The sequence below is a fragment of the Spiribacter halobius genome (genome assembly GCF_020883455.1).
GTDB lineage: Bacteria > Pseudomonadota > Gammaproteobacteria > Nitrococcales > Nitrococcaceae > Sediminicurvatus > Sediminicurvatus halobius.
Genome location: NZ_CP086615.1, coordinates 2,317,499 through 2,765,620 on the forward strand (window position 1 = coordinate 2,317,499; position 448,122 = coordinate 2,765,620).

Consider the following 448,122-nt stretch of genomic DNA (forward strand, 5'->3'; position numbering starts at 1 on the left):
CGAGATATCATAGAAACAATCAGTTGGGATGAGAGTAGTCTGCTCGCATTGGTTGCTAAGAGAATTAAATACAGCTTGCCGGAGCTGGGTGACGCGGATGACGAAGAAGCGTGGAACGAAATATTCTTAGAAACAATACAGTACCGGAAGTCGAAGAGCTTTAATTATATTGTGGATAGAACTCTATACCGTCCGCGCGAGGTTATCCAGTTTTGCACTGATTGTGTGGAAGCCGCGAAGGCGGCGGACAATTTTCCTGTAGATTACCCCGTGATAAGTTCAGCGGAGCTTGGGTACTCGGAGAATCGCACGCGCGACATCGCGGCAGAGTATCGGTTTCAATATCCTGGGTTAATGAGTGTTTTTGAAGCATTTCGTGGGCGCTCATACAGCATGGATCGTGTAGACCTAGAATTGGTTTGTTTGTCGATTGCAACTGGAGAGATAACGGTTGACGAAGTAGCCGGAAGTTGGACGGATGGGATAGACCCGGACTCGCTAATTGAAATTCTTTGGCGGATTGGGTTTCTCCGTGCGTACGCCGTTGGCGGGGTGAAAGCAGTTCGGCGCAGTGGAAGTTCGTATGTGGGGCCGCACCAAGTATCGCACTTGAATGTTCATGATGTGCAGAGATTTCATGTCCATCCAATGTTTAGAGCCTTTTTGGGACTGAAGGAAGCGAAGAGTGGTGATTAGCGAGTACTGATTTAGAGGGCGGGAGCTGGGCGGGGGTGGGAAGAGAGGGGCGAGGGGTCAAGTCATTGACATGACACTTCCCAAATCGGCGGACGGTTGGGGATGTTTCGGGTTGAGATTGGGGGCTCCGGAGACCACGAACCTTGAGCGCGAGCGAGTTCCGGCGCTGACCCTGAGTGTTTCGGTATAATTAGGGGTGAACACGGTCCGGTCTGTCGATGGTCACGCCAATGGCGGAGCAACAGGAATTGACCCGCTCAGGCAGGCGAACGCAGAAAGCCCTGCTGTGCCTTATCGGCGGATTCGGTGCCGGCATCGCTGTCGGGGTCGCAATCGGATTCACGGTCTCGACGCCCGCGGTGGGCGTGGCGCTGGGCATCAGCCTCGGCGCTGGCATGGGGGGTGTTCCGGCGTCGCTCTACTATTTCGGTGACCTCGAGTGAGTCCGATGAACATCCACCTCGGGCCTAACGAGCGCGCGAAGGGCAACGCTGCTCACTAGGGTGCGTCCGCCAGCTCTCGACGACATGCGAATGGTGCTGTAGGCGCCGTTGCCTTGCTGAACGGCGCGAGACGGCACGACGCATCCGACCTGCACTACACTCCCCGCTGTCCCTGCACCACCCGGGACGACCGTTGCCCGTGTAGACAATGGAAGATCGCCTCGCCGAGCTCTACCGCACGGACGGCCAGCGGGTGCGCGCGACGCTCATCCGGCTGCTGGGTGATTTCGACCTGGCCGAGGAGGCGTTGCAGGAGGCATTCGCGGCGGCGCTGGTGCAGTGGCCCCGGGAAGGCATGCCGGAGAATCCCCGGGCCTGGCTGGTTTCCACGGGGCGGTTCCGGGCCATCGACGAGCTGCGCCGGCGCGCGCGGTTCGACGCATCCGTGCGCGCACTGGCGGCGGATCTGGAGGGCGCGGTGCAGGAGCCGTTGCCCCTGGAAGACTCGGCCATCCCGGACGACCGCCTCCGGCTGATCTTCACCTGCTGCCATCCCATCCTTTCCACCGAGGCGCAGCTCGCCCTCACGCTCCGGGAGATGTGCGGGCTCACCACCGAGGAGGTGGCGCGCGCGTTCCTCGTACGGCCGGCGACGGTGGCGCAGCGCATCGTGCGCGCGAAGGCCCGGCTCCGGGACGGACACGTGCCCTACGAAGTGCCGGAACCGGCGCAGCTCCCGGAACGGCTGTCCGCCGTGCTGCACGTCATCTACCTGCTGTTCAATGAAGGCTATGCGGCCACCGCCGGCGAGGCGATGGTGCGGGCCGACCTGGCGGGCGAGGCCATCCGCCTCGGGCGCGTGCTGGTGGAGCTGCTGCCCGAGCCGGAGGCATTGGGCCTGCTGGCGCTGATGCTGCTGCACCACTCGCGGCGGCATGCCCGCACCGATGATGCCGGAGACCTGGTGCTTCTGGAGGACCAGGACCGCGCCCTCTGGGACCGGGAGGCCATTGCCGAGGGCCTGGACCTGGTGGAACGCGCTCTCGACAGCGGTCGCGTCGGCCCGATGACCGTGCAGGCCGCCATCGCGGCGGCGCACGCCCGGGCGCCCACGGCGGAGCACACTGACTGGCGCGGGATCGTCGCGCTCTATTCCGCGCTCCACGCCATGTCGCCGTCACCGGTGGTGGCGCTGAACCGGGCCGTCGCGGTGGCCATGCGGGACGGCCCCGAGGCCGGCCTCGAAGCGGTGGACGCCGTCCTCGGGGGCGGGGGGCTCGATGGCTATCCCCTGGCCCATGCGGCGCGGGCCGATCTGTGCCGGCGGCTGGGGCGCGTCGACGAGGCACGCGCGGCCTACCGGCGGGCCCTGGAGCTGACCCGTCAGGAACCCGAGCGGCGCTTCCTGGAACGCCGGCTGACGGAGCTGGAAGCGTGACCCACGGATTTTTTCACCGGGCCTGTCGATTTCGCCCACCTTCCTTCGACTACTCAGTGCAAGCCGATAGGAAGGAGACCCCTCATGAGTACCCCAGCCCGCAACGATAACGCCGAGTCCGGCATCCGCACCCTGATGGACGGCTGGCTCACCGCGTTCCTGGCCCGCGACGTACCCGGCATCATGCGCTACTACACGCCGGACGTGCGCGCCTTCGACGCCGTCGCCAGGCTGCAGTTCGAGGGCCGCGACGACTACGCCCGCCACTGGGTGGAGAGCATGGAGAGCTGCCAGGGCCAGCTGATCGTCTCGATCGAAGACATGCGCGTGGAGAGCAGCGGCGACCTGGGCCTGTGCCACTACCTCGTCCGCTGCGGCATGGTGGATGCCGACGGCAACGAGAGGGCCTCCTGGATGCGCGGAACCCTGGGTCTGCGCCGGGTGGACGGCCACTGGCGGGTCGCCCACGAGCACGTGTCCGTGCCCTTCGACATGAACACGGGCGCCGCTCTGTTCGATCTCCAGCCCTGATCCGCACCGGGAGGTACCGCACCCATGCAATTCATCATCCAGCGAATGGCGGACCCGGCCACCGAGGCGGGCGAGCTGCCGACGGACGAGCTGCTGACGGCCATGGCGGAGTACAACCGGGCCCTGGCGGATGCCGGCGTGTTCGTGGACGGCATGGGGCTCAAGCCCAGCTCCGCGGGCGCCCGCGTGCACTTTGCGGACGGTGTGCCCGTGGTCACCGACGGTCCCTTCGCCGAGACCCGGGAACTGGTCGCCGGCTTCACCGTTATCGAGACGGACTCCCGCGAGGAAGCGCTCGCGTGGGCGAGGCGCTGGCCCGCCCTGGACGGCGACGGCCAGGTGAAGCTGGAGCTGCGCCAGGTCTTCGAGCTGGAAGACTTCCAGTCCGGCCCGGGCGTCGACGCCCATGCTGCTCTGGGCGAACGCCTCCGGCGCCAGCCGACGGAGATCTCCCCCCGCCTTGCATTCAGCGGCGACTGCCGCGAGGCGTTCGAATACTACGCCGATGCCCTGGGCGGGCACATCGAGGCCATGGTCACCCACGGTGAGACCCCGGCCGCGGACAACGTCCCCCGCGACTGGCAGGACCGGATCATCCACGCGAGGCTGCGTGTGGGGCGCTGGATCCTTCAGGGCGGGGACATGACCGCCGAGTGCTACCAGCGTCCCCGGGGCTTTTCGGTGCAGATCGACATGGACGATCCGGCCCGGGCGGAGGACGCGTTCGGGCGCCTTGCCGACGGCGGCGAGATCACCATGCCCATCGCGGAGACCTTCTGGGCCCGTCGCTTCGGCATGCTGGTGGACCGCTTCGGCATCCCCTGGATCATCAACTGCAACAAGCCGGAGACGGAGGGCGGCGACCCGGCCTGATGGGCCGCTGCCCCCGGGAGGAAGGTGAACGCCATGAAGTACGTGGCGCTGGTCTACTACGACGAGCGGATCATGAAGGCCATGAGCCAGCAGCAGTGGGACGCGCTCAACCGGGAGTGCCTGGGGTGCGTGGAGTCGCTGAGCCAGAGCGGCAGCTTCCTCGCCGGGCAGGCCCTGGAGAACGTGGACCACGCCGCCACCGTGCGGGTCCGGGAGGGCGAGGTCACGGTCACCGACGGCCCGTTCGCGGAGACCCGGGAGCAGCTCGCCGGCTTCTACCTGCTGGAGGCCCGGGACCTCAACGACGCCATCCGTATCGCGGGCCGTATACCCCCGGCCCGCCACGGCAGCGTGGAGGTGCGCCCGGTACGCGAGGTGCGCCCCGAGGGAAACTCCGCCGGCGGGCAGGCCTCCGAGACGGACGCGGATCCCGGGACCACGGCCCCCTGACCCGGATTTCGTTGGCACCGGAGCCCGGGTGCTCAGTCCCTTCGGCGGCTGACCCTGTGCTCATCCGCTCGTCGGGGGCTGTTCAAGCGCGAGGCGATTGAATTTCATATTGAGGGGCGGAGCGAACAGAGACAGGCGATCCCGAAATCGCGCCCGCAGAGCCACGTCGCCGGGATCGCTGCCACGTGGAGGCACTGAGGGGTGAACTGTGCGGTGAGGACGCTATCCTCCTGTCACGTCAAGATTCGACCCCAGCACTCTCGCGTTCCGCCGCTCCCCCGGGGCTAGCGCTGAAAGAGCGCGCTATCCGGCCCCATTACCCCGCAAGGCGATCGCCGGAATGACAGGCCGGCCCGCCGCCAGCGCCGCTCATTGACGTACGCCACTCGGTAGGCGCCATACCGGTGCCGCGTTTGAAGGCGCGGCCGAAGGACGCCTCCGACTCATAGCCAACGCCTTCGGCGACCTGAGCGATCGTCAGCGCGCTCGACGTCAGCAAGCCCGCCGCGATCTGCATCCTCCAGGCGGCGAGATAGGCCATCGGTGGCATGCCGAGGTGCTCGGCGAAGCGCTGGGCAAGGGTGCTGCGCGAGGCACAGGCTTCGCGGGCGAGGTCTCCCAGCGTCCAGGCGCGTCGCGGATCGGCGTGAAGTGCGCGCAGCGCACGGCCCACGATCGGCTCGCGCAGGCCGACCAGCCAGCTGCGCGCCTCGCCGGGCTGGGTTTCCGTATACCGGCGGATTGCCTCGATGAATATCAGCTCGGCGAGCTTCGATAGCACGCCGCCGCCGCCGATCCTCTTCGTCTCGCTCTCACGCACCGTCGCCTCGATCAGCGTGCCAAGAAGCCCGCCCTCGGCGTTGACACCATCGGCGACGTGCAGCAACCGCGGCAGTGCCTGCAGCAGCGGGTTGAACGGCCCGGCATCGCAGCCGAGGAAGCCGCAGATGATCCGCGCGCTCTTCGGCCCGTCGCCACCGGGGTTGAGGTAGAACGGCCGCGGGTTCTCCGGCGTGCCAGGGGCGAAGTTCGAGAGATCCGGGATGGCGCGCGAGTTGGGTTGGCTCGACATCGCGTGGGCATCGCCGCGCGGGAAGATCAGGATGCTGCCGGGGAGGAGTTGGAGCGGAGGCTGGCTGCCGTCGGTAAGCGTGGCCCAGCAGGAGCCGCTGACCATCACGTGGTACTCGATCAGGTGTTGGGCCTCGGGCATGACCAGCGCGCGGATCTCGCGGCTGTGCGGCGCCGCAGAGGCCCAGGGACTCGCGGCATGGACATCGAAGAAGACCGCCCCCGAAATGTGCACTGCGCGCAGGACGTCAGTGAGGATGTCGCCTTGCATCGTCCTGCGGGCCCTCGCTCGAGCTGTCCCGGAAGAACAGCAGCCTGTTCTGGACGCCTGGCAATTCCGCGAACCCGCGAACGCTCGTAGGCTTCATCCGGGCCTGCAGCAATGAACGCGGCAGGTGACGACAGCGATGGCGCGCATCAGTCCTTCGGGATCCGCCTTCTGAGAATAGCATCAACGCCTAAGCGGAATATGCGACGCCCGGTCCCGATCGGACCTCGCGCCCCAGCCGGCGACGCGCGGCTCTGCTGATCGCGCCGCCTCGACCACCGAAACAGTGAGACCCGACCATGCACAGCTACGTACGCAACATTTTGGCGACCAGCGCCCTTGCCCTCGCCACCGGGGCCGCCGCGGCGGGACAGACCGCGCTGGTACTCTACGAGACGAAAGGTGCCGACCAGACCCGACGGCAGGACGGTATCGCATTCATCGAACTCGATCCGGCTGCGCCTGACTACGGACAGATCCTCGCGCAGATCCCTCTGCCCCCGGCGTTCCACTCGCACCACATCTTCTACAACCCGGCGCGGGACAGGGCATACGTCACCTCCCTCGCCACCCCGGAGTTGCGCGTCTTCGATGTCAGCACCTTCCCCTACCGCTACCACTCCGTCGAGGTGACGGGCTGCGAGGTCGGCGAGGATGTGTCGTTCTCGCAGGCGCAGGGCAAGTGGTATCTCACCTGCATGGGCTCTTCCGTCGTCATCGTCGGCGATGCCGACACCGACGAGGTGCTGGAAACCCTGGTGATGCCGGCACCCTGGCCACACGGGATTGCCACCCACGACGGCATCGACCGCCAGCTCGTGACCAGCACCGTCAACCCCTCGGACCCGAGCGAGTGGGGCGAGGAGATCATCGTGCTGCAGCCCAGCACCGGCGCCGTCCTGTCCACGCACAAGGTCTCGAAAAAGCCGTCACCCTCCGGAGCGGGGCCGGTCGAGGCGTTCTTCGTGCCCGGTGTCGAGCCGCCGCTGGTCTACATCACCAACATGGAGGGCAGCCTCTGGCTCGCTGAGTGGCAGTCGGCTACCACAAGTTTCGCCTTCCGGGAGGCGTTCCGATTCGACGAGCTGGGCCAGGGCATGACCCTCGAGGTCTACTTCAGTGCCGACGGCGACAGGGCTTACATTACCTCGGCCAACCCGGGGCATCTTAACGCTTTCGACATCACTGAGCCGCGGGCGCCGAAGCATCTCTGGGCCGTCGAAACGGCCGGTGGGGCACACCACCTGGTGTTCTCCGAAGACGGCAGCCGAGCCTACGTGCAGAACAGCCTTCTGAACATCGACGGGATGAACGACGGCTCCATTTCGGTGGTGGATCTGCAGACTGGCAAAAAAATCGACAGCATCGACACGTTCAAGAATGCCGGGCTCACGATCAATACGATCGTGCTCACCCCCGAGGCCGAGGACTTTCACAGCCACTGACGCCAACGAAGGCGAGTGGAGGCTGATCCAGGTGGTGGCCGGATCGATCCCGTCTAAGTCGACGATGCGTAAGCGCGCCAGGTCCCCCAAAGCGCCCCGAAATTCCAGGAGCGCTATCTCCGGACGGCCCTGGATCCTGGCACGATCACCCCCGCACGCTGGCGCGAATGCTATCTGTTGCGCTGCCTCGCCTCGCGGCAATCTCTGGTTTCCCCAATCAACATGAGGAAACCGATATGAAGCGCTACATCATCGAACGCAACATTCCCGAGGTCGAGAAGCTCGAGGGTGAGGCGCTGCGGAACGCAGCCGCCACGTCCAACGAGGCGCTGGCGAGGCTGGGCGGAAAGGTGCAGTGGGTTGAAAGCTTCGTGGCCGACGACAAGACCTTCTGCGTCTATCTGGCGGAAGACGAGGATGCGGTGCTCGAGCACGCCCGCATCAGCGGTTTTCCCGCCAACCGCATCACCCAGGTGCACCGCACCATCGATCCGATGACGGCGGTTGCGTGATCGGATGGCACCGGCCGGCGCGGGCCGGCCGGTGCCCTGAAGAGGGGGATGACGGCGATGGCACATCCTGAACCCGGGGGGTGCTGCTGGATCGATCTGGCCGCCGCTGATGCCGGATCAGCGGCGGCCTTCTACTCCGGACTGTTTGGCTGGGAAGTGTCGGCGGGGCGCCTGGCAGGCGGTGATCTCCTGCGGCTCGAACATCGCGGGCGGCCGTTGGGATCGATCTATCAGTTGGATCGCCGGCAGCTCGAGGCCGGCGCCCCTTCGCACTGGACGCCATACATTGCCGTGGATTGTCTGGAGCAGGCCATACTCCAGGCTGAGGAGCTGGGTGGGCGCGTGCTTGTTCGATGCTTTGAAGCACCCGGACAGGTCCGCGTCGGCCTGGTGATGGACCCCGTCGGTGCCCTGATCGGTCTCTGGGAACCCGCGGCCCGCGCCAGGCAGGAGGACCACGTCCCATGATGGACGTAACCGTCGTGCTGCTGGGCGGCAACTATGCCTCCACGGCCCTGGCGCCGGTGGAGGTGTTTCATTCGGCGGGGCAGCTGTGGCCCGCGCTGACGGGCGGCGCCGGCGAGCCGGCTTTTCGCGTCACCATGGCCTCCATCGATGGCGGGCCGGTGACCACCGCCTACGGTCTGGAGCTCACGCCCCGGGCAGCGCTGGCCGACGTCGCGCATTCCGACATCGTCATGGTCCCGGCTTCGGGACTGGAGCTGGATGCCCAGATCGCGCGCTACCGCGAGCTCTTTCCGTGGCTGCGCGAATGCCAGGCACGCGGCAGCTTCATTGCCGGCGTGTGCACAGGCACGGCCTATCTGGCCGAGGCCGGTTTGCTCGACGGCCGTCAGGCCACCACGCACTGGGCGCTGGGCGATGCCTATCGGGCCCGCTACCCGCAGGTGGACTGGCGGCCGGAGCTGTTCATTACCGAGGACCGGCATGTGCTCTGCGCGGGCGGGGTATTCGCCGCGGTCGATCTCAGCCTGTACCTGGTCGAGAAGTTCTGCGGGCGGGAGTTGGCACGCCAGTGCGCGCGCTCGCTGCTGGTCGACATGCCGCGTACCAGTCAGTCCGGCTATGCCGTGCTGCCGCTGTCGCGGCCGCATGGTGACGAGCGCATCCGCGAGGTCGAGCGCTACCTGGCGGAGAACTGCGCACGGGATCTGCCGGTCAAGCATCTGGCCGAGCGCGCGTGCATGAGTCCGCGCACCTTCGTCCGCCGCTTCAAGGCGGCGACGGGACGCATGCCCGGGCAGTACCTGCAGCTGCAGCGCATCGGCCTCGCGCGCGAGATGCTGGAAGCCTCAACGCTGACCGTCCAGCAGGTCAGCGAACGCGTCGGCTACGAGGACGTTGCCTTCTTCCGGCGGCTGTTCCGTCGCGTGACCGGCATGAGCCCGGCCGAATACCGAATGCGCTTTGCCGGGCGTCCGGCCGTGAGCAATCCGCCGGCAGTGGCGTCCTGATGCAGGGTGTCTCCATGAACAAGGGGGGTGGCCCTGGATTCTTCTGGGTAAGATTTCTCGGGGTCAGAGTAAGAGCGCCGGAGACGCCCGACCTCGAGTGTCAGGGAGTGCCTGCTCTAGACACCGAGTATTGCTGAAGCCGTGGCAAGGGCCGCTCAGCCAAAGCGGGGGATTTGCTCGCGGCGTGATCGCAAAAAGGGCATTGGGGGGGGGGTACAGCGCAGCATCCTGGCGACGGTCGGCTTCGCCGTCTAGCCTGCGGAGCCTGTAGCGGATCGCGCGGCGCACGACCGCGCGCTCGGGGAGGCCGGGGAGGCGTCCGTCATCAACTGCGAGCGGGCGCGCCTGATCCGGGTGGGCGGGGAGCGCCCCGCCGCACGCATCGAGCACAATGTCTTGGCGCGCGCCGGATCAGTTACGGCCCAACTACGAGCTCTGGACCGTCCGGCGGGAGTCCTGGCTGCCGCCTTTTCCAGTTGCGACGCGTTATGACCGGGATCGCGAAGGCACGGATCGGTCGGAACCGTAGCTATGCCGGTGTCCTGGCTGGGATGTTGGTGCCCCGGGGTGCTATTGAATACCGATGCCGGGGGTGCGCGCAGGTGGAAGAGGGCGGGTTTTGCCGAAGCCGTTAACGGCACCCGGCCTGCTGTGCGGCATCAGGTGAAAGGCTGACCATGGAACCGGAATTCTGGCAGCAGCGCTGGAGAGACAACCGAATCGCTTTCCATGAGGGTCGGGTCAATCGCCACCTCGAGGCGTTCTGGCCGGGCCTGGGTGGCACGGAAGGCGAGTTGGTCTTCGTCCCGCTTTGCGGCAAGGCCTTCGACCTTGCCTGGCTGGGCAGCCGTGGCCACCGCGTGATCGGCGTCGAGCTGAGTGAGCGGGCGTGCCGGGCATTCTTCGCCGAGCGCGGGATCGAGCCGACCGTGACGGAACAAGGCCAATTCGTCCGCTTCTCGCATGACCGTATCGAGCTGCTGTGTGGCGATTTCTTCGATCTCGGGCCGGAGTATGTGCAGGGCGCCAGGCTGCTCTATGACCGCGCGGCGCTGATCGCCCTGCCGGCGGAGCTTCGCCCGCGTTACTGTGAACACCTGACCCGGCTGATGGGGGCAGGCACGAGGGGCCTGCTGATCACGCTGAACTACCCGCCCCAGGACTTCCATGGCCCACCCTTCGCGGTCGACGAGTCCGAGGTGCGTGGGCACCTGCACCGGCATTTCGACCTGCAGCGCCTCTACATGGGCCCACTGGGCCCCGATGACCCCTTGCTGGCTCGTGGGCTGGTGGGCGGTAGCGAGTCCGTGTACCGGCTCGACGCACTGGAACGCTGATGCGATAGCACATGCAATCGAGACTGCAGGCGCATGTTCAGCAAGGTCACCCCGATCACGGGCCGCCACGCCGGCGCCGACCTGATCGTTGCGACGGAACCCGGTGATTGCGTCTACAACAATTCACGTCACGGCCAATGTCCCGGGAAAGCGGGCTGCTGGGTTGGCGCCTATCCCGCAGGCATCATGACCCACCCGCCCGCGGCGACCAGCGCGCTGCCGGTGAACCGGGTCAGCCAGGCGCAGTGCCTCGCCGGAAGCGTCTTCTCGGCGACGATCACCGCCGTCAGCACGGCCATCCAGGCCACGCTCATCACCCCGAAGACGAACATCAGCAGCATCAGCGCCCAGCAGCAGCCGATGCAGTAGAGCCCCTGGCGCAGCCCGAGCCCCAGGGCGGCAACGGAGCCGTTGGGGCCGCCGCCGATGATCAGGCCCATGGGGCTGCGGCAGCGGCGCAGGCACTGGGTCTTGTAGGGCGTCCACTGGAATAGCCCCGCGGCGACAAGCAAGCCGCCCGCCACCATGGGGGCCTCCAGGCGCATCATGGGCGAGAGCAGGGCAATGTCGTGGAGCGCGCGCTGCCCCAGGGTGGCAACGGCGGAGAAGCCGATCCACGCCAGCAGGTACCCGCCGGCGTAGTGGTACGGGATCGCGCCGGCGGTGCCGCGCCGGCGGCGTTCCAGCGCGAGCAGCGCCGCCATCCCCGGGACCAGGCCGGGCAGCATCATGGCGGCCATCATCACCGACCACATCAGGAAGGTGGGGCCCAGCGGCACGCCGCCCCCGGCCATGGCGGACGGCATCGCGGCCATGCGGATCAGGTACAGCCAGGCGAGCGCCGTCACCAGCAGGACGGCGCCGAAGAGCAGGGCGGGCTCGCGCCGCGAGCCGCCCGGGGATGTTGCTGCCAGCATGGTGATTGCCTCCCGGCTCGCGGGTTAGGCGGCTGCGTACTGGAACCGCGCGTAGTAGGCCACCCGGTGGCTCACGTCCAGCTCGATGCCGTGGCCATGGTAGGAGACGCGCTGCGAGCTGGCGACCACCAGGTCGTTGCCCGGGGAGACCGCCACCGGGTGGCCGGAGATCCGGGCCTCGCCGCCGCCCTGGCCCTCGATGGCCTCGATCCGGGCATCGCCGCGGTCGCCGATGCGCACGCCCAGCCGGCGTCCCTCCTCCGTGAAGGCCAGCGGCACGGACTCCACCGCCATCACCTCGCCGACGAAGGCCGCAAGGGCCGCGGGATGGCCGCCGGCCTGTCCGCCGAAGATCTGCACCAGCGCGTCCTTCTGCCGGGCGTCGGCGGTGTCGTCGACATAGACCACCACCTTCCAGTCGCCCGCGGTCATGTTGCCGGGGGCATGCAGCGCCATGGCGAGGCTCAGCCCGTCGAGTCGCACGTCCTGGTAGTGGCCGTGGTCAATGTGCCAGGCGACCAGTGCGTCGCAGGTCTTCTCCGTCGGGTCGCCCCCGAAGAGGCAGGGGCAGGCGCCGGTGCAGGTGCAGGCCTCGAAATAGGTGCCGTCGAGTTGCCAGCCAGTCGTCATGATGTCGTCCTCCCGGTCTTGCGGTACGGAACCGCGTGGCTCATCGTCCCTGGGTATAGCCCGCGCCGTTGCCGCCGGCATGAGCGGGGGATGAGGAAATCATGAGAACGGTCGCTAGCCCGCATGTCTCACCGATCCGCGCCCGCAGCCGTGAATCGGTGAGCTATGCGGGCTAACAGGTCCGCAGCGGGCGGTGGACGCCCTGCGGTGAGCAGTCGCGAGGTGCGCACCATGGAGGTCAACGCTCCGGCGCCCACCTCCCGGGCGGCCGTCGTGGGCGGGCGGGACGACGAGCTGGCAGCGCTGGCACGCCTGCTGGAGGAAGACGGTCCGCGCATCGCCCACGTTTACGGCATCGCGGGCATCGGCAAGTCCACCCTGCTGCGCCTGTTCCGGGACGGCCCGGGCGCGAACGCCGCGCTGGTCGTGCTGATGGACTGCCGGGGCGTGGAGCCCACGCCGTCGGGGTTCCTCGCCGCGCTGGCCCGGACCGCCGGGGCGGAGGCGGATTCCCGGGACGCCCTGCTGCGCCGGCTGGGGGCGGCTCCGGGGCCGGTGATCGTGGCGCTGGATACCTTCGAGGTCTTCCGGCTCATGGACACCTGGCTGCGGACCTCCCTGGTGCCCTGTCTGCCCGGCAACCTGCGGCTCATCATTGCCGGGCGCCATGCGCCCGCACCGGCCTGGTTTGCCGGCGGGCTGGCGGAGCAGACCGTCACGCTGCCGCTGGCCGGCCTCGCGGCCGACGCGGCTGCGGCGCTGCTGCGCCGGTCGGGCCTCGCGCCGCGGCGCTGCGCGGCGATGGCGGCGAGGCTGCATGGCCATCCGCTGGCGCTGCAGCTGGCGGCGTCGGCGCTCGGCGCGCACCGTGACTTCGAGCTCGCCGAGGCACCGCTGCACCGGGTCATGGACAGCCTCACGGGCATCCACCTCGCGGAGGTCGACGACCCGGCCCTGCGCCGGGTGATCGACGCGACCGCGGTGGTCCGGCGGGTGTCGGTGCCGCTGCTAGCGAGCATGTTCCCCGACATGGATGCCGACGCCGCCTACGACGCCCTCAAGAACCTGCCGTTTGCCGAGGTCGCGGGCGACGGCCTGCGCCTGCATGAGGCCGTCCGCGATGCGGTGGCGCAGACCCTGCGGGTGCGGGACCCGGCCCGCCATCTGGACTACCGCCGCCGGGCCTGGCGGGCCCTGGCGCGGGAGGCGAGGGCGGCGCCGGGAACGGATCTCTGGCGCTATACCGCGGACATGCTCTATCTGGTGGAGAACCCGGTGTGCCGGGAGGCGTTCTTCCCCTCCGGCGCCAGCGGGCTCAACGTGGAGCACCTGGGGGCCGAGGATGTCGGCGCGGTGGCCCGGATCGCCCGTGCCCACGAGGGGCCGGAGGCGACGGCCTGCCTGGAGCGGTGGCTCGCCACCCAGCCGGGGGCCTTCATGCTGGCCCGGGACGCGCGGCAGACGTGCGTGGGTTTCTGCTGCCGCTTCGACCCCGACACCGTGCCCGCAGAGCACCTCGCGGCGGACCCGGTCACGGCGGCCTGGCAGGCGGATCTCCGGGCGAGACCCCTGCCGGCGGGCCAGCGCGCCCTGTTCATACGGCGCTGGCTCGGCCTGGATGACGGCGAGGGCCCCGGGGCGGTGCAGGCGGCCACCTGGCTCGACCTCAAGCGCACCTACATGGAGATGCGGCCCTGCCTCGGCCGCGTCTATCTCACGGTGACGGATCTGGCGCCCTACGCCGCGGTCGCCGAGGAGCTCGGGTTTCGGGTCCTCCCCGACAGTGCCGTGACGCTTGACGGCCGCACCTACCACAGCGCCGCCCTGGACTTCGGGCCGAAGTCCGTGGACGGCTGGCTGGCGCATCTGGCCGCCACGGAGCTCGGCCTGACCGCGGCCGACGACCTCCTCGACCGGGAGGCCCGAGAGCTGCGGGTGGACGGCCGCCGCGTGTCCCTGACGCCTCTCGAGTTCGCCCTGCTGGCCTACCTCCAGGCCAATCCGGGCCGGGCCGTCTCCCGCGAGGAGCTGCTGCGGGAGGTCTGGGGCAGCGGGTACACGGGCTGGAGCAACAAGGTCGATGCGGTGGTCGCCGCCCTGCGCCGCAAGCTTGGCGGCCACGCCGGGTGTCTGCAGACGGTGACCGGCGTCGGCTACCGCTATCGCGCGGAGTGATCGGTCCCCCTCGGCGTCTCCCAGCCCGCATATCTCATCGATACGCGGCTGCGGGCGCGGCACCGGTGGCCCTGGCCCTGAGCAGCCCGTGGGCCGCGCCATGCTCGGTGAGGGCCCGGCACTGCCCGTCCGTGAGCGCCGTGTTGCCGGGCGCCGTCTCGGGGCGCATCAGGTTGCCGGGCATGTCGGTGTGCGCACCACTGTCCATGAGGATGTGGGCGAGCTCGTGGGCGAGGGCGATACCGGGGTCGCGGGTGGCGCGGGTGAACCAGACCGTGTCCCGCAGAGCCGGCTGGCTGCGGGTGTTGCTGCGGCCGTAGGCGACGGCGTCCCAGCCGTCCACCTGGAGGGTGTCGGTGACGAAGTGGACCGTGGGCCTTGGCAGCGTCACCTGGCCGATGAGCTCCCGGGCGATGGCTTCGTGGAAGTAGCGATAGACCGGCGGGCCGGTGAGCTCGTGCACCCGGATGCGCGGCATGTGCACGCCGCACTGGGCGAGGATCGCGGCCAGCTGCCGGGCAGGCGCGACGAGATCCTCGCGCTGCCAGCCGCTGCCGCGGAAGTAGGCGAACGACGGCTCGAAGGTGTAGCGGGCGTCGCCTGCATCGTCGGCCGCCGGGTAGAGCACCCCTTCGCCCAGCGTGTGGCGGGTGGCGATAGCGGGTGGCCCGCTGTCCGGGTCGGCGAGCGGCGGCAGGGTTTCGGCGATTTCGGGGCGGGGCATGAACCCGGCGCGCACCCGGCCCGCGTCGCCGGCGAAGGGTGGCAGAACGCGTTCGAGGATGGCGCTGCGCAGTGCCGCGGTCGTGCGCTCCGGCCCCGCGGCGAGCAGCCGGGCGGCGAGGGCGGCGACCCGCGGCGCGGCGTAGCTCGAGCCCGAGACCGGCACCTCGCGGCCGTCGAAATCCAGCGCCCGCAGCTGCTCGGCAGGAACCAGCAGGTCCACCGCCTCCGGCCCCCAGTTGGATCCCCGCGCGAGGGCGCCATCCGGCAGTGACGAGGTCACCACGATGGTGTTGTCCAGCGGCAGAGCGGCCGGGTAGACGGGCGCCTGGTCTATGTTGCGGCCGTCGTTGCCGGCGGAGATGACGAACAGCATTTCGGGATGCGCGCGGGCCGCCGCCGCGAAGGCCTGCCAGTCGGCCCGGTCGCCGCTGCCCATGGCGATACTGACGATGCGGATACCGTGCCCGGCGGCGTCGGCGACGAGCTCCGCCATGCGGCTCATGTCGGGGCGTGGGTAGCGGTAGGGCACGAGCCGCGCTTCGGGCGCTTCCCGCAGCAGTATCGAGGCGGTGCGGGTGCCGTGGCGCTGGGGGAAAAACGGCGAGCGGGCCGGGTTGGCGTCGAAGGGACGGGCGTCGCGATCCCAGTAGTCGTAGCCGATGATGTTGCCGTCGCCGTCGCCGTCGCCGTCGCCGTCGCCGTCGCGCGCGAGGCGCTCGCGAATCTCCGGCAGCAGATAGTTGACCCCGGAGTCGACCATCGCGACGGCGACGCCGCCGGGGTCGACACCGGGCGGTACCGGCGGATTCAGCGGCTCGCGGATGCCGCTGGGATCGAGCGCGGCGTCGAGGTGACGGATAGCGAGAGGGCCTTTGCCATCGCTCCCGTAAACCATCTGCCGCGCGGCGGCGATGTTGCAGTCCGGGCCGGCGATCGCCGCCGTGTCCGGGCGCAGGCGGCCGTCATCGCCAGGGGACCAGAACTCGACGCTGAGCCGGCGCAGGCGGTTACCGGGCGCGAGCACACGAGCCTGAATTCGGGAACCGCCGGCGAGCGCGAAGTGCCGCTCCCGGCCGATCTCGATACCCCGCGAGACAATCGGCTCGTCACGAAGGCCGCGTGCGTCGGGGATGCCTTGCGCCATGGCGTCGAGACTCGCCGCCGGCGCCTCGCAGAGGGCTTGAACCGCCTGCCGTACGCGCTCGGCTGGCTCCACCGCGCCTGCCGCGATCGGCAACAGGATGGCGACGGCGAGGAATGCGGCTGCCCGCAGCCCCGCCCCCGGAACCGGCCCGCGGAGGATGTGTCTGCGCATGGCGGGTGTCATCCCCGGAGTATTCGGTGCCCGGCAGGGGCGGTCAAACCCCTGGCCGAGCGCCAGGACCTGGCCCTGACCGAGCGGGATTCGCCTTCAAGTGCGATGGGTAAAGATCGGCAGCGAGAGGTTCCAGCGCATGGCGGCGAGGCGCAGCGACAGGGCTACCAGGAGACCACACCAGACCGCCAGCGGCGCCCCGGCATCGATGGCCAGTAGGGTCACGGTCGTCGCCGCGCCGGCCAGCGCGGCTGTGGCGTAGAGCTCGCGGCGCAGCACCCGGGGCACCTCGCCGGTGAGGACGTCGCGGATCATGCCGCCGGCGACGCCGGTCATCACCCCCATCAGCACGGCGATATCCGGGGCCGCACCGGCCGCCGCCGCACGCTCGGCGCCGATGACGCAGAAGGTCGCGAGCCCCAGCGCGTCCGCCAGCGGCAGCAGCCGCCCGGGCAGGATTCCTGCCCGGGTCAGGAGCACCGTCACGATCCCGGCCGCGGCGGCGACCCACAGATAGACCGGTTGTGAGATCCAGAATACGGGTGTCAGCCCCAGGGTGAGATCACGCAGGGTGCCGCCGCCGATGGCGGTGACCATGCCGAGAACCAGCACACCGAACAGATCGAGATCCTTGCGCCCGGCGGCCAGCGCCCCGGTGGCGGCGAACACGGCGGTGCCGAAGAGGTCGAGCAGGAAGATTACTGACATTGCCGGTGCCGCCGAGGGGGCTTGGGGGTAGTCCGCATCCTGCCACTGTGGCCTGGGCCCTGCGAGGCGGCTGGCCACGGGGGCCGTTGTCAGGCAACACGCCCGCCCGGCTTCTCAGGACCCGGGCGGCGGGCCGACGTCCGTTCGGGCCAGCGTCTCGCGCAGGAACTGCCGGAACGCCCGCACCCGTGCCGGCGCCTCGCGTCCTGCGAGGCTGATGGCGTGGAGCTTGCCGGTGGCGAGCTGCCAGTCCGGGAGGACGGGTCGCAGATCGCCCGCTGCCACCGAAGCGTCCGCCGCCAGCGTCGGCAGGGGGGCAATGCCGCCGCCGGCGAGGGCGATGCGATGGGCACTGGCGTAGTCACCGGTGCGGATCGTCGGCCGCGTCAGCACGCGCTCGCGGCGCCGTCCCTGGTGCAGGACGAGCTCGGTGGCGCCCACCTCCTGCCGTGCGATCACCAGGTCGTGGACGGTGAGCTCCGCGGGGGCGGCAGGCGCCCCATGCGCGTCGAGATAGTCAGGCGCGGCGTAGAGGCGGATAGCAAAGGTCAGCACCGTGGCAGCCCGGTAGCCCATATCCGGGAGGTCGGCGACGCCGGCCCGCAGGGCCAGGTCGACGCGCATGGCGGCGAGATCCAGCGGTGCGTCGGTGACCAGCAGCTCCACGGTGATCTGCGGGTACAGCGCCCGGAAGCGCACCAGCAGCGCCGGCAGAACGTCGACCCCAAGATCCGTCGGTGCCGTGAGCCGCAGCTGTCCGCGGGGAACCGATCGTGCCGCCTGGGCGCTGGCGGTGGCATCGTCGAGCAGGGTCAGCGCCTCGCGCGCCTTGTGGTAGAACGTCGTGCCCTCCTCCGTAGGCGAGACCGCGCGCGGATGGCGGGCCAGCAGCGTCACGCCGAGCCGCTGCTCGAGGCGGGAGATGCGCCGGCTGACACTGCCTTTCGTTTCGCCGAGCTGGCGCGCGGCCGCGGCCAGCGTGCCGAGCTCCACCACCGTGCAGAACGCCCGCACGTCCTCCACCGCTCCCGTTATCGTTTCCGATTCGGCAACCATAAGTTCGGATTCTGCCATCTTCCAAGCAAAAGGAAACGATCGCATGCTCTGTTCCGTAGACGGCGCGATGGTCGCGCCGCCCCGGAAGAGAGGACCGAAGCCATGACCGATACCACCACCGCCAGTGTCACCCCGACCACCGACCGCGCCGCCGCTGTCGAGCGACTGCAGACCCTGAGCTACCCCTTGGTGCGCATCACCGCCGGCCTGCTGCTGGTGCCCCACGGGGCGCAGAAGCTCTTCGGCTGGTTCGGCGGCTACGGCCTCGCCGGCACGGGCCAGTTCTTCGGCGAGACGCTGGGCATGGAGCCGGGCATTCTGTTTGCCTTCCTCGCCGGGTTCGTGGAGTTCTTCGGCGGACTCGCCATCGCGCTGGGGCTGTTCACGCGGCCGGCCGCGCTCGCCGCCGCGGTACTGCTTGCGGTGGCCCTGACGGTGCACGTGCCGAACGGCTTGTTCTGGACCAGCGGCGGCATCGAGTATCCGCTGATGTGGGCGCTGATCGCGGTCGCCATAGTGCTCCGCGGCGGCGGCGCCTATTCGCTGGACGCCCGCCTGCGGCTCCCGTTCTAGCCAGGCCGTCGCGTAGCCTCGCGGTCGACCATGTGCCGTCGAAGACCCCACCCTGACCCGTCATCGGACAGGTGCCGTGTCGGGTCACGGTGGGGCGAACTGGTGCTGATGGTAGAGCTCGCTCGCCGGGCGCTTGATCGGTACCGATTCCTGGCCTGGATGCCGTTAGCGTTCTGGCAGCATGCCTGGCCCGCATATCTCACCGGTTCGCGAATCGAGGGCGTGGTGCCGTTTGCGCAGTGTCAGGCAGGCTGTGCCCCGTCCGAGCCGCGGTCACGCCACTGGTATCATGCCGCCCCTCCAACGCGAATCAAGCCCATACGAGGACGGCATGCGAGAGGTCGAGCAGGCGGTGTTTCCCACGCTGGAGCATCTCGAGGCGAAGAAGCCGTGGGTGCTGGACGCGCCGAAGGACGCTGCACCGATTCTCTCGCTCTGCGTGCGCCCGGCGGAGGGCGAGCGGCAGTTCGTCGGGCGTATCCGTTTCGATCCGGAGCAGGGTGTCGTCGGCGACCGCTGGCGCTGGAAGACCTGGATGCATCTGCCGGACGGCAGCCCGGACCCGCGTATCCAGGTCTGCATGCTCGGTAGCCGGGTGCTGCAGTTGGTCCGCCGGGAGGGCACGGCGATGATCCATCCCGGCGACACGATCATCGCGGACATGGACTTCTCGGAGGCGAACCTGCCCGCGGGCCAGCGGCTGCAGGTGGGCACGGCGGTGCTGGAGGTCTCGGACGTATTCAACACGGGTTGCGCCAAGTGGCAGCAGCGTTACGGCCCCGCCGCCCTGCGCTGGATCAACCGGCCGGAGAACCGGCCGCTACGGCTGCGGGGCATTCTCGCCCGGGTAGTCACGGCGGGCGAGGCCAGGCTGGGCGACGTGGTGCGGAAGCTGGGTTGAGAGGCAAGCCGGCAGCCGTGTAGCGGTCAGATATGCGGGCTAGAAATAGCCGACAAGGCGCCCGAGCAGCAGCGTGAGGAGCCAGCCGGCCAGGGAGACGGCGGCGGTGGTTCTGCCCGGCAGACGGGCCCTGGCGGTGGGCGTCGCGCGTCGTGCGCGCAGCCGCCAGGCCAGGGCATTGGCGACCCCGACCCCCACCAGGCCCATCTTGCCGAGGAACCAGGGCGAGGCGGCGTACTCCGTCGCACGGGCGCAGAAGAGCAGCAGACCCGCAATGGCGGCAAGGAGCAGTCCGCTGGCGGCGACGGGGACGAGCACCCGGGCCAGGCCTTCCGCGGGTTCGGTCGCCCACACGCCGAGCAGGCGCAGGTCGAGGGGCACGATGGCGCCCACCAGCAGGGCGAAACCGAGGATATGAGCGGCGTTCACCAGCGGATAGGCCCAGACCGACTGGCGCAGGGCGGTGGCCAGCGGCGAGCCCTCCAGGGCGGCCAGCAGCTCCATGCCGACGGCCTCAGCGGCCGGGGTAGAGCACGTAGTCCTCGCCGTCGATGACCACGCGCACGGCCTTGATGCGGGCATCCTCCGGCGCGGCCGCGCCGTGCACGGTGATCGTCCGGCCCTCGCTGAGCAGCTCGGCGGTCAGGCCCGCGCGATCGTTACGCCAGGGCTGGCCGACCTCCACGTTCCAGGCGGTGCCGTCGACGTCGAGCGTGAGCTCGCCGTGGGGGTTGCCGAGCCGCGCCTCGGTGATGCTGCCGGTGACGCTGTAGTCGTCCTCCGTGGCCCATGCCCAGCCGTGGTGGGCAACGGCTGGTGCGGTGGCGAGCGTGGCCAGAAGGAGCAGGTACTTCAGTGGGTTGCGCATGGTTTCTTCCTCACCGCGGTAGAAGCCCCTGGGGGATAGACGCCGGCGCCACCGACAACGTTTCACCCCCGCTGCCACCTGCCGACGGATGGTATCGCTTGAACTCATGGCTGCCACGCGCGATCGTTGCGGCACCCGCGAACCTGCATGATGACGCCCCCCATGCCTCTCGAAAGCTTCTGGCCGGCCCTGATCGGCAATCGCATGCTTAGCTCGCTGGCGCTGATCCTGGCGCTGATGGCCCTGCGCTACCTTGCTGCCCGAATTATCCGCCGCGACCAGGTCATTCTGACCGGTGACCGCCGCGCCTGGCTCGCCCGCATCCGGAATATCGCCGTGATTCTCGGCGTGGTGGGCCTGGTTCTCATCTGGCTGCCGTCGCTGCACACCTTCGCCCTCTCCATCACGGCCTTCGCGCTCGCGCTGGTGGTGGCCACCAAGGAGCTCATCCTCTGTCTGTCCGGCACGGTGCTCCGGGCCATCAACCGGCCCTTCGACATCGGCGACTGGATCGAGGTGGGCACCCTGCGCGGCGAGGTGGTGGACCAGACAATACTCGCCACTCGCCTGCAGGAGATCGGCGGCCCCGTCGGGCACTACGAGTATTCCGGCAAGACCATCACGCTGCCCAACAGCATCCTCCTCACCACGCCGGTGCAGAATCAGCAGTTCTTCCGGAAGTGGGTGTTTCTGGAGGTGGAGACGGTGCTGGAGCCGGACGTCGACATGACCCGGGCACTGCCCGAGATCGAGTCCCAGGTGGCCGGCCTGTATGCGCCGCATGCCGAGCTTGGGGAGCGCTATACCGCCCTCATAGAGAAGCGCAGCGGCATCGATATTGCCGAGCCGCAGCCGCGGGTGAGTCTGGCCACCAGTGACATCGGCAAGCAGCGCGTCCTGGTCACCCTGTTCTGTCCGACCCCGAAGGCCTTCGAGATGGAGCGGGCGATCAATACCCTGGTGCTCCAGCAGTACTGGCAGCGGCGGGCGGGCACGGCGGTGCCCGCGGCGGGCGGGGCCTGAGCCATGGCCGCGGGTGCCGCCAACCCTCGCCGGCGCGCCGAGCGCTTCTGCGCGGACTACGGCCTCGCCCGGCCCATTCTGCTCGCGCCGATGGCCGGAGCCTGCCCCGTGGCACTGTCCGTGGCGGTGGCCAATGCCGGAGGCATGGGTGCTCTGGGCGCGCTAATGACCCAGCCGGCGGGTATCGGTGAATGGGTGCAGGCCTTCCGCGAAGCCAGTCAGGGCCCGCTGCAGATCAACCTCTGGATCCCTGATCCGCCGCCGCCTCGGGACGCCGGTGCCGAGGCCGTGGTGCGTCGCTTCCTCGCCCGGTTCGGCCCTGAGCCGCCCCCGGACGCGGCGGACGCCTCGCTGCCGGACTTCGCCGCGCAGTGCGCTGCACTGCTGGACGCGGAGCCGACCGTAATCTCATCGATCATGGGGCTTTACCCACCGGAATTCGTGCGGCGCATGAAGGATCGCGGGATCCGCTGGTTTGCCACCGCCACCACCTTGAGCGAGGCGCTGGCGGCGGAAGCGGCGGGGGCGGACGCCGTTGTGGCCCAGGGTGCCGAGGCCGGGGGGCACCGCGGAGCCTTCGAGGCCGAGGGCGCGGAGCGTCGCGCCGTCGGGCTGTTCGCGCTGCTGCCGCGCCTCGCGGACCGGCTCACCGTGCCGGTGATCGCTGCCGGCGGCATTGCCGATGGCCGCGGCGTCGCCGCCGCGCTGACGCTCGGCGCCAGCGCCGTCAGCGTCGGTACCGGCTTCCTGCGCTGCCCCGAGGCCGGTATCCCTCACGCCTGGGCGGCGGCGCTGGGTCGCTGCGAGCCGGAGGGCACGCGGCTCACCCGCGCTTTCAGCGGCCGCCCCGGGCGTGCCCTCGCCACGGACTTCGTCGAGGCCGCGGCCGCTCCGGACGCCCCGGCACCGGCCCCTTACCCGGTGCAGCGCGCATTGACCGCCGCCATGAGGCGGGAGGCTGCCGATACCGGGGACGTGCAGCGCATGCAGGCCTGGGCCGGGCAGGCCGCGGCCCTGGCGCGGGCGGAGCCGGCGGGCGATGTCGTGCGCAGGCTCTGGGACGAGGCCGAGGCGCACCTGTAGTCCGCGCCGCCGGTCACGGCGGCAGCACCCGATCGAGGAACGCGTCGAGTGCCCTGCGGTAGGCCTGCTCGGAGGTCAGGAAGGCGTCGTCGTGGCCGCCGTCGAGCAGGATGTAGTCCACCGCGTTGGGCGCCGCTTCGAACAGGGCCTCGCCATGAGCGGGCGGAACGATGGTGTCATCGCGGCCGTGCACCACCAGCACCGGCTGCTGGACGGATTGCAGATTCGCCTGGGTGTCGTAGCGATGCCGTAGCAGTGGCCGCACCGGGAACATCGGGTACTGGCGGGCGGCGAGGTCGGTGACGGAGGTGAAGGCCGCCTCGAGGATAACGCCGGCGAGCGGGCGCTCCGTCGCAAGTCGTGCGGCGACGGCGCTGCCGAGGGAACGGCCGAGGGCCACGATGCGCTCCGCCGGAATGCCGCGCTCGTCGGTGAGATGCGCCCAGGCCGCCCGCGCGTCGGCATAGAGGCCCTCTTCACCCGGGGTGCCCGTGCTCTCGCCGTAGCCGCGGTAGTCGATGATGAGCACCTGCACGCCGAGGTCGATGAGCAGGCTCAGGCTGTCCAGGCGGTGGGAGATGTTGCCGGCATTGCCGTGCAGGAACAGCACCGTGCCCCGTGCCTTGGGGTCCGGCAGGAACCACCCGTGCAGGCGCTCGCCATCGGCGGTGTCGATGCGTACCGTCTCGTAGTCGAGCCCGCGCGCCGCTGGCGTGGCCTCGAGGCTGCGCCCCGGGACGTGGGGCAGGTGGATCAGACGCCCCTGCATGACCCACAGTGCCGCCAGCACGGCGGCGTAGAGCAGAACGGCGCTACCCAGCAGCTTGGCAAGCAGAGGCATGGGACGTGCCTCGGTGACCGCAGGCGCCTATACGGTACCGCCTCGCAGGGGATTGCGCAGTGTGCCGGCGGCTGACAGCCCGTGGGCTGCCTCCGCCGTGCCCGGGAGGAGACGCATGACGGCAGTTCCGGCCCAGCCCGTGACTCTGACGCTACCGGCGCCGCTGGACTTCGCGGCGACGCTGGCACCGCTGCGAAGCCACGGCGACGACGGCCTCGACCGCTGGGCCGACGGCCGGCTGCTGCGGGCTGCCACCGTGGCGGCGGGCGGCGTTGCCTACTGCGCGCGACCGCGGCCGGAGGAACGGCGCCCGGTGGTCGAGGTGCACGCCCAGGGTCCGGGCGCCGCGGCGGCGCCGGAGCTGGTCGCGCGGGCGTTCGCGCCGACCCCGGGAGGGTGGTCCGAGCTGCTGGCACGAGACCCGCTGCTGGCGCGGCTCGCCGGCGAGTTCCCGGGCTGGCGCCCGTTGCGCCAGCCGGACCTGTTCGCGGCGCTGGTCCGGGCGATCAGCGCGCAGCAGGTGAACCTGCGCTGGGCGGCGACCACCCGGCGGCGGCTCGCAGAGGCCTTCGGCGAGCCCTGGGTAATCGGTGGCGAGACGGTCTATCGTCTCGACCCGACGACGTTCGCCGCGCTGGATCCCGCCCGCATTCGGGCACTGCAGTTCACGACCCGGAAGGCCGAATACATCGTCGGCGTGGCGGCGGAAATCGCCCGGGGCCGGCTGAGCCTCCCGGCGCTGGAGGTGCTGGACGACACGGCGGTGATCGAGCGTCTCGCCGCTCTGCGGGGCATCGGACGCTGGACGGCGGAGTGGATTCTGGTGCGCACCCTCGGCCGCCCGCGGGTGGTGGCCGGGGATCTCGGGGTACGCAAGGCAGTGGGTCTCGCCTACGGTAGCGGCGACCCGCCCGCGGAGGCGGAGGTGCGCCGGCTGACGGCGCACTGGGGCCCCTGTGCCGAGCTCGCCCAGGGGCTGCTGCTCCAGGGCCTGGCGAGCGACCTGCTGTAGCCGCCTGGGGTGCTACCCTCGGCGCAATCGACGGAGGGCATTGGCACATGGGGGAGCTCTACGCCGTCCTGACCGGCGATCTGGTGCGCTCAGGCGGTCGCTCGGCGGCGGCGCTGGGTGCTGCTCAGGCGGCCCTGCAGGGGGCGGCCGAGCGCCTGGAGCGGGCCCCGTGGGGCGAAGGTGCCGCACCCGCCGGGCCACTCGAGATCTTCCGCGGGGACGCCTGGCAGCTCGTGCTCGGTGGGCCGCGGTGGGCGTTGCGCAGCGCGCTGTGCCTGCGGGCGTCGCTGCTTGCCAGCGGCCACGGCGATACCCGCATTGCTATCGGCATCGACCGGATCGGGCGGCTGGACTCCGAGCGGCCGTCACGCTCCACGGGGCCGGCCTTCGAGCGCTCCGGGCGGGCGCTGGACACGATGCCGCGGCGCTTCCGCATGACCCTGGACGTGGATCCGGCGCGTTTTCCGGATGCCCGGTGGCAGGCTCTTGCAGCGCATCTGTGTGATGCCGTCGTGCGCCGCTGGCGGGGGCGGCAGGCGGAGGCGATCCGCCTGGCCCTGCTGTACCCGGACGATACCCACGCTGCCCTGGCGCAGCGACTGCGGCCGGCAGTGAGCCAGCAGGCCGTCAGCAAGGCGCTGGCGGGCGCCGGCTGGGCGGCGCTGGCCGAGTTGCTGGCAATGCTGGAGGCGGGTGCGGCGGAGTAACGTACTTGAAAGGTTGTGTTCTCTTATACAATCTCTTGGAGTTGTGAATGCCGCTGGCCGCCGTGGAGACGCTGACCCTGCTGGTCGCCGCGCATTTGCTGGCGGACTTCGCCCTGCAACCCGCGGCCCTGCTGCGGCGCAAGCGCCGCCCGGGCTTCCTGCTGCTGCACGTTGCCGTCGTCACGGTGGCGGCGGCCGTGGTGGTGGGCACCCTGGCGCCGCTGCTGCTGCTCGTGCTGGCCGTCACTCATGGCGCCATGGATGCGCTCAAGGTCTATCGCCTGCCGGACGGCTTCCATGCCTTCGCCGGGGACCAGCTGGTGCACCTGCTGGTGCTGGTGGGCCTGGCGCTGGTCTGGCCCGAGGCCGCCCGGGACGGCGTCTGGCCGGGGCTGCTGGGCCCCGAGGGCTGGCGGCTCTGGCTGCAGGGCTGGACCCTCGCCGCCGGGGTGCTGCTGGCGCTGCCGGTGGCCGGGGTGGCCCTGGAGCTCGCGTTGCGCCCGCTGGCCGGCGCGCTGGCACCCGCCGAGAGCCCGGAGCACGGGCTCCCGGGCGGCGGGCGGCTTATCGGCCTCTGCGAGCGCGCGCTCGCGTTCGTGCTCTTTGTCGCCGGCGCCCAGGCGGCCATCGGCTTCGTCATCGCCGCCAAGTCCATCCTCCGTTTCGGCGAGATCAGCGACAGCAGCCACCGCCGGCTTGCCGAGTACATCCTCATCGGCAGCTTCTTCAGCTTTGCCTGGGCCCTCACCGCCGCCTGGCTGACGGCGGGCGCCCTTGCGCTTTGGGGCGCCTGGCCCGCGAGCGGATGAACCACCGCCGGCGACTGCCGGTCTGGACGGCAGGGTAGTTGTCGTCAGGGAGCGGAATCATGCGTTGGCTGCGGCGGTGGGCGTTCCTGGAGGATGGGCGTGGCGGGCGGCCCTCGTGGCGGTTCCTTGCGGCTGCCGTGCTGGTCGGTGCACTGCTTGGCCCGACGGCGACCTTCGCCGATGGGGGCGGGCTGCAGCGGGTGGCCGAGCGGGCGGAGCGCTTCCCGACCCTGCGCACGCTGCACGTCGCCGTCGGCGGCGAGGTGCGCCTGGCGCGTGCCTACAACGGAGCCCGGCTCGAGGCGCCGACCAACATCAAGTCGGCCTCCAAGACCTTGGTCGCGGCCCTGGTGGGCATGGCCATCGACCGCGGCGTGCTGGCCGGTACCGATCAGGCCATTGCGCCACTGCTCGCGGATGCCCTTCCGCCGGATCCGGATCCGCGGCTGCGCGCGATCACCATCGGCCATCTGCTGTCCATGCGGGCTGGCCTGGAGCGCACCTCCGGCGGCAACTACGGCGCCTGGGTCGCTAGCGACAACTGGGTGGAAGCGGCGCTGGCCATGCCCTTCGACGCCGAGCCGGGTGGCCGCATGCTCTATTCCACCGGCAGCAGCCATCTGCTCTCGGCCATCCTCACCCGCAAGACCGGCCGCGACACCCATGCACTGGCCAATGACTGGCTCGCGCCCGCCGGCATTCGCGTCACGAGCTGGTTGCGCGACCCGCAGGGTATCCCCCTCGGCGGCAATCAGGTCGCCATGCGGCCGCGGTCGCTGCTCGCCCTCGGCGAGCTCTACCGGCGCGGCGGCGTGACCGCTGACGGCGAGCGCCTGCTGCCGGAGCGCTGGGTGCGCGAGAGCTGGACGCCCCGGGCGCAGTCCCGCTTTACCGGGGACGGCTACGGCTACGGCTGGTTCGTGCGCGACTTCGGTGGCTACCGGGGCTATTACGGCTGGGGGTACGGCGGGCAGATGCTGTACGTGGTGCCGGCGCTGGCGCTCACCGTGGCGATCACCTCCGGCACCGACCGCCCATCCGGGCGCACCGGCTACCGCGAGGCGCTGCATCGGTTTCTCGCCGGCGAGGTCATCCCGTCGGTGCGCGCACCACGCCTCTCCCGCGGCCCCGATCAGTGAGGCGACTGGTACTGCCTTAGCGCCTCCTCGAGCCGCTTGCGCGGCAGCTGCCCCTGCTCGGCGAGCGCGTCCAGGGCGGTGACGACGATGTGCGCGCGGTCGACGCCGAAATACCGCCGCAGGTTGGCGCGGGTGTCCGAGCGGCCGAAGCCGTCGGTGCCGAGGACGTGGAACGGGGCCTCCAGGTAGGGCGCGATAAGCCCGGGCCAGGCGCGCACGTAGTCGCTCACTGCCACCACCGGATCGCAGCCGGGCAGACAGCGCGCGAGGTGACTCCCGCGGGACGTCGCACCCGGCACAAGCCGGGCCTGGCGCGCTGCGCGGGCGTCGCGCTCGAGCTCGCTGTAGCTGGTCGCGCTCCAGACCTCTGCGGCCACGCCCCAGTCCTCGCGCAGCAGCGCGGCGGCGGCCTCGGCCTCCGGGAGCAGGGCGCCGGAGCCGAGCAGCCGCACCCGCGGGCCATCGCCGGTCGCGGGCTCCGGGTCGCGACGGTAGAGCCCGGCCAGGATATCCTCCCGGCGCACGTGGGCCGGGAGGCTCGGCTGGGGGTGGCTCTCGTTCATCACCGTGATGTAGTAGAAGACGTCCTCGCCCGCCTCGAGCATGGCGTGCAGGCCGGCATCCAGGATCACCGCCACCTCGTAGGCATAGGCCGGGTCGTAGCTGCGGCAGTTGGGCAGGGTCGCCATGTAGACGTGGCTCGAGCCGTCCTGGTGCTGCAGGCCCTCGCCGGAGAGGGTGGTACGCCCGGAGGTGGCGCCGATGAGGAAGCCACGGCTGCGCTGCTCGGCGGCGGCCCACATCAGGTCGCCCACGCGCTGGAAGCCGAACATGGAGTAGTACACGTACATCGGCAGCATGGGCTCGTCGCTCACCGAGTAGGCGGTGCCGGCGGCGATCCAGGAGGCCAGCGCCCCGGCTTCGGTGATGCCTTCCTCGAGGAGCTGCCCGTCACGGCTCTCCCGGTAGGCGAGCAGCGAGCCTGCGTCCTCCGGCTCGTAGAGCTGGCCGAGGGGCGAGTAGATGCCGATCTGGCGGAACAGGTTGGCGATGCCGAAGGTGCGTGCCTCGTCGGCCACGATGGGCACGATGCGCGGGCCGAGCTCGCGCTCTCGCAGCAGCTGGCTCAGGATCCGCGCCCAGGCCATGGTGGTGGACATCTCCTTGCCGTCCGCCGCCAGCGCGAAGCGCGCATAGCGCTCCAGCGGCGGCACTGCGAGCGCGCGGGACGCGCTTCGGCGCACCGGCACATAGCCCCGCAGCACCCGCCGGCGCTCGTGCAGATAGCGCATCTCGGCGCTGTTCTCGTCCGGGCGGTGGTAGCGCAGGGCACGCACGTCGTCGTCGTCCAGCGGCACGTCGAAGCGGTCGCGGAAGGCAAGCAGGGCCTCCTCGTCCAGCTTCTTCTGCTGATGGCTGGTCATCCGCCCCTGGCCCCAGTGGCCCATGCCGAAGCCCTTCTTGGTCTTGGCGAGCACCACGGTGGGTTGGCCGCGATGGTGCAGGGCGTGGTGATAGGCGGCGTGAATCTTCACCGGATCGTGCCCGCCGCGGTGCAGGGCGTCGATCTCCTCGTCGCTCATGTGGGCGACCAGCTGATGCAGGTGCGAGTCGCGGGCGAAGAAGTGCTCGCGGTTGAAGCGACCGTCGGTGGCGGCGAGGGTCTGGAACTGGCCGTCCGTGGTCGCGTGCAGGTGCTCCAGCAGCCGGCCCTCGCGGTCCCGGGCGAACAGGGCGTCCCAGTCCGAGCCCCAGAGGACCTTGACCACGTTCCAGCCGGCGCCGCGGAACAGGGCCTCCAGCTCCTGGATGATCTGACCGTTGCCGCGCACGGGTCCGTCCAGGCGCTGCAGGTTGCAGTTGATCACGAAGGTGACGTTGTCGAGGCGCTCGCGGGCCGCGACGCCCAGCGCTGCGAGAGACTCCGGCTCGTCCATCTCGCCGTCGCCGAAGATGCCCCAGACATGACGGTCCCCCGCCGGGCGGATGCCGCGATGCTCCAGGTAGCGCAGAAAGCGCGCCTGGTAGATTGCCTGCAGCGGCCCCAGCCCCATTGAGCCGGTGGGGAACTGCCAGAAATTCGGCATGAGCCAGGGGTGCGGATAGGAGGACAGGCCGTCGCCGCCGGTCTCGCGGCGGTAGCGATCGAGGTGCGCCTCGCTCAGCCGCCCCTCGAGGAAGGCGCGGGCATAGACACCCGGCGCGGAATGGGGCTGGAGGAAGACCAGATCGCCGTTGCCGGAGCCGTCGTCGGCGCGGAAGAAGTGGTTGAAACCCACCTCGAAGAGATCCGCGGCGGAGGCGTAGCTCGCGATGTGCCCGCCGAGCTCCGGGTGCGCCCGGTTGGCGCGCACCACCATGGCCAGGGCGTTCCAGCGGATGATGGCACCGAGCCGCGCCTCAAGGCTGCGGTCGCCGGGGTAGGGCGGCTGCGCCTCGAGCGGGATGGTATTGCGATAGGGCGTGGTGAGCGCGGCCTCGGTGGTGAGCCCGAGCCGTGGCGCAAGCTCCAGCAGCCGGCCCAGCAGGAACTGGGCGCGCTCCGCCCCGCCGTGCTCGACGGCAGCCGTCAGTGCCTCCAGCCATTCCCGGGTCTCCTCCGGGTCCGCATCGGGGGTGCGTCCCTGTAGCACCGAGTGAAGTGCCGCCTTGTCCACTGCCATGACTGATCTCTCCTCCCGGGCTAGTCTTGCACAGGTTGCGACGATGGATGGCGATTGGCGGCGCGTGTATCCACCGCGCCGTTACCGGGGAGTCCGGCCTTCCCGGAGCTCGCCCGGCAAAGCCGGACGGCCGCCCGCCTCGATGAGCTCCGGCAGCTCAGGCCGTAGCCGCTTCCAGAACGCGAAGAAGCCGGCAGTCGCATGAGGCCAGGCACGCCGGTCCCATTCCCGCAGAACGCGCACGAGGGCGATACCCTCGGCGCGCAGCCGGGGTTCGAGGCGGTCCACCACCTCGCGGGCCGGGCCGACTGGCACCCAGGGCGTGACCAGCTGCCCGACGCCGGCCGTGCGGGCGGTGTCCACCAGGCGGTCCATTCCGGTCTCACTGGCGTCAACGCGCAGGCTGATGGCGGCAGGGTTACGGTCCAGCGCGTCGTCAAGCGCTCCGGCGGTGAAGTCGGTGACCCGATCCGACACCGGCAGCGGCGAGCGCCGATCGGTCGCCTGCAGAGCGACCGCCAGTGGCCAGCCGCCCGGCGTCTGCAGGAGCCCCTCCGGCAGCGCGTCGTCCTCGGTCACGAGCAGGCCGGTGCGGGCATAGGGGTCCGGAGCATCGCCGGCGGGCGGGTCGCCCAGGGGCGGGCGCACCGCCTCGGCCACTGGCTCCGCCCGCGGCGCGAGCTGGCCTTCGGGGCTGAAGCGGCCATCGGTGTACTTGGCGATGTTGCCGGCCCGTGCCAGGTAGGTCTTGCCCCGCGTCTGCAGGCCCGCCACCCAGCGCCAGGAGAGCGTGTTGGAGGCCGGGTCGCCGTCCAGCAGGTGGCGCAGGAAGAAGTCGGCGCCGAGCGCCCAGGGCAGTTTCAGGGTGAAGATCCAGATGCTCGCAAACCACATGCGGGCGTGGTTGTGCAGGTAGCCGGTGTCCACCAGCTCCCGCACCCAGTGGTCGAAGCACTCGATCCCGCTGCGCCCGTTGACCGCTGCCTCGTAGGCGGCAGCCTCGCGGCCGCCGCGGTCCACGGGTTCCAGTGCTCCCTCCACCGCCGCCCGGTAGTCCCGCCAGGCGCCGGGTCGGCGCTCGAGCCAGCCTTTCCAGTAGGTGCGCCAGCAGGTCTCCTGGATGAACTTCTCCGCCGCCGGGAGGCCGTGGTGCGCCAGCGTCGCGGCCACGACCTCGGACTCGGCGAGCAGCCGGTGCCGCAGCCAGGGCGAGAGCCGGGAGACGTTATCGTGCTGCCCGGGACCGAGGTCGTAGTTGCGGCGGCGCGCGTAATCGCGCCCGGCGTGGGGCAGAAAGCGCTCGAGCGCGGCCGCCCCGGCGGCGCGCGTCGGTATCCAGTCAGGCTCCATGACGGCTCCCGGCAGTGGTGATTCCCTGTTGGCCGACCCGCTGGCTGCCGCGGAGTTCACCGTGCCGGGTTAGGAGTCTGCGCCGTAGAAATCTTCCGGGCGAGGCGCTTCCACTGCGAGGCGATTTGGCCGCTCGTGCGAGGCGCATAGTGGTCACTATGTAACGAGCGCGAGCGGTCAAGGCGCCCGCAGTGGGGCCGCCGCAGCCGGGAGACGTTCTACGGCGCAGATTCCTATTCCGGGGCGTCGCCGGATTCCGGGCCACCACCGCTCGCGCCCGCTGGCCGTGACGGCGCGGATGTCGTCCCGGGGGGCGGGCCGTGGTCTTGCCCGCCCTGCAGGTGCACGTCCCGCTGCGGGAAGGGCATGACGATACCGGCCTCGCGGAAGGCCTGATCCACGGCGAAATGCAGGTCGCTTCGCACGTCCAGGTAGCGGTCGGTATCGCCGATGAAGCAGCGCAGCTCGAAGTTCAGGCAGGAGTCGCCGAAACCCAGAAACAGCGCCGTCGGTGCCGGGTGGCGAAGCACGTCGCGATTCTCCCGCGCGCAGCGGTGCAGCGTCTCGGCCACGGCAGCGGTGTCGCTGCCGTAGGCGACGCGCACCGGCACGATGACGCGGGCGATGCGGTTCTTGTGGGTCCAGTTGGTCACCGGCAGCGAGATCAGATCCGAGTTCGGGACGATCACCGAGGAGCGGTCGAAGGTCTCGATCTCCGTGGAGCGCACGGAGATGTGCTTCACCGTGCCCTCGTTGCCGCCGACGATGATCCAGTCCCCCACCTTGATCGGCCGCTCGATGAGCAGCAGCAGCCCGGCGGCGAAGTTCTGCACCACGTTCTGCAGGCCGAAACCGATGCCCACCGAGAGCGCACCCGCGACGATGGCGAGGTTGGAGAAGTCCACCCCGAGGGTGGCCACGGCGAGAACGAGCGCGAGGCCCACGCCGAGATAGCCTGCCCCGGCGGCGACCGAGTTGCGTGCGCCGATGTCGAGGCGGGTGTGGGGCAGGACCCGGTTGCTGAGCCAACGGCGGAAGAGGTTGGTCAGGAACAGTCCGGTGACGAGCACCGTGATGGCAGCGATGAGATCTGCCAGCGACAGCGTGAAGTTGCCGATGCTGATGCCGGTGAGCAGCTGGGTGGTCCAGAGCGTGATCGTGGTGAGCGGCACCCCGAACAGCAGCATCACCGCATAGGCGATGGGCAGCAGGAGCAGCAGATCGAGCACGAAGCCGGCCCAGAAGACGGCGATGCGGACGCCGCCCTCGGTGGTATCGCCGCTAAGCCCGAACTGGCGCCGGCGGCGCATGAAAAAGCGCTCCAGCATCTCGCGGGCCGCGAGCCGCAGCAGCACCGCCAGGGCGGCGATCAGGCCGAGACCCAGCAGCCGCGACTGCACGAAGAAGGCGAGACGGCCGAAGCCCGCGAGGGCCAGCAGCGGCGCCGCCATCACCACCAGACGCACCAGGCCACGGATCCGGTCCGGCCACGAGCGTGCCTCGCGGGCGTCCGCGGGGGGCTCGCTGGCGGCCGCGGTCGCGTCCGTCTCCGCGCCTTCCGCGCTTGCCTCCTGGGAGGCCTCGACCGACACCGTCCAGAAGCGTGGCGACAGAATCCAGCCGGCGAGGATGGCCACTGCGGTGGTGCTGGCGAGGAAGACGGTCGCCTCCAGGGCGTCGGTCATGTGGCCGGAGAAGAAAGCCGTCACGAGCACGGTCAGCGACACCGCCATGACCGCGGTAAGCAGCCGGATCGCGGTCAGCAGGGCGCCGATGTGCTCCGGGCGTACGGGCAGGATGCGCCAGGCGATCCGGTGCGGTGAGAGCGCCGCCCGGGCTACCCCGAGGACGAGCACGAAGCCCGCCACCGCGCCGCCCACCGTGTAGGCCATGAGGCCGAACAGCCCCGTCATCAGCCCCTGCCAGGCGAGGACCAGCAGCACGGCTGCGAGCACGACCACCGGCAGCACCGCATTCGCCAGCCCGTCCGCCAGCGCGGCGATCAGCCGGCGGGCGTAGCTCGGATCGGTATCCTCCGGATCGCGGCCGTAGCGGCGGAGCAGCCATAGCCGTAGCGGCCAGGCGAGAAGCAGGCCGCCGAGTGCCACGCCGCCGACCAGCGCCAGCTGCTGCCATGAGGTGCCGGCCTCGACCCGTGCCTGCCACCAGCGCAGCGGTGCCGAGATCACCTCCGCGGCGAGGGCGACGCCGTCGCGGCCCGCCGCCAGCCACACCGAGGGCCACACCGGTGCGGGCTTGCGCTCCAGGATGGCGGCGCGGAACCGGGCCCGCTCCCAGGCGGCGATTTCCTGCAGCAGCTTCTCGCCGTTCTCCTCCACGAGGCGTGCCTCGGTGGCCATGGCCTCGTGGCGGGACGCGTCGCGCTGCATCTGCGCGCGCAGCTCGGCGATGCGCGCATTCTCCGGCGGCGCATCCTCCCCCGGCGGCTCGCCCAGGCTCTCAAGCTGCTGCTCCGCGGCCGCAAGCCGCGCCTCCGCCGACCGCCGGGCGGCCGCGGCGGCAGAGATCATCTCCCGGAGGTCCCCTTTCACGCTCTCGAGATCCCGCCCCCGGAAGTCATTCGCGAGGGCGGTACTGGCCCGCTCGTTGACGGCCTCCCACTCGGCGATGCGCGTCTCGAGGTCGGGGCGTTCGGCCTCCTGGGCCGGCGCTGCCACGGTCAGCGCCAGTGCCGTCAGCAGCAGCAGGAGCCGAAGCGGAAAGAAAGGGAATTGCTGCGCTCGCATGCCGGCTCCCCAGCCAGGCGTGTAGGGTCGGGTGGCGCGCAGGCCGCCCGCGCTGGCCGGGATGATAGGCAGACCGCGGGCCGCTGGCCATGGATCGGGTGAGCGGCAGTCGCTGACGCGTCCTGGCCGTGGTGTAATCCGGCCTCGGCGCGTGCCGAGCGCGCCCTGTTGGCGGGAGGCGACATGCAGCTGGCAAACCCTGAGCTTACGGCAACGGACGGGATACGCCCATGAGCAAGGTGAATCCCACCACACCCGTGCGCCGCAACCTGGCGCTTCTCGCCCTGTGTCAGGCCGTGTTGATGACCGGCAGCTCGTTGCTGATCGCCACCTCGGCGCTGGTGGGCGGGCTGCTCGGTGGCGGCCCCGCCCTCGCGACGGTCCCGCTCGGGCTGCAGTTCCTCGCCATGACCGGCACCGCGATCCCGGCGTCGCTCTTCATGCAGCGCTTCGGGCGCCGGGCGGGATTCCTGCTCGGCATGAGCCTGGGCCTGGTCGGCGTTGCCCTTGCCGCCACCGCGATCCTGGCGGGCTCCTATGCCCTGTTCTGCGTGGCCTCGGTACTGCTCGGCGCCTTCAACGGCACGGGGCAGTTCTTCCGTTTCGCCGCCGCCGACGTGGCGCCGCCCGAGCGACGGGGGCGGGCGATCTCCCTGGTGCTCGCCGGCGGCATCGTGGCGGGTTTCCTGGGTCCCAACCTGGGCAGCTGGACCGAGGGCCTGCTGGGCGTGCCGTTCGCTGCCAGCTACCTGGTGCTTGGCGGCATCTACGTCATCGGCCTCGGCGCCATCGCAGCGCTGCGGATTCCGCCGCCGGCACCCGCGGCCCGCCACGGCGGCGGCCGCCCGCTGGGCCTGATCGCGCGCCAGCCGCGTTTTCTGGTGGCCGTGCTCAGCGCCACGATCGGCTATGGCGCCATGAACCTGATCATGGTCGCCACGCCGCTGGCGATGCAGGCGGGCCGGCTGCCGTTCAGCGATACCGCCTTCGTCATCCAGTGGCACGTGGTGGCGATGTTCCTGCCCTCGTTCTTCACCGGTGAGCTGATCCGCCGCTTCGGGGTGCTCGGCGTCATCGTCGCCGGCGTCGTGCTGATGCTCGCCTGCGTCGGCGTCAATGCCAGCGGCAGCACTGTCTGGCATTACTGGGCTGCGCTCATCGCTCTGGGCGTGGGCTGGAATTTCCTGTTCGTGGGGGGCACCACGCTGCTCACGGAGACCCATGCCGAAGCCGAAAAGGGCAAGGTCCAGGCCTGCAATGACTTCGTCGTCTTCGGCACGGTAACGGTCACGGCCCTCTCCGCCGGTGCCGTGCTCGATGCCATCGGCTGGCTGCCGCTGAATCTGCTGGTGCTGCCGTTCCTCGCAGTCGTGTTTCTGGGGGCCGTCGGCGTCGCCCTCGGGGCGCGTCGGCGCCCGGTCAGCAGCGGGATAGCCTGAAGCGGCGGCCTGGGTGGTGGGCTAGCCCGCATATCTCACCGATTCGCGAAGCGAGGGCGTGGAGATGGCGGGCAGGACAAGGCGCGGGAGAGTCCGGGCGCGCAGGCGTACTCGACAGTACGTCGAGCACCCGGACCGAGCGCAACGCAGGACTGCCCGCCAGATCCGCGCCCGCAGCCGTGAATCGGTGAGATATGCGGGCTAGTCCGCGAGCGCCAGCACCAGCAGGCGGTTGTCCGCGGGCATCGGCACCACTTCCTTCAATGCGAGGCCGGCGGCGGACGCCGCGTCGGTGACGTCGTCGAGATCGCGTACGCCCCAGCGCGGGTCGCGGGCGCGCAGGCTCGCATCGAAGGCGGCGTTGCTCTCCGTCAGATGCCTGCCGTGGATGCGCAGGCACCCGTAGATGAACAGGTGACCCTCACTGGCCAGCCGTTCGGCGGCGCCCTGCAGCAGGCCGAGGGTCGCGGCCCAGGGGCTGATGTGCAGCAGGTTGCTGGCGAGGATGGCGACGAGCCCGTCGGGCACCGCCTCCTGCCAGCCGGTGTGGGTGAGGTCCAGGTCCCTGGGCGGCAGGACGTTGGCGTGGCCGCCCGCACGGACCCAGGCCGCTATGCTGCGGCGGGCGTCGGGGGAGGGATCGCTCGGCAGCCAGGTAATGCCCGGATGGTTCGCGGCGAAGGTGACGACGTGCTGGCCGGTGCCGCTCGCGACCTCCAGCGCGGTGCCTGCGGCCGGCAGATAGCGCGCGAGCACCTGGGCGATAGGGACTACGGTGCGCTCGGCGCTCGGCGCGCGCTGGCGCTCGTCCGCCCCCATGGCGGGGTCCACGGCGGCGAAATCGGGCGAGCGCTCCGTGTGCGGCCGGCGGCGTTGCTGGTCGTCCATCGGCTGGTGGTCCCTCAGTCGTAGTTGGTCTCGACGCGGCTCGAGAAGCGGAAGTCCAGCAGCCGCATGGCCTCGTGAAAGCGCTCGGTGAGCTCGTCCCGGCTGTCGCCGCCGAGGAAGATCTCGCCGATCTCGAAGCTGTAGCTGTCCTGGTCCGGCAGCTCCGAGAGCCGCTGGCCCTCGCGCACGTGGATCGCCAGCTGCGCGTCCGGGAAGCGGCGGCGCAGCCGCGCTACGTCGTCCTCCTTGGGCACGCGGGTGACCTCCGCGTCACCGTACACCCGGGGCATGAACTTCGCGGCATAGCGGTACTCGCCTTCGCTGCGGGGGAACTCGGGCCTTCGGCCGAGGGCGACGTCAATGGCCACCTCATGATGCGAGGCCCCGTCCACCAGCTCGAACAGCGGCGAATGGGACTTGGAGATGCGCGGGTTGATCTCCAGCAGCTTGATGTCGTCGTTCGCCTCGTCCCAGAAGAACTCGATGTTGAACGGCGAATGCTCGAGCCCGATGTGACGGATGATGCGCCGCGTCGTCTCCTTCATGCGCTCGGAGACCCGCTCCGGCAGCTCCGAAGGATAGTGGTACCCGACGAAGCTGACGCCGTTGGGCCCTCGCAGCGAGTCGATCACGGCATAGATGTGGGGCTCGCCGTCCAGGACGTAGCCTTCCAGCGTGCAGCCGCGCCCGCCGATGATGCCCTCGGCGATGCAGTAGCCGCCGGCGAGGGAGGCGCGGCGGGCGCCCAGCCGTGCCCGCTGCAGCAGTGCGTCGAAGGGCTCGGCGAAGCGGCCGATGGCCGGGCGGATGCGCGCCAGCGCATGACGCAGATCGCCGCGGTCGTCGATACGGAAGCCCAGCGTGCTGGAGAAGGCCACGACGGGCTTCAGCCAGAAGGGATAGGGCAGGGGCGGGTCGTCCAGCACGGCATCGTCCTGTGGGTCCACGAGGGCGAAGGGCGGCGTCGCGTCCGGGGTCGCCTCCGCCTGCTCCGCGCGCGTCCAGTACTTGTTCTCGCAGCGCAGTACCGCCTCCAGGCTCGGGCCCGGCAGACCCGCGTGAGCCTGCAACAGGGGCAGCAGGCTGGTGGTGGGGAAGTCCCAGTGGCCGATGATCGCGTCCACGGTACCGGGAAAGCGGTCCAGCTCGCGCTGCGCGTCGTGCAGCAGATCCTCCAGTGGATAGCTTTCCGGGTTGACGATGCGGTCGTAGGGGATCAGGCCGTGGAAGCGGTAGTGCTCGGCGCCGCGGACGGTCTGCAGCAGGCGGCGGTGGAAATCGTCCAGGCCGATGACGAAAATGTTGCGTTCGTTCTCCATGGGTTTTTCTCCGTGGCCATCTGCCCGGCCGGCGCGGTTCGCGTCCTGGCCGGGGCGGAGTTCGGTTCCAGCTTTGCTGGATGAGATGGGGTCGGGAACGCTGGGCTGTAAAGGGTTGGCATTGCCCTCGGCTGTGCGATGCTGGGTGCGGTTCCAGTAAAGGGAGGCTGGGGTGGCGCGACTGCTGGAGATCCTCGCCATCGAGCTGCTGCCGGTGCTGGGTGGACTGGTCGGGCTGCTGCTGGCGCTGCTGATCTGGCGGCGGTGGCGGCGTCGGCAGCCGACCGGTGTGCGCCCGCGCCGGGCGCGTCGCAAGTCGATCCTCAACGAGCCTGGGCGGGCGTTCCTGGACGCCCTGGACCGGGCAATCGGCCGCGAGTATCGGGTATTCGTGCGGGTCCCGGCGGCCGAGGTGGTCCAGGTGCTGGGAGAGGGGAACGCCGAGCGGCGTAAAGCCGAGGAGGACAGGCTCGTGCGGCAGCGCTTCGACTTCCTGCTCTGCGACCCGGACACGCTGGCCCCGCTCTGCGCCATCCAGATGGACGCCCGCGACCGCGACGGTGGCCAGAGCGTCTTCATTGGCGAGCTCTGCCGGGAGATCGGCCTGCCGCTGCTGCGGGTGCCCGAGCGACCCGCCTATGCGGTGAGCCGCCTGCGCAATCTGATCCGCGAGCGTGTGGCGGCGGCCGAGGTGCCCGGCGTCGATGCGAGCCGCGAGCCGTGGATCGGCGAGGCCACGGAGCCGGTGGAGGACACGGAAACCGGCACCGCCGGAGCGGCCCCGGCGGACGGCCCGAGCTGCCCGCGCTGCGGCAGCGGGATGACGGCGCGGGCGGTGACCACCGGCGCCCACGCCGGGCGGCGGGTCTGGCGTTGCGCGCGCTATCCCGAGTGCCCGGCCGTGGTCACGGACGCCCGCGCCCGGGAGTGACGCTTGCCATTCAACGTGTCCATTCGTCATCTGAAGACGCTGATCGCCGTCTCCGAGCACGGTTCCTTCGCGGCGGCCGCCGATGCGGTATGCCTGACCCAGTCCGCGGTCAGCCAGCAGATGAAGGCACTGGAGGAGCAGCTCGGGGTCGAGCTCTTCGACCGGCACCGGCGACCGCCGGAGCTGAATCCGCGGGGCCGGGCGCTCATACAGCGTGCCCGCCAGCTGGTCTATCTCTACGAGCGCCTGCATGACGAGGCCGGCGGCGAGTCCGAGCTGACGGGGCTGCTGGAGATCGGCGCCGTACCGACCACCCTGACCGGCATGGTGCCTCGCGCGCTCGTCCGCCTGCGGGCCAGCCAACCCACGCTCCAGGTACGCGTCTCCAGCGGCCTTTCGGCTGAGCTGCTCGCCCGCCTCGACCGTGGCGACCTGGACGCGGCGGTGGTCAGCGAGCCCAAGCCCGTGCCCACCGGCATGCTCTGGCACCCTGTGGCCGAGGAGCCGCTGATGGTGATCGCGCCGGCGGACTGCAGTGGTGACGATTACCGGGCGCTGCTCACCGAGCTGCCTTTCATCCGTTTCAGTCGCAATGCCTGGGTCGGGCACAGTATCCAGCGCAAGCTCCTGGACCTCGGGGTTCACGTCAACGAGGCGATGGAGCTGGATTCCCTGGAGGCAATACGACAGATGGTGCGGCACGGCCTGGGGGTATCCATCGTGCCGGTGCCGGCGGTGACACCGGAGGACGCCGGTGGTCTGCGGACGCTCCCCTTTGGCGATCCGCCTCAGTCCCGGGGTGTTGGGCTGCTGGAGCGACAGGAGCACCTGAAGATGGGGCTGACGGCGGCCCTGCTAAGGGAACTTCAGGCGGTGGCCGAGCCCTGAGTGGGCGGCGCCTTCCCCGCAGCGGGGTTTGTTCAGCGGTTTCTTAAGATCCAGTTCAGTAATTGTCGACCTCCCGGGCACCCGGTTGCCGTACCTTGAGGGGCTCTGCGGCGTCCTTGCCGTGGTGCATTCGCTCGCCGGGGGAGGGTTATGGACTGGCTGCCTTTTGCACCGGAGCTCACGGCCCTGGTGGCCATCGCGCTGTTTCTGGGTGGTGCGGTCAAGGGGACGGTGGGCGTAGGGCTGCCGCTCGTGGTGGTCTCACTGCTCGGGAGCTTCCTCGACCCGAAGCTCGCCGTGGTGCTGGTGACGGTGCCGGTGGTGGTGAGCAACGTCTGGCAAAGCCTGCGCTCGGGCATCGTGCTGGGGGCCGCACGCCGGTTCTGGCCGCTGATTCTGCCGTTCGTGCTCTGCACCTGGCTGGGGGCGCAGCTGCTCGCCTCCATGCATACGGCGCTGCTCCTGGGGTTCCTCGGCGCACTGGTGATCGGCTTCTCCATGCTCAACCTGGCGCAGCCGCAGTGGCGCCTCGCCCCCCGCTACGAGCCGTTCGCCGGACCCGGCGTCGGTGCCGTGGCGGGTGTGCTCAACGGCGTCTCCACCGTGAATGGGCCGCCGCTGATCATGTATCTGGTCTCCCTGGGACTGCAGAAGAACGACTTCGTCGGCAGCTACGGGCTGATCGCGCTCGCAGGCTCGATCCCGCTGGTGCTGTCCTATATCGGCGTCGGACTGATGGGGCCGGCAGAGTTCGGTGCCTCGGCGCTGGCGCTGGTGCCGGTGCTGGCAGGGCTGCTGACCGGCGAGCGGCTGCGCCGGCGGATTGATCCGGACCTCTTCCGCAAGGTGCTGCTGGTGGTTCTGATCGTGCTCGGCCTGAACCTTATCCGGCGCGCCCTCTACTGAGCCCCGGTTTGGCCCGGCGTCAACCGGTGATCGGTTCGGACTCCAGCAGGCTTCCTCCGGGGGCGACCCGCGTGAAGCGGACCGGCTCCCGCGTGACCTCCAGGCGCTCGCCCTCGGTCAGGCGCACCAGCGTGAACTCCGAGCCCTCTAGGCTACCGGTGTCCGGGAAGTCCTCCCGATAGTGCGCGCCCCGGGAGTTTTCCCGCGCCAGCGCCGCCGTGACGATCGCGCGGCTGACCAGGATCTGGTTGCGCAGGTTCAGCCAGTCGTGCCAGGTGAGGTTGAAGGCGAGGTCTTCGCCGCCGGCGATGCCAGTGGTGGCAAGCTCAGCGTCCAGGGTGGCCAGGCTGTCCAGGGCGCGGCGCAGGCGCTCTTCCGTGCGCAGGATGCCGGCATCCTGCCACATGACGTCGCGCAGGCGCTCCTGCAGGCCGAAGAGGTCACCGGGGGGCTGCTCCAGGGGGAGCCGGCAGTCCTGCACCGCCCGAGCCAGCGCGGCTTCGTCCGGAGCGTGGTGGCCGTCGCCCTCGACCAGGGCAGCGGCCATGCTGTCGCCGGCAATGCCACCGAACACCGTCGAGTTGGCAACCCCGTTGCCGCCGAGGCGGTTCGCCCCGTGCACCCCGCCGGTATCCTCGCCAGCAGCAAACAGGCCCGGCATCTCCGTGCGGCAGTCGGGTCGGAACACCACGCCGCCCATCAGATAGTGCGCGGTGGGCACCACCTCCACGCGCCCCCCGGCGAGGTCGAAACCGCAATCGGCGCAGCGCTCGACCATGCCCTTGAACTGCCGGCGCACGTTCTCCGGGCCGAGGTGCGACATGCTGATGTACACGCCGCCGCCCGGCGTACCCCGGCCCTCGCGGATCTCGTGGAAGATGCCCCGGGAGACGATGTCCCGGGTGGCGCGCTCGCCACGCTCGTCGTGCCGGAACATGAAGCGTTCGCCCTCGCCGTTGAGGAGCTGGCCGCCGGCGCCGCGCAGCCCTTCCTCGAGGACGGTGCCGGTCATGCGGGTCTCGGGGCCGGCGAGCAGGCCGGTGGGATGGAACTGCACCATTTCCATGTCCCGCAAGGGCAGACCGGCGCGCAGCGCCATGGCGAGCCCGTCGCAGCTCTTGTCGCCGGAGGGCGTGTGGTAGCGGTACATGGTGGGTCCGCCACCGGTGGCGAGCAGCGTCGCACGGGCCTGGACGAAGACCAGCTCGCCGCTGCGCACGTCGGCCATGAGCACCCCGGCCAGGCTCTCGCCGTCCGCCGCCGGGATCAGCGCCAGCGCGCGATGCTCCTCGAGCCGCTCGATGCCGGCGGCCCAGACCTGCTCCGCGAGGCGGCCGATGATCTCGATGCCGGTGAGATCGCCCTTGTGCACCGTCCGATCGAAGGTCTGGCCGGCAAATGCCTTCTGGTGGACGCTGCCGTCCTCGTTACGGTCGAAGAAGCAGCCGATCTCGTTCTCCAGCTCGCGCACCCGCTCCCGGGCCGTGGCCACCAGAGTCCAGGCCAGATCCTGGTCCGGCAGCCACTTGCCGCCATTGATGGTGTCCATGAAGTGACGCTCCACCGAATCGCCGGGAGCCAGGGCGACGTTGTAGCCACCCTGCACCATGCGCGTGCAGCCGCATTTGCCGAGCAGCCCCTTCACCGCCACGGTGATGTGCAGGGAGGGATCGGCCTGGTGCGCGTGCAGGGCAGCGAACAGGCCGGCCCCGCCGCTGCCGAGGATGAGGACATCGGTGGAGACGCGGCGCGGGGAAGCAGGCATGGCTAGACGAGCCTCAGGGCAAAGACAAGGGTGACGGCCAGACTGGCACCGGCGCCAACAGCGGCCAGGCTCTTCTGCCATTCGCGCCAGGCCAGCAGTTCCAGCGCGAGCAGCCGCAGCCCGCCTGCAAGGTGCAGCGAGAGCATCAGCACCAGCCCGGTCTCGGCAAACTTGAGCAGGGGCCGGTCGGCCCAGGCCAGGAAACCGTCCAGGGCCTCGGCACCGTTCAGCGCCTGGGACAGGGCCCAGAAATGCAGCGGCAGGAACAGCGTCAGCGCCACGCCGGAGACACGGTGCAGCACAAAGGCGATGTACGCCGGATGGCTGCGGGCGGCGACGCGTGCGGCACGGCCAGCGCTCATGCGTAGACCCCCCACACCGCCCGGCCACCGAGCGCCAGCAGGACGCCGGCGAGGGCGAGCAGGGCGATATCCAGCGACGGGCCGCGCCAGCCGAGATGCTCTGCGAGCACGTTGCGCATCCCAATCGGGGCGTGGATCGCCGCGGACACCACGAAGGCGCCGTAGAACAGCAGCCAGAGCTCGCTGCCGCGGGTGCGCCCGAGGATTTCGGCCGCACTGAGCCCGCCCTGCACCGCATGGACGATGGTCGCCAGGTGGACCAGCACCAGCACGGCGAGCAGCGCTGCGGAGACCCGCTGGGCGAGCCAGAGCCGGGCCTCGGTGCGGGCGCTCACAGCTCCCCCTTGAGTGCAGCGCGGGCGGTAGCGCGCTTCAGCCCGGCGATGGAACGCGTGGGGCTGAGGTGTTTCGGGCAGCGCTCGGTGCAGCTCATCTGGGTGTGGCAAGCGTGGCAGCCGGCGTCGCCCGCCACGGCGGCCAGCCGCTCTGCGCCGAGCTCGTCGCGCGCGTCCTGCACCAGTGTCCAGGCGCGGTTGAGCGCAGCGGGGCCGAGATAGTCGGGATTCCATCGCACCACGTCGCAGGAGGCGTAACAGACGCCGCAGCCGATGCACTCGATGGCTTCGTCAGCCTCGATTCGTGGCGCGGAGCCGGGGGCGACGCGGGCGAAGTCGTCGTGGCGGTCGCGGTTACCGCGGAAGTAGCCACGCGCCTGCACCATCTTCTCGAAGAACACCGTCATGTCGCAGGCGAGGTCCTTGACGACGGGCAGATTCTCCAGCGGTGCCACCTCCAGGCGGTCACCGTCGATCACCTTGTCGACGTGGGTTCGACAGGTCCAGCGAGCCCGACCGTTGACCGTCATGGCACAGGAACCACACATGCCGACGCGGCAGGCATAGCGATAGGCCAGGGTCGGATCGAGCTCGCGCTGAATATGGCTGACCACGTCCAGCACCGTCTGATTGGCGCGGCGGGGCACCTGAAAGGTCTGGAAGGCGCCATCGTCGCCGCCGCGCCAGACAGCCACCTGCAATGTTCCGCTCATGGCTCCTCGCCTGCTGGCCCTGCGTTGTTCACCGCTCGAGGCTAAGCCCACCCGCAGGGTCGGGTGAAACGAATTGTTCTTGAGCTAAACACAAGCAATGCTAATGCTGCGGATGTGCTGGCGCGATGCGCTCCATATGCGGGACAGCAATATAGGTCAGCCGCTCAAACCGGGCTCGCGGCGCTTCTGCAGGAAACCTGTAGAAATCCTTGATCAGTTTTTGTTTCCCAGGCCGCGAACCCTCAGCTAGCTTTGCGGGGTGGAAGCAACCCAAGTGCCGGAGGAGGAGGAGTCGCATGGCCGACAACGACGGCAGGATCTCGCGAGAACGGCTGGAAGCGCCCCCCGGGCCGATCTACACCGAGACCATCCTGAAGCCGAGCTACGACTTCATGCTCGAGCACTACTTCGAGGGGCTGCTCGAGGCGAACAAGGCGTGGACGGTGATGCTCGCCGAGACGGGCACCATACCCGAAGCCACCGCGGGAAGCCTGCTGCGCGCGGTGGTCGCCCTCGAGCGCGAGGGCCGGGCCGGCATGGGGGAATTCAATCCCGCCTACGAGTACTTCTACTCCACCATGGAGCACTACCTCACCGAACAGGTGGGTGAGGCCGTTTCCGGGGAGATCAATATCGGTCGCACACGGCCGGAGCCGCTGGCGCGGATGGCCATCCGCGATCGCCTGGACCGACTGCTGGAGCATGTGGTCGAGCTGCAGAGCCGTCTCCTCGAGCTCGCCGAGCGCGAGCGGGATACGGTCATGCCCATGGGCACGCACATGCAGCACGGGCAGGTGGCGACGGTGGGTCACTATCTGCTCGGCGTCGTCAACCAGCTGCAGCGCGACGGCACGCGCCTGCTCGCCGCCTATCACACGGTGAACCACTGCACTCTCGGTTGCGGGGCGCTTGCCGGCTCCTCCTATCCCATCGACCGCGAACGGGTTGCGGAGCTGCTCGGCTTCGAGGGCATCGTCGAGAACACCAACGACTGCGTGGGCACCGGTGACTACGCGCTGGAGACCGCCGCCGCGGTGGCGAATCTCATGATCGGCGTCAGCCGGCTGTGCCAGGATCTCTACACTTGGCACACCCAGGAATTTGCCTATCTGGTGATCGGGGACGACTACTCCGGTTCCAGCAGCCTGATGCCGCAGAAAAAGAACCCCTATCCGTTCGAGTACATCCGCTCGCAGGCGGCCCATGCCGTCGGCCAGATGACTGGCCTGTTCACCACGCTGCATAACACCAACTTCCAGGACATCAAGGACGTGGAGGAGGGGCTGCCGCCGGTGAGCTTCCAGCAGCTGGACGAGAGCATCCAGTCCGTTCGGCTGCTGGCCGGCGTGCTCACCACCGCGGAGTTCGATGCCCAGGCCATGCGCCGCGAGGCGGCGAAGCACTTCGCCACGGCCACCGAGCTGGCCTCGGTGATCCACCGCGCCACCGAGCATTCCTACCGCACCGCCCACCGCATCGTCGGCCATCTGGTGTTGCTGGCTTTGAAACAGGGGCTGACCGCCGACCAGGTGGACCTCGAGCTGGTGCAGCAGGCGTCCCGGGACGTCACCGGCGCGCCCATCGCCATTGACGAGGCGGCGGTCCGCGGCGCGCTCGATCCGGAGGCGTTCGTGCAGGCGCACACCGTCCGCGGCGGGCCGGCGCCGGAGCCGATGCGGGAAGGGCTCTCGTCGGCGCGCGCGGCAGTCCGCGAGCTGGCGGAGCAGAAGCAGGCTCTGCGGCAGCGTCGAATCGGAGCGGCGGACCGGCTGGCAGAGCGGGTCAAGGCACTGGCGGGCTGACCCGGCGCGACCAGACACCGCCCCGCGAGGCGGCGATAAAGGGCAGAGAGGTCCGGTGACGGCACAGGCCAGCCGGGGCTCTGGCATCAGCGGCGGCACCGGCGCTTCACGCCGGCTGCGACGGCCGCTGCATCATAGAAGAAGGAGGAGAGTCATGTTCCGGAATGCATGTTCCAGCAGTGTTGCCATAGGTATCGGTGCCGCCCTTGGGCTGGCGCTGGCGAGTGGGGCGGCGACGGCCCAGTACCCCGAACGGCCGGTTACCTACGTCAATCCGTTCAGTCCGGGGGGCGAATGCGATATCGCCATGCGGATGATCCAGCCCAAGCTGGAAGAGCGCCTCGGGGTGGACGTGCCCATTGAGTACCACGAGGGCGGCGGCGGCGCCGTGGGCTGGGCCCATGTTGCGGACCAGGCGCCGGATGGCTACACGATTGCGTGCTTCAGTATCCCCCACATCATCGCCCAGCCGCTGGCACGGGACCCGGGCTACGAGACAGACGACCTCGAGCTCATCTACACCTACCAGTCCAATCCTCAGGTGCTTGTCGTCCGTGACGACAGCCCATACGAGAACCTCGAGGACTTCATCGCGGACGCCTCGGAGAATCCGGGCTCGATCACGGTGGGTGGCACGGGTACGGCCAGTGGCAATCACCTCGGGGCGGTGCGGCTGATGCAGGCGGCCGACATCGAGCTGACCTGGATCCCGTTCCCGGGCACCGGCCCGACGATTCCCGCCCTGGAGGGGGGGCATGTGGGCGCCCTCATGACGAACTCGACCGTCGCGCATCAGAACAGCGACAAGTTCCGGGCGCTCGCGGTGGCCTCCGAGGACCGCCTGCCGTTCATGCAGGATGTGCCGACCTTCCGTGAGCTCGGCTACGACATCCAGGAAGCCATCCATCGGGGCGTTCTGGCACCGGCTGGCTTCCCGGACGAGGCCAAGCAGCTGCTCGCCGAGCATCTCGACGAGATCACCGGGGAGCTCGCCCCGCGCATGGAGGAGATGGGCCATTTCGTCGAGTATCTCGGCCCGGAAGAGAGCGCGGAGCTGGTCGAGCGCCTGCAGCCGGAGTACCGGCAGCTCCTGGACGATATCGGGATGCTCGATTGACGGATCGGGACCGATAACAGTCGGAAGCGACCGGATGTTGCGGGCGGTGCCGCGGAGCGCCGCCCGCAACGGCCCGGCGAGTGACGCCGGGCACGGCCTCACCGTGCAGCACGCCAGGAGTACCGCACCGTGATTGAGGATCTCGTAGCCGGCTCTGCCGCGATCTTCCGCATCGAGGCATTGGCGCTCATCGTGGCGGGTACTGCGGTCGGCTTGTTCGTCGGCTCGGTGCCGGGGCTCACCGCAACCATGTCGCTCGCCCTTCTGGTGCCTTTTACCTTCACGATGGACCCGCTGAACGGCCTTGTCCTGCTCGGGGCGGTTTATGTGGCGTCCATGTATGGAGGCGCCTACACGGCCATTCTGATCAACACGCCGGGCACGCCCGGGGCCATCGCGACCACGCTGGACGGCTTCCCGATGGCGCAGCAGGGCCGGGCCGAGCTGGCCATTCTGGTCACCACGCTGGCGTCCGTGATCGGGGGGGTGATCAGCGTCGTGGTCGTGATCATGCTCGCGCCGCCCCTCACTGCGCTGGCCATCCGGTTCGGCCCCGCGGAGTATTTCTGGATAGCGGTCCTCGGGCTCAGTCTGATCGCGGGGCTGTCCACTGGCTCCCTGATGAAAGGGCTGCTGGGCGGGGCCATCGGGATACTGCTCGGCACCATCGGCGTCTCGCCGATCGGCGGCGAGTCGCGATTCCTGTTCGGCCTCTCGTCCCTGCAGGGTGGCGTCAATCTGCTGGTGGCGCTCATCGGACTGTTCGCCATCCCCGAGCTCATCCGGCTCACGGCGACGGCGAAGAAGTCCGTCAGCTTCGACTACACGCGGGGTCGGGAACGACTCGCCAACGTCGTGCGCGAAACCTGCGGCCGGCCGCTTAACGTCATCCGTTCCTCCCTGATCGGGGTGGTCATCGGCATCATTCCGGGGGCCGGCAACAACGTGGCTGGCCTGGTTGCCTACAGCGAGGCCAAACGGGCCGCGCGCGATCCGGACTCGTTCGGGAAGGGTAACGTCGCCGGCGTGGTGGCCTCGGAATCGAGCAACAACGCCGCGGTGGCCGGCAGCGTGGTGCCCTTGCTGACGCTGGGCGTGCCCGGCTCGCCGCCGGCGGCCGTCATGCTCGGCGCGCTGATGCTCCACGGCATTCGTCCCGGAACCGCGCTGTTCGCCGAGAGCGGTGATCTTGCCTATGGCTTCATCCTGTCCCTGGGTGTGGCCGCTCTGGCGCTGCTGCCCGTCGGTCTCATGGGCGGGCGCATCATTTTCCGCGCGGTGGCTTCCATGCCGCTGGCCTATCTGGTGCCGGTTATCGGATTCATGACCATCCTCGGGGCCTATTCGATGCGCAACAGCATCGTCGACGTGTTCATCATGCTGGGGCTGGGGATATTCGCCTATGCGGTCCGGGAGATCGGCATTCAGCCGGCGCCCATTGCGCTCGGCCTGATCCTCGGCCCGATCGCGGAGAACGGATTCAGCCAGGCCATGCTGATGGGCGGCGCGCGGTACGACTTCGCCGTGCTGGCCCTGTTCGACAGCCTACTGTCGTGGGTCCTCATCGTCCTGGTGCTGGCGACGCTGGTGTGGCCCTATCTGCAGGCGCGACGCGGGCGTCCGGTGCCAGTCGCCGGAGGGGAATGAGCCATGTCCGCGCGTACCGTCAACACCGACATTATCGCCGGGCTGCTCGGGGTGGGTGTCTGGGCGCTGTTCTGGTTCGCCCGCGGCGACTGGACAGCGCTGACCGCGACCTGGCCCAACGCGGTACTGGTGTTCATCCTGATCGCCTCGCTGGGGCTGCTCCTGAAGGCGTTACTGCGCCCGGAACGGCGGGATCTGCTCGCGGAAGGCGACAATTTCCGCAAGCTGGTCATCGTGGCGGGGCTGATCGCCTGGGCCATCGGCATCCGATTCCTGGGGTTCGTCGTCACCAGCGTCGTGGTGTTTCTCTTTCTGTGGTGGTTCATCGGCCGCGCAGTGGCCCGGTCGGAGACCGAGGCGCCCTCGGCGACGGCGCCTGGCCCGTCATGGTTGCAAGGCCTGCGCGCGCTGGCGGTGACGCTGATCATCGTGCTCGCGTTCTACTGGATCTTCCGCCAGGTGCTCTATGTCCCGCTGCCATCAGGAGTACTGATCTGACCGGTCTCGACGGCGCCCCACGCGCCCAAGCCAGCTTGAGGCGTGTGGGGCATCCCGCTGACTCACGGCCGGCAGACGAAGTAGTCGTTCTGGATGTCGTGGGGCAGCTCGTGGACCTGGACGTCGCTGAAGCCGGCCCCGCGCAGGTAGGCCAGGGCCCGCTCCCGCCCCCACATGGTGCCAAGCCCCTCGCCGCCCTGGGCCAGTGACACCGGCATGCAGTGGTGGCAGGACACGGCGTAGAGGAACGCGCCCATGGGGTTGTCGCGGTCGCGATGGGCGTGGCTCGTGCTGCGGATGTCCTGGGCGATGTACACCCCGTCCGGGGCGAGGCTGCGGCGGATGCCCGCCAGCAGGGCGGCAGGTCGCGCCTGGTCATGGATCGCGTCGAAGGTGGTGACAAGCTCGTAGCGCCCGGGCTCCGCCGTGCGGTCGAAGTCACTCAGGTCGCGCACCTCGAAGCGGATGTTCGTCAGGCCCTCCGCCTGGGCGGACTTGCGGGCATACTCGATGGCCTCCGCCGAAAGGTCGTAGCCCAGAAATTCGCTGCGGGGGAAACGCCGCGCCATCAGCTGCAGCGCCAGCCCGCGACCGCATCCGGCATCGAGCACGCGGATGCCCGCCTCGAGCCGTTCCGTCAGTCCCGGGGCCAGCGGCAGGATATGCTCGATCAGGGCCGGCAGCACCGTCTGGGCGCTGTCCTCTGCCATGACTTCGTGGAAGCGGGCGTAGCGCTCGTAGGGCACGCCCTCGCCGGTGCGGAAGGCGGCGACGATGTCGTCCTCGATGGCGCCGAGCATGGGCAGGAACTGGGCGTAGACGGCGAGGTTGGCGCCCTCGGCGTCGGTGACGCGCGCCGCGTGGGCGGTGGGCAGCCAGTAGTGCCCCGTTGCGGGGTCGGTCTCCACCACGCCGGCGGCGACGAGCCCGTTCAGGCATTCGCGGACATAGCGCTCCGCAAGACCGGCCGCCTCGGCGATGGCCTCGCTGGTTCGCGGCTCGGCGTTGGCCATTGCCCGCAGCAGCCCGGTGCGGTGCCCGAGGGAGAGCAGGCTGAGCATGCCGGCCTCGTTGAGGGCATTGACGAGCCGGGCCTCGAAGGCTTCAACGGCCGCCCGGTTCGTCGCGGGTGCGATGGCGGGCTCGGAAACGGTGGTGTCGGTCACGGTGGGTTCCTCGCGGTTGTCGGGTTGCACAGCCGTGAGCTTGCGTCGGCGGCCGCAGGCGCTATAAACCCCTTCCGGACGCAATCCGTCGGAATCGGTCATGATCGAGAGCGCTCCCCCCGAAGTCGCACTGCTGGCGGTGTCCGAGGCCACGGCGTCCACCCTCCACGGCGCCTACGACATGCTCTGCTCGCCGGGACGCGACTGGCCGCTGCTGACCACCGGCGCTCCGGGGCGCTCACTGCTGCGGCCACGCATCGTCAGCGCCGACGGTTCGCCTTTTCGGGTGAGCAATGGCGTACAGGTGGCGCCCCACGCCCGCATCGCCGACTGCCCCCGTCCCGCCGTGGTCTGCGTGCTGGAGCTGCTGGTGGCCCCGGAGCAGCCGCTGGCCGGCCGCTATGCCCGTGAGATCGACTGGCTGCGGGACTGCTACGAGGCCGGGGCGCTCATCGGTGCAGCCTGCACGGGCGGTCTCCTGCTGGCCGAGGCAGGGCTGCTGGACGGCCGCGAGGCGACCACCCACTGGGCCTACTGTGAGGCCCTGGCCCGGCGCCACCCCGGGGTGAGGGTGCGCCCCGAGTGCGCGCTGCTGAGTACCGGTGAAGGGGGTCGAATCGTGATGGCCGGTGGCGGCACCTCCTGGATCGACCTAGTGCTGCTGCTGGTGGCGCGACTGCTCGGACCGGACGAGGCCATGCGCCTGGCCCGCCTGCATCTGGTGGACTGGCACGATCGCGGCCAGCTCCACTTCGCGGCACTGGCGACGCGCCCGCAGCGCGAGGATGCCGTGATCGCCGACGCCCAGGCCTGGCTTGCCTGCCACTACGACGCGGCCAACCCGGTGCGCGCGGTGGTGGCCCGGAGCGGGCTCGCCGAGCGCTCCTTCAAGCGCCGGTTCGCGCGCGCTACGGGGATGGCGCCCATTGAGTACGTGCACAACCTGCGGGTGGAGGAGGCGAAATACCTGCTGGAGACCACGGCAGATCCGGTGGAGGCCATCGCCAACCAGGTGGGCTACGAGGAGGCATCCTTCTTCGGCCGCCTGTTCCGGCGCCGCGTCGGGCTCACCCCGGCGGCCTACCGCCGCCGCTTCGCCGGGCTGCGCACGCGACTCGCCGGCTGAGGGCCCGGCGCATCCGCTTCCGGCACGGGCGAGACCACCGTCTCCAACAATGCCTCGGCGGCCACTCGATCCTCCACGGCGGCAGCCTTGCCGCCGATCTGGCCTGCACCCGGGCGCGCACTGCCGGTGTCGGCGCCGTGCGCTTGCTCGGATGTCGCGATCCCGCCTTCATCCTCGGTTATCTGGCGCGCTGCGCCCGCCGGGGCACACATCTGCTGGCTTTCTGGTGTGAGCCCGAGGGCGGTGCGCCTGTGCAGCAGGTAGTGGCCGCGCTGGCGGGGGAGAGCCTGCCGCGGCTCTACCGCTATCGCGCCGACGGCGGCCAGACCCCTGGTTCGGAAACCGACAGCCTCACGATCCTCGCCGCGCGGGACTTCGCCCTGCTACCGGCGGCCGCGCAGGGCATGGCCCTGGAGCTGCTGGACAGCACCGGCCCCGAGGAATTGGCGGCGCGGTCGCGTCGGGCCTGGGACCAGGGTCTCGCGGTGGACGAGTCCCTCTGGCAGCAGTTGCGCTCCCTGGCGGCGCGCACCCTGGTGGCGTCAACGGAGGACTCCCGGGCCCGCGGTGCGGGCGAGGGCGCTGCGCGCTGAAGCGGCGCCGGATGGCGTCCAGCGGGCGGCCGCCACCCCCCGCTTCCGGGAGACTGTCGGCGGGGATGGCCGAGGTCTACCCACACGCGCCACTATACGGGGGAGCGTCCCGGCGCGGGCACCGCGCGTGCCGTGCCCGCGGGTGAGGACGGCCACCGTCGGCTGCGCCGTACAACGCACATCGGGAGGGGAGCCATCATGAAGTCACGTGCCGCCGTCGCCTGGGAGCCGGGACAGCCCCTGGAGATCGAGGAAGTCGAGGTGGGCGGGCCGCGGGAGGGCGAGGTTCTCGTGCGCAACGTCGCCACCGGAGTCTGCCACACGGACGCCTTCACCCTCTCCGGGGCCGATCCGGAGGGGAATTTCCCGGCCATCCTGGGGCACGAAGGCGGTGCCGTGGTCGAGGAGGTCGGCCCCGGAGTGCGCTCACTCACCGTGGGCGATCACGTCATCCCGCTGTACGTCCCGGAATGCGGCGAGTGCAAGTTCTGCCGCTCGGGCCGCACCAACCTCTGCGGGGCCATCCGCACTACCCAGGGCAAGGGCGTGATGCCGGACGGAACCAGCCGCTTCAGCGCCCGCGGCCGGACGCTGCATCACTTCATGGGCACCTCGACTTTTTCCGAGTACACCGTGCTGCCGGAGATCTCGGTGGTGAAGGTGCGCAAGGAGGCGCCCCTGGACCGCGTCTGCCTGCTCGGCTGCGGGATCACCACCGGCATCGGCGCGGTGCTCAACACCGCGAAGGTCCGGCCCGGGTCGACGGTGGCCATCTTCGGCCTCGGCGGCGTCGGGCTCTCGGCGATTCAGGGTGCGGTACTGGCCAGGGCGGAACGCATCATCGCCATCGACATCAATCCGGACAAGTTCATCTTCGCGCGCCAGCTCGGCGCCACCGACTGCGTGAACCCGAAGGAGCACTCGGCGCCGATCCAGGAGGTGATCGTCGGGATGACCGACGGCGGCGTGGACTACTCCTTCGAGGCCATCGGCAACGTCGCCACCATGCGGGCGGCGCTGGAGTGCTGTCACAAGGGCTGGGGCGAATCGACCATCATCGGCGTCGCCGGCGCCGGCGAGGAGATCAGCACCCGCCCGTTCCAGCTGGTGACCGGCCGGGTCTGGCGCGGCTCCGCCTTCGGCGGCGTCAAGGGCCGCAGTGAGCTGCCGGGCTATGTGGACGGCTACCTGGAGGGTCGTATCAACATCGACGACTTCGTCACCCACACCATGGGGCTCGAGGCCATCAACCACGCCTTCGAGCTCATGCACGAGGGGCGCAGCATTCGCAGCGTGATCCGGTTCGACGACTGATGGGAGGCACGATGACGCTGGAACCGGTGGCCGAGAGCCGTTGCTTCGAGGGCCGCGTGGCTCGCTACCGGCATCGCTCCGAGGTGCTGGACTGCGAGATGACCTCCGGCATCTATCTGCCGCCGCAGGCTGAGCGCAGGCCGGTGCCCGTGCTCTACTGGCTCTCGGGGCTGACCTGCACCGACGAGAACTTCATGCACAAGGCGGGCGCCCAGCGTGTGGCCGCCGAGCTGGGCATGGCCATCGTCTGCCCCGACACCAGCCCCCGCGGCACGGACCTGCCCGGGGAGCACGAGAGCTACGACCTCGGCTCCGGCGCGGGCTTTTACGTCAATGCGACCCAGGCCCCGTGGAGCGCCCACTACCGGATGTACGACTACGTGGTGGAGGAGCTGCCGGCAGTGGTGGAGTCGCGTCTGCCGATAGGGCCGGCGCGCGCCATCAGCGGTCACTCCATGGGCGGCCACGGTGCGCTGATCTGCGCCCTGCGCGAGCCGCGGCGGTATCTTTCGGTGTCGGCGTTCTCCCCGGTGGTCAATCCCACGGAGGTCCCCTGGGGGCAGAAGGCCTTCAGCCATTATCTCGGGGATGATCCGGCGGACTGGCGGGAGTGGGATGCCTGTGCGCTGATTCGCGAACGTGGCTCGGCGCTGCCGCTGCGGGTGGAGCAGGGGGAAGCCGACGGCTTCCTGGGCGAGCAGCTGCAGCCGGAGAGGCTTGCCGAGGCCTGCCGCGAGGCCGGTGTGACCCTGGACCTGCGGGAGCGCCCGGGCTACGACCACAGCTACTATTTCATCGCCACCTTCATCGACCACCACCTCCGCTACCACGCCCGGGCGCTGGGTATCGGCTGATCCCGGTGGTGGTGCCCTGGAGAGGGGCCCACGGCACCCGATCCTTAACTCATCGCGGGGCTCGCGGACGTAGCGAGCGGCATCCGCCGCTGGCGGATGCCGCTCTGGGGTGGGCCTCAGGCGGTCCGGAACCGCCCCATGAGGCTCTGCAGCTCGCTCGAGAGACGGGCCAGCTCCTGACTCGCCGAGGCCACCTGGCTCGCGCCGGTGGCGGTGCGCCCGGAGATGTCACCGATCTCGTTGACGTTGCGGTTGATCTCCTCGATGGCGGTGGACTGCTCCTCCGCCGCGGAGGCGATCTGGGTGCTCATGTCGTTGATGGTGTGGATGCGGGCGGTCATGGCCTCCAGGCGCTCGCTGCAGCTGCGGGCCATGCCCACGGCCTCGTCGCTCTGCTCGCGGCCGGTGGTCATGAGCCCGTCCGCCTCCCGTGCCCCGTTCTGAACCCGCTGGATGATGTCGCGGATCTCGTCCGTGGATTCCTGGGTGCGCGTCGCCAGCGTGCGTACCTCGTCCGCGACCACCGCGAAGCCGCGGCCGTGCTCGCCGGCGCGGGCAGCCTCGATGGCGGCGTTCAGCGCCAGCAGGTTGGTCTGCTCGGCGACGCTGTTGATCACGTCCAGGACGGTGCCGATCTGCTCGGCGTCACCGGTGAGCCGGCCGATGCCTTCGTTGGTGCGGGTAAGCTGCTCGGCGAGCTGCTCCACGGTGGCCACCGTGCGGCCCATGACCGCGGACATCTCCCCGGCCTCGCCGCTGGCACCCCTGGCGGCGTCCGCCGTCTCGCCGACGTTGCGCGCGACCTCCTGGATCGTGGCCGTCATCTCGTTGGTGGCGGTGCTCACCTGGTCGGTGGCGCTGTGCTGGGCCTCGACGTTGCTGCGGGCCTCGTCGCTGGTGGCGGATAGCTCCTCCGCCGCCGACGACACCTGTTCGGTGGTGCGCGTTGCCTGGCCGATGAGGTCCTGCAGCTTGGCCAGGAACTCGTCGAAGTAGTCGGCAAGCCGGCCGATCTCGTCCCGGGCCGGGTTGTCGAGTCGCAGGGTCAGGTCGCCATCGCCGCTGTTCAGATCCTTGACACGCTGGGACATGGCCTTCAGCGGGCGCAGCACGATGCCGGGCACGCGCCACATGGCGAGGCCGGAGACCAGCAGGCCGAGCACCAGCACACCGCCGAGCGCCCGCTGGTTGCCCGCCACGCGGCTCTCCATGGCGGCGTCGAGATCGGCCGACCACGCGTTGACCTGCTGGGTCATCGTGTCGATGCGGGCGCGGGCGGTATCGAAGGCCGCGATGCCCTGATCGGTGGCGAGGGCGTAAGCCAGCTCGCTGCTGCCGCTCTCAGTGAGCTCGCGCACCTCGGCACTGATCTGCTCCCACTCGGCGATTTCCGTGGCGAAGCGCTCCGCAAGCTCGTTCGTGGCGGGTCGGTCCAGGGCCTCCGCAGCCTGGGCGACGCGCTCGCGGGCCTGGCCGAGGTTCTCCTCGTAGGTGGCGTAGAAGGTTTCACGCTCCTCGTCGTTGAACGAGCGCACCGCCTGGAGCTGGGCGATCAGGGACTGGTGCAGGTCGCGGTCGGCCTCGAGCACCAGCATGCCGCCCGGCAGATGCTGATTGGCAAAGGTCTGAGCGTCGCGCGTCAGCCCGACCAGCAGGGACATCGCGAGCGCTACCACGCCGATCAGCAGAAGCGTCAGCACGGCCAGCGGCAGACCGAGCTTCCAACGAAACGAGAGATCCCGCCACCACGTCGACATAGTTCTACCCCCCGGGGAATGCATCGTGTATTGGGCGCCTTCTTGGGATGCGGCGCTCTCTGCCCTCAGGAGCGCTATCGGCGTCTGGCCGGCGCAGTTGAGTGCCGCCGGTCGCCGCCGGGTGGGAGGACGGGAGGTGGCACTGCGTACTGGACGGCGGCACGCTTTCGCGTATGATGCCGCCAGCGATGCCCACCGGTCGGTATCGCCCGTTCTCGGCCTCCGCATTCGCGGGGCGCTGCGCTCGCAGACTCCAGCCCAATCTTTCTCTGCCTGGACCGGGCCCGTTCCGGCGGCCGTTGGCCGCGTCGGGTGGCAACCCAGGAGCGCTACACTGCATGTCCTTCGATAAACTCGGCCTCTCGGCCGAACTGCTGCGCGCCGTGCGCGAGCAGGGCTACACGACGCCCACCCCGATCCAGTCCCGCGCCATTCCGGCTGTCCTCAGCGGCGGCGATGTCATGGGCGCCGCCCAGACCGGAACCGGCAAGACCGCAGGCTTTACCCTGCCGCTGCTGCAGCGGCTGACGGACAACCCGCGCGCCGGCGGCCAGCGCTCGGTGCGCGCGCTGGTGGTGACGCCCACCCGCGAGCTCTGCGCCCAGGTGCAGGAGAGCGTGCGTACCTATGGCCGGCATCTGCCGCTGCGCTCGGCGACCGTGTTCGGCGGCGTCGGCATGCAGCCGCAGGTGGACGCCCTGCGGCGCGGCGTGGATGTGCTGGTGGCGACGCCCGGGCGCCTGCTCGACCACCTCCGCCAGCGCACCGTGGACCTTTCCGCCGTCGAGATCCTGGTCCTGGACGAGGCGGATCGGATGCTCGACATGGGCTTTATCCACGACATCCGCAAGCTGCTCGCGGCACTGCCGCCACGGCGGCAGACGCTGCTGTTCTCGGCCACGTTCTCGCCGGAGATCCGGCGCCTCGCGGATGGACTGCTGCACGATCCGGTGCGGATCGAGGTGGCGGCGCGAAACACCGCCGCCGAGACGGTGGCGCAGAAGGTTCACCCGGTCAGCCGGGGCGGCAAGCGCGGCCTGCTGAGCAACCTTATCCGCGAGGGCGACTGGGAGCAGGTGCTGGTGTTCACACGCACCAAGCACGGCGCCAACCGTCTCGCAAAGCAGCTGGAGGGCGACGGTCTGGTGGCCGCGGCGATCCACGGCAACAAGAGTCAGGGAGCCCGGACGCGGGCGCTGGCGGGCTTCAAGCAGGGCGACGTGCGCGTTCTGGTGGCGACGGACATCGCCGCCCGCGGACTGGATATCGAGGAGCTGCCCCACGTGGTGAACTTCGAGCTGCCGAACGTCCCGGAGGACTATGTGCACCGGATCGGCCGCACGGGGCGTGCGGGGCGCGGTGGCCAGGCGGTGTCGCTGGTCTGCGTGGACGAGATCAGCCTGCTGCGGGGCATCGAGCGGCTGCTTGGCAACCCCATCGAGCAGGAGCTGGTGCCGGGGTTCGAGCCGGACCCGAACGAGCGTCCGGAGCCAATCGTCAAGGCGCCGCAGGGGCGTCGCGGCGGCGGGCGGCGAGCGAGGCCGCGGTAGCCTTATAGGTAACGGCGGCCGGCTGCGTCACCGGCCGTCGCATCGCAGCCCGCATATCGATTGGATATGCGGGCTACCGGGAGCCTCTCACAGCGGCGCCTCGCGCTCGACTGCGCGCTCGACTGCGTGAATCGAGGTTAGGAGCGGCTGGGCAGCCCCGGCGCGGCGTCGTCGTCGCGCCGCGCGAGTCGGCCGAGGCCCAGGGTGATCGCGGCGATGCCCCGGCAGACGACGTGAATGAAGTCGGCCAGCCCCGGATTGGTGAAGCCGATGCTGAGGCGGTCGCCGTCGGCCCGGACGTGCACGCCTTCGTGCCCGGCAACGGCCTCGATACGAGCCGCGAGCTCGCCGGCCTGCTTCGCGTTGCCGGTGCTGATGGTAATTCCGTCGTGGTGCATTGCGTGCGTCCTCCGTCTGCGTTTGTTGCAGTGCATTATACGCGAACGGAGACACACAGATATAGATGAGTGATTTAAGTGTTGTGACTGCGGGTCACAAATATTGCACGCGCTGATAGCGCGGGAGCCGGCCCCGGGCGCCTGCCCGGGGCCGATGGCTCGGGGTCAGGCGCTCTCGTAGAGGCGGGTGAGCACGAACTCGCGGTGGCCAAGCGCCTCTGCCGCGGTGTAACGGCCGTTGGCGGTACGCAGCATCATCTCGAGCAGCGAATCGCCGGCCTGGCTCATGTCCATCTCGCGGCGCAGCACGCCCGTGACGTCCACGTCGATGTGCTCACGCATGGTGCGCAGGGTGCGGGCGTTCGCCGAGAGCTTGATCACCGGCAGGATCGGGTTGCCAATGACGTTGCCCTGCCCGGTGGGGAAGAAGTGCACGACGAAGCCGGAGGCAGCACATAGAGTCACCATCTCCGCGGCGGCGGAGGATGAATCCATGAACCACAGGCCCGGACCGGTGGGGCGCTCCGCCTTGTCAAGCACGCCGTCCACCATGCACTGCTTGCCGATCTTCTGGATGTTGCCGAGGGCCTTCTCCTCGATGGTGGTCAGCCCACCCTCGATGTTGCCCTTGGTGGGCTGGGACTCGGAGAGGTCGTTGGTCTTCCAGCGGTCGATCATCGCCGAGTAGCGGTCGAACATGAACTGGAAGCGCTCGCGGATCTCCGGAGTGCGGCAGCGCTCGGCCACCAGATGCTCGCCCCCGGTGAGCTCCGAGGTCTCGCCGAAGCAGAGCGTGTTGCCGTTGGCGTAGAGCTTGTCGAAGGCATCGCCGACGGTGGGATTGGAGCCGCAGCCGGAGGTGGTGTCGGACTCGCCGCACTTGGTGGACACCCAGAGCTCCGAGAGCGGGCAGGGCTCGCGCTGCAGCTCCGTGGCCCAGTGCACGAACTCCTTCGCCTGGCGCGAGGCATTGGCGATGGTGTTGTGATCGCCGTTCTGCTCGATCCAGAAGCCCTCCACCGGCTTGCCGGTCTCGCGGATCCCCTCCACGACGCGACTGGTCCAGCCCGGCTCGATACCGATGACCACCACCGCGGCGACATTGGGATTGCTGCCGGCACCGATCAGGGTACGGAAGTGCAGGTCGAGATCGGGCCCGAACTGCAGGCGGCCGTAGGGATGCGGCAGCGCCAGCGTGCCCTTGATATTGTTGGCGACGGCCTCGGCGGCGGCGTTGGAGATGTCGTCCACCGGCAGGACGACCACGTGATTGCGCACCCCGACCCGGCCGTTCTCCCGACGGTAGCCGAGGAAGGTCTGACTGCTGAGATCCATGCTTACCACCTCTTGGTTTTCACGTTGTGGACGTGGACGTGCTCGCCGGTGCGGATGGGGGCAACCACCCGGCCGATGTCGACGCCGTACTTGATGACGGTCTCGCCCTCGGGGAGGTCGCGGATCGCCAGCTTGTGGCCGATGGGGATGTCGTCCTTGACTTCGAATTCGATGGTGCGGTCCTGATCCATGATCCAGCCGTTCAGCTTCTGGCCGGCCCGGATACCCTCCACGACGACCACGCCGACGGAGTCGCCCTCATCGTGCACAACGAAGTCCGGTGCTCGAGACATGGGATCTCTCCTCAGTGATGACAGGAATTGGCAGCTGCCGAAGTGAAGTATACTATGTCTTATACATGACTTGCCATCGAGGGCGGTGCGGCGGATGCTTCGCACTGCCATCGCTCCGACGGGCGGAAGGCGAGCAAGAAGAAGTCCGGTGGCGATTCGTCACCGGCGAGGTGGCGCCGATACGGCGTCGCCAGCCCCGATGGCTCACCGGGCGGCCGCTTGCCGCGGGTCAGTGCGCTGTCGGGCTATAGGGGCTGCCCCTGCGATCGTGGGGGTGGTTATCGAGGTAGAGGAGGAGAACCACGATGCAACGACTAATCGGTACCGCGCTGGGCACTGCCGCACTGGCCTTCGCCGTTTCCGCCGGCGCCCAGGAATTCCCGCAGAAGGGCGTTCAGTACATCATCCCGTTCGGTCCGGGCGGCGAGTCCGACATCTCCGCGCGCCTGCAGCAGGAGTACTTCTCCGGGATCACCGGCGAGGAGCTCGTGATCCAGTACAAGCCGGGCGGGGGCGGCTCGGTGGGCTGGTCGCAGCTGAACGACATGACCGCCGACGGCCACACCATCATGGGCACCAATCTGCCCCACATCATCCTGCAGCCGCTGGCGAAGGACGTCGGGTTCGAGACCGAGGACCTGAACAACTTCTACTTCTTCCACTACTCGCCGGACGCCATCGTGGTCAGCAAGGACAGCCCCTACGAGACGCTGGAGGACCTGGTCGAGGCGGCCAAGGAGACCCCCGGGGCGGTGACCTTCTCCGGCAGCGGCACCTACTCGGCCAACCACGTGGCGCAGACGCGCTTTGATCAGCTCGCCGACATCACCACCACCTACATTCCCTACAAGGGCACGGGGGCCGCGGTGACCGCGCTCAAGGGCGGCGAGGTGAGCGCCGAGTGGGGCTACACCACGGTGGGCGCCAACCACATGGACGATACCCGCATGCTGGCCGTGGCCTCGGAGGAGCGGCATCCGCTGTTCCCGGACGTGCCCACCTTCCAGGAGCTCGGCTACGACCTCGTGGGCGGCGCCTACCGCGGCATGGCCGTGCCGGAGGGCACACCGGAGGACGTGCAGCAGCGCCTCTCGGACATCTTCCATGAGATCAACAACAACGAGGAATTCCAGCAGCGCATGCAGGACCTGGGCTTCTTCATGATCGACGTGCCGGTGGACGAGGTGGACGAGTTCCTCGCCGAGCGCCGGGAAGAGTACACCGAGGTTGCCCGCGACTTCGGCCTGATCGACTGATCCGACCCCGTTCCCGCGGACCCGGGCACGCCGAACGGCGTGCCCGGGCGGCGGCTGCAGGAGCTGACCGATGTCCTGGGGATTCCTGTTCGCGGCGCTGACGCCGTTCAACTTCCTGCTGGCCTTCGTCGGGGTGACGGCCGGCATCGTCATCGGCGCGCTGCCGGGCCTCTCGGCCACCATGGCGGTGGCGGTCCTGGTGCCGGTGACCTTCGGCATGGAGCCCGCCTCGGGGCTGATCATGCTCGGCGCCATCTACACCGGCGCGATCTACGGCGGCGCCTACTCCGCCATTCTGGTCAATACGCCGGGAACGCCGTCGGCCATCGCCACGACGTTCGACGGCTTTCCCATGGCCAAGCGCGGCGACGGTGACCTCGCAGTCACGCTGGCCACCATCTCTTCGGTGGTCGGCGGCCTGGTGGGCGCGCTCGCGCTGCTCACGCTGGCGCCGACGCTGGCCACCATTGCGCTCAAGTTCGGCTCGGTGGAGTACTTCTGGCTAGCCGTGTTCGGGCTGACACTCATCTCCGCCCTGTCGGAGGGCGCCACGCTCAAGGGCTTCATCGGCGCCGCGTTCGGTCTGCTGCTCTCCACCGTGGGCGTGGCGGTGGTCGGCGGTGACGTGCGCTATACCTTCGGCTCGAGCGTGATGCTCGGCGGCGTGGAGATCATCTCGGCGCTGATCGGCCTCTACTGCATCCCGGTGCTGATCGATCTCGTGGCCACCCCGGACCCGCATCTGAACGTGGGCGAGGGCAGGCCGCGCGGCTTCCGGCTGCGCGAGGCCATGGGGCTCGCGCTGCGCAGCAAGCTCAACCTCGTGCGCAGCGCCGTGATCGGCACCATCGTCGCGATCCTGCCCGGGGCGGGCGGCTCCATCGCGAGCCTCGTGTCCTACACCGAGGCGCGCCGCGCCTCGCCGCGGCGGGAGAACTTCGGCAAGGGCGAGCCGGACGGCATCCTGGCTACCGAATCCGCCAACAACGCCACCGTGGGCGGCGGCTTCATCCCCACGCTGGTGCTCGGCATTCCCGGCACGCCGCCGGATGCCGTGATCCTCGGCGCGCTGCTGGTGCAGGGCATTCGCACCGGCCCGGAGCTGTTCAACGAGAACGCGGCGATCTCCTACACGTTCATCTTCGGCCTGCTTATCGCGACGCTGCTGCTGTTCCCCCTTGGGCTGGTGATCGGGCGCTACGCCTATCAGTCCATCATCACCATTCCGAAGGCGATCCTGGCGCCCACCATTGCCTTCATGACGGTGATCGGCACCTACGCCATCCGCAACAACACCTGGGATGTGCTGATCATGCTGGTGCTGGGCGTGATCGGCTGGTTCCTGAGCCGGGGCGGCTTCAAGCCCTCACCCATCGTGCTCGGGCTCATTCTCGGGCCGATCGCCGAGCAGGGATTCGTCCAGGGCTATCTCATCGGCAACGCGCGCGGCGCGGTGTTCGAGACCTTCTTCGGCCGCCCCATCTCCATGGTGATCATCGCGCTCATCGTGGTCGCCACCCTCTATCCTCTGATCGCCGCGCTGCGGCGCCGCGGTCGCCCGCTCCGGGAGGGCATCGCCAATGACGACTGAGACCCGCGCCGGCCGGGACTGGCACGGCATGGCCTATGCCGTCGCGTTCGTGGGCGTGGGCGTGATCGCCCTCGCCAGCTCGGGGGATTTCTCGCCTCTGGGCGCGGTGTTTCCGCGCACCATCGCCACGGCGCTGATCGTCTTCTCGCTTGGCTATATCGCCCAGAACCTGTTCCGCCCGCCCGGCAAGCTGCCGCGGGGCGACGAGGGGTCCTGGGCCCGACGGGCGCTGCTGGTGGCCGTCATGCTGGGCTGGATCGCGGCACTGCCCTGGCTGGGGTTCCTGGTGGCCGGCGGGCTGGGCTTCTTCGGCATGATCCTCGTCGGCAACTACGACGCCTGGAGCCCCCGCCGGGTGGTCATCTACGCGATCACGTCCATCGCCATCATCGGCGGCTTCTATGGACTGTTCGCCGTGGCCCTGAACGTGCCGCTGCCGGAGGCCTCGCTGTTCTAGCCCGCATGTCTCACCGATTCACGGCAATCGGTGAGACATGCGGGCTTGGGCCTAGACGAGCTCGTTGAGATAGTGATGATGTGCCGTGTCGCAGCGGCTCACCCGCATCTCCACCGGCTGGTTCTCGAGATCGATGGCGGTGCGCCGGATTTCCAGCAGCGGCGCGCCCTTCTCGATGCCGAGGTGCCGCGCGTCGTCAGCGTCCGCGGCGACGGCCCGAAGCTCTTCGCTGGCGCGCTGGACCGTGACCCGGTACTCGCGCTGGTAGAGCTCGTAGACGGCGTTGGGGAGCTGTTGACCGAAGCGCTCGAGGCCCGGAAAGCGCTCGGCCGACACGGTGATCCACTCGAGCAGGGTGGGGCGGTTGCCGAGGTAGCGCAGGCGGAAGATGCGCACCACGGGTGCACCCCGCTCCAGGTTCAGCGTCTCCGCCTCGGCGCTGCGCGCCCGCCCGCGCCGGCATTCCAGCACGCGGGAGGTGGGCAGCTGGCGGCGGCCGTCGCTGCCGTAGAGGTGCCAGAACTGGAACAGGGAGCGCTCGGTGGTGTGGCGGGCCACCTCGGTGCCTCGGCCCTGGTGCCTTACCACCAGCCGCTCCGCCGCCATGGCGTCCAGGGCCTTGCGGATCGTGCCCTGGCTGACGCCGTACTCCCGGGCCAGCGCCGTTTCGCTCGGCAGCAGCGCGCCGGGAAGCCATTCGCCCGCGGCGAGGCGCTGGGTCAGCGTCTCCTTCATCTGCAGATAGAGCGGACGGAAGGCGGGTGCGTTGGCGTTTCCGGCGCTGGTCATGGCTCATCGTTCCAAAATTGCCTGCGGCTGTGCAGGCTAGATTACCCCAGAGAGGCAAAATGGGGTGAGTTTGTCGCTAGGTTATATATAAGACATAATTTTAGACATCCTTCTGCCGGCGCTGCCGACCCACCTCATACCCCTGGAGAGCCCGATGGCCGAGATTGTCATCACCGAATTCATGGACGAGCAGGCCGTGGCGGACCTCGCCGCGGACCACGACGTCCTCTACGATCCGGAGCTGGTGAGCCGGCCCGAGGCCATCGCCACGGCGGCCGCCGAGGCCCGCGCGCTGATCGTGCGCAACCGCACCCAGGTAACCGCGGAGCTGCTGGCGGCCTGCCCGCGGCTCTGCGCCGTCGGTCGGCTGGGCGTCGGGCTGGACAACATCGCCGTGGAGGCCTGCCGGGAGCGCAACATTGCCGTACTCCCGGCGACAGGGGCCAATGACGTTGCCGTGGCCGAGTACGTCATCACCGGGGCCATGATGCTCCTGCGCGGCGCCTACCATGCCACCGATCGGGTCGCGGCCGGGGAATGGCCGCGGCAGGCACTGAGCGGCCGCGAGACCGGCGGTACCACCCTCGGGCTGATAGGGTTCGGCGGCATCGCGCGAGCGACCGCCGAGCGCGCGCGCCCGCTGGGGATGCATGTGCTCGCCCATGATCCGTTCGTCGCCGCCGATGACGCCGCCTGGGGGCAGCTCGCCGAACGTGCGGACTCCCTCGAGGCGCTGCTCGCCGCAAGCGACGTGGTGAGCCTGCACGTGCCGTATACCGCCGATACCCATCACCTCATCGATGCGACGGCGCTGACGCGGATGCCGGCCGGAGCGGTCCTGATCAATGCCGCCCGTGGCGGCGTCGTGGATGAGGCCGCCGTGGCGGAGGCACTGCACGCCGGACGGCTCGGCGGGGCGCTGCTGGATGTCTTCGAGCAGGAGCCGCTGCCGGCGGGCTCGGTGCTGGCGGATGTCCCCAATCTGGTGCTGACGCCGCACATCGCGGGCGTTACCCGGGAGTCCAACGTGCGCGTAAGCCGGGTGACCGCCGAGAATGTCCGCCGGGTACTGGAGGAGCGTCGGCCATGACCAGGCATTGCACCCCCGAGGAACTGCGCGAGCTCGTCACGGCCGCCCTGGAACGTGTCAACGTCCGGGCCGATGGCGCCGCAGCGGTGGCCCGCGCGCTGGTGGCAGCGGAGTGCGATGAGCTCGCCTCCCACGGCCTCTCCCGCGTTGCGTTCTATGCCGACCAGGCTGCGAGCGGCAAGGTTGACGGCCAGGCCGAGCCCAAGGTGGAAGCGGCCGGCGCCGTGGTCAACGTCGACGCGGCGGACGGCTTCGCCTACCTGGCCATCGAGCGCGGGCTGGAGACCGCGCTGGCGCGGGTCGGCGAGCAGGGCATCGTCGCGGTCGGAGTCGGCAATTCTCACCACTTCGGCGTCGCCGGGCATCATGTCGAGCGCATCGCCGAGGCCGGCTGCATCGGTATCGCCTTCGGCAACACGCCGGCGGCCATGGCGCCTTGGGGCGGGCGGCGGCCGCTGTTCGGCACCAATCCCATCGCGTTTGCCGCGCCGAGGGCGGGTCAGGCGCCGCTGGTGATGGATCTCTCCCTGAGCCGGGTGGCCCGCGGCAAGATCATGCTGGCGCAGCGCGAGGGGCAGGCCATCCCCGAGGGCTGGGCCCTGGATGCCGACGGCCAGCCGACCACGGACCCGGAAGCCGCGCTTGCCGGTAGTATGGTGCCACTGGGGGAGGCCAAGGGCTCCGCCCTGGCGCTGATGGTGGAGATCCTCGCCGGGGCGCTGACCGGCTCGCGCTTCGGCTTCGAGGCCGGGTCGTTCTTCACCGCCGAGGGCGATCCGCCGCGGGTGGGACAGCTCTTCCTGGTGCTGGATCCGGCGGCGTTTGGCGGAGCCGGGGACTTCGCGGAGCGCCTGGAGCATTTGCTGGGCGCGGTGGCAGCCGAGCCCGGCACGCGGCTGCCGGGGGCGCGGCGGCTGGCCGCCCGCGAGCGCATCGCTCGCGACGGCATCGCGGTGAGCGATGCTGCCTATGCCGATCTGCGCCGCCGAGCCGGCCGGCACGACTGAGCCAACATGGAGGCTGAACCCATGACCGCTAAGGTTGCACTCATCACCGGCGCCGGCACCGGCCTCGGCCGCGCGGTAACCCGGGCACTGCTGGCCGACGGTTACGCGACGGTGCTCGCGGGCCGGCGGCGGGCGCCGCTGGAAGAGACTGCGCGCGGGGTGGAGGCGGAGCGGGTGCTGGTGGCACCCACCGACGTCTCGGACCCTGACGCGGTGGACGCGCTGTTCGAGCAGATTCGCGCCCGCTTCGGACGGCTGGATGTCCTGTTCAACAACGCCGGGGCCATGGCACCGGGCTGCACGGTGGACGAGCTCGACTGGGCGCAATGGAAGACGGTGGTGGACGTCAACCTCAACGGCGCCTTCCTCTGCGCCCGTGGCGCCTTCGGTCTGATGCGCCGGCAGTCGCCCCAGGGCGGGCGCATCATCAACAACGGCTCCATCTCCGCCCACGCGCCGCGCCCGGGCTCGGCGGCCTATACCGCGACCAAGCACGCCATCACGGGGCTGACGCGCACGCTTTCCCTGGATGGGCGGCCGTTCGACATTGCCTGCGGGCAGATCGACATCGGCAACGCCGCCACCGAGATGACCGCGCGCATGCCGGAGGGCGTGCCGCAGGCGGACGGCAGCGTGCGCGCCGAGCCGGTAATGGATGTCGCGCACGTGGCCGAGGCGGTCCGCTACATGGCGGGGCTGCCGCTGGAGGCCAACGTCCAGTTCATGACCGTCATGGCCACCAAGATGCCCTTCATCGGCCGCGGCTAGCCCGCATATCTCACCGGTCCGCGCCCGCAGCCGCGAACCGGTGAGATATGCGAGCCAGGGGCGCTCAGAGGAACGGCGGCGACAGCAGCTCGGCGAGGAAGCGGGGCAGCAGCCGCGGCTCCAGCAGCAGCATTGAAGGCCACGCCCCAGGCACCGCCCCAGAGGTGGGCGCTGTGGTTGATGGCGTCCTGCCCCTGACGCTCGGCGTACACCGAGTAGGCGACATAGGCGGCAGCGAAGATGATCGCCGGCACCGGCACCACGAACACCAGCAGCGTGCTCCAGGGCGCCAGCAGGATGTAGGCAAAGAGCATCGCAGAGACTGCCCCGGAGGCGCCGAGGCTGCGGTAGCCCGGGTCGCGCCGGTGGCGGAAGTGGCTGGGCAGCATCGCGACCACGATGCCGGCGGCGTAGAAGAGCACGAACCCCTCGATGCCGATGCGCGGCGCCAGCACCCGCTCCATGGTGCTGCCAAAGAAGTACAGCGTCACCATGTTGAACACGAGGTGGGCGCCGTCGGCGTGCACCAGGCCGTGGGTCAGCAGCCGCCACCACTCGCCCCGGGCGACCGCAGGCGGCCAGTAGATCAGCCGATCGAGCCAGTCCGGCCGCTGCCAGGCATACCAGGACACGGCGGCGGTGACGGCGATCAGGAACAGAGTGGCGTTCATGCAGTCTCCTGCAGGCTAGGCGCCGTTACCATACCGGATCGCCCGGCCGCGCGCCGTTGCCATTGCAAGGAGTCTGCATGAGTCGCGTTTTCCGCCACTGGCTGCTGGATCTGGACGGGGTCGTCTATGTGGGCGATGCGCCGCTGCCGGGCGCGCCGGAGGCCGTCGAGACCCTGCGTCGCCGGGGCTGCCGCGTGCGTTTCCTCACCAACGACCCGCTGCCCACCCGCGCGGCGGCGGCGGCGCGGCTGGAGCGCTACGGCATCCCCGCCGAGGCGAAGGACATGGTGACCTCCGGCTGGGCGACGGCCCGGACGCTGCGCGGCCGGGGCCTGGAGCGGGTGGCCGTGATCGGCAGTGACGGGCTGCGCGAGGAGATCGCGGCGGCTGGCCTGGCTCTGGTGAGCGATGACTCCGCGGAGGCCCTGGTGGTGGGCTGCGACGACGGCATTGGCTACGCGGACCTGCGCCTTGGCGTGCGCCTGCTGCACCGCGGTGCGGCGTTCGTTGCCACCAATGCCGACGCGGTCTTTCCCACGCCGGAGGGCCCGGCCCCCGCCACGGGCGCCATCGTCGCCGCGCTGCGTTACGCGTCGGGCCGCGAGGCGGAAGTGATCGGCAAGCCCTCGCCGGCGATGTTCGAGGCCGCCCTCGAGGGCGCGCCCCGGGAGGCGGCGGTGATGGTCGGGGATACGCCGGCCACGGACATCGCCGGGGCCCGCCGGGCTGGCATCGCCGCGGTGCTGGTGGCGGCAGACGGCGCCAGCCCTGGGCTGCCCCCGGAGCTGCGCCCCGACCGGGTCGTCAGAGGGCTGGCGGAGCTGCTGGCCGATGGCTGAACGGTGGATCCGCCGGTGCGCCGCCGTACCGGGCGGCCTCCCAGCCCACCAGCGCGCGCTTGCGCAGGGCGCCGCCGGCGTACTCGCCGAGCACGCCGCTGGCGCGAACCACGCGATGGCACGGGATCAGCAGCGCTATGGGATTGGCGCCCACCGCCCGCCCCACGGCGCGGTTTGCCCGCGGGCGACCGATGAACCGTGCGATATCGCCGTAGCTGGCGAGCGTGCCCGGCGGCAGCGCCAGCAGCGCCCGCCAGACGCTGAGCTCGAAGTTCGTGCCGCGGGGGGCGAGAGCGCAGGGCGGCGGCGCCGAGCCGTCCAGCGCGGCGGCCACGGCACCGGTGGCCCGCGCATCCGTGTCGAGCCGCGCTGCCGGGTAGGCTCGGCGCAGATCCGCCAGGGCCGCGGCCTGGTCGTCGGCGAACTCGAGATGGCAGATGCCCTCGGGCGCCAGGGCGATCAGCACACGGCCGAACGGGCTGTCGTGGCAGCCCACGCGCAGGCTGAGCCCGCGGCCGCCAGTGCGGTAGCGCCCGGGCGTCATGCCGTCGCTGGCGAGAATCAGGTCATGCAGCCGCGAGGGTCCGGAGAGCCCGCCATCCAGTGCCGCCTCCAGCACGCTGCGCCCGGCGCGCAGGCGGGCACGGGTGTGCTCCACGGTGAGGAACTGCAGGAAGCGTTTCGGCGAGATCCCCGCCCAGCGCTGGAACAGGCGCTGGAAGTGAGCCGGACTGAGGTGCACCGCTGCCGCTACGGTCTCCAGCGCCGGCTGCTCGCGCCAGTGTTGCTCCAGATAGGCGAGGGCGGCCACCACCCGGCGGAAATCCTCCGGGCGGGCGGCGACCGCGGCGTCGTGGGGGGTCGTTGCGGTGTCCATGGCGGCAGGGTAACGCGCCCATGCGCCGGCGCCACCCGAATCCTGCGCCCGCGGACGCCAGGCGCCGCACTGCCGGGAGCCCGCGCATGAGCCGCTGGAGCGCGCTGCTGGACGTCACCCTCGGAGTGATGCTCACGCTTGCCGCCGGCCTGCTGGCGAGTCTGCTCGGCGGCTGGCTGTTCGGCACGCTCGGCCTGCCGCTGCTTACGCTTGCCCTGGTGCAGGGGGTGATCATCCTGCTGGGTCTGCGCGCGCTGCTGCACTGGCGCGGCGAGGGCTGGCGGGGGCTCGGCCTGGTGCCGCCGCGCCCGGTGGATGTCCTGCGCGGTCTCGGCGCGCTGGCGCTGGTGTTCGCGCTGAACGCGACGGTGGCGCTGGCGGCTGACTGGCTGGCCCCGGAGGTGCTCGCGGATCATCAGCAGCGCCTAGGCGGCGTTGCCCAGCTCATGGCGGGGAGCGTGCCCATGGCCGGCGTGGCCGCGGTGATGTTCTTCGTGGGCTTCTATGAGGAGGTGATGGCCCGGGGCTTCCTGCTTGCCCGCTGCCGTCGCCTGCTGCCCGGCCGCTGGCCACCGGTGCTGCTGTCCTCGCTGCTGTTCGGCCTGGGGCATGCCTACCAGGGGGCCTTCGGGGTCGCCCAGACGGCGCTGATCGGGGTCGTGCTGGCGCTGCTCTACCTGCGCTGGCAGACGCTCTGGCCGCTGATCATCGCCCACGGCCTGCTCAACACCATCGCCATCGCCGCCTTCCGAGCCATCGACGGCGGCGGCGCGTTATCCTGATGCCCGATTGACCACACTTGAACACGGGAGAAGCCACCATGGCCGAGAACGACGCCCCCTGGAACCAGCCCATGCCGGAGGGCCAGTTCCAGCTCATGCACGACATCCTGGCGGCACCGAGCCCCATTGGTATCGAAGGCGCCATGACGCTGGGCGTGCTCAAGCCCTATTTCGAGAGCTTCGCACCGTCAGGCTGGGCGGTGCAGCAGTTCAAGGGCCACGCCGGCGTGATCCTGGATACCCATCCGGGGCGCGACGACCTGTTCAAGGTCATGGTCATCGGACACGCCGACAAGATCCGCATGCAGGTGCGCAGCATCGGCGAGGACGGCAAGATCTGGATCAACAGCGACTCCTTCCTGCCCACCACGCTGATTGGGCATGAGGTGGTGCTGTTCAGCGAGGATCCGGAGCAGCCCGGCCGCTACCGCCGCATCGAGGGCGGCACGGTAGAGGCGCTCGGCGCCATCCACTTCGCCGACCAGAGCGTGCGCACCGGTGAGAAGGGCGTGAAAAAGGAGCAGCTCTACCTGGAGCTGCAGCTGACCGGCCCGAAAAAGAAGAAGCAGGTGGAGGACCTCGGTATCCGACCCGGCGACAGCATCCTCCTGAATCGGCCCATTCGCCGCGGCTTCGGGCCGGACAGCTTCTATGGCGCCTACCTGGATAACGGCCTCGGCTGCTTCGTCACCGCCGAGACCGCGCGCATGATCGCCGAATGGGGCGGGGCCGAGAACATCCGCATGCTCTTCACCGTTGCCACCTACGAGGAGATCGGCCGCTTCGGCAGCCGGGTGCTGGCCGGGGAGATGGCACCGGACGCCATCGTCGGCGTGGATGTGAACCACGACTTCAGCGCCGCGCCGGGCGTCGCCGACAAGCGATTCTGCCCGCTGGAGATGGGCAAGGGCTTCACCCTGAGTGTCGGCTCCGTCGTCAGCGAGCAGCTGAACAGCATCATCGAGGCCACCGCCAGGGAACACGGCATCCCGATGCAACGGGACGTGGTCGGGGTGGACACCGGTACCGACGGCATGGCGGGCGTGCTCGGCAACGTTGACTGCGCGGCCACCTCGGTGGGCTTCCCCATCCGCAACATGCATACCATCTCGGAAAGCGGCTGCACGCGGGACGTCATCGCAGCAATTCACGGCGTCGCCCGGGCGCTGCAGGCACTGGACCGGGCGGAGACCGAGCCGGGCACGCTGGCGCGCCGCTTTCGCGAGAACCACCCCCGCCTCGATCAGGCGGCGCCGCTGGCACACCCGGGGCTTCCGGCGGATGAGGACAAGGACGCCGACGCCTGAAGCCGATCGACGCCGCGGGCGGGGGCGCCCGCGGCGCACCCCGGATGCCGACGAACGGTGTGCGCCGGGCTCGTGCTGCAACAAAACTGACTCCATGCGGCGGTAGTTTGGAATGGCTCCATCCACAACGTTGCATCGGAGGTGCCCCGTGAGTGCTGTCGATCCCCGCGCCCCTTCCGCCTATCGCCCGGAACCCGAGTCCAACAGTGATCCCAACGAGCCCGTGGACAACCCCTCCACGAACCCGACCTTCGCGGAAGTGCTTGAGCGCCGTTGCTCACGGCGGGATGTCCTGCGCGGCAGCCTGAATGCCGTGGTGGCCGGACTGGTCGTCGGCTCGGGCCTGCCGGCACTGGCCCGCGCGGCCACGGCGCCCGGCGCTGACCATGCCGCCGCGCCGCTGCTTGGCTTCGAGGCAATCCCGGTGGACTTCGAGTATCGGGTGCAGGTGCCCCGCGGTTACCGGGCGCAGGCCTTCCTGCCCTGGGGCACGCCGATCTGCGGCCATTTCCCGGCTTATCGGGATGGCGGCGGCAACAGCGGGGCCGACCAGGAATGCCAGGTGGGTTACAACCACGACGGCATGCACTACTTCCCCCTCGATGGCGCCAGTTCCGAGAGCCATCACGGCGTGCTGTGCATCAACCATGAGTACATCCAGCCCTCGGACCTGCATCCGAACGGCCCCACCGTGGAGGACGGGGTGCGCACCGTCGCGGACGAGGTACGCAAGGAAATCGCCGCCCACGGGGTTTCCGTCGTGGAGATCCGGCGCAATCCCGGCAGCCGTTCCTGGGAGGTGGTGCGCGGCACCCTCAACCGACGGATTACCGCCAGCACGCCGATGGAGATCGCCGGGCCGGCTCGCGGCTCTGCGCTGCTGCGCACGCGCTTCAGCCCCGAGGGCACGCGCACCCGCGGCACCGTCAATAACTGCGCCAACGGGTATACGCCGTGGGGCACCTACCTCACCTGCGAGGAGAACTTCCACGGCTACTTCCTGAACACCGGCGAGCAGCCGCGTGAACATGCCCGCTATGGTGTGGCCGCGGAGAAGACCCGGTATGGCTGGGAGAGCGTGCGGGACATCGATGAGTTTGCGCGCTTTGATGCCACCCCCCGGGGTGAGGAGGCCACCGCCGACTACCGCAACGAGCCGAACACCTTCGGCTGGGTCGTGGAGATCGACCCGATGGACCCGGAGGGCATACCGGTCAAGCGCACGGCGCTCGGGCGGTTTCGCCACGAGGGGGCCTGGATGGCACCCCCGGTCACCGGCCGGCCGCTGACCGTGTATATGGGCGACGATGCCCGGTTCGAGTACATCTACAAGTTCGTGACCCGCGAGCCCTACAACCCGCGTACCGCAAGCGGTGCGCTGCTGGACGAGGGCACGCTGTACGTCGCCCGCTTCCACGACGACGGCACCGGCGAGTGGGTTGCCCTGGACTTCGAGGATCCGCGGTTTCGCGCTGCCGCCCGCGAGGCGGGCGTGACGTTCGCGGACCAGGCGGATGTGCTGGTGAATACCCGCACTGCCGCAGATGTGGTCGGCGCCACGAAGATGGACCGGCCGGAATGGGGTACGGTGAATCCCCAGACCGGCGAGGTCTACATGACGCTCACCAACAACAGCGAGCGGGAGCCGGACCAGACCAACGCCGCCAATCCGCGCGGGCCGAATGCCTACGGGCAGATCATCCGCTGGCGGGAGGCGGAGGGCGAGCACCACGCCACCCGCTTCGAGTGGGATCTGTTCGTGGTGGCAGGGCCGCCGGACAACAGCCGGATCTTCAACGGCCAGCCGCTCGATGCCAGCAACGTGTTCAACAGCCCGGACGGGCTCTGGTTCGATCCGAACGGTGTGCTCTGGATTCAGACCGACGGCGATCAGAGCGAGCCCTTCGGCAACAACCAGATGCTGGCGGCGGACCCACGCACCGGTGAGATCCGGCGGTTTTTCACCGGCGCCCGGGACTGCGAGGTGACCGGCGTGGACATGACCCCGGATGGCCGCACGATGTTCGTCAACGTGCAGCATCCCGGTGGCAGCTGGCCCGACGGCGGTGATAGCCGTCCGCGCCCGGCGACGGTGATCGTTACCCGGGACGACGGCGGGTTGATTGGCCTCTGAGTGAGGTAGTCCGCCTCTGCGCGATGAGCCGGCGCCTCAGCGCCGGCTCATCGATTCCGGCCCCTCTGCCGCGGGCCTGGTGCTCTTCAGCGCCGCCGCTCGCCGGCGTTCGTATTCCAGGGCCGCACCGGCCACGCTTCCGCCCTCGCCAGTCTCCAGCCAGCGGCGCACCCGGCCCGCATCACCAATGGGCGTACGGGAGCCGAAGCTGTTCAGAAACACCATGGCGAGGGGCCTGCCACCGGGGTTGGCGACCATCACCAGGCAGCGACCCGACTCGTTCAGATAGCCCGTCTTGCTGAGCGTGACCCGCCAGCCCGCGCGATGCACCAGCGGATTGGTGTTGCCATAGCCGAGCGTATAGCGGGGTCCGCGGAAGCGGGCGGTGCGGGCCGGCGTCGTGCTGTACTCACGGATCTCGGGGTAGGCATGCGCGGCGTTCACCAGACGCAGCAGGTCCCGGGCGCTCGCGCGGTTGTCGGGCGACAGGCCGCTCGGGTCGACGAAGCGCGACCGCGTCATGCCGAGGCGCTGGGCCGCCTCGTTCATCGCCGCGACAAAGCCCTTGCGGCCCCCGGGGTGATGCGCCGCGAGGACGTGCGCCGCGAGGTTCTCCGAGGACATGAGCGCCAGCCGGAGCAGCTCCCCGCGCTGCAGGCGGGATCCGATCCGGATGCGGGAGTAGGCGTTCTTGGCCGGTGTCTGTTCCCTCGGCACCACGGTGAGCCACTCGTCCAGGGCGGCGCCGGACTCCAGGACCACGTAGGCGGTCATGAGCTTGGTGAGCGAGGCGATGGGCACCGCCACGTCCGCACGCTTCTCGTAGAGCGGCCTGTCCTCGCCGAGGACAGCGACGGCCGCGTGCACGGAGGCGAGCTGCAGGCTGCCGGGGTCGGGGCGCTCGTGCCCGCCCGCCGGCAGCGACAGGATGAGACAAAGGATGCCGAGGCAGAACCAACGAGTAAGCATGCGGGGCATCGTGCCGGAGTTTCCGGCGCCGGCAAAGGGTAACGTGTTCACGCCTCTGACTCCGCCATATTTGCATGCCTCGCGTCGCGGAAAACGCCAGCAGCGTCTGCGATGCGGGGTGGGGTGGGAGCGCCCCGGGACTACCCCGGCTGCCCGGCCACGGCATCCAGGTGCTGGTCGATCCAGACGATGCGGTCCGCGCGGGCCTGCAGGTCCGTGGCGACGCCGGTGGAGAACACGGCGAGCTCGATGCCCTTGCCGTTTTCCGAAAGGTGCTCGACGGCGTCGATGAGATCGCCATCGCCTGAGGAGAGGACCAGGCTGTCATAGCGCTCGCGGTGGATCAGCGCCAGCGTGGCGAGGCCGACATCGACCCCCATCTGGCGCTGGTTGAGCAGGGTGTGACCGCTGCCGCCATGCGGGCAGCTCACGTCAACCTTGTTGCCACAGTCCGCGCACCAGGCGTTGCGCACCCGCTCGCTCTTCAGCCCGTAGAGCCTCACGATCAGGTTCGGGCCGCCGGGGGCTGCGCTCTGCAGCCAGTTGTGGAAGCGGTCGCGCGCCTCATGGGCCTCGTCCTGCACGGCGTTGAGGAAGTAGCCGCGCCACAGCGGCCCGAGCTCCTGCTCGAGCAGTTGTCTGAGCTTCAGGTAGTCGACCCGGCGGTTCGGGCCGAGCAGCGCCAGGTTGTTGGCGTGGATGTAGCTTGCGTCGATCAGCCAGAGGCGGCGCATCAAGGCGCTCCATGGGGGCGGCAAAGGCAACAGGGTATCTCATTCACGCGCTCGCAGCCGGGAGACGTTTTACGGCGCACACTCCCAGCTAGTCACACCACTCGCCGATGCCACGCTGGGCCCGCTCGCGCGCCGCCAGCCACTGGCGGTTGTCCGGGCGGACATCGTCCAGCGCGTCGAGCTGCTCCAGGGCGCCGCGGAAGTCCCGGCAGCGAATGCGCTGCACCCGCTCGGAAACGCCCCCCGTGTTGCGGCCCGGTAGCCGCACCTCCCGCGCCTCGGCTCCCGGGGGTGGCGGTTCCTGGCTCATGTGGGTGACGCCATAGCGGTCGGTCCAGACATAGACGCGCTCCGCCGCGGCCTCCCGGACCGGGAGCAGCAGGGCAGACACCAGGGCGATGGCGATGATCAGCTGACGCACGCCGCCAGGGTAGCCGTCATCCCTCAAGTATGGTGCGAGCGATGCCGCAAATCTCTGGCAGGGCGCCATCCGCAGCGGGCGGATGGCGCCGTTTCTTTCCCCTCAGGGCACGATCAGCCCCGGCACCGCGCCGAAAGTCCTTGCCCGCCCTCGAGAGGCCGGCATCCGCCGCCGGCGGGTGCCGGCACGCGCCGTCAGCTCGCGGACCGGTTCAATAGGTCGAACCACCGCCGCCCGGCAGGATGCGCAGGCCGAGACCCGTGCCGAGGCCCCAGGCGCCGTTGATGATCAGGGCGGTGATCCAGATCATGGGGTCGAAGCCGGCGCCCACCGGGCCACCTTTCAGCGGGACGACCACGAACAGCGCCACCAGGCTCGGCAGGATGGCGCCAAAGGCGAACGCGGTGAGCCAGTAGCGCGCCGGAGGGAACCGGCCATCCACCAGGGCAAAGACGATGCCCCAGACCCCGCCCCAGAACGCCGCCGAGACGAACCGCGGCACGCCCAGAGGCGGGACAGGGTCCAGCGAGTAGGGGGCGAAGGGCGCCACCCCGGCGGCATGGAGCACCGCCAGGGTCAGCTGATGGAAAACCAGCACCGACAGTGCCCCGGCAGCGAAGCCGGTGACCGGTCGCAGCGGATGGCTCGCCTGCATGGACCGTCCTCCCCTTTAGCCCTCGATCACGCCGCAGGCAATGCGCCCGCCGGCACCGCCGATGGGCTGGGTCATGTGGTCATCCGGGTTTTCGTGCACCACCAGCGCGGCGCCATCCGCATCCAGCAGCTCCACGCCGACGCTGCCGTCGAGGCTTGCCCGCTCGTTGAACATCTGCGCCCAGGCGGTGCCGTCCTCGTGGACGTAGAAATTCGGCAGGTCGCCGGCATCGGGTCCGTCGCTGTTGAGGAAGCCGTGCTGGTGACCGTCCGGGTTGACGTGACCGCCGGACGCCTGGAAACCCTCCTCGCCGTCGGAGCAGTCGCCGACGGCGTGGATATGGATCGCCTTCGGCCCCGGCGGCATGTTCTCCGCCTCGATGGTCAGCGCCAGTCCGGCCGGACCCTGGTGGATGCTGACGGTGCCAAGCGTTGCGCCGTCGCGGCCCATGAGCGTGGCCGTGGCGTCGGCCTCGGCTGCGCCGGCGCTGGAGGCAGCGACGAGGCCCAGCGTCACGGCCGAGACAAGCAGCAGGGAACGGGGATGCAATGCAGACATAACGGCACTCCTTTTTCGCCGTGCGAAACACCACGCCCGGGGGACGTCGTGTGATTCTTCCTGTGCCAAGGATAGCTCACCGCTTGCGCTCCGGGCGGCTTCGGCGCTGCCACCAGAGCAGGCCGGGCAGCGCCAGCGCTACCAGGGCGAGGGGAAGCTCACGGGGCATGCCGAGGATCCAGCCGCTCGCGCCGGCGATAAGCCCCCAGAGGGCAGGGAGCAGGCAGAGGTGGATCGGCGTGCGCGCTGCCAGCAGCAGGATGCCCAGGGTGGCCAGGGCGGTGGGCGTCGGCGCGGTGCCGGCCATCGGCACGGCCTGCCAGCTGGCGCCCAGCGCCGCGGCCAGCGCCGGCTGGCCCAGCAGGGCGAAAGCGGCCACCGCGAGACCGATCCAGGCGAGGGCGCCCCGAGCGCTGGTCCCGGGGCGCCCGGCGAGCGCGCCGGTGACGAGCAGCAGCGCCGCCTGGAGTCCGAACAGGCCCGCATAGGCCGGAGCGGCGAAGTTGAGGACGGCGAATCGCTCATAGTGAAAGGCGATGCCGGTCCAGAGCCAGCCCGCCGCCAGCACCGCACAGCTCCCGCGCCAGCCCGTCGGGCCTCCGCGCCAGGCGAGGGCGAGCGCGATGGCGGTCAGCAGCCAGCCGATGACCCGCAGCGGTGCGATGGCGGCGTGATAGTCCGCCAGCAGGGCATCCAGCACCTCTGCCGTGTACGGCAGCATCGCATTCACCCCCTGCGGGTCAGCGGCGGCCGACTAACTGACGTAGCGCGCCATGCGCGCGCGCAGCTCAGCGTCCGGCAGTGGGCCGTCCAGCGCACCCATGTTCTCGCGCATGTGGTCGACACGGGTGGTCGCCGGGATGGCGCAGGTGACCACCGGGTGCGAAATGATGAACTTGAGCAGAAACTGCGGCCAGTTGCTGACGCTGATCTCGCCCGCCCAGTCGGGCAGCGGCCGGCCCTCGAATCGACGGATCAGCGCCTTGCGACGAAACGGGCGGTTGGCAATCACGGCGATGCCGCGGTCGGCGGCCAGGGGCAGCAGCCGTTCCTCGGCCTCGCGGTCGAGGATGTTATAGGTGAGCTGGACGAAGTCCAGCGGCTCCCGGCGCATGATGCGCTCGAGCTCCGCATGTCGCCGACCGTGGGAGGTGGTGACCCCGATGTACCGGATGCGCCCCGCCTCGCGCTGCTCGCGCAGCATCGGCAGGTGCGACTGCCAGTCCACGAGGTTGTGCACCTGCTCCAGATCGAGCCGCGACAGGCCCCAGAGGTCGAGGGATTCGGCAATCTGCTCCTCGCCGCCACCGGTCCAGCTCCAGACCTTGGTCGCCGAGAACAGTCCGGACGGATAGCCGAGGCGCTCCAGGCCGTAACCCACCACTGCCTCCGAGGAGCCGTACATGGGCGAGGAGTCGATCATCCCGCCGCCGTGCTCGAAGAATGCCCGCAGCACTTCGGTGCGCTCGTTACGCAACGCCGTGTCGTTGCCGACATTGAAGGTGATCCAGGTGCCCATGCCGACGGCAGGCACCGTCTCGCCGCTGGCAGGAATGGTCCGGCGATGCGCTGCCGCCGCCAGCGGGCGAAGTAGCGGCGGCGCGGCCAGCCAGGCGAGGCCACCCAGCAGCTGGCGGCGGGAGAGGCGGGGCGAGCGGCGGTCCTGCATGCAAGTGCTCCCCGATGGTCACGACCGTGCGGAGTGGGAGCCCCGACCCGGGCACGGCCGGGCCGCGCCGGGCTGGAGCCACGCCGGTGCCGGTGACTGTGACAACGGGAGCGGGGGGCCGAGTTTCAGTCCCGGAAGCGCAGGGTCAGGCGGTAGCGCTGGTCCTGGTCCTCGTGGGTCACCCGTATCGGAGCCGGGTCCGGGGAGCGGCGCCAGCTGCGATTGGCGAAACGGACTTCCCGGGTGCGGGGTGCCTCGATGAAGCTCTCGCCGCTGTCGCCGATGCGCGCGCGTCGGGTGCCCTCGGCGATGCGCATGCTGACCTCGGCGTCGATGATCAGCCCCGGATCAGCGTCCTGGCTCGGGCTGGCGGTGAGGGCGATGCGCAGCTGCGAGGCCTGGCCCGCAGCCTCCGGCTCCAGCACTTCCGTGCGCCCCTCGCGCAGCAGGGCCTCGCCGGCGGCGATGGTTTCGCCGCCGTCATTACCAAGCCGCGCCAGCTCGTAGCTGACCGGGTGGGCGCGCATCACCGGCGTCGCGGCGCTCGCGGCGGCAGGGAGCAGCAGGGCGAGGGTGAGGGCGATCAGCAGTCTGGCCATGACATGCCTCCGTGCGGCGACTCCGTGCACCGAACACCCGCAGTGTAGCGTCTCCGTGGGGCGCCGTCTCACACCGGGCTCCCGAGACCGGCCGCAACTTGCCCGAGCAGGACGCGGGCGCGCAGAGTGCCGGAGAGAACGGGCGCGCGGGGGTTTCGGCGGAGTCGCATGCAGCAGGATTTTCTCCAGCTCGGTGTCGCCCTCGTGATCGGCCTGCTGGTGGGGCTCGAACGTGGCTGGCGGTTGCGCGACGCCGACGAGGGCGCGCGTGTTGCGGGCATCCGCACCTTCGCCCTGGTCGGACTCGCGGGCGGGCTGGCCGGTGTGGTTTCCGACGGTCTCGGTGACTGGCTCGTGGTAGCCGCCTTGCTTGCGCTGGTGGCGCTGCTCTGGCGCGGATTCCAGCAGGAGGCCGAGCGCAGCGGCGATGTCGGCGTCACCACCGAGGTGGCCGTGGTGGTCACCTACCTGCTCGGCGTCATCGCCGTGCGGGGTGAGCCCGCCGTGGCCGCCGCCGGAGCGGTGGTGACGGCCGGCCTGCTCGGCAGCAAGGACGTCCTGCACGGCGCACTGCGGCGGCTGGACGAGCTCGAGCTGCGCGCGGTCCTGCAGCTTGCGCTGATCAGTATCGTGGTGCTGCCGGTGCTGCCCGACCGCGGTTACGGCCCGTGGGCTGCGCTGAATCCCCGCGAGATGTGGCTGATGGTCGTGCTGATCAGCGGCATCGGTTTCTTCAGCCACTTCGCGGTGCGAATCGCCGGGCCACGGCGCGGGCTGCTCGCCACGGGGCTGTTTGCGGGCCTCGCGTCTTCCACCGCCCTGACCCTGGCGCTCGCACGTGCGGCCCGGCAGACGCCCGAGCGGCAGCGGCTTCTGGCCGCCGCGGTGGTCATCGCGAGCACGATGATGTTTCCGCGCGTGCTGCTGGAGGTGGCGGCGGTGAACCGCGCCCTGGTGCCCTCCCTGCTCGCGCCGCTGCTGACCCTCACCGCAGTCGGCACGGCGGCGGCGGTCTGGCTAGCTATGCGCGCACGTGCCGTACCCGATCGTGGCGGTGGCGGGCCGGCACGGCCCTTCGAGCTCACGACGGCCCTGCAGTTCGCGGCCCTGCTGGCGGTGGTAATGCTTGCCGCCGAGGCGGCCCGGCGCTACTTCGGGGAGTCCGGCATCTATACCCTCGCGCTGCTCTCGGGGTTGACCGACGTGGATGCCATTACCCTCTCGCTGGGGCGCCTGGCGCGGGACGAGCTGGCGGCGCCGGTGGCTGTCCGGGGTATCGTCATCGCGGCGCTGGCGAATACCGCGGTGAAGGGCGGGCTGGTGCTGGCCCTCGCTGGCGGGCTCATGGGGCTCGCCGTCGCCGCCGCCCTGGGCGCGGTGCTGATCGCCGGCCTGCTGTGGCTACCGTTCCTCTAGCCCGCCTATCTCACCGATTCGCGGCTGCGGGCGTGGATCGGTGAGATAGGCGGGCTGGAGCCTCAGCCGAGGAGCAGGGCGTCGTCGGAGACGCTCTCCCCGCGCACCCGCTCGAACAGATGCAGCAGGTCCGCCACCCCCATGCCCCGGCGCTGCTCGCCGGCCACGTCGAGCACGACGCGGCCTTCGTGCAGCATCACGGTGCGCTCGCCGTGGTCCAGCGCCTGGCGCATGGAGTGGGTCACCATGAGCGTCGTAAGACCGAGCTCGCTGACCAGCTCGTCGGTGAGCTTGAGCACGAACGCGGCGGTGCGGGGATCGAGCGCGGCGGTATGCTCGTCGAGAAGCAGGATGCGGGTCGGGTTGAGCGTCGCCATGAGCAGGCTCACCGCCTGGCGCTGGCCGCCGGAGAGCAGGCCCATCCGGTCGCCCAGCCGGTGCTCGAGGCCGAGGTTGAGCGCGGCGATCCGCTCCCGGAAGCGCCGGCGCCGCGCACTCGCCACCGCCCGGGAAAGACCCCGGCGCCGGCCACGGGCGGCGGCGATGGCGAGGTTCTCCTCGATGGTCAGGCCCTCGCAGGTGCCGGCCATCGGGTCCTGGAACACGCGCGCCACCAGGGCAGCGCGGCGGGCCGTGGGCCAGGCGGTGACGTCGCGGTCGTCGACGCGCACGCGGCCGCTGTCCACGCCTGTCTCCCCGGCCAGGACGTTGAGCAGGGTCGACTTCCCGGCGCCGTTGGAGCCGATGACGGTGACGAACTGCCCGGTGGGAATGTCGAGATCGAGCCCGCGCAGGGCGTGGGTCTCTATGGCGGAGCCGGGGTTGAAGGTCACTTGGGCCTGCTCGACGCGGATCATCGGCCACCCCCCGTGCCGCCACTGCGCTGGCGGGCGGCTCGCAGGGCGCGCCGGCCGCGCAGGCCGGGGAGGGTCATGGCGAGCACCACGAGCACGGCGGTGATGAGCTTCAGATCCTGGGCCTGAAGGCCGAGAAAGTCCGCGTTGAGCGCGGCGGCCACTGCCAGCCGGTAGACCACCGAGCCGAGCACGCAGCCGAGGGCCGCCAGCAGCACGGTCCGTGGGCTGAGCAGCGCCTCGCCGAGGATCACCGCGGCGAGCCCGACGACGATGGTGCCAATGCCCATGGTGATGTCCGCGGCACCCTGGATCTGCGCGAACAGCGCACCGGCCAGCGCCACCAGGGCGTTGGCGAGGGCGATGCCGAGCAGCGTCATGGCACCGGTGCGCACGCCGTTGGCCCGGGCCATGCGCGGGTTGGCGCCGGTGGCGCGCATGGCGAGCCCGATCTCCGAGGTGAGGAAGCGGTGCACCAGCCAGACCGAGACCAGGAGCAGCCCCAGCAGGATAAGAGGCGTGACCCAGAAGAAGGGCAGCGGCAGCAATGCCTCGAAGGGCGTGAATACGGTGCGCTCGCCGAGCAGGGCAACGTTGGGCTTGCCCATGATGCGCAGGTTGACGGTGTGCAGCGAGATCATCACGAGGATGCTCGCCAGCAGGTTGAGGATGCCGAGACGCACGTTGAGCCAGGCCGTGACCAGACCGGCGAGCCCGCCCGCGACGAAGGCCACGGCGGTGGCAAGGAACGGATCGGCACCGCTGACGATCAGCGTCGCCGCCACACCCGCGCCGAGTGGCAGGCTGCCATCCACCGTCAGGTCGGGGAAATGCAGGACGCGGAAGCTCAGGTAGACGCCGAGGGCGACGAGGCCGAACAGCAGTCCGGCCTCGAGGGCCCCCAGCAGTGCGATGACGCTCACCGGGCCGGCAGCCTACTCGATGACGCGGTCGGCGCCGTCCAGGAATGCCGCCGGCAGCTCCAGCCCCATATCGGCGGCGGCCCCGAGATTGACGTGCAGGAGGGTGCGGTCAACGAACTGCACCGGGATCTCGCCCGGCGCCTCACCCTCCAGCACCCGGGCGATGATGTCCCCGGTCTGCAGGCCGATGTCGTGATAGTCGAAGCCGGCGGCTGCGGCCGCCCCGCGCTCGACCACGGACGTATCGGCGGCGAAGACGGGGATGTCCGCGTCCATGCCCACCTGGGCCACGGACTCGAAGGCGCTCATCAGGGTATTGTCGGTGGTGACGTAGATGGCATCCACCTTGCCCACGAGGGAGCGGGCCGCCGCGAGCACGTCGGCCGACGAGGGCGCGGAGGCGGTGACCACCTCGAGCCCGTACTCCGGGGCCAGCGCCTTGATGCGCTCCACCAGCACGGCGGCGTTGGCCTCGCCGGGATTGTACGGTACGCCCAGGCGCTCCAGACCCGGCATGGCCTCGAGCATCATCTCGATGTGCCGGTCCACCGGGGTCATGTCCGACACGCCGGTGACATTGCCGCCGGGCGCCTCCAGCGAGGACACGAGGCGTGCGTCCACCGGGTCGGTCACCGCCGAGAAGATCACCGGCACCCGGCCCCGCGCCGCGGAGACGGCGGCCTGGGCAGAGGGTGTCGCGATGGCCAGTATCACATCGGGAGACTCGCCGACGAAGGTCCGGGCAATCTGCCCGGCGATGCCGACGTCGCCCTGGGCGCTCTGGAACTCCCAGTCGATGTCCTCGCCGACGTCGTAGCCGCGGGCCTCCAGGGCCTCGCGGGCGCCCGCCCTTACCGCGTCCAGGGCAGGGTGCTCGACGATGGCGGTGACCTTCACGGTGTACTGCTGGGCTACGGCCGGCACGGCCACGAGCAAGGCGGCAACCGCCGCGCAAACGGTCCTGCGGAACATGTCTGGCGTCCTCCGGCTGTGTTCTTCGGCTTCTGGGCGCCCGCACCCCTCGGCCTGCGGGCGCTTGCTGGTATACACGCTGTGCGCGTTGCGGGAAAGCCTCGCCCGCCAGCTTGGCAGGCCGCACCGACGCTGCCAATTGCCGGGTCCAGGGAACCGTGGCCCGGGGACGCGTTCGACTCGGGGTATGCCGGCAAGCAATGAGGGAGCAAGTCATGACCACGCAGTCCGATCGCCCGCCTCGGTGGCCCGGTGCCGGCGGCTGGCGGGGCAGGCTGGGCCTGCTCCGCTCCATGGCCATTTACTGGCGGCCGGGGCGTCAGCGCGGCCTGCGTCGCCTCTACCGCGGGCTGGTGCCGCCGGGGGCGCTCGTCTTCGACGTCGGCGCCCACCTGGGCGATCGCACCCTGGCCTTTGCGGGGCTGGGTGCACGGGTGGTCGCACTGGAGCCGCAGCCCTCCCTGTATGCCTGGCTCCGGCGCCGTCTGGGCAGCCATCCGGCGGTGATGCTGCGCCCGGAGGCCGTCGGCGCGGCACCAGGCACCGCCGAGCTCGCCGTAAGCCGCGCCAATCCCACCGTCTCCACGCTGGCCCACGACTGGCGCCGTGGCATCGGCGCCGCCAACCCGACCTTCCGCGGGGTGACCTGGGAGGATCGCATCCGGGTGCCGGTGACGACCCTGGACGCACTGATCGCCGAACATGGGCGCCCCGCCTTCTGCAAGGTGGACGTGGAGGGCTACGAGGCGGAGGTGCTGGCGGGGCTGAGCGAGCCGCTGCCGGCGCTGTCATTCGAGTTCGTCCAGGGCTCCGTCGACGTCGCCAGAGCCTGTGTCGAGCAGTTGGGCGCCCTTGGTGACTACCGCTACAACGTTGTCATCGGGGAAGGACGGCGTTTCCACTACGCCGACTGGCTGGACGCCGGAGCGCTGATGGAGGCACTGCACGGCGAGCTCGCCGACGCCAGCTCGGGGGACGTCTACGCCCGGCGCGCGGTGGCCCGGTAGGCAGCGTGCCGGCCGCTGCCGTGCACGGCCACCGCCGTGATAACGTCGCGGGCTGATCGTCCTGCCCCATGGCTCGGGAGTCGAGTTTGATCCGACAGCTGCTGCTCACTGCGCTGGTCATCGTGATCGTCGTGCTGATTGTGCGCTGGCGCAGGGCGCCGGCCAGGCAGGCGCCGTCCGCGCCGCGCCGGGGGCCGTCACCCCAGGCGATCGCGGGCTGGGCCCTGCTCGGGATCATGGTGATCGGTGCCACCGTCACTTTCTATCTGCAGTGGTCCGAGGCCCATGAGGTGGTCACCATCGAGGTGGTGGACGGCCGCAGCGGCGAGCGCACGACCTATCAGGTCTACCGGAAGGAGGTGGGCGACCGCAGTTTCCGCACCGTGGACGGCCGCGAGGTGTCACTCGGCCAGTCCGACCGCATGGTGCTCACTGACAGGTAGTGCGGGCTAGCGCTGGCGTTGCCGCCGCTCGAAGGCGGCCACCATGCGCTCCATGGCCTCGGCGTCATACGGCCGCAGGCCGCTCACCACCAGGTTCTTGGCCCCCTCGCCGAGGCGCCGCTCGCCCTCGTGGATGGCAAAGGTCAGCTGCGCATCGCCGCGTCGACCGGCCACGCTCAGGTGGCTGTCGGTCAGCGTCAGGCGGGCCTCCGCGGATGGCGTCTCGTCCAGCCGCAGGCGCATGCTGTCGTACACCACCAGAGGCCGCTCTGTGTTGAACATCACCCCCTCGGCGGCCAGCAGCGGATGCAGCAGTTCCGGGAAGCTGCGCCCGGAGAAGGCCACATAACCCCGGATCACCGCCGCAATGGCCGCCGGGGAGGCCGGCAGTGCCCCTTCCCGCACGACGTCCACCACCGGCCGTCCGCCCGCATCGATCACCGCAAGGCGATCCTCCGCGGCGGCCGGAAAGCGCAGCGGTGTGTCACCCCGTAGCATGCCGCGAAAGGCGAGGTTGAGCTGCCGGCAGAGCCCATAGCGCTGCAGGATCAGCCCGAACAGCAGATCCCCCGGAACACAGAAGCGCGGTGCGTCGGCGTCGTGGATCGGGTTGTGATCGCCGGCGACCTCCTTGGCGAACCGGCTGCCCTGGAGGGCGCTGATGACCACCTGACCACCCCGCTGGTCGTGGTAAGGGGCAAGCAGTTCCTCGGGGGTCGTCTCCGAACCTGCCGAGGCGGCGCCCTTGTATTGTCGATCGTTCATGCCGTCCCCCACTGACTAATCGTTTCGGACGCATTGTCAGGTCTCAGAGCCCCGGAGCCGCTGCCGCGGCCATGCCGGGCGCGACGCGGGGCAGGAGCGCCGTTGCCGGCCGGCATCATAACGCCGCTTCGCCGCTGCCGCTCATCGGGCCGCGCGCGGTCCGGGGTCAATCCTGCGCCGTCCCGGTGCTCTGGCCTCGGCTCAACGGGGGGATGCAGGCGCTCGGGATCCCGCATTACGAAATGTCAAACACATTGCGACACCAGGGTGAAGCCGGCAACATGACGGCCAGAGGGCGGCGCCACGGGGCGTGACAGTCGGTCATCGATTGTGGGGAGAGACGTAGACGCCATGACACCGTTGGACCTCAGCCCGTACGGGATCTCCGGCCCGCAGGTAGTTCGCAATGCCACCGCCGCGCGGCTCTACGAGGAGGCTCTCGAGCGTGATGCCGGCAGTGCCATCGCCACCTCCGGGGCCCTGATCGCCTCCTCTGGCGAGAAGACGGGCCGCAGTCCTGGCGACAAGCGCCTGATCAGCGACGCCGGCAGCGATGACGATGTCTGGTGGGGTTCCGTCAACATGGCCATGGACGACGCCACCTTCACCATCGCCCGCGCCGAGGCGGTCAACTACCTGAGCACGCGCGAGCGGCTGTACGTCGTCGACGGCTTCGCCGGCTGGGACCCCCGCTACCGGGTGCGCATCCGCGTGATCTGCGAGCGCCCGTACCATGCACTGTTCATGCGCAACATGCTGATCCGCCCCAATGCCGAAGAGCTCGCTGCCTTCGGCGACCCGGACCACGTGATCATCAACGCCGGCCGCCTGCCTGCCAACGACCAGCTCCCGGGCATCGATTCCGGCACCCACGTGAGCCTGAACCTGCAACGGGGCGAGCTGCTGATCCTCGGCACCGAGTACGCCGGGGAGATGAAGAAGGGCGTGTTCACGCTGATGAACTACCTGATGCCGAAACAGGGCATCCTGTCGATGCACTGCTCCGCAAACGAGGGGCCCCAGGGCGACGTCTCCGTCTTCTTCGGTCTCTCCGGCACCGGCAAGACCACACTCTCCGCGGATCCGCGGCGGCGGCTCATCGGCGACGATGAGCACTGCTGGACGGAGCAGGGCGTCTTCAACATCGAGGGCGGCTGCTACGCCAAGGTGATCGACCTCTCGCCGGAGGCCGAGCCCGATATCCACGCCGCCATCCGCTTTGGCGCCGTGCTGGAGAATGTCGCCTTCGAGCGTGCCAGCGGCGAAGTCGACTTCGGCGACGGCTCGATCACCGAAAACACCCGTTGCGCCTACCCGGTGAACCACATCGCGAACGCCAAGATCCCGGGCACCGGCGCCATCCCGCGCAACGTGATCTTCCTCACCTGTGATGCCTTCAGCGTGCTCCCGCCGGTGAGCCGACTCAGCCCGGAACAGGCGATGTACCACTTCATCAGTGGCTATACGGCCAAGGTTGCCGGCACGGAGATGGGGGTAACCGAGCCGCAGGCCACGTTCTCGGCCTGTTTCGGGGCGCCTTTTCTGGTCTGGCACCCCACCGTGTACGCCGAGCTGCTGGCAGAGAAGATCCGGGAACACGAGGTCGACGTCTGGCTGGTCAACACCGGCTGGAGCGGTGGCCCCTGCGGCGTCGGCGAGCGCATGAGCATCGCCTACACCCGCGCGATCATCGATGCCATCCACGACGGCAGCCTGGCGGAGGCCCCGGTCCGGGTGGACCCGGTTTTCGGCTTCCAGGTGCCCCGGGAATGTGCCGGCGTGCCCGATGAGATTCTGGATCCTGCCAGCACCTGGCCGGATGTGGCCGCCTACCGTGAGGCGGCCGCTGAGCTGGCGCGCCGCTTCCAGGAGAACTTCGCCGCCTATGCCGACCAGGCCAGTGCCGAGATCCGGGCGGCGGCGCCGGCGGTGCCGATGCCCGATACGGCCGAGCGGGCCGGCAGCGGCAGCGGCGCCTGAGACGGCGCTCAGGGGGCCTCCCTGGCCCCTCCGCCGGGCGGGCTCAACCGTCTCGGCGCGCCTGCGCGGTCTGAATCCACTCCTTCACCCGCGCCTCCGAAATGACGGCCTTGTCCTCCTTAAGCTGCCGGAGTAGCCGGTACGGGTCGGCGGCGGCAAGGTCGGCGAAGCTGCGGATCCCGTGGGCGTTCAGCCGCTGCTGCATGGCTGCGCCAATGCCCTTGATCTCGGTGAGATCGTCAGCCCGGCCCGGGGAGGCGGTGGTCTCTGGTGCGGGCTCCGGGCGGGGTGCGGATTCGGGTTTGGATGCCGCCTCGGGTTCGGACGCAGCGGCTGGCTTGGGGGCAGGTTCGGGCTTCGCCGCTGGCTCGGACTCGGCCGGGGCGTCCGGCGCAGAGTCGGCCTTCGGCTGCCGGGCGGCCTGGGGGCGCGTTGCCTGTGCCGGCCGCTGTTCCTCGCGCGACTCCCGGGCTGGCGTTGCCTGATCGTGCCTCGCTGGGCGCTCCTCCCGGGTGCTCTGGCCTGGGAGCCACCAGAAGGCCATATCAAGCCAGCGCCGGATCAGATCGTTCCACATGATTCCCTCCTGAATCGACGTATTTCCCCCATGGTAGCCCCCCGAGCGGCCTTTGACCCAGCGCGCGGTGTCAGCGTGGGCTCGCGAACCGGCCGCCGCGCCGCCGCCGCTCGTGTCGGCGGCGCGCCCACGTCAGCCAGGCCCAAAGGAAAAGCAGGTAGCCAAGCGCCGCGCCCAGCGCGGCTACGGGCAGGCTGCCGAGGGCGACGTAGAGCGTCTCCAGCGCGGCCTTCTCGACGAGGTCGGATCCGTCGATAAAGGTCGTGAACAGTGGCTGGAAGAGCATCTCGCCGAGCACGCCGAAGGCGAAATACATCGGCGCGATGGTGAAGGGATTGCTGATCCACGAGGCAAGGAAGGCAGCCGGAAAGTTCGCTCGCAGGAGCAGACAGGCGCCGAGCATGAGCAGCGTCTGCATGCCCACCGTCGGCGTGAGCCCGATGAAGACGCCTACCGCCACCCCTCGGGCGAGCGCATAGCGCTGCAGGCTGAGGCAACCCGTGCGCGTCATCACCCTAGCAAGGCGCGGATGGCGATCCAGCCACGCCCGCCCGTGGCGCAGCGGGTGTCGGAACAGGTCGCGGAGCGACTCTCGCATGGAGGAATCCATCACGGCTGGCGGTGCGTGCCGTCGTGCCGGCGCTATCATACGCCGGCCCGGCGCGCAGCCCCATAGCGCGCGGCGAGTCCGGACGGCGTGCCGCGGCACGATGGCCCGCAGGTACTACCGGCGCGCGACCCCGAGTGCCTGCAGTGTGCTGGGCCCCGGATGGCCGTCGGCTACCAGGCCCTCTTCCTCCTGAAAGCGGCGCAGGGCGCTCCGGGTTGCCGGGCCGAGACGCCCGTCGGGCTCGCCGCTGTCGTAGCCGCGCTCGTTGAGGCGAGCCTGCACCGTGCGCAGGGTATCGATGCGCAGCGGCGGCTCTTCGGGGGGCGGCTGGTGCAGCGACGGGGCGCCGACCAGGCGGTCCGCGAGGTGTCCCACCGCCAGCGCATAGAAGCGCGATGGGTTCCAGCCCATGATGACGTCAAAGTTCTCGTAGACCAGGAACGCGGGGCCGCGGTGCCCGGCGGGCACGATGATGCGGCCCTCCAGCGCCGCATCGGGCAGCGGGCCGCCATCAGCCCGGCGTACGCCGTCCGCGGCCCAGGCCGAGACCGGCCGGCGGCGCTCGGCGGCGGCGTAGTCGAAGTCGTCGGGCAGGCGCACCTCGCGGCCCCAGCGCTCGCCGTACTGCCAGCCCAGGGCGTTCAGGAAGCGGGCGGCCGAGGCCGCGGCGTCGGCAATGCTGTTCCACAGATCGGCGCGACCGTCACCGTCGCGATCGACGGCGTAGCGCTCGTAGACCGAAGGCATGAACTGGAAGTTGCCGAGGGCACCGGCCCAGGAGCCGCGGAGCTGATCGCTGGTCACCGCATCGCGGTCCACCAGGGTGAGCGCGGCGAGCAGCTCGTTGCCGAAGTAGCTGCCGCGCCGGCGGTCGCAGGCGAGGGTGGCGAGGGCGTCCAGCGTGGACAAGTCGCCGGTGTAGCTGCCGTAGTTGGTCTCAAGCCCCCAGATGGCGACCAGGTAGCGGGCCGGCACGGCGTACTCGCGCTCCACCGCCTGGAGCAGGTCGCGGTGCCTGTCCAGCATTTCGCGGCCCTCGCGAATTCGGGCCTCGGTCACCCGCCGGTTCAGGTAGTCGCCGAACGAGGCGGTGAATTCCGGCTGCTGCCGGTCCAGCTCGATCACGCGGTCGAGGCGCTCGACATCGCCGAGCAGCCCGGTGACGACCGGCTCGGAGAGGCCCTGCTCCCGCGCGCGCTCCTGGAGCTCGCCGATGCAGGCACGGAAGTCGGCCTGCGCGGCCGTGGCGGAGAAGCCGGGCAGCAACAGGGCGAGGGCAACGAGCGGAGCAATGCGCATCAACGGCCTTCTCTGCAGTGCCCGCTCCCTGGCGTGGATTCCAGGGCGCAGCGTAGCCTGCGTGGTGGTCCCCGCACCAGTGGTCAGTAGGCCTCGATGAAGGCGTCGATCATCGGCTGCAGGGCCTGTCGCCACCGCGGCTCGAGCTCGGGCGCGTAGCGCGGATCACACTCGGCGACCGTGGTGATGAGGCTCTCGATCCAGAACTGATAGAGCTCGGGATCGACGGGCGCGCGGCCGCGGCGGCTATGCACCTCCGCCATGGTCCGCATGGTGCCGTGAGTGAGCTCGCTGCCGCCGGCGTAGAGCATGGCGGCGGTAATGCCCCGCCGCAGGGCACGGCGCTGATGGCCCCAGTGGGTGCGCGCGAACATCGGTCGCATGGCGGGATGGCTCACCATCGGCCTGTGCGCCATGCCGCATCCGAAAGCCCGACGCCGGGAGGGTGCGGGTCCGGGTGATCCCGGCCGGGCGAGCGTCTGCCTCCCTCTGGCCAGCGAAAAGGAACTCAGGCGCGGCCGAACAGGCGGCCGAGCAGTCCGCCCTTCTGTGCCCGCAGCGCGGCGGCCCGCTCCCGGGCCGGGCCCTGGGCGCGTTCGGCGTAGTCGGCCAGGGACTCGTCCAGGTGCGCGACGCTGTCGCGCTCGTTGCGGCTGAACACCATGTTCTCGCCAACCAGGCCGAGATCCAGGAGATCGGTAGTCCAGAGCACGATGATCTCGCGCACGCTCTCCGGCACCGCCGCCAGCTCGGTGGTGGTGACGGCGAAGGTGAGTCGGGTGTCCAGCTGGGTGCGCGCCCGCAGCGCCTTCTCGCGCTCGGGGTCCGGATCCAGGCGCAGTCCGCCGGCCCGGCGGTTGCGCCGCACCTGCTGCTCCAGGGATGGCGAGGGATCGCGCAGGTCGAGGCTGTGAGCGTCGGCGGCCATCTGTTCGGAGATCGGCGCCTGCACCCAGCCGTTCGCGGGCATCCAGGCCAGGAGGGTGCCCTCGATGTTGCGCCGGTAGGCGGGTACCTCGGCCCCGTCGGCGAAGCCCTCCAGCTCCTGGCGCAGCCACGCGCCCATCTGCTTGAGCCTGAGCACCGACGCCAGAAAGATGGCGCGCTGCAGCACGTCCTCGAGCGGCTGCTCCTGATCCCGGGCCTGAGCCTGGACGGATTCGACTGCCGACGCCATAGTCTGCTCCCTCCCCCCTGGTAACGGGGCAGCCCGTCGCCCCGCATGTGTCACGTGTTCCGACTGTGCTCCCTGTATCGACGGGCGGACCAAGAACTGGATCACATCCCGCGGAGCGCGGTCACATCTCCGACCGTCGGCGTGTGGCGCGCCCGCGGCGATGCTAACGTTCGCAACGCACGATTCCGCCCCGGAGCAAGGAGACGGCCCAGTGAAACCCGGTCGCACCGGCCTTGATCGCATCGTCCACGCCGCCGGCTATTCGCTGCGCGGGTTACGTCTGGCCTGGCGGGGCGAATCCGCCTTCCGCCAGGAGGTGGCGCTGGCGCTGCTGCTGCTGCCGGCGGCCTTCTGGCTGGGGCGCGATCCCGTCGAGGTCAGCCTGCTGGTGGTGGTGGTGATGGTGGTGCTGATCACCGAGCTTCTGAACACGGGGGTAGAGGCCGTGGTGGACCGGGTTGGTCACGAGCACCATGAGCTTGCAGGCATGGCCAAGGATGTCGGCTCGGCGGCGGTGATGCTCAGCCTGTTGCTGACCGGCTTCGTCTGGGGCGCGATCCTCTGGGGCCGCTTCGTCGGCTAGCCCGCCTATCTCACCGATCTGCGCAGCGAGGGCGTGGAGATGGCGGGCAGGACAAGGCGCGGGAGAGTTCGGGCGCGCAGGCGTACTCGACAGTACGTCGAGCACCCGGACCGAGCGCAACGCCGGCCTGCCCGCCAGATCCGCGCCCGCAGCCGCAAATCGGTGAGATAGGCGGGCTAGGCTTGCCCGCACCCGGCCGGGGGCGGACACTGCGCGCCGGAGTCCATGGCGGCCGAGCCGCCGAGCCTGCAGGAGGTGTGCGTGCCGGTATTCCTGGTGCTGTTCCTGGTCGTGCCCCTGGTGGAGATCTATCTCCTGATCGAGGTGGGGCAGATCATCGGGGCCCTGCCCACAATCGGTCTCTGCGTGCTGACGGCGGCCGTCGGCGGCGCGCTGTTGCGCCAGCAGGGCCTGGATACTCTGGCCCGCGCGCGCCGCAACCTGGACGAGGGCCATGTTCCGGCGCTGGAGCTGTTCGAGGCCGTCGCCCTGGCGGTGGGCGGGGCACTGCTGCTGACGCCGGGCTTCGCGACGGACGTGATCGGCTTCGCCTGTCTGCTGCCGCCGACCCGCCGCCTGCTGGTGCAGTTCGCCCTGCGCCGGGTCAACGTGGTCTACGGGCCCGCCGGGCGTCCGGGCGGGGGGCAGGGCGATCGGGGCCGTCGTGACCCCCGTACCATAGAGGGCGAGTACCGACGCCGCGACAGCGACCGCTAGATGAGAGTTGCGCGCTGCCCCGTCCGGGCCGCTCAGCCGCCGAGCAGGCCCTCGGCCTCCAGTCGCGCGACCAGGTGGTCGATGGCCTCCGGGTTCGCCAGCGAGCCGCGGTTGCCGACATCACGCTCGCCCTGCAGCAGCCGCGCGACGGCGAGCTCCACCTTCTTGCCGCTGCGGGTGTAGGGGATGTCGTCCACCTGCAGGATGTGCTTGGGCACGTGTCGCGGACTGGCCTGGGTGCGGATGCGCCGGCGGAGGGTGGCGATCTGCTCCTCGTCCAGCGGCTTGCCCTCGGCCGGCACCACCAGCAGGACCACCTCCACGTCGCCGTCGACAGGGCGGCCGGCGACGATGCTGTCCGCGATCTCCGGCATGGTCTCGACCTGGCGGTAGATCTCGGCGGTGCCGATGCGCACCCCCCCCGGATTGAGCGTGGCGTCGGACCGCCCGTAGATGACCGCCCCACCGCTCTCGGTGAAGCGCACGAAATCGCCGTGAGCCCAGACCCCCGGGAAGCGCTCGAAGTAGGCGCCGCGGTAGCGGGCCCCGTCGGGGTCGTTCCAGAACGCCACCGGCATGCTCGGAATCGGCTGGCGGCAGACCAGCTCGCCCCGCTCGTGCCGCAGCGGGTTGCCGTCGTCGTCGTAGGCGACGACGTCGCAGCCGAGGAAGGGGCTCTGGATCTCGCCGCGGCGCACCGGCAGCAGCGGGTTGCTGCCGACGAAGCAGCCGCAGATGTCGGTGCCGCCGGCGATGGATCCGAGCAGCACCTGCTGCGACACCGCCTCGTAGAACCAGTCGTAGTCTTCGGGTAGCAGCGGGGAGCCGGTGGAGAAGACCACCCGCAACGCCCCCAGGTCCAGATCCCGTCCGGGCGTGATCGCCGCCTTGCGGCAGCCGGCGATGAAGCGGGCGCTGGTGCCGAAGTGGGTCAGGCGCTCGTCTGCCGCCAGGCGCCAGAGCATGCCGACGTCCGGGTGGCCAGGGGAGCCGTCGTAGACCACCAGCGAGGCGCCGGCGAGCAGGGCCGAGGCCTGCCAGTTCCACATCATCCAGCCGCAGGTGGTGAAGTAGAAAAACCGGTCCCCGGCCTGAACGTCGCCATGCAGCAGCAGCTCGCGCGCATGGCCGAGCAGCAGATTGCCGGCGCCGTGGACGATGCACTTGGGTCGTCCGGTGGTCCCGGAGGAGTACAGGATGTAGACCGGGTGGTCCGCCGGCAGCGGGGTGAACGAGGGCTCGCTGCCGCGATGCGCGGCCAGGGCCTCGTCCCACGGCACGTAGTGCTCGCCGTCCGGGAGAGGCGCATCGTCGAGCTGGCGAATGACCAGCACCCGCCGGACACTCGGCATGCGCTCGCGCAGGGCGGCGATCTGCTCGGCGCGCTGGAAGCGCTTGCCGCCGTAGCCGTAGCCGTTGACTGCCACCAGCACCGTGGGCTCGATCTGGCCGAAGCGGTCCTCGGTCGCCTGCACGCCGAAGTCGGGGGACGCGGAGCTCCAGATCGCGCCCAGGCTGGTGGTCGCCAGCATGGCGACCAGGGCCTCGTAGCCGTTGCTCACCAGGCCGGCCACGCGGTCGCCGACGCCGACCCCCTGGGCACGCAGCCACGCCTCGATTGCGCCGACGTCCGCCAGCAGCTCGCGGCCGGTGCGCCGCAGCGGCTCTCGCCCCTCGGCGTAGGCGGTCACCGCCGGGCGCTCGGCGAGGGCACCGCCGGCATGGCGCAGGAGGTTGGCCGCAAAATTCAGCCGCGCGCCGGGTAACCAGCGCGTGCCCGGCATGGGCGTGTCGTCGCGCATGCGCTCCGGCGGGGACTGCGCCTCGAGCCCGGCATAGCGCCAGATCGAGCGCCAGAACGCCTCGGGCTCGCTGATGGACCAGCGGTAGAGTGCGTTCCAGTCGTCGAAGCGGCCGTAGCCCTCGGCCGCGAGCCATGCCATGTAGCGCGCCATGCCGGTGTCGCGGCGCATGCGCTCGTCGGGCTGCCAGAGGATTGCCTCGCTCATCGGTCTCCTGTCCTCACTGCATGTGCCAGCCGTGACTGACCACCACCGACTGGCCGGTCAGTGCCGCGGAGGGGAACGCCGCCAGGTGCACGGCCACCTCGGCCACATCCTCAAGGGTAGTGAACTCCTGGTCCACCGTGTGCTTGAGCATGACGTCCCGGATGACCGACTCCTCGCTGATGCCGAGCTCCCGGGCCTGTTCGGGGATCTGCTTGTCCACCAGCGGCGTGCGCACGAAACCGGGGCAGATGAGGTTGGCCCGCACGCCGTGCTCCGCGCCCTCCTTGGCAATGGCGCGGCAGAGCCCGAGCAGGCCGTGCTTGGCGGCGACATAGGGGCTCTTCAGCGGTGAGGCCTCCTTCGAGTGGACCGAGCCCATGAGCAGCATGGTGCCGCCGCGGCCACCGGCGTACATGCGGCGCAGGCAGGCGCGGCTTACCAGAAAGCCCCCGTCCAGATGCACGGCGATCACCTTGCGCCAGTCGGCGAAGGCGAGGCGGTCCACCGGATCGATGTGCTGGATGCCGGCGTTGGCGACGGCGATGTCGACGCCACCCCAGGTCTCCGCGACCTGGGTGACGCCGTTCTCGACGGCGTCCTCGTCGGTAACGTCCATCGCGAGGCCCATGGCCTCGCCGCCGGCGTCGCGAATGGCCTGGGCCGCGGCCTCGGCGCCCGCGTGGTCGAGGTCGGCGATGGCGACGCGGGCGCCCTCACGGGCGAAGGCCTCGGCGATGGCCCGGCCGATGCCGCGGCCTGCTCCGGTAATCAAGGCAGTCTTGTCAGTCAGGCGCATGGTCTCTCTCTCCCGACATGGACGCCCTCGTGGGCGCCCGGACGACGAGGACGGACGCGGGCACACCGTGCCCGCGCCAGGCTCGCAGGATGTTCTCAGGATAATCCTCCAGGGGCGTTATTGTTGCAGCGGGTCGCCCCTGCGGCCTACGGGCAGGAGCCATGCCAGCCGCCCAGGGCATAGATATAGTACTAACCTAATCAGACGCTTGGCGATAGTATCTGACGTCCCCTGTCACCATCCGGACGCCGCCCACCGTGCGGCATATCGGACGGCGCGACCCCTTCGCGCGGCCCAGGCGTCCGGGGCGCCGGAGCCGCTCCGGACTTCCGGACTGCACCTGCGCCCATCCGGTATCATCCCGAGCCTTTTGGACAATCCGCCCTGATCACCTTCGGAGGGCCCTCTGCTTCAGATTCTCGGCATTCTCGCCCCGGTGCTGATGGTCATTGGGCTGGGCTGGGTCCTGTCCCGGCTCGGGTTCCTGTCCCGGCAGGCACTGTTCGACCTCAATCGACTGAGCTACTGGATCGGCCTGCCGTGTCTGCTGGTGGTTCGCATCGGCGGGGCCAGTCCGGCCCTCAGCGACGTTGCCGGACTGCTGTTCGTCGCCGCCGGAGGTACGGCACTGGGCATGGCGCTGGCCGCGGTTGTGGCCTGGCTCCTGGGCATGCCCTCACGCTCCCTCGTCACCTTCGTCCAGGGGGTGTATCGGGGCAACCTGACGTTCGTGGGTCTGCCCGTGGTGCTCTATGCCTTCGCCGGCACCGGTGCGGCCACCAGCGCCGAGGCGGCGGCACTGATCGCGTTCGCGCCGATGGTCGTCCTCTATAACGTCGCCGCCGTCGCGCTGCTGCTCGCCCCGCAGCGTGCCGGGCTTGCGGGCACGCTGCGGGCCATGGGGCACGGGCTGGTGACCAACCCGATCCTGATCGCGGCGCTCGTCGGCCTGGCCGTCTCCCTCGGCGGCTGGCCCATCCCCGTGGTGCTGGAGCGGAGTCTGTCCGCCGTGGGCCAGATGGCTCTGCCGCTGGCGCTGCTCTGCATCGGCGGCAGCCTCTACACCGCGCGCATCGAGGGGCGGGTGCTCTGGGGCGCGCTCGCCGCCGGGCTCAAGGTCGCGGCGGTGCCGCTGCTGGGGCTCGGGCTTGGGCTGGCCGTCGGGCTTTCGGCAGAACATCTGCGCATCGCGCTGATTCTGCTGGCCTGTCCCACCGCCTCGGCGTCCTACGTGCTGGTTCTGCAGCTGCGGGGCGACGCCGCGCTCGCTTCCACCACTATTGTGCTGAGCTACGTCCTGGCGCTGCCGGCCATGATGGCCGTGCTCGCGCTCACGCAGTGAGCGGACACCCGCGGCACTAACCCGATTCCCCCTTCAGCGCGGCAGCCTCCAGCTCCCGCTCCAGGCGCTCGGCCTCGCTGGCGCGGGGGCGGCTGAAGCGGGCGAGGCCCTGATAGATCACGGGGGTGAGGTAGAGGGTGAACACGGCGGCCAGGCCGAGGCCGCCGAAGACCACCCAGCCGATGGCCGAGCGGGCCTCGGCCCCCGGGCCGGAACCCAGGATGAGGGGCAGGCCACCGAGCACGGTGGCGATCATGGTCATCGCCACCGGTCGCAGGCGCACGCGGGCACTGCCGAGGGCCGCCTCGGTGACCGAGGCGCCGCGGTCCCGCAGCTGATCCGCGAACTCCACCAGCAGGATGCCATTCTTCGCCATGAGTCCGATCAGCAGGATCAGCCCGATCTGCGAGTAGATGTTTACCGAGGTCCCGGTGAGGTAGAGCGCGAATACCGCGGCGGCGACGCCGAACGGTACGGTCAGCGTGACCACCAGCGCGCTGGTGAGGCTTTCGAACTGGGCGCAGAGCACGAGCAGGACCACGAGCAGCGCCAGGCCGTAGGTGAGGGTGACGTCGCGGCTGGTCTCCTGGAGCGTCTGCGCCTCGCCCAGAGGCACCATGGTGACGCTGTCCGGCAGCACCTCGTCCGCGAGCGCCCGCAGGTCGTCCACCGCGGACTGCAGTGGGTAGTCCCCGGCCACCGCCACGTCCAGCGTGATGGCGCGGCGCTGGAACTCCCGGTCGAGCTCCGCGGCCACCCCCTCTTCGCTCAGCGTGATGACGGAGGAGAGCGGCACCAGCGCCCCGGCATCGGTGCTGACATAGAGGTTGGCAAGGTCCCCCGGGTCGTTGATCTCGCCGGTGGTGGACTCGAGAAATACCGGCACCGCCTCGTCGGCGACGTTCAGGTCCACCAGCTCCTCCCCGTCGATCATTGCCTGCAGTGTCCGCGCCAGTCCGTCGAGGCCGATGCCGAGCTCGCGGGCGCGCTGGCGGTCCACCTGCAGGCGGAGCTGTGGCTGGGTGGGCTGATAGGAGATGTCCGGCTGGGAGAGGTTCGGCAGATCGGTCTCGACGCGGCGCGCGAGCTCGCGGGCGGCGGCATAGAGGGTTTCGTAGTCGTTGCCGAGCAGCGCCACCTCGAGCCCCGAGCCGACGCCGCGCAGATTCAGGCTGTTGGGGCTGCCGACGCGTATCTGGGCTCCGGGGATGCCCTCGAGGCCGGCACGCAGGTCGGCGGCGATGGCCTGCTGGCTGCGGCTGCGCTCGTCCCAGGGGGCCAGCGGCGCCACGATGAGCGCGCGATTGGGATCGTAGCGACCGACGATGGTGAATAGGCGTGCCACCTCCCCGCTCTCCAGTAGCGGGCGCACTGCCGCCTCCATGCGGTTGGCCTGCCGCTCGGTGTAGGTCAGTCCAGCGCCGTCCGGCCCGCTGGCGCTGATGAACAGCAGCCCCCGGTCTTCCGGGGGCAGCAGCTCGCGCTCGAGCTGCGGGAAGAGCAGGGCGGCACCGCCCGCCGCGAGCAGTCCCAGGGCCAGGGTCAGGAACGGCCGGCGCAGGGCCAGGGCGAGGCTGCCTTCGTAGCCCCCGGCGATGCCGCGGCCGATACGCGCGAGTCCGCGGGCGAGTGCCGTGCGCCGGCGTGGCCGGGCCAGGACCCGCGCAGCCATGGCCGGCACCAGGGACAGCGCCACGAACGAGGACAGGGCGACGGCTACCGCAAGCACGATGCCAAACTCCCGGAACAGCCTACCGGCGGTGCTCGGCAGCAGGGAGATGGGCACGAATACCGAGATGAGCACCGCCGTGGTGGCGACTACGGCGAAGAACACCTGATGGGTGCCGAGCAGCGCCGCTGCCCGCGGCGCCAGGCCCTGGCTGCGCCGGCGCTGGATGTTCTCCAGCACGACGATGGCATCGTCCACCACCAGCCCCGTCGCCAGCACCAGCGCAAGCAGGGTAAGCAGGTTGATGGAGAAGCCGAGCATCCAGATGGCCGCCACCGTGCCAATCAGAGCCAGCGGGATGCTCACCGCCGGAATCAGTGTCGCCCGGGGTGAGCCGATGAACAGCCAGATGGCGGCGATGACGATCAGCGTGCTGAAGCCGAGCGTGATCAGCACCTCGCGAATGGCGCCGCGAATGAAGATGGCATCGTCCGAGGTCTTGATGAGCTCGACGTCGTCGAGCCGGGCATTGAGCCGTTCCAGGACCCGCTCGATGCCTGCGGAGATCTCCACGGTGTTGGAGCGTGCCTGCCGGATCACGCCGAGGCCGATGATGCTGCCCCCGTTGAGCCGCACGAAGCTGCTGGCGTCCGCCGGCGCGAAGGTGGCGTGGGCGACGTCGCCGACCCGAATCGCGTCGCGAATCTCCAGCGCCTCCACCTGGTCGGCCGTGACCGTCGAGGCATCCGCCCGGACCAGCAGCTGCAGATCGTCGGAGCGGAAGCTGCCGGCGGGGACGTCCAGGGAGGCGTCTTCCAACACCTCCGCGATGTCGTTCACGGCGAGCCCGTAACTCGCGAGGCGCAGCGGATCCACCACCACCCGCAGCTGGCGCTGGCGCTCGCCGAACAGCGAGATGTCGGCGACCCCCGGCACCGAGACCAGCTCCGGAATGACGTCCTGCTCGACCACCCGGGTCAGGGCGTCCGTGCCAAGGGTGGGGCTGCGGGCGGCGATGCGCACCACCGGCGAGGCGTTGTCGTCGGCCTTGATGACGTTCACCTGCTCCACCTGGTCGGGGAGCTCGCGCTGAACGCGGCTGACCGCCTCGCGGGCATCCGCCGCGACCTGGTCGAGGTCTTCGTCCGGGTTGAACTCGATGACGATGCGGGTGTTGTTCTCCTCGCTGGAGGCGCTGATGGAACGCACCCCCGAGACCCGCGCCACGGCACCCTCGATCAGGCGGGTCACCTCGGCATCCATGGTCTCCGGCGAGGCGCCGGGGTAGCTCGCCGTGACCGTGACCCGCGGCCGGTCCACGTCCGGCAGCTCCCGCACCTCCACCGCCAGCAGCGCGGCCACCCCGGCCAGGGCGATCAGCAGGTTGATCACGAGGACCAGGACCGGGCGGCGGATGCCCAACGCCGGCAGCCCGCCTCGGGGATCCCTCACGGGTCGCGTTCCCCGTCGCGCTGCGCCACCACCGGCTCGTCGCCGTCCAGCTGCTCGGGATCGACGATGCTGACCTGGACGTCTTCCCGCATCTGCTGCACGCCCTCGGAGACAACGGCCACGCCCCGCTCCAGATCGGCGTCTACCAGCACCGTGCCCTCGCGGCGGGCCACGACAGTGGCCGGGACCCGCACGGCCCGCCCATCACGTATGGCCCAGACGTAGGCGCCTTCGCCACCCCACTGCAGCGCAATCTCCGGCACCACCGGATACTCCTGCCCGAGCAGGTCCAGGGCGACGCGGAAGCTCGTGCCCGGCAGCAGCCGGCCCTCGGGGTTGTCCACCCGGGCGCGGACAGTGAACGTCCGGGTCTCCGGGGCGACGCGGCTGTCGATGGCATCCACCGTCGCCTCCAGGGGCCGCCGCGGCTCCGCCCATGTGGTCACCGACAGCGGCTGGCCCTCGTGCAGGCGGTCCAGGAACTGCTCCGGCACCTCGAAGCGAACCAGCAGGCGCGCGCGGTCGTCGAGGCTGGTCACCGCGGTGTCCGTGTCGATGCGGTCGCCGACATCGATATCCGTGAGGCCCACCACGCCATCAAAGGGGGCCCGCAGGGTGCGGTCCTCCAGCGCCACCTCCGCCCGGGCCAGCTCCAGGCGGGCCGTGGCGAGAGCGGTACGCGCCGAATCGATCGTGGTGGGGGACACCGCGCCGGTACCCTCGGTGCGCTGGTAGCGCGACAGCAGCAGCTCCGCGTCCTCTACCCGCACCTCGGCGAGCTGCACGGCAAGGCGCTGGTCGCGGCTGTCCAGGCGCAGCAGCACCTGCCCCTGGCTGACCCGGTCCCCCGAATCGAACCCGATTTCCGTCACCTCGCCGCTGGCCGCGGGATACAGCGTTACCGAGCGCTGCGCCCGTGACTCGCCCACGGCCCGGATCTCCACCCGCTCGTGCTCGAGGCGAACGTCGGAGACGATCACCGGGGTGCCGTCGGCCTGCGCGCCGGCGAGGGCCGCCCAGCCGCTGGCGAGGGTCAGCGCAACGGCCGCCGCGCGATGCAGCCTGCGGGTCGGGGTGCGGTGTGTCGGCATCGAGACTCCTTGCCTGCTCGTCGTTAGGAACCCACGGCACCGGGCAGGTTCCCTGGCGCCGGCGCCGCCGGTCGTCGCGCCGCGCCCGCCCCACCGGCAATTGACGCGGGGCTGACGGGGGTTGGGCGTATCTGTCAGCCTCTGCACCCGCGATGCAGGAGCAAAGGTCAGCCGATGACACGAGCGTGGCGGTCAGTGCGCCGCCGCCCGGTCCGCGGCGCCGGCTGGCGGACGCTGCGGCAGTGTCCGAGCTCGTGCGGGCATTCTACGCGCGTCTGCTGGACGATCCGCTGATGGCGCCGGTGTTCGTGGATGTGGCCGGGGTCGACCTCAGCCACCATCTGCCACGGATCGAGGCGTTCTGGCGCCGGATGCTGTTCCGGGAGCCCGGCTATCGCCGTCACATGATTGCGCACCACGAGCGGGTGCAGGACCTGCAGCCGCTGACCAGGGCGCATTTCCAGCGCTGGCAGGCGCACTTCCTGTTCACCCTCGACGAGCGCTTCCACGGGCCCGAGGCGGAACGGGCCGCGCGCCTCGCCCGGCGGATCGCCGCGCACATGGCCCACTGGCTGCTGGAGGAGCGCCCGCGGCGTCTCGCCGCCGCGGGCGCAGAGGCCGTGGGGCCTAGCCTGGACGCCGCACCTGGCCCGGACAGCTCAAGGATCCGCGCCCGCAGCCGCGAATCGGTGAGCTATCCGGGCTGGCCGGTGAGGTCCCGGTAGGCGTGCCAGCTGGCATGGGCCACCAGGGGCATGGTCACGATCAGGCCGAGGAAGGCGGTGGCGAGACCGATACCCACCAGCAGGACGATGAGCATGGCCCAGACGAGCATGGCTGCCGGGTTGGTGCGGGTAGCCGTGAAGCTGGTGATGGCGGCCGTGACCGGATCCAGTGGCCGGTCCAGCAGCATGGGCAGGGCGATCACGCTCACGGCGAAAACCCCGGCGGCGAGGACGCCACCGATCAGCACATAGGCTGCCAGGAACAGGGGATCGGCGGCGCCGAACAGGGCCTCCGTCCAGCTGGCCTGGATGTCCGGCGGCTGACGGCCATGGAAGAGGGCGAACAGGATTGCCGACACCCGCTCCCAGGAGAGCAGGACAAAGGCGAGCATCACCCCGAACATGCCGATTGACCAGGCATTCCGGCGCCAGGCGGTAAGCGAATCTAAGAACCGGGGACGCCGGCCCGCCCCGCGCTCGCGGCTGAGGTGGTAGAGGCCGATACCGAGGAACGGGCCGGCCAGGAAGAAGCCCGACAGCGCTGCCGACACGAGGTAGGGCCGACCGCTGGCCAGGGTGACGATGAGATAGCCGACGGCCGCCAGCAGCACGCCGTAGCTCAGACTTGCGAGCGGCATGGCGGCTATATCCGCCAGGCCGGCGCGCAGCCAGTGCAGCGGACGGCCCGCGGCCACATGGCGTACCGCGACGGGCGCCGGGGTGGCCTCGGTGGATTCGACGGTGGTCATGGGCGCTGTCCTCCGTTGCGCACGCAGACTTGGCAGCCCGGCTCAGGGTGCCACGGACTCGATGATGCCGGCTCGGCGCCGCGTGAATCTGACCTGGGTCAAGTCCCGGGTGCGCCGGGCCCACGGGCGGCCACGCTCACGGCGGCCGACGGCACCAGCGCAACGGTGGAGGTCGACATCGACGGGTACGTGTTCCCAGGCGGGGTGGGCTATCGCCTCTGACGCGAAGCCGTCGCACAAAAAAGGCCGCCGACCCCGGGGGGATCGGCGGCCGCGTCGCCGGTAACGCCCCGCGGGGTGTTACTTGGCCTGGGCGGCAGTAGCCGCCTCGGAGGCGCTCTTCACGTTGCTCTCGACGAGCTTGCGGGCCTCGTTGACGAACTCCTGGTTCATCGCCACGACCTTCTCGGCGTCGCCCTTGACGCGCTCGCTGAGGTCCTTGGCGACCTTCTGCTGACCTTCGGCATACGCCTGCAGGCCCTTGGTGTCCTTGATCTCGAGAGCCGCGCGGGCCTGGCCGACACCCACCTCGGTGTAGGTGCGGACCGCCTCGAGCTGCGCGTTCACCAGCTTCTCGGTGTAGTCCACCGCCAGCTTGCCATAGGCGCGGGCGGGACCGACGAAGAGCTTCTCGACCTGCTCGTTGTACTTGTTGATCATCTCGTTGTTCATGCTGGAAACCTCCTGCTGTGGTTTATGCAAGGCCACCGCTGGCCTTGTTGCGGTGCAATATAGCAATCCGTTTGCTGCAACGCAACACTCCTTGCCGCGAGCAGGCACGGCGCGCGTCCCGGCTGCCATCGTGGCAAAGTCTGCGGGTAAGTCGTGGCCGGCATTTCGGGAGACAACAACAATGGCTGCTGAGGAAGACGTGCTGGTGCTCTTCGATGACGCGATGCTCGAGCACCGGCCGGAGGCGCGGGATCCGTTCCTGCCGGGGCGGCTGGAGCGCCGCGTCCGGGAGCTGCTCGCCGGGCTCGGGGTGCAGTGGAACTATCCGGAACATCCAGGGCGGCTGACCGCCGTGCTCGAGGGGCTGGCGAAGACGCCTATCGCCGGCGTGCGGCGCGGGACCGGCCGGCGGGCGACGGTGGACGAGCTGGCGCGCGTTCACGCACGCACCCACATCGATGCCATGGCGGCGTTGCGTGGCCAGTACGCCTGGGTGGACATGGACACCACGGCGGTCTCACCGGGCAGCGTGGATGCGGCGGAATGGGCGGCGGGTACCGCGATCGCAGCGGTGGAGGCGGTCGTGCGTGGTGAGGCGGGTTCGGCCTTCGCCCTGGTGCGCCCGCCCGGGCACCATGCCGAGCCGGTGCGGGCGCGCGGCTTCTGCCTGTTCAACAACGTCGCGGTTGCCGCTGCCCATGCTCAGGCCGAGCTCGGCTGCAACCGGGTGCTGATCATCGACTGGGACGCCCACCACGGCAACGGCACCCAGGACATCTTCTGGGCCGATCCGGACGTGCTGTTCTTCGATACCCATCGTGCCGCGCCGTTTTATCCCGGAAGCGGGGCGCTGGAGGACATCGGCGCGGGCTTCGGCGAGGGCACAACGGTGAACGTGCCGCTGCCGCCCGGCTCCGGTGATGCGGCCATGATCAAGGCGTTCCGCGAGATCCTGGTGCCGGCGGCGGACTGGTTCAAGCCGGATCTGGTGCTGGTCTCCGCCGGTTTCGACGCGCACCGTCTGGATGTGGCGATGAACATGACCTACGAGGGGTTCGGCGCGCTCACCGCCATCGTGCGCGAGATCGCCCGGCGCCACTGCGACGGCCGCCTCGCATTCGTCCTGGAGGGCGGCTATCACACCGAGTCCCTGGCCGAGGGCGTGCATCGGGTGCTCTCGGTGCTCGCGGGTGCCCCGGCCGAGGAACCGCTGGAATGCGGCATCGTGGAAGTGGCGGCGGCGGCCGAGTTTCATCGCGAGGCTTTTCAGCAGCCGGACTGACCCTCCGGCGAAGACCCGCGCCGGGGTGCGGCGAGGCTCTCCAGCACCATGTGCGGTACCGTGAGCGCGGCGAGGCCGATGAATACCATCTGAAGCACGGCGGACTCGGCCGACTGCTGGAGCAGCCAGGGCAGCGCCAGACCTGCCAGTGCCCAGGTCGCCAGGGTGGCCGGAGCCGTGGCCCGCAGGCGGCTCGGCCAGTCGTGCAGGCCGAGCGCGCGCGCGGTCTCCAGCAGATGGCGCGGGCTGTGCAGGAAACAGAAGTACGCGACGAAGTAGGCGAGGGGCGCCAGCAGCCAGGCCCCGAGCAGCAGCAGTAACGGATCCCGCCAGTCGCTGGGCTGCGGCCGGTCGGCCCGGCAGAGCCCCAGCACCAGCAGCGCTGCGCCGGCGGCGCACAGCCAGCCCGCACCGTGGAACAGCGGGCCGGGGCCACCCGGGGCGAGGTACGCCAGCACCGCCGCGCTCGCCGCCGGCTGCAGCGCGAGCGGCAGGAAGACCACCAGCAGCCCGTAGCCCAGGGCGCCCGCGACGCCGAGGCGCTCCCCGGTGTCCTCGCCGAAATGCCAGGCGGAGTAGAGCAGGAAGACGCTCAGCGCCAGGGTCGGCCAATGCCACCAGGGCAGGAGCGCGGCGAGGCCAAGCGCGAGGTACCCGAGCAGGAAAATGGCCGAGCGCGCAAAGCCGCGCACACCGAGGCGCTGACGCGCCACCTCGGGGTCCAGGGCGCCATGGGGCAGCCCGAGCACCGCCACGCCGGCGGCAAGCGCCAGCAGCAGCGCGGTCTCGCCCGCCAGCCGGTCCAGCAGCAGCATGACGACAAGGCCCATGGGGAAGAGCCAGGTGCCCACGGGCGCAGTCATGCCCATCTCCGGTTGCCGGGGCGGGTGCCCAGGGCGGCCCCGAGCAGGGGCGGCGTTGGCAGTGCCGTGATCACCCGCGCCAGGTCCGTGGGTCGCGGGCGGCCCATGAGGAAACGTGCGAGGGCCTCGCTGGGCGCCGTCGCGAACAGCTGCAGGAAACGCTCGGGCGCGAGCCGCGGGTCCCGCCAGAGCGCTTCCAGGAACACCCGATCCATCCATTCCAGCAGACGGGAGCGCTCGGGCGGGCAGGGTGCGCGCCCGGCCAGCAGGCGGGACGCGCAGGCATCGGCCCAGCGCTGGATGGCGTGGAAGGCATAGCCGGTGGCCGGACGCAGGCTGCCGCCGGCGGCGCCGATGCGGATGTGGCGGCCCCCTGGCTGCGGCAGCGGCGGCGCCATGGGCAGATAGCCCCGTTCGTAGCGGAGCGGGTGGCTGCCGTCGAGACCCAGCCGCGCCCGGAGTGTCTGCAGCGACGCGTCGAGCTCGGCGGCCGCCGGCGGTTCAGGCGTGAAGTGGGTGAGCTCGAGGAGCCGCCGGTCGCCGGCGATGGGCAGCTGGTAGGTGAACGTCAGCAGGTGCGGCGCCTCGGCCGTTCGGAAGTCCATTAGCCGCGCGGTCTCCGGATCCAGCGGCGGCGTGCCCGCGAGCTCTACGCCGGCGAACGCCTGCCACAGCCAGGGCCGCCCGAGGCGGCGCCCGGGAGCCCGTGAGTCCAGCACCCAGGTGGCCTCGAAGACCTCGCCGTTGTCCAGCGCGACCTGCATGCGCCGGCCCAGCGCCTGCAGGGCCTGCACGCGGCATCCGCGTCGGGTGATCCAGTCATCACGCCGGGCCACGGCCTCCCAGCCGATGCGGCGCACCTGGCGGGCGTCGAGCATCTCGTAGGGCAGCTCGTGGCTGGCGCATCGGGTCTCGGCGGCTGGCGTCGAGACCGCCCAGCGCCACCAGCGGCGCACGCGGGCAGCGGCGAACGGGTGCTCACCGTCGCTCCAGCCGCACCAGGTGCGGTCATTGGTATCCTCGGTGCTCGGCTCCACCAGCAGGACCCGGCCGCCGTAGCCGCCCTGGGCGAGACGCAGGGCGAGACTGAGGCCGGCACAGCCGGCGCCGATCAGGGCGATGTCGACGCGTGGGGCCGCCATGTCTCAGGGCCTGGAGCCAAGGGCACCGACCGCACCGGTCCGGGGCCGCGGGCAGGGATCCGGCGGGTAATCCTGCGCGCTAGTCGGTCCCGGTGCGCGAGGCGTTGCCGAGCAGGCCTGCGTGCCTGCAGGCTCGCGAGCCAGATCCGGCCTGCCCGCTCCTGGCACCGCATTCGCGTCGCGATGGGCGCGGCGGGTGCGCTCCGGCAACGGCGCCACGAGCAGTGGCGCCGGCGCGGGACGGCGTGGACCGTGGGGCCGGGCGGGGCGGGAGCGCAGGCCGAGCAGGCTGGCGGCGGCCAGCCAGTAACGCTCGCCATCGCCAAGGCGGGTGCGCCCGGCGAGGTAGTCCCCACCCCGGGCGGCGAGGCGTGTGCCGATGGCGCGGTACAGCGTCGCCGCCACCCGGATCGCCGCCCGGTTGCGCTTCGGCAGCAGCCGCATGCCGTTCTCGGCGAGGCCATAGTAGGTGTCGGCCAGGGCGACCAGGCGCCGGACGGCGGCAGGCACCCGGGCACGGGCGGTCGCGCTGCCGTCGGCGATCTCCGTGGGCTCGAGGCCGCCCACCCAGGCACCGGGCAGGTAGCGCCGCCCGCAGCGGGCATCCTCCAGGACGTCCCGGGCGATGTTGGTCATCTGCATGGCGATGCCGAGGGCCACCGCCGGCTCGCGTGCGCGGCCGGGATCCGCCCCCAGCAGGGGGCACATCAGCTCGCCCACGGTACCGGCGACGCCATAGCAGTAGTCGGTGAGGTCGACCTGGTCGGCGATGCGGACGGGGTGGGTCGCGTCGCCGCGCACGGTTTCCACCAGCGTCAGCAGCGGCGCGAGATCGAGGCCGCGTCGCCGGGCCAGCTCGCGCACCGGGGCGAGGCTGGCCGGGTCTTCGGTGTCGCCGGAAAGCGCCGCGCGGAGCTCGTCGAGCTCGTGGTTGGGGCCCGCGGACAGATCGGCGAGATCGTCGACGTGCCGACAGAAGGCGTAGAGCGTGGCGATGTCGCGGGCGTCCCGGCGACGCAGCAGCCGGCTGGCCACGTGAAAGCTGCTGGCGTGACGGGCAAGCAGTCGAGTGGGCTCGGTCATGCCGCGCTCCTCCCGGTGGTGTCGGGGAGCAACCGCTCCACGACCTTGGCGCTGGAGAGAACGCCGGGCAGCCCGGCTCCCGGGTGGGTGCCGGCACCGACGAGATAGAGGTTGTCCAGGCCCTCGGCCCGGTTGTGAAAGCGGAACCAGGCTGACTGGCGAAACAGCGGCGACACGCTGAAGCCTGTGCCATGGACACTGTTGTAATCGCGAGCGAAGTCCGCCGGCGTCATGTGGAACGGCGCGCGCAGATGGTCGCGCAGCCCGGGCAGCAGCGTCGCCTGAAGGGCGTCGATAATGCGCGCTTCCAGGGCAGGGCCGGCCTCGGCCCAGTCGATGCCGCCCAGCAGGTTCGGCACCGGCGCGAGGACGTACCAGGCGTCATGCCCGGGCGGGGCAAAGCTCGGGTCAGTGGCCGTGGGCCGGTGCAGGTAGAGCGAGAAGTCCTCCGGCAGCACGCGCCGCTGGAATATGTCCCGCAGCAGCGCCTCGTAGCGCTCGCCGAGCCAGATGGTGTGGTGGGCGACCTCGGGATACTGCCGGTCGGTGCCGAAGTAGAGCACGAACAGCCCCATGGAGTGACTGGCGGTGCGCGCCTTGAGGCGCGCCGCAAGGGGTGCGGGCTGCAGCAGCTCGCCGTAGAGGTGCAGCGGGTCGAGGTTGGAGACGAAGGCATCGGCGGTGAGGCGGCGCCCGTCATCGAGCAGCGCCGCAGTCACCCGTCGCCCGTCCCGCTCCAGGCGCTCGACGCTGCGCCCGAGCTCGACGGTCACGCCGGTGGACTCGAGCAGGCCGGCCAGCGCATCCACCAGCGCGCCGGTGCCGCCCATGGCAAAGTGGATGCCCCAGCGGCGCTCCAGATAGTGGATGAGGCCGTAGATGCAGGTCGTCTGTAGCGGATTGCCACCGATGAGCAGTGGCTGCAGCGACAGTGCGCGCCGCAGATAGGGATGACGGATATGCCGGCAGACCATCTGCCAGACGCTGCGGTCGATGCGCCGCTGTAGCAGCCGCGGCAGCTGACGGAGCATGGTGCTGGCGCGGTCAAAGGGCTGATCCGCGAGCTCGGTGAAGGCGACGTCGAACAGCGCCCGGGATTCGGCGAGCAGACTGCGATAGCCGGCAACGTCCCGCGGCTCGAAGCGGGCGATTTCCGCCTCCAGTCGCGCCTCTCCCGGGCCGTAGTCGAACAGGGCGCCGTCCGGGAAGCGGAACCGGTACCAGGGGTCCAGCGGGCGCATCTCGATGTGGTCGGCGAGGTCCTGACCGAACAGGGTAAAGAGCTCGGCGAACAGGAACGGCGCGGTGATCACGGTGGGCCCGGCGTCGTGGTGGTAGCCGCCACGCTCGAACACCTGCGCGCGACCGCCGAGCCGTGGGCAGCGATCCACCAGATGCACGCGGTAGCCGCGGGCGCGCAGCCGCAGCGCGGCGGCAATGCCGCCGAAGCCGCCGCCGAGGACCAGCGCCCTCACGCCACCTCCGCCGACTCGGACTCCGCTGGAGCCAGCGCCCGGCAGCATGCGCGCAGCGGCGCAGCCACCGGCTCGGGCAGGCCCGCGCTGAGGAGTAGCGCCCGGCGGAAGCGCCGGTGCGCCAGCGCTCGGGCGCGCTGCCGCGCCACGGCCGGGGACTGCCCCGCGGCCGCGAGCACGCGAACGGCGTTGACGCCCTCCGGAGCGTCCGTGTCGGCGTCATCCAGGTCGTCCAGAAGCTGATAGCCGAGGGCCAGGGCGTGGGCGGCGGCTCGCGCCCGCCGGCACAAGGACTCATGGCCGGCCAGCGTCAGCGGCGCCTCCAGGGCGAATGCGAACAGGGGCCCGGACTTGGCTCGCGCCAGGCGGGCGTAGGTGGAGAGCGTGCAGCAAACCGCGGCTCCCTGTGCCTGCAGCTCGGCGATCTGGCCTTCCACGGTGTCCGCGGTGCGCCGGCTGAGCAGTCCGAGCAGGGCGGGCAGCCGCTGCGCCGGAATGACCTCGGCCAGGGCACCGAAGGCCCGACACAGGAGCCAGTCGCCGGTGCAGAGCGCGCCGCCCGTGCCGTGCATTGCCCAGACGCTCGGCGCTCCGCGCCGCTCGGTGGCCCGGTCGCAGATATCGTCGTGGACCAGCGAGGCGTTGTGGGCCAGCTCGCAGGCCACCGCCAGCTGTATCGCCTGGCGGGCCGGGATCCCGAGGCCCTTTGCGGCATCCAGGCAGAGGCGCGCCCGCAGGCGTTGCCCGCCGCTCGCAAGGTGTCCGGCTGCCGCCTGCCGGGCCTGGCCAAGCCCGTGCCCCGGGCAGCCGGTCACCATGTTTTCCAGCGCGGCCCGGATGGCTGCGAGGTCGGGGTCCTCCGCCGGCCGGGCACTGATCGACTCTCTGACCGCGACGTTCATCGCCCCTCCCTGGCGGCCGGTGGCCGCCGGCCTGCGCCGATGGGACTGCCCCCGCGGCAGGATAGGCCGCGGGGGCAGCTTCCGGCCTACGACGCCGGCTGCTGTGCTCCGCTGCGGGCGAACTCCAGCTCCGACTTGCGGGCGCAGATCACGTAGATGAACAGGCCGAAGAACGCCTTGGCGACCACATCGGCCACCGAGTAGCCGACCTGAATCGCACTGTAGGCGGTTCCGCCGGTAAGGCCAATCATCGGGAAGATGAACACGATGGGATAGAACGACCACGACACCACGGTGATCCAGCGGGCAGCGCTGACCAGACCACGCACCTCCGCCGGCTGATTGTCGATGGCCTGGCGCAGTCCCACGAAGAGCTCATAGACGATCCAGACGAACGGGATCATGGCGAGGAACCACCACAGCCAGCGGGTGCCTGCATCCTGGGAGATCTCGCCCGGATAGCCGAGGATCACCATGATGGCCGCCAGCAGGCCCAGGCGTGTCGCCTTGGCGCGGGTTTCCGCCGAGCTGAGCCCCATCACCAGAATCAGCTCGATGAGGAGCAGCGGCACGGTGAGCAGCCAGTCCACATACCGATAGGCATCGTTGAACGGCTCACCGGTGGGCAGCGCCATGCCGCCCTCGATGGTGTAAGCCGCCCCCCAGCTCTCGAAGATCCGCCAGTAGTGGTAAAGCGCGATCAGGGTTACGAGCCCGGATATCGCCAGTGCGCCCTTGTACTTCTGTGCTACCTGCCCCCTCTGCAGAAAGAGGAAGATGGTGGTCGCCCCCATCGCGGCAATGGTGAACGAGAAGGCGTTGTACACGATGTTGTACTGCGTGAAAGTCAGTTCCAGATCCATCTTTGGGCGCTCCTCCGCGTGGGTGTGAGGCAGCCTTGCTGCCAGCGCCATGTATAGCGCATGTAGAGATGCGTGTACAAGATTTGAATAATATGTGCCGGCCGGCACTCCGAAGGCGCGCAGCCGCCTCGCCACGGCCGATCGTCTGCCTCTCCCGGGTCTTGTCCTGCCCGCCCTCTCCACGCCCTCGCTTCGCGAATCGGTGAGATAGGCGGGCTAGCGGGCCGTCCGGCGATGCCGTGGACGCCGTTTACGGGGGTGGGGCTGTCTCGTCGGGCCCGGGCCCGGCCGGGCGGATGCGGGAGGTGTCCTCGGCGAGCCGACGTCGGGCGGCAAGATCGAGAAAGGGCGGGTCGTCACTCGGCTCCAGGCTGCCGATGACGCGATCCGGCTCGAAGCGCCAGCTCTGGCAGCGCAGAAAGGTCTCGTCGCAGGCGAGAAGCCGGCCCGTGGAGCGGAGGAAAAACGTGCGCCCGGCGTAGGTGTCGCCGAAAACCAGATGCCGCGGCCCACCCTCGTCCGGCGCGAGAAGGCTGCGCCCAAGCAGCGGACCCGATGCCTCGAGACCCACGAGATCGGCGATGGTGACGGGGACGTCGAGCTGGGTCACGAGGGTGTCACGCTGCGCCAGCCGCTCGCGGGTCCGGGCATCAGCCGGGCGTATCGCCAGCATGCCGAAGTTGCCGTCCAGCAGCCCGGGTTCCGCATCCTGGCGCAGCATGGCGCCGGACTCATCGGAGGCGATGATAACGCTGGTCTCGTCCAGGAGACTGTCGGCGGCGAGGGCCTCCAGCAGCTGATCCAGTGCCGTCACCATGCGCTCGAACGCCCGGTTGCGGACCTTTCGCCGCGCCTCCGGCGTGGGCAGGACGGCCTCCTCCTCGGCGTTGTCCGGCTCCCCGCCCTGGGCCGTGAACGGATGATGGGTGCCGACATTCAGCAGGGTGGCGAACCATGGCTCCGATCCACGGGCGACCTCGCGCAGCTGCTCCAGGGCCGCCGGAAAGAAGCGTTCGTCGGTGGGGCCCCAGCCCTCGGGCGCCTCGTCGGAGGCAGACGCCCCGCGCCGGTCGTCGATGCCTGCGGCTCCACTCAGCCCGGTGACGACCTCGAACCCCGCCCGGGCCATGAAGCGGTCCTTGTGCATGAACTCCAGTGGCGCCGCCTGGATGTAGACAGTCCGGTAGCCCGCGGCATCGAGCATCGACGGCAGGCAGTCCAGCGGCTGGTCCGCTTCCGCAGCCTCGGTCATCTTCGCCGGCACGGTCGTGATGCGGGGGTAGTCGCCGCAGAGCAGGGCATAGGTGCCGCGGTTCGTCTGCCGCTGCAGGCTGAGCACATTGCGATAGGTCACGAAGCCGCGCTCGTCGAGCGTGCGCTCCAGCGCCGGCAGGCGAATGGCCGGGTCCAGCCCGTGGTGGCGGGCCACCGCCGGCAGGTAGGCCGCCGACAGGCCCTCGATGAGGATCAGCAGTACGTTGTGCCGCCGCCCTTCTCCGGGAGCGACGTCGCCGCGCTCGAAGAACGCCTCCGGTTCGACCCCGTCGGCATCGAGTTGCAGCACCGGGCCCTTGCCGGGGCCCTCGAGCGCCGCGGTCTGCCTCGGCTCAGGGCTGCGCTGGGCCAGAACGGCGCCGGGTACCTGGGCAATGGACCCCAGCACCACGTTGCTGGCCGGGCGGGTATGGCTGTCCATGGCCAGGCCGTAGCCCGCAATCACCATGGCGGCCAGGCCGAGGCGGGTGCCGGCGATGCCGAGCGTCGGCCGCGGGCCGCGCAGCAGTGCCAGCAGTGGCAGTGCCGCCAGCGCGTGCAGCCCGAGCCAGGCCTTCGATTCACCCTCGACACTGGCGGCGACGAATACCGCGTCCAGGAGATGGTGCAGGTGCGCCACCCGGAACAGGGTGCCGTGGGTAGCGATGTGCTCGCCGCCGGCGTAGTAGCCAAGGGCGATCAGCGCCACCGCCGGGACGCGCAGGGCCCATGGCCGCAGGAGCGGGGCAAGGAGCAGCAGGAAGGCGGCGGTGGCGGCATCCGCGGCCAGCACCACCGGCAGCGGGGGAATCACCCCGGTCTGGGCGACCATGAGCGCGCGCAGCAACAGGAGTATCGCGAGGATTCCGAGGCCCCGACGCAGGGGCGGTGAGATCGCATCGATGCCGGGCCGCACGCTCATGCCACCATTGTCGCGCACGCCGTAAACCCGTGCACCAGCGTCGGGCTCCCAGGGATGCGGGCACTAGCCCCCGAGGGTCAGGAAGGGCATCAGGGTCAGATAGAGCACCAGCGCCACGGCGGCCAGCAGTGCCAGGCTGCGCAGCGGGTCACGACGCAGGCGCTGCAGCAGGGTCTCGGCACGCCCCGCGCGCCGGTCCGCCGCGTAGGCGGCCCGCGCCCGCTCGGCGCGCTCGGCCTGGTAGCGGGCGAGCACGGTCTGGACGGCCTCGAAGTCCTCCTCGTCGCGCAGCCAGATACCGCCGACGCTGATGCCCCAGCGATTCGGGGGCGTCTCGAAGTAGGCGAAGCCATGCCGATCGAGGAGGGCGCGAATGTCGTCGGCCTCGTCCTCGGGCACATGGCGAAGATTCAGCAGCAGGCGAGCCATGACGATAGCGTGACAAGCCGGTCGCACTTTCGCCAGCCCGCACCGACGCGGTGCACCGATGCCAGCAGTGCCCATGATCGGTGCAGCGAGGCGGCCGGCGGAGGTCAGTCCTCGATGGGTACCCCCCGGTAGTAGCGACGTGGGCGCGACGCGGCGTCAGGGTGCGCGCCCGCGTCGACGGACGGCAGCGAGTCCGGGGGCTCTTCGGCGCTGCCGGCGACGCTTGCGTCCGCGGTCGAGGGCGACGGGTCCAACAGGGCGCGCAGCCGTGCCGCGGCCTGCTGCAGACCGGTATCCCGGGTGTCGGCGGCCAGCGCCTCCAGGCGTTCCACCAGCTCGGGATCGCTCAGGGCCGGTACCTCATAACCAAGTTGACGCAGCTGCCGGCGGATGTGGCGAGCCAGTTCCACGGTTTCCCGGGTCAGGACCTGCATTGGCGCCTCCTGTGCCTCATGCCCGGTACTGGTCAAGCAATAAGCATACCCGTGGGCCGTTGCAAGCCCATGACCGGACTGCAGCGGCCCGCTCCCGAGGGCGCTACTCGCCGGCGGCGTCCGGCACCGCTCCCCGGCTCTGCGCGGTCTCGCCATGGAAACCCGGCAGCAGGAGATTCAGCAGGATCGCCGCCACAGCGCACAGGCCCACACCCTGCAGGTTGATCTCGCTGCCGCCGATGGCCATGCCGCCGATGCCGAACACCAGCGTGGTGGAGACGATCACGAGGTTGCGCTGGCGCGTGAGGTCCACGTGGCCCCGCACCAGGGTATTGAGGCCGACAGCGGCGATGGAGCCGAACAGCAGGATCAGGATGCCGCCCATCACCGGGGTCGGGATGCTCTGCAGCAGCGCGCCGAGCTTGGCGAGGAAGGCGAGGCCGATGGCGAATACCGCCGCCCAGGTCATCACCACCGGACTGAAGGCACGGGTCAGCATGACCGCGCCGGTCACCTCGGAGTAGGTGGTATTGGGCGGGCCGCCGAGTACCGCGGCAGCCGAGGTGGCGATGCCGTCGCCGAAAAGCGTCCGATGCAGGCCGGGGCGGCGGACGTAGTCGCGCCCGGTGACGTTGCTGATCGCGAGGACGTCGCCCACGTGCTCGATGGCGGGCGCAATGGCCACGGGCAGCATGAACAGGATCGCCCCGAGCTCGAAGCTCGGCAGCGTGAACGCGGGGACCCGCAGCACAGGCGCCTCTCCGACGCTGGCGAAATCCACCATGCCGAAGGGCCAGGCCACCAGAAAGCCCACGACGACGCCGGTGAGGATCGGCAGCAGACGGAAAAGGCCGCGGCCGAGGGTAGCCATCAGCAGGCAGGCCAGCAGCGCCGTCATCGACACCACGAGGGAGGGACCGTAGGGGAAGAGGCGCTCGCCGCCGTCCCCGGTCATTCCCATTGCCATGTTGACCGCCACCGGGGCGAGGCCGAGACCGATGACCATGATCACCGGCCCGGTGACCACCGGCGGCATCAGTCGGTGGATGAGTCCCGGACCGCGCCAGCGCACCAGCAGGGCAAGGGCGATGTACGCAAGGCCCGCGGTGCCAAGCGCGCCCATGGTCGCGGGTGTGCCCCAGGTCTGCACGCTGTAGGTGACCGGCGCGATGAAGGCGAACGATGAGGCGAGGAACACCGGTACCGAGCGCCGGGTAACGAGCTGGAACAGCAGCGTGCCCAGGCCGGCGGTGAACAGGGCGACGCTCGGGTCAAGCCCGGTGATGAGTGGCATCAGCACCAGCGCACCGAATGCCACCAGCAGCATCTGCGAGCCGGCGAGCACGCGCTGCCAGCCCCCCTTCGGCGTGTCTTCCGCCATGACGCGATCCCCCCAGATCTTCAGCGTGCGGCGGTCCGGCGGGCGCCGCAGCGCGCGCGGACCGAGCCGGCGGGCGCCAGCCGGGCGTGGAGTCTACCGGCTCCCGTGGGTGATGGCATCCCGGGCAGGCTTTTACCCGGTCACAGGGCTTGTCTATGATCCTGCGATCGGGTGGCGCTTCCGGCAGGGGGTTGGGTGACGGAGAATCGGGATCGGAGCCAGGACGGCGTGCTCCCCGGGCTGGCGAGGCACCCCGCATGAGTCCGGGCGGGCGCCGCTGGCTCGCCGGAGGCATGGTGACGGCCGGGGCCGCGGGGGTGGCCTCGGCATTGCTGCTGGCGCCGGTCGGCAGCTGGCTGCCGGTGGTCATCGGCGCTGCGGGGGGTGGGCTACTGCTGCTTGGCGGGCAATGGGCGCGCGCCGCGCCCCCGGGCGCAAGTGCCAGCTACCGGCACATGGTGGAGAAGGCCCGCGACGGCATCGCGGTGATCGAGAACGGCCGCGTCGTCTTCGCCAATCCCAGCCTCGCCAGCCTCATCGGCCGCCGGCCCGAGGAGTTGCAGCAGCAGCCCTTCGAGCCGCTGGTGGCGGAATCCGAGCGCGACGCCGTGCGCGAGCGCTACCGCCGCCGCCTTGCCGGCGAGCCCGTGCCCGATCGCTATGAGACCGAGCTCCTGCACGCGGACGGCCGGCGCATTCCGGTGCAGGTCAATGCCAGCCTGATCCGGGACGGCGGCAGCACCACGCATCTGGTGGTGGTGCGGGATATCCGCGCGCAGCGGGCGGCGGCAGCGGAGATCCGCGCCCTCAACACCTATATGGACGGCATCATCGACAATGCCGACATCTGGATGAGCACCCTCGACGAGGAGGGTCGGGTGGTGATCTGGAACAAGGCCGCTGAGCGCATCAGTGGTTACCGGCGCGAGGAGGTGGTGGGGCGGCGCGACGTCTGGGACTGGCTCTACCCCGACCCCGCGTACCGCGAGTGGGTGCTCGCGCGGGTGCGCGAGCTGCTGGAAACGGCCTGCGCCCGGATGGCGCTGGAGACCACCATCGTTGCCCGTGACGGCCGCCGAGTGGTGCTGAGCTGGAACTCGCGCCAGCTGCCGGGCGCAAACGGACGCGCCACGGGTGCGCTTGCCATCGGTCGTGACGTGACCGCCGAGCGGGCCGCGGCGGAGTCTCTGCGCCTGCACGCCTCCGTGTTCGAGACGGCCGAACCCATGGTGATCGCGGACCGTGCCGGCCGGCTGATTCGCGTCAACGACGCCTTCACCCGGCTGCTCGGCGAGAGCGAGGCCTCGCTGCTCGGCCGCAGCCTGGCGGAGCTCGGCGAGGGCGACAGGGTCTGGGACCGGCTAGTGACCGAGGGGCGCTGGCACGGGGAGCTGGTGGAGCGCCACCGCGACGGCCGCGAGATCCCGGTGCGCGTGGTGCTGAGCACCGTGCGCGACGCCGAGGGTGAGATCACCCACTACATCGGCCACTGGCAGGACATCTCCGAGCGCAAGGCCTTCGAGGCGCGCATCGAGCGCCAGGCGCTGCACGATCCGCTCACCCGGCTCGCCAATCGCCGGCTGCTGATCATGCGCCTGGAGCAGGAGCTGGCCCGCGCACGCCGCACGGCGGGGCACGGTGCGCTGCTGTTCCTCGACCTCGACCACTTCAAGCAGATCAACGACAGCTACGGCCATGCCCTCGGCGACGCCCTGCTCACGGGCATGGCGGAGCGGCTGCAGAGCATCCTGCGCACCGAGGACATGGCGGCCCGCCTCGGTGGCGACGAGTTCGTCGTGCTGCTGGGTCCGGAGGCCGGGTCGCTCGAGGGCGCCGGGACCCGGGCCAGGCGCGTGGGGGAAAAGCTGCTGGCGGAGCTCTACCAGCCGATGGCGCTGGGCGACTACGAGCTGCGGATCTCGGGCAGCGTCGGCATCGCCCTCTATCCGGAGGAGCGGATCGACGCCGAGCAGCTGCTGCAGCGCGCCGACCACGCCATGTACCGGGCGAAGGCCGAGGGCCGGAACCGCCTGGAGTTCTTCTCGCCGGCCCTGCAGGCCGAGAGCGAGGCGCGGCGGCTACGTTACGCCGAGCTGCGCCAGGCGCTGGACGCGGACGCCCTGCAGCTTCACTACCAGCCGCTGGTGGGGGCGAGCGGTCTTCCGGTGGGCGCGGAATGCCTCGTACGCTGGCCGCGTGGCGAGGGCCCGCCCCGGGCCGCCCGGGAATTCATGCCGCTTGCCAACGACACCGGCCTCGCCGCCGCCGTCGACACCTGGGTCCTGACCCGGGCCTGCCAGACGCTGGCCGAGCTCGCGGCGGCAGGCATGCTCCCCGCCGGCCGTCATCTTGGTGTGAACGTCTCCCTGGCGCTGCTGGCGCTGGACGACTTCCCGCGCCGGCTGCAGCGCATCCTTGATGACACCGGCGCATCGCCCGAGGGCCTGGTGATCGAGCTCGGCGAGTCCGCCCTGCTGCGCGACGGTGGCCGCCTTGCCACCACCCTGCGCCAGGTTCGCGAGTGGGGCGTGCGCTTCGCCGTGGACGACTTCGGCACCGGGCATTCATCCGTGCTCCAGCTGCGCCATCTGCCGGTGGACTGGATCAAGGTGGACCGCACCTTTGTCGGGCAGCTCCCCGACAACGACGCGGCACGGTCCGTGGTGAACGCGAGCTTGGGCGTCGCCCGCAGCCTCGGGCTCGAGGTGGTGGCCGAGGGCGTGGAGACGCAGGCCCAGTTCGAGCACCTGCGCGGCGAGGGCTGCGCCCTGTTCCAGGGCAGCCTGTTCTGGCCGCCGCTCGAGCGGGACGCCCTCGACCGCGCCCTCGACGGGGCCACCCCGGCGGCCGACACGGTGATGGACGACCGTTGCTGAAGGCGGCCGTTCCTGCCGGTACCTCAGTCTCCGGGCAGCGCCACCGTCACCTCCGCGCCGCCGTAGCCGTGCACGCTGTCGCGGGCGCGTACCTGAACCTCGTTCACGCCCGCCGGGATCTCGACGCCGCCGAGGCTGCGCGTGAACGGCTGCTCGTCGACGTGCGGGTGCAGCAGCTCGCGCACGCCCAGAACCTCACTCTCCGGGCCGCGGATCTCCCAGCGGTCCGCGTAGTGATCCCACCCCTCGTCGGCGTGGCGCACGGTGACGGTAAAGCGGTAACGGCGGTCCCCCTCGGTGCCGACCGTCACGTCCAGCACGTCGGCTTCCCCCGCGGCCGCGGCGGGCGCCAGGCAGAGCAGGGCAAGCAGCGTGCAGGCGCTGCGCATCGGGGTCATGGTCATATCGGGCACCTCCCAGGCACAGAGCTCTGAGGCCTGACGATACTGCCGAAACGGTTGCTAGCGATCCTATCGAGAGGATTGGCAATCCGGTTGGCCTTTCGGGCCGGCGAGTTAGTATGCTCGCGCGCACCACGCGCTGCCGGGGAGCCCCCCAGGGGCCTTCCCCCGGCAGCGCGTTATTCGTATGCCCTCCGGAAGCCGTATGGAATTTAGCCGTGAGAACAAAGCTCTACAAGGCATTGATCGGACTGTTTCTCGCCTTCGGCCTGCTCGCCGGGGCCGCCGCCCAGCAGGAGGGGGGCGGTGAAGGGGCCGATGGCGGTGAGGCCGCCACGCCCTATGCGGCCCTGGCCGATCTGATCGAGGATCCGGCATCGAGGGAGCGGCTGGTCAACGAATTGCGGGGGCTGGCCGCCGAGGGTGGCGAATCGGTCACCCAGGCGGAAACGGCGGCCCCGGATGCGCCGGCCTCGCTGCCGCGGCGCATCGCGGAGCTGACCCAGGGCATTGCCGAAGGCGCGGTGGGCGAGTTCCGGAACGCCGCCCAGGCCCTTGCCAGCCTCGAGGGTGACGGCCCCGCGGTGGACTGGAGCGTGGTCGGCTCCGCCGCGGTGCAGCTGGGGCTGGTCATCGTGGTCACGGTCGGGGCCTTCGTCATCCTCAGACGTCTGGCCCGGGGTCTGTTCGGCCGCGCCAACCAGTGGGTGCTTACCGGGCCGCCGACCCATGCGCTGGTGCGCCGGGTCGCAGCGGTGGTCTTCGGCGCGGTGGTGGACCTGCTGGTGATCGTGCTTGCCTGGGTGGTGGGCTACGGTCTCGCGCTGCTCGCCTTCGGCGAGCCGGGCATGATGGATACCCGGCAGACGCTGTTCCTCAACGCCTTCCTGCTCATCGAGAGCGCCAAGGCGCTGCTGCGGGTGATCTTTGCCTCGCGCGACGACGGTCTGCGGCTCCTGCCGCTGCCGGCGGAGGACGCGGCCTACTGGAATCTCTGGCTGGCGCGCCTGGTGGGATTTATCGGCTACGGCCTCATGCTCGTGGTGCCGATACTGAACGCGACGCTGTCCCCGGCGCTGGGCCGCGTGGTGGCGCTTCTGGTCATGCTGGCGGCGCTGGTCTCCGCGCTCAGCATCATCCTGCAGAACCGCCACAAGGTGCGCGACAAGCTTGCGGCCCTCGCGGAGCGCAGCCGGACCGGCGCGGCCCGGGTGGGCCTGAGCACGCTCTCCCGCACCTGGCACTGGATCGCCATGGCCTATGTCGTGGCGCTGGCCCTGGTGTCGCTGCTGCGGCCGGCGGAGGCACTGCCGTTCATGGCCCGGGCCACCGCGGTGAGCCTGCTCGCCATCGGGGCGGGGTTCTTCGTCTCCGTGCTGCTGGGGCAGGTCATCAGCCGCAAGATCCGCATACCCGAGGAGACGCGGCGCAAGTTCCCGCAGCTCGAGGGCCGGCTCAATGCCTATGTCCCGACGGTGCTGAAGGTCGTCCGCCTGGTGATCGTGGCGGTGGTGGTGGCGACGCTGCTGGATGCCTGGTCGATATTCGATGCCGCCGGCTGGGCCGTCTCCGCCGCCGGTCAGGCGTTCCTCGCCTCGATGATCTCGGTGGCGCTGATCGTGCTTGCGGCCACCGTGCTCTGGCTCGCCATCGTGAGCTGGATCGAGCACCGGCTGAACCCGGAGACCGGCGGCGGCGAGCCCGGGGCCCGGGAGCGCACGCTGCTGGCCCTGTTCCGCAACGCCGTGCTGGTGGTGCTGGTGACGATGACGGTGATGATCTCGCTCTCCGAGTTCGGCATCGATATCGGCCCGCTGATCGCCGGCGCCGGTGTGCTGGGTCTGGCCATCGGCTTCGGTGCCCAGAAGCTGGTCCAGGACATCATCACCGGCGTGTTCATCCAGCTGGAGAACGCCATCAACACCGGCGACGTGGTGACGGCGGGGGGCATCACCGGCACCGCCGAGCGGCTCAGCATCCGCTCCGTGGGTATCCGGGACCTCTCCGGGACATTCCATATCGTGCCGTTCTCCTCGGTGGACACCGTGTCCAATTTCAACCGGGAATTCGCCTACCACGTCGGCGTCTATGGGGTGGCCTACCGGGAGAACACCGACGAGGTCATCGAGCACCTGCAGGCCGCCTTCGACGAGCTGCGCCAGGATCCGGTGCAGGCCCCCAACCTGCTGGAGGACCTGGAGATCCACGGGGTCACGGAGCTCGCCGACAGCTCCGTGAACGTGCGCGTGCGGCTGAAGGTCGTGGCCGGCACCCAGTGGGCCGTGGGCCGCGCCTACAACCGGCTGGTGAAGCGCCACTTCGACGCCGCCGGCATCGAGATACCGTTCCCGCACATGACCCTGTATTTCGGCGAGGACAAGCAGGGTGGGGCGCCCCCCGCGAACATCCGGCTGCTGGGCGAGGAGCGCGGCGGCGAGCCGACGCCGCCACGGCGCCCGGCGGACCCCGACGCGCCCGATCCGGCCACGGACAGCGGCTCGCCGCCCAGCCCGGACGAGGCGGACACCGCCCCCGGGGGCACTCAGGGACAGTCCTGAGGCGGACGCCAGCCGGCGGCGAGCGCATGGCGCGGTGGCACTAGGCCGCGCACGCTGCCAGCCGTCGCGGCGGACCTTATCGGCGCCGGTGGCGCGTGGCGGGGCGGGAGCGCTCGGGACCCTAGGCGAGATGGACCTCGCCTAGGAGCCTACATGGACGTATTCACGGCGTGTCCCGAGCGCTCCCGCCCCGCCACGCGCGGTGCACGGCCCTGATCCTGGCCGGGGCATCGCGGCTGTTCACGCCCCCGCTTCGGCCGCGTCATCAGACGGTACAATCAGAGCGGGTGGGCCGTATCGGCTCGCTGGTACCAGTCACGCGGCGAGGAGTGCCCATGGCAAACGCCCTGACGGCTGCGGACGGCGTCCGCATCATCGAGCACACGCTGATCCCCATGTCGGATGGCACGCGGCTCGCCGCGCGCATCTGGCTGCCGGAGAACGCCGAGCAGGTGCCGGTGCCGGCCATCCTGGAGTACATCCCCTACCGCAAGCGGGATTTCACCCGGGCCCGGGATGAGACCCTGCACCGCTGGTTTGCCGCCCACGGCTATGCCGGCGTGCGGGTCGACCTGCGCGGCAGCGGCGACTCCGAAGGGGTGCTCACCGACGAGTACCTGCAACAGGAGCTGGACGACGGCGTCGAGGTCATCGCCTGGCTCGCCGAGCAGGCCTGGTGCGACGGCAGCGTCGGCATGATCGGAATCTCCTGGGGCGGCTTCAACGGCCTGCAGATTGCGGCCCTGCAGCCCCCGGCGCTGAAGGCGGTGGTCAGCGTCTGCTCCACGGACGACCGCTACGCCGACGACGTCCACTACATGGGTGGCTGCCTGCTCGGCGACAACCTGTCGTGGGCCTCGGTGATGTTCGCCTTCAACTCCCTGCCGCCGGATCCGAAGCTCGCCGGCGACCGCTGGCGGGAGCTCTGGTGGCAGCGTCTCGAGCGCAGCGGCCTCTGGCTCGAGCACTGGCTGGCGCACCCGCACCGGGACGAGTACTGGCGCCACGGCTCGATCTGCGAGGACTACAGCGCCGTGCGCTGTCCGGTAATGGCGGTGAGCGGCTGGGCGGACGGCTACACCGACGCGGTGTTCCGCCTGCTCGCCAACCTGGAAGTGCCGCGGCAGGGGCTGGTCGGCCCCTGGAGCCACAAGTATCCGCACCAGGGCGTGCCCGGGCCCGCCATCGGCTTCCAGCAGGAGCTGCTGCGCTGGTGGGACCAGTGGCTGAAGGGCCGGGACACGGGGATCATGGAGGAGCCCATGCTGCGCGCCTGGATGCAGGACAGCGCCGAGCCCTCCACCCAGTACCGCCATCGCCCGGGCCGCTGGGTCGCGGAGGACGCCTGGCCGTCGCCCAACGTCAGCATGCGCCGCTTCCATCCCGCCCCCGGGGGGCACCTGGCAGCCCAGGCGGTGGCGGCGGGCGGCGTCGATCTGGCCGACTTCACCATCCAGTCACCGCTGAGCGTGGGCTTCTTCGCGGGCAAGTGGTGCAGCTACAGCGCCGGACCGGACCTGCCCTATGACCAGCGCGAAGAGGACGGTGGCGCGCTGGTGTTCGATACCGAGCCGCTGGCGGAACCGCTGGAGCTGCTCGGTGCGCCGACCCTGACCCTGACGTTCTCCGCCAACCGGCCGGTGGCCCAGGCCGCCGTCCGACTGTCGGATGTCGCTCCGGATGGCAAGGCGACGCGCGCCACCTATGGCCTGCTCAACCTGACTCACCGCGATGGCCACGCGCACCCGGAGCCCATCGAGCCGGGGCAGCGCTATCAGGTGACGATCAAGCTGAACGACCTGGGCCAGGTCTTCCCCGCCGGCCACAGGCTGCGGCTTGCCCTGTCCACGTCCTACTGGCCGCTGGCCTGGCCGCCGCCGGAGCCGGTGCGGCTCACCTTGCACCCGGAGGCCACCTGGCTCGACGTACCGGAGCGCCAGCGCCGGGCCCGGGACACGGCGGTGCGGTTCGCCGCCCCGGCCTTCCCGGAGCCCACCCGCATCACCACGCTCCGCCCCGGCGAGCACCGCTGGATGGTGCATCGGGATCTCGGCACCAACGCCTCCACGCTCGAGGTGGTAAAGGACGAGGGCCGGTTCCGGATCGAGGACGTGGACCTGGAGATCACCGACGATACCCGGGAGTATTACAGCTACACGGGTGACGACTTCAGCTCCATCGGCGGCGAGGTGATCTCGATCCGTGAGCTGCGCCGCAGCGGCTGGGCGGTCCATACGCGTACCCGCACCGTGCTCACCTCGGACCCGGAGCACTTCCACATCCACGCCGAGCTGGACGCCTACGAGGACGGCCGCCGGGTGTTCTCGCGCAACTGGCTGCGCAGCATTCCCCGGCGTAGCGTTTAGCCCGGACCTAATGGGCAACGAGCTTCAGCCAGGAACCCGCGGCGCTGGAGCCGCTATAGAGGCCGTGCCGGGCGCGAGGCGGGGCAGGAGCGCCCGGGACACGCTGTGAATACGTCCCTGTAAGCTCGTAGGCGAGGTCCCTCTCGCCTACGGTCCCGGTCGCTCCTGCCCCGCCTCGCTCGGCCGCCGCGGGTACCCTCCGCCGCGCCTGTACCGGCGAGCCGTGCAGCTTGAGCTCGTTGCCGAGCTTGAACCCGGATGCCTCAGCGATGCGCAGTGCCGGTGGTGTCTTGCGCGGGCGGGACTACCATGCGAACGCGGGCGGTCCGGTGTCGGGCACGTCCATCGGATGTTCGAGGTAAATCGGTGCAGAGGAGGGTAGTGATGCGAAGCATACTGGCGGTCGGCATCCCGGCGTTCGTGCTCGGGCTCGCGGTCACGGCATGGCTGCCGCGGGACGCGGTGGCCCCGGCGCTCGCCCAGAGCGTGCTGCCGGACGTGGAGGTGGACTGGCGGGCACTCGGCCGCGTGAACGGCACGCAACTGGTCTACCTGGAATTCGCCGACGGCAGCCGCTGCCTCGCCACCGACGGCGGCGCCGGCACCGTGGACTGCGACTGGGACGACTGAGGCCCGGTCAGTAGCGCCCCAGGCGCCCGGCCACCTGCACCGCGTAGACGTCGATCTCCAGCAGATCGATGGCGCCGGCGTCGGGGTCGAGGCCTGCGGCGCGACGGGTTTCCGGTGCCGGCGTGCCGCAGTGGCCGACGGTCTCCCAGCGGCCGTCCACCGCCATCTCCAGGGCCAGGCTCTGGCGCAGGCCCGGGCGCGGGTCCGGTGCCGTGCGGCAGCGACCGGTGATCTCGAGGGTCCGGGTCACCAGGGACACCAGCCCCGCGAGCGGGGCGCCTGCTCCCGGGTGGATGTGCATCAGCGCCACGCGGCCGGCGCCGTCGTGCCCCTGGGGGCGCACCACCAGCAGGGTCTCCGGCGGCGGGTCGAGGCTGACCGTCCGCAGGGCTTCGACCAGCCGCTGGGTTTCCAGTAACAGGAGCGGCTCATTCGGCGCCGCCGGCGGCACCGTGACCAGCAGTCGCGGGCACCCGAGGCGCTCGGCGAGGCGGGCGTGCAGTCGCTCGACTGCGCTCGGCATGATCGGCGCCGGGGCAAGCTCCGGCATCGCGGTGGCATCGGCTTCCGGCATGAGTCCTCCCACAACTAAAAAACCCCCGGATCCTTGCCGGATCCGGGGGTTGTTGGCAGTGGCGGCGGTTCGTCAGCGCATGCCCTCTGGCCCCGGACCCGGTAGGCCGGCGTAGAACCAGAAATAGGCGAAGGTGCTGAGCGACATCATAAGCCGGACGCTACCACCAATGTCCGGCTATGGGAACGCCTTCGTGGGCCCGGTCATGCCGCCGTAACGGATCGGCTTGCCGTCTGGCCGGCGGCGGCCTCGCCGCAGGCCCGGTGCGCGATCCAGCGCAGTCGCGCGCCGAGCAGCCCGGCGGCGGTGCTGAGGCCTACCAGCAGGCCGATCCAGAAGCCGTGCACGCCGAGTGCCGGCAGCGGCCCGATGCCGTGGGCGAGGAGCACGCCGCTGCCGAGCCCGACGATCCAGTAAGCGGGCAGCGTAATGAGCATGATGGCGCGGGTGTCCTCATAGCCGCGCAGGGCGTTGCCGGCGTTGACCTGGAGCGTGTCCGAGAGCTGGAACACCGCCGCGAGCAGGATCAGCGAGGCCGCCAGCTCGCGGATGGCCGGGTCCGGTGTGTACAGCCGCACCACCACGCCGGCGGTCAGCAGCATCAGCAGTGCCAGCAGCAGGCCCGTGATCACGGCGAGCACCATGCCGCTGGCCGCCCAGCGCCGGGCCAGCTCGGGCGTACCCCGGCCGCGGGCATAGCCCACGCGCACCGTCAGGGCGAGGGCGAGGCCGAGGGGCAGCATGAAGGTAAGCGAGGCGTAGTTCAGCGCGATTTGGTGCGCGGCCACCACCGTCTCGCCGAAGCCCGCGACGAGCACGGCGATGGCCGCGAACAGGGTGACCTCGAAGAAGATCGCGAGCCCGATGGGCAGGCCGATGACGAGGACGTCCCGGGCGTGGGACCAGGCCGGCGCAATGCCCTGCCAGAAGCGCCCGACGGCGGCGCAGGCGGGGCTCGCGATGACGTAGGCGGCCATCGCCAGGGCCATCGCCCAGAAGGCCAGGGCGGTGGCAAGGCCGCAGCCGAATGCGCCAAGCGCCGGCACGGGTCCGGCACCGAAGATCAGCAGCGCGTTGGCGGGGATGTTCAGGGCGAGGGCAATGAGCCCGACCCACAGCACCGCCCGCGTGCGCTGCAGCCCCTCGCTCACGGCGCGAAACACGTGATAGATCGCGAGCGCCGGGAATCCGAGAGCCACCCCGGCGAGATAGCGCGTGGCGAGGCCGGCGATCTCCATGGGCACGCCGAGGGCGGGCAGCAGGGCGCCGGCGGCGAGCAGCAGGACGGCGCCGGCGACGCCGAGCAACGCCGCCAGCACCAGCGCGCTGCCGAGATATCCCCGCAGCCGCCCGGGATCACCGGCCCCGTCGGCGTGAGCCACGCGCGGGGTGATGGCGAGCAGGGTGCCGGCGATCAGCAGGTAGACGGGCAGCCACAGGGAGCTGCCCACCGACACCGCGGCGAGATCGGCGGCGTCGTAGTGCCCGGTCATCATGGTATCCACCACCGCCATGCCGGTCTGGGAGAGCTGCGCCCCCATGATCGGCAGCGCCAGGTGCAGCTGGGGACGCACATCCTCGCGCAGGCGCTGCAGCCAGGTGTTCATTCGACGTCGGGGATCAGCAGGTAGCTGCGCACTGCATTGGCGTCCGCGGCGCGCCCGTAGGCGACGATCTCGCCGTGGCCGTTGATGGCCTCGGCGCTGTAGAGGCGCAGGCCGGGCAGGGCGCTGTCGGCGGTGATCAGCGTCTCCAGGTGCCGCAGCCCCTGTGTCTCGCTCCAGGTGAAGGCCCGCGCGCCCTGCGCCGTGAGCTGGCGGCCGACCACGGTGCCGTCCGCGGCGAGGTCGCGGGGCTCGGCCCCCTCCAGGCCCGGGCGCCGGAGTTCGCCGGCCGCGTTCCACAGTGCGAGCTCGAAGCCGCCGGAAAGCTGGATGATGCCGGCGGTGAGCCCGTCGCCGGTGATGCGCATGGCGCGTCCACTGTTGGCACTGCCGAGCGGGAGGCGGCTGAGACCGGTCTCGGCAGTGCCCCGCAGCGGCCGCGGTCCGGCGTCGGTAACGGCGTAGCCGACAATCTCGCCGCGCCGGTTGAGGTCGAGGGCGCCTCCGAAGACGGGCCCGCCATCGGCCGCCGTCAGCAGCTGCAGGCCACCGGTCTCGCGCCAGAGGAAAGGTCGTTCGCCGCTTTCGTCCCGAGCGCTGCCGACGACACCCGCCGGTCCGAGGGCACGGCCGCGGGAGTAACGATCGCCGTCGCCGGGCCCGTCGAGCCCGCGGGCACGGCCGGGCTGCGGCCAGAGCACCGCCTGGTCCGGCAGGAAGCGCTCCTCCCGCGCACTGCTGCCGGTGACGCGTCCCTCGGCATCGATGGCCTGGGCGGTGGTGCGAACGGGGCCGCCATCGACGCTGCCGAGATCCCGGGCGCCCTGGTCCGGGGTCCAGCGGAAGGCCCGGTTGCCGATGCGTGTGCGGGCGTCGCCCACCACCTGCCTGGCGTCGTTGAGGTCCCGCGCGAAAACGGCACTGCTCTGCTCAGGGAGAATCTCCAGCGGCACCAGGCGATAGCGCTCGGCGGCGGATGCGGTGACCGTGGCGAGACCAAGCAGGGCAGTGAGCAGCAAGCCAAGGAGTAGGCGCCCTCGCACGGGCACGGGTGCAGCCGTGGTATGACCGGCATGGTCAGGTAGTGTCTTCATGCGCTATACCTGTCAGTTGTGGGGCGCGGGGTCCCACAAGAATAACGATCCCCAAGCGAGGAGAGAGTGCCGATGATCCGCATACAGCCCATCTGTGCGCTGTCGCTGGCGGCCGTGCTGGCCGGCGGGGCGGGCAGTGTTGCCGCCCAGACCCTCGACCCGAATATCGAGCGCCTGCAGGAATTCAAGACCACCGGTACCGACCTCGAGATCGAGACGGTGACCCAGTCCGAGGAACGGGCCGCCAACATCCGCCGCATCCTCGAGGAAATCAACCTTCCGCCCGGGTTCGAGATCGACCTCTACGCCATCGTTCCCGATGCCCGGCACATGGCCGTGGGCAACAACGTCGGCGTGGTCTATGTGGGCACCCGGAAGACCCGCGTCTACGCCGTCACCGACCGGGACAAGGACCGCGTCGCCGACGAGGTCAAGGTTTTCGCGCCCTCGGTGGAGATGCAGGTGCCGAACGGCGTGTGCTTCTCCCGGGACGGCTTCCTCTACGTGGCAGAGCACAACCGCGTGCTGGTGTTCCCTGCGGCCGAGTTCTTCTACGAGAGCCCGGATGTCGCCATCGGCGTCGTGGCCGATCAGCTCGTCCCCGAGGAGGAGGAGTCGTTCAACCACGGTGCACGCACCTGCGACATCGGGCCCGACAACAAGCTCTACATCACCCTCGGCCAGCCCTACAACGTGCCGCCGAAGGAGAAGCTGGAGCTCTACGACGAGCTCGGCATCGGCGGGATCATCCGCATGAACCGCGACGGCAGCGAGCGCGAGGTGTACGCCCGCGGCGTGCGCAACTCCGTGGGCCAGGACTTCAACCCGGCCAATGGCGAGCTCTGGTTCACCGACAACCAGGTGGACGGCATGGGCGACAACATCCCCCCAGGGGAGATCAACCGCGCCACCGGTCCCGGGCAGCACTTCGGCTTCCCGTGGTACGGGGGTGGAGATGTCCGAACCAACGAGTACAAGGATTCGGAACCGCCGGCGGATGTCGTGTTCCCCGAGGTGGAGACGGTGGCCCACGCCGCGGACCTGGGCATGACCTTCTACACCGGGCGGCAGTTTCCGGAGAAGTACCGTGGCGGCATCTTCAACGCCCAGCATGGCTCCTGGAACCGCACCGAGCCCATCGGTGCCCGGGTGATGTTCACCAGCGTCAACGAGGACGGCAGCGCCGGCGACCACGAGGTCTTCGCCGACGGCTGGCTGGACGAGGAGACGGGTGAGTATCTGGGCCGGCCGGTGGACGTGGTGCAGTTCTTGGATGGCTCCATCCTGGTCTCCGACGACCTCACCGGTGCCGTCTACCGCATCGCCTATACCGGGGTCGAGGAGTAGCCGCCCGCCCCGGCGCCGTGTTCCGCCACGCCCCGACGCCGCCGGCGTCGGGGCCCTTTCCGGAGATCGACCGATGCCTTGGATGCCCCGGGCGCTGCTCGCCTGTGCGCTGGTCCTGAGCACGCCGGCCCTCGCCGGCGACATCGCGGCCGGGCGCGAGGCGGCACGCCAGTGCATGGCCTGCCACGGCCTGGACGGCCTGGCACGGCAGCCCGACGCCGGCAATCTCGCCGGCCAGACCGAGATCTACCTGCGCGAGCAGCTCAAGGCCTACCGCAGCGGCAAACGCCGCCATCCGCAGATGAACGTCATCGCCCAGGGCCTGAGCGACGAGCAGATCGAAGACCTGGCGGCCTGGTACTCCGCCATCGAGATCGAGGTGCGCATGCCGGAGTAGCCCGGTGGGGTGGCTTCCGGCGCGCGGGCCGCGGGTCCGGAGCGGCGCTGCTCGATTGCCTCGGGGTCGCGTCCACTCCCGGGATCGCTTATCGTCGGGCTGACGGTGCCCACCCGGCGCCACCGACCATACCCGCGGTACCCGCGACAGGAGAGCGAGCGATGATTCATCGCCCCCATGCCGTGCTGCCCGAGGCCACCGACCTTCGCCGCCGCCGCCTGCTCCAGTCCCTGGGGCTTGCCGGCATTGCCGCCGGCAGCGGGGTATGGCCAGGCCTTCTGCGCGCGGGCGAGCATGGCGGGCAGGCGGCCAGGCGTGGCGGCACACTGCGCGTTGCGCTGCCCATGGCGGACAGCATCGATCCGCTGCAGATGAGCGCCGGTGGCTCCATCGCCATCGTGCAGCAGGTGGCGGAGTACCTGGTCTGGGCCGAGGACGACCTCACCCTGCGCCCCGTTCTCGCCACCGACTGGGCGCCCCGTAACGGCGGGCGCACCTGGATCTTCCGCCTGCGCCAGGGCGTGCGTTTCCACGACGGCCGCGAGATGACCAGCGCCGACGTGGTGGCGAGCTTCCGGCGCATGGTGATGCCCGACAGCCCTTCCGCGGCAAGCGCGCAGCTCGGCTTCCTGCGCCCTGACGGTGTGAGCGCGGACGATCGCTACACGGTCCGCTTCGAGCTTGACCGTCCCATCGGTGCGTTCCCTTACTACACCCATATCTATAACGCAGTGATCCTTCCGGAGGACTATGCCGGCGACTTTGCCGACAGCCCCATTGGCACCGGGCCGTTCCGTCTGGTGGACTACCGGCCCCAGGAAGGCGCGGTGGTGGAGCGCAACCCGGACTACTGGGACAGCCCGCGCCCCTACCTGGACCGCGTCGAGCTGTCGCTCTACGACGGCTCACAGCCCCAGGTACTGGCCATGCAGGGTGGGGCCGCGGACGTGATGCTCGGCGCCGGCTACATCGACGCCCGACCGCTGTTCGACGACGAGGATATCGAGATCGTCGCCGCGCCCACCGCGCGGCACCGCCAGCTGTGCATGCGTGCCGACCAGCCGCCGTTCGAAGACGTCCGCGTGCGACGCGCGGTGGCCCTGGCGGTGCAGCGCCCCGCGCTCATCGACACGCTGCTGGGGGGTTATGCCGCCCTCGGCAATGACCATCCGGTGGCGGACGTCTACCCGTTGGCGGTGGACCTGGAGCAGCGCGAGCGCGATCTGGCGGAGGCGCAGCGCCTTCTGCGCGAGGCCGGCGCGCCCAACGGCTTCCCGGTGGATCTCTACATCGGGCGGGTGGAGGAGCTCCCGCAATACGGGCAGGTGCTGCAGCAGCAGCTGGCGGAGGTGGGTATCCGCGTCAACCTGCAGATCGAGCCACTCAACGTCTACTACGATCACTGGACCGAAGTCCCCTTCGGCCTGACCGACTGGGTGAGCCGTCCCACGCCGGATCAGATCCTGTCCGTTGCCTTCCGGGGCGACGCCGAGTGGAACGCCGCGCACTGGCGCAACGACGACTTCGACCGCATCCTCGAGCGGTTCCAGGCCGAGCCGGATGCCGGCCGGCGCTCCGAGCTCGCCACACGCCTGGCCGGCATCCTCAACGAGGAGGTCCCGGCCATGATCGGGTATTTCAACGACGGGCTGCGCCCGGTGACCCGCCAGGTGCGAGACGTAACCGGCAACCTCTCCAACTATCTGGATCTGACCCGGGCCTGGCTGGCCTAGCCCGCGGCCGGGCCTGACCCCGGGGCGTCATGCTGCGCTACACCCTGCGCCGGCTGCTGCTGCTCGGCGTCACCCTGGCGGTGGCCTCGGTGCTGATCTTCCTGATGACCGCGGTGCTCCCCGGCAATGTCGGGCGCATCGTGCTGGGGCCGTTCGCCAGCGCCGAGGCGGTGGCGGCGCTGAATGCCGAGCTCGGGCTCGACCGGCCAGTGCTGGTGCGTTACTGGGAGTGGGTGGGCGGTCTGCTGCGGGGTGACTGGGGCCGCTCACTGTCGCTGGATACGGCGGTCCTGCCGCTGGCCCTGGAGCGGCTCGGGCGCTCGCTGGTGCTCGCCGGCTTCGCGCTGGTGCTGCTCATCCCGGTGGCGCTGGCCGCCGGCGTGCTGGCCGGCCTCCGCCCCGGTGGCGTGTTCGACCGCTGCGCCTCGGTGATCGGCCTGGTGCTGGGCGCCATTCCGGAGTTCGTGACCGGCGTGCTGCTGATCGTGACCTTTGCCGTGGTCCTCGGCTGGCTGCCGGTGCAGGCGCTGCCGCCGGACGACGCCGGAGTGATCGAGTGGCTGCAACATCTCCTCATGCCGGCGCTGTCGCTGGTGCTGCTGCTGTTCGCCTATCTGTTCCGCATGACCCGCGCGGGCATGATCACCGAGCTCGGCGCCGCCTACACCCGCACCGCCGTGCTCAAGGGCCTGCCCATGGCGGTGGTGATCCGCCGCCATGTGCTGCGCAACGCCCTGCTGCCGACCATCACCGTAATCGGCGCGCAGCTCGGCTGGCTGGTAGGCGGGCTGGTGGTGGTGGAGAGCCTGTTCCGCTATCCGGGGATCGGCAGCCTGCTGCAGGCCGCCGCCGCCAACAAGGATATCCCCCTGCTCGCCGGCGCGGCACTCCTGGTGACGCTGGTCTTCGCCAGTGCCAATCTGCTGGCGGATCTGGTGTATGCGGCCCTCAACCCCCGGGTGCGGCATGCGCTCGGCGATTGAGGTGCTGCGCGGGGCGCCGGGCTTCGCCGTCGGCCTTGCCATGGTGCTGATCTGGGTGCTCACCGCCGCGCTCGCCCCGTGGCTGACCCCGCATGCCCCCACGGCCATGGGCGTCGGAGAGGCGACGGCGGCGCCGTCCGCGGCCCACTGGTTCGGCACCGACGACTACGGGCGCGACGTCCTGAGCCGAGTGCTCCACGGCGGCCGCTATGTGCTCGCCATCGCCCCGGCGGCCACTCTGCTGGGGCTCGGCCTGGGGACGCTGATCGGGCTCGCGGCGGCGTTCTTCGGCCGCTGGGTGGATGAGGCCGTCATGCGGCTGCTCGACGCGGTGATGGCGTTTCCCATCGTGGTCCTGGCGCTGCTGGCCCTGACCGCCCTCGGCCCCTCCACGGTCAACGTGGTGCTGGTGATCGGCTTCGTGTTCATGCCCCTGATCGCGCGCACGGCCCGCGCGGCAGCCCTGGTCGAGGTGCGGCGGGAGTACGTCCAGGCCGCACGCCTGCGGGGCGAGCACGCCCTCTACATCATGCTCGTGGAGGTGGCGCCGAACATCCGCGGCCCGCTGCTGGTGGAGGGAACGATCCGGCTCGGCTATGCGGTGTTCACCTCGGCTACCCTCGGCTTTCTCGGCCTCGGCGTACAGCCGCCGGCCCCGGACTGGGGGCTGATGGTGGCGGCCAACCGCACGCTGCTCACCACCGCGCCGTGGACCGTGCTCTGTCCGGCGCTCGCCATCGGCTTTGTCGTGGTCGGCTTCTCGCTCATGGCGGACGGCCTGCGGGAGCTCGAGCACCGATGAGCGCACCGGTCCTGGAGCTGGCGGGGCTGTCCCTCAGCTACCGTCGGCGAGGGCGCTGGCACGCTGCCGTGCGCGGGCTTAGCCTGCAGGTGGCGCCCGGGGAGGCGGTGGGTCTGGTGGGGGAGTCGGGCTGCGGCAAGTCGACGGTGGCCATGGCGGCGCTCGGCTACCTGCCCGGCAACGCCCGCATCGATCAGGGCGCGGTGCGCGTCGCCGGCGTGGATCTGGCCGGTCTGTCGCCGGCCGCCCTGCGTCGCCTGCGGGGCGGCACGGTGGCCGCGGTGTACCAGAGCCCGGGGGCGGCCCTGAACCCGTCGCTCACCGTGGGCGAGCAGGTGGCGGAGGTGTACCGTCTGCACGGCGGTCTCGACGGCGGCGCCGCCCGCGCGGCGGCCGGCCGCATGCTGGCCCGGGTGCGCATCCCCGACCCGGAGCGTCTGCTGGCGGCCTATCCCTACCAGCTTTCCGGCGGCATGCAGCAGCGGGTGGTGATCGCCATGGCGCTGGCGGGCGACCCCCGGCTGCTCATCCTGGACGAGCCCACCACGGCGCTGGACGCCACCGTGCAGGGGGAGATCCTGGCCCTGTTCGCGACGCTGCGCGTCGAGCTCCGGGTCGCGCTGCTGTTCATCAGCCACGACCTTGGCGTCGTGCGCACCGTCTGTGACCGGGTGGGTGTCATGTACGCCGGGGAGCTGGTGGAGGTCGGCTCCGCCCAGGCGCTGTTCCAGCAGCCTGCGCACCCCTACACGGCGTCCCTCATCGACTGCATCCCCGATTTCCGCCACCGCTGGGAGGATGCGCGGCTGGCTGCGATCCCCGGGCTGCCACCGGGCCTTGGCGAGCAGCCGCGCGGGTGCGCCTTTGCGCCGCGCTGCCCCGTGGCGCGGTCGGTCTGCGAGGAACGGCCGATACCCCTGGCGGCGGTGGCGGACGGGCGGATGAGCCGCTGCCTGTTCCCGGAGCAGACCGCGCCGCCCGGTGGCAATCGCCGGCCGGCCACGATCACGCCGCGTGCCCCCGGCGCCGAGACGCTGGCGGTGGAGGGCCTCGCCGTGGACTACGGGCGCGTCCGCATCCTTGATGGCGTCTCACTGCAGGTGCGGGAGGGCGAGACCCTGGCGCTGGTAGGGGAGTCCGGCAGCGGCAAGACCACCCTGGCGCGCGCCGTGACCGGGCTGACACCGCCCAGCAACGGTGCGGTACGCCTGCACGGCCGCCGCCTTCCGGCCCGCTCGGGGCAGCGCGATCAGGCCGCACGGCAGCGCCTGCAGATGGTGTTCCAGTCGCCGGACGGCACGCTCAATCCGAGCCATCGGGTCGGGGCGACACTGCGCCGGGCCCTGCGCGTGCTCGGTGGCGTCCGCGGCGCCGAGGCCGGGCGGCGGCTGCAGGCGCTGCTGGACGCCGTGGCGCTGGAACCGGACACGCTTCGCCGACGCCCCGAGCAGCTCTCCGGCGGCCAGCGCCAGCGGGTGGCCATCGCCCGGGCATTCACCGGCACGCCGGCGCTGGTGATCCTGGACGAGCCCACCTCGGCGCTGGATGTTTCGGTGCAGGCGGCGATCCTGGATCTGCTGATCGATCTGCAGCAGCGCGATGGCACCGCCTATCTGTTCATATCCCACGACCTGGCCGTGGTGCGCTATCTCGCCGACCGGGTGGCGGTACTGTACCTCGGCCAGGTGGTGGAGGAGGGCGCGGTGGCTGAGGTGTTCCAGGGCCGCTGCCACCCCTATACCGAGGCACTGCTGGCCGCGGTGCCGGGGAGCCCCCACGGCGCCGGCGCACCGCCGGCGGGCGGGGATAATCCGGGCCCGGCCGCCCGCCCGCCGGGCTGCCCGTTCCATACCCGCTGCCCGTACGCGATGCCGGCGTGCCAGGACCAGGCGCCACCCCTCCGGGAGCCGGTGCCGGGGCACCGCATCCGCTGCCATCTGTCCGTGGATGAGCTGCCCGGCGCGAACGCCTAGCCCGTCAGCGCGCCATGGGCCGAATCTCGAGCACCTCCACGCCGCCCTCGTCCACCATCCAGCGCACCTCGTGGCCGGCCAGCTGCACGCCATGGGGCCGGCCATGCTCGCCGCGCCGGTAGGCCGGCCTCGGGTCCAGGGCCAGGGTCTCCCGCACCAGCGCCTCGAAGCCGGCAGGCGCGGCCGCGAGGGCGGGGCGCACGGCCTCGGCGAAGCGCACCGGCAGGCGCTCGGGGACCGCGGCGAAGGCCGCCGGCGCCTGGGCATCCGGCGGCGCATCGGCGTACGGCAGATAGGGCTTGATGTCGTAGACCGGCGTGCCGTCGAGCAGGTCATGGTCGGCCAGGCGCAGGCCGCAGGGTGCCGGCGGCAGCAGCAGGCCCTGCAGGCGCACAACGGAGAGCCCGAGACCGTTGGGCCGGAACGGCGAGCGCGAGGCGAATACCCCAAGCCGCCGGTTGCCGCCGAGGCGCGGTGGCCGCACGGTGGGGCGCCAGCCCCGTGCCGCCACGGCATGAAAGCCGAACAGCAGCCAGACGTGACTGCAGGCCTCGAGGCCACGCAGCGCCGCGGGCTCATCGTAGGGGGGGCGCAGCTGCAGCACGGCGGTGGCGGCAGGCACCAGGCCGGGCTGACGGGGCGTGCCGAAGCGCTGCTCGAAGCCGCTGCGGATGACCCCGATCGCTTCCAGGGTTGCGCTCATGATGCTCGACCGGCGGCCGGATCCACTGTCAGGCAATCGCGGATGGCTGCCTGCACGGCGGCGATTGCCCCCGGGATGGCCACCCGGTCCTCGGCGCGCACCGCGCGCTCGGCCCGCTCACAGGCCGCGCCGAGGGTGGCCAGGCGGCAGCTTCGGGCGGCCCCCAGCAGCCGGTGACACTCCGCGGCCAGGCGCTCGTGGTCACCGCTCCGGTAGGCTGCACGCAGCGCCTGCTGGTGGGCCGGAAGCTCCGCCTGGAGGGCCTCGCGCAGGGCATCGAGGCGGATGTCCGCGGCCTCGTCGGCACCGGACCGTCCCAGGGCGGCGGCGACCTCGGCGGTGGTGACCGGCTTGATGAGGCAGCCGTCCATGCCGGCGGCCAGCAGCCGCTCACGCTCGCCGCGCAGGGCGTTGGCGGTGAGCGCGACCAGCCGCGGGGCAGCGGTACCGTGCCGGCGGCGGATCTCGACGGCTGCGGCCTCGCCGCTCATCCCGGGCATCTGGATATCCATGAACACCACGTCAAAGCGCTCGCGGGCGCAGGCGTCGACGGCCTGCCGGCCGTCCGCGGCCTCGGCGACGCGGGCGCCAAGCTGACGCGCAATGGTCGTCACCAGCTTGCGGTTGACGGCGTGATCGTCCACCACCAGCACGTGGCTCGAGTCCGCGGCCGGGGCTTGCGGCGCCGTTGCCTTGCGCCCCGCCTCCGCCGGGCTGGACTCCAGCAGACGGCACAGCTCCCGGTAGACGGTCTGGCGGCGCACGGCGCGGGGCAGCGCGCCGGCGGCGCCCTGCTGGCGCAGCATGCGCAGCTCGCTGCGGTCCACGGTGCTGGCGAGCACGAGCACCGGGGCGCGCTGCCCGGCCAGCCGCGGAAACAGGCCGCGCGCGAGCCCTTCGCGCAGCTGCGGCCGGGAGAGCCCGATCACCAGCAGGTCCCAGCGCCGGCTCGCGGTGGCCAGAGACAGGAAGCTGCGGCGCTCCTCGGCCTCGGTGACCTCGAGGTCCCAGCCCTCCAGCAGGTGCCGGGAGGCGAGCCGCGGCATCGGCTCCTCGTCCAGCAGCAGCACCTGACGGCCGGCCAGGGGACTGATCCAGGCCTCCCCCTCGTCGCCGCCGCTGACCCGGGGCAGGGTGAGGGTGAACCAGAACGTGGTGCCCTCACCCTCACGGCTCTGCAGGCCGATCTCCCCGCCCATCTGCTCCAGCAGCTTGCGCGAGATGATCAGTCCGAGGCCGGTGCCGCCGAAACGCCGGGTGAGCGAGGTGTCCGCCTGGCTGAAGCCGCGGAACAGGCGTGCCTGGTCGCGCTCACTCAGGCCGATGCCGGTGTCGGTGACGGTGATGCGCAGGCGCACCGCCCCCTCCAGCTCCTCGTCTAGCATCACCCGCACCACGATGCGCCCCGAGGGCGTGAATTTGATGGCGTTGTGGACAAGATTGGTGAGCACCTGGCGGATGCGCAGAGGGTCGCCGTAGAGCTTGAGCGGCACGTCGGAGTAGATCAGGTGCACCAGCTCCAGGCCCTTGCCATAGGCCGCCGGTGCCAGCAGTGAGAGCACCTCCTCCACCGTGTCCCGCAGATCCAGGGCGATATGGTCGATGACGAGCTTGCCGGCCTCGATCTTGGAGAAGTCGAGGATGTCGTTAACGATGGTCAGCAGGTGCCGGCAGGACTCGCGGATGGTATCGACGTAGTCCCGCTGCTCTGCGTCCAGCGGGCTGTGCGCCAGCAGATCGGCGAAGCCGACGATGCCGTTGATCGGCGTGCGGATCTCGTGGCTGACGTTGGCAAGGAACTCGGATTTGACCTGGCTCGCTTCCAGCGCCCGCTGGCGGGCGCTCTCCAGCTCGGCGTTCTGCACCTCCACCGCCTCCAGGGTGGCGCGCAGCTCGCCTGTGGTGCTCTGGACCTGGGCCCGAAGACTGCGGCGGCTGGCCTCCAGCGCCGAGGCCATGCGGTTGAGCCGCTCCTCCAGATCACCGAACGGGCCGCGGAGGGGCTGCAGGCGGGTCTCCAGCGCGCCGGCCTCCAGCGCGGCAAGCTGCTCCGCCACCCGGGCGAGGCCGTTGTCCAGCCGGCGCTCGAGGCGGTGGGCGAGCCAGGCGGCCAGGGCCAGCAGCAGCGCCGCGATCAGCACCGGCGGCGTGGCCGCGGAGAGTACGCGCGCCAGCGCCCCGTCGGCGGCCGGCACCAGCACCAGCCGCCAGGCCGGCGCCTCGCCCCGCGGCAGCGATGCCAGCAGGGTATCCGGCACCAGACCGAGCACCCGGGCGAAGTGCGAGGCGCTGGGACGGCCGCGCCGGATCTCGCGGGCGGCGAGGTTGCCGCCGGCATCGAGTACCCGGGCCTCGGCGATCAGCGGATGCGTGGTGAGGTCGGCGACGAGCGCGCCGGCGCTGCGCTCGGCCCCGGTGTCGGCGGCGGCAAGCGCCCAGGCGCGGCTCGCCGCATCGACGCGATGCTCCAGCGTCGCGGTGACCGCAGCCCGCTCGGCCAGCACCGCAAAGACCACCAGCGCCAGCGCCAGGCCGCCCGCGGGCAGCATGACGGCCAGCCGGCAGCGCAGCCGCCAGGGCAACTCGGCGAGGGGCCGCCGGCGGGGGCGGGCGAGTGTCGTCCATGCACGCGCGCTCATCGCCGCGATCATACCGTGTCGCCGCGGCGGCAGCATGGCCAGCCGCGACGGGGGGTGGGTAGAATCCCGGCCTATGGATTACCCCACCATCGAAACCTGCGTCGGCAACACGCCCCTGGTGCGCCTGCAACGGCTGGCGGATACCGGGTCCAACACCGTGCTGCTGAAGCTGGAGGGCAACAACCCGGCGGGCTCGGTAAAGGACCGGCCCGCGCTCAGCATGATCCGCCGCGCCGAGGAGCGGGGCGAGATCCGCCCCGGCGACACCCTCATCGAGGCGACCAGCGGCAACACGGGCATCGCGCTGGCTATGGCGGCCGCCGTGCGTGGCTATCGCATGGTGCTGGTGATGCCGGCGAACATGACCATGGAGCGGCGGGCGTCCATGCGCGCCTACGGCGCCGAGCTGGTGCTGGTCAGCGAGGAGGAGGGCATGGAGGGGGCGCGGGACCTTGCCCAGCGCATGCAGGCCGAGGGCCAGGGCCGGGTGCTGGACCAGTTCGCCAATCCGGACAACTGGCGCGCCCACTACGAGGGCACCGGGCCGGAGGTCTGGCGCGACACCGGTGGCGAGGTCACGCACTTCGTCGCCTCCATGGGCACCACCGGCACCATCATGGGTGTGTCCCGCTACATGAAGGAGCACGGCACCGGCGTCGAGATTGTCGGCGTGCAGCCGGCGGAGGGCGCCAAGATCCCCGGCATCCGCAAGTGGCCCGAGGCCTACCTGCCGAAGATCTTCGAGCGTGAGCGGGTGGACCGCATCATCGAGGTGAGCCAGCCCGAGGCCGAGGAGATGACCCGCCGGCTTGCCGCGGAAGAGGGGATCTTCGCCGGCATCTCCTCCGGCGGCACCACCGCCGCGGCCCTCAAGCTCGCCCGTGAGGTGCGCGACGCCACCATCGTCACCATCATCTGCGATCGGGGCGACCGTTACCTCTCCAGCGGCGTTTTTCCGGCCGAATGAACCTCTTCGCCTTCGACATCGAGACCGTCCCGGACGTCACCGGCGGCCGGCGGCTTTACGGTCTCGAGGGCCTGGACGACGATCAGGCTGCCGAGGCGATGCTCGCCCTGCGCCGGCAGGCCAGCGGCGGCTCGGACTTCCTGCGGCTGCACCTGCACCGGGTGGCGGTGATCTCCGTCGCGGCCCGCATTGGCGAGCGCTTCACCGTGTTCTCCCTGGGCGACGACGGCGACGACGAGGGCGAGCTGCTGCAGCGATTCTTCGACGGCCTGGAGCGCTACGTCCCGCGGCTGGTCAGCTGGAACGGCAGCGGCTTCGACCTGCCGGTGCTCCACTACCGCGCCATGATCCACGGCGTCAGCGCCCCCAAATACTGGGACACTGGCGACGGCGACCGGGAATTCCGCTTCAACAACTACCTCAACCGTTTCCACGACCGGCACACCGACCTCATGGACGTGCTCGCCGGCTACCAGAGCCGCGCCAACGCGCCGCTGGACGAGATCGCTAGCCTCTGTGGGCTGCCGGGGAAGCTCGGCATGAGCGGTGATCAGGTGCGCGCGCGGATCGCCGCCGGGGACTTCGCCGCGGTGCGGGACTACTGCGAGACCGACGTGCTCAACACCTACCTGCTGTGGCTGCGCTTCGAGCAGATGCGAGGCCATCTCGACCGCGAGGGGCACGCCGCCGAGTGTGAGCGGGTACGCAACGCCCTGGCCGAGGCCGGCCGCCCCCATCTCGACGCCTTCCTCCAGGCCTGGCAGGGCTGAGGCCATGGCGCGACGCCGCCGCCGGGTGCCGAGCGAGCCGCTCGAGGTCGTGGTCGAGGGCATGAGCCATGAGGGCCGCGGGATCGCCCATGCCGACGGGCGCACCGTGTTCATCGACGGTGCCCTGCCCGGCGAGCGGGTGCAGGTGCGGGTAATGCGCCGCAAGCGCCGGCAGGACGAGGGCCGTGCCGAGGCGGTGCTGGCGCCCTCGCCGCAGCGGGTCACCCCACCGTGCGCGCACTTCGGCGTCTGCGGCGGCTGCAGCCTGCAGCACCTGGCCCCCGAGGATCAGCTCGCCCACAAGGCCGGGGTGGTGGCGGAGCTGCTCCGGCATGTGGGTGGGGTGGCCCCCGAGGAATGGCTTCCGCCCCTCACCGGCCCGAGCCAGGGCTATCGGCGGCGCGCCCGGCTCGGCGTGAAGTACGTGCCGCGCAAGGGCGACCGGGTGCTGGTGGGGTTCCGCGAGAAGTACAGTCCGTATGTTGCGGATATTGAAAGCTGTCTTGTGCTCGATCCGCGCGTAGGCGAGCGCCTGCCCGCCCTCGCGGATCTCGTCCGCGGGCTCTCCATCCCGGACCGGATCGCCCAGATCGAGGTTGCCTGCGGCGACGACGAGGTGGGCCTCGTGCTGCGCAACCTGGCGCCGCTCTCCGCCGACGACCGCCAGGCCATCGAGGCCTTCGGTGCCCGCCATGGCCTGCTCATGTTCGAGCAGCCGGGCAACGAGCGCACCGTCGCGCCGCTCGGCCACACGGCAGACCGCCTGCACTACCGGCTGCCGGAGGCGGGGGTCAGCCTGGCCTTTGCACCCACGGACTTCACCCAGGTGAATGGCGAGATCAACCGGCGCATGGTCCCGCATGCCCTTGAGCTGCTCGCTCCGACGCCGCAGAGCCGGGTACTGGATCTCTTCTGCGGGCTCGGCAATTTCAGCCTGCCGCTGGCGCGTGAGGCCCGCGAGGTCATCGGTGTGGAGGGTGCGGAGGCGCTGGTGGCCCGCGGCCGGGAGAATGCCGCGCGCAACGGCATCGACAACGTTGCCTTCCACGCCGCCGATCTCACCCGCACGGACGTACCCCGTCCCTGGCTCGAGGGCGGCGTCGACCGTGTCCTCCTGGATCCGCCTCGCTCGGGCGCCGTGGAGGTGCTGCCGGCGCTGGCGGCCCTGGGCCCGGAACGCATCGTCTACGTCTCCTGCGGCCCCGCCACCCTTGCCCGCGACGCCGGCCACCTGGTCCACGACCACGGCTACCGGCTGGCCGCGGCGGGGGTCATGGACATGTTCCCGCATACCGGACATGTGGAGGCGATCGCTCTTTTCCAGCGCTGAAGGCGCTGGAAAAGAGCGAGTTCGCCGGTCAAGTTCAAAGTCCAAGGTTCAAAGTTCAAAGTTGCGAGAGAGCACTGCCGGGTTGCATGCTCGGTGCCCGACCAGCGCACCACCGCGGTTGGACTTGGGCTCAGCGCCCGCCCGTTGAACTTTGAACCTTGAACTTTGAGCTCACCTCGCCATGCCGCACCACTACGAGATCCTCGGCACCGAAACCGCCTACGAGGGCTTCTTCAGGATCCTGCGCTATCGGCTCCGGCACGGGCTGTTTGCCGGGGGGATGAGCGGGGAGCTGACGCGGGAGCTGTTCGAGCGGGGGCACTCCGTGGGCGTGCTGCCCTACGATGCCGCGCGGGATCGGGTGCTGCTGGTGGAGCAGTTCCGGGTCGGCGCGCTGGCGGCGCCGCGCGGACCCTGGCTGATGGAGATCATTGCCGGGGTGGTTGAGCCCGGTGAGGCGCCGGATGCGGTGGCACGGCGGGAGGCGGTGGAGGAGGCGGACTGCCGGGTCGACGAGTTGATGCCCATCTGCCGGTATCTGGTCAGCCCCGGCGGCACCTCGGAGATGGTGCACCTGTTCTGCGCGCCGGTGGACAGCGAGGGCCTCGGCGGTGTTCACGGCAAGCCGGAGGAGGGTGAGGACATCCAGGTCCACGTGCTGCCCCTGGACGCCGCGCTGGCCATGATCGAGGACGGCACCATCCACGCCGCCATGCCCATCATCGCCCTGCAGTGGCTCGCCCTGAACCGCGAACGCCTTTGGGATCTTTGGGCGGAACCCTAACGAGCGCCGCTCGAGGAATAACCGCAAAGGCGCCAAGAACGCAAAGAATAAATTCTAAAACAATAAGTTGCGCAACGCTCTTAAACATTTATCTCCTTTGCGTTCTTTGCGTCTTTGCGGTTCATTCCCATAGCGGGAGCGGGATTAGGGCACCCGCTCGATCCTGATCTCCAAGCGTTCCAGGACGTCGCTGCGGCGCTGGGTGCTGCGGGTGAGGGTGCGGTCGTCGCTGTCGCGGCGGCGGTCGATGGTGGCGATGGGGAGCCATTCACCGAGGGGGCCGCTGACCGTGGTCACCACCTGGCGGCGGTCCGCGCTTTCGTCGGCGCGCCGGGCGTCCAGTCGGTCGATGGCCACCTCAACGGTGACCTGATCGCCCTGCAGGCGCGGTGTAACGAAGAGACGGTCCGGCGCATCGGTGTAGCGCAGTCGCTCGCCGTAGACCGCGCCGTCGGCGTCCACGCCAGCGATCCACTCGCGCACCGGCAGGCGCCGGCCGGTATCCAGTCGGGCCGTGCGCCCGGCAAGTGTGCGCACGGTGCGCTCGGCGCGGACATTGCGTCCGCGCTCGGTGCTTGTGATCTCCACGCCGCGTCCGCCGGCACCGAGGCCGGTCGCCGCGTCGCTGGTGCCGCTGCGCCGGCGCAGGGTCACGGCCAGGGAGGCGGCGGGCGCATCCAGGCGCTGGATGACGCCTTTCAGCTCGGCGATGGCCGGCGCCGGGCCGCGAACGATGAGCCGGCCGTCGTCGGCGGCGAGGGAGACATCGTCCCCGGCGACGCTCTGCAGAGTGGGTAGCAGAGCCTCCGCGCTGCGATGACGCAGCTCGATCACCTCGATGGCGGCGTCGGCGGCAGCCGCGCACAGGAGCAGCACAAGCGCAGTGGCCGCGCGCCTCATAGGTGCAGCCGCCGGGTTTCCGGGTCGGGGGCGGCACGGGCCCAGAGGGCGTCGAAGGTCTCCAGCAGGGTCCGCGCTCGGGCCGGGGCGTTCATCTCCACGGTGGCCTCGTGGCGGGTCCACTCAGGCCGATGCAGCAATGAGCGCCCGTCCGCGATGATCGCGGCCTGGCCGAAGCCGGCGTCCGCGGCGGCGAGCCGGCGCAGCTCGAAGAAGCTCGTCAGCTGGCGGGCGAGCTCCACCAGGCGCGGGCTCTGGGTCAGCGCCGCGTTGCCGTCGGCCACGAGGATGCGGATGCTAGCCTGACGCCCGGCGGTGGCGAGGTCGCGCAGGCTCGCCAGCACCGGCTCGCGGTCATAGAGCCGCGGTTCCAGATCGGGAGTGAGGATGTCGAGACGCTGGCGGGCGCTGCCGCAGAGCGCCTCCACATAGCTCTGGAGCTGGTCCAGGTCGGTGATCTCGATACTTCGGCTCTCGCCCATGTCTCCTCCGCCGTTTCAGCCTGCCGGGCGCCGTGCCAGCCGCCGGCGCATCATGCGGTGAGGCAGCCCCGCCTCGTCGAACGGTTCGCCGAACGCCTCGAAACCGAGATTCGCGTAGAAGGGCAGGGCGTGCAACTGAGCGGCGAGCACCAGCGCCTCATGGCCATCGCGCCGTGCGGCGTCGACGATCGCCTCGAGCAGGGCGCTGCCGACGCCACGTCCGCGCCAGGCACGGGCCACGGCCATGCGTCCGACCTTGCCGTCCGGCAGCAGCCGGCCGGTGCCGATCACGGTTTCGTCCGGAGCCAGGGCCAGAAAATGCCGGCTGATGGCGTCGTGCTCGTCCCATTCCAGCTCCGGCGGCACACCCTGCTCCTCGACGAAGACCTCAATGCGCAGCGGCCGCGCCCGGGGCGCCAGCGACGCCCAGTCGCCCTCGATGATGCGCGGCTGCATCACTCGCTCTCCTCCAGCTCGTCGGCGAACAGCAGAATCCCTCGATTGAGCCATTCCGCGGTCTGCTCCAGGGCCGCGGGCTGCGCCAGGTCCGCGGCGGCCAGCCAGCCCTGCCGGCCCAGGGTCTCCGCCAGGCCGTGCAGAGCCGGCCCGAGCCGATACTCCTCACCCTGGGCGTAGAGGAAGATCCGCTCGCTGTCGTAGCGCACCAGGCTGACGCGGGCGGCCGGGTTGCGTCGCAGGCGCCGCCCCGCCTGCACGGCGGCGGCAAGCTCGGCGGGGGCCAGCGGCGACGCGCGCTCGAGTCGCGCGAAGGCGGGCTTGGGCTCGGTGAGGAAGCGGCCGAGCCAGCGGTCCATGGCCAGGTCGTCCGCAGCCAGGTGGCGGCGGACCTGGTCCCGCAGACGTGCCAGCGCCGCCGGCGGGATCTCCGCCGGATTGGCCTGGCGCCGCAGATCCGGATCGTCGTAGCCGAGCTCGGCACTGGCCGAGCGCAGGCACTCGTCCGCCCAGCCGCGCAGCAGCTCGGCGACGCTCGGTGCGCGGAAGCCGATGGAATAGGTGATGCAGTCATCCACGGCGATGCCGTAGTGGGGCACGCCCGGCGGCAGGTAGAGGAGATCGCCGGGGCCGACGGTCCACCGCTCGGTGGCGGTGAAGTCCGTCAGCAGCCGCAGGTCGGGATGCTCGCGCAGGCGTTCGCTGGCCGGCGCCGGATACTGGATGGCCCACTCCCGCTGCCCGCTCACCTGGAGCAGAAACACATCGTAGCGATCGCGATGGGGGCCGACGGTGCCCCCCGGCGCGGCGTAGCTCACCATGAGATCGTCGATACGCCAGTCCGGGAGGAAGCGGAACGGCTCGAGCACGGCCCCGAGCGCGGGCAGGTGCTTCTCGACGTCCTGCACCAGCAGGGTCCAGTCACGCGCCGGGGTGTCGTGGAAGAACTCTGGCTCGAACGGCCCCTGCAGAAGGATCCAGTCTTCCTGTGCCGTCTCCCCCATGACCACCCGCGATTCCACGTCCGGCTCCAGGGCGAGCCCCGCCAGCTCGTCGGCGCCGAGGGCCCAGGGGAACTCCGGCCAGGCGTTGCGGACCAGCAGCGGGCGCTTCTGCCAGTGACGCTCGAGAAACGCCTCCGGTGAGAGGCCGCCGAGGAGAGCCCCGGGGCCACTCATGGCCGCGCGCCCCGACGGGCCAGGCTGGCGGCGAGGCCGGTGTAGGTGGCCGGGGTCAGCGCCTCGAGCTCGCGCCGGGCGGCCTCGGGCAGGGCCAGATCCCGCAGGAAGGCGCGCAGGGCCTGCTGGTCCACCCGCCGGCCGCGGGTGAGGGCCTTGAGCTTCTCGTAGGGCTGCTCGATGCCGTGCCGGCGCATCACGGTCTGCACCGCTTCCGCCAGCACCTCCCAGTTGTCCTCGAGCTCGGCGGCGAGGCGGGCCTCGTCCACCTCCAGCTTGTCGAGGCCGCGCAGGGTGGCGTGATACGCGATCAGCCCGTGGGCGAGGCCGACGCCGATGTTGCGCAGCACGGTGGAGTCGGTCAGATCGCGCTGCCAGCGCGAAATCGGCAGCTTGCGCGCGAGGTGCTCGAGCACGGCGTTGGCCACGCCCAGGTTGCCCTCGGCGTTCTCGAAGTCGATCGGGTTCACCTTGTGCGGCATGGTGGAGGAGCCGACCTCGCTGTCCACCGGGCGCTGGCGGAAGTAGCCGAGGGCAATGTAGCCCCAGAGATCCCGGGCCATGTCCGTGAGCACCGTGTTGAGCCGGGCGAGGGCGTCGAACAGCTCGGCGATGGTGTCGTGGGGCTCGATCTGGGTCGTGTAGGCGTTCCAGGTGAGCCCGAGGTTTTCCACGTAATGCTTCGCGAACGCGGGCCAGTCCACCTCCGGGTAGGCCGCCACGTGGGCGTTGAAGTTGCCTACGGCGCCGTTGATCTTGCCCATCACCGGCACCTGCGCCACCTGCTGGCGCTGGCGCAGCAGGCGGTGGGCGATGTTGGCGAACTCCTTGCCGAGGGTGGTGGGCGAAGCGGGCTGGCCGTGGGTGCGGGCGAGCATGGGCGTATCCGCATGGGCCTCGGCCAGGCCGCGCAGGCGGGCGAGGATTTGATCCACGGCGGGGAGCAGTACATCATCCCGGGCGCTGCGCAGCATGAGCGCATAGGCGAGGTTGTTGATGTCCTCGGAGGTACAGGCGAAGTGTACGAACTCGGCGATGGGACCGAGCTCCGGATCCTCGCTGATGCGCTCCTTGATGTAGTACTCGACCGCCTTGACGTCGTGATTGGTCGCGGCCTCGATGGCCTTGACCCGCTTCGCGGCTTCGGTGTCGAAGTCGAGCGCCAGGGCTGTCAGTGCCTTGGCGGCGCGCTCGGAGAGTGGCGGCACCTCGGGGATGGCGGGCTCGGCGGCGAGGGCCTGCAGCCATTGCACCTCCACCAGGACGCGGTGGCGGATCAGGCCGTACTCGCTGACCAGGGGCTGCAGGGCCTCGGTCTTGCCGCCGTAGCGGCCGTCGATTGGGGAAATGGCCGTCAGTCGGGTGAGCTCCATGGCGATACCGTCGATGTCGCTGAAGGGGCGGACAGGCCGCAGTGGCGGCGGGCATTCTACTAAGGTTCACGGAGCGTTTGTGAGTCGCGCCGGCAGGCGCGGGCGCCCGGGGCGGGAAACAACATAAGGCAGTGCGGAGAAGCGTGATGAGCGAGCAGCAGTATCGGGTGGAGAGGGACAGCATGGGCGAGCTCAAGGTGCCGGCCGCCGCCCTCTACGGCGCCCAGACCCAGCGCGCGGTAGAGAACTTCCCGATCAGCGGGCTCGCCATGCCGCGCACCTTCATCCGCGCCCTGGGCCTGATCAAGGCGGCCGCGGCGGAGACCAACCGTGATCTCGGCGACCTTCCGGAGGACGTCGCGGGGGCAATCGTCCGCGCCGCCGAGGCGGTGGCGGACGGCCGCCACGATGACCATTTCCCGGTGGACGTCTTCCAGACCGGCTCCGGCACCAGCAGCAACATGAACGCCAACGAGGTGATCGCGCGTCTCGCCAGCGACGACCTCGGCCGCGCGGTGCATCCCAATGATCACGTCAACATGGGGCAGAGCAGCAACGACGTGATACCCACGGCGATCCACGTCAGTGCCGCCATCGCCTGCGCGGAGCAGCTGCTACCGGGGCTCGACCACCTGGCGACGACCCTGGAGGGGCGGGCAGGGGAGCTGGCGGACGTCACCACCACCGGCCGCACTCACCTGATGGACGCCATGCCGGTGACCCTTGGGCAGGAGGTGGGCGGCTGGGCGCACCAGATCCGCCTCGGCGAGCAGCGCGTGCGCTCGGCGCTGGAACGGGTGCACGCCCTGGCCCAGGGCGGCACGGCCGTGGGTACCGGCATCAACGCCCGCCCCGAATTCGGCGCCGGGGTTGCGGCGGCGCTGGCGCGCCGCACGGGGCTGCCGCTGCGCGAGAGCGAGAACCGCTTCGAGAGCCTCAGCGCCCAGGATGCGGCGGTGGAGCTCTCGGGGCAGCTGCGGGTGGTAGCGGTGAGCCTGATGAAGATTGCCAACGACCTGCGCTGGATGAACAGCGGGCCGCTGGCAGGCCTCGGCGAGATCGCGCTGCCGGCGCTGCAGCCCGGCAGCAGCATCATGCCGGGCAAGGTCAATCCGGTGATCCCCGAGGCGGTGACGATGGTGTCGGCGCAGGTGATCGGCAACGACACGACCATCACCGTCGCCGGGCAGTCCGGCAACTTCCAGCTCAACGTCATGCTGCCGGTGATCGGCTACAACCTGCTGCAGAGCATCGGCCTGCTGGCCAACGCCTCCACGGCGCTGGCGGACCGGGCGGTGGCCGGGTTCACCGTCAACCGCGAGCGGCTGGAGGCAGCCCTCGGCCGCAACCCGATTCTCGTCACCGCGCTCAACACCGTCATCGGCTACGAGCTCGGGGCGAAGATCGCCAAGCGTGCCTATGCCGAGGGCCGGCCGCTGATGGAGCTCGCCCGGGAAATGACGGACCTGCCGGAGGGCGAGCTGCAGCGGCTACTCGACCCGAGGTCCCTGACCCGCGGCGGCATCCCCGGCAGCGACTGAGGTACGTCGGGCGCTCGCGGCTCCGATTACCCGGTCCTGCGATCGTAGCGGGCGAAGGTCTGGGTGACGCCGTCGGGCCCGGCGGCGTCGAGATACAGCCAGCGCAGCCGGAAGTCCGCCGGGGCGGCGAGCAGCTCGCCCTCACAGGGCGTGGTAAATGGCTTGCCGCCGAGCATGCGGTGCACCGTGGTGAGAAACAGGCTGTCCACGACACCGGCCGCCAGCAGCGTGTGCAGCACGTAGGGGCCGGTAACGCCGTAGATTCGCCGGTAGCCGAGGCCGGCCAGCGCCTCGTGCAGGGCGGCGCCCTGGGGACGCGGGCCCGACCCGACGCGCACGATGCACGCCCCGGCGGCCTCCAGCCGGCGCGCGCGACCGGCTTCGGGCCTGTCCCCGGTGAGCACGATCAGGCGCCGGCCCTGGTCCAGCAGTCGCTGGGGCACCGGAAAGTCCAGGCTCGCGCTGAACACGGCCACGTCCGGTTGCGGGGCGAGGCCTTCGCGTGCCCGCCACTGGCGGATGTCGGCGAAGGCGGCGCCTTCGCCGACAGGCAGGATGTCCTGGGCGCTGCCGGCGTCGAGCTCCCGCAGATAGCGCCCGGAGCTCAGCAGCAGATCGGCATGGCCGGCGAGCTCCTGGAGCAGACGCCAGTCCCGCGGGTTGGCGATGCTGTGTGGCACCGTCTGGCCGCCGTTCGGTGCGGGCACCGATATGCGCCCGTCGAGGCTCGCCACGAAGTTGGCGTAGACGAAGGGCGCACGTCGCTCCGGCGGAGCCAGTGGCGCCTCGAGATAGCAGCCCTGCAGCGGGCGAGGGCCGGCCGGTTTCGGGTACAGTGGGGTGATCGGCTCGCTCATGCGGACTCCTGCTCTGCGCGGGGCGGCCATCGCTGTGGCCGCAGAGACCGGCGGCGACGCGCTTCGGTTCCCCGCCCGGCGGCGACGCCCATGGTCCGGCCATGCGGTATAGTGTGATCGGACGCGCAATTCCAGTCGGTGTGGTGACGGAGGGCTGGCAGGCGATGATCCGGGTGGTGCTCGTGGACGACCATCAGCTGGTGCGCTGCGGTATCCGCCGTATCCTCGACGAGGCGGCGGAGATCGAGGTCGTGGCCGAGGCCGAGGACGGGGAGTCCGCCATGGCCGAGGTGCGCCGGCTGCGTCCCGACGTGGTGCTGCTGGACGTGCACATGCCCGGAGTCGGCGGGCTCGAGGCCACCACGCGCCTGCTGCGCATCGACCCGGAGCTGCGCATCATCGCGCTGACGGTGCACGTCGACGAGCCCTATCCCAGCCGCCTGCTCGGCGCCGGCGCCCTCGGCTACCTGACCAAGGGCTGCGACGAGGCCGAGATCATCCGCGCGATCCACAGCGTGATGCACGGGCGGCGCTACATCAGCGACGAGATCGCCCGGCAGATGGCCCTCTCGGGGCTGGACGGGCATGCCGCCAATCCCTTCGAGCGGCTCTCCCGGCGCGAGGTCCAGGTGATGCTCATGGTGACCGAGGGCCGTCGGCTGCAGGAGATCTCCGATCGCCTCTGCCTCAGTCCCAAGACCGTGAGCACCTACCGCTATCGTCTCTACGACAAGCTCGGCGTCAGCAACGACGTGGAGCTCACGCGGCTGGCCATCCGCCACGGCCTGCTGGATCAGGCGCCCTAGGCCCCAGACGCGATGAGCGAGGCCTCGCCCCAGCGCTTCGACCCGAAGCCGGTGCTGCGTTCCCTGCCGCAAGGTCCCGGCGTGTATCGCATGCTGGACGCGTCGGGCCAGGTGATCTACGTCGGCAAGGCGCGCAACCTCAAGCGGCGCGTGAGCAGCTACTTTCGCCGTGGCGCCCATGACGGCAAGACCCAGGCGCTGGTGGGGCAGGTGGCGGATCTCCGCATCACCGTGACCCATACCGAGGCCGAGGCGCTGATCCTCGAGAACAACCTGATCAAGGAGCACCGCCCGCGCTACAACGTGCTCCTGCGTGACGACAAGAGCTACCCTTACATCTACCTCTCCACCCAGCAGCGGTTTCCGCGGCTCACATTCCACCGCGGCAGCCGCCGGGGCGAGGGCCGCTATTTCGGGCCGTTCCCGAGCGCCGGCGCCGTGCGCGAGACGCTGAACCACCTGCAGAAGGTGTTCCCGGTGCGTCAGTGCCGGGACAGCTTCTTCGAGAACCGCTCCCGCCCCTGCCTCCAGTACCAGATCAAGCGCTGTACCGCGCCCTGTGTCGGCTTCATCGACGAGGCCGAGTACGCCCGCGACGTGCGCCATGTGCAGATGTTCCTGGAGGGGCAGAGCAACGAGGTCATCGACGAGCTGGTGGCGCGCATGGAGGCCGCTGCGGAGGCGCTTGACTACGAGGAGGCCGCCCGCCTGCGGGACCGTATCGCCAGCCTGCGCCGGATTCAGGAGCGCCAGTACGTCGCCGGCGCGCGCGGCGACGTGGACGTCATCGCCTGCCGCATGCGCGAGTCCCTGGCCTGCGTCCAGGTGTTCGTCATCCGCGACGGCCGCAACCTCGGCAATCGTACCTACTTCCCGCGGGCACCGGAGGGTACCGAGCCGGGCGAGGTGCTCTACGCCTTCATTGCACGCCACTATCTCGGCCGGGAGACGCCGGCGGAGCTGCTGACCAGCGCCGAGGTGCCGGATGCGGAGCTGCTGGAGGAGGCGCTCTCCGGTGATGCCGGCCACCGGGTGCGCATCAGCCACCGCGTGCGTGGTGACCGGCGGCGCTGGGTGGATATGGCGGCGCGCAACGCCGAGCACGCCCTGCAGGCCCAGATCAGCACCCAGGCCAGCATGGAGCGCCGGTTCGAGGACCTGCAGGACGCCCTGGGCCTGGAGGCGCTGCCGGAGCGCCTGGAGTGCTTTGACATCAGTCACACCCGAGGCGAGGCCACCGTGGCCTCCTGCGTGGTGTTCAACCGCGAGGGTCCGCTCAAGTCGGACTACCGGCGCTTCAACATCGAGGGTATCGAGCCGGGGGACGACTATGCCGCCATGCGCCAGGCGCTGGAGCGCCGCTACCGGCGGCTGAAGGAGGGCGAGGCGCCCATGCCGGATCTGCTGCTGATCGACGGCGGCCGCGGGCAGCTCGCCCAGGCCGAGAGCGTGCTCCAGGAGCTGCAGGTCACGGACGTCCACATCGCGGCCATCGCCAAGGGCGCGCGGCGGCGACCCGGCGAGGAGGCGCTGTTCCTCGCGGGGCGGCGTGGCACGCTGCATCTCGCAGCGGACTCGCCGGGCCTGCACCTGTTGCAGCAGATTCGCGACGAGGCGCATCGCTTCGCCATCACCGGCCATCGGGGCCAGCGCGCCCGCCGGCGCACCACCTCGGCCCTGGAGGAGATCCCGGGGCTCGGGCCGAAGCGCCGGCAGGCCCTGATCAAGCAGTTCGGCGGCCTGCGTGGCGTGCGCCGCGCAGGCGTCGAGGACCTGCGGCGGGTGCCCGGCATCAGCGATGCTCTCGCCCGGCGCATCCACGAGACGCTGAACGGCTGACGCCGTGTGCTAGTGTGCCGAGTCGCGCCCGCAGTCGCGGATCGGTAGGCAACGCGGGCAAGGTGTTCAGAGAGGGCGAGATGAGCTGGAACCTGCCGAACCTGCTGACCTGGCTGCGCATCGTGCTGATCCCGGTGCTCGGCCTCATGTTCCTGCTTCCTGCGCCGTGGGCCAATCCGGTGGCGGCGGCCGTGTTCGCCCTCGCCGCCATCACCGACTGGCTCGACGGCTACCTTGCCCGGCGCTGGAATCAGGCCTCGGTCTTCGGCGCCTTCCTCGACCCGGTGGCAGACAAGCTCATCGTCGCCGTGGCGCTCATCGTCGTCATCGTGGAGACGCCGCTGGCCGCCGTGGCGGTGCCCGCCGCCGTAATCATCGGCCGCGAGATCGCCGTCTCGGCGCTGCGCGAGTGGATGGCGGAGCTCGGTCAGCGGGCCAGCGTGGCCGTGGGCATGATGGGCAAGATCAAGACCACCGCGCAGATGGCGGCGATCATCTGCCTGCTCTACCGCCAGGATCTCTACGGGATGCCGATCTGGGCCATCGGCCTTGCGCTGCTTTATGTCGCCGCCGTGCTCACGATCTACTCCATGGTGCTTTACCTGCTCGCGGCCTGGCGGGTAGTGGGGGAGATGCCGGCATCCGGCGAGGGCAGGGTTGACAGGTAGGCGCGTGGCCATAGAATAGGCCTCGCCAAGCGGGAATAGCTCAGTTGGTAGAGCACAACCTTGCCAAGGTTGGGGTCGCGAGTTCGAGTCTCGTTTCCCGCTCCAACAGCCGACCCCGGCCATTGTGGCCGGGGTTTTTTGTGCCGGACGCCCGGCAGGGGTGCCTCGCCATTGCCGCCGGGCGCCTGCTATCCTTCACTCCCGAAGGCTAGGTGGCAGAGTGGTCATGCAGCGGCCTGCAAAGCCGTGTACGTCGGTTCGATTCCGGCCCTAGCCTCCACCTTCCCAGCAGGGAGCGGATTACCGCTTCCCTGGTCTTCCCGCCCGGATGGCGGAACTGGTAGACGCACGGGACTTAAAATCCCGAGGCTCAGGCCGTGTGGGTTCGAGTCCCACTCCGGGCACCATCCTATGGCCCAACGGGCGGTCCCGAGCCCCGCCCACCGTTTGCGGCTTCCGGCTGACGACATCCCCGGTCACCGCGGCGGCGGGCACTCACGGTGGCTGAGCGAGGCTTGGCAGGAGCGGCCGGGACCGTAGGCGAGAGGGACCTCGCCTACGAGCTTACAGGGACGTATTCACAGCGTGTCCCGGGCGCTCCTGCCAAGCCTCGCGCCCGGCACGGCCGGGAGATCGCCCGCCACGCCGCGGGGCAATGTATGCGCTTTGGCGTGACGTCTGAACGTCCTCCCTGAGATCAGGCACCGATCAACCCTCGAAGCGGCGGAAGACCAGCGTGGCGTTGGTGCCGCCGAAGCCGAAGCTGTTGCTCATGACGGTGTTCAGGCGCACGTCGTCGCGGCGCTCGGTGACCACGGGCAGACCCTCGGCAGCGGGGTCGAGATGCTCGACGTTGGCGGTGGCGGAGATAAAGCCGTGCTCGAGCATGAGCAGGGAGTAGATCGCCTCCTGCACGCCGGCCGCGCCCAGGGAGTGACCGCTCAGGGACTTGGTGGAGCTCACCGGCGGCATGGCCTCGCCGAACACCTCCCGAATGGCGTTGAGCTCGGTGATGTCGCCCGCCGGGGTGCTGGTGCCGTGGGCGTTGATGTAGTCGATGGGCCCGTCCGTGCCGTCCAGCGCCTGGCGCATGCAGCGCACGGCGCCCTCGCCGGAGGGGGCGACCATGTCGTGGCCATCGGAGGTGGCGCCGTAGCCCACCAGCTCCGCCAGGATGGGGGCGCCTCGGGCCTCGGCATGCTCCAGCGCCTCGATCACCAGCATGCCGCCGCCGCCGGCGATGACGAAGCCGTCCCGCTCGGCGTCGTAGGGGCGGGAGGCCCGCTCGGGGGTCTCGTTGTAGCGCGTGGACAGCGCACCCATGGCATCGAAGAGCATGGAAAGACTCCAGTGCTCCTCCTCGCCGCCGCCCGCAAAGACCACATCCTGCTTGCCGAGCTGGATCTGCTCCATGGCCGAGCCGATGCAGTGGGCGCTGGTGGCGCAGGCCGAGGAGATGCTGAAGTTGACGCCGTGGATGCCGAAGGGCGTCGCCAGACAGGCGGATGTGGTGCTGCTCATGACCTTGGGCACGGCGAAGGCGCCGATCTTGCGCACGCCGCGGCTGCGGAGGATGTCCGCGGCCTGCACCAGGTGCTCCGTGGAGGCGCCGCCAGAGCCGACGATGAGCCCGGTGCGCGGGTTGGAAATGTGCTCCGGCGTAAGCCCGGCCTGGCGGATGGCCTCGTCCATGGCGACATAGGCGTAGGCGGCGGCGTCGCCCATGAAGCGCCGCGCACGGCGGGGAATGGCCGCCTCCAGGTCGATCTCCGGGCGTCCGGCGATCTGGCTGCGCAAGCCAAGCTCTGCGTACGCGTCGCTGTGGCGGATGCCGGAGCGCCCCTCCCGGAGCGCTTTGGTCACGCTCTCCGGGTCATTGCCCAGGCAGGACACGATGCCCATTCCGGTGACTACGACTCTGCGCACGATCTGCCCCCCCTCCAAGGCGCCGTTGCAGCCGCGCCTACAGCGCGGTCTGCGGGTTGTGGAACAGCCCGACCCGTAGATCCTGCGCCCGATAGATGACGTTGCCGTCGGCGATCACCAGGCCGTCCGCGATGCCCATGGTCAGGCGCCGACGGATGACGCGCTTGACGTCGAGGCGGTACCGGACGTGCTGGTTGTCGGGCAGGATCTGGCCGGTGAACTTGACCTCGCCGCAGCCGAGGGCCCGGCCCTTGCCGGTACCCCCGAGCCAGCCGAGGTAGAAACCGAGCAGCTGCCAGAGGGCATCCAGCCCCAGGCAGCCGGGCATGACCGGATCCCCGGGAAAGTGGCACGCGAAGAACCAGAGGTCGGGACGCACGGAGAGGTCTGCCTCCACGCAGCCCTTGCCGAACTCGCCGCCGTGATCATCGATGTTCGAGATGCTGTCGAACATCAGCATGTTCGGGATGGGCAGCTGCGGATTGCCCGGGCCGAACAGTTCGCCGTGTCCGCAGGCGAGGAGCTCGTCGTAGGAATAGCTGGGTTTGCCGGTCATGACCATCCAGGTGCCGCACTAGGGAAATCCGGACCCGCGGAACCCGGCTGCGGCGAGGACTCGGGTCGGGCCGGGCAGACATGGGCGCGGACGGATTCCCGCGGCCGATCCGCGCAAACCCTACTGCCTGAGCGACGTGCTGGCAAGCGACACGCGAGCGCTCATTCCGGGGCCTCGACGTACTGCCGCCGCCACTGGCGAATACGCTGCTCGATGCCGGGGGCATCCAGCCCGACCGCGGTCAGAAGCTCGTCGCGCTCGCCGTGGCCGACGAAGCGGTCGGGCAGGCCGAGCTGCAGCACCGGACGCTGGACGCCGGCCGCGGCCAGGGTCTCCAGGATGGCACTGCCGGCGCCCCCGCCGATGACATTCTCCTCCAGGGTCACCAGGGCAGGGTGCTCCGCGGCCATGGCGAGAACCGTATCGCGATCCAGCGGCTTGACGAAGCGCATGTTGACCACGGTGGCATCGAGCGCCTCGGCCACGGCCTCCGCCGGTGCCACCATGCTGCCGAAGGCGAGCAGGGCCAGACCCGACCCGTGTCGCCTCACCTCGGCGCGGCCGATGGCCAGCGGCGTCATCGGGCCGCTGGGCGTCACTCCCGGGCCGCGGCCGCGCGGGTAGCGCACGGCGGCGGGGCCTTTGTGCAGGTGGCCGGTGTAGAGCATCTGCCGGCACTCGTTCTCGTCCGCCGGGACCATGACCGTCATGTTGGGCAGGCAGCGCAGGTAGCTCAGATCGAAGGCCCCGTGGTGGGTGGGGCCGTCGGCGCCCACCAGTCCGGCGCGGTCCAGGGCGAACAGTACCGGCAGGTTCTGCAGGGCGATGTCGTGGATGAGCTGATCGTATCCGCGCTGGAGGAAAGTCGAGTAGATGGCGAGCACGGGCCGCGCGCCCTCGCAGGCGAGCCCGCCGGCCAGCGTCACCGCGTGCTGCTCGGCGATGCCGGTGTCGAGATAGCGGCCCGGGAAGCGCCGGGCGAACTCCACCAGCCCGGAGCCCTCGCGCATTGCCGGGGTAATGCCCCAGAGCCGCGGTTCCAGCTCGGCCATGTCGCAGAGCCAGCGACCGAACACCTCGGTGTAGGTCGGCGGGCCGCTGCCGCCACCGCTGCCGAGGCCGGCGGCCGGGTCGAAGGCCTTCACGCCGTGGTAGGCGATGGGGTTGGCCTCGGCGCGCGGGTAGCCCTTGCCCTTGCGCGTCACCACATGCAGCAGCCGCGGCCCCTCCAGCGCGCGCAGCCGGCGCAGCACGCGCACCAGCTCGCCGACGTCGTGGCCGTCCACCGGGCCGAAGTACTGGAAGCCAAGCTCCTCGAAGAAGGTGCCCGGCACCAGCATGCCTTTCACGTGCTCCTCGGCCCGCTTGGCGAACTCGCGCATGGGCGCCGGCATCTGCTCGAGCACGCGCTTGCCTTCCTCGCGCAGGTTGCCGTAGAGACCACCGGAGAGCATGCGGGCGAAGGTGCGGTTGAGGGCGCCGACATTCTCCGAGATGGACATCTCGTTGTCGTTCAGCACCACCAGCAGGTCGGGGCGGACGTCCCCGGCGTGGTTCAGCGCCTCGAAGGCCTCGCCTGCGGTCAGCCCGCCATCGCCGATCACCGCGCAGGTCTTGCGGCGGCTGCCCTGGGCACGGGCCGCGAGCGCCATGCCCAGGGCGGCGCTGATGGCAGTGCTGGAGTGGCCGACGCCGAAGGTGTCGTAGTCGCTCTCCTGACGGCTCGGAAACCCCGCCGGACCGTCGGAGCGTCGGATGCGCCCGATTACCCCGCGCCGTCCGGTGAGGATCTTGTGCGGGTAGCACTGGTGACCGACGTCCCAGACCAGCCGGTCATGCGGCGTCTGGAGGATGTAGTGCAGGGCGATGGTGAGCTCCACGGCGCCCAGCCCGGCCGCCAGGTGCCCGCCTGAGCGCGCCACGCTCTCCAGCAGGAACTCCCTCAGCTGAGTGGCGAGCCGCGGCAGCTGATGCTCAGGCAGCTCGCGCAGGTGGGCAGGATCGTCGATGCCCTCGAGCAGGGGATAGGAACCGGCGTCCATGGTGTTGCTCCGGGTCAGTCTTCGTCAGTCGGGGAGAGGTCCGGCCGGATATGATCCTCCGGATCGGTATCGGCGGGCAGATCCGCCTCGGACTGCGCGCGGCCGCGTACCGAGATTCCGGCCCGATGCACCGTGTCGGGGTCACCGGAGACCAGCGGGTGCCACCAGGCCAGCCCGCGCCCCTCGTGCAGCCGGCGGTAGGCGCAGCTGCGAGGGAGCCAGCGGTACTGACGCACGCGGCGCGGGGTGAGCGTGATGCAGTCCGGTACCTGCCGATGACGGTCCGCGTAGTCGCGGCAGAGGCAGTGATCGGTGTCGAGCAGCCGGCAGGCGATACTGGTGTAGTGTACCTCGCCAGTGTCGGCGTCCTCGAGCTTGTGCAGGCAGCACTTGCCGCAGCCGTCGCAGAGCGCCTCCCACTCCGGGTGGGACATCTCGGCAAGGCGCTTGCGCTGCCAGAAGGGGCGCTGATCGACGATGGTTCCTCCCGGGAGTCGGCTCACTGCCGGCCGGTGTGGCCGACACAGTGCGTTGGACGGCGGAATACGCCCGGGGTTCGCCGCCGGGCACCACGGTGGCTTGCGACCACCCGACCACAGTATACTGCCGGGTTTTCCAACCTTCCGCACTTCCAGACGGATCCTCGATGAGCGAGCTGCAACAGGAGGTCGCGCGGCGGCGCACCTTCGCAATCATTTCCCACCCGGACGCGGGCAAGACCACGGTCACCGAGAAGCTGCTGCTCTTCGGCGGCGCCATCCAGCTGGCCGGTACGGTCAAGGGTCGCAAGTCCGCGCGCCATGCCACATCGGACTGGATGGAGCTGGAAAAGCAGCGCGGCATTTCCGTCACCTCCTCGGTGATGCAGTTCCCCTTCCAGGACCGCATCGTGAACCTCCTGGACACCCCGGGCCATGAGGACTTCTCGGAGGATACCTACCGCACCCTGACCGCGGTGGACTCGGCGCTCATGGTCATCGACGCCGCCAAGGGCGTCGAGGAGCGCACCATCAAGCTGATGGACGTCTGCCGGATGCGCGCCACGCCCATCATGACCTTCATGAACAAGCTCGACCGCGAGGGGCGGGACCCGATGGAGCTGATGGACGAGGTGGAGTCGGTGCTGCGCATCCGCTGCGCCCCGGTCACCTGGCCCATCGGCATGGGCAAGCGCTTCCGCGGCGTGTTCCATCTGCTGGACGACCGGGTCCATCTGTACAGCGCCCAGCATAGCGGCCGGGCCCAGAGCGGGGAGATCGTCGAGGGCCTGGACAATCCCCGCCTCGACGAGCTGCTCGGCGACCAGGCCAGGGAGCTGCGCCAGGAGGTGGAGCTGATCCGCGAGGCCGGCAACGAGTTCGACGAGGCGGCCTATCTGCGCGGCGAGCTCACGCCGGTGTTCTTCGGCTCGGCGATCAACAACTTCGGCCTGCGCGAGCTGCTGGAACGCTTCGTACGGCACGCCCCGCCGCCGCAGCCGCGGGAAGCGGAGCCACGCCCCGTGGCTCCTGAGGAGCCCGAGTTCAGCGGTTTCGTGTTCAAGATCCAGGCGAACATGGATCCCAACCACCGCGATCGCATCGCCTTCCTGCGGGTGTGCTCGGGTGCCTATCGCAAGGGCATGCGCATCCGCCAGGTGCGCACCGGCAAGGACATGAAGATCGCCAACGCCATCACCTTTCTCGCCTCCGACCGGGATCAGGTGGAGACGGCCTACCCCGGCGACATCATCGGCCTGCACAACCACGGCACGATCCAGATCGGGGATACCTTCAGCGAGGGCGAGGCGCTGAAGTTCACCGGCGTGCCCAATTTCGCCCCGGAGCTCTTCCGCCGCGCCGTGCTGCGCGACCCCATGCGCATGAAGGCGCTGCAGAAGGGCATCACCGAGCTCTGCGAGGAGGGCGCCTCGCAGCTGTTCCGCCCGCTCCAGGGCAACGACCTGATCGTGGGCGCCGTGGGGGCGCTGCAGTTCGACGTGGTGGCCTTCCGCCTGAAGAACGAGTACGGCGTGGACTGCGCCTTCGAGCCGGTGAACGTGGCCACCGCCCGCTGGGTCCGCTGCGAGGACCCGCGCCGCCTGGAGCAGTTCCGCGAGCGCAACGCCCAGAGCCTGGCCACCGACGTCGCGGGCGAGCTCGCCTACATTGCCCCGTCGCGGGTGAACCTGCAGCTCACCGAGGAGCGCTGGCCGGAGGTCGAGTTCCGGGCCACCCGCGAGCATTAGCGGCGCGCCAAAGCGCGCCGCTAATGCTCGCGGGTAGTTCAAAGTTCAAGGTTCGAAGTTCAAAGTCCGATACGCCGAGCTTGGTGGCAGTGGACGCCTGGGCGCCCGGATTCCGGGTCTGTCCGCTTTGAACTTTGAACCTTGAACTGCTGGATCTACTGGAGCGCCCGCTCCAGTAGATCCAGCCGATCCTGCCCCCAGAACAGCTCGTCGCCCAGGCGGTAGGTGGGGACCCCGAAGACGCCGGCGTCAATGGCCTCGCGGGTCTGGGCGTCGAGGCGCTCGCCGACGCGGCTGCCATCCGCCGTGTCGAAAAGGGCATCGACGTCGAGGCCGTGCTGGCGAACCAGTGTGGCCAGTGTCTTCTCATCGGCAAGGTTGCGGTTTTCCTGCCAGAGGGCACGCATCATCCGGTAGGCCAGGCCGGTGAAGTCCTCGCCACGGTCCTCCGCCGCCAGTACCAGCCGGGTCGCCCGCTCGTCCCGGAACGGGTGGTGGTCAGGGTGGGGGTTGACCTCGGTGCCGCGCAGGTGCGACCAGCGCCGCAGCTCCATATCCCGGTAGCGCTGCTTGGCGGCGGATTTCTTCCCGCCGGGGACGCCGCCGTTGGCCTCGAACACCTCGGGCAGGCGCACGAATACGTGCCGCAGCTCCGCGCCGTGGCGTCGCGCGATCTGCTCGAGCTCGGGCCAGCCGAGGAACACCCAGGGAGAGAGGAGGGAGCAGTAGTGATCAAGTTTCATTCGGCAATCCGGCTGTTGGTGAAAGTCGCAAGTACCAAGTTGCAAGTTGCAAGTCGAGCATCATTCGGCGGGTGAGGGAGCGTGGGTGCTCCACTCCGACTTGAAACCTGCAGCTTGGTACTTGCCACTCGAGCTCTGACGCAGGGGCCACGTTGACAGGCCCTCAGGTTAGCGCGTCAGAGCTCGTCACCGTCACCCCCGACCGCTCCAGCGCGCTGCGGACGTCATCGTCGGAGCGGCTGTCCACGGGGCGCGTGAGGTCCCATAGGACGTAGGTCCGGAATCCGGCGTCGGCGGCGTCCTCGGCGGTCCATTTGACGCAGAAGTCCCGGGCCAGGCCGCAGCAGAACACGGTGTCGATGCCGCGCTCGCGCAGGTAGCCCGCGAGCCCCGTGGGCGGGCGCTCGCCGTCGGGGTTCCAGTTGTTCAGAAAGCCGCTGTAGCTGTCCACGGCCGGATCCTCGCCCTTGCGGATCACCACCGAGGCTTGGCGCCAGGGCACCTCCGGATGCAGCTCGGCACCGGGGCTGTCCTGGATGCAGTGATCCGGCCAGAGCACCTGGTCGTGGCCGTAGAGCTCGATGACGTCGAACGGCCGGTGATCGGGATGGCTGCTGGCGAAGGAGACATGCCCCGCCGGGTGCCAGTCCTGGGTGGCGACGATCTGCCGGAACGGCCCCTCGTTCATGAGCTCGCGGATGCCGGGCACCACCTCGCTGCCCCGCTCGGCGGCGAGGGCGCCGCCTTCCATGAAGTCCGGCTGCACGTCCACGACGATGAGGGCGGCACGGCGCCGGTCGACGGTCACGGTCTGCTCGCTCATTGCTGCGCTTCCGGTTGCGGCTCTTCCGGGGGAGGTGCGGTCGCCCCGCGCCCGGGTCAAGGGTCCGGGGCCAGTTGCCGCGCGGCGAGGGCGGCGCGGATCTCGTCCAGGATCGCCGGATCATCAATGGTCGAGGGCACCGGCACGGACCCCTGTTCCGCCAGGCCGCGGATGCTCTTGCGCAGGATCTTGCCGCTGCGGGTCTTTGGCAGCCGTGGCACGGCGAGCACCTCCCGGAGGCTCGCCAGCGCGCCGATGCGCTCGCGCACGCTGGCGACCAGCTCGCGCTCGAGGGCCTCCGGCTCGATCTCGACGCCGTCCTTTAGCACCACCAGACCCAGGGGGCGCTGGCCCTTGATCTCGTCCTCGATGCCGACCACCGCACACTCGGCAACCGCTGGATGGGCGCCGATCACCTCCTCCATGGCGCCGGTGGAGAGTCGGTGGCCGGCGACGTTGATGACGTCGTCGACCCGTCCCATGACGAAAAGGTATCCCTCCTCGTCGAAAAAGCCGCCGTCACCGGAGGCGTAGTAGCCGTCGTAGGCCTCCAGGTAGCCCGCGTGGAACCGCGCGTCGTCGTTCCAGAGCGTGGGCAGGGTACCCGGCGGCAGCGGCAGGCGGATCGCGATGTTGCCGGATTCCCCGGGCCCGAGCGGAGCGCCGAGGTCGTCGAGGATGCGCACGTCGTAGCCGGGGGAGGGCACCGTGGCCGAACCCGCCTTGGTGGGAAAGCGCTCCAGGCCCAGCGGGTTGGCGGCGATGGCCCAGCCGGTCTCCGTCTGCCACCAGTGGTCCACCACCGGGCAGTGCATGTGCCGATGCAGCCAGTCGTAGGTGGGCGGGTCGAGACGCTCGCCGGCCACGAACACGGCCTCGAGGCAGGACAGGTCGTACCCGGCCATGAGGCGCGCCTCCGGATCCTCCTTCTTCACCGCCCGGAAGGCGGTGGGTGCGGTGAAGAAGGTCTTCACCCGGTGTTCGGCGATGACCCGCCAGAAGGCCCCGGCATCCGGGGTCTTTACCGGCTTGCCCTCGTAGACGATGGAGGTGCAGCCACGGATGAGAGGCCCGTAGACGATGTAGCTGTGGCCGACCACCCAGCCCACGTCCGAGGCGGCCCAGTAGACGTCTCCGGGGTGGGCGTCGTAGATCGCTCCCATGCTGTAGTTCATGGCCACGGCGTGGCCGCCGTTGTCCCGCACCACGCCCTTGGGGCGCCCGGTGGTGCCCGAGGTGTAGAGGATGTAGAGCGGATCGGTGGCCGCCACCGGAACCGGTGCGACGGGGGCCGCGGCGTCCATGAGCGCGTGCCAGTCGTGGTCGCGCCCGGGGGTGAGCTCGGCCTCCGCCTGGGGGCGGGGCACGACCACGACGCTGGCCGGTGGATGCTCCGCCTGGGCCAGGGCCCGATCCACCATCGGCTTGTAGGGAATGACCCGGGTGAACTCGATGCCGCAGCCCGCCGTGACCAGCACCTTGGGCCGGGCGTCGTCGATGCGCACGGCGAGCTCGTGCGGGGAGAAGCCGCCGAAGACCACCGAGTGCACGGCGCCGAGGCGGGCGCTGGCGAGCATCGCGACCACCGTCTCCGGGATCATCGGCATGTAGATGACCACGCGGTCGCCGCGGGCGACCCCGAGGCCGCGGAGGACACCGGCGAAACGTGCCACCTGGTCCTGCAGCTCGGCGTAGGTGATGATGCGCTGGCTGCGCGTGGCCGGGGAGTCGTGGATCAGCGCCGGCTGCTCGCCGCAGCCGCGGGCGACGTGGCGGTCCACGGCCAGGTGGCAGGTATTGAGCTCGCCGTCGGCGTACCAGCGATAGTGCCCGGCCGCGTCCCGGGACAGGATGGTCTCCGGGAAGGTGTGCCAGTCAATCTCCTCGGCACGGGCCCGCCAGAACGCTTCCGGGGACGCCAGCGACTGCCGGTAGGCCTCATGGTAACCGGTCATCGGCCTCTCCTCCTCGTGGTTGCACACCCGGTGGCCTTCGCCAGCGGGCCGCTCAGACCAGCTGGTCGATGGGCATCGGCCGGCTGATCCCGTAGCCCTGTCCGAAATCCAGGCCTATCTCGCGAACCTGCGCGAGGATGTCGTCGTTCTCCACGTACTCGGCGATGGTGCGCTTGCCGAGGAAATGGGCGAGCTCGTTGATGGAGCGCACCATGGCGTGGTCGGCGGCGTCGTTGTCGATGGTGCGGATGAACTGCCCGTCTACCTTCAGGTAGTCCACGGGCAGGTTCTTCAGATAGGAATAGGAGGACAGGCCGCTGCCGAAATCGTCCAGCGAGAACCGGCAGCCGAGGCGCTTGACCTCGTGGATGAGATCCGCGGCGCGGGACAGGTTCTGGACCGCAGCGGTCTCCGTGACTTCAAAGCACACCGCGTCGCCGGGCACGCCGGTCTGCTCCAGCTGCTCGGCGATGAAGCGGGCGAAGCTGCCGTCGTTCAGCGTCGGGCCGGAGAGATTCACCGTGAAACCGTCGATGCTGCGGAGCACGTCGGGATGGCTGGCGCACCAGCCGAGCAGCTCGCGGATCACCCAGCGGTCCACGGCGGTCATGCGGCCGAACCGCTCGGCGGCGGTGATGAACTCCTCCGGGGGCAGCGGCTCGCCGTCGCCGTCCAGCAGCACGATCAGGACCTCGTAGAAGGCGCGCAGGCCGGCGTCGTTCTGCAGCGGATCGATGCGCTGGCAGCGCAGGCGCAGGCCGCCGGACTCCAGGGCCGAGTCGAGCTTGGCCGCCCGCGCCATGCTGCCGCGCAGCTGGGCAAGCTCGCGGTCGTCGGGGGTGATCATGTGAATCTGCCGGCCGCCCGCCTGCTTGGCGGCGAGGCAGGCCTCGTCGGCGTCGCGCAGCAGATGGCCGGCCACACGCCCCTCCTGGCTGAACGGCAGCACGCCGACGCTCGCCGCCACCGACAGGCTCTCCGTCCCCTGGGTGAAACGCCGCTCCTCCAGCTGGCGACACTGGCGCTCGGCAAACACCTGGGCCTGAGCCGAGGTGGTGTCCCGCAGCAGCACCGCGAACTCATCGCCCCCGACGCGGCCGATGCGGGCCTCGTCGCCGGCGGCGTCACGCAGCTGCTCCGCCACCTCCATCAGCAGGCGATCGCCGGCCTCGTGACCGAGGGTGCTGTTGATGACCTTGAACCCGTCCAGGGAGAGGTAGATCAGCGCATGCCAGCGGCCCCTGTCGCCGGACCGGGCCGGCAGGCGCTCGAGCTCGCGCAGGAACGCCTTGCGGTTGAGCACGCCGGTCAGCGGATCGTGGGTGGCATGACGGACCATCTCATCGTGCATCTCCTGGAGCTTCTTCTGCCACTGGCGCTCGGTCAGCGGCTGGTCCAGGTCCTCGGCGAGACCGGCCGCGGCGGCCTCGAGCTGCTGCGCCAGCTCCACCAGGCTGATGTCGCGGGCCTTCAGCCCGCTGCGGTTGACGAACACGTAGCGCGACTGGTCCTCCGCTACCCACTGCAGGCGCAGCGGCTCGGGCGTGCCGTCGCGGCCGGCGAAGAAGACCCAGTCGCCCACCGCCAGCAGCTTGGCCTGGCCGAGCCAGCGCGGCGAGACCTTGCCCGCCTCGGCCTCCGGATCCCGCGAGCGGGTCTCCACCCGCACCATGGGCAGCGGTCGCGGCAACCGGCCGTCGCGGCAGACGGCGCGCACCTGCTGGCGGATCTCGCCCACCAGTTTCTGCATCTCCGGGCTGTAGCGGGCAAAGGCGGTGAGCTGGCGCTCGATGTAGGCGAGCACCTTCTCCGGCTCCGGGATCGGGCGTGCCCGGGTGCTGCCGCTGCCGAGGGCGACGAGCAGACGGTCCACCACCGCCAGGCCGCGTTTCCAGTCGTCGCTCTTGGGGCCTACCCGCAACACCACCAGCACCAGCAGGTTGCGCCAGCCGCCCTCGATGAAGTCCGCCAGCAGCTTCGCAACCTGACGCCGGGCGAGGCGCCGATCCAGCTCGCGGTCCACGAGCCGCTTGGCGCGCTCGAGCTTCTGCGAGCCCTCGCACTGCTGCAGCACCTTCTGCATGTTCACTGCGCGCGCGCCGAGCGGACGCTCGGTCATCTCGGCGATGCGCCGGGTGGCCTCGTCGATCGCCTCCGGCCGCTCGCGGGACTCGGTCAGGGCCTGCTGCAGCACCTCGTCCAGGTTCTGGCGCAGCGACTCGCGCTCCGCGGGATGCACCGCCGCCAGCGCCACGCCGGCCCGGTCGAGCTGATCCAGCAGATGGTGGATGGGCTGGCGCTCCTGCTTCAGGAAGCCGCCGGAGGCGAGCTCCACCTTCAGCGCCAGCACCGCCAGGCGACCGCTCCAGTCACGCAGAAAGTCGGTGTTGAGGGCATTGTCGGCGACGTCCCCGAACCAGCTGTCCAGGACCTCGACCTTTTCCTGCGCCTCGGGGGCGAGGGGGCGATCGCCCTCGCCCAGGCTCTCCCGCACCTGCGCCAGCAGGCCGGTGCCGCGTTCGCCGGCGGCGGGCGCGCCGCCGAGGCGCTGCTCCAGATCCTCCACGGCCCGCATGATCGCCGCCGCCGGAATCGGATCCGCAGCCTGAGCCTGGCCGCTGGCGCTGGCGGCAGCGTCGCCGGCGCCAGCGCGGGTACGGCTCGCAGCGGTCTCCTCGCGGGCCGCCTGCAGGCGCCGGTACGCGCCGAGCACGCGCTCGGCCCCGGGCATGCCGCCCGCGCTGCGCGGGTTCGCGGCCACCGTAGCGGCGGCATGGTCCGGTGCTGCCGGCGTCGCGGTGGTCGGCGGGCCGGCGCTGGCCTCCGGGGACTGCGACTCGGCGCCGGCATCACTCCGCGGCGTGGGCGCTGCCGGCTCGGGGCGGCGCTCGCGGCGCGTCGCGCCGGCGCCCAGGGAACGGATCTCCGGGCGCTCTTCCTCGAGGTTCGGCAGGATGCCACGGGCGCGCAGGGTCCGGTTGAGTGTGGCGTAGCAGTCGCCGAGCTCGCCGAGGACGGTGCGACCGAAGATCTCATACACGGCATCCGCGGCCCGCTGGTCCAGCTCGCCCAGGGGCAGGGCCTCGCCCAGGGCCTCGCACAGGGCGGTTGGCCCGAGGGGGTTGCGCTCGTCATCGATACGGCGGCCCATGATGTAGGTCAGCCGGCGGTTGAGGGTCCGCAGCTGCGCGGCGAAGCGGGACTCCGCCCGGCTGATCACCTCCGCCCGGCTCAGCCAGTCCTCGAACTCGCGCTCGTCCACCAGCGACAGCTCGTCGGCGTGGCGCGCCGTCGCCTGGCGCTCCTGCGCGGACGCAGGACGCGACGGCGGAGCCAGCCGCTCGAGCATGGCGCCACGCAAGCGCCCCGGAAGCTCGCCGCGAATCTCGCGCAGGCGCCGGAAGCCGGCGAAGTAGGCGTTCTGCTCGCCGCCGTCGCGGGCGCGCCGGGAGCGCTCGAACAGCTCGTCGATGACGTGGGCGGTGAAGTCCTCGACCGTGGCGTCGCAGACCCGGGTGAGCTCGCTGCGCGCCAGCTCGAGAAAGTCCCGGGTCAGGCGGCTGACACCCGCGGCAGGCGCCGTGCGTGCGCCGGCGTGGTCGGCATCCCGCTGGCCTTCGGCGACAGCCTGCAGCACCGTCACCACGTCCGGCCGGGGACGGCTGAAGGCGAGGCCGACGCCGGCCGGGCGCCGCCGGGCCACCTGCGCGCTCAGGCGCTGGTCGGCGCCGGAGAGCGGGTCGTGGAAGCGTACCTCGACCTGCGTCCCCTGCTCGGGCCAGTTGACGTTGCCGTCATCGGGGGCGGCGAGAAAGAAGCCGCCCGCGCAGAAGTCGCGAATCACCACTGCCTGCTCGCGGCCGCCGGGCCCGGCCAGGGCGGCTTCCCAGCGTACCGGGTGGCGTTCAAACGCGCGACGTTCTCCCTGCATGCAATTTTTCCCGTAACCCGGTTACCGCCGGGCTGGCGCGGCCCCGCTCGCGTGCATCATCCCCGCAGCCCGGCTGGCCGCGCAACCACCCTCGTGCCGGGCCCACGCATCGCTGCGCAGACTCTTAGCCCGCATATCTCACCAATTCACGGCTGCGGGCGCGAATCGGTGAGATATCCGGGCTAGGGCCCGACGCCGCGGGTGGCGCGGCGCAGGGCGGTGAGCACATCCTCCCGGGCGATCACGCCCACGAGCCGGTCCGTGTCCACCACCGGAAAGCTCTTCACCCGCTGTTCCACCAGAGCGTCCAGCACCCGAGTCAGCGGGCGGTCCGGCGGCACCGTCATCGGTTCCGTGGTCATCACGCCGGAGATGGGCTGGGCCATGATCTGGTCATAGGGCGGCACCATGGCCTCGGGCCGGAAGCGAAAGGCCTTGAGCATGTCCAGCTTGGTGGCGAAGCCGGCGAGGGTGCCGTCCTCGCGCACCACCGGCACGCCGTTGAAGTCGTGCCGGGCGAACAGCGCCTCCAGCTCGCCCAGAGTGGTATCGGGACCCACGGTCACGGGATCGCGGGTCATCGCGTCCACTACCCGATAGCGCAGGAATTCATACATGACGCGCTCCCGTTCGGATGCCTCAGCCGCGCTCGATGGGTACCAGCGTCAGCTCGACACGGCGGTTCTGCTCGCGCCCCGAGGCCGTCTCGTTGCTCGCGATCGGATAGCTCTCGCCGTATCCGCGCACGATCATGCGCTGCGCCTCGATGCCCTGGGACGAGAGGTAGCGGGAGACGGAGCTGGCACGCTGCTCGGAGAGCCGCTGATTGTACTCCGAGGGGCCGGTGCTGTCGGTGTGCCCGGCCACCTCGATCAGCGTCTGGTTATATTCCTCCAGCACCAGCGCCACCGAGTCGAGGACCTCGAAGAACTGGGCATCCAGGGCCGCGCTATCGGTGGCGAAGGTCACGTTGCCGGGCATGTTGAGGGTGATGTTGTCGCCGTGGCGCGTAACGCTGACGCCGGTGCCCTGCAGCTGGCGGCGCAGCTCGGCCTCCTGGCGGTCCATGTAGTTGCCGATGGCCGCCCCGGAGAGCCCGCCGATGCCGGCGCCGATCAGGGCCCGCTCGCGACGCTCGCGGGCATTGTCGCCGCTGGCTATGCCGATCACGGCACCGGCGACCGCGCCAATGCCGGCGCCCTTGGCCGTGTTGCTGGTCTTCTCCTCACCCGTATACGGATCGAGGGTGGTGCAGCCGACGGCCAGCAGGCTCGCGAGCAGGGCGGTGGCAAGGCGCTTTCCGGTCATGCGATGACTCCCCGGGTGGATCAGTGATATTGTGATGTTGCGCTGCAAAAAGCCGGTTTCGACTGCGCTACTGTAGCGCTCCGGCGGGGCCGAGCAAAAACCGGCCCTGGCCCGCCCCGGTCGGCGGCAGAGTCTAGCCGATATCCGGCCGCGACCGGGCCCCTCCCCAACGCCCGGAGGCCCGCTATGAATGCCGCCCCCTCCAGAAACGGCCCCGCGCCGCCTGCGATCATCCGTCGCCTGTGGTGGAGCGAGCGTGGGATGATTGCCGATCACCTGCTGCGGTTGTCCCCGCACGACCGCTACCAGCGCTTCGGCGGTCATGTCTCCGACGCCACGGTCACGGCGCATGCGCTGCGCGGCGATGCCTTCCGCCGGCACTTTCTCGGGGCTTTCGTCGACGGGGCACTGCGCGGCGTCGCCGAGTGCGCTCTGCTGGACGGCCTGCCGCCGCGGGAGGCGGAGCTCGCCTTCAGCGTGGAGCGGTCCTCGCAGGGGCGGGGCATCGGCACCGAGCTGTTCCGGCGCATGCTCGTGTTCGCGCGCAACCGTGGCGTGGCGCGGGTGTTCATCCTCACGCTTGCCGGCAACCGCCGCATGCGGCACATCGCCGCCAAGTTCCATCTCGCCATGGAGGCCCAGGAGGGTGAGCTCGAGGGCCGGTTGCAGCTGGTCGCGCCGGATTACCTCTCCGTGCTCAGCGAGGCGATGGGCGAGGGGGGCGCCTGGGTGCAGGCGAGCGTCGGCTCGGTGCGACGGGTCTGGCCGCCGTCGGCACACGGGGAACGGCGGGACTGAACGCAGCGCCCTGGAAAAGAGCGCACCCTGCCCGCATGAGATCGGTAGCCCGCATTTCTCGCCGATCCGCGACCGCAGCCGCGAATTGGTGAGAAATGCGGGCCCGCGTAGCGCTGATCGGTGGCGTCGCCGGGCCGTGACCGGCGCCGGTCGGCGGATGCCGGTAATGCGAGGGAGGGGTCGTCATGTGCGTACGTTTGTTCAGTCGTCTTGCCGTCGGGCTGCTGCTGATGGGCGGGGTGGCCACCGCCGGGATCCCGGTGGTCGGCCAGGATGGCGAAGTTCCGAGTCTGGCGCCGCTGGTGGACACTGTCTCGCCGGCCGTGGTGAACATCGCCACCCGCAGCGAGATCCCACGCTCGGGCAATCCGCTGCTGGATGATCCGTTCTTCCGCCGCTTCTTCGACCTGCCGCAGCCCCCGCGCGAGCGGCCGGCGCAATCCCTCGGCTCGGGCGTGATCGTCGATGCCGGCGCGGGCTATGTGCTCACCAACCACCATGTGGTGGCCGAGGCCGATGAGATTCGCGTGGGGCTGCAGGACGGCCGCGAGCTCGAGGCGACGCTCATCGGCTCGGATCCGGAAACCGACCTCGCGGTGCTCCAGGTGCCGGCCGAGGGGCTGACGGCACTGCCCCTGGGGGACTCGGACCGCCTGCGAGTAGGGGACTATGTCATGGCCATCGGCAACCCCTTCGGCCTCGACCACACGGTGACCACCGGCGTGGTCAGCGGCCTCGACCGGGTGCTGCCGGGCAACGGCGGCGCGCGGCTGCAGAGCTTCATCCAGACCGATGCCTCCATCAATCCGGGCAATTCCGGCGGCGCGCTGGTGAGCCTGCGCGGCGAGCTCGTGGGCATCAACACCGCCATCCTCTCCCGCGGCGGCGGCAACATCGGCATCGGCTTCGCCATCCCGAGCAACATGGCGCAGCGGGTGATGGCGCAGATCATCGAATACGGTGAGGTCCGGCGGGGCGTGCTCGGCGTGCGCGTGCAGGACCTCACCCCGGAGATTGCCCAGGCCTTCGGCCTGGAGCAGGGCGGCGGCGCGCTGGTGGCCCAGGTCGCGCCGGGCTCCGCGGCAGCCCGGGCGGGGCTCGAGAGCGGCGACGTGATCACCGCCGTCAACGGCCAGGCCATCAACAATGCCAACGACCTCGCCAATGCCATCGGTCTGCTGAGGGTCGGCACGGAAGTGGAGATCACCTTCCTGCGGGACGGCCGCGAGCGCCGCGTGACCGCCGTGGTGGAGGATCCGGCGAGCGGGAGCGTGAGCGCGGAGCGCCTGCACCCGGCTCTGGCGGGGGCGCGCTTCAGCGAGCTGGACGAGCGCTCGCCGCTGTTCGGAGAGGTGCGGGGCGTGCTGGTCACCGGCGTCGAGCCAGGCAGCCGGGCCGCCCGCTATCTACGCGAGGGTGACGTGATCCTGTCGGTCAACCGCGAGCCGGTGCCGAACCTGGCGGCCTTCCGTCGCGCCGTGCGTGGTGCCGAGCGCTTGCTGCTGAACATACGGCGAGGGGAGAGCGCCTTCTTCGTGCTGCTTCGGTAGCCGTCACCGCCGGGCCTGGCCCGGCGGTGGGCATGGTGCAGACTCCCAGGCCGCAACCCCGAGTCCGGCACGGCTGCGCGCTAGGCCGCCTCGCCCTCCATGGCCGGCTCGTAGCGGCCGTCGCGAGCGGCGGCGTTCAGCCGGGCGCGGGCGAGGAACGCCTTCTGCGCGGCCTCGACGTTCTCCGCCCGGCCGAGCCAGGCCTGCTGCACCGGCTCCTGCAGGGCGCGGCTGTAGGAGAAGCTGAGGACCCAGGGCTTCGGCCCCGCGGCGCGGTTGATGGCGTCGAGGTTGGCCGTCGCCTCCTGCGGCGTCTGGCCGCCGGAGAGAAAATTGATGCTCGGCACCGCCGCCGGCACCGTGCGCCGCAGCACGCGCAGGGTGTGATCGGCGACCACGGCCGGCTCCGGGCGCGGGAGGGACTTGCCCGGCACCACCATGTTCGGCTTCAGCACCATGCCCTCCAGCGCCACGCCGTGGCGGCGGAGCGCCGTGAACACGGCGGTCTGCACGGCCTCGGTGACCTCGGCGCAGCGCTGGATGTCGTGGTCACCGTCCATCAGCACCTCGGGCTCGACGATAGGCACCATGCCGCGGGACTGGACGATGGCGGCGTAACGGGCCAGCACCTCGGCGTTGGCGGCAATCGCCAGCTCGCCAGGCTTGTGCGCCTCGATGTTGAAGACACTGCGCCACTTGGTGAAGCGCGCGCCCTGGGCCTTGTAGCCGTCGAGGCGCTCGCCGAGGCCGTCCAGGCCCTGGGTGACCTTCTCGCCGCCGGTGTCCGGGAGCTCGGTGAGGCCCTTGTCAACCTTGATGCCGGGCACGATGCCGGCCGCCGCGCAGGCCTCGGGGATGCCCTGACCGCTGTCGGTCTTCTGGCCGAGGGTCTCCTCGAAGAAGATGATGCCGCTCACGTAGTCGCCGATGCCGGGGGTGGTCACCAGCAGCGAGCGATAGGCACGGCGGTTCTCCTCGGTGGACTCGATGCCGAAGGCCTCCAGGCGCTTCTTGATCGTGGGGTGGCTCTCATCCGCAGCCAGGATGCCGCGCCCGGCCGCGGTCAGCTGTTCGATGGTGGCTTTCATCTCGTCGGTCAAATTCATGGAATCCGATCCCTCCAGGCCCTGCTTGGTGTGTCTCGCGCGCTGCCCGTGGTTGCGGCGGGCGCCGCACGGCCGGCGCCCCTCGCGGGCGCACCTATCGTAAAGCGCCGGCGGCCCTCAGGCCAGCGCAGGGCAGGGCGCAGGGGGCGGCATCCGATGGACGTGGAGAGGGCCGGTCGGGGCGTCAGGGCAGGCCGCCGTCGGCCCGGGTGACCCGGCGGCGGACCTCGCGCACCCCGAGGGCGACCACGCCGGCCACCACCGGGATGCTGAGTGCGGTGTAGACATCGGGGCGGATGTTGAGGCCGGCGGCTGCCGCCCCTCTCAGGGCATAGCCGATGAGCGAGACCGAGTAGTAGCTCAGGATCACCACCGAGAGCCCCTCCACCGTCTCCTGCAGGCGCAGCTGCAGGCGCGCGCGGCGGTTCATGGACTCCAGCAGATCCCGGTTCTGGGCCTCGAGCGCCACGTCCACCCGCGTGCGCAGCAGGTTGGCGGCGCGGCTCACCCGCCGGGACACGCGCTCCAGGCGGTCGCTCATGTGCACGCAGGTGTCCAGCGCTGGCGCCAGGCGCCGCTCCATGAACTCGTCCAGCGTGCTCACGCCCTCGATACGTCGCTCCCGCAGCGCCGCCAGCCGCCGCCGCACCAGGGTGCCGTAGGCCGCGGTGGCGCTGAAGCGGAAGTTGGTCTGGGCCATGAGCTGTTCCACCCTCGCCGAGAGGGCGGACAGCGAGCTGAGCAGATTGCGCTCGTCGTCCAGCGCCGCCACCGAGGAGAGCCGGTCCATGAGCGTGCCGAGCTGGGTTTCCATTTCCGTGATGTCCGGCGACAGCCGGCGTGCCAGCGGGAAGCCGAGCAGGGCCATCAGCCGGTAGGTCTCGATCTCCAGCAGGCGCTGCACGAGCCGCCCCGCCTGGGGCGCGCTCAGACTCCGGTCCAGTACCAGCACGCGGATGAAGCCGTCGCGGTCGGCCAGGAAGTCGGTCCAGACGCTGGCGGCATCGCCGGCGCAGCGGCTACCCGCCATGCTGTCCTCGCGGAAGTAGCGGGCGATGATCGAGGGGGACTCGCCGATATCCTCGGCCCGCAGCAGCGAGACATGCACGGCGGCCAGCAGCTCGCCGGGAACGCCCGAGAGCCACCGCCGCGGCATCGCGCCCAGCGCCGGGCTCGCAAACGGCTCGGATTCGCCGCCGGCGACGAAGACGGTATAGGTCGAGAACTCCGTGTGTCGCTCCCAGCGCAGGCGGAAGTGCTCCGTCTCCAGCGTGAAATGGCCGGCCTCGGCGCCGGGTGCCTCCACCCGAAGCTCGCGACAGAGCTCGGCGACATGGGCGAGCTCTTCCGCCCGCCCGCTCGTCCCCGTATGCACCACGAGGTGGGAGACCCGCAGCGGCGCGCTCAGGCTCTCGAACGGCCGCGCATGCGCCTCGTGCAGCAGCGACTCGCGCAGCGGATGTTCCCGGATACCGGGCGTTGCGGCGGTGCCATCAGCAGTTGCCATCGGTGATCCCGTAGCGGTGTTGCCGGCAACGTAGCGGCCCGCCAAGGGTCCGGCAAGTCCGGAACCGATTCGGCGCACGCTGGTCCGCCGCTGAGGGCGGCCCGTATGATGGGCGCCTTTGTGTCATGGAGACCGTCATGGTCGTGACCAACAGCTCGGGAACGCCGGTCGTCACTGGCCTCCTGATCGCCAACGGGCTGGTGTTCCTGCTGCAGATGGCGCTCGGCCCCGGGCTTATCGGCAGCTTCGGCCTGTGGCCGGTCGGCACCCCGGAGGTGGTCAGCTCCATGGGGGGGCTGAGTCGCGTGCCCGAGTTCTCGCTGTGGCAGCTGGTGACCTACGGCTTCCTGCATGGCGGCATGTTCCATCTGCTGGTGAACATGTTCGCCCTGTGGATGTTCGGCAGCCAGCTCGAGCTGTTCTGGGGCTCGCGCCCCTTTCTGACCTTCTACTTCTTCTGCCTGATCGGCGCCGGGCTGATCCAGCTGATCGTCGCCTCCATGGCGGCGGCGGACGGCAGCATCTATCCCACCGTGGGGGCGTCGGGGGCGGTGTTCGGAATCCTGCTCGGCTTCGGCATGATGTTCCCGGAGCAGCCGGTGATGCTGCTGTTCCCGCCGATCCCGATGAAGGCGAAGTGGTTCGTCATCCTCTACGGCGCCTTCGAGCTCTGGGCGGGCTTCAGCGGCTCGCTCTCCGGCGTCGCCCACTTCGCCCATCTCGGCGGCATGTTCTTCGGTTTCCTGCTCATCCAGTACTGGCGCGGCCGCCTGCCGATCAAGCCCGACCGCCGGCTGATGCGCTGAGTTCGCGGGGAGGGAGAACACCGCCAAGGCGCCAAGGACGCAAAGGGCATCTGCTCTCGCCACCCTGTCGTCATGGATAGCCATTGCCGGCTTGGCGCTCCGATCTTTGCGCCCTTCGCGCCTTCGCGGTTTTCCGGTACCGGCTATCCCGCGGCGAGCTCGGCGAACTGTTCGAAGTCCATGTTGCCGCCGGTGATGATCGCAACCGTGGGGCGGTCCGGGTCGGGGCTGACGCGGCCCTCCAGCAGGGCGGCGATGCCGACGCTGCAGCCGGTCTCGACATAGAGGCGGGCGCGGCCGATGAGCTGGCGGGTGGCCTCGCGGATGGCGTCCTCGCTGACAGTGACCAGCTCGTCCACCACCGCGCGGCTCGCGGCGTAGGTATAGCGGCCCACCACAACGGGGGCGAGACTTGCCGCGATGGTCTCCACGCGCTCGAGACGTGCCGACGGGTCATTGCGGTCCCAGGCATTGCGCAGCGTTGCGGCGCCGGCGGGCTCGACGCCGATGACCCGGATGTCCGGCCGCAGTGCCCGCAGGGCGATGCCGAGGCCCGAGATCAGCCCACCACCGCCCACCGGGCAGAGGGCGCAGGCGGCATCCGGCACCGCTGCCAGCAGCTCCAGCCCCACCGTGCCCTGGCCCGCCATCACCCGCGGGTCGTCGTAGGGATGAACCAGGGTAAGGCCGCGCTCGGTGCGTAGTTCATGCGTGTAGGCCACGGCCTCGCTGATGCTGCCGCGGACAATGACCTCGGCCCCGAGGGCGCGGGCACCCCGGATCTTGAGGGAGCTCGAGCCCTCCGGCATGACCACCGTGACCGGCACGCCGCGTGCGCCGGCCGCCCAGGCCAGGGCGAGGGCATGGTTGCCCGCGGAGACGGTGATCAGTCCGCCGGCGAGCTCTGCCGGGCTGGCGGTGAGCACCCAGTTCAGCGCCCCGCGGGCCTTGAACGAGCCCGTCCGCTGAAGATTCTCGGCCTTGAGTCGCAGATCCAGGCCAAGATCGTCCGCCAAGTCAGGGGGTCGCAGGGTAGGCGTGGGGGCAAGCGTGGGCTGCAGGCGCGCCGCTGCCTGGCGGACCGTCTCCAGCGTGGGCAGTGCCTGCCGGATGGCTGTCTCGTCCTGCATGACGTGCCGTGCGGTTCGATGCCTCGTCCGCCCCCACTTTGCGCGCGTCGAAGAGCCCGCTGCAAGGCGCGCCAGGGGCGGCCGGCAGCGCACCACCTTCCAGACTGAGAACGGCACCGCAGACGTTTCGCTGCGCTGCATCGATGATGCTGAGAGAACCGCAGCGCGGCGCTTATGCGATGTCGAACCCGTTTCCGTCCACACTCCTGCAAAGCCTCGATCCGGCGGCCCTGATGGCAGGGCTCCAGGGGCTGGCGGCGGTGCGTCTGGCGGCGGAGGCCGGCCTGGTGCTGGGCGCCTCCATCCTTGCGGTGTGGCTGGTGGCGCTGGCGGTGCAGCGCCCGGAGCTTGAGCTGCGCCCGGTGCTGCTGGCGCTGGCCGGCGCCTTCCTGGCGGCGGCCGCGGCGGGGCTGGCCGACCTTGGGGTGCTGCTCGGGCTCGGCGCGCTGCGGGCGCTGGGTGTGCAGCTTGCCGCCGGCGCCGCCGTGCTGGGGCTCGCCCTCATCGCCTTGCGCGAGGCACGGCGCCTGCGCCGGCTGCCCGCGCCGGCGGAGTTCCACCAGGCCCAGGAGGCGCTGTCCCGCGCAAGCGCCGGTCAGCGGATCGCACAGCAGGCCCTGAACCTCAGCGAGGGACGCTTTCGCGCCGCCTTCGAGCACGCGGCCATCGGCATGCTCCTCACCGACATGCGCGGCCGGGTGCTGCGGCACAACGCCGCGTTCGCCGCCCTCATCGGCGGCGATGCGGCCGGCATTCAGCGCCGGGACGCCGTCGGCCTCGCCCACGACGACGATCAGCCGGCACTGCGCGAGGCCCTGGCGCGGCTCGCCGCGGACGGGCAGGGCGCCGTCACGGTGGAGTGCCGACTGCGCCACCGCGACGGCCGCGCCGTCTGGGTGACCACCAGCCTGGCCGCCCTTCCTGGGGCCGGCGCCGAGACGGTGGTCTGGCAGGTCCAGGATATCGGCGAGCGCAAGGCCTACGAGCAGACCCTGCGGGAGACCCGGGATGCCCTCGAGCAGCGCGTCGCCGAGCGCACGCGGGACCTGCAGGAGGCCAACCGCCGCCTGGAGCGGGCCAATCGGCACCTCCGTCGCATGGCGCGGGACGACGCGCTCACCGGCATCAGCAATCGCCGCCATCTCACTTCCGAGCTCCGACGCGCCCGCGCCGCGGCCGCCCGCTATGGCGATGGCCTCGCCGTGCTCATGGTCGACATCGACCACTTCAAGCGCATCAACGACAACGAGGGCCATCAGCTCGGCGATCAGGTCCTGGTGAGCGTCGCCGACACCCTGCGGCGCTGTCTGCGCGCCAGCGACACCCTCGGGCGCTATGGCGGTGACGAGCTATGCGCCGTCCTGCCCCACGCCGATGCCGAAGCCGCGCTGGCGGTGGCGGAGAAGGTGCGCCGCACCGTCCATGAGCTCGCCTTCCGTGGCCGTGGGCCGCGGCCGGTGTGCATTACCTGCAGCGTCGGTGTCGCCGTACTGGTGGGCGACGAGCGCGTGGAGGCACTGCTGGCGCGGGCGGACGACGCCCTCTACCAGGCCAAGCGCGCGGGGCGGGACCGGGTGGTGCTCGCGGCCGACCCAGCGCACGACCGCCAGCTCGCCGGCCAGTAGCCGGGGCCAGCGAGCCCGCAGCCGCGAATCGGTGAGATATGCCAGGGGCTCAGGGCCCGAGCTCGAGGAGCTCGGGCCGGGCGAGGCGGGCGTAGTCATCCCAGTCCAGGACCATCACCTCCGTGGCGCTGCCGGCGTTGAAGGCAATACGCTCCTGCTCTGCCAGCTCGTCGCTGCACAGCGTGCGCAGGCCGAACAGCCCTCCGAAGGGTGGCATGGCCCCCAGATCGCAGTCCGGGAAGCTGCCGCGGAACTCGGCCTCCGTGGCCAGACGTGGCGTAGCGTCGAGGGCCGAGGCCAGCGCCTCCAGCGGCACCTGGCGCATGACCGGCAGCACCATCAGGAGCAGCTCCCGGTCCAGGGAGAGCACGACGGTCTTGGCGAAGCAACGCCCCGGAATGCGCGTCAACTCCGCCACTTCGGCCGCCGTGGCCGCCGGGGGATGCTGGATCACCAGGTAGCCCACGCCCGCCTGGTTGAGGAACTGCCGCAGGCTCTGAGCGGGCATGCCGGGCCCCCCGGGCGATGGCAGGGACCCGTAGACTAACGCGCCGGGGGCCGGCCGGATAGGCCTTTTGGGGCTCTTCGGCTCAGCAGGCCGCCGCGGCCGTCTCCTCGAGGGCGCGGCGGGCGAGTGCGAGCTGCTCCGCGGCATCGTCCACGCGCACCAGCGCCCGGCGCCAGAGCTCACCGCCGGGGCGTCCCTGGAGATACCAGCCGATGTGCTTGCGTGCGATGCGCACGCCCTGCGTGGCGCCGTAAAACCGGTGCAGGGCCCGCAGATGCTCGAGCATCCAGTGACGGACCTCTGCCACCGTGGCCGGGGGATGTGGCGCGCCCGTGTCCAGGTAGTGCTGGATCTCCCGGAAGATCCATGGTCGGCCCTGGGCGGCCCGGCCGATCATCACCGCATCGGCACCGGTGTCGCGGAGCACCCGGGCCGCGCGCTCCGGCGAGTCGATATCGCCGTTGGCGATGAGCGGCAGCGTAATGGCCTCCCGCACCCGCGCGATCGTGTCGTACTCCGCCTCGCCGCGGTAGGCCTGGTCCCGGGTGCGGCCGTGCACGGCCAGGGCGGCGATGCCGTGATCCTCTGCAAGCCGGGCTATACGCACGGCATTGCGCCGCTCCGGAGCGGGCCCGGTGCGGATCTTCAGCGTCACCGGCACCGGTACCGCCCTCACCACCGCCTCCAGGATGCGTGCCACCAGCGGCTCGTCCGCCAGCAGCGCCGAGCCCGCCTGACGGTTGCATACCTTCTTGGCCGGGCAGCCCATGTTGATGTCGATGATCTGGGCGCCATGCGCCACGTTGAAGCATGCCGCCTCGGCCATCATTGCCGGCTCGGCGCCGGCGATCTGCACCACGCGCGGCGCCGGCTCGCCGGCATGATCGCGCTTCAGCCGCGACTTGCGGGTCTGCTGCAGGGCCGGATTGGACGCCACCATCTCCGAGGCAGCCAGCGCGGCGCCCAGATGACGGCAGAGGATGCGAAACGGCCGGTCGGTGACGCCCGCCATGGGCGCCAGCAGGACACGACCGGGCAGGCTGTAGGGTCCGATCTTCATGCAGCCAGCGAGTATAGCCCGTCCGACCTGTCGCCCGATATCGGGGGTGCGGTGGATGGCGACCGGGCCCGGGGCGTTTGTCCACAGTTCCTGTGGATAAGTATGTGGACGAAGCGGGCGCCGCGCGCCCAAGTGCCTAATGTGCGGGGCCTTCTGTTGGATCGGCGGAACTTTATCCATCTCTATAAACTGCCGTTTATACAGGTGGTTACGAGTTCTTTCTGAGACATCGCAGCGTCATTATCCGCCAACTCGTATCCCGCGGTGCGCCATACATTCCCTGTGTAAAAAGCGGGCCGCGGGCGCACTGGCGTCCCGCCGGTCCGGACGAGTAAGCTCCGCACACCGCTGCATTGCCCGCCGTCCGAAACCGTGAGGTGTGCCCATGAGCCGTGCCGTATTCCTGGATCGCGATTCCCTCGACATCGGCGATCTCGACATGCAGGCCCTGGACGAGGCCACGGGAGGGTTGCAGAGCTGGGGCGCCACCCGCCCCGAGCAGGTCCGTGAGCGGATCGGCGACGCCGAATGCGTGATCGTCAACAAAGTCGTGCTGGATGCCGAGCTGCTGGGTGACTGCCCGGCGCTGCGTCTGATCTGCGTGGTGGCCACGGGCACCAACAACATCGATCTGGAGGCCGCCCGCGCGCACGGGATAACGGTCGTGAACTGCCGCGGCTACGGCACCGCATCGCTCAGCCAGCACGTGCTGACCCTTATCCTGGCGCTGACGCGCAACCTCCTGCCCTTTGTCGAGGCGGTGCGTGATGGCCGCTGGCAGGCGGCGGAGCAGTTCTGCCTGCTGGACTATCCCATCGGTGAGCTGGAGGGGCGGACGCTGCTCATCGTCGGGCACGGGGAGCTGGGCGGCGCGGTCGCGCGTCTCGGTGAGCTCCTCGGCATGCACGTGCAGATCGCGGAGCGCCCGGGCGTGCGGCAGGCGCGCCCCGGCCGCGTTCTGCTGGCGGACGCGCTGCCCGCCGCGGACGTGATCTCGCTGCACTGCCCGCTCACCGAGGAGACGCGCAACCTCATCGACGCCGATGCTCTGGCGCGGATGAAGCCCACCGCGCTGCTGATCAACACCGCCCGCGGCGGCATCGTGGACGAGGCGGCCCTGGCCGACGCCCTGCGCCAGGGCCAGATCGCCGGCGCGGGGGTGGACGTGCTCAGCAGCGAGCCCCCGCGGGACGGCAACCCGCTGCTCGCTCCCGACATCCCCAATCTGCTGGTGACGCCGCACTGCGCCTGGGGGAGCCGCACGGCCCGCCAGCGCGTCGTGGACCAGACCGTGGAGAACATCCAGGCCTGGCGCCGGGGCGAGCCGGTGCGGGTGGTCGCAGGCGGGGCATGAACTGGCTGCGGCGCTGGCGGCGGCAGCGCCTGCTGCGCCGCCACGCCTTCGGCGACGCCGCCTGGGAGCGGGCCACCCACGATCTGCACGCGCTGCGGCACCTGACCCCGAGCCAGCATACAAGGTTGCGCGAGGCCGCCACCCTGATTGCCGCGGAGAAGGACTTCCTGCAACCGGGCGGCGCGCCGTTGCCGGAGGCGCAGATCGCCCGCGTCGCCGCACTTGCCGCGCTGCCGGTGCTGGAGCTCGGGCTGGACTGGTATCGCGGCTGGCATTCGGTGATCGTCTACCCCACGGGTTTCGTCGCCCGGCACACCGTCGAGGACGAGGCCGGCGTGGTGCACGAGGTCCGGGAGGACCTGAGCGGCGAGGCCTGGGACGCGGGTCCGGTGATCCTCGCCTGGGAGGACGTCCTCGACGCCGGTGCCGCGGACGGCTACAACGTGGTGCTGCACGAGTTCGCGCACAAGCTGGACATGGCCAATGGCGAGGCCAACGGCATGCCACCGCTGCACCGGGGCATGTCGCGGGCGGCGTGGACGGCGGCCTTCACCGCCGCCTGGGAAGACCTGCAGCGCCGCGCCGACGCCGGGCTGCCGCTGGTGGTGGACGCCTACGCCCTGGAGGCGCCGGAGGAGTGCTTCGCGGTAATGACCGAGGCCTTCTTCGAGCGACCGCAGGCACTCGCCGAGGCCTATCCGGCGGTCTACCGCCAGCTGGTCGCATTCTATCGCCAGGATCCGGGAGGGCGCACATGACGGGAAACGAGCTGCATGTGGTTACCGGCGCGGGCAGCGGCATCGGCCGTGCGCTCGCCCGGGCACTGGCCGAGGCGGGCCATGCGGTGGTCGCCGTGGGCCGGCGCGAGGCGCCGCTCCGGGAGACCGCGGCCGGGCTCGAGACCATCCGCCCATTGCCGGCGGACGTCGCCAGCGAGGCCGGGCGCGCGCGCATCGCCGAGGCCGTCGGTGGGGCACGCCTGCGCTGGCTCGTGCACAACGCCGGGGTGCTTGAGCCCGTGGGCCCGCTACTGGAGGCGGAACCGGAGGCACTGCGCTATGCCCTCGCGGTGAATGTGGAGGCACCGATCCATCTCACCCGTGCCTTGCGCCCCGCGCTCGCCGGGGGCAGTCGCGTGCTGCATGTCTCGTCGGGAGCCGCGCACCGCCCGGTACCGGGCTGGGGTGCCTACTGCCTCGGCAAGGCGGCGCTGCACATGGCCTACCAGGTGCTGCGCGAGGAGCTGCGGCCCGAGGGTATCGCCGTCGGCAGCGTGCGGCCCGGGGTGGTGGACACGCCCATGCAGACGCTGATCCGCAGCCAGCCGGAGAGCGCCTTTCCGGCGGTGGAGCGGTTCCGCGCCCTGAAGGCCCGCGGGGAGCTGGAGCCGCCGGAACGGGTTGCGCGCTTCATCCTGGCGCTGCTGGAGCTGCAGGATGTCGAGCGTTTCGGCGCCGCGGAGTGGGACATTCGCGAACACGCGGCGAGCCTCGGCATCGCGTGACCTGGCGAGCGTCCGGGCCGAGGGCAACGCCGGACTGCCCCCCAGATCCGCGCCCGCAGCCGCGTGCCGGTGAGATCCACCGGCTGCACCTGCGCGGCCTCGCGCTCAGGCTCCGGCGCTGGGGCGGGGCGGCGGGCACGCCGGTGGTCATGCTTCACGGCTGGATGGACTGCGGCGCGACGTTTGCCCCCGTCGCGGAGGCGCTCGCCCCGCGCGCCGTGATCGCCCCTGACTGGCGAGGATTCGGCGAGAGCGACCCGACGCCCGGCGATACCTACTGGATTCCCGATTACCTAGCCGATCTGGACGCGCTGCTACATCGCCTCTCGCCGGAGACCCCCGTGGATCTGGTGGGGCACAGCCTTGGCGGCAACGTCGCTGGGCTTTACGCCGGCGTGCGTCCCGAGCGGGTCCGACGGCTGGTGGTGGTGGAGGGCTTCGGCCTCCCGGAGCCCTCGCCGGAGCAGGCGCCCCTGCGCTACCGCGAATGGCTCGACAGCCTCGCCGAACCGCCGGCGCCGCGAACCTACCCGGATCTCGCCGGGCTGGCCCGGCGCATTGCCCGGACGCATCCCGGCATCAGTGAGGAGCGCGCGCGGGAGGTTGCGGAGCTCTGGAGCTATGCCGAGCAGGATGGGGCAGGGCGGCGCCTGCGCGCAGACCCGGCGCACTGGCGTCCGCTGCCGACGCTCTATCGCCTCGAGGAGACACTCGCCTGCTGGCGCCGCATCCGCGCGCCGGTGCTCTGGCTCTACGGCGGCCGCTCCGCCTACGCCCGGCGCCTGCGCGCCGCCGCGGACTGGCCCCGGCGCTGCGAGGCCATTCGGGATCTGCGCCAGGCGCAGATCCCCACCTCCGGGCATGCACCCCATCTGAGCCATCCGCTCGAGCTCGCCGCGCATCTGCGCCGGTTTCTGGATGCCTGACCTGCGCGTCTCGCCACCGGGCCATCACTGGGCGTAGTCTGACGGCACCTGCAGTGCCTGCCGATCCGCGACCGACGCCATGGATCGGCGGGCCATGCGGTCTGGTCCGGCAGGCGAGGGCGTAGCCATGGGTGAAGTCCATCCGGCGCCGATAGTCGTGCTCCTGCGCGCGCCCGCCGACGGCGAGCTCGCGGAGGTGATGGAGGCCCTGTTCGCCTACAGTCTGCAGCGGGCCTTCGAGTGCCTGGAGCGAACCGGTCAGCCCGCGGTGCGACGGGCGATTACCCATCGGGTCATCGGACCGCTGCAGGAGGGCTTCGCCGACCTGCGCGAGGCACGGGCCCGACCCGCCAGGCTGGTACTCCCGCAGACCACGGTGCACCTCGCCGAGCGGCAGCTGGCGGCACTGTGCGCCGCTGCGGAGCGGAGGGATTTCCGCGCGGATACGGTTCCGGAGTGCCTGCAGCAGCCAGCGCAGGCTGCCGCCAAGCTGGCGCGGGCGCTGGGCCGGCTGGAGCCGGCCGAGGTCGAGGCGGCCGACGGTTAGGAGTCTGCGCCCCGGCGCTGTGACGTGCATCCCGGCGGCCCGAGCGGCGGCCTGGTAGTCTTCACCACGCTTTGCAGGGCCGTGGCGCGAGGCGGCGGGCGGGCTGCCGAAATGCGCGACTCACGCCGCCACATCTTTCCCAGTCGGGTGGAGGTCTCCTTGGTCGACTCGGCGAACCAGCCGGGGCGGCTGTCGCTGCTTTCCGATGATGCGGGTACCGCGAGGTTCGCGCGGTGTTTGCGTGCGGCCGGGCACGAGGTGGTCGAGGCGGGCATGGCCGGCGAGCCGCCGTCGCCCGCTGCCGAGCTCGTGCTGCTCCTGCCGCACGATGCCGATGCGGAGTGCGTGCGGCAGCACATCCCCAGGCCCGGTCAGTCCGTGCTCTGTTTGCTGCCGGAAGGGGCCAGCGGCGAGCGCTTTGCCGATCTGCTCGACGCCGGTGCCGATGGCTGCCTGGTGCGCCCCGTGGCGGAGCGGCAGCTCGTGGCCTGGGTGAATGCGGGGCTTCGCGCGCACCGCGTCAACCGGGAGCTGCGCGACGGCGAGCACCGCTACCGCACCGCGATCAAGGCCACGTCCGCCTTTACCTGGCGCCTGGACGCGGAGGGCAGCCTGATCGAGATTGACGAGGCCTGGCTCGAACTGGCCGGGCTCAGTCGCGAGCAGGCCCTAGGCTGGGGCTGGCTTGCCGCTCTCCATCCTGCCGACCGCGAGCCCTATCGCAGGGCCTGGGAGGAGACCCAGGCCACCGGCGCGCCGTTTCGGCACGAGTATCGGCTCCTGAGCGCGGACGGCGGCGTGCGCTGGTTCGTCGACCGTCTCGCACCGATGCGAGGCGAGGGCGATACCGTGACCGAGTGGCTGGGCGTTGCCCAGGAGGTCACTGCCCGCCGGCGCGCAGAGGATGAGGCGCGGGCCCGCGTGCGCCAGCAGGCCGCCGTGGCCCGGCTCGGCCAGGTTGCGCTTGCGGGCAGCGCACCGGCGCAGCTGTTCGATGATGCCTGCCAGGCGGTCGCCGACGGGCTGCCCATGGCGTACGCGAAGGTCCTCGAGTGTCTCCCCGGGGGCGGCCGGCTGCGCCTTGTGGCCGGAGTCGGATGGCGCGCGGGCCTCGTCGGCGCCGCCGAGGTCGGCACCGACGAGGACTCCCAGGCGGGGTACACGCTACGCGTCGGCGGCCCGGTGATCGTGCGCGACCTCGCCAGCGAATCCCGCTTTCGCGGCCCGCCGCTGCTGGTGGAGCACGGGGTGGTGAGCGGGCTGAGCGTCGTTATTCGCGGCGCCGACGGTCCGTGGGGGGTGCTGGGCGCCCACACCGCGGAGCCCCGGGAGTTCAGCGAGGACGACGTTCACTTCCTGGAGGGCATCGCCAACGTTCTGTCCGTGACCGTACGGCGGCACCAGATGAACGCGGAGCTTGCCGAGAATCAGCGGCTGATGGCCATCGCGAGCCGAGCGGCCCGCCTCGGTGGCTGGGCCGTGCACCTCGAAGAGCGGCGTGTACGGTGGTCGGACGAAGTCGCGGCCATCCACGGTCAGCCGCCGGGCACCGCTCCCGATCTCGATGAGGCCATCGGCTATTACGCGCCCGAGTATCGTGCCCGCATCCGCCACTGCTTCGAGGCCTGCGCCAGCGAAGGCGTTCCGTTCGATGAGGAGCTCGAGATCATCGACGCCAGGGGACACCGGCGCTGGGTGCGGGCCCTCGGCGAGCCGGTGCGGGACGGGCGCGGGGCGATCACCCGGGTCGAGGGCGCCTTCCAGGACCTCACCGAGCACAAGCGGGCGGAGGCGGAGCTGCATCGGCTCGGCGAGCGGCTGCGCAGCACCCTGGAGAGCATTACTGACGCCTTTTTCGTCCTCGACCGGGACTGGCGCTTTGCCTACGTCAACCGGGAAGCGGAGCGGCTGCTGGCGCGCAGCCGCGACGAGCTCCTGGGGCGCAACGTCTGGACAGAGTTCCCCGCGGCCGTGGGCAGCGAGTTCCAGCGCAGCTACGAGCGGGCGGTGCAAGAGCAGGTCGCGGTGGAGCTGGAGGAGCAGTACGGGCCGCTGGAGCGCTGGTTCGCCGTCCGCGCCTATCCGACGGAGGAGGGTCTCGCGGTCTATTTCCGGGACGTCACCGAGCGGCGGGTGCTGGACGAGCGACTTCAGCAGGCCCAGCGGCTGGAATCGGTCGGTCAGCTGACCGGCGGCGTCGCCCACGACTTCAACAACCTGCTGACCGTGATCCTGGGCAATGCCGAGGCGCTGAACGAGGCGCTGGCCGCGGACCGGTCGCTGCAGCCGATGGCGGACATGGTGAGGGACGCCGCCGAGCGCGGCGCAGAGCTCGTGCGCAGCCTGCTCGCCTTCGCCCGCCGGCAGCCGCTGCAGCCGGAGCGGGTCGCCGTCGGCCCTTGCCTGGAGGCGCTCGGGCCGCTGCTGCGCCAGGCGCTGAGCGAGGAGGTGGCGTTGCGGATCGAGGCGGCCGAGCCGCTGCCCCCCGCCTACGTCGACCCCGCACCGCTTGAGGCGGCCGTCCTCAACCTCGTGATCAATGCGCGGGACGCAATCCCCGGCGCGGGCCAGGTCACCATCGAGGCCTCTGCGGTGACGCTCGACCGCGACTACGCCGCTGTCCAGGGTGACGTGCGCCCGGGCCGCTATCTGCTGATCGCGGTGTCGGACACCGGTGGCGGCATAGGGCCCGAGCATCTGCAGCGTGTCTTTGAGCCGTTCTTCTCCACCAAGGGCAAGGACCAGGGCAGCGGTCTCGGGCTGAGCATGGTGCACGGCTTCGTGAAGCAGTCCGGCGGGCATGTTGCCATCTACTCGGAGCTCGGCTACGGCACAACGGTGCGGGTCTACCTGCCGGTGGCAGAGAGCGCGCAGGAGGCGGCGGCCATGCCCGCCGCGCCGGCGCCCGTGGAGCCGGCCAGTGGCGAGATCGTGCTGCTCGTGGAAGACGACGCTCTGGTGCGTGAGCACGTCGAGAATGTGCTCCGTGGTCTGGGCTACGACGTCCGCACCGCCGCCGATGGAGCCGAGGCGCTGGCGACGCTCCAGCGCGAGCCGGCCGTGGATCTGCTGTTCACCGATGTGGTGATGCCGGGTGGTCTGTCCGGGCCGGAGCTTGCCCGCGCCGTCCGCGAGCGGCGCCCCGAGCTGCCGGTGCTCTTCACCTCCGGCTACACCCAGCAGGCGGTGATGCGCGACGGGCGTCTTGAATCCGGAGTGCGGATGCTGCAGAAGCCCTACCGCCGGGCCGAGCTCGCCGCCAAGCTGCGCGAAGCGCTCGGCCGGACTCACCCGGCGGAACGCCGCCGGGACTGACTGTCCGCAACGCGGCGGCACCACGTAGACTGCCGGCACGAGAGCACGGCCCGGCGGCCAACATGACAACTCAGCGACTGGAGAGACAGGCAATGCGTGAATACAGACTGGCCGCGATTCCCGGCGACGGGATCGGTACCGAGGTCATCGCCGCGGGGCTGGAGGTGCTGGACCTCGTCTCCGCCCTCGATGGCGGCTTCCGCTTCGAGGCCGAGCATCTCCCGTGGAGCTCGGAGTATTACCTGAAGCACGGGTACTACATTCCCGCGGGCGGGGTGGACTATCTCAAGGGCTTCGACGCCATCTTCTTCGGCGCTGTCGGCAGTCAGCAGGTGCCGGACCACGTCTCGCTCTGGGGCCTGCGCCTGCCCATCGCCCAGGGGCTCGACCAGTACGCCAACGTCCGGCCCGCCCGTGTGCTGCCCGGCGTGGGCAGCCCGCTGAAGCGCAGCGAGGGCGTGGACTGGGTGATCATCCGCGAGAACTCCGAGGGCGAGTACGCCGGCAATGGCGGACGCACGCATCAGGGTTTTCCCCATGAGGTGGGCACCGAAACCGCCGTATTCACCCGGGCCGGGGTCGAGCGCATCCACCGCTTCGCCTTCGAGCTCGCCCGTACCCGCGAGCGCAAGCACCTCACGCTGGTCACCAAATCCAACGCCCAGCGCTACGGCATGGTGCTCTGGGACGAGGTCTTCGCCGAGGTCGCGGGGGACTACCCGGACGTCACCACGGACCGCGAGCTCGTGGACGCAGTGACCACCCGCATGGTGGCGAAGCCGCAGAGCCTGGACGTGCTCGTCGCCACCAATCTGCACGCCGACATCCTCTCCGATCTGGCCGCCGCACTGTCCGGCAGCCTGGGCATTGCGCCTACCGCCAACCTCAATCCCGAGCGGCAGTTCCCGTCCATGTTCGAGCCGATCCACGGCTCGGCCTTCGACATCGCCGGCAAGGGGCTCGCCAACCCGGTGGCGACGTTCTGGACGGCCGTGATGATGCTGGAGCACCTCGGCGAGGACGCGGCCGCGACGCGCCTCATGGCCGCCATAGAGTCCGTTACCGCCGCCGGCGTGCTGACCGGAGACCTGGGCGGCACTGCGACCACCGCAGAGGTGACCCAGGCCGTGTGCGAGCGGCTGCGCGCCGCGTACGGTGCCACCGAAGAAGCGGACGCCCAGCGCAGCGCCTCCTGACGCGCAAGGCGAGGGCGGGCCGGCGGCCATCCCCGGACCGCTGGCCCGCGTCCGGACCGCGATCGATTCCGAGGCTCCAGCGGCAGCCTGAGCGGTAGCCCGCGTGTCTCACCGGCTCGCGAACCGAGGGCGCGGAGATGCCGGGCAGGCGTACTCGACGGTAAGCCGAGCGCCCGGGCCGAGCGCAACACCGGACTGCCCGCGAGATTCGCGCCCGCAGCGGCGAATCGGTGAGACATGAAGGCTTACTCGGCAACCGCGGCCGCGCAGCACGAAGGCGAAGACCCGCCAGCCTATGAATTCCGGATGACGACGTCGCGGCGGGCGTCCGAACGCCATGCCCGAAGCCGCTTCGTCGCACCTGGACGGCATTTAACATAATATGTATTACACGCACTCATGCCACTGCGGTTGGGCTAGCTTCTCAGCCAACGGTGCTTGACTGTTGGGGAAACTGGGGACACAACTAAAGATTCGAACGTCCCGCAACAGATGGTTCTAACTAGCAACTAAAACTTCTAACTTGTCTCATAAAAACACGAGATCATTAAAATTAAATACCAAGACAACAACCAAACCTTACAAGTGTGTGCTTTGGGAACCAACCAAGCGGCATGGCTACGTCAATAGTTTCAGTGTAGCCTCCCTGTCCGCTCAATTCACATCGAGGTAAGTGGCCTCCACAAGGGCATCAACCAAATCCTGCGGCAGCTGCAGGTCGTCCGTATCCAAAAAGCTCAGCTGATTAAGTAGCTCCCGACAGAATGGCATGAACGCCCCCATTCCAACCTGTAGTCGCCCGCGTTTGCCGTCCCCCAAACCGTAATAATGACGGAATCGATCCCAGACTCTTGATGCATGTGTACGCAGGCGCCATCCGGCAGCATAGGCGGCCGGGACGTGCGCCTGCGTAACCGTTGCGCCTTCGACGTTGGCGTGCTCTTCGGAGTCATCCATCACACGGAAAACCGCTTCCACGTCCTGTATGTCGCGTATACCCCGGAAGGCGTGTATGCGCTGCATAAATCTTCCGACGATCTGATACTGCTTCAGTTCGATGTAGGCTGCGCGTGCGCCGAGCAACTCCGGCTGGCCGAAAAGGAGTGTCGTCAACTGAACTGCTCGGCGATCGAGCCGATTGTGGATGTCCATCAGCCAATGGTACGTGCGCTCGGTCAGCCATTGCGCGTCGTCGACTATGAGCACGACACGGTCAGCTTCATGCTCCTGTGCCGCGAGTGCGATGAACTCGATGAGGCGCTCTTCCTTGATATTGGCTCTCCCCTTGGTACTCAGAAAGTGTCCGATATCGGTGAGAAATCGCTGGAGAAAGACGTTTTTTGTCGGGAAAGCTTCCGCGGGGCACTGAAACGTATATACCGGGACTCGATGGTCATACTCGCGCTCAAGTAATGGAACGATGATGCGAATGGCGGACGTCTTTCCAATCCTCGGTGGTGCGTAAATGACTCCACCTGGCTGATCAAGCGTCATCCACGTCAGGATGGCATTCAGAGCCTCCTCGATTGGCAGAGTGGGCATCCCATAGCTGGGTTTCTGAAAGGGGTGGACAATACATCGAGTACCGGAACTGCCCATCAGCATCTCGGCTCACTTTTTGATGATAGAGGTCCATGGGCGAAGGGGCCGGACAGGAGACCTGGCGTCCGCGGTCCCCCGATGATTGCTGTTATGGGGCGCGGGCATCGATGTGGCGTCGGCATATTCGGTTTGACCCGCGTCCCCGTATTCGCTCTGCGTCGACACTTGCCTGGAAGAGAACCTTGGGCCACTCATTTCGCGAGCAATTTCAATAACGTGGTTAGCGTTCTTGCCAGTATCCAGCGTTTTGCGACCGAGGTGTTCGAGATAGCGTTGAACCGGATCGTCATGCGCTCCAACCCGCAGCTTCGCCTGTCGGCACGCGCCCGCAATCGCCTTGCGCGTCCGCAATGAGTGTGGTGTAAGCCCCCAACCGCCCTCCGCTTGGAGGCGGCCAATATAGGCCCCTGTACGCCCGAAATAAACGTCGACAAATCGCACATCGTCCGTATCTACCGCGAGGCGAACCTTCTCTCCAATTAGACTTGGAATTGCTTTCAGGTAAGGACTGCTGTAATCAGCATAGGCGTAGCGGATATAGGGCCGGTTGGAGTTCTTGTCGCGTGCGCGTATGGTGGCATTCACCCACTGACGCGTGAGGCGAAACGTTTCGATACCTTGACTTGACAGGCGACGGATCATGGGGCCAAGTTGGCGCTCGGAATTCCGCATGTATTCGAGAGGCGACTGTCCATTTACTGAATTGGCCCTTGCATTGTAATTGGCGAGGATGACGTCGATCAGGTCTTCGATGTGCGCTAGGTCAACACCATGGGTCAGCGCCGCGTTCTGGTCGTCCGTCCGTCGTGGATCACTCGGACCACTGCCGGTAGTTGTCGGCAAGCGGTGAATTTGGCTGGCGAACGTCCTGAATAGACGCTCGACGTCATTGCGGACTTCAGGAACCCCAGGCGGTCCGAAATGCGCTAGTGCGTGTAATTGTTTGACAATTGCGGTGACAACGGCGTGGGATCGGTGGGAGAGCGCATTGTCGAGTTGTAGAACGTCGAAGAGTGCGCCTCGGTAACCTAGGATCAGTCCGGAGGGGAACCCGGCGTCGTGCTGGTACACCACACCGGGGGCTGTCAGGCGCCGCGGCGTCCAAGGGAGAATCGCGTTACGGATAGCACTGAGGACATCATCTGCCGTGTACTCGCTATGCAGCGATAGATGATGGCCCAGCGCCGCCCGGCTGGCTGTGTCGACTACGACCAGCAGCCACAATCTGGGCAAGAGCACTCGGACCGGTACCATCCAAGGGCCGCTGATCAGCGCCGAACAGTGGGTATCTATTAGGTGCGCGTCCAGCTGGCAGACCGCGAGGGGGCGTCTATGGGCGCGCAGGATGGCAGGCGCGCGGCCCTCGTGTTTGCCGGTCAAGGAACTGCCAGGAGGCGGAGGTGACTTGGCGTGCGGTTGATCGCGCAGCGTGTGGAGATACCGGCGCAGGGACTCACGAGCCTGACTGCGAGGGGCTAACGGATACTCGTCGTGCTTGATACCCGCCTCGCGGCAGGCAGCGAGAAACTCATTATGCAGCGCGTCCAGAGGCATTCGCCTCCCGGGACGACCGCTGATAGTGGCATGCTTGCGATACAGCTTATCGACCGTTTTCTTGATATTGGGGAAACGTCGAAACAGTTCTTGCAGTGCCCCGGACCCGGGGTGGATTGGGCTCGCGACGCTGCGCCGTTGCCGATATGGCTTCACACGGGTTCCCGGGATCAACGCGCGGAAGCCATATAGTGAGTGGTCGGGGTGCCTGGTGAGGCAGCGCCCTATTAGCCGGATGACCTCGGGTGCCAGGATCCCGGTGTCGCGAGCGATGATCGGGGCCGGTACGTTGTTCCAGTAATCCAGTACAGCCCTTCTCCGCCTGCGATAGAGGTCGCGGTTTGTCGGCTCCAATGCGGCCTCGTACGTCTGGCCACGCTGCCGGGTCCAATTCCTCCGGTGCCAGGTCACCGACGACCTCACTCAGCCGCCGGCGAGTCACAACCCGTTCTCCTTATCTTAAGCGCGCGCCCGATCGGGGCCTTGTCGAGATCGGCCACCGCAGCTCCGCGGTACATGAGTGCCGCTGCGGCACTCAGCACCTCACCCGAGTCCGTGTCGGCGAACAGGCCCAACAGTTCATCGAGTGTGATCGCGTCCTCGACCCGCAGCGATGTCAGGACCTCATCCTCCAGCGTCGCCCGACCCTCGGCCTGCGCTTGAGCGACGAGCGGATGTAGCTGCATCAGGTTCTCAAGACGCTGCCGATTGGGGGCCAGCGTTCGGGAAGTTACGAGCTCGACCCCACAGCCATGGTGCCGTGCCCACGTCTCGACCGCGGGCCAGTGCGCAGGGGCGCGCGATGGGGTATCGAGCTCCTTGATCTCTTTGTCCGTCGCAACATCCCAGAAACACTCGCTGCCGCCGACGGCCCGTGTCCAAAGGGCGAGCTGACGGGTCCGACCCTGCGCGAGTGGCACCACACCGCTGTCCGGGTCCTCGCAGAGGGCCTCAATCTGGGGGTCCCACTCCTTGAGTAGCCACCACTGATAGCGTGCGGCGGAGTAGAGCCGGCACACCCGGCCGCTCTTCACGCTCCAAGCGATGTATTCATCACGGCCTGCACCGTAAGAAGCTGGGCGCTTGGTGGGTGAAGGGGCATGCAGCGTTTCGCGCACGAACCGCATGCGTCATGTCCTCCCGGGCGGCGTCTTTGCCGCACGCTCGAGCATGCGCGAGACAAACTGAGGTCGATCCGGTAACCCTCGGATATAACTCTGGAATACGTTGTGACTGCGATGGCGGGAGCGCTCCTGGACCTCGGCCGGTATCTCGCCGGCCGCGATCGTGTCGATGATCAGACCCGCGCGGAAGCTGTGCGAGCTGAAGGCCCCCGCCCCCGGGACGCCAGCGGCCAGCAGGCGATCGCGCAGAATCACGCTCAGGCTGTCGTCGTGCAGGCACTCCGCGCCGACGTTGCCCCAGCGGTCGACGCGCCGGAAAACAGGGCCGTCATGAATGGCCGCGGCTTGGAGCCACGCCTCGAGCGCTGCCACCGCGCAGGGCGCGGCATCGATCCGAGGGATCCCGAGATAGGTACCCCGCCCCTCGGGGTCGGTCTTGGAGGTGTCGATGCGCACGGACAGGCCGTCCGCGTCGAAGTGCAGATCGTCGAGGCGCAGGCGGGTGAGCTCCGAGCGGCGCGTGCCGAGGGTCCAGGCGAGGAGCACCAGGGCCCGATCGCGCACGTCTCGCAGCTCGCCCCCGAGTGCGGCGAGCAGCTGCGCGATGTGGCCGTGGCGAAGGGGCTGTGCCTGACGTGTGCGCCAGCGTGCCCGCGCCTCCGGCGTGGCCTCGCGGCCCTGGGTGCGCGCGATGCCCCGCAGCACGCGCCGTACCGCCGGGCTGTGGCCTGGCGGCGGGCAGTCCGCGAGCGCGTTCCAGCTGTTCACCGCGGCGACGCGGCGGCGCAGCGTTGCCATCCGCAGCGCAGGGGCGCACTCGGCGAGGTAGGCGGCGAGCTGCTCGGGCGGTGTGCCCGGCGCCTCCTGATCGGGGAGCCACCGCGGCGCACCCTCCCACTCGGGCAGGAATCCGCCGTGGGCCACGAAGTCTCTAAGATCGGCGGCGTAGGCGCGCCGGGTGTTCGCCGCCATGGCGTGGTCGCGGTAGTGCGCCACCGGCGTCTCGTCGGCCGCCACAGCCAGCTCACCGCGCGCCGAGGAGCGCGAATCGCCGCTCGCGTCGCTCACCGCCAGGCCCCCTGCTCTGCCGTCGATACTGACCCCGGATAATCGTCCTTATCCGGGGTCAGTATCGACGGCGCCGCCACCGTGCCGTGGATGGCGGGTCGAGGGGTGAGACGGGTGCGCGGGCGCTCGGTGATCGGGGTCATCGGTGTGCTCAGCATGAGGTGGGTCTGAACACGACCATAGCGCGCGGCCCAAGAAAGTCAATGAAGTGTGGCTCGTAAGCGCCTGATTTATTTTATTATTTATTAATGTTAATTAACCCTATCCTGTTGATTCTTCGACCATGATCGGACTCCGAAGTCACCGCGATTCGCGCCCACGCAGGCACGACCGCGCCTGGTGGATGGCGCGGCTACTGCCAGCGGGAGCCCGGCCGAGCAGTGACGCTCCGAGGGCGGTGTCGGACTTCTCGGCGACCTTGCTGAGCGCCGGTCGAAACAGCTCCTCCCGTGGCCGCTTGGATCACATAGCGGCGTTGTTTGCACTGCGGTTACCTCGGCCGACTGCAGCCAAAGCTCCTGGCATGGAGTCTATAGAGGACCGAACACCGAAATATCAGGCCAACAGTCTCTCCCCGGCCGGCGCCGTGGCTCTGGGGACTGGTGTGATGATCCACGCCGGCATCTTCGCGCTGACCGGGCAGATGGCAGCGATGACGGGCGCCTGGTTCCCGCTGGCCTTTCGCTCCGCAGCGCTGATCGTTGCTTTCAGCGCCTACGTCTAAGTCCGGATGTCAGCCTCCTATGCCTCGGTGGGCAGTATCGCAATGTACCTGGAGAAGGCCTACGGCTGTACCCTGCCGACGGCGCTCGACGCCCTGCTGATGTACTTCTCTAGGGTCATCGCCCAGAGTTTTCTGGCGCAGACGTTCAACTCGTACACGCTCCAGCTGTCCGACATCGATGCCGCGAGCTGGCTCGTCTCCGTCCTCGGCGCGGGGCTGCTGCTCACGGCCTTGCTAATCACCCTAACGTATCGGCAAATCGCCTGGTTGAGGGCATCGCATCGGCTCTGGGCGTCATCAAGATCGGGCGTACGGTGCTGCTTGGCGTCGTTGGCATCCTGGTGGCCGAATCGTTAGAGGTGGATTTCACCGTCGTGGCGAGTCAGGCGCCGAATCAAGACCTTCAGCTAAAGTGTTGACAATCCGGTATACGCTGACGCGAGAGCGCTGTCGCACGAAGGCTTCCGAGGTGACGTGTTAGTGATGCCCTGCCAAAATTTGGCAGGGAGCCATTTCCCCGGGAGGTGATCCCCCTTCGCGGCTTTTTGCCCCAGAGGGCGTTGTTACCCTGGCGCCAAGGTTCGCTCCGAAAATGGATTGAGCACCTGTACGCCGGAGCCGGCGAAATGCTGATCGTTGCGCATAACGACGATCAGTACTTAGAGTGCCGCTCACGTGATTACGAAGCCGACCAGCGCCTCACATGGGACAGTATCGCGCCTGCAACAGAAAGCAGTGTAAGCCCCCAAAACAACCAGGTTATGGGACTCGAGAAGAAAATTCCGAAATCGCCCTGCCCCATCAGCAAGCCCTTGCGGAAGTTGTCCTCGAGTAGCGGGCCGAGAACGAACGCGATAAGGAACGGCGCGCGTGGCAGACCACTGTATATCATCAGCATCGCAAGCGGTCCCATGATCCCCATGATCATGACATCAAAGATGCTGTTGTTGACCGCATATGCCCCATAAACGCATAGGACGAGGATCCCTGGCATGAGGAGGGAGGAGCGCATGGAAACGATCCGCCCGAGAATCGGGATCGCCAGACGACCGACGAGCAAGAGCAAGGCCGAACCGGCGAGCAGCCCGATGAACAGCGAATAGATGATATCGATGTTGTTCTGGAAAAGCAGTGGCCCTGGCTGCAGGCCATGAATCATGAATGCACCAAGAATAACCGCCGTAATCACGTCCCCGGGGATCCCGAGCGCCAGAAGGGGGATCATCGTGGCCCCACCGACGCTGCTGTTCCCAGACTCGGCTGCGGCGACACCATCGATGTTGCCCTTTCCGAACGAATCGGGGTCAGGCGAACGGCGCCTCGCCTCACTGTAGGAGAGGAACGCGGCCGGCGTCGCGCCGAGCCCGGGTATCACACCCAGGACAACGCCAAGAGCACTACCGCGCAAAACCGTCTGCCAGTGCTTCAGGAACTCGGAAACGCTAAGCCGCGCATCGCCGAGTGCGGCGACGGCCATCTTGCCGGTCGCCGAGCCCTGAAATATCCGCAACACCTCCGGCAGTGCGAAAAGCCCGATCAACACAGGAACGAGACTGACTCCACCGCGCAGCGGTGTGACGTCAAACGCGAACCGTGGCGTGCCGACGATGAGATCAGTGCCAACCGTGGCCAGTAGAAGTCCCAGCGCCGCGGCAATCACGCCCTTCAACAGATTCTCGCCGGCAACCCCCGAGACGATGGTGAGTGAGAAGACAACCAGGGTGAACAGCTCGGGCGCCCCGAACTGCAAAGCGAACTTGGCGAGCCATGCCGCAAGAAGGATCAGGACGAGATTCGAGATAAGGTCGCCGACAACTGATGCGTAAAGCGCTGTCTGGAGCGCTATGCGGGCCTTGCCCTGGCGTGCGAGGGGGTTGCCGTCAAGGAGCGTACATGACGCTGCCGGTGTTCCCGGCGTGTTGATCAGCACGGCACTGATCGACCCGCCGTACATGCCTCCCTTGTAGACGCCAAGCAGCAGGAGGATCGCGGCAACCGGCGGCATCGTAAAGGTGAACGGCAGCACCACCGCAACGGCCATGACCGTACTCATGCCCGGAATGGCTCCGATGGCAACGCCGATCAATACGCCACTGACCAGTGCGATGAGGCTCGCCGGCTCGGCGAACAGCAGAAAACCGGCTCCCAGGTCGTTCAGCATTGCGCGTCTTCCACCACCGTTACATCAGCCACGAGACAGGCCCCAGCGGCACTAGAACATCAGCGAGGTGGATGAAGAACAGAGTGAGCAACAGTGGCATGAGTACGGCTGAGAGCAACAGAATCCCATAGCGGCGCTCTCCAGCCAGCAGCCCGTATGCAACGAACGCCATCGTGGAGGGAATGAGCAGGCCGAACTGCACGCATGCCGCGTAGTAGGGGACGAGAAGCGCGAGGCTCGCCCAGAAGCGCCACGACGCGGCCTTGCTCAGTGATACGGCATCCATTGCTGCTACCGGGTTCCGCGCCGTTTGCGGTACGGCCTTCAGCGCCAGTGCCGCTCCGGCGAGAAGCAGGATTACGGCCAGGACCTTTGGCCAGAATGCCGGGGAATGCGCGAGATTGCCCGCGCTGTAGGGTGCACTCGTGCCGGCGGGGATGATCCACACGATCAGGGCCACACCCACGAGCACCATTACGAGCCCGGTAAATAGGTCGCGCATCGCCACCTCGCCAAGGGTCCGGATGAAATCCGCCACCGGCCGCAGGAAGTGCAGCCGGCTGGCGCCTGGGGAACGCGGCCGCATTCACCCGCCGAGGGTGAATGCGGCCGCGCCGCCATGGCGTGCAGTTCACAGATCCAGCCGCTCGACCAGATCCTCGAAGCCCTGGCGCTGTTCCCTTGCGAACTCCCGGCTTGCTTGCGGGGAACGGATATTGGGGATTGAGCCCAGCTCCCTCACCTTCTCCTGCCAGCGCTCGTCAGTCTTGACCTCCTGCATCAACTCCACGAGGACCGTGTGCGCCTCGTCGTTCATGTTCGGTGGTCCAACGAGAGCACTCCAGCCCACCAGATTCTCGAGGCCCGGATGGCCCAGCTCCGAGACGGTCGGCACGTCGGGCAGATCCTCGTTGCGCTCCTCCGAGGTCACCAGCAGCGGCTGCACCTGCCCACTCTGAATCTGCTGGAGCATGGGGGCGAGGTTGCCGCAGAAGAAGTCGATATGCCCGCCTGCCACGGCGCTCAAGGCAGGCCCCTCACCTTCGTCCGGGACATGCGTTGCCGCCGCCGCGGGGTTATCGAAGCCCATAGCCTCAAGCAACCGCAGTGCAGCGAACTGGTTAAGCGAACCGATACCCGATGAGTTGTACGTCACGCTGCCCGGTGAGGCCTCGATTGCCTCCTTGAGGCCGGCGAGATCGGAGTACGGCTTGTCGGGTCCGGTCACGCAGGCAAAGGGATCCGTCGAGAGCAATCCGACATAGGTGAACCCATCAGGATCGTAGGGGACGTCCCGCAGCGCGGGGCCGACAGCAAGCGTTGCGACCCGACCTAGAAGCAGCTTATAGCCGTTCGGCTCCGCGCTGTAGACATGCTGTGAGCCCACAACACCGCCAGCACCCGCTCGGTTCTGGACCACGATGTTGCCGTCGAGATGCCGCTCGGCCGCCTCCGCAAAGGTGCGCGCCGCAAGATCGGATGATCCGCCGGGGCCATAGGAGACGGTGATTTCGATGGGCCGTTCCGGAAATCCCTCCTGCGCCCCGGCCACGGCCGGTACCAGGGCGGCAGCAGCCGCAGTGCTGACGAGGCACATAGCAAACAGTCCCCGTCCGGCGGTGTTCCGCATGACACTCATGGTTCTCTCCTCTGCACGCTTCGAGTGATGGATGCTTTTCTTGTTTTTCTTCGCTGCCGGTGTACCCGGTCGCAGTCGGGCCAAGCCACCGTGAGATTGGGTTCAGAACGCCGCCACCTGGCCATCGGCGCGGGTCTCGGAGCCTCCGACGAGAACGCCATCGTGATTGCGCCAGATGATCTGACCCCGGCCGAAACCGGTATCGTCTGCTGCCACCGATATGTCGTGACCGCGAGCCAGAAGGGATTTGACGACGTGGGCGGGCATGCTCTGCTCGACCTGCACACTCCGCCCCCCTGTCCAGCGCCAGCGCGGCGCATCCAGGGCGGCCTGCGGGTGCAGGCGGTAATCGACGGTATTCAGCACCATCTGCATATGCCCCTGGGGCTGCATGAAGGCGCCCATCACGCCGAATGGTCCCACCGGTTCGCCGTCAGCGCGCCCGAGAAACCCGGGCATGATGGTGTGATAGGGACGCTTGCCGGGCGCAAGCTCGTTCGGGTGCCCGCGCTCCAGGGAGAAGCCACAGCCCCGATTGTGGAGGGCAATGCCGGTCCCCGGCACGAGCAGGCCACTGCCGAAGCCCTGATAGTTCGACTGGATGAAGCTCACCATCATGCCCTCGCCATCGGCCGCGGCGAGATAGACGGTATCGCCCGTGCCGGGCATACCCGCGACCGGGTCGCTCGCCTCCTCACCGATCGCCCCTCGCCTTCGCGCGATGTACGCGTCCGCGAGCATCGAATCGCTCGACACCTGCATCGTGCCCGGCTCGCCGATATGAGCGAGCGCATCCGCGAAGCCGAGCTTCATCGCCTCGATCTGTAGGTGGAGCCCGTGCTCATCCTCCCGATGGCGCGGAAGGTCCACGCCCTCGAGGATTCCAAGGGCCTGCAGCGCGGCAATCGCCTGGGTGTTCGGCGGGATCTCCCAGACTCGGTATCCGTGGTAGTCGCAGGCGATCGGCTCCACCCATTCGCTGCGATGCGCGGCGAGGTCCTCGCCACGCAGGAAACCGCCGGTCGCGCGGGCAAATTCATCCGTCGCCTCGGCCAGATCGCCCTCATAGAACGCCGTGGCATTCGACTCGGCAATCCGCTTGAGCGTCGTCGCATGGCCTTCACTCGCCCAGCGAGCCCCGGCAACCGGCGCAAACCCGTCGGGAAAGAATACAGTAAGCGTACGACGACCACCCCTTGCGCAGGCCGGCGGATGGTCTAACGCGGCGGGTTGATCTCGTCGGTGCGCTCGCCTTCCTCGAGCGCGAGGTGGACGGCGGCGTCGAGCCGGCGCAGCAGCGCGGCGAGGTTCTCACCCCGGCGACGCCGCAGCATGGCCAGGGCGTTGTGCTCGTCGTTGGCGATGGCGACGACGCCGACCGGGTCGAGGTGGCCGACCGTGATCTGGCCATCCTCCTCGATCAGGGCCTCGATGTTCGGCAGTGCCGGTGGCGGGGGCTCGGTCATGGGATCTTCGCTCAGGCAGCCTGACGGCGATGGTCGCCCAGCTCGGCGGCCAGGTTCCAGGGCAGCAGCGCGTCGATCTCCCGGATCGGATGCTCGGCGATGCGCTCGAGCACCGTACGCAGGTAGGCGAAGGGGTCGAGCCCATTGAGTCGGGCGCTGCCGATGAGGCTGTAGATCAGTGCGGCGCGCTCCCCGCCGTGGTCGGAGCCCATGAACAGGTAGTTCTTGCGCCCGAGGGCGACCGTGCGCAGCGCCCGCTCGGCGGCGTTGTTGTCGATCTCAAGCCGCCCGTCGCCGAGGTAGCGCGCAAGCGCCTCCCAGCGGCCAAGGGCATAGCCCGCTGCCGCGGCGAGCGCGGATTTTGCCGAGAGCGTGCGCAGGATCTCCTCGAGCCAGGTTCTGAGCCCGGCAACGAGCGGGCCGGCGCGGGCCTCGCGGGCAGCGCGGCGCACCTCGGCCGGGCGGCCACGGATCTCGGCCTCCAGCGCGTAGAGCGCGCCGATGCGCGCGAGCGCCTCGCGCGCGAGCGGCGAGTCGGTGGCCGCGGCCACGTCGTGGAACTTGCGGCGCACGTGCGCCCAGCACGCCGCCTCCTCGATGCGCCCGCTGGCGTACAGCGCCCCGAAGCCGGCATAGCCGTCGGCCTGGAGCGTGCCGCGGTAGCCGGCCAGGTGGCGCTGGGGGTGGATGCCCTTGCGGTCGGCGCTGTAGCGGAAGACCACCGCGGGGGCGGCCGCGCCGCCCCAGCCGCGCTCCTCGCGCACGTAGGTCCACAGGCGCGCGGTGCGCGTGCGCCCGCGCCCGGGATCGAGCACCGGCACCGGCGTGTCGTCGGCGTGCAGGCTCGCGCCACCGAGGACGTGGCGCTCCAGCGCCTCGCCGAGCGGGGCGAGCAGCGCGCTCGCCGCGCCCACCCAGTCGGCGAGCGTGGAGCGCTCGATGGCAACGCCCTCGCGGGCATAGATCTGCGCCTGGCGGTAGAGCGGCAGGTGATCGCAGTACTTCGCCACGAGCACGTGGGCGAGCAGCCCCGGGCCGGCGAGCCCTCGGGCGATGGGCCGCTCCGCAGCCGGCGCCTGCACCACCGCCGCGCAGGCGCGGCAGCGCTGCTTGGGGCGCACGTGGCGGATCACCCGGAAGGAGGCCGGTACGTACTCGAGCACCTCCGAGACGTCCTCACCGAAGGTGACCAGCACCCCGCCGCAGCTCGGGCAGGCGCAGGGGCCCTCATGGCGCTGGGTCTCACGCGGCAGGTGCGCCGGCAGCGCCCGCGGGGTGCGCGGCGCGCTCTGCCGTGCCGGCTTGGTGGCAGGGGGAGCCGCCACCGCTTCCCCGGCCGGCTCCCCGCCAAGCGCCTCGATGGCGAGCTCGAGCTGCGCGATCTGCGCCTGCAGCCGCTCCGAGGAGCGCCCGAACTGCATCCGGCGCAGCTTCGCGAGCTGCAGGCGCAGCCGCTCGAGCTCCTCGGCCTGGCGGCGCACCGTCGCCTGCGAGGCGGCAAGCTCCGCGCGGCTCGCGAGCAGCAGCTCGCGCAGCGCCGCGGCGTCGACGGGCAGGGCGTCAGGCGGATGGGGAGTGGTGGATTGCACCGGCTAATTATACCCGGGCAGATCGGCCAAGTCGCTCTTTTTCGGATCGATTCAGGCCGCGCATTGCGGGTCGAAGGTGCGCTGCGGGAGGCGCCAGTCGATGCCCTCGAGCAGCATCGAGAGCTGTGCGGCGGTGAGGTGCACCGCCCCCTCGCGCACCTGCGGCCAGATGAACCGGCCCCGCTCGAGGCGCTTGGCATAGAGGCACAGCCCCTGGCCGTCCCACCAGAGCACCTTGATCCGATCCCCGCGCCGGCCGCGGAAGACGAACAGCTGCCCCGAGAAGGCGTTCTTCGCCAGCGCCTGCTGCACCAGCGCCGCGAGCCCGTCGAAGCCCTTGCGCATGTCGGTCACGCCGGCCACCAGGTAGATGCGCACCCCCGAGGGCAGCGCGATCATCGCCCGAGCACCTCGAGCGCGACGCGCAGGGCCGCGGCGTCCGCCGCGCCGCGCACCACCAGGCGGTGGCCGGCGGCGAGCACGATCTCCAGGCTGCCCGACGGCGCCGCGCTCTTCACCTCCGGCGGCACCGGCGGCGGCTCGGAGGCGGCCAGGCGCACCGGCAGCAGGCTCAGCGCCGAACCCTCACTCGGCGCCCCAAGTTCCCCGAGGCGGTAGAGCCGGCGCCAGCGGAAGAGCTGGTTGGCGTTGACGTCGTGGCGGCGCGCGACCACCGAGACCGAGTCCGGGCCCTCGAGGCTCTCCTCAACGAGGCGGCGCTTGTATTCAATGCTGAAGCGCCGCCGGCGCTGGCGGCTCAGCGTCTGATCCCCATCGATGGTGTCCACCTCGCCTCCAAGTGGGCACCTCACAAGTGCCCGCCTATGCGTGAGCGCTGATCATCGGCGAGGCGACGTCACAACGAGAAGTGGGTGCTGGCCGGACGCTTACAGAATACACGCCACCAGGGCGCATGCTCCGGTCCCGAGCAGTCGGCGAAGACACGCCGCGCCCTTCGCCAGTACTCGGCGACCACCGGGCTCAACGGAACGCCCGCTCCGGCGTACCGGATGGCGGGCGCAAGCACTTCCTCGAAGGGCAGCCGACCGAATCGGGCATGCAGGTCGGCCCAGGCGCGGGGGGTGCCGGGGACGGTCACCGGCGCCCAGCCGTGGGGTGGCAGCTTGCCATCGTCGGCACCCAGTCCCAGCGCCTCCCGCGTGGCTGCGGCCGGCATGCGCCCCGAGCCGTTCAGGCCGTGCAGCGTCTCACCTTCCCAGATTAGGGCGAAGGCATCGCCCCCGATGCCGTTCTGCGTCGGCTCAACGACCGTCAGGGTCGCCGCCGTCGCGATGGCGGCGTCCACCGCGTTGCCGCCGGCACGAAGCATGGCCAGGCCCGCTTCGGCCGCCAGCGGTTGCGACGTGGCAACCATTCCGCCGGTCGCGAACACCGGCTCGCGGGATCGATTGTAGGGGTTGGCGTTAGCGGTCATTGAGGGCATCTCACTCTGTACGTCTCACCCGCCAGCCCACGCGGCTGACCTCGACAGCTGGCCCGAAAGCTAGCGGCAAGGAACCAATGTGTCAAATGGCATTTGCCAGTTACCTATTTTTCATCGATAATTCCGGACCACATCACATTGGTTGCATATTGGTCCCATTATGGTTCCATCACGTAGGTCCCCTGAGCCGCGGGCGGAAAGCTTGCTCGAGCGTCTCCGTGAGCGCGTGCGAGAAACGGATGCCAACGGTGAAAGACGGCTACCGCCAGAACGCGAGCTTGCGCGGGAGCTGGACGTAGGCCGCCGGTCGGTGCGCGACGCGCTCGCGCGTCTGGAGGCCGAGGGGATCATATGGCGCAAGCGCGGCGTCGGCACGGTCATTACCGCCGGTCCGTCCCGGCGCTCGGCACCCATTAGCGTCGACGACATCCGCCGCCACACGAGCCCCGGCGAACTGATGGACTCGCGCTTGGTCCTCGAGCCGGGTATCGCAGCCCTGGCTGCGCTCAACGCGACCTCGGCGGACCTCGAGAACCTCCACCGCTGCCTGGCGCGAACGAAGACGGTCACCGACCATCAGGCCTGGGAGAAGTGGGATGGCGCCCTTCACCAGGCCATTGGCCAGGCGAGCCACAACGGACTCATCGAGCGCCTCTACGATCTGCTGAATGTGGCCAGAAGTCATACGGAATGGGGCCGGCTGCGCAAATCGTCACTCACGCCGCAACTGCAGGCGACCTACACACGCCAGCACGAAGCGGTGATCAAAGCGATCACTGATCGCGACCCCGAGCAGGCCGCCGTCAGCATGCGCGAGCACCTGACCACGGTCAGGAATACGCTCTTCAAGCAGTGGGACTGGGGCGCCGGTGGCGATGTCGGCGCGCGGTGATCCCGGTTACGAACGAGTCCTGCACCATCACAAGAGGAAAAGGCGAACCATGGGCGCGGAACAGATCCAGCTCTACCTCTACTTCGCGGGCGCCATGGCAGTGGCCGGCGTAGCCGCCGGGCTTCTTGCCGGCCTTCTCGGCGTCGGTGGCGGGATCATCATCGTTCCCGTGCTCTTTCAGGCATTCGCGGGGCTGGACGTGGATCCCGCGATTCGCATGCACCTCGCGGTCGGGACCTCTCTCGCGACCATTGTGTTCACAGCCTCAACGTCCTCCCGCTCCCATTGGCGACGCGGGTCAGTGGACGTCGCGCTTTTGCGGTCCTGGGGGCCGTGGATCTTCGCCGGCGCGGTATTCGGGATGGCCCTCTTCGGTAACGTAAACTCGGCTGTACTGACCTTGATCTTCGCCTGCGCCGCCATGGTCGTGGCCGGCTATATGATCTGGACAGCCAACGCTAGCACCGCGGTAGGCAATGCCCTGCCCGGTACGCCCGGACGGCAGAGCCTTGCCCTGGGAATCGGCGGCCTCTCCGCCGTTATGGGAATCGGCGGCGGAACTCTAAGCGTGCCCGTGCTCAGCCTCTTCAGCTTTCCAGTCAGGCGTGCCATCGGTACCGCAGCCGCCGTCGGCCTGATCATTGCCATCCCCGGAACGCTCGGAGCGGTCGCTGCCGGAATCGGCGACCCGCGGCTACCGCCGTTCAGTATCGGCTACGTCAACATTCTGGGGTTCGCGTTGCTCGTGCCGTTGACTGCGTCCCTCGCGCCCATTGGCGCGAGACTGGCCCACACGATACCCGCAAAGGCCCTTCGTTACGCCTTTGGGGCATTCCTGCTGACCTCTGCCGGCAACATGGTCTGGAAGACCCTTTACTGACTTGGCTGCTTTCGAGGCGCTGCGCCTGCTCCAACCAAACCTGGATACCGGGAACTCGGCTATGTGATCAAGGAGTACGATGCCGTAGGTGCCGTCGGGGATTGCGCCGCTGGCGACGAGCTAACCGCGCCCAATACGCGGCGGAGTCCACCTTCCGCTACTGCGCCGCATGGGCGGGCGCCACTTGGAGCGCGAGGCAATCGAGAGGCGCCCGATAGTGATCCATATCGAAGAGGGCGGCGAGGTGCGACGGGGGCCTGGCGGTCGCCGCGGTGGGACATAGCGCCAAGCTCTCGGAGAACAGTTCGGTGGACATGGGAGTGTGCATCGCCAGGGATATCGAGCGCGGTGAGGTACCCCAAGACATCTACCAAGCGGGGCAAGGCGGCGGCAGCGCGCCGCGCCCACGGTCGACCGTTCAGGCCGTGTAGGAGCTTTGCGCAGTTGCTGAGGACGACGACGCGATTGCGTGGCAGCGAATCTCGACCGGCAGCGAGGTGCACTGCGAACGGAGACGACCCCACGACCGGCGATCCGGGGCGCGGCGGAGGCGCCGGCGCCGGGCACCTTGTGGACTGTATGCGGTATTTCTCCCCCAAAGGCGTCTCTCGGGCGCTACCGGTGTGCCGGCCCGCCAAGGCGCATTATCCAGGGCTTTCCACCAACGAGCATGGGAATCCCGCTGTTGCCGACTTTCGCTACCGGCTGAATACAGATGGCGCAGCGCGTCTGCTCCAGCGCGTGGGCTCGAATCGCACCCATGAGCTCTCGGGTGCCGCGCAGACTCAGGAGTAGGCCGAGGAATACGAGGCGATCAAGTCGGCACCGATGCTCACTGATTCAGAAAAACCCATGTCGCGATGAATCCGTGACACATATGGCCCGACTTGCGTGGCTTGGGTCCTATTGGTAACGCTCGAAGGGGAAAAAATCATGCGCCTACACCATTACAGGGACAAAGGCCGCTCAACCATCGGTGGGCCGCACGGTGTTCCCAGATACCGTAGAGATTGAGCAGCGCGCGGCGCGCGCCAACTCGAAGACTTTCTGGTGGGACTTGCGACGATTACATTGCGCCGGATGGGGCCCTCCTCACTACGCTCCTCGATCGCCCCCGGCACAGTAGATGTCGAAGTCCGGGAAGCAGATTTTCAAGATCTACGGTGTTCACTCCAGCCGTGAAGGGGAATGCATGATAGCGGCGTTCGAGCGCTTGGCCGGCGTAGGTCTCCGCGAGCAAGGCCCAGCCTGGGTGGTAGGACTCGGACATGGCGCAACGCACTGGATTGCCGCCACCTTCTACCTATTGTTGCCCTATCTCCAGAGCGACCTCGGCTTCACCTACAGTGAGGCTGGCCTGCTCGTCTCCATGTTCCACGCCATGGCGTTCGCTGCCAACTTTGGCAGTGGGATGCTCGTGGACCTGGTTGGGAGGCGTGTGCTTGTCCAGGTAGTGGCCTTGGTGGTCGGTGCCCTGGCTCTGATGCTGTTCGGGCTCGCTGGTGGACTGGTGGCGCTGGGGGCATTGGTAGCCATGATCGGCGCGACGAACAACCTCTGGCACCCGGCCGCCATCTCCTTTCTCTCCGGTGCCTACCCGGGCAATCGCGGCTTTGCTCTGTCCGTTCACACCCTCGGTGCGACCCTGGGCGACAGCCTGGCGCCGATCTGCATCGGCGCACTGTTGGCCGCCCTGACATGGCAACAGGCCGCGCTGTGGGGCGGCGTGCCCGCGTTGCTAATGGCCGCCACCATTGCAATCGTGCTGGGTCGGGCGAGCACGGGAGTTGAGGCCTCACCGACAGGGGGGATGACGGCCAGACATTACTTCCGCGGTCTGCGCCAGATGTTCACCCATCGCCCAACCATCGGCCTATGCCTAATGACGGGCTTTCGCTCCATGACGCAGAACGGCCTACTGATGTTCATCCCTATCTACCTAGCGAACGTGCTGAAGGTCGGACCGTTGATGACCGGCATTGGCATCTTTGCGCTGCAGGCCGGTGGTTTCATCGCCGGACCGGCAGCCGGTGCATGGTCCGACCGCATCGGCCGTCGCCCCATCGTCCTTGCCTGTGCCACCGGAACGACGCTTGTGATCGTGTTCCTAGCCCTCGCCCGAAATCAGTACGTATTCATAGTCGGTGTCTCGGTGCTCGGCTTTGTGCTGTTCGCGATCCGGCCAGTGGTCCACAGCTGGATGATGGACATTACGCCCGCCCGGCTGCATGGCAGTGCCGTCAGCGCCATGTTTGGCATGCAGTCGGGCCTCTCGCTGATCGTCCCTCTCGCGGGCGGCTGGTTAGCCGACCGCCATGGCGTCGGGGCGGTTTTCTATCTGCTGGCCATCACCATGCTCGCGGCAAATGTGCTGGTCGCGACGCTCCCTAACGCCGCGCCGGGGCGAGCAACGGAAGTGAGTGGCCGTGACTAGATGTGGGTGGCCTGTGCCTTAAGGCCGAGGGTGCCGAACCCGCATATACGTACACGGCCACACGGATTCTGAGTCCAGTAGACCTTGGACGAGCCTTACTCAGTCCGCGGGTCGACTTGGCACGTCGCCCGCAAGCATCGCGCTCTGGTCACGAAGCCTTGCATGCAGAAAGTCCAGCAGAGCGCGGATGCGGGCCACGCGGCGCAAATCGGGATGGGTGAGCAGCCAAAGACCAACTGTCAGCTGCGACAGCGGCGGCGTGACCCGTACCAGCGCCGGGTCCGGATCGCCCAGAAAGCACGGTAGCGGTGCGAGCCCGACACCACCGCGCGTGAGCGCATGCATACCTGCAACGCTGTTGCACTGAATCACCGGCTCCACGCCCGGGAGCTCTCGACGTAGCCACCGTGCCGAGCCGAGGTGCGCCAGGCTGTCGTCCGGTGCGATCCAGCACTGCTCCTGAAGAGGCGCCGCAGCACCTCTGTTCTCGAGATACCCGTGACTCGCGTAGACGGCTGTCGCCACCTCCGCGATACGCCGGCCCACCAGGGTTTCGGGCGGATCGGCCGTGGGGCGCAGGGCGACGTCCGCATCGCGCCGGCTCAGGCTCAGGAACGGATTGCCGCTGACGAGCTCCAGACGAATTGCGGGGTTCTCGGCCCGGAAGCCACCGAGCACAGGACCCAGCACCCCGAGCAGGAGCGTGTCGGTGGTGGTGACTCGCACGATGCCGCTCGGGCGCGTGTCGCGACCGGCAAGCCGCCTCTCCAGGGCTTCCACCTCGGTACCCATGCGCTCGGCCAGTGCGAGCGTCTCCTCACCCGCGGGCGTAAGGCTGAAGCCATCGTGGTGGCGGTCGAAAAGCCGCACGCCCAGGCGCGACTCGACCTGCCCAAGGCGGCGGAAGACGGTCGAGGCGTGCACGCGCAGGTGCTCCGCGGCGCCGGCAAGTGTGCCCGCGCTCCCCAGAGCGCGAACGTAGCGGAGATCATCCCACTCGAGCATTGCGCCATTGCAACAGAAGCTTCGATTTCTGCCTATTCCGCATGCGCAAACGCATTCCTACGCTACAGGTCGTCCCATCGGAATAGGAGTAACGCCATGATTGATCGGGATCTCGCCCCTTATGCCACGACGCTGCTGCGCGTCGCGCTTGGCGTGATGTTCCTCGCGCACAGTCTCGTACTGAAGCTCCTGGTGCTCGGCTTGGGGGGCAACGCCGAGCTCTTCAGCTCCCTTGGCCTGCCCTGGTGGCTTGGGCACGTGGTCTTCGCCGCCGAGGTGGTCGGGGGCACGATGCTCGTGGTCGGCATCCAGGCACGTTGGGCGGCGCTCGCCCTCACCCCGATCCCCGCGGGTGCCCTCTGGGCTCACTGGGGCAACGGCTGGATGTTCGGCTACGAAGGCGGAGGCTGGGAGTACCCGCTCTACCTCACGGTGCTTGCCCTCGCCCAATTCCTGCTCGGTGACGGGCGTTTTGCACTGCATCCCTCGCGCACCTTGCCTCAATGGCTGCGGTGTGCGGGATCCCGGCAGGGTGCCGCCGACCACGCAGTGAGCGGAGGTGCAAGCCATGTCTGAGCAGCGCCTCCAGCTCATCAGCCACGACCTCTGCCCCTACGTACAGCGGGCCATGATCACGCTGACCGAAAAGGGTGTCGGACACGAGTGCATCTACATCGACCTCGCCAACAAGCCCGACTGGTTCCGAGCCATCTCGCCGCTGGGGCGCGTGCCGGTCCTACGCGTGGGAGACGCGGTGCTCTTCGAGTCGGCGGTCATCTGCGAGTACCTCGAAGAGACGACGCCCGGGCGGATGCACCCCGAGGATCCGGTGGCGCGTGCCGTGCACCGGGCCTGGATCGAGCACGCATCGGCCACTCTGGCGGCCATTGCGGGGCTCTACGGTGCCCCCGATGCCGAAGCGCACGGCGCCCGTCGCCGCACGCTCCAGGAGCGCCTGGCGTGGCTGGAACGTCAACTGGGCGAAGGGCCGTATTTCGCCGGTGAGCCTTTCCACCTCGTGGACGCCGCCTGGGCGCCGGTCTTCCGCTACCTCGACACCTTCGAGGCTATCGGTGAGCCTGCTCTGCTCGACGGCCTCGAGCGGGTGACCACTTACCGCAGAGCGCTTGCCGCGCGGCCGTCCGTGCGCACGGCCGTGCCGGAAGGCTACCCGGAGCGCCTGCGACTGTTCTTGGCGCGTCGGGAGAGCCCGCTCGGCGCCCTGGCCCGGGCGGCGGCCTGACGCCATGGCTCGCGTACGCGCACTCGTCGAGGGCCGCTGGCATCCGGAGCTCCATGTGGGGGATCCGGCATTGCAGCGGCTGCGGTCGGCCCCTAGCACCTATCGTGATTGGGTCACCCCGAACGGACGCCCAGGCCCCGAAGGCCAACCGGCCCGGCCGGCGGAGCCGGGCCGTTATCACCTGTACGTCTCCTACGCCTGCCCCTGGGCACACCGGGCGATTCTCTACCGACGCCTGAAAGCGCTCGAGTCGGTCGTGTCGATGTCCGTGCTCCATCCCCGCATGGCGGGGCGGGATTCCTGGCGTTTCGAGGACTCCGCTTGGAGCACCGTCGATCACCTGCATGGGCATCGCTTTCTGCACGAGGTCTATGCCCAAGGCGACCCGCACGCCACGACCGTGGTCACCGTACCCATGCTCTGGGACCGGGCCACGGGGACCATCCTCAACCGTGAGTCCGGGGATATTCTGCGCATCCTCGAGCGCGCCTTCGACCACTGGGGCGACGCCTCGGTCCGATTCCGCCCGCCAGGGCTCGCCGGTGAGCTCGAGCGCATGAACGCCTTCGTCCTCCAGCGCGTCTGCACCGCCGTCTACCGGGTGGGATTTGCGGCCTCCCAGGCCGCGAACGATCGGGAGGTGGTGCGGCTGTTCGAGGCACTGGACGCACTCGAGGAGCGCCTGAGCGAGCAACCCTACCTGCTCGACACGTCGGTCACCGAGCCGGACTGGCACCTCTTCTGCACGCTCGTGCGCTTCGATGCCGCCTATCACCCGGCGATGCGCTGCAGCCGCTGGCGCCTCACGGACTACCCGGCGCTCGCCGCCTACACGCGTCGGCTCTACGACTACCCCGGGGTCGCCAGCACCGTCGACCTGGCCGCGATCCGCCTGCACTACTTCGACGACCACCCCGAGATCGACCGCCAGATTCTGCCGGCGCTACCCGCCGAGGACTTCCGTACCGCGCCGGATCCGCTCACCGCGTGACGAAGGAGAGAGACCCGATGATCGAATGGTCCCTTTCTCAAACGTATCACTCGCCCGAAGGCCGCATCCGCTGGGAACGTTTCGGCGAGGGGCATCCCGTGATCCTGCTGCATGGCACGCCGAACTGGTCGGTGATCTGGCGCAACATCGCACCCCGCCTGGCCGAGCGCTGGTCGGTGTATGCCTTCGACTGGCCGGGCTTCGGCACCTCCGATCGCTACCCCGGGCAGAACGTCTCCTGGGACGAACAGCCACGGCGCCTGGTGGAGCTCGTCGCGCATTGGGGCCATGAGCGCCCGGCGATCGTCGCCTTCGACTTCGCGCCGATCTTCGCGCTGCGAGCACAGCTGCTGGAGGGACTGGAGCTCGGCCCCCTGGTGCTCGCCGACGCCGCCGTGATCCCGCCTTTCGTCACCGACTTCTCGCGCCAGGCGCGGGAGAACATCGGCACCTTCAGGCAGCTGCCCACGCACATCGCTGAGGGCATGGTCCGCGCCCACATCGAGCGCACCACGCGGCACCCCATGCCCCCGGAGGTGATCGACGCCTACATGTGGCCGTGGAGCGGCCAGGAAGGCGTTGCCGCGTACTGGCGCGCCGTCGAGTGCTACGACGAACACCTGGCGCGCCCGCTGGTACCGCGCCTTGCGGCGCTGTCTCAGCCGGTCATGGTGTTATGGGGAGAGCACGATGAATGGCTCCCGCCGTCCATGGGCGAGGCTCTGACCGAAGCCATTCCAGGCGCCCGTCTGCGCCACGTCCCGGACGCCGGCCACTTCGCGCAGGAGGACAACCCAGCTGGCTTTGCCGAGGCGATTGCCGAGTTTCTCGAAGAAGTGGGTTATAGATGAGCGCACAACAGCCCGAGAGCGCTGCTCGTGCGGCACCGAAGGTGCTGCACGGCAGCTGTTTGTGCGGTGGTATTCGCTACCGCGTGCACGGCCCGCTGCGGGATGTCGTGCACTGCCACTGCAGCTTCTGTCGCAAGGCGCACGGGGCGGCGTTCCGCACGCGCGCCCGCCTCGCCACGAGGGACCTGGAGTTCGTCGCCGGCAACAATCTGCTAACCTGGTACCGATCCTCGCCGGACCAGCACCGCACCTTCTGTCGCGTCTGCGGGGCGAACCTGATCACCCGCTTCGACCTCCAACCCGGCGAGATCTCGCTTGCGCTCGGGACACTCGACGACGACCCAGGGGTACGCCCTCGTGCCCACCTGCATGTCGCCTCAAAGGCGCCCTGGTACGAGATCACCGACGGGCTGGCGCAGTATCACGCCGGCGAACGCTAGATTCACGCGAAACCCACCCGGGCATTCTGGTCCGAGACAGCGCACTCATCGTTTGTGCGGTGCCGATTACGCCAGGGAGGCGTTGTACCAACGCACGTACCTCCGTTGGGCATGTATCAATACATATCGAGCCCGTTAGGGGCGCTCGCGCACAGCGACACTCCGCGGAGTTCACGGATGAGCCTGTGCGACAATTTCATTGAAGCTAGCGCGTCTCCGAGGGCTCCCCGGCCTGGCTTTTTGAACCATAGGCTCTACCTCTGGACGCCGCTTACCCGCGACGAACCCCGACCGCCTGCCGGCAGGATAACCTTCGCCCGCTGCCGTGAACTTCGCATCCGTCGCGAACGCAGCCGTCTGACGACACCTCATGCCACAAGCGAAGCGAAGCGCGTCATGCAGTGCATGCGCCAGTTGGCTTACGCCATCATCCGCCTTCATCCCGACAACCGAGCCCAGCACCCTGCCACGCTGTGCGTCCGACGTAGACTGGAGCCATCAGCACGGCAAACCGGCCGATAACGCGGCGATCGGAGCACTCAAGCCGCGCACCAAAGTCCCCACCCGCGCTGTAATGTCCCCACACCTGCCACGGGTTCCTGTCGCAAGGCTCCACCAACATTTCTATCAATCTTGTCGATATTACGCGCCAGAATTTCTCGCTTGCCAGTATTCTTTCGACACCGCAATCTATTCCCAGATTACATAGCGTCTCCGACGTTCCGCGCGCCAAGGAGCTTCCGCATATTCCCTCTTCCCGGATGCAGCAGCTTTGTTACTTCTAACTCCGATCCATCAACCGCGACCCGAAGCGACCCTTTTCGGATGGAAGGCGCTCCATGCTTGATCAGATTCATCCCCTCATCCAGCACATTTCCGACCTCCGCGGTGCCATTTTCTGGGCGTCCATCACCTTTGTTTCCGCCGCGGCCGTCGCGATTTCCGTAGCTCCCGTTTTCTGCAGAAGCAGCTCCGTCCGCACGGCCGTGCGCCCCCAATTGTCCACGCTTAACGACGCGATCTGCACGGTGATCCCGATTGCTGTGATCGTTTTCCTACTGCTTGCCGCGATTCAACCCGGGCCCGCAGCAATTCGCATGCCGATAGCCACCCTCGCACCGCTTACCGAAGACACTCGTCATGTGCCACCATCATCTGCTCCATACGAACCTGCCGGAATACACGTGGAGCGTCGCCGTTCTCTACTGTGCGCACCCCTACGTGACCGGCCAGTCAAGCTATCCTTGCTTTCCAGTCTCCGAGGACGAACCGATCCGCGAAGCGCGATACGGCATGCGTCAGACGTCGAGGCGCCGCCCTCGGCCCTTACAAACTATGTACGGGTTCACTCTGCAATGCGCACGTCACGAGCGGTCTGGACGTCGCGGGTATTCCCGAGGCTTTGCTTCGTACCGTTCACACCCTCGACCGAGGGCGCGGCCGAGTTCCCGAACAACAGAAATGCACCTACGGGACAGGCACACCAACGCCCTACCCCCCTCGAACCCCGTTGGGTTGTCGGGCACTCCGGCCATGCACCCATCGCGGAGTTCCTTTGACTCCGATTGATGGCCCATCCCTTGTAGAAAGAGACGAGCATAACTGACCACACAGTACGCGACCCTGTTCAAGCCTCGCACGCCGCCCGGGATTGGCTCACTTCGGCGTTGCACACTCTCACTACGTAGTTGTCACCGGTGCCCTAAGAGACGCGTGCGCTCAATTTCTTCGTAACATCCTATGACCATCAGACTCTCCCGCCACTGCTCCTCCACACCGGTCCAGTATGTGGTGGTTTTCTTGAGCTGCGCCTAGCGCCACTCGCCGCCGTGTTTTCTAGGCGCCGGAAGGGGAATCGGGTAGATACGCCCGCTGACCTCGTAACCATGCACAGTTGCTTGCAGCTGTACGATCACATGCGCAAAGCGGCATGTGTCTTAGTCCGCATTGACTTATTCGCGCTAGGACGCGTCCACGCCAAGCCAGCAATCGGTGCTAAAGTCGCAGGGGTGACGCTGCTTGTCAGCGGTCTAGGTGAATTGGTCCGATTTTAGCTCGAGAAAAAGATCATTCCGATACCGTTACGCGGTTCGTTGTTTCCGCCAGAGGTTGCCTGTCGATCCGGTCCGTCGTGGGATTCCCAGAACCAACCGACCAGTGAAGCTTGTTGGTCGAAGAGCGGCTGCCGGCACTAGATCCCTAGCCAAAAGCGAGTTTTCACCGGCGGTCCAAGGAACTTGGATGGACATGTGCGTGAACAAATCCTCCTGGAGGTAGATGTGGTGTACGACCGTGAGAGACACTCCTCGTCGCCAAAACTAGCGGGTATAAGAGTCATGATTACCCGGCCACAGCCATATTGCGGGCCGCTTGCCTCGGCGCTCGAATCGGCCGGCGCAGATGTTTTTACAGCACCGATGATTCGGCTTCTTCCACCGGCCGACACGGCGACTTTAGACGCGGTTACGAAGAAAGTAGAGGCGTATCATCTACTGCTGTTTTCGAGCCCCGCCGCGGCGGCCGCCGGCATCGCTTACCTGCATGCTCGTGGGCCTCTGCCCGCGCGATTGCTTATCGGCGCGATTGGCCCAGGCACCGCGGCCATGGTCAATAGGTGGGGTTACGAGGTCGATGTATGCGGCAGCACGCCCTTTGACAGTGAAGCCTTTCTATCCTCGTTTCCGTCGGTCGACCTAGAAGAATGGAACATTGCGATATTTCGCGCGCAGAGCGGGCGAAACGTTCTGGCGAACGCGCTCCGCGAACGAGGGGCGCGGGTGACGTTTGTTCAGGTGTACCGAAGAGACGGACCGTCGCAGGCCAACCAGGCCCGTGCGCGAAGCGCGTTGCGCGCCGGAGTCGATGTAATCCTGATCTCAAGCTCCGAGGGGTTTCATAATCTTCTCCGTGCCTTGACCCCACACGATCGGTCGATCATACGCCGCACACTGGTGCTGGCAGGACATCACCGAATCGGTACCGCGGTGCGCAACGCTGGTGTTCCGCGAGTGTTGATCACGGATGACCCGACGGACGCTACGATGGTCGACGCGATGCTGAAATGGAGCGCGTCGCGGAAGGGATTGATACTCAACTGCGAACGATAGCAGCTGACCCCGTAGAGGTCCGTGGCAGCCGCTCGCGAACGTGGTTACGTCGACAGCTTCCCTCCGGAGAGCAACTGGGCGTTGCGCAACACGAAGAGGGGCAATCAGTCATCATGCGTAGGTGTGCAATTCGGGGCGACGGTGCTCGTTATGACTGAGCCAACCGCCAACCGGTCCTAATTCCGGGCAGGTCAGTTAGCGACCTGAAGCGGAAGGAATATTACACGAAATTGAGGGGGTTTGTGCCGGACGCGAGGTACTGAGGGAGATCCGTAAGTGCCGATCGAAGAGCGTGAGTCTGGGAAGACTGGCACTGAAGCTGAGCTAAGCACCCGATCAGTGGCACCGACACTCATGGGAATTTATCGTCAATGATTCCTCCATGTCGGGCCCTCAATGTGGCCGCGGAAAGAAAGGCGCAATGGGCAACATTACCGGGCCAAGTCATGCAGAGACTGCGAAAACATGGCTCCTGACTAACAAAACCGGTGCGTTATATATTATGTGACGCGGGGCCGAAAATTAGGGACCAGCAAAGGCGGACCCGTTATCATAGATTGAGCGCGGCATTACGTATCCCGGCGATAGCGGCGTCCAGCACCGAACTTTCGCGCTCTCGCAGATAGACAAGGTAGGCATTCAGCTCAAACCGGGGTGCTTCCGGATGCACATGGAGTTGGCCATTCGCTACGTAATCAGTAACGACACTCTTCGGAAAGTACCCGGAGCCGCCGCTACTTAGTATTAACTGCAGCCCCAGCCAGCCAATGCTGGCAGTTAGGCCCGCGCCAGTATAGTCTGGGAAGCTCACGCTGTGCGCGGAGCGGAAGGCAGTCCCCCAGTCGATGAAGACGTAGCTCTCGTCCGCGGGCATGGCAGGCGGGCGACCAGTTCCCGTAAGCACGAGCTGCTCGTCGACAAGTTGCTCGACCACAAGACCTGTTCGGCTTTCCGGCGTGTACATCACCGCGATGTCGATCTGCCCCTCGGCCAGTCCATGCATTAATTCATCCTCAAAGCCGATCTGCGCCCGAATCGCGATATCGGGCAACTGTCTCCGGAGCTCAGGTAGCCATTGGAGGAGTAACTGCTCCCAGACCCCAAAGCGCCCGCCAATCGTTAATGAGGAAGCATAATGAGAGGGAACGCCAACCTCATGGCGTGCCGCTTCCACGGATCGGACTATCGCGGCGGCATGTTTGTGAAAGCGCCGACCTTCGTCCGTGAGCTTCGCTCCACCCTTGTTTCGCACAAACAGTCGGGCTCCCAAACGTTCCTCAAGGATACGTATACGGGTACTCACGGTCGACTGGCTGACGTGGAGGCGTTCCGCGGCAGAAATGAAGCTGCCCATGTTAAGAACCATTAAGTAGGTTCGTACGAGTTCGGTATCCATCCCTACCTCCCTATCCCCAAATACTTAGCGTTCAGGGCATTCGGCCAGCGGTGAATCGCCACGGATCTCGACCGCGATGTACTTCCTAGTCGCATCCTAGGGTATGCCCTTGGAAACATAGCTGTAACTCGTGCCTCTGAGTGATCAGCCCGATATATGCTGACAAACGCCGTAGGCTCCGCCATACCGGATCTCATGAGGCGTACCGGGTGTGATATGGTTCAGTCGCGTGGCCGCACATCTGACTCGGTTCCAATTAGGGGTTAATGGTTTGTCGCGCTTTTGCCAAGATCTTCGAGGAGCCTTGCTTCGGCGGGCGAGAGGTCGTGCCCGGCGTATCGCGCGTTACTCCTGACTCCGCAATGCCCATCAACCGCTAAGCTGAACTGAGCCAGCCTTGAGCACTGTCGACCAGTTCGTTCGCCTCGTTCGCATTGCCGTCAATGAACACGGACATGAGGCTTGGATAGCGAGATGGCGGCTGCATCCAAAATTTCGGGCGTAGCATGCCAATCCTGAATCTGGAGCCCACCATGCGACAGTTCGCAGGCACCTACTCCATAGTGGCGAGATGCCATCGCACCGGTGAACTCGGTTGCGCGGTTGCGTCGGCCATTCCCGCTATCGGGAGCATCTGTCTCTTTCTGCATCGCGGCGTCGGCGCGGCTTGTACCCAGGCATGGGTTAACCCCTATCTCGCACTCACCACACTGCGCGGAATGCGCGACGGCAGCTCGGCCGCCGTCGCCTTGAATCAAGCTCTTGCCGAGGATTGGCGTTCAGACCATCGCCAGATAGGCGTCATCGGGGTTCACGGCATCGCCACGGCATGGACTGGCTCCTCGTGCCCGGACTGGGCAGGGCACACGACCAGAAGTGACCACGCCGTACAAGGCAACACGCTTACCGGCGCTGTGGTACTCACGGCTATGAGCGCCGCTTACTCGCGCGGCGGCGATCGGCCATTAGATGAGCGCCTGTTGCGCTCACTGGAGGCCGCGCAACGCACTGGCGGCGACAAACGCGGGCGGCAATCCGCCGCTCTCCAAGTTATGGGCGCCGAGGACTACCCGAGCATTGACCTACGCGTCGATGACCACCCGGCCCCGGTAACGGAACTTCGTCGGATCCACTCAATCGTTCGCGCCCAGCTCGTTCCCTTTATGGACACCATGCCGAAACGTTCCCGGCCGCACGGTGCGGCACCGCTGGGTACGACCGATTTGCTCTGGGACTCGCCTCCAGATCGGCCTAGAGGCGGCGGCTCGCGGACCTCATAGCGCAGCCCGCAATGCACACCCTTGTGCAGCCCTCTTCGTCGCTCATTGCTTAGGCCATAGGGCGTTCGTGAGACATCATCATCGGCGTAAGGCATGCGGGTTTGTTCGCAGCGTTGCGCCAATACCACCGCGCGGCAGAACCGGTGCTTTGCGTGCTCAGAGATCGTACCGCCTCACCGCTTCGGGCTGGAAGACAAGCTCATCGACTCGGTATTTGCAGCTTCCACTCGGAATGGCAACCTCGAACGTGTTGCCCACCCGCGTACCCAGCAGCGCCGCTCCGAGCGGAGCAAGCACAGAAACCGCTCCTGTGCTCGAATCCGCGGCGTGCGGAAATACGAGCGTGCACCGGAACTGCCTCCCCGCCGCCACGTTCGTGAGGATCACGGTGCTGTTCATCGTGACGACGTCACGTGGCATGACTACCGGATCCGCGTGGTCCCCCGTATGGATTCTGTTGGCGAGCTCAAGCAGGTGAGATGCGCGTGCAGAACCTTCCGCATAACGGCTGAGCACCGATTCAAGCCGCGCGACATCAAACCTGGACAGCGGTGCAAAGCTTTCTAGCGTCATGCTGCCTCCGGAACGCAACCCGCATAGCTCCACGGCGCTCCAGCCGTGGAAGCAGGACTCCAACACACTCACCAAACGACCGATAGCAGACCGAGTCGGCAGGTTACGCTGCCGACACAGTCCGCTTAGTCACGCACGATCCGAACTTCTCAAATTGCCTGCGATGCTTGGCGTATGACGCTTTCAGCGCACCGCTCCGAGGCTCGTGCTCTTCGGATCTGTAGCCACTATATTGCCGGCTATGCCTTTTTTCTAGTCTTGGCGGCGATGTCCGGACCGGCGGGCGAACGTCCCTCGCATGGCTCGCCAGGGAGGGCTGTCGCGATCGGTAACCGGGTATCGATTCCGTAAACACCTCACCCCAGGCGCAGGCGCGCGAGTACGCGGGCCACGAGCCGGTCGCAACGCCTCCTATCGAAGGCGAACGTGCGGGGAAACAGACTGACAAGCTCCCCAGGCATATTCCATTGCAGTAATCGGCTTGCCCGGTGCACTCGTGTCTTCACGGTGGTGGGTTCGACGCCGAGACAGGCTGCCGTCTCCTCGACTGATAGCTGCTCCACCTCGCGCAGCACGAACGCGGTCCGGAACGGGGCGGGCACAACACGTCAACAGCGGCTTCGAGCAGCCGCTGCAGCTGTGCCTCGTGCAGAGCCGCCTCCGGGTTGGCCATGGGTGAGCACGGATCGACCATAGCGCCTCTCTGTGCGCGGGCCGCTCGAGAGCCGACAGCGGGTCCGAAGCAGGGGCGCGCCGACGCAGGCGCATTAGGGATTCGTTACGTACGATTTGGCAGAGCCAGCTCGCGAAGCCCTCGGGGCCGCGGAACTGCGCGAGCTGGAAATACGCGCGGATGTAACCCTCCTGCACGGCATCTTCGGCCTCCGCATCGTCAAGTAGCACGCTTCGGGCGATTCGGAACAGCCGTCGGTTATAGCGTCGCATGATGAGCTCGTCGGACAACTGCGACGACACCGGAGGCGCCGAGCACTGAGACTGGGGCGCGACAGCCGGGTCCGGTGTCGGCCCGGCCGGAGTGTCCACAGTCATGATGCTGCCTCCCGGTTCACCCGGCCGGCGGCGAAGATCACGGCCACCGGCGGAAGGTTATTGGCAGCTGCTGGTGGTAGGCCCTCGGGGCTTCTCGCCGCCGGCTGCCAGCCGTGATCGCCGGGCCCACCGACTACAATGCGGCCGACCATTCCGGCTCGTTCATGAGGCAGGCAATAGTAATCGTAGACACCTGGGCGGGTGAGGGTGACCTCGAAGACCTCCTGCGGCAGTAGGAACCCGCTATGCCAATGCTCAGCGCCCACGGGGATCCGTCGCGGCCGACCGAGGACATCTGGGTGATAGGCGGTCACGGTGTGGCTGTTCACGCGGTCACGGTTGGCAAAGCGCACCGTTGTACCGGGCGCGACCGCCACCCCCAGTGGCGAGAACCAAACGCGCTCGCCGCGAGGCGTGCCACGCATCTCGATCAGCTCGCTGGCTGCCGAATGCAACCGCCCAGGGCGCACTAGGGCGGCGAGACCGCCGCCCGCCAGTCCGAGGAGAATACGGCGTCGGTTCAACAGCATTCGTTAATCCTCGCCCGGGCGTTGGCGGCGTGATAAGCGACCACGTGTGTGTGGGGTTCCTCCACACGGTGGTGGCCCGCGTTGAATTGCATGCCGATCGACCGTAGCTGATGAGCCCCGACCTCCAGTGCGTCAAAGGAAACGCCAGTCTCATTTGCATTGATCGTATTCATGTAGATTATGGAGGCTAGGCGGCCGTCGCGGTCGGAGTGAAGGAACGGGCCGGCGGGGCGCGTCTGTGCATCGACATACAGCGTGCCGAGGCCGGGGATAAAGTCAGGCGGGCTTACTGGCTCGCTCGTCTGAGGACAGGGCGCCGGTGGGGGCGCTTCCGCGAACGCGCCCTCCTCCTGCGCCCGGGTGACGCTCGCCACAAGAGGGCGGCAGTGGTGCCACTGCCGCTCAGGGCCAGTCCTGTGTTCATGGCGTAGTCCTCTTCGGTGGCAGCGGGTGGCGTCATACGCACCCAGAGCGATGCAGGTGAGCCGGAATAGGTTCCCGGCGCGCGAGCCCTCCCCTCGCCATGCCGGTTCAGGCATCGACCTCAGAACGCTCCGCTGAGCGGGTCAACCCACCGCAGAACCATCAGTCACAATGCGTACCCCGCGGATTCGAGCGAGGGATTCCAGCTCCCCTTCGAAGACCTCAACAAACCGCTTCGCCGTGGCCGGGATGTGGCGCTGGTGCCGGAAGCCCCAACCAAACGGCACCTCCGGCAGCCCCTCGATCGGGACGGCGCAGACCTCTGCCGTGCGGGTGAAGTTATGTGCCTGCACCGCCGGTACAATCGCCTGCCCCATACCAAGCTCGACAAAGATGCTTGCGGTGTCGAAGTCGTCGAAAGCCAGTTCGGGCTCCAAGTGCACGCCTTGCGCCGCGGCCGCCTCCTCCAACAGTGCCCGGTGAGCGATGCCCTCCGCGAGCCCCAGGTAGTGGATGTCCCGCAGATCGTCCAGGCACACGCGCTCACGCTGCGCGAACGGATCTCCCATCGCCACCAGAAGGAAGAAGCGCTGGAACGCCAGCGTGCGCGTCGCCACGCCGGGCGCCCGCTCCCCGGTGGTCGCCAACGCCAAGTCTGCGCGACCGAGGCGTAGGAGCTCGAAGCACCGTCGACTGGAACCCGCCGGCAGGAAACGCAGATTCACACCCGGGTTGCCATCTCGGAACCGCACGATGGCACGGCGCAGGAAATGGCGCACGGTCGTCCCGCCTGTGGTGACGGTCAGCGTACCCGTTTCGCCCTGCTGCAGTGCGCGGATGCGCTCGCGTGCGAGTTCGATGGCGTCCAGCCCCTGTAGCGCCAGCTCCCAGAGGATGTACCCCGCCTCGGTCAGCTCGATGCCGCGCGCGCTACGCGCTATCAGCGGCACCGCAAACTCCCGCTCAAGCCGCGCCACGTGCTGGCTGACTGACGCCTGCGTCCTGCCCAGCTGTCGGGCCAGGGCGCTTAAACTCGCCGACTCGCCCGCGGCGACGAAGATGCGTAGGTCCTCGAGCGTCATTGGTGCTCCCAGTAATTACTAAGATCTCATTGTTAATTCTTAGCGTTGACTATAGCGAGATCGAGTGAAACGCTGCATCTGCATCGGATCAGGATGAGGGAGGACGATCATGCTGAGGAGCAAACGCGTGACGCCGCACAGCTTGGCGGCGCGAAAACGGGAGGGCCAGCGCTTCGCTGCCGTGACGGCGTATGACTACACCTCCGCGCAGATTGTGGACACGGCGGAGGTGCCCTTCATTCTGGTCGGGGATACACTGGGCATGGTCGTCCAAGGCGAGAACTCCACCCTGCCGGTAACCCTGGAGCAGGTCATCTACCACGCTGGCCTCGTGAGCCGGGGGGCGCAGAGCGCCCTCATCATCGGCGACCTGCCGTTCATGACCTACCACGCCTCAGCAGAGCAGGCCCTCCACAGCGCCGGGCGCCTAATGCAGGAGGGGCGCATCGGCGGCGTCAAGCTGGAAGGCGGCGTCGAGATGGCCGACACGATCAATCGCCTGGTCCAGGCCGGCATCCCAGTCTGCGGGCACGTAGGCTACACGCCGCAGTCGGCAAACACCCTGGGCGGCCCACGAGTCCACGGCCGCGACGTTGAGTCTGCAACACGGCTAATCCGCGACGCTGAGGCCCTGGAAACCGCCGGCGCTTTCGCCGTTGTTCTCGAGCTCGTTCCCGCAACCGTCGCCGCGGAAGTCACACGGCGCCTCACCATCCCCACCATCGGTATCGGCGCAGGCCCGGACTGCGACGCTGAGATTCAGGTCTTCCACGACCTTTTTGGCCTCTACACCGACTTCCAGCCCCGCCACACCCGCCGCTACCTGAATATGGCGGAGGATCTCGTCAAGGCTGCGCGGCAATATGCGTATGACGTAGGGGAGCGCAGCTTCCCCGGCCCCCAGCAGTATTCAGATCTCACGCCCGAGGCGCGTCACCGCTTCTACGCGCAAGTTGGTAACCCCACGTCTGGCCCCCGATCCCCGTCGTGATCATGCTTACCAGCTTGACCGGCCAGCTCAGCTGCACCCGTGCTGACCTTAGCCGTTACCATGGCGCGGCGATCGAGGAGGCCTCTTACGCCCGCAAGCAGGACGTCGAAGCCAGGCAGGTCTCGGCTTCATCGACCATCCGCTGCATCACCCTGGCTACCGGCTCGATGCTGTTCACACCGTCGAGCCCCTCACCTGCGAAGATCACGGCATGGTCAAAATCGTTCTCCGCCACGGCCGTTTTGTACAAAGCCCGTTGCCCCGAAAGGTTCAGGTGAAGCGTCGACTCCCTGCCGTGCCAGAACTCGATGAAACGATTCGACAAGGCACGTCCGGTGTACTCCGGAGGCCAGTCGTAACCACGGACGATGTCCGGCACCCGCGTGCGCCGTGTATCGTCGCCCGTGGCACGAACCAGTCGCTGCTTTGCGATGCGAGGCAACAGCGATTCGGATGTCGCCATGAAACGCGTGCCGACAAGCCCGCCCGACGCGCCTAACACTAGCGCGGCGGCCAGGCCACGACCATCGACAATGCCGCCGGCTGCGAGGACTGGCAAAGGGGAGACGGCGTCGACCACGGCAGGCAGCAGGGAGAATAGCGAACGGTCACGACCGTGCCCTCCCGCCTCGGTCCCCTGAGCGACAATGACGTCGGCGCCGGCATCCACCGCGTACAGGGCATCGCGGACCGTCTGCACCTGGCAGATGATCATCACTCTGGCATCGCGAACCCTCTTCACGTAGGGGCGGTGATCACCAAATGAAAACATAACCGCGTCTGGCGACCGGTCGATGGCAAGGTCTAGGGCGGAGGAGTTGCGCGCCAGACTCCAAGTGATAAAACCGACTCCGAATGGTGAAGTACCCGTACATTTGTCGAGTTCGCGCTCAAGCCATTCGCTGTTTCCATAGCCCGCTCCGATCAATCCCAACCCTCCCGCACGGGTAACGGCAGCGGCAAGAGATCCACCGGCAACACTCCCCATCGGCGCGAGTACGATAGGGTGTTTGAGATTCATTCTCTCGGTCAGCATCGTACGCATAACAAGCTTCCCCGCCCCTAGTTACGGACCCCAGCGCCCTGTCCTGCCGCAGCGCGCCATCGATTTCCCAAAGGCCTGCCACGCCTTCGCCTCCATTGCGAGAGGGATCGGCGCACCCAGGAAACGCTCGGGCGAAAGCTCACCATCTTCCGAGTTGACTAAGGTCCCCACGGGGGCCGCACACGTCGGGGCGCCGTGTCGCGGTGCGATTCCGAATTGGGGACCGCCCTGCGCACCATTGAGTGCACCAGAACGATTGCACAGGCATGCGTCTAGCGGCGGCGACAGCGCCGGTTCGTCATCTTCGACACTTCGCAGGTGCCGGCTCATGCATATTCTCCTAGTCGCGCTCCGCCGCGGCCTTACCGAGTCCCACCTGGTAAACCTTGCAGGGTGCAGATACGCACCCGTTCTGGCCGGCCGCGGAATTCACAACCGAGCCTGCACGGCCGTTGTGGTTTGGGCAAGCGCGAATCTCTGGGCGCAAATATCGTGATCTTCGATACTACTGCCTCGATGTTTTTGCTTACCGGGCGACGGTATCCCCGGCCGTTGCACCGGGCGTAAGACGTCCATCCATTCACCGCGGCCCCGGCCTACCGACTCCGCTCTGATTCGACGTTGAGGACTTCCCACCCTTGTCCAGGAAACGGGCTTTTGCGCCGCGGCGACGCCCTGTCGGCGTCAAACACACGGGCCATGCTCGTTCAGCGGCCGGGTGCTTCGAGCGCCGGCGAATGAGCCGCAAATGATGGCACGGTCACCGGCTATCGGTTTACGAGGGAACTGCTGTGCGTGGCCGACGAAACGCAGGCCAAAGGCTGACTTTGCTTCAGCAGCACCATCTCTGTGTCCCGCGCCACCTACCGCGCAAGCGCCTGCTACGCAGCGATAGCACGGACCACTCCAGACCATCACTCAGCCACTGATTCAGGATGGCGAAAGTGCCGCTAATGCGCCGCAGGGTGCCCGGCGGCGCGCCGCATCGTGCCCTACTGCTCAAGCCCCCCACAGGCAACTGCGCGCCAGACCGTACTTCACGCCACCTATGACTCAGCGCAGCCTAGCCGGACATCGCGACGCGCTAGCGCGCTCCGGCGGCAGCATGATGCCCTGAGTTCACATTCAAGGAGCCATGACGAACGAGTACACCCACAACCGCCCTGGTGCTCCACAGCCGATCGTCGGGTTTCACCGCGACGACGAGGGGGAATGGGTGGCGGATCTCGCCTGTGGCCACGCCCAGCACGTCCGTCACCGCCCGCCGTGGTTTGAACGCCCGTGGGTGGTCACCGCCACCGGCCGTCGCCGCATGCTGGGACGCACCCTGCCCTGTCGGGATTGCCTCGCGGCGGGTGATTCGGACTGAAGGTCCCGCCTTGCGGACGGTAGGGTCGCTCTTTAAGATGTATCAGGCGTACTTGTTTAACAGTGCAGGAGATCCGCCATGAACATCCAGGCTGCCAGCGACCACTTTGGCGAGCGCACCGTTGGCGAAATCGCCGCCAGCCTCCCGGGCGCCACCGCCGTGTTCCGGGACTACCGCCTCGACTTCTGCTGCGGCGGCGACGTGCCGCTGCGCGACGCCGCCGCCCGCCGCGGCATCGCGACCAGCGAGATCGCCGAACGCCTCGCCGCCCTCGGGCAATCAGACGCGCTCGCGTACCCGCAGGAGACCAGCGCACTGATCGACCACATCCTGGTGCGCTACCACCAGACGCACCGCCGGGAGCTCCCGGAGCTGATCCGCCTAGCGCGCAAGGTCGAGTCCGTGCACCGGGATCACGCGGCCGCGCCACGGGGGCTCGCGGACGAGCTCGAGCTAATGTCCACTGAGCTGGATGCACACATGCAGAAGGAGGAGGAGGTGCTCTTCCCCATGATGCGCCGGGTCGACGAGGGCCAGCCCCTCGGCCCACCGGTGGCAGTCATGCGCGCAGAGCACGACGATCACGGCACACATCTGCACCGTCTCGATGCGATCACCGACGGGTTCCGGGTTCCCGAAGGCGCCTGCCGCTCCTGGCAGGCCCTTTACGCCGGCACCGCCAAGCTGGTGGACGACGTCATGGCGCACGTCCACTTGGAGAACCATGTGCTCTTCCCGCGGTTTGAGTAGCTCACCCTCTCGGCGTCCGGGTGCGGCGCCCGGACGCCGCTTCCCCGGCCGTAAGCTCATCTCGCCCGAGCTCTACGGCAGTAACCGGACGCTCGCACTGCGCCACACTGGAGCGCTAGATCCCGAACGGCGACTCCTCGTCCAGCGGCAACGAGGCGGCGAACGCTCGTCAGTCAGGGCATCCCGCGTCTGCGTCGCCTCGATCTGCGAGTCGGCTCCCAACGCTGTTTTGCGCACCTCGCTTCCACCCTGCGGCGCAAAAAATCAGCACATGCGTGCCGTATGGGCCGAACATCACGTTCACGCTCCAGCGGTGACCCTAGTTGTCGGTGAGCGTTCGCATCGGCCGTCCTCTCGAGAGCGTTGTCGCGGCAGACCCGGTGCCGCCCCGGCGCCCGGGGCGCCTTCCAGACCATCGCCGCCGCAAACAACTCCTGGCGGGCGCGACTGGCCTTTTCTCCCGAATCGGGCTGCGGCGTCTGAAGCTGGCCGCCGTCAGTCAACCCGCGGCGGCGTCAATCATGCCCGGGTTGCCGCAGAGATAGGCCATGGTGTACGACGGCGAAAGGTCCAGCGCAGGTGACCTCTCCTGGGCGTAGCCACGGCCCTCGCCGCGTTTCGGCGACGTTGGCAACTCGCGGCTGTAGCGGACATGCAGATGCCGGCGCAACGGGTACACGGCGGTGGGCCTAGTAAACGCGTGAAGGCAAAACGCTTCGCGTGGTGAACGCACGCCCATCACGATCGTCACGCGCAGGTCGGTACCGGCCGTGCGGTACGCGAACTCCGGCAGCATCGCCCGATACGGGGCGAGACCGCTGCCGGAGCCGATCAGAACATAATGCGCCGGATCCTCGGCAAGCAGCAGCAGCAGCAACCGAGCGAACGGACCACTCGCAGGCAGGCGATCACCCGGCCGGTGGGTGAACAGGTAGTCGGTGGCGAGCCGGCCCGTGCACCGCTGCCGCCATCACTTCGAAGCCCGACACGGGCTCGCCCCTGCTTGGGGCCTTCACCCTGCGCCGGTACGAGGCCACCGCCACGGAGCCGGCGTTCCGAAACAGTATGCAGGTGGTCCTGGCGGCCTCAGCCGCCGCCACAAGCGTCCTCGCCTTCATCGCCGCCTGCACAGACTATCGCTACCAGCTTCCTCGGGCGGCCCGTGTACCTGGCCATGGCCCAGCTACCATCGACCAGTTCAGTAGTCATGAGGGGCGTGCCGGTGCGCGCGTTCTTGCGGGGCGTAGGCTTCTCCGAGCAGATCTACTCTGTGATGCTCAGCCGTACCGTGCCCTGCACCTCCATTCGCGATGGTCGTGGTGCGGATGCGTCTGGCGAAGATGCCCCCAAGCTGGAGGGGCAGTCTGGAAACTCGGGGTGAGCCAGTGGCGGGCGATGCGGCACGATGGGTGCCGAGTTAGGTGCGGGCGCCGCGGTATGCGCCCAGGCGCATCAGATGCGGTTCGTCGGCGAGGCCCCAGGAACGGCCGAGAGCCCCAAGTGCACGGTCGTTGACGAAAAGCTCATGGGCTCGATGGTCACAATCTGCCTCGACGCCGCCACCGGTCTCGACATCACGTGCACAGGGTCCCTACGTGGGTCAGGCACTGTGCCCGCTGCACAACGGCGCCCGGGTACGGGTCGCTTGGGATCCCGAGGCCGCGCGGCCGCTCGAGTGGCGAAGCGAAATAGTGCAAACCGATCGGAGGAGAGCGGCAAGTGGAGAGCGTATTCATCGGCGAGCTGACCTGGCAGCAGTATCAAGCTAGGATCGCGGCCGGCAACGCGGTTGTGCTGCTCCCGGTCGGCGCGCTGGAACAGCATGGCCATCATCTGCCCATGAACGTCGATGTGCTACTGCCCACAGCCGTGTGCGAGCGAGTGGCCCAACGCACCGGCGCCTTGGTCGCTCCGGCCGTCCACTACGGATACAAATCGCAGCAGAAGTCCGGCGGCGGCAATCACTACCCGGGGACGACGAGTCTCGATGGTGTAACAGTGATTCGGACGGTGCAGGACATCATTCGCGAGCTCGCCCGCCACGGCGTGCGGCGGCTAGCCATCCTGAACGGGCATTTCGAGAACTCGATGTTCGTCGTCGAGGGGATTGACCTAGCGCTGCGGGAACTACATTACGCGGGGGTCGAGGGCTTCCGGGTCATGACGCTTTCCTACTGGGATTTCGCCGAGGACCCGGAGGTCATCAAGAAGCTCTATCCCGACGGTTTCCAGGGCTGGAACGTGGAACACGGGGGAGTCTTTGAAACCTCGCTGATGCTAGCGCTTTATCCACACCTCGTGGACATGGAGCAAATGGAGCATCACCCGCCGGCCACGTTCCCGCCCTACGACCTATTTCCCGTGGTGCCAGAGCGCACGCCGCGCCCGGGCACATTGTCGTCGGCGCGGGGTGCGAGTCGTGCCAAGGGTGAGCTGATTCTCGAAGTGTGCGTGAACGGCATCGCGCGCGCCCTGCGTGACGAGTTCGGTGCGCAGCACTGACCCTCGACTGACAGCATGCATTCCCGCTGCCCGGCATGACCCACTCCGGCCTATCGGGCCAGAGTGGCGCGCGGCCATCCTCGGCACCGGCTCGCAGGTCGCGACGGTGCACACGAGCGGATGCTTCACTTGGGCGGGCTACTCATGGCCTTGCACCGCAACGCAGATTGCTGCGTCATCGAGCCACCCGGCCCCCGGGGCCAAGTGGGAGGCGCGGCAGCCCTTCGCGCGTCAGCCCGACGTGGCCCCGCGCTTGCCCGCCACGCCGCGAGAGCGCTCATGACGTGACCACGCCATTTCTGCCGGGCGGCACCGCAGGCTTCAGTGCCCGCATTCCGAGGCATGTGTTGGCGTCCACTAATTTCGGCGGGTCGTCATGTTGCGGACACCGCGTGCGCGATGGCGCCGAGAGAATCTGCGCGGATGCTGGCGATGACTAGGGAGCAAAGGCCGAAGGCGGTAACCACGTGGGCCCTGTCGGCGCACCCTTCGCCGTGGCATGGCAGCAGACCGCCGCAACCACGGACACCCGCCGAACGCGGCTGCATTCGATCGTGCTAGCCGAGCTCGGCCTCACCACCGGGAGTGCCCGCACTGCCGGCGATGCTTCTCTCGCGCGGATTGCCTCACAACAACCCGGCCCTCAAGGCAAGGACGCCCGGACGGCTCAGACGCTTCCAGCACCTGCTGCGCCACTGCGTCGCTGCACCGGCGCGTGCCGGCGAGCTTGAGGTATTCCACCCAGACATCACCGCCTGGCTGGTGGACGCGGTCATCCAGGACGTGGCCGTGCGCTGATCCCTCAGCAACCGTGGATTCGACCGTGTCACCGACGGAATGTGGCTCCCGCACGTCGCCCTCGCCCGTCCCGCCTGCAGGCGAAGCAATTGACGGAGGCTTCCGATGAGGACGGGGGCGCCGACGGCTGCCATGATTGCTCCTGCGGCTGCTAGGCGCGGCGCTGGCCGTGTGGCCCGCGTGCGCCAGCACGCCGCCAACACGCCCGGAGGCCACTGCGGCGCTGCGCGCGGTGCGGATAGTCACGGTCGAAGCGCTGGCGGTGTGCCCGCGGGCTGACGGCTTTGGGGTCGCCCCGTCCGCAGCTACATAGAACCGCTCATCGTCATGGGGGTGATTCCACTGGCTCTGCCGGTGCCCTTTGGGACCACGTGGCCATGGCCTACCAAATCTCCATACCGTCCCTCGTGAGCACGGCTTCGCTCCCCGGCGTCATCGTCATCCTGCTTGTGCACTTCATCAAGGTCCACGTCGCCGCCGGGCAGGCCAGCCGCGGCCGCTTCCGCGCCAGCCTTGTGCCCTCCTCCACCACGGTCGCTGGGCTGCTGCCGCTGATCTCGGAGACCGGCACCCAGGCCCAGGTGCTCAAGTCACTGATGCTCTTCGTGGGCTTCGCCTGGTCACCGGCAGCCTGCTGGTACTAGTCGCGATCCCGGCGCTCTACGGTATCCTCGCCGACTTGGGAGGAGCACGCCCGACAGCCCAGCACCAAGCGTGTGCGAGACCTCTAACCGGTAGCGACGGGCGTGTCAGTCGGCCGAAGAGGGCCGTCGTTCAGCGCTGGGAGGCGCTCGGCATCGCGACCCGAGCGTGTTGCCCACCCGTGTCCTCAGGACCGCCGCGTGCGCCTCGGGGAGTTGCCTGCGAGGGGGGGCGCATCCGGGCCACTACCGCCATTGTCGGGCGGACACACCCAGGCGCTCGAACACGCGCCCCACGAGCCGGTCGCAGCGCGCCCCGTCGAAGGCGAACGTGCGCGGCAGCAGGCTGACCACCTCCGCGGTCATGTTCCGCTGCAGCAGCAGCCGCGCCCGGTGCACCCGGGTCTTCACGGTGGCGGGTTCGACGCCCAGGCAGGCTGCAGTCTCTGCAACCGAGAGCTGCTCCACCTCGCGCAGGACGAAGGCGCTGCGGAACGGCTCGGGCAGCTCGTCGATAGCGGCTTCCAGCAGACGCTGCAGTTGCGCCTCATGCAGCGCCGCCTCCGGATTCGCCGTGGGCGAGCATGGGTCAGCCGTGGCGGCCTCCCGGTGCGCGGGCCGCTCAAGGGCGGACAGCGGGTCCGAAGCGGGCGCGCGCCGGCGCAAGCGCATCAGGGCCTCGTTGCGCACAATGCGGCAGAGCCAGCTCGCGAAGCCCTCGGGGCCGCGGAACTGCGCGAGCTGGAAGTACGCGCGGATGTAGCCATCTTGGACGGCGTCCTCCGCCTCCGCGTCGTCGGGCAGGATGCTGCGGGCGATGCGGAACAGCCGCCGGTTGTAGCGCCGCATGATGAGCTCGAAGAGCGCCACCTCGCCCGCGCGCACGCGGGCGACGACACGCTCGTCCGGCAGCTGCGCCGGGCCGGGTAGCCCTGTCGGCTGCCTCACGGTGCGGGTGGCCGCCGCCTCCCGCGCCGGCTGTGCCGGGATATGCGCGGTCATGATGATCCCTCCGGTTGCACGCGCCCGGCGGCGAGGATCGCAGCCACCGGCGGCAGGTTACTGGCCGCTGCCGGGGGCAGGCCCTCATGGCCCTCGGCCGCCTCCTGCCAGCCGACGTCGCCCGGTCTGCCGACCACGATGCGGCCGACCATCCCGGCCCGCTCGTGGGGCAGGCAGTAGTAATCGTAGACACCAGGGCGGGTGAGCGTGACCTCGAAGCGCTCCCCGGGCAGCAGGTAGCCGCTGTGCCAGGGCTCCGCCCCTGCCGGGATGCGCAGCGGCCGGCCGAACACCCCCGGGTGATAGGCGCTCGCAGTGTGGCTGTTGACGCGGTCGCGGTTGGCGAAGCAGAGCGTCGTGCCGGGCGCCACCGCCAGCCCCAGCGGCGCGAACCACACCCGCTCCCCGCGGGGGGTGCCGCGCATCTCGACCAGCTCGGCCGTCGCTGCATGCAGCAGCCCCGAGGGCACGAGGGCGGCCAGGCCGCCGCCCGCGAGCCCCAGGAGGAAGCGCCGGCGGCTCGGCATCACTCGCCGAGCCGCGCCCGGGCGTCGTCGGCGTGATAGAGCACCACGTGGGCGTGCGGCTCCTCCACGCCGGGATGCCCGGCGTTGTAGTAGACGTCCACCGACGCCACGTGGTGCGCCCCGACCGCCAGCTCGTCGAAGGACGCACCGTTGCGGAGGTCCGCCATCGGAGTCATGTAGATGGTGGCGGCCAGGCGCCCGTCGCGGTCGTAGCCGAGGAATGGGCCCGCGGGCAGCGTATTCGGGTCGACGTAGAGCGTGCCGAGGCCGGGGATAAACTCGGGCAGGCTCACCAGCTCGCTTACCTGCGCGTAGGGCGCGGGCGGCGGCGCCTCCGCGAGTGCGACCTCGTCGTGCGCCAGGGCGGCGCTGGCCGAGAGCGCGATGGCGGTGGCGATGCCGGTTAGGGTCAGTCTCCTGCTCATGATGCGGTCCTCTTCGGTTGCGGTGGGATGGTGTTGCACTCCCCCAGAGTGATGCAGCAGCGCGTGAAGAGGTTCCCGCAGGCCAGGCGGCCCGGTGCCCGGGACGGCGCGGTGACCCTTCCGGCAGCGCGGGGGTGACCACCGAGTGGCGCCAGGTATCCTCCGATGGGATGAGGCCTGGTAAGGCCTGGAAAGAGGCGACCGACGCCTGGCATGCATCGGCTTCCCGCGCGATGCAGCTACACTACGGTAGCTACCCGCTCAACACTGTCGACGCAGTCGAGTCCTTCGCCCGCGAAGATCACGGCATGATCGAGATCGTTCTTCGCCACAACCGCCTTGTAGAAGGTCCGTTGAACCGAGCGATTCAGGTGCAGCGTCGACTGCTGACCGTGTCAGACCTCGATAAAATGGTTCCGCGGGGCCCGCCCCGTGCACTCTGGCAGCGAGGGAAGGCCACACACGATATCGGGCATGCGGTTGCGGAGCGTGTCCTCGATCAGCGCCGCGCGGGCGCCCCCAAGTTCATCAGCCGCGGCCATAAGTAGTTGATGCCAGGGGCCTGGAGTTTCGAGTTGGCACAACTACACGGCGATATCGCGGCGCGGCGGCGTCACCTCCAGGCTCTTGAACAGATCACGCTGGGCGGCATCCATGGAGATCCCCTGGATCGACTCGCCATCCAGGGTGAGATGGTGCAGCTGCACCGTCTCCAGTCTCTCCAGCAGCCTCTCGACGCTGTGTACGTCTGCCGGGGGATTGGCCCGCAGCCGCATGCGCAGCACGCGGTAGACCACCAGCGCCAGGAAGCAGATCAGCGCATGAGCGCGGATGCGCTCGGGCAGGCGGTGATGCACCGGCGCGATGTCGAGGGTGCCTTTCAGCGCCCGGAAGCCGCGCTCGATGTCGGCGAGGCTGCGGTAGCGCTCGACGATCTCGCCGGCCTCGCGGTCCTCGAGGCTGGTGACCAGCAGGAGCTTGCCATCGAGGCGCTCAGCCGCCGCCCAGGCCTCTTCGTCGATCTCGTAGTGGAACGCCGGGGCGGTGAGGTCCGCTTTGATGATCCCGGAGAGGCGCTGCTCGACGACCGCCTTGTGGAAGCGCTGGTAGGCGCTACGATCCGAGGAGCGCCGCCCACGCCCGGGCTTGCCGGCGTCTTGGTTGTCCAGGCGCCGGGCGAGGCGCTGGCCAAGCTCATCAACACGCTCGATGCGCCGGCGCCGGTGGGCGCTCTGCTCGGCGGCGCGCTCAGGATTGTGCGCCACCACCAGCCGCCGCCCCGCCCAGGTGGTCTCGGTGACGGCCTCCCCGCCGCCGGCCTCGGCCTCAGCCTCGCGGGCGAGCTCGGGGTGCAGGCGCGCCATCAGCTCGGTGAACTCGCCGTAGCGCCGCCCGGGCACCGCGAGGATGTAGTCCACGGCCAGGCCCTGTTCGCGGCCGAGCGCCTCCAGGGTGTCGACGTTGTCGAGGCTCAGCAGCCCGCGGTCGGCGACCACCACCACGCGCTGCAGGCGGAAGCGCTCCAGCAGCCGGGTGATCATCGGTGCGAGCGTCCTGCTCTCGGCCACGTTGCCCTCGAACACCTCATGGGCGATGGGCAGCCCCTCGGCGGTCTGCACCACCCCGAGCGCGAACTGCCGCGCGATGCCGCCGGTGTCCTTGCTCATCCCGGGCTGGCGCAGATCGGCCTCGAGGCGGTGCTCGCCGTGGATGCGCACCGTGGTCACATCGTAGAAGGTCACGGTGAGGTCCTGATCGAGCAGCGGGCGGATCTGCTCGGCGACCACCGCCTCGACCGCCTCACGGTGCTCGATCAGCGCATCCATGGCGCGCAGCAGCTGATTGTGGTCGATACGGCGTTGATCGACGCCGGGCAGATGCACGCGCTCGAGCCAGCGCAGCACCCCGAGCTTGCTCTGCGGATCCAGCAGCCGGTTGAACACCATCGCGCGGATGACCGCCTCGAGGTCGAACTGGCGGTAGGAGGAGCGCAGCGCCCGTACGAGCCCCTCGTCGAGACCGAGCGCGCGCCAGATCTCGGTGAGCAGCCACGCGCCGCCCAACGAGCGGCTCGGCTCGAACTCCGCGCTCTCGCTGTCGACCAGCGGCAGGCCGGTGTGGCGCTTGAGCCCGCGGATGATGCTCTGGACCTTGTCCTCGGTGAGCTGATCGGCCCGTCCGAGCTGGGCGATCTGGCGATGCCGTGTCCGGCCCTGGGCGTCGCGATAGCCCTCGACCAGTCGCAGGTAGGTGCGGCCTTGGGAGCGCGAGGAGCGGATAAACATGGCGCAACGCTACAACGGCGACATTCGCCTTGCAATGAGCGCTCTTGGCTAGACCCGGCAAACCCAAAGTTGGCACAACACGGCCCCCGCGGACAGTCCCGTGCAACTCGCTGATTTCCTAAGCCCCGACCGCTGCTATACCACCCGAATCCGCGGGTAGCCTGATGAACTTGGGGGCGCCGTTCTTCTCAAGGTAACGGTCGAGGCAACTCTAGCTGACGTTGAGCTCGCCACCCTCGAACCAGCGGATCTGGCCCTGGGTCAGGTCGTTGTTGCTGACCCGGTCCAACTTGCGAAACCAGGTGAGGAACTCCTCCGCCTGCTCCGCCGAGAAGCTCTCCGGCTCCTCCAGGGAGCGGCGGTACATGCGCGCGTACTGCTCGCGGGTGAGCAGGGCGTAGTTCGCGACTTCTGCCGGAACGGAGTAGACCTTGGCTTTGGACATACTGGATCTCCTCCTGGTTGGCGGGCCGTCGGCGTTAGGCTACGGTCTCTCGGGTCTCGCCGGCGCGGCGGACTTTCCCGCGCTGTCCCTCCTTCCCGAATTCCGCCGTCCATGCTGGCGCGCGTCATTGCCATTCCGAACGCTTGCCATGCCCGCATCCATTGCCGACGGCACCGGAGCGCTCACGATACGTTCGGCCCGCAGCGTGCAATGAGTTGGGTGTGCCCCGTCCGGGATTTGAGGACCGAGCCTGCTGGCGCACCCAGATATGGGACAAGCGGGAATTGTTGGCGCCTGATATCGATATCCTCAATATATATGTAGCCCATGCGCCGGTAGCTGATCCGGCAGGTACGCGCCGCCGCAGGTGTGCCACGTACGCCTCCCGTCTAGGCCTACCCGGCCACCAGACGCCGTGAGACCTGACAGGGATGCCGCAGGCCGGCTGCACTCATCTATCTACTTAATCGATAACAAGTCTCGAAATTCCTCGCTTGCCGATACAACGAACGGAATGCAGTCTCACTCGAGTGAAGCGACGCAGGCCGGTTTCCGGCCAAACCGGACGGTACCGGGGCCTTGCGGTGAACGCGAAGTCCCCTTGCCATGCGTACCGAGCTCCTGGTTGCCGAACGGTGGCACATGGAATTCGACGGGGTTCCGGAAATGCCTCATCAGGCGGAATCGTTCCAAAGAGTGATTTACACACCTCGCGGCCTCGCATTCTGGATACGGGTTTCACTCGCCGCGCCTGGCATGACCGCCGTCATCGCAGCCTCGGCACTTCGTACCCGATGCATGGCGCGTCGCCCACTCCGTCGCCGTGCCCCACGCCCCACGGAGACGGTCTGGAGGACGCTCTCAGCTGTTGCGATTGCGGCGCGTTCGTTCTGGTCCTTTTCGTCGCGCTTCGCCCGTCAGCAGTGGGCGTCTGATCCGTATCGCGCGTCCCTTTGAGTCACACAAGGAGGGGACCATGAGCACACAGGCCGCAAGCCATGAAGCTAAGACACCCCGCGGAGTCCTGCGCTGGCTCACGACCACCAACCACAAGGACATCGGCACTCTTTACCTGTGCTGCTCCCTTGCAATGCTGTTCCTCGGCGGCTCGCTCGCCATGGTCATTCGTGCGGAGTTGTTCGCGCCGGGCCTGCAGCTAACCGACCCCTACCTCTTCAATCAACTCACCACCATGCATGGGCTCATCATGATCTTCGGCGCGATCATGCCCGCGTTCGTGGGCCTGGCGAACTGGATGATCCCGCTGATGATCGGCGCCCCCGACATGGCGCTGCCGCGGTTGAACAACTGGAGCTTCTGGCTGCTCCCGTGCGGGCTCGGACTCCTCCTGATCACCGCATTCCTTCCCGGCGGCGCGCCTGCTAGCGGCTGGACGCTGTATCCACCTCTCTCCCTACAGCAGGGAATGGCCTTTCCATTCGTCATCTTCGCGGTTCACATCCTCGGGATCAGCTCAATCATGGGTGCGATCAATGTGATCGCCACGGTCCTGAACATGCGTGCGCCGCAAATGGCCCTCATGCGTATGCCGCTGTTCGTGTGGACTTGGCTCATCACCGCTTTTCTCATCATCGGCGTCATGCCCGTGCTCGCAGGCGTCGTCACCATGCTGCTCACGGATCAGTATTTCGGCACTACGTTCTTCAGCGCCGCTGGCGGCGGCGACCCGGTGCTCTACCAGCACATCTTCTGGTTCTTCGGACACCCGGAGGTGTACATCATGGTGCTCCCGGCGTTCGGCATTATCTCCACTATTATCCCGGTATTCGCGCGCAAACCGCTGTTCGGCTACAGCTCGATGGTTTACGCCACGGCCTCCATCGCGTTCCTGTCGTTCATCGTCTGGGCGCACCACATGTTCACGGTGGGCATGCCACTCGCCGGGGAACTCTTCTTCATGTACGCCACTATGCTCATCGCCGTGCCCACGGGGGTGAAGGTGTTTAACTGGGTGGCCACCATGTGGCGCGGAGCGATGACGTTCGAGACGCCGATGCTGTTTGCGGTTGCCTTCGTCATCCTTTTTGCCATTGGAGGGTTCTCCGGATTGATGGTCGCCATCGTCCCCGCCGATTTTCAGTACCACGACACATATTTCGTCGTCGCACACTTCCATTACGTGCTCGTTACTGGGGCGCTTTTCTCCATCATTGCCGCCGTGTACTACTGGCTGCCGAAATGGACTGGGTATATGTACAATGAAGGCCTGGGGCGTACTCATTTCTGGCTGTCCACCATATTCGTGAATGTCCTCTTCTTTCCACAGCACTTTCTGGGCCTCGCTGGCATGCCCCGACGCATCCCGGACTATTCGGTGCAGTTCGCCGACTGGAATATCATTTCAAGCATCGGCGGGTTCGGGTTCGGCCTCTCCCAGCTCCTCTTCCTGTGGTTGATCATCCAGTGTGCCCGTGGCGGAAAGAAGGCGCCCGCCCGTGCGTGGGAAGGCGCTCATGGTCTGGAGTGGACCGTACCCTCCCCTGCCCCCCGGCACACGTTTACGACGCCGCCTGCGGTTGCCTAGGCCGCTCCCGCCGGGCTTCGCTAGGACGCGCGCGGAAGAGCAGCGCTGGCCTCGGAAGGAGTCTCCCCGGTAAACGCCCAGTCTCGGGGCAGTTGGCGTCTGCCTTCAATATTCGCACTCGGGACCCGGGGAACTCGGAAATCGTCGCACAGAGGGGGAAGATCGAAATGGGCCAGCATCGAGCTGCACTGGTAACATCGCTATTGTTGGTGGTCTTGCTAGCCCTCCTGCTCGGGGGGCTGTCACCTGCTGTCCTTTATCTCGGCGTGGCCGGGGGCGGAGAGACAACCCTTTCGCTTGTGTTCATCCTCATTGCGATATTTCTTCTAATTAACTTGGGTGGGGCGGCATGCGTATTCCGGATTGCCACCGATTTGGATGCCGAATGCTGGCGGGTGGCCGCGCGAATGCTCAGCACCGCATGGGTCATGAACACGCTGCTCCTTGCCCTGTTCTTGGCCTTGGATTCGGTGGCTGTACTGCTAAAATAGGAGCGCTTGGCAGGCGTTCGGTGACTGACGCCGCGCCACGACGGCCGCCAGCACCGACTCGGGCGCGGCCACTCAGCCACTCACCGCGCGCGTAGGCGCAACGGCCGCATCCAGCTGCCAGGCGCTCCCTGTCACGCGGATACTCCAAGGATACCGAGCGGTCGAACAAGGGGGGTCAGATGCAGCCAGAGACTCCGATGGGCCAGACGGCGGGAGACAATAGTTTCGCCGACCGGGCTCGATTTGCCCAAGCGCGACTACCACCAAGCTAGGCAGCCACTTCCGCCGAACGCCAGTCAAAGCGGGTGCGGGAGCGCTCAAACACATGCTGGTTGCCGCTCGAGACAGCGGCCGGTGCGCTGCCACCACGCCCGGCCAGCATTCGGTGCCAGTAGAACGTAAGCGTACGACGACCACCCCTTGCGCAGGCCGGCGGATGGTCTAACGCGGCGGGTTGATCTCGTCGGTGCGCTCGCCTTCCTCGAGCGCGAGGTGGACGGCGGCGTCGAGCCGGCGCAGCAGCGCGGCGAGGTTCTCACCCCGGCGACGCCGCAGCATGGCCAGGGCGTTGTGCTCGTCGTTGGCGATGGCGACGACGCCGACCGGGTCGAGGTGGCCGACCGTGATCTGGCCATCCTCCTCGATCAGGGCCTCGATGTTCGGCAGTGCCGGTGGCGGGGGCTCGGTCATGGGATCTTCGCTCAGGCAGCCTGACGGCGATGGTCGCCCAGCTCGGCGGCCAGGTTCCAGGGCAGCAGCGCGTCGATCTCCCGGATCGGATGCTCGGCGATGCGCTCGAGCACCGTACGCAGGTAGGCGAAGGGGTCGAGCCCATTGAGTCGGGCGCTGCCGATGAGGCTGTAGATCAGTGCGGCGCGCTCCCCGCCGTGGTCGGAGCCCATGAACAGGTAGTTCTTGCGCCCGAGGGCGACCGTGCGCAGCGCCCGCTCGGCGGCGTTGTTGTCGATCTCAAGCCGCCCGTCGCCGAGGTAGCGCGCAAGCGCCTCCCAGCGGCCAAGGGCATAGCCCGCTGCCGCGGCGAGCGCGGATTTTGCCGAGAGCGTGCGCAGGATCTCCTCGAGCCAGGTTCTGAGCCCGGCAACGAGCGGGCCGGCGCGGGCCTCGCGGGCAGCGCGGCGCACCTCGGCCGGGCGGCCACGGATCTCGGCCTCCAGCGCGTAGAGCGCGCCGATGCGCGCGAGCGCCTCGCGCGCGAGCGGCGAGTCGGTGGCCGCGGCCACGTCGTGGAACTTGCGGCGCACGTGCGCCCAGCACGCCGCCTCCTCGATGCGCCCGCTGGCGTACAGCGCCCCGAAGCCGGCATAGCCGTCGGCCTGGAGCGTGCCGCGGTAGCCGGCCAGGTGGCGCTGGGGGTGGATGCCCTTGCGGTCGGCGCTGTAGCGGAAGACCACCGCGGGGGCGGCCGCGCCGCCCCAGCCGCGCTCCTCGCGCACGTAGGTCCACAGGCGCGCGGTGCGCGTGCGCCCGCGCCCGGGATCGAGCACCGGCACCGGCGTGTCGTCGGCGTGCAGGCTCGCGCCACCGAGGACGTGGCGCTCCAGCGCCTCGCCGAGCGGGGCGAGCAGCGCGCTCGCCGCGCCCACCCAGTCGGCGAGCGTGGAGCGCTCGATGGCAACGCCCTCGCGGGCATAGATCTGCGCCTGGCGGTAGAGCGGCAGGTGATCGCAGTACTTCGCCACGAGCACGTGGGCGAGCAGCCCCGGGCCGGCGAGCCCTCGGGCGATGGGCCGCTCCGCAGCCGGCGCCTGCACCACCGCCGCGCAGGCGCGGCAGCGCTGCTTGGGGCGCACGTGGCGGATCACCCGGAAGGAGGCCGGTACGTACTCGAGCACCTCCGAGACGTCCTCACCGAAGGTGACCAGCACCCCGCCGCAGCTCGGGCAGGCGCAGGGGCCCTCATGGCGCTGGGTCTCACGCGGCAGGTGCGCCGGCAGCGCCCGCGGGGTGCGCGGCGCGCTCTGCCGTGCCGGCTTGGTGGCAGGGGGAGCCGCCACCGCTTCCCCGGCCGGCTCCCCGCCAAGCGCCTCGATGGCGAGCTCGAGCTGCGCGATCTGCGCCTGCAGCCGCTCCGAGGAGCGCCCGAACTGCATCCGGCGCAGCTTCGCGAGCTGCAGGCGCAGCCGCTCGAGCTCCTCGGCCTGGCGGCGCACCGTCGCCTGCGAGGCGGCAAGCTCCGCGCGGCTCGCGAGCAGCAGCTCGCGCAGCGCCGCGGCGTCGACGGGCAGGGCGTCAGGCGGATGGGGAGTGGTGGATTGCACCGGCTAATTATACCCGGGCAGATCGGCCAAGTCGCTCTTTTTCGGATCGATTCAGGCCGCGCATTGCGGGTCGAAGGTGCGCTGCGGGAGGCGCCAGTCGATGCCCTCGAGCAGCATCGAGAGCTGTGCGGCGGTGAGGTGCACCGCCCCCTCGCGCACCTGCGGCCAGATGAACCGGCCCCGCTCGAGGCGCTTGGCATAGAGGCACAGCCCCTGGCCGTCCCACCAGAGCACCTTGATCCGATCCCCGCGCCGGCCGCGGAAGACGAACAGCTGCCCCGAGAAGGCGTTCTTCGCCAGCGCCTGCTGCACCAGCGCCGCGAGCCCGTCGAAGCCCTTGCGCATGTCGGTCACGCCGGCCACCAGGTAGATGCGCACCCCCGAGGGCAGCGCGATCATCGCCCGAGCACCTCGAGCGCGACGCGCAGGGCCGCGGCGTCCGCCGCGCCGCGCACCACCAGGCGGTGGCCGGCGGCGAGCACGATCTCCAGGCTGCCCGACGGCGCCGCGCTCTTCACCTCCGGCGGCACCGGCGGCGGCTCGGAGGCGGCCAGGCGCACCGGCAGCAGGCTCAGCGCCGAACCCTCACTCGGCGCCCCAAGTTCCCCGAGGCGGTAGAGCCGGCGCCAGCGGAAGAGCTGGTTGGCGTTGACGTCGTGGCGGCGCGCGACCACCGAGACCGAGTCCGGGCCCTCGAGGCTCTCCTCAACGAGGCGGCGCTTGTATTCAATGCTGAAGCGCCGCCGGCGCTGGCGGCTCAGCGTCTGATCCCCATCGATGGTGTCCACCTCGCCTCCAAGTGGGCACCTCACAAGTGCCCGCCTATGCGTGAGCGCTGATCATCGGCGAGGCGACGTCACAACGAGAAGTGGGTGCTGGCCGGACGCTTACAGTAGAACCACTGTAGAAAGTACCTCTTCACGTGCCCGTTGCTGCGCCACTCCCGTAGCGGATCCAGCGGGAGAAAGGTCGTAGCCCGCCACCGTAGGCAAACTTCGCTAACATCACCCGCCCGCGGGCCATGGTTGGCAGGCAGCATCGTAGCCGGCGCGCGAGGCCTCGTCGGACGGGTGCGCGAGCTGGTGCTCGCGCATCGCAGGGACTTGTGCCCGCACTGCGGCGGTCTTCGAGTTTGACGTGCCGGTGGCGTCAGTTGGCGCGAACACCTCCGGCTAGATAGAGCTAGGTCCGCCGTGTGGCCGGATCCAGCTCGAACCAGCCGGCGGCATCGACAAGTACGCATGCGCGCACGAATGCGGGGGGTGCACTGCCGCGGCACCGCATGCAGCAGATCGAACGCCCGCGCCTTCCGGTGCGCCCTGCTATTGGCCGCTGTCATCTCGAACCACGCTCGAAGCGCGTCGCCATCAAGCGCCGCGAGACCGATGCGGTAGCGCAATGTGGCGTCCTGTCGGTACGCCTCGAGGCGCTGCATAGCAGCGGCGAGGCTACTGGTTAGCCAAACGAGGAATGATCGACCTACTCCTATCTTCGTTTAACCCAGAACTCCGAACGAATATTTCTTCTGACGATAACGTCTCGGGGCGGCCGGAAGATCGACCGAGAGCCGGCGCCGGCCCCGTTTCTGATCGCTGCGCCCGCCCGTCGATACCCCGCGGGTGGCGATGGGTTTCGGGAAACGCGTCTGAACGGGACCGTATTCCCCCTGGCACTCCGTGGGACGGGTCGGAGCTCGGACCGTGATTGCATGGGCGTCCGTATAAAGATATATTTCCAATACTGGTTCAAGTCAGCTCTTGGAGATATGCGTGACACCCACCATCGCCTTGCTCCTTGTCCTGACCTTCATCGTTTCGATCATTGGGCTGCTCGCCCTGGTCTGGTCGATTGCGACTGACCAGTTCGGTCAGGGTCAGTCCGCCGCTCGGACGATCTTCGCCCCGGGTGAGATCGGCCGGCCGGAGGACCCTGCCCGTGGACCCGACGAGCCGGCCTTCCGGCCACGGGACGACGAGGAGGTTGAAGCCGTCGCGGAGCGTCGGCGGGCCGACCAATCTGCGCGCGTGCCGGTGCTGACCTTGCTGGGCTCCGCCGTCGCCTGGCTCGTCGTCGGTTCGGCCTACGGGCTGATCAGCTCGCTGAAGATGCACATGCCCGAGCTGCTAGCGGACACGGCGACCCTCACCTTCGGGCGAATCCGGCCGATGCACCTGAACGCCGTCGCCTACGGCTGGACATCCATGGCCGGGCTCGGGGTCGCGGTCTGGCTGATTCCGCGCCTGTTCAAGACGCCGCTGGTAGGCGCCGGCTTCGCCACCGCCGGCGCCTGGCTGTGGAACCTGGGCATGGCGCTCGGGCTCATCGCCATCGGCGCCGGCTTCTCCGACGGCGAGGAGTGGCTGGAGATCCCCTGGCAGATCGATCTGCTGTTCGTCGTCGGCGGCGGGCTATGCGCCGTGCCCCTGCTGCTGACGGTGCGCAACCGGCAGGTGCGGCACCTCTACGTCACCAGCTGGTACCTGATGGCGGCGCTGATCTGGTTCCCGGTGCTGTTCCTCATCGCGAATCTGCCCTACGTCTTCCCCGGGGCCTCCGGGGCGACGGTCAACTGGTGGTTCGCCCACAACGTGCTCGGCCTCTGGGTGACCCCCATCGGCGTCGGCATCGCCTACTACATGATCCCGAAGATCCTGGGCAGACCGGTGATCTCGTATCAGCTGTCGCTGCTCGGCTTCTGGTCGCTCGCCCTGTTCTATAGCCAGGTGGGCGTGCACCACCTGATCGGCGGCCCAGTGCCCACCTGGCTGGTCACGCTCTCCATCGTGCACAGCGTGATGATGGTGGTGCCGGTGGTGACGGTGGCGATCAATCACCACGGCACCATGTTCGGGCACTTCGGCATGCTGCGTGTCTCCCCGACGCTGCGCTTCGTGTGGATCGGCTCGCTGATGTACACCGCCTCCTCCCTACAGGGCTCGATGGAAGCGCTGCGCTCGGTCAATCTGATCACGCACTTCACGCACTACACCGTCGGCCACGCCCATCTCGGACTCTACGGTTTCCTCGCATTCATCCTGTTTGGCGCCATCTACTTCATCATGCCCCGGCTCACCGCCTGGGAATGGCCCTCGCGGCGGCTGATCAGCCTGCACTTCTGGCTCGCCGCCGGCGGCGGCCTGCTCTATGTGGTGGCGCTCACCATCGGCGGCTGGCTGCAGGGGCTCGCCCTCATCGACCCCGAGACGCCGTTCATGGAGTCCGTACGGCTGACCCTCCCGTACCTCGAGGCGCGCTCGCTGGGCGGCACGCTGATGACGCTGAGCCACCTCGTCTTCGCCGGGCATTTCTTCACCATGCTGCTCCGCAGCGGCCGCCCGGCCACCGCGCCAACCCTGTTCCGCGCCGCAACCCGGGAGTCCTCCGCATGAAGCGCACCGTCGCCATCATGGCCGGCGCCGCCCTGATCCTGCTGTTCGCGACCCTGATGCTGGTGGTCATGCCGTATGTGCAGATGGCGAGCGAACCGGTACCGAAGGACCTCGAACCCTACACCGAAGCGGAGTTGCGTGGCCGCCAGCTCTATATCAGCGAGGGCTGCATGTACTGCCACAGCCAGCAGCCCCGCGACCCGGGCTACTCGGCGGCCGACAGCCGTCGCGGCTGGGGGCGCGCCGCCGTGCCCGGGGACTACGCCTACGATCAGCCCCACCTGATGGGCACCATGCGCACGGGGCCGGACCTGCTCAACATCGGTGCCCGCCAGCCGAGCCAGCAGTGGCATTTGATCCACCTCTACAACCCCCGAGCAGTGTCACCAGACAGCACCATGCCTCCCTACCGCTACCTGTTCGAGGTGGTCGGCAATCCCCTCGACGGGGAAACCGTGGTGGAGATTCCCGCCCCCTATGGCCCGGACGAGGGCGTGGTCGTAACCACCCAGGCGGTGGAGGACCTGGTCGCCTACCTGAAGGCCCTGGACCGCACCTATCCGGCCGACGCACTGCCAAGGGAGCAGACCGGCAACGAGGGCGAGGGGGAGCCATGAACCAAGAGAAAGACCGTGCGCGCCGCCGGGAGCAGCCGGAGCCGGAGGAAGGCACCCGCCCGGTGCCGAAGGTGGTCTCCGCTCTGCTCGCGGGACTCGTCCTCTGGGGGAGTGGTTACATCCTCTGGCACGCCGGCTGGCCCCTCACCGGCGGCGACAGCCGCACGCCGGTGGTGCTGCAGGCGGACGAGGGCGTGAACGGCGCGAACCTCTATGCGAACGTCTGCGCGAGCTGCCACCAGGGCAACGGCCGGGGCGTGCCCGGCGCATTCCCGCCGCTCGCCGACAGCGCGTGGGTGACCGGCGATCCGCGCATCCCGGTGGCCATTGTCCACGACGGCCTGCAGGGGCCGATCGAGGTGGCCGGGGAGCGCTATCAGGGCGCGATGCCGGCCTTCGGCGGCCAGCTCTCGGCGGCAGAGATTGCCGCGGTGGTCAGCCACGTGCGCAACGCCTGGAGCAACGGCGCAGCCGAGGTGAGCACCGACGTGGTGGCCGGGTATCGCGAGCGCTTCGCCGAGCGCGGACCGTGGACGGTGGACGCGCTGCGCACGGAGCTGGGCGGCCCGTGAGCACCGCCGACGCGGCAGACGCCGGGGCCTGCGAGGAGACGGCCCTGACGGTCGAGGGCATGATGTGCGGCAGCTGTGCCGCGGCCGTGGCCGCGGTGCTGCAGCGCCAGCCGGGTGTGCTCGGCGCAGGTGTGAACTTCGCCGCCGATGCCGCCTCGGTGCGCTGGAATCCGGCCCGCACCAGCCTGGAGGCGATCTGCGGCGCGGTGACGCGGCTCGGCTACCCCGCCCGGCCGCTCGGTGACGGGGACAGCGGCACACCGCACGCCGCCCTGCGCCGCGCCTTGCAGCTGCGTCTGGCGGTGGCCGTTTGCTTCGGCATGTGGAGCATGATGGCGGCCGTGCTCCTCTATCTGGGGCCACTTGGCCCGGTGGAGCCCTGGGCCCGCTGGTACCTGGCGCTGGCTTCCGGGGTGCTGGCCCTTCCGGTGCTCGGCTACTCGGCCCACGCCTTCTACCTCGCCGGCTGGCGCACCTTGCGCGCTGGCGTGCCGGGCCTCGACAGCCTCATAACGCTGGCTGTCGTCGCAGCCGTGCTGATCTCCGGCTGGCGGCTCGCCCAGGGCTCCGCCGAGGTCTACTTCGACGCGGCCGTCATGCTGGTGACCTTCCAGCTGGTGGCCCGGCTGATCGACCACCGCGTCCGCCGGCAGGCAGCCGGGGCCGTGCAGGCCTATCTCCGGGCCCTGCCGGAGCAGGCCTTGCGCTTGGATAGCATGGGACAGGCCGAGACCGTCCCGGTGGCTGCCCTTACTGTGGGCGATCGGGTGCGGATCCCACCGGGGGAGCGCATCGCCGTGGATGGCACCGTCGTCACAGGACGCTCGGCCGTCGACTGCTCGATGCTCACGGGCGAGTCGACGCCCCGCCGCTGCACGACCGGGCGGGCCGTACTCGCCGGCAGCCGCAACGGCGAGGGAACGCTCGAAGTGCGCGTCGACAACGCCGCCGGCCGGCGGCGCATCGACCGGCTGGCGCGCTCGGTGCGCCACCTGCTTGGACACAAGAGCGCCCTGCAGCGGATCACCGACCGCATGGCGCGGGCCCTGCTGCCTGTGGTGATCGTCGCGGCGACGCTGGCTGCGGCACTGGTACTTGCGAACGGAGGGCCGGTCACCGAGGCGGCGGCCCGCGCGCTCGCCGTACTGGTAATCACCTGCCCCTGCGCGCTCAGCCTCGCGGTACCGCTTGTGGCAGTGATGGCCATCTCCCAGGCCGGCCGACAAGCCCTGCTGTTCCGCGACCCGGCCGTGCTCGAGGCCGCTGCAGGGGGACGCACGGTGGTCTTTGACAAGACGGGCACGCTGACCGAGTCGACGCCGGCGGTCGGCCGCGTCGACCCGGCACCGGGTACCGACCGGGACGAGCTGCTGCGCCTGGCGGCGAGCGCCAGCGCCGGCAGCCATCACCCCCTCGGGAAGGCCCTGCAAGGAGTCGGAACTGGTGTCGACACGGCCGGGGCGCGTCGGGTGGACGCCGGTGACGGGATCACCTGGGACGGCCCGCACGGACGCGTCCGGGTCGGCCGTGCGGACTGGCTGTGGAGGCACGGCATCGACGTACCTTCGGCTCGCGACCGCGGCACCGAAGTCTGCGTGGCGCGTGGAAGCAGCTTTCTCGGACGCATTCACTTCCACGAACGGCTGCGGCCAGAAGCCCGTGCCGTAATCGCTTCACTCCGGAATCTCGGCTGCGGGATCCGCATCCTGAGCGGCGACTCGCCGCGCGCCTGCCGGCGGATCGCCGACCAGCTAGGCCTTGCCCCGCAGGCGGTGCTGGCGCGGCGGACCCCGGAGGCAAAGCGCGCCGAGATTGAGGCACTTCAGCGGCACGATCGGGTGATTTTCGTCGGTGACGGCCAGAATGACGGGCTAGCCCTGGCGGCCGCCGAGTTGGGACTCGCCGTTGGCGAGGCCGAACCCACGGCACGCGCGGCGGCCGCCGCCATTCTGCCGCGAGGCATTAGCGCCGTGCCCGACGCACTCGGCCTTGCCCGCCATGCCCGCAACGCTATGCATCGCAACCTCGCCTGGGCACTCGCCTACAACGCACTGGCCTTACCCGCTGCGCTAATGGGCTACGTCCCACCCGTGATTGCCGCGATCACCATGGGGTCAAGCACGCTATGCGTACTCGTAAACTCCGGTCTCTTCGTCCTCAGCGAACGCCGCCGAGACGCCGAGGCTGATCGCAACCTAAGCAACCGGTACGAGCCCGCGCTCTCGTGATCGCCCTGAGAACAGTCTCACGAGGTTACGGCGGAGGCACAATACACCGTGTTGGCACCTCACTGGGGCGGGCATCGCGGCCCACACTGATACGCGACCTCCAACCACCGCACTAGACCTCAGGCCCCGAGATCGATGAGCAAGAATCCTAGAAACAGAATCGTGTTCAGGGCCCACGCAACAGTCAGCCAACGGGCTAGCTAGCCCGCGTATCTCATCGATTCGCGGCGGGGGCGCCGCTCCCGCGGGCCTTCGGCCAGCGCTTCGCCAGATGCCGAGCGGCGATTCCTCGTACACGGAACCAAGGCGACAAACTCCTCGGCCAGGGCTTCGTCGCTCATCCCCTCCAGGGTCTGCGCCGCCTCGATCTGCGAGTCGGCACCCAGGGCGGTCTTGCGCACCTCGCTCCCGCCCTGCAGGGCGAAGATCAGCACATGGGTGCCGTAGGAACCGAAGGTCACGTCCACGCTCCAGCGCCGGCCCCGGTCATCGGTCAGAGTTCGCATGGCACCTCCCAGCCGCTCCGGCCGGCTCATCGCTGCGGAAACTGGTCCGCGTAGCAGACCGGCGACGCCGGCTCCCGGGGCTCGTCCTCGGCCGCGAGCTCCTCGCGCAGCACCTCGCGCAGCACCACCGCCTGGTTGTGCTCGCGGTCGCGGGCGCCGAACAGCAGCGTCACCGGCCCGCGGCGACACAAGGCCATGAGCTCGCGCAGCGCCTCCGGCACGTCGGCAAGCTCCCGTCGGTAGCGCCGGCGGAACTCCGCCCAGCGCTCCGGGTCGTGGCCGAACCACTTGCGCAGCTCGGTGGAGGGCGCGACCTCCTTCAGCCAGCGGTCCACCGCGGCATCGGCCTTGCGCACGCCGCGCGGCCAGACCCGGTCCACAAGCACACGCGTACCGTCACCCTCCTCCACCGGGTCACGCACGCGCTTGAGCAAGACACCTGCGGACATGACCGCCTCTCTCACCACGTTGATCACTGGGTCAGTGGACCATTCCCGGTCTCCCGACCGCACCCATTGCGACGACACGAGCCGATTCGGTGTCCACGCCGTCGAATGTCTCCCATATTAACATGTATTCCGTGTATATGTTATGTTTTGTTGGCCGCTGCCTCATGGCACGGACCGATAATCGACAACGCGAGAGGGAGAGGATCATGGATACCAGCAACCGCTACCGCCACCCCGCCGTGTTAGCGCTGCACGCTGTGGTGGCGGCAACGCTGCTCGCGCTCACCCCGCTGGGCACGGTGTTCGCGCAGGATGACTCGCTGAGCCTCATCACCGAGACTCCGGCAGAGGGCTTCGAGCTCGCGGTCACCCTATCGCAGCGCGGGGTTGCCACCACCCAGACCGACCCCGAGGTGCGGAAGTCGCTGCGGGGTGCCTATGCACAGGACGCGGATAGCCTGATCAACGTCTCCCAAGTGATTGCCATCCATTTCCAGACCATCGCCGCCGCGAATGATTACTGGAGGGAGGACTGACCTTCTCCCGACCAGCGTCGGGTCCCGATGGGCCACTTCGCCAGCCCGCCCGGGGCCCAGGCCAACGTGGGCACGACTAATACTCATATCGTATCGGCTCGCAGCCCCCGGTGTGCCCTCGCGAAGCGGCAGGTCAGGAGCGCGCAGACAGCACGAGCCCGACGATTGCGCCCGCGAGCAGGATGCCGGCAATCGTGCGATAGGCCAGCAGCAGCGGGCGGTGCGTCGCCGCGCGCGTGCCGGCGAGAAAGCATCCCAGCGCCACCGCGAACAGGGCTTCTCCCGCCGCCACAACGATGAAGCGCTCGGAGAGGACCCCAGCGATGACGCCGGCATTGCCCGCGTTGAGCACGACACACTCGAGGGCTACCCGCGCCCTCGACGGCGCCTCGGCCGCAAGCAGGGCCTGCCCCAGTCCGAGCACCAGTTGCCCCGCACCCACCACCAGCACCAAGTACGCCACCATCCAGACGATGGCGCGGCTCGGCGCATGCGCGATGGCCGCCGCGCAGAGGCCGCCGGCGACGATGGCCGTGAACGCCACAATGACGAACGGTTGCGCTGCCGTCGCGCGCGCACCCGGCAGATCCGCCCACGCCGCGGACGGCTTCCGACCAGCATCGGCCTGGGAGTTCAGGCTGTAACTGAACATGGGCGCAACTCCACGCACCCGTTGAATATTCGACTGCCCGGTGACTGCGGGGCCTGATTGCGCGCATCAACGGAGCAGCGGCCACACCCATCATCGGATTGCACCCCGGGGCCCTGGCCAACAAAGAAATCCAGATAGAAGTCCGTCCCACCGCCATCCGCTCGCTTCTGGGGAACCACGCCGGTGGCCCGGGCGTGACCATAGATCACCTCGCAGGTGGCCGGTAACCGACCCTTCGGGTCCCGATAGCGCTCGTAGGCTGAGGCCATGCGCTGCCAGCGCCCGCGCCCAGTCAGACCCGGCGCGCGTCCGCCTTGGATCGTCTGCTCCCCCATGGCCTTCAGATCCCGCATGACATCGACGGGAGTCGCGTAGGTGAGGCGAAAGTGCTCCACGTCCACCACCGGATCGCCGAACCAGGCGGATACCAGGGCATCGCCGATATCGTGCATATCCACGAAGTCGTTCACGTGGCGATGATCGTCGGCAGCGGTCCAGCTCTCCCGCAGCTCTCGCAGGGTATCCGGGCCAAAGGTGGTGAACATCAGCAGGCCACCGGGGCGCAGCACCCGCTGACACTCCCGGAACAGGGCGCTCAGATCGCGACAGAGGTGAAACACGGCATTGGCGAACAGCAGGTCCACGCTGCGGTCGGCCAGCGGCAGGCTGCGGACATCCCCACGGATGACCGGCAGCGACCGTAGCCAGCTCCCGCGGCTGCGGGCTCGCTGCAGCATCCCGCGGGAGCGGTCGAGGGCAATGACCCGGGCCTTGCGGAAGCGCCGGCGCAGATCCACGGTGCGCTCGCCCGTGCCCGCCCCCAGATCCACCACCCGCTCCGGCGCGAGGCGGATGAACTCCATTCGCTGGAGCATCCGGCGACCGATCTCCCGTTGCAGGACGGCCGCCCGGTCGTAGGTCGCGGCCGCGCGATCGAACGCCCGCTCGAGTGCGTGGGGATCAGGCTCGTCGCTCGATTCGCGCATGTCTTCCGCAGGCTCCCGTTGGCGGCCGCGATCAGGTGCATCTCGCGGGCGCGGCGACACCGGCATGCTCCGCGAAGCGCTCCAGGGCGCTGTCGATCCAGTGCTCGGCGTTCTCCTCGAAGTCCGCCTCGCTGTCCGCGTCACAGTCCATGCGTGGGACGAGGCGCGCAGCGCCCAGCTCCGCAAGGCGTGCGTCGAAGTCCCGGCCCGCCTGGCAGAATTGCCGATAGCAGGAATCACCGAGCGCGAGCACGGCGAACCTGACCCCGTCGAGCCGCGGGGCGTCCGGCTCGTGCAGGCGCTCATGCAGGTCGGTGGCGGCATTCGGCGGCTCGCCATCGCCATAGGTGGCGGTGATCACCATGAGAAAGGGCTCGGCGCGCAGCGACTCCACGCCGCAGTCGGCCATGTCCCGCACCCGCACGAACAGGCCCCATGCGGTGGCGAGCTCACCCGCGCGCTCGGCGAGCTCCTCGGCCGTTCCGGTCTCCGAGCCGTAGACAATGGTCAGGCGCCGAGGCGGCGGGTCTGCCTCCGGCCCGGCGTCGGTAGCGGGCAGTCGCTGGCCCGGTAGGCCGGCGAGGACGACCTGGAGGATGTCGCCCTTGGTGTTACGCTCCGCCGGCGCGTGCGAACCCCTTGCCGTCACGTTCCGCCCCTCAACCTGCTGTGGGGCGCGACTGGTACTTCTCGCGCACGACGCGGCGGCGAGGGAACCCCGCCGCGCCCAGCCAGCCGGCCGCGGCGTCGATCATGCCCGGGTTGCCGCAGAGGTAGGCCAGCGTGGTGGCCGGCAGGAGGCCGAGGAACGGCAGGCCCTGCTGCACGTAGCCGGCGGCCTCATCCGCCGCGGGCGTCTCCGGGAGCTCGCGGCTGTAGTGCACCCACAGACGGCGGTGCTGCGGGTCCCGGGCGACGAAGCCGCGGAACTCGTCCAGGTAGAGCGCCGCAGCGGGCGAGCGTACGCCCATGACGACGGTCACCCGCAGCGCCCGGCCGGCGGCACGCTGCTCGATCTCCGGCAGCATGGCCCGATAGGGGGCGAGCCCGGTGCCCGTGCCCATGAGCAGGTAGTACTCCGGATCCTCGCCGGGCAGCAGCAGGCGCCCGAACGGGCCGCTGGCCCGCAGCCGGTCCCCCGGGCGGCGCGCGAACAGGTACTCGGTGGCGAGCCCGCCCGGCACGGCCGCCGCCACCACCTCGATCCGCTCGCGGGCCTCGCCGGAACGCAGCGGTGTCGCCACGCTGTAGCTGCGCCAGACCTCGCCCTGCGGGCCGGGAATGGCGAGATTGCAGAAATGCCCCGGCTCGTAGCGCACCGGGGCACCGTCCACCCGGGCAAGGCCGAGGCGCAGGGTGTCCGGGGCGATCAGCGCGGTATCGAGTACCTGGAGCTCACAGGGCTCGCGTCGCGTGCCGAGCCCCGTGGCGTCCGGGGCGTCCGTGGGTGCCGGCACGGGGGCGGCCGTGGTCATGCGTCCCATGCGGCCTCCCGGCGCGCGCCGGCAGCCTGCAGCGCCTCGCGCTCGAGCACCCCGCTGAGCCTGTCCGCGAGCTGCGGCGCCCCGGCAAGGCAGGGGCAGACGCGCCCGCGCAGTGCCGCCCGGGCGCAGCATCGCCGCTGCTCGGGAGTCGCCGCCGCGCAGTCCGGGCCGCAGGCCCTCGCCACGGCCTCGAGCTCGCCCGCCGGGATCGCAAGCGTATAGGCATCGGCATAGCCCGGTACTTGCATGACGCACCTCCCTTGGAAGAAGTATTTGTATTATTACTTATAGCCGGTGCGCTGCACAACCCAGACACCCGGGAGGGGGTTGATGGCTCAGCGACCGAAGGCCACGTACAGCACGGCGTAACCGCCGACTGCCAACAGCCCGAGGCAGCCCGCCGTCACCAGCCCCCGCAGCGCGACCGCGGCCGCCTTGCGGTGCACGTAGTCCTCCACGATCACCTGCAGGCCGAGCGCCAGGTGAAGCCCGGCCACCGCCAGCAGCAGCAGCATCGCGATGGCGTTCCAGGGTGCCGCCAGCCACGCTTGGACGGTCGCGTGCGGCGCGCCGCTGAGGCGCACCAGCGCGACCGCGAGCCACAGCCCGAGCGGCACGAGCGCCGCGGCCGTCAGTCGCTGCCGCCACCAGTGGCCGACGCCGGCATGGGCGCTGCCGAGCCCGCGGGCACGGGCGAGGGGCGTCCGGCGGTCAGTACTCATGACGAGGCTCCCCACGGCAGCAGGGCGAGCAGCGCGGTGAGCGCGGTGAGGAGCAGGCTCGCCAGCACCACCGTCCAGCCTGAGGCGTAGATGCGCCGCAGCTCGAAGCCGTAGCCGGCGTCCCAGGCCAGATGCCGGACACCGTTGCAGAGGTGATAGAAGAAGGCGAACACGACCACCAGCAGCGCGACGCGCCCCACCGGCCCCGACAGCAGGGCGCGCGCGGTCGCATACCAGAACGGCCCGGCGGCCACCGCCGCCAGCCAGAGCACGAACGCCGGCGCCGCGAGACCCAGCAGCAGGCCGCTCAGGCGATGGAGGATGGACAGCACCGAGGTGAGCTGCGGCCGGTAGACCTGCACGTGGGGCGAGAGCGGGCGGCGGCGGTCAGCGGCCATGCGATCGACCCTCCGGGGTTCAGAGGTTGCGCTCCAGCAGCATCCGCTTGATCTCGGCGATGGCCCACCCCGGGTTCAGGCCCTTGGGGCAGGTGCGGGTGCAGTTGAGGATGGTATGGCAGCGGTAGAGCCGGAAGGGGTCCTCGAGCTCGTCGAGGCGCTCGCCGGTGGCCTCGTCACGGCTGTCCGCAAGCCAGCGGTAGGCCTGCAGCAGGACCGCTGGGCCGAGGAAGCGGTCGCCGTTCCACCAGTGGCTCGGGCAGCCGGAGGTGCAGCAGAAGCAGAGGATGCACTCGTAGGCCCCGTCCAGACGGGCCCGCTCCTCCGGCGACTGCAGCCGCTCGTGCGCATCCGGGGCCGGCGTGTCCGCGCGCAGCCAGGGCCGGATCAGCTCGTACTGCGCGAACGCGTGCCGCTGGTCGCCGACGAGATCCTTGATGATCGGGAGGTTGTTGAGCGGATAGACCTGAACCGGCTCGTCGGTCTCGGTGAGCGCCCGGGTGCAGGCCAGCCAGTTGGTGCCGTCGATGTTCATGGCGCAGGAGCCGCAGACGCCCTCGCGGCAGGAGCGCCGGAAGGTGAGGGTGGGATCCACCGTGTTCTTGATGTGGATGAGGGCATCGAGCAGCATCGGCCCGCAGGCCTCGGCATCCACCCGGTAGGTGTCGAGGCGCGGCCCCTCGTCACCCTCCGGATCGTAGCGGTAGACCTGGAGCGTGCGCAGGCGCCGGGCGTTGGCGGGCGCCGGCCACTCGCGCCCGGCGCGCACCCGGGAGCCCGGCGATAGCCCCTGGCTGCGGGGCACCGGGAAGCGCTTGAGCAGGGTGCCTCGCGGGCGCTCGCTGGAGTCGCGTATCAGCATCGTCACTGTCCTCCCGCACCCTCGTCGTAGGCATCGAAGGCGCGGCGCGAATGCGCCACCGCACCACCGGCCCGCATTTCCGCCGCCACCCAGATGGCCTCCAGCAGCTCCGCCTCGTCGGCGCCTTCACGGCGGGCGGCGTGGGTGTGCCCGCGGATGCAGTCGGGGCACTGGGTCACGTGGGCAGCGGCCACCGCGATCAGCTGCTTCGTCTTCGCGTCCAGCGCGCCGGAAGCGAAGACGGCGCGGCTGAAGGCCCGCCAGGCGGTCTCCACCTCCGGCGTCAGGTCCTTGCGGCGCGCCCCGGGTCGTTGTCCGGTCATGGGCTTACCCTCCCAGAGGTATGGCGCTGCGGACCGCGTGGATCAGCTCGGAAGGGCCGCGGTACCGCGTCACCAACAGCATGGCAGACGGGGCGGGGCTCCACCCCACCGTGCATTCCATTTAACCAGTAATGGCTATACTGTTTATAGCCCATGGGCAAGCGCGCTCCACCTCCCCGCTCTTCCAGTGGTCGCTAGCGACGCGTCTAACCATTATCCTGAATGAACCATTAAAGGGCTCAGTTGCGGGGCGAGAAACTCTCCACCCCGCTGCGGCCCACTGCGAGGAACCGGTTCCCATTAAGCTCACGCGCTACAGCGACTACTCCCTGCGCGTGCTGATGTACCTGGGGGTGCGCGGCGAGGGGCTCGCGACCATCAGCGAGATCGCCGAGGCCTACGGCATTTCGCGCAACCATGTCATGAAGGTGGTCTTCGATCTCGGGCGCATCGGCTACATCGAAACGGTGCGCGGCAAGCGCGGCGGCATCCGGCTGCGGCGGGCACCGGAGGAGATCAATGTCGGCGAGCTGGTGCGGCGCACGGAGACGAGCCTCGAGCTGGTGGAGTGCTTCGGCAGCGACAACACCTGCTGCCTGGCCCCGGTGTGCGTGCTGCGCGGCGCCCTCGACGAGGCCCTGCGCGCCTTTCTCGAGGTGCTTGACCGCTACACGCTGGCCGATCTCATCGCACCCCGGCACCAGCTGGCAGACCAGCTGCGCACCGTCACGTTCGGGTAATCCCCTGCCGTCCGCGCTTCCAGATGAACGCCTTCCATTTAAAGCCGTAGATCGTATACTGCTTTACACTTCATATGAGGAGGACCCGCCATGAGCCAGCACCCCTTGGACGTGCTGCACGAGGAGCACCGCCAGCTGCGCGGGCTCCTCGCCATCCTCGAGCGCCAGCTCTTCAGCACCCACGACGGCGGCTCGCCGGATTTCGAGGTGATGGCGGAGCTGCTGGACTACCTCGCTGATGAGCCCGAGCACCTTCACCACCGCTTCGAGGCGCGCCTGCTCGAAGCCCTGGCGCAGCGCAGGCCCGAGCTCACCGGCCTGAGTGCCGAGCTGGGCCGCGCTCGGGGCCGCATCGCCACCGGCGGGCGCAAGCTGCAGCGCCTGGTCAGCGAGGTCATCGACGGACTGCTGGTTCCGCGGCAACGACTCGCCCGGCTCGGCCTGCGTTACGTGCGCAGCTACCAGGCGCTCATGGCGCGTGAGGAGGCAGAGGCATTCCCCGCCCTGGAACGGGACCTCCGCCCCGCCGACTGGATCGAGCTCATCACGGCCTGCCACTGGCGTTGCGGGCTCAGTTCTCCACCGCTGGACGAGCCCGGATACGACGCATTGCGGCGCCGCATTGAGCACGAAGCGGGTGGATTCTGGCCAGCCGGCACGGCGACGGACCTGCGCTGCCCGGTCTGCGACGACACCTGAGCTACCGGGCCATACGCGCGGCACCCGCCTTCCGCCCTGCCGGCGGTAACAGCAGCGCCTACCTGCCCCTGCCCGACCAACGAGCCGACCCCGCATAACACCTGGTCCCCATACGCAACGCGCAATCCGTGACGCGCCCCTCGTGCAACGGTACCGTACGCCGCGCAGGAAGAGGCATTTCATCGACTGCTTCGGGCGCCGGCAGGCCGCATGCCACGCCCGTGCCGCGAAAGCGGGGAGCCACATCGTGAGCCAGCACTGCCCATGCAACTCGGACCCACGCAGAGCGGAGGTCACGCGGGATCCGCTCGCCGCCTACGACGGCCTGCGCGCGCGCTGCCCGGTGGCAGGCAGCGGGCTGCTCGGTTGGACCCTGACGGACAACGCCGGCATCCGCGCGGTGCTGCACGACCCCGAGACCTTCAGCAACTCGGTCTCGCGGCACCTGTCGGTGCCGAACGGCATGGATCCGCCCCAGCACACGCCCTTCCGGCGCCTCGTCGAGCGCTACTTCGAGCCCGCCGAGGTGGCCGGACTGGAGCCCGAGCTCGACGGCATCGCCCGCGAGCTGGCCGAGGCTGCACGCGGCGCGGGGGATGTGGACCTCGTCAGTGCCTTCTGCGAACCCTTCGCAGTCCGCGCCCAGTGCGCCTTCCTCGGCTGGCCGCGCTCGGTGGAGGCGCGGCTTGCGGAATGAGCGCGGCGCAACGAGGCGGCTACCCGGGAGCAGGACCGCCAGGCCCTGGCCGAGATCGCCGCCGAGCTGGATGCCCTGGTGGTGGCGCTGCTCGACGAGCGCCGCGCCCTTGGGGACGACGCACCGCCGGACCGCACGACACGGCTCCTCCATGAGCAGGTGGACGGACGGCGGCTCACGGACGCGGAGATCGTCAGCATCCTGCGCAACTGGACCATGGGGGAGGTCGGCACCCTGGCGGCCTCCCTCGGCATCATCGGCGCCTTCCTTGCCGGACACCCGGCGGAGCAGGAACGCCTGCGCGCAGACCCGGCCGCGGTCCCCGACGCCATCGAGGAGGTCCTGCGCCTGCACGGGCCGCTGCTCGCCAACCGCCGCCGCGTCACCCGGGACACGACCATCGCCGGCCAGCCGGTCGCCGCCGGGGATCGCGTGACGCTGCTCTGGGTGCCCGCCAACCGGGATCCGGCGGCCTTCAGCGGCCCCCTCGCCTACCGCCCGGCGCGGGATCAGTCCCGCAACCTGCTCTGGGGTGAGGGCCTGCACGTCTGTCCCGGCGCGCCGCTGGACGTCGCCGGGCTGGCGCCGCAACCGCAGGCGACGCCCCAGCCTGCTGTCTATCCGGCCAGCGGCTTCGCGTCCGTCCCCCTGCGGCTGGAATGACGCCACCCACCGCCGCTGCGGGCGCCGGCACGCGGCGACCGCAGCGGCGGGCGGGGTTAGAGGTCAAAGCGCCCTGCCGCCTCCGGCTGGAACACGAGCGCCTCCACCCGGTACCGGCAGCTTCCCCCCGGAGTGGCCACGTTCAGCGTGTCGCCCACACGCGAGCCCAGCAGCGCAGCCCCCAGCGGGGCCAGCACGGAGATCGCCCCGGCGCTCGAATCCGCCGCATGCGGGAACACGAGCGTGCACTGGAACCGCTTTCCCGTCATGACGTTGTCGAGGGCCACCGTGCTGTTCATCGTCACCACGTCGCGCGGCATGGCCAGCGGATCCGCCTGATCGCAGGTCTGGATGCGGACCGCGAGATCGGCCACGTGATCGGCGCCGGCGGAAGGGCCGGACTGCCGGCCAAGCAGCGATTCCAGACGCTCGACGTCGAACCTGGACAACGGAGAGAAGCTTTCGGCCATCGGACTGCCTCCCGAAAACGACCCCGGGGACGACGCCACGGATCGGGGCGTCCGGGGTGGGGGATACAACGGCAAACGCCCGGAAAGCGGGAGCCGGACGGTGTCTGTCCCGCCGCGGTCCGCAATCCGGGATCGGAGGGCCCACAATATTCGGGGCGCCCATTCACGGCAGTTCCCCGGTGGCGAGCATCGCCACGCTGCGGCGCCATTACCAATATATGGCCCCTCACTGCCGTTTTCGAGCCCCATGCTGCCCCCGACCCGGAAACCCGCGGGACCGGACGGTCTCGTCCATCAATACCACAGATATTACTCCTCGAAATTCTTCGCTATGTTCCCCCGGGACACGGCATGCAGTTTTATTCGCAGGCATGCGGGACGGACGGCCGCCCCAGGTCTCGGTGCTACGTGGGTTCGGAGGGAAGTGTCGGGATTGTCAGAGCAGATCGAGTCGCTCCGGCCGATCGTTGCCGCGCTCCGCGAGCTGACCCTTTGGGTAGCCATTGCCCTGGCCACCTTGTCCACCGCCGCCATTGCCACAGCACCCCTGGTTCACGCCCGGCGCGGCGCTCGACCCCGTGGCGACCGCGATATCCTGGATGGCAGCCCACCCCCCGACGAGCGTGAGCGCGGGCTAATAGCAGTGCGTCTGTGCCAGCTCGACGAGAGTGAATTCGAGGGAGCGCTCGAAGCTGCGCAGAGCCGCGGCTAGACCTATGCCGGCGACCCCACCGCCGACGATGGCGACCCGATGGTGGTCCGGATGCGGGTCGATGGTGCTGCCGCTGTCCATGTGCTCGATTGATCTAAGAATCGCGACGAACGGATCGGGAGGACAGGGACTTGCTGGGACGTGGGGCATTGACGGGGAGCAAGCGCAGCAATCATCGCGCGAAACCGGAGAACCGCGGAACACTTCGCGCGGGCATCCGACCTTACCGATCCTATCGGGAGTATTGCTACACGGGTCAGCGTGTCGACTGATCCCACGGGATCGCAGATACCTCCACCATTACCGCGCTTTCCGCAGGCGCCACGCCTCACGCGCTCAGATCCACCAGCAGGAAGCCCAGGAAGAGGATGGTGTTCAACGCCCAGGCCACCGTCAGCCAGCGGGCGAGCACGCCGTAGAGCTCCTTGTTCACATTGTCGGCCGCGGCCCACACGGCCACGACGATCCACCCGGTGTACACCAGCAGAACGGCGCCCAGCGTCGCGATAAGCGCCGCCGATGAACGACTCCAGAGCATGGCCAGCAGCGCGATCCAGAGCACGTTGCTGGGAATGACCCCATACAGCCAGAACACCCGCGCCAGGGGGGCGGTTTCGGGGATGAAGCGGGGAAAGCTGCGATCCATGACGGAGTCCTCCGTGCGCCTGCGGGCATGGCCTCGGACACACCCATATATTAGTACTAAGTTTACTAGTTACCGAGCGCCCTGCCACCCTGCCGAAGGAACATGCCCAGGGGGCCGGGCTGCATGCACTCCGGGGGAGCACCGCAGGTGGGCCTCCGGAAGCGGCGCCCCCGATGCGGGGAACGGAGAACAGAGTTCATGCCGGCGTCATCACAGATCACGGCTGCGGTGCGCGATCTCTCCCCGGCCTACTTTGCCCTGGTAATGGCCACCGGGGTGATTTCCATCGCCGCGCAGATGCTCGGCTTCGGCCCGCTCGCCCACGCGCTCTTCTACCTCAACGGCCTGTTCTACGTGTTGCTGCTGATCCTGCATGGCCTGCGCCTGTGCTGGTTCCCTGGTCGCTTCGTCAGCGACCTGACCGATCATGCACGCGGGCCAGGGTACTTCACATGGGTGGCGAGCACCGCCGTGCTCGGCAGCCAGTTCGTACTGCTGGCCGGTGCACAGAGGGTCGCCCTCGCCCTGTGGGCCCTGGCCTGCCTGCTCTGGCTCGGCATCACCTACAGCGTGTTCACGATCTTCGTCGCCAAGGAGGACAAGCCACCCCTGGAGCGGGGCATCAATGGTGCCTGGCTGCTTGCCGTAGTGGCGACGCAGTCCATCGCGGTGCTGAGCGCCCATCTCGCGCCGCACTGGGCGCAGCCATACCGGCTCGAGCTGAACTTTCTCGCCCTGTCCATGTGGCTATGGGGCGGAATGCTTTACATCTGGATGATCGCGCTGATCTTCTACCGGTACTACTTCTTCGCCTTCTCGCCTGGAGACCTCGCGCCGCCCTACTGGATCAGCATGGGCGCGATGGCCATATCGACCCTCGCCGGGTCGCTGCTCATCGTCAACAGCCCCGATGCCCCCTACCTCGAGTCTTTGCAGCCCTTCATCAAGGGCTTCACGGTGTTCTACTGGGCCACTGGAACGTGGTGGATACCAATGCTGCTCCTCCTGGGCATCTGGCGGCATTTCATTCGGCGGTTTCCGTTCGTCTACGACCCGCTGTACTGGGGTCTGGTGTTCCCCCTTGGCATGTACACCGCGGCCACGACGCAAATGGTGGAGGCCATGGAGCTCTCCTTTCTCCAACCGCTGCCGACGGCATGCTTCTATGTCGCGCTCGCAGCCTGGCTGGTCACGTTTTTCGGCCTGCTGCGCAGCGTCGCCCGCCGGATGCGGGCGCCGCAAGCGAATCCCTATGGATAGCCGCGCGTGCACAGGCGTTCCCACTCAAGCTCATAACAAGTACCCACGCTAGTTGTTATACTTTGCTCGCTGGCTCGATCCCATGGTAATCGGCTGCCCGTGCGCCGAGGGGCATCCAATGGACGTCCGGCAGGAACTCGCGAGGAGTCAGGAGCTAGAGGCCGAGCGTGTCCGCTTTCTCGAGCGCACGCGCAGTCCTGGGGAGGCGCAGGCGTTCGCGCGGCGCACCCGCGGGATCTACCGCCGGGCAGTGCTCAACCGCTCGGCCCCGGCCGCCGAGCCGGTGTATCGCCTGCGCCTGATCGGCTCCTACTGCTACCTCAGACACTACCTGAATCCCGGGCCGGAAAACGGGTCCGGATCGCCGCCGCCGGCGCGCCGGGGCGGGCATGACTGAATGGGCAAGCTGACAGGCGGCTCGCGGCGGCACCCGGCCTACCCGGTGTTCTTTCCGGTCGCCGCGGCCTATGGGGCCATTGCGCTGCCGGTCTCCGTACTGGCCCTGCACGGCATGGCGCCCCTGCCCCCTCTGGCGACGCCGTGGGGGCACGCCCAGGAGCTGCTCTTCGGCTTCGGCCTCCTGGTGGCGGCCGGATTCCTGCTGAGTCGCGAGCGGCCGGCTGTGCTCGCGCTGCTGCTCGGCCTCTGGCTGCTGGCGCGCACCGCCACCCTGGTGGCTCCCGCGGGGCCCGTTGCCGCTCTCGCCGGCAGCGGCTTCGCGCTGCTCGTCGCCGCGGTGGCCGCGCCACGGTTCCTGAGCGCGGCGAAGAAGCTCCGCAACCAGGCCTTCGCCCCCATCCTGATCGCCATCAGCCTGGCCGCAACGGCCTTCCACGCCGCCGGAGCCAGCCTTGGCACACCGGCGCGCTATGCGGCCGTGCATGCCGGCGTGCTGCTATTCGCGGTGCTCATGCTTTTCATGGCGGGACGCATCATCGCGCCGGCCGCGGCCGGTGCCGCCCGGCAGGCCGGGCATCACCTGGAGGCGCGCGTGCAGCCGCGTCTGGAGGCTGCCCTGCTGCTGCTCATGGCCATCGCCCTGGTGGCCATGCTGATACCTGGCGCGAGGGTCGCGGGCGGCACCGCGCTGGTGCTCGCGGGCGTGGTCGCGGCTGTGCGCCTCGCACGCTGGCGTCTGTGGTGGAGTCGCCACCGCCCGGACCTGCTCTGCCTCGGCGCCGGCTACGCGTGGCTCGCTGTCGGCCTGCTGCTCTGGGGCGCGAGCGCCCTGCTCGGGGTACCCGGCCGCGGCGAGGCCGTGCACGCGATCACCGTCGGCGCCATGGGCACGCTCACCGTATCGGTGATGGCGCGCATCTGGCTCGTCAAGGCCGGCGCCGATCCCGCGGCGGCACCCGAACCGGTCATCGGCACGCTGCTGCTCGCAGGCGCAGCGGCGCTGCGGCTGCTGCAGCCCGGCAGCGAGCCGGCGCTACTCGCGGCCGCGGCCCTCTGGGCGCTGGCCTACCTGGTGCTGCTCGGACTTTTCCTGCGCGTTCCCCACGGTCGGAGGCGCGCGGCCCGCGCCAGCGGGGAGGCCCGAAGACGGGCGCCGGGACGTCCCTGATCGCGCCGTGCAGTTCGGAGGGGGCGCCGGGGAGCCGGGCTCACAACGGCTGGCGGATGCGGCGCACATAGGGCTTGCTCACCGCGCGCTCCCCAGGGCGATTCAACCCCCGTGTGCCCGGCGCCGGTACCGGACTGGCGAGCACGGGCTCGCCCGGCACCCAGTCGGCCGGTGTCGCCACCGGATGCCGGTCCGTGAGCTGGAGTGCGTCCAGCAGGCGCAGGACCTCGTGGAAGTTGCGCCCGCAGGCGAGCGGATAGGAGAGCATGGCGGCCACCCGGTGTCCCGGCGTGACGATGACCACCGAGCGCCCGGCTACACGGTCCAGGGCCGGACCGCAGCCGGGAGCGCTGACGTCGGCGGCGGGCAGCATGTCGTAGGCGCGGGCGATCTCGAGCTCAGGGTCGGAGATCATCGGGAAGTTGGGGGCGATACCGTCGCTCGCGGCGATCTCGCGCGACCACTGGCGGTGGCTTGCCAGGGCATCCGCCGAGAGCGAAATCACCCGGGTGCGACGACGTTCGAACTCCGGTGCCAGGCGCGCGACAGCCGCCAGCTCGGTGGTGCAGACGGGCGTGAAATCCCCCGGGTGCGAGAACAGCATGCCCCAGTGGTGTCCCAGCCAGTCGTGAAAGGCCAGCTCGCCCACGGTGGTCTCAGCGGTGAAGTCGGGTGTCTCGTCACCGACGCGTAACGTTGCCGCACCCAGACGCAGTGTTGTGGAACCATTTCTTCGCGCTCTGCAACATCCATCACGGCGGCGGCAGTTGCGCCTAGTGACCGCCACAGGCGTAGCCACACGGGATCGGGGAACCTTTCCAGGCGACCTGCTCGATGGCGCAATCCCCCGGCTCGCCCGCGTCATTCTGGGCCCAATCCATCGGCCGAAACGTTATTATAGTATTGTTTTGGCTTCTTCTACCCTGCCATGCCGCACAGCGCGGAGTTTGAGCTAGGTCGTGGTCTGCGCTAAAAGCGTTGCAACTTTTGGGGCCGGAAACTGGTTCCCCGGTCAAGGCAGGACGACATGCACCACTATCGTGCGCTCCCGCAACGGGCGGACACGACCCACGGGCATCGCATCCCGATAGCAAGGTGTTCTACGATGAAACAGTCCGATGACCTAACGTCGTCATCACCTAGAACTGAGCCTGGCCTCTGTCCCCAGCCCGAGTAACCATCCCCCTCACGTGGTTGCCACCTCACGTCCACCCGCAGCCCGCTCCGCTGCCGGTCGCCTCCTTCCCTTGAACACACCAGTACTCGCTTTCGGCAACAACCAGGCGTATCGCCGCCGGATTCGCTCTTTTGGGCCCCGACCGGCGCTTTCCGAACCGCGTTTTGACCGCCTTTTACGTACTGATGGCCGTCGTCGATAGAGTCGGGATGTGGCGCGGTGGCTTTAGGTCCGTCTGATCTGTTGCGGCACCTTTCGTTCCGGCGGTGCCTAAAGGGGCCGCGCCGTGCCTCCGTTTCCACATCCCGCTCATCGAACCGGACGTGCGCCTCTACTGCATCCCGCTCTCGGACGAGACTTCACGCCTTCACCCACGGCTCGCCGCGTCCAAGCTGCATCAGCCGCACGAACCTGAAGTACCCGTAGTGGTGCGAGAGGGGATAGCTCTCGCCCCGGCGTCGCCTAACCTTGTGCTTATGGCGCAGCCACCGGCGTAACTTGGTTGGCTCCAGCGCGCACTCGAGCGGGCGCAGCAGCGTGAATGGCAGGACCACCCGCCCGTACTGGGATTGCTTGAGATCACCGCGCAGCAAGTCCGCGACGGACCAGATGAAGGCGACCCTCTGGGAGTGGTTCTCGGTGTTCAAGGCGCCCGTTCCATCGTTTCTGTGATCTGCGTTTGCCGTGAGGGCCTCCTAGGGCTCATCCGCGATGGTCGTATGGCGCTCCAAGCACTGGTGCAATGCCGGTTCGCGCCCGGCAGTGGCACCACGGCCATGCGCGATCCTTGGAGTCCAAGCTCCTGAGCCGAGTGTGACCGTGGTTTAACGATCTCGACCAGTCGCGTGCCTCAGGACCTCCTCGCGCATGCCTCGGAGGCGGCGTGACGGTCAGTCCGCCGCGGCCGCCCCCAACGTGCTTGTCGGTCTGTCGCGGTACCGCCGGAGTTCATTACAGCGGCACAAACGAATCGCATCGGGTCGAATTAAGAGCATCCCTCTTTCCCCCGAATCAGTCCCTCCGGGGGAATGCCCCTCGCTTTGTGATAGCCACGAAAGCCGGCTTACGGATCGTCACCCCGGCGCAGCCAACGCCGCCGCGGCTCCGTCTCGTCCCGAATACCATGCGGGATGGCGATATCCGTAGGTACCGTGAATGCCTTGGCACACATCAGCGGAACCGAGGAAGCGACATGGCGAATCAGTCACTGCAATGCAATCTTGATGATGCGCCGCGCCGCGCCGCGCCGCGCCATAGCCAGCTTTGGTTGCCGGAACCTGATCGGGCGGTTTGTATTCCAATAGCCTGAGCGGAATGCGTGGAGGGTGGCCGTGAGTATCGGACGGCTTGGGGACAAATGCAGGCTTGGTGCTGCCTGGACTATTGAGCTCATCGCGCGCCAAACACGCAGCGGATTGCGGAAATGTGGTTCACATGCGCGCATGTATTTCTATCCTCCCCAGTGACGTATCCTTGGCCCTCCCCAACACGCGGTCTCTAGGGAACACGTTGCGCACCACGTAAACGCCTACTATCAAGTTCCACGGTATTCGCGGTACATTGCAGTCTCGCAGCACTTTCAACGTGAGGAAAGCGACCAATGACGCAGAGCAACGTGGATCTCTCGAAGTACAACATCGAAGAGCTCGCAACTCTCAAGAAGGACATTGACAAAGAGATTCAGGGCCGGCGCAAGCAGGACCAGAAAAAGGCACTCCGGGAGGCGAAGAAGGTAGCCGAGCGCTATGGTTTCTCCTTGACGGACTTGGTCGGTGCGCCCGCCAAGGCTGGGAAGTCTTCCGGAAAGGGCACCGTTCGATTTCGGCACCCGGAGGATCCGAGCAAGACCTGGTCGGGACGCGGCCGCAAACCCGGCTGGGTCAAGGACTGGGAAGCCAAGGGCCGTGACCTTGACGAGTTGCGAGCGGCCTGAGTCGGCAGCGTTCGCCGGCGCGGTTACTTCACGGCCCGTGCTTCTTATCAGTGCCCTCGCCGCGCCGGCTTCGCGCCTGTTCAATTGGAGGTGATTCGGCGCTCAACCTGACCCTACTAACCGGCCAAATCCTCCCGCTGCCGGTGCGCTGTGACCTAAGGGCGAGCCTCGACTACGCCACCCTTCGTGTAGCTGGTACCGGGGCGACCCACTCCGAAACCCTTGCCGGCAAGCGCCTTTATTCCAACTCAAGGCGCTTTAATAGCGCCGACATGCTGCTGCCGCACGCGGTGCAAATCGCGTGCACCTCAAAAAGGTCTAGTCGGCGCTCCCCGCGCTCGTATCGCGATACGAAACTTTGGTGGGCACCCAGCTTCATCGCCAGCTCTTCTTGGTGAAGTCCGGCCGACAGCCGTAGCGCCCGCAGCTCCTTACACAGGCGCAATCGCTGACTATTCCATGGGCTGTTGCGCGTTCTCCCCATTAGATAGCAAGAATAAATGCGAAATTGACATATGCAGTTTTGGCATATACTCTCCCCTGCCTACGCGGCGACTCGCGGATACGGCTTGCCCGAACCCTTGGGTAGCACCACATGCTCGTTCTGTGTTTTCTAACCTCTGATTCCAGCGCGATCGAGATCTGTCAGCAGTACTGGGCGCTCGACGATGGGGGCGCCTTCCGCCTGAAGGTCGCCACACTGGAGCACACGCACCGGATGGCTGCCGCTCAGCTTCGCCACGTTATCCGCGAGAGCTGTATCGCGGTTGATCCGGATCTCCGCTGTGCCGCGTGCGGGTCAATGGCCGTTGCCACTACTCGAGCGGAACACCTGGAAGCGCGTCGGCGCCCTACCTGGTACTGTCCGGAGTGCGCGGAGAGGCGTCGGCAGCAGCAACGTGAGGCGGAGCGGCGCCGTGCAGAAGAACTCATGGCCGAGCGACGGGCCGAAGAGGAACGACTGCGCGCACTGGTCCGCACATCGTTCCCCGTTGCCCCACTCAAGCCAGTCGATCCCGAAGCGCTCTCCCTCAGTGAGGGCGTATACCTGCTTGCTGTCACCCGGGCTGCTGCAACCGAAGACTATGAGCGCATCAAGCCGATCGCTGACTCCCCGACCCTGCTCAGCCCCCGAGCGGAATTCGATCGCATCATCCTCGAGCGCCTCTCTCGGAACGCTCTGCTATGCGTGGATCCTGACTCAATACTTGACGCATTTGATTTCCGGAATGGCGCTGTTCACCTTCGGCGCCCGCGCCGGGTCGCGTATAAATGCGCCTTTGCCCCGACCACAGAGGCGCGAGGGTGGTTGATCGACCAGTTGGAGGCAGTTTTCGCTAGCGGTCACTGGCCTGAGCACTGGAGGAGCGAGCTACCCGAGGTTGTCAGCCTTATTGGCATTGAGCAGTGCATCGCCTATCTCGAGCTTCAACAGGCCGAGCGCGATCTCCCCTTCCGGGCTGGAACAAAGACGCGGGCGATGTTCCAGCGCATGCTCGAACACCATTCTCTGGCTCAAGCGTTCAATCACATTTGGGTCGCCGCCCGTTACGCGGCTGACCACCTGGTACGTTCCCGGATTTCGCGTTCGCACGCCGCCAACTCCGCCGTCAGTTTCCTGAATACCCGCATGGAACGTGCACGTCACGAGCACTGGAACCTCAAACCATTCCGCCCCGACCCGCGGTGCTGCCGATGTACCGTTGTGGACGTCCTGAACAACACCGTTCTTAACCTTGGAGATCTTGCATTCACGCGGTCCCCTTTGTAGCTGCTCACTTGTCGTGCCGCCAATTTCTTCGGCCTGTGCTTCTATCGCGCGACCGCTATCGGCTCACTCCCCGCTGCGCAGCGATCGAGTACAGCCAGTACCGCGCAACGCGGCGCGCGCCAAGTGGGTACGCCCAGTTCGATGCCGCGGCATCGCGGGCGGGCGTCTCGAGTGATTCCCACCGGCATGGCAGGAGTCAGGGCCGCAAAACGGCTGACGTTGGCGGCGTAGGCACAGTGACGTGGGCGCGCCACCGGGTGTTCCAGGCTGATGGCCGCTAGGCGCAGTGCAGGAGGTTTCGCGATGGCCGTGGAAAAAGACGACGATCAGGATGGCGGGCCCGAAGGCGGAAAGGACAGGCAATGGCGGGAGTTGCGCCGGCGTGCCGATGAGTCTCCGCCCAATACCCTTGAAGTTCGTGGCTTCAGACTTGCCCCGTCCGTGCAAGAGCAGCCATGCGCGACGCTGAGCGAGTGGCGAATCTATCAGATCGGGAAATCCGGCACGAGCCATCTGGTGGGCTATTGTCTCGAGCAGGACAAATGGCGGCGCACGACTGCGATCACCGAATTCTCCCTGGAGGACATGACGGCTCGCACTGAGAGCGGTCGCAAGTATGCCCTGAGCGGCCCTCCGGATCACAAGCAGGGGCGAGCCTTGGGCGTCTGGCTGGCTGAGTGCCAACGGACCGGCATCAAGTCCTACCGCGATGTGACCGACCTCCTGCTGATGGACGTCTCGAGCCCGGACCTGCGTGCATGGGAAACAAACATCGCCCGCATTCGGCAGCACCCCGACTCGATCGACCCGGAGGCGGAGCGGCGGCGAGCGGAGATCCGCCGCGAACTCGAGGCGCATTTTGCCGAGCACCCGGAAGAGCTCGACCGGCTGTGCGCGTTCCTCAATCCGCCTAACCGCAAATCATGAAGCGCGAGGTGCCTGAGGATCAAAGCGGAGAGAGGCACGTGCTTGATCGCATCTATATTGCCGGTGATCCACATGGGCGGTTCGATCCGCTGAACGCGGCAGCCGCTGATCGTCCCGCTGCGATGCTGATGCTCGGGGACTTCGATCTCGATACCGCCCTGGAAGTCGCCGTTGCTGATGCTCGACGCAAGTGTGATCTGTGGTGGATTCATGGCAACCACGATGTCGACCGACCTGCGTACTACCGCAATCTGTTCGAATCCAGCCTGCGCGAGCGCTGCTTCTCTGCTCGTGTGATCGAGATCGGCGGCGTGCGCTTCGCCGGGCTGGGTGGCGTCTTCCAGGCACGGATCTGGCACCCGCACAATGATGGGGGCAGGCCACGCTATCTCACGCGCGCCGAGTACCTGGCGGCCGTACCTCCGCACGAGCGCTGGCTCGGCGGCCTCCCCAGGAAGGCCCGCGCCGCGATCTTCTGGGAGGACTACGAGGCTCTCTGGCAGCAACAGGCTGATGTCCTCGTTACCCACGAGGCTCCGGCATGTCATCCATACGGATTTGCGGTGCTCGACGACTTGGCGGAGGCGATGGGGGCGCACACGATTATCCATGGCCATCACCACGTCACATACACGTACCGTTACCGGAACCGGCCCCTCACCGTGCATGGAGTCGGGCTTGCAGGCGTTCGCACCGCCGCCGGGCGCGTGCTGACTCCGGGGCTTGATGAGGAGCGTGGGACATTCGAACTAGAGCTTCAACTACCTCAGAGAGACGATCGGCCTGCCGGCGAACTGCTTACCATCAACGACCTAATGCCGCATGCGGCTAGCTAGAGCTGGGAGGCGGGCCTCACGCACAACGTGAGCCCCGAGGCAGTCTCTACGCAATGGCGCGCATCGGGATGCGCGAACGCCTCCCATCGGTAGAGTCGGGATGTGGCGCGGTGGCTTTAGGTCCGGCTGATCTGTTGCCGCCGCTTTCGTTTCGGCGGTGCCTAAAGGGCCGCGACCCTGACTCCGTTTCCACACCCCGCTCATCGAACCGGACGTGCGGCTCTCCCGCATCCGGCTCTCGGACAAGACTTCACGCCTTCACCCACGGCTCGCCGCGTCCAAGCTGGGTCAGCCGCACGAGTCCGAAGTGCCCGTAGAGGTGCGAGAGGGGATAGCTCCCGCCCCGGCGTCGTCTGACCTTGTGCTTGTGGCGCAGCCACCGGCGTAACCGCGTCGCGGTGTAGCTGTCGAGCGCACGGTATGCTCGGACACGGGTGCCTACCTGGAAGTAGTTCGCCCAGCCGCGCAGCGTGCGATTCAACCGCCTCACCTGCTCCGTGGTCTCTAGGCACGTCGTGGAAGTCGCAGTCAGCGCACGGATCTTCTCCACCGCGCGCCGGATGCTCTTCTTCGACGGCCGCATGCCCAGCCACGGCTTGCCCGTGCTGCGCGAGTACAGCCGCCCGAACGTGTATCCCAGAAAGTCGAAGTGCTCTGCCGGCACGCGACAGACACGTGTCTTCTCCTCGTTGACCGTCAGATCCAGCCTGCCCATGATCGCGCGCATCCACTGCAAAGCCTCGTCGGCCTTGCCGCGGCGGCACAGGATCACCAGGTCATCGGCGTAGATCACCAGCTCGCTGCCCAAACGCCGGTCCAGGCCCCGCTGCTTCCACGCCAACACAAACCGGCGCATGTACAGATTCGCCAGCAGTGGTGAGATGGGAGAACCTTGCGGGATGCCCCGCCGGCGGTGACGCGCCTCGGTGGTGCGGATCGTCCGGCCTCGTCGGTCGCTCTCCTCGACAGCACACTCCAGCCATTGCTTGATGAGGTGCAGCACACGCCGATCAACGATCCGGCGCGCCAGCGACCGCATCAGCGGGCCATGGGGAATGCTGCCGAAGTAGTCCGAGAGGTCGGCATCGACCACCTCCGGGTGGCCCCGGAACATCCGCTCTTCCACCTCCACCACCGCCTGCTGCGCGTTGCGCTTGGGTCGGTAGGCATAGAGCTCCGGCGGAAGGTCGGCCTCGAAGATCGGTTCCAGCACCAGCATTGCTGCGGTCATGCAGACCCGATCCCGAAGCGTCGAAATGCCCAGGGGCCGTCGCTTGCCGTTGGCCTTCGGGATATACACGCGCCGTATGGGCGCCGGTCGATACGTCTCCTCTCTGAGTTGGCTCGCCAGTTCCCCCAGCCACCTCTCCACCCCATAGGCCGCCACGCCCGCGAACTCCTGGCCGTCCACACCCGGCGCGCCCCGGTTGGAGCGGCACTGGGCGTAGGCATGCGCCAGGACGTCATCGCGAAAGATCTTGTCGTACAGGGCGTAGAAGCGGTAGCCGGGCTCAGCCTTCGCTTTCGCGTGCAATGCCCTTCGCAGCTTCTGAACGCTTGCCGGAGTTGATAGGTTGCCCAATCTCCTGGTCCCTCACCGCGTCAGTGCATTCATCTTGAACCAAGGCCCCTTCCCTCCGCCGGCATTACCCGGCTTCCTCGGTACTACGAGCCTCTCCGCCACCCCAAGGTGCCCGTCCTCTCCCTCACGGGCGGGCGGTTGGTCATCCCCTCGACCACACCCAGGGGCTTCCCGTGTTGCGCGCGCTTCCCTTGTGTACATGCTGTCGCCACTACCCCGGCGCAGCGGCTGGGTGCCCTTCGCTCGCTTCCCCAGCCGTATCAGCCTTCCCCGGTATGGCTGCCAGGTCGGCCTGCGCAACGACCTTTTCGAGGCTTGCTCGGCGTTCACTCGCGTTACGGCCTGCACACTCGCGCCGTCACCGTATGTCGTGACGCACTTCACCGGAGGCTTCAGCCGTTTCGTTACCTCCACAACTGTTCCGGTTGCTTCCGGCTGGAGCGGTAGCCGGGTGGGGCTTTCACCCACTGGGAAAGCGCCGCCTTATCACGGCGCACGCCAAGAGCGGTCATTGGGCCCGATTAGCAGCAGTTGCGGCTCCAACTTGAAGTGGCGCTTTCGGCCTTTGCTGCGCCCCGCAAGCAGCCACGTACAGCGCTCTTCTAATTTCAGACTAGACGTCAAAGCGCGACCCCACTAAGGCCGCGGCCGATAGATGAAATAGCGATAGTTAAGTAAACACTTGACCAGATGATGCAACCTATGCATTTCACGAAACGCTTCAAGAACTTTGCGTACAAACTCTATGAAATACATCGCTTCCGCCCTATCCTTCCGGATACCTTCGCGATATGGGTAATACGTAATTAGCTGTGAAATTTCATCGTAGTCAGTTTTATGATGAGCAATCGCGTTCCTTAGCTGGTTGTCCAATGCATTCTCGTTCAGCGGGAACCAGCAATTATCGAGATGAGAAATTTTCAGTCCATATGGCAGATCCGCGAATGCATCCAAGTCCCTCGGTGTTTTGTTGCCGACGTCCTTGAACTTGCGGTGGTCCCCGCGATGCAGTAAATTGTTTACCCCCGCCACCAAGATCAGCTCCCTCGACAGCACCTCGGAAATGTTCTTATAGAGCTCTCGATGAGAGTGGAAATCATCTACAGAAACACGAAGTGCGACTTTCTCGCTTTCGCTTTCATCTCTGGAATCGAGGAGATCGAGGAATAGCGCAGGCCTGAGTGCAAGCTCCGCTTGAAGAACATCCGGATAGACATCTAAGCAGTCCCTCTGGACATTCTTTAAGAAGCCCGATTCTAATGTCTGCTCAATGAACTGATCAAGCTCTTGTTTGTGGTCAGATGCAATGCTTCGGATGACCCTAAGGTGTAGTTCTACAGCGTTCGCATTGTCGTTTGGAAGAGAGAAGGGGAAAAACACCTTCGCCAAAACGTTATAGAGAGCGAGATTCAGGTCCTGAGGTTCCTGAGAAATGACCTCTTCATTGAAGTGGCTTTTGCAAAGACGGGCGAACAGATCTTTATTCTTGTAATAGAGGCGCAGAACTCTCTGCAGATCGTTCCGCTTCTGGTGTAGCGAGTTAAGCGCGTTCAGTCGCTGGTTGTGAAACAAATAGCGATCATGCCCGACACGTGCTACCGCTTCCATGAAGGGCGTTCTCCCCATGACGTACTTGCCGAATGTCACCGGAAAGTCAATGTGCAGGTCAACGAAGGGGCGTGACCCGTCAAACGGCCCTTCGGTCTGAGCGAGCTCTGCGCCCCTGACCTTCATCGAAGAGCCCCAGCTAACAAATATATCAATCGCCTCGCCGCATTCAGGGCAAGCGAAGCGGAGGGGGTGTTCGTCACGGTTGGACACACCAATTCGAGTATCAATAAGGCATTGGCAGGTAGAGCACTCGAAGGTTTGGCAAAAATTCAATTCGCTGTATCTCTCTCGTTTAGCCAATACACTGATGGCATGGTAGCACCCAATTCGTGTGGGTTGAGAGTCGGGTGTTGAAAGCCAGCCGACCTACGTTCGGCTGCGCGATACCGCGAGCGGCATTGGGTCGTTCTGCGCCATTCGAGGGCAGTTTCCGGCCGCTCTGAGGAAAGCCCGCCGCCGCAGGGAATAGTGCATGTGTCCTACTCAGCGTCGATGGATACCACAGAGCACGTTTGGCTACCCCGCGCCGATACCGTCAAAAACTTCGTCGCCGCGACGGAGGGCGTCGTCCTTCGATTGGCCGGTCGCGTGGCTATAAATGTCGAGACTCGTGTCATGACTGTGTCTGAGCAGTCGGCGGATGACGACCCGCGGGAGCACACCGTCAAGTAGGTGGCTGGCACGGCTGTGACGGAGCCAGTGCGGCGATGCGCGTTCGAGGCTTACGGAGATGTGTGTTGGCGCATACTCGTCACGCGCTAGCCGGGCACCCTCCCTAAAGAGCTCGGTGAGCACCCGGTAGATTTGCCGCGTCGAGAGTGCGCGGCGCTGCTCCCCAACAGAGGGAACCAACGCGAGCGTCTCCTTCGGGTGTGGCTGCGGGTGGCGCTGCAAAGAGACACGAAATCGGATGAGCGCCTCAACAAGCCGCGCCGAGCAGTCGATAGCGGCGGGTTTGGCACCCTTGCCGAGGATCTGAAGCCGCCAGGTCTCGCCGCCGTCCGCCGAACGAAAGGACCCCATGGTGTGGGTTGCCATCTCCTCGGTGCGAAGCGCGGCGATGTAGGCGAGCGTGAGGAGCCAGCGGTCACGTTCATAGGCAGCAACCGCCCGCTCTGTCCTCAGGGGCCTCATCTGGAGTGCTCTCCACACGTACGCAAGTGCCGCGCGCTCGAGGAAGCGCTCGCCTTGGATCTCGAAATCACCCTTGTGTGCACGTGACGTCTCAGCGCTGGGGAGATAATCGAGCGCGAAGCTCTCAAGATCGAACGGGTTCACTCGGAGATACCCGCTGCGCCGGAGGTAGGCGAAGAAACGCCGAAGCATTCCGAGCTCCCGGCGGATGCCTTCGCGGGAAAGCGGCGCGGTGAAGGGTCGCCAGCGAGGGTCGGTCCGGCGGTGACGCTGCGGTGACGTCCAGCGCTCCGGCGGTGAAGGTGCCGCGAGAAAGTCACGGTAGCCAAGGGCCTCCTCGCGGCGTAGCCCCTGAAAGTCCCCGTGCCCCATGTGCTCCAGCCATAGCAGAAACCGGTTCAGCACGGTGCCATATGCGCGAGCGGTATGTGGTGAGCGCCCCCGCAGCTCCCGGAGGAAGGACTCGACAATCTCAGCGTCCGTCCGGGCACGCGTGAGTGGCTGCGCGGTGTCCGGTGCCGCGGCACGCCCAGCGCTCTGATCAGGTCGTAGCGAACGATCGGTCATCACTGTCGCCCATTCCCCTGGCAACTCGCGGCCTAGCCCCTATGAGGCCACATGAGGGAACGGGTGAACAGACCAACCGTCGATGCCCAGAACGAGGCGGTGAGCGAAGGCGCCGACGAATCTCGACACCCCTTTCCCGCGCGGATGCCGGGCGGGCGATAGCCCGGCGTAGCGTTCGTCACCAAGCAACGGCCACAGCGACTCGACTGGAAGCGTCCCAACTCGAGGCTTCCAGCTCTTCCGGGGCCTCAAATCTCTGGGTCAGCATTGAGCTCGGTACGGACCGTAGACCCATGGATCTTGGCGAGGAACGGTGCCGTCACATCCTGCCTGCGAGGCCATACTCCAGTGCGTCTGATAAGAGCAAGTATCAGCCGTACACACCGCATTACGGATTACGAAATACTACGCTACGATGTCGTATATGCCCGCGTCCCACCCTACGGCCGACGCACTTCGGCGCCCCCAATCGAATACAGTGCGTTCCCGGGTTCACATTCCGGGCGATTGCAGGCAACCCGACGCAAGCGGCAGGCTCGCCTCGCCTGCCGCCAGGAGATGACCGATGCCCCGCACGCCAACTATCGGGTACGAACAGTTCTGCCGCGTAGCCTCGGCGCTTCTTGCGCTGAACGGCCACCGGCTTGATGACCTGACCTTTGCGCGTGTCTACGAGCAGCTTGGGCGGCGTGGCAGCTCGCAACGGATCAACGACTTTCTCAAGCGGTTCAAGGACGAGTACCGCAGCGGCGAGCGGCCGGGCGGGCTCAGCGGCGAACTCGAGGCGGAGATGCGGGCTTCCGCCCAACGCATCACGGAAACGCTGCAGCGCGAAGCGCAGGCCATGATCGAGGCGGAGCGCGCAAGTATTCAGGCGCCACTGGATGAGGCACGTCAGGAGGCCGAGGCGGCGCAGACCGCAAGCGCGGCCGTCCGCCAGCAGTACCGCGACCTTGAGGACACGTTGCAACGCGAGCAGGAGGTCCGCGCGCAAGTCGAGCGCCGACTAAGCGAACTCCAGCGCCAGCATGACACCCTCACCAACGAACACCATGCAATTGCCAAGGAGTCCACAAGGCTAGAGTCGGAGCTCTCCCATCACGCAGAGCAACTGACGCAGCGAAACGCCGACAATGAGGCGCTCCAACAGGAGGTAAAGGAGCTACGGACGGGACGTGAGCGGCTCATGGCACAAGTACGGGATTTGGAGCGCGACCTCGCTGAGGCCTTTCGAGAAACTGCACGCCTCACGGCGACAATGAAGGAACGGGACGCTGTCATCACCCAGCTAGAAACCCGAGTCGACCACGAGCATAGGCGGACAGCGGAAGCCAACAGGCAACACCAAGCGGAAGAGCAGCGTCGTATCGCGTCCGAGACACGCGAGCAATGCGGCAAGCAACAAAGTGAAGCGCTCATAGCGCAGCTCGAACAGATGGAACAGAAGCACGCTCGGGAGATTGACGAAATGCGAAGTGCTTTGGCCGCCGCAGCTTCGAAGCGCCACGAGACCGACCGTAAAATGCATCAGCTAATCGAGTATGTTGAGCGTCTAAGTAATCAGCTGGCCGCAGCACCGAAGAAAACACGCGCCGGTAAGCGTAGCAGGCGCCCGCCTCAATCCGAGCGTTGATCCAGCTGGCCCGACGACCGAGCAGAATCGCGCTTGGTTGCCGGAACTGCGCGCTACAGGTTTCCGCGAGTCGGGTTCAACCTGCGAAAAGCTAGGGCAGCACAGACGTTCGTTACCCACCGCCTCTCTCGAGGGCCCTGTATTCCACGCTGTGGCGGCTCATCGAAGCAGCCGCCAGCAGCCAATCGAAACGACTGACTCAAGAACCTCCTTCTAATTCAAAAATGAGAGAACCAATTCTTGGTCAACAAATTTTGGCTCTCTTTTCATCGCGGCGGCGATGTGGTCAAGCCATATGCTGCCGGTGTCACTGACCGGGGTCTGATCGCATTTGCTCGCCATTTCAGGTGAGTGCGCGCACCCCTCCTGCTGTGCCAATAACAGTGCCTCGTATCCAGGTCGCCACGGCGTCAAATCCGAAAACACCGCCTTCAGTCGCGCGTAGATTGCGAGACCGGCCCAGTCTAGGTCGCCAAAGAAAAATACCGGCCAAGGGAGAGATTCTTGGCTCATCCAAGATTCCACAAACTCACTGATCAGCGGGCGGTTTAGCGCTCCGGACCCGTGGAGGTGAAAACAGGCCTGGCGAGCGTTCCGAATTCGCTGTGCGGCACCCCGAAATCCGGCCGTGTAAACAAAGGCCCATCCCTCTGTGCCGGGCCACATCCCCTCTGCGGCCTCCAGGTAGCTTTCCAAGTTCTCAATGAGGAGCACAGCGCGTGGAGGGGCTTCTGGGTGATAGACCTCGATCAGAACCGGGCGATACCGGAGATCGCCGGCATGCAGTCCGAAGACGATCTCAAGCCACTCCTCGCGCCCAGCCAGGGCCTTGGAGTCCCCTCCAAAGAGTTCCGCGCCGAGACGATAGGCAGTTAACGCCCCCCGCGTCAGCCGGTCCGGGATCCGGCTTAGGCGTGCCACCATGGCGTCGGCCGTCAGCCCATGGATCTGGGGCAGGGGGTGTGCAGCAGCATAGTCCGGATCGGCGAATGCGCCTGATGCCAAAACCGCCTCGCGCCATCTCTGGCCCCAGGCGCTACGCACGGGCCGCTGCAGCACTGCGCGCGCGATCGCCTCTCCCTCCGGGAGGAACTCGATCTCACCATGCCGCCAGGGCTCGTCGTGCGCCCGGTGCTTGCGTCGGAAGCGCAGCGCAATCACGCCATGGCGGGCCAGCGCCTCAAGGTGGCGCCAGAGGTTCACGTCGTCGCCAGGGTGCGTCTCGCCGTTGAGAGCCGGGAGTTCCGGAGAGGTTACCGGTGCCGTGAGGCGCCGGTCGCGCGCCTCGAACGGGCGCTGGTCGAGGCGGTCGACGAAGCGCGAAAGCAGCGCCCGGATCTGCGGGTGTGCTAGTGCCCGATCGATCCCGTCAGACGGCGCCATCGTTCACCCTGCGCACGGGCGCCTGCTCATCGAGCCCTTCCGCGAACTTCAGGTCGAGGTTGTAGGAGACCCGCTCGCGAGCCCTCGCACGCTCCTCTCGGAACAGCGCCTCGACCCGCTCGCGATTGAGAATGCTCTTCTGCAGGTAGACTTTCTCCTTCAACTCACCGATGCCTTCGGGCGCCGGGATCTTGCTGACATCGATCAACATGTCGACGCTGTCGTGCAGCGGCCCCGAGCGCCCATCCGGCAGCGCGAACACCATCTGCACGCCGAGCACCTCCGTGAGGTATTGGATAACTTCCTTGCTCCGGCTCACATCCACCTTCTCGAAGGTCTCATCGATCATCACAAAGCGCAGATGGGTATCGCCCTGTGACCAGCCAAGCGCAGTCGCCAGGGCCGCAGATCGCACGATGTAGGAGGGCGTCTCCAGCTGCCCGCCGGAGCCGGTGCCATAGGTCTTCAGCGAGATGGGCTTGCGCTCCGAGTGGACAAAGCACTTCTCGATGTCGTAGGTCCGGTACTCGCGATAATCGGTCAGCCGCCGTAGCTCCTTCATGCCGCGATTGCGGTCCTGGTCGAGGAGCATCCCCTTCAGGCGATCGAAGATTGCCTCATCCTCCGGACTCATGCCTTCCTCGTCGAACAACAGGAGATTGCCCATCATCTGGCCCGGCTCGGCAAGGCGCTCGAAGAACTCGGCATAGCGGCGGTAGTCGCTGCGCCAGTTCCAGCTGAACTGGTAATACTCATCCCCGAACGTCTGCCTGCGAAGCTCTTGGTTCAGGGTGGTCAGCACGTCCTTGCCGCGGTTGATGCAGTTGTTCATCTTCAGGCAGACGTCCCGAATGAACGTCTCGTTGAACCGACGGCTCGCGTCCTCAAGCTGCTCGTGGTTTTCGGCGAGGATGTGGTCGCGCAGGCTGGTGAGCGTAGCGCCGATCTCCCGGTGCACCAGCGTTAGCTCGCGAAAAGCCTCAATTGCGCTAGCCTGGCTCGTCGCGCGCGGCAGGGCGACGCGCTTATCGTAGAGTCCGCAGCCGTTGAAGTGGGTGACTGACGAGGAGAGATTCGCGTAGAGCTGGGGCAAGCGCTGATCGGGCGGCACGGCAATCGCCCGTGTCGTGTCGTCGAGGGACTGGGCGATGCGCGCGAGGGCGCCTTCCCAGTCTCCTCCTTCGGCATTGATCCGGCGCATGGCCTCGATCTGCTCGCGGCACTCATCACGCCGGGTGGTGAGCTCCCGCAGCTTGTTGCCAGCCGCTGTCCGGCTATCGGCGTTCGTCTGCCGCTCCTGCCGGATTTCACCTCGGCGCCCCATGGCCTCACCGTGACGCTCGCGCGCGGCCGCGATCTCTTGATCAAGCGAATCGATCTCCCCCAGGATCTCCTCGACCCCCGAGAGGTCGAGCGCCTTCAGCTGTTGCTCGGTCTCCTCGAGCCCCATCTGCTCCTGGATGACCTCCTCGAACGGCTCGATCAGCTTCGGGCGCTGAACACTGTCAAGGGCCTGATTCCATAGCCGCGCACTTCGCATCCGCACCTCGGCCTCGCGCTCCTCGCGCTCAATCTCCTTCAGGCGCCGGCGCTTGGCCTCGATCGAGCGCCGCCGAGCACCCTCGCCGAAGACGAGGTCGGATTCCTCCACGCGCGTAACGAACATGCGAAGGCTCGAGGAGGCGTTACCTTCGAGGGTAAGCCCGCGGGGCGTCTGCGTTAGCGCCTGACTGTCGGCCACCTGCACCACGTCGCCGAAATTCGCCCGAACCACCGCCTCGACCACCGGGTCGCTGAAGCGCATCAGGTGCACGATGGAGTCGGGCTTGGGCTCCCGCCCGGGGCGCTCGGCGAGCTCGCGCGCCCGCTTGCCCTGAATGATGCTCACACCCGGGCCAACACGGCGACGCTCGCGGTTGATCAGATCGATCGCCGCGGCCTCGAAGCGCTCCCCGACGATGATGTCGAAGCGGCGATTGCCGAAAAGGCCCTCGATAGCAAGCTGCCAATGTTCATCGCTCACCTCGATGTAGTCGCAGAGCACCCTCGGCTCACACTCGGGCAAATTCTGCGACAGCAGTTCCAGCGCGCGCTGTGTCGAGGGGCGATAGCGCACACGGCCGCTTTGCTCGATCTGCTCAATTGCCGCCTCATGCTCGCCCGCCTCGCGCTTCAGGCCCTCGAGCGTGTCTTTGCACTCGAAGTAGCGCCGGCGGATCCCTTCCTGGTGATGAGCAAAGGCCTCCGCAACCCGCCCGTAGCGCTCCTCGATGGCCCGCACGCTCGACTCCTGGTCGAGCAGCGCCTCGTAGCTCTGCGACTCAATCAGGTCGCTGAGGGCAAAGCCACGCCAGCTATCCCCCTGGACCGCGCGGCTAAAGAGGCGTTGCCAGTCCGGCGGCTCCCCCTCCGCGGGGGGCAGCCAAGACTCAGGGCGGTCAACCTCCTTCGCCAGCGGGGCCAGGGCATCGTAAGCGCGATCACGGTGCTGATTACCGTCCTTCAGCCGTGCCACGGCGCGGTCAAGATTGGCCGCTTGCGTCTCCTGCTGGTTTGTGAGCCGGAGTTTCTGCTGAACGACCTCGGAGCCCCGGCTCTGCTGTGCCAGCGCCTCGCGGCGGTTGCCGAGCTGACGGAGCTGCGCGTCAAGCCCCCGAATCTCATGCTCGGTCTCCTGCATCGATTGCTCAAGGCGCTCGGCCTCCTCGCCGAGCATCAGGGCCCGGCGCTCGACGCAGCGCCACTCACGCCAGGCATCCTCGAGCCTCACAAGCTCGCGATCGGCAACCGTTTCGATGGTTCTTCTCGCCGCGCCATCCGCAGCCTCGAGATAGCCAACTCCCTCCTTGATGCGCGCGGCCTCGTCGCGCATACGCTGGATGCTCTGCATCAGCTCCGAGACATCCTCAATCTGCTCCGAGAGGTCCATGGGCTCCAGGATCTCCTCGCGCACGAACTGATCGAGGTGCTGGATCGGCTTATAGACCATGAAGCGGGCGAACTGCTTGGCGGCATTCCTCGCCTTGGACTCGCTGATCGAGCGGAGCCCGCAGAGCGCTCCGTAGAGGCGTTGCAGGTACTCGGTCTTGCTCACCGCGGGTTCGATCGGGCGGTCGGGGTAGTTGAACCGCAGGTGAGCGGGCAGATCCTTGGTCGCCACGACCAGCCTCTCTCCCAATCGGCCCTCATCGGTCTGCGAGTCGGTCACATCCTCGAGCCCAAGCGGCTCGCCGCCCACGACCAGAAACAGCTCGTCCTCGGTGCGGGCAATGCGCTCGCCACCGTCCTGAACCAGCCGCGCGGTAAAGCCAGCAAGGGCGGTGAAGGGCTCACCCGCCTCGCCAGGCCCGGGCTCGAAGCGCCCGATGATGTAGGCATGCGCACCCTCCGGACGCGCGAAAGGCCCGTCATCGCAGCCGAGCACGTAGGAGGCTAGCGTGCGGGACTTCTTCAGCCGGCTGCGCCCTTTCGCTTCGTCCTGGCCCGCATTGAACGTGCAGAGATCCTGGTGGCCAGCCGTCATCAGCGTCTGCATGGCATCGAGCATCGTCGTCTTACCGGCTCCGGTGCCGCCAGTCAGCATGACGCTTTGCGCGAGCTCATGGGTGCCATTGGGCAGGTTCGCCCAATTGAGGGTCGTGATGGTCCTAAGCCACATCGTCGCCGCCTCCCTGCCCGTCTTCATCGCCGGTTGCCACCCAGGGGGCGTCTCTTGCGGCGTGGGGGGACGAGCCGTGTGCTTCCCGGGCGGCCTCGACAAACCCTTCCAGGGTGAGTGCGGTAATCGTGGGTCGAATGCGCACCAGCGCCTCACTCTCGAGTGAGTGGAACTCGATGACCCGGTAGTGCTGGATCGTCTTGAACAGCGCCTCGCGCTGCACCTTGCCCTCGGGCATACTCTCTCTCGCCACCATGCGGTAGCCGGTGTAGAGGTCCTCCAGGGAGACGAGGGCCTCGTCATTTTCGTCGGTCTCGCCGCCTCTCAAGGCCTCCTCGTAGCGCATTCGGCAAACCAGCAGCAGGGCGGTTGCATCCCGCGAAACGCGTTGCCGCAGGGCGGGCCGTCGCTCATCGGCCTCAGCCGCATAGGGGTTCTCCGCCCCCGGCGGATAGACGATCACGAACCTCTGATCCGTGCGGTGGACTAGCGTCAGTCCCATGGCCTCGAAGAAGTCGGCTACCAGGTCGTCCATGCGCTCAAACGCGTCGTAGAGCTCACTCTCGCGGTGATTGTTCGGGTCCCGATAGAGCACCTGGCGGCCTAGCAGGCGCTGGACGATGGCCTGGAAGCTCTCGAGGCTCAGACTCTCGCGGGCAAGCTCGCGCTTGAGGGTGTCGGTGATCATCCAGGGCCTCCGCGTCGGGGTTCCACGACCTCGATCACGTAGTCACGCGTCTCGAAGTACTCGTTTGCCACGGTCGCATCGATCGGGCGGATCCGAAAGCGCCTGCCCCTTGCGCTGCTGCCCGCCACCTGACCCGCATGCAGGGCGGAGAGCAGTGAGGGCACATCGCCAATTTGCATCTCGCTGAGGCGGATACTCCGTCCGCCGGCAAGCTGCTCGACGACGAACTCCGATATGCTCTCGATATCTACCCGAAAGATCCGGGCAAGCTCTTGGCGCAGATCACGGTCGAGTATGGCCTCTCGGGTCGGCGCCTCGCTCGGGGCCATTCGATTACCGACCGGGGAGCGGGTGGCGCGTGGTCGAATGGCGATGGTTTGCGGGTCGATCAGCGCCACCCGCATCAGGAGCACGCTGCTCCTCGGGTCATCGAGCACCCGTGTCACCGCCTCGTCCGGCAGCCGCGAGAGGCTGGCGACGTACTGCCCGACGCTCATGTCCTCGGTCTCGAAGGTAATCGCCCCCAGATGCCGCATCAGCGCGTCGGCACGGCGGACGAGGGTCCGCGTCTCACGGCGCAGTTCCGGGAGCTTGGCGTCGCAGGCCCGGTCGATGTGCTTCTCGATCCGATTGAGCACCCAGGCGAGTAGCACCTCGCGACCTTCCCTAAGCAGCATCGGGTAGTAGGCGCGAAGCTTTCGCTCGATATCCCGCTTGGTATCGTCGGGGAGGGTCCATACCCGCTCGATATAGCCCTTGATCTCCGAGCGATAGCGCTCCACGGAATCCTCATTGAAACGCACCTCGATCTCCGGCACGAAGCGGTTGCCCATGTACTCGAAGAAGTCGAGCCCGGCCTCCCGCGCCTGCTCTGCGGTGTGCGTGACCGTTTCGGCGAAACGGCGCTTGCGCTCGGTCACCTCCTCGATGATGTCATTGAAGTCCCCGACGATATCGGAGGAGAGCTTGGCGGCGATCATCAAATCCGGAATCGAGATTCGACCCTGATGCGCACCCTCGGTGAAGGTGCGCAAGTGCGCCAGCGTTGAGCGGGTGTTCTGTGTGCTCGTGATAATATCGTCGGCGTCCTGAGCAAAGAGAGCGGCGAACTGCCGCCCCCTAGGGGTGAAGCGATAGGCGTTGCGCATCGACCCGGGATCACTGTACTTCTCGATCCAGCCACAGTCCCTTAGCTCGCGCAGCATAGCGCTCGCCCTATCCTGCCGTGATATTGGCGCACCGACGCCTTCCTCGCACACCCCCTCGGGATCCAAAGTCACAGCATCTCTTAGGGCGACGGTGAAACATTCAACTACGTCGCTCCGGCTTTGGTGATACTGATAGTCAGCTTCTGGCCCGTTAATGCGGAGATAGAGAGCCCGGATGCAGCGTGCCGCCCCATCACGGTTCCTACCCGAAAGCGGCCGAAAGAAATTTCCGTAGGGGTATTCGAAAAAAGACGTATCTGCGCTACGCAACTTCACTTCCCCGCCCTCTCTTTTACTCCCTGACATGGGACTTCCTACGCTGGTTAGGAACTTTGTGCCCTTTCTAAACTTTAGGGAGCCGCAGCACAAAGGTGGTTACTACCAGGGAAACCCAGAGAGCGCACGCGGCTGGCGCTAATGTTTCGCACCAAGTCAGCTGCGCTCCCGCCCTCAGGTCTGTCATCTCAACCATAGCGTGCAGGTAGAAGGATCCCCCCAGGACAGGCAGGTTCTCCTGCCACGGCTTATCCGTACCTATCCTCGTCTCCGTCATACATCACTCTTATATCCAAGAACTTCGAGGGCACTATCGGCTCGCACGCTGGAGGACCGGCGAACACCAGAACCCCGGTCAGCTCCCTTACCGAAGGGCGCCCACAGGCAGCAACATGTGAAGCCCAAGCGAGCTCCCGATAAACGAGCGTCCCGCATCCATCGCAAATAGCGGCCGATTCCATGCAGTTCCATCTTAGCCCCGTGTCCGACAGCCGCAGCTACTGCCAACCTGTGAGCCTACCGGGGTCCGGCGTGCATTGCGATCGGCCATTTACAGTGACTGGGTCTGTTACTTCTGCCGTAGGCTCAGCCTGTTGCACAGACATGGAACCGTTATAGGACACGCATCGCCCTCCCCCAACCCACCAACCGGGGCGCGGGGCGCTGATACCTCAGTGCCCCCGTTACGATCCATTAGCCACTGATTCAGCCCACTCTCGGGCACAATTTCACTGACACGGAGCGTACCTTGCTGACACCCACACTTTTCGGCAGTCGAAACAGCGGTGCAGCCTGTCGCGGTCACCTGTCTTACCGATTCACCGCGCTCCCTGTCTCCGACCTCCCCGCCTTTCCGCCCTATTGGTCCCGTCCGGTCTTAACATTACACAATGAAGCAAAAGGCCGTTCCTCTCACAGCCCTCAAGGGCAAAACACGGCGCGCATTCTGCCAGTCGATCCGCAGCGTGCGCTGACATCGACCTCTTTATCGTCGAATTTCTACACTCCACAGTAATCGCTCTGAGAGTATTAATCGCGTAACCTCTGATGAGAACTTGGGTAATTCTTTCCAGCACTGCCGCCGTTTCCATCGCATCCCTCCTTCCTGAGGTGAACGGATATAGAAGTGACGCCAAACGCGCCAGACTGGGGATTTCCGATGCTAAATGGTCACGTCTCCTTTCGTGAAGACTTACAATGGAGAAACCTTCAACTACGAAGTTTATCCAATAGCGAAGCCATGTAGCGAGCGCAACATTTCCTTCTCCATCTTGACCGTCGTTCAACATCTTCTGCAAATTCCTAATTTGCTGGCACCACCACCCCAATGGCCACGCACTGTCATAGTCATCGCTGCCGATGAGCCGCTGGTACACTCGCGCAGCAGCTTGATGTGCGCTTTTTTCAGTACGTCTCGCTAACTGAGTAAAGACTTCGTCCTGTGACGCGCGCTTCAAATATTGCGATCCCTCCTCCTCCGTCGTAGCTAGCGTGCGGGTCGGCAACGTCCTATACATCCCGACCCTTGTAACGGTATATCTGTACCGCCTGCCACTGAAACGTCGAAAATATTCGTAATCGCCGCTCATGCATGACCGCAAAGCTAAATCAGCTGTCTGACGTAGCTCGTCACGGCACGTGGGTAAATCGTCGAGAAAATACGTCATCGGGCGCGATATACAACGGGCGCCGAAATTTCTTGTGGCGTGCAGCCACCCCAAGTACCTGTCGTTGCCTTGAGTAACGCTACCCCTCTCTGCAGTTGACTTCGAGAGTTGGACGTTCAAGATCCGATGCCCATCAGGGCAGCAACCGGGTTGCTGAACGGTGGTTGAGTTAATCGTGTACGGGATGGGTGCTTGACAAACGTGGCATGTGTGCCGCAACTCGATTTTATGCGCGGGACATTTTTTTACCCAGTGCATTTGCATGACAGGAGAGTGATGCCCGTTGCGCGCGCAGATATCACAGAAGACAACGTTATCGCGGCAGAATCTCTTGGCCGAGATACGATTATTTGAAATATCTTGCGGTAGGTATGCCGTGCAGAAAGCCCGCTCAAGTTGTTCTAGTCTGCGTCCTACGAGCCGTGAAAGCTTCTGCAGATCGAAAGGTTCCGGACTCCAGAGCTCGACTTCCGAGGACAGGGTGCTGCTATCCCGACGGACAATGCTATTCAGGTCACACAGGCTGGAGAGCCTGTTCCAGTAGGAAAGTTTTGCGCAAAGTGCCCAGAAGGAATCATCTGGGTAAGCGAGATTGTTACTCCATGCCAGCATGATCGGACCTCACGCGCTCTCGAGCTGCCAGCCTCACAAACGGAACAATAGGGCATGTATCTGAGTAAGGCGAGCGTTGGCGATAGTGGCGGTGGTCGAGGGTCCGAGGTAAAACCTGGCGCGGATGAGCAGCGTGACTTTTATTTTATCATTCAGTTGGTGGCGCCCCACCAATTATGATGTTTGGTTGTTTCAGACAACTAATTTTGAGGATTCGTTGTGCGCAATTGCGGCTTCGCAAATTGAATCACCGTGATGGCCGACGTAGAATCAGGTAGTTGAACGCTCGTAGGGTTATAATCTTCTCTTGGCTCCCCAGATGCCCCGCGCGGCTGCTCCGGATCGTCACCTCACGGTCAGCCCGAGCCGTTCGGTGCTTGCCTGACCGCGGTGTCGTGGCCGGCACGGTATGCCGCCGGCATGGCGCCTGCGGGTGACGCCAGCCTCTTCGTCGGGCGCCTGCGGCAACCATGCGTGAGAGGTCGTCAGCGGCTACACTTGCTGAGGACTCCACGGAAACCGCCGCCAGACGGGCATCGCTGCCGCGCCGTGCGGGAGCGGGCATTGGCAACAGTCGGGCAAAGTCGACCGAGCCAGCGATGAGTGCTTGTGGACGAGATGGCGCACCTGGCAGCCGGAGCACGGCCGGGCGGGCCTCGGTGCTCCGGCACGGCCTGGCTGCCCTCGCCTGCGGCCTGTTGATTGGCGGCTGCGCGACCGACAGCCGCCAGCTCGAGGAAGCCAGCGCCGCCACCGAGGGCTACGAGGAGGTGGACGACCTCTTCATCGTCGACTGCCTGTTGCCCGGCCAGGTCCGCAAGCTCGGCACGCAGACCTATTTCACCCCGCGTCGCCCGATCCGTACCACCGCCAAGGACTGCCGCATCCGCGGCGGAGAGTACGTCGCCTACGACCGCGCGGACTATCGCTCGGCGCTCAACGTGTGGCTGGGGCGCGCCGAGGCGGGTGACCCGGAGGCCCAGAACTACGTCGGCGAGATCTTCGAGAAGGGACTGGGCCGCGAGCCGGATTACGTATCCGCGGCGGAGTGGTACCGGAAGGCCGCCGAGCAGGGCTACGCAAGAGCACAGATCAATCTGGGCTTCCTCTTCGAGAAGGGGCTCGGGGTCGAGCAGGATCTCGCCACCGCCCTCAACTGGTACCGGCGCGCTTCGGGTGTCGCCGAAGATCAGCTGGTCTACCGCTCCGAGTACGACGACCGTCTGGACGAGCTGCGCGAGGAGCTGAGCACCGAGCTGGAGCGCTCCCGGCGGCAGGTGGATGCCCTCCAGGACCAGCTGGAGCGGCTGCGCGCCGAGCGCGACCAGCTGCAGCGCCGGCTTGAGGAAACCGCGGCGCGCAGCGCCGAGCCGGCACCGGAGGGTGACGTCGAGATCGGCGATATCGAGATCGTCGAGCCGACCTCCGACGAGGAGTCCGAGCAGCTGGCCGAGGAGCTCGCCGACGCGCGCGAGCGCATCGCGACCCTGGAAGAGTTGTTCACCCAGGTCCGCGAGGAGCGCGAGACCCTGGAAGCCAGGCTCTCGGAGCTCCCCCCGCGCCGCTCGGCGGAGGCACCGGACAGCGAGCCCGATCCGCTACGGCTGCCCGAGGGCACCACCGCGGAGGTCGACGGCATCGAGTTCGGTCGCTACTACGCGCTGATCATCGGCAACCAGGACTACCAGTACCTGGAGGACCTGATCTCCCCCATCAGTGACGCCGAGCGGGTGCGCGACGTCCTCGAGGAGAAATACGGCTTCAGCACCATCTTCCTGCCCAATGCGGACGAGGCGCGCATCCTGAACGCGCTCAACGACCTCTACGAGCAGGTCGGACCTAAGGATAATCTGCTGATCTACTATGCGGGCCACGGCAGCCTGAGCGAGCGCGAGCGACGCCAGCGAGGCTACTGGCTCCCTGTGAACGCGCGCAGGGAGCGCCTGGTTCACTGGATCAACAACTCGGTGATCAGTGATCATCTCGACCGCATCCGCGCACGCTCCATACTGGTCGTCGCCGATTCCTGCTACGCCGGCGCACTGGCGTCGGAGTCCAGCGCCCTGCTGCTGCCGAGCGGCGAAGGCGAGCTCGATCCGGAGACGATCCGCAACGGGCTGCAGCGCCGCTCGCGTATCGTGATCTCTTCCGGCGGCGTCAAGCCCGTGCTCGACACCATCGATCAGGAGCATTCCCTGTTCGCGCGTTCTCTGCTGGAGGTGCTTCGCCGTAACGAGGGCATTCTGCGCGAGAACATGCTCTTCGCCCACGTGGCCGCCACGGTGCGACGCCGCTCCGAGGACCTGCCACTGCCCCAGACTCCCGAGATGCGGCCCATCCGTGCCGCGGGCCACGCTGGCGGGGACTTCTACTTCGTGCCGCTGTCGGATGCCCGGGAGTCCTGAGCAGCGGCCATGACAGCTCACGTGCGAAAGGCAACGGCCCGCCTGCTCGCCGCCTGTCTGGGGGCCCTGCTGGTCCTGACCGCGGCAGGTGCGCAGCCCGGAGAAGTCGCCGTGGAGCTGAACCGGCTGGACAACCGGGACAACGGCAACTGCCGTGCCTACATGGTGTTCGAGAACGGCAGCGACCAGCACTTCTCCGTATTCCAGCTGGACCTCGTGCTGTTCGACGGGGACGGCATCATCGAGCAGCGCCTCGCGGTGGAGGCAGGGCCGCTCGATGCCGGCAAGACCGTGGTAAAGCTCTTCGACATCGAGGGGCTCGGCTGCGATCGCATCGGCCGTATCCTGCTGAACGCGGTGATCGAATGTCGCACGGAGAACGGGCCGGCCGAAGGCTGCACCCGGCGGACCCGGGTCTCCGCCCGCACTGAGACCCCGTTCTTCAAGTGACGCGCCCGGCGCCGCGGGCCGGCTCGATCCGACCAGCGGGGGGTGGCCGCCGATGCGGCAGGAGGCAGTATGCCGGCACCTTCGCTCTCCGCCACCGCTGCACTGGACACCCTCCTCCGCCTGGTCGGCGCCGGCGGGACGGTGATCGTCCTGCTGTTGCTGGCATCGCTGGTGGCCGTGACCATCGTGCTGCTCAAGCTCTGGCAGTTCCGCAGCGCGCGCATCGCAGACCACGCCACCCCGCGCGACGCAGCCGAGCTTTACGCGCGCGGGGAGCCCCGCGCGGCGCTCGAGCTGCTGGAAGGTTCGCCGCACCCCGCGGCACGCGTCCTGGAACGCACCATCACTGCCTGCCGTGATCCCCGTGTCCCTGCGGAGCACGTACGGGAGGAGGCGGCCCGCCTCGGTGCGGACAGCCTGGAGAAACTTCGCAGCCATCTGCGGGCGCTCGAGGTGATTGCCACGCTGGCTCCCCTGCTCGGGCTGTTCGGCACCGTGCTCGGCATGATCGAGGCCTTTCGCGAGCTCGAGCTCGCCGGCAGCCAGGTGAGCCCTGCGCTGCTCTCCGGCGGCATCTGGAAGGCGCTGCTCACCACGGCCGTAGGCCTCGCCGTGGCGATGCCAGCCGTGGTCTTCCTCAACTGGTTCGAACGCCGCGTCGAGCGGGTCGCCCATGAGATCGAGTTCACGGTCAGCCGTGTTCTCACCGCCCGGGCACCCGGTCGCACCCGCGAGGCGGGCGATGTCAGTTTCACGGCCACGGGCGCATAGGCCCTTCCGAATCGAACGACCGCAACGCCCGGCACGGGCGCTGATCAGCCTGACCCCGCTGATCGACGTCGTCTTCATACTGCTGGTCTTCTTCCTCCTGGCCTCCTCCTTCCTGGACTGGCGGGCGGTCACGCTCCAGCCGGCCGCTGGCGGCGGCAACGACAGCGCGGTCGCGGCGCTGCTGGTGGAGGTTCGGACCGGGGATCTGCGTCTGGGGGGACGCGTCGTCGACCGGCGCGCGCTGATCGCGACGGTGACTCGCCAGGTTGCCGGGAGCCCGGATCGCCGCATTCTCGTCCGGCCCGCAGCGGGCGTTCCGCTGCAACGCACCGTCGACGTCCTGGACGATCTGCGCCGGGCCGGCGCGCGGCGGCTCGCGCTGATCGACGGAGGGCAGGAGACGCCACCATGATCGGCCACCTGCGCACGGCACCGCCGCGCCGGCGGCAGGACAGTGGGCTGCTGCCGCTCATCAATGTCGTCTTCCTGCTGCTCGTGTTCGTGATGCTCGCCGGGCAACTGGCACCCCAGGACGTGTCCGGGATCCGGCCACCGGCATCCTCGCAGGGCACCCCGCCGGTGAGCGAGGCGGTGGAGGTCACCCTCGCGGCGAACGGTCGCCTGCAGCTGGCGGGAGAGCCCGTGACGGCGGACACACTCAGCGACCGCCTGGCGGCCCGTCTCGAGGCGCAGTCGACGCTGCGGGTCCGGCTCCGCGCCGACGCCCGCGTGGACAGCCAGCGCATCGTGTCCCTGCTCGATGTGGTGCGCGCCGCCGGCGCCCGGGAGCTCGAGCTGATGACGGTGCCGCGGCCATGATCGAGCCCGCTCTGCGCCACTGGGTCGCCACTGGCCTGGTTGCCGTGGCCCTGCACGCGGCCCTGCTGCTCGCGCTCGGCGTGCTACCGGGCGGCCGGCCGGAGCGTCCGGCGGGAGAGCGGTCCACCCTGATCGAGCTCGGCGACCCGCTCGCCCGTGCACCGCCAGCCGCGTCCGAGCCCAGGGACCCTGCACCGGCTCCCCCGGCCGCTGCGCCCGCGGCGCAGCCGACAGTGGCTGCCGATACCGTGGCGCCCGAGGTCCCGGCGACACCGCCGATGCTGCCACCCTCGCCCGCAGGCGCGGCTGCCGACGCCGGGACCGCACCCACGGTGCCGGACACTGGCCCGGATCGCGCGCGCGTCAGCCCACCGGGATCCCCCACCGACACCCCGCAGCCGCAGGCCGCGGAAGCCGTCACGCCCGATGACACGGCAGTCGCCAGTGCCACGGCAGCGCCACTCGCGGCGGCCGATCCGCCCGAGGGGGCGGCGACGGAAGTTTCCCCGCCGGCAGCGACCGCAACAACCGATGCCGGCGAGGCGCCTGCGACCCCCTCCCCGACGCCGAAGGCCGACAGGACTCCACCGCCCCAGCCGCTGCCTCCCGCGGCGGCCCCGGCGGGGGGCGTGACACGTCCGGCGCCGCCCCCGGATGCGGGCGCGGCCTCGAGTGTGGCCAACGCACGCGTTGCAGAACCGGACGTGGCTGCCCGGGATGCGACGCCGGCGGACACCGTGCGCGCGGCCGCCCCGGAGGCCAGAGCGGCGGCTTCGGTGGCCGCCCGGGCAGCGACCGCGCGCGCCGCGCCGCCCGAGGCCACGACGCCGGAGGTGACTCCGGAACCGAATGCGACGCCTGCTCGTGAAGGCCCTCCACCCGCGCCATCGGCGGCAGAGCGGGCGCCAGCGACCGTGAAGGCCACGACCAACGCGCTGCGGGCCAGGGACCCCGTCACGACCACGCCCCCACGCCCCGCGTCGGCGTCAGAGCCCGGGCGTGCAACCATCAGGGACGCTGGCAGCGGACCGGCGATCCGCGCTGCCGGTCCGAATACGCGCAGCCGCCAGCCGGATGCCAAGCCCGCGGACACGCTCACGGGCCGTTTCACCGCCGCGCCGACCCCGAGCGTTGCCGGGAGCGAGCCGCTCGCGGCTGAAGATCCGGTGAGGTCCGCGAAGACCTCGACAACGGCCGCAGCGCCTCGCGGCAATCCGCCGAGCGCCGCGACATCGCCCGGGGCGCCGCCCGCGCGCATTGCCGACATCCCACCGCCGGAGCCGGCAACCGCCGGACGAGCGGCCGACGTGCCGACTGAGCCGGCGCCCCCGGTGGCCGGCGACGGGATCACCCAACGGGCGGCGCTCGCCGCCACGCCGGAAAAGCGCGTGACCGCGCGCGGCCTCAGCGAGGGAGGATCCCGCCGGGATTCCGGCGAGGAGCGGGCAGCACGGCAATCGGCAGCGGAAACCTACCTCAGGCAGCTGCGGGAGCATCTGGCCGAGCATCGCGAGTACCCACAGGAAGCCCGGGCGAAGGGCGCGGAGGGCACGGTGATACTCGCGCTGGTGATCGGTCGCGGTGGCGAGGTGCTGAGCGCCCGGATCGACCGCAGCTCCGGCTACGCAGACCTCGACGGCGAGGTCCACGCAATGATCCACCGGGCCTCTCCCCTGCCGCCGATGCCCGAGGCACTGGCGCAGGAGCGCCTTTCCCTGCGCATTCCGGTACGCTTCCGCCTCGAGGATCGGTGAACCGTCACGGCCGGCGCGCCGCCAACAGCCAGGCGGCTACTGCCGGGCCTCCTGCTCCAGCCGCTGGTTGACGTGCTCCAGCGCATCGCGGATCGCCTCGTCACGGCTGCCGAGCTCGTGACGGCCAAGGGACTCGAGCGTCAGGCGCAGCAGCTCCAGCGAGTAGACGGTCGCCTCCGGATCGCGGGCGCGGGCGATGTAGCGGTCGATCACGTCGTTCATCCGCCGCTCCACGAGCGCCCGTAACCGTGACTGCTCGCGTCCCGGCACATCGGAGACCTGCTGCGCGCTCTCCCAGGCCTGCGCATAGGACTTGTGCGCCTGGGCCAGCTCGTCGTCGGCGAGATAGTCGTCGCCGCGCAGAATCAGGTCGCGGGAGTCCGACAGCGCGGGAGCAAGGTCATCGACACTCACGATGATGTTGCTCTCACGGATCGTGATCCACCAGGACGTAGCGGCAAATGCGGCCAGGAGCACCATTGCCGCCAGCACCGTACGCCGGATGCGGACCGGACGCTTGATGGCGTCCAGGAACTTACCGGCATCCGCGAAGCGTTCTTCCCGCCGCCAGGCCAACCCCCGAGCCAGCGCCCGGCTGACCCGCTTGGGCAGGCCGCGCGGCGGCGCCGGCCGCAGCCCCAGGCGCTCGGCCTCGTCGGCGGGCAGCTTGCGGCCACGCTCGTCCAGGAACGGATGCCGCCCGGTCAGCAGCTCATAGGCGACGCAGGCGAGCCCATAGACGTCGTCCGCCGGCTCTGCCGCATTGCCGCGCAGCATCTCCGGACTGGCGTAGGCCGGAGTCACGGCACCGATGCTGCCCGGGTCGAATCGCGTGTGATCGCCCCTACCCTGCTCCGGGTCGCCGCGGTGGAGCGTCGCCGCGCGTGCGATGCCGAAGTCCAGGATCTTGACGTTGCCGCCCTCGTTCAGAAAGACATTGCCCGGCTTGAAATCGGCGTGGACGAAACCCTCCTGATGGGCATACGCGAGCCCCCGTGCCATGCGGTCGATGATGCGCAGCGCCTCCTTCGGCGGAAGGCCGAAGCCGCCACGGTCCCGGATGACCCCATCCAGCGGCCTGCCGCGGAGATACTCCATGCTGAGGAAGACCGTGCTCCCGTCGCGGTCGAAGTCATGCACGGTGACCACGTTCGGATGCGCCAGCGTCTGCGCCTTTCTGGCCTCGCGCTGAAGCGCGATCAGTGCATCGGGATGCCGCCGGAAATCATCATTGAGCAGCTTGAGTGCCACGTAGGGATCGCTGTCCTGCGCTTCGACCTTGCGCAGATCACGCGCCCGGTAGACGGTGCCCATGCCGCCGTGACCGATCAGCTCCTCGAGCACGAAGCGCCCCTTCAGCACCCGTCCGGGCGCAACGCCCTCCTCCGCGTCCTCGGCCGCGCCGCTGGGCCCGGACGTTGGGGGCGCGCTGTCGGTGCCACCTGCGCCGTCCGGTCCCGACTCCGCTGCGGACGCGGTGCGAACCCGCGTGCGCTCCTCCCCCGTACCCCACGCCGCGGCCGTGACCCGGGTGCTCTCGGTGCCATCGGTGGACGACAACGGCGACGCCGATGGGCGCTCCGAATCGGCACCTTCGAGCAACGCCGCTCGCTGCTCCGCCGAGAGCGGGACGGTCCCGGCCAGCGCCGCCAGCAGATCGCTCCCGGACCGTCCGGTGGCGGCACTTGCGGATGCGAGCCGGTGGCGTGCCGCCGCGGTATCGAGCTCGCCGCGCCCGTACGCGGCGAGCGCCTCCTGCAGATGCGTGAGATCCGTCGCGGCTCCGCTCACGGCGCGGCCTCCGCCGTCATGCCGATCCGTCCAACACGTCCACGACCACCGCGGTGGCGTTGTCCCGCGCTTCATTCGCAAGAACGCGGTCGAGGACGCGCCGGCAGGCCTCCGCACAGCTGTCGGCATCGAGCGCCGTGGCGAGATCGGCATCGCTCAGCACACCGTGCACGCCATCGGAGCAGAGCAGGAAGCGGTCGCCCGGCAGGAGCTCCCCGAATCCCGTCTCGAGGGCGAGCGCCGACCCGGATCCGACCGCGCGCGTGATCACGTTGGCCTGCGCGTGCCCCCGGGCGTCGTCCGCACTCACCTTGCCGCTGTCCACCAGGTCCTGCACGACACTGTGATCGCGGGTGCAGCGCTCCAGTGAACCGCCGCGCAGCCGGTAGATGCGGCTGTCCCCCGCCCACAGGTAGCCGCAGCCCGCCTCGCCGGCAAGCAGTGCCGCCACCGTGCTGGCGCTGTTGACGGCATCGAGGGGGCGCCCAGCCAGGTGCTGCAGGTGGGCGTGCACCTCGGCAAGCGCGTGCCGTGCACGATTGAGCCGCTCCTGGAGATCGTCGCCCGGCTCCACGGCGCGCAGCGCATCCACCACCATGCGGCTCGCCATTGCCCCCGCCTCCTGGCCTCCGACGCCATCGGCCACCGCCCAGATGCCGTTTGCCGGCGACTCCAGGAACGCGTCCTCGTTGGCGTCGCGCACATGCCCCGGGTGGGTGAGCCCGCTCGAGCGCAGCCGTGGAGGCGATTTGAGGGCAGACGCGGTATCCGCCCGCGCAGCAGGCTGCCACCCAACCGAGAAGCACGACCAGCCATGGTGTTCCCACTGCCCGTCCAGGGCCGCGCTGAACAGCGCACCTTCCGGCAGTCCGGGGCACAGCGACCAGCATGGCCGCACCCGCCGGGAACCCTCCGACCACCAGAGACTGTATGGACCGCCGTGGGCGCGGGCGACGCCGCCCAGGACCCCCAGCATCGCGGGCAGCAGCCCCTCCAGGCCCTCCAGCTCACAGCACACCGCGCGCCCGTCGGCCGTCACCGGCCCCCCGTCGATCACCCCCGGCGCCAGCTCGGCACCCAGTGCCTCCACCTCGCGGTCGAACCGCTCCAGCTCGAAGGAATCCTCGCTGTCCAGTGCAGAGAGCGCGAGCGTCTCGAGGCGTTCGAACCACTGCGACTGCTCCGCCGCCAGAAGCGCCGGAACCGTGGCTCCCGGGAGCTCCGCCACCAGGGTGAGGGGAAAATAGCGGCCGACGGCATCCACGCTCGGCATCAGCACGCCGGCATAGACCTGGCTGCCACACACCCCGGGCGTGAGCGCGAAACGCCAGATGGGGCTGGTCAGATACGTATCGAGCCACGCCTCGCCCAGGGCCTCCCGGGTGGCCGTGACCGTGCGCTGCAGCCACGGATCCCAGACACCGAGAAACGCCGGTGCCACCCGCCGGCGCAGGAAATCACCGTGACTCGGAAGTTTGCCGTAGAAGCCGACGGGGACAGCGGCGGGCACGCTCATGCTCACAGCCTCCCCGGGCAGCGAAAGCGCATCCAGTCCCTCCGCCCGAGGGGGTTGCGCGCGGTGTCGAAGGCGACCCGCACCCGGGCGGTGTAGTCACCGGCCTCGAAGGTGGCCGTGAAACGCGTCTCCGACTCCGCGGCGAGTCCCGAAGCCTGGAGCGCGCGGAACAGCGCCCATGGCCCTTCGAAGCGCACGTTCGGCCGTTGCCCGCCGCGATCCTCGAACTCCGCGATCACCCGGCCACTGTCCGGACCGGGCCAGGTGAATGTCTCGCCGCGGGGCGGGCCATGACGGTACACCAGCTGCTGCCCGTCCAGCGTGAGGGCGAACCGGCGGACCCGCCCGTCGAGGTAGGCCGGGGTCAGCCGGAGCTGCAGACGCGGCTCCGCCCCGCCGCCCGCGAAGAACATGTCGCGAATCGCCCGTGCGCGCTGGAACTCCTCCAGCACCGAGTCCGGGATGCCGATGGGCACGCCGTCCTGCGTGCGCCAGCGCCAGCGGGCTGCTCCGGTGTCCACCAGCGCTGCCAGGTGCTCCTGGAAGAAGCGGTCGAAGGCGCCGCCGGGCCCGAACAGCCGCGCAAAATCACTCAGGGGCACGTCGCGCTGACTGTTGGTCTCGAACGGGTAGCGCCCCTCGACCACCGCCCGGCACTCGCTTGCCACCTGTTCCCGGTAGCGCTGATTCAGCTCGCCGCGCAGGCTGCGCAGCGCGACCTCCTGCCCCTTGCCCGCCAGCTCGCCGAGCCATTCGCCCACCGGCCCCGGCGCACGCTCTGCGTCGACACGCAGCTGGCTCAGCGCGTCCCGCGCTCCCGAGCGGCTGAGCACCGTCATCACGTCCTGCTGCCCGAGACCCGAGCCCATGGAATCGAGCTGCGCATAGAGCTCGCCCAGCAGGGCGATCACGCCGTCGATGGGAGGCGTACCCGACTCCCCGCCGGCGACCATCCGGTGCAGATCCCGGAAATGCTCGCTGATCCTGGCGCCCGGGCGCGGCCCGGTGACGTCGCGGGTCGCCTCGCTCGCGAAATCGAGCAGGCCCGCCAGACGCCCGCCGCGGGCGGCGGACGCCGCCTCCTCCGCCGCGCCGGAGTCCGGCTCCGGGAAGTGCGTCTGCCGGTCCACCGTCGCCAGGAGCTGCCGGAGCGGGGATGTCGGCCCGCTCAGCGTCGCCAGAACGTCCGTTGCCTGGCCCACGTCGAGCAGGGGTGCCACTTCCAGGTCCGCGAGCAGTTCCTCCCAGAATTCGATATAGGCCTGCTCGTAGTGCCGCAGGAACTCGGCGGAGAGCTCGAAGCGAGCGGTCGGCCCGCTGGGCAGGACATCTTCGCCGAGCACCCAGCTCTCCCGGAGGAAAGCCTGCACCATCTCGCTGCCCACATCGCCGGTGATCTCCTCGAACCCGGCGCGTGTGTAGAGGGCGGGGACCGGCTCGCTCAGCGGCACGCCGCTGCTGCGCCGGAAGATCTCCTCGCTGCCGAGCCCTGCCTCCAGGTCGAGGCGCAGCGCGTGCCCGTGGTCGCGATCGTAGACCGTCTCCAGGCGGCTCATCATCAGCACCGGGATCGACGCCTGCGCCAGCGCCGTGCGCGCCCGCGCGATCAGCTCCGTGTCCGGCGAGGAGATGCGCGGCGACGGCTCGCGCCCGGTGAGCGCCTCGAAGTGCAGCGCCAGCGCCCGCGCAACCGGCGGGCTGTCATCGAAGGAACGCGCCAGCTCCGCGCGCACGATGGCCGCGAGCGCCGCGGGATCCTGATGCTCCGGCTCGGCCAGCATGATGTACGCCTTGAGCAGGCCGTACAGGCGTTTCGGCTCCGCGCGTGCCGCGCGCATGCGCGCCTCGAGCAGCAGCCCGATCCGCGGCAGCAGCAGCTGCCGCAGACCCTGGTCATAGGCGTCGAGGGCGACTTTCCCGACGGCGTCGCCGCGATAGAGGCCGAGGCCCATGAGCAGCGGCACGTCGCCGCGGTGGCGGCCAGCCGAGTCCGCCACCTCGCGCAGGGCATCGAGACGCGGCAGCACGTCCCGCAATCCCGCGTCCGCCGGCACCGGCATGGTAGCCCGTTCCCGGTGAACCTCGAGCGTGCTCTCCACGTCCGCAAGGTACTCACGGTTGTAGCGGTAGCTCGTCGCCCAGGCGACCACCAGCAGGCCGGCGAGGATCAGGACGGACACATAGGCAACGTTCTGCGCCACGGCGCGGCCGACCTCCAGGCGCCAGTTCACACCGGCCAGGCCGCTTTCCGGAAAGATCACGTCGCGCAGCAGGTTGCGGAGGAAGTAGCTTCTGCCCTGGCCGGTCTGCGGCTCCCCGGACGATTCCGCGTCGAGGCCGAAGGAGCGGGCCAGCGTGCCCATCATCCGGTCGATGGGCGTCCCCTCCTGGGTGCCGCTGGTCAAGTACACACCCCGCAGCATGACCGGACGGTCGTAGGCCGTGTGCGAGAATGCCTCGGCGACGAAGTCCCGCAGCGCCTCCTCCAGCCCCGCCATCTGCCGGGGAAAGCCGAACAGCAGCGCCCGGCGCCGGGCGTCCCGCTCCTGGTCGAGGCGCTGCAGCACGCGCTCGTTCAGCCGCGCCAGCAGCCGCGGGTACTCCCGGCCGAGCTCGTCCGCCGGCGCCTCGCCCCCGGTGTCCGGATGGGGGAAGGTGATGCCCCAGACCTGCGACCGGCCCTCCAGGTCGAGATCGTCGAAATACTCGGTGAACCCGGCCACCAGATCGCATTTGGTGATCATGAGGTAGACCGGGAAGCGAATGCGCAGGGTGCGTTGCACCTCGTCCAGGCGCCGGCGGACCGCCATCACGTGCTGCTCGCGGGTCCGGGCGGTCATGGTGAGCAGGTCGTCCGCGCTGAGGGTGACGATCACTCCGTTGAGCGGGCGCCGCTTGCGGTAGCGTGCGAGCAGCTCGAGGAAACGACGCCACTCCGAGCTGTCAGCACCCGGGTCGGTGTCCTGGCTGAGGTAGCGGCCAGCGGTATCGAGCAGGACCGCCTCGTCGGTGAACCACCAGTCACAGTTGCGCGTGCCGCCGACGCCACGCATCGAGGCCTTGCCGAACTTCTCCGAGAGCGGGAAGCTGAGTCCGGAGTTGACCAGCGCCGTGGTCTTGCCGGCGCCCGGTGGGCCGATGATGACGTACCACGGCAGCTCGTAGAGATTGCCGCCCTTGCGGGACTCGCGCAGGAAACGGACCGCCTCCTCGAACCGCCGCCGCAGCTCCTCACCGGCGCCGTCCGAAGGCGCACCCGCGACCAGCTCGGACCGCAGCCGTCGGTTGGCGCGGCGGGTGCGCTGCCGGCGCAGCAGCGCCACGCCGCCGAGAATCCCGGTCACGGTGGCGATGGCGACGGCGCGCCCGGTCACCCCGGCAAGCGGCCGGACGTCGGCGAACGCGAGATAGGGCCCCAGGAACCAGATCAGGAGCGCGAGCAGCACCAGCCCGCACAGGAACAGGGTCATGCGGAGGACGCCGGTGGGCCGTCTCACGGGGCCGCTCCTCCGGGCCGGTGAATGATCTCGATCCGCCGGTTGCGGGCCCGGTTCTCCGGCGTGTCCACCGGCCGGTAGCGCGGCTGATCGGGCCCCGCACCCATGACGCTGATCCGGCCCGGATCGGCGAGGCCTGCCTGCAGCCGCTCGGCGGCCCCGCGCGCCCGTAGGCGGGAAAGCTCGTAGTTGTCCTTGATCTCCAGCGAGCGGATGGGAACGTCGTCGGTATGCCCCACCACCAGCACCTGGCCCGGCACGCGCCGGATGGCCGCAGCGACGTCGTCAAGCACCGCCAGATAGGGCTCCCTCACGCTGACGCTGCCCGAGCGGAAGACTTCACCGACCAGGGTCAGTCGTGTGCCGCCGTCCTCTCCCGGCTCGATCCGCAGTCGCTCCGGATGGCTTCCCTCGAGGAGCTCCGCGAGGCTCGGTCCGGCTTGCACCGCCGTGCCGCTTGGTGACTCGAAGGTGGCCTGCTGTATCTGGTTCAGCTGCGCCATGACCGGGCTCACCGCGCCGCCCAGCAGGCTCTGGAAGGTGACGAACGCCCCGCCGGCCACCACCGCGGCCGCACTCAGGAATACCCACGCCGGCACGCCCCGGACGAGGCGGTAGCGGCGATCCTGTACCCCCTGCCAGCGCGGCGAGAGCTCCTGGGGGACATCTCCACGCCAGCCGCGGATGCGCGCGTAGAGACGCTCCCGGGTCTCGGCGAGGGCATTACGCCCGGTTTCGGCGATGCGGTACTTGCCCTCGAAGCCGAGGGCCAGGCAGACGTAGAAGAACTCGATCAGGTCACGCTTCGGCTCGCGGTCGGCGAGCACGCGCTCCACCATCTGGAAGAACTTTTCGCCGCCCCCCGTATCCTTGTGCAGCTCCAGCAGCAGCGGCCGCCCGGCCCAGGTGCTGTGCGCGCCCCAGGGTGTGTTCATCACCATCTCGTCGATGAACGTACAGAGCGCGTAGCGCGCCGCGAGCACGACCTCCGAGGTAACGCCGGCCGCGGTGGCCTGGCGCTCGAACTCCGTCACCTGCCGCAGGACCCGTTCGTGCAGGCCGCTGACGTCCGGGTGCTGGCGGCTGCGCCGCACGCCCGTGGCCAGCAGCAGCAATGGCGCAGCCGCCTCCACCAGGGGATTGGGCCCGATTCCGAGCACCGCCGTGAGGTCATCCGGCGCGGGCTCCGCCCGCGGCCCGGAGGCCGGGCGCGGTGGCGGCGCCGGTGCCTCGGCGCTGCCCGAATCCGCCCGCCGGCGGCCGCCCGGATCGGGCCGGATCACCGTGCGGTCGCCGGGGTCCGGCGGTTGACGCGAGCCGCTCATCGGCGCTGTCCGCGAATTGCCCAGAGGTCCATCTTCAGGTCGGGGAACTGCCCGGCCACGTGCACGGCAAGCCCTCCCGAGCTGACCACCTGCTGCCAGAGCGGGCCGCTACGCTCCAGCTCGAAATAGACCGAGTTGGCATAGTAGGGAATCTGGCGCGGCGCCACCGGCACCGGCACGAGCTCCACTCCCGGCAGATTGTTGTTCACCAGCTCCGCGATGCGCTCCACCGGCCCGAGCTTGGCCTGCGCCGGGAAACGCCGCCGGACTTCCTCGGCCGGCAGGCTGGCCCCGACGGCGAGCACGAAGTTGGCGTTGTCGAGCAGCGAGCGGTCCTCGATGCGCGCCACACGGATGCCGTGACGACCGGTCGCCTCCAGCGGGATGAGCTCCGCCGGCGCCTCCCGCACCGCGCGGAACTCCGAGCGCAGCAGCTCGAACAGCGGCCCGAAGGCGTCGGCCAGTGCATCGTGGCGATAGGTCGCCAGCTCCGGCGGCCGCCGGCTCTCGCGCGTCATGGTGGCAAGCTCGCCAGCCATCGCCAGCAGGTGCGTGTACAGCCGCTCAGGGTGGACGTGCAGCGACCCCGCCAGATGGGCCATCACGGGAGCGTGCCGATTGATCACCTGCAGCATGAGGAAGTCGGTGACCTCGCCCGCGCCGCCGCCGGTGGTGACCCGCTCCGCAAGGTAGTCGGCGCGCTGCTCCAGCGTGCCGCGCAGCTCGTTGATGAAGCTCTCCAGGCGGCGCGCCGCTCCGGCCCGCGTCACGGTCGGTATGAACTCCTCGTCGAGGATGACCTGCCCGTCCGCGCGCCGTTCGACCACCCGCGCCAGCGGGATGCAGGCGTACTCCTCGAGCGCCTCGCCCTCCAGCGCCAGGCGCGCATTCAGGCGCCCCACCTCCACCATGGTGGCCGCGGCGCTGTCCAGCACGCTGTCCCGGACCTCGACGTCCTCGGCGCGATAGCGGTAGAGCCCGTCGCCGCCGCTCCCGCGCTGCACCTCCACGGCGCCATCGCCCCGGAGCGGCAGGGCGAGCAGCACGGTGCGGTCCCGCACCGACTCGTCCACTTCGAGCGGCGCCGGCAGTGGTTCCTGGTCGGGCATCGCGAACGGCGTCCCGTCGGGGAAGACGCCAACCGCGGAACGCAGGCCAACCTTGCCGAGGGCGAGGAGGTCGGACTCCAGCTGCAACCCGTGAAAACCCCACCCGTTAGCGCCCAGGGCACTCACCCGCCCTTCCACGTACCCCTCGAGGTAGCGGTCGTGCTGCTGGAAATGCTGTGGCTCCAGGAACAGGCCTTCCGTCCAGAGGATGCGGCTATTGCGTGACATGGGTGCTCCGCTGACGCAGCTACTCGAAGCGCACCGCTACGGTGGCGCGCCGTACGTCGACCACGAACTCCCGCGAGCCGAACAGGCCGAGCAGCCCCTCCTCGGGGATCTCGGTGACAGCGCGCCAGCTCCCCGACGGGTCGTGCAGGTCGTAGAACTCTCCCATCACCGCGAGGTAACGGGTATCGCCGCGGACATCCAGCGTCACCGGGAGTACCTCGCCCTGGCACCGGCTCCGTGCCTGCCCGGCTCCCACCGCGCCGGCTGTCTCCAGCGGACAGAGCTCGAACTCGTCACGGCTGATCAGGCTTGCGCCAAGGATCTCGCGGTCGCGGTCGGCGAGCTCCTCAAAGGACGCAGAAGTGAAGGGCACGCTGTCAGCGAGCTGGTAGATCCGCAGGTACACGGGCGAGGGTCGGCCCTCGGCGTTCGGATTGAGATTCGGACCGACCACGATGCGCCCCTCCACGGGCTCAATCTCCGCGGAAGGCGGGGTGGACCCGCAGCCGACCACGGTCAGCGCCGCCAGGACGCCCAGGACGATGACCCCGTGTAGCCTCATGGCCTGCCCTCCTCTGCCTGTAACAGTCGCCTACCCGCGCCGGCGGCGGGCCACCTCGGACTTGAGCTCCTGCATCTGCCGCTCGTAGGCGTCCACGAATGCCTCTCCGAACAGGCGATTGAAGTAGCCCTCGGTATCCTGGCGGATTTCCCGGAACATCTCGCGGTACTGCTCCCATGGGCGGCGGCGCACCACTCGTCCCAGGACGGGGCGCTCACCCTGACGGCCGGCGAACAGCGACTCCAGGTGGTCTGGCTCGAAGCGCTCGAGCATCGCGAAGAATGCCTCGCGCATGCCGGCCAGCAACGCCATCTGGTGAAGCCGCAGGTCGTCGAAGCTGGCACGGAACGCATCCTCCGGACCGAGGTAGTCCGGATTGCGCTTCACCAGCAGGTTGTGGAGGGCGTCCTCGGCGTCAGTGGAGAACTTCAGAGGGTTGTTGTCCGTAGCCTGGATCAGGGTGACCGGCATCCGGAACTCGTTCTTGACCTCCATGCGCGCCCGCAGCAGGTCCATCATCCCCTCCACCGCGATTCGCAGCAGCCGGCCGAGCGTCTCGGCGGTCTCTTCGGTGAGGTTCGACGGATCAAGACCCGCGCCGGATAGCAGCGCGGCCAGCGCGTCGTCGTGAGCCGCCATGCCGCTGCTCCCGGGCACCCCGCCCGCGCCTGCGGAGCTCTCGCGCGGGGTCGGGGCAGCGCCGCCCGGCCGTGGCCTCGGGGCGGAAGACGCCGGGGGCGGAGATGGTGCATCCGGCTGCCCGCTGGCCGCGCCGTCCGCAGACTCCGGAGCCGCCGGCGCGGACGGGGACTGGGAAGCGGAATCCGGATTGGCCGGGCCCGACTCACGCCACCAGTCCGTGGGGATCTGGCCGCCCGTGGCAGGCTCGCTGCCTTCGGCCTCTTCGCGCTCCGCTCGCCCCGGCTCGGGCCGGTCGTGCACCGGGGCCGGCCGGAAGTGCTCTTCCAGGTACGGCGGAGCCCCGTTGGCGGCGGGCGGCGGCGCAGATTCCTCCGGCGGTTCCACCGAGCCGCCCAGGAGCTCGAGCGGGTCCGGCGGAGCCATCTCCTGCGACGCCGCGGACAGGGCATCCGCGTCGCCGGGCTCCTCCTGCGCCCGCCCCGCCGGCTCCGTCCCCCGCGCGTCCGCCGCATCGGCCTCGAAGATGGCGACGCGGATCTCATAGTCGCCGATGAACAGGTGCTGCCCATCCTCGAGGCGATGCAGCTCGCGGCTGCCTACGCGATGGTTGCGATCGCCAACAAAGGTTCCGTTGGCGCTGGTGTCCTCCAGGTAGAAGGCACCGCCCACGAAGCGGATACGGGCGTGGCAGCGGGAGATTTCCTGCTGCGGGTCCGGCAGGGTCCAGTCATTGTTGGGTGCACGGCCGATGGTCCCGCCGGCATCCATCCAGCAGACGCTGGCGCGCTCACCCAGCGCTTCGGCCTGTGGCCCGATCACCGTCAGGGAGAGCTGCATGGCCTGCCTCCTCCCTCCGGGCACCGGCGCGCGCGCGACGAATCACATCCTTGGCCGGTTCTGGTGCCCGCCGCGACGGCTACCCGTCCTGGCGGACGAGTCTCAGGCAGCCCTCCTCCAGGTCCGAATACAGGTAGAGGCCGTCGCGCTCGCCGCCAAGGTCGATGATGACCGGGGTGGGCTCCTCGAAGCGCGAGCGGGCGATGGCCGTCGCTCCCACCTCGTTGATGTTGTGGGCTCTGACGTAGTCGTTCCAGCGCCGGGTGTCGCGCTTCTCTATGCGTCCGCCCCGGTGGGCCGCCTCCCGCAGCAGCTGGCGAAAGCTGTAGTAGTCGACCTCGACCATCCTTGCGCGCGCCATATAATGTTCCGGAAAACCTCGGCTGCGGCCTGAAATGCGGCGCCCGATGCCCTGAACAAGGCTCGCTCAGCAGCCCCCCGGCGTCAAGCGCGCCCACGGCCAGCAAGCTCCGGCGCTCACTCGAACGCATAGGTGAACTCCGCGTCCGTCACGTCCACATGCACCCGGCGGATCGGCCGGTGGTCGATCAGGCGCCCGAGGAACTCGCGGCTCAGGTCCGGCAACAGGCTGTTGGTGAGGATGGCGTCGATCATCCGCCCGCCGCTCTCAAGCTCGGTACAGCGCGCAAGCACCTGGTCGACCACCGCCTCCTCGTAGCTGAAGGGCACCTCGTGATTGTCCTGCACGCGGGCCGCAATGCGATCGAGCTGCAGGCGGATGATGTCTCGCAGCATGTCGTCGCCGAGCGGGTAGTAGGGAACGGTGACGATGCGACCGAGCAGCGCAGGCGGAAACACCCGCAGCAGCGGCTCGCGCAGTGCACGGGTCAGCTCGGCAGCGTCAGGGCGCTGCTGCCCGTCGCCGCAGGCGCGCATGATCAGCTCGGTACCGACATTCGTGGTCAGGATGATCAGGGTGTTCTTGAAGTCGATCAGCCGTCCTTCGCCATCCTCCATCCAGCCCTTGTCGAAGACCTGGAAGAAGATCTCGTGGACGTCCGGGTGGGCCTTCTCCACCTCGTCGAGGAGCACCACGCTGTACGGGCGCCGGCGCACCGCCTCGGTGAGCACCCCGCCCTCGCCGTAGCCCACGTATCCCGGCGGCGCGCCCTTCAGCGTCGAGACCGTGTGCGCCTCCTGGAACTCGCTCATGTTGATGGTGATGACGTTGTGCTCACCACCGTAGAGCGTCTCCGCGAGCGCGAGCGCGGTCTCCGTCTTGCCGACTCCGGACGGCCCGGCGAGCATGAACACGCCCACGGGCTTGCCGGGGTTATCCAGATTCGCGCGCGCCGTCTGCACGCGTCGCGCGATCATCGCAAGCGCATGGTCCTGGCCCTTGACCCGCTCCGACAGGCGCTCGGACAGCGAGAGGACGGCCGCGATCTCGTCTCGTACCATCCGCCCGACCGGAATGCCCGTCCAGTCCGCGACCACGGAGGCGACGGCCTGCGCGTCAACGCTCGGCAGGATCAGCGGCCGCTCGCCCTGCAGGTCCTCGAGCTCGGCCTGGAGCTCGCGCAGCCGCGCAACCATGCCCTCGGTGGTCTCCGGGGTCTGCTGCCCACCGCTTTCCTCACCGGCCACGCCGGTGTCGTCGCCACCTGCCGCCGGGCTCGGCGCATCGCCGCTGCCGGCCGCGGCGGCCTCGTCGGCCGCGGCCGCCGAACCGGCCCGCTCGCGCAGCGCCGCGCGCAGCTCGAGAATGCGGTCGACCACGGACTTCTCCCGCTGCCAGGCCTCCTCCAGCCCGGCGAGGCGCTCCCGTTCCTCGGCAACGGCCTGCCGCAGGCCGGGCTCGCGGTCCCCGGTATCCATGCCCACCGTCTGTTCGCGGCCGATGATCTCGAGCTCCGTTTCCAGTGCCTCGATGCGGCGTCGGCTGTCCTCCACCTCCGCAGGCACCCCGTGCTGGCTCACCGCCACCCGGGCGCATGCGGTGTCCAGCAGGCTCACGGCCTTGTCCGGGAGCTGCCGTGCCGGTATATAGCGGCTCGAGAGGCGTACCGCTGCCGTCAGCGCCTCGTCGCGCAGCTGCACCCGGTGATGCTGCTCCAGCGCGGAAGCCATGGAGCGGATCATCGCGGCCGCCCGCTCCTCGTCCGGCTCCTGCACCTGCACGGCCTGGAAGCGGCGGCTTAGCGCCGGGTCCTTCTCGATGTACTTCTTGTACTCGGTCCACGTGGTGGCGCCGATGGTGCGCAGTGTCCCCCGGGCGAGCGCCGGCTTGAGCAGGTTGGCCGCGTCGCCAGTGCCCGCCGCGCCGCCGGCGCCGATCAGCGTATGCGCCTCGTCGATGAAGAGAATGATCGGGCGCTCCGAGCCCTGGACCTCGTCGATCACCTGGCGCAGGCGGTTCTCGAACTCGCCCTTGACGCTCGCGCCGGCCTGCAGCAGGCCGACATCGAGGGCGCGCAGGCTCACCTCGCGCAGTGGCGGCGGCACGTCTCCGGTCGCGATGCGGCGGGCGAACCCTTCGGCCACCGCGGTCTTGCCGACCCCCGCCTCCCCGGTGAGGATCGGGTTGTTCTGGCGCCGACGCATGAGGATGTCGATCATCTGGCGGATTTCCTCGTCCCGCCCGACCACCGGATCGATCCGCCCCGCCCGGGCCTGCTCGGTGAGGTCGATGGTGAAGCGCTGCAGCGCCTCCTGGCGGCCCGCGGGCCCGCCCCGGGCCGCTTCCGCAGGCTCGCCGCCGGCGGCCGCCGCGTCCTGGCCGATGCGGGTGCCGTCGCTCGCCGCCTGGGCGGCCTCCGGCGAGTCTCCGAGAATGTCGTCCCACTCCTCGATCAGCTGATCGACGCGGATCCTGCCGAACTCCGCGGAGATCGCCGGCAGCAGGCTGCGCAGCCCGGGACTCTTGAGCAGGCCAACGAGCAGGTGTCCGGTGCGCACGCTCGAGTCGCCGAAGCGCAGCGAAGCCCAGACCCAGGCGCGCTCCACCGCGTCCTCCACGTGCGAGGAGAGGTCCGAGACCGAGCTCGCCCCCCGTGGCAGGGAGTCCAGGCTGCGCGTGATATCACGGGCCAGCCGGGACGGATCGAGCTCGAAGCGCCCCACCACACGGTGGAGGTCGGAATCCTGGAGCTGGAGAATCTGGTTGAGCCAGTGCGCCAGCTCGACGTAGGGATTCCCCCGCATCCGGCAGAATACGGTGGCGCTGTCGATTGCCTGGTAGGCGAGGCTATCCAGCTTCCCGAACAGCGCCGCGCGACTGATCTCCGCCACGGCTACCCCTCCTCGATGTCCATCGGTCCGTGGTGTCCGCTCTCGGCCGGGTCGCTTCCAGTGAACCGCGAATGACCGTCCCGCGTGCTTCCGCGCCGCGCACCGTTCCCAGCCAGCTGGTCCAGCCCAGGCGCGCGCCGCGCGCCAGGCGCAGCGGCGGCGCCTCTTCCGCGCGCATGCTCAGGGCGACATCCCAGGTCAGCTCGTCCCCCAGGTAGGCGCGTACCAGGTCGACCAGGTCCCCGAGTGCCGGGCCACCGGGCAGGAAGCCCTCGAAGCTGGTCCGCGTCAGCGGGCCGATGGCGATGCGGAAGCTGAACTGGCACTGCCAGGAGCGCCGCCCGAGATTGGCGCTGCGCCCGAGGCCGTTGCCGGCATCCCGCCCGAGGGCGAGCCGCTCGCCGGGCGGGATTTCCAGCCAGCGCGGTTGGAAGGGTTCGATGCGGCAGGGCATGCCGAAGTAGTCGGTGAGGATGTCCTCCAGGCCTTCCGCCGAGCGCGCCGCCGGCGCGAAACGCCCGGCGCGGCAGAGTCGTGCCTGGTCCCCTGCCCCATCGCGTCCCTGCAGCGCCGGCGTGCCCGTGCCGATCAGCGAGCCGACATAGTCGGCGAACCGGTCCTGCTCCGGCCGGTCGCGCTGGGTCGTCGGACGTGCATCGGCCCAGGCCCGGTAGAACAGGGTCGCCAGCCGGTGCTGGAAGGCGTTCACGAACTCGGTGAACGTCGGGTCGCGCTCCTGGCGCAGGCGCTCGTCGGCGTACTCCGTGAGGTGCAGGGGTAGGGGGCCATTGGGCCCGAACAGACCGAACGACTCGCACTCGACGCGATGTGGCGTCCCCGGGCGGAAAGCCGTCACCTCGCCCGGCGCGAACCGCAGCGTCGGCCGCTGCGCGATGCGCACCGGGTCCTCCGCGGGCCGCCGCGAGTGCCCGAGCCGCGGCATCGCCGGGTGGGCCGTTTCCACCACGCGCAGCGCCGCGAACAGGGTATACCTGTATGGCCGCTGCTCGAGGTCGCGCAGCGCCGGCCTCAGAGAGTCAGCCGCTGACCTGTCCGTACCGGCCATCGCATGACCTCGCCCCTGTCCTCGAGCTCTACCACTGTCTGGGTGAACGAATTGATGGAGACGTACTTCGCGAAGAACCGCTCCAGCACGGCACCGAGCAGGAAGCTGCCGACGCCGGTGAATGCCGCCTCGTCGAAGCGAAGCCTTACCTCGAGCCCGTTGCCGAAGCAGATCGGCCCCGACACCGGCATGCGCCGGACCGCGGCGCGCGACGACACCGAGCGTACCCCCTCCACGTGCCGTGCCAGCGCGTCGCGCGAATCGACATAGAGCGCCAGCATCTCGCGCAGCGCAGCGGCGCCGGTCTCCGCGTCCTGGTCCATGAGGGACAGGTAATTGAGGGAGAGCTGGCTGATCAGCCGCCAGACCGTGTCGCCCGCCTGGAAGGCGCCGCGCGGCCGGGTCGGCCCGGCCAGGACCCGCAGCGACGACACGGGTGCAGCGCTCTCCATGGTGAAATCCGTCGCTCCCTTGCCCAGCGGCATCTGCAGCGGGAGGTCACGGTTGCTGCACAGCGTGCGCACCTCCAGCTGCCGCAGGTCCTCCGCAAACGGTGCGTTGTCCGTGTCGACGATGCTCAGGAAGCACTCGCTGCCGAGATAGCTCGACCGCGCACCTTCGCGCCGCTGCCGTGCCGAGAACTGGCGCGGACGCCGCTGCACGGAGAAGAACGCCGTGCCCTCACGGGCGGGGCGGTGATGCGTGAGCTGATAGAAGGGGTGGAACTCGCGCCGGTCCTCGGGTGAGCGGCCGAAACCGGTGACGCCCTCGACCGCGTAGACCTCGAAATCCATGGGCCGGTTGCGATCGGGGACGACGTGAAACTCGGGCTGCGCGGGGTCGACGTGGATGCGATCGGCGGTGAGCGGAAAAAGATTCACCGCCGGCACGGCAAACAGCCGGAACTGCTTGGGCTGCAGCGCATGCTCGACCCGCGTATCGCCCCGTTCCAGGCAGATCGTGAGCTCGAGACGACTGCCACTGAGCCGGCGGAGCGCTTGCTGCAGCCCCGTGATCTCGAAGAAGAGAAACCGTGCAGGGAACGCGAAGTACTCCTGCAGCAGCCGATAGCCGTCGAACGAGCGCCGGGACGGCGGCAGCAGCGCCTCCTCGCGCTCGAACCCCACCTGCCGCAGATTCTCCCGCGATAGCCAGAGCGGCGCATCGTTCCCGGGATCACCGCGGACGTAGCAGCCGAGCCCGTTACCGAGCACCTGCTCGTAGAGGTTCATCGGGATCTCGTCGCTGCCGTGCAGAAACACCGGCAGTCGGTCCAGTGCGAGATCCGCGACTCCGAGCCCCGCCGTCACCTCGAGCTGGAGCTGCAGCGCCGCCTTCACGCCCCGGCGGACCGGCAGGCCGGCGGCGGCCACCGCGCCGGCGCTCGCCAGGTAGCGGGTGTCGGTCACGCGCAGTGGCCAGAGCGTGATGTCATGCGCGGTGCGGTATTCGCAGGCGGTCCGGTCGCCCTTGGCGAGGACGCTTCGCAGAACGCTGCCGCGCGGCACCGTGTACCCCTCCGCCAGTGCCCCTTCCGCGAGGTCCGGTGCAAGCTCCGCCACCACCATCGACGGCACGGGGCGTGCCAGTGGGGGATGGATCAGCTCGAGCAGGCTGCGGCTCAGCTCCGGGAACTGCTCGTCGAGCTTCAGCTGGACCCGCGCGGTGAGAAAGGCCACTCCCTCGAGCAGCCGCTCCACGTACGGATCGGCGCACTCGAAGCCGTCCAGGCCGAGCCGGCCGGCGATCTTGGGATACTCGCGCGCAAACTCGCCCCCGATTTCGCGCAGGTAGCGCAGCTCCTCCTCGTAGAGTCGCAGCAGGCGGGCATCCACTAGGCACCTCCCTCCGCCGCGCCACGGACCGTGACGGCGGCCGCCTCGAGGTCCAGCTCGGTGCGCAGCGAAAGATGCTGCGGTGAGGGTTGCCCCCAGAGGTCCGCCTCGATGAGGAAGGCAAGGGTGTTGCCGCGCCCGGCCTCACCGGCCTGCGGAGTCACCCGGATGTCGCGCAGGCGTGGCTCGAAGACCTCGATCGCGCCGCGAATGGCCGCCGCGATCTGCTCGACATCCGCACCGGAGATGGTGGTCCCGGCGAGCTCGGGAATACCGTAGTTGAGCACCGAACGCCGTATCTGCGGATACGCCTCGAGGGGCACCAGCGAGGCCAGGTGGCCGGTGTTGAGCAACCAGGCGAGGTCCCGCATCACCGACTCCTTGAGCTGCCGCGCGGAGATCACGCGATCCTGCTGCGACTCGCTGGTGTTCGGGATCAGCTGCCGCCGGGCCACGGTCGCCAGCTCCCTTACCGCGACCTCGGGCGCCTCCCGGCGCGGCCGGAAGGTGTGATCCAGCAGCCTTCGAACGCGCCACGTACCGGGCGCGCCCTCGTAAACCGCTACCGGACGGTCGCCGTCCACGCGCTCGGCCACCAGCGTGAACTCGTGCGCCTCCATCAGACGCTGGAAGTCGCCCGGTCGCAGGCCGGCCCGCTCGAGCGCTTCCTCCTGCAGCACCAGCTCTACACGCTCGCGGAAACGCGTGCGGTCGGTCAGCCGGTCGATGAGGGACGGCTGCAGTCGCTCCTGTGTAGTCAACTCGGCCATGGCTGCCGACCCACGCACTCACCGTCGCGGCCATGCCGCAGGCGCAGTGAGCCGCGACGGTCACCTGTGGCTACTTCTCGGCGTTCTCCTCGATGCTCCAGGCGAAGTCGATGGCCGCGTCGCCGGTGCCGTCGTCCTTCTGCGGCGTGTAGCTGATCTTGAACTCCGCGAAGTTGAGCGCGACGGTCTCCATGAGGCGATCCTCATTGCCGCTGTTGCCGCCGACATTGATGCTCGCCACCAGGATCTTCTTCAGCTCGATGACCAGGTACTCGAGCTGCTCGCCACCCGCCTTGCGTACCGTGAGCTTGCCGCTCTCGAAGTGCTTGCCGCTGGCCAGGTTCTTCCACAGTGTCGGTGAGGCCTTGTCGACATACTTCGCTACCGAGATGTCGCCAAAGCTCGCCTTGCCGGTGCCGCCGCCCCCGCCGCTGTGCATGGTGCCGGGCTGACTGGCGCCCCATGACCAGTTGACCACCTCGATGGCATCGGCATGCTGTGCATCCTTGGATTCGCCGTCCACACCCTCGATCTTGAGAAAGCAGTCGAACATTGTTTCTCTCCTTCTCCGCTGCGCTGCCGCGCCCTGTTCCCGTGATCCCCTGCGATCACCCTGCAATCACGCGCGCGTCGTCCGCCGCACCGTCGGGGCAATGTCACTGGCCCTTGACCGAAGGCAGCTTGGAAACCAGGCGCAATGACACCGTCAGCCCCTCGAGCTGGTAGTGCGGACGCAGATAGAAGAACGAGCGATAGTAGCCGGGATTGGCTTCGTCCTCCTCGACGCGTACCTCTGCCGCTGCCAGCGGCTTCCGTGCCTTGGTCTCCTGGCTTGCGTTGGCCGGGTCCCCGGTGACGTACTGCATGATCCAGTTCTGCAGGAAACGCTGCATGTCCTCGCGCTCCTGGAACGAGCCGACCTTGTCGCGAACGATGCACTTCAGGTAGTGCGCGAAGCGGCAGGTCGCGAACAGGTACGGCAACCGGGCACCAAGCTGGGCGTTGGCGGTGGCGTCGGGATCATCGTACTCGGCCGGCTTGTGCAGCGACTGTGCGCCGATGAACGCCGCGATGTCGGTGTTCTTTCGGTGGATCAGCGGCATGAGGCCGCTTTTGGCGAGCTCGGCTTCACGCCGGTCACTGATGGCGATCTCCGTCGGGCATTTCATGTCCACGCCGCCGTCGTCGCTGGGGAAGGTGTGCACCGGCAGTGACTCCACCGCGCCCCCCGACTCCACGCCGCGGATCCGCGAGCACCATCCGTACTCCTTGAACGAGCGGTTGATGTTGACGGCCATGGCGTAGGCGGAATTCGCCCAGGTGTACTTGTTGTGATCCGTGCCAGCGACCTCCTCCTCGAAATCGAACTCCTCCACCGGCTCTGTCTTGGCACCGTAGGGCAGCCGGGCCAGGAAGCGCGGCATGGCAAGACCGATGTACTTGGAGTCCTCGGACTCGCGCAGCGAGCGCCAGGCAGCGTACTCGGGCGTGGAGAAGATCTTCGAGAGATCACGCGGATTGGACAGCTCCTGCCACGATTCCATCTGCATCAGCGAAGGCGCCGCGCCAGCGATGAACGGCGCATGTGCGGCCGACGCGATCTGCGCCAGGCTTGAGAGCATCTCCACGTCCTGCGGCCCGTGATCGAAGTGATAGTCACCGATCAGGGCGCCATAGGGCTCACCGCCGAGCTGTCCGTACTCCTCTTCGTAGAGGCGCTTGAACAGCGGGCTCTGGTCCCACGCCGTACCCTTGTACTTGCGCAGCGTCTTGTGCAGCTCCTTCTTGGAGATGCTCATGAAACGGATCTTGAGCATCTCGTCCGACTCGGTGTTGTTCACCAGGTAGCTGAGCCCGCGCCAGGCACCCTCGAGCTGCTGGAACTTCTCGTGGTGGATGACCTCGTTGATCTGTTCGGTCAGCTTCTGGTCGATCTCGGCGATAATCGCGTTGACCGTGCTGATGACGTCATCGGAGATGACGGTGGTTTCCCGCAGGGCCTGCTCGGCCAGCGTCTGGACGGCCGTCTCGACCTCCTCGCGCGCCCGGTCCGACTTGGGCCGGAACTCCTTCTGGAGCAGCTGCGCGAAGTCGTCCGCCGACAGCGCCTCGGCCGCCGCCCCCTGTTCCTGGGCTTCCTTCTCTGACTCTGCCACGGCTTACTCCTCGCTCTGCTTCTCGCTCTGTTCGCTCGGCTTGGCGGCCAGCGACTCCAGTAGCGACGGGTCATTCAGCACCCGGGCGATCAGCTCCTCGGCACCCGACTTCCCGTCCATGTACGTCACCAGATTGGCGAGCTGCTGGCGGGCCTCGAGCAGGCGCCGCAACGGCTCGATCTGCCGCGCCACCGAGGCCGGGGAGAAGTCCTCCATGCTCTCGAAGGTGAGGTCCACCTCGAGCCTCCCCTCGCCGGTGAGCTTGTTTTCCACAGCGTAGTGCAGCGACGGCTGCAATGCCTTCATGCGACTGTCGAAATTGTCGACGTCGATCTCCAGGAACTTGCGCTGATCAGGCGGCGGCAGCGACTCCTGGCTGTCGCCGGCCAGGTCCGAGAGCACACCCATTACGAAGGGCAGCTGCACCTTCTTCTCGGCGCCGTAGATCTCCGTGTCGTACTCGATCTGCACGCGCGGCGGCCGATTGCGGCCGATGAATTTCTGAGAGCTTGGCTTGGCCACGGCTTACCTCCAGCTTGGCATTACAGCTCCGATCGGTTTCCCGGCACGCGATGGCATGGTCACTCCTGCCCCGCTTTCCCGCGGATCGCCCGCGCCTGGGCGACGGCATCCGGGGCGATGTCCTCGATAATCCCCATGAAGTCCAGGTCCACGAGGTGTTTCGCCCGTTCGAGCAGCAGTGGCACGGGGCTGGACGGCTCGTTGACGCGGAAGTACTCAATGACGCGATCGAGGACGTGGACCGCCTCCTGGCGGCTACGGATCGCGGTCCTCCCGTCCGCGCCCTGCGCCGGCACCGGCGCCGACAGCTCCTGGGCGGCGGCCGCGCCGGCACTGCCGGGCTCCGGTGTCGCACCGGCGTCACTGCGCTCGCCGAGGCGGGCGCTCGTGTAAGCGTGCATTTCCGCGAGGGTCGCCCGCAGGCGACCCAGATCGGGCGAGGCGGTGGCGCCGGCGCGCTCGGTGAAGATCTCCCCGATGGCGTCCAGATCCGGTATCGCTCGCGCCAGCGCGCTGTCGAGAGCCTCCAGCTCCGCCCCATCCATTGCCTGGAATGCCGCCAGGACCAGCGCTTCCTGGGGCGGCTCGCCGTCGTAGTCGGCAGGTGGCTCGACCTTGCCCTGCGCGATCTGGATGTCCTCGAGGCTGAAACGCCCCGCCGCGCGGTCCTCGACCAGGGCAGCCCGTCGCAACGGCCGGATGATGCGGTGATAGTTAACGAGATTTAACACCGCGCTGGAGCGCTCGACGGCGTCCTCGCCATCGAGCCGGGGGTAGACCTCGTCCCAGTGCTCTTCGAGGTACCGTCGCAGGAGAGCGAGGGCGTCGCAGAAGGAGCGCACCCCCTCGGTGTTGAGCAGCGCGCCGGCGAGGTAGACGAGCGCCCGCAGATCGCGGCTGCGCTCCAGCGCGCCGGCCGCGGCCTCACCGAGCGCGGACCAGTCCGGCTCGTTCTCCGTGTCGGACCAGCGCGCCAGCAGATCGAGCTGCACCAGCTCGCCGGAATCGTCCAGATCGATTCCGGCGGGCGGATGCTCGGGGATCTCCCCGACGAATCGCTCCAACTCCATGCCCGCCCCCTCGGGGAAAGACGGCCCGAAACGGAGTCTCGTGTCATTCGGCGCTAGAAGTGTAGTCAACGCATGGGAACTAAGCGAAATGTCGCGGGCCGGGCTTGCCGACCGCGGATCGTCATGCTTCGATCGGGTCGTGTGCCCGCCGGCGGGCGTGACGTGACGCGGCGGAATTCGGTTCAATGTCGCAATCGGAAACCCCCTCCGGAGACGACAGCGCAGAGCGTGCCCTGGTCTACAGCGGCCAGCTGCTCAGCATGGGCCGCGATGCACGCTGCGCGGTCGCCCTCACCCGCGCCCTGGAGCGTATCCTGCCCACTGATCTGGCGACCGGCGGCCCGGTCTCTCCCCAGGTGGCCGAGTGGGCCGGCGATCTGCGCATCCTCCCGTACGAGCCCGGGATGGAGCGCGGCTACGGGCTGCTCTGCAACGTCGATCCGCTGAGCTACGCGGAGCCCCTCGCCCGTCGCAACCTGGCCTGGGTCGCCGCGCCCCACGTCAACAACGTGCCCGCCCCCGGGTTCGAGATCCTCGGCATGAGTGATCACGTGGTCGCCGCGGTCGAGCGCCTCTGGGAGCGTGTCGCGACCCGGCTCTACCCTGGCGTCGATGCCCCGGCCACCGTGCTGACGAAGGAGCGCATCATCCTCAGCGTCGGGCGCTTCACCGCACCCGGGCCGCTGCTGGATCACGGCCACCTGCAGGCAGTACGGCAGTTCCGCGAGCTCTGCGAATCCGGCATCGAGGACTGGCAGCTGGTGCTCGTGGGCGGCCTGGTGCCCGGCAACGGCCCCTACCTGGACCGGATCCAGCAGGCCGCCGCGGGCCTGAACGTCCGGATCGTGCCCAATGCCGACCAGGCGACGCTGGATGCCTATCGCGCCCTCGCCGCAATCTACTGGGATCTCGAAGGTCTCAACCAGCCGGGCTACCCCGGTGCCGAGGGCGCATTCCCCCTGGCGCTGATCGAGGCGGCAGCCACGGGGGCGGTGCCGCTGGCGGTCGGCCACGGTGCCGCACCGGAGTTCGTCAGCCACGGCTACAACGGCTTTCTCGTGGAATCCGGCGCGCAATGCGTGGAGCTGACCGCGAAGATGATCCGCGCGCCGTCCGCCTGGTCGATGCTCAGCCAGCGCGCGCTGGAGACGAGCCGCGGCTGGACGGACCCGCGAGCCTGGCAGGAACGGGTGGACGCGGTGCTCCGACACCGGCCGGCACCGCGACCGCCGCGGCATCGCTGGCTCGACCATGCGCCTGACCAGGATCAGGTCTGTGCGGTGATCGCGGCCTACAATCGCGCGCAGCAGACGCGGGACTGCCTGGCGGCACTGCGGGAGCTCAATCCGCAGGTGCGGATCATCCTCGTCGACAATGGCTCCGACGAGGACCAGGGCGCCGGCGGCGAGCTCGCCGAGGCGAGCGGCGGCCTGCTGCTGCGCCGCGAGCGCAACGACGGCCTCGGCGCCGCACTGGCCGCCGCCGTGCCGCACTGCGACCGCGCCTTCGTGGCCGTCCTGCATAACGACGTCGTCCCGGTCGCGAGCGGCGACTGGCTGGACGTCCTGCTCGCGGAGATGACGGATCCGGAGGTGGGCGTTGCCGGCGCCAAGCTCAAGCGCCCCGACGGCACGACGGTGCAGTTCGCCGGCTGGGGCTTCACGCCGCAGGGTGATGGTGCCTTCTTCCACCTCGGCGAGGGCTGCGCCGACGAGCCGCGCTTCAACCAGCGCCGTCTCGGGCTGGGAGTCTCGTCGGCCTGCATGCTCTGCCGCCGGGAGCTCTTCGACCCGGATCCGGGCTACCGCATCGTCTACAACGACCTCGATCTCTGCTTCAAGGCCGCGGCCGCCGGCCTGCGGGCCGTCTACCAGCCCGCGTCGGTGCTCGTGCACCTGGAGGCGGTGACACGCGCGCTGCTCCCCGACCCCGGCCGGCTCGCCGCCGCCGACCGGGAACGGTTCTTCCACCGCCATGCCGAGGCGATCGCGCGTCTGCGCAATGGCGGCGCCAGCGCTACGGCATCACCCGCACCTTGACCTGGCTCGGCGATACCTGGCTGCCGGCGGGCATGTTGGCGTTGTTGCCGTTCTGCCCGGTCATGCTGAGATGGTGCGCCACCTGCTGGCCTTCCACCTTCACCTTGGAGCTGCACTTCTTGTAGCTCACCTTGCTCATGTTCACGTTCGACATCACGCCGCCGAGCGTCCCCGGCTCGTCGCCCTGTGAGCGGGACATCTCGGACTTCTTCGTGCATACCGCCTTGTTGCAGAACTTGACCTTGCTGCTGGTCTTGCTGGCCTGCATCACCATGCCGGTGTTCGGATACGGTACCGGCACGGGCGAGGGCGACGGCGGCGCGGGCGTCTTGCAGACATCCGGAAACGCGAAGCAATTGCCGCCCTGCTTGGTGGACCCTGGCATCATGGCTGAACCTCCGCGCGATGCTAGCCGAGATGAATCTGCTCGGCCTTGACCTTGACGTCCCGGTCCGCCTTGGAATGGATGCGTTCCGCCTTGTGCAGCGATGTCCCGCGGACCACGGTACGCGCGCGCCCCGCCGCGAGCTGCCAGAGCCCGGAGACGCGCGTGTAGACACTGGACACCCGGCTGAGCACGGTGTCGGCGCTCAGGCGGGCGGTGCCGGTTCCGGCCTCGAGCTCGCGCGCATGCACGCCGAGGTGATCCGCCTGCACGTGGGCATGGCGGGAGGTCTGCCGCGCCACCTCCGATTCCAGGTGCAGCTCGGTGTTGCGCAGCTCGGTGCGGCTGGGCCCGATGCTCAGCCGGGGCAGCAGCCGGCCCGCCCGCCCCAGCACCGACAGCACGACCCCGAGCCGGCTGCGGATCTCCACCGCCAGGGCACTGGTGAGCTCGATGCCGCCGGCGGCAACGATCCGGGCCTTGCCCCTGGTCGTGACCAGCTCCAGGTCGCCGTCGTCGACGCTGAGCCGCAGCCCGCGGCGGGCGGTTTCCAGGACGCCGATAATGTAGAGCGCACCGCCCTCGTCACCGATCACCAGCGTTCGGTCGCCAACCGCAGGGCGGTAGCCGTGCACGGCGGGGATCGCCGGGTACCGCGACCGCTCCAGCTCGACCACCGCAAGCTCCCCGTCGCGGGCGACCACGCGCGCCGGCCCCAGATAGCGGGAGCCGGCGCTGACGGCTTCGGCCAGGCATTCTTCGAGTGGCATGGCTAGCTCTCCTTTCAGGGTCTCGGCGGTTGCCAGGTCTCGGCGGCGGCCCGGTCCGGGTCCGTGCGCTCAACGCCTTTCAGGCGCGCCCCCTTCCAGATCGCGCCCCGGTCGTCGATACAATGCAGTACCGCCTGCTGCAGGTTGGCGTCGGTGAAGTCGGCGTGCCGGCAGTCGGCCCGGGCGAAGACGCTGAAGGGCGCGTGGACCCCGGTGAAGTCCGCGCGGCTGCAGCGGGCACCGGTGAGCTCCGCCCGCGCGAGGTCCGCGTCGGCCAGTACCGTGAGCTCGAGGCACGCCCCGACGAAGCGGGCCATCGGCGCCTGCAGCCCGCGCAGATCCGCCCCGCTGAGGTTGCAGTCGACGAAATCGGCCGCGGTGGCCTCGGCACCCGCCAGCACCGCCCCGGTCAGGTCGGCGGCGGTGAAGTTCACCCGGGTCAGGATCGCGCCGCCGAGATGCGTCTCGCGCAGATCCGCGCCCTCGAGGTCGCAGTCCGTGAGCTCGTCGCCGGAGAGGTCCAGCCCGGCAAGGCAGGCCCCCTTGAGGGCGCAGAGAATGAAGCGGTTCTCCCCCCGGATCCACGTCCGCAGGTCCATCCCTGAGAGGTCTGTCGCCTCGAACCGGGCGGCGGTCAGGTCGGCGTCCCTGAGGCGGGTCTCCTGGAGCTCGCAGAAGTCCAGCCGTGCCCCCCGCAGATCCGCGCCCTGCAGGTCCGCGGCCGTGAAGTCGGTGTTCGTCAGCGTGGCCCCGGAGAGCACTGCCCGCACCAGCCGAGCCTGCGAGAAGGCGGTGTCGGTGAGGTCGCACCCGGTCAGCAGCGCATCGTCCAGGACCGTACCGGAGAAGTCGGCCGCGACGAGATGGAGGCCGCGGAAGTCGGCGCCGGGCAGTCGGCAGTCGTGAAACACGTTGTCCCCGAGGCGCGCGCCCGCGAGCCGTATCCGGGCGAGATCGCAGCCCCGGAAGGTGGCACCACGCAGGTCGGCTTCCCCGAAGCGCGCGCCGGCGAGAGCGCAGTCCGCGAACTCCGCGCCGCTGCAGTCCGCGCCGGACAGCTCCAGGCCCTCCAGCGCGCAGGCATCGAATGCGGCCACGCCGAGGTCGGCGCCGCTCAGATCCATGGCCGTCAGCGTGCAGCGCTCGAAGCGGCAGCCGCGCCACGCCGCCGGCAGTCCGGTGAACCCGGTGAAATCGATGCCGCGGAACCGCACACCGTCCAGCCGCGCCTGGCCCCAGCGCACCTCCGCGAGCTCGGACTCCCGCAGCACGGTACCGGCGAGGGCGGCGCTCTCCAGCACGACCCGATCGAGGCGGCACCGCTCCAGCACGGTGTCCCGGAACCCGGCCCGCGAACAGTCGGCGCCGGTGAGACGGCACTGCTCGAAGTTTGCTGCGCCAAGGTCCGCACCCACCAGCACGGCCGCCTCGAAGCCTGCGTTCGTGAAGCTGGCGCGGCGCAGGTCACAGCCCTGCATGTGCGCGCCGCGGAAGCTCAGCTCGCCGTGGGTCTCGTCGTCCACCAGGGAGAGCAGCTGCTCGGCAAGCGCCTCTCCGTCCATGCCCCGATCCAGCCCCTCCCGGACCAGCCGGGAGAGATCCCGGGAGACCGGATCGGTGTGCGCCCGCACGCGCTCGAGGCTCGCCCCCGCAAGGTCGGCGCCGCGGCAGTCGCAGTTGATCAGCAGCGCCTCGGCAAAGGCTGCCCCCGGGCAGGCGCTCTCGGAGAGGTCGACGTCGATGAGCATGGCGGAGCGGAAGTCGGCCTCATGCAGACGGGCGCCACGCAGGCGCACCCGCTGCAGCAGCGCTCGCTCGAAGCGAGCGTTGCCCAGGTCGGCGCCGGAGAGGTCCAGGTCCTCCAGCTGCTCGCCCTCGAAGCTCTCGCCACGCCGTACCCGTGCGAGCACCTCGTCGCGCGTCATTGGCCCTTCACGCCGCCCGCCTGCCGCCGACATCAGGGGCCCAGCTTGGTCATGAGCAGGTTCGTGCCCTCCGCCTCCGCTGCCTTCAGCGTCGCGTCGAGGAGCTCGACCCCATAGAAATTGGCACCGTTGATGTAGGCGCCCGTCAGGTCCGCCCCCTCGAGGGAGCCTTCGAAGAGGTTCGCGGAATCGAACCGGGCACCCCGGCAGCGCGCGAGGGTGAAGCGCGCGAATGGCATGTCGGCCGCGGTGAAGTCCGCATCCACGGCGGAGCAGTGGATGAAGTTGGCGCCCTCCAGATCGGCGCAGGAGAAGTCCGCCCCGTCCAGCACGCAGCCCTCGAAGACGGCCTCCCGGCCATGGCTGCCGCGGAAGTCGGCGTCGCTGAAGTCCGCGCCGGCAGAGCCGCGCAGCGTGGTGATGTCGGCGTCGGGGAAGCGCGCCCTCCGCAACGAGGTGCCGTCCAGCTGCAGGTCCGTGCAATCGCTGCCCTGGAAGTCGGCGCCGTCCAGGGCCGCCGACGACAGCCAGGCGCCGGACAGCATCGCCGCGCGGAACGAGCACCCTTCCATCCGCGCACCGGTGAAGTCCGCGTCGGCCGCGCTCACGCGCTCCAGGATGGCGCCGCGCAGGTCGGCACCGCCGAAGTCCGCCCCGGTCAGTATCGCCTCCCGCAGCACCGCGTCCCGCAGGAACGCCGAAGCGAGGTCCGCGCCGGCGAGGTTCGCGTTCTCGAGCTGCGCGTGCGGGAGGCTGGCTTCAGCGAGCGTCGCTTCCTGCAGGTCCGCGCCGCGCAGGTCCGCATCGCCGAGAAACGCGCCTGCGAGCACCGCCTTCCCTGCCTGGCAGCCGCCGAGCCGCGCCCGATCCAGGCGCGCCGTGCTCAGGTCGGCCTCCGCCAGGCGGGCGCGTGCCAGGGAGGCTCCGACGAGGGAGGCACGGGCGAACGTCGCCAGCGCACAGTCCGCTGCCGTCAGGTCCGCATCGTCCAGCGTTGCGCCGGACAGCCGCGCCGCCTGCAGCACCGCACCGGAGAGGTCCGCGTGCAGCAGCGAGGCGCCGTCCAGTTGCGCGCCGCCCAGATCAGCCCGGGCGAGCAGCCCACCATCCAGCCGCGCCCCGTCCATGAGGCAGTCCCGGAAGCAGGCGCCGGTGAGCTCCGATCCGGTGAAATCCGTGCCGCCGAGGCGCGCGCCCCGAAAGTCCGCCGCCCCGAAGCGGTGCCGGGAAAGATCCAGCCCGCCGAGGTCCGCCCCGGCCAGGCTCTCACCCTCCGCGGCGGCGGCGATCACCCGCTCCCGTGTCCACTCCTCCGCCTGCTGCTCCTCCGCCTCCGCCTTCTCCCGCGCCTCGATCTCGCCCAGGATTCGCTGCGCCTCGGCCTCGACCTCCGGCGACAGCGCAGGAGCCTCGGCCGGGGCGGCTTCGGCCGCCTCCTGGGGCTGTCTGAGTGCCTCGAGCTGCTCCGCGAGCTCAGGGGGGAAAGGGTCCTCTGCCTCCACAGGCTCCGCGGCCGGCGCGGCGCCTGTGTCCGCGGACCGCGCCGGCTCGTCCGCCGCGGTGTCCTCTACAGCGGGCAGTTCCTCCTCGAATTCCGTGTCGCGTGCGTCGATCAGCGCCTGCAACTGCTGCCTGTACTCGGACGCCTGCCGCACAGGCGCCTCGAGGCGCTCGTCCAGTATCCCCAGCCGACGGATCTCCATGGCCTCGAAGGTCTCGACGGCGGTCACGCCCCGCCAGACCAGGTGGATCTCCCCCGCGTCGGCGTCGATCCAGAGCGTGTCCAGGTTCATGGGCAGCCGCTCGACGCGGCCGTCGTGGTCCTCACGGATGCAGACAACACGGATTCCCGGGAGCTGCGTGCGGATCAGCCCATGGTCCGGATGCAGACCTTCCAGCGACACCGCCTCATCCCCGCGGAGATAGCCGTCCACCTGCTGGTCGCGCGGTGCGGCGTTGAAGTACGACCAGTCGAAGTCGTCGGGGAAACCCGGCCAGCGGCGCTCGAGATAGTCGCCCCCGTAGCTGCCCACCATCCCCCGACGCGGCTCCCAGTTGGGAGACAGCGGCCCGAACCCTGCCGGGTCGGGGCGGTCGCCCCGCCCCTGGATCAGCTGGTCCAGGTACTCGATGTTCGGCAGCTCGTCGCCGTTGCGCCCCTTGCCGACCGGGTTGCGCGGATCCCCCTCGCCGCCGTACGCATTCTCGTAGGTCAGCGCGACCTCGTTAACGGGCTCCGGCTCGGAGATGGATGTGCCGAGCAGTCCACCACGAAAACGGCGCGGACCGAATACGGCCAGGGTCTTGGCAAGCTCTCCCACGCGAATGCCCACGCGCATCGCCGGTCGCGGCCGGCCTGTCCGGGGCGCATGGGCGGTGCCGCGGAGCAGAACGTCTGCTCGCGGTTTCCAGGGAACAGCATCGGATGGGTGCTCAAGCGCCGTGTGGTCGGCCCACCCCTGCAGCAAGGGCCGGTCGCCCTCCAGCAACGGCTGGCCTTCCAGCGGCTCGACGCGGCCGTCCGGCCGCAGCGCAAACCCGGCCTTCACAAGCACGGTCAGCCGGTAGCCCTGGCCGCGCGCCTGACCCGACACCACGGAAGCGACGGTGAATCCGGAGAAGTCTTCGAGGTCCATGTTCTCTCGCCACGGTGACGCGCGAGGAATTCAATCCACCTGGAAGTTCTTGTGCCTGATCACCCCTTTCTTCCAGGTCGTTGTCTCGGTTTGAAAAACCACCTCGCCACGAGCCGCCAGAAGAATATCCTGATCCTGACTGTAAATATCCACTTTTCCTTTTGCGTTCACCTCCAGGTGATCCTTGTCATCGATCGATATCCTGGACTTGCCGTTATTCGCGGTGATCTTCACTCCCTGCTTGGAAAGCCGCATGTTCGCTTCGGGCGATCGATGCATTGAGATCGCATCGTGGTTCTGCTCCGCGGCCTTGTCCTTCGCCCTCGCCTCATGGGCACCAAGCGCCCAGGCTGCGAAGCCGCCCACCAGCCCGGCAAGCCCGGAGCCACCCGCCTCGACCATGGCACAGGTGCCCGCCCAGGGACTCGGTGCCTCGCCCTTCTTGATCGGATCCACCGCATCGTCGCCATGATCGAGCATGTACTGCCTGCCCTGGGCGACGAGGTGTGCCGCCAGGCCCAGCGAAGAGCCGGTCAGGCTCCTCCACCCGGGCGTGCTTACCGAGTCGCGACCCGCGGAGCCGGAGTAGTAGCTCAGCATGAGCTCATCACGATCAGCCTTCACGATGGACTGGTCGTTACTGCCACCGAGGATCCAGACGGTGTCGCTGGCATCGAGGGTGACATCATTCTCCGCCGCGAGGGTGTTGTTCTTCGAGGTCTTGGAATACGAGGAGGACTTCCCGAGGGTTACCTTGGTCGCATTGGCGTATTCCAGCGTGTGTCCGAAGGACAGGCTGGAGGCGCTGCCGACCGAAACGCTCATGCTGTGGCCAAGCGTGGTGATGAGCTTGGATCCGATCAGCGCTGTGCTCGTACTGCCCATGAAGACATCACCGGTCATGCCGCCGGTCACCGAGAAGGAATCGCTCTCGGTGAACTCGTGCTTGCTCTTGCCCAGCACCAGGCCTGAGCTCTTGCTCGGCGAGCGCAGCGCGATCATCCTGCCGACCGCATCCATGAGCAGCAGATTTCCGAACTTGTCGCTCAATGAAACGCTTTCCTCGCCAGGCTTTCCGTTCATTATCAGCTGATTGCCGCACTTCTGGTTGATCCGGATGAACTGCTCGCCTTCCTTGCCCTCCCAGACCATCTCGTTGTCGCCGTAATCGCGGATGATGCTCTTCGTCTTGTGCGACGGCAGATCCTCCGGCGGCATGTTGTCCGCGTTGTAGACCCGCCCGGTGATGATCGGCCGGTCCGGATCGCCCTCCAGGAAGCTGACGAGCACCTCGTGGCCGATGTGAGGCAGGAACATGCCGCCCCAGTTCCTGCCGGCCCAGTTCTGCGAGACGCGCACCCAGCACGAGCTGTTCTCGTCGCTGGAGCCTTCCCGGTCCCAGTGGAACTGCACCTTCACGCGGCCGTACTTGTCGGTCCAGATGTCCTGGCCACTCTGGCCGACGACCACCGCCGTCTGCGGACCCTGGACCACGGGCCTGGGCGTGGAGCGCACCGGCCGGAACGGCTCCTGGCTGTCCATGGCGGTGAACGCGCAGGAGAATGCCGTGCCCTCGCCCACCTCGCGCGTCTCGAGGGGATTGGCGTCGATCTCGAAGCTCGCCCCCGTCACCAGGTACTCGCGGTTCTGGTCGTCCCGGGGGTAGCCCCGCAACCGGAACAGCGCTCCGGCGCCGAGGCCGCGCACGTTCCCCGTGCCCCGGACCCGCTCGAAGCGCGCCTGCTGCTCCTCCACGCGCACGCGGGCGTAGCGCTCGCCGGCGCTCTTCTCGCGGTACCCGCCCGGGTAGTCGTACACTTCGTAGCTCTCCGCAGAGTGCTGGCGCTCGATCGCGCCCTTCGCCTCGAGGTTTGCGCGCGGCTTCTCGAAGTCGAAGTCGCGCAGGGCGTACAGCTCGGGCTGGATCTCCTGGGTGAGCAGCCAGTCGGAGATGTGGTCGCGCTCGCGCCCGGCCTCGTTGCCGGGCGGGTAGTAGGGAACCTCCTCGTAGCCCTCCGGTGCCGCGTGTGCCGCATAGTCGTCGGCCATCACGAGCGTGTGCCTGTCCTCCTCGTGCCGGAAGAAGAAATAGATGCCTTCCTCCTCCAGCAGCCGACTGACGAACTGAAGGTCGCTCTCGCGGTACTGCACGCAGTACTCGCGGCTGTCATACGAGCCGCTGAGCGAATCCTCGAAGTCGCTGAAGCCGTGCTCCCGGAACACCGCCTGGACGATCTCCGGCACGCTGCGCTCCTGGAAGATCCGGCAGTCGGAGCAGCGGCTGAGGTACCAGAGCCACGGGCGGAGATGCGCCTGGAACAGCGCATGGCGCCCGGAGCGCCCGAGCTGTGCGAAGCGGGTGACGAACCCGTTGAAGAACCGCGCGCCGCCATCGGGCAGGCTCATGCGCACGGTCAGAGGCTGGCCGAGCACGTCCGGGAACGCGAGCGCCTCGTCCGTACCAAGCAACTCCACCGTGTACTCGAACGGGCGGCCCAGCTGCTCCGTCCCGGAGAGGCGTCGTACGATCAGGCGGTCCCCGAGAGCGCCTGCCAGGGTGACGTCCCGTGCTGGCGTGCTCATACCGGCATCGGCCCTCCGCGGTGCAGGTTGGCGGCTCGCGCGGCGCGCTCTGGCGCCGGTCCCTGCAAGTCTAGACGTGCCCATCACCCGTGCCAGTGCGGCGGCGCGCTGCCTATACTGGGCTGCAAGCGCGAGTGGCAACGCGGGCGGGAGATGCGCTGCCGTGACCAGGCGCCACATCTACAGCTACTTCGATCCGGACTTCTACAGCGCGAACGCACCCGCCTGCCCGTCGGGCAATGCCGGTGACAGCGTGGTACCGCTGCGCGCCGGCATGCTGCGCTGGGATCGTAGCGTGGGGTTCGACGATCTCGCCGATCTCGTGCGCCGCCTGGACGTATTGAGCGGTGGGAACGGTGAGCCGGTCGGTCTGCTGGGCGTGCTATGCCACGGCCGGCCCGGCGCGCTGCGCGTGCTCTCGAGAGCAAGCGGCCTGCTCACGATCGCCAATCTGTCCAGCCACGGGCCCGCCCTGCGCGGCATGAATGCGGCCCTGCACCGCAACCAGGGGGCTGCCGCACCGTCACCGCTGGTCGTCTTCCTGGCCTGCAGCGCGGCTGCCGGTACATCCGGGCGCGTCCTCTTCGAGGCCATCAGCACCTGGATGCCGGGAACCCGCGTCGTCGGTTTTCAGCGTCTGCTGACGCTGGATGCGACGCGCCCCCGCGAACGCGCCGACGGCAGCATCTGCCTGCCACCGGATGTGCGTGTGACACCGGACGTCTACGACCCCGAGCGGCCCATCGCCGGCCAGGAGGGCAGCAGCTACGACGACCCGACGTCGCTGCCCTTCGCGACCCCGGAGGCCGTCCACGCCCGGGAGTTCCGCGACGGCGAGCTGTGGCGGGACACCGCCGACGGCGCCGGAGGCAACGTTCCGCTGCGGGCGCCGACGCGTGCCGGAGCGCCGTAGCATTACCAAAGCGGCCGCAGTGGGGGCGCCGCAGCCGGGAGACGTTCTACGGCGAAGACTCCTGGGCGGTGCGAATGCCGATGAACGGCGTCAGCCGCAAATGCGCGGTGCGGTTGACTCCCGGGCGGATCGATCAATACTTGAGGCAACGAGCAGGGTTACGGCACAGCATCGGCGCGCCTGGCCTACTTCCTTCGGCCAGGGGCGCCGGGGCGCAACACAAGAACATACTGGCCCCGGGGGACCCTCCCATGAAGGGCAATCGTTCTGCTGGCCATCGGCACCCGCCAGTCCCGCACATGAGCCGGCGTTCATCGGCGGCCATAAAGATCGCGGCCCTCCTCGCCGGCATGGCGGTATCCGGCGCCCACGCCCAGATTTCGACCGAGGGCATCACGGATACACAGCGTTCGGTGGCGGAGGCGCTGAACGCCACCTGCCCTGCCCTTGAGGAGAGGCAGCAGCAGGAGGTAATAACGTCCGGCGAGGAGGACCTTCTCGCCACCTGCAGCACCGTAGAGGGAGCGGAAACGCCCGCCGAGACGGGCGCCCTCCTCAGCCAGCTCGCCGAGGAAGAGGTCTTCGCCCAGGGCCGCCTGGGGACCACCACCACGCGGGAGCAGCTGGCCAACGTCGACGAGCGCCTGACCCAGCTGCGGGGCGGCAGCAGCGGAATCGATCTGACCGGGCTGAACGTGGCCGTCGACGGCGAGCGGGTTCCGCCGCTGATGCTGGCCAGCGCCGCCGAGGGGGTGCTTGGCGTCAATGCTGACGGCGAGGAGGAGATAGGCGCGGATTTCGCGCGCTGGGGTCTGTACCTCAACGGGAACATCACCCGTAGCGAGCGTGATCGAACGACCCGCGAGTCCGGCTTCGACGCAGACGCCTGGGGCATAACCGGCGGTGCGGACTACCGGCTGACCGACCAGGTCGTGCTCGGCGGCTCGCTCGGCTACAGCCGCACCGACACCTCGCTGAGCAGCGATTCCGGCGGCATCGATACCGAGGGCTACACCGCGTCGCTCTATGGGACGTGGTATCAGGCGCAAGGCCTCTATTTCGACGCAATCGTCTCCTACGGCGTGAACGAGTACGACACGAAACGCCGGGTGGATACCAGCGGCGGCCCGATCTCCGCCGAGGGCGAGCCGGACGGCGACCAGGTCGCGGTAAGCCTGGACGGCGGCTACGACCTGGCCCGCGGCCCGTGGACCTTCGGCTTCCAGGCGCGCGCCGTGTACCTGGAGGCCGACGTGGACGGCTACCGCGAGACGCCGTCGGCCCCGGGGGCGACCGGTTCCGGCAGCCTGCTCGAGATCGATGACCAGCGCATCGAGTCGTTTATCACCGAGCTTGCCGTGCAGGCGACCTATGCCATCTCGACGCGCGTCGGCGTGATCCTGCCGACCGCGCGCCTGGGCTGGGAACACCAGTTTGCGGACGACGAGCGCGACCTCGCCGCGCGCTTCGTGAACGATCCGACGAGCACCACGTTCCGCATCCGCTCCGATTCGCCCGACCGCGACTACATCAACGCCGGCGCCGGCCTGTCCGCGCAGTTCGCACAGGGGCGCTCGGCGTTCATCTTCGCCGAATCCGTGCTCGGAAGGGAGGACGTCACCGAGTACAGCGTGTCAGCAGGGGTCCGCCTGGAGTTCTGAGTGGTACCCGCGGGCCGGTCATCACCCCGCACATGACTTCGTCGCACACCAAATACCATCGATGGCTTTCTACGAAGACCGCATCCTGCCGCACCTGCTCCACCTCGCCTGCGGCAACCGGGTGGTGGAGCAGCAGCGGGCGAAGGTGGTGCCGCAGGCGTCGGGCCGGGTACTGGAGGTCGGCATGGGCTCGGGGCTCAACCTGCCCTACTACGATCCGGGCCGGGTGGAGCTGGTGTGGGGGCTCGAGCCGTCGGAGGGGATGCGCCGCAAGGCGCGGGCGAATGCGGCCCGCGTCCCCTTCGAGCTGCGGTGGCTGGAGCTGCCCGGCGAGGAGATCCCGCTGGAGGATGACAGCGCCGACACGGTAGTCATCACCTATACGCTGTGCACGATCCCGGACTGGCAGCGGGCGCTCGGGCAGATGCGGCGGGTACTGAAGCCCGGCGGCCAGCTGCTTTTCTGCGAGCACGGCAGCGCGCCGGATGCGGGCGTGCGCCGCTGGCAGGAGCGCATCAATCCCGTCTGGCGCAGGCTCGCCGGCGGCTGCAACCTCAATCGCGCCATCCCGCAGCTCATCACGGACACGGGCTTCGCCATCGACCGCATGGACTCCGGCTACCTGCCGAAGACCCCGCGGTTCGCCGGCTTCAACTACTGGGGTGCGGCATACCCGCGCTGACAGCGCCGAGCCCGCAGCCGTGAATCGGTGACATATGCGGGCTCGCAGAGGGACCGGCGAGTCGATTCCGCGGTGACTGGTTTTGAGTCCCGCGCGGGCGCAGGATGGTCGCCAGGGCGCCGCATGCTGCGGCGCTCCCCCTGGGCGGAGCCCTCAATGGTCGACCCGCACGGTTCCAGGCCGCCGGACCCCGAGGCGGCCCGGCTGGATGCACTCGCACGCTTCGGGCTGATGGACTCCGTCCCCGACGGCACGGCGGATCGCGTGGTCGCGCTGGCGGCGAGCATCGCCGGCACGCCCATGGCGCTGGTGTCGCTGGTGGACGCGGAGCGGCAGTGGTTCAAGGCGGCCCATGGCGTATCCATCCGCGAAACACCCCGGCGCCATTCATTCTGCGCGCATGCCCTCGACGGGCAGGATCTGCTCGAGATCCCGGACGCCCTCGAGGACGATCGGTTCCGCGACAACCCGCTGGTAACCGGCGACCCCCATGTTCGCTTCTACGCGGGCGCGCCACTGATGACGCGGGAGAGCCATGTCCTCGGCACCCTGTGCGTGCTGGACCACACCCCGCGGCGACTCACTCAGGGCCAGCGCGCCGCGCTGCGGCTGCTCGCCGAGCTGGTCATGGAGCATTTCGAGTATGCGGTGGTAGCGGATGATGTCGCGCGCGAGCACCGCCGTCTGGAGGAGATCGTCACCGGCACCAACGCGGCGACCTGGGAGTGGCACGTGCCGAGCGGCGAGCTGCGCATCAACCGTCGCTGGGCCACGATGCTCGGCGAGGAACCGGAGGCACTGGCGGAGCCGTCCATCGATACCTGGCGGGCGCGCGTGCACCCGGAGGATCTGCCCGCGGCCGAGGCCGCCCTCTCGCGCCACTTCGCGGGGACCACGGATTTCTTCGACTGCCGGTTGCGCATGTGTCATCGCAACGGCGGCTGGGTATGGGTGCATACCCGCGGGCGGCTCTGGAGCCGGCGCGCCGACGACAACGCACCCGTGTGGATGTCCGGAACGCATCTGGACGTCACCGCCGAAAAGGAAGCGGAAGAGGCATTGCGGCTCTACGCCAGCGTCTTCCTCGCGAGCCCCGACGGCATCATGATCACGACCCCGGACCATCGCATCCTGGACGTGAACCCGGCCTACACCCGCGCCACGGGGTACGAGCGCGACGAGGTCATCGGCACCGAGTCCGAGCTCTGGACCGACCCGGACAATGCCCCGATCGTCCGCGCCCTTGCGCGCGATGGCCAGTGGCGAGGCGAGCGCTGGGCCCGCCGGCGTTCGGGAGCGATCTACCCGGAGCAGCTCGCCATCAACCGCGTCGCAGACGAGCGCGGCGCCCTCTCACACTACATCGCCGTGTTCTCGGACATCAGCCATCTCAAGGAGTACGAGCGCCGAATCCGCCATCTCGGGCTGTACGATGCCCTCACCGAGCTGCCCAACCGGCACCTGTTCGCCTCCTCGCTGCGGGAGGCCATGGTCCAGGCGCGCCAGCGAGGCCAGGGCCTCGGCGTGGCGATACTCGATATCGATCATCTGCAGCAGTTCAACTCAACGCAGGGCAAGGCGGCCGGCGATGCCGTGCTCCGAGAGATGGCCACGAACCTGGAGCAGGCGCTCGGGCCTGGCGATCTCCTGGCGCGGGTGGGCGGCGACGAGTTCGCGGTGATGCTGGGCGGCGTGGCGGATCATGGCGCCCTGGTGGCGCGCCTGGACGTGCTGCACCGGGCCATCGGTGCACCGCTGGACGCGGCCGGCGGTACGGCGCGGTTCACCGCCAGTGCCGGGGCCACGCTGTTCCCGCTGGACGAGGGTGACGCCGAGCAGCTGCTGCGGCATGCCAGCCAGGCCATGTATCGGGCAAAGCAGTCGGGGCGCGACTGCACCATCGTCTTCGATACGGATTCCGCCCGGGAGGTGGAGCTGCGTCAGCGCGGGCTGTGGCGCCTGCGCGAAGCGCTGGCGGCGGACGAGTTCACGCTGCACTACCAGCCCCGGGTGGACCTGGTCAGCGGCGAGGTGCTCGGCGTCGAGGCACTGCTGCGCTGGCAGCACCCGGACCAGGGGCTGCAGGCGCCCGGCGAGTTTCTGCCGCTGCTGGAAGGGGCGCCGCTGGAGCATGCTGTCGGCGCCTGGGTGCTGCGCACGGCCATCGCCGAAGGCGCCCGACACGGCCTGCCGGTGAGCGTGAATGTCTCGGCGCGACAGCTGCTTGCGCCGGATTTCTCGACGGATCTGGTAGCTCTGCTCGGCACCCAGCCGGGATTTCCGGCAACGGCCCTGGAGCTGGAGATTCTCGAGGCCGAGGCGGTGTATGACTGGCAGGCGGCGCAGCCGGTGTTCGCGGAGCTCCGGGCGCATGGCGTGCGCTTCGCGCTGGATGATTTCGGCACCGGCTACTCGTCGCTGGTGCATCTGCGCCACATGCCGGTGGAGGTGCTGAAGATCGACGTCGGCTTCGTGCGACGCATGCTCGAGAGCAGCGAAGATGCCGCCATCGTCGAGAGCGTGGTACGGCTGGCGCGCAGCTTCGAGCTGGAAACGGTGGCCGAGGGTGTTGAGACGCCTACGCACGGCGAGCGCCTCGTCGCCCTGGGTTGCCGGGTTGGCCAGGGATTCGGCATCGCCCGCCCCATGCCGAGCGAGGAGCTCGGCCCCTGGCTGGAAGGCCGGCCCCTGCGACGAATGCCTGCACCCGCGCCGCCCGCGCGCGACGATGACCGCAGCCGCCCCGAGCAACCGTGACGAAGACACGGATACGTATCATGGCGAACAACCCCGACCCCTGGGTAAGCCGATTCCTGCCGCTGATTCCGCCAGGCGGCCGGATCCTCGACCTCGCCTGCGGCAGTGGTCGTCACGGGCGGGCCGGTCTCGCCGCCGGGCACCCGGTGACGCTGGTGGATCGAAGCCTCGAAGCGGTGGATGATCTGGCCGACCGCGCCGAGCTGATCGCCGCGGACCTGGAGGCACAGCCCTGGCCCCTGGGCGAGCGCCGCTTTGCAGCCGTGATCGTCGTGAACTACTTATGGCGCCCGCTGCTGCCGGCGATCCGGGCGGCCGTCGCCCCGCACGGACTGCTCATCTACAGCACCTTCGGGCGCGGCCAGGAGCGGCTCGGCCGGCCCCGCAATCCCGATTTCCTGCTCCGGCCGGGCGAGCTGCTCGCCGAAGTGGCCGTGGGCTTTCGCGTCCTCGGCTACGAGCTCCTCGGGCCCGAGGCCGGTGGCGACAGCATTCGCCAGTCGATCTGCGCCCGGCGCCTGCCGGCGGACGTGGCCACGTGACCGGTGGTGGCCGGCTCCGGCCGCGCTTTGCCCTGGCGGGTCCGTAGGCCATAATCGGGCGCCTTTTGCCACGGTAAAGCGGAGCCCATGAGCGAGGCCACTCCGGAGCAGCTGATCCGCCGCGTCGCCGTCGGCGAGACCACCTTCACCCTGCTCGGCACCGCCCACGTCTCCAGCGCGAGCGTCGCCGACGTCGAGCGCGAGGTGGGCTCGGGGCGCTACGACGCCGTGGCCGTCGAGCTCTGCGACAGCCGGTACCGCACCCTCACCCAGCCGGACAGTCTGGAGCGCATGGATCTCTTCCAGATACTGCGTGAAGGCAAGGCCGGGATGGTCGCGGCTAGCCTCGCCCTCGGCGCCTACCAGCAGCGCCTCGCCGAGCAGTTCGGCATCCGCCCGGGCGCGGAGATGGAGGCGGCGGCACGGGGGGCGCGCCAGTCCGGCTATCCGGTGTGGCTGATCGACCGCGAGATCGGCACCACGCTGAAGCGCGTGTACCGTCGGGTGCCGTGGTGGCAGCGCGCCGCGCTGCTCTCGGGGCTGCTCGCGAGCACGCTGTCCCGCGAGCGCATCGAGGCGGAGGACATCGAGCGACTCAAGCAGGGCGACATGCTCGAGTCCACCTTCGCCGAGTTCGCCGAGCGCTCGGCGGTGCTCTACGACAGCCTCATCGCGGAGCGGGACCGCTACATGGCGGCGCGCCTGCTCGAGGAGGCGCGCTCCGGGGCCCGGGAGGTGCTCGCCGTGGTCGGCGCCGGTCATCTGGCCGGGATCGCCGCGGCGCTGGAACAGGGCATCGAGGACCCGGTCGGCGTCCAGCGGGAGCTCGACCGCGTGCCGCCCGGGGCGCGCTGGCCGCGCGTCATCCCCTGGGTCGTGGTGGCGGTAATCCTCGGGGGCTTCGCCATCGGCTTCAGCCGCAGCACGGAGCTCGGCCTGCAGCTGGTGCTCGACTGGGTGCTGATCAACGGCGGGCTGTGCGCCCTCGGCGCCCTGCTCGCGGCGGCCCATCCACTGACGGTAATTACCTCGTTCCTCGCCGCCCCGCTGACCTCACTCAACCCCACCATCGGCGCGGGCTTCGTCGCCGCCGGCGCCGAGCTGGCGCTGCGTCGCCCTCAGGTCCGCGACTTCCGCCGCCTGCGCACCGACGTCACCCGCGCCCGCGGCTGGTGGCACAACCGTGTCTCGCGCACCCTGCTGGTGTTCCTGTTCACCACCATCGGCTCGGCGGCGGGGACGTACCTGGCGGGATTCAGGATTCTGGGGCAGCTTGTTTGAGTGAGTTCAAAGATCAAGGTTCAAGGTTCAAAGTAAAGAACGCCCCTCGCCAATCTAGCCCGCACGGCATCACTCCGGCGGCATCCGCAGGCACCCTGGTGTGCGGTGGGAGCCCTTTGAACCTTGAACTTTGAACCTTGAACTCGCACGGGCCTTTGAACTCGCGCGCCACTTCGATCAGGCTTTGAATTCCTGAACCGACCGCGCGCGATGCCCATGCCTCACCCCGAGATCCCCCTCGACCCCGACCTCATCTACCTCAACCACGCCGGCGTCGGGCCGTGGACACGGGCGGCCGGGGAGGCAGTGCGGCGGTTTGCGGAGGTCAACGTTGCCCGCGGGGCCGCCGAGTATCCCGAGTGGCTGGCCGTGGAGCGCCGGCTGCGGGAGCGGCTGGCACGGCTGATCGGGGCCGGTTCGGCGGATGACATCGCCCTGGTCAAGAATACCTCCGAGGGGCTGTCGCTGGTGGCGCAGGGGCTGGACTGGCGGCCGGGGGACAACGTGGTCATCAACGATCAGGAATTCCCCTCCAACCGCATGCCCTGGGAGGCGCTCGCGGCGAGCCACGGTGTCGAGGTGCGGGAGGTGCGGCTGGACGCCGCGCAGTCCCCCGAGGACGCCCTGATCGCCGCCATGGACGCGCGGACCCGGGTGCTGCCGGTGAGCGCCGTGCAGTACGCGACCGGGCTGCGGCTCGACCTGGAGCGTCTCGGTCAGGCCTGCGCGGACCGTGGCGCCCTCTTCTGCGTCGATGCGATCCAGCATCTGGGCGCCCTGCCCTTCGACGCCGCCGCCGTGGGCGCGGACTTCGTCGTCGCCGACGGCCACAAGTGGATGCTGGGTCCGGAGGGGCTGGGGGTGCTCTACGTGCATCCGGACCGGCGCGAGCAGCTGCGGCTGCTGCAGCATGGCTGGCACATGGCAGAGGCCGCCGGCGACTACGACCGGCGCGACTGGACGCCCGCGAGCACGGCGCGCCGGTTCGAGCCCGGCAGCCCCAACCTGCTCGCCGCACACGCCCTGGAGGCGAGCCTCGGCGTGCTCGAGGGCCAGGGCATGGCGGCCGTGGGCGCGGCGGTGCAGGAGAACGTCGAGCACCTGCTCGCCCGGCTGGACGCCGAGCCCGCGCTCTCGGCGATCACGCCCAGCGCCCGGGAGCGACGCGCCGGCATCGTCACCTTCCGCGTCGCCGGCGCCGACGGGCCCGCGCTCTGGCGGGCCCTGCGCGCGGAAGGCGTGATCGCGGCGAGCCGCAAGGGCGGGATACGGTTCTCACCGCACTTTCACAACTCGCCCCAGGATATTGATCGGGCAGTGGATAGGGTGCTGGCGCTCAAAGACCGTCCGGCCGCGGCGCGCGGCTGAAGCAGTCGAAGAAATTCCCGGCGGTCTGCCAGGCGACGGCCTCCGCATCCCGGCCCTGGATCTCCGCCAGGCACTCCGCGACTCGCCCGACCCACGCCGGGCGGTTCTCCTGCCCGCGGTGCGGCACGGGGGCGAGATAGGGGCAGTCCGTCTCGATCAGCAGCCGGTCCGGCGGCAGTCGGCGCGCAGTCTCGCGCAGGGCGTCGGCATTGCGGAAAGTCAGGATCCCGGAGAGCGAGAGATGGAATCCGAGGTCGAGCAGCGCCCGCGCGGTGGCGTAGTCCTCCACGAAACAGTGGATGACGCCGCCGACGTCCCCTGCCGCCGTCTCCCGCAATATGGCCACCGTGTCCTCCGGCGCGCCACGGCTGTGCACGATGATGGGCCGGCCGCAGAGGCGCGCCGCCTCGACGTGACGCCGAAAGCGGTCCCGCTGCCAGCCGAGCTCGCCCCGGTCGGTGACGTAGTCGAGCCCGGTCTCGCCGACGGCGATCACCCGCGGGTGCTCGGCCAGCGCGGCGATACGCTCCGGCGCCGGATCCTCGCCGCGGCCACTCGGATGCACGCCCACGGAGGTGAACACCCGCGGGTGCCGCTCGGCGAAGGCCACCAGATCGTCCCGGTGCTCGACGTCGACGGCGACGTTCAGGAAGTACGACACGCCGGCGTTCACGGCGGCCTCGAGGGCGGCCTCCGGGCCGGGGGTGTCCTCCAGCAGGTGAAAGTGACAGTGCGAGTCGACCAGCACGGCTACATGGTGTGGGTGGGGCGTTCCGACTCCAGGGCGCCAGCGAGGTAGGTCTCGATGCGGTTGCGGGCGGTGCCGCCGTCCTTGTCCGTGAACTGCAGGCCGATGCCTGCCGTGCGGTTGCCCTGGGCGCCGCGCGGGGTGATCCAGATCACCTTGCCCACCACCGGGATCTTCTCCGCCTCGTCCATCAGCTGCAGGAGGATGAACACCTCGTCGCCGAGCTCGTAGTGGTTGGTGGTGGGCACGAACAGACCGCCGTTGCGGACGTAGTTGATATACGCCGCATACAGGGCGTTCTTGTCCTTGATGGCCAGGGAGAGGATCCCCTGGCGCCCGCCTTTGCGGCCGGTTTGAGCCATCCCGTCATCCCCCGCGCAGTGACCGGGCCTCCCCGGCCGGCCCGCGAGCGGCGGGCGACCAGGCGAGGAACAGGCCTTCGAGCGCCATCAGCGCGTTGAGCGGCTGGCTGGCAGCCCGGGCGAGTTCCAGTGCCCCGTCCAGGCGCTCGAAAAGCTCGCTCCAGTCTAGGGACTGCGCCAGCGCCTGCAAGGCCGGCGACGCGGAACTGCGGTCCGCTTCACGTCCCAGCGCCCGCAGGCGCGCGCTGCGCGCCAGCACGCGCTGCATGAGCGCGGCCGTCTCCGCCGGCCCCACCGCCTCCCATTCCGCCGCCGTGGCCACGGCGCTGCGCCGATCGCACTGAAGCTCCGCCAGCGCCCGCGCCAGGGCCTCCAGCCGCTCGCCGCCGCCTGCCTCCGCCAGGCGCACGGCGGCCAGCGGGGCGCCGCCGGTCTCGGCCAGCAGCGGAACGGCCTCCGGGTGCTCGCGCGCCAGCCACGCTTCGGCCACCGCCGGTGTCGGCAGCCCGAGACGCAGGAGCTGGCAGCGGCTGCGCACCGTCGGCGGCAACCGCGCCGGGCGATGCGAGACCAGGAGCAGCACCACGCCCGGCGGCGGCTCCTCGAGGAGCTTCAGCAGGCTGTTGGCCGCCCCGTGGGTCATCGCCTCGGCCGGCTCGATCAGTGCCACCCGCCAGCCGCCATACTGGCTGGAGAGCCGCAGGAACTCTCCAAGCCCGCGGATCGCCTCGATGCGCAGGGCGCCGCTGCCCTCGGCCTCCGGCAGCACCAGGCGGCAGTCCGGGTGGGCCCCACCGCCACGCAGTCGGCAACCGTGGCAGGCGCCACAGGCCTGGTCTCCCGTGGGGGCGGTGCACAGCAGCCGCGCCAGCATCGCCCGCGCCAGTTGACCCTTGCCAGTGCCGGCCGGCCCCGCCAGCAGCAGGGCATGGGCGAGCCGGTCCTGCGCCAGGGCCCGCGTGAAGCGTTGCCAGGCCGCCTCCTGCCAGGGCAGCGGAGCCGGGGCCTCAGCCGTCATTGCCGAAGACCTCGCTCAGCACGGCCTCGATGTGCCGTTGCACCACCTCCGGCTCGGCGCTGGCGTCGATGCGCCGCATCCTCGCCGGCTCGGCGGTGCAGCGTTCGAGATACGCCGCCCGTGCCCGTTCGAAGAACGCCTCGCGCTCGATCTCGAAGCGGTCCGGCTCACTGCGCCCGGCCGCGCGTGCGCGGCCGGTGGCAACCGGCACGTCCAGGAACAGCGTGAGATGCGGGCGCAGCGTACCCTGTGTCCAGTCCTCGAGAACCCGCACCGCTTCGCTGCCGAGCCCGCGACCGCCGCCCTGGTAGGCATAGGTGGCGTCGGTGAAGCGGTCGCAGAGCACCCACTCGCCCGCCGCCAGTGCCGGGCGGATCACCTGCTCCAGGTGCTCGGCGCGGGCGGCGAACACCAGCAGCGTCTCGGCGCGAGCGCTCATGCCCTCCTGTCGATGGCCGAGCAGCAGCTCCCGAATGGCCTCCCCAAGCGGCGTGCCGCCGGGCTCACGGGTCTGCCGCACGGGCGCGCCGCGCGCCTCGATCCAGGCCCGGATTCCCGCCAGCGCGGTGGTCTTGCCGGCCCCTTCCAGCCCTTCCACGGTGATGAAGCGCCCCCGGCTCATCCGCCGCCCCCGAGCTGGTAGCGCTGCACGGCGCGGTTGTGCTCCTCGAGGGTCGCCGAGAACTTGTGGCTGCCGTCGCCGCGGGAGACGAAGTAGAGGCTGTCACCGTCGGCGGGGTCCACCGCGGCGCGGATGGCCGCCTCTCCGGCCAGGGCGATGGGGGTGGGCGGCAGGCCGGCGCGGGTATAGGTGTTGTAGGGGGTGTCGCGGCGCAGATCCTGGCGGCGGATGTTGCCGTCGTAGGCGTCGCCCATGCCGTAGATCACGGTGGGGTCGGTCTGCAGGCGCATGCCGCGCTCGAGCCGGCGCACGAATACCCCGGCGATCCGGCGGCGCTCCTGCGCGACCCCGGTTTCCTTCTCGATGATGGAGGCGAGGATGAGCGCGTCCTCCGGCCCCTCCAGCGGAAGATCCGGCTGGCGCTCGGCCCACGCCGCCTCCAGCGTCTCCTCCAGTGCCCGGTTCGCCCGCCGCAGGAAGTCGACGTCGGTGGTCCCCCGGGGGAAGCGGTAGGTCTCGGGCAGGAAGCGGCCCTCCGGGTGCACGCCCTCGCGCCCGATGGCGGCCATGATCTCGGCGTCGCTGGCGTCTTCCGGCAGGGTGCGCTCGATGGCCGGGTGCGCGCGCAGGGCCTGCCAGAGCTCGCGGAAGCGCCAGCCCTCCACCACGGTGAGCGGATACTCGATCACCCGGCCGGCGGCAATCTTCCGCAGCAGCCCGGCGGCGGTCATCCCGGGCGTCACACGGTACTCGCCGGCCTGCATGCGCCCGGCCAGACCCTCCACCCTGGCGTAGAGGGACAGCAGGCGGGCGTCATCCACCAGCCCGCGGCCTTCGAGATCACGGGCGATGGCGCCGAAGCTCACGCCCTCGGCGATCCGCACCGGCTCGGCCACCGGGGCGCTGGCAATGGGGGCGCTCTCCAGGGCCTGCCATTGCTGCCAGAGCCAGGCTGCGCCGGCGCCGGCAGCCAGGGTCAGCAGCAGCAGGCCAATGCCAAGCCATCGCAGCAGGGAGCGGATCACGCCTCGTCCTCCAGTGGCAGTGCGACCAGACCCTCACGACGCAACGCCGCCTGCAGCTCGCCGGCCAGTGCGCTGACCGGGCGCTCGGCCGCGTCAAGCCAACGCACCGGCCAGACGCCGATCAGGCTGTTGCAGAGCATGAGCTCCGCGTCCGGCGCCAGCGTCTCCAGGCGCAGCGGGGCGGTCGCGGCGGCGAACCCACGGGCGACGAGACGGCCCAGCAGGTGGTCGCGCATCAGGCCGCCGATGCCGCAGTGGTCGGTGGGGGGCGTGAGCACGCGGTCGCCGATGCGCAACAGCACGTTGCAGGCCGTCGCCTCGATCAGCTCGCCATTCTCTGCGAGCATCAGACCCTCGGCAATGGCCGGATCCTGCCACTCCTGACGGGCGAGCACCTGCTCCAGACGATTGAGGTGCTTGATGCCGGCGAGAGCGGGCTGGCTTGCCAGCCGGGTATGGCAGACCCGCACCGACACGCCCTCCTGCCACCAGGCAGCGGGGCGCTCCGGGAGGGGCAGGCGGGCGAGGATGCGCCGCGGGCTGGGCACTGCCGGCGGGGCATAACCGCGGCCCCCGCTGCCGCGGGTGACCGTGAGCCGTAGCACCCCGTCCCCGGAGGGCGCGAGACGGGCGAGATCGCTGTCCAGCTGCCGGCGTGATGGTGCCGGTATCCCGAGGCGCTCGCAGCCGCGCTGCAGGCGCCCAATGTGGGCCTCCCAGAGTGCTGGGGCGCCGGCGACCAGGGCGATGGTCTCGAAAACCCCGTCGCCGTAGGCGAGGCCGCGGTCGTCCGCTGGCACCGCCGCGGCGGGCTCGCCGTCCACCAGCCAGACGGACGCCGCCGGCGTGCTCACCCCTCGAGCGCGCGGAAGATCACGGTGCCGTTGGTGCCGCCGAAGCCGAACGAGTTCGAGAGCGCCGCCCGGATCTTCGCCTGTCGGGCCTCGTGGGGCACGAAGTCCAGGGTGAGGTCGTCGTCGGGATCGTCGAGATTGATGGTCGGCGGCAGCACCCCATCGCGCATGCCGAGCAGCGTGAATACCGCCTCAACGCCCCCCGCTGCGCCGAGCAGGTGCCCGGTCATGGATTTGGTGGAGCTGACGGCGAGACGCGACGCATGATCGCCAAAGGTCGCCCGAATCGCCTGCACCTCGGCGCGGTCGCCGGCCTTGGTGGAGGTGCCGTGGGCGTTGATGTAGTCGATCTCGTCCGGGTTCATGCCCGCGTCGCGCAGGGCATTCTCCATGCAGCGGCGCGCCCCTTCGCCGCTCTCCGCGGGCAGCGTCATGTGGTGGGCATCGCCGCTCATGCCGAAGCCGCAGAGCTCGGCGTAGATCGGGGCCCCGCGCCGGCGGGCGTGCTCGTACTCCTCGAGCACCAGCACGCCGGCGCCATCGGCCAGCACGAAGCCGTCGCGGCCCTTGTCCCAGGGGCGGCTTGCCGCGGCGGGGTCATCGTTGCGGGTGGACAGCGCCCGGGCCGCGGCAAAGCCGCCCAGCCCGGTGGGCGTGGTGGCGAACTCGGCACCGCCCGCGATCATGACATCGGCGTCGCCATGGGCGATCAGGCGTCCGGACAGGCCGATGTTGTGGGTGGCGGTGGTGCAGGCGGTGACGGTGGCGAGATTCGGCCCCTTCGCGCCCAGCAGGATGGAGAGGTTGCCCGAGATCATGTTGATGATGGCACTCGGGATGAAGAACGGCGTGATCCTGCGCGGGCCGCCATCAAGATAGCTCTTGTGGCCCTCCTCGATGGAGTGGATGCCGCCGATGCCGGAGCCGACCGAGACGCCGATGCGCTCGGCGTTCTCCTCGGTGACCTCCAGCCCCGCGTCCTTCATCGCGTCCACCGAGGCGGCGATGCCGTAGTGGATGAAGGGGTCCATCTTGCGGGCATCCTTGCGCGGCAGGTACTGCTCCACGTCGAAACCGCGGACCTCGCCGCCGAAGCGCACCGAGAACGCCGCGGTGTCAAAGCGCTCGATGGGCCCGATGCCGCTGCGCCCGTTGCGGATGCTCTCCCATGCCGCCTCGAGTCCGTTCCCCACCGGTGAGATGATACCCATGCCGGTGACCACTACACGCCGTTGTGCCACGGCAGACCTCCGCTGAAACGCCTGTTCCGAAAACGCGACAGGGCCGGTGTTGCCGGCCCCGTCGTTGCAACCGGTTGCGGTCGCGGACCGCGCCTTCGAGATTACTGCTCGAGATGCCGGTTGATATAGTCGATCGCCTGCTGGACCGTCGTGATCTTCTCGGCCTCCTCGTCAGGGATCTCGCACTCGAACTCCTCCTCGAGGGCCATCACGAGCTCCACGGTATCCAGCGAGTCGGCGCCAAGATCGTCCACGAACGAGGCCTCGGACGTGACCTCTTCCTCTTTCACCCCCAGCTGCTCGACGACGATCTTCTTAACGCGGTCCTCGATACTGCTCATCTTGTTCCTACCTCCCGGTTTGCGGAATTCCGGCCCGCCCAAGAGCCCCCAGCGGGCGGTCACCCGGGCCGAATGCGGCCGTATTCTATGGAAACACTGTCCGGACCGCCACCGGCCCGGCTCGACTCCTCAGCTCATGTACAGGCCGCCGTTGACGTTGAGCGTCTCCCCCGTGATATAGCCTGCCTGGGCGGAGGCGAGGAAACACACCGCGGCGGCGATGTCCTCGGGCGCGCCCAGGCGGCCCAGCGGCGTCTGCTGGAGCAGCGCGTCGCGCTGCGCCTCGCCGAGCTCGTCGGTCATGTCCGTGGCGATGAAGCCCGGCGCCACGGCATTGACCGTGATCCCCCGGCTGCCCACCTCACGGGCCAGCGAGCGGGTGAAGCCCAGCAGCCCCGCCTTGGCGGCAGCATAGTTGGTCTGCCCGGCATTGCCCATGAGGCCCACCACCGAGCCGATGCTGATGATGCGGCCGTGGCGGGCCTTCATCATGCCGCGCAGCACGGCGCGGCTGACGCGGTAGACCGCGCTCAGGTTGGTGTCGATGACCGCGTCCCAGTCATCGTCACCCATGCGCATCATGAGCGTGTCGCGGGTGATCCCGGCGTTATTGACGAGAATGCTGGGGGCACCGAAGCGGCTGCCGATATCCTTCAGCACCGCGGCGATGGTGTCGCGCTCGCGGACGTCCAGGACGACGCCGGCCCCGGGTACGCCGGCATCGCGCAGCCGCGTATCGATGGCTTCGGCGCCGCGCTCCGAGGTGGCCGTGCCGATGACCGTAGCCCCGGCGCCGCCCAGGGCCTCGGCGATGGCCCGACCGAGCCCGCGGCTCGCGCCCGTCACCAGGGCGACCTCGCCCGTCAGTTCGATCTTCATGCCGACTCCAGTGTCTCCAGGGTTCGCGCCAGGGTATCCGGATCGTAGACGGCGGCGATGCCCATGCCGCGCTCGATGCGCCGGTTGAGGCCGGCAAGCACCTTGCCGGGTCCGCATTCCACCGCCTGCTGGATGCCCGCGGCGGCTAGCGCGCGAATGATCCCGGTCCAGAGTACCGGCGAGCGCACCTGCGCCACCAGGCGCTCGCGAATCTCGTCCGGGGTCCCCGCCTCGCTGACGTCGACGTTGTGCAGCACCGGGATCTGCGGCTCACGGATGTCCACCTCCGCCAGACGCGTGGCGAGGCGCTCGGCGGCCGGGCGCATCAGCGAGCAGTGCGCCGGCACGCTCATCGGCAGCTTCACGGCGCGCTTGGCCCCGGCAGCCCTGGCAGCCTCCAGGGCGCGCTCCACCGCCCCGACGTGCCCGGCGATCACCACCTGCCCCGGGGCGTTGTAGTTCACCGGCTCCACGACCTCGTCCCCAGCCGCCTCCGCGCAGACCTCGCCGATGCGCTCGTCGTCGAGGCCGAGCACGGCGGCGATTGCGCCCTGCCCTTCCGGCACCGCGTCCTGCATGAAGCGCCCGCGGTCCCGCACGAGCCGGACGGCGTCGGCGAAGTCGAGGCTGCCGGCGCAGACCAGCGCGGTGTATTCGCCGAGACTGTGGCCGGCGAGCCGCGCCGGCTGTGGGCCGCCACCCGCCTGCCAGGCGCGCCACACGGCCACGCCGGCGGTGAGCATCACCGGCTGGGTGGTGTCGGTGCGGTTGAGCTGCTCCTGGGGGCCCTCCTGGGTCAGGCGCCAGAGGTCCTCGTCCAGCGCGGCCGATGCCTCGATGAAGGTCTTCTGCACGGAGGCATGGCGCTCCGCCAGGGCGTCCAGCATACCCACCGACTGGGAGCCCTGACCCGGGAAGAGGAAGGCAAGATCGTCACGTCGTGTCATGCTTGGCCTCGATCAGTAGCGGATCAGCGCGGATCCCCAGGTGAAGCCGGCGCCGAAGGCCTCCAGCAGCAGCACCTGGCCGCGCTGGATGCGGCCGTCGCGCACGGCCACGTCCAGCGCCAGGGGGATCGACGCCGCCGAGGTGTTGCCGTGCCACTCCACGGTACTTACCACCTGCTCCATCGGCAGCTGCAGCTTGCGCGCCGTGGCGGCCATGATGCGGATATTGGCCTGGTGCGGAATCAGCCAGTCGACGTCGGCGCGGCTCATGCCGTTGGCGGCCAGAGTCTCGTCCACCACCGCGCCGAGCGTGCGCACCGCGACCTTGAACACCTCGTTGCCACGCATGCTGACCTTGCCGCGGCTGCCCTCCAGCAGCTCGTAGCCCTGGGACACGCCCCAGGGCACGTTCAGCAGGGATTCCTGGCGGCCGTCGGCGTGCAGGTGCGTGGAGTACACACCCGGCGACTCCGCCGCCTCCAGCACCACGGCGCCGGCGCCATCACCGAACAGCACGCACGTGCTGCGGTCGCTCCAGTCGAGAATGCGGGAGAAGGTCTCGGCGCCGATGACCAGTGCGCGCCGGGCGCCGCCGGTGCGGATGAAGCGGTCGGCCACGTCCAGCGCATAGACGAAGCCGGAGCAGGCCGCGGCCACGTCGAAGGCGATGGCGCCAGCGGGCACGTCCAGGCGCTCCTGCACGCGACAGGCCGTGCTGGGGAAGACCTGGTCCGGTGTCGAGGTGGCGAGGACGATCAGGTCGACATCCGTCGGGGCGAGGCCGGCGGCGTCCAGCGCCGCCTGCCCGGCCGCACGCGCCAGATCGGCGCAGGTCTCGCCGGGGGCAGCGATATGGCGCTGGGCGATGCCGGTGCGCTCGCGGATCCAGGCGTCGGTGGTGTCCACCAGGGACTCGAGCTCGGCGTTGGTCATGATCCGCTCCGGGAGGTAGCTCCCGGTGGCGGCGATGCGTGTCCGCGTCACGAGCGGGCCTCCTCCGCGAACAGGGTGCCGAGGCGCTCGTCGATAAGCGTCGGCACCGACTTGCGCGCCTCGAGGATGCCTACCTCGATGGCCTCCTCGAAGGCCACCGCATCGGCGCCGCCGTGACTCTTGACCACGACGCCACGCAGGCCGAGCAGGCTGGCACCGTTGTAGCGCCGCGGATCCAGCCGGCGCCGGAGGCTGCGCAGCACCGGCAGCGCCACCAGGCCAGCGAGCCGCGTCAGCAGGTTGCGCTGGAACTCCTCCCGCAGGTAGTGCGAGATCACTGCCGCCACGCCCTCGCTGCTCTTCAGCGCCACGTTGCCGGTGAATCCGTCGCAGACCACCACGTCGGCGACGCCCTGGTACATGCGGTCCCCTTCAACGTAGCCGACATAATTGAGATCGCTGCCCTGGAGCAGCTGGGCCGCATGCTTGACCTGGTCGTTGCCCTTGATCTCCTCCTCGCCGAGGTTGAGCAGACCGATGCGAGGCGCCGTCGCGTCGCCGCTGGCCTCGGTGAGCACCGAACCCATCACGGCGAACTGGAACAGGTGCTCGGCCGTGCAGTCGACGTTCGCGCCCAGGTCCAGCATGCGGAAGCGGCCGCCGATGCAGGGGATCGTGGTGCAGATCGCGGGCCGGTCGATCCCCGGGAGGGTCTTCAGGACGTAGCGGGCCGTAGCCATCAGCGCCCCGGTGTTGCCCGCGCTGACGCAGGCGTCGGCGATGCCGTCCTTCACCAGGTCGATGGCGACCCGCATGGAGGAGTCCTTCTTGTAGCGCAGGGCCTGGGACGGGGACTCGTCCATCTCCACCACCTGCCCGGTGTGGCGGATGGACAGCCGCTCGTCGAGACGGCCGCCGGCTGCGGCCAGAGCCTGCTCCAGCACCGCCCCGTCGCCCACGAGCACGAGGCGAACGTCGGGATGCCGGCGCAACGCCGCCAGCGCCGCCGGCACGGTTACGCCCGGGCCGTGGTCGCCGCCCATGGCGTCGAGGGTCAGTGTGCAGGCTTGGCCCATGCTCTTGCAGGACTCCCCGGCTCGAATACGAATCGGCCGCGCCGGTGCAGCACCGACGCGGCCGTGGTCAGCGGCCGGCTGGGTGGGAACCGCGGGCTGCCGCGGGCGTCACTCGTCCCGGCCGGCGGTCACCTTGCGGCCGCGGTAGTAGCCGTCCGCCGAGATGTGATGGCGGCGGTGCGTCTCGCCGGTGGTCCGGTCCACGGACAGCGTGGGCCCGGAGAGGGCATCGTGACTGCGACGCATGCCACGCTTCGAGGGAGACTTGCGATTCTGCTGAACGGCCATTGGGCTTCCATCCGTCGTGTTGTCGTCTGCGGCCGGTCAGGACCGGCCGCGCTTGAGTTCGGCGAGGGCGGCAAAAGGGCTCTCACGTTCCGGCGGCGCTTCACCTTCAGGGGCGAAGTACCGCTGGCCGCCGTCACAGGCGCTGTCGTCGTGGAAGGCCACGATGGGCAGTGCCAGCAGCAGCTCGTCCTCCACCAGGGCATGCACGGCGAGCCGCCCGCCCGGAGCCAGCACCGGCTCCTCCTCCGCGGGCAACCCCTCCGCGGCGCCCTCGTCCTCGATCACGGCCAGGGTGAAGTCGCCAGCCACAGGGACCGTTACGGCCCCCAGGCAGCGTTCGCAGCGCATCACCACGCTGGCCCGGACGTGTCCGCTGACCACGGCCTTCAGGCCCTGGTCGAAGGCCACCCTGACCTCGGCCTCCGCTTCGCCGGCGGGAGTCTGCAGGCGCTCCCGCAAGCGCGACAGCCCGGCCAGCTCCACCGGCCCCGCTAGCCGGGCCCCCGCCGCGCCGAGGCGGCGCAGATCGAGCCACTCCGGGAGCACGCCTTCTCGCATAGGCCGCGCATGGTATCCGCGCCCCCGGAAGGTGTCAAAGCCGCTGATCATGCGGCAAATTGCGGTGCTTGCCGCGCGAAGACGACTGGCCGACCATACCCTATCCCCGCCGGAGTCAGTGTATGGCCGTCAGAATCGTCCTCGCCTCCAGCTCGCCCTACCGCGCCGAGCTGCTCGCACGCCTCGGCCTGGTCTTTGCCAGCGATGCGCCGGAGATCGACGAGAGCCGCCATGCCGGCGAGGCCGCCCCCGACTACGTCGAGCGGCTGGCGCGCGAGAAGGCGGCCGCCGTGGCTGCGCGCCACCCCGGGGCGCTGGTGATCGGCTCGGACCAGTGCAGCGAGCGCGGCGGCGAGATCCTCGGCAAGCCGCACACGGCGGAACGCGCGGTGGAACAGCTGAGCGCAGCGGCCGGAGGCGTGGTCACCCTCTGGACCGGGGTAGCGCTGCTCGATGGCCGGCGGGGCACCACCGAGGCCCGCGTCGTTCCCTTCCGGGTACACTTCCGGGCGCTTTCGCGCCATGCCATCGAGCGCTATGTCGCGAGAGACCAGCCCCTGGACTGCGCCGGCGCCTTCCGCGCCGAGGGCCTCGGCATCACCCTGTTCGAGCGCCTGGAGGGCGACGACCCCAACGCCCTCATCGGCCTGCCCCTCATCGCCCTCACCGACCTCCTCCACAGCGCCGGGGTTAGCCTGCCTTGATTGCTCGCGCTCTGGTTCCTGGGGACTAACCGCAAAGACGCAAAGGGCGCAAAGGCAACGCCAAGAGACGGTTATATGACGAAGCTCATCGCTTCTCTCATGAGCTCAGCAAGCCACTCTCGCCTTGGTTTTCTCTTCACCTTTGCGCCTTTGCGGTTAGTCCCAATGCGAGCAAGCCACTTCGCGGGCGAAGGCATTCACCGGAGCTGGGGCGTGCCGAGTCCAAGACGGCTGGCGAGCTCGCGGCCGAGGGCGATGCCGAGGCGGTCGGTGATGCGCTCGAACAGGCCGGGCTGGACGGTGTAGTCGATGATTTCCTCGGCGCCGATGACCTCCCGGGCGACGTCCTGGGGGCCGGCCAGGTCATCGACCAGACCGAGGGCGAGGCCGCGCTCGCCGGTCCAGATCAGGCCGCTGAAGATCTCCTCCTCGCGCTCGCGATTCAGCCGCTCGCCACGGCCGGCACGCACCACGTCGATGAACTGCTGGTGGATCTCGCCGAGCATCTCCTGAGCGTGGGCCACCTGGTCCTCATCCTCGGCGGAGAAGGGATCGAGAAAGGCCTTGTTGTCGCCGGCGGTGTACAAACGGCGCTCCACGCCAAGCTTGTCCAGGCTCTCGGTGAAGCCGAAACCGCCCATGATCACGCCGATGGACCCGACAAGGGAGGCCTTGTCGGCAAAGATTCGGTCGGCCCCGGCGGCGATGTAGTAGGCTCCGGAGGTCATGAGGTCCCCGGCAACGGCATGCACGGGGATATCCGGGTGGCTTTCCCGCAGCCGCTTGAGGGCGTCGTTGATCCGCCCGGACTGCACCGGCGAACCGCCGGGGCTGTTGATGCGCAGGATCACGCCGGCCACCTCGGGGGCCTCGAACGCCCGCTCCAGGCTCCGGATCACGGTCTCGGCGCTGGCCGGGCTGTCGGTCATGATGGGCCCGGTGACGTCCACGGCGGCGGTATGCCGCCCCGGCCCGTCATCATCGCCAGCGAGCCAGTCGAGTACCGGCGAATAGAAGAGCAGCGTGAACAGATAGATCAGGATCAGGGCCTTGAACACGAGCCCCCAGCGCCGCGCCCGCCGGCGCTCCTTCACGCCCTCGAGCGCTATATCCCGCAGCGTCTGCCGCTCCCAGTGCTCGTCCTCGTTCATCCTTCTCCCTCGTGCCGATGGGCTGAGCCAGAACTATATCGCCTTGGCTGTTGCGAACGCCTGAGTGCCTAGGAGCTGGGACAGCAACCGCGAAGGCGCGAAGGACGCAAAGTTTACAAGGCATTGAATAATAAACCTATTCTCCCTTCGCGCCCTTTGCGCCTTCGCGGTTGTCCCCGTTCTCCCCGAGACAACGAAGCACATCATGGAGTGCCGGAGGCAGCGGCGCCGAGACGTCGATCACTGCCTGGCCGGGGAGCTGGAAGCGCAGGCCGGCGGCGTGCAGGAACAGGCGCTTCAGGCCAAGCCGCCGCAGCGCCTGGTCGGCCTCGGGGTCGCCGTACTTCGGGTCCATGGCCACCGGGTGGCCAATGTGCGCGGCATGGACGCGGATCTGGTGCATACGCCCCGTCTCCAGCCGGGCTTCCACCAGGGTCCAGCCCGCATGCCGACTCAGGGCGCGGAACACCGTGCGCGAAGGCTTGCCGTCGGCAGCGACGCGCATGACGGTCTCGCCGCCGGGGCCGTTGCGCCGCGCCAGCGGTTCGGCCACCACCCGGGGCTGCCGGCCCGGATCGCCATGCAGCAGGGCCAGATACCGCTTCTCCACCTGGCCGTCACGCAGCAGCGCGTGCAGGGCGCGCAACGCCGGGCGGCGCTTGGCGAGGACGAGGCAGCCACTGGTATCACGGTCCAGGCGGTGTGCCAGATCCAGCAACGGCTGCTCCGGTCGCAGCTGCCGCAGCGCCTCCACGACGCCATAGGCGAGGCCCGAGCCGCCATGGACGGCAAGCCCCGATGGCTTGTCCACCACCAGCACGTGCTCGTCCTCGTAGAGTATCGAGGCGCGCAGGCGCTCCAGCACATGATCCGAGGCCGAGCTGACGGCCCCCTGCCCCGTGCGCACCGGCGGCAGGCGCAGCCGATCGCCGGCGGCAAGGCGATACGTGGGGCGGGCCCGGCGGCCGTTGACCCGCACCTCCCCCTTGCGCAGCAGTCGATAGATACGCGTGCGCGGAACGCCCTTGAGCACGCGCATCAGGTAATTGTCGATGCGCTGCCCGGAGAGGTCCTGTGAGATCTCGATGTGCTGGACGGCGGGCATGGTCTGGCTCGCGTCAGCTGGGTCGGTGCCCGCGGCTGGCCACGCCGTTGCGCCGGCGCCGGCCGCGGGGTCGTCGGAGCGGCAGTGTACACCCGCGCTTACGGCACGGGTGCCCTGCTCGGCGTCGAGATTGCGAACCGTTGCTTGGACGGGGATACCTCGCATTGATATAGTTCCGCGGGTATGTCATCCGAGTGCAACAGCCGTGCGAACTCGGCCCCGGGTGACTACAGGAAGAACGTTGACGGTGCCGGCCTGCAGGCGGGCCCGAGACTGAAGAAGACGACATCCAATGGTTCACCCGGCAGGCATTGCGGTGCCGCCGGCTCAATGCGCCTGCCCTGGCGCCCGCTGGTGGAACTCCCCATGACGGGTCTGCTCACCCTGCACGTCTTCGCCCTGCTGCTCGACTCAGCCGTCGAGCGCAGCGCCCCGATGCCGCCCGCCGCGACACCGCGGCCGGGCGCAGGCGGCGTGGTCGTGGGGATGAGGGCTCGGGGCAAGCGCCGGAGATCGATTCGGCATGAAGAGAATGCTCATCAACGCGACTCAGCCCGAAGAGTTGCGTGTCGCCCTGGTTGACGGCCAGTCCCTGTACGACCTCGATATCGAGACCCCGGCCCGGGAGCGCAAGAAGGCCAACATCTACAAAGGCAAGATCACGCGGGTGGAGCCCAGCCTCGAGGCCGCCTTCGTGCAGTATGGCGCCGAGCGCCATGGTTTCCTGCCCTTCAAGGAGATCGCCCGCAGCTATTTCCAGGGCGGTGACGACGCCGACCCGGCCAAGGTCAGCATCCAGGACGTCATCAAGGAAGGCCAGGAGGTCGTCGTCCAGGTCGAGAAGGAGGAGCGCGGCAACAAGGGCGCGGCGCTCACCACCTTCGTCAGCCTCGCCGGCCGCTACCTCGTCCTGATGCCCAACAACCCCCGCGCCGGCGGCGTGTCGCGGCGCATCGAGGGTCCCGATCGCAGCGAGATCCGCGACGCCCTGCGCGAGCTGGACGTGCCCGAGGGCATGGGCCTGATCGTGCGCACCGCCGGGGTCGGCCGCAACGCCGAAGAGCTGCAGTGGGATCTGGACTACCTCCTGAACCTCTGGAGCGCGGTACAGAAGGCCGCCGAGGAGCGCCCTGCCCCGTTCCTGATCTACCAGGAAAGCAACGTCATCATCCGGGCGCTGCGCGACTACCTGCGCTCCGACATCGGCGAGATCCTGGTGGACGACCGCGAGATCTACGAGAGCGCGCGCGAGTTCATGCAGCAGGTGATGCCGCACAACCTGCAGAAGCTCAAACTCTACGAGGACAGCGTCCCGCTGTTCACCCGCTACCAGATCGAGAGCCAGATCGAGTCCGCCTTCCAGCGTGAAGTGCGGCTGCCGAGCGGCGGTGTCATCGTCATCGATCACACCGAGGCGCTGATCTCCATCGACATCAACTCCGCTCGCGCCACCAAGGGGGCGGACATCGAGGAGACCGCGCTCAAGACCAACCTCGAGGCCGCGGACGAGATCGCCCGCCAGCTCCGCCTGCGGGACCTGGGCGGGCTCATTGTCATCGACTTCATCGACATGGGGCCGAACCGCAACCAGCGCGAGGTGGAGAACCGCCTGCGGGAGGCGGTGAAGCAGGACCGTGCCCGCGTGCAGGTGAGCCGCATCTCCCGCTTCGGCCTGCTGGAGATGTCGCGCCAGCGCCTGCGCTCCTCCCTCGGCGAGTCCAGTCTCGAAGTCTGCAGCCGGTGCAGCGGCCAGGGCACCGTGCGCAGCGTGGAATCGCTGGCGCTCTCGGTGCTGCGGATCATCGAAGAGGAGGCGATGAAGGACAAGACCGGCAAGGTGCTGGCGCAGCTGCCGGTGGACGTCGCCACCTTCCTCCTCAACGAGAAGCGCAGCATCCTCGGCACCATCGAGGAGCGCAACGGCGTCGATATCATCCTGATCCCGAACCGCCAGCTCGAGACCCCGCACTACGAGCTGCAGCGTATCCGCAGCGACGATGACACCGCCGAGGACGCGAGCTACCGCCTCGCCAGCGAGGAGAGCGGCCCGAGCCGCGCCGAGCAGCTCATGACCAGCGAGCGCCCGCGCAGCGAGCAGCCCGCCGTGCGCTCCGTGGCACCCGCAACCCCGGCCCCGGCGCCGACCCCGAGCAAGCCCGCGGCTGCCGAGCAGGCTCCGGCGGAGGCGCCCGAAGCCGCCGCGGAGCCGCCCCGGGCCCCTGGTCTTATCGGCTGGCTGCGGCGCCTGGTGACGGGCAGCGAGGTCACCGACGCCGGCAGCAGTGGCCAGGAGGAGCAGCAGGAGGCCGAGGGTGGCCAGGCGCGCAGCGGCGGCAGCAACGCCCGCCGCCGCCGCAGCAGCAGCGCCGGCGGCGGCCGCAGTGGCAGCCGTGGCGGACAGCGGCGTCCCCGCAGCAGCAGTGGTGGCGGCGAGCGCAGCGACGACACCGGCAGCAGCGGCGAGGGCGAGGCCAGCGCCCGGGCCACCGACACGGACCGGCCTCGCGACGGCCGCAAGCCGCGCAAGGACACGCCCACAACCGATGCCGCGCCGGCGGAAGACGGCGGCAAGGCGGCCGCGACCGACTCCCGCGAGACCGCTGCCAGCGACGGCAGCAGTGAAAAGTCCGCGGAATCCGGCAGCAGCGGTTCCGGGCGCAGCCGGCGTGGCCGGCGTGGCGGACGCCGCCGTCGTCGTGGCGGCAGCGGCGAGGGCAGCGACGGCGCCCAGGAGAGCCGGCAGGAGGCGAGCCATCAGGGCAACGGTGAAGCCCCCGCGGAGGCGGACAACACCGACCAGAAGGATGCAGCGGCGCCGTCACGGCCCGAGCCTGCCCCGCAGGAGCCTGCCGAGGACACCCGTCCGGCTGCCCAGGGCGGCTCCAGTGCCGAGGCGCGTGAAGACGCCCAGCGGGCGCCGAAGCCTGCCGCCGAGGCTCCGGCAGACGCCGGGGGCAACGATGCAGCGGCAGAGCGGCCGCCGAGCGCCCGGCCCCACGGCCTGCGTGACGACGATCCGCGTCGCTGGTCCGGCCGCCCGCGTATCCCGCGCCAGGACACCGGCGACACGGCAGCGGTCACGGAATCCGCACCGGCGGCGTCGGCCGATGGCACGCAGGCCGCGCCTGCGCCGGACGAAAAGGGCCGTCAGGGACACGGCGAAGGCGCGGCGCAGACCTCCGCTGACACCGCCGGCCAGGACGACGGCGCCGGCCCGAATACCCCACGGTCGGCGGCTCCGGACGTGCAGTCCGCTGGAGAGCCGACGCAGGCCCCGGCCGCGCCCGAAGAAGGCCCCGCAGCAACCGAACCGAGGCCAGAGGTCAGCGCCGGCGGTGGCGCCTCCTCCGGTACCGAAACCGCGGCGGGCGAACGCAGCACGCGGGAGGGACAGAGCGGCGCCGCGGACGGCGAGTACGATGGCGACGCCGAGCAGCCCCGCGCGGTGGGTGCCGACGACGTGCGCCGCGAATGATCGCGGCCTGAGGGATATGCGGGAAACCAGGCGTCGGGGATGCGGAATCCCCGGCGCCTTTTTTCATTGGCGCGGGCTGGCGGCTAGCCCATGCTCGCGGCGCATGGCCTCGAGCAGACCCTGGGCGGCATCCTCCACCAGATCGAGCACGTGCTCGAAGCCACCACGCCCGCCGTAGTAGGGGTCCGGCACTTCGGTCGCATCGTGGCGGCGGGCGTAGTCGAGCAGGGGCCGAATGCGCTCGTGCGCCGCGCTCGGGGCCTCGGCGCGGAGCCACTCGAGGTTGGCCTCGTCCATCGCCAGAATGTAATCAAAGGCCTCGAAGTCGAAGCTGTCCACCGCCCTTGCCCGCAGATCGCTGATATCCACCCCGCGCCGTGCCGCCGCCTCCTGGGCCCGCGGGTCCGGCGGCCGGCCGACGTGATAGCCATGAGTGCCGGCGGAATCGGTCTCAACCGCTTCCTCCAGCCCCTCGCGCCGCAGCAGCTCACGGAATATCCCCTCGGCCGTGGGGGACCGGCATATATTTCCCATGCAGACGAACAGCACTCGAACCATGAAGAGGGCGCTCCGGCGTCACTCGCTTGAAAGCCTGCAATCGTACTGCATCCGGCAGCAGCCTGGGCATTCGCCCCGGCACAGCACAGCGGGATCCCGCGGAGCCAGCCTATCGCAGCGATGCTCCCCGCCGGCGATCTACGGCTCGCGGGCCTGCAGCAGACGGGCGACGCGTTCCAGATCCTCGGGCGTGTCCACGCCCGGGCCGGGGGACGTGCGCGCGTCGGCAACCTGGATGCGCTCACCGTTGGCCAGCGCACGCAGCTGTTCCAGCTGCTCCAGACGCTCCAGGGCCGTGGCGGGGAGGCCCGGGTAGCGGTGCAGGAAGGCGACGCGGTAGGCGTAGATGCCAAGGTGTCGGCGGGCAAGCGCCAGGCGCTCTGCCGGCGCGCCGTCCCGGTCCCAGGGGATCGGTGCGCGGCTGAAGTAGAGCGCCCGTCCATCGGTCCCGGTGACCACCTTCACCACGTTCGGGTTGTCGAGCTCGGCGGAATCCCCGAGGGGCGTGGCCAGGGTGGCCATGGCCGCGTCCGGTGCCATCGCCAGTACCTCCGCCACCTGGGCAAGCAGCGTCGGCGGCATCAGCGGCTCGTCCCCCTGCAGGTTGACGACAATGCTCTCCCCCGCCAGCGCCTCCCGCGCCGCCACCTCCGCCAGGCGATCGGTGCCGCTCGCGTGATCCGCCGACGTCAGGCGCGCCTCACCGCCGAATGCGCTGACAACGTCCGCGATGCGCGCGTCGTCCGTCGCCACCAGCACGCGCTCGGCGCCGCTCTCCCGCGCGCGCTCCCAGACGTGGCGGATCATCGGCGCGCCCGCGATCTGCCGCAGGGGCTTGCCCGGCAGGCGGCTCGCGCCGTAGCGCGCCGGGATGATCACGGTGAATGCGGTCATGTCTCGTGACCCTCCTGCCCGCTCGGCGCCATCAGGCGTCGCAGCAGCCGGTCCAGCTCGGCCGTGGTCGCGCCGTCCGGCACCGCCGTAACGGGCAGCGCCCACAGGCCGGCGCGCGCCAGCGCCTGGCACTTCACCGCGTCCTTTTCAGTCATGATCACGGGCAGGCCATCGCCGAAATCGACGTCGTCCGGTCGCGGCACGTGATGATCCGGCAACGGGTGGCCGATGACCTCGTAACCGAGATGCTCCAGGGCGGCGAAGAAGCGCTCAGGGTGGCCTATGCCTGCGATCCCGTGAACCCGTGCGCCCGGTGCGGGCGGCGTGCCGCCCCCCTGCCCCACAGGCTCCAGGGTACCGGGTTGCAGCGTGAACGCGTGGGGCGAATGGGCCGTGGCCCCGCCGTTGCCGACCACCAGATCCACCGTGTCGAGTCGCGCGGCCGGCTCGCGCAGAGGGCCCGCCGGCAGGCAGCGCCCGTTGCCGAGCCCGCGCGCGGCATCGAGCACGATGATCTCGGCATCCCTTCCCAGCGCATAGTGCTGCAGGCCATCGTCGCTGATGACGAGGTCACAGGGCGACAGCGCCAGCAGCTGGCGCACCGCCGCCGGGCGATCCGGCCCCGCGGCGACCGGTGCACCGGTGCGCCGGGCGATGAGCACCGCCTCGTCGCCCACCTCGGCCGGATCGCTGGCCGGGGTAACCCCGCGCGGCCAGTCGCGGGCCCGGCCGCCGTAACCCCGCAGCACCACCCCGGGCTGGTGCCCCAGCGCCCGGGCGCGCTCGACGAGCCAGATCACCAGTGGCGTCTTGCCGCTGCCGCCGACGAAGAGATTGCCCACCACCAGCACCGGCACCGGCGCCCGCCACACGCCAATCCCCTGGCGGTGTCGGCGCAGCCGCCGGCGGGCCACGGCGGCCGTCAGGGCCCCAAGCGGCGCCAGCAGCCGGGCACCGAGACCGTCCTGGAGCCAGAACCGCGGCAGCCGGGCGCTCACGCCCCGGCGTCCGCCCGCGCGGCGCTGAACTGGAGATTGTGGAGCGCCGCATAGGCCCCGTTGCGCGCGATCAGCGTGGCGTGGTCCCCCGTCTCCACCACCCGGCCGGCGTCCAGGACCACGATCCGGTCCGCGTTCTCCACGGTGGACAGGCGGTGGGCGATCACCAGTGTCGTCCGCCCCTGCATCAGCCGTTCCAGGGCACTCTGGATATGCTGCTCGGATTCGCTGTCCAGCGCCGATGTGGCCTCGTCCAGGATCAGCACCGGGGCATCCTTGAGCAGCGCCCGGGCGATGGCGAGCCGCTGGCGCTGGCCGCCGGAGAGCAGGACACCGTTCTCGCCCACCGGGGTATCGAACCCCTGGGGCAAGTCGCGGATGAATTCGAGCGCGTTGGCGGCCTCCGCGGCAGCCTCGATGCGCTCCCGCGGCGGCGCCGGCTCCTGTCCGTAGGCGATGTTCGCGGCAATGCTGTCGTTGAACAGCACCACCTGCTGGCCGACCATCGCGATCTGGCGGCGCAGGGCCTCCAGCCGGTACTCGGTGAGCGGTACGCCGTCGAGCCGGAGGCAGCCGGCGGTGACGTCATAGAAGCGCGGCAGCAGATTGACCAGCGTCGTCTTGCCGCTGCCCGAGCGCCCGACGATGGCGACGGTCTCCCCCGCCGCGACACCGAGATCGATGCCGTGCAGCACCGGCGCCCGGGGATCGCGGTAGGCGAACTGCACGCCCTCGAAGTCGATGCGTCCCGTCACGCGCCCCGGATCGTGGGTGCCGGTATCCACCTCCGGCGGCTCGTCGATCAGCTCGAAGATGCTCTCGCCGGCGGCCACACCGCGCTGGATCTGGGCGTGCACGCTGGTCAGCCGCTTCAGGGGCTGCAGCAGCAGCAGCATGGCGGCAATGAAGGAGACGAAGGTACCCACGGTCACCGTCTCCACCATGCCCTGCACGGTGGCCAGCCAGACCACGGCGGAGAGGGCCGCGGCGGCACAGAACTGCACCACGGGCGTGCTCAGCGCCTTGGTCGCGGCGAACTTCAGGAACTGGCGCGTGTTGCGTTCGTTGGCCGCGGCGAAACGCCGGCGCTCATGGGTCTGGGCGCCGAAGATCCGCACCTCGTCGCTGCCCTCGATGGCCTCCTCGGCGACGTACGCCACCGTCCCCACCGAGCGCTGGATACGGTGGCTGAGGCGCCGGAAGCGGCGGCTGACGTAGGCCACCACCGCCGTCACCACCGGGCCGAGCAGCAGGAACACCAGCGCCAGACGCCAGCTCAGCCAGGCCATGTAGCCGAGCAGGAAGAACACCGTGGCGGTGTCGCGCACCAGCACGATCAGGGCATTGGTCCCGGCCTGCGCCACCTGCTCGACGTTGTAGGTGAGCTTGGAGAGCAGCATGCTCGAGGAGCTGTCGTCGAAATAGCGACGCGGCAGCGTCAGCAGCCGCTCGAATACCTGCTCGCGCAGCCGCCCGATCACCTTGCGGCCGATCCAGGCCATGCCGTAGCTGGAGGCGAAGGAGGTCACCCCGCGTACGAGGAAGACCCCCAGGATGGCGAGCGGGATCAGGCGCAGGATGGTGGGGTCGCGCTCGACGAAGCCGGAATCGAGCATGGGCTTGATGAGCCAGGCGAAAACGGCTTCCGTCGCGCCGGTGATGATCATGCCGCCGATGGCGGCGGTGGCGACCAGGGGATACTGGGCGACGTAGCCCAGCAGGCGGCGGTAGACCTGGGCGGCGGACCCCTCGGCGAGCTCGGTGAGCGGGATCGCCGGCTTTCTCATTCCTCCACCGGGATGGTGGCGATGCCGACCCGTCGCAGGCCGACCTGGCCGGCGGCGTCCAGCGCCCGCACCACCAGACGGTGAGCGGACTCGGCGTCCGCCCGGACCACGACCCGCACCGAGGCCGCTTCGCGCGCGCCGATGGCGTCCTCCAGCGCGCGCCGAAGCGTCTCCGGGCGGCTGTTCACCAGTGCCTCGCCGTTGATGAAGAAGCTTCCCTGGCGGTTGATGGTGAGCTCGACCGGAGCATTCTCCTCAGCCGTGACCTCGGTGCTCGCCTCGGGCAGGCTCACCTGCAGATCGGACTCGCGCAGGAACGTGGTGCTGACCATGAAGAAGATCAGCATCAGGAACACCACGTCGATCAGGGGCGTGAGGTTGATCTCGGGGTCTTCGCGCCGCCGTGGCCGCAGGTTCACGCCGCACTCCCCAGGCGGTCGCGCTGGCCGTGGATCACCTCCACCAGCTTCAGCGATTCCTGTTCCATGTCCACCACCAGGGCATCCACCTTGCCGCGCAGGTAGCGATAGGCGATCAGGCTCGGTATCGCCACGACCAGCCCGGCGGCGGTGGTGATCAGCGCCTCGGAGATGCCCCCGGCAAGCGCCGCGGCATCACCCAGCCCCTGGGCGCTGATGGCGGCGAAGACCTTGATCATGCCGATGACCGTGCCCAGCAGACCGAGCAGCGGCGTGATCGCGGCGATGGTGCCGAGGGTGTTGAGGTAGCGTTCCAGGCCGTGGGCCTCGTGGCGGCCCGCGTCCTCGATGCTCTCCATCATGATCTCGCGATCATGGTGCATGTTGACCAGGCCGGCGGCGATCACGCGCCCGAGGGGCGAACCGGCGCGGATCTCCCGCAGCTGGTTCGCGTCCAGGGCGTCGTTCTTGACCTTGTGCCAGACCTGCGCGACCAGATGTCGCGGGATGATGCGGCCGCGCTGCAGCGCCCACATGCGCTCGGCGAACAGCGCCACGGCCAGCACGGAGCACACGACGATAGGCAGCATTACCCAGCCGCCCGCAATGATCAGTTCCCACACGGCAGTTCGCCCGTTCCCTGAGGAGGCCCCAACAGATCGGCCGGAGCATAATGGATTTGCTCGCCACCCCGAAAGCGAAGGCGTCGCAGGTCTTCATGCAGCCAGCCGGCCCGGCGGCGCCGTTCGTCGCCGAGCCAGCGCACGCCTTCCGGCCCCAGCCGGAAGCGCGCAGCCCCCGTGCGGCCAAGGTCATGCACCCGCGCCCCGGCGCACCGCAGCCGTCGCAGCGTCTCGGGGGACGGCAGGCCGTAGGCGTTGCGGAAGCCGGCGGAGACCACGGCATGCCGTGGCCGCGTCACCGCCAGCAGCGCCGGCCCGCCGCTGCCGGCGCTGCCATGATGCGGCACCTCCAGCACGTCCACCGGCGCCGCGAGCGTTTCGGCCAGCCAGGACTCCGCCGCGCCTTCCACGTCCCCGGTGAACAGCACACGGCCGCCGTCCGTCGCCACGGCGAGAATGCAGGAGGCCGCATTGCCGGCCCACGCGTGGCCGGCGGGCGGCCCGAGCACGTCAAAGGCCACGCCATCCCGCTCCCAGCGCTGGCCCCGGTGGCAGCGGCTGACGGCGACGTCGCCGGGCAGCGCCTCGCCGGCGATGACACGGCCGATGTCGAACCGCGCCCGCAGCGCCGGCAGGCCGCCACGATGGTCGGCGTCGGCGTGCGTGACCATCAGCGTGTCGATCCGTTGGACGCCGAGGCCTTCCAGGTAGGGGATCAGCGTGAAGGTCGCCGCGTTGGCGCCGCCGCTCCAGGCCGGCCCGGTATCCACCACCGTGGTGGTGCCGCGGGTGCGGATCACCGCGGCGCTGCCCTGCCCCACCTCGAGATAGGCGATCTCCGCGGTGCCTGGCGCGAGCGGCGGTGGCCCCGCCAGCAGCAGCGGCAAGGCCAGCGCCGGCACCAGCCTCCGGCCAGGGAACCCCGCCGGCAGCGCCAGCAGCAGCGCGGCCAGAGTGGCGGCCGCCGCAGCCCAGCGCGGCCCCATGGGCAGTGCAAGGGTGCCTCCGGTGACCGCCGCCAGCCAGCTCCCCGCCGCCACGAGCGCTTCCAGCCCGCCGGCGAGCGTCTCCAGCACCAGGCCCGCCAGCGGGGGCCACGCCAGCAGCAGGGTGCCCCCCAGGGCCAGCGGTACCACCACCAGGGAAAACAGCGGCAGCACCAGGAGATTCACCGGCAGCGCAAGGGGCGCGAGCTCGCCGAAGGCCAGCGCCAGGACCGGCGCGAGGCCTACCGTCAGCATCAGCTGAATGCGCAGCAGACCGCGCCAGGCCGGATCCCGCCGCCCCCGCAGGACCAGCAGGATCCAGGCCACCGCCGCGAACGATAGCCAGAAGCCGGGGGCCAGCGCCGCCGCCGGGTCGGGCAGCAGCACCACCGCGCCGGCGAGCCCGAGCGCCCGCCCGGGCGCCAGCGGCAGGCGCAGTAGACGCCCGCCGAGGAGCACGCCGAGCATGGTCAGCGCCCGGATCGTCGGCAGTGCGAAGCCGGCGAGCCCGGCATAAACGGTGGCGAACAGCAGGGCAAGGACACTCTCCGGCAGCCGCCTTGGCCCGGGCAGCCGCAGCCAGCCCCAGAGCAGCCCGCCGATCAGGTGCCCTGCCCCCGCGACGAGGCCGACGTGCAGCCCGGAGATGGCCATGAGGTGGCTGGTGCCGGTGGCGCGCAGTACCTCCCAGAGCGCGTCGTCGAAGCCCCGCCGGTCGCCGGTGACCAACCCGCGCAGGAGTGCGCTGCCGTCGCCCGCGCCCGCGGCGGCGGCGATTCGGGCGGATAGCGCCGAGCGCCAGGCGGGGAGACCCCTGGCGGGCGCCAGGCGTTCGGCCGCCTCGAGCCCCGCCAGGTAGGCCGTGGCGTCGATATGGTTCGCAGCGAGCCAGCGCTCGTAGTCGAAGCGCACCGGATTCATGAAGCCCCGGGGACGCCGCAGCCGCAGGCGGAGTCGCCAGCGCTCGCCGGCCGCGATGGCCGGCAGCTCGCCATAGACGGTGACCCGGATCGACCGTGGCAGGCGGTCAGCGGTGCCGGCGATGGCGTCGGGTGCGAGCCGGAAGCGCAGGCGTCCGTCGCTCTGCTCCGGCAGCGACACCACCCGCCCGCTGACGGGTACCGGCTCGCCGAGGGATGGATCGGGGCGAAGGGAGAGGGCATGACCCTGCCAGAGCAGCGCCCAGAGCAGGCCCAGGGCCAGTAGCGCCGCCACGCGCGGCGGCCCCCGCAGCGGCAGCAGTGCCACCATGGGCAGCAGGGGCAGCAGCCAGGGGCCGAGCGCCTGCGGCATCCATACGCCGGCGACGACGCCGAGGAGCGACCAGGGCAGAGTGCCCGCCATGCCGCTGGCCAGTGTCAGGCGCGGTCAGCGATACTGCCGGGCCAAGGGCCGGTGACACGGCCCACGTACGGGGGAGACGGACAGCCGCAATGCCGAGGCGACTGCTCAGGCGCTATCTGCCCGAGGCGGGCGCGGTGCGACACCGCGTCGGTCTCGGATTCATGGCGGGGTTGCTGGAGGATCCCTTCCTGCTGCATCTCAATCGGCGCTCCGTCGCCGGGGGGGTTGCGGTGGGCCTGTTCGTGGCCTTTCTGCCGGTGCCCGGGCAGATGGCCATCGCCGCAGCGCTGGCGGTGCTGCTGCGGGTCAACCTGGTGCTGTCCGTGCTCCTCGTGTGGATCAGCAATCCGCTGACCATACCACCGATGGTGTACTTCACGTACGTGGTGGGGACCTGGCTGCTCGGGAGTCCAGTGGTTCACACGGCCTTCGAGCCGAGCCTCGCCTGGGTGGTGCATGAATTCCGCCAGATCTGGCAGCCGGTGCTGCTTGGCTCGCTGGCGGTGGGCACGCTGGTCTCCCTCGCCGGCTACGGGGCGGCGAATCTGCTTTGGCGCATCTGGGTGGTGCGCGAGCTGCGCCGCCGCCGGCCAAGCCGCGAACAGGCGGCCCGGCTCCGTGCACATGCGACCGGCCACGACGGGGAAGGAGAACGACGCCAAGGCGCAAAGGACGCGAAGGACGCGAAGGTTAGCGATTAGGTGATTGTTCTACCAATTTATCCTTGGCGCCCTTTGCGCCTTGGCGGTAGTTCCCCTGGAGGGTGCTTGCGGTTGATCCGGTGCAGGCAATGGGCGACGTGGCCGCGGAACCACAGGGCTAACCGACGCCTTTGTCATGCGCCTCATCGGCGGGTGTCGCCCTCCCACGCCTCGGCATCGACGAAGCGGCCGTCGTCCATCAGCAGCCGCCGGTCCATGCGCGCCGCGAGCTCCATGTCATGGGTCACCAGCACGACGCTGGTGCCGTGGGCGCGGTTGAGGTCGCGGAAGACCTCGAACACCTGCTCCGCGGTGTGCCGGTCGAGGTTGCCCGTGGGCTCGTCGGCCAGCAGGCAGGCCGGCTTCGTCACCAGCGCCCGGGCGATGGCGACGCGCTGACGCTCGCCGCCGGAGAGCTCGCCTGGCTTGTGCCGCAGCCGGGCCGCCAGACCGACGCGCTCGAGCATGGCCGTGGCCTCGGCCCGAGCCTGGCGCGGCGGTGAGTGCCGGATCAGCAGCGGCATCGCCACGTTCTCCAGCGCCGAGAACTCCGGCAGCAGGTGGTGGAACTGGTACACGAAGCCGAGAGCCCGATTGCGCAGTCGCCCGCGGCGCGCCGCGGGCAGCCGGCTCATGCACTGGCCGTCCACCCAGACCTCCCCGCGGGTGGGGTTCTCGAGGCCACCAAGGATATGCAGCAGCGTGCTCTTGCCGGCGCCGGAGCGCCCCACCACGGCCACCTGCTCGCCGCGGCCGATGCTGACGTCGACGCCGCGCAGCACCTCCACCCCGAGACCACCCTCGCGGAAGCCCTTGACCAGGCCCTGCCCCTCCAGCACCGCCTCACTCATGGCGCAAGGCCTCCGCCGGGGCGGTGCGGGCGGCTCGCCAGGCCGGGTAGAGCGTGGCGAGCAGGCTCAGCACCAGGGCCGAGACCGTGATCCGCACCACGTCGCTGCTGCGCAGGTCGGAGGGCAGCTCGCTGATCAGGTAGATGTCGCCGGGGATGAACTGCACGCCGAAGAGCTGTTCGATCGCGGGCACGATGGTCTCCACGTTGAGGGCGAGCGAGACGCCACCCGCCACCCCGAGCAGCGTGCCGAGGACGCCGAGCACGGTGCCCTGGACGATGAAGATCCCCATCACCGTTCCCGGCCCGGCGCCCAGGGTGCGCAGGATGGCGATATCCGCCTGCTTGTCCTGCACCGCCATCACCAGGGTCGAAACGATGTTGAACGCCGCCACGCCCACGATGAGCATCAGGATGATGAACATCACCGTCTTCTCCATGGCCACGGCGCGGAAGAAGTTGCGGTGCTGCATGGTCCAGTCGCTGACGCGATAGAGCCCCGGCAGATCCCGGGCGATCTCCCGCACCCGCTCCGGCGCGGCCATCATGTCGTCGAATTCGAGGCGGATCCCGGAGACGCCCTCCCCCGTGCGCAGCAGCCGCTGGGCGTCCGCGAGGTGTATCAGCGCCAGGGAGCTGTCGTACTGGCTCATGTCCACCTCGAACTCGGCGACCACGGTGAACCGCCGGACCCGTGGCAGGATCCCCGCCGCCGAGGCCCGTACCTCCGGGGTGACCACGTTCACCGCATCGCCCACGCCCACGCCGAGGCCGCGGGCAAGCCGGGTGCCGAGCACGATGCCGAACTCCCCCGCCCGCAGATCCCCGAGGTCGCCCCGCACGATGTGCCGCGTGACCCGGGACACCTGCCCCTCGCGCTCCGGATCGATCCCCCGCAGCAGCGCGCCGGTGACCTGGCTGCCGCGGCTGATCATGATCTCGCCGTCCACGAACGGTGCCGCGCCGGCCACCCGTGGATCCTCCGCCAGCCGCTCGGTCAGCCCGCGCCAGTCCTCCAGGGACTCGTCGTAGGCGTTGATGGTCGCGTGGGAGACCATGCCGAGAATGCGCTGGCGCAGCTCCTGCTCGAAGCCGTTCATCACCGACAGCACGGTGATCAGCGCGGTTACGCCGATGGCGATGCCGAGCATGGAGCTCAGGGAGATGAACGACACGAAGTGGTTGCGCCGCCGCGCCCGGGTGTAGCGCAGGCCGATATAGAGCTGCAGGGGTCGAAACATCGTGGGCCTACTCAGGGGCAGACGACCGGCAGCCGCCGGTCCGCCCGTATGCCGTGTTCTTCGACGCGGGCGCCGAGCGCGAGGACCTCGACGCCGGCCGCGATGGCCTCGCGCAGCGCGCGGCCGTAGGCGGGGTCGATGGCGTCCGCAGGCCGTACTTCAGTGGCGTCCTCGCGCTGGGCGCAGAATACCAGCGCCGCCCGTCCGCCCGCCCGCACGAGGCCTGTGAGCACCTCGAGGTGGCGCACGCCGCGGGAGCTCGGGGCATCCGGGAACAGGGCGATCCCCGCCTCCACGGCGGCGGTGACGTTCTTGACCTCCACGTAGCGCACGCCGTCGGCGTCCTCCAGACGGAAATCGGCGCGCATGGGCGCACCGGGGACCGGGACCTCCGCTCGGACTGCCGGGGCCGCGCCAAGTTCCGGCAGCAGCCGGCCGGCATCGATGGCCTCGCGCACAAGGGCGTTGGTACGACCGGTATGAATGCCGACGCGCACGCCCTCGCGGGTTTCCACCTGCTCCCACGTGTGCCGATACTTGCGCCCGGGGCGGTCGCTCGCGGAGAGCCATACGCGCAGACCCGGCTCCGCGCAGCCCAGCATGGAGCCCGTGTTGGGGCAGTGGCAGGTCAGCGCCGCGCCGTCGTCCAGCGTCACGTCGGCCAGAAACCGCTTGTAGCGGCGCTGCAGCCGCCCGGCGACGAGGGGTGCCGCATACCTCACGGGCGGTCCTCCCGGCGTCGGGCGCGGATGCTACTATCCCGCCAAACCTGCAGGGAGAAGCTACGGATGCGAAGCCTTGTCCTCATTGCCCTGGTCGGTGTCGTCGTCGCGCTGCCGGCCCAGGCCGACCGGCTGCTGATCGAGCGCCTCGAGGCCAGCGCCGAGACGGCCGAGACGCCCCGGCGCGGCAGCTCCATGGAACGGGTGCGGGAGCGCTTCGGCGAGCCGGAGGATACCCGCGAGGCGGTGGGTGACCCGCCCATCACCCGCTGGGAGTACGACGCGTTCACCGTCTTCTTCGAGCACGACCACGTCATCCACGCCGTCCGCCGCTGACGCCCGCCGGGCTCAATCCGCGCGCCCGTCGCGCAGGCCGGCGAAAAAGTCCGCTGCGCGCTCGGGCAGCGCCTCCAGGTCGTAACCCCCCTCCAGCAGCACCACCACCGGGAACGGCCGCCGCCCGATACGCCGGCCAAGGGTGTGAAAGCCCTCCGGGCCGATGTGCACCGGATCGTCCTGGATGCCGTCGCCAGTGGCGATGTCGAAACCCAGGGAAACCACCAGCGCGGTGGGCTCCAGGCTGTCGATACGGGCGAGCACCGGGTCCAGCAGCTCCAGGTACTCGGCGTCGTCAGTATCCCGGGGCAGCACCACGAGCGCTCCGGGGCCCGCTTCGCGGCCGGCCCGGGCATCGAGATGCGGATAGTTGCGCCAGGGATCGGCGTGCAGCGAGAAGTAAGGCGCCTGCTCGCTCGCGAACTCCAGGCCGCCGTCGCCCAGGTGGTAGTCGACGTCCAGCACCGGGCAGATGCCGGCGGCGGCGAGCCGGTGCGCGGCGAGATAGGCGTTGTTGAACAGGCAGTAGCCGCCCCAGCGCCGGCGCCCGGCGTGATGGCCCGGCGGGCGGCACAGGGCGATGGCGTCCTCGCCGGATTCGGCGACGGCCTCCGCGGCGGCCACGGCGGCTGCCGCCGAGCACAGAGCCGCCTCGACGGTGCCCGCCACCAGCGGCGAGCCGATCTCCGCGCAGTACATGCCACCGCGGTGGCGCAACGGCGCGCCCCCCAGATCCGGGTGGAAGACCGTCGGGATGTACTCGTCTCCGGGTTGCAGCGTCTCCGCGATGGCGAGCAGGAACTCGACGTAGTCGGCGTCGTGCAGCGCGCGCACGGCCTCCAGCGCCTGCCCGGCCACCTCGATGGGCTGCGCCGGCCAGATACGCTGCAGGCCGTGCAGCACCGCTTCCACGCGCTGCGGCACCTCCGGGTACGGCACCGGCGGGTAACCGTCGGAGAAATCATGGGACGGCGCATGGCCGGCGTGCAGCGCGGGCACGAATACCGGCGGGGTCCAGTGCTCAGTGATAGTCCACCTCCGTCTGGCTGCCGTTGCGCGGCCCGTTCTCATATCCCTGCGCCCGCCCCCAGCAGGCGATGATGCGCTGGCTGAGCTTGGCCGCCACCATGTCGGTGACCTGGGCGGGATCGGGAATGAGCTCGACGATGTCGGCACCGCGCAGATCCACGGCCGGGTTGGCGAGGCAGGCCTCGACCAGCTCGCAGACGTCGTACCAGCCGAGCCCGCCGGGCTGCGGCGTGCCCACGCTGCCGGCCTGCCCCGGGTCGAAGACATCCATGTCGATGCTGAGCCAGACCGGACCGCTCAATGCCGCGAGCTGCGCCAGCAGCGCGTCCCACGCCGCGCTCTGGCGCAGGCGGCGCGCCATGTAGCAGTCGATCCCCGCATCCGCCTCGATGCGCTCAGCTTCCGCATCCATCAGCGAGCGTACCCCGACCAGCAGCAGGCGGTGGCCGGCGGCGCGCAGCCGGTGACCGGGGCAGGCGTGGCTGTACGCGCTGCCTTCGTAGCTCGGCCGCAAGTCGGCGTGGGCGTCCAGCATCACCACCGTGCCGGGCCCGGGCATGCGCCCGGCGACCAGCGACGGCGTAATCGAGTGCTCGCCACCGAGGCAGAGCAGGAGCGAGTCCCGCCGCAGCGCCGCGGTGGCCTCGCCGAGGCGCCGGTGGAAGTCCTCCGGCCGCTCCCAGAGGGTCTTCTCCAGGGTCGGCAGCACGCTGACACCGAGATGCTGGAACGGTGACCAGGCCAGATCCTCGTCGTAATACTCGAGCTGCGCGGTGGCGGCGAGCAGGGCATCGGGCCCGTTGTGGGTGCCGGCGCGGTAGGACACCGTAAGCTCGTGGGGCACGGGCAGCACGAGCACGTCCGCCGCCTCCGGGTCCCGATTCGGCAGCAGCTGATAGCGCAGCTCCGTCATGCCGGCCGCCCTGTGCCCGAAACGCCCCCGGCGATGGCCGCCGGCAGGGTGAACGCGCCGGCCAGGGCCGCCGGCCCGGTGGCCGGTAGCTCGAGCCCGCGCTCCGCCACGCGCTGGCGGAAGGTCTCCAGGGGCGGCGTGTCCCCATCCGGCAGGGCGCCATCCGAGGCCAGCACGAAGCTCCAGAGGTGGTAGAAGCTCGGCACCGTCAGCGCATAGCTCGCCAGCGCCCCGAACGCGCCGCCCAGGCTGCGCCGCACCCGGCGGTGCCCGATCTGGCGGTGTGCGGTGAGTCCGCCCGCCTGGGTCGCCAGCACCGCCCCGGGGTTCAGGCGGCGGCGCAGCCGGGCGTAGAGGTCACGGCTGTAGAGGGCCGCTGCCGGCGCGTCCTCGTCGCTGAAGTCCACCAGATCGCCGATGACGACATCGAAGCCCGGTCCCGCCTCCTCCAGATAGGCGTTGATGTCACGGCACTGCAGCTCGAGCCGCGGGTCGGCGAAGGCGGTGCGGTTCCAGTCCGCCAGGTGCTCCCGGCAGAGGGCAACGAACGTCTCGTCGATATCCACCATGACCGCCCGCTCCACACCGGGATGCCGCAGCACCTCACGGGCCGTCGCACCCTCGCCGCCGCCCATGATCAGCACCCGGCGCGGGTCGGGATGCAGCAGCATCGCCGGGTGCACCAGCGCCTCGTGGTAGAGGGCCTCGTCCGCCTCGCAGGACTGCAGATCGCCGTCCAGGGCCACACAGACGCCGTGCACCGGCGAGCGGAAGAAAAGATATTCCTGATAGGGGCTGCGCCCGCTCGCCAGCACTTCCGCCACCGGGTGCTCGAGGCGCTCGCCGTCCTCGCTTGTCTGCAGCAGTCTCAACATGGGCTCAGCTCCACCGTGGCCCCGATGCCCGCCAGCTGTCGCGCGAGCCGCGCATCTCCGGCGGCCACCCCGTATCCATCGATGAACATGTCTTCCACCACCGCCCGCAGCCAGGGGCCGTCGACGATATCGCCGGCCTGCAGGATCATCAGCGTATGCGCCTGCGCCCCCTCGCCGCCGAACACCGGTACGCGGTAGTCGAGGGCCAGCGACCGGAACCCGGCCGCGGCATAGAGCCCTTCGGCGCCCGGGGCCGCCTCCACCAGCAGTGGCGTCTCCCGGATGCCGGCCGCCGCCCTCTGCACCAGGCGCGCGCCGAGCCCTCGACCCCGCCGGCCTTCCCGCACGCCGACGAAGGTCAGCACCGCATAGGCGGGGCTCGGCACCCGGTCGACGATGGCGAAACCCGCAACGACCGAGGGCTCCGCCATGGCGACGGTCACCCGGTAGCGGCCGGCGGCGGCACGCTCGCGGACCCGCGCCAGCGGCTCCTGCGCCGCCGGTGCGAAGACCTCCCGATAGGCGTGCTCGAAGGCCGACCAGCCAACGCCGTCCGGGGTACAGCCGGCGAGCACCGCCGGCATGGCAGGACCGCTCATCCCGCACTGGCCTCCACCGCCTTGCAGGCGCGTCAGTCTACCGGGCACGGCCGCCGGGTTCACGCGGTTTCACGCCGCACGCGCATTGGGTAGACTCCGCGGGCGCGGCCGGACCGGCCGCGTACCTGCCCCGGCATCACCCCGAGCGCTGACAGCACCCAGCATGGCCGATCAATCCGCGAGCCCTCTTCGTCCCCCGATCCCCCGCAGTCCCGGCGAGCGGCGGGACTGGTACGGCCTGCCGGAGCCGGCACAGGCCCTCGCGCTGGCGAGTGCCGCCGAGGCGCATACCGGACTGGTGCTCGCGGTGGCGGCGAGCAGTCAGCAGGCGCTGCACCTGGAGGCCGAGCTCGGCTTCTTTCTGGACGGTCGCCTGCCGGTGGAGGTGATGCCGGACTGGGAGACGCTGCCCTACGATGTCTTCTCGCCGCACCAGGACATCATCTCCCAGCGCCTGCGCACCCTGCATGACCTGCCGGGCCTGACCCGCGGCGTGCTGATCGTGCCGGCGGGCACGCTGATGCAGCGCATCGCGCCGCGCAGCTTCCTGGAAGGCACCGTGCTGCGCGTCGCCGTGGGTGACCACCTCGCCCTCGAGCCCATGCGCGAGCGCCTGGAGCGGGCAGGCTACCGCTGCGTCTCCGAGGTCATGGAGCATGGCGAATTCGCGGTGCGCGGCTCGCTGCTGGACCTCTACCCGATGGGTAGCGAGACGCCCTACCGCATCGATCTGTTCGACGACGAAGTGGACAGCATCCGGCTGTTCGACCCGGAGACCCAGCGCAGCGCGCAGAAGGTGGACCGCATCGAGCTGCTGCCGGCGCGGGAGTTCCCCACCGGCGAGGAGGGCATTACCCGCTTCCGGCGCCAGTACCGGGCCGCCTTCGAGGGCGACCCCACCGCCAGCACGGTCTATCGCGACGTCAGCGACGGCCGCATGCCCAACGGCATCGAGTACTACCTGCCGCTGTTCTTCGAGCAGACCGGCACGCTGTTCGATTACCTGCCCGAGGGCGCGCTGGCGGTGCGCACCGGACCGGTGGACGAGCAGCTCGGTGCCGACTGGGAGCAGATCGCCGAGCGCTACGAACAGCGCCGGCACGACCGCGAGCGCCCCCTGCTCCCGCCGGAACGTCTCTACCTGTCGCCGGACGAGGTGCGCAGCGCCCTCAACCGCCTGCCCCAGGTGCGCATCCCGGCGGAGGACGCCGAGCCCACGGGGCAGGCCCGGGAGGTGACCTTCACCACCTCGACGCTGCCCGACCTGCGCAGCGAACCTGGCGCCGCCCGCCCGCTCGGGCGGCTGGAGGCCTTCGCTGCCGAGGCTCCGGAGCGGCTGCTGTTCCTCGCCGAGACCGCGGGGCGGCGCGAGACCCTGCGCGAGCGTCTGCAACAGGCGGGGCTGCGCCCCGAGGACGTCAGCGGCTGGGCGGCCTTCGCCGCGGGCGATCCCGCCCTCGGGCTCACGGTGGGGCCGCTGGAGGCGGGCTTCCGCCTGCCCGACGACGGCATCGCCGTGGTTCCGGATACCGCGCTCTTCGCCGAGCGTGCCAAGCAGCGGCGGCGCCGGCAGAGCACCGCGGAGCGCGACCCTGACGCCATCATCCGCGATCTCACCGACCTGCACCCGGGCGCCCCCGTGGTGCACGAGAACCATGGCGTGGGCCGCTACCGCGGGCTGCAGACGCTGGACGTCGGCAACGTCCGCACGGAGTTCCTGACCCTGGAGTACGCCGGCGGCGACAAGCTCTACGTGCCGGTCGCCTCGCTGCACCTCATCACCCGCTACACCGGCACCGATTCCGACGCCGCCCCGCTGCATCGACTGGGTGGCGAGCAGTGGGAAAAGGCCAGGCGCAAGGCGGCGGAGCGCGCCCGGGATGTCGCCGCGGAGCTGCTGGATATCTACGCCCGGCGCGAGGCGCAGTCGGGCCATGCGCACCGGTTTCCGCGGGAGGAGTACGAGCGCTTCGCGGCCCAGTTCCCGTTCGAGGAAACGCCGGACCAGGAGACCGCCATCCACGCCGTGATCCGCGATCTCGAGCAGGAACGGCCCATGGACCGGGTGGTCTGCGGCGACGTCGGCTTCGGCAAGACCGAGGTGGCCATGCGCGCCGCCTTCGTCGGTGTGCAGGCCGGCGGTCAGGTGGCGGTGCTCGTGCCCACCACCCTGCTCGCCCAGCAGCACTATCAGAACTTCAGCGACCGTTTCGCCGACTGGCCGGTGCGCATCGAGCTGCTCTCGCGCTTCCGCTCGCAGAAGGAGCAGAACGCCGTGCTGCGCGACCTCGCCGCCGGCAAGGTGGACATCGTCATCGGCACCCACAAGCTGCTCCAGGGCAGCGTCAAGTTCGACAACCTGGGGCTGCTCATCATCGACGAGGAGCATCGCTTCGGCGTGCGCCAGAAGGAGGCGCTGAAGCGCCTGCGCGCCAACGTGGACGTGCTTACCCTCACCGCCACGCCGATTCCGCGCACCCTGAACATGTCGCTGGCGGGCATGCGCGATCTGTCCATCATCGCCACGCCGCCGGCACGGCGGCTGGCGGTGAAGACCTTCGTCAACCAGTGGAACGACGCCCTCATCCGGGAGGCCTGCCTGCGCGAGCTCCATCGGGGCGGCCAGGTGTACTTTCTGCACAACGATGTCGAGACCATCGAGCGCGTCGCCCGGGAGCTGGAGGCGCTGGTGCCGGAGGCGCGGGTGCGCATCGCCCACGGGCAGATGCGCGAGCGCGAGCTCGAGCGGGTGATGCTCGACTTCTACCACCAGCGCTTCAACGTGCTGGTCTGCACCACCATCGTCGAGAGCGGCATCGACGTCCCGAGCGCCAATACCATCGTCATCAATCGGGCGGACCGCCTCGGCCTCGCCCAGCTGCATCAGCTGCGCGGGCGTGTCGGCCGCTCGCACCACCGCGCCTACGCCTATCTGGTGGCGCCACCGAAACGCCAGCTGACGCCCGACGCCGCCAAGCGGCTGGAGGCCATCGCCTCGCTCGAGGACCTCGGCATCGGCTTCGCCCTGGCGAGTCACGACCTGGAGATCCGCGGTGCCGGCGAGCTGCTCGGCGAGGGTCAGAGCGGCCAGATCCAGGAGGTGGGCTTCTCCATGTACTCGGAGCTGCTGGAGCGCGCCGTGCGCGACCTGCGTGCCGGCCGCGAGCCTGCCCTCGATCGCCCGCTGCACCATGGCACCGAGGTGGACCTGCGCATTCCCGCGCTGCTGCCGGAGGAATACCTGCCGGACGTGCACACGCGCCTCGTCCTCTACAAGCGCATCGCCAGCGCGCCGGACGAGAACGCCCTGCGGGAGCTGCAGGTGGAGATGATCGACCGCTTCGGGCTGCTGCCGGAGCCGGCGCGCAACCTGTTCCGCCTTGCCGAGCTGCGCCTGCGTGCCGAGCGCCTCGGCCTCGAGCGTATCGAGGCCGGCCCCGGCGGCGGTGTGCTCACCTTCTCCGACACGCCCCGGGTGGATCCGGCGGCACTGGTGCAGCTGGTTCAGGAAAAGCCCGCCGTGTATCGTCTCGAGGGTCAGGAGCGGCTGCGCTTCCGGCTCGAGACCGAGGCGGCGGACGAGCGCATCGGGGTCGTCAGCCAGCTCATGGACGCCCTGGAGCAGAAGGAGGCCGCATGAACGCGACCCGGCCGGCCGACCGTCGAGCACCCGGGCCGAGCGCAACGCCGGCCTGCCCGCCAGATCCGCGCCCGCAGCCGCAAATCGGTGGGCTATCCGGGCTAGCCCTGGCGGCTCTCCTGCTCGCGGCCATGCCGTCACTGGCGTTCGCCCAGGACGCGGCCGCGGATCCCGAGGCCACGGCGGAAGCGGGCGCCGAAGGCGAGGAGGCGCTCGACTGGTACCGCGTCGAGGTGATCGTGTTCCGCCAGCCGCCACTGCCGGAGCAGGCACTGGAGGCGCCGCCGCTGGTCACGTCGCCGCCGGACGGCCGCCCGCTGCAGAGCCTGCGCAGCGGCGCCGATGGCGAGACCCCCTTTGCGCGGCTGGCGCCCGGCGCCCTCCAGCTCGGCGATGTCGCCCGGCGCCTGGAGCGCCAGCCCGGCTTCCAGGTGCTGGTCCACGCCGGCTGGGAACAACCCGGCCTCGGCCAGGCCGAGGCGCCCTACGTCCCCCTGCCCTTCCAGCTCCGCATCCCTTCGCCAACCGAAGGGAGCGCGGGAAGCGGGGAGGACGCCCCAGGACCGTTCGCCCTGCTCCCGCAGGACACGCCCCTCTACGGCACCCTGCGCCTGTACCGCGAGCGCTACCTGCACTTCGAGACGGACCTGCGCTATCGCCTCCCCGGCGAGCCCCCCGCAAGCGTCCGCCTGGACGAGGCGCTGGCCCCGGATCCCGACTACGATCCGGCGCTCCAGGTCATGACCGTCAGCCGCCGCATGCGCAGCGAGGAGCTGCACTACCTCGACCACCCCGTGCTAGGGGTCATCGTCCGCGCCATTCCCCTCGAGGACGAGTAGACCGCCCCCGTCGCGGGCGGACGCCGGCATACCGCCATCAGGCGGTCGATTCGGGAGAGGATCCAGCGCCGTGCCCGGGCCGGGGATGGGCCGCCTCCACCCGCCGAGGCTGATTCCAGTCCTGTGCGAGCGGCGCCCCCGCCGCGAATCGGTGAGCAATGCGGGCTAGAGCGCAGGAATAAGGCTCCCGAGCAGGGCGCGAACCCGGTCGATCCCCGTGCGCAGGTTCTCCTCGATGTCCGCCATCGAGACCTCCGCCTGGCCGTGCAGGCCGGCGGCCCAGTTGGCGGTGACGGCGCAGGTCGCGTAGGGGAGCTCCAGCTCCCGGGCGAGGCCCGCCTCCGGCATGCCGGTCATGCCGACCATGTCGCAGCCATCGCGTGCCATGCGGCGGATCTCCGCCGCGGTCTCCAGGCGGGGGCCCTGGGTGGCGCCGTAGCAGCCGTTCGGCCGGGCGTCGATGCCTGCAGCGTCGGCTGCGGCCTGCAGACGCGCCCGCAGATCCGCGTCATAGGGGTGCGTGAAGTCGACGTGCACCACCTCGGCCAGATCCCTGTCGAAGAAGGTGTGGTCGCGGCCGTGGGTGTAGTCGATGATCTGGTCCGGGAAGGCAAGCCGGCCCGGATGCAGATCCTCCGCAATGCCGCCGACGGCGGCCACCGCCAGCACCCGCTCGGCGCCGGCCTGCTGCAGCGCCCAGAGGTTGGCGCGGAAGTTCACCTGATGCGGCGGGATGGTGTGCCCGTAGCCGTGGCGGGCGAGGAACATCACCGGCCGGCCGTAGAGCTGGCCATGGGTGATCGGCCCCGAGGCCTCGCCGTAGGGGGTATGCACCATCTCCCGGCGGGCGATCTCCAGCCCGCGCAGGCGCGTCAGCCCGGTGCCGCCGATGATCGCGAGCGTCATTCTCAGCCCTCGTCGTCCCGATGGGCGGCATAAATGCCGTCCACGTTGCGCAGGTAGCCACGGTAGTCCATGCCGGCTCCGAAGACGTAGCGGTCCGGCACCTCGAGGCCGCTGAAATCCGCCGCAAGGCCGGGCACGCGCCGGACATTGGGCTTGTCCACCAGCACCGCCGTAAACACCGCCTCGGCGCCCTCGTCCCGGCACTCCTGCACGATGCCGGCGAGGGTGTGGCCCTCGTCGAGGATGTCATCCACCACCAGCACGGTGCGGCCGCGCAGCGGCGTCTGCGGGCGCGCGAGCCAGACCAGATCGCGGCCCACCGTGGAGCCGTGGTAGCGGGTGGCGTGGATGTAGTCCACCTCCAGGGCAAAGCCGAGCTGCGGCAGCAGGCGGCCCAGCGGCACGATGGCGCCGGTCATCACCCCGAGCACCACCGGATTGCTGCCGGCGAGCCGCTCCTCGATGGCGGCGGCCATGCGCTCCAGGGCGTGCTCGATGGCGCTGGCATCGTGCAGCGGTTCGGCACGGGCGAGCACGGCATCGAGCTGCTCCGCGGTAAGTACTGGCGTCTGCATGATCGCGTCGTCCGCTGTTCGGCGCTGCGCGCGGTTCAGTAGGTAAAGGTGACGGTGTCGTCGTCCATCGCCTCGCTGACGATGTAGGCGCTGCCAACGCGCTCGTTGATCTCGGCGATGAGGTCGTCGCCGAGGCGCTCGGTCACCTCGGCGGCCACCTTGAACACCACGCCGGCGGCGTGGGCCTCGCGCAGGAGATCGAGCACGCTGCGCCCCGTCGCCCCCCGCAGCGGCACCTGCTCGGCCACCCCGCGCAGGGCCAGGCGCCCGGCCCGCCCGCCGAGGATCACCTCCGCGTCATACTCCATGGATGCGGCGGCATGCGCCTGCGTGAGCGGCTCCATCAAGTCCGGGCCGCTCTCGGGATCGGTGTTGACCACTACCACCATCAGCTTGTTCGCCATGGCTGTCACTGCCCCTCTCGCCGGCTGTCTCGGGGCGCCGGATTATACAGAGCCGAGCGCCTCGGGGGCGCCGGGCTTGCCCGCAGCCGTGAATCGGTGAGATATGCGGGCCAGGAGTCTGCGCCGCAGCCGGGAGACGTTCTGCGGCGCAGACTCCTAGACTTCCAGCTCGCCGGAGCGGCCGCGCTCCAGCTCGGCCAGCAGATGGGCGGCGGCCTGCCAGGCGGGCTGCGCCCGTAGCGCCTCGAGGCTCTCGCGCCCGCCGCGGCCGCGCAACCGCGCGAGCCGCAGCGCCGAGGCCGGGCGCGGCCCCTCCACCGCCGCCAGCACGGCATCAGCCGCCCGTCCCTCATTGCAGACCAGCACCATGTCGCAGCCGGCAGCCAGCGCAGCAAGGGCACGCGCGCCGAGGTCGCCCGCGCCGGCAGCGGCGGCCATGCCGAGGTCGTCACTGAAGACCGCCCCCTGGAAGCCGAGCTCGCCGCGGAGCTCGCCGCTCACCCAGCGTCGGGAGAACCCGGCGGGTGTTCCGTCCACTGCCGAATAGACCACGTGCGCCATCATCACGCCGGCCAGGTCGTTGTCGATCAGCCGCCGGAACGGCACCTCGTCCTCGGCGCGGAGGTCGGCGAGGCCACGGCCGTCCACCGGGAGCTCGACATGCGAGTCCGGGGCCACGCCGCCGTGGCCGGGGTAGTGCTTGCCGACGGCCGCCATGCCTGCCCGTCGAACGCCCCGCTGCCAGGCCAGGCCCAGGCGGGTCACTACCTCCGGGTCGGCATGCAGAGCCCGGTCACCGATGACGCCGCTGATGCCGCGGTCGAGATCCAGCAGCGGCGCGAAGGTGAGGTCCACCCCCAGCGCCCGCAGCTCGGCAGCGAGCAGCCAGGCGCCCTGCTCCGTCGCCGCGACCCCTGCCGCTGCACAGTGGTCATACTCCTCGCCGTAGCGCCGCGGCGGTGGCAGCTCCGTGAGGCCCTGCCGGAACCGCTGCACGCGCCCGCCCTCCTGATCCACCGCCACGAGCAGCGGCGGGTCGCGCAGGTCATGAATATCCTCAATCAACGCAGTGACCTGCGCTGGATCTCTGAAGTTGCGCGTGAACAGAATGACCCCGCCCACGGCGGGATGGCGCAGGCGCTGCCGCTCCTCGCCGGTAAGCGTGGTGCCGTCGATGCCGAGCATCACCGGCCCGAGGGTCACGGCCGCTCCTCGATCAGCACCGGGGTGCCCACCGGGGTGCGCTCGAACAGCGCGATGACGTCGACGTTGCGCATGCGCACGCAGCCGTGGGAGTCCGGCACGCCGAAGGGCAGCTCGTCCGGCGCGCCGTGGATGTAGATGTAGCGACGCATGGTGTCACGGTCGCCGAGCCGGTTCCGGCCGGGTTCAGCGCCGCTCAGCCAGAGGATCCGCGAGAGGATCCAGTCCCGGCCGGGATGGGCGGCGGCCAGGGCCGGGCTGTAGATCTCCCCGGTCGGCCGGCGGCCGACGAACACGGTTCCGGCGGGGGCCGCGTCGCCGATGCGGGCGCGCACCACATGCCAGCCTCGGGGCGTGCCGCCGCTGCCGCTGCGTTCGTCCGCCCCCCGCGCGCCAGTGGACACGGGCCACACGGCCTCGACCGCCTCGCCCCGTCGCAGCTCGAGCCGTTGCGAGGGCAGCGAGACGCGCAGCCAGAGGCCGGCGGGCTCAGTCGGCATCGCCCCTGCGCTCCGACTCGCTCCAGTCGCGGTAAGGGTGGCTCACCAGACGCGCGTTGTAGTAACGCCACTGGTCGGTGACCTCCCGGCCGGCCCAGGGCGGGCGCTGGAACGGCTCATCCACCGCGGCGAGCTCGAGCTCCGCCACCACCAGCCCAGCGTTGGCGCCCTCGAAGCAGTCCACTTCCCACACATGGCCGGCGTACGGAACGTGGTAGCGCACCTTCTCCAGCACCCGCTCGCCGCAGAGGCCCTGCAGCATCGCCGCCGCGTCCGCCAGTGGCACCGGGTACTCGAATTCCTGCCGGCTCGCCCCGAGCGTGGCCCCTTTGATGTTGAGCCACGCGCCCTCCGCCGCCGCGCGCACCCGCACGCTGCACTCGGCACTGCCGGCGAGATAGCCCTGGCGGTAGCGCACACCACCATCCGCGTCCGCCCGCCAGGAATCATCCACCACCAGGAACTTGCGCTCGATCTCGGTTGCCAACGATGCCCCTCGCCTGCGTCTGCGGACGGCCCGTTCGGGCCAAAGCAGGAGAAACCGTAACCCACGCGCCGGCACCCGCATAGCGCTTCCGCCAGGCATGGCATTCGCGAGCAAACCCCGCCGCTCACCGATTCATGGCTGCGGACGCCAAGCCGGCGGCCGGCCTGCTAGAGTATCGGGCCGAACCATCGAGCGGAGGCCCCTGAGGAAGATGAAGCGACTCGTGCTGCTGCGCCACGGCCAGAGCGTCTGGAACCTGGAGAACCGTTTCACCGGCTGGCATGACGTCGACCTGAGCGAGCGCGGCCGTGAGGAGGCCACCGAAGCCGGCCGCCTCATGGCCCGCCACGGCCTTGCGCCGGACATCGCCTTCACCTCCGTGCTCACACGGGCGATCCGCACCTGCTGGATGGCCCTGGACGAGCTGCAGCGGCTGTGGATCCCGATGATCAAGGACTGGCGGCTGAACGAGCGGCACTACGGGGCCCTCACCGGCCTCAACAAGGCCGAGACCGCCGCGGAGTACGGTGAGCGCCAGGTCCACGTCTGGCGCCGCAGCTACGACACCCCGCCGCCGCCTCTCGGCGACGAGGATCCGCGCCACCCACGGTTCGACCCGCGCTACGCCGGCCTCGACCCTGCCGTGCTCCCGGCCACGGAGTCCCTGGAGAGCACACTGGAACGGGTGCTGCCCTACTGGGAGAGCGTGATCCAGCCGGCGGTGGGCGAGCATGACAGCGTGCTCGTCGCCGCGCACGGCAACAGTCTGCGGGCCCTGGTCAAACACCTGGATGGCCTCTCCGACGAAGCCATCACCGGTGTCGAGATCGCCACCGGTGATCCGCTCGTCTACGAGTTCGACGACGAGCTTGGCGTGCGCGACCGCTACTCCCTTCGCGACGGAGGCTGATTACCGCCTATGAACGAGGCGCAACGCGTTGCCATCGTCACCGGGGCGAACCGCGGCCTCGGTTTTGCCGTCAGCCGCCGGCTGGCGGGCAACGGCCTGCACGTGGTCCTCACCAGCCGCGACGGCCTGCAGGGCAAGGCAGCGGTAGACAAGCTCCAGGCCGAGGGTCTGGACGTCTCGCTGCAGCCCCTGGACCTGGATCGCGAGGACAGCCTGCTGCGCCTGCGGGACAGCGTCGCCGAGGCGCGGGGCCGCGTGGACGTGCTCGTGAACAACGCCGGCATCTTCCCCGAGCGCGAGTCCCGCAACGGTGATCCGGGCCTGCTGGAAGTGCCGCGGGAGATGCTGGAGCGTGCCCTCGCCACCAACGCCCTTGGGCCCCTGCGGCTGACGCAGCTGCTGCTGCCGCTGATGCGGCGCAACGACTACGGCCGCATCGTCAACATCTCATCCGGCTACGGCCAGCTGGCGCGCATGGGGCGCGGCTACCCGGCCTATCGCCTGTCCAAGGCGACGCTGAACGCCATTACCTGCCAGTTCGCCGCCGAGACACGGGACGAGAACATCCTCGTCAACGCCGTGGACCCGGGCTGGGTGCAGACCCGGATGGGCGGCAGCCAGGCACCTACCCCGGTGGACGAGGCCGCCGGCTGGGTGGTGGAGGCGGCGCTGCTCCCGGACGACGGCCCGAGCGGGCGTTTCCTGCGTCGCGGCGAACCGGTGGACTGGTAGCCCCATGCGCAGGCTGCTTCTCGTCCTCCTCATCATCGCGCTGGTGGCCCCGTTCGCCACCATCGCCTGGAACCAGCCGCCGCTCATGAGCAGCCCTGGCCTGCCCCAGCGGCTGGTGACCTATCTCACCAGCAACGAGGTCCGCAGCGACCCCTACTCCGCCTATCCGGAGCGCCGCGTGCCCGAGTTCCGGCGCCCGCCGGAGGCGGTATTCGAGGCCGCCGTTGCGGCAGCGGAGAGTCTGGGCTGGCGGATCGTGGCCCAGAATCCCGAGCGGCGGCGCCTGCAGGCGGTGGCGAGCACCCCCCTGCTCGGTTTCAAGGATGACGTCACCGTCTCCGTACGGTCCGGGGAGGACGGCGCCGCCGAGCTCTGGGTGGACTCGGTCTCGCGCCTCGGCACGGCGGATCTCGGGGCCAACACGGCCCGGGTGGTGGCCTACAAGGCGGCGGTACGGGAACGTCTCTGAGGGAGGCCAGGCATGAGCGAGCTCACGCATATCAATGAGCGCGGCGAGGCCCACGTGGTGGACGTGGGCGACAAGGCCCGCACCCATCGCGTGGCCATCGCCAGTGGGCGCATCACCATGGCGCCGGAGACGCTGGCCGCGCTGCGCGCCGGCGACCTGAAAAAGGGGGATGCCCTCGCCGTCGCCCGCATCGCGGGGCTGATGGCCGCCAAGCGCACCAGCGAGCTGGTCCCGCTGTGCCATCCGCTGGCCCTGACCCATATCGAGGTCGCGCTGACCCCGGACGAGGCCGCCGGCGGGGTCCGCTGCGAGGCCCGCGCCGAGACCCGCGAGCGCACCGGCGTCGAGATGGAGGCCCTGACCGCGGTGCAGGTGGCCCTGCTCACGGTCTACGACATGTGCAAGGCCCTGGACCGCGGCATGACCATCGAGGCGGTCCGCCTGGACCACAAAGCCGGCGGCCGCTCGGGCACCTGGACCCGTGAGGCGACCTGACGACCGGGACAGGAGACAACCGCAAAGACGCCAAGGACGCGGAGATAAACCGGTGGAAGGCGAGCACTTACAAAGCGCTATGCCGCTTTCCTACTGCATGCCACTATCTTCGACCAACCCGCCAAACATAAACCTTTCCGCTCTCCTCTTGGCGCTCTTCGCGTCTTCGCGGTTATCCCCTTTCAGATTTACGTAGCCTCGTTGATCTTCGCCGCGAGGATGAAGTCGTTTTCGTGCAGGCCGCCGATGGCGTGGGTCCAGATCTCGACCTCGGCGTGGCCCCAGCCGAAGCTGATCTCGGGGTGGTGCTGTTCCTGCTCGGCCAGCTCGCCCACCTGGTTCACGAACGCCTGGGCAGCGGCGAAGTTCTTGAACTTGAAAGACCGGCGGATGCGCGTGGCGTCGTCGCTCAGCTCCCAGCCGGGCACGTCGCGCAGGTAGCGTTCGGCCTCCTGCCGGGTCATCGGGTCGATGCCGCCGCGGCAGGGGGTGCAGCTCTTCTCGCTCAGGCTCATAAGGCCTCCGTGTTTACACGATCAAATCAGCCCACAGACTACGGACTGGCGACTGCGACCGGAAAGTTCAACCAGGCGGCCGCGCTCTGCAGCGTGCCCCGGGAAGCAGCCCTCGCCTGCCTCGCTGGGCGCTCCAACCGCCGCGGACTCGACGAATGCTTGAGATTGAACACAACGACACAACGAGCACAACGTTACACAACGAAAGCATTGTTTCTTCTGACGTTGTGCCTCGTTGTGTCCGTCGTGTCGTTGTGTTGGGTGCAGAGTTCCGAAAAGTCGGCTACCCGTCGGCAGCCTCGCGGGCGTAATAGCCGAGGCGCTCGGACAGGCGCAGGCCGGCGGCCTGGAGGGCGCCGACCCAGTCGGTGCGCAGGCGGTCGGCGGGGGCCGAGATGGAGAGCCCGGCGACCACGCGACCGGTGCCATCGCGCACCGCCACACCCAGGCAGGCGACACCGTCTTCGGTCTCCTCCTCGTCGCGGGCGTAGCCCTCCCGCGCCGCGGCCTGGACCTGGGCCATGAGTGTGTCGGGGGAGGTCACCGAGTTGGCGGTGAATGGCTCGAGCCCGGTCCTGGCGATGTATTCGCGCACGCCGGCGGCGCCCTCTTCGGCCAGGAACATCTTGCCGACGGCGGTGACGTGCAGCGGCGCCCGACCACCGATGACCAGCTCCACGCGCATGTTGCGGGTACCGGATACCCGCTCGATGTAGACGACCTCGTCCCCCTCGCGCACGGTGAGGTTCACCGTCTCGCCAACGAGATCACGCAGGGACTCCATCACCGGCAGCGCCTCCCGACGCAGGTCCACGTGCATCTGCACGCGGTTGCCGAGCTGCAGCAGCCGCACGCCGAGCTGGTAATGGCCGGCCCGGGTCCGCTCGACGTAGCCGATGTCGAGCAGCGTATTGAGGATACGGTGCGCCGTGGAGGCGTGCAGCCCGGTCTCCGCGGAGAGCAGTTTCAGGCTGACCGGGCCGTCCGCCGCCGCCAGGCGGTCGAGCAGCGACGCCATCCGCTGGATCACCTGAATGGAGCTGCCTTCGGTCTCGCGTGCCATTGACGCTGTGTACTCTCTGGCGGATTCGGCCGGCATGTTACTTCGGCCTTACGCATCAGGGAAACCGTGCCGCGATACGAAATGCAGGCTACTCGCCGTCCTTGTCCGCCGCCTTGGCCACCTGATAGGCCGACTCCAGCCGCTCGAAATCCACCGCCTCGGCACTCGCCCCCTGGCGGGCGAGCTCCGCCTCCAGGCCGCGGAAGCGCCGCTCGAATTTGCCGTTGGCGTCGCGCAGGGCCTGCTCGGCGTCCACGCCGAGATGGCGGGCGAGATTGGCGCAGGCGAACAGCAGGTCGCCCATTTCCTCGTGCACATCGGCGCGGGATCCCGTGGCAGCCGCCGCCTCGAGCTCGGCCAGCTCCTCATGCACCTTGCCCATAACCGGCTCGCGCGACGTCCAGTCGAACCCGACCCGGGCCGCCCGGCGCTGCAGCTTCTCCGCGCGGCTCAGAGCCGGCAGCGCAACCGGCACGTCGTCCATCTGGCTGGTGGCCCGGCCGGCCCGCTCGGCCCGCTCGGTGGCCTTGATGGCCTCCCAGGTGCGGCGCTGCCCGGCGCTGTCGGTCCGTCCGCCGTCGCCGAAGACATGCGGGTGGCGGCGTACGATCTTGTCGGCGATCGCCTCGGTGATGCCGGCGAAGTCGAACAGGCCCTGCTCGCGGCCGAGCTGGGCATAGAACACCACCTGGAAGAGGAGATCCCCGAGCTCGCCGGGGAGCTCGTCCAGGGCGTCCCGCTCGATGGCGTCGGCCACCTCGTAGGCCTCCTCCAGCGTGTGCGGCACGATGGTGCGAAAACTCTGCTGCAGATCCCACGGGCAGCCATGCTCGGGGTCGCGCAGGTGCGCCATGATCCCGAGCAGCCGCTCCAGGGCCGGACCGGCGTCGCTCATTGCACGTCCTCCATGGCGGATGGCAGTTAGCCCGGATAGCTCACCGATTCGCGGCTGCGGCCGCGGATCTGGCGGGCAGGCCGGCGTTGCGCTCGGCCCGGGTGCTCGACGTACTGTCGAGTACGCCTGCGCGCCCGGACTCTCCCGCGCCTTGTCCTGCCCGCCATCTCCACGCCCTCGCTTCGCAAATCGGTGAGCTATCCGGGCTAGCAGTCCGGTCGGCCACGAAACAGCGCCATCAGGCAGGCGAGATAGCGCACGGTCTGCGTGGCCGTGGCGTCTGCCGCCGGCAGCTCGCGGCGGGCGGCGAGCAGATTGCGCCGTCCCAGCTGCAACTGGACCAGGCCGAGATTATGCCGCGCCTCGGCGCGCTCGGGGGCGAGCTCGAGGCTGCGCCGCAAGGCGGCCTCGGCCTCTTCCAGCTCGCCCCGCCGCGCCTCGGCATTGCCGAGCCGGTACCACGCCTCGGCGTCCGTGCCCTCCAGGGCGAGATAGCCGCGGTAACGCGCGGCCGCGCGCTCCCAGTCCTCCGCCGCGTAGGCGGCGTCGGCCTCTGCACGGACCTCCCCTGCCGTCGCCGCATCTTCCGGCGGCGGGGTCTTCAGGGCGGCACAGCCGGCGAGCAGCAGTGTCAGCCCGATTACGGCGAGTCCACGGCTGAAGCCGCCGGGTGGATGCTTTATCATCGAGCGTGCACAGGCGAACCGCCTCGGCAGCAGCCCCGCAGGAGCCATGACAGATATTCCCGGTTACCAGCGTCGGCACAGTGTGCCGGTCCCGGTGGGCGACGTCACGGTGGGCGGCGATGCCCCCATCGTCGTCCAGTCCATGACCAACACCGACACGGCCGACGAGGTGCGCACCGCCATCCAGGTGGCCGATCTCGCCCGGGCGGGCTCCGAGATCGTGCGCATCACGGTCAACAGCGAGGAGGCGGCAGCGGCCGTACCCGCCATCCGCCAGCGCCTGGACGACATGGGCGTCAGCGTGCCGCTGGTGGGGGATTTCCACTTCAACGGCCACAAGCTGCTGCGCGCCCACCCCCGGTGTGCCGAGGCGCTGGCAAAGCTGCGCATCAACCCGGGCAACGTCGGCAAGGGCAAGCGGCGCGACCCACAATTTGCCGAGCTGATCGAGATCGCCCGCGATCTCGACCGCCCGGTGCGCATCGGCGTCAACTGGGGCAGTCTCGACCAGGAGCTGCTGGCGCGCATGATGGACGACAATGCCCGCCTGGCCACGCCGCAGCCGCCGGAGGCGGTGATGAAGGCAGCGGTGGTGCGCTCGGCGCTGGAGAGCGCGGAAAAGGCCGAGGCGCTTGGCCTGCCGCGCGAGCGGATCATCCTCTCCTGCAAGATGAGCGGCGTGCAGGACCTGATCTCGGTATACCGGGATCTGGCCGGGCGCTGCGAGTACCCGCTGCACCTGGGCCTGACCGAGGCCGGCATGGGCTCGAAGGGCATCGTCGCCTCCACGGCGGCGCTGGCCGTGCTGCTGCAGGAGGGCATCGGCGACACCATCCGCATCTCGCTCACGCCGGAGCCCGGGGGCGCCCGCACCGAGGAGGTGGTGGTGGCGCAGGAGATCCTGCAGACCATGGGCCTGCGCGCCTTCACGCCGATGGTGGCCGCCTGCCCCGGTTGTGGCCGCACCACCAGCACCTTTTTCCAGAAACTCGCCGGCGACATCCAGGCCCACGTGCGCGAGCGCATGCCGCAATGGCGCGAGCATTACCCGGGCGTGGAGAACATGACCCTCGCCGTCATGGGCTGCGTGGTGAACGGCCCCGGCGAGAGCCGCCAGGCCAACATCGGCATCAGCCTCCCCGGCACCGGCGAGAAGCCGGTGGCCCCCGTCTACGTGGACGGCGAGAAGACCGTGACGCTCAAGGGGGAGAACATCGCGGACGAGTTCAAGGAGATCGTCGAAGCCTACGTGCGCCGCACCTACGGCGCCGAAGCGCCGTAGGTGCGGCGCACGTAGGCTTCGAGTTCAAAGCTGCAAGTTCAAAGTTCAAAGTACGGGGAGACCTGGTGCCCGATCCGGCGCTTCACTTTGACCTTGGACTTGAAACTTTGAACTAAAGCGCTTCTTTAAGAAGCGCTTTCTTCCCGTCCACCTCCGCCCACTCATCCGCATCCTCCGGCGGCGCCTCCCGGGCCTTGATGACCGGCCACTGGCGGGCCAGGCGGGCGTTGAGGGCGAGGAATTCCTCCTGGCCTTCGGGGATGCCGTCGTCGGGGACGATGGCGTCCACCGGGCACTCGGGGACGCAGACGGCGCAGTCGATGCACTCCTCGGGGTCGATGACGAGGAAGTTCGGGCCGCCGTGGAAGCAGTCCACCGGGCAGACCTCGACGCAGTCCGTGTAGCGGCAGCGGATGCAGGGTTCGGTGACGACGTAGGTCATCGCCCCTGGCTGGCCTGGACCGGTCCGCGGCTGGCCAGTGCGCCGCAGACGTCGCAGCGCCAGTGCTCGCCGGCGTACTGGCGCGCCAGGGCCTCACGGATCTGCGGCCGGTCGACGAAATCAGCCAGGGTGATGCCGCGCAGGAAGCGCTCGATCTCGGCGGTGAGGCCGCTCCAGAGCACCTCGTCCAGCGCCGAGCCCGGAGCGCGGCGGCGGCGATCGCTCTCCATCAGCTCGATCACCTCGCCCACTGAGATGGTCTCCGGCGGGCGCGCCAGACGATAGCCGCCGCCGGGGCCCGGCGTTCCCTGGACCAGGCGCGCGCGCCGCAGCCGGGTGAAGATCTGATCGATATAGGACATGGAGATGCCCTGGCAGACCGAGACCTCCGCCAGGGGCACCGCCCCCGCCTCGTTGTGGATCGCGAGGTGCAGCAGCGCACTGACGGCATAGCGGCTTTTGGCGGAGAGACGGATCATCGTCGGCAACGGCTCCGGCGTTGCTGAAAGCTGTTCCCATTATGCCAGCTTCAGGGCCCTCGGGCCTTGAGCGCCGTTCACACCTGGAACGGCTGCACGGTGTGGCCGTGGTTCACCGGCCCGTGCCCGCCGCCGAGCGGCGTGGCCGTCTCCAGCGCCCGCTGCAGATAGGCGCGTCCGCGCCGGACGGCGGCCTCCAGCGGCAGGCCACGGCCGATACCCTCGGCAATAGCCGAGGCCAGGGTACAGCCGGTGCCGTGGTCGCAGCGGGTGGCGATACGCGGATGCTCCAGGCGGATCGTGCCGGCAGCCGTGGCAAGCACGTCCACGACGGTCTCGCCGGCCAGATGGCCGCCCTTCACCAGCACCGCGTCGGCCCCCAGGCCACGCAGGGCCTCAGCCGCCTCGCACAATGCCGTGACATCCGGCAACCGCTCCCCGAGCAGCACCTCGGCCTCCGGCGCGTTCGGGGTAAGCAGCGTTGCCCTGGGCAGCAGCCGCTCTCGCAGCGTGGCGACCGCTTCCTCGCGGATCAGCCGGTCGCCGCTCTGGGCGACCATCACCGGGTCCAGCACCAGCGGCGTGCCCGGCGCCAGCCGCTCCAGCGCGCCGGCGACGGTCTCGATCACGTCCACGTCGTGCAGCATGCCGGTCTTGAGGCAGTCGGCGCCGATGTCCTCCAGCACCGCCGCCATCTGGCGCTCGATGAAGGCGGTGGGCACCCCCATGACGTCCTGCACGCCACGGGTATTCTGCGCCGTGAGCGCGGTGATCGCGGCCATGGCGAAGCCGCCGAGGGCGGTCACCGCCTTGATGTCGGCCTGGATGCCGGCACCGCCGCCGGAATCCGAGCCCGCCATGATCAGGATGCGTGCCGGTGTCATGCGTCGTTCCCCTGCATTGCCTGGTAACTGGCGCGGGCGGCGTTGCGGTCGGGCTTGCCGGCACCGGTGAGCGGCACCTCAGCCACGGCGCGGATCTCCCGCGGCTGCTTGAAGCCGGCGAGGCGCTCCCGCAGCCAGCCCCGGAGGGCCTCCGGATCGCCGCCCTCGCCCTCCGCCACCACGAGTACCACCGGCGCCTCGCCCCAGCGTTCGTCCGACACCCCAAAGGCCACCGCCGCGGACACCGCCGGATGCCCCAGCAGTACGGATTCGATCTCCTCCGGGGAGACATTCTCGCCGCCGGAGAGGATGAGATTGTCCTCGCGACCGACGATGGTCACGTAGCCTTCGGCATCCTCTCGGGCCAGGTCACCGGTGCGGATCCAGCCACCGGACCGGAACACCTCGTCGGTGCGCTCGGGCTGCCGAAGGTAGCCATCGAAGCCGTGGGGGCTCCGCAGCAGGAGGACACCGGTCTCGCCGGTGGGCACGGGGGTCTCCTGCGCGGGGTCGACGATGCGGTAGTCGCAGTGGAAGAAACTGGTGCCGATGCTGTCATGGTGCGCGCGCAGGGTGTCCAGGTCGGCGTCCAGGCGGCCGTTGATGAAGTTCGAGGGCCCGGCCTCGGTCTGCCCGTAGGACTGGCTGACGGCGATGCCGCGGTCCCAGAACGGCGCCATGGCCGCGGCGCTGCAGGGGGCGCCGGCAGTGGTGATGGCCTCGAGACTCGAGAGATCGGCCTCGGCGAAGGCCGGCGAACCCGCCATCATCTTCAGCATCGCCTCGACGCCGCCGAAGTGGTTGATGCCTTCGCGCCCGATCACCGCCAGGGCCTCGGCGGGGTCGAACTCGCGTATCAGGACCACCCGCCCGCCGGCGTGAAGAATCGGCGTGAGCGTGTTCCAGCCGCCGATGTGGAACAGGGGGAAGAACAGCAGCTCGCGCCGTTGGGCGAGCCCCTCCGGCGCGGCCAGCACCAGCTCCACGGAGTTCCACACCATCTGCCGGTGCGGCACGATGCAGACCTTCGGCGTGGCGGTGCTGCCGCCGGTATGGATATAGAGATAGGGCGCCGCCATCGGCAGGGCGACGTTCACCGGCGCCGCCGGCGTCGCCAGGACCTCCTCCTCCCAGGCGCTCGCCGTGGGGCCGAAGGCCACGCTGCGCATCACGCTCGGCGGCAGCACCAGGTCCGCCACCAGCTCGCTGAAGGCATCCTCGTAGCAAAGTACCCGCGGCTGGATGCGACGGAGCAGCTCGTTCAGCTCCCGCGGCCGCAGGCGGTGGCTGAGCGGCGCCAGCACGACACCGGTCTTGCCGCAGGCGAGGTACAGGTCCACGGGCTCGACGCGGTTGCGGCTGATGACGCAGACCGGATCCCCCGGCTCGAGGCCGAGGCCCTCCGTGAGCCAGCGGCCGACCCGCTCGGCGCGGTCGTCCAGCTCCGCGTAGGTCCAGCGGCCGCCGTCGGTGGCGTCCACCAGCGCCTCGCGGTGGGGGGACAGGCGTCGCCGGCGGCCGGCCCAGTCCCCGACCCAGTCCATGGGCAGGCGGTCGTAATCCTCCGGCGGCTGCATGGCGCCCTCCTCGGCTAGCGATAGCCCGATTGCAGCAGAATACCGCAGGCCAACCAAGCCGCCGGCAGCGCCTGCTACCCTCACCGCCGTCACCACTTATGGAGGAGACAGCGTGCCAGCCAGTGAGCTCATCGACATCGGCGTCAATCTCACGCACAAGCGCTTCCATCGCGACCGCGACGCCGTGATCCAACGCGCCGCCGATGCCGGCGTGACGCGCATGGTGCTAACGGGTGTGGACGCCCCCGGCAGCCAGGCTGCCCTGGAGCTGGCGCAGTTGCATCCCGGGCGGATGACAGCAACCGCCGGCGTGCATCCGCATCACGCCGCGGACTGGGATGGCGATACCGAAGCCGCACTGCGACGGCTGCTGGCCGCGCCGCAGGCGGTGGCGGTGGGCGAGACGGGGCTCGACTTCTTCCGCGACTTCTCGCCACGGCCTGCCCAGGAGGCGGCGTTCGAGGCGCAGCTGGATCTGGCGGCGGAGACCGGGCGCCCGGTGTTCCTCCATCAGCGCGATGCGGCCGAGCGCTTTCTCGCCATCCTCCGCGCCCATCGCCAGCGCCTGTGCGGCGCAGTGCTGCACTGCTTTACCGGCGATCAGACGCTGCTACACGCCTGCCTCGATCTCGACCTGCATATCGGGGTGACGGGCTGGGTCTGCGACGAGCGCCGGGGCGGGGCGCTGCGCGAGTGCGTTGCCGATATTCCCGCCGACCGCCTCATGATCGAGACCGACGCTCCCTTCCTGCTGCCCCGCGACCTCGAGCCGCGCCCCCGGGACGGGCGCAACGAGCCGGCATTCCTGCCGCACATCCTGCGCGCGGTGGCGGCACTGCGCGACGAGACGCCGGCCGCCCTGGCCGAGACCACCCGGACGACCGCAGAGCGCTTTTTCGGGCTCGCTGGATGACAGACTGACCGGCTGAGGCGCCACCCATAGGCGGAGGGCGCCTCCCGCAACCACGGGAACGAGCCAATCAGGCGCTCGCGCGCATCCCCGCCGCCTCCGGAGCCGCGCGGTCGGTGACCTCCGCCAGCGCCCGGTCGATGACTTCGGTACCCGCGTCCGCACGGGCCGCGCCCTCGCTCAGGGTCCGGCGCCAGGCGCGGGCGCCGGGGAGGCCCTGGAACAGGCCTACCAGGTGACGGCTCATGCGGGAGAGGCGAGCGCCGCGGGCGAGCTCCCCGGCAACGTACTCCCGGTAGCCGGCCACCACGGCCTCGCGGCTTGGCGGCCGGGCATCGCTGTCCCCGAAGAGGCGGCGATCGGCTTCGGCGAGCAGATAGGGGTTGTGGTAGGCCTCGCGCCCGATCATGACGCCGTCGACATGCTCGAGCCAGGCCTCGGCCTCGGCGAGCGTGGTGATGCCGCCGTTGATGATCACCTCGAGCCCCGGCCGGTCGCGCTTCAGGGCCTCGACGAACTCGTAGCGCAACGGCGGGATCTCGCGGTTCTGCCTGGGGCTCAGCCCCTTCAGCCAGGCCTTGCGCGCATGGATGATGAACGTGCCGCAACCGGCCTCCGCCACGGTATCCACGAAGCGCAGGAAGCTCGCATAGTCGTCCTGGTGGTCGATGCCGATGCGGGTCTTGACCGTCACCGGCAGCGTGGTCGCCTCCCGCATGGCTGCCACCAGCTCCGCGACGAGCCCGGGCTCGGCCATCAGGCAGGCGCCAAAGCGCCCGGACTGGACCCGGTCGCTCGGACAGCCGACATTGAGATTGACCTCATCGTAGCCCCAGGCCTCGGCCTCGCGCGCGCAGAACGCGAGCTGCTCGGCATCGGCACCGCCGAACTGCACGGCCAGCGGGTGCTCGCTCGCATGATGGGCGAGGAAGCGCTCCACCCTGCCGTGCCAGACGGCCTGGGCGGGGACCATCTCGGTGTAGAGCAGCGTGTGCCGGCTGATCAGGCGCAGCAGGTACCGACACGCAGGGTCGGTCCAGTCCATCATCGGGGCGACGCTGAGGCGGCGATCCAGCATGGTTTCTGAGGTTGTGCGTGCAACGGCTTGTTGGCAAACTCCAATCCTACCATGCGGCAGGGCACCATGACGGGCATCACCCACGGCGGGCGGCGCACGCTCGACTTCTACACCACCGATGGTTGTCACCTCTGTGACCAGGCCCTCGAGATGCTGTGGCCGGTGGCCGAGCGTCGCGGCTTCACGGTGGCACCGCGGGAGATCATCGGCGATGCCGCCGCCGAGTCGGCCTATGGCGAGCGCATTCCGGTGGTGCGCCGGGCCGACAGCGGCCGTGAGCTGTTCTGGCCCTTCTCCGAAACGGACCTCTACCGCTTCCTCCTCTGATGACAGGACTGCTCCGCTGTCTGCTGCCCCTGCTGCTGCTGGTCGCCGCTGCCGCGTCCGCGACTGAGCCATCCGGGCGCTGGGTGCTGGTGGATACCGAGCGCGAGGTGACCGAGGTACGCGAGGGCGGCGAGCGTCTGCTGGAGATTCGCGGCATCGCCTTCGGCCGCGGCGGTGTCGCCCCGCTGCACCTGAACGGCGACCAGACCACGCCCCTCGGCCGGTTTCGCATCACCCGCATCCATCGGGAAAGCCGCTTCCACATCTTCCTCGGGCTGAACTACCCCACCCTGGAGCATGTCGACCGGGCCCGCCGTGAGGGGCATATGGACCGGGCGGAATACCAGCGCACCCTGGACCACGCCCTGCGTTACGGCGGCATGCCGCAGGATGGCCCCCTGGGGGGACATATCGGGCTGCACGGCATCGGCGAGGGGGACCCGGAGATCCACCGCCGCTTCCACTGGACGCAGGGCTGCATCGCGATGACGAACAACGAGATCGAACGCCTCGCGGCCCTCGTGGACGTCGGCACGCCTGTCGTCGTCCGGTAACAGCGAACCGCTCGCGGACCGTAACGCCCTGCAAAACAGGCCTCTGGCAGGCGACACCAGGTATACTGGACCCAGCCTCTGCCGCGAAGGGCTTGAATCCGCAGGCCTGTATAGCAATGATGGCGACCAGCGGTCCGGCGCGGGCACCGCCCATCGGCACGGACCGTCGAGCGTGCCAGAGAATGAACAAGGAGCCATTCCAATGTCCCAGACCCTCAAGACTCTGCTTAAACTTTCCGCTGCGGCGGTTTCTCTCAGCTTCGTCGTCGGTTGCGCGACCCAGGCGTCCAGCGACATGCAGGCGCAGCTCGAGGAGACCACCCGTCTCGCCGAGCAGGCGAACAACCGGGCGCAGCAGGCCGATCAGAAGGCCGACACGGCCCTGAGCCGGTCCAGCAACGCGATGGACATGGCCGAGGAGGCCGAGGCCCTGGCCCGGTCCGCACAGCAGACCGCAGACCAGAACTCGGAGAAGATCGACCGCATGTTCGAGCGTTCCATGTACAAGTAACGCCCGATCGCCCGGCCCCGCGCCGGGGGTTGATCGAAAAAACCCCGCCAGCTGGCGGGGTTTTTTGTGGCCGCGCGAAATGACGGGCGTCAGTGCCCGCTGAACAGCATAAGCGCCGAGAGCGCGGCGACGATCCACATGGCGAGCCGCACCTCGCTGCCCCGCCCCGCCAGCACCTTGACCACCACGAAGGCGACGAAACCATAGGCGATGCCGTGGGTGATGGAGTAGGTCAGCGGCATGAGGATCATGGCGAGAAAGGCCGGGACGGCGATGGTGTAGTCCGCCCAGTCGATGCGCTGCACCGGCGCCATCATGAACAGCCCCACCAGCACCAGCACCGGCGCGGTGGCGATGGTGGGCACCAGCGAGAGCAGCGGCGAGAGGAACAGGAACGGAAGGAACAGCATCGCCGCCAGCACCGCCACCAGACCGGTGCGCCCGCCCTGGGCGATGCCGGCGCCGGACTCGATGTAGCTGTTCGTGGGGCTGGTGCCGAGCAGCGACGCGAGCATGGTGGTGCCTGCGTCCACCGTCATCGCCTGCCGGAGGTTGCGGGGATTCCCCTTCTCGTCCTTCAGCCCGGCGGCCTCGGAGAGACCGAGGAAGGTCGACAGGGCATCGAAGAAATTGGTGAACAGGAACACGAAGATGAACGGCCAGTAGGCCACGGACAGCGCGCCGAGGATGTCCACCTGGAGCACGGCGCTGAAGTCCGGCGCCGCGAACAGCCCCTGCCAGTTGACCAGCGTGGTGGCGTCCGAGCCGGGCGGGGCGAAGCGGCTGCCGTCTCCCCACAGGCGCCCGATGGGGATGGCGAGGATAGTGGTGGCAATGATGCCGAGGATCAGCGCTCCGGTAACCCGGCGCGCCACCAGCACGGCGGTGATGCCGAGGCCGGCGAGAAAGGTGAGCACCGCGGCGTCCACCGGCGCGGCGGTGACGAGCGTCGCCGGACTCTGCACGATGAACTGTGCGTTCTTGAACCCGATCAGCGTGATGAACAGCCCGATGCCGCAGGTGATGCCGTAGCGAAGCTGGGCCGGGATGGCGTCGACGATCCACTGGCGGACGTTGAACACCGCAAGCATCGAGAACAGCACGCCGGCCCAGAACACGCAGCCCAGCGCCGTCTGCCACTCGATTCCCGCCCCCTGGACCAGGGTGTAGCTGAACAGTGCGTTCATCCCCATACCTGGCGCCACCAGGATCGGGTTGCGCGCGTACAGCCCCATGCCGAGGCTCGCGATGAAGCTGATGATCACCGTGGCCGTGAGCGCCGCCGGAAACGGGATCCCGGCGTCGCTCAGGATCGCGGGATTGACCACGATGATGTACATCGCCGCCAGGAAGGTGGCGAGCCCCGCCAGCAGCTCGGTACGCAGCGTGCTGCCGTTGGCGGGAATGTCGAAGTAGCGCTCCAGGGCGGCGCCGACACCGCTGCGGGCCGACGCGGCCCCCGCCGCGTCGCTGACGGACCGTTGCATGGATGGTCTCCGTGTTTCGTTATTCGAGGGGGTCGCCACTCCCGGCGAGGACCGGCGAGGTGGCGGCGAAGGACGAAGAGGCCTCCCGGGATACCGCCACTGGCATTCCCGAGGCTGCACGCACCGCCTGCCCCAGGCGCTCGTGGTCCACCCGGGCCGATCCGCGCAGGACCACGCCGGCCAGGGCCTCCACCGCGGTCTGCAGGGCCGGCGGCTGCACCGGGGCCGTCAGCTCCTCGGCCTCCGGCGGCAGGATGGGGTGCGTCTCGACGAACAGCGTGCCGGCGACCCAGCCGGCCTTCACCGGCTGGTTGACGATGCGCACGGCGGTGTTCACGGGCAGGCGCTCGAACAGGGACTCCACGTCTTCCGGGAACATGCGCACGCAGCCGTGGGTGACGCGCATGCCGATGCCGAGCGGGTTGTTGGTTCCGTGGATGAGGTAGGCGCCACCGGGGATGTCCAGCCGCATCTTGTGGCGGCCGAGTGGGTTCTGCGGCCCGGGCGGCACCGCCTTCGGCAGCTCCCGGCCCTCGGCACGGGCCTCCTCGCGGATGGATTCCGGCGGATACCAGTAGGGATTCTCCTCCTTGGCGACGATCCGCGTCTCGCCAAGCGGGGTGGTCCAGTCCATGCGGCCCACGCTGATGGGGTAGGTCTCCACCGTGCGCCGGCCGTCCTCGTCCGCCGGCGGGTAATAGTAGAGGCGCATCTCCGCCAGGTTGATCACCAGGCCCTCCCGGGGTGCGTCCGGTAGCACGAAGCGGGTGGGGATCACGATCTCCGTGCCCTCGCCCGGCAGCCAGACGTCCACGTCGGGGTTGGCGCGGCGCATCTCCTCGTAGCCGATACCGTAGCTGCGGCCGAGGTCGAGCAGCGTATCGGAGCGGTCCGCCTCGATGATGCGGATCTCTCCGATCACGTCCGTATCCGCCGGCGGCAGCGGATACGTGAGCGCCGCCGCCGCGCCGGCCACCCAAGCCCCCAGCAACAGCACACCGGCGCTGACGTAGCGCAGCACACTGGCTCGCCCGTCACGAGCCACCCCGCATTGCTCACCGACGCGGGCCATGTTCATCCCGATAAGCTCCCCTGCCGCCTGCCTGTGCGGCCTCTGCCCTTGCCAGGGCTGCCGGCCCCGAGGGGCTGTTTGCGCAGCCTGTGTGGACCGGTATTGTACGGCACACGCTGCACCACACCACCCGCCCGCAGCGCGGCCGGGGCCGGTTCCAGCACGGAGGTGACCCCTATGGACGAGCAGACCCGCACCGAGCTCGAGGCCGCTGCATTCCGGCGCCTGGTCGAGCACCTGCGCGAGCGCACGGACGTGCAGAACATCGACCTCATGAACCTTGCCGGATTCTGTCGCAACTGTCTCTCCCGCTGGTACGCGGAGGCCGCCGAAGCCAGGGGCATTCCCATGGACAAGGAGGCCGCCCGGGAGATTGTCTACGGCATGCCCTACAGCGAGTGGAAGGCGCGCTACCAGGACGAGGCCAGCGCGGACGCCCAGGCCCGCTTCGCGGAGCGCCCGCCCGAGCGTTAGCCCGCATATCTCACCGATTCGCGCAGCGAGGGCGTGGAGATGGCGGGCAGAACAAGGCGCGGGAGAGCCCGGGCGCGCAGGCGTACTCGACAGTACGTCGAGCACCCGGGCCGAGCGCAACGCCGGACTGCCCGCCAGATCCGCGCCCGCAGCCGTGAATCGGTGAGATATGCGGGCTAACCCACGCGGGCCTCCTGCTCGGCCTCGACCGCCGGCCGCGTGCTGGCCGGCGCCAGCTCCCGGATCCCCTGCCCCGAGACCGCGCGCGCCACGCCGTCGTCGAACACCACCAGCGAGCCACGCGCGATGGGCGTCCACGCCTCATCGGCCGTGAGCGGGCGCGTGGCGATCACGGTCACCACGTCCCGCGGTGTGGTGACCTCGGAGAAGTCGACGCGCAGCTCGGCATCCAGCAGGCTCGCCTCGCCGAACGGCGCGCATCTCGTCAGCCAGTGCAGGTGCGTGCTGCAGAAGGCGTAGAGCACCCGCCCGTCGCTCATGAGGACATTGCAGCTGCCGTAGTCGTGCAGCATTCGGGTCAGTCGCGCCACCTCCCGCCAAAGGGTTTCCCGCCGCCGCGGGGGTCGCGGGAAGCGCTCGCGCAGCTGGTCCAGCAGCCAGCAGAAGGCGTGCTCGCTGTCGGTGGTGCCCACCGGCCGGTAATGGCGCAGTGGCAGGCGCTTCACGCCGCGCAGCTTGCCGTTGTGGGCGAAGGTCCAGGGTCGGCCCCAGAGCTCGCGCTGAAAGGGATGGGTGTTTTCCAGGGCGACGCGGCCGTGGGTGGCCTTGCGGATGTGGCAGATAACGATGCCGCTCTTGATCGAGTAGCGCTGCAGCAGCCGGGCGATCTCGGAGTCCGCGCTTGGCACCGGGTCATGGAATACCCGGCAGCCGCGGTCCTCGTAGAAGGCGATCCCCCAGCCGTCCCGATGCGGTCCGGTGCGCCCGCCGCGCTGCATCAGCCCGGTGAAGCTGAAGCAGATATCCGTGGGCGTGTTGGCGCTCATGCCGAGCAGCTCGCACATGGGCGCCCTACTCCCCGTCGCCGGCGGGCGGCCACTCCGCCCCGTGCAGCTGCCGCCCCAGCTCCAGCAGCATGCCGGCAGTGGCCCCCCAGATGAAGTATTCCCCGTAGGGCATTGCCCAGAGGCGATATTTGCGGCCCCGCCGGTGGACCACGTGCCGCCGGTGGTTGCGCGTATCGAGGACGAAGTCCAGCGGTACCTCGAAGATCTCCGCCACCTCTCCGGGCTCGGGACGCAGCGGCGCGGTCGGGTCCACCAGCCCCACCACCGGCTCGACCACGAACCCGGTGCCCGTGCAATAGGTCGGCAGCCGGCCAAGGAGCTCCACGGACTCCGGCCCGAGGCCGATCTCCTCCTCTGCCTCGCGCAGGGCAGCGGCGACCGGATCCCGGTCATGCGGCTCGATGCGCCCGCCCGGGAAGCTGATCTGCCCCGCGTGCTCGCGCAGGTGCTCACTGCGCCGGGTCAGGATGAGGTGCAGCCCGCGCGAGCGCTCTACCAGCGGCACGAGCACCGCCGCCGGGCACAGCCCCTCCCCGGCCGTACCGGCGACCGGCTCGATCGGCTGGGCCAGGAACCGTTGGCGAAACCAGTGACTGTCGACGTGGGCGCTCATCGGCCTCCACATGCCGCGTGTTCGGCACAGTATATCGAGAGTCCACGATAAGGGTCGGCCCCCTGCGGCACTGAGACCTGCCCGTGGTTTTGCCGCCGGAATCGTTTCGCGCCCCAAAAGGGACCAGATGTCACCCTCGGCCGATGTGAGGCACTACGCAAGCGCCACCGTGTACGGCATAATTCCGGCCATGAGTCCATTCTCCCGAAAAGCGCTGCTGCTGCCGCCTCTGGCGGCAGGCCTCCTCGTCGCGACAGCGCCCGCCCTGGCGCAGGGGAACGGCTCCTGGAACTCCGCGGTGCGGCCCGGGATGGAGCTCACCACGCACCTCTCCGAGCAGCTCGACATCCGCTTCGGCATCAACCGCTTCAGCGATGGCACGGGACCGCTCGCCGATGCAGGTGACGACTTCGCCTCCCTCGAGGACGACTTCGCCGCCTCCGCCCTGCTCGACTGGGAGTTCGCGCCCGGTGGCCTGCGCGTCACCGGCGGTGCCCTGTACGGGGATCTCGGCTGGGGCCACGGCACCCTCGACGGCTGGAGCCGCAGCCAGGACGACCTCGACCGCGACGGCCTCGAGGACGTGCGCACCTATATCGGCCTCGGCTGGGACGCGGACTTCGGCAACCAGAATCGGCTCGGGCTGCAGCTCGATCTGGGAGTCGCCTTCGAGGGCGTCCCGGTGGAGGAAGGCAGCGACGGCGAGCTACTCCGGGCGCAGGAAGATGCCCGACTCGGCCAGCGCTTCGAGAGTTTCCGCTACGTGCCGATGTTCTCGGCCGGCGTGGAATACCGCTTCTAGTCACCGATCCGCGCGCGCAGCCGCGGATCGATAAGATCCGAGGCCTAGGGAAGCGCTGATCAATTCCCGCGGGCCTCTGCGCTCCAGAGCGACGGCCTGGCAAGGCGGCGTTCGCAGTGAATGGCCGTAGCCCTTTACAAGAACGCCAACGCAGTCCAGGCCGCCGCTCTGGAGCGCCCTTCGGGGCCGCAGGTCGCGCGCGCAGCCGGCGTTGCGCTGCTTGACTGTACCCCGGTACAGCGCTGCGCAGCGCGCCTTGTCTGCACACGCGACCTGCGGCCAGAGGCCCGCGGGAATTGATCAGCGCTTCCCTAGCCGTTCAGGCCGCTGCCGCGATCAGCTCGCGGACGTGACGGGCCAGCTCACTGGCGTCGAACTTCGCGATGAAGGCGTCGGCGCCAACCTTCTCGATCATGTTCTGATTGAACTGCCCCGAGAGCGAGGTGTGCAGCAGCACCCGCAGACGATTCAGGCGCTCGTCGCCGCGAATTGCCATGGTCAGCGTGTAGCCGTCCATGCGCGGCATCTCGATGTCGGAGATCACCACCGCCGTGCGACCCAGGCGCTCGTCGCTGGCATCCGCCCACTGGCCGAGCATCTCCAGAGCCTCCTGGCCATTGCGCGCCAGGGTCACCGTCCAGCCTTCCGGCTCCAGGGTCTGGCGCAGCTGGTTGCGCGCCACCAGAGAGTCGTCCACCACCAGCAGATGATCGTAGGGGCCCTCGGCGCGGCTGCGCGCATCCGCCGCCACGTCGGTCGCCGGCGGCGTGATCTCGGCGAGCACCTTCTCCACATCCAGGATCTGCACCAGCGCGTCGTCCACCTGGGTCACTGCGGTCAGATAGGCGCGGTTGGCCACCCGCTCCGGCGGCGGCAGCACGTCCTGCCAGTTGATGTTCACGATGCGGTCCACCGCCTCCACCAGGAAGCCCTGGGTAGTACGGTTGTACTCGGTGACGATCACCGACGCGGCGCGCTCCGGCGGCAGCGGCCGGCCGGTAGTGGCAAGGGAGAGGTCCACCATCGGGATGGTCTGGCCGCGGACGTGGGCAATGCCGCGCACAGCGCCATGGGCATGGGGCATGTGCGTGATGCGCGGCGCCGGAATCACCTCGCGCACCTTGAACACGTTGATCCCGAACCGCTGCCGCCCACCCATCATGAACAGCAGCATCTCGAAGCGATTCTGGCCCGCGAGATGCGTGCGCTGGTCAACCGTGCTCATGGTCGTCATGACTGCCCCGCCCTCCACTAGTTCTGCCCCTTCGGGGTTATCGGCGACCGGGGCGAGGCCTTGAGGCGGGCGGCGACGCACCGCCGCCGCCCGGAGCCGCCGTCAGTCCACTACCGGGCGGCGGTCACCCCAGGCTGCTGGCGCAGCCCGGCGAGGCTGATGCGGTACTCGTCGCGCGCCGGCTCGTAGCCGATCCGGTAGCGCGTCGGGTAGTACCCGGCCTCGGTGAAGGCCGCGGGCTGGGGCACCGGCAGGGTGACGTCGCCCCGCTCGCGCAGGAAGTCCAGGCTCACCATCGGCTCCAGGAAGACCTGACGGCCGCCGTAATAGCCATAGATGAACGCGTGCCGGAACGGCTCGCCGCGGAACTCCGGACCGGAGGGGTCAAGGCCGTGCAGCCCCATCCGCTCCACGGCGCCATCCGGAGGAATCACGAAGCCCGCCGGCACCAGCTCGGGCGCCGGCGCGGCGTGGGCATGGGCGCGGTGCGCCTCGGCAAACGTCAGCCCGTCACGCTCGGCCTCGTCGACCAGATAGAAGTGCACATCGAAGTGGGCCACCGAGTAGATGCCATCGGGCATGTGCCCCTGGGGCATCCAGTCCAGGCCCACATGCGTGTACCCCGTCTGCGGCCCCGAGTCGGGCATCGGCAGCACATACTCGTGGAGCCGCTGGTGATCGTGGCCGGTGGGCAGCCCCTCGAGGCTGTCCCCGCTCAACACCACCGATACGGACGTGGGCTGCCCCGCGGCGTCCGCCGCCACCACCACCCGCCCCGTACCGTTGCCGATCGCCACCGGCGCTCCGGCATGGATCGTCTGCGCCACGGCATCTCCGGCCGGTAGGCTCAAGAGCAGACTGCCGGCCAGAACGGCGGCCGCCACGCCACCGCGAAGGGAAAAGGATTCGGCCCCCATTACACGCTCCTTCGCTGCACGCATGCAGCAAGGCCTGCAACTCTGGACGACGCGCACGCGCGCAGGCGAGACGCGGGCGGGCCGACCGCGCCCGGCACGTTGAGAAGGCGAAAGGGGGTGGCCTGGGGAGCCGCCGAAACCGGCGCGCCTTGCGCACAGCCCCGCACTCGACGGCGACGTCGCGGGCCGCAGCGCGGAAGAGATTACGCCTTTTCCGGCGGCTGGCAAGTGACCCCGGTGTCGGCGAGGGCAGGCGTGAGGCCGTTCGCGCACCGGGCGCGGTTCTTGACTCTCCGTCCGCACGGGGCCACGGTCGGAAGTGCATGTCGATTCGACGCTTGCGATCCCTCCCGGGTCCGCCGGGACGTACCGGCTCCCCGCGCAAGGCCCTGCCGGCAATGGCGCTGCTGGCGCTGCTGCTCTGTGCGCCGCCAGTGGCCGGCGACAGCCGCCTGGAGACGCAGGCGTTCGGCAATCTGCACGACTCAAGACTGGACCGCCACTTCCCGCTGCTCTCCGAGCTCATGGTCGGCGGGCATGTGCTGCCCGGCCTGCACCGGAATTTCGTGCCCCAGGGGGTGGACTACCTGGCGGGGCACGAGGGCGAGGCGGTGCTGTCCGGCTACTTCTGCAAGCGGTTCACGGCCAGGTACCGTGGACCGTTCCGCCGTTGCGTCCTGAAGCGTTCCGCGCTGTATCTGTTCGACCTCGAATCCGGCCGGGCGCAACGCCTGGCCCTGCTCGAGGAGCCGGACGGCACGCCGATGCGCCGCCACGCCGGTGGCGTCGCGGAACTGTACGAGCGGTTGTGGCTGCCGGATAACTTCGTCGTGTTCCGCTTCAGCCTCGAGGCGTTGCGCACCGCCGACGAGCCGGTCATAACCCTGCGCCCGGAGAACGAGCGAGCGATCGGGGTGGATGCCAGCGGCGACTTCATCACCGCGCACGAAGGCACCCTGTGGATAGGCAACTTCCAGCGCGGCCGCCGGGGCAATCCCCTGCCCGCCCACTACCAGGCGCCGGACGCGGAGACGCGCGGCTGGACGGCGGGCTACCGCATCGACCAGGACACCCTGCGCCCCGTGAGCCAGGCGCGCTATCGCGTCAATTTCGCCGGCGTGGCGTTCGAGGTGTACCGACCCGATGCCGCCCTGCACCATCGCAACAAGGTCCAGGGCATGACCTTCCTGGACGACACGCGGGTCGTGCTGAGCACGTCCTTCGGTCCGCGCCGCGGCGCCCTGGCCTTCCATCGGCTTGCCGCCGCGCCGATCGGCGATAGTGCCGAGGGCGCGGCGGTGACCCTGCCGGATGGCTCCACCCTGCCTGTCCAGTCACTCACCCGGGCGACACGCGCTTCCGTCATCTCGACACCGCCGGGCGCCGAAGGGGTGAGCTGGGACGGGCAACGGCTGGCGGTGCCCTTCGAGGGTGGCGCCATGCCCTATCGCCAGCGGTGGCGGTGGCGCGAGGACCGCCTGCTGCTGCTGACACCGCCACCAGACCCCAGGGTCGATGGCTGAGTCCCCGCTGGCGACGATCCGTGGCGGCATCCAGTCGCAGATCGTACGCGGCAGCATCGGCAGCCTGACGATCAAGCTCACCAGTGCCGGCCTGGTACTGGCCCTCACGATACTGCTGGCCCGGACCCTGGGGCCCGCGGGCTACGGCCTGTACGCCTATGTCTATGCGCTGGTCTGGCTCATGGTGGTGCCGGCGGAGCTCGGGCTGCCCATGCTGGTGGTGCGCGAGACCGCCAGGGCGCGCGCCCACCACCGCTGGGATCTGATGCGGGGCGTCTGGCGCTGGGCGGCCGTGATGGCGATCGGTCTCGCGGTCGGCGTCACGCTGGTGGCGGGCAGTGCCGCCTGGACCCTGGCCGCGCGCTTCAGCGCCGAGCAGCTCGCCACCTTCGCGTGGGGGGTGTTGCTGGCGCCGCTCATGGTGCTGGGCAATCTCGCCGGCGCCGCGCTGCGCGGACTGCGGCACGTCCTGCAGGGGCAGCTGCCCGACCTGGTGATTCGCTACAGCCTGGCCCTCGCGCTCTGCGCCGTCGGTGCGCTGGTCGCCGGTGATGCCTTCACGCCGGACGTCGCCATGGCGCTGCATGCGGCCGCCGCTGCCGTCGCGCTGCTCGCCGGCCTGCACATGCTGGCCCGGGCGCGCCCGGAAGAGCTGTCGGGGGCACAGCCGGCGTACCGGCGACGCGAGTGGCTGACCAGCACGATCCCGCTGGCGCTCGTCGCCGGCACCTATCTGATACACCAGCAGACCGACATCGTGATTCTCGGGCTGCTCGTCGATGACGCCGACGTCGGGATCTACCGCGTCGCGGTCCAGACCTCGGGCTTCGTCGCCTTCGGCCTGCACGCGGTGAACATGATCGCCGCGCCTCAGTTCGCGCGCCTCCATGCGCTGGGTGACCGGGAGCGCCTGCAGGCGGTGGTGACGACGACCGCCCGCGTCATCCTGGCGCTGACCGCCCTGGTGGTGGCGTGCCTGGTGCTGTTCGGCAGGCCGGTGATCGGCTTTGCCTTCGGCAGCGACTACGCTGCCGCCTACCTCGCCATCGTGATCCTTGCCATCGGCCAGGTCTGCAACGCGGCCTTCGGCTCGGTGGTGTTCCTGCTCAACATGTCCGGCTGCGAGCGCGTGACGCTGCGGGTGCTGGCCTGCGCCGTGGTCCTGAACATCGGCCTGAACCTGCTGCTGATTCCGCTGTTCGGGCTCGAGGGCGCCGCGCTGGCAACCGCGACCACGCTCGCCCTGTGGAACTTCCTGCTGTGGCGGGCCGTGCGCCGGCACCTCGGCATCGACAGCACCGCCCTCGGCATTCGTGTGCCGGCGCCGGCCTCCCCCTAGGCAACTTCCTTCTCGCTCTGAGGCCCGCGCTTCTCATCGATCCGCCGCCGCAGCCGGGAGACGTTCTACGGCGCAGACTCCTAGACCCTGTCGGGCGCGCGGTCACGGACAGACGCCATCCCCCGCGCCGTGCCGGCGACCCTCCGGTAGAGCGCGCCGTGGGCGGCCCCCATGGTCTGCAGGGAAAAGGCCTCCACGGCCGCTTCGTGGGCGCGCCGGCCCTGCTCGCGCCGCACCGATGGATCGGCGTACGCGAGCAGCGCCCGCCGGAGCGCCTCCGTGTTCTCGGGCGGCACGACCTCGCCGCAGCCGCGGCCGGCCACCAGTGAGGCAAGACCGACGTTCTCGCTGACGATCACGGGCACGCCGGCGGCCATGGCCTCGGCAGCCGCAAAGCCGAAGTTCTCCGAGCGCGAAGGCAGCGCAAAGACGTCCGCTCTGCGCCAGAGCCTGGCCCGCACGCCAGCGCCGACGTGGCCGAGAAACCGCACCTGCTGCCGCAGCCCCAGGCCTCGCACCAGCAGCCAGAGCGCCAGGCGATAGCTGCGCGATCCGGTGCCGGCGACGATGAGCTCGGCGTCCAGCCCCTCGGCCCGTGCCTCGCCCAGAGCCCGGATAAGCCGGTGCAGTCCCTTGTGCGGATGCAGGCGACCGAGATAGAGCACGTGTATCGGGCCGGGTGCCTCACCCGCGCGAGTGACGGCCCCCGATTCGGGCACCGGCGGCACCTCAAGCCCGGGCATGACCTCCACGATGTGGGCCTGCGGCGCATACCGCCGCACGATTTCCCGCTCCGGCGGCGCGGTCACCAGCACGGCCTCGGCCCGACGGAGAGCGCGGCGCCCGAACCAAGCCAGGCAGATCCGCTTGGACAGGCGGCGCTCACGCAGGGCGTCGGGGTGCAGATGGCCATGCACGGAGACAACATGCGGGCGCCCAAGGGAGCGTGCCGCCAGCAGACTCAGCAGGACGTGCCAGCCAAAGACGCCATGGACATGCAGCAGGTCGGCCGTCTCGAGCTGCCGGCGTACCCGCCGCAGGAACCGCAGTGGCCTCAGCAGCGCCAGGACGCGCCAGTTGGCATTGCGTGGGAAAACGCCTTCCCAGCACAGCTCGATGTCGTCATCCGTCATGCCCCGGCGCAGGCTCTGGAGGTAGGTGACAAAGCCGCCGGCCGCGGGATCCGTGGTGCGTACGGCGTGCACCACCGAGCAGCGGCTGCGCCCTTGCTCACGCCTTGCAGATCGACTGCACACGCCCCAACAATGCCTCAGTGCCGACGGGAGGTCCATCGGAGGCGGCCATCAGGAAACCGGACTTCTTCATCCTCGGAGCCCCCAAGTGCGCCACCAGTTCTCTCGCGCAGTGGCTCTCCGAGCATCCGAGCGTCTACTTCAGCCCGCGCAAGGAGCCGCACTTCTTCAATCGCGACGGCATACCGGGCACTGCCACGCTGGCCGACTACGAGTCACTGTTCGCGGACGCCGACGAACGTCACCGGGCGGTTGGCGAAGGCTCGACGCACTACCTGTATTCCCGCGTGGCGGTGGACAACATCCTCGACTACCAGCCGGACGCCCGGTTCATCGTCTGTCTGCGCAACCCCATGGAAATGGCACCGGCGTTGCACGACGAGTGCCTGCGCCAGGGCTGGGAAACGGTGCGCGGCTTCGAGCGGGCCTGGCGGCTGCAGGAGCGGCGGCGCGCCGGGCGGCGCGTGCCTTTCACCGCGCGCGGCGATCCCGAGCGGCTCCTGTACGGGCCTTACTGTCGGCTGGGCGAGCAGCTGGAGCGCCTCTACGGCCGTGTCGAGCGCGAACGCGTGCTACCGATCCTGGTCGACGACCTGCGCGAAGACCCGGGCCGCGAATACCGGCGCGTGCTGGCGTTCCTCGGCGCGGGCGACGACGGTCGGGACGCGTTCCCGGCGGTCAACACCGCACCGCAGACCCGTTCCGTGGCGCTGTCGCTGCTGATCCGCGGGACTTCCCTGCTGCGCGACCGGCTGTGGCTGCCGAAGGACTGGGGGCTCGCCGCCGCCATGCGGCGCCTCAATACCCGACCGGCGCGCAGGGCACCACTCGATACGGCCATGCGCGACGAGCTGCGGGACTACTTTGCCGATGACGTCGAGCGGCTCGGCACGCTACTCGACCGGGACCTGTCCGGCTGGCTCGCACGGTCCTGATGGCACCGTCACCTCACCGGTATCCGAAGGTCTCGACATCCGGCCGGTAGAGCGCCGCCACCGCCTGCCATGTCTCGTCATCGTAGTAGTCCTCGAAGCGGGCATGCCGGCTGAGCGGCCGGCCGCGGAAATTCCCAAACGCGGGGCTGCAGGGATCGAGGGCCCTCAGGATGTGCCTGGCCCCGGCCAGCAGTTGCCGGCGGGTACCGTCCGAGCGATTGACGAACGGCAGGCGGGCGCAGGGCAGCTCGAGCCGCCGGCAGATCTCCCGGAAATCACTCTCCAGGCGCTCGAAGCGTCCCACGAAATCGACCATCAGCCGCCCGTTGTCGTAGAGGTACTCCGTTTGCGGGCGGACGAACCAGTACATGCCCTGCCACAGGTCCCGCGGCAGCACCTCGAGGGCGAACCGCTTGAACTCGCACCGCGCGGGCTCGCCGATGTACTTGTAGAAGGACACCGTGCGGTCCCACGGATTTCTCACGAACGAGAAGCTGAAATAGTCGGCGAACCGGGACTCGGAGAGGTGCCCGCAGCGAACGTAATCCGCCGCGCACAGATGCGCGAGCCGAGGCGGGCCCAGGCTGGGGTCGGCGTTGTACCGGAGCAGCAGCTCACCACGCTGCTTCCAGTTCAGCCCCAGCAGATCGAGGAAGACGCGCTCGATACTCTGCCCGGCCGTCTTCGGAACATGCACGAACACGCAGCGATGCGGGTGAGAGATCATCCGCCTGGCTCTCCGATGGGGTTCAGCCGCAGCACGGGATGGCCGACCGGTGGCCCGATCAAGACGAGGGCCCGCACGGCGGCGCGCCAGCGCGCTCATGCAACGAGCGCGTCGGGACAGTGTCTCGGCACAGCGCCAGCGGCACAACACTCACGGCTTGAACACATGCTCGCGGTGCCAGCGCACGAACATCGGGTGCGGCCTGAGCTCCGGGCGCTCGGGCAGCACCAGGCTGCGCTCGCCCGCCAGCAGCCGCTCCAGGCCATCCGGCATCCCCTGCCCTGAAAGCCGCACGCAGTGGTCATCGTCGATGGTGATGAGCCCGCGGTCGAAGAGCCAGTGCACTGTGCTGGTAAGCGCGAGGCCGTTGCGCACGGAATCCGGCCCCTCTTTCGCCACGGGGCGGATGTGCGCCGCCTGCACCTCGGGGCGCCCTCCCCCGTTGGTGAGCCGCAGCCCCGTGATGGCACAGCGGTTGTCGTAGGCCTCCCGGACATGGCGCCGGAAGGCCACGTCGCGGAAAGGCCGGCGGACGAGCTGCTCGTGGATCGGGTGGCGATGATACTCGGCGGGCGCCTCGCCGATCTGCTCCGCTTCCCAGCGCCGGAGCGCCTCGGCAAAGCCTGCCTGCACGATCAGCCGGAACTCCTCCTCCGGGAGCAGCCGTACGGACCTGCCGAACGCACCCTTGCTGGTCCCGCCATCAGGCCGGCGCAGGACGGACTCGTAGTAGCGCTCGCCCTCGCGGAAGGGCACGGCCCGGTCGAACTCGAGGTAGTCGCGAACGAAGGCATAGAAATGGTTGGAGCGCTCCGAATCCGGCTCCACACCCGTAATCCGGGCGACGGCGAAGTATGCCTGCCGCCCCGCGCTGCTCGCCGGGCCTTCGGTGCGCCGCGGCTCGTAGTAGACGACCCAGTCGCCGATCGCCCGCCGCACGGCACCGAGATAAGTCCGCGGGAAGTGATACCGAAACTCCGGCAGGTCGTCGTAGACCGAGCCTGCCGCGGTCGTGAACACCGCCTTCGCCACGCCCGCCCCCACCTTCACGCAATCAGGCCACCAGGCTACCAGGCGGGCGCGGGCAACGGGGTAGCCCCCCGCGAGGCCTCGCACCATGGCCACCGATCCACTCGTCCATATCCACAAGACGGTCGTCATGCAGCGCCCGCTGGACGGCGTCCTGCACGGCCATCACTTCCGCACCTGCGGGCGCATGTTGCTCGACACGGCCGAGCACTTCAGTGCGAAGCCCTTGACGTCCTATCGCGTGTACGCCACCGAGGCGCAATAGCGGTACCCGAAACAGCGTAGGCTGGCGAACACGCCTTTACATCCTCGCGCAGAAGCAGGACACCGAGGCGGCAATCGCCGCGAGGTACGAGCGCCCGCTTGACCGCGAAGCTAGCCGTCATCATCACTGACCAGCTGCAGGGATTCCTGCTCGGGCGTCCTCAGCAGGCGGATGTAATTGTGCGCCTGCTCACCGCCCAGAGAGCGGCCAGCCACGTTGTGACGTGGCTCTCGGAACAACGCCCGCATGGCACTTGAGTGTGGGTCGGAGAATTGATGACCTCCACAGCGTATGGCGGTAAAGAACCTTACGCGCGCCAACACTGTCGGGACTAAGATACCTGCGGAATTGACCTGAGGGGCGATATGGACATCCCATCCGTACTTGAACGTGCCTTTGACGCCGGTGCTCCCGTCGGCGGCGGCAAGCGGCTCGCGGTTGCAATCGGTGTACCGGTCCTCTTCGGGCTTGTTGCAATCCTCGTGTATGTGACCGGCGGCACCCAGAACGCGTATCTGCACCTGATCTATCTGCCGATACTTGCGGCGGCAGCGGCCTTCGGCATGCCCGGAGGCCTAGTGGCCGGGCTGATTGCCGGCCTGGTGGTGCTCGGGCCGGCAATGCCCATCGACACCGCGACCGGTGCGCCGCAGCCGCTTTCCAACTGGCTGTTCCGTGCGGGCATGCTACTGCTCTTCGGCATGGTCGCGGGGCTGACGGTGGGCCGGCTGCGCGAGCAACTCGACCGGGTGCGCGGGACGGCCTATCGCCATCCCTTCTCAGGGCTTCCCACACGGGCCGCGCTGGAGGCGATCCTTGCCGAGATCCTCGCCAGACAGCAGGGCAGCCAGCGCTATGCCGTGCTGACCATTCAGGTCAACAACAACGATCAGATCTTCAACATCCTAGGATCCGCGTTCATCGATGGGCTCCCCGGTGCCATCGCCGAGCGGCTGCGTCTGCTCTTCCCCCGGCGCTGGCAGATCTTCCAGAGCGATTCGGGCAAGCTCCTAGCGCTGGTCGGCGAAGCGACGGCCACGGTGATGGAGCGTGCCGAGCAGGTGGTTTCGCGCCTGAATGAGCCGGTCACCGTGACCGGTGTGCCGGTCTATATCGACGTTTCCGTGGGCGTCGCCTCGGTCGGCTACACGGACGATGTGCCGGACGCGGTCCTGCAGAAGAGCAACTTTGCGGCGGGGCATGCGCATCGCCTCGGCCTCACCGTGAAGGCCTACTCGCGCAGCGACCGGGGAGAGAACAGGCATCGAATCGACCTCCTCGCTGAGGTGCCGCGCGCACTCGAGGCAGAGGAGTTCAAGCTGCTCTACCAGCCCCAGTACTCGCTGGACAGTGGCCGGCTCGCCGGCGCGGAGGCGCTGCTGCGCTGGCGTCACCCGGTGAAGGGGATGATACCCCCCGGCGACTTCGTGCCGCTGGTTGAGGACACGGCGCTGATCAGCCGCGTCAGCGACTGGGTGGTTAACGCCGCGATTGCCCAGGCCGTGGCCTGGCGGGCCGCTGGCTTCGCGATCCCGGTGGCCATCAACCTCGCGCCGCGCAATCTGCACAGCCCCAAGTTCGTGGCGCGCGTCATCGAGGCGCTCGGGCATGCGGGCCTCGATCCGCGGAGTCTGGAGGTCGAGATCACGGAGACGGCGATCATCCAGGACAGCCGCGCCATGCACCGGCGACTGTCCCAGCTCAAAGAGGCCGGCGCCACCATCGCACTGGACGATTTCGGCGATGGCTACACCTCCGTCCGTCATCTCACCTCACTGCCGATCGACCGGCTGAAGATTGACCGATCTCTGGTCAGCCGCGTGCGCGCCGAGCGTGCACAGGCCCGGATCGTCTCAGCCATTCTGCTCATGGCAAGGGATCTGGGACTCCAGACCGTCGCCGAGGGCGTGGAAGACGAAGCAACCGAGACCTTCCTGCGGGAGCACGACTGCCAGTTCGCGCAGGGCTTCTTCTACAGCCGACCCGTCGCGCCCGAGGAAGTGCCGGGACTCCAGGTCGGTTGCCGGGGCGGGCGAACACAGAGCGATAAGTGACTCGGCACACCCATCATGGGTGTGCATTCGGGGTGACGGTTACTTGTCCAAGGCGGACCGCACGCTCGCCGCCAGCTCCCTGCGATGGTAGGGCTTGCTCAACAGCTGGACACCGGCATCGAGTCGCCCATCGTGGACGATGGCGTCCTCGGCATATCCAGACGAAAACAGCACCGGCAGGCCGGGCCGTAACCGGGCGGCCGCCTCGGCGAGCTCGCGTCCATTCATACCGCCCGGCATCAGGATGTCGGTGAGCAGCAGGTCGATGTGCGGGAGTTCGCGAAGGGCGTCCAACGCTTCCGGGCCCGAGGCGACGCTGGTAACCGTATATCCGAGGCTGTGCAGCTGCGCGGTGAGATTGTCGCGGACGAGGTCGTCGTCCTCGGCGACAAGGATGTGCTCGGAGCCGCCGACGAGCTCCGGCTCCGAAGCGCTCTGGGACTCCGTATCGCTGCGGCCGTTTACGCGGGGAAAATACAGCGTGACCGTTGTGCTTTTGCCTGGTGCGCTGTCGATGCTCACGTGGCCGCCCGACTGCCTGGCGAACCCATACACCATGCTCAACCCGAGACCGCTGCCGCGACCCGCTGCCTTGGTGGTGAAGAAGGGTTCGAAGGCCTGAGCGACCACGTCTTCGGGCATACCGCCCCCGGTGTCGGAGACAGCGATGCAGACGTACTCGCCGGAACAATCTTCGCTGTCCTCACGAGCATGATTCGCCTCGAAGCTGGCGTTGCTGAGCCTGATGGTCAGGCGCCCGCCGTCGGGCATCGCGTCACGGGCGTTGACCACGAGGTTGAGCAATGCCACCTCGAGTTGGCCCGGGTCGACCTCGGCGCACCAGAGTTCCCTCGAGGGTTCAACGGCCAGCTGGATGTGCTCCGGCAACGTGCGGCGCAACAGTGGCTCGAGCGAGTCGATCAGCCGATCCAGCACCACGCTCTGCGGTTGCAGGGGCTGGCGGCGTGCGAAGGCCAGCAGTCGGCTGGTAAGTTCGGATCCCCGCTCGGCGGCGGCCACCGTCAGCTGGACGAGCCCGTGCAGATCCTCATGACCGGCGAGGCGATCGCTCAGCACCTCCGCGTTGCCAAGGATCACCGTCAGCAGGTTGTTGAAGTCATGCGCGACGCCCCCGGTGAGCTGCCCCAGCGCTTCCAGCTTCTGGGATTGACGGATCCTTTCCTCGAGATCACGTCGCTCGCTCACATCGGTCGTGCTGCCAAGCATTCGAGTGGCGCGGCCCGCCTCATCGCGAACGATGAACCCCCGCTCGATGACAGTGGCGACGCCACCGTCGCTGCGCACGAAGCGGTATTCGTCCTCCCAGCGACTGGCCGTGCCAGCGAGGGCTGCCCGCAAGGCATGGAGAACGCGCGCTCGGTCCTCGGCGTGTAGGCGCCCTGTCCAGAAGTCGGGGGTTGGGTCGATTGCGCTCGGGTCGTAGCCGAAGTTCGTTTGGAGGCTCTCGTTTCTCCATACGTGATTGCGGGTGATGTCCCAGTCCCAGATGACGTCGTTAGTCGCTCTCGCGAGAAGGCCAAAGCGTTCGTCGTTGCGTCGAATCAGTTCTTCGGTCCGCCGGCGCCCGGTGACGTCGCGCTCTACCGCAACCCAGCGCGTATACCGCCCCGCGCTGTCGGCAATCGGAACGATGTCAATCTCGAGCCAGAGGGCCTGGCCGTTGCGCGTGTAGTTGAGGATTTCGGCACGCACGGGCTGCCGGTCCTGGAGCGCGCGTCGGACGCGATCGAGTTCGCCCCGGCTGGTTTCTGGTCCCTGTAGCAAGCGGGGCGTGCGGCCAATCACCTCATCGCGCGAGTAGCCTGTATGGCGCTCAAAGGCCTCGTTCACGTAAAGGATCCGGGGACCGTCGGGCGCCTCGATGGGTTCGGCCGCAGTGATTATGACGATGTCGTTGAGCCGCGAGACAGCGGTGCGCAGAAGCTGCAGCTCCTCCTGCTCGGCGCGTTCGCGGGTAACGTCCTGGAAGTAAACGGCAAGCCCCTCGGGGAGAGGGTAGGCCTTGACGCTCAGCCAGCGATCAAGCGGCGGATAGTAGGCGACGAAAGAAGCCGGCTCCCCGGTGTCCAGGGCGTGCCGGAAATGGTGGTGGAAGACCGAGTTCTCGGCCTCCGGAAAACACTGCCAGATCGGTTCGCCCAGGAGCTGATCCTGCGGCTTTCCAACAATCCGGGTCATTTCCCCGTTAACAAAGCCGAAGCACCAGTTCTCGTCCAGCGTGAAGAAGGCATCGGACATGTGCTCCAGGGCCTGGTGTAGGCGGCGCGCGAGGCGCTGACTGCGCGTCTTCGCAACGACCAGCTCGGAAACGTCCTGGAAGGCGCCGCGCACTGCGCGCACGGTACCGTCGTCGGCCCACTCCGGCTCACCGATGGCGCGCACCTGGATACGGTTGCCGTGGGCGGTCACCAGCTGCAGCAGCTCGTCGAAGGGCGTCCCGTCGTCGGCGCAGGTCTCGAGCGCACGACGGATCCGCTCGCGATGCTCGGGCACGTAGTACCCGATAGCCTGGTCCAGGGAAGGGCTCGTCCCCTCCGGTTCGCCATGAATGGCCGCGGTCTCGGCACTCCAGACGACCCCCGGGGGGTCCAACGTCACCCGCCAGCCTCCGAGGCGGGCGGCGTGTCCCGCGATACGCTGAAGCGCGCTGGCCTCCCGCGCCTGCTCCTCCGCCATCACCTGCCGGGTGATGTCCTCGACATGATGAATCAGGTGCTCCACGCGCCCGTCGGCATCGAGCAGGGGAGTATTGACGATCCGCCAGTACCGCAGCTCAAAGCTCTGATCCTCGGCCGGGCCAACCCGAATCGGGTAGCGCTGTCGCTCAATGGTGTGCGGCCGGCCGGTGGTGACGACCCGCTCCAGCGAAGCGCGGGCGGCGCTGACGACGCTGGGCTGGTCGTCCTTGGGGTCGTCGGGGAATACCTCGAACAGCGGCTGCCCGACGATGTCGCCGCGGCGCGTCATGGTCGCCTCGAGGTAGGCGTCGCTGGCAGCAACGATGCGCAGCTCCCGCGGATCCAGCACGAGCTGCTTCGCGGGGCTGGACTCGAACAGAGCCCACGCGCGCCGCGCGCTGAGCGTAGTGCCCGGGTTATGCTCTTTACTCAATCTGCCCCGCCCCCGGCGCGCAGCTGCCCACTCACTGTGGCATCCGCAGTCACGACGATCCCCCTATTGGGCCCTGGCGCGGCTGGCGTGCTGTGCAGACGTCGTAGGCTGCACGGTAACAGCGCCGCATGGCCTCGAAGGGTCCGACTGACCGCCGGTGCCACCCTCCACAAGGCGTACGCCCATGAAAAAACCGCCACTCCGGCGTATCCCGAGTGGCGGTTTTTCTGCACCTGAGCGCTAGCTCAGGACTTACTGGGTCTTCGCAGCAGCCTGCGTCGCCTTCCTGGCGCCTTCCTGGGTGGCCTTGGACACGCTCTGGGCGCTGTCCTGCGTGACCTTCTGCACGTTCTGGGCGAAGGTCTGGTTCAGGGCCGTGACCTTCTCTACGTCGTTCTTGACGCGCTCGCCCAGTTCCTTGGCGACCTTCTGCTGGCTCTCGACATAGGCCTGGACATCGGAAGGGCCTTTCACATCCAGAGCGGCGCGGGTCTGCTTCAGGCCCGTCTCGGTGTAGCCCTTGACGGTCTCGAGCTGCAGGTTGGTGAGCTGCTCGAAGTGATCCAGCACAAGGCTCGCGTATGCCCGCGCCGGACCGGCAATAGTGCTCTCGATCTGGCTCTGGAACTGGTTAACGGTGTCACTGTTCATCATCAATATCCTGTGGGTCGTGCATTCGGCAAAGGCCGTGTGCCTTTGTTGCTGTGCAATATAACCGAGGCATTGCTGCAGTGCATCATCATTTCACGATAGGTGGATGGCCACACTGATCGCCGTTCCGCGGCGACGGCGAGCGGTCACGCCACTGTTCGGACCGAAAGGCGCCGAAATCGTCTAGCACTAGGCGTACGTCGATTGACTTGGACTAGGTCAGCAGACTTGCCACAAGAAGCGCCCCCCTACCGGCTCATCAAGAATCACCGGTATCGGTCGAACTGCGTCCCGCAACGCACAGCGCCATGCTTTATGGTCCTGTCGCGTAGACTGACGCCAGGGACCAGTCCAGCTGCCGAGCCACTAGACTCCCCGGAGACAATGGCGCTGTTACAAGCCGGAACGCCGTGCCAACGCCCGACGGCCCGACTCCTTCGCCGAGCGGTTGCTCCCACGCGATGTCGCCGTGATCAGCTCCGGAATCCCGGGCCCCGCTCTGCGCCCCAGACTGCGGAGCTCGCGACGCCAACCGCAGCGGCGGCCGCCAGCAACAGGCTGGACCCGGGCAACCGCTGCATCATGGCGTCCCAACCGGTGCGGTGGCGTGGGCCGAGGGATCCCACGCCGCGGCAGCGGCATTCAGCGCCGAGGACAGCAGTCGGCCAAGGGTAGCGGCGGGTTCTGCGGCCGTACGGTCTGCGCGCAGCAGGATCAGGCGCGTGGTCGGCATGGGGGCCATGGACGCCGAGCCGGAGAAGGGGCGGAGATCACGGGTAGCGCTGCTCGCCCCGAGCAGGCCGACGGCGACGCCGGAGCGGATCGCAGCCCGAATGGCCGCTGCGCTACCGCTGCTGAATACGATGCGGTAGTCGATGCCGTGTGACTCCAGCGCCTCCAGCGCCCAGCGCCGCCAGCTGCATTCCTGATCGAACACCGCGATCGGGAGGGTGCCCTCGTCCGGTGGGCCCTCAGGGGCGGCGCTTCGCAACCACAGCGTAGGGTCTTCGGCGAGCTGCTCGCCCGCCGTGCGGACTTCATCGGCCAGCACGAGCGCCAGGTCGAGTTCGCCCGCCAGAACGAGGGGCTCGAGCAGGGCGGACCGCCCACAGGTGACCTCCAGGCTCGTCTGCGGATGCGCGCGTGTGAAGCGGGCGAGCACGTCCGTCAGCGTCCCGTCGGCGTACTCGTCCGGCAGCCCCAGCCGAAGCAGCCGGGGCGTGTCGGCCGTCAGGGCATGGGTTACCGCCTCCACGGCGTCCGCGGCGTGGCGGACGTAGGGCAGCAGGCGCTCCCCCGCCGCAGTGGGCCGCAGGCCCCCAGGCCCACGCACCAGCAGTCGGTGGCCGACAGCCGCCTCCAGCTTGCCGATCTGAAGGCTGACCGCGGACTGGGAGCGGTGAACGCGCCTGGCCGCCGCCGTGAAGGAGCGCGTCTCCACAGCTGCGAGAAAGGTTTCGAGCCAGTCAGAGCGGACCTGTGGCACTGTTACGTCCAGCTTTATTAATACCTACGCCCCATATTAATCGTTTTACTCATCTTCTGCGCCGGGCCAGTGTCAGCGACGACGCCACCCGGAGCCGCGCCATGCGCCTGTACACCCTTCTGACCGCCCCCCAAACGCCGGTATGGCTACTGAACGCGACCCTGCTCGCCGCGGCCGAGCTCGCCCTCGAGCCCAAGTTCCTGCTGCCGGTAGTCGAAGGACTAGCGGAGCTGCTGCCCGTCATCGCAATTGCCGCCCTACTCGCCGGCACCTTGAGTCTCGGCGACATCGCCTCCCGCGTGCGTCGATTCATCGGCGGCGGCACCTTGCGCGCTGTCGTCATCGGCAGCACAGCGGGCGCGGTGACGCCGGTCTGCGGTCTGGGCGTAGTGCCACTGATTGCCGCGCTGCAGCGTCAGCAAGTGGCGCTGCCGGCGATCATGGCCTTCTGGGTGTCGTCACCGATCACAGACCCGGCGATGCTGGTGATGACCGCCGGCGTGCTCGGCACACCCTTCGCCGTGGCAAAGACGCTGGCGGCGTTTGCCATGGGCGCGCTCGCGGGAGTGATCGTGGCATTGCTCCATCCCGCGGCTCCGGCGGCGCCCGAAGCGGAGCCGACATCCTGCACCGCGACCGCAGACGCGCGAGCTCGCTGGGCCGCATTCGCGCGGGAATCGCTGCGCAACGGCGAGCTCGCATTGCGTTGGATCACCCTCGCCCTGATTCTGGAGATCGGTATTCGGGCCTGGGCGCCCGAGCAGTGGATCAGCTTCGCCGTCGGTGGCGATCACTGGTGGTCCGTCCCCCTGGCCGCCACCGTCGCCGCGCCCCTCTATCTCGACGGCTATGCCGCGCTGCCGCTGGTGCGCGGCCTGGCTGAGGTCGGCATGTCCGCAGGCGCTGCTCTCGCCCTGCTGCTCTCCGGTGCTGTGGTGAGCCTCTATGCCGCGGTGGCGGTCTTCTCCGTCGTGCCACTGCGCCTGTTCGTGCTGTATCTTTTTACCGGCATGGCCGGTGCCATCCTCTGCGGCTACGTTGCGGCCCTCGTGGGCCTCACAATCGTCCACTGATGGAGCCACGGATTACCCGCAATGCCACGAGGTCTTCCCGACCGAGAGGTTCAAGCGGGTGCGTTCGGCGAAGCCAGGTCGGTCTCCGCGCATGCTCATTGCTTGACTGCAAGATCTGGCGCAACCCATTGAGAACACGGGGAACCTCCCGAGGGCTGGGGGCGTTGACGTCGAGAGCATCCGGTTCTACAAGCGCCAGCATCCGATCAAGCAACCGGCGGGTGTCGGCTTCCGAAGGCGCCCCTCGAGCCGACATACATTAAAGAAGCCCCGCCGGGGTACAGGCGGGGCCAGCATCAAACGTACGGGGCGTCAGGAGGGCCTTGGGAGGAGGAGAGGCAGCGACACCCCGCACGCATCGCCGCAGGGGTCGGGCCCGGCGAGACTGCCGACAGCGTCCCCCGACCACGCCACTACGGACCAGCTAAGCTCCACGCACGGGCACGACTGGTAAACCGAACACTTCTCAACGTTAACAATCTTTGGCGTCGACGATAGGTCGAAGCGCGCTCTCAGTGAGCGGCGATGTCGGCCGCGAGTACGGCGGCGACGTCGATGTCGTGAGCGCCCGGGTTGACCACATGACGGATGTTGCGGGTCTCGCGGGTATTGTCACGGGCGAGTACCGCGAGATTGAGCATGACGCGGCGATCGTACAGCCGGCCATCGGGGTGGCGCACGAGCATCACCACGGGGTGCAGACGAGCCTCGGGGCTTGCGGAGACCACGACGGCTAGCGAGCCGTCGTCGAGCTCGACCAGGCTGCCGGCCGGGTAGATACCGAGGCAGCGGATGAACGCCTCGGTGAGTTCCTGGCCGAAGTCCTGGTCAGCCCGCTCGAAGAGCAGGCGCAGCACCCGATCGGGGGGAATACCCTCCTGGTACGCCCGGTCGCTCGTCATCGCGTCGTAGACATCGCAGATCCCCACGACGAGCACCGGGCGTGGAATCACGTCCCCCGTAAGCCCCAGCGGGTAGCCCTTGCCGTTCACGCGCTCATGATGGAGGCGCACCATCTCCAGCACGGCCTTGGGCATGCCACCCTCCCGCGAGAGGAGCTCCACCCCTTCATCGGGGTGGCGCCGAATGATCTCCCGTTCCGCCTTGCTGAGGACCCCGGGCTTTTTCAGGATCGCCTCGGGGGTACGCATCTTGCCGACGTCGTGGAGCAGACCACCGAGGCCGAGCGCCTCGAGTTCGTCGCGCCCGAGACCGAGGTGCCGGCCAAAGGCGATGGCGAGCACGCAGACGTTCAGGCAGTGATTCGCGGTGTACTCGTCACGCTGGCGCAGGTTCGTAAGCCACAGCGAGGCGCTAGCGTTCTCCGAGATCACGGTGACCAGCTCCCGGACCACACTGCGGGCCGCGTCGGCATCGATGCTGTGCCCAAGCCGCGCGTCCTCGAGAATCCGGTCGACTACGCGCCGCCCACGGTCGCGCGCATCGCGGGCAACCCGCACCAGAGGCCAGAAGCGCTGGAATTCTGGATAGGCGGCAATGCCGAACGCCGCTGCCACATCACCGCGGTCTGGCGACGAGGGGGCATCCTCGTTGGCATCGCCTGGTGTTGCCGACGACTTACCCGCGTCCAGTTGGCGCAGGGCATCGCCCCGGGAGCGCGCCTCGTCGATGAAGACGTGGCGGCAGAGTCGACGCAGCTCCCGCAGCTCGGGTTCCCCCTCGATTGAGAAGCCCTGGAACAGGAACGGCGTACCCAGCCACGGACGATCCAATGCCACGACATAGAGCCCCGGCATGAGGTCACCGACAGCCACCTGCCTCTCACCCATGTGCGTCGCGCCCCCTGTGACGGCCGTCGATCCCAACCCGAAGTGACTGGCATACGCTTACGCGCAGTTTACCGCCGCCCGGCAGACTACTGCGCATGCCGACGCCCAAATAGTCTACGGAAGTGACGCTCCCCTTTGTGTGCGCTTCGCCCGGTATTCGCCGGTAGTGCCCGAGTGAGCGCTCCCCCACCTCTGCCGCGCCGCATCCTCCATACGCCGAACGCTCATTGGGGGCGTGACGCTGCATCGTCCGGGAGCACCTGCGCTCGCCACCATCCCACGCCCATTGCGGCGGACGAGCGGCGGCGCATGCGTGCGCCCCGAACCGCCGACTCGAGCAGGGTAAGCGCCGCGCCGTCGGCTCTTGCGCGACGCCCCAGGGGACTCATCCGGGGCGTGCCCGCTGCCCCCCTGTTGGTAGCCACCCTTGCCCAACTCGGGAACGGGCGTCGCGGAACCCCGACTGACATCGGCCAACGGCAGTCATACAACCGAAAATTGGAATATGAGACCCGAGCCCGGCTACTCTGATGCTGGAATGTTGGACGCGGCCGCTCGGCTACTTGAAGGAGATCAACGATGACTGCGCAGGCATCAGCAGGCTACAAGTTTATTCCCGACGCTATAGGCCATGTCCTAAGCGATCGCGCCTTAGCCGTGCCTGAATACCAACGTTCGTATTCATGGACAGACGAGCATATCGAGGACTTCTGGACAGACCTACGTAGTGCATTCTATCAAGACGAGTCGGAATACTTCCTGGGAACCATTGTGCTCTCGCAGGAAGGTGCCGAGGGCGCCGATACCATAATAGACGGCCAGCAACGCCTTGCTACGACATCTTTGCTCTTATGTGCCATTAGAGATGAATTCATGTCGCGCGGTGACGAAAAGAGGGCGCATATAGTCCATCGTGACAACCTTGTCGTATCCTCTTTGCATAGCGGAGAAGACGTAACTCGACTACAGTTAAATAGCGATGACCATCCGTTCTTTATGGATGCGGCCGCGCAGCTTCCCGCTAACTTTCCCCAGAAAGCGCTGCATACATCTCACAACCTCCTAATGGATGCCTACCGACAGCTGAGACAGTACGTACATAAAACAGCTGAAGACGCTGGGACAGAGTGGCAGTCACGCCTAGTAGCATGGATGAGCTTTCTTCAAAAGAAAGTAAGGGTAATCGTTGTCGAGGTCCCGACGCAGTCGGATGCCTTCCTTATTTTCGAGACCCTGAATGACCGAGGGGCTGATCTTACTATCGCTGACCTTCTAAAAAATTACCTATTCGGCCGAGCCCAGAAAAATCTAAACACCGTTAGAGATGGTTGGATGGAAGGACTCGGTGCTTTAGAAATGTCGGCGGAAAACTCCCTCTTTACAACATTCCTGCGCCAATACTGGAGCTCTAGGCACGGCGCGACTCGAGAGCGACAGTTATTCAAGAGCATAAAAGAGAACGTAGTCACACCTACTCAGGCCGTTGACTTCAGCCAAGAGCTAAAGCGGGCAGCTAGAGACTATGCTGCTATCCTAAATAGCGATCATGAGCGATGGAGCGCTTTTGGTACATCTACCCGAGACAACGTTTCAGCGTTAGTAAGGCTTAAGCTAGAGCAAATCCGCCCCCTCTTGCTTGCAGTTATGCAGCATTTTGATGACATGGAGTTGAGGAACACACTTAAAGCGCTATTATCTTGGGGTGTGAGGGGAATAATTGTAGGTGGCATAGGGGGCGGCAAGACAGAGAGGTATTATTGTCAATCCGCTGTAAATGTAAGAAATGGGACGATAAAGAACAGGCACGACTTGTTGTCAAGCCTTAACGATATTATCCCGACAGATGACGAATTTGCTTCTGCATTCGCGAAAGCTCGCGTGACTAACGCGAAGATTGCGCGGTACCTGCTATGCGCGCTGGAGCGAGCAGCGTCCCAGAAAAGAGACGCTGAACTCGTGCCAAGCGAAGATGAAGAACGTGTGAACCTCGAGCATATTCTTCCGAAGAGGCCTACGCATGCGGACTGGCCCGATTTCTCAGACGAGGAAGTAAAGGTATTCCTGATTAGCAACGATCGTCAGCTAGAGTCTGCTGGTGCGATTCGGAGGTGCCGCATATACTGATCATACGTTCAGTATTCATGCTCGAGGATCGCCCCATGCCCATGAACCGCATCCAGTTTCAGCCCGGCCTCTCGATGCCCAAGTTCCTCCGGCTCTACGGGCAGGAGTGGCAGTGCGCGGCGGCCCTCGAGCAGGCACGCTGGCCGGAGGGCTTCCGCTGCCCGCGCTGTCACGGGGCGGCGTACAGCCGCGTGCAGGGGCGCACCCATACGCTGTTCCAGTGCCGCGGCTGCCGCCATCAGACCTCACTGATCGCAGGCACCGTGGTGCAGGGCACCAAGCTCCCGCTGACCGTGTGGTTCCTCGCCATCTACCTCCTCAGCCAGGCGAAGACGGGGCTCTCGGCGCTCGCCCTCGCGCGCCAGCTCGGGGTGAGCTACCCCAGCGCCTGGCTGATGCACCACAAGCTCATGGCCGCCATGGCTGAGCGTGAGCAGCGCTACCGCCTCGCCGGCCACGTCCAGCTCGACGACGCCTACCTCGGCGGCGAACGATGCGGCGGCAAGTCCGGCCGGGGCTCGGAGAACAAGGTCGCCTTCCTCGCGGCCGTCTCGCTCAGCGACGAAGGCCACCCCCTGCGTACCCGCCTCACCCCCGTGGCGACGTTCACCACCGAGGCGGTGCGGCGCTGGGCCGAGGCGAGCGTGGTGCCCGGCAGCACGGTCTCCTCGGACGGCCTGGCGTGCTTTCGCGGCGTCACCGCCGCCGGCTGCACGCATCGCCCGACGGTGGTAGCCGCGCGCAAGCCGAGCGAACTGCCCGAGTTCCGCTGGATCAACACCGTGCTCGGCAACCTCAAAACGAGCCTCTCTGGCTGTCACCATGCCCTCGGCTTTCGCAAGTACGCCGCGCGCTATCTCGCGGCGTTCGCCTATCGCTTCAACCGCCGCTTCGACCTCGCCGCCCTGCCGGCGCGGCTGCTCGTCGCCGCCGCCAGCTGCGCACCGCAGCCAATGCGAATCATACGGGCTGAGGCTCATTGCTAATCAGGAAGGTATTTGTGGATCGGATTGGAAATATGGTTCCGCTCAGCAAGGGAAAAAACGATAAAATTGGAAACAAGCCATGGCCCGAAAAGAAACCCATTCTTGCCAGCTCTGAAATGTTGTTAACTAGAGATGCGGCAAAACGCCCGAAGTGGGACCAAAGTGCTATTCAGGAGCGTCAAGAAGAGATGGCCAAATTGGCTCTAGAGGCATGGCCTCGGGAACCTTAAGCATATCGACAAGTGGTGTTGTACTTCAGCCGGATTGGACGACTGAGGCCCTAGCGCGGGGCAGAATTTAAGAGATTGCGGAGGCTGTCCAGAGATTGAACTATAACATTCAAATGCTGTTTACGACCGTTAGCTCTGGGTCCAGGCTGTGTGAAAACCCGGGGTATACTGGGTTCCTCGGCGGTAAGGCGGGGACCAAGCGATGAAGCGCTTCGTTGTCGGCGAGGCCCGTGGTCAAAGCACCCTGTTCCCGGCTTACCTTGATGACTTCATCGCAGACGACAATCCGGTCCGGGCCGTCGAGGCGTTCGTGGAAGGTCTCAATCTCCGGGCCTTGGGCTTCGACGGTGTCGATCCGCACGCCACGGGCCGCCCCGCCTATCATCCCGCGACGCTGCTCAAGATCTACATCTACGGTTACCTGAATCGGATTCAGTCGAGCCGACGCCTGGAGCGCGAGACTCAGCGCAATGTCGAGCTCATGTGGCTGGCCGAGCGCCTGTCACCGGACTTCAAGACCATTGCCGACTTCCGCCGCGACAACGGCAAGGCGATCCGGGGGGTGTGCCGCGAGTTCGTGCTGCTGTGCCGGCGGCTGAATCTCTTCTCGCAGGCGTTGGTGGTCATCGACGGCAGCAAGTTCAAGGCAGTCAACAATCGCGACCGTAACTTCACCGCCGCCAAGATGAAGCGGCGCATGGAGCAAATCGAGCAGAGCATCGAGCGGTATCTCGGCCAGCTCGATTACGCCGATCGCGACGAGCCCTCGGTAGCGGAGGCGAAGACGACACGCCTCAAAGAGAAGATCGCACGACTCAAGGAGGAAGCGCAGCGCCTTGCGGCCATCGAAGTACAGCGCCGCCAGGCGTCCGATGAACAGATCTCGCTGACCGACCCGGACGCGCGCTCCATGGCCACCAGTGGCCGCGGCACCGGCATGGTGGGATACAACGTGCAGACCGCCGTGGACAGCGAGCACCACCTGATCGTCGCCCACGAGGTGACGAACATAGGTAACGATCGCGGGCAACTGGCCAGAATGGCCACGCAGGCCAAGGAAGCGCTGACAGCGGAGGAACTCACGGTGGTCGCCGACCGAGGCTACTTCAAGGGCGAGGAGATCCTCGCCTGCGAAACCGACGGCATCACCACCTATCTGCCCAAGCCCCAGACCTCGGGGAACCAGGCGAAGGGATTATTCCCGCGACACGCTTTCCGCTACCGGAGCGAAGACGACGAGTACGAATGCCCGGCCGGCGAGCGCCTCCGATGGCGATTCACCACCGTCGAGAAGGGACAGACGCTTCACTGCTACTGGAGTTCGGCCTGCCCTGGGTGTTCGCTGCGCCCCCGGTGTACCGGTGGTCAGCAACGGCGCATCAAGCGCTGGGAGCATGAAGCCGTGCTGGAGGCGGTCCAGGCAAGGCTCGAACGTCGCCCGGAGGTCATGCGCATCCGGCGGCAAACTGTCGAGCATCCATTCGGCACACTGAAATCCTGGATGGGCTCAACGCACTTCCTGACGAAGACGCTCGAGCACGTGAGCACCGAGATGAGCCTCCATGTGCTCGCCTACAACCTCAAACGGGTCGTCAACATCCTCGGTTGCAGACCCCTGGCCGAGGCCATGCAGATTTGAGTGGCAGGGCGGCATACCGTCCCGAAACCGCCCAACGGCCCTCCTAGGGAATAATCGGCCTGTAGATACATCGGCAGAGGAGTCTCTGCTGCGACCGGGTACAGATTCCGGCACGGCAGCTGTGGCTGCCCACCGCCGGTCCGGAACCGCCCTCTGCGCTGCTCAGAGGGTGTTTTCACACGGCCTGGACCGGCAGCGGACATGCCCAGAGCCTACGAAGGTCTGAGCCAAGCATTCTGTGGAAACGCAGACCGTCTCAGGCCCTAGGCGCTCCGTACCCCCCGGTAGCTTGGGAAGCGTGAGTACCCAAGAAATGCGCTGCCGGGCTTTGTGCCCTTCCGGGCGACACGGCGCACCGACGGAAGACCGGGCCAATGGCCTCCGCGGCTACGTCGGGGGGCTACAGATGCCCTGCCGCGGGCCTTAACGGCCGACGCGATCAGGTAGAACGGCGGCCCGGAAGCAGTAGACCAGGCCGCTGCACTTGAGGCGGGTGTGGGCGCACACATGCGTCCGGCCCTCCATCCGCCAAGCTCCCTTCGGAACAGGCGAATATGACAGCCAGACGTGTGCAGGTACCGGGATGAAAAGTACTCCCTAACTTCCCGATACCAAGGGGATAATCTGGCGGAGAGGGAGGGATTCGAACCCTCGGTACGGGGTTACCGTACACACGCTTTCCAGGCGTGCTCCTTCGACCGCTCGGACACCTCTCCGGATGGTTGCCATCGGGCTCCGCCCGACAGGCGTGCAAGGGTAATGCACGGGTTGCGCGGGATCAATCGCGGCCGCGGCCCGGGCCGTAGAACGGCATGGGGAAGTGGGTCACCTTGCCCTCGGCGTCGGTGATCTTGGGGGCGCCCTCCTTCTCCACCTCGTCGATGCGGATGATGGCGTGCATCGGGATGAAGGTGCGCTTGACGCCGGCGAACTCGCTCTTGAGCCGCTCCTCGGACGGGTCCACCACCACCTGGGTGCGCTCGCCGAACGTCAGCGACTCGATCTGCACGAAGCCGAGCAGACCGCCGTCCGCGACCTTGCGGGCGTAGATCTCGTAGACCTTGCCCTGGCTGTGGAAGATGACGCGGTAGATGTGCTCGGGTGCTGCCATGTGACCCCGTCCGCCACGCGGTGAAAAGAGTGGCGGAGGATAGCACGCGCGCGCGCCGGCCTCAGCCCTGAACGGTGACCACCACCTGGCGGCGGTGCGGCTGCGCGCGGTGCTCCCAGAGGAAGATGCCCTGCCAGGTCCCGAGGGCCAGTCGCCCGCTGCTCACGGGCACCGAGAGGCCGCTCTGGGTGAAGACGCTGCGGATGTGGGCGGGCATGCCGTCCGGGCCCTCGACGTCGTGCTCGAAACGCGGGTCACCGTCCGGCACCCAGTCCGCCGTGAAGCGCTCCAGGTCGCGGCGCACGCCCGGATCGGCGTTCTCGCAGATGATGAGCGAGGCGCTGGTGTGGCGGATGAAGACGTGTGCGAGCCCCGCGTCCACGCCGGCCTCTCGGGCCACGGTGGCGACTTCCCGGGTGATGTCCAACGTGCCGCGGCCGGGGGTGCGGAACTCGAGGGTCTGCTGATGCATGGGCGCTCCGGGGCTGTGTGGACAGCGTCAGCCTAGCCCGCCTATCTCACCGATTCACGAAGCGAGGGCGTGGAGATGGCGGGCAGGACAAGGCGCGGGAGAGTTCGGGCGCGCAGGCGTACTCGAAAGTACGTCGAGCACCCGGACCGAGCGCAACGCCGGACTGCCCGCCAGATCCGCGCCCGCAGCCGTGAATCGGTGAGATAGGCGGGCTAGCGGCCTGCCATGGCGCGGGGTAAGGCCTACCGGGCGACGTCCGGCCCTTCCCTGCCGGTGGGGCGCATCCGGCGCGACGTGGGTCCGGCAGGCCTTACCGCGCGCCACGGCAAGCCGTGGCACCGGTCAGTCGTGGAAGTGGCGCCCGGCGGTCACCTCCGGCACGTAGCCGGCGCGGATGACGAAGTCGCCGAAGGGCTCGCCGGCATCGCGCTCTGCGGCATAGCGCCGGAACATGCCTTCCAGCTCGCTGAGGATGCGCGCCTCGTCGATGTTCTCGAGATAGGGCTTGTTCAGGCGCTGGCCGTGGAAGCCGCCACCCAGGTACATGTTGTACTTGCCAGGCGCGCGGCCGGTGAAGCCGATCTCCGCGAGGTAGGGCCGGGCGCAGCCGTTGGGGCATCCGGTCATGCGGATGACGATGGGCTGCTCGGCGATGCCCGCCGTCTCCGCCAGGCCCTCGATCTTCGTGACCAGGTCCGGCAGGTAGCGCTCGCTCTCGGCCATGGCGAGGCCGCAGGTGGGGAAGGCGACGCAGGCCATGCTGTTGAGCCGAAGGGCGCTGCGATGCTCCGGGGCGAGCACCCCGTGGGCCTCGAGCAGGCGCTCGATGCGCTTGCGGCTGCGCGCGGGCACGCCGACGATGGTGAGGTTCTGGTTCGGCGTGAGCTGGAACTCACCCTTGTGCACCCGGGCAATCTCGCGCAGGGCACTGCGCAGATGCAGGCCGTCCTCGCGGTCGCGGATGCGGCCGTTCTCGATGAACAGGGTGTAGTGCCAGCGGCCGTCCTCGCCGCGGGTCCAGCCGTAGCGGTCGCCGTTGTGCTCGAAATGGTAGGGCCGTGGCTCTCCGAGCGCGAAGCCCATCCGGCGCTCCATCGCGCCACGGAACCACTCCGTGCCGTAGTCCTCGAGGGTGTACTTCAGGCGCGCGCGCTTGCGGTCCTCGCGGTTGCCGTAGTCGCGCTGGGTGGTCACCACCGCCTCGGCCACGGCCACCATCTGCTCCCGGGCACAGAAGCCGATGACGTCCGAGAGGCGGGGAAAGGTACTGGTCTCGTTCTCGGTCCGGCCCATGCCGCCGCCGATGAGCACATTGAAGCCGGCAAGCCCGCCGTCTTCGTCCCGGATGGCGATGAAGCCGAGATCCTGACTGTAGACGTCGACGTCGTTCACCGGCGGCACGGCGTAGCCGATCTTGAACTTGCGCGGCAGGTACGTCGGCCCGTAGATGGGCTCGGCCTCGGCGTCCGGGTCGACGCGCTCGCCGTCGAGCCAGATCTCGCGGTAGGCGCCGGTGCGCGGCAGCAGATGATCACTCACCGCCTGGGCGTGGCGCTGCACCTCGGCGTGCAGGCGCGACTCGTGCGGGTTCACCGCGGCCATCACCGTGCGGTTGACGTCGCCGCAGGCCGCGATGCTGTCCAGCAGTGCGGCATCAACGGCCTGGATCGTTGTCTTTATGTTGCGCTTGAGCACGCCGTGGAACTGGAACGTCTGCCGTGTGGTGAGCCGCAGGCTGCCGTCGGCGTAGCGCCCGGCGATGTCGTCGAGCTGCAGCCACTGCTTCGGCGTGCAGGTGCCCCCCGGCAGGCGCAGGCGGAGCATCATCTGGTAGGCGGGCTCGAGCTTCTGGCGCCGGCGCTCGTCGCGCAGGTCGCGGTCGTCCTGCTGGTAGAAGCCGTGGAACTTGGTGAGCTGGGTGTCCGCCTCGCGCAGGGCGCCGGTGATGGGGTCCGCCAGGCCCTCCTCGATGGTCCCCCGGAGCAGCCGGCTCTCGGCCTTCAGCCGCTCGTTCGGATGCAACTCGGAAACCGGGCGGTCGATGGGTCGCTGCTCGCTCATGCCGGTCTGCTTCAGTAGACGTCGCGCTGGTAGCGCTTCCCGCGCTGCAGCTCGCGGAGGTAGTCGTGGGCGGCCTCGTCGTCGAGCCCGCCGTGGTCGCGGGCGATCGCCTGCAGCGCCTGGTGCACGTCCGGCGCCATGCGCTCGGCGTCACCGCAGACGTAGACGTGGGCACCCGCCTCGAGCCAGCGCCAGACCTCGGCGCCGCGCTCGCGCAGCCGATCCTGCACGTAGACCTTTTCGGCACCATCGCGGGAGAAGGCGACATCCATGCGCTCCAGCACACCGTCCTTCAGCCAGCGTTGCCACTCGGTCTGATACAGGAAGTCCGTGCGGTGATGCGGGTTGCCGAAGAACAGCCAGCTGCCGCCATCGATGCCCTGCTCCTCGCGCTCCTGCAGGAAGGCGCGGAACGGCGCCACCCCGGTGCCCGGGCCGATCATGATGATCGGCGTCTCGGCGCTGTCCGGCAGGCGGAAGTGCTTGTTCGGCCGCACGTACACCGGCACCGTCGCCCCCGGCTCGGCAATGTCCGCGAGATAGGTGGAGGCAACCCCCTCGCGGGCCCGCCCATGGCTCTCGTAGCGCACCGCGGCCACGGTCAGGTGAACCTCGCCGGGGCTCGCCGCATGGCTGGAGGCAATCGAGTATTCCCGGGGCTGCAGGCGGCGGAGCATGCCGAGCAGTGTCGCGGCATCCAGACCCGCCACCGGGTACTCGCTGACGACATCGATGACGTGTCGCCCCTCGAGCCAGTCCATGAGCTCCCGACGCCGTTCCTCGGCGGTGAGGGCGCGCAGCGTGTCGGCGCCGGCCAGATCCGCCCAGGCCCCGACGAAGGCCGGGGTAAGCGTGGTGATCTCGTAGTCGCGCTTCAGCGCCTCGGCCAGGCTCACCTCACCCGACGGCGCGGAGACGGTCTCCTCGCCGGAGAGCGACAGCGCCTCCAGCAGCTCGCCGACGATCGCATCGCGGTTCTCCGGCACGACCCCGAGGATGTCCCCCGGCTGATAGTCGATACCCGAGCCCTCCAGCGAAAGCTCGATGTGATGCGTCTCCTTGGGCGAGCCGCGGCCGTTCAGCAGGACACGGTCCAGCACCTCGGCAGGAAACGGGTTCTTGCGGTCGTAGCGGCTCGTGGCGCGCTGGCCGCCGCTGCCACTGAAGGCCACCACGTTGTTCGGCGTGCCGGTCGTCTCGGCATGCTCGGCGAAGCCGTCGAGGGCCCGTGCGAGCCAGGCCTCGGCGGTCTCCTCGTAGTCCACGTCGCAGTCGACGCGCTCGGTGAGACGTTCGGCGCCCAGCGCCTCGAGCCGGGCGTCGAAGTCGCGGCCGGTCTGGCAGAAATGCTCGTAACTGGAGTCGCCCAGGGCGAGCACCGCGAACTTCGTCTCCGGCAGCTTCGGTGCCTTGCGGCCGTGCAGGAACTCGTGGAAATCCGCCGCCGTGTCGGGCGGGTCGCCCTCGCCGTGGGTGGCGGTGATGATCAGCAGCAGACGCTCGTCACGCAGGGACTTCGGCTTGTAGTCGGCCATGTCCTGCACGCGCACGTCGAGGCCGCGGGCGGCCGCGAGCTCGCCGGCGTGCCGGGCGAGCCCTTCGGCGTTGCCGGTCTCGGAGCCGTAGAGGATGGTCAGCCGCTGCCGCGCGGTCGCGGCCTGAGGCTGGCCGCCGCTGCCGGCCAGGGGCTGGCCCTGCAGACCAGCGAGGTAGCCGCTTACCCAGGAGAGCTGCTCCGGGGCGAGGCTGCCGACCAGGCGGTTCACCTGCTCCGCCTGCTCGCTGCTGAGGGGGCTGTTCACTTGATCGAGCGCGTTGCTCGCCATCAGGGTCACCATTAGTCGTGGGCTCTGGTGGACGCGTCGATCCACGCCACTGCAGACGGGACCCTACCCGCTGTTGGAAAGCACGAGAACGAATTTTATCTTCGTTGTTTATACGGCTACGTTATGAAAAAGGCCCGGCACGGGGCCGGGCCTCTACGGGAGACAGACACCGCCCGACGGGACGGCCGGCGTCCGCAGTCAGTCCTGCGGCTGCCGGGCGACGCGCAGATAGGGCTTGAGCGCCTTCCAGCCCTCGGGGAACTTCTTGCGCGCCTCCTCGTCGCTCACCGACGGCGGGATGATGATGTCCTCGCCGTTCTGCCACTGCACCGGCGTCGCCACCGTGTGGCGGGCGTTGAGCTGCAGGGAGTCCAGCAGGCGCAGGATCTCGTCGAAGTTGCGGCCGCTGGTCATCGGGTAGACGAGCATCGCCTTGATCTTCTTGTCCGGCCCGATCAGGTAAACCGCGCGCACGGTGGCGTTGTCCGCCGGCGTGCGACCCTCGAAGGACCCCTCTTCCGTCTCCGGCAGCATGTCGTAGAGCTTGGAGATGGAGAGGTCGGTGTCACCGATCATCGGGTAGTTGGGCGCCGTGCCCTGGGTCTCCTCGATGTCCTTGGACCACTTCGTGTGGTTCTCCACCGGATCCACGGACAGGCCGATGATCTTGGTGTTGCGCTTGTCGAACTCGGGCTTGATGCGGGCCATGTAGCCGAGCTCGGTGGTGCACACCGGCGTGAAGTCCTTCGGGTGGGAGAACAGGATCGCCCAGCTGTCGCCGATCCACTCGTGGAAGCGGATCGTGCCCTCGGTGGTCTGCGCCGTGAAATCCGGCGCCGTGCTGCCAATTCGCAGACCCATGTTGCAACCTCCTTCTCTGAGATGACGGGCTCCGGAGCGCGCAGGCTCCGGAGCGTTGAACGGCCGGGCCGGACGCTGCGTTCGATCCGGCGCCGCGTAACCCGCATAAGGTAGATTGACAGTGTCAGGCACAGAAGTAATTTTCCCTTCTTCCGTTATGCATTGACGTTACAAGGCATCCGGCGGCGGCTGGCCAGCGCGGGCCGCCGATGACATGATCCCGGGCCTGCACCCATTCCGAGAAGAACCGAACGAGGAGACCCCGGCCATGAGACGGGCAGCCTGCATCCCCTTCCTCGCCGCCGTTCTGGCGGCAGCGATACCGTTCGCCGCCACGGCGGCCGAGCCGGTGCGCATCGGCATGGTCACCACCCTGTCCACCGGCGGCGGCTACCTCGGCGAGGATATCCGCAACGGCTTCCAGCTCGCCCTCGACCAGGGCGACGGCGCGCTCGGCGGCGTGCCGGTGGAGCTGATCGTGGAGGACGACGGCCGCGAGCCGGGCAACGCCCGCCAGCTCGCCCGCCGGCTGATCGAGAGCGAGGGTGTGCGCCTGATGACCGGCTCGGTGTTCTCCAACGTCGCCATGGCGACGATCCCGAGCATCGTGCGCGACGGCGTCATCTACATCAGTCCCAATGCCGGGCCGGCCCAGCTGGCCGGGCGGCTCTGCCACGAGAACTACTTCAACGCCGCCTACCAGAACGACAACTTCTACGAGGCCATGGGCCAGTACTTCAACGACGAGGGGCTGGACAACGTCTACCTGCTGGCGCCGAACTACGCCGCCGGCAAGGACGCCCTCACCGGCTTCAAGCGCTATTTCGACGGCAACGTGGTGGGCGAGGTCTACACCCAGCTCGGCCAGACCGACTATGCCGCCGAGATCGCCGATCTGCGCGCCGCCGAGCCGGACAACGTGTTCTTCTTCTACCCGGGCGGCATGGGCATCAACTTCATCAAGCAGTACGCTCAGGCCGGCCTCGACCAGCGCATTCCGCTGTTCGGCCCGGGCTTCTCGGCCGACAACAGCCTGGTGGACGCGGTCGGCGAGGCCGCCCTCGGCATGGTCAACAGCGCCCACTGGAGCCGCGACCTCGACAACGCCGCCAACCGGCAGTTCGTGGACGCCTACATCGCCGCCTACGACCGTGAGCCGACGCTCTACGCGGCCCAGGGCTACGACACGGCCCGCCTGATCGGCAGCGCCCTGGCGGCGGTGGCCGGTGACGTCAGCGACACCGAAGGGCTGCGCGCCGCCCTGCGCGCCGCCGACTTCGACTCCGTGCGCGGCGATTTCCGCTTCGGGCGCAACCAGCATCCGATCCAGGACATCTACGTCCGCCGGGTGGTGCGCGGCGAGGACGGCAACCTCACCAACGCCCTGGTCGCCAAGGTATTCGACGACCATCAGGACGCCTACGTCGGCGACTGCGGGATCCCCGAGCAGGGCTGAACCCTTTATCTCCGCCCCGCCGGCATGCCGGCGGGGCCTCCCGGATGGACTGGTATGCAGCTGTTCCTGGAGCAGGTGCTCAACGGGCTGCAGTTCGGCATGACGCTGCTCCTGATGGCGTCGGGGCTGACGCTCGTCTTCGGCATCATGAACCTGATCAATCTGGCCCACGGCTCGCTGTTCATGCTGGGGGCCTTCGCCGGGGCCACCGTAGTGGCCTGGAGCGGCAGCTTCCTGCTGGGGCTTCTGGCCGGCGTCGTGACCGCCGGCCTGGCGGGCATGGCCATGGAGGCGCTGGTGCTGCGGCGGCTCTACCGCCGGGACCACCTCGACCAGGTGCTCGCCACCTTCGGCCTGATCCTGCTGTTCAACGAGGCGGTGCGCGTGATCTGGGGGCGCCGGCCGCTCGGCCTGACGCTCCCGGACTGGCTCGCCGGCAGCGTGGAGATCCTGCCCGGGGTCGGCTACCCGGTGTTCCGCCTCGCGGTGATCGCCGTCGGGCTCGCGGTGATGGCAGGGCTCTGGTGGCTGGTCATGCGCACACGGCTCGGCATGCGTATTCGTGCCGGCGCGTCGGACCGGGAGATGATCGGCGCGCTCGGCGTCAACATCACCGCACTCTATACCCTGGTGTTCGGGCTGGGTGCCTGCCTGGCCGGGCTCGCGGGGGTGATGGCCGCGCCCTTCATCGCCGTGCAGTCGGGTATGGGGGAGGACATCCTCATTCTCACCTTCGTGGTGATCGTCATCGGCGGCATCGGCTCGCTGCGGGGGGCGGTGGCCGGCGCCCTGCTGATCGGGCTGGCGGACACCCTCGGCCGGGTGTACCTGCCGGACCTGCTGCGGCTGTGGCTGCCCCCGGCGACCGCGGACGGGGCGGGGGCGGCGCTCGCCTCCATGACCATCTACCTGCTCATGGCCCTGGTGCTCGCACTGCGCCCGCGGGGCCTGTTCGGCGATGCGGGCTGACCGCCGCCTACTCGCCGCCGCCGTGCTGGTGGTGGGCCTGCTGGCGCTGCCGCCGCTGGCAAGCGCCTTCGGCAACCCGTACCTGGTGACGCTGGTCACCCGGGCGCTGATCTACGCCCTGGCGGCACTCGCCCTCGACTTCGTGATGGGCTACGGACGGCTGGTGAGCTTCGGCCATGCCGCGTTTCTCGGCCTCGGCGCCTACACGGTGGGCATCCTCAACACCCATGCGCTGCAGGCCCTGCCGCTGGTGGGCGGCTGGAGCGGCAGCAACGAGGCGCTGGTGGCCTGGCCGCTGGCGATGCTGGTCGCGGCCGCCTACGCGCTGCCGGTGGGGGCGATCTCGCTGCGCACCTCCGGGGTGTACTTCATCATGATCACGCTGGCCTTCGGGCAGCTGGTCTTCTACCTGTTCAACTCGCTCTCGGCCTACGGCGGCCAGGACGGTCTGCCGCTCTGGCTGCCGAACACCGTCGCCGGGCGGGAGATGCTGGAGGGCCCGGCCTTCTACTACCTCTGCCTCGGCATCCTGTTGGTGGTCTGGGCCTTCCTGCAGCGGGTGGTGAGGTCGCCCTTCGGCCGCGTGCTGGTGGGCTGCCGCGAGAACCCGCGGCGGATGCGGGCCCTCGGCTACCGGCCCTACCCCTACCAGCTCGCCGCATTCGTGCTCTCCGCAGCGCTCACGGGCCTCGCCGGGGCACTGCTCGCCAACCAGCAGACCTTCGTCAGCCCGTCGCTGATGCACTGGTCACAGTCCGGCGAGCTGCTGGTGATCGTGCTGCTGGGCGGCCTGGCGACGCTGATCGGCCCCATCTGGGGGGCGCTCGCGCTGCTGGTGCTGGAAGAGGTACTGGTGACGGTCACCGAGCACTGGCAGCTGGTGCTCGGGCCGCTGCTGGTGCTGGTGGTGCTGTTCTTCCGCAACGGCCTGCAGGGCGCGCTGGACGGTCGGGGAGCGCGGGATGACTGAGGTGCTGCTGGAGGCGCGGGATCTGCAGAAGCGATTCGGCGGGCTGCTGGCCACCGACCATCTCTCCCTGGCGCTGCGCCGCGGGGAGATCCACGCCCTGATCGGCCCCAACGGGGCCGGCAAGACCACGGCACTGGCCCAGCTCTCCGGCGAGCTCGCGCCGGATGCCGGCCGCATCCACCATCGGGGCGAGGACATCACCGCCCTGGACATGCCCGGCCGCGCCCGCCGCGGCATCGCCCGCTCGTTCCAGATCACCGCGGTGTTCGAGGGCCTGAGCGCACTGGAGAACGTCGCCCTGGCGGTGCAGGCACGGGCGGGCCACCACTTCCGCCTGCTGCGCCGGGCGGCGCGTGACGAGACGCGCATGGCGCCGGCCCGGGAGCTGCTGGAGCGGGTCGGCCTCGCCGGCGCAGCGGCGACCCCCGCGGCCACCCTCGCCCACGGCCAGCGCCGCCAGCTCGAGATCGCCATGGCGCTGGCGCTGCGCCCGGAAGTTCTGCTGCTGGACGAGCCCATGGCGGGCATGGGCCAGGCCGAGGGCGAGGCCCTGGCGTCGCTGCTGGAGAGCCTGCGCGACGAGCATGCCATCCTGCTGGTGGAGCACGACGTGCATCTCGTGTTCCGGCTCGCCGACCGGGTCAGCGTCCTCGTCGCCGGGGCCGTGCTCGCCAGCGGCCCGCCAGCCGAGGTGCGCGCCGACCCGGCCGTGCAGCAGGCGTACCTGGCGGAGATGAGCGATGGCGCTTGAGGTCCGCGGGATCGAGGCCGGCTACGGCGACAGCCGGGTGCTGTTCGGCGTGGATCTGGACGTCCCGCCCGGGCGCACCGTCGGCCTCCTCGGCCGCAACGGCATGGGCAAGACCACGCTGGTGCGAGCGATCATGGGGCTGCTGCCCGCCCGTGCCGGCTCCGTGCGCTTCCGGGGCCGGACCCTGGACCGGGCACCTGCCCACCGACGGGCGCGGGCGGGGATCGGGCTGGTGCCGGAGGGCCGGCGGATATTCCCCAACCTCAGCGCGCGCGAGAACCTCATCGCCGCCGCGCGCCCCGGCCCCTGGGGGCTCGCCCGGGTGTTCGAGCTCTTCCCGCGGCTCGCCGAGCGCCGCGACGCGCCGGGCAACCGGCTTTCCGGCGGCGAGCAGCAGATGCTCGCCATCGGCCGGGCGCTGATGACCAACCCCGAGCTGCTGATCCTCGACGAGGCCACCGAGGGGCTCGCGCCCGCGGTGCGCGCCGACATCCGCCACTGCCTGCAGCGCCTGCGCGCGGCCGGGCACTCGCTGCTGGTGATCGACGGCGACGTGGAGGCCATGCTTGGGCTCTGCGATGATCTGGTGATCCTCGAAACCGGGCGGGTGGTCTGGCACGGCCGCGCCGAGGCCCTGGCCGCGGACCGCACCCCCCTCGTCCGCCATCTGGGAGTGTGAGCGATGGACTGGCGCGCGCTTGACGCGGAAACGCTGGAGGTCGAGTACAACCCGCGGCGACAGGTCGCCGACGCCGAGGCCCTGCTGGCCACGGTTGCCGAGCGCTCGGCAGCGGCTCGCGGGCGCCTCGGCGAGCCCCACGAGTTCGCCTACGGGCCGGAGCCGCTGGCACGCGTGGACGTCTATCCCGCCGCGGGCCATGCGCGGCCGCTGCACGTGTTCTTCCATGGCGGCTACTGGCGCGGCCAGGACAAGCGCGACTACGCCTACCTCGCCGAGGCGCTGCTCGCCCGGGGCGTCAGCGTCGCCCTTGCCAACTATCCGCTCTGCCCGCAGAGCAACCTGCCCGCCATCCACGAAGCCGCCTGCCGCTGCCTGCAGCTGCTCGCCGACAGCGCCCATGGCCTCGGCGCCGACCCGGCGCGGCTGACCCTGGGCGGCCATTCCGCGGGCGGACAGATCGTCGCCCGCCTGCTGGCCGAGGGCCCGGTGGCGCCGGCCGGGGCGGTGGCCGCCTCCGGGGTGTTCGACCTCCTGCCGGTGGTGCATACGAGCATCAATGAGGCGCTGCGGCTGGACGAGGCCGGCGCGGAGGCCGTCTCTCCCCTGCGGCGTCCGCCCCCGCGCTGGCGCGGCCCGCTGCTGCTGGCCGTGGGCGGGGCCGAGAGCGCGGCGTTTCAGGCGCAGACCGCGGACTATGCGGCACACTGTCGCGGCGCGGGGCCGGCCATCGACGCCGTCACCGTGCCCGGACGCCATCACTTCGACATTCTGGACGCCCTGTACGGCGAGCAAGGCGAGCTCTTTTCCCGCCTCGCCGCACTCGTGGAGACCACCTGAGGGGACTGGCCATGCACGGCTGGGAAGGCCGCCCGTTCGCAGACATCGACCGGCTCACCCGCAAGCGTGATCCGCGGCGTCATCCCATCGGCTGCGTGACCACCGACGGTGAGCGCGAGATCGTGCAGTGGTTCGGCAACATCCCCGAGCTCTCCCAGTTCCTGCGGCGCATGGAGCCGCAGCGCTGGGGGCTCGCGGGCGCGGCGCTCATCGAGATCAAGGCCCAGCTTGAGGCCGTGCTCACCCGTGTCGACGTCTTCGGCCTCACCGAGGACAACCGCCTCGCCCACAACCGGCTCACCGCGCCGCGCTACGAGGTGGTCTGGTGGGGCTCGCTGCAGGAGCTGCTGCGGGACCCTGGCGAGTGGCCGAGCCAGCTGCGCGCGGCCGCCGGCGCCGATGACGCCGACGACCCCGCCGTGCGCATCGCGGAGCACCTGCGCGAGCGTCTGCGGCAGCACTAGCGTCCGGTAGCGCAAGTCCCTGCGCCCCCGGGAGGCCCTCCGGCACGGACTTGCTCCCGCGGTCGCGCTGTGCTCTGCTCTGGTCAGTCATCCTCTGCCGGAAGGCACTGCCGATGTCTGACTCCCCGCGCTGGAGCCGCCGCCGTTTCATGGGCCTCTGCGCCGCCGGCCTCGTGGCCATGGGCGGCATTCCCCAGCTGCTTCGCGCCGCCGCCGCGCCGCGGGAGGACTTCCCCCGGGTACGCCTGATCCATCCCGACGGGCGCCCGTTTCACAGCGCTGACCTGGTGCCCGGTCGCAACTACGTCTTCTCCTATCCGTACGTGAGCACGCCCTGTTTTCTGCTCGACCTGGGGCGAACGCTGCAGGCGCCGCGTCAGCTCGAGACCCGCGAGGGGCGCGCCTACACCTGGTCCGGCGGCGTCGGGCTGCAGCAGTCGGTGGTGGCGTTCTCGGCAATCTGCTCCCACCGCATGACCCACCCCGCCCCGGAAACCAGCCTCATCAGCTACCACGCCCACGAGCACAGCGGGCCGGACGGCCAGGGCGCCGGTGTCATTCACTGCTGCTCGGAGGGCAGCGTGTTCGATCCCGCCGAGGGAGCGCGGGTGCTGAAGGGGCCGGCACCAGAGCCGCTCGCCGCCATCGATCTGCGCTACGACTTCCGCGATGACGGCCTGAGCGCGGCCGGGGCCCACGGCGGCGTGCTCTTCGAGCGCTTTCTGGAGACCTTCGGGCCGCGGCTCTCTCTGAGCTTCGGCCCCGACCGGTACAACCGCCCGGTGGGTGAGACCAGTGTCGTGCAGACGCTGGAGGAATACAGCCAGCGGCCCTACTACTGTTGACCCCCATGCGCCGACGCTTCGCCTGTCTGCTGACGCTCGCCCTGACCACTGGCCTGACCGGCCATGCCATCGCGGCCACCGCCGAACGCGAGTGGCGCGAGGCCATCACCCAGCGCGATCCGGTCGCCCTCGCCCGGCTGCTCCACCAGCGCGCCGACCCCGATCCGGCCGGCGCCGGTGGCGTCACCGCCCTCATGGTCGCCGCCGCGAGCGGCGAGACCGGGCTGGTGGTCGATCTGCTGGCGGCCGGAGCCGACGTGCACGCCCGCAACGACAAGGGCGCCAGCGCCCTCCTCTACGCCGCCCATCGCGGCCATGCGGAGGTTGTGCGCCGGCTCCTCGATGCCGGGGCGGATGTGGACGTCGCCGCGAGCAACGGCTGGACCGCCCTCACCCTCGCCGCGGCCACGGGCCGGACGGAGACGGTGCAGGTCCTGCTCGCCGTTGGCGCCGATCCGAACCATCCCGACGTCTATCGCTGGACACCGCTGATGCGGGCGGTGGACAACGGCCACCGCGCCGTGGCCCGTCAGCTGCTGGCGGACGACCGCACCCGGGTAGACCTTCGGGACGACGCCGGCATGACGGCCCTGCATCACGCCGCCCGCCGGGGCGGCCAGGCGACGGCGCGGGCACTGGCGGCGCGATGTGCCGATCCGGCGGCGGAATCCATTGGCGGCCATACGCCGTTGGACATCCTGCGCGAGCGCTGGGGCGACACCGGGGAATGGCTGCAGCGCGCCGCCCGCGAGGCGAACTGCCGCGCGGGCGTGGCCCAGGCCGCGGACTGACGGCGGCCGGGCACACGGACGGCAGATCTGCTGGGCGCGCGGAGCGCGAATCCGCGGCCGGCTTGCACACTTCGCTACGTGATACCTGGACGCCACTGCACGCGGAATACGCCACCGAGGTCAGCTAAGCGGGGCGGGGCGGGAGCGCCCGGGCCCACGCTCCGCCCGCGACATCGCGGAGAAAGTCCCTGCAGTAAAGACGGCGCGAGGAAAATAATGACCGAAGCGGACTGCATATTCTGTCGCATCGCCGCAGGCACGGCGCCCGCCGACGAGCTCTATCGGGACGAGGCGATCATCGCCTTCCGGGACCTGCACCCGCAGGCACCGGTGCATGTGCTGGTGGTGCCGCGGGAGCACATCCCGAGCCTCCTTGACCTCGAGCCGCGCCACGCCGAGATCGTCGGTCGCCTGCACCTGGTCGCGCGCAGTCTCGCCGAACGCCTCGCGGTGGCCGATCGCGGCTACCGGACCGTGTTCAACTGCGGCAATGAGGCGGGCCAGAGCGTCTGGCATATCCATCTGCACCTGTTGGCCGGCCGCCCGATGGGCTGGCCGCCCTGGCCCGCTACCGGCGGCTGACTGCCCTAGCCCTCAAATCTCACCGATTCACGGCTGCGGGCGCGGATCGGTGAGATATCCGAGCTAGCCGGGCAGCGACACCGCCACTCCGGTATCCTGCGCGTCCACGGGCCCGGGCAACGGTCGCCCGGCCTGCCGCGGACTCCGGGAGCGCCCCATGAACGAGACACCGATCATCATCGAGGAACGAACCGCCGCCGGCGGTCATCGCATTGGCGTGGCCACCCTGAACGCCCCGCGCTCGCTCAATGCGCTGACGCTGCCCATGATCGAGCGGCTGCGCCCGCAGCTCGAGGCCTGGGCGGAGGATCCGGGGATCGCCTGCGTCGTGCTCATGGGGGCCGGGGAGAAGGCCTTCTGCGCCGGCGGTGACGTGGTGAGCATGTACCACGCCATCCGGGAGAATCCGGGCGGCCCGGTGCCCTTCGCCGAGCGGTTCTTCGAGCAGGAATATCGCCTCGACTATGCCATCCACACCTTCCCGAAGCCGATCCTGGTCTGGGGGCATGGCGTGGTCATGGGCGGCGGCCTCGGGCTGCTGGTGGGGGCGAGCCACCGGGTGGTCACCGAGCACGCAAAGGTCGCCATGCCCGAGATCACCATCGGCCTCTATCCGGACGTGGCCGGCACCTGGTTCCTTAACCGGATGCCCGGGCGGATCGGCCTTTTCCTGGGCCTGACCGGCGCGCGCATGAACGCCGCCGACACGCTGTACACCGGCCTCGCCGATTATCTGATCACCGCCGACCGGCGCGACGCGGTGCTGTCAGCCCTCGCCGACATCGCCTGGGAGGACGACCCCGAGCTCAACCGCGGGCACCTGTCGGTGGCCCTGCGCCGCTTCGCCGACGCGAGCCGCGCGGCGCGCCCGGCCTCCAACGTGCTGCGCCACCTCGACCTCATCGACCATGTCACCGACCATCACAGCGTGCGCGGCATCCTCGACGCCCTGGAGGGCTACGCCGGCGAGGACGACTGGGTCGACGCCGCCCGCGCTACTCTCGCCGCGGGCTCGCCCACCTCGGCGCGGGTCATCCTGGAGCAGTACCGTCGCGGCAGGCACCTCTCGCTGAAGGAGGTCTTCATGCGCGAGCTCAACATGTCCGTGCGCTGCGTCCGCGGGCACGACTATCCGGAGGGCGTGCGCGCCCTGCTGGTGGACAAGGACCGCAACCCGCGCTGGGATCCGCCGTCGGTGGAGGCGGTGAGCGACGAGCTGGTGGAAAGCTTCTTTCTGCCCGCTGAAGGGCTTGAAGAGAACCCGCTGCGGGATCTTTAGGCCGCAGGAGATTCGCGGCGAGGACGCCGCTCCTACAGGCTCTGCAACGCCGCCGGGGCTCGACGAAGCCTTTGGGAGGCGCGCCCCTGCGCCGGATCTCCGACGGCCCCGGGGTAAGCCCCCGGGCGCCGGACTACTCCCCCAGCTTCCCGCCGCGCAGGAACTGCAGGATGCTCGAGAAGTCGTAGCCGCCGTTGCCGTGGGCGGAGTGGGCGGTGTAGAGCGCGCGGGCCGCGGCGCCGAGGGGCGTGGCCGTGTGGCTGCTGCCGGCCATGTCCATGGCGAGGCCGAGGTCCTTCACCATCAGATCCACCAGAAACCCGCCCTGGTAGCCGTTGCTCGCGGGCACGCCGTCCATCACGCCCGGGTAGGGGTTGTAGACCTGCAGCGCCCAGTTGCTGCCGGAGCTCGCCTTCATGATGTCGGAAACAGCGGCTGGATCCAGGCCGTGGGCGTCGGCGAGGTTGAGGGCCTCGGCGGTGCCGATCATCTGGATGGCGAGCAGCATGTTGTTGCACATCTTGCCCACCTGGCCGGCACCGCTCGGCCCCGCGTGAAAGACGTTCTTCCCCATCGCTGCGAGGACTGGCCGCGCCTCCTCCACATCCGCCGCCTCGCCGCCGCAGATGAAGGTCAGCGTCCCCGCGCGGGCACCGCCGACGCCGCCGGAGACCGGCGCGTCGAGAAAGCGCAGCGACCGCTCGCGCGCGGCTGCGGCGACCTGCCGCGCCGCGTCCGCCGCGATGGTGGAGCAGTCCACGAGCAGCGTTCCCGGCCGAACGCTCGCCATGACCTGGCCGCTGCCGAGATAGAGCTCGTGCACGTGCTCCCCGGCGGGCAGCATCGAGATGACGACCTCGGCGTCCGCCACCGCCTCGGCCGCCGAGCCCGCAGCGCGGGCACCCGCCTCTTCGGCCGCCGCCAGCGCCTCTGGCACGAGATCGAACACCGTGGTCTCGTAGCCGCCGCGCAGCAGGTTCGCCGCCATCGGTGCGCCCATGTTGCCGAGGCCGATGAATGCCACCCCGCCCATATCGCTCCCCTCCTCCTGGTCGTCGTCGCATCTGCGGGCTACAGACCGCAGGCGTGCCGTCGGTCTGCCGTATGGAGGATCATCGCACGCGGCGCGCCAGGGAAAGGAGGGAGTCCAGGATCGAGTAGCCGGGGCGGTCACCCGCCCCGGCTCTCACACCACCGTACGTACGGGGCCGTATACGGCGGTTCACGCAGCGCTCGCAAGTCGACGGTGCTCGCCGAGGAAGCTCACGAGACCCTGACGGTGCAGCCAGCGCGCGGGGATGGCCACGTGCATGTGGGCCGCCCCCGCGTTCCACCACGGGCCACGCCCGTTGGTGGCGGAGCGATACGCTCGCAGGCGCTCGACACCGTGCTGCATCAGCCGCCGGGCGCGGGTGCGCCAGCGCTTCCACTGCCGCCACAGCAGGCAGCGCAGGCGGCGCCGGAGCCACTGGTCCAGCGCCTCGAACGCCGCCTTGACTTCGGCGAAGCGGAAGTAGGCCACCCAGCCCCGGATGAGCGGCTGCAGCGCCGCCAGCACCCGCTGCAGGTGGCGGCCCCGCCCGCGGCGCAGCGCGGCCCGCAGGCGGGCCTTGAGCCGCTGCACCGAGCTGGGGGCCACCCGCAGCCGCGGCTCACGGTGCGCGGTCATGCTGTAGCCGAGCAGCGTGCGCTTCCACGGGCGGTCCACCGCACTCTTCTCACGGTTGACCACCAGGCGCAGCCGCCGCCACAGGAACCGCTCCAGCGATGCCAGCACGCGCGCACCCGCTTCGGGCGAGCGCACGTAGACGCTGACGTCATCGGCGTAACGCACGAAGCGGTGGCCGCGCCGCTCCAGCTCCCGGTCGAGCTCGTCCAGCAGGACGTTCGAGAGCAGGGGCGAGAGCGGCCCGCCCTGCGGCGTCCCCGCCGCCCGCGGCGAGACCACGCCACCGGCCATCACCCCGGCCTGCAGGTAGCGCCGGATCAGGCGCAGCACCCGCCGGTCCTCGATCCGACGCGCTAACCGGGCCATCAGCACGTCATGATTGACCCGGTCGAAGAACTGCGCCAGATCGAGGTCCACGACCCAGCGCTGCCCCGCCGCCACGTGCCCGCGGGCACGCTCGACGGCCTGATGGGCACTGCGCCCCGGGCGAAAGCCGTAGCTCTCACCCGAGAACGTCGGGTCGAGGATCGGGGTGAGCACCTGCACCAGCGCCTGCTGGATCAGCCGGTCGACCACGGTCGGGATGCCCAGTGCCCGGGAGCCACCCCCGGGCTTGGGGATCTTCACCTCCCGTACCGGCGAGGGACGGTACGTCCCCTCCAGCAGCCGCTCGCGGATCGACGACCAGTGCGCCTGGCAGTAGGCCCACAGCTCATCGACGGTCACTCCGTCGATGCCGGGGGCCCCCCGGTTGCGCACCACCCGCCGGTAGGCCGCCATCAGGTTCTCGCGACACAGCGCCGCCTCCAGCAGCGCCGTCGACTCGGACCCGGCTCGTCTCGAGCGCGCCGCAGCCGCTTGGCGTCCATCACCCGTACCTCCGACGGTTCCGCCGTCAGCCCTCCGGGGATGCGGCAACCTCTCAGCCGCCTCGCCTACGCCTGCTTCGGCCATCGAGCACTCCAGTGCCGGATCGGCTCCACGCGTTCGGCCCTTCGCCGCCCTGTGCCGGCGACTACTATGGCCTCGGCTGACTTCTGCCAGGCCTTCCCGGCACCTCGCGGCGCCGGTAGCTCACAGCAGCCCGACAGACCTCCCGGGGTAAGGCGCGTGACCTTCACTCCACACCCGCCGCATCTACGTATCGCCGCTCCGGGGTGACATCGGGTTCGCAGATCGTTGCCTGCTCGCCCGCGACGACACGCCTCCTATGCGGTTCCTGTTCGTCGGGTCGGAGATTCGCCTGAGGCTTCCTTCAGACAGCACCTCACGATGATGCCCTTGCCGTTCGGCTCGCGGTTCCCGTCACCAGGGCCCGCAGGGGACTTCCACCCCCAGGCCACTTCCCGGCTCGCTTTCGCTCACCGGTTATCCAGCGCCGGTCACGGCGCCGGCGCGCCGTGCCCGGCGCACAACGAGAAAGGCCCTGCCGGCAAAGCCGGCAGGGCCTTCGAGTTTGGTAGCGGGGGCAGGATTTGAGACTTATCTGACGGGCGAGCTTCTTCACGTTCGCCTTACGGGGTAGGTGCTGCCTATGTTGGAAGCGGTGATCGACATCCTTCTCGGCGCCGTCATCGGGCTCTGCGCGGGCATGGCCGTCAGCGTCTTTTGGCTTCTCGGCGCCGCGATGATTGCACCCGAGTCGACTGCCTTGTGGGCGCTGGCGCCAGTGCCGATTGGTTCCCTGGCTGGAGCGCTTGCTGGCGCGGTGCTGCCCCGATAGCGTCACCACACCTGCTATTCTGTAGCGCAGCACCTGCCGACGCTGCCTCGATGATGCGCTACTCCACCTTGATCGCCGCCGCCGTTCTCGCCCTCCCTGTATGCGCATCGGCGCAGATATACCGATGCGAAACGGAATCCGGAACCGTGTTCTCCCAGGCGCCATGCGCGCCGGATGCGGAGCGGGTGGAGGGTGATGACAGCTACGACTCTGAGGCCGCCGCCAAAGCTGAGGCGAGAACACAGCGCATAATGTCCGATTGGCAGCGGGAGCGGCAGCAACGCCTGGAGAACCGGGCACGGTGGCGGGCGGAGCAAAGGCAGGAACGCGAGGCGGAACGGCGGCGTGAGGAGCTAAATCGGCAGGCGCGGCGCGGGAACATCCAGCGGGGCGCCGATTGCGACGTCGCCACCTCGGCTGCTGGCCGGCCCGACCGCGTAAACGAGGGTAGCGATGCGCGCGGTGAGTGGCAGCAGTACGTCTATGAGGACGGCGGCCAGACCCGTTACGTCCATTGCCGCGATGGCAAGGTGACGAGCTCGAGCCGCTGGGGCGGCGACTAGACAAACGACACCGCGCTCTCCTCTGCCCAGTACGTCTCCCCGGTAACCGGGTGCTGGCTGCCGTAGTAGCGAGTATGGCTTGAGGTGCCGGCGTCAATGGTCCCGGTGGCCTCGCCGGCGGGGCCGAGGGCGCCGATGTAGAGGTTGTTGACGATGATGCCGCCGAAGGTGTCCGCCTGGCGGATGTGGTAGCCGATGAGGGTGGGCGAGTAGCGGATCATGCGGGCGGTGTCTTCGCCCTGGCCAGCGCCGCAGAGGTCCATCGGCCAGCCGAGGCTGTTGGTGACGAAGGCGTCGCTGACGGTTGTGGCGCCGGAGCCGAAGACCTCATCCTCTGCGATCTCGCGGCTGGTGTTGCTCGTGCCGCCGCCTCCCCAGCTCATGGACCAGGTGTCGGTCCGGAAGACGTTGTCCGAGCCCGTGGCGCCGTCCCACACCTCGTCGCGCTCGACGTTGACGGTCCAGCTGATGGACTGCGAGCCGCCGCCGGAGACGGCCACCGTCATGCTCACGCTCTCGTCGCTCAGGCAGGTGCGGGTGAGCTCGGTGTCGACGCTGCCAGTCGGATCCGGCGCGTCGAGCACCAGGCTGGCGCTGAGCGAGCCGGTGATCTCGCGCAGGGTATCGCTCGCGTCGTAGACCAGGGCGAGGATGCGGCCGGCGGTGCTGAGGGTGGCGGTGCCCTGCTCCTTGACCACGGTGATGACGCGCGTGCCATCCGGCGGGCTGGAGTAGATGGTGCCGTCGTTGGCGTCGATGTAGTACGTCTCGCGTGGCGGCCAGCTCTCGCTGGTGCTGCCAAGCGTCTGCGCCCGTGTGCGCAGGACGCTTATCTCGGCGCTGACCGCGCTCCCCGGGCCGGACAACACGCACTCGAGGAAACCGAGCGTGCGCACCGACAGGCTGCCGTTGCTGGCCGGAAGATAGAGCATGAGCACCGCGCGGCTGCCATCGCGCGTAGTGCTCTCGATGCTGATGGCGGCGTCTTCCGTCGGGCCCGGGCCGTTGCGGATCTCGTTATCCGCTGGGGTGGCCTGCCCCCAGTCGCTCACGACGACGCTGTAGCTGTGCACCGCTTCGGCGCCGCCCCATCGGCCGAAGCGCCGGAGCTCCAGGGTGAGGGTCTGCGGATCCCATCCGCTCTGGCGGCCCGAGAGGCTGACTAGCCACGGCACACCGTCGGAATCGAAGTACACCCAGTCGGCGCCGATGAAGACGCCATAGATTTGCTTGCCGGTTCCGCCGCCGCCCATGATGGCCGCCTCGGCGGCGCCGGGCGCCTGGACCGCCTGGGCGCCGCCCCGCTGGTAGAACTCCCCGCCGCCCGGCTGGCTGTAGCTCTCGCCGTTAACCTGGTTGCCCTGGATCACGCCGCTGAAGGGGTGGCGCATGGCGGCTGGCCAAGCCAGCCCCGGCGGCGCGTTGCGCCCGGGCTGTGGCATGTGCGTCGTCATTCAGGCGGATCCGGGTCGGCGAACTCGAGGACCACGGGCTGCGCGTTGGCGTCCTCCATGACCAGTGAGGCCAGGGGCTGCCAGTCGAACTGGAACAGGCCGTCGCTGGTGGTGATGGTGCGCACCGGGTGGTAGGTGCGCTGGCTCGGGTCGCGCTCGGTGAGCGGACTGGCGATGCCCGCGCCGGAGCCGCCCTGAGCGGCCTCGCCCACACCAACGCCGGCCGGCACGGGCCCTGGGTTCTCCAGCGGGCGCAGTCGCGCGCGCTGCGGCTCGAGGCTCTGCAGCCGCCGCATCTCCTCCCGGATCGTCACACCTGGCGCTCCCGCAGCGTGTTGCACTGAAGCTTGAGCTCGGTGCTCTGCGAGACGGCCGTGGTCTCCGGGTCGATGCGCGCCCAGATCTCGACGGCATTGGCCGCGCCTCCGAGCACCTGCGCACCGAGCGCGAGTGATGCCCCCGGGGTGGCGGTGCTGAGGTCCGCCTGCGTCAGCGCCAGCCGGACGTTGCCGGCCTCCTGCCCGCTGCCGACGGCGGCATCCACGATGGAGACGACAATGTCGTCCACGCCGGGGTTCGAGTCCGCGAGCACCTTGCGCGTGTCGTCGGGGCTGCCGAAGTAGACGACGTGATCCTGCGGATTGCTGGCGTCCACGGCGTGGACGCTGGGCAGCTCGGCGAGGACGCCGTTCAGCTGAGCGTCCCCGAAGAAGTCGAAGGTCAGGGCCATGCGGTGAGCTCCTCGATAGTGAGCGTCAGTTCATCGTCGGGCACCGCTACCTCGTAGGCCGCCTCGCGCTCCGCCTGGATGGCCTCGCGGCCGATCTCGGGCATCTCCACGCGGAAGCGCTGCGGGTAGACGGGCGCGTCGAAGTCGGTGCGCGGCTCGCGGTTGCCGGTGTAGCCAAGCCACGTCTCGTTGTACGGCAGGGCGCCGGCCTCGCCGCCGAAGCGCGAGGAGAGCTGCACCTTCGGGGGCGGCTCGGCCGGGGCGACGGTGTCTGGCCGAGTCGGGGCGGTGACGGGGTCGTCCGTCGCGCCGCCGCCCTGGGAGACGGCGATCTCGCACGCCGTCACGGCGCGGCCCGTCTCGAAGTCCAGCGTGTGTCGTACCTGGCGGGCTTTACCCTCCGCCACCAGGTAGGGCTGCTCCAGGCGCAGGCGGGCGGTGCGGTCCAGGTGCGGGAGGATGGGTATCTCCCATCGCACCAGGTGCCCGCGGTGGCTCTCCAGGATGCGCCGGCGGGCGCGGGCGATGAGCGTCTCCAGCGCCTCTGCGGCATCGGCCGGGTCGTGCCGGTCGATGTACTGGTCTGGGCCGTCCTGGCCGTCCCAGGTCGTGACCTCGATGTCGTCGCCCCAGTCGATGTCGGTGTCGCTGCTGAGGCCGGCCTGGTCCCGCCGGGTGAGCGTGCCGAAGCGGCCGACGCTCGCCGGCGCCTCGACGGTGAGCTCGTAGCGCTCCTCGACGTCGCGGCTGTAGCGGCGGGCGAGCTGCGCACGCATCCCCACGGCCAGGGACTCGCGCAGCTCCCGGGAGATGAGCCAGGCCACGGGTGTGGTGCCGCAGATGATGGTGCCGCTCGGCGGCAGCTGGTCCGTGCCGAAGCCGAGGATCCGCCAGCCAGTACCCTCCAGGGCCTGACGGATCATCTCGCGCGTGGGCTTCGTGTAGTTGCGCCCCTCGCAGAAGCTCTTGCGGTACTGCCAGGCGAGCCACTGCCGGCGCTCGAGGTGGCGCTGGTAGCGGTGCGTGTAGCTCACCTCAACGCGGTTGATGAGCTGCTGCCGCGGTGCGAGGCGCATGTCCACGCTGCCGTCGATCGGGGCCGTGATGGTCGCCGCCACGGGCTCGCCGTGCCAGGGAGTCAGCCGCCAGGCGCCGGTGACGTCGAGATCCAGGGAGGCGGCGAGGGAGGAGAGCCGCACGTCCGCGTAGTCCACGCCCTCGACGTCCTCGCCGTCCAGCGGTGGGTGGTAGCGCCCGCCGGGGGTGATGGCGTCGATGGCCGCGTGGTCCAGCGCGTGCAGCAGGGTCTGGCGGCCATCGCTCGCGAGCAGGCGGATGCGGCCGCTGCGCGGCTCGATCTCCGGCTCCTCGCAGCGGCCGCGGAACAACGGCACCTCACCGAGGGACTGGCCGGCGGCATCGAGGGGCACGTAGTAGAGGTCCAGCGTCGCGCCGACGTAGTCGAAGGCGCTGGCCGGTCCGGTCGCCGGCCGCAGCTCGCACTCTGCGATGCGCGCCGCACCCTCCTCGGCGGTGACCTCCACGCGCCCGGTGAGCCGGGCGGAGATGTCCTGCCCATCCAGGTAGGCCGCGACGCGCCAGAGGCTGCCGCGGTGGGCGTCGTCGACCACCAGGACCTGCAGCGGGAGCTCCGGGGCGCCGGTGTCGTAGACGTCCACCTGGATCGGGAGCTCGGGCGCGCCGGTCGGCTCGACGACGGAGATCTCCAGCGGGAGCTCCGGGCGGCCGCGCTCGACCACGGACACCGCGAGCGCGACTTCCGGGCGGCCGGTCTCGGCCGCGACGGTGATCGTGATCGGGAGCTCGGGGGAGCCGGTGCCGTACTCTACCGGGGCTTCCGCCGAGGCGTTGACCGGCCCGCTGTTGAGCGTGCTGCCGTTCAGCGCCATTACACGACCCGGCGCTCCGTGGTCCCGTCAACGCCGATGAACGCCTCGACGGTCTGCGGTGTGCCACCGCTGGCGGATGGGGCAATGTCGCCAGCATCTCCGAGCACCGCAGCGCCATTACGCTGGTGAGTCCAGACGTTACGCGCCCACACGCTCCAGTGGACGCCGAAATCGCCGCCATCGAACTCGGCGTAGACGTAGCCACCCACGCCAGCCACGTCACCCAGCACCACGACCTGATGTCCGTGCTGCCTCAGAGGACTGCCTTCCAGATCGAACGCGAGCAGCGACGCGAAGCTGGTGTCCGGGCCTTCGCGGCCCGTGTAGATGACGTCGTTCAACAGGGCAAAATGCTCTGCCGACTCACAGACCGCCGACAGCCAGGGATTGAAGGTCGCGGCGCCGTCCGTCGAGCGCAGAATGCTGCCGTCCGTTGCCATCAGGTACCACGCGCCCTCGCTATCCACCGCCGCCTGACCAAAGCAGGACACCTGAGAGGCAGCGCTGCCGGGGGTGTTGATTGTGCACTTGGTCCAGGTATCCCCGCCGTCGGTGCTGTAAATCGGCTCCGATTGGCTGAAGTCCCGGTTGTAGGCGATGAACAGAATGCCGTTCGCTGCGTAATGCTGCGGAGCAGCCGGCACGGTGTGCGGAGGCAGAATGCTACTGCTCCACGTCTGGCCATCCGGAGACCGCCAGAGGTAGTGATCTCCCGTGTTAGGCGGGTTTTCGGCGAAGAGGAACTGGCTGCCGTCCCAGATGATCTGGTCGGCAATGTAGTTGGAGTAGGCGATCGAAACCTCGGTCCACGTCGTCAGGTCGGTGGACGACCAGAGCTTGTTGAACTCGTCAACCGCGAGATAGGTGGTGCCGTCGAAGGCGACGTCGCTGATCTCGACGGAGCCGCTGATGCCTACCCACGTCCACGTCGCGCCGCCGTCTGTGCTCCGCGAGAACCCGACGTCGCGGGCAGCAATGAAAAGCTCGCCCTGATACTCGCGCACCTGGTAGTAGGACGCGGTGGCGCCGTCGGCGCCCACCTCGCCCTTGTAGGTAACGGCGGAGAAATCTTCCGCCACCTCGTAGAGGCCCGAGCCGGTCATCCCAACCCATAGAACGCCGCCGGCCGCGGCGATCATGGTAAGACCGGCGCTGACCGTGCTGAGGTCGGAGTAGTCCACGTTGTCGCTGACGTTCAGTACGCGGGCCACCTTCCCGGACGTGCCGATCACGCCCTGCGCCTCGAGAAAGGTCTCGGGCGCACCCCCTCCGCCACCCGCCTGCTGCAGGGCCGACAGAGCCCCCGCAGTAAGCCGCAGCTCGACCGCCGCGCCGGCAGCCCAGGCCTGCGCCACCGTGCCCTCCTGGCCGCGCTCGACGGTCAGGGTGCTGCCGCTGCGCGCGGTGACCTTGACGATCTCGCGCGCGTCCCCGACCTCGATGGTCAGCAGGTAGAAGTTCTCGGCGCTCGGGGTGCCGAGCAGGCTGGCGTCCGCGCCGTCCACGGTAATGGCGGTGTCCGTGGAGGCCACGGCCGCGGCCAGGGTGGAGGCCCAGTTGTTCAGGAACTGCTGGGGCATCAGGTCTCCTCGGCGGTGAGGGTCCACTGGTAGGAGAAATCGCGCACGTCACCGCTCTCCTGGGGCTCGTTGCAGATGCACTGGAGCGCCGGCCAGTAGTCCACGCGGTAGTGTTCGGCGCCGGTGACGGCTGTGATCGTCGCCTCGTCGCCGCTGATGGCGAGGGCGGCTGGTTCGTAGCCGCCACCCGTCCACGCCCAGGCGAGCGGGGTGTAGCCGGCATCGGTGCGGCGGGCGGCGGGCAGGGTGACGGTCAGGCCCGTGGTGACGAGCGAGCGCTGGGTGATGCAGAGGATGGTGACGGGCTGATCGTAGTCCAGAGCCACCAGGCCCGGGGGCATCCATCCGCTGCCCGAGATCTCCGTGCGCAGGCGCTGCCAGTGACGCTGGCGGATGGCGGCGCCGTCCGCCAGGCGGAAGTCACTGCGCCCGCCGATGACGCTGTACGTCTGCGAGAGCTCCAGGCCGGCGTAAAGCGGCAACTCGATGCCGCCGATGACGAGGCTCATCAGCGCCCCCTCCGCAGCGCCTCCAGGCGCAGCTGCCGCTCCAGGGATTGGCCGGTGGCGGTGTCCGCGCGCGCCTCGTATCGCTGGCCGTCGAGCACGAGGGTCAAAGGGCGTTCGCTGCTGGCGGGCGGACTGGCAGCAGGCCGCGATGAGATGGCCGGCAGGGCTCTGACGGCGCCCCCGGCAGCCAGGCCCGGAAGCTGCAGCCGGTTGATCCGGTCCAGCAATCCCATGCCGTAGCGCTGCACCGCGGCGGCTCGGATGACGTACTCGCCGCGAGACAGCCGCACGGGGATTGAATCCGAGGTGCTGGTCCCGGGGCCGAAGATCGGGCCGCCGGTCGCGCGGCCGGGGAGCGGCTTGGGCAGCTGCTCGAGGATCGCTTCCGTGGAGGTGTTGTCGTCGAGCTTGACCGGAAGGATTATCGGGTTCTGAGCCAGTCGCTGCTGCAGTTCCGTGCGTAGTGAATCTGCGGAGCGGGCGGCGGCGGTTTCGTCGAATCCGATCTCAATATTCCGCAGGCCTGCGGCCTTGCTGGCCAGCTCTTCGATCTCCTTGCGGATTTCGGCGACCTCGGCCTTGGCCTGCTCTTCCTGTACCCCTGCAGCCTCCTCGGCGAGTTCCGCGAACCGGCGTGTCTGGGTTACCAGGTACTGCTGCGTTGCCTGACCCTCTCTGCCCAGAGTACGGATGATCTCCCGCGCGCGCTCGGCACGGCGCAACGCTTCCTCCGGACGACCCTGGGAGAGCGAGCCTTGGACCAAGTCCCCTTGGCGAGCGAGGTCGGCGGCGTCGAGCTGCTCGTCCGGGGTCTGGGGGGAAGCCGTGAGCTCGGCCTCGAGCTCCTGAAAGCTCTGAGCGATCCGAGCGCGCTCCTGTTGCACGCGCTCGAGGCGCTTGTTTGCTTCCTTGTAGGCTTCAACCTGATCGTCGAGGGAAGAGCGTATTGCGGCCAGCTCCTCGCCCTTGATCCGGGAAACGCGCTCGCTATGGCGCTCCTCGCGGCGCTCCCGCTCCTCCTGGATCTCCGCGAGCTCCTCGAGAGCGGTTTCGTAATCCTGAAGGGCCGTCTTGGGTTCGCCCTCGATCAGGTCCGGCCGGCGCTCGGCCAGGCCGACCAGGCGTTGGTAGTAGTCGCGTGCGGCCTCGAGGCGGGTTTCGTAGCTCGCGAGCTCAGCCCGGGTCAAATTCTCTAGGGCTTGCTGATTGAGGCGCTGGACGTTCGCCGCGCTCCCGCTTTCCTCCTCCAGGCGTGCGACGGCGCGCTGCACCTCGACGATGTCGCGCGCCGCCTCCTGCCCAGCAGCGGCGACGCGAAAGATCGCCGAGCCCAACTCATACACGACGATCGCCGCCGCTGCAGGCGGAGCGCCGCGAAGGGCGAAGCGCCCGAGCTGCTGTAACAACCGCCCCGCACCAGTTGCCGCGCGGCCGAAGCCTAGTGAAGACTGGGCCACCGCCAGGCGCCGGTACGACGCCGCTGCTGCGTCCGCGGCCCGAGCATTGGCGCGAAGGCGAGTCGTCACCTCGGCAAAGCCCGCCGCGAGTGTCGCAAGTTTGAGCGTCGCCAACACAGCGACCAGCGCGGCGATGGCCTCCCGATACTCGTAGACGAACACCACCCCATCCCGCAGGGCGGTGGCAATTTCGACGATGGCCTCGGCGATGCGCTCCGCGATCTCCTCAAGCTCGCCGGTCTCCGCCAGTTCCTCGATGCTGGTGTTGATGGCGTCGATCTGATCCTTGAACGCATCCAGCACGCCGGCGTCGGCGATGATCCCGAGGAAGCGTTCCCAATTATCCCGCAGGTTCGAGACGAGACCGGCGAACGTCTCCATCTGCGCGGCGGCGGCGCCGACGTTGCGCTCGCCCATCTCGCGGATGAGCGCGCGGATGGCGTCGCGGCCCAGCTCGCCGTTGCTGGCCATCTCCTGCAGCTCGCGGGAGCTGCGGCCCATGGCGTCGGCGAGCAGCTCCCACACCGGCACGCCGCGCTCGATGAGCTGGAGCGCCTCTTCGGCCTGCAGCTTCTCCTTGCTCCAGGCCTGGCCCAGGGCGAGGACGATGCCGGTGAGCTCCTGCTGGCCGCCGCCGAGGGCGGCGGTCTGGTCCGCGATGGCCTGGAGGCTGCCGTCCAGCGGATCGAGGCCGAAGGCCTGCAGCCGGCTGAAGGCCTCGGCCACCTCGCGGAGCTGAAACGGCGTGGTGGCGGTGAACTCCTTGATCCACTCGGACGCCCGCTCGGCCTCCTCGGCCGAGCCGGTGAGGCTCTGCAGGCGCACGTCCAGCGTCTCGAACGCGGAGCCGGTCTGCAGGATCTGCTGCACGAAGCCGAACGCCGAGCGCACAGTAATGGTGGCGGCGGCGATGCCGGCGAGGCGGCCGGCGATGCCCCGCAGCCCGCCGCCGAAACCGGCCGCCGCCTGGTTGCCGGTGCGCAGCTCCCGGTTCAGCTCCGCGATACGAGCCTTGGCGGCCCGGGAGGCGTTGGCGAGGTCCCGGCTGGAGACGCGGCTGGAGCGGGCGAGGTTGGTATAGGCCCGCCGCGTCTCGACGATCTCGGCGCGGATCTGGCTCGTGGAGCGCACGCCGAGGCGGCTGAACGAGCCCTCGATGGTATTGGCCGAGCGCCGGGCGCTCTCGGCCATCTGCAGGACCTCGCGCTCGAACTGCGAGCGGCCCTGCTGGATGCCGCGCGTGAGCTCGGTGAGGTTCGCGCGGATAAGCAGTTCGACGGCGCTATCTGCCATGCGGGCCTCTGCCGGTGGGGGATGGGATCAGGTGGAGGACTTGGCGGCGTCGTCCGCCTCGATGACGACCTCGCAGGTCAGCTCGAACACGGCCCATGGGTAGTCCCAGGCGCCGGCGTGGCCGCGCTCGATGAGGGCGGCCACGCGCTGGATCAGCTGTCGCTGGCCGTCTTTCCGGCGGCCGCCAGACGCCGGAGGAGGCCGAAAAAATGCGGGTTCATCTCCCGCGCCGCCTCGATGACCTTGTCGATGTCGGACGGGAGCGCCTGGTCGGCGACGCTGTCGCTGAGATCGCTCATGCGCTGGAGGTCCGCCAGGGTGATCTCCTCCCACAGGGCGAGGGAGATGACGTCCTGGCTCCTGGCGGATTGCTCGGCATCGGCCAGCCAGTCCCGCACCTCGCGGACGGTGATCTCGCGGACGGTGACCGGATACCCGGCCACCGTCACCTCACGCTTGCGGGGCTCCATCAGCTCACGCTCTTACGCCGGATCTCCGCGTACTGGGAGAGGCCGGCACCCTTGCTGCTGTCCGCGAGCAGGCGGCCGGTGAGCGGGAGCTCGCCGAAGCCGTCCTCAGTGATGAGGGACAGCGCCGACGTCGGGCTGAACTTCACGCGGTGCATGCTGACGACGTAGGGCTCTCCAGACTGGGCCTCGTCCAGGCCATCGAAAATGACGCTGAACTCCTTGCCGGCCTCCGTGAGCGTCTGGACAGCGCCGTGGGCGCCATAGTCGGCGTCGATCTCCAGATCGAGGCCATCCGTGGAGCCTTCGATGGCCGTCTCCAGGTCGCCGCCGGCGGTGACCAGCAGGCCGGCGCCGGTGACCGTGAAGCCGGTATACGTGGTGGTGCCGTCGGTCGCATCCGTCACCGTCACGGCCGACAGGTCGGTGAACGGCAGCGGGATGAGGGCCGTGCCCTTGGCAGCGGTCACCGGCTCGGCGGTCATGGTGCCGGCGGTCACCTCGCTGCCACTGCCCTGCAGAGCGCGGGCCAGGTTGGCAATGGTGAAGTCCCGCATGGTGAGCTCGAAGTTCACCGAGGTGATGCGGGAGAGCGAGTTGCGCAGGCCGCCGCCGGGCTGGGTGTAGTCCGGCAGCTCGCGGGTCTGCTCCTGGGGGGAGAGCTGCGCCGCAGAGACGTTGCCGACGTCGATGTACGCGCCGGTGGATCGGTCCGCCATGAACAGGCGGCCAGTGCCGACGAAGGAAAGATCGCTCTGGACCGTCATCAGCGGGCCTCCTCAGTGGTGGGGGTGGCGCCGCCGATCACGCCGTGGCGCTCCAGGCGCTTGCGCTGGTCGGCGGTAACTTCGATCTCCTCGCCCTCCTCTCGCCACTTGCCGCCATGGCGGGTGGGGCGGTCGAGGGTGACTTTGGTCCTGGCCGGCTTGGGCATGGTTCGGGCTCCTCAGCTCCGGGTGATGATGTTGAACGTGACGGGCACCATGAGACGCGCGAAGGCGCTGGCGTCCTCGGGAACGCCCCACTCGGCGGTGCCCTGGGTGACGGTGTGCAGGCCGTCGATGGTCGTGGCCTCGGCCTCGAGGGCGACGATGCAGTCGCGGATGTCTTCGTAGACGTCCTCGAGCTCGTCGGGCGCGGTGCGCAGGGCGTCCACCACGTATTCGATGACGGCGGTGCGGTCCCGCCGCCGGGCACGGCCGTTGCTGGCCGTGGGCGTCTCGGTCTCCGGGTGCACGGCCAGCAGCGGGAGAGCGTCCTCCTCCTCGCTCAGCACATGGCCGGGCCAGCCGCGGTGCAGCCGCAGGCCGGCATCCGTGCGGTAGCCGTTGGCCTGGCGGATGGTGGCGAGGCGGTCGGCGATCAGGGGGATGACTCTCATGTGAGCCTCCGCAGCTGGCGGCGCATCTCGCGGGCGAGGTTCTCGTCGGCCTGGGGCTGGATGTTGTCGCGCACGTCGCGCCAGACCTGGTCCACGGAGGGACCGTGTTTAACGTCAATCGCGTCTCGCCCGGGGCCGGTTCTAATTGCCAGACCTGTAGCTCCTTCTCCCCTGTAAGGGCCACGCTTAAGCCTGATGAAGAACGCACCCCGCATCTTCTTGCGAGAGCCGCCGGCCTTTACACGCACGCTGACGCCGGCCTGTTTCCGTCCTGCCGGAATGGACCGCGAAGGGTCGCCAGCCGCACCCGATGCCTTTCGGGTTAACTGTTTCGCTCCGAAGCGTGAAAGCAGAACTGGACGGCGAGTCGCATAAACCCGGCCGAAAAGGCTCCTCTCCGTGGCGAGTTGCACGTTGAGGTGCTTCTTGACGTAACTCGCCTTCAGGGCCACCTGTTTGCGTATCTCACGACTGCCGAGGGTGCGCATCTTGCGCACCGTGTCGTTGATCGCGAGCTTGGCGGCACGCCGGGTCTGGCGCTCCGTGCGGTCGAACCGCCGGGCTACCTGCTTGAGCCCCTTCACGCGCACCGTGCTCATGCCGCCGCCACCCGGATCTCGTGCGGGTCGTACCCCAGCACCTGAACCACCTTCCAGCGCTGCTGCCGGCCGCCGTCGTCCATCTCCAGGCCGTCGCCCCGCCTCGGCCACACCGGCAGACCGGCACGCTCCAGGCTCACGAGGTGCTGCACGTCCAGCACGGACCCGTAGGCGTCCGTCACCTCGACGTTGTGCCGCACCGTCCCGCGCACGCAGTACGCGCCGGTGGCGGTGACGAGGGTGACGTCCGAGAAAAAGGTGGCTGCCTGCGTCTCCGCAAGCAGCCGGTCGGCTTCGTCGTAGCGCATAGAGAACGGGGGCCGTTAGGCCCCCGGGTTCTCTTGGTCGGCGCCTTCGCCGCCGGACTCATCGTCCGACGGCCTGGGCGCCGGGCCGGCGTTGACTGCCGTGACGGCGCCGCGGCGAATGAACTCCTCCGCGAGGCCCTTCGGCAGGTCAACGGTCTCGCCGGCCGGAATCTGCCGGCGCTTACCCCGGTCCTTGAACCGGATCTGGTTCCTGGTAGTGACTCGCATCGGTTTCTCCTTAGAGCACGGTGGCGCGGAACGTGGCGTTGGGGCGGTACGGCACCACCAGCGGAGCGGACTGCAGCATCAGATACCGAACGGCGGGATCCGGCTGAATCCACGACTTCGGCGCGAACTCCAGAGCCTGGTAGCCGAGCTCGGCGTCACGGATGGCGCCGAAGTGCCGGGTACCAAGAACCTGGGGCGTCCCAGCCAGCAGGACGGTGCCGGTCGGCATCATCGGCTGCTCAACACCGGCGGAGTCGATGTACCAGTCCTGGTACGTCCAGATACGCCAGTTGCCGATGATGCCCTTCAGCTGACCGCTGTTACCCGGCGAAGCGATGGGCTGGATCTGGCCGGTCATCATGTTGCGGTTGTCCAGCAGATCCCGCGCCTTCTGGTTGCTGCGGAACTGCTTGAAGGCGTCCGGCTCCATGACGATATCGGTAACGACCGCACCCTCGGTCTTCTGCACCAGCTCGGCCCACTCCTCGAGGTCGTCGACGGGCTCAACGCCTGCCTCGCCCCACTGGTCGCCGGGGGCGAGATCGATCGCGAGGTTGCCATCACGCCCGAAATTGACGACCACCGTGTCGTACCCATCGCCCTCCACGGTGACCTGGCCCTGGCGCAGCGCCTCGGAGGCCATGACCTCGAGACGGCGAGTGAGCATGTCCACCTGGTCCTGCAGCTCGGAGGCCAGAATCAGCTGCTCGCGGTTGCCGGCCATCATCGTGCCGCCAATCTGCTCACCGGCCATGCGGCGCAGTGGCTTGTCGGGATCGATGACGCGCTTGTCCTTCACGTAGGCGGGGCGGAAGGTCTTCGTCTGGTAGCCCAGGGACTCGACCAGCTTGCCCTGCACGTAGGGGTGCACGAACGGGGCGATGCGGCGACGGCCGTCCTCGACGTCGAACTTGATCTCCTCCGCCTGGGACTGCGCCACGAGAGGGAAGAACGTGTTGAGCAGGAAGGCGGTCGGCCGCTTGAGGCTTTCCACCAGGGCCTGCAGGAAGGCGGTATCGTAGACGTTCATGGGGCAGGCTCCTTACGCGCTGACGGCGGAACGGGTGAAGAGGCCACGCTGGCGCATGGCATCGCGGTGGTCGGCGATGGTGTCGGTGCCACCGAAGGCCAGCTCGGCCTCGTTGAACTCGCCGGCGTAGTAGAGAGGCGCCGCGGCGTCGCCACCGGACGTATCCACGTCCTGGGCCAGGATGGCCACCGCATCATTGATCGACGCCGTGGCGCTGGCGCTGTCCACCGGGACGAGCTTGTTGGCGTTGACGCTGTCGCGGGCGACCACGGTGCCGCGGGCGAGCGTGCCCTGCCCGCCGAGGACGGTCTCCTCGCCGGTGCGCAGACCGTCCGTGTTAACCACCAGGCGGTCCGGGGTGTAGCTCTCGCTGGAAAACTCGGGATTCTTCATCGGATCTGTCCTCCGTTACCGAATGAGGCCGCCCTGGCGGGCACGGTCGACAGCCGCGGCGGCCGCGGCACGGGGATCGCCGCTCGCTTCCGGCTCGTCGGGGCCGACGTCGGGGTCCGGGACGGCGGCGAGGAAGCCGTTGTCCTCGCGGCTGGCGGAGGCGAGGACTCGCTTGGCGTGTTCCTCGCTCATGCCGGGGGTGACGGCCAGCTCCTGCGCGAGCTTGGTGCGGCCCTTGGCCTCCTCGCAGCCGAGGATCGCCTGGATGCGCTCGCGCTCGGCGGTGGACGCCGCCTCGCGCTGCTCCTCGATGCTGGCCGCAGCATCGGCCTTGCCCTGCTCGCGCAGCTCGGCGGCCGCCTCGGGGCAGTAGGTCTGGAAGTTGGCCGCGGTGGCCTCGACATGCCGCTGTTCCTCGCCCGCGGCCGGCTTCTTGTCAGTGAGCCACATGGGTTCACATCCTCCGTTGAGCCCGCCGGCGGCGGGCATTGCAGTTGCCCCGGAGAATCCGGGGAAAGTCATTGCGCTGCGGTCGGCCGTGCGCTCTATGAGCTCGGCGACGGTGTCTTCGTAGGTGCCCAGGCGGTCCGCCAGACCGGCGTCCACGGCCTTCTGCCCGACGAGAATGTCGCCGCGGCCGAAGTCCTCCAGGACCACCGATTCCTCGACGCCGCGATTGCGCGCCACCTTGGCGACGAACACGGCGGCGAGGTCGTCCACCAGCTGCTGGACGCGGGCGCGGTCGGAGGCTTCGGCCGGGTCGAGGGCCTTGTCGGGGCTCTGCGAGGAGACGATCACGTACTCGCGCAGCCCTTCCATGGCCATGCGTTCGCTGTCGTCCACCAGTGCAGTGCGCACGCCGATGCTGCCGAGCATGGCCGTCTCGTGGGCGATCACCTCGTCGGCGGCGCTGGCGATCCAGTAGGCAGCGCTGGCACCGAGGCCGCCGACGTAGGCGACGATCGGCTTGGTGCCGCGGGCGCGGTAGATCATCTCCGCGAACTCGGCATTGCCGTCCGCCTCTCCGCCGGGGGAGTTGATGTTGAGCAACACGGCGCGGACCTGGTCGTCATCAATGGCGGCCTGGAAGTCCTGCGCGAGCAGCTCGTAGGAGGTGGCGCCGCTGACGCGGGTAAAGAGGTTGGCGTAGCGAAACAGCGGGCCTTCGACGGAGAGAACGGCGACGCCGTCCCGATACTCGACCTCGTAGGTGTTCTCCAGATCCCGGCCGAGCCTGGCGGCGACGGCCTCGGGCGTGGCGTTGTCCCGGGAGGCGATGTCGAGGATCACCCGCAGGTGATCCTCGGTGATGGCCCACGGCGTGCGCGCCGCTTTCTGCCAGATCCGCATCAGGTCTTCTCCTCGTCGCTGCCCTCGTCGGACGGCGGCTTGACGTTCATCAGGGCGTCCAGCCGCTGCGAGCGGCCGCTGGGGCCGCCGGACTGCTGGGGCTGTTCGTCCTCCTCCTCGCGCGGGGGCTGCAGGGTCACCGGCCGGCGGGTGCCGCCCTCGCGCCACGCTTCGCGCGTCTCGCGGCTCATGGGCTCGAGGTCGCTCTCCTGGCGGAAGTGCTCCTCGTCCTCCGGCTGCGGGGTGATGAGCGCGGCGCGCACGCCAATGCCGTAGGTCTCGGCGCGCAGGCGGTTGCGCTCGTCCTCGCTCATCAGCTCGGAGCGAAGGTTGCGCTCGCGGGCCTGCTGCTCCAGGACCTCTTCCCAGTCCTTGCCCTGCTCGGCGCACTCGTCCTCGAGCGTGGAGATGCCCGCCTCCATGCGCAGCACGGCGGCCTGGGCTTCCTTCACCGGATCCACCCAGCCGCGGCCGGGGCCGATCCAGCGGGCGCGGGTGTAGGCGTGCCAGTTCTCGTAGAACCCGGGCGCGTCGATGATCCCGCGCTGAACGGCCTCCTCGAGCCAGAGCTCGTAGATGGGCTGGCACCACTTGGTGGCCATGAAGCGGCGCCGGCCGTTGAAGTGCCGCCAGGCCTCCAGCAGCGCGGCGCGCGCGGAGCTGTAGTTGGTGCCGGAGAAGTCCTTGAGCAGGAGCTCGTAGGGCATGTTCATCGCCGTGGCGATGTGCCGCAGGGTGCTCTTCACGAACGAGTCGAAGGCGCTGTTGGGGCGCTCCGGCTTGAACGCGGTCATCGTGTCCCCGGGCGGCAGCTGGAACACTGCGCCGCCTTCGAGCTGGCCCTCCCACTGCTTACGCGCGTTGGCGTATTCCTCGAAGTTCATCCCGAACGCCTCGGCCAGCTGGTCCGCCGAGGACGTGGTCTGGATGAACGCGGCGATGAGGCTGTTCACCACAGCGCTCTGCAGCTCGGTGCGGTGGTACCGGTCCACCATTCGGAACTCGGCGAGCACCGGCGAGAGGATCGGGATGCCTCGATGCTGGCCGACGCGGCGGCGCTCAAAGGCGTGGATCACCAGCCGGCGGCCGCGGCGCATTCTCGCCGGCACGCGATCCCACCGCGCCTTGCCGACGCGGAACGGCAGATCCATCGGGTGCGTGCGGCGGATGTGGTACGCGACACGGCGACCGCGGCGGTCGAGCTCCACGCCGCGGCGCAGGGTCGCCGTGTCCATCATGTTCTGCGGGTTGCTGAGCCGGTCCGGATCCACCATCTGGATCGCGGTGGCCCAGCGACGGTTGCGATCGTTCGGCCACCAGCGGGCCACGCCCAGGGCCTCAGCGCTTTCCAGGCGGGACTGGAAGGCGAGCTGCTGCAGCTCGGCAAAGTCGAGCTCGCCACCGGCATCGCACTCGGTGGTCTCCGCGAACGTCCGCCACTCGCGCTCGACCTGCTCCGCCCAGGCGTCGGCCTCCTCCTTGCTCCAGCCGAGGGTGCGGTAGTCCGGCTTCGCCTGCATGCGCAGGCCGGTACCGATGACGTTGTCGACCAGCGTCTGGATGCCGCCGGCGGCGACGCCGTTGTTGCGCCCGAGATCGCGGGTGCGCGCCACCAGGTTCGGAAGCTCGCTGAGCAGGTCGGCGTCGGCGCTCGCGAGCATGGGGTTCCAGTCGCGCAGCTCCTTCGCCGTGCGGCCGGCTCCGTGGTACGCCGTCGACTGCTTCAGCGGCGTGCCGCGGTGGTCGAGGATCTGCAGATCTCCGCTCATGCCGGCCACAGCTGAATCGGAGCGCGACCGCCCCGCCC

Annotated in this window: 415 protein-coding genes, 4 tRNA genes and 4 pseudogenes (2 of these 423 only partly in view); 176 read left to right on the forward strand and 247 right to left on the reverse strand. The window is 69.2% G+C overall.

Annotated elements, in window-relative coordinates:
- The 6 genes from LMH63_RS10550 to LMH63_RS10575 form a co-directional block, all read left to right on the forward strand.
- A protein-coding gene (locus tag LMH63_RS10550) for a P-loop ATPase, Sll1717 family (RefSeq protein WP_199225561.1) crosses the window boundary here: on the forward strand, positions 1-696 show its 3' portion. 780 nt of this gene lie to the left of the window's left edge; only the last 696 of its 1,476 coding nucleotides appear in the window; its start codon lies off the left edge, out of view; the stop codon is at positions 694-696.
- A 230-nt stretch (positions 697-926) separates the two neighbouring features.
- Entirely contained in the window at positions 927-1,139 is a 213-nt protein-coding gene (locus LMH63_RS10555) for a hypothetical protein (protein ID WP_109675416.1), read from the forward strand.
- A gap of 208 nt (positions 1,140-1,347) precedes the next feature.
- Positions 1,348-2,577 (forward strand): RNA polymerase sigma factor, encoded by a 1,230-nt coding sequence (locus LMH63_RS10560; RefSeq protein ID WP_109675418.1) that lies wholly within the window; start codon positions 1,348-1,350, stop codon positions 2,575-2,577.
- An 84-nt stretch (positions 2,578-2,661) separates the two neighbouring features.
- Entirely contained in the window at positions 2,662-3,108 is a 447-nt protein-coding gene (locus LMH63_RS10565) for a YybH family protein (RefSeq protein WP_109675420.1), read from the forward strand.
- 24 nt (positions 3,109-3,132) lie between these two features.
- On the forward strand, positions 3,133-3,981 hold the full coding sequence (locus tag LMH63_RS10570; RefSeq protein ID WP_109675422.1) for a YciI family protein: 849 nt from the start codon (positions 3,133-3,135) through the stop codon (positions 3,979-3,981).
- Between the two features lie 33 nt (positions 3,982-4,014).
- Positions 4,015-4,431, forward strand: coding sequence for a YciI family protein (locus tag LMH63_RS10575; RefSeq protein ID WP_109675424.1), 417 nt, complete (start codon positions 4,015-4,017; stop codon positions 4,429-4,431).
- 316 nt (positions 4,432-4,747) lie between these two features.
- On the opposite strand, the gene LMH63_RS10580 is transcribed toward LMH63_RS10575, so the two are convergent.
- Complete coding sequence (locus tag LMH63_RS10580; protein ID WP_109675426.1) at positions 4,748-5,773, reverse strand: AraC family transcriptional regulator; 1,026 nt, start codon at positions 5,771-5,773, stop codon at positions 4,748-4,750.
- Positions 5,774-6,069: 296 nt separating this feature from the next.
- On the opposite strand from LMH63_RS10580, the gene LMH63_RS10585 reads away from it, so the two are divergent.
- The 5 genes from LMH63_RS10585 to LMH63_RS10605 all read left to right on the forward strand — a co-directional run bounded on the left by LMH63_RS10585 (position 6,070) and on the right by LMH63_RS10605 (position 10,539).
- Entirely contained in the window at positions 6,070-7,215 is a 1,146-nt protein-coding gene (locus LMH63_RS10585) for a YncE family protein (protein WP_229332559.1), read from the forward strand.
- A 236-nt stretch (positions 7,216-7,451) separates the two neighbouring features.
- Positions 7,452-7,727, forward strand: a complete 276-nt coding sequence (locus LMH63_RS10590) for a DUF4242 domain-containing protein (RefSeq protein WP_109675428.1) — start codon at positions 7,452-7,454, stop codon at positions 7,725-7,727.
- A gap of 48 nt (positions 7,728-7,775) precedes the next feature.
- Positions 7,776-8,195: a VOC family protein gene (locus LMH63_RS10595; RefSeq protein WP_109675430.1), complete on the forward strand. Its 420-nt coding sequence runs from the start codon at positions 7,776-7,778 to the stop codon at positions 8,193-8,195.
- Positions 8,192-9,202 (forward strand): GlxA family transcriptional regulator, encoded by a 1,011-nt coding sequence (locus tag LMH63_RS10600; RefSeq protein WP_109675432.1) that lies wholly within the window; start codon positions 8,192-8,194, stop codon positions 9,200-9,202. The genes LMH63_RS10595 and LMH63_RS10600 overlap by 4 nt, the downstream gene beginning before the upstream one ends.
- A gap of 677 nt (positions 9,203-9,879) precedes the next feature.
- On the forward strand, positions 9,880-10,539 hold the full coding sequence (locus tag LMH63_RS10605; protein ID WP_109675434.1) for a thiopurine S-methyltransferase: 660 nt from the start codon (positions 9,880-9,882) through the stop codon (positions 10,537-10,539).
- Positions 10,540-10,709: 170 nt separating this feature from the next.
- Here LMH63_RS10605 and LMH63_RS10610 read toward each other — a convergent pair whose 3' ends face one another.
- Together LMH63_RS10610 and LMH63_RS10615 are read right to left on the reverse strand one after the other, a co-directional pair.
- Entirely contained in the window at positions 10,710-11,456 is a 747-nt protein-coding gene (locus LMH63_RS10610; RefSeq protein WP_109675436.1) for a DUF2182 domain-containing protein, read from the reverse strand.
- A gap of 24 nt (positions 11,457-11,480) precedes the next feature.
- Entirely contained in the window at positions 11,481-12,086 is a 606-nt protein-coding gene (locus LMH63_RS10615) for a DUF1326 domain-containing protein (RefSeq protein ID WP_109675438.1), read from the reverse strand.
- Positions 12,087-12,293: 207 nt separating this feature from the next.
- On the opposite strand from LMH63_RS10615, the gene LMH63_RS19445 reads away from it, so the two are divergent.
- On the forward strand, positions 12,294-14,261 hold the full coding sequence (locus LMH63_RS19445; RefSeq protein ID WP_146205155.1) for a winged helix-turn-helix domain-containing protein: 1,968 nt from the start codon (positions 12,294-12,296) through the stop codon (positions 14,259-14,261).
- Between the two features lie 34 nt (positions 14,262-14,295).
- On the opposite strand, the gene LMH63_RS10625 is transcribed toward LMH63_RS19445, so the two are convergent.
- The 3 genes from LMH63_RS10625 to LMH63_RS10635 all read right to left on the reverse strand — a co-directional run bounded on the left by LMH63_RS10625 (position 14,296) and on the right by LMH63_RS10635 (position 18,066).
- Complete coding sequence (locus LMH63_RS10625) at positions 14,296-16,302, reverse strand: S8 family serine peptidase (RefSeq protein ID WP_158280265.1); 2,007 nt, start codon at positions 16,300-16,302, stop codon at positions 14,296-14,298.
- 96 nt (positions 16,303-16,398) lie between these two features.
- Positions 16,399-17,010 (reverse strand): trimeric intracellular cation channel family protein, encoded by a 612-nt coding sequence (locus LMH63_RS10630; protein ID WP_109675444.1) that lies wholly within the window; start codon positions 17,008-17,010, stop codon positions 16,399-16,401.
- 114 nt (positions 17,011-17,124) lie between these two features.
- Positions 17,125-18,066, reverse strand: coding sequence for a LysR family transcriptional regulator (locus LMH63_RS10635; RefSeq protein ID WP_109675446.1), 942 nt, complete (start codon positions 18,064-18,066; stop codon positions 17,125-17,127).
- A 102-nt stretch (positions 18,067-18,168) separates the two neighbouring features.
- Between LMH63_RS10635 and LMH63_RS10640 the strand changes: the two genes are divergently transcribed.
- Positions 18,169-18,639 (forward strand): DoxX family protein, encoded by a 471-nt coding sequence (locus LMH63_RS10640; RefSeq protein WP_109675448.1) that lies wholly within the window; start codon positions 18,169-18,171, stop codon positions 18,637-18,639.
- A 331-nt stretch (positions 18,640-18,970) separates the two neighbouring features.
- The gene (locus LMH63_RS10645) at positions 18,971-19,540 is read left to right on the forward strand and encodes an MOSC domain-containing protein (protein ID WP_109675450.1); all 570 of its coding nucleotides are present in this window, start codon (positions 18,971-18,973) and stop codon (positions 19,538-19,540) included.
- 39 nt (positions 19,541-19,579) lie between these two features.
- Here LMH63_RS10645 and LMH63_RS10650 read toward each other — a convergent pair whose 3' ends face one another.
- Both LMH63_RS10650 and LMH63_RS10655 read right to left on the reverse strand, forming a co-directional pair.
- Positions 19,580-20,044, reverse strand: a complete 465-nt coding sequence (locus tag LMH63_RS10650; RefSeq protein WP_109675452.1) for a hypothetical protein — start codon at positions 20,042-20,044, stop codon at positions 19,580-19,582.
- 10 nt (positions 20,045-20,054) lie between these two features.
- A complete protein-coding gene (locus LMH63_RS10655) occupies positions 20,055-20,408 on the reverse strand; it encodes a DUF6152 family protein (protein ID WP_109675454.1) in 354 nt (117 codons plus the stop codon).
- A 162-nt stretch (positions 20,409-20,570) separates the two neighbouring features.
- Between LMH63_RS10655 and LMH63_RS10660 the strand changes: the two genes are divergently transcribed.
- Complete coding sequence (locus LMH63_RS10660) at positions 20,571-21,431, forward strand: mechanosensitive ion channel family protein (RefSeq protein WP_158280266.1); 861 nt, start codon at positions 20,571-20,573, stop codon at positions 21,429-21,431.
- A gap of 3 nt (positions 21,432-21,434) precedes the next feature.
- Positions 21,435-22,514, forward strand: a complete 1,080-nt coding sequence (locus LMH63_RS10665; RefSeq protein WP_109675458.1) for an NAD(P)H-dependent flavin oxidoreductase — start codon at positions 21,435-21,437, stop codon at positions 22,512-22,514.
- A gap of 13 nt (positions 22,515-22,527) precedes the next feature.
- Here the strand turns inward: LMH63_RS10665 and LMH63_RS10670 are convergent, their stop codons facing one another.
- Complete coding sequence (locus tag LMH63_RS10670; protein ID WP_109675460.1) at positions 22,528-23,355, reverse strand: alpha/beta hydrolase; 828 nt, start codon at positions 23,353-23,355, stop codon at positions 22,528-22,530.
- Positions 23,356-23,470: 115 nt separating this feature from the next.
- Between LMH63_RS10670 and LMH63_RS10675 the strand changes: the two genes are divergently transcribed.
- From LMH63_RS10675 to LMH63_RS10690, 4 genes are read left to right on the forward strand one after another with little or no spacing between them, the layout of a single operon-like run.
- Entirely contained in the window at positions 23,471-24,367 is an 897-nt protein-coding gene (locus LMH63_RS10675; protein WP_158280267.1) for a DNA-3-methyladenine glycosylase family protein, read from the forward strand.
- A gap of 47 nt (positions 24,368-24,414) precedes the next feature.
- Positions 24,415-25,074, forward strand: coding sequence for a hypothetical protein (locus LMH63_RS10680; protein ID WP_109675464.1), 660 nt, complete (start codon positions 24,415-24,417; stop codon positions 25,072-25,074).
- Between the two features lie 47 nt (positions 25,075-25,121).
- Positions 25,122-25,883: a DUF3307 domain-containing protein gene (locus LMH63_RS10685; protein ID WP_109675466.1), complete on the forward strand. Its 762-nt coding sequence runs from the start codon at positions 25,122-25,124 to the stop codon at positions 25,881-25,883.
- 59 nt (positions 25,884-25,942) lie between these two features.
- Positions 25,943-27,022 (forward strand): serine hydrolase domain-containing protein, encoded by a 1,080-nt coding sequence (locus LMH63_RS10690; protein ID WP_109675468.1) that lies wholly within the window; start codon positions 25,943-25,945, stop codon positions 27,020-27,022.
- On the opposite strand, the gene mdeB is transcribed toward LMH63_RS10690, so the two are convergent.
- The 3 genes from mdeB to LMH63_RS10705 all read right to left on the reverse strand — a co-directional run bounded on the left by mdeB (position 27,016) and on the right by LMH63_RS10705 (position 33,782).
- A complete protein-coding gene (mdeB, locus tag LMH63_RS10695) occupies positions 27,016-29,685 on the reverse strand; it encodes an alpha-ketoglutarate dehydrogenase (RefSeq protein WP_109675469.1) in 2,670 nt (889 codons plus the stop codon). The two genes, LMH63_RS10690 and mdeB, sit on opposite strands and share 7 nt — an antisense overlap.
- 81 nt (positions 29,686-29,766) lie before the next feature.
- A complete protein-coding gene (locus tag LMH63_RS10700; protein WP_109675471.1) occupies positions 29,767-31,035 on the reverse strand; it encodes an FAD-binding domain-containing protein in 1,269 nt (422 codons plus the stop codon).
- Between the two features lie 233 nt (positions 31,036-31,268).
- Positions 31,269-33,782 (reverse strand): mechanosensitive ion channel domain-containing protein, encoded by a 2,514-nt coding sequence (locus LMH63_RS10705; RefSeq protein WP_109675473.1) that lies wholly within the window; start codon positions 33,780-33,782, stop codon positions 31,269-31,271.
- Positions 33,783-34,012: 230 nt separating this feature from the next.
- Here LMH63_RS10705 and LMH63_RS10710 point away from each other — a divergent pair, with 230 nt between their 5' ends.
- Positions 34,013-35,221 (forward strand): MFS transporter, encoded by a 1,209-nt coding sequence (locus LMH63_RS10710; RefSeq protein ID WP_109675475.1) that lies wholly within the window; start codon positions 34,013-34,015, stop codon positions 35,219-35,221.
- A gap of 201 nt (positions 35,222-35,422) precedes the next feature.
- On the opposite strand, the gene LMH63_RS10715 is transcribed toward LMH63_RS10710, so the two are convergent.
- Positions 35,423-36,109, reverse strand: a complete 687-nt coding sequence (locus LMH63_RS10715; protein ID WP_199225562.1) for a DUF938 domain-containing protein — start codon at positions 36,107-36,109, stop codon at positions 35,423-35,425.
- A gap of 14 nt (positions 36,110-36,123) precedes the next feature.
- A complete protein-coding gene (locus LMH63_RS10720; protein ID WP_109675477.1) occupies positions 36,124-37,428 on the reverse strand; it encodes an ATP-grasp domain-containing protein in 1,305 nt (434 codons plus the stop codon).
- Positions 37,429-37,600: 172 nt separating this feature from the next.
- Here LMH63_RS10720 and LMH63_RS10725 point away from each other — a divergent pair, with 172 nt between their 5' ends.
- The 3 genes from LMH63_RS10725 to LMH63_RS10735 all read left to right on the forward strand — a co-directional run bounded on the left by LMH63_RS10725 (position 37,601) and on the right by LMH63_RS10735 (position 40,153).
- Complete coding sequence (locus tag LMH63_RS10725; RefSeq protein WP_109675479.1) at positions 37,601-38,359, forward strand: DUF2726 domain-containing protein; 759 nt, start codon at positions 37,601-37,603, stop codon at positions 38,357-38,359.
- A gap of 3 nt (positions 38,360-38,362) precedes the next feature.
- Complete coding sequence (locus LMH63_RS10730) at positions 38,363-39,247, forward strand: LysR family transcriptional regulator (protein WP_109675481.1); 885 nt, start codon at positions 38,363-38,365, stop codon at positions 39,245-39,247.
- Positions 39,248-39,397: 150 nt separating this feature from the next.
- Complete coding sequence (locus LMH63_RS10735) at positions 39,398-40,153, forward strand: TSUP family transporter (RefSeq protein WP_109675483.1); 756 nt, start codon at positions 39,398-39,400, stop codon at positions 40,151-40,153.
- 19 nt (positions 40,154-40,172) lie between these two features.
- On the opposite strand, the gene LMH63_RS10740 is transcribed toward LMH63_RS10735, so the two are convergent.
- Genes LMH63_RS10740 through LMH63_RS10755 form a run of 4 tightly spaced genes read right to left on the reverse strand, consistent with a single transcriptional unit; the run spans position 40,173 to position 43,328 of the window.
- Positions 40,173-41,918: an L-aspartate oxidase gene (locus tag LMH63_RS10740; protein WP_109675485.1), complete on the reverse strand. Its 1,746-nt coding sequence runs from the start codon at positions 41,916-41,918 to the stop codon at positions 40,173-40,175.
- 2 nt (positions 41,919-41,920) lie between these two features.
- Positions 41,921-42,280: a succinate dehydrogenase, cytochrome b556 subunit gene (sdhC, locus tag LMH63_RS10745; protein WP_109675487.1), complete on the reverse strand. Its 360-nt coding sequence runs from the start codon at positions 42,278-42,280 to the stop codon at positions 41,921-41,923.
- Entirely contained in the window at positions 42,277-42,615 is a 339-nt protein-coding gene (locus LMH63_RS10750) for a succinate dehydrogenase (RefSeq protein ID WP_229332560.1), read from the reverse strand. The genes sdhC (LMH63_RS10745) and LMH63_RS10750 overlap by 4 nt, the downstream gene beginning before the upstream one ends.
- The gene (locus tag LMH63_RS10755) at positions 42,612-43,328 is read right to left on the reverse strand and encodes a succinate dehydrogenase/fumarate reductase iron-sulfur subunit (protein WP_109675489.1); all 717 of its coding nucleotides are present in this window, start codon (positions 43,326-43,328) and stop codon (positions 42,612-42,614) included. The genes LMH63_RS10750 and LMH63_RS10755 overlap by 4 nt, the downstream gene beginning before the upstream one ends.
- Positions 43,329-43,624: 296 nt before the next feature.
- Here LMH63_RS10755 and argH point away from each other — a divergent pair, with 296 nt between their 5' ends.
- From argH to LMH63_RS10775, 4 genes are all read left to right on the forward strand, one after another.
- Positions 43,625-45,130: an argininosuccinate lyase gene (argH, locus tag LMH63_RS10760; RefSeq protein ID WP_109675491.1), complete on the forward strand. Its 1,506-nt coding sequence runs from the start codon at positions 43,625-43,627 to the stop codon at positions 45,128-45,130.
- A gap of 154 nt (positions 45,131-45,284) precedes the next feature.
- On the forward strand, positions 45,285-46,247 hold the full coding sequence (locus LMH63_RS10765; RefSeq protein WP_109675493.1) for a Bug family tripartite tricarboxylate transporter substrate binding protein: 963 nt from the start codon (positions 45,285-45,287) through the stop codon (positions 46,245-46,247).
- A 129-nt stretch (positions 46,248-46,376) separates the two neighbouring features.
- On the forward strand, positions 46,377-47,894 hold the full coding sequence (locus LMH63_RS10770) for a tripartite tricarboxylate transporter permease (RefSeq protein ID WP_109675495.1): 1,518 nt from the start codon (positions 46,377-46,379) through the stop codon (positions 47,892-47,894).
- A gap of 3 nt (positions 47,895-47,897) precedes the next feature.
- Positions 47,898-48,392: a tripartite tricarboxylate transporter TctB family protein gene (locus LMH63_RS10775; protein WP_109675497.1), complete on the forward strand. Its 495-nt coding sequence runs from the start codon at positions 47,898-47,900 to the stop codon at positions 48,390-48,392.
- A 62-nt stretch (positions 48,393-48,454) separates the two neighbouring features.
- Here the strand turns inward: LMH63_RS10775 and LMH63_RS10780 are convergent, their stop codons facing one another.
- On the reverse strand, positions 48,455-49,453 hold the full coding sequence (locus LMH63_RS10780; RefSeq protein WP_199225567.1) for a methyltransferase domain-containing protein: 999 nt from the start codon (positions 49,451-49,453) through the stop codon (positions 48,455-48,457).
- Positions 49,454-49,658: 205 nt separating this feature from the next.
- Between LMH63_RS10780 and LMH63_RS10785 the strand changes: the two genes are divergently transcribed.
- The 4 genes from LMH63_RS10785 to fghA all read left to right on the forward strand — a co-directional run bounded on the left by LMH63_RS10785 (position 49,659) and on the right by fghA (position 53,445).
- Positions 49,659-50,684, forward strand: a complete 1,026-nt coding sequence (locus LMH63_RS10785) for a GlxA family transcriptional regulator (protein ID WP_109675501.1) — start codon at positions 49,659-49,661, stop codon at positions 50,682-50,684.
- A 137-nt stretch (positions 50,685-50,821) separates the two neighbouring features.
- Positions 50,822-51,277 carry a hypothetical protein gene (locus LMH63_RS10790; RefSeq protein WP_146205156.1) on the forward strand — a complete coding sequence of 152 codons (456 nt, stop codon included), beginning with the start codon at positions 50,822-50,824 and terminating at the stop codon, positions 51,275-51,277.
- 198 nt (positions 51,278-51,475) lie between these two features.
- On the forward strand, positions 51,476-52,591 hold the full coding sequence (locus LMH63_RS10795) for an S-(hydroxymethyl)glutathione dehydrogenase/class III alcohol dehydrogenase (protein WP_229332561.1): 1,116 nt from the start codon (positions 51,476-51,478) through the stop codon (positions 52,589-52,591).
- An 11-nt stretch (positions 52,592-52,602) separates the two neighbouring features.
- The gene (fghA, locus tag LMH63_RS10800; protein ID WP_369406038.1) at positions 52,603-53,445 is read left to right on the forward strand and encodes an S-formylglutathione hydrolase; all 843 of its coding nucleotides are present in this window, start codon (positions 52,603-52,605) and stop codon (positions 53,443-53,445) included.
- 116 nt (positions 53,446-53,561) lie between these two features.
- On the opposite strand, the gene LMH63_RS10805 is transcribed toward fghA, so the two are convergent.
- A complete protein-coding gene (locus tag LMH63_RS10805) occupies positions 53,562-55,202 on the reverse strand; it encodes a methyl-accepting chemotaxis protein (RefSeq protein ID WP_158280268.1) in 1,641 nt (546 codons plus the stop codon).
- Between the two features lie 338 nt (positions 55,203-55,540).
- On the opposite strand from LMH63_RS10805, the gene LMH63_RS10810 reads away from it, so the two are divergent.
- Complete coding sequence (locus tag LMH63_RS10810) at positions 55,541-56,752, forward strand: DEAD/DEAH box helicase (protein WP_109675509.1); 1,212 nt, start codon at positions 55,541-55,543, stop codon at positions 56,750-56,752.
- A 137-nt stretch (positions 56,753-56,889) separates the two neighbouring features.
- Here the strand turns inward: LMH63_RS10810 and LMH63_RS10815 are convergent, their stop codons facing one another.
- The 3 genes from LMH63_RS10815 to LMH63_RS10825 all read right to left on the reverse strand — a co-directional run bounded on the left by LMH63_RS10815 (position 56,890) and on the right by LMH63_RS10825 (position 58,778).
- Positions 56,890-57,150 carry a hypothetical protein gene (locus LMH63_RS10815; protein WP_109675512.1) on the reverse strand — a complete coding sequence of 87 codons (261 nt, stop codon included), beginning with the start codon at positions 57,148-57,150 and terminating at the stop codon, positions 56,890-56,892.
- A gap of 165 nt (positions 57,151-57,315) precedes the next feature.
- Complete coding sequence (locus tag LMH63_RS10820) at positions 57,316-58,485, reverse strand: UxaA family hydrolase (protein ID WP_109675514.1); 1,170 nt, start codon at positions 58,483-58,485, stop codon at positions 57,316-57,318.
- Positions 58,486-58,487: 2 nt separating this feature from the next.
- Positions 58,488-58,778: a UxaA family hydrolase gene (locus LMH63_RS10825; protein ID WP_109675516.1), complete on the reverse strand. Its 291-nt coding sequence runs from the start codon at positions 58,776-58,778 to the stop codon at positions 58,488-58,490.
- 305 nt (positions 58,779-59,083) lie between these two features.
- On the opposite strand from LMH63_RS10825, the gene LMH63_RS10830 reads away from it, so the two are divergent.
- The 3 genes from LMH63_RS10830 (at position 59,084) to LMH63_RS10840 (ending at position 62,082) form a co-directional block, all read left to right on the forward strand.
- Positions 59,084-60,034, forward strand: coding sequence for a tripartite tricarboxylate transporter substrate binding protein (locus tag LMH63_RS10830; RefSeq protein ID WP_109675518.1), 951 nt, complete (start codon positions 59,084-59,086; stop codon positions 60,032-60,034).
- 70 nt (positions 60,035-60,104) lie between these two features.
- Positions 60,105-61,625 (forward strand): tripartite tricarboxylate transporter permease, encoded by a 1,521-nt coding sequence (locus LMH63_RS10835; RefSeq protein WP_109675520.1) that lies wholly within the window; start codon positions 60,105-60,107, stop codon positions 61,623-61,625.
- Entirely contained in the window at positions 61,615-62,082 is a 468-nt protein-coding gene (locus LMH63_RS10840; RefSeq protein WP_109675522.1) for a tripartite tricarboxylate transporter TctB family protein, read from the forward strand. The genes LMH63_RS10835 and LMH63_RS10840 overlap by 11 nt, the downstream gene beginning before the upstream one ends.
- Positions 62,083-62,133: 51 nt before the next feature.
- Here the strand turns inward: LMH63_RS10840 and LMH63_RS10845 are convergent, their stop codons facing one another.
- The gene (locus LMH63_RS10845; protein WP_109675524.1) at positions 62,134-62,871 is read right to left on the reverse strand and encodes a GntR family transcriptional regulator; all 738 of its coding nucleotides are present in this window, start codon (positions 62,869-62,871) and stop codon (positions 62,134-62,136) included.
- A gap of 154 nt (positions 62,872-63,025) precedes the next feature.
- Between LMH63_RS10845 and LMH63_RS10850 the strand changes: the two genes are divergently transcribed.
- From LMH63_RS10850 to LMH63_RS10860, 3 genes are read left to right on the forward strand one after another with little or no spacing between them, the layout of a single operon-like run.
- Positions 63,026-63,961 carry a hydroxyacid dehydrogenase gene (locus tag LMH63_RS10850; RefSeq protein WP_109675526.1) on the forward strand — a complete coding sequence of 312 codons (936 nt, stop codon included), beginning with the start codon at positions 63,026-63,028 and terminating at the stop codon, positions 63,959-63,961.
- The gene (locus tag LMH63_RS10855; RefSeq protein WP_109675528.1) at positions 63,958-64,968 is read left to right on the forward strand and encodes an Ldh family oxidoreductase; all 1,011 of its coding nucleotides are present in this window, start codon (positions 63,958-63,960) and stop codon (positions 64,966-64,968) included. Before LMH63_RS10850 ends, LMH63_RS10855 begins: the two co-directional genes overlap by 4 nt.
- A gap of 21 nt (positions 64,969-64,989) precedes the next feature.
- Positions 64,990-65,736 carry an SDR family oxidoreductase gene (locus tag LMH63_RS10860; protein ID WP_109675530.1) on the forward strand — a complete coding sequence of 249 codons (747 nt, stop codon included), beginning with the start codon at positions 64,990-64,992 and terminating at the stop codon, positions 65,734-65,736.
- Between the two features lie 64 nt (positions 65,737-65,800).
- On the opposite strand, the pseudogene LMH63_RS10865 reads toward LMH63_RS10860, so the two are convergent.
- Positions 65,801-66,407: pseudogene (locus LMH63_RS10865) on the reverse strand (rhomboid family intramembrane serine protease).
- Between the two features lie 77 nt (positions 66,408-66,484).
- On the opposite strand from LMH63_RS10865, the gene LMH63_RS10870 reads away from it, so the two are divergent.
- Positions 66,485-67,246 (forward strand): HAD-IIA family hydrolase, encoded by a 762-nt coding sequence (locus LMH63_RS10870; protein ID WP_109675532.1) that lies wholly within the window; start codon positions 66,485-66,487, stop codon positions 67,244-67,246.
- Here LMH63_RS10870 and LMH63_RS10875 read toward each other — a convergent pair.
- Entirely contained in the window at positions 67,212-68,123 is a 912-nt protein-coding gene (locus tag LMH63_RS10875; protein WP_109675534.1) for a methylated-DNA--[protein]-cysteine S-methyltransferase, read from the reverse strand. The two genes, LMH63_RS10870 and LMH63_RS10875, sit on opposite strands and share 35 nt — an antisense overlap.
- A gap of 86 nt (positions 68,124-68,209) precedes the next feature.
- On the opposite strand from LMH63_RS10875, the gene LMH63_RS10880 reads away from it, so the two are divergent.
- The 3 genes from LMH63_RS10880 (at position 68,210) to LMH63_RS10890 (ending at position 72,346) form a co-directional block, all read left to right on the forward strand.
- Entirely contained in the window at positions 68,210-68,905 is a 696-nt protein-coding gene (locus LMH63_RS10880) for a CPBP family intramembrane glutamic endopeptidase (protein WP_109675537.1), read from the forward strand.
- A 38-nt stretch (positions 68,906-68,943) separates the two neighbouring features.
- On the forward strand, positions 68,944-70,212 hold the full coding sequence (locus LMH63_RS10885; protein ID WP_109675538.1) for a peptidase M42: 1,269 nt from the start codon (positions 68,944-68,946) through the stop codon (positions 70,210-70,212).
- 148 nt (positions 70,213-70,360) lie between these two features.
- Positions 70,361-72,346 (forward strand): PhoX family protein, encoded by a 1,986-nt coding sequence (locus LMH63_RS10890; RefSeq protein ID WP_229332562.1) that lies wholly within the window; start codon positions 70,361-70,363, stop codon positions 72,344-72,346.
- 36 nt (positions 72,347-72,382) lie between these two features.
- Here the strand turns inward: LMH63_RS10890 and pbpG are convergent, their stop codons facing one another.
- From pbpG to LMH63_RS10930, 8 genes are all read right to left on the reverse strand, one after another.
- Positions 72,383-73,315 carry a D-alanyl-D-alanine endopeptidase gene (gene pbpG / locus LMH63_RS10895; protein ID WP_109675752.1) on the reverse strand — a complete coding sequence of 311 codons (933 nt, stop codon included), beginning with the start codon at positions 73,313-73,315 and terminating at the stop codon, positions 72,383-72,385.
- A 140-nt stretch (positions 73,316-73,455) separates the two neighbouring features.
- Complete coding sequence (locus LMH63_RS10900; RefSeq protein WP_109675542.1) at positions 73,456-74,049, reverse strand: NYN domain-containing protein; 594 nt, start codon at positions 74,047-74,049, stop codon at positions 73,456-73,458.
- 88 nt (positions 74,050-74,137) lie between these two features.
- The gene (locus LMH63_RS10905; RefSeq protein WP_158280269.1) at positions 74,138-74,470 is read right to left on the reverse strand and encodes a DUF4124 domain-containing protein; all 333 of its coding nucleotides are present in this window, start codon (positions 74,468-74,470) and stop codon (positions 74,138-74,140) included.
- Between the two features lie 211 nt (positions 74,471-74,681).
- Entirely contained in the window at positions 74,682-75,125 is a 444-nt protein-coding gene (locus tag LMH63_RS10910) for a hypothetical protein (protein WP_109675546.1), read from the reverse strand.
- A 15-nt stretch (positions 75,126-75,140) separates the two neighbouring features.
- Positions 75,141-75,683, reverse strand: a complete 543-nt coding sequence (locus LMH63_RS10915; protein WP_109675548.1) for a superoxide dismutase family protein — start codon at positions 75,681-75,683, stop codon at positions 75,141-75,143.
- 76 nt (positions 75,684-75,759) lie between these two features.
- Positions 75,760-76,404 (reverse strand): DUF6064 family protein, encoded by a 645-nt coding sequence (locus LMH63_RS10920; RefSeq protein WP_109675550.1) that lies wholly within the window; start codon positions 76,402-76,404, stop codon positions 75,760-75,762.
- A 33-nt stretch (positions 76,405-76,437) separates the two neighbouring features.
- A complete protein-coding gene (locus LMH63_RS10925; protein ID WP_109675552.1) occupies positions 76,438-77,352 on the reverse strand; it encodes an aldo/keto reductase in 915 nt (304 codons plus the stop codon).
- Positions 77,353-77,477: 125 nt separating this feature from the next.
- A complete protein-coding gene (locus tag LMH63_RS10930) occupies positions 77,478-77,951 on the reverse strand; it encodes a hypothetical protein (RefSeq protein WP_109675554.1) in 474 nt (157 codons plus the stop codon).
- Positions 77,952-78,119: 168 nt separating this feature from the next.
- Here LMH63_RS10930 and LMH63_RS10935 point away from each other — a divergent pair, with 168 nt between their 5' ends.
- On the forward strand, positions 78,120-79,367 hold the full coding sequence (locus tag LMH63_RS10935; protein ID WP_109675556.1) for an MgtC/SapB family protein: 1,248 nt from the start codon (positions 78,120-78,122) through the stop codon (positions 79,365-79,367).
- A 62-nt stretch (positions 79,368-79,429) separates the two neighbouring features.
- Here LMH63_RS10935 and LMH63_RS10940 read toward each other — a convergent pair whose 3' ends face one another.
- From LMH63_RS10940 to LMH63_RS10950, 3 genes are read right to left on the reverse strand one after another with little or no spacing between them, the layout of a single operon-like run.
- On the reverse strand, positions 79,430-80,224 hold the full coding sequence (locus LMH63_RS10940; RefSeq protein ID WP_109675557.1) for an ABC transporter ATP-binding protein: 795 nt from the start codon (positions 80,222-80,224) through the stop codon (positions 79,430-79,432).
- Positions 80,221-81,144, reverse strand: a complete 924-nt coding sequence (locus tag LMH63_RS10945; protein ID WP_109675559.1) for an ABC transporter permease — start codon at positions 81,142-81,144, stop codon at positions 80,221-80,223. The genes LMH63_RS10940 and LMH63_RS10945 overlap by 4 nt, the downstream gene beginning before the upstream one ends.
- Positions 81,145-81,156: 12 nt before the next feature.
- Positions 81,157-82,116, reverse strand: coding sequence for an ABC transporter substrate-binding protein (locus LMH63_RS10950; protein ID WP_109675561.1), 960 nt, complete (start codon positions 82,114-82,116; stop codon positions 81,157-81,159).
- A 215-nt stretch (positions 82,117-82,331) separates the two neighbouring features.
- On the opposite strand from LMH63_RS10950, the gene LMH63_RS10955 reads away from it, so the two are divergent.
- Complete coding sequence (locus LMH63_RS10955; RefSeq protein ID WP_109675563.1) at positions 82,332-83,123, forward strand: FkbM family methyltransferase; 792 nt, start codon at positions 82,332-82,334, stop codon at positions 83,121-83,123.
- 86 nt (positions 83,124-83,209) lie between these two features.
- Positions 83,210-83,566, forward strand: coding sequence for a hypothetical protein (locus tag LMH63_RS10960; RefSeq protein WP_109675565.1), 357 nt, complete (start codon positions 83,210-83,212; stop codon positions 83,564-83,566).
- 6 nt (positions 83,567-83,572) lie between these two features.
- On the opposite strand, the gene LMH63_RS10965 is transcribed toward LMH63_RS10960, so the two are convergent.
- Positions 83,573-84,331 carry a DUF3581 family protein gene (locus tag LMH63_RS10965; protein WP_199225563.1) on the reverse strand — a complete coding sequence of 253 codons (759 nt, stop codon included), beginning with the start codon at positions 84,329-84,331 and terminating at the stop codon, positions 83,573-83,575.
- Positions 84,332-84,682: 351 nt separating this feature from the next.
- Here LMH63_RS10965 and pckA point away from each other — a divergent pair, with 351 nt between their 5' ends.
- Positions 84,683-86,311: a phosphoenolpyruvate carboxykinase (ATP) gene (pckA, locus tag LMH63_RS10970; RefSeq protein WP_109675568.1), complete on the forward strand. Its 1,629-nt coding sequence runs from the start codon at positions 84,683-84,685 to the stop codon at positions 86,309-86,311.
- A gap of 43 nt (positions 86,312-86,354) precedes the next feature.
- On the opposite strand, the gene LMH63_RS10975 is transcribed toward pckA, so the two are convergent.
- From LMH63_RS10975 to LMH63_RS10995, 5 genes are all read right to left on the reverse strand, one after another.
- On the reverse strand, positions 86,355-86,888 hold the full coding sequence (locus tag LMH63_RS10975; protein ID WP_109675570.1) for a DUF4332 domain-containing protein: 534 nt from the start codon (positions 86,886-86,888) through the stop codon (positions 86,355-86,357).
- Between the two features lie 70 nt (positions 86,889-86,958).
- On the reverse strand, positions 86,959-87,486 hold the full coding sequence (locus LMH63_RS10980; RefSeq protein ID WP_109675572.1) for a DUF2062 domain-containing protein: 528 nt from the start codon (positions 87,484-87,486) through the stop codon (positions 86,959-86,961).
- A 126-nt stretch (positions 87,487-87,612) separates the two neighbouring features.
- A complete protein-coding gene (locus LMH63_RS10985; RefSeq protein WP_109675574.1) occupies positions 87,613-88,797 on the reverse strand; it encodes a lytic murein transglycosylase in 1,185 nt (394 codons plus the stop codon).
- 83 nt (positions 88,798-88,880) lie between these two features.
- Positions 88,881-89,213, reverse strand: a complete 333-nt coding sequence (locus LMH63_RS10990) for a globin (protein ID WP_146205157.1) — start codon at positions 89,211-89,213, stop codon at positions 88,881-88,883.
- 92 nt (positions 89,214-89,305) lie between these two features.
- Positions 89,306-89,974, reverse strand: a complete 669-nt coding sequence (locus tag LMH63_RS10995; protein WP_109675578.1) for an AbiTii domain-containing protein — start codon at positions 89,972-89,974, stop codon at positions 89,306-89,308.
- 211 nt (positions 89,975-90,185) lie between these two features.
- Here LMH63_RS10995 and LMH63_RS11000 point away from each other — a divergent pair, with 211 nt between their 5' ends.
- Together LMH63_RS11000 and LMH63_RS11005 are read left to right on the forward strand one after the other, a co-directional pair.
- Positions 90,186-90,557, forward strand: coding sequence for a diacylglycerol kinase (locus LMH63_RS11000; RefSeq protein ID WP_229332563.1), 372 nt, complete (start codon positions 90,186-90,188; stop codon positions 90,555-90,557).
- Positions 90,558-90,782: 225 nt separating this feature from the next.
- Positions 90,783-91,274 carry an FxsA family protein gene (locus tag LMH63_RS11005; RefSeq protein WP_229332564.1) on the forward strand — a complete coding sequence of 164 codons (492 nt, stop codon included), beginning with the start codon at positions 90,783-90,785 and terminating at the stop codon, positions 91,272-91,274.
- A gap of 32 nt (positions 91,275-91,306) precedes the next feature.
- Here the strand turns inward: LMH63_RS11005 and LMH63_RS11010 are convergent, their stop codons facing one another.
- Positions 91,307-93,283 (reverse strand): acetoacetate--CoA ligase, encoded by a 1,977-nt coding sequence (locus tag LMH63_RS11010; protein WP_109675582.1) that lies wholly within the window; start codon positions 93,281-93,283, stop codon positions 91,307-91,309.
- Positions 93,284-93,296: 13 nt separating this feature from the next.
- Positions 93,297-94,079, reverse strand: coding sequence for a 3-hydroxybutyrate dehydrogenase (locus tag LMH63_RS11015; RefSeq protein WP_109675584.1), 783 nt, complete (start codon positions 94,077-94,079; stop codon positions 93,297-93,299).
- A 442-nt stretch (positions 94,080-94,521) separates the two neighbouring features.
- Here LMH63_RS11015 and LMH63_RS11020 point away from each other — a divergent pair, with 442 nt between their 5' ends.
- Positions 94,522-95,421 (forward strand): AEC family transporter, encoded by a 900-nt coding sequence (locus tag LMH63_RS11020; RefSeq protein WP_158280270.1) that lies wholly within the window; start codon positions 94,522-94,524, stop codon positions 95,419-95,421.
- Positions 95,422-95,437: 16 nt separating this feature from the next.
- On the opposite strand, the gene LMH63_RS11025 is transcribed toward LMH63_RS11020, so the two are convergent.
- Together LMH63_RS11025 and LMH63_RS11030 are read right to left on the reverse strand one after the other, a co-directional pair.
- Positions 95,438-98,542, reverse strand: coding sequence for an efflux RND transporter permease subunit (locus LMH63_RS11025; RefSeq protein WP_109675588.1), 3,105 nt, complete (start codon positions 98,540-98,542; stop codon positions 95,438-95,440).
- Positions 98,539-99,633 (reverse strand): efflux RND transporter periplasmic adaptor subunit, encoded by a 1,095-nt coding sequence (locus LMH63_RS11030; RefSeq protein WP_109675590.1) that lies wholly within the window; start codon positions 99,631-99,633, stop codon positions 98,539-98,541. Before LMH63_RS11030 ends, LMH63_RS11025 begins: the two co-directional genes overlap by 4 nt.
- Before the next feature lie 242 nt (positions 99,634-99,875).
- On the opposite strand from LMH63_RS11030, the gene LMH63_RS11035 reads away from it, so the two are divergent.
- Positions 99,876-100,358: a group III truncated hemoglobin gene (locus LMH63_RS11035; protein ID WP_146205158.1), complete on the forward strand. Its 483-nt coding sequence runs from the start codon at positions 99,876-99,878 to the stop codon at positions 100,356-100,358.
- Here the strand turns inward: LMH63_RS11035 and LMH63_RS11040 are convergent.
- Both LMH63_RS11040 and LMH63_RS11045 read right to left on the reverse strand, forming a co-directional pair.
- Positions 100,328-101,107: a DUF2189 domain-containing protein gene (locus tag LMH63_RS11040; protein ID WP_109675594.1), complete on the reverse strand. Its 780-nt coding sequence runs from the start codon at positions 101,105-101,107 to the stop codon at positions 100,328-100,330. The genes LMH63_RS11035 and LMH63_RS11040 overlap by 31 nt on opposite strands.
- A 300-nt stretch (positions 101,108-101,407) precedes the next feature.
- A complete protein-coding gene (locus LMH63_RS11045) occupies positions 101,408-101,779 on the reverse strand; it encodes a phasin family protein (protein WP_109675596.1) in 372 nt (123 codons plus the stop codon).
- A gap of 181 nt (positions 101,780-101,960) precedes the next feature.
- Here LMH63_RS11045 and LMH63_RS11050 point away from each other — a divergent pair, with 181 nt between their 5' ends.
- Entirely contained in the window at positions 101,961-103,061 is a 1,101-nt protein-coding gene (locus LMH63_RS11050) for a histone deacetylase family protein (protein ID WP_109675598.1), read from the forward strand.
- On the opposite strand, the gene LMH63_RS11055 is transcribed toward LMH63_RS11050, so the two are convergent.
- The 10 genes from LMH63_RS11055 to LMH63_RS11100 all read right to left on the reverse strand — a co-directional run bounded on the left by LMH63_RS11055 (position 103,046) and on the right by LMH63_RS11100 (position 113,809).
- Positions 103,046-103,924, reverse strand: a complete 879-nt coding sequence (locus tag LMH63_RS11055) for a Brp/Blh family beta-carotene 15,15'-dioxygenase (RefSeq protein WP_229332565.1) — start codon at positions 103,922-103,924, stop codon at positions 103,046-103,048. The two genes, LMH63_RS11050 and LMH63_RS11055, sit on opposite strands and share 16 nt — an antisense overlap.
- A complete protein-coding gene (locus LMH63_RS11060) occupies positions 103,921-105,066 on the reverse strand; it encodes a lycopene cyclase family protein (protein WP_109675602.1) in 1,146 nt (381 codons plus the stop codon). Before LMH63_RS11060 ends, LMH63_RS11055 begins: the two co-directional genes overlap by 4 nt.
- Positions 105,067-105,069: 3 nt before the next feature.
- Positions 105,070-106,149: a phytoene/squalene synthase family protein gene (locus LMH63_RS11065; RefSeq protein WP_109675604.1), complete on the reverse strand. Its 1,080-nt coding sequence runs from the start codon at positions 106,147-106,149 to the stop codon at positions 105,070-105,072.
- Positions 106,146-107,624 (reverse strand): phytoene desaturase family protein, encoded by a 1,479-nt coding sequence (gene crtI / locus LMH63_RS11070; protein ID WP_199225564.1) that lies wholly within the window; start codon positions 107,622-107,624, stop codon positions 106,146-106,148. Before crtI ends, LMH63_RS11065 begins: the two co-directional genes overlap by 4 nt.
- A complete protein-coding gene (locus LMH63_RS11075; protein WP_109675608.1) occupies positions 107,621-108,526 on the reverse strand; it encodes a polyprenyl synthetase family protein in 906 nt (301 codons plus the stop codon). The genes crtI and LMH63_RS11075 overlap by 4 nt, the downstream gene beginning before the upstream one ends.
- A gap of 86 nt (positions 108,527-108,612) precedes the next feature.
- Positions 108,613-109,389 (reverse strand): bacteriorhodopsin-like, encoded by a 777-nt coding sequence (locus LMH63_RS11080; protein WP_109675610.1) that lies wholly within the window; start codon positions 109,387-109,389, stop codon positions 108,613-108,615.
- Positions 109,390-109,639: 250 nt separating this feature from the next.
- Positions 109,640-111,565 (reverse strand): LTA synthase family protein, encoded by a 1,926-nt coding sequence (locus LMH63_RS11085; protein WP_146205159.1) that lies wholly within the window; start codon positions 111,563-111,565, stop codon positions 109,640-109,642.
- Between the two features lie 63 nt (positions 111,566-111,628).
- Positions 111,629-111,994: a DUF6164 family protein gene (locus tag LMH63_RS11090; RefSeq protein ID WP_109675614.1), complete on the reverse strand. Its 366-nt coding sequence runs from the start codon at positions 111,992-111,994 to the stop codon at positions 111,629-111,631.
- Positions 111,995-112,098: 104 nt separating this feature from the next.
- Positions 112,099-112,428, reverse strand: a complete 330-nt coding sequence (locus LMH63_RS11095; protein WP_109675616.1) for a hypothetical protein — start codon at positions 112,426-112,428, stop codon at positions 112,099-112,101.
- A gap of 103 nt (positions 112,429-112,531) precedes the next feature.
- Entirely contained in the window at positions 112,532-113,809 is a 1,278-nt protein-coding gene (locus tag LMH63_RS11100; RefSeq protein ID WP_109675618.1) for a uracil-xanthine permease family protein, read from the reverse strand.
- A gap of 257 nt (positions 113,810-114,066) precedes the next feature.
- Between LMH63_RS11100 and LMH63_RS11105 the strand changes: the two genes are divergently transcribed.
- A complete protein-coding gene (locus tag LMH63_RS11105) occupies positions 114,067-116,685 on the forward strand; it encodes a sensor domain-containing protein (protein ID WP_158280271.1) in 2,619 nt (872 codons plus the stop codon).
- Positions 116,686-116,708: 23 nt separating this feature from the next.
- Here LMH63_RS11105 and LMH63_RS11110 read toward each other — a convergent pair whose 3' ends face one another.
- Positions 116,709-117,089, reverse strand: a complete 381-nt coding sequence (locus LMH63_RS11110) for a hypothetical protein (protein WP_199225565.1) — start codon at positions 117,087-117,089, stop codon at positions 116,709-116,711.
- 215 nt (positions 117,090-117,304) lie between these two features.
- Here LMH63_RS11110 and LMH63_RS11115 point away from each other — a divergent pair, with 215 nt between their 5' ends.
- The 3 genes from LMH63_RS11115 (at position 117,305) to LMH63_RS11125 (ending at position 122,640) form a co-directional block, all read left to right on the forward strand.
- Complete coding sequence (locus LMH63_RS11115; RefSeq protein WP_229332566.1) at positions 117,305-119,644, forward strand: mechanosensitive ion channel domain-containing protein; 2,340 nt, start codon at positions 117,305-117,307, stop codon at positions 119,642-119,644.
- Positions 119,645-119,979: 335 nt separating this feature from the next.
- Positions 119,980-122,010: a CocE/NonD family hydrolase gene (locus LMH63_RS11120; RefSeq protein ID WP_109675625.1), complete on the forward strand. Its 2,031-nt coding sequence runs from the start codon at positions 119,980-119,982 to the stop codon at positions 122,008-122,010.
- A 384-nt stretch (positions 122,011-122,394) separates the two neighbouring features.
- Positions 122,395-122,640: a hypothetical protein gene (locus LMH63_RS11125; RefSeq protein ID WP_109675627.1), complete on the forward strand. Its 246-nt coding sequence runs from the start codon at positions 122,395-122,397 to the stop codon at positions 122,638-122,640.
- Positions 122,641-122,647: 7 nt separating this feature from the next.
- On the opposite strand, the gene LMH63_RS11130 is transcribed toward LMH63_RS11125, so the two are convergent.
- From LMH63_RS11130 to LMH63_RS11140, 3 genes are all read right to left on the reverse strand, one after another.
- Positions 122,648-123,214 carry a hypothetical protein gene (locus LMH63_RS11130; protein WP_109675628.1) on the reverse strand — a complete coding sequence of 189 codons (567 nt, stop codon included), beginning with the start codon at positions 123,212-123,214 and terminating at the stop codon, positions 122,648-122,650.
- Between the two features lie 203 nt (positions 123,215-123,417).
- The gene (locus LMH63_RS11135; protein ID WP_109675630.1) at positions 123,418-124,821 is read right to left on the reverse strand and encodes an MATE family efflux transporter; all 1,404 of its coding nucleotides are present in this window, start codon (positions 124,819-124,821) and stop codon (positions 123,418-123,420) included.
- Entirely contained in the window at positions 124,818-125,912 is a 1,095-nt protein-coding gene (locus tag LMH63_RS11140; protein ID WP_146205160.1) for a hypothetical protein, read from the reverse strand. The genes LMH63_RS11135 and LMH63_RS11140 overlap by 4 nt, the downstream gene beginning before the upstream one ends.
- 72 nt (positions 125,913-125,984) lie before the next feature.
- Here LMH63_RS11140 and LMH63_RS11145 point away from each other — a divergent pair, with 72 nt between their 5' ends.
- The 6 genes from LMH63_RS11145 (at position 125,985) to LMH63_RS11170 (ending at position 133,147) form a co-directional block, all read left to right on the forward strand.
- Positions 125,985-127,259 (forward strand): PQQ-dependent sugar dehydrogenase, encoded by a 1,275-nt coding sequence (locus LMH63_RS11145; protein ID WP_109675634.1) that lies wholly within the window; start codon positions 125,985-125,987, stop codon positions 127,257-127,259.
- A gap of 73 nt (positions 127,260-127,332) precedes the next feature.
- Entirely contained in the window at positions 127,333-127,656 is a 324-nt protein-coding gene (locus LMH63_RS11150) for a c-type cytochrome (RefSeq protein ID WP_199225566.1), read from the forward strand.
- 161 nt (positions 127,657-127,817) lie between these two features.
- A complete protein-coding gene (locus LMH63_RS11155; protein ID WP_109675637.1) occupies positions 127,818-129,389 on the forward strand; it encodes an ABC transporter substrate-binding protein in 1,572 nt (523 codons plus the stop codon).
- A gap of 29 nt (positions 129,390-129,418) precedes the next feature.
- A complete protein-coding gene (locus tag LMH63_RS11160; RefSeq protein ID WP_109675640.1) occupies positions 129,419-130,372 on the forward strand; it encodes an ABC transporter permease in 954 nt (317 codons plus the stop codon).
- Positions 130,356-131,174, forward strand: a complete 819-nt coding sequence (locus tag LMH63_RS11165) for an ABC transporter permease (protein ID WP_109675642.1) — start codon at positions 130,356-130,358, stop codon at positions 131,172-131,174. Before LMH63_RS11160 ends, LMH63_RS11165 begins: the two co-directional genes overlap by 17 nt.
- A complete protein-coding gene (locus tag LMH63_RS11170) occupies positions 131,171-133,147 on the forward strand; it encodes a dipeptide ABC transporter ATP-binding protein (protein WP_109675644.1) in 1,977 nt (658 codons plus the stop codon). The genes LMH63_RS11165 and LMH63_RS11170 overlap by 4 nt, the downstream gene beginning before the upstream one ends.
- Positions 133,148-133,151: 4 nt before the next feature.
- On the opposite strand, the gene tsaA is transcribed toward LMH63_RS11170, so the two are convergent.
- Positions 133,152-133,850 carry a tRNA (N6-threonylcarbamoyladenosine(37)-N6)-methyltransferase TrmO gene (gene tsaA / locus LMH63_RS11175; protein WP_109675646.1) on the reverse strand — a complete coding sequence of 233 codons (699 nt, stop codon included), beginning with the start codon at positions 133,848-133,850 and terminating at the stop codon, positions 133,152-133,154.
- Positions 133,847-136,489, reverse strand: coding sequence for an ATP-binding protein (locus LMH63_RS11180; RefSeq protein WP_146205161.1), 2,643 nt, complete (start codon positions 136,487-136,489; stop codon positions 133,847-133,849). Before LMH63_RS11180 ends, tsaA begins: the two co-directional genes overlap by 4 nt.
- A 73-nt stretch (positions 136,490-136,562) precedes the next feature.
- Between LMH63_RS11180 and cysM the strand changes: the two genes are divergently transcribed.
- From cysM to LMH63_RS11200, 4 genes are all read left to right on the forward strand, one after another.
- The gene (cysM, locus tag LMH63_RS11185; RefSeq protein ID WP_109675649.1) at positions 136,563-137,456 is read left to right on the forward strand and encodes a cysteine synthase CysM; all 894 of its coding nucleotides are present in this window, start codon (positions 136,563-136,565) and stop codon (positions 137,454-137,456) included.
- Complete coding sequence (locus LMH63_RS11190) at positions 137,453-138,226, forward strand: 3'-5' exonuclease (RefSeq protein ID WP_109675651.1); 774 nt, start codon at positions 137,453-137,455, stop codon at positions 138,224-138,226. Before cysM ends, LMH63_RS11190 begins: the two co-directional genes overlap by 4 nt.
- Before the next feature lie 4 nt (positions 138,227-138,230).
- The gene (gene rlmD / locus LMH63_RS11195) at positions 138,231-139,556 is read left to right on the forward strand and encodes a 23S rRNA (uracil(1939)-C(5))-methyltransferase RlmD (RefSeq protein ID WP_109675653.1); all 1,326 of its coding nucleotides are present in this window, start codon (positions 138,231-138,233) and stop codon (positions 139,554-139,556) included.
- Between the two features lie 181 nt (positions 139,557-139,737).
- Complete coding sequence (locus tag LMH63_RS11200) at positions 139,738-140,340, forward strand: NUDIX domain-containing protein (protein ID WP_109675655.1); 603 nt, start codon at positions 139,738-139,740, stop codon at positions 140,338-140,340.
- Between the two features lie 144 nt (positions 140,341-140,484).
- Here LMH63_RS11200 and LMH63_RS11205 read toward each other — a convergent pair whose 3' ends face one another.
- From LMH63_RS11205 to purB, 5 genes are read right to left on the reverse strand one after another with little or no spacing between them, the layout of a single operon-like run.
- On the reverse strand, positions 140,485-141,240 hold the full coding sequence (locus tag LMH63_RS11205; RefSeq protein ID WP_109675657.1) for a secretin N-terminal domain-containing protein: 756 nt from the start codon (positions 141,238-141,240) through the stop codon (positions 140,485-140,487).
- Positions 141,237-141,722, reverse strand: coding sequence for a DUF7931 domain-containing protein (locus LMH63_RS11210; RefSeq protein ID WP_109675659.1), 486 nt, complete (start codon positions 141,720-141,722; stop codon positions 141,237-141,239). Before LMH63_RS11210 ends, LMH63_RS11205 begins: the two co-directional genes overlap by 4 nt.
- 15 nt (positions 141,723-141,737) lie before the next feature.
- Entirely contained in the window at positions 141,738-142,178 is a 441-nt protein-coding gene (locus tag LMH63_RS11215; protein ID WP_109675661.1) for a GNAT family N-acetyltransferase, read from the reverse strand.
- Positions 142,178-143,356, reverse strand: a complete 1,179-nt coding sequence (locus LMH63_RS11220; RefSeq protein WP_109675663.1) for a cupin domain-containing protein — start codon at positions 143,354-143,356, stop codon at positions 142,178-142,180. The genes LMH63_RS11215 and LMH63_RS11220 overlap by 1 nt, the downstream gene beginning before the upstream one ends.
- On the reverse strand, positions 143,353-144,729 hold the full coding sequence (purB, locus tag LMH63_RS11225) for an adenylosuccinate lyase (RefSeq protein WP_109675665.1): 1,377 nt from the start codon (positions 144,727-144,729) through the stop codon (positions 143,353-143,355). The genes LMH63_RS11220 and purB overlap by 4 nt, the downstream gene beginning before the upstream one ends.
- A 146-nt stretch (positions 144,730-144,875) precedes the next feature.
- On the opposite strand from purB, the gene LMH63_RS11230 reads away from it, so the two are divergent.
- Positions 144,876-146,270, forward strand: coding sequence for a class II fumarate hydratase (locus LMH63_RS11230; RefSeq protein ID WP_109675667.1), 1,395 nt, complete (start codon positions 144,876-144,878; stop codon positions 146,268-146,270).
- 26 nt (positions 146,271-146,296) lie between these two features.
- On the opposite strand, the gene LMH63_RS11235 is transcribed toward LMH63_RS11230, so the two are convergent.
- On the reverse strand, positions 146,297-147,127 hold the full coding sequence (locus LMH63_RS11235) for a RibD family protein (RefSeq protein WP_109675669.1): 831 nt from the start codon (positions 147,125-147,127) through the stop codon (positions 146,297-146,299).
- Between the two features lie 113 nt (positions 147,128-147,240).
- Between LMH63_RS11235 and uvrY the strand changes: the two genes are divergently transcribed.
- The 6 genes from uvrY to LMH63_RS11265 all read left to right on the forward strand — a co-directional run bounded on the left by uvrY (position 147,241) and on the right by LMH63_RS11265 (position 150,847).
- Positions 147,241-147,933: a UvrY/SirA/GacA family response regulator transcription factor gene (uvrY, locus tag LMH63_RS11240; RefSeq protein ID WP_439654538.1), complete on the forward strand. Its 693-nt coding sequence runs from the start codon at positions 147,241-147,243 to the stop codon at positions 147,931-147,933.
- Positions 147,934-147,945: 12 nt separating this feature from the next.
- Complete coding sequence (uvrC, locus tag LMH63_RS11245; RefSeq protein WP_109675673.1) at positions 147,946-149,772, forward strand: excinuclease ABC subunit UvrC; 1,827 nt, start codon at positions 147,946-147,948, stop codon at positions 149,770-149,772.
- An 80-nt stretch (positions 149,773-149,852) separates the two neighbouring features.
- On the forward strand, positions 149,853-150,440 hold the full coding sequence (pgsA, locus tag LMH63_RS11250; RefSeq protein WP_109675675.1) for a CDP-diacylglycerol--glycerol-3-phosphate 3-phosphatidyltransferase: 588 nt from the start codon (positions 149,853-149,855) through the stop codon (positions 150,438-150,440).
- Between the two features lie 29 nt (positions 150,441-150,469).
- A tRNA-Gly gene (locus LMH63_RS11255) sits at positions 150,470-150,545 on the forward strand.
- 101 nt (positions 150,546-150,646) lie between these two features.
- A tRNA-Cys gene (locus LMH63_RS11260) sits at positions 150,647-150,720 on the forward strand.
- A 42-nt stretch (positions 150,721-150,762) separates the two neighbouring features.
- Positions 150,763-150,847, forward strand: a tRNA-Leu gene (locus tag LMH63_RS11265).
- Between the two features lie 301 nt (positions 150,848-151,148).
- Here LMH63_RS11265 and fabB read toward each other — a convergent pair.
- The 4 genes from fabB to LMH63_RS11285 form a co-directional block, all read right to left on the reverse strand.
- A complete protein-coding gene (gene fabB, locus LMH63_RS11270; protein WP_109675760.1) occupies positions 151,149-152,366 on the reverse strand; it encodes a beta-ketoacyl-ACP synthase I in 1,218 nt (405 codons plus the stop codon).
- Between the two features lie 37 nt (positions 152,367-152,403).
- Positions 152,404-152,922 (reverse strand): bifunctional 3-hydroxydecanoyl-ACP dehydratase/trans-2-decenoyl-ACP isomerase, encoded by a 519-nt coding sequence (gene fabA / locus LMH63_RS11275; protein WP_109675762.1) that lies wholly within the window; start codon positions 152,920-152,922, stop codon positions 152,404-152,406.
- A 161-nt stretch (positions 152,923-153,083) separates the two neighbouring features.
- The gene (gene dxs / locus LMH63_RS11280; protein WP_109675677.1) at positions 153,084-154,964 is read right to left on the reverse strand and encodes a 1-deoxy-D-xylulose-5-phosphate synthase; all 1,881 of its coding nucleotides are present in this window, start codon (positions 154,962-154,964) and stop codon (positions 153,084-153,086) included.
- Between the two features lie 14 nt (positions 154,965-154,978).
- Positions 154,979-155,398 (reverse strand): YcgN family cysteine cluster protein, encoded by a 420-nt coding sequence (locus LMH63_RS11285; protein ID WP_199225570.1) that lies wholly within the window; start codon positions 155,396-155,398, stop codon positions 154,979-154,981.
- A gap of 212 nt (positions 155,399-155,610) precedes the next feature.
- Here LMH63_RS11285 and LMH63_RS11290 point away from each other — a divergent pair, with 212 nt between their 5' ends.
- Positions 155,611-157,191, forward strand: a complete 1,581-nt coding sequence (locus LMH63_RS11290; RefSeq protein ID WP_109675679.1) for a peptide chain release factor 3 — start codon at positions 155,611-155,613, stop codon at positions 157,189-157,191.
- 155 nt (positions 157,192-157,346) lie between these two features.
- Here LMH63_RS11290 and LMH63_RS11295 read toward each other — a convergent pair whose 3' ends face one another.
- From LMH63_RS11295 to LMH63_RS11320, 6 genes are all read right to left on the reverse strand, one after another.
- The gene (locus tag LMH63_RS11295) at positions 157,347-157,934 is read right to left on the reverse strand and encodes a 2-hydroxychromene-2-carboxylate isomerase (RefSeq protein ID WP_109675681.1); all 588 of its coding nucleotides are present in this window, start codon (positions 157,932-157,934) and stop codon (positions 157,347-157,349) included.
- A 163-nt stretch (positions 157,935-158,097) separates the two neighbouring features.
- Complete coding sequence (gene pncA, locus LMH63_RS11300; protein ID WP_109675683.1) at positions 158,098-158,757, reverse strand: bifunctional nicotinamidase/pyrazinamidase; 660 nt, start codon at positions 158,755-158,757, stop codon at positions 158,098-158,100.
- A 56-nt stretch (positions 158,758-158,813) separates the two neighbouring features.
- Positions 158,814-160,712: a propionyl-CoA synthetase gene (locus LMH63_RS11305; RefSeq protein ID WP_109675685.1), complete on the reverse strand. Its 1,899-nt coding sequence runs from the start codon at positions 160,710-160,712 to the stop codon at positions 158,814-158,816.
- A 52-nt stretch (positions 160,713-160,764) separates the two neighbouring features.
- Complete coding sequence (locus LMH63_RS11310) at positions 160,765-164,643, reverse strand: DUF1631 family protein (protein ID WP_109675687.1); 3,879 nt, start codon at positions 164,641-164,643, stop codon at positions 160,765-160,767.
- A 182-nt stretch (positions 164,644-164,825) separates the two neighbouring features.
- Positions 164,826-165,260 (reverse strand): CBS domain-containing protein, encoded by a 435-nt coding sequence (locus LMH63_RS11315; protein ID WP_109675689.1) that lies wholly within the window; start codon positions 165,258-165,260, stop codon positions 164,826-164,828.
- A 22-nt stretch (positions 165,261-165,282) separates the two neighbouring features.
- Positions 165,283-165,951 (reverse strand): YiaD family glycine zipper/OmpA-like lipoprotein, encoded by a 669-nt coding sequence (locus tag LMH63_RS11320; RefSeq protein ID WP_109675691.1) that lies wholly within the window; start codon positions 165,949-165,951, stop codon positions 165,283-165,285.
- Positions 165,952-166,212: 261 nt separating this feature from the next.
- Here LMH63_RS11320 and LMH63_RS11325 point away from each other — a divergent pair, with 261 nt between their 5' ends.
- The gene (locus LMH63_RS11325) at positions 166,213-166,749 is read left to right on the forward strand and encodes a GNAT family N-acetyltransferase (RefSeq protein ID WP_158280272.1); all 537 of its coding nucleotides are present in this window, start codon (positions 166,213-166,215) and stop codon (positions 166,747-166,749) included.
- Between the two features lie 185 nt (positions 166,750-166,934).
- On the forward strand, positions 166,935-168,299 hold the full coding sequence (locus tag LMH63_RS11330; RefSeq protein WP_109675695.1) for a DegQ family serine endoprotease: 1,365 nt from the start codon (positions 166,935-166,937) through the stop codon (positions 168,297-168,299).
- 80 nt (positions 168,300-168,379) lie between these two features.
- Here the strand turns inward: LMH63_RS11330 and LMH63_RS11335 are convergent, their stop codons facing one another.
- Positions 168,380-169,405, reverse strand: coding sequence for a class I fructose-bisphosphate aldolase (locus LMH63_RS11335; RefSeq protein ID WP_109675697.1), 1,026 nt, complete (start codon positions 169,403-169,405; stop codon positions 168,380-168,382).
- 184 nt (positions 169,406-169,589) lie between these two features.
- Positions 169,590-170,912 carry a DUF3422 family protein gene (locus LMH63_RS11340; protein WP_109675699.1) on the reverse strand — a complete coding sequence of 441 codons (1,323 nt, stop codon included), beginning with the start codon at positions 170,910-170,912 and terminating at the stop codon, positions 169,590-169,592.
- Positions 170,913-171,049: 137 nt separating this feature from the next.
- Here LMH63_RS11340 and LMH63_RS11345 point away from each other — a divergent pair, with 137 nt between their 5' ends.
- The gene (locus LMH63_RS11345; RefSeq protein ID WP_109675767.1) at positions 171,050-171,718 is read left to right on the forward strand and encodes a rhomboid family intramembrane serine protease; all 669 of its coding nucleotides are present in this window, start codon (positions 171,050-171,052) and stop codon (positions 171,716-171,718) included.
- 143 nt (positions 171,719-171,861) lie between these two features.
- Here LMH63_RS11345 and LMH63_RS11350 read toward each other — a convergent pair whose 3' ends face one another.
- Positions 171,862-172,848 (reverse strand): pyridoxal-phosphate dependent enzyme, encoded by a 987-nt coding sequence (locus tag LMH63_RS11350; protein WP_109675701.1) that lies wholly within the window; start codon positions 172,846-172,848, stop codon positions 171,862-171,864.
- Between the two features lie 233 nt (positions 172,849-173,081).
- On the opposite strand from LMH63_RS11350, the gene LMH63_RS11355 reads away from it, so the two are divergent.
- Complete coding sequence (locus LMH63_RS11355) at positions 173,082-174,473, forward strand: sensor domain-containing diguanylate cyclase (RefSeq protein ID WP_146205162.1); 1,392 nt, start codon at positions 173,082-173,084, stop codon at positions 174,471-174,473.
- A 49-nt stretch (positions 174,474-174,522) separates the two neighbouring features.
- On the opposite strand, the gene LMH63_RS11360 is transcribed toward LMH63_RS11355, so the two are convergent.
- Positions 174,523-174,981, reverse strand: a complete 459-nt coding sequence (locus tag LMH63_RS11360) for an aminoacyl-tRNA deacylase (RefSeq protein WP_109675705.1) — start codon at positions 174,979-174,981, stop codon at positions 174,523-174,525.
- An 82-nt stretch (positions 174,982-175,063) separates the two neighbouring features.
- Positions 175,064-176,041, reverse strand: coding sequence for a tRNA dihydrouridine synthase DusB (gene dusB, locus LMH63_RS11365; RefSeq protein WP_109675707.1), 978 nt, complete (start codon positions 176,039-176,041; stop codon positions 175,064-175,066).
- A 385-nt stretch (positions 176,042-176,426) separates the two neighbouring features.
- Between dusB and LMH63_RS11370 the strand changes: the two genes are divergently transcribed.
- From LMH63_RS11370 to LMH63_RS11400, 7 genes are all read left to right on the forward strand, one after another.
- Positions 176,427-177,395 (forward strand): 2-hydroxyacid dehydrogenase, encoded by a 969-nt coding sequence (locus LMH63_RS11370; protein WP_109675709.1) that lies wholly within the window; start codon positions 176,427-176,429, stop codon positions 177,393-177,395.
- Complete coding sequence (locus LMH63_RS11375) at positions 177,392-178,153, forward strand: M90 family metallopeptidase (RefSeq protein WP_109675711.1); 762 nt, start codon at positions 177,392-177,394, stop codon at positions 178,151-178,153. The genes LMH63_RS11370 and LMH63_RS11375 overlap by 4 nt, the downstream gene beginning before the upstream one ends.
- Positions 178,150-178,899, forward strand: a complete 750-nt coding sequence (locus LMH63_RS11380; protein ID WP_109675713.1) for an SDR family NAD(P)-dependent oxidoreductase — start codon at positions 178,150-178,152, stop codon at positions 178,897-178,899. Before LMH63_RS11375 ends, LMH63_RS11380 begins: the two co-directional genes overlap by 4 nt.
- On the forward strand, positions 178,896-179,825 hold the full coding sequence (locus LMH63_RS11385; RefSeq protein WP_229332567.1) for an alpha/beta fold hydrolase: 930 nt from the start codon (positions 178,896-178,898) through the stop codon (positions 179,823-179,825). Before LMH63_RS11380 ends, LMH63_RS11385 begins: the two co-directional genes overlap by 4 nt.
- Positions 179,826-179,952: 127 nt before the next feature.
- Positions 179,953-180,372 carry a hypothetical protein gene (locus LMH63_RS11390; RefSeq protein WP_109675717.1) on the forward strand — a complete coding sequence of 140 codons (420 nt, stop codon included), beginning with the start codon at positions 179,953-179,955 and terminating at the stop codon, positions 180,370-180,372.
- Positions 180,373-180,531: 159 nt separating this feature from the next.
- Positions 180,532-183,687 carry a PAS domain S-box protein gene (locus LMH63_RS11395; RefSeq protein ID WP_158280273.1) on the forward strand — a complete coding sequence of 1,052 codons (3,156 nt, stop codon included), beginning with the start codon at positions 180,532-180,534 and terminating at the stop codon, positions 183,685-183,687.
- Between the two features lie 92 nt (positions 183,688-183,779).
- Positions 183,780-184,883: a tartrate dehydrogenase gene (locus LMH63_RS11400; protein WP_109675721.1), complete on the forward strand. Its 1,104-nt coding sequence runs from the start codon at positions 183,780-183,782 to the stop codon at positions 184,881-184,883.
- A 654-nt stretch (positions 184,884-185,537) separates the two neighbouring features.
- Here the strand turns inward: LMH63_RS11400 and LMH63_RS11405 are convergent.
- The 4 genes from LMH63_RS11405 to LMH63_RS11420 all read right to left on the reverse strand — a co-directional run bounded on the left by LMH63_RS11405 (position 185,538) and on the right by LMH63_RS11420 (position 190,231).
- Positions 185,538-186,482, reverse strand: a complete 945-nt coding sequence (locus LMH63_RS11405; RefSeq protein WP_158280274.1) for an ATP-binding protein — start codon at positions 186,480-186,482, stop codon at positions 185,538-185,540.
- 12 nt (positions 186,483-186,494) lie between these two features.
- On the reverse strand, positions 186,495-188,039 hold the full coding sequence (locus LMH63_RS11410; protein WP_146205163.1) for a TnsB C-terminal domain-containing protein: 1,545 nt from the start codon (positions 188,037-188,039) through the stop codon (positions 186,495-186,497).
- Between the two features lie 419 nt (positions 188,040-188,458).
- On the reverse strand, positions 188,459-189,166 hold the full coding sequence (locus tag LMH63_RS11415; RefSeq protein WP_146205164.1) for a hypothetical protein: 708 nt from the start codon (positions 189,164-189,166) through the stop codon (positions 188,459-188,461).
- A 3-nt stretch (positions 189,167-189,169) separates the two neighbouring features.
- Entirely contained in the window at positions 189,170-190,231 is a 1,062-nt protein-coding gene (locus LMH63_RS11420) for a tyrosine-type recombinase/integrase (protein ID WP_109675727.1), read from the reverse strand.
- A 766-nt stretch (positions 190,232-190,997) separates the two neighbouring features.
- Here LMH63_RS11420 and LMH63_RS11425 point away from each other — a divergent pair.
- Positions 190,998-191,312 (forward strand): hypothetical protein, encoded by a 315-nt coding sequence (locus tag LMH63_RS11425; RefSeq protein ID WP_109675729.1) that lies wholly within the window; start codon positions 190,998-191,000, stop codon positions 191,310-191,312.
- Between the two features lie 322 nt (positions 191,313-191,634).
- Here the strand turns inward: LMH63_RS11425 and LMH63_RS11430 are convergent, their stop codons facing one another.
- From LMH63_RS11430 to LMH63_RS11470, 9 genes and pseudogenes are all read right to left on the reverse strand, one after another.
- On the reverse strand, positions 191,635-193,116 hold the full coding sequence (locus tag LMH63_RS11430; protein WP_109675731.1) for a tripartite tricarboxylate transporter permease: 1,482 nt from the start codon (positions 193,114-193,116) through the stop codon (positions 191,635-191,637).
- A 19-nt stretch (positions 193,117-193,135) separates the two neighbouring features.
- Positions 193,136-193,702: a tripartite tricarboxylate transporter TctB family protein gene (locus LMH63_RS11435; RefSeq protein WP_109675733.1), complete on the reverse strand. Its 567-nt coding sequence runs from the start codon at positions 193,700-193,702 to the stop codon at positions 193,136-193,138.
- A 45-nt stretch (positions 193,703-193,747) separates the two neighbouring features.
- Entirely contained in the window at positions 193,748-194,755 is a 1,008-nt protein-coding gene (locus LMH63_RS11440; RefSeq protein WP_109675735.1) for a Bug family tripartite tricarboxylate transporter substrate binding protein, read from the reverse strand.
- 102 nt (positions 194,756-194,857) lie between these two features.
- Positions 194,858-195,880, reverse strand: a pseudogene (locus LMH63_RS11445) (gamma-glutamyltransferase family protein); the annotation flags it as partial.
- 92 nt (positions 195,881-195,972) lie between these two features.
- Complete coding sequence (locus LMH63_RS11450; RefSeq protein ID WP_109680411.1) at positions 195,973-196,221, reverse strand: hypothetical protein; 249 nt, start codon at positions 196,219-196,221, stop codon at positions 195,973-195,975.
- Between the two features lie 11 nt (positions 196,222-196,232).
- Positions 196,233-197,777, reverse strand: a complete 1,545-nt coding sequence (gene tnpC, locus LMH63_RS11455; RefSeq protein WP_373317936.1) for an IS66 family transposase — start codon at positions 197,775-197,777, stop codon at positions 196,233-196,235.
- Positions 197,778-197,861: 84 nt separating this feature from the next.
- Complete coding sequence (gene tnpB / locus LMH63_RS11460; protein WP_109680413.1) at positions 197,862-198,209, reverse strand: IS66 family insertion sequence element accessory protein TnpB; 348 nt, start codon at positions 198,207-198,209, stop codon at positions 197,862-197,864.
- Positions 198,206-198,598 carry an IS66-like element accessory protein TnpA gene (tnpA, locus tag LMH63_RS19385; protein ID WP_146205305.1) on the reverse strand — a complete coding sequence of 131 codons (393 nt, stop codon included), beginning with the start codon at positions 198,596-198,598 and terminating at the stop codon, positions 198,206-198,208. The genes tnpB (LMH63_RS11460) and tnpA (LMH63_RS19385) overlap by 4 nt, the downstream gene beginning before the upstream one ends.
- 68 nt (positions 198,599-198,666) lie before the next feature.
- Positions 198,667-199,245 (reverse strand): gamma-glutamyltransferase, encoded by a 579-nt coding sequence (locus LMH63_RS11470; protein WP_109679971.1) that lies wholly within the window; start codon positions 199,243-199,245, stop codon positions 198,667-198,669.
- Positions 199,246-199,456: 211 nt separating this feature from the next.
- On the opposite strand from LMH63_RS11470, the gene LMH63_RS11475 reads away from it, so the two are divergent.
- From LMH63_RS11475 to LMH63_RS11485, 3 genes are all read left to right on the forward strand, one after another.
- Entirely contained in the window at positions 199,457-200,146 is a 690-nt protein-coding gene (locus LMH63_RS11475) for a FadR/GntR family transcriptional regulator (protein WP_158280465.1), read from the forward strand.
- A 49-nt stretch (positions 200,147-200,195) separates the two neighbouring features.
- Positions 200,196-201,026, forward strand: a complete 831-nt coding sequence (locus tag LMH63_RS11480) for a sulfite exporter TauE/SafE family protein (protein WP_109679973.1) — start codon at positions 200,196-200,198, stop codon at positions 201,024-201,026.
- A 1,126-nt stretch (positions 201,027-202,152) separates the two neighbouring features.
- Positions 202,153-203,460: an MFS transporter gene (locus LMH63_RS11485; RefSeq protein WP_109679974.1), complete on the forward strand. Its 1,308-nt coding sequence runs from the start codon at positions 202,153-202,155 to the stop codon at positions 203,458-203,460.
- 99 nt (positions 203,461-203,559) lie between these two features.
- Here LMH63_RS11485 and LMH63_RS11490 read toward each other — a convergent pair whose 3' ends face one another.
- Positions 203,560-204,465 carry a LysR family transcriptional regulator gene (locus tag LMH63_RS11490; RefSeq protein ID WP_109679975.1) on the reverse strand — a complete coding sequence of 302 codons (906 nt, stop codon included), beginning with the start codon at positions 204,463-204,465 and terminating at the stop codon, positions 203,560-203,562.
- 96 nt (positions 204,466-204,561) lie between these two features.
- Here LMH63_RS11490 and LMH63_RS11495 point away from each other — a divergent pair, with 96 nt between their 5' ends.
- The 6 genes from LMH63_RS11495 to LMH63_RS11520 all read left to right on the forward strand — a co-directional run bounded on the left by LMH63_RS11495 (position 204,562) and on the right by LMH63_RS11520 (position 211,097).
- On the forward strand, positions 204,562-205,041 hold the full coding sequence (locus LMH63_RS11495; protein WP_109679976.1) for a DoxX family protein: 480 nt from the start codon (positions 204,562-204,564) through the stop codon (positions 205,039-205,041).
- Positions 205,034-205,708, forward strand: coding sequence for a glutathione S-transferase family protein (locus LMH63_RS11500; protein ID WP_109679977.1), 675 nt, complete (start codon positions 205,034-205,036; stop codon positions 205,706-205,708). The genes LMH63_RS11495 and LMH63_RS11500 overlap by 8 nt, the downstream gene beginning before the upstream one ends.
- 4 nt (positions 205,709-205,712) lie before the next feature.
- Positions 205,713-206,699: a glutathione S-transferase C-terminal domain-containing protein gene (locus LMH63_RS11505; RefSeq protein WP_109679978.1), complete on the forward strand. Its 987-nt coding sequence runs from the start codon at positions 205,713-205,715 to the stop codon at positions 206,697-206,699.
- Between the two features lie 17 nt (positions 206,700-206,716).
- Positions 206,717-207,550, forward strand: coding sequence for an alpha/beta fold hydrolase (locus tag LMH63_RS11510; protein WP_109679979.1), 834 nt, complete (start codon positions 206,717-206,719; stop codon positions 207,548-207,550).
- A complete protein-coding gene (locus LMH63_RS11515) occupies positions 207,547-207,990 on the forward strand; it encodes a GFA family protein (protein WP_199225742.1) in 444 nt (147 codons plus the stop codon). The genes LMH63_RS11510 and LMH63_RS11515 overlap by 4 nt, the downstream gene beginning before the upstream one ends.
- A gap of 2,336 nt (positions 207,991-210,326) precedes the next feature.
- Positions 210,327-211,097, forward strand: coding sequence for a uroporphyrinogen-III synthase (locus LMH63_RS11520; RefSeq protein WP_109679981.1), 771 nt, complete (start codon positions 210,327-210,329; stop codon positions 211,095-211,097).
- A gap of 550 nt (positions 211,098-211,647) precedes the next feature.
- On the opposite strand, the gene LMH63_RS11525 is transcribed toward LMH63_RS11520, so the two are convergent.
- Positions 211,648-212,493, reverse strand: a complete 846-nt coding sequence (locus LMH63_RS11525; RefSeq protein WP_109679982.1) for a LysR family transcriptional regulator — start codon at positions 212,491-212,493, stop codon at positions 211,648-211,650.
- A gap of 533 nt (positions 212,494-213,026) precedes the next feature.
- Between LMH63_RS11525 and LMH63_RS19505 the strand changes: the two genes are divergently transcribed.
- On the forward strand, positions 213,027-213,773 hold the full coding sequence (locus LMH63_RS19505; protein WP_109679983.1) for a DUF1028 domain-containing protein: 747 nt from the start codon (positions 213,027-213,029) through the stop codon (positions 213,771-213,773).
- Positions 213,774-213,929: 156 nt separating this feature from the next.
- On the opposite strand, the gene LMH63_RS11530 is transcribed toward LMH63_RS19505, so the two are convergent.
- The 5 genes and pseudogenes from LMH63_RS11530 to LMH63_RS11540 all read right to left on the reverse strand — a co-directional run bounded on the left by LMH63_RS11530 (position 213,930) and on the right by LMH63_RS11540 (position 217,431).
- Entirely contained in the window at positions 213,930-214,346 is a 417-nt protein-coding gene (locus tag LMH63_RS11530) for a GreA/GreB family elongation factor (RefSeq protein WP_109679984.1), read from the reverse strand.
- Positions 214,347-214,702: 356 nt separating this feature from the next.
- Positions 214,703-214,948 carry a sigma factor-like helix-turn-helix DNA-binding protein gene (locus tag LMH63_RS19510; RefSeq protein WP_109679985.1) on the reverse strand — a complete coding sequence of 82 codons (246 nt, stop codon included), beginning with the start codon at positions 214,946-214,948 and terminating at the stop codon, positions 214,703-214,705.
- A 202-nt stretch (positions 214,949-215,150) separates the two neighbouring features.
- A pseudogene (locus tag LMH63_RS19515) lies at positions 215,151-215,396 on the reverse strand (sigma factor); the annotation flags it as partial.
- Positions 215,393-215,926, reverse strand: coding sequence for a plastocyanin/azurin family copper-binding protein (locus LMH63_RS11535; protein WP_109679986.1), 534 nt, complete (start codon positions 215,924-215,926; stop codon positions 215,393-215,395). The pseudogene LMH63_RS19515 and the gene LMH63_RS11535, both read right to left, overlap by 4 nt.
- 566 nt (positions 215,927-216,492) lie before the next feature.
- Positions 216,493-217,431: a LysR family transcriptional regulator gene (locus LMH63_RS11540; RefSeq protein WP_109679987.1), complete on the reverse strand. Its 939-nt coding sequence runs from the start codon at positions 217,429-217,431 to the stop codon at positions 216,493-216,495.
- Between the two features lie 109 nt (positions 217,432-217,540).
- Here LMH63_RS11540 and panB point away from each other — a divergent pair, with 109 nt between their 5' ends.
- Positions 217,541-218,422, forward strand: coding sequence for a 3-methyl-2-oxobutanoate hydroxymethyltransferase (panB, locus tag LMH63_RS11545; protein WP_109679988.1), 882 nt, complete (start codon positions 217,541-217,543; stop codon positions 218,420-218,422).
- 85 nt (positions 218,423-218,507) lie between these two features.
- On the opposite strand, the gene LMH63_RS11550 is transcribed toward panB, so the two are convergent.
- Entirely contained in the window at positions 218,508-219,467 is a 960-nt protein-coding gene (locus tag LMH63_RS11550; RefSeq protein ID WP_109679989.1) for an NAD(P)H-dependent flavin oxidoreductase, read from the reverse strand.
- A 1,135-nt stretch (positions 219,468-220,602) separates the two neighbouring features.
- On the opposite strand from LMH63_RS11550, the gene LMH63_RS11555 reads away from it, so the two are divergent.
- Together LMH63_RS11555 and ytfE are read left to right on the forward strand one after the other, a co-directional pair.
- Positions 220,603-220,836, forward strand: a complete 234-nt coding sequence (locus LMH63_RS11555; RefSeq protein WP_109679990.1) for a DUF3565 domain-containing protein — start codon at positions 220,603-220,605, stop codon at positions 220,834-220,836.
- Between the two features lie 78 nt (positions 220,837-220,914).
- On the forward strand, positions 220,915-221,586 hold the full coding sequence (gene ytfE, locus LMH63_RS11560) for an iron-sulfur cluster repair protein YtfE (RefSeq protein ID WP_109679991.1): 672 nt from the start codon (positions 220,915-220,917) through the stop codon (positions 221,584-221,586).
- Positions 221,587-222,085: 499 nt separating this feature from the next.
- On the opposite strand, the gene LMH63_RS11565 is transcribed toward ytfE, so the two are convergent.
- Positions 222,086-222,463 carry a ferredoxin reductase domain-containing protein gene (locus LMH63_RS11565; protein ID WP_109679992.1) on the reverse strand — a complete coding sequence of 126 codons (378 nt, stop codon included), beginning with the start codon at positions 222,461-222,463 and terminating at the stop codon, positions 222,086-222,088.
- Positions 222,464-223,305: 842 nt separating this feature from the next.
- Between LMH63_RS11565 and LMH63_RS11570 the strand changes: the two genes are divergently transcribed.
- The 3 genes from LMH63_RS11570 to LMH63_RS11580 all read left to right on the forward strand — a co-directional run bounded on the left by LMH63_RS11570 (position 223,306) and on the right by LMH63_RS11580 (position 225,530).
- Entirely contained in the window at positions 223,306-224,088 is a 783-nt protein-coding gene (locus LMH63_RS11570; protein ID WP_109679993.1) for a creatininase, read from the forward strand.
- A gap of 603 nt (positions 224,089-224,691) precedes the next feature.
- Positions 224,692-224,886, forward strand: a complete 195-nt coding sequence (locus LMH63_RS11575) for a hypothetical protein (RefSeq protein ID WP_109679994.1) — start codon at positions 224,692-224,694, stop codon at positions 224,884-224,886.
- 377 nt (positions 224,887-225,263) lie between these two features.
- Complete coding sequence (locus tag LMH63_RS11580) at positions 225,264-225,530, forward strand: hypothetical protein (protein ID WP_109679995.1); 267 nt, start codon at positions 225,264-225,266, stop codon at positions 225,528-225,530.
- 243 nt (positions 225,531-225,773) lie between these two features.
- Here LMH63_RS11580 and LMH63_RS11585 read toward each other — a convergent pair whose 3' ends face one another.
- From LMH63_RS11585 to LMH63_RS11595, 3 genes are read right to left on the reverse strand one after another with little or no spacing between them, the layout of a single operon-like run.
- A complete protein-coding gene (locus tag LMH63_RS11585) occupies positions 225,774-226,529 on the reverse strand; it encodes an RNA polymerase sigma factor (protein WP_109679996.1) in 756 nt (251 codons plus the stop codon).
- Positions 226,526-227,056, reverse strand: a complete 531-nt coding sequence (locus tag LMH63_RS11590) for a plastocyanin/azurin family copper-binding protein (protein WP_109679997.1) — start codon at positions 227,054-227,056, stop codon at positions 226,526-226,528. The genes LMH63_RS11585 and LMH63_RS11590 overlap by 4 nt, the downstream gene beginning before the upstream one ends.
- A complete protein-coding gene (locus LMH63_RS11595; RefSeq protein WP_109679998.1) occupies positions 227,056-227,481 on the reverse strand; it encodes a hypothetical protein in 426 nt (141 codons plus the stop codon). The genes LMH63_RS11590 and LMH63_RS11595 overlap by 1 nt, the downstream gene beginning before the upstream one ends.
- A gap of 308 nt (positions 227,482-227,789) precedes the next feature.
- Here LMH63_RS11595 and LMH63_RS11600 point away from each other — a divergent pair, with 308 nt between their 5' ends.
- A complete protein-coding gene (locus tag LMH63_RS11600) occupies positions 227,790-228,029 on the forward strand; it encodes a hypothetical protein (protein WP_146205277.1) in 240 nt (79 codons plus the stop codon).
- 36 nt (positions 228,030-228,065) lie between these two features.
- Here LMH63_RS11600 and LMH63_RS11605 read toward each other — a convergent pair whose 3' ends face one another.
- The gene (locus LMH63_RS11605) at positions 228,066-229,766 is read right to left on the reverse strand and encodes an IS1634 family transposase (protein WP_109680424.1); all 1,701 of its coding nucleotides are present in this window, start codon (positions 229,764-229,766) and stop codon (positions 228,066-228,068) included.
- 211 nt (positions 229,767-229,977) lie between these two features.
- A complete protein-coding gene (locus tag LMH63_RS11610) occupies positions 229,978-230,211 on the reverse strand; it encodes an acetyl-coenzyme A synthetase N-terminal domain-containing protein (protein WP_109680407.1) in 234 nt (77 codons plus the stop codon).
- 976 nt (positions 230,212-231,187) lie between these two features.
- Here LMH63_RS11610 and ctaD point away from each other — a divergent pair.
- Together ctaD and LMH63_RS11620 are read left to right on the forward strand one after the other, a co-directional pair.
- Positions 231,188-232,756 carry a cytochrome c oxidase subunit I gene (gene ctaD / locus LMH63_RS11615; RefSeq protein WP_109680406.1) on the forward strand — a complete coding sequence of 523 codons (1,569 nt, stop codon included), beginning with the start codon at positions 231,188-231,190 and terminating at the stop codon, positions 232,754-232,756.
- Between the two features lie 167 nt (positions 232,757-232,923).
- Entirely contained in the window at positions 232,924-233,247 is a 324-nt protein-coding gene (locus LMH63_RS11620; RefSeq protein ID WP_109680405.1) for a hypothetical protein, read from the forward strand.
- A gap of 441 nt (positions 233,248-233,688) precedes the next feature.
- Here the strand turns inward: LMH63_RS11620 and LMH63_RS11625 are convergent, their stop codons facing one another.
- From LMH63_RS11625 to tnpA (LMH63_RS19390), 4 genes are all read right to left on the reverse strand, one after another.
- Positions 233,689-233,937 carry a hypothetical protein gene (locus LMH63_RS11625; RefSeq protein WP_109680411.1) on the reverse strand — a complete coding sequence of 83 codons (249 nt, stop codon included), beginning with the start codon at positions 233,935-233,937 and terminating at the stop codon, positions 233,689-233,691.
- Between the two features lie 11 nt (positions 233,938-233,948).
- Entirely contained in the window at positions 233,949-235,493 is a 1,545-nt protein-coding gene (gene tnpC, locus LMH63_RS11630) for an IS66 family transposase (protein WP_373317936.1), read from the reverse strand.
- 84 nt (positions 235,494-235,577) lie between these two features.
- Complete coding sequence (gene tnpB / locus LMH63_RS11635) at positions 235,578-235,925, reverse strand: IS66 family insertion sequence element accessory protein TnpB (RefSeq protein WP_109680413.1); 348 nt, start codon at positions 235,923-235,925, stop codon at positions 235,578-235,580.
- Positions 235,922-236,314 (reverse strand): IS66-like element accessory protein TnpA, encoded by a 393-nt coding sequence (tnpA, locus tag LMH63_RS19390; protein WP_146205305.1) that lies wholly within the window; start codon positions 236,312-236,314, stop codon positions 235,922-235,924. Before tnpA (LMH63_RS19390) ends, tnpB (LMH63_RS11635) begins: the two co-directional genes overlap by 4 nt.
- A 981-nt stretch (positions 236,315-237,295) precedes the next feature.
- On the opposite strand from tnpA (LMH63_RS19390), the gene LMH63_RS11645 reads away from it, so the two are divergent.
- Genes LMH63_RS11645 through LMH63_RS11660 form a run of 4 tightly spaced genes read left to right on the forward strand, consistent with a single transcriptional unit; the run spans position 237,296 to position 242,332 of the window.
- Entirely contained in the window at positions 237,296-238,915 is a 1,620-nt protein-coding gene (locus LMH63_RS11645; RefSeq protein WP_109680396.1) for a cbb3-type cytochrome c oxidase subunit I, read from the forward strand.
- Positions 238,912-239,532 (forward strand): cbb3-type cytochrome c oxidase subunit II, encoded by a 621-nt coding sequence (locus tag LMH63_RS11650; RefSeq protein WP_109680395.1) that lies wholly within the window; start codon positions 238,912-238,914, stop codon positions 239,530-239,532. Before LMH63_RS11645 ends, LMH63_RS11650 begins: the two co-directional genes overlap by 4 nt.
- A complete protein-coding gene (locus LMH63_RS11655) occupies positions 239,529-240,104 on the forward strand; it encodes a c-type cytochrome (RefSeq protein WP_109680394.1) in 576 nt (191 codons plus the stop codon). The genes LMH63_RS11650 and LMH63_RS11655 overlap by 4 nt, the downstream gene beginning before the upstream one ends.
- Positions 240,101-242,332, forward strand: coding sequence for a heavy metal translocating P-type ATPase (locus tag LMH63_RS11660; RefSeq protein ID WP_199225770.1), 2,232 nt, complete (start codon positions 240,101-240,103; stop codon positions 242,330-242,332). The genes LMH63_RS11655 and LMH63_RS11660 overlap by 4 nt, the downstream gene beginning before the upstream one ends.
- Positions 242,333-242,532: 200 nt before the next feature.
- Here the strand turns inward: LMH63_RS11660 and LMH63_RS11665 are convergent, their stop codons facing one another.
- Positions 242,533-242,838 carry a hypothetical protein gene (locus LMH63_RS11665; RefSeq protein ID WP_229332568.1) on the reverse strand — a complete coding sequence of 102 codons (306 nt, stop codon included), beginning with the start codon at positions 242,836-242,838 and terminating at the stop codon, positions 242,533-242,535.
- Between the two features lie 26 nt (positions 242,839-242,864).
- The gene (locus tag LMH63_RS11670; RefSeq protein ID WP_229332569.1) at positions 242,865-243,287 is read right to left on the reverse strand and encodes a DUF488 domain-containing protein; all 423 of its coding nucleotides are present in this window, start codon (positions 243,285-243,287) and stop codon (positions 242,865-242,867) included.
- Between the two features lie 206 nt (positions 243,288-243,493).
- Between LMH63_RS11670 and LMH63_RS11675 the strand changes: the two genes are divergently transcribed.
- Positions 243,494-243,823 carry a hexameric tyrosine-coordinated heme protein gene (locus LMH63_RS11675; RefSeq protein ID WP_109680385.1) on the forward strand — a complete coding sequence of 110 codons (330 nt, stop codon included), beginning with the start codon at positions 243,494-243,496 and terminating at the stop codon, positions 243,821-243,823.
- A 133-nt stretch (positions 243,824-243,956) separates the two neighbouring features.
- Here LMH63_RS11675 and LMH63_RS11680 read toward each other — a convergent pair whose 3' ends face one another.
- The 9 genes from LMH63_RS11680 to LMH63_RS11720 all read right to left on the reverse strand — a co-directional run bounded on the left by LMH63_RS11680 (position 243,957) and on the right by LMH63_RS11720 (position 249,250).
- Positions 243,957-244,475, reverse strand: a complete 519-nt coding sequence (locus LMH63_RS11680; protein ID WP_109680386.1) for a hypothetical protein — start codon at positions 244,473-244,475, stop codon at positions 243,957-243,959.
- Positions 244,457-245,461, reverse strand: coding sequence for a malonyl-ACP O-methyltransferase BioC (bioC, locus tag LMH63_RS11685; protein WP_109680387.1), 1,005 nt, complete (start codon positions 245,459-245,461; stop codon positions 244,457-244,459). The genes LMH63_RS11680 and bioC overlap by 19 nt, the downstream gene beginning before the upstream one ends.
- A 31-nt stretch (positions 245,462-245,492) precedes the next feature.
- Positions 245,493-246,110, reverse strand: a complete 618-nt coding sequence (locus LMH63_RS11690) for a flavodoxin domain-containing protein (RefSeq protein ID WP_109680388.1) — start codon at positions 246,108-246,110, stop codon at positions 245,493-245,495.
- A 10-nt stretch (positions 246,111-246,120) separates the two neighbouring features.
- Positions 246,121-246,945, reverse strand: coding sequence for an FAD-binding oxidoreductase (locus tag LMH63_RS11695; protein WP_158280497.1), 825 nt, complete (start codon positions 246,943-246,945; stop codon positions 246,121-246,123).
- Positions 246,933-247,193, reverse strand: coding sequence for a hypothetical protein (locus LMH63_RS11700; RefSeq protein WP_158280498.1), 261 nt, complete (start codon positions 247,191-247,193; stop codon positions 246,933-246,935). Before LMH63_RS11700 ends, LMH63_RS11695 begins: the two co-directional genes overlap by 13 nt.
- An 87-nt stretch (positions 247,194-247,280) precedes the next feature.
- Positions 247,281-247,667, reverse strand: a complete 387-nt coding sequence (gene sdhD, locus LMH63_RS11705; protein WP_109680390.1) for a succinate dehydrogenase, hydrophobic membrane anchor protein — start codon at positions 247,665-247,667, stop codon at positions 247,281-247,283.
- Complete coding sequence (gene sdhC / locus LMH63_RS11710; protein WP_109680391.1) at positions 247,664-248,065, reverse strand: succinate dehydrogenase, cytochrome b556 subunit; 402 nt, start codon at positions 248,063-248,065, stop codon at positions 247,664-247,666. The genes sdhD and sdhC (LMH63_RS11710) overlap by 4 nt, the downstream gene beginning before the upstream one ends.
- A 19-nt stretch (positions 248,066-248,084) precedes the next feature.
- Positions 248,085-248,927 (reverse strand): succinate dehydrogenase iron-sulfur subunit, encoded by an 843-nt coding sequence (locus tag LMH63_RS11715; RefSeq protein WP_109680392.1) that lies wholly within the window; start codon positions 248,925-248,927, stop codon positions 248,085-248,087.
- Positions 248,928-248,929: 2 nt separating this feature from the next.
- Positions 248,930-249,250: a carboxymuconolactone decarboxylase family protein gene (locus LMH63_RS11720; protein WP_109680393.1), complete on the reverse strand. Its 321-nt coding sequence runs from the start codon at positions 249,248-249,250 to the stop codon at positions 248,930-248,932.
- Positions 249,251-249,549: 299 nt separating this feature from the next.
- Between LMH63_RS11720 and LMH63_RS11725 the strand changes: the two genes are divergently transcribed.
- From LMH63_RS11725 to LMH63_RS11740, 4 genes are all read left to right on the forward strand, one after another.
- The gene (locus tag LMH63_RS11725; RefSeq protein ID WP_229332792.1) at positions 249,550-249,990 is read left to right on the forward strand and encodes an RrF2 family transcriptional regulator; all 441 of its coding nucleotides are present in this window, start codon (positions 249,550-249,552) and stop codon (positions 249,988-249,990) included.
- 90 nt (positions 249,991-250,080) lie between these two features.
- A complete protein-coding gene (locus LMH63_RS11730; protein ID WP_109680398.1) occupies positions 250,081-250,689 on the forward strand; it encodes a hemerythrin domain-containing protein in 609 nt (202 codons plus the stop codon).
- Positions 250,690-250,936: 247 nt separating this feature from the next.
- A complete protein-coding gene (locus LMH63_RS11735) occupies positions 250,937-251,386 on the forward strand; it encodes a cytochrome P450 family protein (RefSeq protein ID WP_199225771.1) in 450 nt (149 codons plus the stop codon).
- 78 nt (positions 251,387-251,464) lie between these two features.
- Positions 251,465-252,049: a cytochrome P450 gene (locus tag LMH63_RS11740; RefSeq protein WP_229332570.1), complete on the forward strand. Its 585-nt coding sequence runs from the start codon at positions 251,465-251,467 to the stop codon at positions 252,047-252,049.
- Between the two features lie 56 nt (positions 252,050-252,105).
- Here LMH63_RS11740 and LMH63_RS11745 read toward each other — a convergent pair whose 3' ends face one another.
- From LMH63_RS11745 to LMH63_RS11755, 3 genes are all read right to left on the reverse strand, one after another.
- The gene (locus LMH63_RS11745; protein WP_158280500.1) at positions 252,106-252,519 is read right to left on the reverse strand and encodes a GreA/GreB family elongation factor; all 414 of its coding nucleotides are present in this window, start codon (positions 252,517-252,519) and stop codon (positions 252,106-252,108) included.
- 634 nt (positions 252,520-253,153) lie between these two features.
- Positions 253,154-253,312 carry a hypothetical protein gene (locus tag LMH63_RS11750; RefSeq protein ID WP_158280501.1) on the reverse strand — a complete coding sequence of 53 codons (159 nt, stop codon included), beginning with the start codon at positions 253,310-253,312 and terminating at the stop codon, positions 253,154-253,156.
- A 247-nt stretch (positions 253,313-253,559) separates the two neighbouring features.
- A complete protein-coding gene (locus LMH63_RS11755; protein WP_109680400.1) occupies positions 253,560-253,877 on the reverse strand; it encodes a hypothetical protein in 318 nt (105 codons plus the stop codon).
- Between the two features lie 198 nt (positions 253,878-254,075).
- On the opposite strand from LMH63_RS11755, the gene LMH63_RS11760 reads away from it, so the two are divergent.
- The 3 genes from LMH63_RS11760 (at position 254,076) to LMH63_RS11770 (ending at position 256,704) form a co-directional block, all read left to right on the forward strand.
- Positions 254,076-255,137 (forward strand): tellurite resistance/C4-dicarboxylate transporter family protein, encoded by a 1,062-nt coding sequence (locus LMH63_RS11760; RefSeq protein ID WP_109680401.1) that lies wholly within the window; start codon positions 254,076-254,078, stop codon positions 255,135-255,137.
- Positions 255,138-255,255: 118 nt separating this feature from the next.
- Positions 255,256-255,534 carry a hypothetical protein gene (locus tag LMH63_RS11765; RefSeq protein WP_229332571.1) on the forward strand — a complete coding sequence of 93 codons (279 nt, stop codon included), beginning with the start codon at positions 255,256-255,258 and terminating at the stop codon, positions 255,532-255,534.
- Complete coding sequence (locus LMH63_RS11770; protein WP_229332572.1) at positions 255,535-256,704, forward strand: NnrS family protein; 1,170 nt, start codon at positions 255,535-255,537, stop codon at positions 256,702-256,704.
- Positions 256,705-256,744: 40 nt separating this feature from the next.
- On the opposite strand, the gene LMH63_RS11775 is transcribed toward LMH63_RS11770, so the two are convergent.
- Both LMH63_RS11775 and LMH63_RS11780 read right to left on the reverse strand, forming a co-directional pair.
- Positions 256,745-257,353 (reverse strand): redoxin domain-containing protein, encoded by a 609-nt coding sequence (locus LMH63_RS11775; protein ID WP_229332573.1) that lies wholly within the window; start codon positions 257,351-257,353, stop codon positions 256,745-256,747.
- A 1,025-nt stretch (positions 257,354-258,378) separates the two neighbouring features.
- Positions 258,379-258,528, reverse strand: a pseudogene (locus LMH63_RS11780) (type I restriction-modification system subunit M N-terminal domain-containing protein); the annotation flags it as partial.
- Positions 258,529-259,481: 953 nt separating this feature from the next.
- Here LMH63_RS11780 and LMH63_RS11785 point away from each other — a divergent pair.
- Positions 259,482-259,814 (forward strand): H-NS histone family protein, encoded by a 333-nt coding sequence (locus LMH63_RS11785; protein WP_229332574.1) that lies wholly within the window; start codon positions 259,482-259,484, stop codon positions 259,812-259,814.
- Between the two features lie 238 nt (positions 259,815-260,052).
- Here the strand turns inward: LMH63_RS11785 and LMH63_RS19395 are convergent, their stop codons facing one another.
- Entirely contained in the window at positions 260,053-260,298 is a 246-nt protein-coding gene (locus LMH63_RS19395; RefSeq protein ID WP_109678566.1) for a helix-turn-helix domain-containing protein, read from the reverse strand.
- Between the two features lie 447 nt (positions 260,299-260,745).
- On the opposite strand from LMH63_RS19395, the gene LMH63_RS11795 reads away from it, so the two are divergent.
- The 3 genes from LMH63_RS11795 to LMH63_RS11805 all read left to right on the forward strand — a co-directional run bounded on the left by LMH63_RS11795 (position 260,746) and on the right by LMH63_RS11805 (position 263,348).
- On the forward strand, positions 260,746-261,585 hold the full coding sequence (locus LMH63_RS11795) for a hypothetical protein (protein WP_146205207.1): 840 nt from the start codon (positions 260,746-260,748) through the stop codon (positions 261,583-261,585).
- Positions 261,586-261,888: 303 nt separating this feature from the next.
- Positions 261,889-262,512, forward strand: coding sequence for a hypothetical protein (locus tag LMH63_RS11800; protein WP_146205206.1), 624 nt, complete (start codon positions 261,889-261,891; stop codon positions 262,510-262,512).
- Positions 262,513-262,550: 38 nt separating this feature from the next.
- On the forward strand, positions 262,551-263,348 hold the full coding sequence (locus LMH63_RS11805) for a metallophosphoesterase family protein (protein WP_158280365.1): 798 nt from the start codon (positions 262,551-262,553) through the stop codon (positions 263,346-263,348).
- A 250-nt stretch (positions 263,349-263,598) separates the two neighbouring features.
- Here LMH63_RS11805 and ltrA (LMH63_RS11810) read toward each other — a convergent pair whose 3' ends face one another.
- The 3 genes from ltrA (LMH63_RS11810) to LMH63_RS11820 all read right to left on the reverse strand — a co-directional run bounded on the left by ltrA (LMH63_RS11810) (position 263,599) and on the right by LMH63_RS11820 (position 267,867).
- Positions 263,599-264,882, reverse strand: coding sequence for a group II intron reverse transcriptase/maturase (gene ltrA / locus LMH63_RS11810; protein WP_199225652.1), 1,284 nt, complete (start codon positions 264,880-264,882; stop codon positions 263,599-263,601).
- A 684-nt stretch (positions 264,883-265,566) separates the two neighbouring features.
- On the reverse strand, positions 265,567-266,751 hold the full coding sequence (locus tag LMH63_RS11815; protein WP_146205205.1) for a hypothetical protein: 1,185 nt from the start codon (positions 266,749-266,751) through the stop codon (positions 265,567-265,569).
- A gap of 306 nt (positions 266,752-267,057) precedes the next feature.
- On the reverse strand, positions 267,058-267,867 hold the full coding sequence (locus LMH63_RS11820; RefSeq protein ID WP_229332576.1) for a tyrosine-type recombinase/integrase: 810 nt from the start codon (positions 267,865-267,867) through the stop codon (positions 267,058-267,060).
- Between the two features lie 940 nt (positions 267,868-268,807).
- Between LMH63_RS11820 and LMH63_RS11825 the strand changes: the two genes are divergently transcribed.
- The gene (locus LMH63_RS11825; protein WP_109678561.1) at positions 268,808-269,875 is read left to right on the forward strand and encodes a DNA-binding protein; all 1,068 of its coding nucleotides are present in this window, start codon (positions 268,808-268,810) and stop codon (positions 269,873-269,875) included.
- Between the two features lie 213 nt (positions 269,876-270,088).
- Here the strand turns inward: LMH63_RS11825 and LMH63_RS11830 are convergent, their stop codons facing one another.
- From LMH63_RS11830 to LMH63_RS11845, 4 genes are read right to left on the reverse strand one after another with little or no spacing between them, the layout of a single operon-like run.
- Complete coding sequence (locus LMH63_RS11830) at positions 270,089-271,258, reverse strand: DUF2399 domain-containing protein (RefSeq protein ID WP_109678560.1); 1,170 nt, start codon at positions 271,256-271,258, stop codon at positions 270,089-270,091.
- On the reverse strand, positions 271,245-274,943 hold the full coding sequence (locus tag LMH63_RS11835) for an SbcC/MukB-like Walker B domain-containing protein (RefSeq protein ID WP_109678559.1): 3,699 nt from the start codon (positions 274,941-274,943) through the stop codon (positions 271,245-271,247). Before LMH63_RS11835 ends, LMH63_RS11830 begins: the two co-directional genes overlap by 14 nt.
- On the reverse strand, positions 274,906-275,604 hold the full coding sequence (locus LMH63_RS11840) for a DUF4194 domain-containing protein (RefSeq protein ID WP_109678558.1): 699 nt from the start codon (positions 275,602-275,604) through the stop codon (positions 274,906-274,908). The genes LMH63_RS11835 and LMH63_RS11840 overlap by 38 nt, the downstream gene beginning before the upstream one ends.
- Entirely contained in the window at positions 275,601-277,118 is a 1,518-nt protein-coding gene (locus tag LMH63_RS11845) for a Wadjet anti-phage system protein JetA family protein (protein ID WP_229332577.1), read from the reverse strand. Before LMH63_RS11845 ends, LMH63_RS11840 begins: the two co-directional genes overlap by 4 nt.
- A 2,908-nt stretch (positions 277,119-280,026) precedes the next feature.
- Between LMH63_RS11845 and LMH63_RS11850 the strand changes: the two genes are divergently transcribed.
- The 6 genes from LMH63_RS11850 (at position 280,027) to LMH63_RS11875 (ending at position 285,566) form a co-directional block, all read left to right on the forward strand.
- Complete coding sequence (locus LMH63_RS11850; protein ID WP_229332578.1) at positions 280,027-281,772, forward strand: caspase family protein; 1,746 nt, start codon at positions 280,027-280,029, stop codon at positions 281,770-281,772.
- Between the two features lie 21 nt (positions 281,773-281,793).
- Positions 281,794-282,222 carry a Tat pathway signal sequence domain protein gene (locus tag LMH63_RS11855; RefSeq protein WP_199225651.1) on the forward strand — a complete coding sequence of 143 codons (429 nt, stop codon included), beginning with the start codon at positions 281,794-281,796 and terminating at the stop codon, positions 282,220-282,222.
- A gap of 69 nt (positions 282,223-282,291) precedes the next feature.
- The gene (locus LMH63_RS11860) at positions 282,292-282,993 is read left to right on the forward strand and encodes a MotA/TolQ/ExbB proton channel family protein (RefSeq protein ID WP_109678555.1); all 702 of its coding nucleotides are present in this window, start codon (positions 282,292-282,294) and stop codon (positions 282,991-282,993) included.
- The gene (locus LMH63_RS11865) at positions 282,965-283,405 is read left to right on the forward strand and encodes an ExbD/TolR family protein (protein ID WP_109678554.1); all 441 of its coding nucleotides are present in this window, start codon (positions 282,965-282,967) and stop codon (positions 283,403-283,405) included. The genes LMH63_RS11860 and LMH63_RS11865 overlap by 29 nt, the downstream gene beginning before the upstream one ends.
- Entirely contained in the window at positions 283,402-283,812 is a 411-nt protein-coding gene (locus tag LMH63_RS11870; protein ID WP_109678553.1) for an ExbD/TolR family protein, read from the forward strand. The genes LMH63_RS11865 and LMH63_RS11870 overlap by 4 nt, the downstream gene beginning before the upstream one ends.
- A 1,307-nt stretch (positions 283,813-285,119) precedes the next feature.
- Positions 285,120-285,566 (forward strand): energy transducer TonB, encoded by a 447-nt coding sequence (locus LMH63_RS11875; protein WP_109678552.1) that lies wholly within the window; start codon positions 285,120-285,122, stop codon positions 285,564-285,566.
- 36 nt (positions 285,567-285,602) lie between these two features.
- Here LMH63_RS11875 and LMH63_RS11880 read toward each other — a convergent pair whose 3' ends face one another.
- The 16 genes from LMH63_RS11880 to tssA form a co-directional block, all read right to left on the reverse strand.
- Entirely contained in the window at positions 285,603-287,357 is a 1,755-nt protein-coding gene (locus LMH63_RS11880) for a serine/threonine-protein kinase (RefSeq protein ID WP_199225650.1), read from the reverse strand.
- A gap of 16 nt (positions 287,358-287,373) precedes the next feature.
- A complete protein-coding gene (gene tagF, locus LMH63_RS11885) occupies positions 287,374-288,873 on the reverse strand; it encodes a type VI secretion system-associated protein TagF (protein WP_158280364.1) in 1,500 nt (499 codons plus the stop codon).
- 2 nt (positions 288,874-288,875) lie between these two features.
- Positions 288,876-292,370 (reverse strand): type VI secretion system membrane subunit TssM, encoded by a 3,495-nt coding sequence (gene tssM, locus LMH63_RS11890; protein WP_146205204.1) that lies wholly within the window; start codon positions 292,368-292,370, stop codon positions 288,876-288,878.
- Positions 292,367-293,695, reverse strand: a complete 1,329-nt coding sequence (gene icmH, locus LMH63_RS11895; RefSeq protein ID WP_109678549.1) for a type IVB secretion system protein IcmH/DotU — start codon at positions 293,693-293,695, stop codon at positions 292,367-292,369. Before icmH ends, tssM begins: the two co-directional genes overlap by 4 nt.
- Complete coding sequence (gene tssK, locus LMH63_RS11900; RefSeq protein WP_109678548.1) at positions 293,692-295,032, reverse strand: type VI secretion system baseplate subunit TssK; 1,341 nt, start codon at positions 295,030-295,032, stop codon at positions 293,692-293,694. The genes icmH and tssK overlap by 4 nt, the downstream gene beginning before the upstream one ends.
- A gap of 19 nt (positions 295,033-295,051) precedes the next feature.
- The gene (gene tssJ, locus LMH63_RS11905; protein ID WP_109678547.1) at positions 295,052-295,594 is read right to left on the reverse strand and encodes a type VI secretion system lipoprotein TssJ; all 543 of its coding nucleotides are present in this window, start codon (positions 295,592-295,594) and stop codon (positions 295,052-295,054) included.
- A 30-nt stretch (positions 295,595-295,624) separates the two neighbouring features.
- Positions 295,625-297,073, reverse strand: a complete 1,449-nt coding sequence (tagH, locus tag LMH63_RS11910; protein ID WP_109678546.1) for a type VI secretion system-associated FHA domain protein TagH — start codon at positions 297,071-297,073, stop codon at positions 295,625-295,627.
- A gap of 79 nt (positions 297,074-297,152) precedes the next feature.
- Positions 297,153-297,434, reverse strand: a complete 282-nt coding sequence (locus tag LMH63_RS11915) for a hypothetical protein (RefSeq protein ID WP_146205203.1) — start codon at positions 297,432-297,434, stop codon at positions 297,153-297,155.
- A gap of 116 nt (positions 297,435-297,550) precedes the next feature.
- On the reverse strand, positions 297,551-300,325 hold the full coding sequence (tssH, locus tag LMH63_RS11920) for a type VI secretion system ATPase TssH (RefSeq protein ID WP_109678542.1): 2,775 nt from the start codon (positions 300,323-300,325) through the stop codon (positions 297,551-297,553).
- Positions 300,282-301,391, reverse strand: coding sequence for a type VI secretion system baseplate subunit TssG (gene tssG, locus LMH63_RS11925; protein ID WP_109678540.1), 1,110 nt, complete (start codon positions 301,389-301,391; stop codon positions 300,282-300,284). Before tssG ends, tssH begins: the two co-directional genes overlap by 44 nt.
- Positions 301,355-303,226 carry a type VI secretion system baseplate subunit TssF gene (tssF, locus tag LMH63_RS11930; RefSeq protein ID WP_109678538.1) on the reverse strand — a complete coding sequence of 624 codons (1,872 nt, stop codon included), beginning with the start codon at positions 303,224-303,226 and terminating at the stop codon, positions 301,355-301,357. Before tssF ends, tssG begins: the two co-directional genes overlap by 37 nt.
- Positions 303,226-303,996, reverse strand: a complete 771-nt coding sequence (tssE, locus tag LMH63_RS11935) for a type VI secretion system baseplate subunit TssE (RefSeq protein WP_229332579.1) — start codon at positions 303,994-303,996, stop codon at positions 303,226-303,228. Before tssE ends, tssF begins: the two co-directional genes overlap by 1 nt.
- Before the next feature lie 70 nt (positions 303,997-304,066).
- On the reverse strand, positions 304,067-304,549 hold the full coding sequence (locus LMH63_RS11940) for an Hcp family type VI secretion system effector (protein WP_109678536.1): 483 nt from the start codon (positions 304,547-304,549) through the stop codon (positions 304,067-304,069).
- A gap of 103 nt (positions 304,550-304,652) precedes the next feature.
- Complete coding sequence (gene tssC, locus LMH63_RS11945) at positions 304,653-306,152, reverse strand: type VI secretion system contractile sheath large subunit (RefSeq protein ID WP_109678534.1); 1,500 nt, start codon at positions 306,150-306,152, stop codon at positions 304,653-304,655.
- A 3-nt stretch (positions 306,153-306,155) separates the two neighbouring features.
- Positions 306,156-306,674 (reverse strand): type VI secretion system contractile sheath small subunit, encoded by a 519-nt coding sequence (gene tssB, locus LMH63_RS11950; RefSeq protein ID WP_109678532.1) that lies wholly within the window; start codon positions 306,672-306,674, stop codon positions 306,156-306,158.
- 59 nt (positions 306,675-306,733) lie between these two features.
- Positions 306,734-307,744, reverse strand: coding sequence for a type VI secretion system protein TssA (gene tssA / locus LMH63_RS11955; protein WP_109678530.1), 1,011 nt, complete (start codon positions 307,742-307,744; stop codon positions 306,734-306,736).
- A gap of 185 nt (positions 307,745-307,929) precedes the next feature.
- Between tssA and LMH63_RS11960 the strand changes: the two genes are divergently transcribed.
- Positions 307,930-309,783 carry a glycosyltransferase gene (locus tag LMH63_RS11960; protein ID WP_109678528.1) on the forward strand — a complete coding sequence of 618 codons (1,854 nt, stop codon included), beginning with the start codon at positions 307,930-307,932 and terminating at the stop codon, positions 309,781-309,783.
- On the opposite strand, the gene LMH63_RS11965 is transcribed toward LMH63_RS11960, so the two are convergent.
- The 5 genes from LMH63_RS11965 to LMH63_RS11985 are packed head-to-tail and all read right to left on the reverse strand — an operon-like array spanning position 309,761 to position 318,082.
- Complete coding sequence (locus tag LMH63_RS11965) at positions 309,761-310,171, reverse strand: DUF4150 domain-containing protein (protein ID WP_109678526.1); 411 nt, start codon at positions 310,169-310,171, stop codon at positions 309,761-309,763. The two genes, LMH63_RS11960 and LMH63_RS11965, sit on opposite strands and share 23 nt — an antisense overlap.
- Positions 310,172-310,191: 20 nt before the next feature.
- Positions 310,192-310,938 (reverse strand): DUF3540 domain-containing protein, encoded by a 747-nt coding sequence (locus LMH63_RS11970; protein ID WP_109678524.1) that lies wholly within the window; start codon positions 310,936-310,938, stop codon positions 310,192-310,194.
- A gap of 14 nt (positions 310,939-310,952) precedes the next feature.
- Positions 310,953-312,863 (reverse strand): pentapeptide repeat-containing protein, encoded by a 1,911-nt coding sequence (locus LMH63_RS11975; protein WP_158280362.1) that lies wholly within the window; start codon positions 312,861-312,863, stop codon positions 310,953-310,955.
- A gap of 32 nt (positions 312,864-312,895) precedes the next feature.
- Positions 312,896-315,499 (reverse strand): DUF2169 family type VI secretion system accessory protein, encoded by a 2,604-nt coding sequence (locus LMH63_RS11980; protein ID WP_109678520.1) that lies wholly within the window; start codon positions 315,497-315,499, stop codon positions 312,896-312,898.
- A gap of 30 nt (positions 315,500-315,529) precedes the next feature.
- A complete protein-coding gene (locus LMH63_RS11985) occupies positions 315,530-318,082 on the reverse strand; it encodes a type VI secretion system Vgr family protein (RefSeq protein WP_158280361.1) in 2,553 nt (850 codons plus the stop codon).
- Between the two features lie 163 nt (positions 318,083-318,245).
- Here LMH63_RS11985 and LMH63_RS11990 point away from each other — a divergent pair, with 163 nt between their 5' ends.
- The 7 genes from LMH63_RS11990 to LMH63_RS12020 all read left to right on the forward strand — a co-directional run bounded on the left by LMH63_RS11990 (position 318,246) and on the right by LMH63_RS12020 (position 327,286).
- The gene (locus LMH63_RS11990; RefSeq protein ID WP_158280360.1) at positions 318,246-318,995 is read left to right on the forward strand and encodes a hypothetical protein; all 750 of its coding nucleotides are present in this window, start codon (positions 318,246-318,248) and stop codon (positions 318,993-318,995) included.
- A 413-nt stretch (positions 318,996-319,408) separates the two neighbouring features.
- Positions 319,409-320,656: an autotransporter outer membrane beta-barrel domain-containing protein gene (locus LMH63_RS11995; RefSeq protein ID WP_158280359.1), complete on the forward strand. Its 1,248-nt coding sequence runs from the start codon at positions 319,409-319,411 to the stop codon at positions 320,654-320,656.
- A gap of 61 nt (positions 320,657-320,717) precedes the next feature.
- Positions 320,718-321,338, forward strand: a complete 621-nt coding sequence (locus tag LMH63_RS12000; RefSeq protein ID WP_109678513.1) for a class I SAM-dependent methyltransferase — start codon at positions 320,718-320,720, stop codon at positions 321,336-321,338.
- A gap of 156 nt (positions 321,339-321,494) precedes the next feature.
- Complete coding sequence (locus LMH63_RS12005; protein WP_158280358.1) at positions 321,495-324,095, forward strand: sensor domain-containing phosphodiesterase; 2,601 nt, start codon at positions 321,495-321,497, stop codon at positions 324,093-324,095.
- A 20-nt stretch (positions 324,096-324,115) separates the two neighbouring features.
- The gene (locus LMH63_RS12010) at positions 324,116-324,637 is read left to right on the forward strand and encodes a class I SAM-dependent methyltransferase (protein WP_109678509.1); all 522 of its coding nucleotides are present in this window, start codon (positions 324,116-324,118) and stop codon (positions 324,635-324,637) included.
- Between the two features lie 87 nt (positions 324,638-324,724).
- Positions 324,725-325,918 (forward strand): TraB/GumN family protein, encoded by a 1,194-nt coding sequence (locus LMH63_RS12015; protein ID WP_109678507.1) that lies wholly within the window; start codon positions 324,725-324,727, stop codon positions 325,916-325,918.
- Positions 325,919-326,134: 216 nt separating this feature from the next.
- Entirely contained in the window at positions 326,135-327,286 is a 1,152-nt protein-coding gene (locus LMH63_RS12020; RefSeq protein WP_199225649.1) for an aminotransferase class V-fold PLP-dependent enzyme, read from the forward strand.
- On the opposite strand, the gene LMH63_RS12025 is transcribed toward LMH63_RS12020, so the two are convergent.
- The 14 genes from LMH63_RS12025 to LMH63_RS12090 form a co-directional block, all read right to left on the reverse strand.
- Complete coding sequence (locus LMH63_RS12025) at positions 327,255-328,034, reverse strand: TatD family hydrolase (RefSeq protein ID WP_109678503.1); 780 nt, start codon at positions 328,032-328,034, stop codon at positions 327,255-327,257. The two genes, LMH63_RS12020 and LMH63_RS12025, sit on opposite strands and share 32 nt — an antisense overlap.
- Positions 328,035-328,036: 2 nt before the next feature.
- Positions 328,037-328,396 carry a PilZ domain-containing protein gene (locus LMH63_RS12030; protein ID WP_109678501.1) on the reverse strand — a complete coding sequence of 120 codons (360 nt, stop codon included), beginning with the start codon at positions 328,394-328,396 and terminating at the stop codon, positions 328,037-328,039.
- A gap of 4 nt (positions 328,397-328,400) precedes the next feature.
- The gene (gene holB / locus LMH63_RS19450; RefSeq protein WP_109678499.1) at positions 328,401-329,414 is read right to left on the reverse strand and encodes a DNA polymerase III subunit delta'; all 1,014 of its coding nucleotides are present in this window, start codon (positions 329,412-329,414) and stop codon (positions 328,401-328,403) included.
- On the reverse strand, positions 329,404-330,036 hold the full coding sequence (gene tmk, locus LMH63_RS12040; protein WP_109678497.1) for a dTMP kinase: 633 nt from the start codon (positions 330,034-330,036) through the stop codon (positions 329,404-329,406). Before tmk ends, holB begins: the two co-directional genes overlap by 11 nt.
- Positions 330,033-331,061, reverse strand: a complete 1,029-nt coding sequence (gene mltG, locus LMH63_RS12045) for an endolytic transglycosylase MltG (protein WP_229332580.1) — start codon at positions 331,059-331,061, stop codon at positions 330,033-330,035. The genes tmk and mltG overlap by 4 nt, the downstream gene beginning before the upstream one ends.
- The gene (pabC, locus tag LMH63_RS12050; protein WP_109678495.1) at positions 331,058-331,915 is read right to left on the reverse strand and encodes an aminodeoxychorismate lyase; all 858 of its coding nucleotides are present in this window, start codon (positions 331,913-331,915) and stop codon (positions 331,058-331,060) included. Before pabC ends, mltG begins: the two co-directional genes overlap by 4 nt.
- A complete protein-coding gene (gene fabF, locus LMH63_RS12055; protein WP_109678493.1) occupies positions 331,912-333,156 on the reverse strand; it encodes a beta-ketoacyl-ACP synthase II in 1,245 nt (414 codons plus the stop codon). The genes pabC and fabF overlap by 4 nt, the downstream gene beginning before the upstream one ends.
- Positions 333,157-333,257: 101 nt before the next feature.
- Positions 333,258-333,497: an acyl carrier protein gene (gene acpP, locus LMH63_RS12060; RefSeq protein WP_109678491.1), complete on the reverse strand. Its 240-nt coding sequence runs from the start codon at positions 333,495-333,497 to the stop codon at positions 333,258-333,260.
- A 129-nt stretch (positions 333,498-333,626) separates the two neighbouring features.
- Positions 333,627-334,376, reverse strand: a complete 750-nt coding sequence (gene fabG / locus LMH63_RS12065) for a 3-oxoacyl-ACP reductase FabG (protein WP_373317855.1) — start codon at positions 334,374-334,376, stop codon at positions 333,627-333,629.
- Positions 334,373-335,323, reverse strand: coding sequence for an ACP S-malonyltransferase (gene fabD / locus LMH63_RS12070; protein ID WP_109678489.1), 951 nt, complete (start codon positions 335,321-335,323; stop codon positions 334,373-334,375). Before fabD ends, fabG begins: the two co-directional genes overlap by 4 nt.
- A gap of 12 nt (positions 335,324-335,335) precedes the next feature.
- Complete coding sequence (locus LMH63_RS12075) at positions 335,336-336,307, reverse strand: beta-ketoacyl-ACP synthase III (RefSeq protein WP_109678487.1); 972 nt, start codon at positions 336,305-336,307, stop codon at positions 335,336-335,338.
- A complete protein-coding gene (gene plsX, locus LMH63_RS12080) occupies positions 336,304-337,332 on the reverse strand; it encodes a phosphate acyltransferase PlsX (RefSeq protein ID WP_109678485.1) in 1,029 nt (342 codons plus the stop codon). Before plsX ends, LMH63_RS12075 begins: the two co-directional genes overlap by 4 nt.
- A gap of 108 nt (positions 337,333-337,440) precedes the next feature.
- Positions 337,441-337,620, reverse strand: coding sequence for a 50S ribosomal protein L32 (gene rpmF / locus LMH63_RS12085; protein WP_109678483.1), 180 nt, complete (start codon positions 337,618-337,620; stop codon positions 337,441-337,443).
- A gap of 36 nt (positions 337,621-337,656) precedes the next feature.
- Positions 337,657-338,178, reverse strand: coding sequence for a YceD family protein (locus tag LMH63_RS12090; RefSeq protein WP_158280357.1), 522 nt, complete (start codon positions 338,176-338,178; stop codon positions 337,657-337,659).
- A gap of 122 nt (positions 338,179-338,300) precedes the next feature.
- Between LMH63_RS12090 and LMH63_RS12095 the strand changes: the two genes are divergently transcribed.
- Positions 338,301-338,882: a Maf family protein gene (locus tag LMH63_RS12095; protein ID WP_109678479.1), complete on the forward strand. Its 582-nt coding sequence runs from the start codon at positions 338,301-338,303 to the stop codon at positions 338,880-338,882.
- Positions 338,883-339,079: 197 nt separating this feature from the next.
- On the opposite strand, the gene LMH63_RS12100 is transcribed toward LMH63_RS12095, so the two are convergent.
- Both LMH63_RS12100 and LMH63_RS12105 read right to left on the reverse strand, forming a co-directional pair.
- Complete coding sequence (locus tag LMH63_RS12100) at positions 339,080-340,033, reverse strand: S49 family peptidase (RefSeq protein WP_109678477.1); 954 nt, start codon at positions 340,031-340,033, stop codon at positions 339,080-339,082.
- Between the two features lie 136 nt (positions 340,034-340,169).
- Complete coding sequence (locus LMH63_RS12105; RefSeq protein WP_109678475.1) at positions 340,170-341,138, reverse strand: RluA family pseudouridine synthase; 969 nt, start codon at positions 341,136-341,138, stop codon at positions 340,170-340,172.
- A gap of 523 nt (positions 341,139-341,661) precedes the next feature.
- Here LMH63_RS12105 and rne point away from each other — a divergent pair.
- Positions 341,662-344,613, forward strand: coding sequence for a ribonuclease E (gene rne / locus LMH63_RS12110; RefSeq protein ID WP_109678473.1), 2,952 nt, complete (start codon positions 341,662-341,664; stop codon positions 344,611-344,613).
- 63 nt (positions 344,614-344,676) lie between these two features.
- Here the strand turns inward: rne and LMH63_RS12115 are convergent, their stop codons facing one another.
- From LMH63_RS12115 to LMH63_RS12145, 7 genes are all read right to left on the reverse strand, one after another.
- Positions 344,677-345,171, reverse strand: coding sequence for a low molecular weight protein-tyrosine-phosphatase (locus tag LMH63_RS12115; protein WP_109678471.1), 495 nt, complete (start codon positions 345,169-345,171; stop codon positions 344,677-344,679).
- A gap of 138 nt (positions 345,172-345,309) precedes the next feature.
- The gene (gene kdsB / locus LMH63_RS12120; RefSeq protein WP_109678469.1) at positions 345,310-346,065 is read right to left on the reverse strand and encodes a 3-deoxy-manno-octulosonate cytidylyltransferase; all 756 of its coding nucleotides are present in this window, start codon (positions 346,063-346,065) and stop codon (positions 345,310-345,312) included.
- Positions 346,062-347,063, reverse strand: coding sequence for a tetraacyldisaccharide 4'-kinase (lpxK, locus tag LMH63_RS12125; protein ID WP_109678467.1), 1,002 nt, complete (start codon positions 347,061-347,063; stop codon positions 346,062-346,064). The genes kdsB and lpxK overlap by 4 nt, the downstream gene beginning before the upstream one ends.
- A complete protein-coding gene (gene msbA, locus LMH63_RS12130; protein WP_109678465.1) occupies positions 347,060-348,850 on the reverse strand; it encodes a lipid A export permease/ATP-binding protein MsbA in 1,791 nt (596 codons plus the stop codon). The genes lpxK and msbA overlap by 4 nt, the downstream gene beginning before the upstream one ends.
- Positions 348,847-349,269, reverse strand: a complete 423-nt coding sequence (locus tag LMH63_RS12135) for an ExbD/TolR family protein (RefSeq protein ID WP_109678463.1) — start codon at positions 349,267-349,269, stop codon at positions 348,847-348,849. The genes msbA and LMH63_RS12135 overlap by 4 nt, the downstream gene beginning before the upstream one ends.
- Positions 349,266-349,892, reverse strand: a complete 627-nt coding sequence (locus tag LMH63_RS12140; protein ID WP_199225648.1) for a MotA/TolQ/ExbB proton channel family protein — start codon at positions 349,890-349,892, stop codon at positions 349,266-349,268. The genes LMH63_RS12135 and LMH63_RS12140 overlap by 4 nt, the downstream gene beginning before the upstream one ends.
- Positions 349,880-352,222 carry a DNA internalization-related competence protein ComEC/Rec2 gene (locus tag LMH63_RS12145; protein WP_109678461.1) on the reverse strand — a complete coding sequence of 781 codons (2,343 nt, stop codon included), beginning with the start codon at positions 352,220-352,222 and terminating at the stop codon, positions 349,880-349,882. Before LMH63_RS12145 ends, LMH63_RS12140 begins: the two co-directional genes overlap by 13 nt.
- 89 nt (positions 352,223-352,311) lie before the next feature.
- On the opposite strand from LMH63_RS12145, the gene LMH63_RS12150 reads away from it, so the two are divergent.
- On the forward strand, positions 352,312-352,923 hold the full coding sequence (locus tag LMH63_RS12150; RefSeq protein ID WP_109678459.1) for a DUF2062 domain-containing protein: 612 nt from the start codon (positions 352,312-352,314) through the stop codon (positions 352,921-352,923).
- Between the two features lie 143 nt (positions 352,924-353,066).
- Here LMH63_RS12150 and lolD read toward each other — a convergent pair whose 3' ends face one another.
- Genes lolD through sfsA form a run of 3 tightly spaced genes read right to left on the reverse strand, consistent with a single transcriptional unit; the run spans position 353,067 to position 355,736 of the window.
- A complete protein-coding gene (gene lolD / locus LMH63_RS12155; RefSeq protein WP_109678457.1) occupies positions 353,067-353,774 on the reverse strand; it encodes a lipoprotein-releasing ABC transporter ATP-binding protein LolD in 708 nt (235 codons plus the stop codon).
- Positions 353,767-355,014, reverse strand: coding sequence for a lipoprotein-releasing ABC transporter permease subunit (locus LMH63_RS12160; protein ID WP_109678455.1), 1,248 nt, complete (start codon positions 355,012-355,014; stop codon positions 353,767-353,769). The genes lolD and LMH63_RS12160 overlap by 8 nt, the downstream gene beginning before the upstream one ends.
- 11 nt (positions 355,015-355,025) lie before the next feature.
- Positions 355,026-355,736, reverse strand: coding sequence for a DNA/RNA nuclease SfsA (gene sfsA / locus LMH63_RS12165; RefSeq protein ID WP_109678453.1), 711 nt, complete (start codon positions 355,734-355,736; stop codon positions 355,026-355,028).
- A gap of 66 nt (positions 355,737-355,802) precedes the next feature.
- On the opposite strand from sfsA, the gene LMH63_RS12170 reads away from it, so the two are divergent.
- Positions 355,803-356,072: a phosphodiesterase gene (locus LMH63_RS12170; protein ID WP_109678451.1), complete on the forward strand. Its 270-nt coding sequence runs from the start codon at positions 355,803-355,805 to the stop codon at positions 356,070-356,072.
- A gap of 12 nt (positions 356,073-356,084) precedes the next feature.
- Here the strand turns inward: LMH63_RS12170 and LMH63_RS12175 are convergent, their stop codons facing one another.
- The 4 genes from LMH63_RS12175 to LMH63_RS12190 are packed head-to-tail and all read right to left on the reverse strand — an operon-like array spanning position 356,085 to position 359,488.
- Positions 356,085-357,071 carry an arginase family protein gene (locus LMH63_RS12175; RefSeq protein ID WP_229332581.1) on the reverse strand — a complete coding sequence of 329 codons (987 nt, stop codon included), beginning with the start codon at positions 357,069-357,071 and terminating at the stop codon, positions 356,085-356,087.
- Positions 357,072-357,093: 22 nt separating this feature from the next.
- Entirely contained in the window at positions 357,094-358,014 is a 921-nt protein-coding gene (locus LMH63_RS12180; RefSeq protein WP_109678447.1) for an arginase family protein, read from the reverse strand.
- On the reverse strand, positions 358,011-358,889 hold the full coding sequence (locus LMH63_RS12185; RefSeq protein ID WP_109678445.1) for a spermine/spermidine synthase domain-containing protein: 879 nt from the start codon (positions 358,887-358,889) through the stop codon (positions 358,011-358,013). The genes LMH63_RS12180 and LMH63_RS12185 overlap by 4 nt, the downstream gene beginning before the upstream one ends.
- Complete coding sequence (locus tag LMH63_RS12190; protein WP_109678443.1) at positions 358,883-359,488, reverse strand: GNAT family N-acetyltransferase; 606 nt, start codon at positions 359,486-359,488, stop codon at positions 358,883-358,885. Before LMH63_RS12190 ends, LMH63_RS12185 begins: the two co-directional genes overlap by 7 nt.
- A 163-nt stretch (positions 359,489-359,651) precedes the next feature.
- Between LMH63_RS12190 and mfd the strand changes: the two genes are divergently transcribed.
- Positions 359,652-363,128 carry a transcription-repair coupling factor gene (mfd, locus tag LMH63_RS12195; protein WP_109678441.1) on the forward strand — a complete coding sequence of 1,159 codons (3,477 nt, stop codon included), beginning with the start codon at positions 359,652-359,654 and terminating at the stop codon, positions 363,126-363,128.
- Positions 363,125-363,967 carry a CsiV family protein gene (locus LMH63_RS12200; protein WP_109678439.1) on the forward strand — a complete coding sequence of 281 codons (843 nt, stop codon included), beginning with the start codon at positions 363,125-363,127 and terminating at the stop codon, positions 363,965-363,967. Before mfd ends, LMH63_RS12200 begins: the two co-directional genes overlap by 4 nt.
- Before the next feature lie 165 nt (positions 363,968-364,132).
- Here the strand turns inward: LMH63_RS12200 and LMH63_RS12205 are convergent, their stop codons facing one another.
- The 6 genes from LMH63_RS12205 to LMH63_RS12230 all read right to left on the reverse strand — a co-directional run bounded on the left by LMH63_RS12205 (position 364,133) and on the right by LMH63_RS12230 (position 368,042).
- The gene (locus LMH63_RS12205; RefSeq protein WP_109678437.1) at positions 364,133-364,873 is read right to left on the reverse strand and encodes an S-methyl-5'-thioinosine phosphorylase; all 741 of its coding nucleotides are present in this window, start codon (positions 364,871-364,873) and stop codon (positions 364,133-364,135) included.
- Between the two features lie 2 nt (positions 364,874-364,875).
- Complete coding sequence (locus LMH63_RS12210; RefSeq protein WP_109678435.1) at positions 364,876-365,448, reverse strand: hypoxanthine-guanine phosphoribosyltransferase; 573 nt, start codon at positions 365,446-365,448, stop codon at positions 364,876-364,878.
- A 35-nt stretch (positions 365,449-365,483) separates the two neighbouring features.
- Positions 365,484-365,852, reverse strand: a complete 369-nt coding sequence (locus tag LMH63_RS12215; protein WP_109678433.1) for a DsrE family protein — start codon at positions 365,850-365,852, stop codon at positions 365,484-365,486.
- A 156-nt stretch (positions 365,853-366,008) separates the two neighbouring features.
- Positions 366,009-367,055, reverse strand: a complete 1,047-nt coding sequence (gene nagZ, locus LMH63_RS12220; RefSeq protein ID WP_109678431.1) for a beta-N-acetylhexosaminidase — start codon at positions 367,053-367,055, stop codon at positions 366,009-366,011.
- The gene (locus LMH63_RS12225; protein WP_109678429.1) at positions 367,052-367,555 is read right to left on the reverse strand and encodes a L,D-transpeptidase; all 504 of its coding nucleotides are present in this window, start codon (positions 367,553-367,555) and stop codon (positions 367,052-367,054) included. The genes nagZ and LMH63_RS12225 overlap by 4 nt, the downstream gene beginning before the upstream one ends.
- A complete protein-coding gene (locus LMH63_RS12230) occupies positions 367,545-368,042 on the reverse strand; it encodes a CYTH domain-containing protein (RefSeq protein ID WP_109678427.1) in 498 nt (165 codons plus the stop codon). Before LMH63_RS12230 ends, LMH63_RS12225 begins: the two co-directional genes overlap by 11 nt.
- Before the next feature lie 211 nt (positions 368,043-368,253).
- Between LMH63_RS12230 and gpmA the strand changes: the two genes are divergently transcribed.
- Genes gpmA through moaC form a run of 4 tightly spaced genes read left to right on the forward strand, consistent with a single transcriptional unit; the run spans position 368,254 to position 370,648 of the window.
- Positions 368,254-368,952, forward strand: a complete 699-nt coding sequence (gpmA, locus tag LMH63_RS12235; RefSeq protein ID WP_109678425.1) for a 2,3-diphosphoglycerate-dependent phosphoglycerate mutase — start codon at positions 368,254-368,256, stop codon at positions 368,950-368,952.
- Between the two features lie 9 nt (positions 368,953-368,961).
- The gene (locus LMH63_RS12240) at positions 368,962-369,684 is read left to right on the forward strand and encodes an SDR family NAD(P)-dependent oxidoreductase (protein WP_109678423.1); all 723 of its coding nucleotides are present in this window, start codon (positions 368,962-368,964) and stop codon (positions 369,682-369,684) included.
- Positions 369,685-369,688: 4 nt separating this feature from the next.
- Positions 369,689-370,153, forward strand: coding sequence for a DUF1499 domain-containing protein (locus LMH63_RS12245; protein ID WP_109678421.1), 465 nt, complete (start codon positions 369,689-369,691; stop codon positions 370,151-370,153).
- Between the two features lie 12 nt (positions 370,154-370,165).
- Positions 370,166-370,648, forward strand: a complete 483-nt coding sequence (gene moaC, locus LMH63_RS12250; protein WP_109678419.1) for a cyclic pyranopterin monophosphate synthase MoaC — start codon at positions 370,166-370,168, stop codon at positions 370,646-370,648.
- 188 nt (positions 370,649-370,836) lie between these two features.
- Here the strand turns inward: moaC and LMH63_RS12255 are convergent, their stop codons facing one another.
- The 4 genes from LMH63_RS12255 to LMH63_RS12270 form a co-directional block, all read right to left on the reverse strand.
- Positions 370,837-371,163: a 4a-hydroxytetrahydrobiopterin dehydratase gene (locus tag LMH63_RS12255; RefSeq protein WP_109678417.1), complete on the reverse strand. Its 327-nt coding sequence runs from the start codon at positions 371,161-371,163 to the stop codon at positions 370,837-370,839.
- Between the two features lie 283 nt (positions 371,164-371,446).
- Positions 371,447-372,226 (reverse strand): IclR family transcriptional regulator, encoded by a 780-nt coding sequence (locus LMH63_RS12260; RefSeq protein ID WP_109678415.1) that lies wholly within the window; start codon positions 372,224-372,226, stop codon positions 371,447-371,449.
- Between the two features lie 88 nt (positions 372,227-372,314).
- A complete protein-coding gene (gene mazG / locus LMH63_RS12265) occupies positions 372,315-373,121 on the reverse strand; it encodes a nucleoside triphosphate pyrophosphohydrolase (RefSeq protein WP_109678414.1) in 807 nt (268 codons plus the stop codon).
- 206 nt (positions 373,122-373,327) lie between these two features.
- Positions 373,328-373,807, reverse strand: a complete 480-nt coding sequence (locus LMH63_RS12270; protein ID WP_158280356.1) for a tetratricopeptide repeat protein — start codon at positions 373,805-373,807, stop codon at positions 373,328-373,330.
- A 46-nt stretch (positions 373,808-373,853) separates the two neighbouring features.
- Here LMH63_RS12270 and ispG point away from each other — a divergent pair, with 46 nt between their 5' ends.
- Positions 373,854-375,089, forward strand: coding sequence for a flavodoxin-dependent (E)-4-hydroxy-3-methylbut-2-enyl-diphosphate synthase (ispG, locus tag LMH63_RS12275; protein ID WP_109678409.1), 1,236 nt, complete (start codon positions 373,854-373,856; stop codon positions 375,087-375,089).
- A 112-nt stretch (positions 375,090-375,201) separates the two neighbouring features.
- On the opposite strand, the gene fdxA is transcribed toward ispG, so the two are convergent.
- The 4 genes from fdxA to LMH63_RS12295 form a co-directional block, all read right to left on the reverse strand.
- Positions 375,202-375,531 carry a ferredoxin FdxA gene (gene fdxA / locus LMH63_RS12280; protein WP_109680018.1) on the reverse strand — a complete coding sequence of 110 codons (330 nt, stop codon included), beginning with the start codon at positions 375,529-375,531 and terminating at the stop codon, positions 375,202-375,204.
- Positions 375,528-376,010, reverse strand: coding sequence for an Rrf2 family transcriptional regulator (locus LMH63_RS12285; protein ID WP_109680017.1), 483 nt, complete (start codon positions 376,008-376,010; stop codon positions 375,528-375,530). The genes fdxA and LMH63_RS12285 overlap by 4 nt, the downstream gene beginning before the upstream one ends.
- Before the next feature lie 77 nt (positions 376,011-376,087).
- Positions 376,088-376,894, reverse strand: a complete 807-nt coding sequence (gene thiD, locus LMH63_RS12290; protein ID WP_109680016.1) for a bifunctional hydroxymethylpyrimidine kinase/phosphomethylpyrimidine kinase — start codon at positions 376,892-376,894, stop codon at positions 376,088-376,090.
- Positions 376,891-378,471, reverse strand: a complete 1,581-nt coding sequence (locus LMH63_RS12295) for a class I adenylate-forming enzyme family protein (RefSeq protein ID WP_109680015.1) — start codon at positions 378,469-378,471, stop codon at positions 376,891-376,893. The genes thiD and LMH63_RS12295 overlap by 4 nt, the downstream gene beginning before the upstream one ends.
- Before the next feature lie 112 nt (positions 378,472-378,583).
- On the opposite strand from LMH63_RS12295, the gene LMH63_RS12300 reads away from it, so the two are divergent.
- Positions 378,584-379,384: a TatD family hydrolase gene (locus tag LMH63_RS12300; RefSeq protein WP_229332582.1), complete on the forward strand. Its 801-nt coding sequence runs from the start codon at positions 378,584-378,586 to the stop codon at positions 379,382-379,384.
- Positions 379,385-379,451: 67 nt separating this feature from the next.
- Here the strand turns inward: LMH63_RS12300 and dusA are convergent, their stop codons facing one another.
- Positions 379,452-380,459: a tRNA dihydrouridine(20/20a) synthase DusA gene (gene dusA, locus LMH63_RS12305; protein WP_109680013.1), complete on the reverse strand. Its 1,008-nt coding sequence runs from the start codon at positions 380,457-380,459 to the stop codon at positions 379,452-379,454.
- A gap of 66 nt (positions 380,460-380,525) precedes the next feature.
- Here dusA and LMH63_RS12310 point away from each other — a divergent pair, with 66 nt between their 5' ends.
- The 3 genes from LMH63_RS12310 (at position 380,526) to LMH63_RS12320 (ending at position 381,851) form a co-directional block, all read left to right on the forward strand.
- Positions 380,526-380,786, forward strand: a complete 261-nt coding sequence (locus tag LMH63_RS12310) for a glutaredoxin family protein (RefSeq protein ID WP_109680023.1) — start codon at positions 380,526-380,528, stop codon at positions 380,784-380,786.
- Positions 380,786-381,340 (forward strand): L,D-transpeptidase family protein, encoded by a 555-nt coding sequence (locus LMH63_RS12315; protein WP_109680012.1) that lies wholly within the window; start codon positions 380,786-380,788, stop codon positions 381,338-381,340. Before LMH63_RS12310 ends, LMH63_RS12315 begins: the two co-directional genes overlap by 1 nt.
- A gap of 202 nt (positions 381,341-381,542) precedes the next feature.
- Complete coding sequence (locus tag LMH63_RS12320) at positions 381,543-381,851, forward strand: Lpp/OprI family alanine-zipper lipoprotein (RefSeq protein WP_109680011.1); 309 nt, start codon at positions 381,543-381,545, stop codon at positions 381,849-381,851.
- Between the two features lie 89 nt (positions 381,852-381,940).
- On the opposite strand, the gene LMH63_RS12325 is transcribed toward LMH63_RS12320, so the two are convergent.
- Together LMH63_RS12325 and LMH63_RS12330 are read right to left on the reverse strand one after the other, a co-directional pair.
- A complete protein-coding gene (locus LMH63_RS12325; protein ID WP_109680010.1) occupies positions 381,941-383,338 on the reverse strand; it encodes an NCS2 family permease in 1,398 nt (465 codons plus the stop codon).
- A 19-nt stretch (positions 383,339-383,357) separates the two neighbouring features.
- On the reverse strand, positions 383,358-384,416 hold the full coding sequence (locus LMH63_RS12330) for a L,D-transpeptidase family protein (protein WP_229332583.1): 1,059 nt from the start codon (positions 384,414-384,416) through the stop codon (positions 383,358-383,360).
- A gap of 171 nt (positions 384,417-384,587) precedes the next feature.
- Here LMH63_RS12330 and LMH63_RS12335 point away from each other — a divergent pair, with 171 nt between their 5' ends.
- Positions 384,588-384,884 carry a DUF1244 domain-containing protein gene (locus tag LMH63_RS12335; protein ID WP_109680009.1) on the forward strand — a complete coding sequence of 99 codons (297 nt, stop codon included), beginning with the start codon at positions 384,588-384,590 and terminating at the stop codon, positions 384,882-384,884.
- A 176-nt stretch (positions 384,885-385,060) separates the two neighbouring features.
- On the opposite strand, the gene LMH63_RS12340 is transcribed toward LMH63_RS12335, so the two are convergent.
- Both LMH63_RS12340 and LMH63_RS12345 read right to left on the reverse strand, forming a co-directional pair.
- Positions 385,061-385,909, reverse strand: coding sequence for a class II glutamine amidotransferase (locus LMH63_RS12340; RefSeq protein WP_109680008.1), 849 nt, complete (start codon positions 385,907-385,909; stop codon positions 385,061-385,063).
- A 7-nt stretch (positions 385,910-385,916) separates the two neighbouring features.
- A complete protein-coding gene (locus tag LMH63_RS12345) occupies positions 385,917-386,525 on the reverse strand; it encodes a CoA pyrophosphatase (protein ID WP_109680007.1) in 609 nt (202 codons plus the stop codon).
- 190 nt (positions 386,526-386,715) lie between these two features.
- Here LMH63_RS12345 and LMH63_RS12350 point away from each other — a divergent pair, with 190 nt between their 5' ends.
- On the forward strand, positions 386,716-387,327 hold the full coding sequence (locus LMH63_RS12350) for a hypothetical protein (RefSeq protein WP_146205281.1): 612 nt from the start codon (positions 386,716-386,718) through the stop codon (positions 387,325-387,327).
- A 319-nt stretch (positions 387,328-387,646) separates the two neighbouring features.
- Here LMH63_RS12350 and LMH63_RS12355 read toward each other — a convergent pair whose 3' ends face one another.
- On the reverse strand, positions 387,647-388,561 hold the full coding sequence (locus LMH63_RS12355) for a chemotaxis protein (protein ID WP_109680005.1): 915 nt from the start codon (positions 388,559-388,561) through the stop codon (positions 387,647-387,649).
- 110 nt (positions 388,562-388,671) lie between these two features.
- Entirely contained in the window at positions 388,672-389,388 is a 717-nt protein-coding gene (locus tag LMH63_RS12360; RefSeq protein WP_146205280.1) for a DUF5602 domain-containing protein, read from the reverse strand.
- A 428-nt stretch (positions 389,389-389,816) separates the two neighbouring features.
- Between LMH63_RS12360 and LMH63_RS12365 the strand changes: the two genes are divergently transcribed.
- Together LMH63_RS12365 and LMH63_RS12370 are read left to right on the forward strand one after the other, a co-directional pair.
- The gene (locus LMH63_RS12365) at positions 389,817-391,001 is read left to right on the forward strand and encodes a hypothetical protein (RefSeq protein WP_146205279.1); all 1,185 of its coding nucleotides are present in this window, start codon (positions 389,817-389,819) and stop codon (positions 390,999-391,001) included.
- Positions 390,994-392,340 carry an oligosaccharide flippase family protein gene (locus tag LMH63_RS12370; RefSeq protein ID WP_109680002.1) on the forward strand — a complete coding sequence of 449 codons (1,347 nt, stop codon included), beginning with the start codon at positions 390,994-390,996 and terminating at the stop codon, positions 392,338-392,340. Before LMH63_RS12365 ends, LMH63_RS12370 begins: the two co-directional genes overlap by 8 nt.
- Positions 392,341-392,420: 80 nt before the next feature.
- Here the strand turns inward: LMH63_RS12370 and LMH63_RS12375 are convergent, their stop codons facing one another.
- Positions 392,421-393,548, reverse strand: a complete 1,128-nt coding sequence (locus tag LMH63_RS12375) for a glycosyltransferase (protein ID WP_158280469.1) — start codon at positions 393,546-393,548, stop codon at positions 392,421-392,423.
- Positions 393,549-393,613: 65 nt separating this feature from the next.
- On the opposite strand from LMH63_RS12375, the gene LMH63_RS12380 reads away from it, so the two are divergent.
- A complete protein-coding gene (locus tag LMH63_RS12380; RefSeq protein ID WP_229332584.1) occupies positions 393,614-394,528 on the forward strand; it encodes a sulfotransferase family protein in 915 nt (304 codons plus the stop codon).
- A 13-nt stretch (positions 394,529-394,541) separates the two neighbouring features.
- On the opposite strand, the gene LMH63_RS12385 is transcribed toward LMH63_RS12380, so the two are convergent.
- Positions 394,542-395,255, reverse strand: a complete 714-nt coding sequence (locus LMH63_RS12385) for a sulfotransferase family 2 domain-containing protein (RefSeq protein WP_158280468.1) — start codon at positions 395,253-395,255, stop codon at positions 394,542-394,544.
- 150 nt (positions 395,256-395,405) lie between these two features.
- The gene (locus LMH63_RS12390; RefSeq protein ID WP_199225748.1) at positions 395,406-396,374 is read right to left on the reverse strand and encodes an HNH endonuclease; all 969 of its coding nucleotides are present in this window, start codon (positions 396,372-396,374) and stop codon (positions 395,406-395,408) included.
- Here LMH63_RS12390 and LMH63_RS12395 point away from each other — a divergent pair.
- Positions 396,373-396,549 carry a hypothetical protein gene (locus tag LMH63_RS12395; protein ID WP_158280467.1) on the forward strand — a complete coding sequence of 59 codons (177 nt, stop codon included), beginning with the start codon at positions 396,373-396,375 and terminating at the stop codon, positions 396,547-396,549. The genes LMH63_RS12390 and LMH63_RS12395 overlap by 2 nt on opposite strands.
- A 365-nt stretch (positions 396,550-396,914) precedes the next feature.
- Positions 396,915-398,603, forward strand: a complete 1,689-nt coding sequence (locus tag LMH63_RS12400) for a putative bifunctional diguanylate cyclase/phosphodiesterase (RefSeq protein ID WP_109680000.1) — start codon at positions 396,915-396,917, stop codon at positions 398,601-398,603.
- A gap of 39 nt (positions 398,604-398,642) precedes the next feature.
- On the opposite strand, the gene LMH63_RS12405 is transcribed toward LMH63_RS12400, so the two are convergent.
- The 3 genes from LMH63_RS12405 to LMH63_RS12415 all read right to left on the reverse strand — a co-directional run bounded on the left by LMH63_RS12405 (position 398,643) and on the right by LMH63_RS12415 (position 403,872).
- Positions 398,643-401,735 carry a PAS domain-containing protein gene (locus LMH63_RS12405; RefSeq protein WP_199225747.1) on the reverse strand — a complete coding sequence of 1,031 codons (3,093 nt, stop codon included), beginning with the start codon at positions 401,733-401,735 and terminating at the stop codon, positions 398,643-398,645.
- 252 nt (positions 401,736-401,987) lie between these two features.
- Positions 401,988-402,386: a phasin family protein gene (locus LMH63_RS12410; protein WP_199225746.1), complete on the reverse strand. Its 399-nt coding sequence runs from the start codon at positions 402,384-402,386 to the stop codon at positions 401,988-401,990.
- A gap of 580 nt (positions 402,387-402,966) precedes the next feature.
- Entirely contained in the window at positions 402,967-403,872 is a 906-nt protein-coding gene (locus LMH63_RS12415; protein WP_229332585.1) for a LysR family transcriptional regulator, read from the reverse strand.
- A 101-nt stretch (positions 403,873-403,973) separates the two neighbouring features.
- On the opposite strand from LMH63_RS12415, the gene LMH63_RS12420 reads away from it, so the two are divergent.
- Positions 403,974-404,945: a permease gene (locus tag LMH63_RS12420; protein ID WP_109680417.1), complete on the forward strand. Its 972-nt coding sequence runs from the start codon at positions 403,974-403,976 to the stop codon at positions 404,943-404,945.
- A 512-nt stretch (positions 404,946-405,457) separates the two neighbouring features.
- Here LMH63_RS12420 and LMH63_RS12425 read toward each other — a convergent pair.
- A complete protein-coding gene (locus LMH63_RS12425; RefSeq protein ID WP_229332586.1) occupies positions 405,458-406,735 on the reverse strand; it encodes an HD-GYP domain-containing protein in 1,278 nt (425 codons plus the stop codon).
- Positions 406,736-407,314: 579 nt separating this feature from the next.
- Between LMH63_RS12425 and LMH63_RS12430 the strand changes: the two genes are divergently transcribed.
- From LMH63_RS12430 to LMH63_RS12440, 4 genes are all read left to right on the forward strand, one after another.
- The gene (locus tag LMH63_RS12430; protein ID WP_109680420.1) at positions 407,315-408,859 is read left to right on the forward strand and encodes a DUF262 domain-containing protein; all 1,545 of its coding nucleotides are present in this window, start codon (positions 407,315-407,317) and stop codon (positions 408,857-408,859) included.
- Between the two features lie 35 nt (positions 408,860-408,894).
- Positions 408,895-409,845, forward strand: a complete 951-nt coding sequence (locus LMH63_RS12435; protein WP_229332587.1) for an IS1595 family transposase — start codon at positions 408,895-408,897, stop codon at positions 409,843-409,845.
- A 32-nt stretch (positions 409,846-409,877) separates the two neighbouring features.
- Positions 409,878-410,075, forward strand: coding sequence for an HNH endonuclease family protein (locus tag LMH63_RS19520; RefSeq protein WP_109680432.1), 198 nt, complete (start codon positions 409,878-409,880; stop codon positions 410,073-410,075).
- A gap of 202 nt (positions 410,076-410,277) precedes the next feature.
- Positions 410,278-411,714: an IS1182 family transposase gene (locus LMH63_RS12440; RefSeq protein ID WP_109680425.1), complete on the forward strand. Its 1,437-nt coding sequence runs from the start codon at positions 410,278-410,280 to the stop codon at positions 411,712-411,714.
- Positions 411,715-412,339: 625 nt separating this feature from the next.
- Here the strand turns inward: LMH63_RS12440 and LMH63_RS12445 are convergent.
- From LMH63_RS12445 to LMH63_RS12470, 6 genes are all read right to left on the reverse strand, one after another.
- Positions 412,340-412,430: transfer RNA gene (locus tag LMH63_RS12445), tRNA-Ser, on the reverse strand.
- A gap of 62 nt (positions 412,431-412,492) precedes the next feature.
- Positions 412,493-412,825, reverse strand: coding sequence for a DUF1820 family protein (locus LMH63_RS12450; RefSeq protein WP_109680300.1), 333 nt, complete (start codon positions 412,823-412,825; stop codon positions 412,493-412,495).
- 61 nt (positions 412,826-412,886) lie between these two features.
- Complete coding sequence (locus LMH63_RS12455) at positions 412,887-413,297, reverse strand: secondary thiamine-phosphate synthase enzyme YjbQ (protein WP_109680299.1); 411 nt, start codon at positions 413,295-413,297, stop codon at positions 412,887-412,889.
- A gap of 342 nt (positions 413,298-413,639) precedes the next feature.
- The gene (locus LMH63_RS12460) at positions 413,640-415,358 is read right to left on the reverse strand and encodes an NADPH-dependent assimilatory sulfite reductase hemoprotein subunit (RefSeq protein WP_109680298.1); all 1,719 of its coding nucleotides are present in this window, start codon (positions 415,356-415,358) and stop codon (positions 413,640-413,642) included.
- Positions 415,359-415,369: 11 nt separating this feature from the next.
- On the reverse strand, positions 415,370-417,184 hold the full coding sequence (locus LMH63_RS12465) for an assimilatory sulfite reductase (NADPH) flavoprotein subunit (protein WP_109680301.1): 1,815 nt from the start codon (positions 417,182-417,184) through the stop codon (positions 415,370-415,372).
- A gap of 198 nt (positions 417,185-417,382) precedes the next feature.
- On the reverse strand, positions 417,383-418,045 hold the full coding sequence (locus LMH63_RS12470) for a peroxiredoxin (protein WP_109680297.1): 663 nt from the start codon (positions 418,043-418,045) through the stop codon (positions 417,383-417,385).
- Positions 418,046-418,313: 268 nt separating this feature from the next.
- Here LMH63_RS12470 and LMH63_RS12475 point away from each other — a divergent pair, with 268 nt between their 5' ends.
- The 11 genes from LMH63_RS12475 to LMH63_RS12525 all read left to right on the forward strand — a co-directional run bounded on the left by LMH63_RS12475 (position 418,314) and on the right by LMH63_RS12525 (position 427,671).
- A complete protein-coding gene (locus tag LMH63_RS12475) occupies positions 418,314-419,501 on the forward strand; it encodes an ABC transporter substrate-binding protein (RefSeq protein ID WP_109680296.1) in 1,188 nt (395 codons plus the stop codon).
- Positions 419,502-419,555: 54 nt separating this feature from the next.
- Positions 419,556-420,470: a branched-chain amino acid ABC transporter permease gene (locus tag LMH63_RS12480; protein ID WP_109680295.1), complete on the forward strand. Its 915-nt coding sequence runs from the start codon at positions 419,556-419,558 to the stop codon at positions 420,468-420,470.
- Positions 420,460-421,440, forward strand: a complete 981-nt coding sequence (locus LMH63_RS12485; RefSeq protein ID WP_109680294.1) for a branched-chain amino acid ABC transporter permease — start codon at positions 420,460-420,462, stop codon at positions 421,438-421,440. The genes LMH63_RS12480 and LMH63_RS12485 overlap by 11 nt, the downstream gene beginning before the upstream one ends.
- Positions 421,433-422,191 carry an ABC transporter ATP-binding protein gene (locus LMH63_RS12490; protein WP_109680293.1) on the forward strand — a complete coding sequence of 253 codons (759 nt, stop codon included), beginning with the start codon at positions 421,433-421,435 and terminating at the stop codon, positions 422,189-422,191. The genes LMH63_RS12485 and LMH63_RS12490 overlap by 8 nt, the downstream gene beginning before the upstream one ends.
- The gene (locus LMH63_RS12495) at positions 422,181-422,870 is read left to right on the forward strand and encodes an ABC transporter ATP-binding protein (protein WP_109680292.1); all 690 of its coding nucleotides are present in this window, start codon (positions 422,181-422,183) and stop codon (positions 422,868-422,870) included. Before LMH63_RS12490 ends, LMH63_RS12495 begins: the two co-directional genes overlap by 11 nt.
- Before the next feature lie 3 nt (positions 422,871-422,873).
- Positions 422,874-423,710, forward strand: a complete 837-nt coding sequence (locus LMH63_RS12500; protein ID WP_109680291.1) for an alpha/beta hydrolase — start codon at positions 422,874-422,876, stop codon at positions 423,708-423,710.
- Between the two features lie 11 nt (positions 423,711-423,721).
- On the forward strand, positions 423,722-424,174 hold the full coding sequence (locus LMH63_RS12505) for a hypothetical protein (RefSeq protein WP_109680290.1): 453 nt from the start codon (positions 423,722-423,724) through the stop codon (positions 424,172-424,174).
- 113 nt (positions 424,175-424,287) lie between these two features.
- Positions 424,288-425,019 carry a twin-arginine translocation signal domain-containing protein gene (locus LMH63_RS12510; RefSeq protein WP_109680289.1) on the forward strand — a complete coding sequence of 244 codons (732 nt, stop codon included), beginning with the start codon at positions 424,288-424,290 and terminating at the stop codon, positions 425,017-425,019.
- A 5-nt stretch (positions 425,020-425,024) separates the two neighbouring features.
- Complete coding sequence (locus LMH63_RS12515; RefSeq protein WP_109680288.1) at positions 425,025-425,810, forward strand: ankyrin repeat domain-containing protein; 786 nt, start codon at positions 425,025-425,027, stop codon at positions 425,808-425,810.
- A 216-nt stretch (positions 425,811-426,026) separates the two neighbouring features.
- Positions 426,027-426,392 (forward strand): histidine triad nucleotide-binding protein, encoded by a 366-nt coding sequence (locus LMH63_RS12520; protein ID WP_109680287.1) that lies wholly within the window; start codon positions 426,027-426,029, stop codon positions 426,390-426,392.
- A gap of 157 nt (positions 426,393-426,549) precedes the next feature.
- Entirely contained in the window at positions 426,550-427,671 is a 1,122-nt protein-coding gene (locus LMH63_RS12525; protein WP_109680286.1) for an enoyl-CoA hydratase/isomerase family protein, read from the forward strand.
- Positions 427,672-427,804: 133 nt separating this feature from the next.
- Here LMH63_RS12525 and mmsB read toward each other — a convergent pair whose 3' ends face one another.
- Entirely contained in the window at positions 427,805-428,704 is a 900-nt protein-coding gene (mmsB, locus tag LMH63_RS12530) for a 3-hydroxyisobutyrate dehydrogenase (RefSeq protein ID WP_109680285.1), read from the reverse strand.
- A 189-nt stretch (positions 428,705-428,893) separates the two neighbouring features.
- A complete protein-coding gene (ltrA, locus tag LMH63_RS12535) occupies positions 428,894-430,120 on the reverse strand; it encodes a group II intron reverse transcriptase/maturase (protein WP_229332588.1) in 1,227 nt (408 codons plus the stop codon).
- Positions 430,121-430,874: 754 nt separating this feature from the next.
- Here ltrA (LMH63_RS12535) and LMH63_RS12540 point away from each other — a divergent pair.
- Positions 430,875-431,063 (forward strand): hypothetical protein, encoded by a 189-nt coding sequence (locus tag LMH63_RS12540; protein WP_109679656.1) that lies wholly within the window; start codon positions 430,875-430,877, stop codon positions 431,061-431,063.
- Between the two features lie 50 nt (positions 431,064-431,113).
- On the forward strand, positions 431,114-431,626 hold the full coding sequence (locus LMH63_RS12545; RefSeq protein ID WP_109679655.1) for a DUF4124 domain-containing protein: 513 nt from the start codon (positions 431,114-431,116) through the stop codon (positions 431,624-431,626).
- Here LMH63_RS12545 and LMH63_RS12550 read toward each other — a convergent pair.
- The 19 genes from LMH63_RS12550 to gpW all read right to left on the reverse strand — a co-directional run.
- A complete protein-coding gene (locus tag LMH63_RS12550; RefSeq protein WP_146205248.1) occupies positions 431,623-433,080 on the reverse strand; it encodes a hypothetical protein in 1,458 nt (485 codons plus the stop codon). The genes LMH63_RS12545 and LMH63_RS12550 overlap by 4 nt on opposite strands.
- Positions 433,077-433,394 (reverse strand): hypothetical protein, encoded by a 318-nt coding sequence (locus LMH63_RS12555; RefSeq protein WP_109679653.1) that lies wholly within the window; start codon positions 433,392-433,394, stop codon positions 433,077-433,079. The genes LMH63_RS12550 and LMH63_RS12555 overlap by 4 nt, the downstream gene beginning before the upstream one ends.
- Entirely contained in the window at positions 433,391-433,810 is a 420-nt protein-coding gene (locus tag LMH63_RS12560; protein WP_109679652.1) for a hypothetical protein, read from the reverse strand. Before LMH63_RS12560 ends, LMH63_RS12555 begins: the two co-directional genes overlap by 4 nt.
- On the reverse strand, positions 433,801-435,720 hold the full coding sequence (locus LMH63_RS12565) for a hypothetical protein (RefSeq protein ID WP_109679651.1): 1,920 nt from the start codon (positions 435,718-435,720) through the stop codon (positions 433,801-433,803). The genes LMH63_RS12560 and LMH63_RS12565 overlap by 10 nt, the downstream gene beginning before the upstream one ends.
- Positions 435,720-437,300, reverse strand: coding sequence for a beta propeller repeat protein (locus tag LMH63_RS12570; RefSeq protein ID WP_109679650.1), 1,581 nt, complete (start codon positions 437,298-437,300; stop codon positions 435,720-435,722). Before LMH63_RS12570 ends, LMH63_RS12565 begins: the two co-directional genes overlap by 1 nt.
- A complete protein-coding gene (locus tag LMH63_RS12575) occupies positions 437,300-437,809 on the reverse strand; it encodes a hypothetical protein (protein WP_109679649.1) in 510 nt (169 codons plus the stop codon). The genes LMH63_RS12570 and LMH63_RS12575 overlap by 1 nt, the downstream gene beginning before the upstream one ends.
- Positions 437,809-440,559, reverse strand: coding sequence for a tape measure protein (locus LMH63_RS12580; protein ID WP_109679648.1), 2,751 nt, complete (start codon positions 440,557-440,559; stop codon positions 437,809-437,811). Before LMH63_RS12580 ends, LMH63_RS12575 begins: the two co-directional genes overlap by 1 nt.
- Positions 440,560-440,711: 152 nt before the next feature.
- Positions 440,712-441,029, reverse strand: a complete 318-nt coding sequence (locus LMH63_RS12585; RefSeq protein WP_109679647.1) for a hypothetical protein — start codon at positions 441,027-441,029, stop codon at positions 440,712-440,714.
- Positions 441,029-441,793 (reverse strand): phage tail tube protein, encoded by a 765-nt coding sequence (locus tag LMH63_RS12590; RefSeq protein ID WP_109679646.1) that lies wholly within the window; start codon positions 441,791-441,793, stop codon positions 441,029-441,031. Before LMH63_RS12590 ends, LMH63_RS12585 begins: the two co-directional genes overlap by 1 nt.
- Positions 441,793-441,960: a DUF7210 family protein gene (locus LMH63_RS12595; protein WP_158280436.1), complete on the reverse strand. Its 168-nt coding sequence runs from the start codon at positions 441,958-441,960 to the stop codon at positions 441,793-441,795. Before LMH63_RS12595 ends, LMH63_RS12590 begins: the two co-directional genes overlap by 1 nt.
- A gap of 12 nt (positions 441,961-441,972) precedes the next feature.
- Entirely contained in the window at positions 441,973-442,407 is a 435-nt protein-coding gene (locus LMH63_RS12600) for a hypothetical protein (protein WP_109679645.1), read from the reverse strand.
- Positions 442,404-443,006: a phage tail protein gene (locus tag LMH63_RS12605; protein WP_109679644.1), complete on the reverse strand. Its 603-nt coding sequence runs from the start codon at positions 443,004-443,006 to the stop codon at positions 442,404-442,406. The genes LMH63_RS12600 and LMH63_RS12605 overlap by 4 nt, the downstream gene beginning before the upstream one ends.
- Entirely contained in the window at positions 443,003-443,314 is a 312-nt protein-coding gene (locus tag LMH63_RS12610; RefSeq protein ID WP_109679643.1) for a hypothetical protein, read from the reverse strand. The genes LMH63_RS12605 and LMH63_RS12610 overlap by 4 nt, the downstream gene beginning before the upstream one ends.
- 15 nt (positions 443,315-443,329) lie before the next feature.
- On the reverse strand, positions 443,330-443,542 hold the full coding sequence (locus LMH63_RS12615) for a hypothetical protein (protein WP_109679642.1): 213 nt from the start codon (positions 443,540-443,542) through the stop codon (positions 443,330-443,332).
- A 10-nt stretch (positions 443,543-443,552) separates the two neighbouring features.
- A complete protein-coding gene (locus LMH63_RS12620; protein ID WP_109679641.1) occupies positions 443,553-444,572 on the reverse strand; it encodes a major capsid protein in 1,020 nt (339 codons plus the stop codon).
- Positions 444,573-444,584: 12 nt separating this feature from the next.
- Positions 444,585-444,965, reverse strand: a complete 381-nt coding sequence (locus LMH63_RS12625) for a head decoration protein (RefSeq protein WP_109679640.1) — start codon at positions 444,963-444,965, stop codon at positions 444,585-444,587.
- A 15-nt stretch (positions 444,966-444,980) separates the two neighbouring features.
- Positions 444,981-446,315 (reverse strand): S49 family peptidase, encoded by a 1,335-nt coding sequence (locus tag LMH63_RS12630; protein WP_109679639.1) that lies wholly within the window; start codon positions 446,313-446,315, stop codon positions 444,981-444,983.
- Complete coding sequence (locus LMH63_RS12635) at positions 446,315-448,084, reverse strand: phage portal protein (RefSeq protein WP_146205247.1); 1,770 nt, start codon at positions 448,082-448,084, stop codon at positions 446,315-446,317. The genes LMH63_RS12630 and LMH63_RS12635 overlap by 1 nt, the downstream gene beginning before the upstream one ends.
- A protein-coding gene (gene gpW, locus LMH63_RS12640; RefSeq protein WP_109679637.1) for a gpW family head-tail joining protein crosses the window boundary here: on the reverse strand, positions 448,081-448,122 show its 3' portion. Its footprint extends 192 nt past the window's final position; only the last 42 of its 234 coding nucleotides appear in the window; the start codon falls outside the window, past its right edge — the gene reads right to left on this strand; its stop codon occupies positions 448,081-448,083. Before gpW ends, LMH63_RS12635 begins: the two co-directional genes overlap by 4 nt.

What these genes read in the sequence shown, in the direction of transcription:
- LMH63_RS10555 (WP_109675416.1), top strand. Translation starts at nt 927, where the DNA reads ATGGCGGAGCAACAGGAATTGACCCGCTCAGGCAGGCGAACGCAGAAA.
- LMH63_RS10560 (WP_109675418.1), top strand. Translation starts at nt 1,348, where the DNA reads ATGGAAGATCGCCTCGCCGAGCTCTACCGCACGGACGGCCAGCGGGTG.
- LMH63_RS10565 (WP_109675420.1), top strand. Translation starts at nt 2,662, where the DNA reads ATGAGTACCCCAGCCCGCAACGATAACGCCGAGTCCGGCATCCGCACC.
- LMH63_RS10570 (WP_109675422.1), top strand. Translation starts at nt 3,133, where the DNA reads ATGCAATTCATCATCCAGCGAATGGCGGACCCGGCCACCGAGGCGGGC.
- LMH63_RS10575 (WP_109675424.1), top strand. Translation starts at nt 4,015, where the DNA reads ATGAAGTACGTGGCGCTGGTCTACTACGACGAGCGGATCATGAAGGCC.
- LMH63_RS10580 (WP_109675426.1), bottom strand. Translation starts at nt 5,773, where the DNA reads ATGCAAGGCGACATCCTCACTGACGTCCTGCGCGCAGTGCACATTTCG.
- LMH63_RS10585 (WP_229332559.1), top strand. Translation starts at nt 6,070, where the DNA reads ATGCACAGCTACGTACGCAACATTTTGGCGACCAGCGCCCTTGCCCTC.
- LMH63_RS10590 (WP_109675428.1), top strand. Translation starts at nt 7,452, where the DNA reads ATGAAGCGCTACATCATCGAACGCAACATTCCCGAGGTCGAGAAGCTC.
- LMH63_RS10595 (WP_109675430.1), top strand. Translation starts at nt 7,776, where the DNA reads ATGACGGCGATGGCACATCCTGAACCCGGGGGGTGCTGCTGGATCGAT.
- LMH63_RS10600 (WP_109675432.1), top strand. Translation starts at nt 8,192, where the DNA reads ATGATGGACGTAACCGTCGTGCTGCTGGGCGGCAACTATGCCTCCACG.
- LMH63_RS10605 (WP_109675434.1), top strand. Translation starts at nt 9,880, where the DNA reads ATGGAACCGGAATTCTGGCAGCAGCGCTGGAGAGACAACCGAATCGCT.
- LMH63_RS10610 (WP_109675436.1), bottom strand. Translation starts at nt 11,456, where the DNA reads ATGCTGGCAGCAACATCCCCGGGCGGCTCGCGGCGCGAGCCCGCCCTG.
- LMH63_RS10615 (WP_109675438.1), bottom strand. Translation starts at nt 12,086, where the DNA reads ATGACGACTGGCTGGCAACTCGACGGCACCTATTTCGAGGCCTGCACC.
- LMH63_RS10625 (WP_158280265.1), bottom strand. Translation starts at nt 16,302, where the DNA reads ATGCGCAGACACATCCTCCGCGGGCCGGTTCCGGGGGCGGGGCTGCGG.
- LMH63_RS10630 (WP_109675444.1), bottom strand. Translation starts at nt 17,010, where the DNA reads ATGTCAGTAATCTTCCTGCTCGACCTCTTCGGCACCGCCGTGTTCGCC.
- LMH63_RS10635 (WP_109675446.1), bottom strand. Translation starts at nt 18,066, where the DNA reads ATGGTTGCCGAATCGGAAACGATAACGGGAGCGGTGGAGGACGTGCGG.
- LMH63_RS10640 (WP_109675448.1), top strand. Translation starts at nt 18,169, where the DNA reads ATGACCGATACCACCACCGCCAGTGTCACCCCGACCACCGACCGCGCC.
- LMH63_RS10645 (WP_109675450.1), top strand. Translation starts at nt 18,971, where the DNA reads ATGCGAGAGGTCGAGCAGGCGGTGTTTCCCACGCTGGAGCATCTCGAG.
- LMH63_RS10650 (WP_109675452.1), bottom strand. Translation starts at nt 20,044, where the DNA reads ATGGAGCTGCTGGCCGCCCTGGAGGGCTCGCCGCTGGCCACCGCCCTG.
- LMH63_RS10655 (WP_109675454.1), bottom strand. Translation starts at nt 20,408, where the DNA reads ATGCGCAACCCACTGAAGTACCTGCTCCTTCTGGCCACGCTCGCCACC.
- LMH63_RS10660 (WP_158280266.1), top strand. Translation starts at nt 20,571, where the DNA reads ATGCCTCTCGAAAGCTTCTGGCCGGCCCTGATCGGCAATCGCATGCTT.
- LMH63_RS10665 (WP_109675458.1), top strand. Translation starts at nt 21,435, where the DNA reads ATGGCCGCGGGTGCCGCCAACCCTCGCCGGCGCGCCGAGCGCTTCTGC.
- LMH63_RS10670 (WP_109675460.1), bottom strand. Translation starts at nt 23,355, where the DNA reads ATGCCTCTGCTTGCCAAGCTGCTGGGTAGCGCCGTTCTGCTCTACGCC.
- LMH63_RS10675 (WP_158280267.1), top strand. Translation starts at nt 23,471, where the DNA reads ATGACGGCAGTTCCGGCCCAGCCCGTGACTCTGACGCTACCGGCGCCG.
- LMH63_RS10680 (WP_109675464.1), top strand. Translation starts at nt 24,415, where the DNA reads ATGGGGGAGCTCTACGCCGTCCTGACCGGCGATCTGGTGCGCTCAGGC.
- LMH63_RS10685 (WP_109675466.1), top strand. Translation starts at nt 25,122, where the DNA reads ATGCCGCTGGCCGCCGTGGAGACGCTGACCCTGCTGGTCGCCGCGCAT.
- LMH63_RS10690 (WP_109675468.1), top strand. Translation starts at nt 25,943, where the DNA reads ATGCGTTGGCTGCGGCGGTGGGCGTTCCTGGAGGATGGGCGTGGCGGG.
- mdeB (WP_109675469.1), bottom strand. Translation starts at nt 29,685, where the DNA reads ATGGCAGTGGACAAGGCGGCACTTCACTCGGTGCTACAGGGACGCACC.
- LMH63_RS10700 (WP_109675471.1), bottom strand. Translation starts at nt 31,035, where the DNA reads ATGGAGCCTGACTGGATACCGACGCGCGCCGCCGGGGCGGCCGCGCTC.
- LMH63_RS10705 (WP_109675473.1), bottom strand. Translation starts at nt 33,782, where the DNA reads ATGCGAGCGCAGCAATTCCCTTTCTTTCCGCTTCGGCTCCTGCTGCTG.
- LMH63_RS10710 (WP_109675475.1), top strand. Translation starts at nt 34,013, where the DNA reads ATGAGCAAGGTGAATCCCACCACACCCGTGCGCCGCAACCTGGCGCTT.
- LMH63_RS10715 (WP_199225562.1), bottom strand. Translation starts at nt 36,109, where the DNA reads ATGGACGACCAGCAACGCCGCCGGCCGCACACGGAGCGCTCGCCCGAT.
- LMH63_RS10720 (WP_109675477.1), bottom strand. Translation starts at nt 37,428, where the DNA reads ATGGAGAACGAACGCAACATTTTCGTCATCGGCCTGGACGATTTCCAC.
- LMH63_RS10735 (WP_109675483.1), top strand. Translation starts at nt 39,398, where the DNA reads ATGGACTGGCTGCCTTTTGCACCGGAGCTCACGGCCCTGGTGGCCATC.
- LMH63_RS10740 (WP_109675485.1), bottom strand. Translation starts at nt 41,918, where the DNA reads ATGCCTGCTTCCCCGCGCCGCGTCTCCACCGATGTCCTCATCCTCGGC.
- sdhC (WP_109675487.1), bottom strand. Translation starts at nt 42,280, where the DNA reads ATGAGCGCTGGCCGTGCCGCACGCGTCGCCGCCCGCAGCCATCCGGCG.
- LMH63_RS10755 (WP_109675489.1), bottom strand. Translation starts at nt 43,328, where the DNA reads ATGAGCGGAACATTGCAGGTGGCTGTCTGGCGCGGCGGCGACGATGGC.
- argH (WP_109675491.1), top strand. Translation starts at nt 43,625, where the DNA reads ATGGCCGACAACGACGGCAGGATCTCGCGAGAACGGCTGGAAGCGCCC.
- LMH63_RS10765 (WP_109675493.1), top strand. Translation starts at nt 45,285, where the DNA reads ATGTTCCGGAATGCATGTTCCAGCAGTGTTGCCATAGGTATCGGTGCC.
- LMH63_RS10775 (WP_109675497.1), top strand. Translation starts at nt 47,898, where the DNA reads ATGTCCGCGCGTACCGTCAACACCGACATTATCGCCGGGCTGCTCGGG.
- LMH63_RS10780 (WP_199225567.1), bottom strand. Translation starts at nt 49,453, where the DNA reads ATGCTCAGCCTGCTCTCCCTCGGGCACCGCACCGGGCTGCTGCGGGCA.
- LMH63_RS10785 (WP_109675501.1), top strand. Translation starts at nt 49,659, where the DNA reads ATGATCGAGAGCGCTCCCCCCGAAGTCGCACTGCTGGCGGTGTCCGAG.
- LMH63_RS10795 (WP_229332561.1), top strand. Translation starts at nt 51,476, where the DNA reads ATGAAGTCACGTGCCGCCGTCGCCTGGGAGCCGGGACAGCCCCTGGAG.
- fghA (WP_369406038.1), top strand. Translation starts at nt 52,603, where the DNA reads ATGACGCTGGAACCGGTGGCCGAGAGCCGTTGCTTCGAGGGCCGCGTG.
- LMH63_RS10805 (WP_158280268.1), bottom strand. Translation starts at nt 55,202, where the DNA reads ATGTCGACGTGGTGGCGGGATCTCTCGTTTCGTTGGAAGCTCGGTCTG.
- LMH63_RS10810 (WP_109675509.1), top strand. Translation starts at nt 55,541, where the DNA reads ATGTCCTTCGATAAACTCGGCCTCTCGGCCGAACTGCTGCGCGCCGTG.
- LMH63_RS10815 (WP_109675512.1), bottom strand. Translation starts at nt 57,150, where the DNA reads ATGCACCACGACGGAATTACCATCAGCACCGGCAACGCGAAGCAGGCC.
- LMH63_RS10820 (WP_109675514.1), bottom strand. Translation starts at nt 58,485, where the DNA reads ATGGATCTCAGCAGTCAGACCTTCCTCGGCTACCGTCGGGAGAACGGC.
- LMH63_RS10825 (WP_109675516.1), bottom strand. Translation starts at nt 58,778, where the DNA reads ATGTCTCGAGCACCGGACTTCGTTGTGCACGATGAGGGCGACTCCGTC.
- LMH63_RS10830 (WP_109675518.1), top strand. Translation starts at nt 59,084, where the DNA reads ATGCAACGACTAATCGGTACCGCGCTGGGCACTGCCGCACTGGCCTTC.
- LMH63_RS10835 (WP_109675520.1), top strand. Translation starts at nt 60,105, where the DNA reads ATGTCCTGGGGATTCCTGTTCGCGGCGCTGACGCCGTTCAACTTCCTG.
- LMH63_RS10840 (WP_109675522.1), top strand. Translation starts at nt 61,615, where the DNA reads ATGACGACTGAGACCCGCGCCGGCCGGGACTGGCACGGCATGGCCTAT.
- LMH63_RS10845 (WP_109675524.1), bottom strand. Translation starts at nt 62,871, where the DNA reads ATGACCAGCGCCGGAAACGCCAACGCACCCGCCTTCCGTCCGCTCTAT.
- LMH63_RS10850 (WP_109675526.1), top strand. Translation starts at nt 63,026, where the DNA reads ATGGCCGAGATTGTCATCACCGAATTCATGGACGAGCAGGCCGTGGCG.
- LMH63_RS10855 (WP_109675528.1), top strand. Translation starts at nt 63,958, where the DNA reads ATGACCAGGCATTGCACCCCCGAGGAACTGCGCGAGCTCGTCACGGCC.
- LMH63_RS10860 (WP_109675530.1), top strand. Translation starts at nt 64,990, where the DNA reads ATGACCGCTAAGGTTGCACTCATCACCGGCGCCGGCACCGGCCTCGGC.
- LMH63_RS10870 (WP_109675532.1), top strand. Translation starts at nt 66,485, where the DNA reads ATGAGTCGCGTTTTCCGCCACTGGCTGCTGGATCTGGACGGGGTCGTC.
- LMH63_RS10875 (WP_109675534.1), bottom strand. Translation starts at nt 68,123, where the DNA reads ATGGACACCGCAACGACCCCCCACGACGCCGCGGTCGCCGCCCGCCCG.
- LMH63_RS10880 (WP_109675537.1), top strand. Translation starts at nt 68,210, where the DNA reads ATGAGCCGCTGGAGCGCGCTGCTGGACGTCACCCTCGGAGTGATGCTC.
- LMH63_RS10885 (WP_109675538.1), top strand. Translation starts at nt 68,944, where the DNA reads ATGGCCGAGAACGACGCCCCCTGGAACCAGCCCATGCCGGAGGGCCAG.
- pbpG (WP_109675752.1), bottom strand. Translation starts at nt 73,315, where the DNA reads ATGCTTACTCGTTGGTTCTGCCTCGGCATCCTTTGTCTCATCCTGTCG.
- LMH63_RS10900 (WP_109675542.1), bottom strand. Translation starts at nt 74,049, where the DNA reads ATGCGCCGCCTCTGGCTGATCGACGCAAGCTACATCCACGCCAACAAC.
- LMH63_RS10910 (WP_109675546.1), bottom strand. Translation starts at nt 75,125, where the DNA reads ATGCAGGCGAGCCATCCGCTGCGACCGGTCACCGGCTTCGCTGCCGGG.
- LMH63_RS10915 (WP_109675548.1), bottom strand. Translation starts at nt 75,683, where the DNA reads ATGTCTGCATTGCATCCCCGTTCCCTGCTGCTTGTCTCGGCCGTGACG.
- LMH63_RS10920 (WP_109675550.1), bottom strand. Translation starts at nt 76,404, where the DNA reads ATGCTGCCGTACACGGCAGAGGTGCTGGATGCCCTGCTGGCGGACTAT.
- LMH63_RS10925 (WP_109675552.1), bottom strand. Translation starts at nt 77,352, where the DNA reads ATGCAGGACCGCCGCTCGCCCCGCCTCTCCCGCCGCCAGCTGCTGGGT.
- LMH63_RS10930 (WP_109675554.1), bottom strand. Translation starts at nt 77,951, where the DNA reads ATGGCCAGACTGCTGATCGCCCTCACCCTCGCCCTGCTGCTCCCTGCC.
- LMH63_RS10935 (WP_109675556.1), top strand. Translation starts at nt 78,120, where the DNA reads ATGCAGCAGGATTTTCTCCAGCTCGGTGTCGCCCTCGTGATCGGCCTG.
- LMH63_RS10940 (WP_109675557.1), bottom strand. Translation starts at nt 80,224, where the DNA reads ATGATCCGCGTCGAGCAGGCCCAAGTGACCTTCAACCCCGGCTCCGCC.
- LMH63_RS10950 (WP_109675561.1), bottom strand. Translation starts at nt 82,116, where the DNA reads ATGTTCCGCAGGACCGTTTGCGCGGCGGTTGCCGCCTTGCTCGTGGCC.
- LMH63_RS10955 (WP_109675563.1), top strand. Translation starts at nt 82,332, where the DNA reads ATGACCACGCAGTCCGATCGCCCGCCTCGGTGGCCCGGTGCCGGCGGC.
- LMH63_RS10965 (WP_199225563.1), bottom strand. Translation starts at nt 84,331, where the DNA reads ATGAACGATCGACAATACAAGGGCGCCGCCTCGGCAGGTTCGGAGACG.
- pckA (WP_109675568.1), top strand. Translation starts at nt 84,683, where the DNA reads ATGACACCGTTGGACCTCAGCCCGTACGGGATCTCCGGCCCGCAGGTA.
- LMH63_RS10975 (WP_109675570.1), bottom strand. Translation starts at nt 86,888, where the DNA reads ATGTGGAACGATCTGATCCGGCGCTGGCTTGATATGGCCTTCTGGTGG.
- LMH63_RS10980 (WP_109675572.1), bottom strand. Translation starts at nt 87,486, where the DNA reads ATGCGAGAGTCGCTCCGCGACCTGTTCCGACACCCGCTGCGCCACGGG.
- LMH63_RS10985 (WP_109675574.1), bottom strand. Translation starts at nt 88,797, where the DNA reads ATGCGCATTGCTCCGCTCGTTGCCCTCGCCCTGTTGCTGCCCGGCTTC.
- LMH63_RS10990 (WP_146205157.1), bottom strand. Translation starts at nt 89,213, where the DNA reads ATGGCGCACAGGCCGATGGTGAGCCATCCCGCCATGCGACCGATGTTC.
- LMH63_RS10995 (WP_109675578.1), bottom strand. Translation starts at nt 89,974, where the DNA reads ATGGCGTCGGCAGTCGAATCCGTCCAGGCTCAGGCCCGGGATCAGGAG.
- LMH63_RS11005 (WP_229332564.1), top strand. Translation starts at nt 90,783, where the DNA reads ATGGCGGCCGAGCCGCCGAGCCTGCAGGAGGTGTGCGTGCCGGTATTC.
- LMH63_RS11010 (WP_109675582.1), bottom strand. Translation starts at nt 93,283, where the DNA reads ATGAGCGAGGCAATCCTCTGGCAGCCCGACGAGCGCATGCGCCGCGAC.
- LMH63_RS11015 (WP_109675584.1), bottom strand. Translation starts at nt 94,079, where the DNA reads ATGCGCCTGACTGACAAGACTGCCTTGATTACCGGAGCAGGCCGCGGC.
- LMH63_RS11020 (WP_158280270.1), top strand. Translation starts at nt 94,522, where the DNA reads ATGGTCATTGGGCTGGGCTGGGTCCTGTCCCGGCTCGGGTTCCTGTCC.
- LMH63_RS11030 (WP_109675590.1), bottom strand. Translation starts at nt 99,633, where the DNA reads ATGCCGACACACCGCACCCCGACCCGCAGGCTGCATCGCGCGGCGGCC.
- LMH63_RS11040 (WP_109675594.1), bottom strand. Translation starts at nt 101,107, where the DNA reads ATGACCACCGTCGAATCCACCGAGGCCACCCCGGCGCCCGTCGCGGTA.
- LMH63_RS11045 (WP_109675596.1), bottom strand. Translation starts at nt 101,779, where the DNA reads ATGAACAACGAGATGATCAACAAGTACAACGAGCAGGTCGAGAAGCTC.
- LMH63_RS11050 (WP_109675598.1), top strand. Translation starts at nt 101,961, where the DNA reads ATGGCTGCTGAGGAAGACGTGCTGGTGCTCTTCGATGACGCGATGCTC.
- LMH63_RS11055 (WP_229332565.1), bottom strand. Translation starts at nt 103,924, where the DNA reads ATGACTGCGCCCGTGGGCACCTGGCTCTTCCCCATGGGCCTTGTCGTC.
- LMH63_RS11060 (WP_109675602.1), bottom strand. Translation starts at nt 105,066, where the DNA reads ATGGCGGCCCCACGCGTCGACATCGCCCTGATCGGCGCCGGCTGTGCC.
- LMH63_RS11065 (WP_109675604.1), bottom strand. Translation starts at nt 106,149, where the DNA reads ATGACCGAGCCCACTCGACTGCTTGCCCGTCACGCCAGCAGCTTTCAC.
- LMH63_RS11075 (WP_109675608.1), bottom strand. Translation starts at nt 108,526, where the DNA reads ATGAACGTCGCGGTCAGAGAGTCGATCAGTGCCCGGCCGGCGGAGGAC.
- LMH63_RS11080 (WP_109675610.1), bottom strand. Translation starts at nt 109,389, where the DNA reads ATGGATCTGGAACTGACTTTCACGCAGTACAACATCGTGTACAACGCC.
- LMH63_RS11085 (WP_146205159.1), bottom strand. Translation starts at nt 111,565, where the DNA reads ATGAGCGTGCGGCCCGGCATCGATGCGATCTCACCGCCCCTGCGTCGG.
- LMH63_RS11090 (WP_109675614.1), bottom strand. Translation starts at nt 111,994, where the DNA reads ATGGCTCGCCTGCTGCTGAATCTTCGCCATGTGCCCGAGGACGAGGCC.
- LMH63_RS11095 (WP_109675616.1), bottom strand. Translation starts at nt 112,428, where the DNA reads ATGCAGGTCCTGACCCGGGAAACCGTGGAACTGGCTCGCCACATCCGC.
- LMH63_RS11100 (WP_109675618.1), bottom strand. Translation starts at nt 113,809, where the DNA reads ATGGCGGAAGACACGCCGAAGGGGGGCTGGCAGCGCGTGCTCGCCGGC.
- LMH63_RS11105 (WP_158280271.1), top strand. Translation starts at nt 114,067, where the DNA reads ATGAGTCCGGGCGGGCGCCGCTGGCTCGCCGGAGGCATGGTGACGGCC.
- LMH63_RS11110 (WP_199225565.1), bottom strand. Translation starts at nt 117,089, where the DNA reads ATGACCATGACCCCGATGCGCAGCGCCTGCACGCTGCTTGCCCTGCTC.
- LMH63_RS11120 (WP_109675625.1), top strand. Translation starts at nt 119,980, where the DNA reads ATGGCAAACGCCCTGACGGCTGCGGACGGCGTCCGCATCATCGAGCAC.
- LMH63_RS11125 (WP_109675627.1), top strand. Translation starts at nt 122,395, where the DNA reads ATGCGAAGCATACTGGCGGTCGGCATCCCGGCGTTCGTGCTCGGGCTC.
- LMH63_RS11130 (WP_109675628.1), bottom strand. Translation starts at nt 123,214, where the DNA reads ATGCCGGAAGCCGATGCCACCGCGATGCCGGAGCTTGCCCCGGCGCCG.
- LMH63_RS11135 (WP_109675630.1), bottom strand. Translation starts at nt 124,821, where the DNA reads ATGAACACCTGGCTGCAGCGCCTGCGCGAGGATGTGCGTCCCCAGCTG.
- LMH63_RS11140 (WP_146205160.1), bottom strand. Translation starts at nt 125,912, where the DNA reads ATGAAGACACTACCTGACCATGCCGGTCATACCACGGCTGCACCCGTG.
- LMH63_RS11145 (WP_109675634.1), top strand. Translation starts at nt 125,985, where the DNA reads ATGATCCGCATACAGCCCATCTGTGCGCTGTCGCTGGCGGCCGTGCTG.
- LMH63_RS11150 (WP_199225566.1), top strand. Translation starts at nt 127,333, where the DNA reads ATGCCTTGGATGCCCCGGGCGCTGCTCGCCTGTGCGCTGGTCCTGAGC.
- LMH63_RS11155 (WP_109675637.1), top strand. Translation starts at nt 127,818, where the DNA reads ATGATTCATCGCCCCCATGCCGTGCTGCCCGAGGCCACCGACCTTCGC.
- LMH63_RS11160 (WP_109675640.1), top strand. Translation starts at nt 129,419, where the DNA reads ATGCTGCGCTACACCCTGCGCCGGCTGCTGCTGCTCGGCGTCACCCTG.
- LMH63_RS11165 (WP_109675642.1), top strand. Translation starts at nt 130,356, where the DNA reads ATGCGCTCGGCGATTGAGGTGCTGCGCGGGGCGCCGGGCTTCGCCGTC.
- LMH63_RS11170 (WP_109675644.1), top strand. Translation starts at nt 131,171, where the DNA reads ATGAGCGCACCGGTCCTGGAGCTGGCGGGGCTGTCCCTCAGCTACCGT.
- tsaA (WP_109675646.1), bottom strand. Translation starts at nt 133,850, where the DNA reads ATGAGCGCAACCCTGGAAGCGATCGGGGTCATCCGCAGCGGCTTCGAG.
- LMH63_RS11180 (WP_146205161.1), bottom strand. Translation starts at nt 136,489, where the DNA reads ATGAGCGCGCGTGCATGGACGACACTCGCCCGCCCCCGCCGGCGGCCC.
- cysM (WP_109675649.1), top strand. Translation starts at nt 136,563, where the DNA reads ATGGATTACCCCACCATCGAAACCTGCGTCGGCAACACGCCCCTGGTG.
- LMH63_RS11190 (WP_109675651.1), top strand. Translation starts at nt 137,453, where the DNA reads ATGAACCTCTTCGCCTTCGACATCGAGACCGTCCCGGACGTCACCGGC.
- rlmD (WP_109675653.1), top strand. Translation starts at nt 138,231, where the DNA reads ATGGCGCGACGCCGCCGCCGGGTGCCGAGCGAGCCGCTCGAGGTCGTG.
- LMH63_RS11200 (WP_109675655.1), top strand. Translation starts at nt 139,738, where the DNA reads ATGCCGCACCACTACGAGATCCTCGGCACCGAAACCGCCTACGAGGGC.
- LMH63_RS11205 (WP_109675657.1), bottom strand. Translation starts at nt 141,240, where the DNA reads ATGAGGCGCGCGGCCACTGCGCTTGTGCTGCTCCTGTGCGCGGCTGCC.
- LMH63_RS11210 (WP_109675659.1), bottom strand. Translation starts at nt 141,722, where the DNA reads ATGGGCGAGAGCCGAAGTATCGAGATCACCGACCTGGACCAGCTCCAG.
- LMH63_RS11215 (WP_109675661.1), bottom strand. Translation starts at nt 142,178, where the DNA reads ATGCAGCCGCGCATCATCGAGGGCGACTGGGCGTCGCTGGCGCCCCGG.
- LMH63_RS11220 (WP_109675663.1), bottom strand. Translation starts at nt 143,356, where the DNA reads ATGAGTGGCCCCGGGGCTCTCCTCGGCGGCCTCTCACCGGAGGCGTTT.
- purB (WP_109675665.1), bottom strand. Translation starts at nt 144,729, where the DNA reads ATGGAGCTCACCCGACTGACGGCCATTTCCCCAATCGACGGCCGCTAC.
- LMH63_RS11230 (WP_109675667.1), top strand. Translation starts at nt 144,876, where the DNA reads ATGAGCGAGCAGCAGTATCGGGTGGAGAGGGACAGCATGGGCGAGCTC.
- LMH63_RS11235 (WP_109675669.1), bottom strand. Translation starts at nt 147,127, where the DNA reads ATGAGCGAGCCGATCACCCCACTGTACCCGAAACCGGCCGGCCCTCGC.
- uvrC (WP_109675673.1), top strand. Translation starts at nt 147,946, where the DNA reads ATGAGCGAGGCCTCGCCCCAGCGCTTCGACCCGAAGCCGGTGCTGCGT.
- pgsA (WP_109675675.1), top strand. Translation starts at nt 149,853, where the DNA reads ATGAGCTGGAACCTGCCGAACCTGCTGACCTGGCTGCGCATCGTGCTG.
- fabA (WP_109675762.1), bottom strand. Translation starts at nt 152,922, where the DNA reads ATGACCGGCAAACCCAGCTATTCCTACGACGAGCTCCTCGCCTGCGGA.
- dxs (WP_109675677.1), bottom strand. Translation starts at nt 154,964, where the DNA reads ATGGACGCCGGTTCCTATCCCCTGCTCGAGGGCATCGACGATCCTGCC.
- LMH63_RS11285 (WP_199225570.1), bottom strand. Translation starts at nt 155,398, where the DNA reads ATGTCCCACCCGGAGTGGGAGGCGCTCTGCGACGGCTGCGGCAAGTGC.
- LMH63_RS11290 (WP_109675679.1), top strand. Translation starts at nt 155,611, where the DNA reads ATGAGCGAGCTGCAACAGGAGGTCGCGCGGCGGCGCACCTTCGCAATC.
- LMH63_RS11295 (WP_109675681.1), bottom strand. Translation starts at nt 157,934, where the DNA reads ATGAAACTTGATCACTACTGCTCCCTCCTCTCTCCCTGGGTGTTCCTC.
- pncA (WP_109675683.1), bottom strand. Translation starts at nt 158,757, where the DNA reads ATGAGCGAGCAGACCGTGACCGTCGACCGGCGCCGTGCCGCCCTCATC.
- LMH63_RS11305 (WP_109675685.1), bottom strand. Translation starts at nt 160,712, where the DNA reads ATGACCGGTTACCATGAGGCCTACCGGCAGTCGCTGGCGTCCCCGGAA.
- LMH63_RS11310 (WP_109675687.1), bottom strand. Translation starts at nt 164,643, where the DNA reads ATGCAGGGAGAACGTCGCGCGTTTGAACGCCACCCGGTACGCTGGGAA.
- LMH63_RS11315 (WP_109675689.1), bottom strand. Translation starts at nt 165,260, where the DNA reads ATGTATGAATTCCTGCGCTATCGGGTAGTGGACGCGATGACCCGCGAT.
- LMH63_RS11320 (WP_109675691.1), bottom strand. Translation starts at nt 165,951, where the DNA reads ATGACCGGAAAGCGCCTTGCCACCGCCCTGCTCGCGAGCCTGCTGGCC.
- LMH63_RS11325 (WP_158280272.1), top strand. Translation starts at nt 166,213, where the DNA reads ATGATTGCCGATCACCTGCTGCGGTTGTCCCCGCACGACCGCTACCAG.
- LMH63_RS11330 (WP_109675695.1), top strand. Translation starts at nt 166,935, where the DNA reads ATGTGCGTACGTTTGTTCAGTCGTCTTGCCGTCGGGCTGCTGCTGATG.
- LMH63_RS11335 (WP_109675697.1), bottom strand. Translation starts at nt 169,405, where the DNA reads ATGAATTTGACCGACGAGATGAAAGCCACCATCGAACAGCTGACCGCG.
- LMH63_RS11340 (WP_109675699.1), bottom strand. Translation starts at nt 170,912, where the DNA reads ATGGCAACTGCTGATGGCACCGCCGCAACGCCCGGTATCCGGGAACAT.
- LMH63_RS11345 (WP_109675767.1), top strand. Translation starts at nt 171,050, where the DNA reads ATGGTCGTGACCAACAGCTCGGGAACGCCGGTCGTCACTGGCCTCCTG.
- LMH63_RS11350 (WP_109675701.1), bottom strand. Translation starts at nt 172,848, where the DNA reads ATGCAGGACGAGACAGCCATCCGGCAGGCACTGCCCACGCTGGAGACG.
- LMH63_RS11355 (WP_146205162.1), top strand. Translation starts at nt 173,082, where the DNA reads ATGGCAGGGCTCCAGGGGCTGGCGGCGGTGCGTCTGGCGGCGGAGGCC.
- LMH63_RS11360 (WP_109675705.1), bottom strand. Translation starts at nt 174,981, where the DNA reads ATGCCCGCTCAGAGCCTGCGGCAGTTCCTCAACCAGGCGGGCGTGGGC.
- dusB (WP_109675707.1), bottom strand. Translation starts at nt 176,041, where the DNA reads ATGAAGATCGGACCCTACAGCCTGCCCGGTCGTGTCCTGCTGGCGCCC.
- LMH63_RS11370 (WP_109675709.1), top strand. Translation starts at nt 176,427, where the DNA reads ATGAGCCGTGCCGTATTCCTGGATCGCGATTCCCTCGACATCGGCGAT.
- LMH63_RS11375 (WP_109675711.1), top strand. Translation starts at nt 177,392, where the DNA reads ATGAACTGGCTGCGGCGCTGGCGGCGGCAGCGCCTGCTGCGCCGCCAC.
- LMH63_RS11380 (WP_109675713.1), top strand. Translation starts at nt 178,150, where the DNA reads ATGACGGGAAACGAGCTGCATGTGGTTACCGGCGCGGGCAGCGGCATC.
- LMH63_RS11390 (WP_109675717.1), top strand. Translation starts at nt 179,953, where the DNA reads ATGGGTGAAGTCCATCCGGCGCCGATAGTCGTGCTCCTGCGCGCGCCC.
- LMH63_RS11400 (WP_109675721.1), top strand. Translation starts at nt 183,780, where the DNA reads ATGCGTGAATACAGACTGGCCGCGATTCCCGGCGACGGGATCGGTACC.
- LMH63_RS11405 (WP_158280274.1), bottom strand. Translation starts at nt 186,482, where the DNA reads ATGGGCAGTTCCGGTACTCGATGTATTGTCCACCCCTTTCAGAAACCC.
- LMH63_RS11410 (WP_146205163.1), bottom strand. Translation starts at nt 188,039, where the DNA reads ATGCCTCTGGACGCGCTGCATAATGAGTTTCTCGCTGCCTGCCGCGAG.
- LMH63_RS11415 (WP_146205164.1), bottom strand. Translation starts at nt 189,166, where the DNA reads ATGCGGTTCGTGCGCGAAACGCTGCATGCCCCTTCACCCACCAAGCGC.
- LMH63_RS11425 (WP_109675729.1), top strand. Translation starts at nt 190,998, where the DNA reads ATGTACCTGGAGAAGGCCTACGGCTGTACCCTGCCGACGGCGCTCGAC.
- LMH63_RS11430 (WP_109675731.1), bottom strand. Translation starts at nt 193,116, where the DNA reads ATGCTGAACGACCTGGGAGCCGGTTTTCTGCTGTTCGCCGAGCCGGCG.
- LMH63_RS11435 (WP_109675733.1), bottom strand. Translation starts at nt 193,702, where the DNA reads ATGCGGCCGCGTTCCCCAGGCGCCAGCCGGCTGCACTTCCTGCGGCCG.
- LMH63_RS11440 (WP_109675735.1), bottom strand. Translation starts at nt 194,755, where the DNA reads ATGAGTGTCATGCGGAACACCGCCGGACGGGGACTGTTTGCTATGTGC.
- LMH63_RS11450 (WP_109680411.1), bottom strand. Translation starts at nt 196,221, where the DNA reads ATGACCGAGCCCCCGCCACCGGCACTGCCGAACATCGAGGCCCTGATC.
- tnpB (WP_109680413.1), bottom strand. Translation starts at nt 198,209, where the DNA reads ATGATCGCGCTGCCCTCGGGGGTGCGCATCTACCTGGTGGCCGGCGTG.
- LMH63_RS11470 (WP_109679971.1), bottom strand. Translation starts at nt 199,245, where the DNA reads ATGACCGCTAACGCCAACCCCTACAATCGATCCCGCGAGCCGGTGTTC.
- LMH63_RS11480 (WP_109679973.1), top strand. Translation starts at nt 200,196, where the DNA reads ATGGGCGCGGAACAGATCCAGCTCTACCTCTACTTCGCGGGCGCCATG.
- LMH63_RS11485 (WP_109679974.1), top strand. Translation starts at nt 202,153, where the DNA reads ATGTCGAAGTCCGGGAAGCAGATTTTCAAGATCTACGGTGTTCACTCC.
- LMH63_RS11490 (WP_109679975.1), bottom strand. Translation starts at nt 204,465, where the DNA reads ATGCTCGAGTGGGATGATCTCCGCTACGTTCGCGCTCTGGGGAGCGCG.
- LMH63_RS11495 (WP_109679976.1), top strand. Translation starts at nt 204,562, where the DNA reads ATGATTGATCGGGATCTCGCCCCTTATGCCACGACGCTGCTGCGCGTC.
- LMH63_RS11500 (WP_109679977.1), top strand. Translation starts at nt 205,034, where the DNA reads ATGTCTGAGCAGCGCCTCCAGCTCATCAGCCACGACCTCTGCCCCTAC.
- LMH63_RS11505 (WP_109679978.1), top strand. Translation starts at nt 205,713, where the DNA reads ATGGCTCGCGTACGCGCACTCGTCGAGGGCCGCTGGCATCCGGAGCTC.
- LMH63_RS11510 (WP_109679979.1), top strand. Translation starts at nt 206,717, where the DNA reads ATGATCGAATGGTCCCTTTCTCAAACGTATCACTCGCCCGAAGGCCGC.
- LMH63_RS11515 (WP_199225742.1), top strand. Translation starts at nt 207,547, where the DNA reads ATGAGCGCACAACAGCCCGAGAGCGCTGCTCGTGCGGCACCGAAGGTG.
- LMH63_RS11520 (WP_109679981.1), top strand. Translation starts at nt 210,327, where the DNA reads ATGATTACCCGGCCACAGCCATATTGCGGGCCGCTTGCCTCGGCGCTC.
- LMH63_RS11525 (WP_109679982.1), bottom strand. Translation starts at nt 212,493, where the DNA reads ATGGATACCGAACTCGTACGAACCTACTTAATGGTTCTTAACATGGGC.
- LMH63_RS19505 (WP_109679983.1), top strand. Translation starts at nt 213,027, where the DNA reads ATGCGACAGTTCGCAGGCACCTACTCCATAGTGGCGAGATGCCATCGC.
- LMH63_RS11530 (WP_109679984.1), bottom strand. Translation starts at nt 214,346, where the DNA reads ATGACGCTAGAAAGCTTTGCACCGCTGTCCAGGTTTGATGTCGCGCGG.
- LMH63_RS11535 (WP_109679986.1), bottom strand. Translation starts at nt 215,926, where the DNA reads ATGCTGTTGAACCGACGCCGTATTCTCCTCGGACTGGCGGGCGGCGGT.
- LMH63_RS11540 (WP_109679987.1), bottom strand. Translation starts at nt 217,431, where the DNA reads ATGACGCTCGAGGACCTACGCATCTTCGTCGCCGCGGGCGAGTCGGCG.
- panB (WP_109679988.1), top strand. Translation starts at nt 217,541, where the DNA reads ATGCTGAGGAGCAAACGCGTGACGCCGCACAGCTTGGCGGCGCGAAAA.
- LMH63_RS11550 (WP_109679989.1), bottom strand. Translation starts at nt 219,467, where the DNA reads ATGCGTACGATGCTGACCGAGAGAATGAATCTCAAACACCCTATCGTA.
- LMH63_RS11555 (WP_109679990.1), top strand. Translation starts at nt 220,603, where the DNA reads ATGACGAACGAGTACACCCACAACCGCCCTGGTGCTCCACAGCCGATC.
- ytfE (WP_109679991.1), top strand. Translation starts at nt 220,915, where the DNA reads ATGAACATCCAGGCTGCCAGCGACCACTTTGGCGAGCGCACCGTTGGC.
- LMH63_RS11575 (WP_109679994.1), top strand. Translation starts at nt 224,692, where the DNA reads ATGCTTCTCTCGCGCGGATTGCCTCACAACAACCCGGCCCTCAAGGCA.
- LMH63_RS11580 (WP_109679995.1), top strand. Translation starts at nt 225,264, where the DNA reads ATGGCCTACCAAATCTCCATACCGTCCCTCGTGAGCACGGCTTCGCTC.
- LMH63_RS11585 (WP_109679996.1), bottom strand. Translation starts at nt 226,529, where the DNA reads ATGACCGCGCATATCCCGGCACAGCCGGCGCGGGAGGCGGCGGCCACC.
- LMH63_RS11590 (WP_109679997.1), bottom strand. Translation starts at nt 227,056, where the DNA reads ATGCCGAGCCGCCGGCGCTTCCTCCTGGGGCTCGCGGGCGGCGGCCTG.
- LMH63_RS11595 (WP_109679998.1), bottom strand. Translation starts at nt 227,481, where the DNA reads ATGAGCAGGAGACTGACCCTAACCGGCATCGCCACCGCCATCGCGCTC.
- LMH63_RS11600 (WP_146205277.1), top strand. Translation starts at nt 227,790, where the DNA reads ATGATCGAGATCGTTCTTCGCCACAACCGCCTTGTAGAAGGTCCGTTG.
- LMH63_RS11605 (WP_109680424.1), bottom strand. Translation starts at nt 229,766, where the DNA reads ATGTTTATCCGCTCCTCGCGCTCCCAAGGCCGCACCTACCTGCGACTG.
- LMH63_RS11610 (WP_109680407.1), bottom strand. Translation starts at nt 230,211, where the DNA reads ATGTCCAAAGCCAAGGTCTACTCCGTTCCGGCAGAAGTCGCGAACTAC.
- ctaD (WP_109680406.1), top strand. Translation starts at nt 231,188, where the DNA reads ATGAGCACACAGGCCGCAAGCCATGAAGCTAAGACACCCCGCGGAGTC.
- LMH63_RS11620 (WP_109680405.1), top strand. Translation starts at nt 232,924, where the DNA reads ATGGGCCAGCATCGAGCTGCACTGGTAACATCGCTATTGTTGGTGGTC.
- LMH63_RS11625 (WP_109680411.1), bottom strand. Translation starts at nt 233,937, where the DNA reads ATGACCGAGCCCCCGCCACCGGCACTGCCGAACATCGAGGCCCTGATC.
- tnpB (WP_109680413.1), bottom strand. Translation starts at nt 235,925, where the DNA reads ATGATCGCGCTGCCCTCGGGGGTGCGCATCTACCTGGTGGCCGGCGTG.
- LMH63_RS11650 (WP_109680395.1), top strand. Translation starts at nt 238,912, where the DNA reads ATGAAGCGCACCGTCGCCATCATGGCCGGCGCCGCCCTGATCCTGCTG.
- LMH63_RS11655 (WP_109680394.1), top strand. Translation starts at nt 239,529, where the DNA reads ATGAACCAAGAGAAAGACCGTGCGCGCCGCCGGGAGCAGCCGGAGCCG.
- LMH63_RS11665 (WP_229332568.1), bottom strand. Translation starts at nt 242,838, where the DNA reads ATGCGAACTCTGACCGATGACCGGGGCCGGCGCTGGAGCGTGGACGTG.
- LMH63_RS11670 (WP_229332569.1), bottom strand. Translation starts at nt 243,287, where the DNA reads ATGTCCGCAGGTGTCTTGCTCAAGCGCGTGCGTGACCCGGTGGAGGAG.
- LMH63_RS11675 (WP_109680385.1), top strand. Translation starts at nt 243,494, where the DNA reads ATGGATACCAGCAACCGCTACCGCCACCCCGCCGTGTTAGCGCTGCAC.
- LMH63_RS11680 (WP_109680386.1), bottom strand. Translation starts at nt 244,475, where the DNA reads ATGTTCAGTTACAGCCTGAACTCCCAGGCCGATGCTGGTCGGAAGCCG.
- bioC (WP_109680387.1), bottom strand. Translation starts at nt 245,461, where the DNA reads ATGCGCGAATCGAGCGACGAGCCTGATCCCCACGCACTCGAGCGGGCG.
- LMH63_RS11695 (WP_158280497.1), bottom strand. Translation starts at nt 246,945, where the DNA reads ATGGGACGCATGACCACGGCCGCCCCCGTGCCGGCACCCACGGACGCC.
- LMH63_RS11700 (WP_158280498.1), bottom strand. Translation starts at nt 247,193, where the DNA reads ATGCAAGTACCGGGCTATGCCGATGCCTATACGCTTGCGATCCCGGCG.
- sdhD (WP_109680390.1), bottom strand. Translation starts at nt 247,667, where the DNA reads ATGAGTACTGACCGCCGGACGCCCCTCGCCCGTGCCCGCGGGCTCGGC.
- sdhC (WP_109680391.1), bottom strand. Translation starts at nt 248,065, where the DNA reads ATGGCCGCTGACCGCCGCCGCCCGCTCTCGCCCCACGTGCAGGTCTAC.
- LMH63_RS11715 (WP_109680392.1), bottom strand. Translation starts at nt 248,927, where the DNA reads ATGCTGATACGCGACTCCAGCGAGCGCCCGCGAGGCACCCTGCTCAAG.
- LMH63_RS11720 (WP_109680393.1), bottom strand. Translation starts at nt 249,250, where the DNA reads ATGACCGGACAACGACCCGGGGCGCGCCGCAAGGACCTGACGCCGGAG.
- LMH63_RS11730 (WP_109680398.1), top strand. Translation starts at nt 250,081, where the DNA reads ATGAGCCAGCACCCCTTGGACGTGCTGCACGAGGAGCACCGCCAGCTG.
- LMH63_RS11745 (WP_158280500.1), bottom strand. Translation starts at nt 252,519, where the DNA reads ATGGCCGAAAGCTTCTCTCCGTTGTCCAGGTTCGACGTCGAGCGTCTG.
- LMH63_RS11750 (WP_158280501.1), bottom strand. Translation starts at nt 253,312, where the DNA reads ATGGACAGCGGCAGCACCATCGACCCGCATCCGGACCACCATCGGGTC.
- LMH63_RS11755 (WP_109680400.1), bottom strand. Translation starts at nt 253,877, where the DNA reads ATGGATCGCAGCTTTCCCCGCTTCATCCCCGAAACCGCCCCCCTGGCG.
- LMH63_RS11760 (WP_109680401.1), top strand. Translation starts at nt 254,076, where the DNA reads ATGCCGGCGTCATCACAGATCACGGCTGCGGTGCGCGATCTCTCCCCG.
- LMH63_RS11765 (WP_229332571.1), top strand. Translation starts at nt 255,256, where the DNA reads ATGGACGTCCGGCAGGAACTCGCGAGGAGTCAGGAGCTAGAGGCCGAG.
- LMH63_RS11770 (WP_229332572.1), top strand. Translation starts at nt 255,535, where the DNA reads ATGGGCAAGCTGACAGGCGGCTCGCGGCGGCACCCGGCCTACCCGGTG.
- LMH63_RS11785 (WP_229332574.1), top strand. Translation starts at nt 259,482, where the DNA reads ATGACGCAGAGCAACGTGGATCTCTCGAAGTACAACATCGAAGAGCTC.
- LMH63_RS19395 (WP_109678566.1), bottom strand. Translation starts at nt 260,298, where the DNA reads ATGGGGAGAACGCGCAACAGCCCATGGAATAGTCAGCGATTGCGCCTG.
- LMH63_RS11795 (WP_146205207.1), top strand. Translation starts at nt 260,746, where the DNA reads ATGGCCGAGCGACGGGCCGAAGAGGAACGACTGCGCGCACTGGTCCGC.
- LMH63_RS11800 (WP_146205206.1), top strand. Translation starts at nt 261,889, where the DNA reads ATGGCCGTGGAAAAAGACGACGATCAGGATGGCGGGCCCGAAGGCGGA.
- LMH63_RS11820 (WP_229332576.1), bottom strand. Translation starts at nt 267,867, where the DNA reads ATGCTTCGGCGTTTCTTCGCCTACCTCCGGCGCAGCGGGTATCTCCGA.
- LMH63_RS11825 (WP_109678561.1), top strand. Translation starts at nt 268,808, where the DNA reads ATGCCCCGCACGCCAACTATCGGGTACGAACAGTTCTGCCGCGTAGCC.
- LMH63_RS11830 (WP_109678560.1), bottom strand. Translation starts at nt 271,258, where the DNA reads ATGGCGCCGTCTGACGGGATCGATCGGGCACTAGCACACCCGCAGATC.
- LMH63_RS11835 (WP_109678559.1), bottom strand. Translation starts at nt 274,943, where the DNA reads ATGAAGACGGGCAGGGAGGCGGCGACGATGTGGCTTAGGACCATCACG.
- LMH63_RS11840 (WP_109678558.1), bottom strand. Translation starts at nt 275,604, where the DNA reads ATGATCACCGACACCCTCAAGCGCGAGCTTGCCCGCGAGAGTCTGAGC.
- LMH63_RS11845 (WP_229332577.1), bottom strand. Translation starts at nt 277,118, where the DNA reads ATGTCAGGGAGTAAAAGAGAGGGCGGGGAAGTGAAGTTGCGTAGCGCA.
- LMH63_RS11860 (WP_109678555.1), top strand. Translation starts at nt 282,292, where the DNA reads ATGCCGGCACCTTCGCTCTCCGCCACCGCTGCACTGGACACCCTCCTC.
- LMH63_RS11865 (WP_109678554.1), top strand. Translation starts at nt 282,965, where the DNA reads ATGTCAGTTTCACGGCCACGGGCGCATAGGCCCTTCCGAATCGAACGA.
- LMH63_RS11870 (WP_109678553.1), top strand. Translation starts at nt 283,402, where the DNA reads ATGATCGGCCACCTGCGCACGGCACCGCCGCGCCGGCGGCAGGACAGT.
- tagF (WP_158280364.1), bottom strand. Translation starts at nt 288,873, where the DNA reads ATGAGCGTGCCCGCCGCTGTCCCCGTCGGCTTCTACGGCAAACTTCCG.
- icmH (WP_109678549.1), bottom strand. Translation starts at nt 293,695, where the DNA reads ATGAGCGGCTCGCGTCAACCGCCGGACCCCGGCGACCGCACGGTGATC.
- tssK (WP_109678548.1), bottom strand. Translation starts at nt 295,032, where the DNA reads ATGTCACGCAATAGCCGCATCCTCTGGACGGAAGGCCTGTTCCTGGAG.
- tssJ (WP_109678547.1), bottom strand. Translation starts at nt 295,594, where the DNA reads ATGAGGCTACACGGGGTCATCGTCCTGGGCGTCCTGGCGGCGCTGACC.
- tagH (WP_109678546.1), bottom strand. Translation starts at nt 297,073, where the DNA reads ATGCAGCTCTCCCTGACGGTGATCGGGCCACAGGCCGAAGCGCTGGGT.
- LMH63_RS11915 (WP_146205203.1), bottom strand. Translation starts at nt 297,434, where the DNA reads ATGGCGCGCGCAAGGATGGTCGAGGTCGACTACTACAGCTTTCGCCAG.
- tssG (WP_109678540.1), bottom strand. Translation starts at nt 301,391, where the DNA reads ATGGCCGGTACGGACAGGTCAGCGGCTGACTCTCTGAGGCCGGCGCTG.
- tssE (WP_229332579.1), bottom strand. Translation starts at nt 303,996, where the DNA reads ATGGCCGAGTTGACTACACAGGAGCGACTGCAGCCGTCCCTCATCGAC.
- LMH63_RS11940 (WP_109678536.1), bottom strand. Translation starts at nt 304,549, where the DNA reads ATGTTCGACTGCTTTCTCAAGATCGAGGGTGTGGACGGCGAATCCAAG.
- tssA (WP_109678530.1), bottom strand. Translation starts at nt 307,744, where the DNA reads ATGGAGTTGGAGCGATTCGTCGGGGAGATCCCCGAGCATCCGCCCGCC.
- LMH63_RS11960 (WP_109678528.1), top strand. Translation starts at nt 307,930, where the DNA reads ATGTCGCAATCGGAAACCCCCTCCGGAGACGACAGCGCAGAGCGTGCC.
- LMH63_RS11965 (WP_109678526.1), bottom strand. Translation starts at nt 310,171, where the DNA reads ATGATGCCAGGGTCCACCAAGCAGGGCGGCAATTGCTTCGCGTTTCCG.
- LMH63_RS11970 (WP_109678524.1), bottom strand. Translation starts at nt 310,938, where the DNA reads ATGCCACTCGAAGAATGCCTGGCCGAAGCCGTCAGCGCCGGCTCCCGC.
- LMH63_RS11975 (WP_158280362.1), bottom strand. Translation starts at nt 312,863, where the DNA reads ATGACGCGCGACGAGGTGCTCGCACGGGTACGGCGTGGCGAGAGCTTC.
- LMH63_RS11980 (WP_109678520.1), bottom strand. Translation starts at nt 315,499, where the DNA reads ATGGACCTCGAAGACTTCTCCGGATTCACCGTCGCTTCCGTGGTGTCG.
- LMH63_RS11985 (WP_158280361.1), bottom strand. Translation starts at nt 318,082, where the DNA reads ATGAGCACGCCAGCACGGGACGTCACCCTGGCAGGCGCTCTCGGGGAC.
- LMH63_RS12000 (WP_109678513.1), top strand. Translation starts at nt 320,718, where the DNA reads ATGGCTTTCTACGAAGACCGCATCCTGCCGCACCTGCTCCACCTCGCC.
- LMH63_RS12005 (WP_158280358.1), top strand. Translation starts at nt 321,495, where the DNA reads ATGGTCGACCCGCACGGTTCCAGGCCGCCGGACCCCGAGGCGGCCCGG.
- LMH63_RS12010 (WP_109678509.1), top strand. Translation starts at nt 324,116, where the DNA reads ATGGCGAACAACCCCGACCCCTGGGTAAGCCGATTCCTGCCGCTGATT.
- LMH63_RS12015 (WP_109678507.1), top strand. Translation starts at nt 324,725, where the DNA reads ATGAGCGAGGCCACTCCGGAGCAGCTGATCCGCCGCGTCGCCGTCGGC.
- LMH63_RS12020 (WP_199225649.1), top strand. Translation starts at nt 326,135, where the DNA reads ATGCCTCACCCCGAGATCCCCCTCGACCCCGACCTCATCTACCTCAAC.
- LMH63_RS12030 (WP_109678501.1), bottom strand. Translation starts at nt 328,396, where the DNA reads ATGGCTCAAACCGGCCGCAAAGGCGGGCGCCAGGGGATCCTCTCCCTG.
- holB (WP_109678499.1), bottom strand. Translation starts at nt 329,414, where the DNA reads ATGACGGCTGAGGCCCCGGCTCCGCTGCCCTGGCAGGAGGCGGCCTGG.
- tmk (WP_109678497.1), bottom strand. Translation starts at nt 330,036, where the DNA reads ATGAGCCGGGGGCGCTTCATCACCGTGGAAGGGCTGGAAGGGGCCGGC.
- acpP (WP_109678491.1), bottom strand. Translation starts at nt 333,497, where the DNA reads ATGAGCAGTATCGAGGACCGCGTTAAGAAGATCGTCGTCGAGCAGCTG.
- fabG (WP_373317855.1), bottom strand. Translation starts at nt 334,376, where the DNA reads ATGAAGATCGAACTGACGGGCGAGGTCGCCCTGGTGACGGGCGCGAGC.
- fabD (WP_109678489.1), bottom strand. Translation starts at nt 335,323, where the DNA reads ATGACACGACGTGACGATCTTGCCTTCCTCTTCCCGGGTCAGGGCTCC.
- plsX (WP_109678485.1), bottom strand. Translation starts at nt 337,332, where the DNA reads ATGGGCCAAGCCTGCACACTGACCCTCGACGCCATGGGCGGCGACCAC.
- rpmF (WP_109678483.1), bottom strand. Translation starts at nt 337,620, where the DNA reads ATGGCCGTTCAGCAGAATCGCAAGTCTCCCTCGAAGCGTGGCATGCGT.
- LMH63_RS12090 (WP_158280357.1), bottom strand. Translation starts at nt 338,178, where the DNA reads ATGCGAGAAGGCGTGCTCCCGGAGTGGCTCGATCTGCGCCGCCTCGGC.
- LMH63_RS12095 (WP_109678479.1), top strand. Translation starts at nt 338,301, where the DNA reads ATGGCCGTCAGAATCGTCCTCGCCTCCAGCTCGCCCTACCGCGCCGAG.
- LMH63_RS12100 (WP_109678477.1), bottom strand. Translation starts at nt 340,033, where the DNA reads ATGAACGAGGACGAGCACTGGGAGCGGCAGACGCTGCGGGATATAGCG.
- LMH63_RS12105 (WP_109678475.1), bottom strand. Translation starts at nt 341,138, where the DNA reads ATGCCCGCCGTCCAGCACATCGAGATCTCACAGGACCTCTCCGGGCAG.
- rne (WP_109678473.1), top strand. Translation starts at nt 341,662, where the DNA reads ATGAAGAGAATGCTCATCAACGCGACTCAGCCCGAAGAGTTGCGTGTC.
- LMH63_RS12115 (WP_109678471.1), bottom strand. Translation starts at nt 345,171, where the DNA reads ATGGTTCGAGTGCTGTTCGTCTGCATGGGAAATATATGCCGGTCCCCC.
- kdsB (WP_109678469.1), bottom strand. Translation starts at nt 346,065, where the DNA reads ATGACCGCATTCACCGTGATCATCCCGGCGCGCTACGGCGCGAGCCGC.
- msbA (WP_109678465.1), bottom strand. Translation starts at nt 348,850, where the DNA reads ATGAGAAAGCCGGCGATCCCGCTCACCGAGCTCGCCGAGGGGTCCGCC.
- LMH63_RS12145 (WP_109678461.1), bottom strand. Translation starts at nt 352,222, where the DNA reads ATGGCGGGCACTCTGCCCTGGTCGCTCCTCGGCGTCGTCGCCGGCGTA.
- LMH63_RS12150 (WP_109678459.1), top strand. Translation starts at nt 352,312, where the DNA reads ATGCCGAGGCGACTGCTCAGGCGCTATCTGCCCGAGGCGGGCGCGGTG.
- lolD (WP_109678457.1), bottom strand. Translation starts at nt 353,774, where the DNA reads ATGAGTGAGGCGGTGCTGGAGGGGCAGGGCCTGGTCAAGGGCTTCCGC.
- LMH63_RS12160 (WP_109678455.1), bottom strand. Translation starts at nt 355,014, where the DNA reads ATGTTTCGACCCCTGCAGCTCTATATCGGCCTGCGCTACACCCGGGCG.
- LMH63_RS12170 (WP_109678451.1), top strand. Translation starts at nt 355,803, where the DNA reads ATGCGAAGCCTTGTCCTCATTGCCCTGGTCGGTGTCGTCGTCGCGCTG.
- LMH63_RS12180 (WP_109678447.1), bottom strand. Translation starts at nt 358,014, where the DNA reads ATGACGGAGCTGCGCTATCAGCTGCTGCCGAATCGGGACCCGGAGGCG.
- LMH63_RS12185 (WP_109678445.1), bottom strand. Translation starts at nt 358,889, where the DNA reads ATGTTGAGACTGCTGCAGACAAGCGAGGACGGCGAGCGCCTCGAGCAC.
- LMH63_RS12190 (WP_109678443.1), bottom strand. Translation starts at nt 359,488, where the DNA reads ATGAGCGGTCCTGCCATGCCGGCGGTGCTCGCCGGCTGTACCCCGGAC.
- mfd (WP_109678441.1), top strand. Translation starts at nt 359,652, where the DNA reads ATGGCCGATCAATCCGCGAGCCCTCTTCGTCCCCCGATCCCCCGCAGT.
- LMH63_RS12200 (WP_109678439.1), top strand. Translation starts at nt 363,125, where the DNA reads ATGAACGCGACCCGGCCGGCCGACCGTCGAGCACCCGGGCCGAGCGCA.
- LMH63_RS12205 (WP_109678437.1), bottom strand. Translation starts at nt 364,873, where the DNA reads ATGACGCTCGCGATCATCGGCGGCACCGGGCTGACGCGCCTGCGCGGG.
- LMH63_RS12210 (WP_109678435.1), bottom strand. Translation starts at nt 365,448, where the DNA reads ATGCAGACGCCAGTACTTACCGCGGAGCAGCTCGATGCCGTGCTCGCC.
- LMH63_RS12215 (WP_109678433.1), bottom strand. Translation starts at nt 365,852, where the DNA reads ATGGCGAACAAGCTGATGGTGGTAGTGGTCAACACCGATCCCGAGAGC.
- LMH63_RS12225 (WP_109678429.1), bottom strand. Translation starts at nt 367,555, where the DNA reads ATGCCGACTGAGCCCGCCGGCCTCTGGCTGCGCGTCTCGCTGCCCTCG.
- gpmA (WP_109678425.1), top strand. Translation starts at nt 368,254, where the DNA reads ATGAAGCGACTCGTGCTGCTGCGCCACGGCCAGAGCGTCTGGAACCTG.
- LMH63_RS12240 (WP_109678423.1), top strand. Translation starts at nt 368,962, where the DNA reads ATGAACGAGGCGCAACGCGTTGCCATCGTCACCGGGGCGAACCGCGGC.
- LMH63_RS12245 (WP_109678421.1), top strand. Translation starts at nt 369,689, where the DNA reads ATGCGCAGGCTGCTTCTCGTCCTCCTCATCATCGCGCTGGTGGCCCCG.
- moaC (WP_109678419.1), top strand. Translation starts at nt 370,166, where the DNA reads ATGAGCGAGCTCACGCATATCAATGAGCGCGGCGAGGCCCACGTGGTG.
- LMH63_RS12255 (WP_109678417.1), bottom strand. Translation starts at nt 371,163, where the DNA reads ATGAGCCTGAGCGAGAAGAGCTGCACCCCCTGCCGCGGCGGCATCGAC.
- LMH63_RS12260 (WP_109678415.1), bottom strand. Translation starts at nt 372,226, where the DNA reads ATGGCACGCGAGACCGAAGGCAGCTCCATTCAGGTGATCCAGCGGATG.
- mazG (WP_109678414.1), bottom strand. Translation starts at nt 373,121, where the DNA reads ATGAGCGACGCCGGTCCGGCCCTGGAGCGGCTGCTCGGGATCATGGCG.
- LMH63_RS12270 (WP_158280356.1), bottom strand. Translation starts at nt 373,807, where the DNA reads ATGATAAAGCATCCACCCGGCGGCTTCAGCCGTGGACTCGCCGTAATC.
- ispG (WP_109678409.1), top strand. Translation starts at nt 373,854, where the DNA reads ATGACAGATATTCCCGGTTACCAGCGTCGGCACAGTGTGCCGGTCCCG.
- fdxA (WP_109680018.1), bottom strand. Translation starts at nt 375,531, where the DNA reads ATGACCTACGTCGTCACCGAACCCTGCATCCGCTGCCGCTACACGGAC.
- LMH63_RS12285 (WP_109680017.1), bottom strand. Translation starts at nt 376,010, where the DNA reads ATGATCCGTCTCTCCGCCAAAAGCCGCTATGCCGTCAGTGCGCTGCTG.
- thiD (WP_109680016.1), bottom strand. Translation starts at nt 376,894, where the DNA reads ATGACACCGGCACGCATCCTGATCATGGCGGGCTCGGATTCCGGCGGC.
- LMH63_RS12295 (WP_109680015.1), bottom strand. Translation starts at nt 378,471, where the DNA reads ATGCAGCCGCCGGAGGATTACGACCGCCTGCCCATGGACTGGGTCGGG.
- dusA (WP_109680013.1), bottom strand. Translation starts at nt 380,459, where the DNA reads ATGCTGGATCGCCGCCTCAGCGTCGCCCCGATGATGGACTGGACCGAC.
- LMH63_RS12310 (WP_109680023.1), top strand. Translation starts at nt 380,526, where the DNA reads ATGACGGGCATCACCCACGGCGGGCGGCGCACGCTCGACTTCTACACC.
- LMH63_RS12315 (WP_109680012.1), top strand. Translation starts at nt 380,786, where the DNA reads ATGACAGGACTGCTCCGCTGTCTGCTGCCCCTGCTGCTGCTGGTCGCC.
- LMH63_RS12320 (WP_109680011.1), top strand. Translation starts at nt 381,543, where the DNA reads ATGTCCCAGACCCTCAAGACTCTGCTTAAACTTTCCGCTGCGGCGGTT.
- LMH63_RS12325 (WP_109680010.1), bottom strand. Translation starts at nt 383,338, where the DNA reads ATGCAACGGTCCGTCAGCGACGCGGCGGGGGCCGCGTCGGCCCGCAGC.
- LMH63_RS12330 (WP_229332583.1), bottom strand. Translation starts at nt 384,416, where the DNA reads ATGAACATGGCCCGCGTCGGTGAGCAATGCGGGGTGGCTCGTGACGGG.
- LMH63_RS12335 (WP_109680009.1), top strand. Translation starts at nt 384,588, where the DNA reads ATGGACGAGCAGACCCGCACCGAGCTCGAGGCCGCTGCATTCCGGCGC.
- LMH63_RS12340 (WP_109680008.1), bottom strand. Translation starts at nt 385,909, where the DNA reads ATGTGCGAGCTGCTCGGCATGAGCGCCAACACGCCCACGGATATCTGC.
- LMH63_RS12345 (WP_109680007.1), bottom strand. Translation starts at nt 386,525, where the DNA reads ATGAGCGCCCACGTCGACAGTCACTGGTTTCGCCAACGGTTCCTGGCC.
- LMH63_RS12350 (WP_146205281.1), top strand. Translation starts at nt 386,716, where the DNA reads ATGAGTCCATTCTCCCGAAAAGCGCTGCTGCTGCCGCCTCTGGCGGCA.
- LMH63_RS12355 (WP_109680005.1), bottom strand. Translation starts at nt 388,561, where the DNA reads ATGACGACCATGAGCACGGTTGACCAGCGCACGCATCTCGCGGGCCAG.
- LMH63_RS12370 (WP_109680002.1), top strand. Translation starts at nt 390,994, where the DNA reads ATGGCTGAGTCCCCGCTGGCGACGATCCGTGGCGGCATCCAGTCGCAG.
- LMH63_RS12385 (WP_158280468.1), bottom strand. Translation starts at nt 395,255, where the DNA reads ATGATCTCTCACCCGCATCGCTGCGTGTTCGTGCATGTTCCGAAGACG.
- LMH63_RS12395 (WP_158280467.1), top strand. Translation starts at nt 396,373, where the DNA reads ATGGCCACCGATCCACTCGTCCATATCCACAAGACGGTCGTCATGCAG.
- LMH63_RS12390 (WP_199225748.1), bottom strand. Translation starts at nt 396,374, where the DNA reads ATGGTGCGAGGCCTCGCGGGGGGCTACCCCGTTGCCCGCGCCCGCCTG.
- LMH63_RS12400 (WP_109680000.1), top strand. Translation starts at nt 396,915, where the DNA reads ATGGACATCCCATCCGTACTTGAACGTGCCTTTGACGCCGGTGCTCCC.
- LMH63_RS12410 (WP_199225746.1), bottom strand. Translation starts at nt 402,386, where the DNA reads ATGAACAGTGACACCGTTAACCAGTTCCAGAGCCAGATCGAGAGCACT.
- LMH63_RS12420 (WP_109680417.1), top strand. Translation starts at nt 403,974, where the DNA reads ATGCGCCTGTACACCCTTCTGACCGCCCCCCAAACGCCGGTATGGCTA.
- LMH63_RS12425 (WP_229332586.1), bottom strand. Translation starts at nt 406,735, where the DNA reads ATGGGTGAGAGGCAGGTGGCTGTCGGTGACCTCATGCCGGGGCTCTAT.
- LMH63_RS12430 (WP_109680420.1), top strand. Translation starts at nt 407,315, where the DNA reads ATGACTGCGCAGGCATCAGCAGGCTACAAGTTTATTCCCGACGCTATA.
- LMH63_RS12435 (WP_229332587.1), top strand. Translation starts at nt 408,895, where the DNA reads ATGCCCATGAACCGCATCCAGTTTCAGCCCGGCCTCTCGATGCCCAAG.
- LMH63_RS19520 (WP_109680432.1), top strand. Translation starts at nt 409,878, where the DNA reads ATGGTTCCGCTCAGCAAGGGAAAAAACGATAAAATTGGAAACAAGCCA.
- LMH63_RS12440 (WP_109680425.1), top strand. Translation starts at nt 410,278, where the DNA reads ATGAAGCGCTTCGTTGTCGGCGAGGCCCGTGGTCAAAGCACCCTGTTC.
- LMH63_RS12450 (WP_109680300.1), bottom strand. Translation starts at nt 412,825, where the DNA reads ATGGCAGCACCCGAGCACATCTACCGCGTCATCTTCCACAGCCAGGGC.
- LMH63_RS12455 (WP_109680299.1), bottom strand. Translation starts at nt 413,297, where the DNA reads ATGCATCAGCAGACCCTCGAGTTCCGCACCCCCGGCCGCGGCACGTTG.
- LMH63_RS12460 (WP_109680298.1), bottom strand. Translation starts at nt 415,358, where the DNA reads ATGAGCGAGCAGCGACCCATCGACCGCCCGGTTTCCGAGTTGCATCCG.
- LMH63_RS12465 (WP_109680301.1), bottom strand. Translation starts at nt 417,184, where the DNA reads ATGGCGAGCAACGCGCTCGATCAAGTGAACAGCCCCCTCAGCAGCGAG.
- LMH63_RS12470 (WP_109680297.1), bottom strand. Translation starts at nt 418,045, where the DNA reads ATGGGTCTGCGAATTGGCAGCACGGCGCCGGATTTCACGGCGCAGACC.
- LMH63_RS12475 (WP_109680296.1), top strand. Translation starts at nt 418,314, where the DNA reads ATGAGACGGGCAGCCTGCATCCCCTTCCTCGCCGCCGTTCTGGCGGCA.
- LMH63_RS12480 (WP_109680295.1), top strand. Translation starts at nt 419,556, where the DNA reads ATGCAGCTGTTCCTGGAGCAGGTGCTCAACGGGCTGCAGTTCGGCATG.
- LMH63_RS12485 (WP_109680294.1), top strand. Translation starts at nt 420,460, where the DNA reads ATGCGGGCTGACCGCCGCCTACTCGCCGCCGCCGTGCTGGTGGTGGGC.
- LMH63_RS12490 (WP_109680293.1), top strand. Translation starts at nt 421,433, where the DNA reads ATGACTGAGGTGCTGCTGGAGGCGCGGGATCTGCAGAAGCGATTCGGC.
- LMH63_RS12495 (WP_109680292.1), top strand. Translation starts at nt 422,181, where the DNA reads ATGGCGCTTGAGGTCCGCGGGATCGAGGCCGGCTACGGCGACAGCCGG.
- LMH63_RS12500 (WP_109680291.1), top strand. Translation starts at nt 422,874, where the DNA reads ATGGACTGGCGCGCGCTTGACGCGGAAACGCTGGAGGTCGAGTACAAC.
- LMH63_RS12505 (WP_109680290.1), top strand. Translation starts at nt 423,722, where the DNA reads ATGCACGGCTGGGAAGGCCGCCCGTTCGCAGACATCGACCGGCTCACC.
- LMH63_RS12510 (WP_109680289.1), top strand. Translation starts at nt 424,288, where the DNA reads ATGTCTGACTCCCCGCGCTGGAGCCGCCGCCGTTTCATGGGCCTCTGC.
- LMH63_RS12515 (WP_109680288.1), top strand. Translation starts at nt 425,025, where the DNA reads ATGCGCCGACGCTTCGCCTGTCTGCTGACGCTCGCCCTGACCACTGGC.
- LMH63_RS12520 (WP_109680287.1), top strand. Translation starts at nt 426,027, where the DNA reads ATGACCGAAGCGGACTGCATATTCTGTCGCATCGCCGCAGGCACGGCG.
- LMH63_RS12525 (WP_109680286.1), top strand. Translation starts at nt 426,550, where the DNA reads ATGAACGAGACACCGATCATCATCGAGGAACGAACCGCCGCCGGCGGT.
- mmsB (WP_109680285.1), bottom strand. Translation starts at nt 428,704, where the DNA reads ATGGGCGGGGTGGCATTCATCGGCCTCGGCAACATGGGCGCACCGATG.
- ltrA (WP_229332588.1), bottom strand. Translation starts at nt 430,120, where the DNA reads ATGGCGGCCTACCGGCGGGTGGTGCGCAACCGGGGGGCCCCCGGCATC.
- LMH63_RS12540 (WP_109679656.1), top strand. Translation starts at nt 430,875, where the DNA reads ATGTTGGAAGCGGTGATCGACATCCTTCTCGGCGCCGTCATCGGGCTC.
- LMH63_RS12545 (WP_109679655.1), top strand. Translation starts at nt 431,114, where the DNA reads ATGATGCGCTACTCCACCTTGATCGCCGCCGCCGTTCTCGCCCTCCCT.
- LMH63_RS12550 (WP_146205248.1), bottom strand. Translation starts at nt 433,080, where the DNA reads ATGACGACGCACATGCCACAGCCCGGGCGCAACGCGCCGCCGGGGCTG.
- LMH63_RS12560 (WP_109679652.1), bottom strand. Translation starts at nt 433,810, where the DNA reads ATGGCCCTGACCTTCGACTTCTTCGGGGACGCTCAGCTGAACGGCGTC.
- LMH63_RS12565 (WP_109679651.1), bottom strand. Translation starts at nt 435,720, where the DNA reads ATGGCGCTGAACGGCAGCACGCTCAACAGCGGGCCGGTCAACGCCTCG.
- LMH63_RS12570 (WP_109679650.1), bottom strand. Translation starts at nt 437,300, where the DNA reads ATGCCCCAGCAGTTCCTGAACAACTGGGCCTCCACCCTGGCCGCGGCC.
- LMH63_RS12575 (WP_109679649.1), bottom strand. Translation starts at nt 437,809, where the DNA reads ATGAGCCTCGTCATCGGCGGCATCGAGTTGCCGCTTTACGCCGGCCTG.
- LMH63_RS12580 (WP_109679648.1), bottom strand. Translation starts at nt 440,559, where the DNA reads ATGGCAGATAGCGCCGTCGAACTGCTTATCCGCGCGAACCTCACCGAG.
- LMH63_RS12585 (WP_109679647.1), bottom strand. Translation starts at nt 441,029, where the DNA reads ATGGAGCCCCGCAAGCGTGAGGTGACGGTGGCCGGGTATCCGGTCACC.
- LMH63_RS12590 (WP_109679646.1), bottom strand. Translation starts at nt 441,793, where the DNA reads ATGACGGTCCAGAGCGATCTTTCCTTCGTCGGCACTGGCCGCCTGTTC.
- LMH63_RS12595 (WP_158280436.1), bottom strand. Translation starts at nt 441,960, where the DNA reads ATGCCCAAGCCGGCCAGGACCAAAGTCACCCTCGACCGCCCCACCCGC.
- LMH63_RS12600 (WP_109679645.1), bottom strand. Translation starts at nt 442,407, where the DNA reads ATGAGAGTCATCCCCCTGATCGCCGACCGCCTCGCCACCATCCGCCAG.
- LMH63_RS12605 (WP_109679644.1), bottom strand. Translation starts at nt 443,006, where the DNA reads ATGAGCACGGTGCGCGTGAAGGGGCTCAAGCAGGTAGCCCGGCGGTTC.
- LMH63_RS12610 (WP_109679643.1), bottom strand. Translation starts at nt 443,314, where the DNA reads ATGCGCTACGACGAAGCCGACCGGCTGCTTGCGGAGACGCAGGCAGCC.
- LMH63_RS12615 (WP_109679642.1), bottom strand. Translation starts at nt 443,542, where the DNA reads ATGCGAGTCACTACCAGGAACCAGATCCGGTTCAAGGACCGGGGTAAG.
- LMH63_RS12620 (WP_109679641.1), bottom strand. Translation starts at nt 444,572, where the DNA reads ATGAACGTCTACGATACCGCCTTCCTGCAGGCCCTGGTGGAAAGCCTC.
- LMH63_RS12625 (WP_109679640.1), bottom strand. Translation starts at nt 444,965, where the DNA reads ATGAAGAATCCCGAGTTTTCCAGCGAGAGCTACACCCCGGACCGCCTG.
- LMH63_RS12630 (WP_109679639.1), bottom strand. Translation starts at nt 446,315, where the DNA reads ATGCGGATCTGGCAGAAAGCGGCGCGCACGCCGTGGGCCATCACCGAG.
- LMH63_RS12635 (WP_146205247.1), bottom strand. Translation starts at nt 448,084, where the DNA reads ATGAGCGGAGATCTGCAGATCCTCGACCACCGCGGCACGCCGCTGAAG.